We start from the raw sequence: 461,373 nt of genomic DNA, 5'->3' as shown, positions 1-461,373 counted from the left end.
AAAGTGAATTGTTACCGAAGTAAAACCGAGAGTTGAACGGTAGCAGTTAAATAAAAAAGCCCTAACGAATTAGGGCTTTCATATTAGTTTGAAATGATTTTAAAACTTAAATCCCATTTTAAAATAAACTGCATTTAAGTTTTCTAGTTTTTGCTCGTTTCCGTCTTTTTTCATTTTAGTAAAATCACTTTGTCCTTCAAAACCTATTCCTATATTGAGAGCATCAGTAAGGATGAATTTGGCACCAATTTGACTTGAGAAGCCAAAATTCCAGCCTTGATTTTTAACGCTGCTGTTTCCGGTTACGGTTTCTAATTCTTGTTTAAGTAGGGAATTGGCATAAACCCCTAGTCCGACGGTAAAAAATATTTTTTGATTTTCGGGTTTTTCGTTGTTAAATATGGCAAAGTCACTGCTGAATTGTACCGGGATGTGCAGGTAAGAATTTTTTATACTCGCTGTGTTCCCTGCAATACTGGGGTTAGCATCATATTCTAAATAACCAATTCCCGAAGCCAAATTCCATTTGCTTCCTAAAGGTAATGTGAATAATACATCAGCACCATTTACATTTCCGTTCAATGGTACATTGCCGGTTTGTTTCAATTTGGCAAATCCCAGTTTGGTGTTCACTGTAAATTCAAATTTGCTTTCTTTTTTTCTGGAGTGGTTTGCGCTAAAGTGCAGTAGGAGATTAAAATAACTAAAACGGAGAACAGTTGTTTTTTCATAAAATTTAAATTTTGGTTTGTAATGAAACTATAACGAATAATATTGTTTCTTAGTATAATTCTAACAAAAATTGTTACAAAAAATAAATTTCTCAAGATAAGAATTCCTAAAACAGGCCTTTTTAATCTCTGAACAATAGCGTAAAAGTCGTGCCTTTATCGATTTCACTTTTCACTTCAATAGTACCGCCTAAATCGGTAATGTGGTTGTAAACCAAGTAGAGTCCGATACCCTTACTGTCGGCATTGTTGTGAAATTTTTGATTAAGCCCGAAAATTTTATCTTTTACTTTTTTGATATCAAAGCCCTGTCCGTTATCCGTAAAAATAAGTTGAATGTAGCCTTCTATTTTTTGAGTAGTAATAGTAATGTTAGGAGATTTATCGGGATTACCGTATTTGATGGCATTGGTAATCAGGTTGAGGAAGATACTTTCCAGATAGGTTTTGTTGAATGTTACTTTTTTGGCTAATGAAAAATCAATCGTAAAGGTAGTCTTAGAGTCTTTTACCAATGATTTTATAGATTGTTGTACTTTTTTTAATGATTTTTCAAACGATATATTTTCTAGTGCTATGCTTTGATTTTCGTTATGATGAATGTTGTCTACATAATTATTTAAGGTTTGTTTTAATCCTTCGGTAGAAGTCTTGAGTATTTCAATAAATTCAAGTGTTTCTTTATCTTTTATTGTGGAAACATCCAGCAGGCTGAAAATAGAGAGTAAATTATTAACCGGAGAACGCATATCGTGCGAGGCAGTGTAGTTTAATTTCTTGAGGTCTCGGTTAATTTTTTTGAGATTAGTCAACAATAGATTGCGTTCTTCTTCTTGCTTTTTGATATGGGTGATATTTTTAGCAATGGCATAAACCAAATCACTACCGACTAATGGCATTGAGGTCCATGACAACCAAACAGTTTCACCGCTTTTCGTGACATAACGGTTTTCAAAATGCAATAACGGTTTACCCATTTTGATGTTTTCTCTATTTTTAATGGTAATAGCCAAGTCATCCTCATGAATAAAAGTAGTGATGGGGTGGGCAAGGAGCTCGGCTTCGGAATACTCTAATACTTTACAAACCGCAGGGTTCACCTTTTTAAAATAACCATCAAATCCGGCTATGATAAATAAATCGGCTGACAACTCAAAAAAAAGGCCCATTTTGTAGGTCTTGTTAAGATAAGTATCGATTTCAGGCATAACAATTTTAATTTAAAAATGTAAGGGAAGTAAATGTAAAAAAATATATACAATGTAAATCATAAAAAAAACCCAATTCATCTTTAATTTAGATGAATTGGGTTTTTATAACGGTTAAAGGTTTCTTTATCCTCTGCAGCTTATTAAAATTGCTCTCTTCCGGCAAAGTGGAAAGCACTTTCGATAGCAGCATTCTCATCAGAATCTGAACCATGTACAGCATTTTCTCCGATAGAAGTAGCATACTTTTTACGGATAGTTCCTTCAGCAGCTTCAGCAGGGTTAGTAGCACCAATCAAAGTTCTGAAATCTTCTACAGCATTATCTTTTTCTAAAATAGCCGCCACAATCGGTCCGCGTGTCATGAATTCAACTAACTCACCAAAGAAAGGTCGAGCTGAGTGAACTGCATAGAATTTTTGTGCATCAGCTACAGTTAATTGTGTTAATTTCATTGATACAATTCTGAATCCGCCTTCAGTAATCATGTTTAAGATTCCACCAATGTGTCCATTTTCAACACCATCCGGTTTAATCATGGTAAATGTTCTATTTGTTGCCATTTTGTTTGTTTATTTTTTTTATAATTGGGTGCAAAAATAGACCTTTTTTAACTATTTCCAAGTCAAATCACAAACTAATTATGGTGAAATTTGCTTTCAAAGGATTTAATTCTTCAAACAGTTTATCAAGTAGTTTACCATTCACGTCAAGATAAAACTCAGCAAAATTGGCTTTGCGTTCCTGCAATCCCTGATTGGGAAATAATTCATTCTGAAGATTAATTATACGCTCCAGTTTTTCGGTGTGAACTCTTTTTTCCGCTTTGAGCAATCTTTTTTCTAAATGGTCTAAACCTTTAGTTTGTTTGGTTTCTTGTGCTTTGACTGCACCTATAAAAGATTTGTCGGTTTGCAAAGCGATGGCATTCATTTTATCAAATTGTTGTTTGAGAAACTCTTTTTGTTCGGTAAAATCAATGGTGAATTTTGAAAACTCGTTTGTTTTTGTAGTAAACAATTCTTGCTGATTGGTAAACAAATCTTGCCAGGAAAGCTCCAGTTTGTCAGCCTTTGCAACTTGTTTTTGCGTAGCAAGCAAAACGGAATTTCGTAGTAAAAGCAATGGAAAAGTAATGTTGTTAGCTTCGAAATTGGATTTTAATTGAAACCAATAAGCCAATTCTCCTCCTCCACCAATATAACAAAGATTCGGCAAAATAACTTCTTGGTACAAAGGTCTCAGGATAACATTCGGACTGAATTTTTCAGGGTTTTTATCCAATAAAGCCAAGATTTCCGTTTCCGAAAAAGTCAGTGTCGTATTATTTACTTTGTACTGATTATTTTCAAAAAGAATGCGTTCCCGCATCTTGTCTTCAATATAAAAAAGATTGATTTCTCTTGGGTTTACCTGAATGTCGTATTCTTTTTCCAGCAGAGCATTGGTTTCGGAAACTTTTGAAAAGGAAGTTTGGTGAAGCAACTCATTCTTTACATACGGAATGAATAATTGCTTGAGCGAAACAGCATCGCCATCAAGAATCACCAATCCTTTTTTACCGAATAATTCGTTGGCTAAATAGCGCGTTGCTTCGGCTAAAGTATCATGTTTCAGATAAGCCTTTTCAAATAAGTTTTTTAAGGAATCTGCATTGGTTCCTACGCCCAACTCTTTGGCGAATACTTCAAAAACATCGGCTAAACCGGTTGTAGAAAGCCTTCCCACAGGACCGGAAGAGGCTTTGTCCCATTTGATTTTTACTTTTTTGAAATTGAAATAATTAATCTCTTCAAAATCATGGTCTTCAGTAGCCATCCAATATACCGGCACAAAATGATGCTCAGGATAAGCTTTTTTCAACTCTTCACACAAGTTGATGGTGGTAACAATTTTATATAAAAAATAAAGCGGTCCGGTAAATAAATTCAACTGATGTCCTGTTGTTACCGTATATGTTTTTGAATCGGAAAGTAGTGTAATGTTGTTTTTTGTAGCAGCCGAAAGCTCAAAATTTTGATATTGCTTTTCCAGTTCAGTAACTAAAACAGTTCTGTGCTCTTGGGAGAAATTCAAGGCTTTTTCGTTGAGCTGCTCTTTAAAATTTTCAAGATGCGGGAAACGGTTGTAAAACTTTTTTAATTCGGCTTTTTCCGCTAAATAATCAACGATTAGTTTAGTGAAATAACCTGAGTTTTGATACGAAATACAATCGGTGGGCATGGTGGTTTATTTTAATTATGGAGTGGTTATAAAACTTCCATACAAGACATCATCGCCCAGATAAAAAGTACTGTTTCCTCTTTTAAAAGTTACCTTTTTAAAACGAATAGTATGTTGAAAATCAGTCCATAAAGTTGTTGTAGTTACTTCTATTATACCGCTTACATCAGTTACACTGTTATCCGCTTTCCACTCCTGAGAAAGTACCGGCGTAGTTGGTGTAGTACAGAAGTAAGTATCATTTACCGTATTAGAATATAACTGGTAAGTCAATTTGTTGGTTGAATCGATTACGGCCGTTCTGGGTGTAGTGGTTACCGCATTTTCAAAAAGGGTTGCATAATTAGCCACATCCAAAATCAAAGCTTCACTTCCGTTAAAGTTAAAAATTCGATTGTCACAAGTGCTTTTTTGTACTTCAGTATCAAATCCAAAGGCTAGAGCTGTAGCGGTTGTAGTATAGTTTCCAAAAACATAATTCTCATACACTTGTGTGCCGTTTGGTGTTTGGAACGTAACATTTTTAAAAACGATATAATGATTGTAGTTTGTAATTTTTGTACCGTTAGAAGTGGTCGGGGCATATATAGCGGTTGATGTAATTTGAATCGTTCCGGCGGTGGCTTTCCATTCTTCTGTTAAAGACGGATTGGCGGAAGGAACCGTTGGGCAAATGTTATCACTACTCACAGTGCTGCTGTATTGTCGGTAAATCACCTGATTGGTAGTGTTTATCGGTAGTGTAATAGGGGTGCCATCTGGTGTTTGATCGTTAGGAAATGTGGTGGCCGGGATGGCAAGAATCAGCATTTCGGAATCTTTTACTTTATAGATAATATCCTTAAGATCACATTTTTTGGCCGTTACTTCGGAAAAGTCGATAGTATCAATGGTCAAATCTCCATCGTCGCATGCATTGATAATAAAAAGGAGTGTGAGTATGCTTAGAATTCGTTTCATTCGGACTGTAAATTTTTAGCAAAAATAAGTTTTTTATACTATTAAATTTATCTTTTATCATTTTATTAGGAACAGTCCTTTTTATATTTGCATCATGAAAAAAGTTTATCTCGATAATGCGGCAACAACGCCTATTCGCCAAAAAGTCATTGACGAAATGGTAAAAGTGATGCAGTCAGATTATGGCAATCCATCCTCTACACACAGTATAGGTCGAAGTGCCAAAGCCGTGATGGAAACCTCTCGTAAAACGATTGCCAAATACTTGCATTGCAATGCTCAGGAAATCATTTTTACTTCAAGCGCCACCGAAGCTACGAATTGGATTTTAAGAAGTGCTGTAAAAGATTTTGGTGTAAAAAGAATCATTACGTCCAAAGTAGAGCATCATGCCACATTGTATACCACACAAGCCTTACAAGCGGAATTTGGTGTTCAGCTTGATTATATTAATGTATCCGAAGAAGGCATTTTAGACTATAAACAGTTGGAAGATTTGCTTACCGAAGAGACTAAAACCATAGTGTCGTTGATGCATGTTAATAATGAAACAGGCGATATCAGTGATATTGCTAAAATCGGAGCGGTATGCCACCAATATAAGGCTTTGTTTCATTGTGACACCGTTCAGTCGGTTGGAAAAACAGAATTAGATTTACAACAATTGCCCATTGATTTTTTGGTAGCCAGTGCCCATAAATTCCACGGGCCAAAAGGAATAGGTTTTGCCTTCGTTCGTAAAAATTTAGTGCTGCAACCCCTGCTGTTTGGAGGGGAACAGGAAAAAGGTTGGCGCGCCGGAACTGAGCCTGTGCATCAAATTGCCGGAATGGCCAAAGCTTTGGAATTGGCTGTAGAAAATCTAGAAGAAGAACGTCGTTATATAACGGAGCTGAAAACCTATTGTTGGCAAAAACTACAGCAGACTTTTCCTGAAATTGAGGTCAATGGTACTTCAACTTTTTACAATATTTTAAACGTATTGTTGCCTTTTTCTCCCGAAAAGACTTCTATGATTTTGTTCAATTTGGATATGAAAGGGATAGCCGTTTCAAGAGGAAGCGCTTGTCAAAGCGGAAGTGTAAAGCCTTCTCATGTGTTGGCCGAAATGCTGTCGGAAGAGGCCTTGAAAAAACCGAGTTTGCGTATTTCGTTTTCTCATTATAATACCAAAGAAGAAATTGATTATTTTATAGAAGGTGTAAAAGAAATCTAAAGAGTGGTTTGTTTTCTTTCTAAATGAGTACTTTTGATAGTACAAAAATTAAATATCATGAAAAAAATCGTATTGACAGTCATTGCGGTGTTAGGATTAACCACCGTTTCTGCGCAAAAAAAAGGAGATGTTGAATTTGGGTTAAACCTTGGGTACAACAGTTCATCGGTTTCGGATGACCAATCTAATTCGGATACCGGCAGCGGGTATAATTTCGGGGGGTCTATTGATTATTATTTTTCAAATGCTTGGAGTATTAAAGGAAAATTGATTTACGATCAAAAAGGCTGGGATAATGATTTGATTAATGGTCCTAACGGAAATTTGTATCGTACTAATATTAATCTGAATTACCTAACGATTCCTATTATGGCTAACTGGCATTTTGGAAATAAAAGAAACTGGTACTTAAATTTCGGACCTTATTTCGGATTCCTTCTGAATGCTGAAGATACACGTTTTGGGTATGATATCACCGATGATTTTAATACCAATGATTTTGGTTTAGCGGTTGGTGTTGGAGTAAAAATTCCGGTTTCCAATAAATTGAAAATCTTTTTTGAATTTGACGGACAAGGCGGTTTCAATGATATATTCAAGAATAATGATTATTCCGCTGTTACAAATTCGCGTTCGAGTTTCAATGTTGGTTTGAATTTTTTAATGAAATAAAACTAACAGCAACATATAAAAAAAGTCCCGTTTCATCGGGACTTTTTTTATTTTACCAAAACCATGTATTGCCAAGGCTTTAGTTCAAAAACATCATCACCTTTAAGCGTAATTGCTTCTTTGGTAAAAAGCTCTTGATAGGTGCCTTTTTGGTGTTTTGAGTTTAGCTTTACTGTCGCAGGTTTATCACTGTAGTTGATGACAGCAATGATTTTGTCGTTATTTTTGGTTCGAGAAAACGAAATCACTTGATCCATTTTATCATTATAAACGCGAACCATTACACCACCTTCATTACCGTTCCATAAAGCGTTGTTTTTATGTTTTAAATCAAATAGGTAGTGTAGATCGAAACAAAAGGAGTTTCTTTCCATTCGATTACATCTTTATCAAAAAATTTCAAAGAATGATTTAATCCTGCTTCCTGGCCACCGTAAACCAAAGGCATTCCGTTAACCATGCTGCACAAAACCATAGAAGCTTCCAGTCCGTCCCCGAAATTGGCATATTGATTGCCGTTCCAGGAATTTATATCGTGATTATCCGTAAAGGTCATTCGGTAGCCATTGCGCGGAAAAGTACTTACATCGTGAGCCATGTATTCCACTAAACCGCTGATGCTTTTTTTATCTCGGGTAACCGCCGTCATTTTATCAAATAGCGTCCATGAATATGTCATGTCAAAGGCTTTTTCGTGTAAGTCGCGTGATTCCCATTCTGCCAACATAAAGACCGGTTTTACAGCATCTAATTCGGCACGTACATTGTCCCAAAAATCAGTAGGAATAAATCCGGCTGTATCACAACGATACCCATCGATGTCGAAATCTTTAACCCAATACACCAGCGCTTCAGTCATGTATTTGCGGATACCGGGCTGGTCATAATCAAAGTCGATTACATCATCCCAATCATACCAAGGCGTTGGCTGAAAATGACCTTCTTCGGTTTTGGTATACCAATCCGGATGGTCTTTAGCTAATTGATTGTCCCATGATGAGTGATTGGCAACCCAATCTACTATGACATGCATGCCCATACTGTGAATTTTAGCTACCAAATGTTTGAAATCATCTTTAGTGCCAAATTCAGGATTGATGCCATAATAATCTTTAACGGAATATTCGCTGCCCAATGTTCCTTTTCTTTTTTCAACACCAATCGGATTGATAGGCATTAGCCAAATGATATCGATGCCCATTTTTTTTATTCTGGGCAAATGAGCTTCAAAAGCTTTAAAGGTTCCTTCAGGAGTAAACTGTCTCACATTGACTTCATAGATGGTGGCGTTTTTACTCCAATCCGGATGTTTGAGTTTTACATATTCTTTCGGTTGGTATCGCGCGTCTGAATTGGAATCTTCTTTTGATTTGATACAACTCACAAATGATATCGCAATAAAAAACAGGGAAATCGTAATGATTTTTTTCATTTTCAAATGATTTGAAATTAAAAGTAATAAAAAAACCGAAACTGCTGTTCCGGTTTATATGATTTTCTTAATGACTCTCAATCGATGGGTATGTCTGTTTTGTTCCGCATTGTAGATTCCTAAATGATCTAAACGGTCGATGCGTACTTTTCCGCTGGCGTGAATGATATAATTGTTTTCCATCATAATACCAACGTGAATAATTTTGCCTTCTTCGTTGTCAAAGAAAGCTAAATCTCCGGGTTCACTTTCTTCAATAAAACTCAAAGCATCGCCTTGAGTTGATTGTTGGGAAGCATCTCGCAGTAATTTGTAACCATTGAGTTTGTATACCATTTGTGTAAATCCGGAACAATCAATACCAAAAGGTGTTTTACCTCCCCATAAATAAGGAGCATTGAGGTATAAATAAGCTGTAGCAATTAAATCGGATTTAGGTTTAACACCACTGATTCGCATGCCTTCAAACTCGAAATTGTCCACATTGATTTCGCTATGATTTAAAAACGAAAGCGAAGCACCAAGCGGAATTGGTAATAATACATTGGACGGATTGGTAACATATTCCACCAAATCTGAATTCAGGATTATAGCATCTTTAGAAAGTGAGTTAAAGCTTTTTTCCGAGATAATTTGGTATTGTTTTGAATCGACCCAGCCTTCGTAATCATCAAACTGTAATTTGATTTTTGCCCATTGATTTTGTGTTTCCAAAATCTCAAAATGCTCTCCAAACAAAACCTGCGAAACAATTTCGCTTCGATCGCTTGGTTCGGCTCGTAAAGGGATTATGGCTAAGTTACAAATGGCAAACATTTAAAGGAATTATGAGTTTTGAATTATGAGTTATAAATTACTGAGTCTTTCTCAACTCATAACTTATAACTCATAACTTATAATTTATTTAAGCTCTTTCAATAACAATGGCTGATGCACCACCACCACCATTACAGATAGCTGCGGCTCCTATTTTAGCGTTATTTTGTTCTAATACATTAATCAATGTTACAATGATTCTGGCTCCTGAACATCCTAGTGGATGCCCTAAGGAAACAGCTCCACCGTTTACATTTATTTTGTTATTATCTAAACCAAGAATTTTAGCATTGGCTAGACCTACCACTGAAAAAGCTTCGTTAAATTCGAAATAATCTACATCTGTGATTGATAAACCAACTTTGTCTAAGGCTTTTGGTAAAGCTTTTGCCGGTGCTGTTGTAAACCATTTTGGTTCTTGTGCTGCATCAGCATATGATTTGATATAAGCTAATGGTTTTAATCCCATTGATACAGCTTTTTCTTCACTCATTAATACCAAAGCTGCCGCTCCGTCATTTATAGTAGAAGCATTGGCTGCGGTTACCGTTCCTTCTTTCGTAAAAGCAGGATTAAGAGCAGGTATTTTATCCAATTTTACATTGGTATATTCTTCGTCTTTTGAAAAAACAATAGCATCACCACGACGTTGCGGAATTGTTACCGGAACCACTTCGTTATCAAATTTACCTTCACTCCAAGCTTTAGCCGAACGCTCATAGGATTGAATAGCAAAAGCATCCTGTTCTTCACGGGTTATTTTATATTCTGTTGCGCACAAATCGGCACTAACCCCCATGGCATTGTTGTCGTAAGCATCAACTAAACCGTCTTTTTGCATACCATCCACTAAAGAAGTTGGGCCAAATTTCACCCCGTTTCTCATGTGAACATAATGCGGAATCAAGCTCATGTTTTCCATACCACCGGCTACAATGATTTCGGCATCTCCGTTCATAATAGCTTGTGCTCCCTGCATTACCGCTTTCATTCCGGATGCACATACTTTATTGATGGTAGTAGCAATGACACTATTAGGTAAACCGGCAAATAATGCGGCTTGACGAGCGGGCGCTTGTCCGACACCGGCTTGAACTACATTACCCATCAGTACTTCATCAACTAAATTGTAATCTAAATTAATTTTATCTAATGCGCCTTTAATAGCGGTTGCCCCTAATTGTGTTGCAGTAACGGTGGATAAAGATCCCATAAAACTTCCGATAGGAGTTCTTACTGCTGAAACGATAACTACTTTTTTACTCATAATAACTTGTTGTTTGTTTGTAGTGCAAAACTAAACTTTTATTGCAAATTATGGAATTCATACAGCAATAAATAACATTTCATAAAGAATTAGAACAATATTAAAATTCTACTGTATTGAATGTGAACCTTTTTAGATTTTATTTGTTTTAAAAGTTAAAAAAAGAAATGAAATAGTTGTAAATTATAGAATGATAAATTACATTTGCAACCGCTTAAAGAAAATGTTCTTTTACAAAATTGAAAATTTAGGAGAGGTGCCGGAGTGGTAACGGAGCAGATTGCTAATCTGTCGACGGGTAACCGTCGCCAGGGTTCGAGTCCCTGTCTCTCCGCTTTTTTAGGTTTTGTGTAACCTAATTATCTGACCACAGATAGTAAATACACGGGGTGTAGCGTAGCCCGGTTATCGCGCCTGCTTTGGGAGCAGGAGGCCGCAGGTTCGAATCCTGCCACCCCGACAAATTTGTGAAAGAACTTCTTGGTCTCATAGCTCAGCTGGATAGAGCAACTGCCTTCTAAGCAGTAGGTCGAAGGTTCGAATCCTTCTGAGATCACATCAAACCATTGAGAAATCAATGGTTTTTTTGTTTATATAAATTCTGCTAGTTTGGAGTCTCTTTCTTTATAATAATTGATTAGCAAGTTGACAAACTTACTGTAGCTTTCGATGCCGTCTTGTTGCTGGTTGGTTTTCAGAAACTGGTCGTAGAAAATATGAAAACCTTTGTCGATAAAGGTGTCGTATTCAGCCCAAAAAACTTCACTCTCTTTGTAGTTTTCAAAAATACCTTTGTTGATTTTGGGTTTCATGGCCTTAAATTTGGCCTCATTTTTCAAATAAACATTTTCCAAACAATACCGCAGTGCTGTAGTATAGGCCGCATATTGAAAATACAAATCCTCATTTTTGATGCAAGCCATAAAACCAATAAAATTACATTCACTTTCGCTGGCATAACCAATTTGATGGGCCATTTCGTGACAAACCACATTAGGAAAACCATACATTGGCAATTTAGAATTAACTTGAGATTCATTGGTAAACGGATTCAAATAACCGCCAAATCCCATATAGGTTAGGGGTAAACTGAATAGTGATTTCTTTCGGCTGGGAATTTCATACTTGAAGAACGGATATTGTTTGGCTAAATTCGTGTATCCGTTTTGTGTCATGGCAAAAATGCTGTCCTGCGAATAAGGATTAACTACTTTTTGGTTGTGGTCATGAGTGATTTTGAATTGCACTTCATTGGTCTTGGCAATTAACTTTTCTGTAAAAGCATACAAATCTTCATTGGTATAATCGCGTTGGATGCTCATTTTTTCAAAAAGCGGTTCCCGGTAATAATTGAAAGCCCAAAGCAAATGAAACAAAAAATAAGCCACCGCCATAAAACTTAGGGATGCCCAAATTTTGTCTTTCCATGATGATTTTCGATTTCGATAAAACCAATAAATACAGTAGACAATGACTATTCCGTAGATAATATCGCCTACAGAGAAAGGGATTTTTCCCAAAACAATTCTGGAAAAATGTGAAATGTACACATACAACCCATTGCTGTAAAAACGTTCCACCGTTTCAGGAAAAAAAGCCAAAAATCTCAGCATGAAAATCTGAAAAAGTAAAAAAGTCGGAAGTATGTATTTGCGTTTCAAAGCCAATTTTTTAATTGTAAATATAATCACAATATCAATTCGCCAAGAACCTAAACTTTGTAACTTTGTGCCTCGACATAAAAAAATACAACTATAATGAGCCAAGAAATTAGAAACCTTGAACCAAAAGCACTTTGGAACAAGTTCGCCGATTTAAATGCGGTGCCTCGTCCGTCTAAAAAAGAGGAAAGAGTAATCGAATTCATGAAAAACTTCGGAAATAGCCTCGGATTGGAGACTTTTGAAGATGAGATTCGAAATGTTATCATCAGAAAACCGGCTACTCCGGGCATGGAAAACCGAAAAACCGTTGTGCTGCAAGGGCATTTGGATATGGTGCACCAAAAAAATAATGATACTAATTTTGATTTTCTTACCCAAGGCATCGAGATGTATGTTGATGGGGACTGGGTTCGTGCCAAAGGAACCACTCTTGGGGCTGACAACGGATTGGGTGTAGCCGCTATTATGGCCGTTTTAGAAAGTAAAGATATTCCGCATCCAGCTATTGATGCGCTTTTTACTATAGACGAAGAAACCGGAATGACCGGGGCTTTGAACTTAAAAGGCGGTATTTTAAAAGGTGAAATTCTATTGAATTTAGATACCGAAGAAGATGACGAAATCGACATCGGTTGTGCCGGTGGCATTGATGTTACAGCCAACAGAAATTATAACGAAGAGGAAACTCCGGAAGGCTCAGTAGGGTACACTATTACCGTAAAAGGCTTGAATGGAGGACATTCCGGAATGGATATCAACAAAGGATTAGGCAATGCCAACAAAATCATGAACCGTTTATTGTTTGATGGTTTCGAGAATTTTGGGTTGCAGATTTCGGAAATTAATGGGGGTAGTTTACGCAACGCAATTCCAAGAGAAAGTGTTGCTAAAGTGATTGTGGCCGGTATGTACGACGAAGCATTTGTATTTGACATGCAGGAAATCATCAACGATATAAAAGCGGAATACAAAACGACAGAACCTAATCTTACCATCGAAATTGTAAAAGGCGATTTGCCAAGCAAGGTAATGGATTTGGGCGTTCAGGAAGGATTACTTCGTTCGATTTACGCGGCTCATAACGGCGTGTATCGTATGTCTGCCGATATGGAAGATTTAGTGGAAACATCAAATAATATTGCTCGTGTTATTGTAAAAGACGGTGAAATTTCGATTCAAAATTTGACACGTTCTTCTGTTGAAAGTTCAAAAATGGACTTGGCCAATGGCTTGCGCTCGGCATACGAACTGTTTGGTTGCGAAGTAACTTTTGGTGGAAGCTATCCGGGTTGGACACCTAATGTAAATTCGGAGATACTAGAAGTTTTGGTAAACATTTATGAAAAACAAAACGGTACCAAACCCAATGTAGTAGCTTGTCATGCCGGATTAGAATGTGGAATTTTGGGAACCAATTATCCGGGGATGGACATGATTTCGTTTGGACCAACCATTCACGGAGCCCACAGTCCTGATGAAAGAGCCTCGATTAAATCGTCACAAAAATTCTGGAAATTCTATTTAGAGATATTGGCGAATATACCTTTGAAAAACTAGGCAAACTGCAAAAGACAGACTACAGTTTATAAAGAAAACCCGTTCAGCAATGAGCGGGTTTTTTATTGGAAATTATTTCGAAAAATAATATACTTTTAATACGAATTTTACGTTATACCGAAAACAGTCAATTATGAAAAAAATGTTCTGGTTAGGAATGGTTTCATGGCTCTTTTTTTCCTGCCAAAAGGAGAACAAGATTGTGCATGTCGAACGCGCCTTTTATTATTGGAAATCCGATAATTATCAAATGTCGCAACACGAAGATTCGGTTTGTAAAAAATTAAAAGTCAATAAGTTGTATGTCAAATTTTTTGAAGTTGATTACAGTGATGCACTAGGCTTTTATCCCATCTCTAAAACCGAATTATACTTTTACAACGGACAGGACAGTTTGACGTTAGTGCCAACGGTTTATATCAAGAACAGCGCTTTGATGAAAGCGTCAAAAAGCAGCATTGATACTTTGGCGGATAATGTCAATTTCTTAATCGATAAATATTGCAACGAAAAGTTCCAACGGGTTAAAAAACCAACCGAATTTCAAATGGATTGCGACTGGACGTTGAAGACCAAAGACAACTATTTTTATTTTCTGAAAAAACTAAAAGAAATTTCCAAAAAAGAAATCAGTTGCACCTTGCGGTTATACCCTTATAAATACCCCGAAAAAATGGGAGTTCCGCCGGTTGATAAGGTTTCGCTGATGTGCTATAACCTGATGAACCCACTCGAAAATGCCAAGAAAAACTCCATTTTAGATTTAGACGAATTGGAAAGCTATCTAAAAACCAACTCCAAATATCCCAAGCACATTGATGTAGCATTGCCCATCTATTCCTGGATGCAGGTGTATCATAACGAACGTTTTTCAAATGTGTTGTACGCCAATAACGAGCAGATTAAAAAGGTTTTAAAAGAAGACAAACCGCTTTGGTTTACAGTAATTAAAGACACCACTGTAGCCGGAAATTATCTCAGAATTGGAGACAAGATTAAGTTTGAGGAAATCAATGCAGCAAAAATCAACAAGACTATTGAAATCCTTAAGCGCCACATCGATTTTGACGAGCACACCACCGTTTCCTTATTTCACTTAGACGACGAACAACTTAACAATTTTACCAATGAAGAAGTTTCCCGCTTTTTTACTGATTTTAGCAAATAATGCCCTATTTGCCTGTGGGTTCTATCCGAGTGGTGAGGATTTGCGGTTTTCGTTTTTTCATGCCAAATGTTTTGGATACCCAATGTACTCTGAGTTTTATTATTCAGCCAACTTGTTTTCGCCGGGTTATGATGACCCTCCGGGTTATGTAGAGCCCAATCAAAAATTATGGTTTGAGTACTGCAAAGGAAAAGCCAAATGGGACGATGTGTATGAGGCAGTTTACGAGCTTAATTCGGCGGATATAACTGCAGATTCAAAGAACAGCCTAATTCATTATTTGTTTCAAACCAAAGATTCTGAAGCAATTAATTATTTAAAATTTGCCAAAAATTCGGAGTTTGGCAACAACTGGGAAGAAGATCCCTGGGAGCGCCACAAAACCTTTGTTACGGTTAAAAGAACGGCTCAAATAAAAACAGCTATTCGTTTGGCAGAAACTGCTAAAAATGAGCTGATAAAGTTTCGGTATTTGTTTTTGGCGATGCGTCTTTCCTACTATAACAGCGATGTGAAAACCATCAACGAGTTGTTTGAAAAAAATATAAAAGCCTCTAAGCGAAAAGACATTGTTTACTATTGGAGCCTGTATTTTAAAACCTTGGCTGAAAAAGATTCCGCTTTATGCAACTTTTACGCCGCTCAGGTTTTTGCCAATGCACCCGATAAACGCTTTATGGTTTCGCAACAGTACAATGCTGAAGTTCCTGTTGATAAAGTGTTGGAGTATGCCAAAACCAATCAAGAAAAAGCTAATGTGTATCTGTTGGCTGGCATACTCAATGTTAGTAAATCGCTATTGTATATGGAAAAAATACAGCAATTAACACCCAATTCGGAAGGATTGAGTTTTTTGCTGCTGAGAGAAATAAACAAGCTCGAAGATTGGGTATTCACGCCTTACTATTCGTTATTCGAACCCTCCACAGTAAATTCCTGGTGGGATGAAGACCGTGATAAGAAAACCATCGGAATGGTTATGGATAGAGTAGCGCAGGACCGACTCTACGCCGCCAAAATCTTAGCTTTAGTAGAAAATGTTGCTCCCCAAAAAACAGATAATCCAATGCTTTGGGAAGTGTCAAAAGCCTATTTGCATTTTATGACCAAAGATTACAACGGCTGCTTGTTGCAACTAACCGAATTGCAAAACCGTAATTACGCTCCCGAAATAAAAGACCAACTCGAGATATTCAGAGCTTTGGTGCTTACCGCCAATCAAAAAGCAGGAAAAGCCATTATTCTGGATGTAGTGAAACCCATTCTTCTCAAAAACAAAAACTATCAGAAGTTTATTTTTGCCGTCGGCAGAGAATTGGAATATTTGGGCAATACTACGGATGCGGCTTTGCTTTATTCACTGATGAATGGCGTAACTTGGGATGAAGAAAATGAGTATTATGACAATGCCTTTTGGAAAACCAAAAAGAATAAAGGAGAAACGTATACTGATTTCTATGATAATTATTTTGATTACCTCAACGTCATGTATACCCCCGAGCAGGTTCAGGCTTTGATTAATAATATTGTCGTGAACAAAGACAATCAGGAAGAGTTTGCCGCGTATAAATACCATATCTTAAAAGGACAGATTTCACGATTGTATGATTTGACCGGAACCAAATATATTCGTCAAAACCGACTTCAGAAAGCGATGCTTGCCTTTAAAAAAGTGGGGAACAAACTTTGGAATGACAAGTATACTTCGTGGGAAAGAAATCAAGAAAACACATGGAATGATGGCAGTAATGTTTTTGATGAAAATCCGTTTTATACCTTAAAATACACGCCCGAGTTTATCCCGGTGAAAGATACCATCCGACTCAATAAATATACGGTCACCAAGCAACTTATAAACTACTTGAGCCTTGCCGATAATCATAAAACAAAGAACCGCGATTACTATTATTTCTTAGTGGCCAATTGTTATTTCAATATGACCCAATATGGTAATTCATGGATGATGCGACGCTATTACTGGTCGAGTATAGGAGGCGTTACTTTTATAGAAGATGAAGCTGAATTTCACGAGTGTAATTTGGCAAAACATTACTATCAACTAGCACTTAAAAATGCCAAAACGGATAAGTTCAAAGCCTTGTGTTTGCGCATGATGGGCAAATGTGAAAAGTTCAGGCTCGAAAACAAGAATCCGTATGAGTACGGACAAGAGTATAATGATTACGACACCTTCATCTTTAGTAAGAATAAGTACTATTTGGATTTAAAGAATAAATATCCCAATTACTACCAGGATTTGGTTTCCGATTGTACTTTTTTTGAAAACTATTTTAAAGCGCGACGTTAGTTTTTCCGGAATTCCTTTGGTGTTTTTCCGGTTTGCTTTTTAAACAGTTTGGTGAAATATGAATAATTGTCAAAGCCCAGTGCATCGGCAACCTGATTGATAGACAGTTCCGGATTGATTAAATTCCGTTTTGCTTCTAAAATAACACGTTTGCTGATGAGTTCGGTGACGGTTTGATTCAGTATGTCTTTGCAGATTCGGTTCAAATGCTTGAGCGTGATGTTCATTTTGGTAGCATAAAACGAGGGCGATTTTTCGGTTTTGAAAAACTGTTCCAAAAACTGCTCGAACTGATGGATTTTGTAATTATAAGTATGGGCAACATGATGCGTGTCTGAAAGGTATTTTCTTGAAATTTCAATATGAATGCAATCTAGTAAATTCAATAATTTGTCTTCTCTCTTTGGATGGTTGTTTTGGTTTTCAGATAACATTAAATCAAAGTAAGGTTGAATTTGGGCCAGTTCTGTTGCTTCAAAAAAAAGTTCCGGTTGGTTCATCACCGATTGATAAAAAGGATACTCTTCAATTTTCTTATGACCAAAATACAAGTTGTAAATCTCCTGCGAATAAAAAATAATATAACCTTCAATGTCTGAAGACAAATGCCAATGGTGAATTTGTCCCGGTTGTAATACAAATAAGCTTCCGGGTTTGATGCTGAATTGAGCAAAATCTATCTCATGAGTGCCACTACCATTGGTAAATAATACCAGTAAATAAAAGTTGTGCCGATGTGATTTTTCAATAAAACTGTTGGTTTCCAGATGCTTTTTAAACGTATTAACATACAAATCTTTGACGCTGATTGGTGCTTCAAAATTTGCGATGCTGTAAACCGGATTCTTTTTCAAAATGTCTTTATTGTGCTAGTATTGGCGAATTTACTAAACATTTGGTTACTATAAACCGTTTACCTTTGCATAAAAATAAATCATGTTAAAAAGTCTGTACCATATTTTCCGCAATGAATGCCCTAATTGTCATGAAGGCAAAGTGTTTGCCGATAAAAGTTTCTTTTTCAGCTTGGGTTTTCCCAAAATGAACGAGCATTGCAGCCATTGTAATTTTAAGTTTGAAAAAGAACCCGGTTATTTCTTCGGTGCCATGTTTGTCAATTACGCGTTAACGGTAGGTGAGGGCATTGTTACTTATTTTATAGCCAGTCCGTTTTTTGAAGAAACATTCGACTTAAGAATCATCCCAATTATAGGGACGGTGATTGTTTTGCTGAGTTGTTTTAACATCCGGTTATCAAGGATGATTTGGATTTATATGTTCAAAAACTATTCGATGTAAATAAAAAGCTCCCCGTTTGGGGAGCTTTTCGGTTTTAAAATTAACCCAACAAAAACAAAAACAAAAGTGGAAAGACAATGCCGGCCAGAGCCAGTTTCCATCCTCTTCGTTTAAAGTTAAATTTTCCCACCGGTATCATTATCGCACCGGTAATAGCGATGATTATTAACGAAATTCCAAAAATATCACCATAGTAAATCCACCAGTTGGAAGTGCTTTTGTGCAACTTCATCATTTGGCTGATTACCGGCGTTTTGATATAAGAAACAATTTCACCTTTTCCGGTTTTCATATCAAGTTCTACATCGTGCTTTTCGAAAGAGATTTTGAATTTTCCTTCATCCACTTTATGACGGCGTATTTTGTCATCGATGCCTAATGTTTTGCCTAACGAATCAGCAAATTTTTCATTGATGGCATCTTCGGCCGGAAGTTGTACTTCGATGGCTTTGGTTTCGATGGTGTATTTCTCAGGATGCCAGCTTTCACGGTGATTCATCAGAATTCCGGAAAAGGCAAAGGAAATAATCAACCCGATATAAAAATACCCTAGGTCACGGTGAAGGTTGCGGATAGTGGCTTGTTTCATTGGTTTAGAATTTATACGATAAAGTAGTTGTTAACATTCTAGGTGCAATGGGTGTTACCGTATTGTCATCATATACATAATAACTTACCACATTACCTAAGTTTGATAATTTGGTTCTGATAGTGAAATTTTTAATAGCATAACCAACAGAGGCGTCAAATTGTAAAAAGCCATCAACAGGAATAGGCTTTCTGGCTAATTCAGCAGGTGTAGAAGCATTATTAGGTTTTAATCTTCCGCCTAAACGTTCTCCGATATAAGTTGATTGCAAACCAAGCTCTAATCCTTTAAGTTTAGACGTTTCAAAAGTGTAAAACGCGCTGGCATTGGCTGTGTGTTTGGGTGAAAAACGCAAATGGGTTCCGTTGTCGTAAATGTTACTTTTAGTATACTTAGTTTCATTGAAGCTGTACCCGGCAATTAGTTTTAATCCTTTATGCTGGCTTGTAATGTCTACTTCAACGCCTTTACTTTGATAAGCTCCTGCCAATTCCTTGATATTAGTATTAGTATTGCCATTACTGAAATCTGTTTGTGCCAAATTGCTGTAATCAATTAAATAGGTGGTCAAATTAGCTACTAAATGACCTTTAAGGAATTCGTTTTTAACCCCAATTTCGTACTGATTTATAGTGGAATGCGGCAACGCTTTTAAATTGATATCTGTTCCGGTATTCAGGACAAATGAATCCGAATAACTGGCAAATATGGAATTGGTTTTGGTAGGTTGAAACACAACTCCCAATTTTGGCGAAACAATGTTATCATCTGTTTTAGTTTCTGAGTTTGTTGAAGTGGAGTACGTTAGCGTATTAGTTGTATTTTCTAAATAACTATAGCGCAAACCGGCTAGTACTTTTATTTTTCGGGAAACTTCAATCAAATCCTGAAAGTAAACTCCGGCTCGTTTAATGTTAGCCAAAGCATTAGTGTTTTTATCCATTGATGGCACCACGGTATTGGCGTAAATCGAATTTTTATCAAGGATTACGGTTGGATTATAAATATTTATCTTATCATAAAAAGTGATGTTTTTATAAGCCAAAGTAGTCGTATTGCTTTGATCGGCATCAGCACCAAAAAGCAAAGTATGTTTTATTTTACCGGTATTGAAAGTTCCGTTTAAATCAACTTCTACCAAGCTGTAATCTTGCTCAGTATCGGTTTTTTGAACTCCTCGTGTCCAATCTCCGTTGGCTTGAACTAAATTAGTAGCATTTGGTCTTAAGCTGGATAGTAAGTTTGTGCTGTATCCTTGGTAGGAGAAGAGCCCTTTTAGTTGCCAGTTTTTATTTAAATCATGATTAATTGTCGTGGTGAATCCCACTTGTTCTGAGTCAAACTTACCCCAATTAAATCCTAAGAATGCGTTTCTGGGCAATTCAACTACTTTGTAGTCAATCGTGGCCAACCCAAAGTCAGGTGTTCTATTGTCTTTGGTATAATCAGCTTCAATTAAAACAGATGTTTTGGCCGAAATATCAAGTAAAATGGAAGGATTGAAGTAAATTCTTTTGGTTTGGACATCATCTCTGAAACTGTTTCCTTGCTCATAACTACTGATAAAACGATACGCTACAGTATTGCTGTTATTTATGGCACCATAAACATCTACGGTTGGTTTAAAGAAATTGTATTCAGTGGCTCTGAAACTCAATTCACCACCATGATCAAACCTTGGTTTTTTGGTAATCAAATTCAAAATTCCGCCGGGAGCAACGTTTCCGTATAAGAGTGCCGAACTCCCTTTCAGAATTTCAATACTTTCTAACGAACTGGCTTCCGGAATGATAGAACCATTGATGCGAACACCATTTTTAAAAGTATTGCCTCCACTAAAGGTAAATCCGCGTGAACCCAATTCTTCTTGATTATTCCCTGAAGCATTACTGGCTCCAGATACATAAATTCCGTTGGCATTTTTTAGAGCTTCCGAGAGTCTTAATATCTGTTGTTGTTTGATGGTTTCTTTTCCAATAACCATTGAGGCTTGTGGTAAATCTAAAGGCTTGATGTTAGCTTTTCCGCTTTTAACTATTGTTTTTTGTTGTTGAGAAATGATAATCACTTCTTTCAGTATTTCCCCTTTTTTATTTTTTACCGTGTCGTTGTTAAAAGCATATAGCTCTTCTTGGTAATTGGATGGGGTCTCTTGGGCGAAACCTAAGGCACTAATGGTAAGTGTTACGGCTAGGATTGGGATATATTTGTACATTTATTTAGAATAATTAAAAATAACAGTGCAAATATAAATACGGAAATTGAATTAAAAAAGTTTATTTAGATTAAATATAAATAATATTTTTATTTGATTGATTTAGTATGATTTACAACTAAAAAAACCTCGCGATTAGGCAAGGTTTTAGTTGTTTTGATAATGATTTTGCGTTTATTTTCGCTTCATCGGATAGCTTTCCTGACTGTCTTTTCCTTGTTGTTTCCCTGAAATAGTAGCAACCAAATTATTAGCATCTACCTTTTTATAAGTGATTTTTTGCGGATAATCATGTGCCGGGTTTTCAAAAGTAAAAATACTTTCAGTATCAGAGGTTAGTTTAAAGTCAACAGGTTCGTCATCATTCTGCCCCGGAACGGTCGCGGTATAAATCAATTCGTCTTCTTTTTGAATAAGTCGAATGCTTTCAAAATGAACCGTATCTTTCGGATTAATGAAATAACTCTCGCCACTGAAAGTACTGTCATTTTCCTTTTTCCAGCTTTCGGTTAAGATACCTTCGGGCATTTTGTTCTCCCAATTCCCAATAAGCCAATTCATTTTTTCAAGTTCATCAAATTTTTTTTCTGACTTCTTTTGGCAGGAAACCAATAAAGTAATAACGGCTAAGCATGTGATGGTTTTCATTTTCATTGTTTTTGTTACGCTATACAATACTATAAAAAAATGGGCAATCGAACACTCCAAATTCTACACTTTTTTTACTATTTTTGCACTCCAAATAAAGAATACAAAATGTTAGAGAGATTACAATATGTAAAACAACGTTTCGATGAGATATCGGATTTGATTATTCAACCCGATGTTATCTCCGATCAAAAACGTTATGTACAGTTAAATCAGGAATACAAGGGGTTGAAAAACCTAATGGAGAAACGTGATGAATACGTAACTCTTGATGGCAATATTAAAGAGGCCAACGAAATTATTGCAGATGGCTCTGATGCCGAAATGGTGGAAATGGCCAAAATGCAATTAGACGAAGCCAAAGAACGCTTACCACAACTGGAAGAAGAAATCAAATTCCTATTGATTCCTAAAGATCCCGAAGATGCTAAGAATGTTATGGTTGAGATTCGCGCCGGAACGGGTGGGGATGAAGCCTCAATTTTTGCCGGTGATTTATTCAGAATGTATACTAAATACTGTGAAAGTCGCGGATGGAGAACTTCAGTGGTTGATATGAATGAAGGAACTTCGGGTGGTTTCAAAGAGGTGATTTTTGAAGTAACCGGAGAAGATGTTTACGGTACCTTGAAGTTTGAGGCCGGAGTACATCGCGTGCAACGTGTTCCACAAACAGAAACCCAAGGAAGAGTTCATACCTCAGCAGCTACCGTAATGGTGTTGCCTGAAGCGGAAGAATTTGATGTGCAAATTGATATGAATGATGTGCGTGTGGATTTCTTCTGTTCATCAGGTCCGGGTGGTCAATCGGTAAATACAACCAAATCAGCGGTGCGTTTGACTCACATTCCAACAGGATTGGTAGCACAATGTCAGGATCAAAAATCTCAACATAAGAATAAAGACAAAGCTTTAGAGGTTTTACGTTCTCGTTTATACGAACAAGAATTAGCCAAAAAACAAGCCGAAGATGCTACCAAACGTACTTCGCAGGTAAGCTCCGGTGACCGTTCGGCTAAAATTCGTACCTATAACTATGCGCAAGGTCGTGTAACCGATCACCGAATTGGATTGGATGTTTTTGATATGGATGGTGTTATGAATGGTAAAATTCAAAAATTTGTTGACGAACTTCAAATGGTCAACAACATGGAAAAACTAAAAGAAAGCGAAGTTTTCTAAACATAAAAAAGGGCTAACGTACTGTTAGCCCTTTTTTCTTGCTCATCAAATTTAAAGTCTAAATCCGTAAGCCAATCTCAAAGCAATTTGTCCCAAACCTGTTCCTTCGGTATCATTAGATTTTAGTATTGGAAAGTCATTGTAATGTTCGTAGCGCAAACTAATATCAATCGCATCAGTAGCATAACCAATTCCCGGACTCAAGAGTAATGATGTTTTGTCATAGCCATTGGTTACAGCAAAGGCAGCACCGGCTTCGGCCAACAAATACAATTTATCTTTTAAAACAAAAGCTTTAAAACCTCCCTTTACCGGAATGTATCCCAAATCATTGTCCGGTCCGCTGACAAAGAAATTATTGAAACCGGTCGTGAAGGTCAATGAATATCTGGTTGATAAATCATACTGAATTCTCACATCACCTCCCACATTAAATTTATAAGGATCTTGGAGCGGAAGACCGCCACTAACACCAAATCCCAAACGAAAACCCTGATCGTAATTCTTCTTTTCTGTTTCTTGTGCTATAGTGGTTACTGTACTGAATAAGCACAACAACACCAATTTTAAGGTATGCTTAAAAATAGTTTTCATGGTATTGAATTTAAATGGTTACTAAAGTATTTTTTTTCTATACTTCCTTGCCTTTAATGATTCGAAGCAATATGGCTAATACCGCTATTAATAATAAAATATGAATGATGGAACCTACGTTGTATACCAGGAACCCCAAAAACCAGAGTATCACAAGTACAATGGCTATCGTGTATAATAAATTCTGCATAATAGTTTTTTTGTTTTAGTGTTAACAGTTTATTGTATCAAAGCCGTTTCATTTTCGGCCAGTATTTGTGCGGGTCTTTTAATTCTTCCTTTAGGGTTATAAGGAAACTCTTTGCGGTGGGTTTTGATATAGGTCTGAGGAGCATCTCCATTGGCAATGGTTACCAGTACTCTCTCATTTTTAAAAAGCGAATAGCCACCATAATATAAAGGCAACTCTTCCGATATCACCCATTCTTTATTTAATTGATAGTGATACATCTTTTTTTCAATATCATAATAAACCTGCATGTTGGGAAAGTAATAATACGACTTAACGCTTTTAAGAGTGTTACTGTCAGTCGGGCAATCGGTTGTTTCAGTTGAAACCAAATGGCAAAATCGACTTTCTTGCGGCGTAGCGCTTGTTATAAAAGCGACTAAAAAACAAAGGGTAATATAATTTTTCATGGGGACAATTTTTAATTATTTTATTCCTTTAAGAGGTAGTTATAACTTGCGATATAATACAATACAAAGTTGCGATGCAAGGGATAAAGTTGTGTTACATCAATTTTTCTATTTGTTATACAATTTCCATTACAGGCACAAAAAAATCCTATGGTGTGCATAGGATTTGTTTTTTTATTTAAAATGGAATGGCTTAGCAATCTTCCGAAAGGTAGATGGTAAAGACAGCTCCTTTGTTAGGTTTCCCTTCCGCAAAAATGTAGCCTCGGTGATTTTCAACAATTTTTTTACAAATGGCCAGTCCAATTCCGGTGCCGGCATATTCGTTTTTGTTGTGCAGGCGGTTAAATAGAATAAAGATTTTCTCGGCATATTCCTGCTCAAAACCAATTCCGTTGTCTTCAAAAGTAATTTTACAAAATTTGTCTTTGGTGTTTTTAGGAATTAAAGCCTCCTCAAAAGCACTAACTTTTTGGTAAGTAATCTTAATTTTTGGTTTTACTTTCTCTCGGCTGTATTTCAATGAGTTTCCGATAAGATTAATGAACAACTGCTGAATCTGAAACGGAATAACCGTCATCGTTGGCAAGGTATCGCTTTTTATCGTGGCATTTTTCTCTTCTATAGATTGTGCCAAATCAAACTTCGCATTTTCCAATAAATCATTCAAATTCACTTTCTCAAAAATCTTCTCGGTTTTATTGGCCCGTGAATATTGTAGCAAATCATCAATCAATATGCGCATTCGGTCTACCGAAGCATGAATTCGGGTGATATATTCTTTTCCGTTATCTGTTAGATGCTCGGATTCTTTTTCAGAAAGACGCGAAATAAAAGTTTGAATTTTGCGCAATGGTTCCTGCAAATCATGACTCGCCACATAATTAAAAGCCAAAAGCTCCTTGTTACTGGCTTCGAGCTCTATATTTTGTTGCTCTAATGATAAAGAAGCCAAAACCTCATCCGTCACATCACTAGTGGTGCCAATTAAAATGTTGTTACCAGATTTGTTAGTCACAATTCGACCTGTAGTTCTGAAATAGCGCCGCTGATTGTCTTTCCGAATAACACGATAGGTAAAAGCAGGAAGATCATTCTCTTTCAATCGATTGGAGGTTATGCCTTCAAAATAATGTAAGTCTTCATCATGTACAAATTTTACAAAATCATTCTGACCTTCCTTAAAAGACTGAGGTTCACAACCCAGCAATCGGTAGATGTTGTCCGAAAAAGTATACTCGTCGTTATCAATATTGAATTGCCAACTGCCAAAATTACCCACAATTTCAGCCAAATTGCTGGACTCATTCAATACCGTCAAGCGGTTGTTTGACACTTGCATTTTTTCTAAATCACGGTTAATCCGAATATAAGAAATCGAAATGAGTAGCAGCGTGATTAATAAGGTCACATAAATGAAAACCGGCGTGACTTTGATAGTTTCATTATAACGCTTATCTCTTCCTTTCAGTGCTTTTTTCTCCAAAAGAATCATCTGGTTGATTTGACTGCGAACACTGTCCATGGTTTCTTTTCCAACAAGGAGTTCGCGTTTTAGACTGGGATCGTTTAATGGCTTTTGCAAAGAAAGGTGTAAGGCAATCGAAAGATAGTTTTGCCTCTTGTTGATGTAGAATTGTAATTTTCTAACATTGTCTTCCTGCGCAGGGTCTTTTTTAGTGTATTCTTTGACAATGGTAAAGGAATGGTCTATTTTCTTTTTAGCATTAATATAAGGAACTAAAAAAGTAGAGTCCTTAGTAATTAAAAAACCACGTTGACCGGTTTCCGAATCTTTCAAATAAGAAAATAAACGCTCTAATTCTAAGTTAACATCATAGGAATGTTTTACCCGTCGAGCGGAATCGTTAAGTAAATTGATATGCTTAAAAGTAACAGCCGAAATAAAAAATATAGCAAAAATGGAAACTACAAAAAGGCTTTTTAAGAATATCGGTGATTTATAAAACGAATGGAGTTTCATAGCTTTTATATTCGTAATAAAAAATTATCCTTATTCAATCCCGAGGTATAGTATTGCCAGTTAATAGTGACCACATCCGAAAGGACTTTTTTGAGCGTGGTAAAATCACTCGGCTTTTTGATATAAATATTGGCACCGCTAACAAAGGTTTCCTCTATATGCTCTTCGGAGGATGAAGTAGAGAAAATAGCAATAGCAATGTCATTAAATTTGTCATTTTTCTTTATTTCGTGTAAACATTCAATCCCGTTTTTCTTAGGCATGTTCAAATCGAGAAACAACACATTGGGCAAATCAGCGTCAGGAGAGTTCAAATAATCCATCAATTCCACCCCGTCATTAAAAGTATTAACCCGCGTGTTAATTTTCAATTCCTCAAAGGCATCGGTAAAAAATAATCGGTCGTCCTCGTCGTCGTCAGCCAGAATGATGTGTATATATTCCTTATCCATAAAGTTTATCTTTTATTAGCAATTTCTCTTCTTTTAGCAATGATGCGCTGAAAAGCCGATGGCGTAATGCCGGTTACATTTTTAAACTGAGTGCTCAAATGGGCCACGCTCGAATAATTGAGTTGGAAAGCAATCTCAGTCAAACTCAAATCACTGCTTACAATCAGTTGCTTGGCATATTCAATTTTTTGCAAAATGATATAATTCTCAATAGAGGTATAAGTGACATCCGAAAACAAATTAGACAAATAGCCATAGCTGTGACTCAGCTTTTCGGCAAGATAAACAGAGCTTTTGACATTTACTAATTCTGAGTTGTGAATCATTTCAATAATAGTATCTTTTATTTTTTGAACCAAAATGCTTTTTTGATTCTCTATAATGTCAATGCCGTATTCTTTAAGTTCCTCGGTAAGTTCAGCAAATTTTGCTTCCGAAACTTTCTCCAAGAGTTCTACCTCACCAAAGCCTAATATTCGGTGTTTTATTTGATGTTTGGTAAGCTTTTCTTCCAATACTTTTCGGCAAACAGCATTGAAATCAAATTTAATGAAGATTTTCATAAAAACGAATTTGGGTTTATTACTGGTAAATGTAACAAAAATATTCCATCAAAAAAGCCGTATGGCATACGGCTTTTTCTTTCTCTCTAACCCCAACTTTTTATTATTAGCTAAATGACATGTATGAAGTACTTATCGTTTGCTTTACAAAGATATTTTAGTTCCGGCTCCAACGGGTTACATAATTTTCGGGGAATGTTATAAAATTTGCACATTTCAACTTCTAGTTTGTAACTTTGCGCCACACAACTACTAAAAATGACTACACTACAACTCACACAACAAATCCGCCAAAAACAATCCTTCCTTTGCATCGGTCTCGATGTCGATTTGACCAAAATCCCACAGCATCTGCTGCAACTGGAAGACCCGATTTTCGAATTCAACAAAGCCATAATTGACGCCACGCATGATTTATGTGTAGCCTTTAAACCCAACACAGCTTTCTATGAAGCTTATGGTCTAAAAGGTTGGCAATCCTTGCAAAAAACCATTGAATACCTCAATACTAAACATCCCGAAATATTCACCATTGCGGATGCCAAGCGAGGCGATATCGGAAATACTTCTGCTATGTATGCCAAAGCGTTTCTGGAGGATTTGAATTTTGACAGCATCACGGTAGCGCCATATATGGGTAAAGATTCTGTCGAACCGTTTCTGGCTTTTGACCACAAGCACACCATCATGCTGGCACTAACGTCCAACGAAGGGGCTTTCGATTTTCAAACCAAAAACGTAGAAGGAGAAGAACTCTATAAAACAGTTATCAAAACCTCCAAAACCTGGAAGAACTCCCAAAACCTGATGTATGTGGTAGGAGCCACTAAAGCCGAATATTTTGCCGAAATCAGGAAAATAATTCCCAATAGTTTTCTCCTAGTGCCCGGACTAGGTGCTCAAGGAGGTAATCTTTATGAGGTTTGCAGTTACGGAATGAATGAGGATATTGGTTTGCTAATCAATTCTTCAAGAGCCATTATTTATGCCGGTAACGGAACTGATTTTGCCGAGAAAGCAAGAGCGGAAGCCCTAAAAGTACAGCAAGAAATGGCTGTCATTATGAAATCCTAATCCACTTGAAAACGTTTACTGACCAACTGGGTATTTCCCATTCTTTTGCCACAACACCCAAACGAATTGTTTCTCTGGTGCCCTCACAAACAGAATTGTTATATGATTTGGGCTTAGAAGAAAGTATCATCGGAATTACCAAGTTTTGTGTGCACCCGTTTCATTTCAAATTAACCAAAAAGATAGTCGGCGGAACCAAAAAAGTACACTACGAGAAAATCCGCTTGCTGCAACCCGATATCATCATTGCCAACAAAGAGGAGAATACACCCGAAATAGTAGAGGAGTTGTCCAAAATTTGTCCGGTTTGGGTAACCAATATTATTTCTATTGAAGACAATCAACAAATGATAGCCGATTTTGGGGTGTTGTTCAATAAGCGTACAGAAGCCCAAAAATGGATTGACAAAATCAATTTTGCCTTAGCCGATTTCCAACAATTCATCAAAGATAAACCCATCAATAAAGTAGCCTATTTTATTTGGGCCAATCCTTATATGGTGGCAGGAGGCGATACGTTTATCAACGAATTATTGAAGTTAAACAAATTCGAAAATATCTACGAAAACAACGACACCCGAGGCGGAGCCGAACGGAGCGTAGCTAAATACAAAGGTAGGTATCCCGAAGTAATCATCCAGAAAATGCGAATACAAGGCGATCCTGATTTGGTGTTGCTGTCTTCAGAACCTTTTCCGTTCAATGATGAGCATGCCTTTGAACTAGGGCGTTATACGCATCACGCCAAAACCATTTTTGTAGATGGTGAAATGTTTTCCTGGTATGGTAGTCGCTTACTGAAAGCTTTCGCGTACTTCAAAAAAATCCATCAAAGTATTATATAAAAAATGCCGGAGCTCTAAGACACCGGCATTTTTAAACTAACCCTAACCAAAATAATAAAAAACCAAATTTATTACACTACAAAGATACAGCGGGAATTTAGCTTCTGATGTTAAGGTTATGTTATACTTATGTTATTGATTTCTAAAAATTTGAAGCTATTTTTTGTCCTGCATCGCAAACACTTTTTGCAACAAGGTTGATGTTCTCGAACTTAAGTTGGTTCGGATGTTTTTTTCCTCTACCGCTATCATTTTATACACGCCTTCCAAAGCTTTGTTGGTAGTATAATCAGTCAAATCAGGATTCACTTTTTTTACCAATGGCAGACTGTTGTATTTGGTAATAATGTTGGTCCAAACTTTATCTGCTCCCACTTTGGCAAACGAATTTTTAATCACCGGATTAAATTTGGCATAAAGCGGACTAGTGGTAGTAGTTTGCAAATAAGTCGTGGCCGAACTCTCATTCCCCATCAAAATACCTTTGGCATCATTAAAACTCATGTTTTTTACTGCATCTACAAATATCGGAGTCGCTTCTTTAGTAGCGTCTTCGGCAGCTCGGTTCAACATTTTGATACCGTCATCGGCCAAGGAACTCAAACCTACTTTTCGTAAGGCTTTGTCAACTTTCTGCAATTCTTCAGGCAATAAAATCTTAACCATTTCATTTTTGTAAAAACCGTCAACAGCAGTCAACTTGGTAACTTGTTTAGAAATACCGTTGTTCAGTGCTTCTTTTAATCCGCCGGCAATGTCAATCGGGCCATTCGGATTTAATTCAGGAAACTGATTGGCCATTTGCTGCATTTCGGCACAACTCAACAAAACAAAGGATAAGGCAAAGCCAAATGTAATAGATAGGAACTTTTTCATAAGATAAATAGTTAAAGGTCAAAGGTAAAAAATGCTTTATAGCACCGTGTTAATTTTTGCCTAAACTTCCCAAAAATTATGCCAAGGGTGTGCCTAATAATTTTTATTTATTCCGTAAATTGCGGCACTAAAATTATCATATCCGCAATATGGAACCACAAATCCCTTATATTCCAAAAAATAAAGTCCGAATTGTAACTGCCGCTTCTCTTTTTGACGGTCACGATGCCGCTATCAACATCATGCGACGTATCATTCAAGCCACCGGTGTCGAAGTAATTCACTTAGGCCACGACCGTAGTGTTGAAGAGGTAGTAAATACTGCTATACAAGAAGATGCCAATGCCATTGCCATGACTTCCTACCAAGGAGGACACAATGAGTATTTCAAATACATGCACGATTTATTAAAGGAAAAAGGCGCCGGTCACATCAAGATTTTTGGCGGAGGCGGAGGGGTTATCCTGCCTTCTGAGATTTCAGAACTACACGAATACGGAATCACCCGCATCTATTCTCCGGATGACGGTCGCGCCATGGGATTACAAGGCATGATTAACGACTTGGTAATGCAATCCGATTACCCGGTAGGCGATGCTTTGAATGGTGAAATCAACCATCTGGAAGAAAAGAATCCAACAGCCATTGCCCGCGTCATTTCAGCAGCTGAGAATTTCCCCGATATAGCCAAAGATACTCTCGAGGCAATCCACAAGAAAAATGAAACTACTCATATCCCTGTTTTAGGAATCACCGGAACGGGTGGAGCAGGTAAATCGTCTTTGGTAGATGAATTGGTCAGAAGATTTCTAATCGATTTCCCAGAAAAAACTATCGGATTAATATCCGTTGACCCGTCAAAACGTAAGACTGGAGGGGCTTTGCTGGGTGACCGTATTCGTATGAACGCTATCAATAACCCTAGAGTTTACATGCGTTCGTTGGCAACCCGTCAATCCAATTTGGCCTTGTCTAAATATGTAAACGAAGCCATTCAGGTCTTGAAAGCAGCGAAGTATGACATCATCATACTGGAAACTTCAGGGATTGGTCAAAGTGATACCGAAATCATGGACCATTCGGATGTTTCGTTATATGTAATGACACCCGAGTTTGGTGCGGCCACCCAATTAGAAAAAATTGATATGTTGGATTTTGCCGATTTGGTAGCCCTAAACAAATTCGATAAACGCGGTGCGTTAGATGCCCTGCGCGATGTGAAAAAGCAATACCAACGCAACCATAATTTGTGGGACGTCAATCCGGATGAGATGCCGGTATTCGGTACCATCGCCTCGCAGTTCAACGACCCGGGCATGAACACGCTCTACAAAAGAATCATGGATAAAGTAGTGGAGAAAACGGGAGCCGATTTAAAATCGACCTTCGAAATCACCCGCGAAATGAGCGAAAAGATATTCGTAATTCCACCCCACAGAACACGCTATTTATCCGAAATTGCCGAGAACAATCGCAAGTACGATGAAACAGTTTTAACACAAGTTGAGGTAGCTCAAAAGTTATACGGCATCTACAAAACCATCGAGTCGGTAAACAAAAAATCGATTAAGATTGACAGAGCTGGAATTGATACTAACAGTTTAAACCCTAGTAGTGATAACAAAGAATTCTTAAACTTATTAGTTAAAGAATTTGACCGCGTTAAAATGAACTTAGATCCGTTTAATTGGGAAGTAATTCTCACTTGGAACGACAAAGTAAACAAATATAAAAATCCGGTATACAGCTTTAAAGTGCGCGACAAGGAAATCAAAATCCAAACCCACACCGAAAGTTTATCCCACAGCCAAATCCCAAAGGTAGCCTTACCCAAATACCAAGCTTGGGGCGACATCCTGAAATGGAACTTACAGGAAAACGTACCGGGTGAATTCCCGTTTGCGTCCGGACTATATCCGTTCAAACGCGAAGGCGAAGACCCATCTCGTATGTTTGCCGGTGAAGGCGGACCGGAAAGAACCAACAAGCGTTTCCACTATGTAAGCGCCGGGTTACCCGCTAAACGTTTGTCTACGGCTTTCGATAGTGTGACCTTATACGGTAACGACCCTGATTTGCGTCCGGATATTTACGGTAAAATCGGAAACGCCGGAGTGTCAATCTGCTGTCTAGACGATGCCAAGAAATTATATTCCGGTTTCGATTTAACACATCCAATGACTTCGGTATCCATGACCATCAACGGGCCGGCTCCTATGTTGTTAGGGTTCTTTATGAATGCCGCCATCGACCAAAACTGTGAAAAGTACATCATAGAGAACAACCTGCAAGTAGAGGTTGAAGAAAAAATCAATGAAATCTTCAAAAAGAAAGGTTTAGCTCGTCCAAAATACAACGGTGAACTACCACACGGTAACAATGGTCTAGGCTTGATGTTATTGGGAGTTACCGGTGACCAAGTGCTGCCACTTGATGTGTACCAAGATATTAAAGTAAAGACGTTAACCCAAGTTCGTGGTACCGTACAAGCAGATATTTTAAAAGAAGACCAAGCACAAAATACGTGTATCTTCTCAACCGAATTCGCACTCCGTTTAATGGGTGACGTACAAGAATATTTTATCGATAAGAATGTGCGTAATTTCTATTCGGTGTCTATCTCCGGCTACCACATTGCTGAGGCTGGAGCTAACCCGATTACACAGTTGGCGTTTACCTTGGCTAACGGGTTCACTTATGTGGAATACTATTTAAGCCGTGGCATGAACATCAACGACTTCGGGCCCAACTTATCATTCTTTTTCTCCAATGGTATCGATCCGGAGTATGCCGTAATTGGTCGTGTAGCACGTAAGATTTGGGCCAAAGCCATGAAAAACAAATACAACGCCAACGAAAGAGCTCAGATGTTGAAATACCACATCCAAACCTCAGGACGCTCGTTGCATGCGCAGGAAATCGATTTTAATGATATCCGTACCACGTTACAAGCGTTGTACGCCATTTATGATAACTGTAATTCGCTACACACCAATGCGTATGACGAAGCCATTACAACGCCAACTGAGGAATCAGTTCGTCGAGCCATGGCTATACAGTTAATTATCAACAAAGAATTAGGGTTAGCCAAAAACGAAAACCCAATACAAGGATCATTTATCATAGAGGAGTTGACCGACTTAGTAGAAGATGCCGTACTACAGGAATTCGACCGTATCACAGAACGTGGCGGTGTATTAGGCGCTATGGAAACCATGTACCAAAGAAGTAAAATTCAAGAGGAAAGTTTGTACTACGAAACCCTGAAACATACCGGAGAATTTCCAATCATTGGGGTTAATACGTTCCTGAGTTCAAAAGGCTCACCAACCGTTTTACCGGCCGAAGTAATTCGCGCAACCGAAGAAGAAAAACAAGAACAAATCAAAACATTACACAACTTACATAAAGCTTATCAGGACAAAGAAGATGAGCAAATTGCTGCACTGCAAAATGCGGCCATCAACAACGAAAACATCTTTGAAGTATTGATGGATGCCACCAAGTATTGCTCCCTCGGGCAAATAACAGCCGGACTGTTTGAAGTAGGAGGACAGTACAGAAGAAATATGTAATCAGAGTGTCAATTACAGATAATAAAAAACCTCACATCACTGTGAGGTTTTTTATTTACAAATTTATCTTTTTATTTTTGGGATATTTGACTTGATAGGCCAATTGCTTTTTTAGGGCTTGTTTTGGACTTAGCGTTACTTGCCAGTATAATATACCCGTTTTTTCATCGTAAGTTGCTCCATCTGTATTTTCTTTCTCTACTTTGATTTCTTTGTTTTCACTTATTGGAATTCTATCATAAATCTTTACCGCAACATCAGTTGATTTATTATTTCTTAATGTTATTTCGTAGTTACGGTCTATAATTCTTGTGCCTCCCAAAAACGACTTGTCTTTAGTGTTGTTTAATTGTTTGCGCTCAATGATTAAATTACTGTCAACACCCATAGAGATAACCAATTCTTCTTCGGTCTGATAAGGATTGATATAGGTAGTTCCGGCATAGCTTCCTTCAGTATAAATGCTGGCATCGCCTGGTAATAAATCATATTTGTTCCAATCTTTTACTTTGGCAGTTAAGAATACATTTTCACTTAGTACAGGAGCTGAATAATATTCAAACTCAGCTGGAATCGTGAAATTGTCTATCTCTATAATAGACGGTGTGTCAAGCGAAGGTATAGTGTAGTTCTTTTTGATTTTAAAGGAAACCGTATTCATAATAATTTCTTTTTCATCTCCTGTTCCGGTAATCATATCTTCTTGTTTAACTTCATCATCTTCTGTACGGTCAGCCTTTTTAGCATAGCCCGTGATAACTACACTTTCCAGTAAAACGGCACTGTCTTTCATCGCTACATTAATAGTACTGCTGTATACGGGCAAGGTGATACTTTCCATACCTACAAAACTGTATTCCAATTCTTTCCCATTAGCAACCTTTAAAGTATACCTTCCGTTAAAATCGGTTTGCGTACCGGTATTGGTGCCTTTCAAAATTACGTTCACCCCCGGGATTGGCCCTGATTTATCAGTAACTATGCCGCTTACTTCTTTTACCATTGGGTTGTAGGTATAATTTTGTCTTTCTTTATCTTTAAAGTCTTGATAAGTATACGGATTCACAAAGTTCAAGTATTGTGGCTCTAATTTAGGTTTGTCATTGGTGTAATTTGGATTTCCGGTAGATAATATCAGTTTCACATCATTCCAATCATCACCGGTATTTTGGTAAACTTGTGCTTTATAGGCAAACTGCAGAGCATCTTTAGAGTTTTTGGCTTTGATTTCATAGAAAGGTGTCCAGCCGGCATTAGTTACGATGTATTTCAATAGTATATTCAATGCAGTAGTCTCACCATTATTGTCCAGTTTCACAATAATTTCTCCTTTTTGCTCATAGGCATCTCGGGTCATTTTTTGAAACTCTTGTTGCATGGCTGATAAATCAGAATTCAATACTATTATTTTCTGATTCGTATCATAAATCTCCATTTTAATAACCGGAATGCGTTCTCTGTAATGTTTAGAGTGTGATAAAATTTTCTCCAGTGAAACCGCTTGTTGGCTACTGCTCAAGTTTTTATTCAATGATAAAATAGACTCCTCTTCTTCAAGCCCTTTAATAGTATTCTGCAAAATTGCTATTTCACGCTGCTTAACACTAATTTGTGTACTTAAGCTTTTTATTTTTTCGGATAGTTCTCTTTTCGGAAAAAAATTTACTTCATATCCTATAGACAGTATCGATACATCTTTCAAACCACTCAGTTGAATTGTGTTTTGAATTATAAACTGTGATACATCGGTTATTCTGAGGATTGTATTACCTTTAGGAATACTAACCGAAACATCCGAAGTAATTTGAGCACCATTGGTATATACAAGTACCTCCTTCGGTGTCGCTTTTGTTTTTATATCTGTGGCAAAAACAGCACTAGAACAAAAGAGAAATAAAATAATTTTTTTCATAAATAACATAATTAAGTAAAGCTCTCAATATATCCAAAGATATAAAAACAATTGGTAATTTCTTATATTTACTCAAGGACTATCAACAGTTGATTAATCAAAATATTATTTTTGATATGTTTGTTATAGATTGACACATGCTATGAAACCAATAATCAAATCCCACCCCGCCACAACCCTAATCGGTAAAAGCCAAACCATGACCTTTGCCAATGATTTGTCCGTTGCTATGTGGCAAAGCTTTATGCCGCGCCGCCACGAAATAACCAATAGGCTGGGGGAAGAGTTATACAGCGCGCAGGTATATCCCATCAACTTTGATTTTGGAATGCATACCCAGTTTACCAAATGGGCCTCCGTACCGGTAAACCCAAACACTACTGTTCCTCAGGGTATGGAAATGCTGCTCATCCCCGAAGGGTTATATGCCGTGTTTTGCTACAAAGGCATTCCAGCCAACGCTGAACCGTTCTTCCGGTCTATTTTTACTGAGTGGCTACCGGCTTCGAGCTATAGCTTAGACCACCGCCCGCATTTTGAAATCCTCGGCGCTAAGTACCAACACAACAGCCCCGATTCAGAAGAAGAAGTATGGATTCCGATCAAGTCCAAGTAACCGTTTTTTACCATAGCTTCTACTTAGTCTCTAGATTGCCTCTAGATTGCCTCTAGATTGCTTCTAGATTGCCTCTAGATTGCTTCTAGATTGCTTCTAGATTGCCGCTAGAGTGCCACAAAGTGCCATAACGATACCAACAGAGTGCCATACATTGCCATAACAAGGCTATAAACTAGGCAATGACACTACCTTTTCTTTTTGTTTTTTCAAGCGGAAAATGACAATGAGGTATACTACTACTGGTGCAGAAATTTTAATAGGCTAATAACGCCCATCCACATAATACCAACTCCCGTTTTCAAAAACAAAAGTAGAATGCTCATGGTGAATTTGAGCCTGCAAGCGATCATCTAAATAATAGGCTTTAAAAGTTACGGTAGTTTCAGTAACCGCAAGTACTTCCAATTTAACCCATTGGTTGCTTTTACTCCAGGCTAGAATATCCGCTTTCTTATGAAATTTTCGGGTAGATAGGTGAGTGGTAGCCACCAAATAATCAGCCGCTCCTGTAGCATAAGCACTATAACGGGAGCGCATTAAAGCTTCAGCCGTAGGCGCTTTTTCAGTGCCAATTATATAAGGCTGGCAACAATCTTCAAAAGAACGGGAAGAACCACAATAACAACTGCCCATACTACTGAGATGTGTTACCTTCATTAAACTTTTTCATAATGGCTTTGAGTTTTTCAGCACGTTCAGCCTTTTGAGCCTTAGCTTTGTCCTGTGCTTTGTGAAGTTTATCATTATGAGCTTTAATATTTTTCGGATTGTTTCTTCCCATTGAAAAAAAATGAAGTTAAGTTAAAAGGCATATTCCCACTGTCCGTAAGGGATTATCAAAGATAATGATATTTTGATTGTGCAAAAGTTATGTTAAAAACAATTTTTGGCACAGCTATTGAATAGAACTTTACAACAGTAACATTAAAAGTAAAAACCATGAAAAATTTGACCATAATTGTAGCCTTTATCGGGATGATAACGTTACAGAGTTGCTCTACCAATAACGATCCGGCACCAATTGTCGACAATGACACCATCAGTGAAGTATTTGAATACGGCAACGTAAACTTTACCACCGGCAACGGATTCAGTCAAATATTAACCTATCCACACCAAATTTACACTTCGGATATGGTTCTAGTATACCGTTTATCAGGAATCTTCCAAGGCGAAGACATCTGGAAACTCCAACCGGAAACCTTCTTCTTTGATGATGGGACCCTGGACTTCGAATACAACTTTGATTTCACCCGTTTTGATACTAATGTGTATATGGATGGATTTGATTTAGCCAATGTATCAACGTCATACCGATTAGGACAAGTATTCAGGGTAGTAATAGTGCCGGGCTATTTCGGAAACAAACAAAGCAGTGCCAACAAAGTTAACTTCAACGATTACAATGCCGTGATAAAAGCATACCATATCGATGAAACTAAGATCATAAAAGTACAGTAACCTCAATTTTTATTTTAAAAAAGCAGACTTTCGTCTGCTTTTTTGTAGGGTAAAATCATTTTTAACTGTCTTGTGATAAGTATACTATTATTTTTCTTTTATAGAGAATAGTTATAATCCGTAGCATTATGTTAAAATCGGTGAACTACATAAAAATTGAGGTTATTTCTGTTAATTTCTTAGAAAAGAATGATTAATTTTGCGCATTATTTAATGAGTAACCCCCCAATAAAATGATTTCCTTTAAAAACAAAAGATTTTCACTCCTACACGCCATTGTTTTTGCAGCACTGATTGCCATGCTTACGTTTAGCTTAACCAGCTTCTGGAAAGAGCGTCAGTTTGCAGCCAAGATGACTGTTTCGCCTACATTTTCGTGTAACTACAATGTAAAAAGAATGGATGGCTTTAAATACATCAAGCCATTAATGTTTGTAGATGAAGAATGCGAATCAGATGCTCTAATGGGCATCAAACAAAAAATTTCCGGCATCATAGATACTTATAAAACCGCTGGTGATTTGACCAATGCTTCGGTTTATTTAAGAGAATATGGTCATAACGAATGGATGTGTATCAATGAAAAGGATAAATTTGATCCGGGTTCTTTATTCAAAGTGCCGGTACTTATTGCTATTCTGAAAACCGCAGAAGACAACCCGGGCTTTCTTAATAAGTCAATTACCTATAACAAAAAAGTAAACACCGGAAAAACAATCGCTTTTGCTTCTAAAACCATTCAGCTAGGTCAATCCTATACAGTGAGAGAATTATTAACTTACATGATAAAATACTCTGATAATAATGCTACCATTTTATTAGAAGAAAACCTTAATCCAAAAGTATTGCAGAAACTTTTTGCTGTTGTTGGGTTAGAAGTACCTAATATATATGCAGCTCAATACCAATTTACTACCAAAGAGTACTCTTATTTCATGAGAGCTATCTACAATGCAGGGTATTTGTCAGCAGACGATTCTGAATTTGCAGGGCAACTGCTTACAGAATGCGATTTCAAAGACGGTATAGTAAGAGGGTTACCGGCTGGTACTAAATTAGCTCACAAGTTTGGAGAGTCAGGCAGTCAAAATGAAAAACAGTTACACGAATCTGCGATTGTTTATTTAAAAAACAAGCCTTATTTGTTAACCGTGATGACAAGAGGTAAAGACAACAAGAAATTATCACAAATAATCGGTGAAATCTCTCAGGCTGTTTATACTGACATGCTCAATGAGGCCAATGCAACATTATAATTTTAATCAAATACAATACTATAAAGCCTTGTCTATTCCGACAAGGCTTTTTTATTTCTTCGTTTTATAGTATTCCTCTAAAACCGACTTCCGACCAATTGTCTTGGTAATGATATCTTTTTCCAAATCCCATCCGCGTGCCTGCGAATATTCTCTGCCATACCATATAATCTGCAGGTGTAAATCATTCCACAAATCTCTCGGAAAAATAGCTTTGGCATCTTTCTCCGTTTGTTGCACATTCTTCCCATCAGATAAATTCCATCGATACATCAATCGGTGAATATGCGTATCTACAGGAAAAGCCGGAACACCAAACGCTTGCGACATAACCACACTGGCAGTCTTATGCCCAACGGCAGGTAATTCTTCTAAGGCTTCAAAGCTTTGCGGAACCTGACCATTATGTTTTTCAATTAATATGTTGGATAACCCGTGTATGCCTTTTGATTTCATAGGCGATAAACCACAAGGGCGAATGATTTCCTTAATTTCTTCCACCGAAAGCTTAACCATGTCATACGGATTGTCTGCTTTGGCAAAGAGGAGAGGGGTTATTTGATTCACGCGAACATCAGTACACTGCGCCGAAAGAAGCACGGCAATCAACAAAGTATAGGCGTCTTTATGGTCTAACGGAATGGGAATCTCAGGGTAGTATTCTTTTAACGTATTTATAACAAACGTTGCACGTTCTGGTTTGGTCATTTTCTCTAAATTTGAATGTAAATTTATAAAACTTATACCTCATAACATGACAACATTACAAAAAGGAGATAAAGCACCTCAATTTTCAGGAAAAGACCAAGACAGTAACCTGCACACACTAGCCGATTATAAAGGAAAGAAACTGGTGGTCTTCTTTTATCCCAAAGCAGATACACCGGGTTGCACCGCCGAAGCTTGTGATTTAAGAGATAATTTTGAAAGATTCAAAGCCAATAATTACGAGCTCTTAGGAGTAAGTGCTGATAGTGCCAAAGCGCAAACCAAATTCAAAAACAAATTCGACTTTCCTTTCCCGCTACTGGCCGACGAAGACAAATCGGTTATAACAGCCTTCGGAGTCTGGGGACCAAAGAAATTCATGGGAAGAGAATTTGACGGAATACACAGAACTACCTTTGTCATTAATGAAGAGGGTATTATTGATGAGGTCATCTTAAATGTGAAAACCAAAGAGCATGCCGCTCAGATTTTAAAATAAAGTCCAATAAAAAAGCCAAGAGGTATCTCTTGGCTTTTTTGTTTTAGGTGCTTATGCTTTTTGCAGTACATTATTCGGATTGTAACCAAACAATTGGTGTAGTTTTATAATTTCGGCAATACCTTCAGGCAATAACTTTTCCCAACCCGGTGTACCGGTACTAATCATTTTTAATACTTCGCGAGAGAAGATTTTTAAATGTTCTTTATCAAATTCAGTGATGTCAACGACTTTTCCGTTGTAAGCAAAGAATTTATATAACTCTTTCATACGCGGATGCACTTTTAAGTTTTGTGAGGTGATGATTTCTCCATTTTCATCTTCCATCGGATATAAGAATACTTTTAAATCACGGTAGAATAGTTTACCAAAAGCTTCCAATATACCACCACTTAAATGACGATAATATTTCTCATCAAATATATCCACTAAGTTGTTTACGCCCATAGCTAATCCCATACGGGCTTTAGTATAACTGGAGAAGTATTCAACCACTTTATAATATTCCTGGAAGTTAGAAATCATTACTGTTTGACCCAACGAACAAAGTAATTCTGCTCGGTCCATAAAATCACGCTCGTCTATTTCGCCTTCAGAACGAAGGTTAGAAAGTGTAATTTCAAAAATCACTAAGGTATTGTCTTTGTCCACTTTGCTTTCCTCAAGAAACATTTTCAATGATTTCTCATACATGTCCATATTTACCTGAGTGACCGGACGGAAACTTCCTCTAAGTGCTAAGATGTTTTTCTTGTAAAGAATAGAAGCCGGTAATATATTTTTCCCATCCGGACCAAACATTACCGCATCGGTCATGCCGTTTTTAACCAACTGTAAACTCATCAAACGGTTATCCACATTGGCAAAACGAGGTCCTGAAAAGTTAATAGTATCTATTTCTAATTGATCCTTGTCTAAATGGTCGTATAGATAACGCAATAGTTTTTTTGGGTCGTTGTATTTATAGTAAGCACCATAAATAAGATTAACTCCTAAGACACCCAAAGTTTCTTGTTGCAAACGGGCATCGGTTTCTTTGAAACGTATGTGAAGGGTAATTTCGTTATAGTCTTCATCAGGTTCAACTTGGTATTTAATACCAACCCAACCATGTCCTTTGAATTGTTTGGCAAAATCAATAGTAGCTACGGTATTGGCAAAACTGAAGAATATTTTATTAGGGTGTTTGTCTCTTTTTAAACGTTTTTCAATCAGCTCTACTTCGTGATTCAACATTTTTTTTAAGCGACTTTCGGTTACATACCGACCATCATCTTCAATACCATAAATGGCATCGCTAAAGTCTTTATCGTAGGCCGACATAGCTTTCGCAATAGTTCCAGATGAACCTCCGGCTCTAAAAAAATGCCTTACCGTTTCTTGCCCGGCACCAATTTCAGCAAATGTTCCGTAAATGTTCTCATTCAGGTTAATTCGCAATGCCTTATCTTTGATGGCAGGAATCTGTTCGATGGCTTTATCGCCTTTAAGCTTTATAATTGAAACAATATTATCCATAATAGTATATATGCTGCAAAGTTAGTAAAATAGCTATTTTATAAAAAGATAATTAAACCTATTTTTGTAATTAATTACTTTTAAAGTCAGACTTCAAACTATTTGCCACAAAAACCATGCTATGATGCAAGTTTATTTTCTGGGTACCGGCACTTCACAAGGCATTCCTGTAATCGGAAGCACGCATCCTGTGTGTAAAAGTACCGATAGGAAAGACAAACGGTTGCGCGTATCCGTATGGGTTACTTGGGATGACAATTCAATCGTTATTGATTGCGGCCCCGATTTCAGACAACAAATGCTGACATCTGAATGCCCGAAATTAGATGCCCTTCTGTTTACCCATGAACATGCTGATCATACAGCCGGTTTAGATGATATTCGTCCTTTTTTCTTTCGCCAAAAAATGGATATTCCGGTTTACGGACATATACGTGTTTTAGATAACTTAAAGATTCGTTTCGACTATATTTTTGAAACCGAAAATAAATATCCGGGAGCACCTGGTGTACAAACGTTTGAAGTGAAGAACAATGAAAATTTCACTATTGGTCAAACCAACATTATCCCTATAAATGTGAACCACGGCGACCTTCAGATTTTTGGTTACCGAATTCAGGATTTTGTATATTTAACCGATGTGAAATCTATCAACGATTCCGAAATAGAGAAACTGAAAGGTGTAAAGGTATTGGTAGTGAATGCCTTGCGGGAAGAGCCACATCACTCACATTTTAGTTTGCAGGATGCCCTAGATTTTATACATTTGGTACAACCGGAAAGAGCCTATCTGACCCACATCAGTCATCTTATGGGTTTCCACGAAGAAGTGCAACAACGATTGCCCTCCCATGTGTTTTTGGCTTATGACAATTTGAAAATTACTATTTAATATTTTATGAAAAAGTCCTTGTTTTTATATCTTTTTATCATCGCCGTATTGATGAATGTTTTTACCTATAAATATTTTTCATCCAAAGACGGAAATGAGTTGCAATCCTTAACCGAAACGAATAAAAGAATGAAAGACAGTTTGGTAACGGTGGTAAACCAACTCTACGATGCCGACGCTTTTTCGTTAGCAAATAATGACAGAGCTCAAAATTATTTGGCACAAAACAACATCAAGGCTTTTGAAGAAAAAGTAAAGCAAGCTCTTTTGGCTTATAATGACGATAAGGAAGGCAACAAATATACTGACCAAACCAAAATGGGCGAACAAAAGTTCATCATCAACAAAGTGAAACTTTTGAATCACCGTTGGATTATTGCCAATTACAGCAACGGAGAGCTTTGGGGAGAAGTGATGTTGAAATATTTCGTAAACGATGACCAAACCATTTCTTTTGAAGTGATGAGTTCGTATTTATATCCAAAAGAATTAAATTAGCCTTTTATATCAGTTCACCATGAAAAAAATAATTACCCTTTTGATTTTTACGCTAGCCCTTTATTCGTGTAAGTTAACCAATCAGAATGACGAAGAAACAGAAGGAGGAAAAGCCAATACAACGGTCAAAGATTCTACGGTTGTTAACGACAAAGACGAAAACGGTTGTTTAGCCTCTGCCGGTTATATTTGGTCAAAAGTAAATAAAGAATGTGTAAAAGGGTTTTCCGGAATTCAATTAAATCCGATAAGCAATCCGGATAATGAAGATGAAACACTAAGTGCCTATGTCTTGTTTAGTGAAGATGCCGAAAAAGCTGAAATTTTTCTTCCAAACGATACCACTTCAATGGTTTTGTCAAGAAGTGCCGAAGGTAAGCCATGGGTTTTTAAAGATTGGCAACTCGTTCCTTGGAAGGGATATGTGTTGAAAAAAGGAACTGAAAACAAGTTTGCCGGCGACGGAGAAATAGGAAAGAAAGTTACCGAAACGGATACCGAACAATAATAAAAAAGGTCTTGAATTTCAAGACCTTTTTTGTTTTATAATGCTAACCAATTCCTGAAATCGAAGAAGTTTTGCGGAGCCACGCCGTGTCCGACAGGGTATTCTTTAAATACAATTTGGATCCCCAGATTTTCAATAACAGGTATGGTTTTACGGGCCCATTCCACCGGGATTACTTGGTCAACTGTTCCGTGGGAAGCAAATATTCTGAGGTTACTAAAGTCGTTTGCAGCAAAGTTTTCAACTGCAATTTCGGTATTTAAATAACCGCTCATGGCTACCACACGCTGTACTTTTTCAGGGTAAGATAAAGCCACGGCATAACTTAAAATACATCCTTGACTAAATCCTACTAGAGTTACATTTTCTTTGTCAATAGGGTAGGAGGCTACTAATTCATCAATAAAATTGGCAATGATATCACGTGATGCTCTGGCTTGGGGATATCAGAAAATTTGTTTTCATCGGCGTCAAAATTGATAGCATACCAAGCATAACTGCCATACATCATGTCATAGGGTGCACGGGCAGATACAACATAATAGTCCTCGGGCAATTCAGAAGCAAAAGAAAACAAGTCTTCTTCATTACTGCCATACCCATGAAGCAATAGGAGTAAAGGATTCTTGTCTTTTTTTATTTTGGGTTCTCTAACGAGGTGGTGTAGTGATAAATTCATTATAAATTTTTAAAGGTATTTTGGAAAAAACCACCCACTAAAGGCAATTCTCTTTTCTGTCCTTGCAAAGCACCGGTAAATCCAAAAATCCAAAGAATGAAATAAAACAAATAGAATGCAGAAGTAGCGGTCCAACTGTTGGCATATCCAACAAAGTAACCCAATAAAAAGAAAGAGATAAACAATCCTAAGGCTTGTCGAATGTGAAACGAAGCAAATTCGCTTTTGTTTTCTTCCTGATTCATGAAAATGGCAATCACACTTCCTATGATGGTTAAGTAGGCAATGATAGCGGTGTTTTTTGATTTGTCTATATTTTCCATAAGATTGATTAGGCTAAAACTAATTTTCCGTTGTTGTAAATGCCAATGGCTCTTCCTTTCATTTGGTGCCCAAGGAAAGCAGAGTTCTTCGATTTGGATAAAATGTTATCCTTGCTGAAGGTCCAGTTGCTGTCTATTTGAAACAAACTTAAAGAAGCTTTGTTTTTTTCTTTAATATTTTCATTTTCAATAGTTAAAATTGATTTACCGAAAGTCAATTTTTCTATTACTTTATCCAATGGTAGTACTGTTAGCAAAGCACTAAAAGTACTTTCCAATCCGATGGTGCCATTTTTGGCCAAATCAAATTCCATCTTTTTATGTTCGATATCCATTGGGTTATGGTCGCTTGTAATACAGTCAATAGTGTTGTCTAAGACTCCTGCGACTAATGCCTTGCGGTCTTCTTCATTGCGCAAGGGTGGTGTTACTTTATATCGGGTGTCAAAACCTTCCAGTTTTTCATCGGTCAGGACCAAATGATGTACGGCAACACTACAAGTCACTTTCAACCCTTTGGCTTTAGCTTCTTTAATCAACGCTACTGATTTTGCAGTTGATATGGTTGGAATGTGCATTTTTCCACCGGTATATTCTAAAAGGAATAAGTTTCGAGCTACTATCAGTTCTTCTGCTAAGTTGGGAATGCCTTTTAGTCCTAATCTTGTGGAAACTATACCTTCATTGGCCACTCCGTTTCCTTTGATGTTTTCATCTTGGCAAAAGGCAAGTACTAATCCATCAAAATCTTGTACATATTGTAAACCTATTTTCAGCAGATTGGCATTGGCCAAACTTTTGGTATAATCGCCAAACGCAACGGCTCCGGCATTTTTCATGTCAAATAATTCTGCTAAGTCTTTGCCTTCACTTCCTTTGGTTAAAGCGCCTATAGGATACAAATCAGTGGCGGCATTGGCAGCTTTTTGTTTTACAAAATGAACCTGCGATTGATTGTCGATAACGGGATATGAATTGGGTTGCAGTGCTATTCCGGTAAAGCCGCTTTTGGCTGCTACTTCAAGTCCGTGGGCTATGGTTTCTCTGTCTTCAAAGCCCGGTTCTCCTAAAGAAACACTGGTGTCAAACCATCCCGGTGAAATGTGTAAACCTTCGTGCTGAAATTCCTGATGGGTATCAATATTCAGTATAGAAGTGCCTATTTCTTCAATACTTCCGTTCGTAATTTTTAAATCAACGGTTTGTTGATGGTATGGACTTTTTGGATCTACAACGGTTGCTTTTCGAATGATTAGATTCATTTTACAAATTTTTGAATGAGCAATTCTAAGGCTAAAAAGAGTAGGGTTAGCATCACAAACCATTTCCAGATTTGCGTATCAGTTCGGTCGGTTTGTATGGTGTTGAAAACCGTTTCTAAATCGTCAATTTCTTTGAAGTTTGCTGCGGCATCGGCATTGGCTAACGACAAGTTACTTTCGGTACGGCTGTAATTAAAGCTTATGTTTTGCACCAAATTTTCGCCATTAAAGATACCAAAATTTCCGGCTTCTGCGGGATTGTCATTGAAAGTCATTTTCATTTTGGTATTCAACAACTGCTGTACCGGAATGAAACTTTCAGTATTGTTTTTTACCGTCAATATTTCATCTTTAGCTACCGCTGTGGTTACCACAAAAGGCTGACTTTCGCCAATAATCATTGCGTTAACGCCTGTTTTCTGACTACTTTGTGCCATATTGTAAAACGTAGGCACGATTAGCGGAGAATTTTGGAAATTGCTATTCGATTTATTTATCGCTGCTGCAAAAACATAGACAGAGGATAATGGGTTGGGTAACGAAGTTAAGAAAGCACTTTGGTCTTCATAAGTCAAAATAGACGGTGTGGTACTGCTTATTTCAAATGAAGTTTTAGTTGATGGGTATTGGAAGTTATCAATTTTCTTTTCGAAAACAGTACTGAAGAGCGGATGATTGAAATTGATTTTGGTGACTTTTTTTTCAGTTAGCCCTGCCGTTTTTAATTGAAGAGCCCCAAAGTTGGCCAAGAACGAGTTCATAGCTGTTGCGTTACTTTCCTGAGCGGGGATGACTACTAAGTTACCTCCTTTATTTACGAATGATTTTAAGGTGGTTTGTAAAGCCTGCGGAATCTCTTTTACTTCATTCAGTACAATAGCATCTTGTTTTTCGAGTAAGTTATAATCTAAATTGGCTATCGGATAATTGGCATAAGCAAACTCATCTGCTGTGTAAATTCGGGACAGAAAATTACTTTTATCAGTATCGCCTATGCTGATTACATTGGTTTTACTTGGTTTGGAAATGCTGAAATAATAGGTGTTGTCATACGCTAATCCTTTATCAGTGATGGCAACATAACCATGAAAATCTTCTTTCGGAATGGTGAAGTTTATAGTCTTAGTGTTGATTTCAAAATTAATAAGCGTTTTGGCAATGAGTTTGTTTTGATTGTATAGTGCAATGGGTACATCGTTAAAATCTTCTCCATTTGCCGCAAGTTTTACTCCAATTTCATAAAAACTGTCCAGAGTTTGCTGAATGTAAACGCTGTCGATAGCCACATTGTTTTTTTGCTCAGCTTGCGGTATGATGAAATATACGTTGTCTTCTTTACGGAAGCTTTTGGTTTGATTGGTTTCTAAGCCTACTGCATCGGTAATTACAATAATATCTTTGTTGAAGGCTGATTTTCGAGCATTTACTTTGGCAATTAAATTGTCTAATCTAAAAGAGGTTGCGCTGTATTTTAAATCTTGTAAATCCTTTTGAACGGCTTTAATATCCGTGTTCCAATAGGTTTCGGTATTGGTGATTAAGGAGAAGTTCTGGGTTTCCGGTGTGTGTTCTAATAGGTCTTGAACGGCCCGCTTGAGCAGTTCACCTTTTTTGCCTTTGGCTTGCATGCTATACGAATTGTCTAGAATGATATACATTTCGTTAGTAGCTTTTTTGCTGTCGATAGCCGTGAAAAAAGGTTGGGCAAACGCCAGGATTAAGCAGGCAAGAAGGAGTAAGCGGGTTAAAAGCAACAGCCATTTCTTGATGGTAGAGCTCTTGCGGGTTTGTATTGAAAGTTCTTTTAGGAATTGTACGTTGGTGAAGTATTCTTTCTTGAAACGACGCAATTGAAACAAGTGTACCAGAATTGGGATAACCAATAAGAAAAGAAAATAAAGGATTTCCGGGTGTTTGAATTGCATTCTTTGTAAAGTTTACCTCGTAGAGGCTATTTTATTGGCATTCGGTTACTCTTCGACTTGTCAAAAATAGCAATCAATTGTGAATTATCAATTATCAACAGTCAATTATTTCTTCTTTCTTTTGGCGGCTCTGTTTTTCAGTATATTTCGGTTGACCGATGTACCTGTTTTTTTCTTGGTTTTTGAGGGACCGCCCAAGTTTACTTTTTTGTTTTTTTCTATTTTTTCATGAAAAGACGCGCCACCTTCCAGTTTTGGTTTTTTCAATAAGAACTTCATTTGTTTCTTTTTGTCTTTTTCCCATTCTAACAAACGCTCAGCAATGACAACGGTATCAGGTAGGGGAGAGAATGCTATTTCTTTTTCCATCAGTACTTCTGCCTCAATCTGAATTTCTTCTTCTCTTGGGCTTATTAAACTGATGGCAATCCCTGATTTATCGGCACGACCGGTTCTACCGATACGGTGAATGTATTGTTCGGGAATTTCGGGGAACTCTACGTTGATTACATGGGTAATATCGGAAATATCCAATCCTCGTGCCATTACATCTGTGGTAACGATACCTCTAATTTCGCCGGCTTGGAATGTTGCCATGGTTTGCAAGCGGTAATTCTGTGACTTATTGGAGTGAATGGTTCCGAATTGGTCAGGGTAGACTTCGTCTATTTTTTCGGCCAGTAAATCGGCTGTTTTTTTATTGTTTACAAAAAGCAGTACTCTTTCAAAAGCTTCGTCTTTGAGTAATTCGAGTACCAAATTCACCTTCGTTAAAAAGTTGGGCACACGATACCCCAATTGTTCAATTTGTTCCAAAGGAGTTCCGCTTGGCGCTAATGAGACTTCTTCGGGAAATTCAAAATACTCTTCCAGCATTTCATCTACTTCGTCGGTCATTGTAGCGGAAAAGAGGATGTTTTGGCGTTTGGTTTTAATCATCGTGAGGATAGAAGTCACTTGTGTGCGAAACCCTAAGTTTAATATTTCATCAAACTCATCAATGATTAATTTTTGCAAGCTGTCAAAACGAATGACATTGTCTAAAGCCAAATCCATGATACGTCCCGGTGTTCCTACTAATACATCCACTCCGCTGTAAACGGCTTTTTTTTGAGTATTGATATTGACACCCCCATAGACGCCCAGGGTTCTGACCGACATGAATTGGGTTAGTTTTTCGACTTCGGCAGCTACTTGTACTACTAACTCACGGGTGGGCACCAAAATTACTACTCTTGGCGTATCGGTCGCTACAAATTTCCATTGTTTTAAGATGGGCAGTAAGTAGGCAAAGGTTTTACCGGTACCGGTTTGAGCAATTCCCATTACATCGCGACCCGACATAATTACCGAAAACGATTTTTCCTGAATGGGAGTAGGGGTGGTAAGCCCTAAAGTGTCGATGGCTTTTTGCAGTGATTTTGGAAGATTGAATTGCTCGAAAGTGCTCATTAGAATTGTAATTTGCGGCAAAGGTAAGGAATTCTTTTTTAGACGCTTTCGACTAGTTGGATTGCTTGAACTACTGACCTGTTTTTAGCCTGCTGCTTTTTGTCGGCAGGTTGCTTATCGGACTGTGCAGGTTGATTTTCAGGCTTGACAGGTTGGATTTCGGAGCGTGCAGGTTGGATTTCAGGCGCGGCAGGTTTGATTTCAGGCATGGCAGGTACGATTTTGGAGTGTGCAGGTTTGATTTTAGACTCGGCAGGTTTGATTTCAGGCATGGCAGGTTGCTTTTCAGGCGTGGCAGGTTCGATTTCGGAGCGTGCAGGTTCGATTTCAGGCTTGGTAGTTGTTATATGGGGCTTTGGAGGTGTTCTTTGTAGAATAATACTTTTAATAGGAACAAAATAAATGGTTCTTTAACCAAAAAACTCCGAGTCATCCTCGGAGTTTTTGTTTTAAACTTTAAAAACCTTATTTTTTCTTAGAGATTTCGGTGTCATTTTTTGTATCCATCATTTCCATGAGTTTCATGCCTAATAATCCACTGATACCGCCCTCTGAACCGTTAGCTCCTGAAATTAATACATCAGGAATCACTTTAATGTTGCCTTTACCAATTTCTTCTGTGATTTTGTATTTAGTAAAGTTGTCACCACCCATAGCGGAAACCTGCAATTGATAAGCCTCAGCTGTCGACTTACCGATGGCCATGATTTTTTCAGCTTCTGCCAAACCGGTTTTCGAGATTTTTTCGGCTTCCGCACTCGCATTTAATTTGGTAGCTTCTGCCTGAGCACCGGCTCTTGCTTTGGTAGCTTCTGCTTCAGCTTGTGCTCTCATTTTAGTAGCTTCGGCTTCAGCATTTACATTCAATTTCAAACTGGTTGCATCTCCTTCTGCTTTCTTAACGGTAGCATCAGCAGTACGTTGCGCAATTTCAACACTTTGTGAAGCGCGTACAATTTCTTTCTGCATGTCGGCAATCGCTGTCTCTTTCTCCATTCCTTGACGTTGCTCTTGTGCCATTTTTTGCGTCTGATAGGTTTTTTGTTCCTCTTCGGCAATTTTTCGGTCTGTCAATGTTTTCATTAAAGAATCAGGTGGTACGATGTCACCAATTAGGGTATCAACAGCATTTACGTTGTATTCATCTAAAACCACTTTGATGTGATTCTTAGCTGATTCTTGTCTTTCTTTTCGGGTACTCAAGAACGAAATCACATCACTTTCTTGTGCCGAGTTACGGAAGTAGTTACCGATAGTTGGTTCTAATACTTGCGACACCAAATTGGTCATACTACCAAAACGAGCAATTACTTTCGGAGCTTCATTAGCCGGTACGTGAATGATTTGTGATACGTCAAGGTTAAAAGGGAAACCATCTTTAGAACGCACTGTAATAGTTGATAAATTGTGGTCTAAATTATGGGCTTCACTTCGTGCATCGGCCCAGTTCAACACTAAATTCGTAGTCGGAACAGCTTCTAATTTGGTAGTATATTTGTTTAAAGCATATTTACCCGGTCCCAGCGGCTCCATCCAAACACCTCTTTGTCCTTTTGAAACGATATTCCCGTGTTTAAAGTGTTCACCGGTTACGTCTTGTCCGTCTTCTCCAATGTAAGAGATTACGACACCCACATATCCGATAGGCACATCGGTCATCGGGTTTTGTTCTATCTGAATAGCCCATGTATTGATGTAATAAGAACCGGCAAGCATCACCTGAGGTTGTAAACCACGGTTACCGCCTTGTTCAAGGAACGAGTCAAAGTCTTGAAAGTTGTTGTGATTATCTACAAACTTACCTGCAATTTGTCCTTGCGGAATCGGTTCTCCGTCAAGCGCCGTAACGACGCCCACTTGGTTTTCAAATATTTTCACTTGATCGGCCATTACAATTTCGAATAAAAAAGTATTGATACGATACGAACCGGTAGTAATAAAAGCGGTTTGACGTCCTTTTTGTCCACCGTTATTTAAGAAGGCAGTAGCGTCTTGGAAGTTGTCGCTGTCTACTTTTCGAGCTAAAATTCGTCCCGTTGGGATTTCTTTACCGTCTTTACTTAATACTAATCCGATTTTACCTTCCGGAATGATGGTAAACGGACTCATATCAATAGCATATTGCCATATCCATTTTCCCCAATATAAACCCGGAGCTAATGTTTGTGCTTGGTAACCGGCTTCTCCTTTGGTAGCAATAATACGACCATCCGGTAATGATTTATCGGTGCCTAAAAGCACGAATTTTTTCGTTACTAAACCAATTTTATCTTCAGGAACGATAACCATTCCGAAGAATACACGTAAAACGAATTTGTAAAGAAGGATGGATAGTACCAGTACGAATACCCACCAAAAATCTAGAATTGATGTCATTGTTTTTATATTAGATTGTTAAATGTTAGTGGATTTTAGTTCATTAGTTATCTGAAAGTAGAAGGTGTCAAATTAATGTGCATTTGAAGAAATTGCTACGTTGCGTCTTTTCAGAATATTTTGTTGGACAAAAATCTGTTATTATACGGTGAGGTGATTTTAATGTTACAAATTTTTACTACTAATTTTTTGTTAATATAGTAAACGATTAATTATCAATAAAATAAAAAATCCGTTTTACAATCGTAAAACGGATTTTGATATAAAGTTTGAAGGATGTATTATTCTTCTTCCATGGTGTGGTAAACGTTCATCACATCATCGTCTTCTTCGATTTTTTCGATTAGTTTTTCTACATCAGCCATTTCAGCCTCGGTTAGTTTTTTGGTGATTTGCGGAATTCTTTCAAAACCGGAGGATAAGATTTCGATGCCTCTACTTTCTAATTCTTTTTGAATGGCTCCAAAGCTTCCGAAAGGGGCGTAGATTAAGATTCCGTCCTCATCAGCAAAGATTTCTTCGGCACCAAAATCAATGAATTCCAACTCCATTTCTTCAATATCAATTCCGTTGTTAGGAATGCGGAAATTACAAGTATGGTCGAACATAAACTCTACTGAGCCTTGCGTTCCCAATGTTCCGTTGCATTTGTTGAAATAGCTGCGAATGTTAGCAACCGTTCTGTTGTTATTATCGGTGGCTGTTTCAATCAACAGCGCGATACCATGAGGGGCGTAGCCTTCAAAAAGTTGCTCTTTATAATTGGCGGTGTCTTTATCGGTGGCTTTTTTGATGGCGCGTTCCACGTTTTCTTTCGGCATGTTGGCCGACTTTGCGTTTTGCATTACCGCTCTCAGTCTTGAGTTGGCTTCCGGATTTGGGCCACCTTCTTTTACTGCCATTACGATATCTTTGCCTATGCGAGTGAATGCTTTGGCCATAGCTGACCAGCGTTTCATTTTTCTTCCTTTTCTAAATTCAAATGCTCTTCCCATTACTAAGAATGTTTTATTTTGGTTCTAAATTGACTGCAAAAATAAGGTAATATTCGATTAATGCAAATGTTTGAAATGACAAATTAATCAACCGGAACATGCGAAGAAATGAAGTTTTCTCCCGTGTTGTTCCAATTGGAAATCGCCTTGTTTTTTTCCTGATAATTAACGTTGTTCCCCTTGTTATAGTCTTCAATTCCTTTGTTGATTTGCTTCACCATGCCGTTGAAGTTGTCAATTTCTTCTTTAGTTCGGTCTTTATCTGATTTGGCTTCCATTGATTTTCGGGCTGTGTCAAATTTTTCATTGAACATTAAAAAATCGACTACTTTCGGCACATACTGTTGTGCTTGTTTTTTGTAGTACTCTAAAGCATTTTTGGTAGCTATTACCATGGTATTGTCGTTTTGAAAGGGCTTGATGGTTTTTAGTTTTTCCAACCCTTCCTCGACATATTGTGCCAGAGCATTATTGTTTTGTTGAATGACTCCAAGGTCTTTCTTTTCGATGGCTGCAGATAAATTTAAGTCGGTAATATTGGCTTTGAAGAAAATCAAATACAGCTGGGTATGGTAATTGAAAACTTCGCTTGAAATTTTCATTTTTTGACCAATTTCGCTGGTACCTTCCGTCAGATTGATGTTGTATTTAGCGGCAAATTCTTTTTGTGCCAAGCTTACTTTTTCGAACTCGGCATCAATTTTGGCATTAACCAAGTCACGGGTCATGATGTAAGCCTCCATCAAGTCATAGGATTGCTCTGCCACTTCTTGCATGTCAATGATTTTATCGTATTCTTCATTGATATTTTTTTCGGAGATGTTTAAAAAGGCAATCACTTTATCGCGGTAATCTAAATCACTTTTGTACCCGTCTTTTAAATCCTCAATCTTTTTGCGGGCCGCTTGTATGCTTTTGACTAATTGTTTTCGGGTGTTGTCAATTCGGCGAGCACTTTTAGAGTGGGCTACTGCCGAAGTGTACTTCCACATGCTTTTAGAAATGTTGTCCTGTTCTTTTCCGATATAGGATAAATAGTCGACGGGTGTTTTGAATTCTTGAGCTTGGATTGATAAACTCATTAAAAAGATAAAGGCTAATAGTAATTTGAATTTCATAGCGTTAAGGTTTTAATTGTTTTATGTCGCTTAGTATGTTTACGGCTTCCAAAATATGGTAATTTTGTTTGATGCCTTTGATTCTTTCGGTGTTACAACTCTTTAAATAATCGTCGTATTTTTGGTATTCGTCATCCACAGAATTTTGTTCTACAGCTATTGGATATTCTTTTTCGGCGGCCGATTTTATAGTTTTCCAAAGCGCGTTAATTTTGTTTACATCATTAAAAACAGCATCAAACTGTAGGGTGATGGGTGGTAAATCATTGTCATAAAAAGGGTTGACTTTAGCATTCAAGGCCAAAATATCTTCGGCTTCTTTACTGTCTTCAATTCTTTTTTTGCTTAAGGCGATAGCGCCGGCATAGGTCTCGTTTGGCAATCGATTGTATTTTAGGTTTACTCCGATTTCGTCATTTTTTAAAGCCGTTTCATTGCTGTCTTCTCTGGGCATTTGCTTGTCAAACAACAACGGAATTTCGACATCGGGTGTGATGCCGATATACTGATTGCTTTTGCCTGTTATACGGTAGAATTTTTCTAAAGTCAGCTTTACAAACTCATCGTTGCTTTCATTTAAAGGAAAGATACGTTGCATAGTGGCTTTTCCCAATGATTTGTTTCCAATGACTATCGCTCGGTTGTAATCCTGCATGGCATTGGTAAAAAACTCACTGGCGGAAGCTGAAAATCCGTTAATCATGACTACCATCGGGCCGTTGTATATGGTGCCGCGATTCATGTCTTTCAAGACCTGTTTCTTGTTTTTGTTGTTGTTCATTACGGCCAAAGGACCAACGTCGATGAACAAGCCCGACAATTGTATGGCTTCTTCCATAGAGCCGCCACCGTCGTTTTCTAAATCGATGATGATGCCGTCAACGTTATCTTCTTGGAGTTTGTAGATTTCTTTGGAAACATCATTGCTTACGTTAGATTTTCCGTTTTCAAAGGTGGAATAAAAGCTTGGGATTCGGATATACCCAAAGGTGCCATTGTCTTTTTTGATTTTAAAGCTAAAGACATTGTTTTGGTAATCTTTCATGATTTTTTTGACCAAGCTCACGGTGTATATTTCTCCGCTTTTTTTTCTGAAAGTAAAATCGGCCGTCTTATATTCGTTAGAACTGATGATTTCATCAATTTTTTTCATCGAAGCACAATCGATGTCATACTGCTCCTTGTTGTACTTGATTTTTAAGAGTTGATCGCCTTTATCAATTTTTTCGGTGAAATAAGCTGAGCTTCCCGGAATTATATCATCCACGGTCATTTCGTCTTTTTCAGTCATTGAAACATACAAGCCAAAAGTCATATTGTCTGAACTCACGGTAGAGTAGAACGATGATTTTTCATTGGCCGAAAAATATTCGGTATGCGGATCAAAATAGGAACAAAATACGCTGAAAAATATGGCTTGAAATTCGGCTTCCGTGTATTGATAGCTTTCTATTTTGCATTTGTATTTGTCAAAAATCTTGGCTTTGCTTTCGGCTGCCAGCTTATCAAAATGAGTTATCAATGAATCTTTATTAGTACTCAATTCGGCCACTTCACGGAGGGTGTTGAACAAAATTCTTTTTTTATACAAATGTTTTACTTCGTTTTCGTCTTTGGCATAAGGGAATGCTTTTTTGGAAAATACCACTTTTTCAGTACTGCTTAGCGGAAAAGGTTCTTTTTCAATAGCCGACAGCATCGTAACATAGCGAGTAATTGTTTTGGTATAAGCTACATAAAATTCATGTAGAAAATCACAATTGCCGCTATTGATGTAGTCGTCAATTTTGTATTCATGCTTTTTGAGGGCTTTAATTTCGGGGTCGATGAACAAACGGTTTTCTTCATCTAATCGACTTAAAAAGGTTTTAAAAACATAAACCGATAAACTGTCGTCTACCGGTTTTGGTTTATAATGGTTCTCTTGAATTAAGGTATTCAGTTTTGAGAGGGTTTCACACGGATTTTTTTCAGTTTGGCTGAAAAGTAAACTCGGAAACAGTATACCTATATAAAAGAGTTTTTTCACTGTATTTATTTTTTATAAAAAGGAAGCTTAACCACTTTGGCGGCCACTTTATTGTTTCGGATTTGGATAAAGATATCGCTGTCTACTGCAGCAAATTCGGTTTTTACGTACCCCATTCCGATTCCTTTTCCTAAAGAAGGTGCCATCGTTCCTGAGGTTACTATACCAATGTTATTTCCTTGAGCATCTACAATTTCGTAGTCATGACGCGGAATCCCTCTTTCGGTTAATTCGAAACCAACCAATTTGCGGGTAACTCCGGCTTCTTTTTGTTTTTTCAGGTTTTCGGAATTTGTAAATTCTTTGGTGAATTTGGTAATCCAACCTAACCCTGCTTCAAGAGGGGATGTGGTGTCATTGATGTCGTTTCCGTATAAGCAGAATCCCATTTCTAATCTTAGGGTATCACGGGCTGCTAACCCGATTGGTTTGATACCAAAGGCGGCACCGGCTTCAAAGACTTTGTTCCAAACTTGCTCTGCGTCTTCATTTTTGCAGTAAATTTCAAATCCTCCGGAACCGGTATATCCTGTGGCTGAAATAATTACGTTTTCGACTCCGGCGAACGGGCCCACTTCAAAATGATAGTATTTAATAGCGGATAAATCAATAGAAGTCAAGGATTGCATGGCTTCTACTGCTTTTGGTCCTTGAATGGCCAGTAGGGAATATTCTTCTGAAATATTGCGCATGTCCACGCCTAAGTCATTGTGAGCGGAAATCCAATTCCAATCTTTATCGATGTTAGAAGCATTTACTACCAATAAATATTGATTTTCTTTCATGCGGTAAACGATTAAATCGTCTACGATACCACCGTCATTGTTGGGAAGACAAGAGTATTGTGCTCGACCAATTTCTAAAACCGAAGCGTCATTGGAAGTTACTTTTTGAATTAACGCCAGCGCATTGTCTCCGGTTAATAAAAACTCGCCCATGTGTGACACGTCAAAAACACCTACGCCGTTTCTTACGGTTTCGTGTTCGGCATTCACGCCTTCATATTGTACCGGCATATTATATCCGGCAAACGGTACCATTTTCGCTCCTAAACCCTCGTGAATGTGTGTTAATGCTGTATTCTTCATTGTAAAATTAAAGTTGTGTTTGTTATAAAGATATTTGTGTTTGTTTATTTTCTAACGAATGGAGGCAATAGCTTGGTGGAAACTTCCCCAAAACCAATGCGAACCGAACTGTTTTGGCAATAGCCTTTCATGATTACGGTGTCATTGTCGTTGATGAATTTACGCTCTGTTCCGTCTTTCATGATAATAGGGTTTTTACCACCCCAAGTCAATTCTAGCATAGAGCCGAAGCTGTCTTCTGTTGGTCCTGAAATGGTTCCGGAGCCCATCATATCACCCGAATTCACTCTACAACCATTAGAAGTATGATGTGTTAATTGTTGTATCATTGACCAATACATGTATTTGAAATTGGATTTGGAAACCAAGCTGGCTTCAGTATTTTCGGGTTCTATGTACACTTCTAAATTAATGTCGAAAGCGTTTTTTCCTTTTTGTTGCAGATAGGGAAGAGGCGTTGGTTCTTGTTTTGGGCCTTTGATTTTAAAAGGTTCCAAAGCATCCATCGTTACTATCCAAGGGGAAATAGAGGAAGCAAAGTTTTTGGCTAAAAAGGGGCCTAGTGGTACATATTCCCATTTTTGAATATCACGTGCACTCCAATCGTTCAGCAACACCATTCCGAAAATATAATCTTCGGCTTCATTGATGGGAATGTTTTCTCCCATAATGTTGGCATCTGTAGTGATAAAAGCCGTTTCCAATTCGAAATCCACCAATTTTGACGGGCCAAAAACCGGAATATTGTCGTTATTTGGAATCGTTTGTCCCATTGGGCGATGCACCGGAATTCCGGAAGGCACTATAGTTGAACTTCGGCCATGATACCCTACGGGAATGTGAAGCCAGTTGGGTAACAAAGCATTAGCCGGGTCGCGGAACATTTTACCAACATTGGTAGCGTGTTCTTTACTCGAATAAAAATCAGTATAATCGCCAATCATTACCGGAAGTTGCATTTCTACATCTTCCATTTTAAAAATAACAACATCGCGGTGTTCTTTGTTATCCCTAAGTTCAGCATTATTATGGTCAAAAATATCGCCAATACGGTTTCGGACAGCACGCCATGTTTTTTTTCCGTCTGATATGAAATCGTTTAGCGTGTCTTGCATAAACATATCATCTGTCAACTCAATACCTTCAAAATAATTTAGCTGCTGTAGCGCACCTAAATCAATCGCATAATCGCCGATTCTCGTGCCGATAGTAATTACATCTTCTCTGGTCAAGAATACCCCGAACGGAATATTTTGAATGGGGAAGTCACTGTTTTCGGGTACGGTAAGCCAGGATTTTCGAGTAGGATTATTAGTTGTAATGGGCATGGTTATGTTGATTTAGTTGTTGAAAAATTAGCAATCAAATATATCATTAACTATTAATTTACCAAACGATTTTCGTAAATTTGACCTCAATTTAACGAAATAATTTCAAATGCAACGCGACGAACAAATTTTTGACTTAATTCTTGAAGAACAAGAAAGACAAATACACGGGATTGAACTAATTGCTTCTGAGAACTTTGTGAGTGATCAGGTGATGGAAGCGGCGGGCTCGGTATTGACTAATAAGTATGCTGAAGGCTATCCGGGTAAGCGCTATTATGGTGGCTGTGAAGTAGTAGATGTTATTGAACAAATTGCTATCGACAGAGCGAAAGCTTTATTTGGTGCCGATTATGTAAACGTACAGCCTCACTCAGGTTCACAGGCCAATACAGCGGTTTATGCTGCCTGTTTGAAACCGGGTGATAAAATACTTGGTTTTGATTTATCTCACGGTGGTCACTTAACGCATGGTTCTCCGGTAAACTTTTCCGGAAAATTATATAATCCTGTTTTTTATGGGGTGGATGCCGAAACCGGTGTTTTAAATTATGATAAAATTCAGGAAATAGCCACTAAGGAGCAACCTAAAATGATTATTGCCGGTGCTTCGGCTTATTCACGCGATATGGATTTTAAACGTTTCCGTGAAATTGCGGATAGCGTTGGGGCTTTGTTGTTAGCCGATATTTCACATCCTGCCGGTTTAATTGCCAAAGGATTGATGAATGACCCTATTCCACATTGTCATATTGTTACCACTACGACACACAAAACTTTGCGTGGTCCCAGAGGCGGTATTATTATGATGGGTAAAGATTTTCCAAATCCTTGGGGTTTAACTACACCGAAAGGAGAAATCAGAATGATGTCACATGTATTGGATATGTCGGTTTTCCCGGGGAATCAAGGCGGGCCGTTAGAACATATTATCGCCGCTAAAGCAGTAGCCTTTGGTGAAGCTTTATCGGATGAGTTCTTTACATATGCTATGCAAGTGCAAAAGAATGCTAAAGCCATGGCGGAAGCTTTTGTGAAAAGAGGCTATAACATCATCTCAGGCGGAACGGACAATCACATGATGTTGATTGATTTGAGAAACAAAAACATTTCCGGTAAAGAGGCTGAAATTGCTTTGGGCAAAGCCGAGATTACTGTTAACAAAAACATGGTCCCTTTTGATGATAAATCCCCATTCGTAACTTCAGGAATCCGTGTTGGAACTCCGGCGATCACTACGCGTGGTATGGTAGAAAGCGATATGGAAACTATTGTAGCCTTGATTGACAAAGCTATTACGAATCACACCAACGATGAGTTGTTGGAAGAATTGGCAGATGAAGTAAACGACATGATGAGCGAAAGAGCCATTTTTGTTTATTAAACTCGACATAATTCAATAAAAAACAAAACCTTCAGAAGTTCGCTTTTGGAGGTTTTTTATGATAATTATTAGGTTTTGTACAAGTCAATTGTTGTAAATTTGAAAGACAAAAGTCATAAATACCAAAATTTAATGAAATTGCTGAAAGTCCTCTGTGTATTCTCCTTCCTCATTCTTGTTTCCTGTTCCAAAAAAGACAATGGCGAAATTCATCCCACCAAAGGGAGTATTACCGAGAGTGTTTATGCTTCCGGTGTTATTAAGTCGGAAAACCAGTTTACCGTTTATGCTACGGTTAGTGGCGTGTTGCAAAAAATCAATGTTACAGCCGGACAAACCATAGCGGCGGGACAATCCTTATTTCAAATCGAAAGCGACAAAGCGGCTTTGAATACCGAAAATGCCCGATTGGCTTATCAGTTGAGTAATGAAAACAATCGTTACATCCAGGATAAAATTGCCGAAATGGAAACCCGAGTTCAGGCTGCCAAAGACAAATTAGCCTTAGACCAATCGATTTACAACAGAAACAAAAACATCAAACAATACAATGTTATTTCAGAAGTGGATTATGAGCGTGTTGAATTAGCTTATAAAAACTCCAAATCCAATTACGAAGCTGCTCTGAAGCAACTGTCACAGCTAAAATCCCAATTGAAAAATGAGCAAAGCAGAAGCAATATCAACCTTAAAATCAATGAAAAATCCCAAAGCGATTTTACGGTAAAAAGTGCTATCAGCGGGGAATTGTTTGATGTATTGGTAAAAGAAGGTGCTTTGATAACCCCGCAGACGCCTTTGGCCATAATAGGAGCAAAGAATACTTACTTACTCGAATTGGATGTGGATGAAAACGATATGGTTCGTGTAAAATTGGGACAAACCTTGATAGTGACTTTGGACAGTTACAAAGGCAAAGCTTTTGAAGCTAAAGTTGACAAAATTTATCCGATTATGGATGTCCGTTCCCGAACCTTTAAAATAGAAGCTCATTTCACTACTCCTCCGGCTAAGTTGTATCCTAATCTTACGGCCGAAGCCAATATCATAGTGCAAACCAAAAAAGAAGCGTTAACGATTCCGAAAAGTTATTTAGTGGATAATCAATACGTGTTGGTCAATGGTGATGAAAAACGCCAAGTAAAAATAGGCTTGAGCGATTATCAGCATGTTGAAATCTTGGATGGATTGACAGCAGAGGAAACCATTTCTAAACCTAAGTAATGAACTTTAAACTCATTTTAAATATTGCACTACACCTGTTAAGGGCTCGGTTGAAACAAACCGTCGTAGCCGCTGTTGGTGTAACGTTTGGTATTGCGATGTTTATTACATTGGTGAGTTTTATGAATGGTATGAACGATTTACTTGACGGATTAATGCTGAACAGAACGCCACATGTTCGTTTATATAACGAAATTAAACCTTCTGAAAACCAACCTATTTCGTTTTCTGGAAAATATAAAAATAATACTAATTTCATTGCTTCGGTAAAACCAAAAGACCGTGGGAAAGCTATCTATAATTGCAAGTCGATTATACATGATTTGAAACAGGACAAACGTATTGTTGATGTGGCCCCCAAAGTGACTGCGCCTGTATTTTTCAATTCGGGCACTATTGAAATTTCCGGTGTGGTTAATGGTATTGATGTTTTGGCAGAAGAAAAATTATTCAAAATCAGTGAGTATATCATTGACGGAAAGGTTACTGATTTGCAGCAGAACAATAGTATCATTATTGGCAAAGGATTGGCCGAAAAGATGCTTTTGGAAAAAGGAGATATAATTAAAGTCACTACTTCTAAAGGCAATTTGTCGTCATTGAAAATTGTAGGTATTTCACAGATAGGCATAGCCGAGTTTGATGATACGATGAGCTATACCTCGTTGGTTACAGCTCAAAAACTATTGGGTGAACCTACCAATTATATTACAGATATTCAGGTAAAGACTTATGATATTTTGACAGCACCTGCTTTGGCTAAAGAGTTCGCGACTAAGTACAATTTGGACACCATAGATTACCAAACCACCAATTCCCAGTTTGAAACCGGAAGTTCCATCAGAAGCATTATTTCTTATGCGGTGGGTATCGTTTTGTTGATTGTGGCAGGCTTTGGAATTTATAATATCCTGAACATGATGATTTTTGAAAAGATGGACAGCATTGCTATTCTCAAAGCTACAGGGTTTTCGGGTAATGATGTGAAGTGGATTTTTATTTCGCTTTCTCTGGTAATTGGGTTAACCGGTGGATTGTTTGGTTTGCTTTTCGGTTATGTTTTTTCAAATATTATTGATGTGGTGCCTTTCAACACAGCTGCTTTGCCCACTATCAAAACGTTCCCGATTAATTACAATCCGTTGTTTTATGTTATCGGAATCACTTTTGCTTTGATTACAACTTTTATCGCCGGGTTGTTTCCTGCATTGAAAGCCAGCAAAATTGATCCGGTAGAAATTATTAGAGGAAAATAGCATGAGCAATATAGTTTTAGAAACCAAAGGCCTAACCAAATACTTTTACGACCCGATACAATTTCAGGTTCTGAAAGCCATTGATATGACTATTAATCATGGCGAATTTGTGTCAATAGTTGGGAAATCAGGCTGCGGGAAATCAACCTTGTTGTATTTGCTTTCTACTATGGATACGATTTATGAAGGGCAGTTGTTTATTGATGAAGAGCTGATTACTGGTAAATCTGATACCGAATTGGCCCAACTCCGGAATGAGAAAATAGGGTTTGTGTTTCAGTTTCACTATTTGTTATCGGAATACAATGTGTTGAAAAATGTAATGTTACCGGGGATGAAACTGAACAAACTTTCCCAAGAAGAAATTGAGCACAACGCTATGGAGCATCTCAGAACTTTGGATATGCAGGAACAAGCTTTGAAAATGCCGAATCAACTCAGTGGCGGTCAAAAGCAACGCGTAGCCATTGCCAGGGCTTTAATCAACAATCCGTTAATTATTATGGGCGATGAGCCTACCGGAAATTTGGATAAAAAGAACAGCGATTTGGTTTTTGATATTTTCAATAAATTGACATTGGAACAAAAACAAACCATGTTGATTGTTACGCATGACAACGATTTTGCCCAAAGAACCAACCGAACCATTACCATGTTGGACGGGAAGATTATTGCTTAATCTTTGATTACTAAATCATATTTCCCTAACAAGCCTTTTAAACCATCGGTAGAGAAAACAGCTTTCTTAAGTTTACTTTTCTCGGGGTCAATGGTAAAATCATAACTGGTCGAAAAATCAGCTTTATTGGCAATAGTGTCAATAAAAACAGCTCTTCGCAGGTTACAGTTGTCAAATAAAGCTTCAGTCAAATCACAGCCCATGAAATCTACTGAAATCATACTGCAATTGATAAACTGCATTTTGCGGAGTTTTAAGGCGTAAAATTTAGTGTAATCCAGCAGGCAATCTTTGAAATTGAATTCATAAATCAACTGGTCGGTCATGGCAAAATTAACATTGGTAAAATTACAGCGGGTAAACCACACATCACGAAGCGAAACATAATTGATTTTGGCATCGGTAAAGTTGCAATCAAAAAAAGTACAATCAATAAACGCCACGGTTTGAAAATCACATTCCCTGAAATCGCATTGGTTGAAAATGCAGTTCTCAAAGTTTTTATATTTAATAGCATCCGGTGCAAAAACCGAGGCTGAGTATTCAGAATCGTAGATATAATCAGAAGTCATAGGTTGGTTTTAATTGGTGAAAGATTGGGTTTTGCTTAGCAATGTCCATCAAAACTCCGCTTAGATACTGCCTTAAAACAAAAAAAATGATCAAGTAAACTTGTCATTTTTTCTGTTTTATTTGTGACCTCGACTGGATTCAAACCAGTAACCTTCTGAGCCGTAATCAGATGCGCTATTCAGTTGCGCCACGAGGCCTTTTTTGTGGGTGCAAATATAAGTATTAATGTGTAATATGCAAACGTAAAATACAATTTAAAGAATATTTTTTGCATTATTTCAATGCCCTGCAAGTAACATAATACCGCCAGCCGATAATGGCCATTTGCCACTTTTTGGCTTTAGCTAAATCCAATTGTTGTTTGGTAAAACTCGGTAAAATGAGTTTGTTGAGTTGGGCTAAAAGGCGATACATAGTTGTTGTTTTTACAAATGTAAAAAAGTAAAAAGGACTACAGTTGCCTCAATCTTGTTTTTGATGGTTTTAAAAATTAGTCTTTTACTCTGTTTTTTTCACTTTCGGCCCCATTGGCATCGTATTGGTTTTTTGGGGTAAAGGATTTCCCGAAACTATAAGCAAATGTCATGGCTACATAGCGTGAGTCACCTTTGTTTCTCCAATGGGCTTCGGTATTGTGCAAGTTTTTGATGATACCGTTGTTAAGCGCGGAGTAAAAGATGTCATTGACTGCCAATTTCAAACTGCCTTTATCTTTTAAGATTTTCTTCTGAACGCCTAAATTAATATTCGATCTCGATAATAATACAAATTGTGAGGAGACTATATCGGTTTGATAAGTACCGTTTACTTCTGCTGACCAGCCTTTCGGAAGTTTAAAACTGTTATTCATCATAAAATACCAGAAAGTCCCTGAGGATCTTAAATCTTCAGTATAAAGTTGACTAACATAGCGCGCATGAGTTACTTCACTATAAACATTGGCTGTCCACCATTTGGCAAACGGAATTTCAGCATTCAGGTTAAGACTGTAAATCTCGCTTTTCCCGATATTCCCCGGGCGGCTGTAGTAAATTCCATTATTGATTTCAATGGTTTCATTAATTTCATCTTTAGAGGAACCATAACTCAACGTGGTTGAAAAAATCCTTTGTAGCGATAAGACAGCTCATAATTATTAGCAAACGAAGGATTCAAAAACGGATTTCCGGAGTAGAAGGTGAACTTGTCCAACGGACTAACAAAAGGATTCAAATCCTGAAAATAAGGACGGTTAATTCGCCTGCCGTAGTTAAGCACTAGTTGATTGTTTCCTATAGAATCCAGTTTGTATTGTACATAAACGGTAGGAAACAAACTGGTGTAATTTCGTTTGAATTTAGAAGAAGCTTGTTCCACATTACCTAACTGATTTCCTCTGGATTCGGTGTTCTCAAGACGCAAACCGGTTTGAAAAGTAAATCGTTTATAGTTGGTGTTAAAATTCACATAGGCAGCATTAATAATCTCATCGTACTTAAAATGGTTGCTCGATTTGTAATTAGGAATCTCGTTGTCGTTAATTACATCGCGGTAATCGGCTATATTGTCGGTTTGGGTGTAGCTGACTTTGTAGCCGGTTTCCAATTGCCCACCATTTTTTACCGGTAGAGTATAATCAGTTTTGAGGGAATAGATGTTGATGTCCGCCGGCAAATACCCTCTCAGTTCATCTTGACTCGAAAGTGAATTATCGGGTTGGTAAATAAAATTAGTAAAGCGTTGCTTGGTTGAAGTAGTGTAGTTTAGATAGTCAACATCAACCGTTATTTTTTGGCCAAGCGTATCCATTTCATGCCTGAAATTTAAATTAATGCCGCCATTGCTGAACTTATCTTTCTCGTTGTTTTGGGCAATTATTGTTGAATCTAAAACGTTGTTGGCATCGGTCAGTTCGCTTTTTACCGCTGAGTTTTTGGTGCCTTTTTTTAAGATGCCGGTAAGTCCGATACCAAGCGTTGTTTTGTCGGAAACATAATAATCTAAGCCCAACTTGGTGTTAGCCGTCTGTACCTCATAGTTTAAATAACTGTTTTGATAAAAAAGGTTTTTAGTGGTTTGGTCGTCATTCTTAAATTTCCTGAAAATAAACAAATCATTAATCGGGTTTTGACGTGCATACCCAATGTTTCCAAAAAGACGTACTTTATCATTCAAATAATTCATATTCACGCCTTGTCGAGTCCCTGTTCTTTTCCCTTGTGAAACTCTTGAGGTTACGCTCCCGTTGAATCCTTTAGCTTTGGTTCTTTTCGAAACTATATTAATGATTCCGGCGCCACCGGCTGCATCGTATTTTGCCGGAGGATTGGTCATCAATTCTATTTTATCCAATGTGCTGGCCGGTAGTGATTTTAAATAGGCTTCTAAGTCGGCCCCCGATAAATAGGTGGGTTTGTCATCTATGAAAACCTGAACACCGCTTTTTCCTTTGAAGGTTATCGTGCCGTTTTGATCCACGGAAATTCCGGGTGATTTTTCTAAAACATCCATGGCGTCACCACCGGCAGTTGTTATCAACGCATCCACATTGACTACCGTGCGGTCAATTTTATTTTCGATTAAAGGCTTTTTCTTTTTAACTACCACTTCATTTAACTGGTTGACTCCCGTTTCTGTTAATGGGATAGGAGGTAACTCCACTATAGGATTGTTGGTATTGAGAGTTATAGTCTGACTCTGCATCACTTTATACGCCGGGTCTTCTATTCGGATTTGATAGTCGTTTTCCGTTAGGTTGGTGAATTCGAAATTCCCTTCCGCATCTGTCACTTCTATTTTAATAACCGTAGCCGTTTTGGCAGCAAGCAGTGTTACCGGGAGTTGACTCAGCGTTTTATTAGTGGAAGACATTACGCGGCCTTTGATCTTAAGAGCCGATTGTGCTTTGGCTATTCCGGAGATTAGGACAAGCGCACTGATTAACATTTTGATTTGATTGTTCATTTTTTGATTGATTGGTGTATAAAAAAACCACTAAGAGTTTAGTGGTCTTTTGTTAGTTTTTGTTACGGTTTAGGCTTTTTGTGTTTTCAAGCTTGATTTTGCTTTTTGTAATTCTTTCTTAGCTTTCTCCATTTCCTTTTTAGCGTCCAGCATTTCTTCTTTAGCCTTTTGCAGTTCCTCTTTAGAACTCTTTAAATCTTCAGGGTCATTTTTTGATTTTTCCGATGGGGCTATTCCTTTTTTAGCCATCATTTGATCTATTTGTTCCTGCATTTTCTTCATTTGCTCGGCCATATCCCCAAAATTATTTTGATTGAATTGGAAGCCCGGAATCTCTTCATTACTGAATAATTCCATTTTGTTGTTCTTTTTTATTTCGTCCAGTTCTTCTTTTGTGTAATCATCGCCTCCTTCAATAACGTTGCCATCCTCCAGCACCAAAGGCTTTTTATCATCTCTTTGAATAATAATTCTTGAACTGCTTTTGCCAAATGGAGCGTCTTTTTCATCATTGAAATTAAAGCTGAATGCTTTATCCATAGTGTTCGGATTGCCAAACTTTGAAGAAAATATGTCGTTTTGTGAATTGCTCGGGTCGCCAAAACCTACTTCCTCATTCTGCTTAAAGAACTTGATGGTGTTGATTGGTTTTTGGTTGTCTAATTCCATCGTGCCTTTGCTACCGCCGGCATCGGTATACTCTACTTTAATAGCTGTGATTTCTCCTTTGTCGTTGCGTTTTAGGTTTGAGTACTTAATGGTAACGCCATGTTCGGACAATGCTTTGATGTCGTCGTTCATTTCGGTTTCAGGCGTGCTTTTATTCCAAGTCATATAAATGTTATCGCTTGGTTTTTTATCGCTTAAAACCAATGCCTTTTTACCTTGTGCTACTAATGGTAAGTGAATTAGCGGGATTAGCAGCAATAAATAAAACAATTTACTTTTCATGATTTTTAAAAATTAAATGGGTTTATTAATCGTTTTTAAAACTGTAACAAACTTATAAGGATTCCTTTTTTCGAAAATAAGGTTTTACACTTTTTTAACTATTTTTTCGCCGGTTTTTTCAAGTTGGCTCTTTCTCTTTCAAACTCGGCTTTGGCTTTCAGCATTTCTTCTTTGGCCTTAATCATTTCATCTTTGGCTTTTTGCATTTCTGCTTTAGCGCGTTCCATTTCGGGTCTTGCGGCATCTATTTCCATTTGGGCACGCTCTATTTCCGGTTTGGCACGTTCCATATCCGCATGGGCTCTTTGCATTTCTCTTTTTACTTGTGCTCTGATTTGCGGACTCATTCGCTTCATTTGAACTTGGGCATCTGCCAAGGCATTGCTTCTGATTTTGGCCATATCTTGTCCGTTGATGATGACTTGAGCGCTTTCACCGTCAATATTCATTTTGAAGGAATTTTTAAGTTCGTCTATTTCTTTTTTAGACAAAATACTTTCATCTCCTTCCATCACTTTTCCGTCAACGATAACTAAAGGCGCTTTCCCGTCTTTTTTGATAACGATTTTTGAATTCCCATTGTCACTATTAATCCACGTCATGGCTTCAGGAGCCTCGGGTGCTTCTGCCGCTTCCGGTGCCTCAGGGGCTTCCGGAGCCTCTATGTTTATATCAACATTATAGTTTTCCGGAATGCTGTCATCAAATTTATAGACAAAATGCTCTCCGTTGCCGGCAGTAGTACCATTGGCATGCACTCGGAATGATTTAGGCGAACCAAAGCCAATAGATTGGTTGTTTTTAAAGAAAAGTATCGGTTTGATAGGCTCGTCACCGCTTACTTGAGTAGTACCTTTTTTACCGTTTTCATCTTTATAGGATACTTTGATACAGGTAATTTCACCCGAAGTGTTTCGTTTTACTTTTGAAAATTTCAGGGTTACGCCGTGCTCGTCTTTTAGTTTAGCCGCTTCATGCTTTAGTTGGGCATCAGAACAGTTTTTATCAATTTTGACGCTAACTTGATTAGGGTTGCTGATGTTTTTGGTCCAAGTGGCCAAATCGATTTCTTGTGCTACGACTTTGATTTGGAATAACAGTACAAAACCAACTAAGGCCGGCAGAATTACCGCATACTTCCAGGTGTTTCTTTTGTGTGATTGATTGGTGTTTAACATAACGATTCGTTTTTTGATTAATGATTGATAAAAATGATTAGTGATGGATAGGCAGTTTTGATGAGAAACTACTTTTAATAAAGCGTGTTGGTAGGCTTGTCGGTCGTCCAGTTGTTGAATGGCCTTTTGGTCGGCTATGTATTCCAAGTTTTGCGCTATGGCTTTTTTATACAACCATATAAACGGGTTAAACCAGAAAACTACGCAGAACAATTTGGTAATTAAAATATCAGCCGAGTGGCGTTCTTTGCTGTGTACTTGCTCGTGTAATATGATGCTTTGGAGCTCGTCATCGGTATAAAAATCGGAGTTGTACACGATGTAGTTGAAGAACGAAAAAGGGGAGATGTTATCGTCTAAGTCAACTAGTGTATACCCCTCTCTTTTAAACATTTGCTGTTTGTGAAGCATTCGATAGAGTGAGTATAAATTAAGCACAATTCTAATCACTAAAACTAATGCAATGAGACTATAACCAATCCAAATAAGTTGCATCCAATCAAATGCTTCAACAGCTTGTATTTCTTTTGTGTTTGAGGTCGCTTGTTGGGTGTAAGCCACTAAATCTTCCAATGCCATTTTAGGTCTTTCTACCCAAACTATTTTTTTGATAAAGAACAAAGGCAGCAAGGCTGAGGTAAACAATCCGGCTAATAAAAACCAACGATTGCCGTCAAAGAACGTTTCTTTGCGTACTAAAAAGTGATAAGCCAAATAGAACATGGCTAACAGTCCGCTCGATTTTACTAAATAGATGAATAGTGTTTCCATACTACTGCTTTTTCTCGATTATAGCTAAAATCTCCCGTAATTCATCTGCTGATATCTTTTCCTCTTCGGCAAAAAAGGAAACCATGTTTTTATAAGAACTATTGAAATAGGTTTCAATAGCCGTATTCATAAACCGCTTTCTGTACTCTTCCATTTTTACAATAGGATAGTACTGATGGGTGTTACCATACGCATTGTGCGCTACAAATCCCTTTTCTTCCAAGTTTCTTATGATAGTGGAAAGGGTGTTATAATGTGGCTGGTCTTCTGTTATCTCGGCCAATACATCTTTTACGAAAGCTTTTTTTAACTTCCATAAAATTTGCATGATCTCTTCTTCCTTGTTCGTTAACTTTTGCATGAGTGATTGTATTTGAAACCAAACTTACAACTATATTTTTAGTTAACAAACTATATTTATAGTTATTTAACTAAATTTTAAGGAATTTGCTTTTTTACTAAAAGGAAGGAGCGGGAGTAGCCGTTATTGGTTTTCGGCTTGTATCAGCCTATAGGCCCAGAGACCAAAGCCGGTTCCGATGATTCCCAAGGTGCCCATGAAAAGCCAATTGGCCGTATAGCCATAATCCTGAATGATTTGCATCCCCATTTTAGAACTCAGGATATGAGCCATACTGAAACTCATAGTATAAATAGCCATATAGCGTCCTTCATGGCCTTTAGGGGCACGGCTTAGTGAGACCGAGTTGGAGAAAGGAAAAGAGAACATCTCGCCCAAAGTCATAAAGAGCATCATGATGACCAATATGCCTACCCAAGCGGTAATCAGCATTAAATACAAACTAATAGCCATAAAGAAGCAGCCCAGAAAAACTACTTTGACTTTGTTGATTTTTTTGCGTTCAACGAAACTCACCAGCGGCATTTCGAGGAAGAAAATCAGTAAGCCGTTCATCGTTAGCAACAATCCGGTTTGAAATTCACTCAAATGAAACTGTTCTCCGTGGTATAACGGGATGGTGGTGAATACCTGAAAGAACAAGATGCCGCAAACTAAACAGCATGCCTGAAATATCCAAAAAGGTTTGTCTTTGAAAACCGATTGAGGTACGACTGCAGTTGGTTGTTCTTTATCCAAGAAAGGTGATTTCTTTTTTTCTTTGACTAGTGCCCAAAAGATAAGGATGGACACGATACAAGTGGCGCCATCTACCCAAAACAACCCGCGATAGCCAATAGTCATAATGATTAGACCTCCTAAGGCAGGCCCGGCAGAAAACCCTAAATTCACTGCCAACCGCACTAAGGTTAAAGCCCGTGTTCGGTTCTCGGGTTTGGCATAAGCTCCTATAGAAACAAACATGGCCGGACGAAACATATCGGCTATGCTCATCAATACAAACATACCGATACACAAGCCTATAAAGCTGGTAATGAACTCTACGAAAATTAACAATACCCCGGTAGTCAGCAAACTGAAAATCATGATGCGGTAAAAGCCAATCTTATCCGAAAGTTTGCCCCCCAGCCAAGAGCCCAGCATAGAACCGCAGCCGAAGCAAACCATAATCCAACCCACCTCACTATAGGTAAAGCTCAAATCTTCTTTCAAATATTTAGAAAGAAACGGCAATACCATAGTCCCTGCACGATTGATGAAGGTAATAATGGTAAGTATCCATATTTCGCGAGTAAACCCCTTGAAATTATTGATATAGCGTTGAAAAGCGGTTAGGAGCATGAAGTGATGATTGATGTACTACAAAAGTAGAAAACTTTATCGCTCGCTCCGGTTGTACCGTTGTAACTTTTACACTATTTTTGAACATGGCCTATTTTAATCTCCATACGCACAAGTTTACCAATCAACCCGACAGGCTGGAATTGGTCAATCAGTATCCATGGGCATTTGACAGCAGTATTCCTCAGTATTCTATTGGCATCCATCCGTGGTATATTGAGGAAACTCGATTGCCAAGTGATTTGCAACTCATTGATGAAAAACTAGCCTTACCCGAATGCCTGGCTTTGGGCGAATGTGGTTTGGATAAGCGCATCGACATTCCTTTGACTTTACAAATCGAAGTGTTTGAAAAGCAAATAGCCTTGGCCGAAAAACACCAAAAGCCATTAGTGCTCCACTTGGTAGCGGCGTATCAGGAGTTGCTTGAAATAAAAAACCGCCTTCAGATAAGTGTTCCGGTGGTATTGCATGGGTTTTCTAAAAATGCACAAGTCGCCAAGCACTTGGTTGACCATGGCTGTTACCTTTCTTTTGGCAAATACTTGTTGCGCAATCCCGAATTAAAAGAGGTCTTTCTTTCGGTACCCAATGACCGTTTTTTTCTGGAAACCGATACCATAGAAGAAACCTTAGAAGAAGTGTATGTCTTAGCCGCTCAATACAAAGGGATTACGGTGGAAGCCTTGCAAGAGCTGGTGGAAGCCAACCGGATGCAGGTTTTTGGCATTTGATTTCAGGGTTCCTTTTTTTATTCTATGGGTTGATTTGCACGCTCCAATACATTAGTCGTCTGTTTTGGTTCGGTTTTTGTTTTGTCTTTGTTCGCAAAAAGATGTTTTTTTCGCAAAGTGATGGTTTTTTGCCCCTACCTTAGGGTAGCACAGGTACGAACAAAACCCGAACAAAACCCGACTAAAACCCGAACAAGATAAAAGAGAGTTACGATGGCTATTTTAAAAACAGAAGGTGATTTTCCTAAAAGAATAGGGAATTATGTATTGTACCCTTGGGGCGATAGAGTAGTAGTGAAGGCCGTAAGCGGCTTTGCTACGGAAACGCTGAAAAATGCGGCTCATTATGAACCCAGTCGGCAAACGGCAAAAGAGTTCGGAAACGTTTCTTCCTTGTGCAAAGCAATACGAGTGGCTTTGTATGGTATTTTGCCCAAACAAAACAACTTGGCCGTGGTCAATGCTTTTACTAAGAAAATGAGAGAAGTAATTACTTGTGATACCACGGCTGTCCGAGGAGAACGACACTTGACAACTGCTTTAACCACCCTTGAAGGCAAGCAACAACTAAAAGGGTACAATTTTAACCCTGAGGCTAAAATGATCCTAGCCTGTCAGATTAGCAAAGACTCTTTAACCTTTAAAACAAATGACCTACTGTTTCCTGAAACAGCCAACTACATTGGGTTTAGGGTGCATCGCTTGGCTTTTGATTTTACCACTGATGCCCTTGAATTAGTCAGCACCAACTGTATTCTGGAAAGCAAAACTTCTTTGCCAAAGCGAATGAACTTACCCTTGCCTATAAAAGCCAATACCATCGGTACCGTATTTACTTTACTGGAAGTACAGTTTTATATTAATGCAAGGGGAACTTATATTCCTATGTTAGAGGATGCAAGTAAGAGTGTGGTGATAGTGGATTTAGTTTAAAACCTTACTTTCTTAAAATCTTCTCCATGGCTTTTCCTTTGGCCAATTCATCAATCAACTTGTCTAAATAGCGTACCTTTTGCACTAGGGCATCTTCAATGTTTTCTACCCGATACCCGCAAATAACACCGGTAATTTTGTTAGCATTAGGGTTAAGTTGAGGTGCCTGATTAAAGAACGTTTCAAAATCAACACGTAGGTCTATTTGTTGTTGCAAGCTCTTTTCGTCATAGCCGGTTAACCAATAAATAATGGCATCTACTTCGGCTTTGGTGCGTCCTTTTTTCTCGGCTTTGTTAATATAATGCGGATAGACACCGGCCACTATCATCGTATATATTTTGTTCTTTTCCATTAGGGTATTGCTTTGTTTTTGTGGGGAATCTTATAACGGTTTAAGTCCCAATGATTAAAGGGAGCGAATAAAGTACTCTAACCGTTTTGCCGTTTTGTTTTCCCGGAGTCCACTTTACGGGTAAGGTGGTTAAGATTCGAACCAGCTCTTTGGCTTTCAGGATATCTACCTGACGCAAGATTTTCACATCGGTAAGCGAGCCATCCTTTTCGATTACAAACATAGCGTATACTTTTCCTTTTTTTTCTGAGGCATAGCCTGATTTCAGGTAGCTTTCATTGACCATAGCATTCAATTTTTCAATGCCTCCCGGAAATTCGGGTTTGGTGTCGATACCGGCCGTATTGTAAATGTTATTATCGGCTTGGGTTTCGGTACTTTGAGAAAAGCCGGTAAGAGAACAAAGCAGTAGCAGTAAAAGCGTTATTTTTTTCATAAGGAGTTAGTTTATTTTTTCAGCAAAAGCAATAATATGGCCATCCAAATCAGCAAAATAGCAGGCTCGGTCACCCCAATCTCTGTCTGAAATCGGACTGATTAGTTTGGCGCCGCTTTGGATAGCGTTGTCGAATGCAATATTTTCAATGTATAAATACAATTTATATCGTGGAATCTCTTTGCTTTCAGCGGGCAAACATTATTTAAACAAATGCAGCATAGAAAGCTAATGTACAACTTTTTTAAACGTATTTATAAAATCCGACTTATACTGTTAACAGTACCATTGTATATTTTTGTTTATTTTTGCGGCTTGTTTTTAGTCTAATAATCCAAAAAAATAAGAATTCAGTAATGGCAAAGTGGCAAGAAAGAGCAGAGCTTTTATTTAAAGCCGAAGGGTTAAACAAGTTAAAAAACGCCAATATTTTGGTAGTCGGACTGGGAGGCGTAGGCTCGTTTGCGGCTGAGTTTTTGGTTCGTGCCGGGGTAGGGAATATGACCATTGTTGATGGGGATGTGGTAGATATTACCAATGTAAACCGTCAGTTGCCTGCCTTACATTCGACCGTGGGGATGCCCAAGGTGCATGTGGTTGGGGATCGATTGATGGATATTAACCCTGAGCTGAACTTGGTTAGAGTAGAAGAGTTCCTTTCGCCTGAAAGAGCGTTGGAAATTGTGACACCCGAATTTGATTACGTCTTAGATTGCATTGACAGTATAACGCCCAAACTGAATTTATTAATTGCTGCCAAACGCAAAAAAGTAAAAGCCATCAGCAGTATGGGCGCCGGAGGCAAATACGAGGCCAGTAAAGTAAAAGTGCGCGACATTAGCCGAACAGAGTATTGCCCGTTGGCCAAAAACGTTCGTAAGCGGTTGAAAGACGCCAAAATATCCAAAGGGATTAAAGCGGTATTCTCAACCGAAATGCCCGATCAATCCAGCGTTAAACTGACCGATGGTAAAAACTTTAAAAAGTCGTTTTATGGGACCAACAGTTGGATGCCTTGTCTTTTTGGGTTGCACGCGGCCGAAACTGTGATCAAGCATTTGTTAAAATCAGAAAAATAAAAACGTAGCTGCCCAGCTTCTCTACCTATGATACAGACCGTAATCTTTGATATGGATGGTGTAATTGTGGACACCGAACCGGTACATCATTATGCTTACTACCAGCATTTTAAGCAACTCAACATAGCGGTTACGCCCGAAATGTATGCTTCGTTTACGGGGAACTCCACCAAAAATATTTTTGAGCGACTCAAGGCCCAATTCAACCTGAAAGAAGAGGTGGCTGATTTGGTAGAAACCAAACGCCAATTGTTTAACGATGCTTTTGACAGCAAAGAAGATTTGTATTTGCTGGAAGGCGTTGAAGATTTAATTAAAGAATTGTATGCCAATGGGATGCAGTTGGTTTTGGCTTCGTCCTCAGCCACCGTTACGATTAACAGAATATTCGATAGGTTTCAGTTGCATCAATATTTTACCCATATCGTTTCGGGGGAAGATTTTCCTAAGTCAAAACCGCATCCGGCTATTTTTCAGCACGCTGCTTATTTGGCACAAACCCCTATAGAAAACTGTATAGTCATTGAAGACAGTACCAATGGTATTTTAGCGGCTAAAGCGGCCGGAATTTATTGCATAGGGTACGACAGCTATCATTCGAAAATGCAGGATTACAGCAAGGCCGATAAAGTGATTAGCAGTTTTAAAGAATTGAGTTACGACCTAATTAAGCATATTCATTAACCCACCGCTTTTTTATACGTCACTAAGCAACGCTCTCGTGCTTCTTTGTGATCCACGATAGGAAGTGGATAGTCTAACGTATTCAGTTCCGGCACCCACTTTTTGATATAGGCCAAGTCTTTGTCAAACTTCTTGATTTGTTCTGTCGGGTTAAAGATTCTGAAGTAAGGCGCTGCATCTACACCGCTACCGGCGGCCCATTGCCAATTCCCGACATTGCTGGCTTGTTCGTAATCTAATAGTTTGGTGGCAAAATAGGCTTCTCCCCAACGCCAGTCGATTAATAAATGTTTGCATAAAAAACTGGCCACAATCATTCTAACACGGTTGTGCATATGTCCGGTGGTATTCAGTTCGCGCATTCCGGCATCTACGAACGGGTAACCTGTTTGTCCGTCGCACCATTTTTGGAACAAGGCTTCGTTATTGTCCCAACGGATGGCATCGTATTTATCGCGGAAACTTTTAGTAGTGGTGTGCGGAAAGTGCCAAAGGATTTGCATAAAAAACTCCCGCCATATCAGTTCGTTCCAAAAGGTCTCGTTTTTTTCGGCTATGGCTTTAGCTACCATCTTTCGGATAGAAACAGCACCAAAGCGGAAGTAAATGCCCAAGTAGGACGTTTTGTTCATCGCCGGGTAATTGCGTGTGGCTTCGTAGTTTTGAATCAACGTTTCGGATACATCATAAGGCGTAACTTGGATGGAAGATTTTTCAAAACCAATATTTTCTAAGCTTAAAAACGGATAGGTGTGGACTGCTATTTTGTTGAGGTAGTTTTCTGAATCGTAGTTTGTTAAGGTTATCTTCTTAAAGTTTTCTTTCCACTTTTTTGAATATGGTGTATAGACAACATAAGGCGTACCGTCGTCTTTAACCACTTCACTTTTTTCAAAGATTACTTGGTCTTTACTGGTTTTGAATTCGATGTCATATTCTTGGAATAAATGGTACAATTCCAGATCACGTTTGCGGGCGTAAGGTTCGTAATCGTGATTGGTATAAACCGTTTTAATGTTGTTTTCCGTCAGGATTTTGTTGAATACTTCAAATGGTTCGCCATAAAACACCGCCATCGACTTCCCGATGGAGTTTAATTGGCTTTGCATTTTTTCTAATTGCTTGTGAATGAACGTTACACGCGCATCGTCTTTGGGCAGTTGAGCAAGTATTGTTTCATCAAAAATAAAGATAGGAAGCACTTCATCACTGTTTTTTAAAGCGTGAAATAAGCCGACGTTATCCTCTAATCGCAAGTCGCGACGAAACCAAAACAGGTTCATATCTTATGAATTAGCATTAACTAAAAGGGTTGACATACCGCCATCCACATGAAAAATTTGTCCCGAAATCCAACTGCTTTTATCGCTTAGCAGAAAGTCGGCCATTTGCGCCATATCCTGAGCAGTCCCCACACGTTTTAACGGATGACGTTGGGCTGACTTATCTTTCTTCTCCTCGGAGTTTAAGAATTTATCAGCTAAAGGCGTATCCGTTAAAGAAGGCGCTATTACATTGACTCTTATTTTGGGAGCGTATTCGGCTGCTAAGGCTTTGGCAAAACCTTCGATAGCCCCTTTGGCTGCGGCTACACTGGTATGAAACGGCATGCCCATACCGGCGGCTACAGAACTAAACAGCACTATACTCGACTGTTCCGAAGCGGTTAAGTTAGGTAAAACCGTTTGAATGACTTTGATCAAACTAATGAAATTGATTTGTAAATCAGCTTCAAAAGCTTCGGGTTTTAAGCCTTTAAAAGGTCGCAGGTTAATACTTCCCGGGCAATACACTAGTCCGTCAAGTACTTCGGGGAGTTTAGTTTTGTCTAATGTATCCGTCAAGGCATCAAAGGGAATGTGGGTGCAATGCAATCCTGACAGGTTTTCACTTGTTCTGGAAGCCACATAAACATGGTGATCGTTTTGCAGTTCTTTGACTAAGGCTAGGCCAATACCATAGGAACCGCCTATTAACAGTATGTTTTTCATTTTAAGGTTGTTTAAATTCGCCAAACAATTCAATTAGTTTTGTTCTTCTATACGTAAAGATTTCGTCTAGTTTGGGTTTTACTAAAAAAGGATGTACCAATTGGCCCAAGATACCCAAAGGAAGTTTGTAATCTACTATATCTTCCATTTCTACGCCGCCCGGAATTTCTTTTAAGAAATGCTTGTGGTGCCATAAGGCATAAGGCCCGAAGCGTTGTTCGTCTACAAAATAGGTTTGGTCTTTTACATGAGTAATTTCGGTGACCCATTTCATAGGAATACCTAAGACAGGCGTTACTATATACTGAATAATTTGTCCCGAAAACATAGCTCTGTCATCACCTGATAAAGTTTTGAATCCCATGTAATCCGGGGTAATGACTTTCAGGTTTTTTGGGTTGGATAGGAATTCCCATGCTTCTTCTAGGGAAATGGGCAGGTTTTGTTTGGTATGCAGGGAGTATATTTTCATTGTTATTTTTTGTAAAAGTACAAAATGTTTAATTATTTTTAATAAACATTAAACAAATATATTTAAGTTATTCTTAACATTCGTCAACTTATACTATTTGTAAATTTGAACCAACATCAAAAAAAACCAATCTCATGAAAAAAATTATTTTTGTTTTGGCAACCATCATTGCTAACTATGTGATTCACGCTCAAGTGAAAACACCTGCTCCAAGTCCGCACTCCACACTAACGCAAGTAGTTGGATTGACCGATGTTACTGTTGATTATTCAAGACCCAGCGCTAAAGGGCGTGTAGTTTTTGGCGATTTAGTGCCTTTTGGAAAATTATGGAGAACAGGAGCTAATGCTAATACGACCGTAACATTTAGTGAAGATGTTGTCATCAAAGGAACTACATTGAAAAAAGGAAAGTATGCTTTATATACTACGCCAAAAGCCGATATGTGGGAAGTAATTTTTTATACCGACACGGATAATTGGGGTACCCCGGACAACTGGGATGTTAACAAAGTAGCTTATACCACCAATGTTGACCCTATTGCTTTAGGTAATCCGGTAGAATCGCTTACGGTTTCGATTAATAATTTGACTAATGACAGCGCTACTTTAGATATTTCTTGGGAGAAAACGATGGTGTCATTGAAATTTGAAGTGCCAACACAAAAAGCCGCTATGGCCAGCATTGAAAAAGCATTAGCCGGACCAACTGCCGGAGACTATTTCTCTGCCGCACAATATTTTTATCAGTCAAATGGTGATTTAAACAAAGCGTTGGACTATGTAAACAAAGCCGTTTCCATGGTTAAACCGGGTGAAGATGTTCCTTTTTGGCAATTGCGTTTGAAGTCCTTAATTCAGGCCAAATTAGGCGATAAAAAGAATGCTATTGAAACCGCAAAATTATCATTAGCCGCAGCCGAAAAAGCTAAGAATGCCGATTACGTTAAAATGAATAACGACAGTATCAAGGAATGGAGTAAGAAATAATTCCTTTTCCAATAAAATAAAAGAAGCCACGAACCCACCAGGAATTCGTGGTTTTTTTATGCGATTTCTTTTTCTTTATCTTTCAACACCAATTGGAAAAGGATGGACAAGACCACCGTTAATGTAGCTCCGATGAAGTTCAGCCACAGGTAACCCAGTTTTTCCTGTCCGGTAGGATAGATGTGAATAGTGTAATAGTAAATGAAAAAGATGGTAGTTTGGCTGATGACGGCACTGAAAAAAATGGCATTGGCTTTAACGTATTTGATATAAAAACCAACCAGAAAAACACCTAATACGGTTCCGTAGAATATAGAGCCTACTATGTTTACCAGCTGAATTAGGTTTTCAAACAAGGTTCCTACGCAAGCAAAAAGTATGGCTATAATTCCCCAAAGTAGTGTGAATGCTTTGGTAGCATTTACAAAATGTTTCTCTGATTTTTCGCCTTTGACGTTTCGTTTGTATATGTCGATAGCTGTTGTAGAAGCTAATGCCGTTAAGCCCGAAGCGGAAGAAGACATGGCTGCTGAGAATATTACGGCCAACAAGAGTCCGATTAAACCTGACGGCAGGTAATGCAATATGAAGTAAATGAAAACATAATCTTTGTCGTTGGTTTCTGCTTTTCCGTCTACTTTTTCAATGATTTCTTTGGCTTGTTCGCGTAAATCTTTTTCTTTTCCGGAGAGTGAAACCAGTTTGTTTCTTAAAATAGGGTTGTCGTAATTTTGATTTAAATGGTCAATATACAGCAGGTTGTATTCTTTTTTTTCTTCGGATAAATTGGTTAGCTGTTTTTCAAGCGAGTTGTACTGCTCGGCATAGGTTGATTTTTCTACAGCATTTTTATTAATAGGATTGAAATGCAACGGCACCGGATTGAATTGGAAAAAGACAAACACCATTACACCGGTTAACAAGATAAAGAACTGCATGGGTACTTTGAGAAAACCGTTCATGATTAATCCCATCTGACTTTCGCGGTCTGATTTACCCGAAAGGTAGCGTCCCACTTGCGATTGATCAGTACCAAAATAAGACAGCATCAGGAAGAATCCCCCGGTAATGCCACTCCAAAACGTGTAGCGGTTTTCAGGATCGAAAGAGAAGTCCAAGATGTTCATTTTACCATTGGCACCGGCAATATGCAAGGCGTTGGAGAACGTCATATCATTGGGCAATAAATGTAATATCAGGAAAAAGGTAATAAACATTCCGCTCATGATGATGAACATTTGTTGCTTTTGAGTTACGTTTACGGCTTTGGTTCCACCGGTAAAAGTATAGATGATAACCATGATGCCGATAATCACATTCAGCATCGTTAGATTCCACCCCAAAATAGAAGAGAGAATAATCGCCGGAGCATAAATGGTCAATCCGGTTCCGAGTCCTCGCTGTACCAAAAAGAGGATTGCTGTAAAGGAGCGTGTTTTTAAATCAAATCTTTTTTCTAAATATTCATAAGCCGTAAAGACTTTCAGCTTGTGGTAAATAGGAATAAATGTGATGGAAATGACGACCATAGCTATCGGCAAACCGAAATAAAACTGCACAAATCCCATGCCGTCATGATAAGCTTGTCCCGGAGTAGAGAGGAAGGTTATGGCGCTGGCCTGTGTTGCCATTACTGATAAACCTACCGTCCACCAAGGGGTTTCCTTATTTCCTAAAATATAATCTTCTACGTTTTTGCTTCCTCGGGTTTTGTATACGCCATAGGAAACTATAAAAAGTAAGGTTACCGATAAAACAATCCAGTCGAGTTGCTGCATATTAAAAGAATAATTGCATTAGAATAAAAAAGACGATAATATAAATAGCATTGATGATTAAGACCCAAGTGTAGCTATTCTTCCATGATGATTTCTTAGTTTCCATATTATTTTCCTATTGCTATCATGTTGGCCAGTAGTCGGAAGGCCCCCGGAACGCCTTCGGGCAATTCACGAAAGAAGCTCAGTCCGGTATAAATATAATTTCCTTTGCCGTATTTGGCAAGTAGTAACGCTCCGTCTTTTGGTTTCTCACCTTTGTCATTGGCTGAGATAACTGCTGTAAAATTGGAGTCCCATTCACTTGGATAGTACAAACCTTGTTCCTGTTTCCATCCTTTGAAATCCTCAGCGGTTATTTTGTTTGGATAATTTAATACCTGATGTTTTGGTGCTAAAAAGCGAACTTCTGCATTTTCTTCGGTCACGCGGTCGCGGGAAATTTTTATCGGATAAGGAGCGATGTCTTTGGTTACCAAATCATCTGTAGTGTTGTATTGCACTATCATTGTTTTCCCGTTTTTGACAAAATCTAACAGAATTGCTTGTTTGAACGCTAACGCATTGACCACATTATAGGCACGAATTCCGGTCATTACCACATCAAATCCTTGCAACTTTTCGGCACTGATTTCTTCCAGTTTCAGTAGTTGGACTTCATATCCCATCTGTAATAAACTTTTAGGCACTTCATCACCGGCGCCCATGATATAGGCAATTTTTTCATTTTTGGTTTTAATTTTTAAACGAATGCCTTTGGCTTCGGCCGGTTTGATTACCATTTGTTTGTAAATGTGCGGATAGTTGATGTCAATTTTGTTTTGGTCGTACGATTGTCCGTCAATAGTCACTATGCTTTTGATGTCGATTTCGCTGGCTTCTTCAGAAGGAGAAACGGTAAAAACCGCCAATACTTCCTGTCCTTTTTTGTCAACGGTAAACGGAATTTCTGAAGGAGAGGCTTTCCAATCTTGCGGCACTTGAAGTTTTACATTGCCACTGAGGTTGTCTTTTCCGGCTTTTACTTTTACCGTGATGGTTTTACTTCGGTCATTATTGAAAATGTAGACTTTCTCGGCAATAGAAGAAGTAGCCACCGGAACAATATCCAGCGGTTGGTAGACTTCGCCTTTTACATCATCGTTGTATTTGTAAACCACATTGCGTTCATACGGAATGTTTACGCCGTTAATTTCAAGAACAAAGAACACTTTTACTTCTCGAATGATGTCCGGTTTTCCAATGTTTTGCTGATTGTCTACACGATACATCCCGACGGTTCCTTTTTGGTTTAACCAATAGGCATTAGTATAATTGAGGTCATTGGGAAGTTGCAGTTCAATGGATTTAGTAATCGATTTGTTATTCGGCATCGGCGTGATTTCCTGCGTGTTCATCGAATTGGGATAAGTAACAATGGTGTTCCAATTGATTGCAGCGGAACTTCTGTTAATGGCTTCCAATTTAACTTTTAATGTACTTCCCGGCGTAGCTTCCTGAGTATCGGCAACGGCTTCGAGATACAAACCGGCACAACCGGCAATAATTTTTTTGATTTCTTCGGATTTAAGACTTTTCCAATGGGTATCCTCCAACTTTTGAATTAAATCATAGGCTTTTACTAATTCCGGAATACTGGCGGAAGGGTTTTTGAAATCAAAGTTTTTCTCAACGACAGCAAGAATATCGCCTATAGGTTTGCCATTTTTTACACGATTCCAAGTGGTATCAATGCCTTCAAAAAGATTGGTTTTATTTTGAGGAGTTTCGCCTTTCAGGAATTCCAGGTATTCGTCTTCTTCACCACGGGTTCCGGTAGAGCCAAAACCTTGTGACTGATGACGACTTCGACTCAACGCGGCAATTTCCTGATTAGATTTACCCATTGATGGGTAATAGGTTCCTATTTTAAGGTTGATTAAATTGGTTTTGTCAGCGGCATCAAATTTTTCTTTACTGCCATAAAACCACCACGAGGTGTTGAAAAATAAGCGTTTGGGTTGCCAGGTGGTTACATACTGCAATTGATTTGGAAAAACTGTAGCATCGTTTACTTTGTCAAAAGCTTCGAAACTCAACATAGCTGAGGAAGTATGATGCCCATGCGTAGTGCCCGGCGAACGATGATCAAACCGATTGATGATTACATCCGGTTGAAACTTTCTGATGGTCCAGATAACATCGCTAAGCACTTGGTCTTTGTCCCATATTTGTAATGTTTCATCAGGGTTTTTAGAAAAACCAAAGTCATTGGCGCGCGAAAAGAATTGTTCTCCGCCATCTATTTTTCGTGCTTCTATTAATTCTTGTGTGCGAATAACGCCCAGTTGTTCCCGTAATTCAGGTCCGATAAGATTTTGTCCGCCATCGCCACGGGTTAACGATAAATAACCGGTGCGGGCTTTTATATCATTGGACAAATAGGAGATAAGACGCGTGTTTTCATCGTCGGGATGCGCTGCAATGTATAGCACGGAACCTAAAAAATTCAGCTTTTGAATTTGATTGTATAAGTCGACAGCATCAGGTTTTTGGGGCTGTTGTGCCCAACCCGATTGAAAAGTGAAAAGTAAAACGGCAATAGAAAAAGTGTAAAGCTTTTGCATTTTATAAGCGTTAGAGGTGCAATAGCTTCAAATATACAGATTAAATAAAAATGTATGTTTTAATTATTTTTATTTTAACAATCGTGCAGATTTAATCTAATCTGTTCCGCCGGTAGTAGCGTAGGCAAATCTTCCTTTAGAGTTGTAAGGATAGATTTTTTTGTGAAGCAATATCAATTGATACGGATTCTCATCATCAAAATTATTGATGGTTACCCGGGCTTTATTGTATAATGAATAGCCACCAAAGTTTTCAGGAAGTTCAGGAGCAGTTACCCATTCGCCTTTTTCTTTGTAGTAATACACCATTTTCAGATTATCGAAATAAGCTTCCAGATTAGGAAAATAGTAATAGCGAAGGTAACAGTTGTTTTTGCTGTTGATGGGTAATGATTCTTTTTTTATTGCAGTCTCTTGTGCATGGATACCATTGGATATCAAGGCAATAAAAAGGACGAGGAGTACTTTAGTCGTTTTCATGTTTTTGTAGATTTGGGATTAACAAAAATATCGAGCGGCATTTTTAATAAAAATCTACGACAAAGATATACAAAGATTTGGTTACAAATCCGTTAATAAGATTGGATTATCGATGAAATACACAGTTTTAACAAAATACTAGGAATTGTATTATTTTATATAATTGATTATTAACTACTTAGTTTTTGTTCTATTACTGTCAAAAAAGTAAAGGCTGAGAAATTTCTCAGCCTTTACTTATGACGGTTTATAGTGTTTTTTTATTTTCTTCCGTGGCCTTTACCATGACCATTGCCATGACCTTTACCATTTCCGTTATTTCCTTTGAAATTGCCATTGTGGTTTCCGTTATCATGACCATTTTTCTTCCAGCCATAATCCCCTTTGTATTTTACTTTATGCTGTTTATAATATACGTAAGGCGTCCTTCCGTGATAATCGGTTAAATATACTGTATGTCCATGATGCAAATCGTATCCTCTGTAACGAGCCGGAAGATAAGCACTACGTCTCCATGCACCGTTTCCGAAATAAATATAAGCTCGTGCCGGTACATCATAGTACACTCCGATATCCGGAAGATAGTAATATTCTACTTCAACGGGTGCTGCAGGAGCCCAAACCGGAGGTGTTCCAATATTGACATTCACAGAAACTTGCGCTTTACTACTTACCGTAGCCGCAAACAGCGCTACCAGTAATACTAATTTAGTTGTTCTCATAATTCTCTTTTTTAATTTAATTGCTGCTATTTCTATGATTGAAATGTTCAGAAATATAAGTCAATTAGATTAGACATAATTTTTGTTATTGTATAAAACAAAATTAGTTGGTCGATAGCCAAAGAGTGTTACATGATTTTTTTTAAAATTTACATAATTAAAATTAATCCGTAAATTCTGTATCATCATACTTTTGCCTGATGATAGAAATTCCCTTTTGTAAGAGTAAGTTGTTAGGGTAGGTGATGCGTTCGCCTTTGTCGGTTTTTAAATAGATGTGAAACGCTTTGATGTCTTCAATTTCGGCTTGAATCGGAAAATCTTTATCATGAACACTGATAATATCTCCAATCCGAAAAGGAAAAAAGAAAAACAAAATAATTCCGGAAGTGATATTACTTAGTATTGACCATTGGGCAAACATGGCTACACCCACCACGGTAGTAACAGAGGATAAGGTGAAAAGAATGTCTTTTTTCTGTACGCCCCAAATTACAATAAGGCAAACCAATGCCAGTATATTGATTAATAGATGAATGTATTTAATAACTAAATTCGTCCGATGCTCCATGATAGAGGAGAGTTTGGCATAACGACGAATCAATTTGGCCACTAAAACTCGCAGCACAATAACAAGAACTAACAGAATTCCGGTTGCGATTACCTCTTTGGCAAAATCAGAAAAGAAAGTCATATCTTTTATCTAAAGTTAATTTAAAACTAGTCGCTCTTATTTTCAATGGTATCGTTTTCCTCATTTTCAGGAACGATTTCTTCGGGAGTATCACTGCTGAAATTGATGGTAGTGGTGGAGGTGTTGTAGTTATACAACGGAATTTTGATTTTGTGCCATTCGAAGGTTTTCGGTAAATCATCTCCCATCAGATAGCCCCAAGGTTCTAAAGATTCTATTCGGTCGAAAATCACTTTTATAATGGCAATAATCGGAATCGCTAGAAACATTCCGGTAATCCCTCCTAAAACATTGCCAACAATAATTCCGACTATCGAAACTAGTGCATTGATTTGCACTTTTGAATTGACAAACAGCGGAACCAATATATTATTATCGATAAGTTGCACAATAATATTCACCACAATTACTCCGACGACAATTGATAAATCTGTGGAGCCTGAAAGCGAAACCACTATACTCAAGGCGCCGGCAAATAGTATTCCGATGTAAGGCACCAAATTCAAAATTCCGGTAATGATGCCTAACAAAATAAAGTATTCAATACCAATAAGGTACAAGCCAATGGTTGTTAATACTGAAACCGCTACCATTTCAAATAGCAATCCTACAACATAACTTTGGACGGCTATTTTGATTTCGTATAGTATTTCGCGTAGTTTTTTGTGGTGTATCGGTTTATATAATTTGATTAAAAAAGTAATAAATAAATTTTGATACAGTAGAAAAAGAAAGGTGTAAATAGGGATCAGCGTTAGATTTAAAACGATATCCGTAAACGAATTCAATGTGCTTCCAACGATTTGTTGCCCAGAAACCAGCGTGTCTTTGGTGGCATTTGTGATAATCTCGTTTTGTTCTCTTTTACTCAAATGAAAATTATCCCGAATCAATTGCTGAAAATGCTCAATATGGTAATAGAAGTTATTCTTTATTTTGCTCCAATCATTGGCCATATCACTCACCTGAAGGGAAATAAAATAAAAGACACCCAGAAAGAGCATCACAAACAACACTATAGCAAAGACTACTGCAATGAAATGAGGAAAACGAAGTCGCTTGATCAAAAAAGTAACTACCGGGCGCAAAATAATGGCAAAAAGCAACGAAAGCAGTATCGGAAAAATAATGTCTCGTCCTAAATAAGTAATCGTGAACAGCCCAATCAAACAAAGTAATATGGCTGCCAGTTTAATATAAAAGGGGAATTTTACGGTTTCAGACATACTTTTTATTTTATTGAAAGGTAGTTATTTTTTAGTTCTCTGCCTCGAAGTGACTCAAATAGTGATACACTTTTTCGGTTGGCAGCCCGACGACATTGGTATAGGAACCTTCAATTTTGGTAATGCCGACTAGGCCAATCCATTCCTGAATGCCGTAAGCACCTGCTTTGTCAAAGGGTTTGCAATTATCCAGGTAATAGTGAATGGCCGCTTCGGTAAGTTCGTTAAAAGTTACTTTGGTGACTTCAAAAATAGTTTCGGTTTTGTGTATCGTTTTGAAGCATACCGAGGTGATTACTTCATGCGTTTTATTGGATAATGATTTTAAAATGGCTACTGCATCATCGTAATTTTTGGGTTTGCCCAAAGCTTGGTTGTTTAGCCAAACAATGGTGTCGCTCGTAACCAATAGCTCATTTTGTTGAAGTTCTCCATCAAAAGCACCGGCTTTTAATTCAGCCAAATAGTTAGTAATTTCTACCCCTTGCAGGTGGTCCGGATAGATTTCTTCAATGTCTTTCAACCGAATGTCAAAAGTCAAATCCATGTCCTTAAAAAACTGTTGCCTTCTGGGGGAACCCGAAGCTAGAATAATTTTATAGTTTTTGAGGTGTTCGTTATCCATGATTTTTGATGTTAAAAGTAATCACCACCACTGAAAGTATGCCGAAGAAAATAATCCATTTCAATACAGTACTCAATAGTTGGAAATCTTTTTTAGCAGTGGCATTCCACATTTTGATTACAAAGAAAATCATCGGCCCTACGATTAAAAGCAATCCGTAAATTACAGCATAATACAGTTGGTTTGCCATCAGGTAAGTGTTGATGTACCAAAGTAAGAGTAGTGTTGCCATAATCCCTAATCCAAAGACCACTTTAGCCGTTCGGTTTACACCAATAGCAATAGGTAAGGTATTCATTCCTTGGTTGTAATCACCATCTACGTCTTCCATGTCTTTAATAATTTCCCGAATGAGATTTAGTATAAAAGCAAAGATGGCATAGTCCATTAAGAAAGAAAAAATGACCGACATTTCGCTACGGTTATCAGCATAAGTCAACGGCAGCAAATCAAAAATGCTTATGATTAAAATACTCATTGATAACACCAACGCCACTATGATATTACCGACCAAAAGCATCTTTTTAAAGCTGGTAGCATATAAATACAATACCGTTACTATGATGATAAAAAGTCCTCCAAAAGTAGGTTTCTGAATCACATTCGACAGATAAAAACCAATGCCGACACCGGTTACATTCAGTGTAAAATACAAGTTGTATCCCATCGCTTCTGATATGCTTTTACCGATAATCACATGATTGGGTTTGTTATCCGCATCGGTTTCCTGGTCCATAATGTCATTGATTACATAACCCGCGGCGGCAATCAAAACGGTAGACAAAACCAATAAACCATACTGAATATCAGTTAAAAACAAATAAATCGCTTGGTATTTCAAAAAACCATAACGAAAAATCAGTTGCATTAATGCCAATAGTAAAAGGTTTTGGTAACGTATTAGTTTTAAAAAGTTCATTTTTGCTGAATTCAGTAATTTTTGATTTGTTGTAGTGTAAATTTAATCGTGTTTTCCGTTATAATACAAGTGCCATTTGCCTTGAACTTTCATCACTTGTTCAATCATTTCGCGCACAGCGCCTTTCCCGCCTTTTTTGTGTGAAATGTATTTGGAAATTGCCTTAATTTCAGGGCTGGCATCTTGTGGACACGTAGGCAAACCCACCAATTGCATTACATGATAATCGGGAATGTCATCCCCCATATACAGTACTCGTTCCGGATCAATATTGTACAATTCGGTATATTCTTTGAAAGTAGCCACTTTATCCGGCGAAGCCAAATGAATATCGGTAATGCCTAAATTTTTCAAGCGAATACGAACGCCTTCGTTGTTTCCTCCCGATATAATGCAAACGTTATAACCACTTTCGATAGCCGCTTTCATCGCAAATCCGTCGCGAATATTCATGATGCGAAGCATTTCTCCGGTAGGTGTAATATGTACGGTACTATCAGTCAAAACGCCGTCTACATCAAAGATGAAAGTAGAGATGTTGTTTAATATTTCTTTATAGCTTTTTCCCATTATCGATAATTGATTTTGTTAGCAGTTTATAAATTTCTTTTTGATGGTCATCGGTTAAAAAGGCCAAATGCGTATTAATCGTTTGCGAATCTTGTCGCTTAGCTGGTCCGGTTTGGGCTTCCGCAGGTGAAAGAGTCAAAATTTTATCCGCCGTTTCCTGAATTAAAGGCTTTAAAATCGCAAAGTCTAGTTGGTTTTCGGTGCAAATGGTTTCGCCAATCTGATACAAATGATTGACAAAATTGGAAACAAAAACGGCCGCGACATGCAGGGCTTTTCTTTGCTCGGAATTGATGCGGTAAATCACGTTTGATATAGCTTTGGCAACCGTTTCCAGTGTATTATAATCACCATCGTTTTCGGTTTCTAAACAAATAGGAACCACTTTAAAGTTAATGGCTTTGGCTTTGGAAAACGTTTGTAAAGGATAAAAAACACCTCGACGGTTTTTAGCATTTAAAGCTTCCATAGCCACACTTCCCGAGGTATGCACTACCAGTTGATTTTCAAACGGAATTTGATTCGAAACCTCACTAATGGCATCATCAATTACTGCTATGATGATTAGGTCGACCTTTTGCAGTTTATTAAAATCAGAGATGATTTGGTGAGCAGATACCAAATGTGCCACTGTTTCCGGTTGTCTTGAAAACACCTGAACCAACTCAACAGCAGTCGTTTGACTGAACGCTTGTATCAGATGCTGGGCCACATTTCCGGAACCAATAAGTGTTACTCGAATCATGTGGCTAAATTATCGAAAAATAGTTTTATTTTTTATTTTAAATCAAAGAAATCCACAACTCTTAAAAAAGAATTAAAACCCAAAAAATATGAAGCATAAATCTATTTATTTACGCTATTTTTGTAGCACTTTTTTAAAAAATATTCCACCTCATGGAAAAAAAATATACTCCATTTTATTCTCCACACGTTTAATGGCGATTTTGTTTCTTGGTTTTGCCGTAGCCATGGCCGCAGGAACGTTCATCGAAAGTAAATACAATACTGATACCGCACGAATTTGGGTGTACAACGCTTGGTGGTTTGAAGCTATAATGCTGTTCTTTATGATTAATTTCATAGGAAACATTAAACGCTATCAATTGTACAAAAAAGAAAAATGGGCCACACTCTTGCTGCATTTGTCTTTTATTTTCATCATCACCGGTGCTTTTATCACAAGGTACATTAGCTACGAAGGAATGATGCCTATACGAGAAGGTGCCACTTCCAATCAGCTTTATTCGGATAAATGCTATTTGACCGTTTTTGTTGATGGAATGTACGAAGGCAGTTTGAAACGCCGCATTTTTGAAAAACCTATGCTGTTGTCACCGGTAACGAATAACTATTTTTCCATTAACGAGAAATTTGCGACTATACCGTTTGAAATAGAATACAAAAACTACGTCTTAGATGCCAAAGAAACCATCAAAGAAGACGACAAAGGCGAGGTATACCTTAAGTTGGTTGAATCGGGTGATGGGATGCGTCATGAGCACATGCTGAAAGAAGGCGAAATTCAAGACATTCACAACATGTTGTTTGCGGTCAATAAACCCACCAAAGGCGCAATCAATATTGATACTAAAGCCAATACCATTACTTCTCCTTTTGAAGGACAGTTTATGCGAATGGCAGATCGATTGCAAGGAAAAGTTGGTAAAGATTCGGTTCAACCGCTAATGTATCGCTCGTTATACAATGTGGGCGGTACTCAGTTTGTACTCCCGGATGCACCTAAAAAAGGATTTAAATCTTTTGAAGCCAGTGGGAACTACAAACCCAAAAACGGCACAGATGCGTTAACAGTAATCCTTAAATCAGAAGGGAAGGAACAGGAGGTAACACTAATTGGTTCTAAAGGAAAACAAGGAGAACCCAAAGTGTATAAACTCGGTAAATTAGAATTTACATTGAGCTACGGCAGCAAAGTATATGAATTGCCGTTCAGTTTGAAACTAATTGATTTTATTGCACAAAAATACCCGGGAACTGAGAAGAGTTTCTCTGCTTTTGAAAGTAGAGTGACTGTTATAGATTCAACTAAAAAGTTTGATGCCCGAATTTATATGAATCATATTTTAGATTACAAAGGATTCCGATTTTTCCAAGCTTCATTTGATCCCGATGAAAAAGGAACGGTACTTTCTGTAAATCACGATTTCTGGGGAACAACCATTACCTATCTGGGTTATTTCTTATTGTTCTTCTGTTTGATGGCCATTATGTTTGTCAAAAAATCACGCTTTGCCGATTTGAAGCGAAAGCTGGAAAACGTAAAAAATAAAAAAGCTAAAATGGCTTCGATGGTAATTTTGTTAGTGTCCTTTAATGGGTTGGCGCAAAATCATCCGCATCAAAGCAAAGACATTAACTACTTGGACTCTATTCTTTCATATAAAGTTCCGGAAAAACAGGCCGAGCAATTTGGTCGACTCATCATTCAGGATGCCGGCGGTAGAATGAAACCGGTTAATACTTTTTCCTCTGAATTGTTGCGAAAAGTCAGCCACAGTGATACTTATAACGGAATGAATGCCGACCAGGTGTTGCTATCCATGAAGCAGTTTCCGTTTGCTTGGATTGAATTGCCGTTGATTTATGTAAAACCCGGTAACGACAGTATTCGAAAAATAATTGGCGTAGAGGCCGAAATGAAGTTTATTCCGTTCAAGAAGTTTTTTGATGCCAAAGGCAATTACAAATTAGCGCCATACTTAGAAGAAGCCTATAAAACGGCCAATCCCAATCAGTTTGAAAAAGATTTTGTAGAAACGGATAAGAAGATCAACCTGATGAACAGCGCTTTGTTTGGCAGCATTTTAAAAATTTATCCGATTCCGAATGACAAAAACAATAAATGGGTTTCTAATTTAGAAATTAGTCAAACTACCGGAACGGCATTAGACACTATTAAAAACGCATTTCCTTACTATTTGGAATCCTTATCCTTAGCCAAAAAATCGAAAAATTATACCATGGCCAATACCATGCTTAATGGTATGATTGCTTATCAAAAGAAATTTGGTAAAACGGTACGTCCTTCGGATCAAAAGATTGATTATGAGATTTTATACAACAAATACGATGTCTTCCAAAAGTTACCGTATTGGTACATAACCGCAGCAGCTTTGATGTTTGTATTAGTCATCATTCAAATATTTAAAGACCGAAAAATTTTAAGAATAACCATCAACGGGTTGCATGTTATAATCGGATTGCTGTTTGCTTTGCATACCTTAGGATTAATCGCTCGTTGGTATATTTCAGGCCATGCGCCTTGGAGTAATGCTTACGAAGCTATTGTATATGTAGCTTGGGCCACCATGTTCTTCGGTTTGGCTTTTGATCGAAAATCAAAATTAACCGTGGCCTCTTCGGCTTTTGTAACAGCAATGATACTAACGGCTGCTTACGCCAACTGGATTGATCCGGAAATAGCCAACCTGCAACCGGTATTGAATTCTTATTGGTTAATGATTCACGTAGCGGTAATCGTAGCGAGTTACGGACCGTTTGCTTTGGGGATGATATTAGGTTTTGTGTCTTTGGTATTGATTTTCTTTACCACCGAAAAGAACAAAGCCAAAATGGAATTGAACATCAAAGAAATCACTTATATCAATGAAATGGCGTTGACCGTTGGGTTGATAATGTTAACCATCGGAAACTTTTTGGGAGGCCAATGGGCTAACGAGAGTTGGGGAAGATACTGGGGCTGGGATCCTAAAGAAACTTGGGCATTAATCAGTATTATGGTGTATGCTTTTGTTATACATGCCCGTTTTGTGCCGGCTATGCGCAATAAATGGTTGTTTAATTTAATGGCGATGTACGCTTTTGTATCTATATTGTTTACTTATTATGGGGTGAATTTCCATTTGGTAGGGTTACATTCCTATGCCAGCGGTGAAGCTAAATCACTGGGTTGGATTTGGTACACATTGGGCACTATGACTTTTATAGGAGCCTTAGCCTATCCGAAATACAGAAAACATTACAGAAAGAAATAAAAAAAGTCCCGAATCATCGGGACTTTTTTGTTAAGGGTTATTTCTGAAATTATACTTTTCCTAAAGTATAGAGTTGCTCCATAGTTGGTGAGGCACTTCCGCCGGCAGGTTCCAATGTAATTCCGAAGGCTTCGGCACCACTGGTTTTAGCTACAGCAAATACCTTACTCGAGTTGTCTTTGAAGTTACCCAAAAGACCAATACTGGTTGGTGTAAGTTGCGGTTGCAGTTTGAGTGACCAAATTTGATATACTTTACCTTCCGGTGGTTCCGGTAAACCGCTGGCATCAACATAGACCACTTGGGTTTGTTGGTTCCAATAAATTTTGGCTTTAGCGGTTGGTGCAGCTGCTTGTCCACCCAAAGCTACCACAGTGTTATTCTCGTCACGGATGACATTCAATACCGTTTCGGTAGTTTTATTTTTGGATTCCAAGTTTACAACAGTTTCCTGCAGTTTTGACTTTTCGGTTTGTATGGTATTGATTTGCTCTTTGCTCTCATTCAATTTTGAATATTGAAAACCAATCCCTATCAACAATACTATAGAAGCCGCCCAACCAACATAGGTTGCCGTATTGCTTCTTGATTTCAAGTCTATAACTTTACCGTGTTTCAATTCCAATTGCGCTTTGATTTTTTCAAATTGGCTGTGCGAAAGGAAAGGCGAGAAGCTGCTGGAAAGGTTGATAATGGCCTTTTCTATAGACAGAATTTCTGTTTTTATTTCCGGATTTTTATTGGCCATAGCATTCACTTCATCATTTTCTGATTCGCTGAGCAAACCATAAACATAAAGCTCTAATATTCCGGATTCGATATATTCTTTTGTTTCCATTTATATTTTTAAAAAAGTTCGTAGGTCGTTCATGCACATTCTATTTTGGGTTTTTACAGTTCCTAAAGGAATCGCTAATTCCTCTGACGCTTCCTGTTGCGTGTATCCTTTGAAAAACAGTAAGTCAATGATTTGAATACATTTGGGTTTTAATTTATTTACAAATTCCCTGATACCGATGGTATCTATTCTGCTCGTCAGCTTATTACTGTCATCCAACAGATGTACGAAATTATCAGAAGAGAGGTTTTTTGACTGTTGTTAAACCCTTTAGAACGCAATTTGTCAATGGCAGTATTCCTGGTGATGTTGAGCATCCAGGTGTACAGTCTTCCTTTACTTTGATTGTAGCTGTCAATGTTCTTCCAAATTTTTACAAATACCTCTTGAAGTACATCTTCGGCTTCTTCTCGATCTTTTATTAAATTGGTTATAATACTGAAAAGGCTTTTAGAATACATGTCATAAAGTGTAGTAAAAGCTTTTTCTTCCTTTCTTAAAAGTAATGGTAATAATTCTTCTTGTGTCATACCTAGTTTTTTATTAACGTAAAAATAAGAATCTTTTTATTTAAAACCCATATTTATATTTAATTAAAAATTTAACATTTTTTTAAACCAATTGTAATTCAATACCGTACATGATTGTATTAACGTCAAAATAATAACAACAATGAAAAAAATCAAGTTACTTTTAGGCTTGTCGCTGGTAGCGATTTCAGGTCTAATTTTCGTAGCTGCCGATCATGCTGATGCACCGGCAGTAACAGGTAATGCTTCAGACATTACAGATGTTTATGCTTTTCAAGGGCAAAACACTAACAATTTAGTTTTTGTAGTAAATACTCAAGGACTATTATCTCCTGGTGCAACAGCTGCTGCACAATTTAGTGAGAATGTATTAACCGAAATCAACATTGACAACAATGGTGATAATCTAGAAGATTTGGTAATTCAGGCAATTAGAAAAAACGATAAGATGTATTTCTTTGGTCCTTTTGCTACCAAAACAACCGGAACTACTAGTACAATAAATACAACTGCTACAGCAGGAAGTGTTGAAATTACGCCATACGGTGGCTCTGCCATTGTTAAAAGTCAGAACGGGATGAAATATTTTGCGGGTCCGAGAGATGATCCTTTCTTTTTTGATTTAGGTCAATTTAAATCTATTTTAACTGGAAATGCTTCAGGATTTAACAATCCTGGTACCGATACTTTTGCGGGCACCAATGTATTAGCTCTTGTAGTCGAAGTGCCAAAGTCTATGTTAGGAACTTCATCTTCCATTAATATGTGGGCTGAAACAAAAACAAAACAATAACAATAAATCTGAGAATTATGAAAACAATTAATTTTAAAATAGTCGCTCTTTCCTTAACGTTTGCAGCTACTTTCTTTGTGGGATGCAGTAATGATGAAAATTCTTCTATAAATGACTCGGATGCTCGTTATGGGGTTAATTTCGAAGGAACCTTTGTACAACAAGACCAAATGGCAAGACCAGCAATCAATACCGTATTCATTGCTTCCGGTGCACCAAAAGATGCTTTTAATGCAACTATTCCTTCTCAAATGGGAGCTGCGTATCAATCCATTTTTCAATCAAGATTGTTAGCCTTAAATCCGGGATATACAACCAATGCTTTGGGACTTGATGCTGCAACGTTTACAGGAGTTTTAGCTACTGATGTTTTAAACGTAAGTAAAACTGCTCCGACAACTTTCTTTGATGGAACTAATGTGTTAACAGGAAGAGCATTGGCAGATGATGTGATTGATGTAGAACTTCTACTAATTTTTGGTGGACCGAATGGCACAGATAATGCAGGGTTAACATCTGACCATGTTAATAGTAATGATAAACCATTTTCATCTTCATTTCCTTATTTAGCGTCAGCTTGGTAAAATAATTAACAAGAGCGTAGTTAATATTCTGCGCTCTTGTTTTTTAAACAAATAAAACAAAACAAAATGAAAGCTATTAAAACCCTAGCCGTCTTGTTATTCTTTGGTTTATTATCCACAAGTTGTGATAAAAAGCAAGACAAAATAACACAAGCGAAAGATTACGATAAATACTTGGTAGACGATAAAAACCAAAACTTAGCATTTGTAAAAAAAGAAATTGATTTTTGGCAAACCAAATATGACAAAGCTCCGAATCAAATTAGTTACCTAAGTATTCTGGCTTCTAATTATAGCAAACTTTTCGAAATTACCGGAAATATTGATTATTTGGCAAAAGCAGAAACTTTACTAAAACAATCAAATGAAACCTACAAATACAGCAGTGTTGGAACTTTACGAGCATTAGCCAGAAATTATATTTCGCAACATAAGTTCAGAGAATCATTAGAGTTAGCAAATAAAGCATTAACCATTGGAGAAGGACAAAAAGAGACTCAAAAATTGCTTTTCGATGTTCAAATGGAATTAGGGAATTATGCAGCGGCAAAGAAAAGCTTAGATATTTTGAGTGACAATGCTGATTTTGATTACTTAATTCGTGCGGCCAAATGGAACGATCATTTGGGCGATTTGAAAACAACCATTGCGCTTATGGAAAAAGCCAAAGGCAAAGCAGAAGCATTTAATAATAAATACTTAAAAATTTGGACTTATTCCAATCTTGGTGATTTTAATGGTCATGATGGAAATATTAAAAAAGCATATGAATATTATCTCAAAACCTTAGCGCTTGATCCCAATAACAGCTATGCTTTAAAAGGAATTGCTTGGATTGTTTTTTCATATGAAAAAGATACTAAGGAGGCAAAGCGAATAATTGATATTGTTTCAAAGAGACATAATTCTCCCGACTTCTATCTGTTGAAAGCACAAATTGCCGAATATGAAAATGATAGTTCTTCAAAATATACAAACCTGACAGCATACTCAAAGTTACTCAAAAACAAACATTATGGTGCCATGTATAACAGTTATAACGTCATTCTATTTGCTGAGGAAGATTCGACCAAACAAAGAGCATTAGAAATAGCGCAGGAAGAAGTGGAGCATAGACCCACTCCGGTTTCCTATGATTTATTGGCTTGGTCATACTATAATTTAGGTAAAAAGGAAAAAGCTCTTGAAATAGTAGAAAAATATGTGGTCGGAAAATCATTTGAACCAAAGTTAAATTATCATTTAGCTGTATTATACAAAGCCAACAATAAACTGAATGAAGTTAATCCAATTAAAGAGGAATTAATGAAAAGCACTTTTGAATTGGGACCAAATCTCGAAAGAAAAATAATTAATTTGTGATGAAATGCTTATTGATTTTCTCTTTTATGTCAGCATCAATTTTCAGTTATGGACAAGTCCATAGGGGAATTGTTATTGATAGCATTGGTAACCCAATTGAAAATGCCTATATCATAAATGAGAAATCAAATACACATGCCCATAGTAATGAGTTTGGTACCTTCAGTATAGATAAAACAAGCTTAGATGATGTTCTCTCAATAAATGCATTAGGTTATAAAAAAAGCAATTACATAGTAAATGCAAATGAAAGTAAGATTGTTTTAGAAGAAGATATTTATAAGCTGGAACAAGTAATTATTCAACCCAAAATGTCAGCAATGAATGTCATTTCCAAAATGGATCTGATGACTAATCCTGTGAATTCTTCCCAAGAAATTCTAAGAAAAGTACCGGGCTTGTTTATCGGACAACATGCGGGTGGCGGCAAAGCAGAACAAATCTTTCTTAGGGGTTTTGATATTGATCACGGAACCGATATCGCTGTTTCAGTAGACGGAATGCCGGTTAATATGGTTTCTCATGCTCACGGACAGGGCTATGCCGATTTACATTTTGTTATTCCGGAAACGGTCGAAAAAATTGATTTTGGCAAAGGAACGTATTATGCTGCTAAAGGTGATTTCACTACTGCTGGGTATGTAAGTTTTCAAACAAAGGAAAAGACAGATAAAAGTTTTATTAGTTTTGAAGCCGGTCAATTCAATACGTTGAGAACCGTTAGTGTAATTAATCTGTTTGAAAACAACAGAAATAAGAATGCGTATATCGCCACAGAATACATCCTAACAGACGGTCCTTTTGATTCACCTCAAAATTTTAAACGAATTAACCTCTTCGGAAAATATACAGGAATTTTTGAAGACAATAGTAAGTTTTCTATTCAAGTTTCAAGGTTTACCAGTAATTGGAATGCTTCCGGGCAAATTCCTCAAAGATTAGTTGATAATGGAACTATAGACCGCTTTGGTGCTGTTGATAATACGGAAGGTGGGAATACTTCTCGAACCAATGTTAACTTCATCATTTTAAAACCACTTTCAGAAAAGACATTTATTAAAGCCAATTCCTATTACACTTACTATGATTTTGAATTGTACTCTAACTTTACTTTCTTCTTATTAGATCCAATAAATGGGGACCAATTACGGCAAAAGGAAAAACGAAATATCTATGGTTTTAATGCAGAAATTAATTCAAAACCGGAAAATTCCTTGTATCAACTTGGTATAGGCTATCGAACAGATGATACTTCAAACACAGAGTTATCCCATACAGTGGGCAGATATACAACACTGGAAAAAATCCAATTGGGAGATATTAACCAATCTACCATGTTTGCCTATGGTAGTGCTGAATTTGATTTTGGTAAATTTAAAATAAACCCAGCTATTCGTTTGGATTATTTTAAATTCCTTTATCATGATAGATTAGCTAATAGTTACCAAATCCAAGCGGTTGATAAAATAAAAGTATCCCCGAAATTGAATTTCATTTATGCCCAAAATAACAATCTGCAATGGTATTTAAAATCCGGATTGGGATTTCATTCTAATGACACTAGGGTAGTGGTAGCACAAATTGGAAAAAAAACCTTGCCAACGGCCATTGGTGCTGATTTAGGAACTATTTTCAAACCAGTTCCAAAATTAGTAATTAATACCGCTTTATGGTATTTGTTTTTAGAGCAGGAGTTTGTATATGTCGGCGATGCAGGAATTGTTGAGCCAAGCGGAAGAACTAAAAGAACCGGAATTGATTTAGGTATTCGTTATCAAATTAAGGATTGGCTATTTTTTGATGCTGACTTAAATTATACACACGCAAGAAGTATTGACGAGCCATCGGGTCAAGATTATGTTCCGTTAGCCCCTGATTTTACTTCAACTGGTGGATTTAGTATTAACAATTTAAAAAGATTTTCAGGAGGTCTACATTGTCGTTTTCTAAAATCAAGATCTGCGAATGAAGATAATTCTATTGTTGCCAAAGGATATTGCATCACCGATATAAATATTAATTACGAGTATAAAAACCTTGTCTTTGGTTTATCGATTGAAAATATTTTCAATGTTGAATGGAATGAAACTCAGTTTGCTACCGAATCGAGGCTACAAAATGAAGGTCAGTCCGTAACGGAAATTCATTTTACACCGGGCACACCATTGTTTATAAAAAGTAAAATACAGTTCCGATTTTAAATGAAATAACGGGATTGATTTATGGACAAAGATTAACTAAATTGAAGTAGGCCTATGTCAGTTTATTTAACAAAATTTTATCATTTGTCCATATGGGGGAAATAGGGAATCACTTGTTTCACTATTCAATAAAGGAAAAATCTGCTATGAGATTGTTTCATTTTGTTTTGGTTGGTAGAAGATAAATTTCTATCATGTTTTGTTGGGAACTCAGTGGTTTTAAAAAACCATTGAGTTCTTTTTTTTAATAAAAATTTAGGGATTGTATAACATCAAACTCTTGAATAATCAGTAATTTTATAAAAAATTTAAAAAATGAAAAGACTTTTGACACTAAGTTGTGGGTTAATGTTGCTTTGGAGTTGCCAAAATAACGCCCAAACTAAATCGGTTGCAGCAACCACAAAAAATACTACCATGAATGCAGAAACAAAAACAGAAACAATTTACCAGTTTAAAGTTACCGACTTGTACGGAAAACAATTCGACTTTTCGAGCTTAAAAGGAAAGAAGATACTTGTGGTAAACACCGCTTCGGAATGTGGATTAACCCCACAGTACAAAGATTTGGAAGCGATTTATGAAAAATATCAAGACAAAAACTTTGTAATCGTTGGGTTTCCGGCCAATAACTTTGGTGCACAGGAACCCGGAAATGACAGTCAGATAGCGCAGTTTTGCAAAATGAATTATGGGGTGACGTTCCCAATGATGAGTAAGATTTCGGTAAAAGGAGAGGATAAACATGACGTTTATAAATTTTTAACCGAAAAAAGCCGAAACGGCTTGCAGGATAGTGAAGTTGAGTGGAATTTTCAAAAATACTTAATCAATGAGAAAGGCGAATTAGAGAAAGTGTTATCGCCAAGAGTCTTACCAACAGATGAAGCCATAGTAGGTTGGATTAACGCAAAATAAAAGAATAAACCCTTTTTATACAAACCCGATGGAGAAATTCATCGGGTTTTTTAGTAGCTGTGGTTTAAATTTTAGAGTCATAAATTGCCTTTTGTCTGTTTTTGAAAGCAGTTTACCCTGATTCTTTTTTTGATTCGGGAATTTGTTATTTATTTAAAGTCAATAAAGTAAACGTATGTCATTTTCATTATTGAAAAAGAAAACCTTTCTCTTTCTACTTCTTTCAGTAGTGTTTACTTCCTATTCTCAAAAATCAACTACCCGTTTTACTGCCTTTAACAGTGCATTTAGAGAGTTTGAAAAAGATAAAAAATTTGACAGCATTGCTTTTCTGATTAGTAAATTTTCAGAAAATGAAAACCTTTCTCGCTATGAATTAGCCGGACTCAATTATTACAAAAGCATTTATTATAAAAGAGTCTGCCGGTATAACGAAGCGGTGGCTTACAGTCAAAAATCGCTCGAATATTGTAATGAAAAAACTGTGTCCTCCGACTTCAAAAAACGAAATTATATCAATTTGGCGGATATTTATTATACCGAATTAAAATTTGAATTAGCCTATCAATATGCTTTGAAAGCCAAACAATTACATCAAAGTAGTTTTTATGATATAGACAATCATTGTATGCTGGGTTATTGCTTAACGCTACAGCGGAAATACAAAGAAAGTTTGGCTGAATTTGAAACGGCATTACAGCTGACCAAAAAGTATAATGACTATTGTAAGATTCCCGAAGTTACCAGTAAAATGGCTGAAGTATATGATAAAATGAGGCATGTAAAACAGGCCTTATATACCGTTGATTTAGCAGTCAAACAAGCTGATTCGTGTAAAGAACTGGTAAACAGTATTAATACCCGAAAAGCACAATACAAAATTCTGCAAAATAATGCTTACTATAAGGAAGCCAACGAGTTGTATGACACCATAATTTTGTTAGAAGGTAAGTATGCCCTAAATGTGCGCAACCAAAATATGGATGAGTTGGAAGCCCAGTACCAAAACAACTTAAAGACCGAAAAGAACAATTCCTTAAAGCTGATTAATAAAAAAAATGACCAGATTATTCGAAACCAAAGAATCGTTTTGGTGGCTACTGTTTTTGCTATTTTGGCATTTTGTGTATTGATTTTCTATTTGTTACGCCTTTCTAAAAAACAAAAGTTAACCAATTTAGAATTGGAGAAACAAAAAGCACAAATTGAAAATAATAACAAAGAATTAATACAGTTCAATCTGTTGCATCAGAAGATATTTTCAGTTATCTCGCACGATTTCAAAGGACCAATAACCACTTTAAAACTATTACTTTCCAATAAAGAAGTTGAAAAATCAGAAAACTCAATGATTGCGACTTATATGAAAGATGTGGGATTACAACTGGAACAGTCGGATGCCATGCTTGAAAGTTTGCTGGATTGGGCCAAAACAGAGTTGAAAGTTAGCGTAACTAATGTGGTGGAAATAAAACTCAAACTCTTTGTTGACGAAATAATCAAACAATCCACCAACAAGGCAAAAGAAAAAAGTATTACTATTTTGAATGCTATTGCTGAGGAGGAGCTTATTGTTTTTCCTCCCGAGGTTTTAAAAATTGTTTTAAGAAACGTAGTCAACAATGCTCTTAAGTTTTCAAACCCCAATAGCACTGTTGAAATATATTGCATAGAAAACAGTATTAAAATCAGGGATTATGGTTGCGGTATTCCTGAGAAAAAAATGAACAAGTTATTTCACCAAGTAATCAATCCGGGGTTAGGAACCCAACAGGAGTCAGGGTTTGGTTTAGGATTGTATCTTTCTTATGAATTAATGCAAAAACATAAAGGCACTATCCTGGCAGAAAATCACCAAATGGGAGGTTGCACCTTTTCGATAGTATTGCCATAGTTGGGGAAAACCGCTATGGATTTATTGCCCAAAAAAAATCATTTTTGTCACATGATTACAGTAGCGATTTTTGAAGATCATCCGGTAGTGTTGAGAAGTTTAGTCAGTTTTCTGAACGATCAGCCTGCTATTGAGGTAGTGTTTACTGCCAAAAGTAAAACTGAACTACACGAAAAGTTGATAGATAGTCCACTGATAGATGTTTTTATAGTTGATTTGTTAGGTATAGACATCAAAGGATTGGAAGTGTATGAGTTCTTGTGTAAAAATTATGCTGATAGTAAAGTGATTTCTTTTACTTCTTTGGCCAGTGCTGTTTTGGTTGATAATTTATTAGCCATTGGTGTAAAAGGCTATGTCAATAAAAATCAGGATTTAGAAGATTTGGTTGAAGCTATTTTGTTAGTGCATGAAGGTCATATTTCACTTCCGGAGGATTATGCTTTTATGATTAAAAAAACTGCACCTCTAAAACCCAACTCGTTAAGCGAAAGAGAAATAGAAATAGTACAACTCATAGCCCGCGAATTTACTACCAGTGATATAGCTACTGAACTCAACATCTCTATTAATACCGTAGAAAACCACCGCAAAAGCATCTTTGTCAAACTTGATGTTAAAAATGTAGCCGGTATGATAAGAGAAGTAGCCAAACTCGGTTATTTATCACAAATTTAGTCCTACCATCAGGGAAAACCGCTATTGCTGATTCAGCTGGGGATAAGTAGCTTTGTTTACTAACCCTTTAAATTTGAGTCATGAAAGCTATCATTACAAGCTTTAAAAGCAATAAAATCAAACACTTATTTTTTTTATTGTTGCTCCTTTCCGGAAAAAGTATAGCACAATGTTCTCCGCCAACAATTGTTTATGATCCAATTAATTCACAAACCATTTGCGAGGGTGGTTTTGCCTATTTGTTCATACAGGCAGAAGGAACAGATTTAACCTACCAATGGAAAAAGGACGGTGTGCCGGTACCGGGAGCCAACTCGGACAATCTGATTTTGAGCGATGCCACTTCAAATGACGCCGGATACTATACCTGCCTTGTTACCGGTAGCTGTGGTAGTGTTGAGTCATGGATCTATCAAAACCTTATAAAAGTGAATACTGCTCCGGTTATTCAATACAATTCGGTAGCTACTAATTATTTGCCGAGCACGGCTATTACTCCCATAGAACCAACAAATTCAGCAGGGCAACCCATATTGCTTTCGGGTGCTGCTGTCAATTTCGGACCCGTTATCAGCAACCCGGGCGGTGTCGTAATAGATGCCTCAGGGAATCTTTTTGTGGCTGATACGGATAAAAATTCCATCAGAAAAATAACGCCTAACGGAGATATGTACAACATTACAGGCAGTTTTAACAAACCTCAAGGATTGGCGGTAGATGCAGCCGGAAACGTATATGTAGCCGATACCAGAAATAACGCCATCAAAAAAATCGCTCCTGACCGCACGGTTACAACTGTTTCTACAGCTTTTATTGCGCCTTACGGAATTGCCATTGATACTTTCGGCAATTTGTTTGTAACCAGCATACCCGATTATGCCTTTAATGTATACAATTCAAGTTTGAAAAAAATGACTCCGAGCGGCAATATCACTACCTTGTTTACTTTTGAGGTTATGGGCGGTATAGCGGTTGACGCCACTGGTACAGTCTATTTTACAGCCAGCAGTAAATTATTTAAAATAACGCCCAACGGTTCTTTAAGCATTTTGTTTTTTAATGGTATGATAGCCGATGGTATATGTTCAAATGTTTTAGGTCAAATTTATGTGTACCAAAATGGAGTTGCAAATAGAATTAATTCAAGCGGTGCTATTCTTCAATCCATCAATGCAGGTCTGTTTGGTCAACCTAAAACAATGACAGCAGATGCTTTGGGGAATGTATATACTACCAATTATAGCGGGATTGTAAAATTTGCTCCGGATGACAGTTTTACCATAATAAGACACCGATTGAGTATTTCCTATGGTGCTTGTAAAGACAATGCGGGTAATTTATATTTTTCGAATACTAATTTTGATGTTGTTTATAAAGTCGATGCCAACGGCAATCGATTTACATACTCAGGATTTAATGGTCCATGTGGTTTAGTAGCCGATGCTGCCGGAAATGTTTATGTAGCCGATGCCGCTAGCAATAGCGTAAAAAGAATAAATACCGATGGCAGTATTATCACGATAGGTTCCGGATTTAATAACCCGCAAGGTTTGGCTATTGACGGAGCAGGTACTGTCTATGTGTCTGACGCCGGTAACAATGCGGTAAAGAAAATAGCACCAGACGGTACAGTTACACTTTTAGCCAATTTGACCCTGTCACCCTATAGCATAGCCGTTAGTCCGTCTGGTTTAGTTTATGTTACTGATGGTTCTCAAATTCAAAAAATCCTTCCGGATGGTACGGTTTCCGAATTCATTTCACAAGGGATTAATGCTAAAGGAATGACGATGGATAGCAATGGGAATTTATTTGTATCGGATTTAGGGGATAATTGTGTTAAAGTTATTACTTTTAATGGAGCTATTTACCGACTAACCAATTATGTTTTTTTTCCAACCGCCATTACTTTTGATAAAGACGGTAATATTATTGTAGTTGAACAGGAAAGTGGTTTTGCTAAAAAAATTGGAGGTATGAGCGTTTTTTCGATTACACCGAGTTTACCTGAGGGCTTGCATTTTGATACTATAAGCGGTAGCATTTCCGGAACGCCTACGGTACAGACTCCATCCACAACTTATACCGTTTCAACCCAAAATGATTGCAGTACTGCCAGTGCTTCATTTGCTTTTTCTACACTTTTACCTTGTGAACCTTCCTTCAGTGAGGAACCTTTTGATAATTATATTTGTTCAGCTATTGGTTCTCAACGATCGCTTCAAGCAGTGACTAATTTGTCTAATCCTACTTATGTTTGGCAATATCAAACCAGCTCCACCGCACCTTGGACCACTATAACCAATGAGGGGCAGTATGCTGTTTATCATTTTAGCGGATTTACAACAGCCGATTTAACTATTACCAAAATGGCTGCGACCAATACAGTGTTACGTTACCGATTAATAGTTACCGGTGATTGCGGAACCAGTACTTCAAGAATCATTACCATAGGGGTTTTGAGTACGGTTAAAGCGGGTTCTATAGCTTCAGCTTCTTCAGTATGTACTGGGGACGATATCACTTTATCACTTACAGGTGCTATTGGAAATGCCTGTCAATGGCAATCGGCACCAACATCGGCAGGGCCTTTTACCGATATACCCGATGCCACTATTTTAAGTTATACACTTACCGGCGCTAATGCTGCCTCGGATAAAGCTTATCGGGTAATTGTTATAAATGGATGTAATAATACCACAGCCACTACTGCTGTTAAAACCATAACGGTTAATCCGACATCAGTAGCCGGTACCGTAATCGGTGGAGGTACTGTTTGCAGTGGCAGCTCGGGTTCTTTAAAACTAGCCGGATATACCGGTAAGATTCAATGGGAATATTCTACAGATGGAATTAGTTATGCCAATGTACCTAAAACTACCGATGCACAAATGGTTCCTTTTGGGACTACTTCAACCAGCAGTACAGCGGCTACTTATACAGTAACGGGTATAAGCACCAACTTATATTTCAGAGCTAAAGTAACCAGTGGTGCTTGTACTTCGGTCTATACTAATGTTGTGGTTTATACACTAACCGACGTTGCCGTAGTGGGAACCATTTCGGGAGGCACCACGGTATGTCCTGCTACCGGCACTACTTTGAGTTTGTCGAATGCTACCGGCACTATTACCTGGGAAAAGTCGACCAACTATGCCACGGCGACTCCAACATGGATGGCAACCACGAATCACAGTTTAGTTTATCCAACAGGGAATCTTACTTATAGTTCAGCTTTTAGAGCTAAAGTAACTATTGGTTCATGTTCTACTTTATACAGTGATTTGGCTTATGTATATGTAGTGGCTAAACCAGTTGCTAAAGCTGTTGTCGCTAGCACCACTTCACCAACAGGAAAAACAGTTACAACTGCCATTTGCAGAAGTACAGTTAAGCTATTGACTATCAGTGACGGTTATGTGGGTACTATCCAATGGCAACATTCAACGGCATCAAGTACTACCGGATTTAGTGATATTTCAGGGGCTAACGGTATAAGTTATATGGTAGCTAGTACACTTGTTTCGAATGGTGTAAACTACTTCAGAGCAGTATTCACTAACTCTTGTGGCGTTAGTATTACCGGGGCTGCAGTTGCAGTATGGTACAAAGCTTGTCCTGATGATGGAAATACGGAAGGAGGATCAATCAGTAAAGCTGTTAAACCAATATTTGATGTTGTAGCCTATCCAAACCCATACAATGATAACTTCCATTTAAACCTGAACACCACAAGCAGTGCTATCGTAAGCGTTTCAGTATACGATATGACCGGAAAATTATTGGATAAGAAAGCAATTGGAGTTGATGAAGCGTTAGAGCTTGCTATCGGTGAAGGTTACGCTTCCGGTGTTTATACTATAATAGTAACTCAGGGTGACCATGTGAAAAATCTTCGGGTTGTAAAACGATAATCTTTGTATCCACCATAAATGGAAAAACCCGATGGAGAAATTCATCGGGTTTTTTGTTGGTATTCCATCGACGAACGTCACGCCCCTCGTGATTTAAAGAGTTTTTTATCCTTTCAACGATTTTTAAAATCAAACTCGAGTATACTTAATAGCTTTGAAGTATTAAATGCCACAATAAGTATTATGAAAAACATATTCAACCCCGTTTACAGACAAGATTACTTAGACGGATACGCCAGCGGACTCAACCCATACATTGATTGTATTGAGGACAGTAGTGAAGCTTATGCTTTTGGATTTGAACAAGGAAGAGTAGAGTACGAACGATTAAACGGAAAAATCACTTACGGAATTCCCAAATTAATAGTGACCAATAAAGTACTGGAAGATTTTTTATTGGCCGGGATGCTGGGCATGGACATTGATGCCGATGATTATACCGCCTTTCAAATTGACGTCATCCAGAAATGGTACCAAAGTGGCGTAGAAAAATACAACCCCAATCAAAGCAGTTATCTTTTAATGTTATTAGAAGAAAACGGCATTGAAATCGTATAAGTTTACATTTATAACCCAATTTTTTTTTAAATTCCTGATGACCCCTCATCAGGTTTTTTTATACGTCATGTTTGTCATGACTTAAATTGTTGATACAAACAAATCAAGTATAGCCAAGACCCCGTTGTTGGCTATCTTTAATTTTCAATAACTGAAGTGTTTACGTTGCACTTTGTACATGGCGTATCGAACCAAACTTTAAAAGTTATTCCTTCGCCATGAAGCCTAAACGTTGCGGAAAATAGGCTAAATGCATTGGAAAAGTCTATAATTTCTATATAAAATTTATCCTGAATTTCTTTAAGGGGTTTGTATATAGCTGTTTTACCGTCAACTTCTATATTAGCTCTTAGATTGTAATATTCAGCTATAATTAAGTTGCGTTCCGGTAATTCATCAAAATGATAAAACTTTTTAATTAACGCTGAATTCAAGGCTAAATTTAGATATCTTTCAATATTCAATTCAGCTATTTCTTCTGCGGTGCTTACTAATGGATATTTTAAATCACAATAAATTCGACTTGGATAAACATCTTTGTATGCTGTATAACCGTAACCGTTATTCATATCCACAAGAATTGAATCGTTTTCAATTATATAAAACTCATTTACGGTGCCGTTAGTATTTTTAAAACCCGATTTTAAATGAATGGTATCATTCTTAACTGTATATTTTCCGGAAACTTCGGTAAAGCCGTAATGACCGGATGAAGTTCTTTTATATTTTCCATTCTTTTGGAATTTAAAATCCCAGGTAGTGTCTCCCCAACATCCGATAAACTTCTTTTCTAATGTTTGACCAAAAGTGGAAAAACCAAACATAATTAAAGGCATTAATAATATTATTTTACTATATCTCATAAATTACTGATGATATCAAGGTATTGCTTTTGTGTTGGAAAGCTTGGTGGTTAGAGTAAAGATAGATAATAATTTGTTTTGATTTTCAGACCTAAAAATAGAGTGGAGCCATTACATCAAACCACTGTTAGTGCTTCGTTATTTTTTTGCTTCAACAACGGCAAGATTATTTATAATTTTCCATTCGTTGTCGGTGTCCAATACTAATGAATTGTATGAAACGAAATTATTTTCAGCACTTTCTAAACGAAGTTTTACCGTTGCAATTGTTTTAGTTTCATCTATATTTTCAATTGTCATTGTCCTGGGTAAGCCCCCAAAAATACCTTCACGGATGTTTGATAAATACTGTTGTTTGTCAATAATGGTTACGCCATTCGTTCCCATAAAACCGTTATTAGTGACACGAAAATCTTTATGAAGCACTTTGTCTAAGAGAACTGTGTCGCTATGGTCGCCTCCTTTAACAAAATCGGTTATGGTTTGTATTATTTTATCGCTCATTTTTTTTTTTATGGTTTTGTAGCTTGATATAATATTATACTACGTTTTTATTTTGGTGCATTGGTATAAAAATCACTGAATTTTTGTAGCGATAAGTTTATTGTTCCTCCAAAGAAACATTTTCCTCCACCTAAAACACTCTCGTATCCTCTTTGCCAAGCATCACCTCTTACGCTGCACAGACAATTTACATGCACTACTTTTTCACCTTTTGGGTTGATATAAGCACAGTATTGTCTTTTATAATCATTTAAGTTAATAGTAATATTCTCATCTGACTCCATTTGCTTTACCGCTTGGATTAAAAGCTGATTGATCTGACTTACTTCTTCATTTGTCAAATCAAAAGTAGTTTTCTCAAAGTAATCGTTGACTAAGGAAATATATATTTCCCCCTTATTGTTTTTTATTAGTTTTGGTGAAAGCTCAGAAGATGAGTTTTGGCAACCAATAAAAGTCAAGAACCCCCCAAAAAAATAGAATGTTTTTCATTGTTTAGTATTTCAAAAATATCGTACAACATACCATGGTTTTTCCGGGTGAAGGTTAGCGGTCAGTTGTAAAGACAGGTAAATTCCCTTATGATTTTAAGGCTAATGCAAATAGGGTAAAGCTATGGCGCGAAACGCTTATTGGTGGCTGTACTTTTGTTAGTTCGGTCTGAATCGTTCAAATGATTGCCAGTATTTGTCTTTGTAAATATCATATTCTATTTCAAATTTAGTGTTATAGTCTTGTTGTGTTTTTAAAAATACTTTTGAAGGTTTACGAAAATCTTTGCAGGCAAAATAAACCTCTCGTTCGTTTTTAGCGGTTTGTCTGCCAATATATAAATAGCCGTCTTTGCTCGAAAGTTGTGCCATTATGCTTTCTTCAATTTCATTCAAACTTTCGTAATCCTTTTCGTTGGGCATACCGTTGTTGTTTTGCCCGTCATATTTGAAAGTTATTACAGCTATCCATGGGTGAGAAGCCTTGCTGTCCCAATTAAGAAGTTGAGTGTTTACCACTGCTATTAACTTGTTTCCGCTTTTCAATTCTGCCTCTAAAATGGAGTGCTCGTCATCATTGGTGTCATAACGAACACCAATGTATTTTTCAATAAATTCTTTTTGTCGCCAAATCAAAAAGTCTCTGAGTTTTGCAATAGGAACCAGTTCTTTTTCTGCTTCTTGCCGCCCTATTATTTTTAGGTTGTCTATGTTATTTACAAAGTCAAGCTCACCTAAATAATTATCTAAGAATATGTAGGTTCCGACTCCGATTTGTTGTTTATTTTCTTCGGTCCACTCATTGTGAATTACACAAATATCAATTTCGTCAGGATAGTCAGCATAGTCGTTGGAATAGAAGAATAAATTATCGCTGTCAAATTCATATCCTGCCATATTGATGGCTACATTTTCAATGTCCGTTGCCGGTTTGAGTGCAGTAAATATCCAACCGTTGATTTTCGGTGCTTGCGCAATAAGTTCTTCTATAAAAACAATGTTTTTAGTATTGCCGTCTGCGGTTAATACTAACTCAACCGTGTTGTCGTCGTACATACCGGTCAGATAAAAATAACCGTCTTTAAGCTCTGCCAGTTTGGGAGCCAGTTTGTCAAAGAACCCTTTTTCAATGTTTTTGTTGTTCTTGACGATATTAAAAAATGCCTGTTCGTTGTTTAGAAACCAATTCCAGAAATCGCTGTAACTTTTGATAGGTTCGTCTTTCTTACCGAAAATATTTTTAGAAAACTCATTTGTCTGTCAAGTTAAATTTTAATGCGACGTGTTCTTTTAGCCTGGAACCAAAGTACCACGGTTTTCCGTCAGTAGGTTAGCGTTTGTTGTAAAGATATATAAATTTATTTTCGATTTTGCGTTTAAAGAAAATAGGGTGGTGCTATGGCGTAAAACCTCTGTTGTATTTAGGTTATGGTTTAGAAGTTATTTGATACTCCATATAATCCAAGTATCCATTTGTTTCAAATAATAAATCATATCCCTGACTAGTTAAATAGTAATGACAAACTTTAACTTCGTTATTTCTTTTTGTAAAAGTTAATAAATATGGACAAAATTTTGCTTTATCGACTTTTTGTACAATCAAATCAAAATCTTCCATTTTTCGTTTAGTGAAAAATCCTAATGATCTATCGTTAATAAATCTTGCAATTTTTATATCTTTTATTGGGTATGTGAAAAACTTGTATTTTATTCCTTCATATTGTGCACACTTTTCGTTCATAGTTGAACTGATGGTAATGCTATCAGTTGAGATATTTTTAATTACTCCACTTTTGAATCTTTTTCCATCAGCAAATTCTAAATCGTAAATTGCTTCCATTCTGATGACAAACCCTTCTTTTGATAGGCTCCAACTTTTCATATATTCCAAAGTTTTACCTTTTTTCTGAACTACCAAAACATTTCCCGGTTCATATCTACAATCATATATTTTTCTATATTCAGCTTCGCCCTGAATTGTATCATTTTGTGAATGCAAAAGCTGCGTTATGAATATTAATAGAATAAGAGTGAATTTTATTTTCATGATTTCTGATTATTACGTGTCTAAAACTTGCACAAAATCCAGCGCGGCTTGGCGCAATAGTTTGAAGGTTAACGGTTAGTGGTAAAGGTATATAAATTTGCGTTTGATTTTCTGTTTAGGGAAAATCGATTGCAGCTAATAAGCTAAATCGTTGTTATGCGGACGGCTATAATTGTATTTCATAAAACATTATATATCCTTTTTTCTCGTCAGTAAAATATATAGATCCCTGACTAAACCCACTAGGCTCATATACTTTCAAACCTGTTCTTGGTTTAAACCAATCCGGAGCATCCTCCGGTAAGTTTATTGCTTCGGAAGTTTTGACTTTTAGTTTATTCTGTTTTATAAATTCACTAATCCAGGTTGAACTAGTTTTAATTTCTAAGTAAACTTCGTATTCCTTTGTCCAATGAGGTGACTGCCAATAGCTGCCATTAAGTATTTTTGTATTGTCATCGGGTGCTGTTCCTGCCCAATATTCGTAAGTTTCTTTTGCTGCTGAAGTTCTTCTTTCAATGCATGAAGTCAAAAGAAAAAATGAAATTATAAAAATGCTTACGTGAAGTTTCATTTAATTTGGTATTCAAGGTTTTGTCTAACGTACTGTGACTTAGTGCCTGTATCAGTATGGTTAGCCGTTAGTGGTAAAGATAGGTGAATTTCCTTTAGTAGAGTTACCATTTTTACAGTTACTATAGAGCGTTATGTATTTGTTTTTTTTTATCGTTTACTACTTTCAGTATGGTTTGAATAATAATTAGGATTACTAATGGTATGGATATAAAAAAACTTATGGCAAAAACCCCTACAGATGAACTTAAACACTTTTCGCCAGTGCTTATCATGGCAATAATATAAAGAACAAAGGATAAAAAAGTCACTATTACTTGACTGAAAAGGCTAATAATACATACGGCTAATAAAGGAAGCCGTGCCTTCTCTTTCAAAGATTTATAGCCGTATATAAGTTGAAAAAGGGATGGTAGTACTAATAAAAATACTGATATAAGCATTACTATAAAATCCATTTTGATTGTAATTTTTTTAATTTGTGTATTATAGATTTTGCTGCTAATCATAAATAGACACTAGTTTCCCCATCTTTTACGTAACCCAAAATACTAATCCAATTTTCAACTTAACCTTTTCCGTCATAAGGGAATAGGGTGGTGCTATGGCACGAAACCGTTGTTATAGACAGTTTTATTGTTGCTTTTCTACTTCTAGTTCAAGATCTGTTTCGGGAAAGACAAAAACATTTTCAGATTTACAAATTATACTCATAATACTATATCCATCTTTCTTAGAACCAACAGCAATTTCAGAATCATTTAACTTAATCCATTGTTTGCCGTTAGCCATATCGGTAATCATTTTGAATAATTTCGAATTTTTATTTGTAGTTATTTTAAATGTATGATCTTTTTCAAAAATGAATGTTGCTACAGCAAACCCATTTACGACATCTTTAAAATTTGCATTGTCAGATGCGTGAATCACTCTTTTCACTTTCCAGATTCCTATAATTTTTTCATCAGCGGTGTTTTGGCAGAATGCCATGCCACAGCATAGAAAGAGAAAAATTGTTAAAAGAGAATTTTTCATGTTTATCGGTTTTAAAATTAGCTGTAACGTTCCGCGTCTTTGCGTAGTATCGGGAAGGTTAGTAGTAAAGATATATAAATTTGCGTTTGATTTTTCGTTGGTGAGCAATAAGGGGCGCTATTGCTTTTATTCCACTCGTTTATACTTTTCTGTTTTTTTAGTGTTTGACCAACCCATTGGAATCATAAAAACACCTCCGGATCGATGTTCGGTTATCTCTACATTTAGACTTTTATTTTCATTCGATTTTATTCTTAATTTCCTAATGTCAAGCGCACCGGCTAAATAAGGGATAAATGATGTTTGAGTATTTTTATTTTTCAAGATTATATGCTCTTCTTTTTTTCTAAAATTATATCTTCTCTTCGCAACAATTTTGTCTAGTTCATTTATTATTGTTATTTCAATATGTTTTTTGTCTGTTACTTCAATTTTAAATTTATAGTAAAATATTGGTTTTTCCCATAAAGTGTCTTTTATTAGTTTTCTGTTGAGAAGTGATATAAAATTATAATGTTTTGCATTTTCTGCTTCATTTCCAACATTATTTGCTTCATAAATACCATTGCATTTCACTACTTCACTGTCAGATATTTTGCTAGTTGAGCAAGAATAAAATATAGACAACACAGCTAAAGCAAATATTTTTTTTCTAATTTCCATTTTGGTTTTGTTCAAGTAAAGTTTTGCACAACCAATAACTATACGCAAGGTTAGTCCATCTTTTTAAGCTCCTTAAATTACTAATCCCATTTTCGATTTAGTCTTACCGGACAAGGGAAATAGGGTGATGTTATGGTGTGAAGTTGCTGTTGTGTGTCTTTAGAATGAATATTTGGTTTCATTTGAATAAATGACTTGAATTCTTTTATTCTCATTTGTGTTTTCTTTGGATACATAGGCATATTTAAATTTTTTCAAATCCATCTTGCTCAGAATGATTTCCAGATTGCTTCCATCTCCAAAACTAATTTTAACATCAGAATCGTTTGGTACAACTTGTAGAGTGGCAAAACCAATTTCAGGGATAGTAATAACGCCTTTACTAATAACTTTCTTTTCAATTAGTATACTTACTGTATCACCCCAATACCCATTGGTAAAAACAACTATTGATTTGTCTGAAGCATAAGCTCCTGCTTTTTCCAGTTTCGCATTTTTCTTAAGAATTGAATTCTTTTCATATATAATTTTAGTTTGTCCATGGCTAAAAAAGCTCAGTAGAATCAATACTAATACAAATAATGTTTTCATGTTTTTTACTAATGGTATATAACGTGTTGCGGCTTCGCGTAGTGGCGGGAAGGTAAGCGGTTAGTTGTAAAGATATGTAAATTTACTTTCGATTTTTCGTTTAAGGAAAATAGGGTGGTGCTATGGTGAGGAACTGCTGTTATATGACGTATTTTTTATATCATTTGAAGCCAATATTCAATTTTTCGAATATCTTTTTCGGTAACTTTTTCCGTTACGGTTTTTATTAAAATTTTTTCTTTTCTAAAATATTCTATTTCAAATTTTGAGTTCTTTTGGCTGTAAACAATGAAAACCATATTATATTCCGTTCTTAGTGGATATTCTTTAAAACGTGACAAGCCTAAAGCTTCATGCGAATTGCTAGGAAAGAACTTTTCACTTATTCCATTCGCTTGTAATTCATTTATTAAAGCGAGCATTGGTTCTTGCTTCCAATGATACTTATTAATGAGTTCATCATAATTTTCAAGTTGTCTTTTCCAAAGTTCTTTTTTCATCATTTCGTGTGGAAATAAGGCATATAACGTTTAGCCGCTTGGCGTCTATAGCGGCAATTTAAACAAAATATTATAAAAAATTCTAAAGTTCAGAGTATTTTCCAAGAAAGGCAAACGAGCTATTGCGGGTAACCGCTGTTAGCTGCTGTTTTTTTATTCTTTTCGCAATATTATTAGAATATCTGAAATTGGATAAACTAGGGCTACGATTATGCCGAATATTCCTTGTGTTATTTTACCTTCTGGAATTAAACCAGTAATACAAAACCAAATGACTAATAAACAAAACGGATAAGCTATTAAGCGAGTTATTATTTTTGAGAAAGACCATTCCTTAATTTCTTCGCTTTTTATTTGTTCATTTTTTGCCATTTGAGGATTCTTCAAATTTTCTATGCTTTTTATAGTCTCTTTTAACTCATCGATGAGATATTTTGTTTCAGATTTTCTAATTATTGATTGTAGTGTAAATACCAAAATACCAATTACTGCAATTGGTATAATTACGATAAAAGGGTTTTTAAATTTGGCAAGAATCATTGCCATTAAAAGAATACCAAAGAAAAATACCATTAGTATTTTGTCAAGGAATTTATGATATGGATTTTTTCCAATTTTTATTCCGATTAATTTGTCACTTTGGTCAAATGATAAATAAAAAATAGGATATGCTCCTCTTAAAAAATGAGAAGATCTCCAAAGCAGAATTTCGTGTGGTTTTATTTCTCCACTATATTTAGTGGTGTTGTAAGATTGTGAATCTTTCCAGTGATTTTTTAAATTGCTCTTTTTATTTTGAACAACTAATTTCAGGATGTCTGTTTTGTCTATCATTAAACTAAGCGTTGTTTAAAATTACTGCCAACTTGTAAATATACGCAAGGTTACTCTATCTTTTTAGTTAACCTAATCTCGGCTTAGCTTTTCCGGCTGAGAGAATAGGGTGGAGCTATTAAGCGAAACCGCTGTTATTATCCGTTAAACAGTTTGTTTCTTTTAATTTCTTTTCCTTGTCTGATTTTCAAGGCATGGTAGGAACTAGGGACATCATGTGTCCATTTGGGTAAAAAAAGAATGATTAAAATTACATCTAAATGCGCTAGGAAACCCACCACCACACACAGATAGAAATAAAACCCAGCTTGATGAAATCCCAGTAAAGCCGTAAAGGCTATCAATAAAGTAATGCCCCATAGTTTTGATAAAATGGCATGGGTACAGGTTTCTTTTTTAAATTTGATAAAACTAACGACATAGCATAGCATTTCCATACCCATTATTGTCCAAAGACCGATTAAGTTTTCCCGTAAAAGATCATTTCTTAAAAACCACGTCGAAATGCCAATGGATAGCCAAAACAGCATATCAATTTGACTGTCTAATCGTCTTAGTTGCTCGTTGGAAATATTTTGTTTTCTTGCAATGATACCATCAAAAATATCGGTGAATAAACCAATATACATTAGGGCTAAAATATAGTTAGCCGCTGACTCCCCATAGTAATAGGTCAGTATTAAAATAATCGGAGCAAAACAGAGTCGGGTGAAAATTAATACTTTGGGAATGTTCATTTTTAATCGGTATTTCTCAATAGTACCGCCACCGTATCGCGGCTTCGTATTCGTATTGGGGTGTTTAGCGGTTAGAGGTAAAGATATATAAATTTCCTTTCGATTTTTCGTTTTATTGCGCGAGGCCGCTGCTATGCGGTCGGCTTGCTATTTTTAGTTCAGTCGTTCCGCCCATTTTAATTCTGTTGGTAATTCTTGATTAGAAAACTCTATGTGTATTACTCTTCTCTTTTTATTGTTTGTTGTCCTGCTTGAACTGTGCAAAAGCAAAGGTTTCATAATCATTACACCGCCTTTTTTTACATTGCAGGTTGTTTCTTTTTCTATATCCCAAGCTATAGTTTCGGGTCTATAAACTTTCTTTAAATGTGATTTTGGAATTACTTTTAAAGCACCATTATTTTCATCTGTTTCGTCAAGATGAATACGTATTGTAAAAATGTTTTCCAATATGTCAATTGGTGGTTGAACTGCAAATTGATTTTGTTTCGTTGTCCATGGACCAAAATTTTCAATTTCTACTTTTTTATCAACTGAAATTGTTAAGTCTTGATGATAAGAAACATACCAATTTGAAGTTTCTGGTTTATCAAAATAAATACTTTTGACAACAAAATAATTGTCTCCAAATACTTGTTTGACAAGATTTTTCAAATTATCATTAAATACCAAATTAGTAGTTGTTGGAATTTCATTTAAAAATTGTCTTATTGCGAAAAGATCAGATGATTTTCTGAAAGTTTCTCTGTTATTGTCTGCCTGGTCAATTGCGAATAAAATTTGCTCAATCTCTTGGTCAGAATATATATTATCGACGGTTGTAAAACCATTTTCCTTAATTTCAGTTTTATGTCTTTCAATTTCTGTCATTTCTATAAGTGTTGTTTTAAAGCTGTAGCATAACTTGTAAATATACTCAAGTTTACTCAATGCTGCACTTGCCTCAACTCTTGTTTTCAAAAACTATTTTTTTAGGTTTCGTTTCAAGGTAAGGATTTCGGCCTGCAATTGGGCTTTTTGTTGTTGGAGCCAATGAAGCTTTAATTGAGTACTAAAAATATAAATCCATCCGTTCACTTTCAGGCTCTTCTCGGTTTTGCTGTTTATGCTGCGCAGAACGGCCTGATTGGTTTTGTCTTGGCTTTCTTCGCGTTGCGCCATGAATTCTACCGTCAGTAAGGCTTTTAACTTGCTCTCACATTTGGCTTCCGCACGGGTAAGCTTTCGTTGGAGACCATCTTGTTGGAAATCATTATCTTCTAACATGTCATTCAGCGCTTTTAGTTTTAGCTCTTTTTGTTTGGCCAAAGCCGGTGAATTGAGAGTAGCCTCGGGAGTATGGACATAGCTAACGATAGCCGACAGCAATTCAAGCGATGCCGTGGGTATCGAGCGTGAACCCGACTCATAGTTAGAAATATGACGTCGGCTAAGGTTTAGGATCAGGCCCAAGTCTTCTTGGGTGAGTCCCAAGTAACTGCTTAAAGAGGATGCTTCTTTCATATGCTGTCAATTTTGTTTTCAATGAGTAAGCCAACTGTTGGCGCGTTTTTATTGCATGAAAAAATTATGCCATTTTTTTTGGCGCACTTTTTTTTAAAAAAATAAAATGCCTCTTTTTTTTGGGCACTTTTTTTAAAATAAAAATAAACGCGCCAATTTATTCTGATTTAAATGGTGAAACTCTGATGTGGCAATGGGGCTAGGGAGTAGAATGGGGCAGTAAAAATAAGTTGCAAGTACAGCATCCCCGCAAAGGATTAACACGGGAGTCAGGAGATGAAACAGGTGTACCAGCGGCAAATAAAAAAAAGCGAAAGACACTGTCTTTCGCTTAATAGAACTGATGGCCTCATCAGTAACGGTTAAGTGCTATGAGATCCTTTCTGACGTAAAGATATATTAATTTCATTTAAGGAAAGCCATTGTGTTATGGTTCGGAACCAGTTTTGATGGCAGTTTTTACTTTTCGGTTATTTTCTTTATGGCATTTGCTGTTGCCTCTGGACTATTAAAATAGTCGTTGATAAGCGATGCTGTTTTTTTATCATTTTTTAAGGTGCTTTTCAAAGTGGAAACCAAAAAGTCATAGTTCGTGAAAGCTGTTTGGGTTTCTAAAATATTTTTTAACCATTCCCACATTTTCTTTTTTCCGATTTCTTTTTCAATGGCAATAAAAATGATCGGAGCATAATCGTACACATAAGTTTCTCTGTCGCTTATATCGGTTATTGATTTTACCATAGCAAATGGATTTGGCTTAAAGTCTTTAAGGTCCTTAATTTTCCTAGCGACTACTTCATCATAGTTTTTTTCGGTTTGATTTTCTTCGGTTAATTTTAAAGCCATATATTCGGTAAAACCTTCCGACATCATATCGCCTAATTCAGTATTAAAAACTTTAATTGTACCAAAATAATAATGACCTAATTCGTGTGCTATGAGTGGTTTGTAGAATTTTTGTGATTTTTCTTCAAATATTCCGGCTAACCCATTTTCTCCCCAGCCAATCCCCATAATGGTTGGATAGACCACAAAAAGCCAACCGTTTTTCTTTGAAGTAGGCGTAGTGTTGATGAAAGTAGGGGTTTGATTAAATGGTATGTTTAATTTTTGTTCGTAGTATTTTTTATAACTCGAAACCAGTGTTGAAAATTGTTTGATTTTTTCTTCCGGAAATTTCGGATTCAAAATAGTAATAGTGCTGTCGTCAAAGACATTGTAATTGCCGCAAAACAAAGCTATTTCTTCGGGTTCATTGCTTTTCAGATGTGCATTAGTTGAACTTACCGGCTTATTACCATTGGCATAAATTGTAGCACAATCAGGGCAAATTATTTCAATATCATAGACGACTCTGTCATAAACAATATCTTTTTTGGCATCATAAATAATCGGATACCAAGCACTTTGCCGACCGTCAGTTCTTAGTGATATTCCGTTAAACGCAATATTTCCTTTCCAATCTTGTCTGGAGAAATTTTCAATAGTATCATTGGCTACAGGAAATTTACCAACATATCTAAATTGCAATTCTTCGGGTAGAAATTTGGTGTTTTTAGCATTTCCCGGTAAATAATAGGCTGAGGATTCGCCGGTAGATGTTGAATCTTTATCTGATTTGTCATAAATAGGAACAAAGTCATTTGGTTTTTTACTTCGGATGTGTAATAAATTCATACCTGAATTTAAACGAATCAAGTAATCTTGAATTCTTGGAATATTGCTCAAGGTTAAGTCGCAATCAAAAGTCCCTTCTTTGATAGAAATTTTGACTTTACCTTTTAAATGGGGAGCGCTTTCTTGAGAAAATAAATGGATTGAGGATGATACTACTATGAGACACGTTAAAATTCGGAAATTCATTGTTTAATTATTTTTAAATTCTGGTTCTTTTTATCTGTTACTGCGGTGTAATGCTACTAACGTACAGCGGCTTAGCGTAATGACGGAAAGGTTAGTGGCTAGTGGTAAATATAAGTAAATTCCCTTTGAATTTTACGTTTAAGAAAAGCGATTATAGTTATGATGCTGAACTGCTGTTGGTGGTTTGCTGGATATTGATTAAGCTTTTTTCTTCTTGAGTTAAGTTTTTAAGTCTAATCTCAACATTTGTCGATGTAAAACTTGATTCTCCAAATTCAATGTAAACATCATTTCCAAAAGAATTTAAATTAAATCTTTTTAATTTTCCAACGCCAACTAATGAGTTGTCACTAATGAAGAAAAAATTAGTGTAAATTTTGTATTTGCCAATATTATAAAACGGAATTATGACTAAGCCATTTTCCAGAAAAATTAAATCACATTTTCTAAATAGATAGCCCACATTTTTTCTCCCTGAAGTAACTGTTTCACTCTTTACTGATTTTTTTACGGACAATATTTTATCACTGAATTTGTCATAAAGTAATTTCAATTGTTTTACGGCATCATCATGACTGGTTTTTTGATCCACAAAAATTACTATGATTATAATTGAAATGAGTATGAAAGGATATATTGCCATACAGTTTTTGGGAAATTGATACTAAACGTACAGTGGATTGGAGGGTTAGTGGTTAGCTGTAAAGTTATGTAAATTTTTTTTCGATTTTCCATTTAAGGAAAAGCAATTGTAGTTATAATCTGGAACCGCTGTTGTAAGCAGTTATGACTATATTTTTTGATATTCCGCTAAAACCATTTTTCCGGTTTTCTTTTCAAATCTTTTATTGAAAGAAAACATATCCCAAAACCAAACTCTTCGCTTAATTTTAAAATCCAATTTTCTCTGAGTAGTTTTCCCTTTTTCTATTTCATCAAAACGATATGAGTAAAAATTGGTAAAGGTTACAGGTATTTGTCCAATTGTGATTGTTGAAAGTAAACCTCCATAACAACCCGGATAGTGTTGTTCTTTGATAGGATAAAGCTTTATTTTCAAATCAACATTTGAGCTGTCTTTAGTTATCGTAAATAATTCCGAATTAGATAAAATCGCTAATTCTTTTTTTAACGATGGATTTACAATATATACCATTCTTTTCGAAGTATTATTTTCGAGTTTTCGGTATTCCTTCGGAATCTTATAACTATAACATGAAGTAAAGCATATAACAATAAGAAATAGGACTATTAAACGAAGGTTTTTCATAAATGCTTACAATTAATGTAGTTAAGTTTACTCATTTTTTAAGCCGCCTCAATACTAATCAAATTTTCGATTTAGACTTGATTAAAGAAAATAAAATAGAACTATGGTGCGCAACAGTTAAAAGTATTTATAATTTTCTTTTTCTTCACCATCATTTTTCAGTTTCATTTCTTTAAATATCGCTATAAGTTTATCTCCTTTATCGGTACAAAATTCGGGGAAATTAATATTTTTTGATTGCCTGCTGCCGCCACATTCTGCGCAAAACTCATAAAAGTCAACTAGCTTATCTTTTTTGTAAAATAAAAGTAAATGTCTTGGATTGTAACAATCAGCCAATACACATTCATTTGCTGTAGAAAGTAAAACCTCGGTTATTCTTTCAGCATAATGCGGGTTTAAAACAACATTGTCTATAAATTTTAGGTTTGGTATCCGTATGGTATCGTTTTCTATTTTTAGCTCATCTTGGCTACTGTAAACATCTCTGTGAGTGGCATAAGAGATAAGTCTTATTTTATCGTATCTTTTTAAAAATTCAGAAGTTTTGTTTTCTTTCCGGTTACAAGAAAAGAGAAACATTGACAATGAAATTAAAAGTAGAAGTTGTTTATTCATATTGAATAGTTTGTTTTGTTTAGAAAAAAGACTGTGGGTTGCTAAATACTACTCCAGCAATAACTGCATAAACTGACTGTGCAGCCAGCGGTCAAACTTATAGCCGGTTTCTTTGATTACCGCTACCGTTTTGAAACCGAATTTTTCATGAAAAGCCACACTGCTTTGGTTCTCGGAATCAATCACGGCTATCATGGTATGAAGATTTTGTTGTCGGGCTAAGTCGATGAGGCGCTGCATAATGACGTGACCAATGCCTTTACCGTGTTCGTTGGGCATCACATAAACCGAATGTTCCACCGTATATTTATAAGCTTCCCTGAAACGAAATTCGCTGTAGTACCCAAAACCCACCAACCGGTCGTCAATAGTAGCCACGATAACCGGAAACCCTTTGCTTAGTTTGTCTTCAAAAATGGCCTGCTGTTGTTCGAGCGTGCGCTGGGTATAATCATACAAAGCCGTCGAATTGACGATGTAGTAATTAAGGATGGCCACTATGGGTTCGGCATCTTTGGGGGTGTAGGGTCTAAGGACTATTTTGGTCATATCAGAATTAAATGTTAAAAGTAAAAAATAACTTTGAACCTTTGTACCTTTGTTTCTTTGAAAGTAAAAATAAATGATCTATCCCAAAATACCTTTAGCACAGAGCATAATTGAAATCTGTCTTGCCAAAGGAGTTCACGATATAATAATTTCTCCCGGTTCGCGCAATGCGCCGTTAACCATAGGCTTTACCAATAATCCTAACTTTCGTTGTTACAGTATTGCTGACGAACGTTGTGCAGCCTTCTTTGCGCTGGGCATTGCACAACAAACCCAAAAACCGGTGGCAGTCGTTTGTACTTCGGGCTCCGCTTTGTTAAACTATTATCCCGCTTTTGCCGAAGCCTTCTACAGCCAAATTCCGCTGGTAGTCATTTCGGCCGATAGACCCCATGATAAGATTGATATTGGTGACGGACAAACCATTCGTCAGGAGAATGTATTTTTGAACCATTCGCTTTATAATGCCAATTTACTCGAAGAAGCTTCTGAAGAAAACGATGTCTTTATCAATGAAGCCATTAATGTAGCCATTGCCCACAAAGGACCGGTACACATCAACGCGCCTTTTGAAGAGCCTTTATACGAAACCATCAACAAGCTTTCGGTAGATTGTAATGTTACCGGCTTGTTTAAAGTGCACCGACAGGTTAGGGTGGAAGACCTAATTGCTTTTTCGACTTTATGGAATCACAGTCAAAAAATCTTAGTGCTGATAGGCGAGAATTTCCCTAATACCATAGAGCAACAATGGTTGAATCAACTGGCGGCACTCCCGTCAGTGCTCATCATGACTGAAACGACTTCTAATTTGCACCACCCATCGTTTATCAATAACATTGACAACTTGATTACGCCTTTTTCGGTAAAGGAATTTACCGAATTGCAACCAAGAATTTTGATTACGTTTGGCGGTATGATTGTTTCCAAACGAGTAAAAGCCTTTTTGCGAAAATATAAACCTCGACACCATTGGCACATTGACGAGCTCAGAGCCTACGATACTTTTGGCATTTTAACCAAGCATTTTCATGTAACACCGAATCAGTTTTTTAAACAGTTTTTGCCGCATGTAAAAGAGGTCGAAAGTGACTATAAAGCCACCTTTGAAGCCATTCAGCAATCCAGAAAAATAAAACACAAAGCGTATTTGTCTGAACTAGCTTTCTGTGATTTGCTGGCTTTTGAAACCATCCTTTCGCATTTGCCTGAAAAAATACAACTGCAAATCAGCAATAGTGCTGCCATTCGATACGCGCAGTTGTTTGCTATTGACGAATCCATTGAAGTATTTTGTAACCGAGGAACCAGTGGTATTGACGGCAGTACTTCTACTGCCATAGGAGCAGCTGTAGGAAGCCAAAAACCAACCGTTTTGATTACCGGTGACGTTAGCTTTTTGTATGACAGCAATGCCCTTTGGAACAATTATATTCCGAAAAATTTCAAAATCATTTTGGTCAATAACGGCGGTGGCGGTATTTTCAGGATATTGCCGGGGCATCAGGAAAATGATACCTTCAATACTTATTTTGAAACCTCGCATTGTTTGACGGCCGAGCATTTGGCTAAAATGTACCGATTTAACTATACCACAGCCAGTGATAAAAAGTCGTTAGCCAAAGGGTTAAAAGAGCTATTCAGTCAAAATGAGCACCCCGCTATCTTAGAAGTTTTCACTCCCACAAGGGATAATGATAAACTATTAAAGCAATATTTTAAGGAATTAGTATAAATGCCTACATTTACGAAAACCGATTTAGCTTTGAGTAATACCAATAAACTAAAAATATTCAACGACCCGATTTATGGGTTTATTACCATACCCGATACGTTGGTGTATGATTTAATTCAACATCCTTACTTTCAACGCTTGCGCCGCATTTCGCAAATGGGATTGTCTTATTTGGTTTATCCGGGGGCGCACCATACCCGTTTTCACCACGCGCTGGGCGCCATGCACATGATGCAAAAAGCCGTTGAAGTACTGCGTTTTAAAGAAGTTACCATCTCAAAAGACGAAGAGAATGCTTTGTATATCGCTATACTGTTGCACGACATTGGTCACGGGCCTTTTTCGCACGCCATGGAGCACAGCATAGTGGAAGAAGTGAATCACGAAGCCATTTCGTTGTTATTCATGAATAAGCTAAATGAAGAATTTGGTGGGCGATTGAGTTTAGCCATCCAAGTATTCAAAGGTGAATACCATCGAAAATTCATGCTACAGCTGATTTCAAGTCAGTTAGATATGGATCGAATGGATTACTTGAAACGCGACAGTTTTTACTCGGGTGTAGCGGAGGGCAACATTAATTCTGACCGATTAATCCAGATGATGACGGTAGTGGATGATGTTTTGGTGATGGAGGAAAAAGGCATCTACTCGATAGAAAAGTTCTTGATGGCACGTCGTTTAATGTATTGGCAAGCCTATTTGCACAAAACGAGTTTGGTGGCCGAACTGACTTTGACCAAAACCCTGCAAAGAGCAAAAGAGTTATTGCACAGAGGTGTTGGAGTTGAATGCAGCAGCCCGTTACTGTACTTCATGAAGCACAAAGTTACCTTAGAAAAGTTTTCAGATACTGATTTAAATACGTTTGCTCAATTGGATGATTTTGATGTGATTAGCGCTTTGAAAAATTGGCAGTATCACGACGACTTTATCTTGTCGAGTTTGAGTAAAATGATTATCAATCGCGATTTGTCGAAAGTAAAACTCAACAGTGAAAAGTTTCCGAAAGAAGTGTTGGAAGACATGACGACTCGCTTTATAAAAGACCACAATATCACCCAACAAGAGGCTAAATATTTTATCTTTAAAGGCAAGATTAAGAATCAGGCCTACAGCAAGGAGGCAGAACCCATACGCATTTTAAAGAAAGACCGAACCATAGAAGATGTGGTGGAAGCTTCGGACCAATTGAATTTGAAAGCCTTGTCTAAGCCGGTGACTAAATATTATATCTGTTTTCCGAAAGTACTCTCAGAAAAATAGGTGTTAAAATCGTTTTTTTTATATTTTTGTGGCAATGAAACGAACTACAAACATTTTTGATTCTTTTAGCAGGTTCTTAATTGGTGTGTTCCATCTTATTCCTATGAAAAACAAAATAGCATAAGATGAAATTTACAGCAGCTCAAATAGCAGGAATTCTGGAAGGCGAAGTGGTGGGAAACCCGGATGCCGAAGTATTCAAATTGGCTAAAATTGAAGAAGGTACCGAAGGGTCGCTGACTTTTTTGGCTAACCCTAAGTATGTGAATTTCATTTACACTACCGAAGCTACTATAACCATAGTCAATAACACTTTTGAACCGGAACAGGCAATCAAAACCACTTTGATTAAAGTAGATGATGCCTACCAATCGTTTTCAAAATTATTGGAATATTACAACCAAGTAAAACTAATGAAATCAGGAATTGAACAGCCTTCTGTGATTTCTGAAAATGTAATTTATGGTGAAAACCTATACTTGGGAAGCTTCAGTTATATTGGTAAAAATGTGGTTATTGGCAACAACGTAAAAATTTACCCCAATACCTTTATTGGCGACAACGTAAAAATTGGCGATAATTGTATCTTTTTTGCCGGTGTAAAAATATATTCAGAAACCGAAATAGGGAATAATTGTAATTTCCACTCCGGATGCATAGTAGGTTCTGACGGTTTTGGTTTCGCACCAACAGAAGACGGAACTTTTAATAAAATTCCACAAATTGGCAACGTAATCATTGAGGATGATGTTGAGATTGGTGCCAATTCGACCATTGACAGAGCGACTTTGGGCACAACTTTTATCAGAAGAGGCGTTAAATTAGACAATCATATTCAAGTAGCACACAATGTAGAGATTGGCGAGAATACTGTTATTGCAGCACAAACCGGCATTGCAGGTTCGACCAAAATCGGCAGCAATTGTATGATTGGTGGACAAGTTGGGATTGCCGGACACATAACCATTGGTAATAATGTACGCGTTCAAGCCCAATCAGGTATCGGAAAAAGCATTCCGGACGGAGAAGTCATACAAGGGTCACCTGCCTTTAATTATGGTGATTTCAGTAAATCGTATGTGCATTTCAGAAACCTGCCTAAGATTGTGGCTGATATTGAGGAATTAAAAAAGAATAATACACCCGAAGCATAAGCTGCTTGTAGCGCGCAACGGATTAAACCTAAACTTAAAATAGCATACCCATGGTTAAACAAAAAACCATCCAAAACGAGATTTCGCTTACGGGCGTTGGACTTCACACGGGAAAAGAAGTCAAAATGACTTTTAAACCGGCACCGATTAATAACGGTTATACTTTTGTCAGAGTAGATTTAGAAGGAAGTCCTGTTATCGAGGCGGATGCCAATTATGTGGTGAACACACAACGAGGAACCAACCTTGAAAAATTAGGGGTTAAAATTCAAACTTCAGAACACGTACTGGCTGCCTTTGTAGGGTGTGATGTGGATAACGTGATTATTGAGTTAAACGAATCGGAGCCGCCTATTATGGATGGTTCTTCCAAATTTTTTGTAGAAGCCATTGAAAAAGCCGGCATAGTAGAGCAAGAGGCGGAACGCAAATATTACGTAGTAAAAGAGGTTATCTCTTTCACTGATGAAAGCACAGGCAGCGAAATTTTGTTAATGCCTTCAGAGGATTACCAAGTAACCGCTATGGTTGATTTTGGTACCAAAGTAGTTGGCACACAAAACGCTACGATGAAAAACATCTCCGAATTCAAAACTGAAATTGCCGATGCCAGAACCTTTAGTTTCTTACATGAATTAGAAACGTTATTGGATAATGGTTTAATCAAAGGTGGTGACTTAAACAATGCCATTGTATATGTGGACAAAGAGATTTCTCCCAAAACCATGGAAAACCTTAAAGTAGCTTTTGGTAAAGACCATATTTCGGTAAAGCCTAACGGAATCTTGGATAACTTGACATTGCATTACCCAAATGAAGCGGCACGTCACAAATTACTTGATGTTATTGGTGACTTAGCTTTGATAGGTACTCGTATTAAAGGAAAGGTAATTGCCAATAAACCGGGGCATTTTGTCAATACTCAATTTGCTAAAAAATTATCTAAGATTATTAAATTAGAACAACGCAATCAAATTCCGGTGTACGATTTACACAAGGAGCCTTTGATGGATATTCATAAAATCATGGCCATGTTGCCGCACAGACCACCGTTCTTGTTGGTTGACAAAATTTTAGAAATGTCAGACAGTCATGTGGTGGGACAAAAAAACGTAACAATGAACGAAGATTTCTTCGTAGGCCATTTCCCGGGAGCACCGGTAATGCCGGGCGTTTTAATTGTAGAAGCCATGGCACAAACCGGAGGGATTTTAATCTTAAGCTCGGTTCCGGATCCTGAAAATTATTTGACGTACTTCATGAAAATTGACAATGTAAAATTCAAGCACAAAGTGTTGCCGGGTGATACCTTGGTTTTCAAATGCGATTTGATTTCTCCTATTCGCCGAGGGATTTGCCACATGCAGGCCAATGCCTATGCCAACGGGAAATTGGTTGCCGAAGCCGAATTAATGGCACAAATTGCCAAAAAGAACTAAACTAATACTATATGAATCAACCATTAGCTTATGTACATCCTGGTGCTAAAATCGCTAAGAATGTCGTTATAGAACCTTTTACTACCATTCATAACAATGTCGTTATTGGCGACGGAACTTGGATTGGCTCCAATGTTACCATAATGGAAGGTGCTCGCATAGGTAAAAATTGTAACATTTTTCCGGGAGCCGTTATTGCTGCTGTGCCTCAGGATTTGAAATTTGGTGGAGAAGAATCACTTGCGGTAATTGGAGACAATGTTACTATTAGAGAGTGCGTTACGATTAATCGCGGAACGATTGCTTCGGGACAAACTAAAATCGGAAACAACTGTTTAATCATGGCCACAGCGCACATTGCTCACGATTGTCATATTGGCGATAATGCCATTATTGTAAATGGTGTAGCCTTGGCCGGACATGTGATTGTTGGTAACTACGCTATCATTGGTGGGTTGGCTGCCATTCATCAGTTTATCCATATTGGGGATCATGCTATGATTTCGGGAGGTTCTTTGGTGCGTAAAGACGTACCGCCTTATACTAAAGCAGCGAAAGAGCCACTATCGTATGTAGGAATCAATTCGGTAGGGTTGAGAAGAAGAGGATTTACTTCGGATAAGATTAGAGAAATTCAGGACATTTACCGAATTCTGTACCAAAAAAATTATAACACGTCTCAAGCTATGGGCATCATTGAAGCCGAAATGGCCGCTTCACCGGAGCGTGATGAGATTTTAGATTTCATCAGAAACTCGTCAAGAGGTATTATGAAAGGCTATTCAGGATCATACTAAAAATTAAAAACAATATTAAATAAACATTACAATGGCATCTACATCAGATATTAGAAACGGATTATGCATTAAGTTCAATCACGATATATATAAAATCATCGAGTTCCTTCACGTAAAACCGGGAAAAGGACCGGCTTTCGTAAGAACGAAATTGAAAAGTTTAACCAACGGAAAAGTATTAGACAATACCTTCTCGGCCGGACACAAAATTGATACGGTTAGAGTAGAAACTCAGAATTTCCAATATTTATATGCTGAGGGCGATCAGTTTCATTTTATGAACGTGGAGACTTATGAGCAAATTACTTTGAACAAAGATATCCTTGATGCTCCTGATTTATTGAAAGAAGGAACTTTAGTAATGGTACAAATCAATACCGAAACCGAATTGCCACTTTCTGTTGATATGCCGGCTTCTATTGTTTTAGAAGTAACTTATGCTGAACCGGGCGTTAAAGGAAACACCGCTACTAACGCTACTAAACCGGCTAAAGTAGAAACCGGAGCTTCGGTAAACGTACCCTTATTCATCAACGAAGGGGATAAAATCAAAATTGATACCGCTACCGGTTCTTATATGGAACGTGTAAAAGAATAGTTTTGAAATTTTCCAGAATACATACTTTAAAAGAAATTGCTGAAATCATCAGTTGCTCTTATGTTGGCGCTGATGATTTTGCTGTTGAAGGCATGAATGAAATTCACGTGGTGACTCCGGGTGATATTGTTTTTGTCGACCATCCTAAGTATTATGATAAAGCCTTGCAATCAGCAGCGACTATTGTTTTGATTAACAAAGAAGTCGAGTGTCCGGCAGGCAAAGCGTTGTTGATTTCGGATGATCCTTTCAGAGATTTTAATACACTTACTAAGCATTTTCGTCCTTTTGTGGCGGCTAACGTCAGTATTGAGGCTTCGGCTACTATTGGTGAAGGTACCGTGATTCAGCCTAATTGTTTTATAGGGCATAACGTTACCATTGGCAAAAACTGTTTGTTACATGCTAATGTTATTGTTTATGATAATGCTGTGATTGGTGACAATGTGATTATTCATTCAGGTACCATTTTGGGTGCTGATGCTTTTTATTATAAAAAACGTCCCGAAGGTTTTGATCAATTGCTTTCCGGTGGGCGAGTAGTGATTGAAGATAATGTAGGTATTGGAGCCTTGTGCACTATTGATAAAGGCGTTACCGGTGATACGACCATAGGTGCCGGGACAAAAATTGATAACCAAGTGCATGTGGGTCATGATACGGTTATTGGTAAAAAATGTTTGATTGCTTCACAAACGGGTATTGCCGGTTGTGTAATTATAGAAGATGAAGTGACACTTTGGGGGCAAGTGGGAACTACCAGTGGCATTACCATTGGCGCCAAAGCGGTTGTTTTAGGACAAACGGGCGTAACGAAGTCGATTGAAGGAGGTAAGAGTTATTTTGGTACGCCGGTAGAAGAATCACGCGAAAAGTTGAAGCAATTAGCCAACGTAAAAAGAATACCGGATATTTTAAATAAATTGAAATAAACTATGAGCGCTAAAGAAATCGTTCAAAAATTTTACCAGTCAGATGTACTTTTGGAACCCGATACGGTTAAAGAGTTTTTGCATCCTGAAGTGATTTTAGAATGGCACAGTACCAGAGGCTTTTTAAAACTTAAAAAAACGGACATTCTTGCTTTGAGTAGCGAATTTGGTAAAGCCTATGTGCGTTCCAAATCCAGAATTACGCATATCATTGCTGAGGATAATTTGGTTTCGGTTCGCTATTCACATTATGTCAAAACCATTGAGAATCCCAGAGAAGAAATGTTGTTAGCTCATTTCATGGTCATTTGGGAATTGAAAGGCAATAAGCTTTATCGTGGGTATCAAATGAGTCAGCTATAACAAATTTGCAAAAAACTAATGGCTAATTACCAATTACTAATTACTATTTTCTACTTTTGCAACACAAAAAATAAACACAAATAAACAAACACAAACATGAGCGTTTTAGTTAATAAAAATTCAAAAATAATAGTACAAGGATTTACCGGAAGCGAAGGAACTTTCCACGCTTCGCAAATGATTGAATACGGTACCAATGTAGTGGGTGGTGTAACTCCGGGCAAAGGAGGAACTACTCATTTAGATCGTCCCGTTTTTAATACAGTTAAAGATGCTGTAGAACAAGCCGGAGCTGATACTACTATCATATTTGTTCCGCCTGCCTTTGCGGCCGATGCTATTATGGAAGCGGCTGATGCGGGTATCAAAGTAATTATTACCATTACCGAAGGTATTCCGGTAGCCGATATGATTAAAGCGTATCAATACATCAAAGGAAAAGATTGTCGTTTGGTTGGACCTAACTGTCCGGGCGTAATTACTCCGGGTGAAGCTAAAGTGGGGATTATGCCTGGTTTTGTTTTCAAAAAAGGAAATGTAGGTATCGTATCTAAATCGGGTACGTTAACTTATGAAGCGGCTGATCAAGTGGTAAAACAAGGATTAGGTATTACTACAGCTATCGGTATTGGTGGTGACCCGATCATCGGAACTACAACTAAAGAGGCGGTTGAATTATTAATGAACGACCCTGAAACAGCTTGTATCATCATGATTGGTGAAATTGGAGGTCAGTTAGAAGCTGATGCTGCTAAATGGATTAAAGCTGATGGGAATCGCAAACCGGTTATTGGTTTTATTGCTGGTGAAACGGCGCCAAAAGGAAGAACGATGGGGCACGCAGGTGCTATCGTTGGTGGTGCCGATGATACTGCTGAAGCCAAAAAGCGCATCATGAGAGAAAACGGAATTCACGTAGTAGATTCTCCTGCTGAAATCGGTAAAAAAGTTAAAGAAGTGATGGGATAATTTCCCGACATACATTATAATTTAAAGCTTCACTATTGTGAGGCTTTTTTTATTTAAAAACTTTTATATATTTGACTATCAAATTACTTTATATGAAGTTCAAATATCTTTACTCGTTATTGCTTTTTTCAGTATGCTTGGGTAATGCCCAAATTATAAATTTTACGGATGCTAATTTTAAAACCAGACTTTTATCAGCAACCACTTCAAATGGTATTGCCAAGAATCAGGCAGGAACAAGCGTTGTTGTTGATACTAATGGTGACAGTCAGATACAAGTCAGTGAAGCTTTGGTTATTTATCAGCTAACGGCAAACGGAGCTACGATTACTAGTTTGGGTGGTGTTGAATACTTTACCAACTTGAGGAAACTAATCAGCACAGGAACCTCTATTACCAGTATCAACGTTGGCGCACTGACCAATTTGACGGATTTAAGCGTTACCTCATCGCAATTGGCAAGTTTAACGGTGAGCGGTTTAACTAATTTAGTCAATCTAACTTGTAGTAATAATAAGCTTACCACAATTAATTTATCGGGCTTACCAAGTTTGGTTTACTTTAAGTGCGATAATAATCTGCTGACTTCGCTTAACATTAATGCTATAACAAGTTTGGTTAATCTTTATTGTTATTCCAATCAATTGACGAGCCTTAACCTTTCGGGCATGTCACAGTTAGATGAAGTGTATAGTTATTCCAATCAATTGTCTTCGTTAAACCTAACAGGATGTTCAAGCCTTAGGTATTTTTATACGTATTCCAATGTATTGACTAGTTTAGACGTAAGCAGCTGTCCAATTTTATTTGAATTGCAGTGCTACTCTAACAATCTTTCGAGTTTAGATTTAAGCAATCATCAACAGTTAGCCTGGGTAGATTGTAATACTAATTTACTCACCAGTATTAATGTGCAAGGTTGTATAAACATGACCGAATTGAAAGCAGACCACAATTTACTTACCACTCTTGACATCAGCGATACTAAAGTAAGTAATTTGTATGTCAACAATAATCAATTGACTAGTTTGTTTGTGAAAAATGGCAGGTTTGAATCGTTATTTTACATTATGAACAATCCCAATTTGGCTTATATCTGTTGTGATGAAGAACAGTTGACTTCTGTTCAAAACTCTGTGGTTACTTTTGGAATCCCAAATTGTACGGTCAATACTTATTGTTCTTTTGTTCCCGGCGCAGGTACTTATGGTACATTGCAAGGAAACATCCGAATTGACTTGGATGCGAACGGCTGTGATGCGAATGATATTGATTTTCCTTTTATGAAATTTAATGTAGTCAGTGGTAGTGTAACGACTAATCTATTCGCCAATATTTCAGGTTTTTATCATATTTACCTGCCAATAGGAAATTATGCAATCACTCCGCAAATCGAAAATCCAAGTTATTTCAATATAAGTCCAACCAATCTTACTTTGACTGTGCCAACAGCTGTTAATCCAATGGTTCAGGATTTTTGTTTGGAACCAACCGGAGTAACACATAATGATTTAGAAATTGTTTTACTGCCCATAGATTTAGCGCGTCCGGGCTTTGATGCCTACTATAAAATCATATACAAAAACAAAGGAACCAGTATTCAAAACGGTTCAATAAACTTAACTTTTGATGATAATGTTATAGATTTTGTAGGCGCAACACCTTTAATACAAAATGTTGCCGAAAATAATTTGACTTGGTCGTTTAGTAATCTTGCCCCTTTTGAAACAAGGGTTATTAATGTATCATTTAATTTAAATTCCCCGGTGGAAACACCACCTTTGGTAAGTGGCGATATATTGCACTATGTGGCAACCATAGTAGGAGCTGTTGATGAAACGCCTATTGATAATGTTTCGACTTTGAATCAGTTGGTGTTGAATTCGCATGATCCTAACGACAAAACTTGTTTAGAAGGCACAACTATAACACCAAGTATGGTGGGTGAGTATGTACATTATATCATTCGTTTTGAAAATACAGGTACCACAAATGCTGAAAATATTGTGGTGAAAGATATGATTGATACCACTAAGTTTGATATCAGTACACTGATACCACTAAGCGGCAGTGCTCCTTTTGAAACCCGTATTGCAAATACCAACAGAGTTGAATTTATCTTTCAAAACATCAATCTGCCTTTTGACGATGCCAATAATGATGGGTATGTTGCCTTTAAAATTAAAACAAAACCGACATTAGTAGTTGGAGATACGTTTACCAATTCGGCCAGTATCTTCTTTGATTATAATGCGGCGATAGTGACTAATGCTTTTGCAACAACCGTTCAAGCTTTGGCTACTCAAGATTTTGATTTCAATGCCTATTTTAGCTTGTATCCTGTGCCGACTAAACAAATGTTGAACTTGCAAACAAAGGAAACGATAGGAGTAAAGTCAATAGAAATATACAATCTTTTAGGACAAATGGTAATCGCTATACCTAATGCAGCAACTGTTTCAAGTATAGATGTTGCTAACCTTAAGGCTGGGACATATTTTATAAAAGTTAATACCGATAAAGGCACGGCGAATAGTAAGTTTGTCAAAGAGTAACTAAATGTTTTTATAAACAACTCCTGCTGAAATCGGTAAAAAAGTAAAAGAAGTGATGGGATAATTTTCCCTGTTTTTTAATATTGAAATCCTCTTGTTTAGTTACAAGGGGATTTTTTATTTGACAGAAAAACCAAACACTGCTATTTTTGTATATATTTGAACATCAAACTGTTTTTATGAAAAAACTTTACACTATTTGGACTTTTATTTTGATTGGGATTACAGGAAATGCACAGATTGTCAATATACCTGACATGAATTTTAAAAATGCCTTACTCAATCATAATCCGGTAATTGATACTAATAACGATGGTGAAATCCAGGTAAGCGAGGCATCAAGTGTTACTGATATTTTATATGTTAATAATAAAGGCATCACTGATTTGACCGGTATTACTAGTTTTACTAATATTCTTATGTTATATTGTTTTGATAATCAGATTACTACTATTGACTTAAGTGGTATGACTAATTTAGAGCAATTAAGTTGTGACTACAATCAAATTACTACCTTGAATTTAAATGGTCTGAGTAATCTTCATTATTTGTATTGTTCTAATAATAAGCTTACCTCGTTAGATGTAACCGGATTAAATATTTATAATTTGATTTGCACAGATAATTTGCTTCAGACATTGATAGTTTCCGGTCAGCCGAATCTTCAAGTGCTGAATTGTTCTAATAATCAACTTACGGCATTAGATTTAAGTGGATTAACTATATTAGAATCTTTTGAGTGCAGTTACAATCAAATTGCTTCACTGGAAGTTAACGCTTCCCTTAATCTAACGGGAATTAACTGTGCTAATAATCAGCTTTCCTCGTTTGATGTTAGCGCCTTAAACAATCTATCCAGTTTAATTTGTTCTTTTAATCAATTGTCATCTCTTGATGTTAGTAACAAAGAACAATTGTCTCTTTTGGAGTGCAGAAATAATCTGTTGACAACACTAAATATAGCCGGTTTACCAAATCTGTCTACCTTATACTGTGAAAATAATCAAATCAGTACTTTGGATTTTTCAGCTTCAACCAATTTACATAATTTGTTATGTAATGACAACTTACTTACTACTTTAGATGTAAGCACTTCAGGTTACTTACAATATTTATATTGCAATAATAATAATCTGGTTACTCTGAATATCAAAAATGGTGCTAACGAAGATTTTACTATTTCCGGAAATCCTACCTTAGAATATATTTGCGCCGATGAAGGTTTTGAGACAGAAACTATTCAATACTTGATTGATAATACATCGGGATTTCCTAACTGTCATGTGAATTCCTATTGTAGTTTTGTACCCGGTGGTGATTTTTATACCGTGCAGGGAACTACTCATTACGATGCCAATGGCAATGGTTGTGATGTAAATGACGTTATGTATCCAAATTTACATTTTTCAATTTCTGATGGTGTGAATGCTGGGAATTTAATTGCAGATGCAACAGGTGTTTATCATTATGAGGTTCAAGATGGTACCCATACCATAACTCCGATATTTGAAAATCCGGACTACTTTACCGTTTTTCCGTCAGTTACTAATGTTACTTTTCCTGATGCTGTAAGTCCGTTTAATCAAGATTTTTGTATTACTTCCAATGGAACTCACAATGATTTAGAAGTTACTTTACTGCCAACTACTTCAGCTCGTCCGGGTTTTGATGCTAATTATAGAATCATTTATAAAAATAAAGGGACTTCGGGACAAAGCGGAACAGTTTCCCTTGATTATTATAATCCTATTGAAGATTTTGTTGTCGCTAATCCCAATTATACTAGTGAATCAACTGCTTTCTATAACACTTTAAATTGGTCTTTCAGTAATTTGCAACCTTTTGAAACCAGAGAAATAGCAGTCACTTTTAATCTGAATTCACCTTTAGAAACACCTCCGTTGAATTCGGGTAATCTCATAGAATACAGTGCAAGAATTACCGGTACAACCGATGAAACACCTTCAGATAACGTTTCAAGCATCACTCAAACTATTGTTAATTCATTTGATCCAAATGACAAAACCTGTACAGAAGGATACAACCTCCCGCTCAATAAATTAGGTGATTACCTGCATTATATTATCCGATTTGAAAATACGGGTACAGCAGATGCACAAAATATTGTGGTTAGTGATGTAATTGACACTACAAAGTTTGATATTAATACACTGATTCCTTTAAGCGGAAGTCATTCTTTTGTAACCAAAATAACATCAAACAACAAAGTTGAATTTATTTTTAGAAACATTAATCTCCCGTTTGATGATGCCAATAATGATGGTTTTGTAGCTTTTAAAATTAAGACACTGCCATCACTTACTGAGGGCCAAATAATTAACAATTCTGCTAATATTTACTTTGACTACAATGCCCCAATCGTAACTAATACTTACGCCGTGCAGGTATTTAATCCGTTGTCTAATGCTGATTTTGAATTTAGCAGCGTGTTTAATTTATCACCAGTACCCGCAAAAAACAATTTGATAATTACCACTAAACAAAATGTCACAATTAGTTCGGTAAATATTTATAATACACTAGGGCAATTAGTTCAGGTAAATACTAAGCCAACCGGAACCCTTGATGTTTCCGGGTTAAAAACAGGCAGTTATTTTATAAAAATTATAAGTGATAAAGGAACTGCAAGCAGTAAATTTATTAAAGAATAAACCAATTATTCTATATAGAAAAAGCCCCTCGAATAAGGGGCTTTTTTTATTTTAATTTGGAAACGGGTTTGACCATTTCGGATCGCTGTATACATTGGTGCCCGATAGTGTTTTGAGAAATGCCATGACCGCATTTACCTCGGGAGCGGTTAGGTTTAAGTGTTGTCCAAAACCGTTGGGTCTTAACTTAGGGTCAAGATTGGTATTGCCCGGAGCTAAATTAATAGTTCCATAATGTCCGATAACTGCCTGTAAGCTAGTGATTACTCCGGTATGCATCAAGGGACCGTTTAAGGTTCCATCGGTCTTAACAATGTCTCGTAGAGAAGGAGCACGGGTGTTGGTAATATCAATTCCGGTACCGTTTAAAACCCCTATGATTCCATTGTTGCCCGAATTGGGTGCAATATCAAACTCCGGGGCCGCATGACAACCCGCACAACCTAAACCACCTCCGGTACGGCTTCCAGTAGCATCAAACTGAGGAGGCGCTAGGAACAATTGTTTTCCTTGATTTTCCTGATTGGTAAAGTTGGAAAAAGTCTGACCATCATTTAACGCTAAAGCTCTTCCGGCATCGTATTTACTGTCAAACGATTGTATACTGCGAATAAATTGAGCTAAAGCTAACTGTATTTTACTTTCGGTAATATCTTCTGTACCGTATACAAATTTGAAAAGTTCTTTGTAATAGCCTAACTGACTTAATTTAGTAACTAAATTGTTAAAATCTTCATCACCATTCGCGCCACTGTATCCCATTTCGTTATGATTTCGGATGGGCTGTGTGGTTTGAAATTCAAGTGTGGCCGCACGTTCATCCCAAAAGAATTTGTTTTCATTAGCAAAACGGGCATTAATCAAGCGCATGGCATGACGCCCGGTAGTTCCGTTTACACCAATACTGGCTACATTGGTATCACTAAAGGCATTGGCTTGTTGATGACAACTAGAGCAGGAAATAGTATTGTTGGCGGATAGATTTTTGTCATAAAAAAGAACCCTGCCCAAAGTTGCCCCTTTATTGGTAATAGGGTTGGCCATTCCGTTATCTTTCGTAATATACGTTGGTATGGTTTGATTGGCATAATTAGCCAAATTGTCTAAATCAATTTTGGTTCCGAAAGTAGCCTTAACATTAGCATAAGGATCAACATAATCATCGGAGGAATTACTGCTGCAGGACCATAATGAGGCCACAGCCAATAAGGAAATCCATTTGGTTTTCATAGGCTTATTTATTAACTATTATTTTAAAAGTATTGGAATGGCTGTTATCGCTGATTTTTAGAAAATAAACCCCATTGTAAACGGTTTGCAAATCAAAAACGCTTAGGGTACTTCCTTGCAGAATTTGCTGGGTTTTAATCACTTTTCCTAAGGCATCCACTAAAGCTACTTCAATATTGTTTTCCATCATATCCGTTTGAATAGCCACAAAATCTTTTGCCGGATTCGGATAGATTTTAGCGTTCATTTTGGTTACATCAAAGTTGGCGTTGCTTAGCGTATAAGGAGTTGTAGATTCTGAAATAGTAGATACTTTCACAGCTGTTTTATTGCCATAAAAGGTAGGTCCCACAGCATAAGGGTAAGCTGAATTGTGGTTGGCATCTACCGTAGCAAAGTAGCAATATATTCCGTCAGGATATTCAGGAGTAACGCAAAATCTTCCGTTATGAATGTCTAAATAACTGGCATCTGAAGGATGAGATACAAATTCGTAGTCTTCTCTGAAATAGCCCAAAGGATAAGTAGCACTTACAGCAGGCCCATCGGTAACATCAGTGCCATCAGCATAAACAGTTCGAGTAGTTATATTTCGCAATTGGTAACTTGATTTCATTCTGACGATACCTCCGGTTCCGTCAACATTGGCATAACCATAAGCACCATATATTGGGAAGCCGTCATAAGCAAATCCAATCAAAGGAGAATGCTGCGTTTCATTAATAACATATAAACCATCCGACGGATATGCATCACAGACGGTTGAAATTACGGCCAAATCTAAATTAAATGCACTCGGGTTTTGATGGTGATGGTAATTCCCCATAGCCGGATGCGCTTTGGCACAATCAAAACCACCTTTTTCGGCTACGATAGCATCACGATTCCATTTTCCGTCACCGGTACAAGCCGGTTGAATGGGTCCACCGCATAATGAATTAGTTGAATTTTTCCAGGATACACCATCCCGATAATCAAACAAGGCTACACCATTGATAAAGAGACCAATATTACCGCCATTGGTAGCAGTTGGTGTTCCTGTATTTTGTGTTGGATTTAAAGGAAATTTGAAAATAGCTCCATTTTGCGTAGTGGCCAACGAAGGATTTCCGTCTAAAAAAGGGCCGGTTATGTAAGCCGGAATCCCATTGGTAGTAACATAAACCCAATTAGTTGAGTATTGAACCGTTTGCACATTGGCAGCCACAGCATCGATAATCGGAGTTGAGTTGCCCGAAACGTAATGACGACCTGTAATTCCGGTAGTATTACGCAACCATGAAGTTATTGCCGGGTTGGTTTGTGCCTGAAGCAGCAAGCTACTTGAAACGAACAGCCAAGTTAAGAACTTTATTTTCATAAGAGGAGAATTGGTTAGTTATTGGTTTAGACGAAAGAACTTTTTTATTCTTGCGTGGGTTTTTAAAATTATTCTTTAGGAAAGTTAAATCGTGGGTTGAAAAGGAATTCTTTATCCGTTAGTGTTAGTAAAAAAGCGACTAAATCTACTCGGTCGTTATCCGAAAGCCTCATGGGTTTAGCCAGTTCTTTTGGTAAATTTTTATCATGCCCCAACGAATTGTAATGTTTGATTACTTCTGTTAGCGTTTTGAATCTCCCGTCATGCATATACGGAAAAGTAAATTGGATGTTTCGCAAGGTCGGCACTTTGAAGCGTAAAGAATCCTCAGGCTTGTGGGTGATTTTTATTCGACCCAAATCGTTTAGTGTTTCATCAACAGCTAATCCGTTCTTTTCAAACTTAGTATTGCTGAAAAGCGGTTCAGTATGACAAGTGGCACAATTAGTTTTGAATAATTCATAGCCATGTTGTTCATTGGAGGCAAATACTTCTTCTTTGCGCATTACTTTATCATACTTAGCATTAGAAGAGGTTAGCATTACCGTAAATTGTGCCAAGGCTTTTAAAATGCGTTGACTGGTAATTTTTTCGTCACCAAAAGCTTTAGCAAATAAGGCTCTGTATTTTGTACTCCGTTGTAATTTGGCCACCACGTTTTCGAGCTTTTCATCCATTTCTAATGGATTGGTAATAGGATTAATCGGCTGAACTTCTAAATTGTTCACACCGCCATCCCACATAAAATCTTTATTCCAGGCCAAGTTAATCAGCGCTAAAGCATTACGTGTGCCAATTTTTCCCTGAATGCCATGGCTTACTTGATGGTCTACATGAGTAAATCCCGTTTGTTGTAAATGACAACTTTGACACGAAATGGTACTGTCGCGGGAAATAATAGGGTCATAAAATAAATGCCTGCCCAACTGAAATCCTTCTTCGGTTAACGGATTTTTTTTGAAATCATAATAGGGTTTTGGCCAACCTTTAGGAGTTTCGAGGTATAAAGGTGTGGTGAATTTATTGGAAAAAGCCAAGCATAGGAGAAGTATCAGTCCCAAAGCGATGCAATATGTCCAATTTGCTTTCATTCTAAATGAAACATTTTGGTGCTATAATCAGCCAGTTGCATGGCCTGCTTTCCGGGAATCATGATGCTGTTGGTTTCCGACAGTTGTATATTGGAAAAAAAGTCATTTAAATCGATGGCAATAGTAATGTCGTTATCAGCTCTTTTGTCAAGTTCAAATTTTATCTGACGCATAGCATAATAGGGTTGGAAGTATCCGCCCAAATGAAACTGAAATTCATGTTTACGAGTATGACAACTCGGACTTGTGCCTTCAATTTTCATATTGATATAACCACTTTGCCAAGCCCAATACATACCTTTGATAGGATCTAAATCGCCGGTTAAAGCTCCGGAAGTATTAGTCAGACTGTCAATACCAATATTGAAAATTAGTTTGGTTATTTGTTTATTACTTTTTAGTGTAAGCGGAATCAATAATGACACGGGATTTTCCAAATCGAGCAAATGATAACTGTTCTTTTCTTTGAAAATGGTATGGTCGCTATATTGAATTTCAATGTTTGAAACATAACAACGAAAAGTGGTAATCGTTATAGTGTCTTTGTTTTTGGTGGTGTAACTCTGATTTAATTCGATGGGAAGAGTATTGAATTTTGCCTTGAAGTTGAGAGATAAGGAATCGTTTTTGCTTTGAGCTGTACTCTTAAAACAAAACAATAGCACCAGTACCACAAGGATTTCCTTTTTACTCATGTCTCGGACCGTGAGGTTTTGGCGCAAAGATTCTGGCTAATTCTTCGGTCAAATCGTTGAAATCTTCCCTTTGGTTTGGATGACATAACTTTTTGATGTCTTCAAAATGTTTGAAATGGGTTTGTTCAATCTGTTTTTGATAAGAATTTAAAACGGCAATTAAACTGTCTTTGGTTTTAGCATTGACTTCCGGCTGCATCAATTGAGAGTATAATTCGTTTTTAGTTTGACGAATGTTTTGATCCAACTTTCGTATTTCACCTTGATGCCACTGAATAATCCGGTCGTATTCCTTTTGCTGTGCAATATCGAAATGTAATTTTTCGATAATGATTTCTCTTGGTTTTTGTCTTCCGTGCATTCCGTCCATTGGTGGTCGGTGTCCTTTAGGTCCGTTTAAAAACAGAAAACCCAGAGTAGCCAAGTTGAGTAATAAGAGCCCGATAACGGCTATAGTTAATAATTTTGTTTTTTCCATGCTATTGATATAACTGATTGCTTTGGTTCATTGTTGATTCAAAATAGGAAGTAGTGGATGCTATTTTATCTTTGTTTTTTGTTTTTATAACAGTAATGTTAAGAGCAATTAAAACCAGTATTGATGCCGCTACCAACCAAACTGTTTTGGGAGAAACCTTGTTTTGTAGGTTTGTTTTTAGCTGTATTTTGGACCATAAAGCAGCATCGGGCTGAACGGGAGTCAAACCATTAGTACTGTCTAGTACTTTTGCTATCCAATTTTCTTTTTCCATACTTGCTTAGACGTGAGTTATTATTTTTTCTTGCGGTAAGTTGTAAATTTTTCTGCTAATTTTTCCTGAAGGGCGGCTTTTGCTCTGAAAATAAGGGATTCCACCGAAGAAATACTGAGCTGCATTATCTCGGCAATTTCAGGATTACTTAATCTATCCAATTTGGATAGGAGGAAAGCCGTTTTCTGGTTTTCGGTGAGAGTATTGATAATTTTGAATAAAATAGCCGCATCTTCTTGGTTTTCCATCAAAATTCCCGGATGTTCAAAGTTGGTGGCGTTTAGATATTCCTGTTCGTTTTGACTTTTTTGCCCAAAAATAAAAAAGCGTTTCTGACTGTTCTTTTTCTTGATGTAATCCAAACAGTGATTAATTGTTATGCGGTAAATCCAGGTTTTGTGAGAGGCTTTTTGATTGAAATTTTCTAACGAATGGTATACTTTTACAAACACATCTTGTGTAATTTCTTCTGCATCTTCTAGGTTTTGCAGATAATTCAACGCCACATTGAACACCAGCACGTGGTACTCGCGATAGAGTTTTTCAAAGTTGTATTGCTGCGTCATTTTGGGTTAGGTGAGTGGTTTTCGACTTACAATAGTACTAAAGGTTTAAATATAAATGATATTTTTTCCTGAGTATAAATTATTCTATATTTGACCTTTCATTAAAATTATCAAACAAACTCTTTTTAAACATGAAATTATTAGAAGGAAAAGTAGCCATCATCACCGGCGCAAGTAGAGGAATTGGAAGCGGTATTGCTAAAGTTTTTGCCCAACACGGAGCCAATGTAGCTTTCACTTATAGTTCTTCTGCCGAAAGTGCTTTGGCTTTAGAAAACGAATTGTCAGCTTTGGGAATCAAAGCCAAAGGATATAAATCAAATGCAGCCGATTTCAATGAAGCTCAAAAACTGGTTGACGATGTTATGGCTGAATTCGGAAACGTTGACGTGTTAATCAATAACGCCGGTATTACCAAAGACAACCTTTTAATGCGTATGAGCGAAGAGGATTTTGATAAAGTAATCGAAATCAATTTGAAATCTGTTTTCAATATGACCAAAGCGGTTCAAAAAATCATGCTGAAAAACCGTAAAGGTTCTATCGTAAACATGAGTTCGGTGGTGGGTGTGAAAGGAAATGCCGGACAAGCCAACTATGCCGCTTCCAAAGCCGGTATGATTGGATTTACCAAATCAGTAGCATTAGAATTAGGTTCGAGAAATATTCGTTGTAATGCCATTGCTCCGGGATTCATTGAAACCGAAATGACGGCGAAATTAAACGAAGAGGTGGTACAAGGCTGGAGAGATTCTATTCCGTTGAAACGCGGTGGAACTCCGGAAGATGTCGCCAATGCTTGTTTGTTCTTGGCTTCTGATATGAGTGCTTATGTTTCAGGACAAGTGTTAAATGTTTGTGGCGGAATGCTAACCTAATCAGAAATCACGAATTAGGAATACTAATCAATACACTTAAATGACGACAAACACGGTTTTACTGATAGTACTTTCTTTAGGAATAGCGTTAGCTGTGTCATTTTACCATTATTTATACAAAGCCAAAAGCAGGTCAAAAGTCACTTTGCTTTTGGCTTTTTTGCGTTTCTTCACTGTTTTCGGATTGTTATTATTGTTAATCAATCCGATTATTTCCAGAAAAACGATTGAAACGATTAAGACTCCATTACCCATTGTGATTGATAATTCAGCTTCTATTAAAGATTTGAAAGCAGACAAGTCAGCTCTGGAAGTTTTGGAGAAATTAAAAAGTAATTCCGCTTTAGCCAATAAGTTTGAAGTACAATCGTACCAGTTTGATCAGGATTTTTTACCATCAGATACGATTGATTTTAAAGGAAAGCAATCCAATCTGGATGTCGTGGCCAAAAACCTGAAGAACATTTACAAGAACCAACATTTTCCAACGGTATTAATTTCTGACGGAAATCAAACATCGGGAGAGGATTATGTTTTTGGATTCAACCCAGATAATAAAGTATATCCAATTGCTGTTGGCGATACGACTACTTATTTGGATTTAAAGGTGGCCCAATTGAATGTCAACAAATATGCGTTTCACAAAAATAAATTTCCGGTAGAAGTATTTCTGAACTATTCGGGAACCAAATCGGTGAATGCTACATTCAAAATCACTCAGGGCAATAGTTTGCTGACAGAACAAACGGTAGCTTTTTCACCCACTCAAAAATCTGCAACGCTCAATGTATTGCTTCCGGCGGATAAAGTAGGATTGCAAATTCTGAGAGCCACCATTAGTTCAAAAGAGCCGGAAAAAAACACCTACAACAACACTAAGAATTTTGCTGTTGAAGTAATCGACCAAAAGACAGAAGTAGCTTTGGTTTCAGCCATGGCTCACCCTGATTTAGGAGCGATAAAGCGCGCTATAGAAACTAATGTACAAAGAAAAGTAACTATTCTTAAGCCTAACGAAGTCAAATCGTTAGTAAATTATAATGTTTTAATTTTGTATCAGCCAACTGTTGAGTTCAAGAGTCTTTTTGAGCAAAACGCTAATGCCAAAATCAACACTTGGATTATCACCGGGAATGACACGGATTTTACTTTTTTAAACCAAAATCAAACTAGTTTTTCGTTTAGAATGAGCGGACAGAAAGAGGATTATTTGGCGTCTTTTGACAGTCAGTTTAATCTTTTTGCTTTAGACAATATTGGCTTTGAACAGTTTCCGCCTTTGGAAAATAAATTTGGAACCATTACTGCCAAAGACAATGCCAATACTTTGCTGTCCTCAACCATTAGAAATATTGCTACCAACCAACCTTTATTGTCATTTACTGAAAATCAAGGCGTGCGCAGTGCTTTTTTGTTTGGAGAAAACATTTGGAAATGGCGTGCCGAAAGTTTTGTAGCTAAAAAAAGCTTTGCCGATTTTGATATTTTCTTAGACAAAACCATTCAGTATTTAACGTCTAACAAAGCTCGAAAATCTATGGTGGTTAATCATGAACGTTTTTATAATTCGGGAGAAGGCATTGAAATTACCGCACAATATTTCAATAAAAATTATGAATTAGATGAAAAGGCAAGACTCACTATTGCGGTTTCCAATACAAAAACCAAACAAGTAAAAAACTACGATTTGCTTAGAACAACCAATGCTTTTCAAGCTAATTTAGACGGGTTAGCAGCTGGTACGTATAAGTTTACCGTAAAAGAATTAAACTCTAATTCATCCTACAGCAGCAGTTTTGAGGTATTAGATTTTGATATCGAAAAACAATTCGTCAATCCGGATTGGAATAAACTAAATCAATTAGCCACACAAACCCAAGGAAAAGCTTTTCTGCCTAACCAATTAGATACTTTGATTAAACAACTTTTGGACGATGAAAGTTATAAAGCGGTTCAAAAAACGATTGTCAAAAAATCGCCTTTGATTGATTGGATTTGGTTATTGATTTTGATAGCGCTTTCTTTGGCGGCCGAGTGGTTTATCCGAAAGTATAACGGACTGTTATAATTCCTTTTTAGCTAGTTGTTTTTCAACGACAAGGATTATCAAAATCCCTAAGCTATAGGCAATAAAATCTACCCATTCAAAAGAACTGCCAATAACAATTCGGGCTATTTTATTTTGTTCTAAACCCAGCTTTTCCACTAAATTGAAATACTGCAAGGTTTCAATACTAAAGGCAAAAAGCAATACTAGTACTGCTGCCGTTATTATTTTTAAATTCAGAAACGATTTCACAAAACAATAAATTAGCATTACCACCAAAACATCGCCAATATAAGGCCTAACGATTTTGTCGTGTACAAATGAAGCTATCAAAACTTCAATAACAAACAGCAGTGCTGTCAGCCCAAAGTAATCGCGGTTAAAATGAAGCAAAGGCAAGTTATTCTTTAATCACTTTATAATGCCAAGTTTTTCCATTGGTTTGGATAGTAACAAAATAAAGTCCGGCCGCCTGATTACTGATAGAAATGTTTTCGTGAACTAAACTGGAATACTCGTTAAAGAATACATTTTTACCTAAAGCATCATGAATACGGATGGAGACGTTCTCTAATGAATAAGCATTTTTGGTATCAATCGTCAATAAACCGGTTGTTGGGTTTGGATAAAGGGCAAACTCATGAGTGGTAAATTCTGGATTAGCCAAAGTTATTTGTCCGCCGGCATCTACATACAAAAAGGCAAAGGCCTGATAGTATTGATTGGCAATATTTAAATCGTGAACAATTAAGGTGTTCTCATCGTTTTTGTTTTCGGCAGAACTGCTCCAATTATGTGAGCCCACTAAAACCAAAGGATCTGAAGTACTGTTAAAATTATCGACTACCATGAATTTGTGGTGCATTATGCCGCTGTTGGTAAATTTCACTACATGGTTTGCAGCTAAATTGGCCTGTAAATTATCAAATTGATTTCCTGTTGGATTTTGAGTATCGGTTACGATGTTTATATTCGTTAATCCGCCATTGTATTTAGAAATCAAACTGTTGCTGATGTCACTACGAGTCAACACCATTGTCGCTATATTAATATCACTATTGGCCGAATTGATGGCAGCAATTATTTTTGCATTAACATTATCACTTGGGCTAAAATAACTGTTTACGGTTTTGCCTCCAATGATGTAGGTGTGAGGGGTATTGTCAATTTTATACGGACCAAATTCCGAAAGCACTAAGTCGGGAGTCATGGTTGAACTTCCCCACATTTCTTCAAATTCTATTTTATAACCTAAAGCTAAAGCCTGATCTTGAATGGCAATAACGCTATTTCGGTCCGGCCCGTCAATCTGAACGCTTGTCCAATTGGTAGAACCTGTCCATACATAAGGTTTGTTAGGATCACTGCTGTTTGCATCAAAAATTACAAACTTATTGTGCATAATGCCATAGCTTGAGCTAGTTGGACTGGCTAAAACGGGTATGCCTGAATTTAATAACGGTATCATTACACTGCTTGTACTTCCGTCATAAATGACTCTTACTTGCACTCCTCGGTTATAGGCTGCATTTATAGCGCCTGCAATACCGGTCGCTCCGCTTGGTGAATATGAATTGTAAATAGCAATGTCTAAGGTATTTTGACAGGCATTAATGTAATTAATTAACATGTCATCTAAAGAATCCGCTAAATTAACAGCAGGTTGGACTTGACTGTAGCTGGTATTTACTACATGATTAAAATAAACATTAATGGCTCCGGTAGAAGCAGAGGGACTGGCCAAATAAGTGCTTTGAGTAGTAATCCCTTTTTGAGTAGTTACTTGATAATCTACTTTGATGATTTCGGCAGGAGAAAGATTATCTAAGATATATTGTGTTCCTTCTTTTCGGAGCGTAATTGTTTTTTTAGAGTTTACATCAACAGCATTGGTAACAACAGTGTTTTGTTGGTTGAATTGAAATGCAATTTTTGATTTGTTATAAACGATGGTATAATCGTTTTCTTTAACAGTTTGCTGACTATAAGCCAACGTGAAGCTCATAGCCATAAAAGCTAGAGCAAGCCAATTTCTTTGCCTCATCATAAGTGGTATTTGAAACAAAAGTAAATAAAAATCGATTAGTTCAATCGATATTAACTTTTGTGCCGGCAACCTTTATGAAATCAGAAAAATAATCTCACATTTTAAGAAGTGTTTTCGATTTTTAATCGATATAGCCTTTATGATATTGGAAGAAAAAAGCCTCTAAATTAATCTTCAGCTAAATGACATTTATCCTTTTTGGACGATAAAAGCATTGCATGTTTTCCCGATGTCATTACATTTGATGCACACTTTTCGGGAAGTTTTTTCAAAATTACTTCTGGTATTTTTTATGCTTTAGCAAATAGGCGGAAGTCTGATAATTGGCAATAGCTTCGTTCACCAAATCATCTCTCAGCGTAGTCATGGGTTTTTCTTCAAAATACAACTGAAAATTAGCACCTACTTTTGGGTTAGGCTGTTGTATCAATTGAAATTGTTTGACTTTTTTTACCGGCGAAATGATGGTTAGTATATTGTCTTTAATATAGCCTAAGTCTTGGTAAGTAGCTACAAAAGCTCTGGGTTTGTAATTACTGTTAAAAATATCTTGACCGTAAAATTTGCTGTCATAACTGAAATGCAACAATCCAAACAACGTTGGCATCACATCAATTTGCGACATCAAAGTGTTGACTTCTTTAGCAGGAACTGTTTCAGGCGAATAAATAAAAGCCGGAATACGGTATTTATCCATTGGTAATTCGGTTTTTCCGGAGCTTGAAGCACAATGATCTGCCAGAATTACAAATACCGTGTTCTTAAACCAAGGTTGTTTTTGGGCCATGGCAAAAAATTGACGCAGCGCATAATCGGTATATTTTACACCCCCTTTTCTCGATTTTGATTTCCCCGAAATATCAATCTTCCCCTCCGGATAAGTAAATGGTCGATGGTTGCTAACCGTCATGATATGGTTAAAGAAAGGCTTGTTTTCTTTGGCTTCCGCATTGATAACTTTAATGGCTTTCTTGTACATGTCTTCATCACAAACTCCCCATACATTGGAAAACGTAATTTCCTCAGGTGTAAATGTTTTTTTATCTACAATATCATAACCATTGCCACCAAAAAAATCACCCATATTATCAAAAAAGGCATCGCCTCCATACATGTACTTAACATTGTAACCTTTTTGTTTAAAGATGCTACCGGTAGAAAATTTGTTTTTATTGTCTTTTCTTTTTACCACACTTTCGGCAGCACTTGGCGGTAAACATAAAGTAACCGCTTCTAAACCACGAACTGTTCGGTTACCAACAGCATATAAATTAGTGAATTGTAAACTCTGTGTGGCTAATGAATCCAGAAACGGAGTAATATTATCTTCATTACCATAGGCTTTCATGTATTCCGCGCTGTAACTTTCAATGGTAATCAGTACCACATTTTTATGCATTTCAGTAGTATCGCTTTGTATTTTACGCAAACTACTTTCGGAAGTGGTACCGGGCAATTGTTTTTGTAGCAAGGCAAAAGCTTCCTTATTGGATATTGTTTTATAAAAGGTATCAAAGTCGAGTTCGCTGCTAATAAACGCCATGTAAAACTTATAAATTCCGCTGGCCTGTAACTCATTAGTAAAGACATTGGTTGAATTTTCCTGTTTCGATAAAAACGGAATTGCTGACAAAGACAATAAAAATAGCAACACATAAGCCGTCAGATTTTTTAGCTTGTCAGGAAACGAAGGTAGTTTTTGCAGGAAAGGTTTAGTTTTTTTAACTATGACAAAAGTCAGGAAGCCCGCTACTAATCCAACGCCAATAAACAACGGAACTACCGGGTACGACTCCATGATATTGCCAATAACGGTATTGGTGTATACCAAATAATCAACTGCAATGAAATTGTAACGAACGCCAAACTCATTCCAAAAGAAAAACTCACTAATAGCGTTTTGTACTATAAGCAATACGAAAATGAAAATGGTAATGGTATACAACCAAAGTCGGATGCGCTTGCGGTATTTTGGAAGAAATAATAGTAAACCAAATGTAATTGTTTTTAGACCAATGAAATACATGCCTATCTCGGGCAATACACCACCGTATTCGTTTAAAATGGTATTGCCGAAAGTGACATACAAAAACAAAGCGACCAACCCACCAAAGAGTAGATAGCCCCATGGTTTGTTGTATTTAGAATCGGATAAAAACAAAAGATACAACCATAATAAAGCACTAGCTATCGTAAAGACAAATAAATCCGAAATGAATCCGAAACTAAATATTTTAATGATTTCTAAAACTCCGAAACCCGATTGGGTAATAGGATGAAAGAGCAGTACAATTCTAAGAATAACATTGACAAAAATAAAAAGGAATACCAAGTTGATGAATGGCGATGATTTCTTAAAGAATTGCATAAGTAAAATGTTTTTACAAAAATAGAAAAACATTGGAGTTGAGGATGGTTATGAAGCAAAAATATAAGCTTTGAAAATCTTAAGCATACTTTTAGTAAATTCCTTTAGGGTAAAGTAGTTTGGCAATGTTCCTAAGAAATAGAACAAGTAAATCATCTTAATACATTTGATTATGACCCGAAAAGATTTTTTTGCCAAAGTAGGTTTTGGCGCAGCAGTAGTTTTAGTTCCAACTTGTATTGGCGGATTAGCCAGTAGTTGTTCCGGTGAAGATGAAGGTTCACCAACACCAGCTCCCACAAATGTTGATTTCACATTAGATATAAGTACCGGTACATTAGCTGTCAACGGTGGGTTTTTAGTTCACAGTGGCATTGTAGTGGCTCGTACCAATACAGGTGAATTTTTGGCTGTTTCGGCTTCGTGCACCCATCAAGGAACCAACGTAAACTATAATGCTTCCGGAAATAAATTCATCTGTCCCAATCATGGCGCTCAATTTAATAGCACCGGAGTTGTCACGCAAGGACCGGCCTCTAGTAATTTAACGCAATACAACACCCAATTAACAGATGCTACACATTTAAGAGTGTTTTCATAAGCTTCTTCACAAGTTTTAGCAGTAAGTCGGATAATTAAATTTTGATTAAAATAAAACCATAGCATTGGTGACATTTTAATTTTAACCTATATTTATCAAAAGAAAATCAGACCTACGAATGAAGCACTTATTAATAGTTGAAGACGAAGACGGAATTGTACAATTTTTGAAACAAGGGCTTGAAGAAGAAGGCTATCTGGTTTCCACAGCTTCTGATGGTGCCGAAGGATTTGCTCTTTTTCAAAATGGTAAATTCGATTTAGTACTGCTCGATTGGATGCTGCCCAAAATGACCGGTGTCGAAGTTTGTCAGTCTATTAGACAACAGAATACCAAACTACCTATCATCTTTTTGACTGCCAAAGATACTGTACAGGAAACGGTGGAAGGCTTAAAAAGCGGCGCCAACGATTACATCAAAAAACCGTTTAATTTTGATGAATTGGTAGAACGCATAAAAGTACAATTACGTGATAAAAGCGAGCAGGATATCCTAACATTAGGTCCTATAGAAATCAATCTTCAAAAACATGCTGTAACCGTTGACAAACGCCAAGTTTCGTTGACACAAAAAGAATTCGATTTGCTTTGTTATTTGGTAAAAAACAAAGGAAATGTTTGTTCTAGAGCCCAAATTATTCAAGATGTTTGGGATATTCACTTTGAATATGACACAGGCGTAATCGATGTTTTTATGAATGCCATCCGTAAAAAATTGAATTTAAAAGTAGATGAAGATTACATCAAAACCATTCGTGGCGTTGGGTATATCGCTAATGAATAAGAAATAATGCAACAACTTTCGTTTAAAAACAGAATCGCTTCCAACTACATCATCACCACAGCGTTGTTAATTTTCGTGGTGTTTTTTGTGATTTTTTCTATTGTTCGATTTAGTGTTTATATCAAAGTAAATAATGATATTCAAAAAGAAGTCGCCAAACACTTAAAAGAAATTGAAGTCAAAGAAAACTGTGTACTCTTGGTGCGAGAAGAACAATGGAAACAAGTCCAGTTCAACAAAGTCGATGTCAGCCCTGCTTTTATTCAGTTTGTAGATGAATTAGGCGCTTTGGTGAACAAGTCGCCCAACCTTAAAAAGAAACAATTAACCTATTATGCTGGAGCCATCAATAACGAATTGTTTGACGGAAAATTAGACAACATATCAGTTCGTCAAATTCAGGTTCCCTTATATCAAGGTACAAAAATCATAGGTTTTCTGATTGTGGCTATGTCACTCGAAGATTCAAAAATGGTACTGAATAATCTGTTCATTATTTTGCTCGTAGCGTATCCGTTAATTCTGTTGGTGTTGTTTCTCATTGCCCGATTTATTGCCGGTCGCAGTATAAAGCCCATCAGTTCTATTATTCAGACTTCGAACGTTATTACCAAAGATAATTTAAAATCCAGAATTCCATTACCTCAAAATAGGGATGAATTGTATACGTTGTCAACTACCATTAACAACTTACTGGATAGGGTAGAGAACGCCATCGAACGCGAAAAGCAGTTTACCTCAGATGCGTCTCATGAACTTAGAACACCATTGGCGGTAATTAAAGGGACTTTGGAAGTTTTGGTACGTAAACCTCGTAACCCTGAGGAGTATAAAGAAAAAATTGATTTTTGTATTAGTGAAGTAAATCGTTTAAATCATTTGGTGGATGAATTGCTATTGTTGGCACGTTTTGAAAACCAGAAACAAACATTAAAGATTGAGAGAATATCGTTGAATGCCATTTTTCTGGATGTGATGTCCCGAAACACTACCATCATCAGCGAAAAGAAACTCACTTGTATCTCTCATGTTGATCAAGATTTTTATGTCAACACAGATGCCTATCTGCTTTGTATCATTGTCAATAATATTTTGACCAATGCGGTAAAATATTCCAAATCGGGCAGTACTATTAATTTTGATGTTGTTGAAACTAACGATAAAATAGTTTGTTCTATTTCGGATCACGGTATCGGAATTGCCAAAGAGGATTTGCAAAAAATTTTCGACCAATTCTATCGTTCAAAATCCAACCAGCATCCCGAAATCAAAGGCACCGGATTAGGTTTATCCATCGTAAAACGATTGTGTCTTTTGTTACAAATTGATTTGGAAATTGAAAGCCAGGAAAAAGTGGGAACCAAAGTAATTTTGAGCTTTTCTAAATAGCCTCACAGATGATAATTGTCATGTTGATTAAGATGAAATAAAGTAACTTTGAGTAAACATTAAAACTTATTCCTATGACAGAAGCTCATTATCATTTAGTAGTAAATCATTTTCCCATTATTGGAACTATTTTAGGGTTGGGAATTTTAATTGCCGGAATCCTTTCCAAAAATACTGTTCTAAAGAATGTTGCTTATGTGTTGTTTGTTATTGCGGCAGTTTTTGCTGCAGTGAGTATGGCAACCGGAGAAGGAGCAGAAGAAGTGGTTGAGGATATGCCGGGTATTGGAAAACAAATTATTCATGAACATGAAGAAATGGCCGAAAAACTAGCTTTGGTTTTATATGTACTCGGGGTAGTTTCTTTATTGGGTTTATACACTAACTTTAAAAAGCACAGCAAAGCCCAATTGGTTTCTTTTTTAGCTTTACTTGTAGCGGTTGTGGCAGTCTTTTTAGCACAACAAGTGGGAACTTCGGGCGGAGAAATTCGTCATACCGAAATCAGAAAAGAATACAAAGCCACCAATAGCGAAACAGGAACAGAGGAAGAAGAAGATTAAACAGTTGATTTTAATAATAAAAAAAGCCTGATTATGTAAAAAACAGTCAGGTTTTTATATATTCACACATCAAGAAACATAAGCAGCATATTTTGATAAAATCCTATAACAGAATTAATTTTCATAGCCATACTTTTTGTGTTTGGCATGAGGTTTCATTTGTAGAAATTGAATCGTTTACTATTAATTACAAAAGTAAATCAGGGAGCCAGTACATCTTTACTCCAAAAGGGGTGTACCGCATTTCCAATCATTGGGGAAGAGTTGCCGATTGTCATTGGAGACTGATTCCGTTAGCCACATTCAAAAATCAAAATAATACGGTGGCCTATGCCAATTGGGAAGATTTTTATTCTAATGACGATACTTCAAAATTATTTTATATCAAGGTAAATACAGCCACCAAAGAAGTGAATTTTTATCACAAACAGTCTTTAACAAACGAGGAGCTGGTGGTGTTGCGAAATGCCAAGGAAACAGCAAAAACTATTAGGATTATTAAAGAAGTATTTACCGAAACGGATTGGGCAAAGTATTTAAAATTTGACGACCTTGAGGAGTTAAGAAAGGATGTAATACTAAAATTGATATTGACTAATAAATCGTTTTTGGAGATTAAGAAAGCTTATTTGGATTAGGATTTTAGATTTGAAAAATTTCAAAAAACAAATAAACTAACTTAAACAGTAGGCTCTAATATTTGAATTTGACTTTTCAGTCTTTCAATCAGCATATTCATCATTCGTTTGTTTAGATTAGAAGAGTTTTGAATGTACTCATTGTATTCATCAACTGTAAATAGTCCAATTACAATACCTTTAAGAGAGTTTCTGAATTTAATATCACGTTGGATAACATTTTCTATATAAGTCATTTTCTTTTCGGGTGTGAGACTGAAGAAAACGTTTTTCTGTTTTATGGCATAATTGATAAAAACAGCAACAAACAAATCGTTTTGGATTTTTAAAATTGGGCGTAAGGTTTTGTTTTGAAAAACTTCTTCAAGCGAGGATTGATGGCTAATTGTTCCTAGGGCTTCACCTCTAAGTTCAAGAACGTGATTGTCTCTGGCTTCCATGGGGATTGTTTTTAAAGTTATAGCTGTTCCAAACGAACTTTAGTATATAAAGCCTTGTTTAGCTATCAGATATTTAAAGTTAAAAAAAAACCTCTGTTGTGAAACAGAGGTTTTTTTTAGTTATTAATAATTAATTGTTAATTATTATTTGATTTTGAAGACTACTTTACGAACTAAACGTCTGGCGTAATCAGAGTTTTTATCTACTGATTTGTCAATACCGTTACCCACGATTGTTAATCTTGATGGGCTGATACCAGCTTTAGCTAAAATCGCTTTCACGTTTTGAGCTCTGTCTCCTGATAATTTATTGTTGTAATCAGTGCTACCTAACTCATCAGCATATCCGGTAATCTCGATTGATTTATCAGGATTGTTTTTCAAGTAGTTTAAGATAAAGCCGATGTTGTCAGAGGATGCGTTGGTTGGTTGTGCTTTGTTTGGATCAAAGTAAGCTGCTACGTAACCGTCATTGATTAATTGTTCTAACATACCATTAGTAACAGTTGCACTGTTGGTATTGTTGTTATTGGTAATGGTTTTATCAATGTATTTTTCTAACTCATCAGGAACACCGTTGTTATTTTTATCAACCATTCTTCCTTTGGTATCAACAGCAACACCTGCAATAGAGTTGTTTTCTGCGTCTAAATAATCCGGCACTCCGTCTTTATCAGTATCATTCATTAACGTTTCAATTTCACCAATTCGGTTACCCAAAGCGTCAATTTCTTTATCTTTCTTATCTTGGATAAGAGCCCAGTCACCATGTATTTTTTGGTTACCAAAGGCAAATGAAAGTCCTAAAGAGGTAGTAAATAAACTTCCGGTTAAGTTGTTACTTCTGGCAGAATAAGAACCATCCCAATTTAAGTGCTGTCTGATGTTTGAGTTGATGGTGATGTCAGTAAAAATACTAACATTATTGAAAAGTCGGTAAGCTGGTGTTACCCCAACTACGATTCCGCCGTTCAACTCTTTTTTCCCTTTGTTATTGCTAACAGCTGTATTCATTTTTGGCGACATTTGTCCTGCTTGTATACCAAAATGGAATAACAATCCGAATCTTTTGGCACCATCCTGAATATCAAATAATCTAACGGCATTAACTACACCTTCAAAAGTTAACTGAATGTGTTGTACTCTGAAATCTAAACTTTCAGAACCCGGTAGGTTTTTTATATCGTCATAGGATAAATGTGATTTTAAACCAAATTTCGGGCTTAACATATATCTGGCACCAATACCATAGTGATTAAATTGAAAGCCACCTAAAAATTTATCAGGATCACTGGCGAAATAGCCATCAGCATATGGTTTACCTCCTTTACTTTGCCCGAAATCAACTTCAACTGACCATCTGTTATAAGAGTCGCCCACAATTTCTTTGTCAGCTTCAACTCCAATAAGTTCTTTGGTTGCTTTTTTATCATCCTTTTTATCTTGGGCATTACCGGACAATGTAATACTTAAAATCGGAATTACTAATAGTAGGTGTTTCTTCATATGGTATGATTGTAATTATTTAATAAAATGTTAAAATCATTGCAAATATAAAGGTTTCCGCCAAATAACCAACTTTTTTCCCTATTATTGAGTTCCACAAATTGATTCAGAATCAAGTACTCAAAAATTTAAAAAGATGAGAGTTTCCTATACTTTCCTGACTGTTGACGCGGTTGTTTTTAAAACTATTAACAATAAACTTTATTTACTGTTGATAAAAAGAAAGAATGAACCATTTCAAAACGCTTGGGCATTGCCGGTTGGCTTTGTTGATGAAAATGAAGATATTGATGTGGCAGTGAAAAGAGAATTGTTAGAGGAAACCCAAATCGAAATCGATGAATTAACCCAACTCAAAGCTTTTGGTAAACCGTTTAGAGATCCAAGATGTCATGTGGTTTCGGTGGCATACTATGGTTTTGTTGCTGAGAATGTTGTGGCTATTGCTTCAGATGATGCTAAAGAAGCGAAATGGTTTTCGGTTAATGATTTGCCAAATTTAGCCTTCGACCATGATGAAATCATTAATTTTGCACTACAAAAAACAGCAATAAAATGAGATTTCATACCAGAAAATGGGTAAAACCAGAAGATTTAAATCCTAACAGTACTTTATTCGGCGGACGCTTATTGGCTTGGATTGATGAAGAATTGGCTTTGTATTCAGTGATTCAGCTTCAAAATAATAAAATTGTTACCAAACATATGTCGGAAATCAATTTCGTGAGTTCTGCCAAACAAGGCGATATAGTTGAAATTGGTATTGATGTGGTGAAGTTTGGAAAAACATCATTAACCTTGACCTGTCAGGTGCGAAACATGATGACTCGAGAAGTAATTATTACATTGGCCAATATTACTATGGTTAGCCTCGGCCAAGACGGCAAACCGGCACCGCACGGAAAAACTCAAATTGAATACGTAAAAGACCGATTAGACAATTAATTCGGCATACAATCCTTATCAGAATTTAATTCATAGACTTCTAAATCAAAATAGGAAATCGAAGCAAACACATGGTCAAAAATGTCGGCCATGATGTATTCGTAATTTTCAAAACGTTTGTCGTTTGAAAACGTATAAATTTCCAACGGAATTCCTTGTGGTGTTGGCTGTAGCTGACGACAAAGCAAAATCATCTCTTTATTCAAACCCGGATATTGGCTTAAATATTGAGTGATGTATTTTCGAAACAAACCAAAATTAGTCATGTTCCTGCCATTGATAAGAATGGATTTATCAATCTGATTCGCTTTGTTAAACTTGTCAATTTCAGTTTGACGTTTTTCGATATAGCTGCTCACCAACTGAATTTTTTTTAATTCCTGTAATTCATTTTCACTCAAAAAACGAATGCTGTTGGCTTTGATAAGAACGTGTCTTTTGATTCGTCTTCCCTCTGAATTCAGCATTCCGCGCCAGTTTCGGAACGAATCCGAAATCATACTGTAAGTAGGAATAGTAGTGGTGGTGTTGTCAAAATTTCGAACTTTTACTGTAGCCAAGTTGATTTCAATGACATCGCCATCGGCACCAAATTTATCAAACGTAATCCAATCGCCAATCCGAACCATATCGTTCAAGGAAACTTGTACACTGGCTACAAATCCTAAAATAATATCTCTGAAAATCAATAAGATAATTGCTGAAATAGCTCCAAAAGTCCCCATCATGGTTACCGTACTGATGTCAAAAATTTTGGAAACGATGAAAATAAAAGCAAATAACCAAAGTACAATCATTATTACCTGAATGTAACTGTCAATTGGTTTATCACTATAGGAAGGATTTGATTTTAAATGGTCTCTTACGGCATGCAATATGGTTTTGATAATCCATAGGCTCAGTAATACTATATAAATTGCCACCAGTTTTCCGAAAACAGCTTCCCAATACACAAAATTTTCTAAGATAATAGGAACACTTTTGTAAATAAACAGTAGCGGAATTAAATGGGCAATGTATTTAGCCGTTTTGTTGGAAACCAATAAATCATCAAACTTTGTCTTGGTTTTGCGCGCCACAATGATCATGCTTCTCACTAAAACAAATCGGAACACCAAATAAATAATATAGGATAGAAAGGCTAAAATAACGATGTTAATCGCCAAACTTAAATAGGCAGAAAGTGTTTCTCCAAAATCCCATTTTTTGAAAAGATGATAGCTCCAGCCAAATATTTTTGCTACGAATTTATGCATTTCTCAGGTATTTTTTCTCCACATAAAAAGTGGCAAATGGTAGGAGGGAAGCGACCTGAACGACAAATAAATCTTTCAAATTCCAATTTTGATTGGCCCGAATTGCAAACGCCAAAATAACATAACCAATGAATAATAAACCATGAGCCATACCAATAGGAAACAACAAAGTTTTGTACAGTTCAAGATTGGAAGGCTTTATAAATAGCATATTAGTAAATAAAACAAGATAAGAAACGCCTTCGGCTATGGCAGTGAATTTAAAAAGTTTGGTCATGATTTTTGATTTGAAAGCAAAATTAAGTAATAACATTAATAAAGAAACTAAAAAGCGGTTACTTTTGTTGGTATAAACTACTCATGAGCAAACGCGATTTAAAAAAATACCTGCACGACCTAACCAAAGAACAGCTGGAAGAGCAACTTATGGAGCTTTATGAGAAGTTTAATGACGTAAAAGTGTACTATAATTTTGCGTTCAATCCTAATGAAAATAAATTAGTTCAGGAAGCTAAGTTCAAAATCTCAAACGAATACTTTCCGGTTAAAAGCAAGAAAGCAAAAATGCGTCGTTCTGTAGCACAAAAAATTATCAAACATTTTATATCACTTGGCGTTGATGCCTTTATCATTGCGGATGTAATGCTTTATACTATTGAAATTGCTCAAGCATTTTCTGCTGAAAAAATGGTTAAACAGGAATTGTTTTTTAAAAGCATGCTGACTTCTTTCAAGCAAGCTATTAGTTTTTTGATAGAGAATGGCATTTTAGTAGAATTTCATAGTCGAATACAAACCATTAAAGAAGAAGCAATTACTCAAAATTGGCTTAATGCTTATGAATTCAATGCTGTAGTAGAACGTCTCGAATATTAAATTTGTGTTATTTGCAAATTTAATGGTGTGAGAACTCTTTTTTAGCTGTACTTTTGCAAAATTGTACAAACCACTATGTCTCACAAAGATTTCAATGTCGAAATAGAAGAAAAGAAGGAACTTTACGGTTACCAGAAGGGCGATATTGACAAAATTTTTGACCGATTAGACAATGCTCCAAATGACCATCATTTGCTTTATCAATTGCCAACTGGAGGTGGAAAAACAGTTATTTTTTCGGAAATTGTGAGACGTTATTTATCACAACACAATAAAAAAGTGGTGGTATTGACACACCGAATTGAGCTTTGCAAGCAAACTTCCAAAATGCTTAAAGGCTTCGATGTTAAAAATAAAATTATCAACAGCAACATCAAGGAATTACCCGATCAGGATGAATATTCTTGTTTCGTGGCTATGGTGGAAACACTGAAAAATCGTTTGAATGACGAAAAACTGATGATTGACAATGTAGGTTTGGTGATCATTGACGAAGCTCATTACAATTCGTTCCGAAAATTGCTCAGCCAATTCAAGAATTCATTTATTCTTGGCGTTACAGCAACACCACTAAGTTCCAATATTAAGTTGCCTATGCATCAGAATTATGACGAACTAATTGTTGGTGATACTATTCAATCTCTTATTGATAAAGGCTTTTTGGCAAAAGCAACTACCTATAGTTATGATGTTGGTCTAACGTCTTTAAAAGTCGGTATTAATGGCGATTATACCGTAAAATCTTCGGATGATTTGTATATGAATATGGTTATGCAAGAAAAATTGTTGCATGCTTATACTGAGAAATCATTAGGGAAGAAGACGCTGATTTTCAACAATGGAATCAATACGTCATTGTATGTGTATGAAACGTTCAGAGAAGCCGGTTATGCTATAAAACACCTAGACAATACAACTTCTGTTGAAGACCGAAAAGATATTTTGCATTGGTTTAAAAAAACTCCGGATGCAATTTTAACTTCTGTCGGTATTTTAACAACAGGTTTTGATGAGCCAACGGTAGAGAGTATCATTTTGAATCGCGCTACAAAGTCATTGACGTTGTATTTTCAAATGATTGGCCGTGGTTCTCGTAAATTACCGCATAAAGATAATTTCACAGTTATTGATTTAGGAAACAATGCCTTACGATTTGGTTTGTGGAATGACCCGGTAGATTGGCAGCATATCTTTAAATCTCCGGAATATTATTTGGAAAATCTCAGAGATGATGCTGAAATTGAGAATAATTTTAAATACGTAATGCCCGAAGCAACTCGTAAAATGTTTGCTAAAACAGCAGTTGTTGATATGGATATTGAAGAAGAATTCAAGAAAAATGCCGCCTTGAATTTTCGTTCCAAAGAAGTACTCGAAAAATCAATCTTGCAACATGCTGTAATGTGTGTTGAAAATTCAACCGAATTAAACGGGGCCAGGATGTTGTCAAAATTACTTTCGGATGATATTGAAAGCCGTGTCAAAAGATTTGTAAAATGCCTTGGAAAAACCAGTAAGAATTATCGTGAATGGTTGGTCGAAGATTATAAAACCAAATTAAGTTTAGCTATTGGTAAAAAGTTTAGAGAGCTGAATTTTTAAAATTTACAATTTAAATAAGAGTGGTTATATTGTTTAAAAACAATATTTTACACATATTAATGTAAGTTTATTAAAATGCATAAAATTAGAATCATAATTTATAGTATGTATTGATTTTTTTTGTATATTTGCCATAAGATTTTTATCAATATCCCCTATGAGGTAGTTCCAATACCGTTTGAATAGGGGATTTTTTATGTTTAAATTTTACTACGTGATGCCGGCGCTTTTGCTACGCTGTTAGCGAATTAATAATGTACCTTAGAATCAGGGGTTATATTGAAAAGTTCCTTGTGTTATAAATCCAATTTGATTGCCCGCGCTACCATTATCCAATTTGGGGTATATTTTTAAATAACGAAATCCACGTTGATTTCGCCAATATTTTATCATATAGCTGAAATACGTGGATTTTACCTTAAACCAACAAGAATTTGTCCCATTAGTAAGTATGTGTTCAAATGTTACCTTGATTAAGGCATTTTTGACGATTAAAGACATTGATTTGATTTTTATCAATCATAGAGGTAGTTCCAATACCTTTACCTACTCATGAAGTTCAAAGCAAATATAAACATAATTTTAAAATTTACAAATTTATTTTAGTTTTTACGAAATCGTAATAATTATAATTTGGTCGTTTCGTCTGAAATCATCTTCATTTAACCAATCTTCTTTATAGTAGCCTTTATTCATAAAAAATATTTCTTTCCAATTTAAGGACTGAGCTAAAGGAGGATTCGCGACAAGACCCTCACGGGTAATTGGCATTGATTCGACTAGGACTTCCAAAATAAAAATATCGTCTTGTAATGGAGGAAATCTTAAGTTTTGGCCGTCGAAGATATCACACTCAATGTACATCAATTTTCTGTTTCTGTTAAGACAGACTACACCCGTAAAAACTTTAGGAGGATAAGGCATAAGATTATAGTTTTAGATATTTTTGTACTTTTTTTAATTCTGCATCGTCTAGAAGACTTAAGACATCAGAGGACAAATCCCGTGAATTAGTATAGACTTCAAAATACAACCTTTTTAAGAAACGATAATTGTTACGTTGGTATATTAGTATTTTAGCAGCTTCCGCGTCGTTCTCTGTCCATCCCTTTGGGTTAAATATAGACCATGTGGAGGGTTTTGTCCATGAAAAAGGTACATCACTGTATTTTGTTCCCAAATGGTGCGCTAAGTTTTTAGCTGCCTGCTGCACGCCTTTATCGTTAACAATCTTATCGGCTTTAGATTGTGCAATTTGTGGATTTTGATTTTCGTTATACTTCTTAGTTTTTTCAATATCGTCTTTTTGCTCTTCATTTTTTAGAAGTTGCTGTCTTACGAATCGATACAGAGGAAACAACAAAATAATCCCGACGATAATAAGCGCATACCGTATGATTAAATGCCAAGAAAAACCGCTTTGCGGTTTTCTTTGGCGACTAGCGGCGTTTTTTCTTAATTGCATTGTAAACTTTTTTTATGATTACAAAAAGCAGAATTACACTTAGTGGGAGAAATACAAACCACGCCCATTTGTGTTCTGCGAAAAACAATTTAATTCTATTCATGATACTTTTTTTTTTATGTTAACAATTAGATTTTGTGTTGATACATTCCCAAGCATTTCAATAGCGGTATAGATATCGTTATCTTTAATTTCTGAATGAGCTTTACCCAATTCTACTTTAAAAATTGAACGAGCCAATTCCTTTAAAAATTCCTGATTAATGTTTTTTAGCGGTTGATACGGACCCACTCCGATAGAAGTTGCAACATTTGTGATGTAGGCAAAAGTGTCATTTTCTACAGTTGGAGCATATTCGGAAATCAACTTATAAACTGTATTTTTTCCGTTATTGATATCGTGAATGATATCTTTTAACATAGCCCTGATGCCAAACTCAATTGAGTGAAATTGCTCGAACTTTTGGTCTTTACTTTGGTTAAAAGGTATTTTTCCCTGCCAAGCTAAAGACGTTCTTACTAAGTTGCCCGGATTATTATTTCGTAATCCTCGAACTTCATGTTTATTGAGGAAGCTCTTCATTACCTTGAACGGCTTCTGCCACTATTTCGTGTTGAACATCTTCTGTTTGTGTCTCTTTGAAATCCTCTGATTTTGGCATTTCAATTGCCTCAAATTGGTCGATAGCATATTTTACTATATTAATTGTGGCAATGATGTACGCAGACCATTTAATGAAGAATTTCAACGCTCCTATAAACCCGTTTTTCATAATTTTAATTTTTTAGACAAAGAGCCCCTTTCGAGGCTCATTTGTGAATTAATAACAAAGCATTTTAGGTTAAGTTTATTTCTTTGGTTTCTGTGACTTACCACAGAATCCACCGTTGTTGGCTTTAGGGTTCAAAACCCATCCAAGTTCAGGGATGCGGACTTTTTCGTCCTTTACATGCATCACACCCCAATAGAATGTTTTTGAGCCGGTATCCTTATTGATAATCGTGACAGCAATTGAACCCATATAATCGGAGTTGTTTGGTTGTTGCGATTTTGACGTTGTGACCGCTCTTACAGACAAAAAGCCGTGTTCTGATTTTTTCCAAGCAGTAAAAAGAAATTGTTGAACTCCTTTATTCGCACCCGTTTCAGGGTAATACTTGGTTAATTTACACCCACTTTTTTTTGTGATAGTGTCATTTTTTCTTGATGTTGCCATTACTTAGTGGTTTTAGGTTTTTTAATCAGTTTCCACAGAGTTACAATCCCAATGATTAATTGCATGATGATACCAACTGTGTTTTGTGTTGGGTCTACGTGTTGTGTTACCTCGATTAATCCTGCTCCCGCAGAACCAGTCAATAAATGATTAATTTGCATTAACGTCTACGATTTGTTGGTCTTAACCATTTAATAAGTACTATGAATAGTACAATCAACCCAAGAGGGATAAAAACGACTAACATCCAATGTTTTTTAAACCACTCTTTTATCGTGTTGTCAGCAATTTGAGCACCTAAGGCACCTGCACCTCTGCCTAAACCATCTTTGGCTCCATCTGCAACACTTCTGCCAAAATCCTCAACGACTTTTGAAGCCAAGCCACCAACAACATTCCTGACGGGTTGCGTGGCATCATAGGCCATTTGTTCAGCTTCTGCCTGACGACCTGCTTTTTGTTCGTAATGGGCTTGTTGTAATCCCGCTACAACCCCGCTAGGGTCTATCGAACCCGCAAGGGAGACAGCATTTTTAAACGATATTTGTTTTGTGGCTTTTTTAATAAAGCCTCCTATTTTTTTGAAAAATCCCATAGTTATTTAATGAATTGGTTAAGAGGTTCTTGAAAATGCCCTGCTCTTGATAAGGCATGTTGATTTCTAGGATGCATGCGATTGTATTTTTCAGGATGCAAAGACATATGTCTTTTTCTATTGTCTGTACCGAACTCGTCTTTGTGACGAGGTTCGACATGGGCGCGTGGACGTCCTTTGACGGGACGTTTTTTTACCCACTTTGAAAGGAGTTTAAAGAATCCCATTTTATAAGTTTCTTAAGTCAACATCATGACGCATAAACAAATTGATGATAGCACCTTGCGCTTTTTTGATGTTGACTTTATCAACACCTTTCAACGGCAACTGCAAAATGTTTGCAAAAGAGGCTGTTACTTTACCATCGTTTTTTACATAGGCAATTGGGTCGTTATCTTGCGATAAGGCTCTTAATTCTCTTAACGTGTACTTGCAAGACATACCATTGTCAAAAGTGTAATTTACCTCTTCAATTGAAACATGGTCTGTTAAGATTAATGTATCAAATCCATGAGTTTGAAAATCAGCGTTTTCGTGTTCTGATGCCATTGATTTTCGTTGATACTGATAAACATCATCAGAAAATGTTGGTTCCTCAATACCGTCAAAAGTGTAGGTTTTTGTGTCGTCCAATTGTGATAAAGTAAGGACGATTAAGTCTTTTTCACGTAAATTAATTGCACCGTGTTCACATAACTCCAAAACGCAAACGGTTGCAAAATCGGAGGAGCTTGTAATAGCATCGTCGCCATAGGTACAAGCCAAAATAAATTCTTTAAGCGATACCGTGCCCGGAGTGATTTCGATATCGTCTTTTCCATTTCTTTGGATTTTCAGATTAATTTTTTCGTTAGACAAAGCATCAAATGCCAAATCAGAATAAAAAACAAGGCTTCCTATTCCTTTATTGATGTTTACTGATGCTTGCGCGGTGTTACCGCCGTTAGTTAATACTTGCATATTTTTTTATTTTATGTTTAAATGTTAAGGCAAATTTGAGGTATAAAAAAACCACAAAATTTGAGTTTTGCGGTTTAACGTAGTTTTTGCGTATTTTTGCGTATATAACGTAATTTATCCGATTTTAAAATACATTTTGAAATGATAATAAGTAACTACTTTCAAATCATAGGTACGCTTTATATCAGTAAGATACTGTTGTGCAGTACGTTCTGAAATATTAAATAAAAGACTTTCAATATCTTTTGAAGATAAAGCCTGAAAAGGCTTATAATTGGTTGTATCGCTCATGATTGGCTAATTAAGAAGGGGAGAGGGTCATTCTCCCCTTTGTTTTACATTACGTTTTTTTGGGATGAACCCAACTATAAGAAGTATTGGCGAAAAACATATAAATGCTGATAGGCATACTATCCCAAGAAGTAAACTGAAAATAATTATCAAAGTTGATTTCATGATACTTCCTTTAAATTAAATCGGACTCAAAAACAGCATGAAATACGTCACGCAAATTTTGTTCACAGTCAATGCGATTTTCATAACTTTCAGACGAGGCAAAAATAATTTTGCCATTTGAATTTGATTTGATTCTCGCACGGTGACCGTTAGAGGCATCTTTGTAAAATTCGATAGTGTAATCTTTCATTTTAAAAAAGTGTTAATTGTTTTTGTTGGTTTTGGTTTTTGCGTGCTTTTAGCACATTTTCTACATGCTTTTGTCTAACAGCCTCAAAATGTTCTGAAAATTGAGTATTAAAGGCTTTACATGGTTCATCTTCCAATAATCTTGTAGTTTGACTGTATTGTATGCAGAACCCTACATGAGCCGTTAAAGGGTTGTTTATGTAACCGGAATTATTGAAGTTTTTGCAGTCGCGACAAAAAGACATGGCTAAATAATTTCGGGTCAATTACAACCCAGTCGTTTAAATCTTGTGTGATGCTTAGTTGATTATCGTATTGATTTTTCATGTTATTACGTGTATATTGTTTTTATCAATTTCAATCATTATGTTTTCAAAATCTCGGAAATAAGTTAAGAGGTTGTAAACGCCATCTATTCCGTTTTGCTTCCATTTGTTTATTACAAGGGGTTGCAGGTCATGTTGAGCTATCTTTTTCCAAATAGGAATGGATATCTTAAGCAGAATTTCGTCAATCGTTACTTCGTCAACAATTTCTTGGTCTGTTTTGTTAAGGTCTTTTATTTCATCGTGATATAGTTTAGATATTGATTTGCTAATATTTACATAGTGTCTGCCTTGCGTTTGCTCGACGTATTCACAATACATGCCATACAGATAGGCTTTTTCTTTGTGATTCTCAAAGTCATTTAGAGCGAGCTTACCAAGTGCAGTAAATGGGGTTAAACCCTTTGAGCCTTTGATGTTACCCTTTGTCATTTCAGAAGTGATATCATATTTTGCTAAATAATCGGAGATATCAGAAGTGACCATTTTTTGATTTTGAGCACGAAGCAGGCCGTTATTGTCTTTGAATTTAAACCATTTTGAAATAAAATTCTTTTGGAATTTTTGAATTGAGTTAACATCATTGTGATTGTAGAAGAATAACAAATGTAAATGCGGATGCCATCCGTTTTCCCATGATTTAGTTATTTCTAAGGTTTTAATTTGGCCAATCAAACCAATGTCTTTTTTACCACGAGAATAGAACCTTTGATTTTGAATTGTTCTATAGTTAGATAAAATTTTATCTAATGATTTTTTTAGAGTGTCATGTTTGGAGTGCCTTACAGTCAAAGTCAGAAAGCCTATTGACATTTTTTTTGATTGGTGTGCTGTTATTATGCGCGTGATAAGTTCTTTTTTGTTTTCTGATATCTTAACAGCACAAACGGGACAACGCCAATAGCCACCACAGTTAGCAAGACCATTAAAGAAATAGTTTCCCGTGTCGCTCTTACACATGCTGATATGAGAAGTATCGGGGTGATGTGGAGCATAACCACAAAAATGTATTCTTGGTCGTCTATGCTCTTGAATTTCTTTTATAGTGGAATTGGTTTTAGCTACATTTCGCATGCGGAAAAGCAACGTTTTGTAGATATCTGCAAAATCCTTTGTGTGGTGTAAGTTTTCAGGTAGATTTGAATCGGTGTGGCGTACCAAAACCGTATTATTATCAAGTAGGGTTTTTTGGTTCCCAAAAATTCCCTTTTCAGGGTCTAAGCCCTTGGATTTTTTCATGTGCGAATCTACGCAATCGTGGACCAAATCCGTATGACTGTCATTTGCTGTCATTTTGTATCTTTGTTCATCACTAAAATACTGTTTATCAAAGATTTGCGCCATTTGTGACGAATCATAATTTATATTATGTAAAATAGATTATTTCTAAAGTAACCCATTCTAACTCCTTTATTAGTTTTCAAATCTTTTTAACAATTGCCCCTAACTTGGATAAAGCTTTCTTATTTTTGTCGGTACCAAATTGCATTAAATTAAACTTGTTTGCATCATGAGTAATTCGATAGCTGAAAATATTGCTAACTTCTTAAAAGAATATCCGCCATTTGATTATCTGAGTTATGATGAATTGATTCAGGTCGCTACCAGTATTGGTGTCGTTAATTTGGATAAGCACAAAATTTTATTTCAAATTGACGATAAGCTTCACGATAGTTTTTATGTAGTGGCTTCCGGAGTTATTAATCTTTCTGTAATTGCTGACGCTGAGGAAACCTTATTGAATAAATGTTATGCCGGTGATGTTTTTGGTTTGCGTCCCTTTTTTGCCAAAAACAATTATATGATGACTGCTAAAGCTCGTGAAGACAGTATAGTGTATGCCATTCCTATTAATGTTTTTAAACCTTTTGTGGCACAAAATTCACAAGTTCTCGATTTCTTGCTGGAAAGTTTTGCTACCAATACTCGCAATCCTTTTGATAAAGAAAATCGAGGAAAACTTATTACCGATAATGTTTACACCGAAAATCAAGCTAATGAAATTCAGTATTTTCAGTCTTTAGCTTATAATAAAACGCCGATTAAAATTGCAGCCACAACCATCATTAAAGATGCGGCACAGTTAATGACTGAAAATTTAATTGACAGTGCCTTAATTACCGAGCAAAATCAACCTATTGGTATTGTAACGGATACCGATTTCAGAAGTAAAATTGCCAACGGAAGATTTCCGATTACCAATACCGTTGACAAAATCATGTCCTCGCCTGTTATTACGGTTCCTGAAAATGTTTCTGTGGCTGAAGCTCAGTTATTATTGTTAAAAAACAATGTTAGTCATTTGTGTGTAACCGCTGACGGCTCTGACAAATCTGATGTCAAAGGAATCATTTCTGAACACGACTTAATTGTAGCGCAAGCGAATAATCCGGGTGTTTTGATAAAAGAAATTAAACGTTCTCTTTCACCCAAAGAATTAAGGCAAGTTCGTGAAAAACTTACTGATTTGATTCAAACATCAATCGCTAAAAATATTCCTTTGCCCCATATTTATAATATTTCCGGCGAAATAATAACGGCTATCGTAAAAAGATCGGTTGAATTGGCTATACTTGATTTAGGTTCACCTCCCGCCCGATTTGCATGGCTTAGCATTGGCAGTCAAGGTAGAAAAGAGCAACTTTTACTAACAGACCAAGATAGTATTTTAGTATTTGAAGATGTAGCGGTGGAAAAATACCGTGATGTCAAAGATTACTTTTTAAAATTAGCCAAACGAGCCACCACTATATTAGAAAAAGTAGGTTATGAATTCTGTCCTAACGGTCACATGGCCAGTAATATGCTTTGGTGTAAATCATTGACCGATTGGATAAAACAATACAACAGTTGGATGAAAACGCCGGGTGAAAAATCTAATGATATTAGCAGTATCTTTTTTGATTATGAAATTGCCTTTGGCGAAGGAAAAATTGAAGATGCTATAACAGATGTGATTTTCAATAACTCTAAAAATAACATCTTATTCTTTGATTATCTAGGTAACGATGCCCTGCGCAAAAATCCGCCATTGAATTTTTTCAAAAAATTTAACTTGGAAGAAGATGGTGATCACAAAGGTAAATTTGACATAAAAAACAGAGCTATTATGCCTTTGGTTGATGGAGCTCGACTTTTCGCTATTAATTTGAATTTGAGAGGGATTAACAATACTTATTTGCGTTTCAAGCAATTGGCCATGGTAGATCCTAAATATGCAGAAATCTATTTAAATTGTGCTGATGCCTTTCTTATTTTGTCAAAATTCAGAACGCTTGAAGGACTTAAAAACGACAGTACCGGTGACTTTATCAATGTAGAGGAACTTACTAAAGCCGACAAAGAAAAGCTGAAAAATGCTTTAGGACCGATGAAAGAATTAGAAGAATTAATAAAAGATAAATTCAGATTGACACAATTCTCATAATATGCTAGATTGGATTAAAAATATCAATAAAGAATATCCTGAATTTTGGAAATTGTATTTGGCTAAGTTTGAAACGAAATCCAATAGATATGTTATCTTAAGTACCGAAACGACAGGCTTAAATCCGAAGAAAGACGTGATACTTTCCTTTGGAGCTATAGGTGTAGTCAATGATATCATTAAAATTGGGGACAACTTTGAAGTGGTTATTTTACAATACAAATATCTTCATGATAATGGTTTATCCAATGAGTTTTTGATTGAAAGCAAACTATCTAAGTTGGCGGAACCGCAGGCCATTCAATCCTTAGTAGATTATATTGGGAACGCTGTATTGGTGGGCCATCGCATTCATTTTGATATTGAAATGATTAATGAAGCCCTGGAAAAAATGGAATGTGGCAAGTTGAAAAATGAAGCTTTGGATATTGAAATCATGCATCAAAAATTATTGGATATAACCAATAAATCATTCTCTCTGGATGACTTAAGTAAGTTGTATAAAATACCGCAAAGCGAAAAGAACTCAGCTTCTGAAGACGCCTATTCCATCGCTTTATTGTTCTTAAAACTCAAGACCCGTTTAGGATTTAAATAAACTAAAAAACCCACTTGGGGAAGTGGGTTTTTAGATCTGTCAAAATCAAACAAAACAATAATCAAACTATTATTTTCTCTTTGTACGAATGGTTATTAAGGTAATTTTTTAATAAACATGTTGGTGTAATATTTTCTCCCGGATACCGGGTCAGTCGTTACGGAAATTCCGAAATGGGTAAAATTCCCTTCAATGTTGGCTCTGTGTGTCGGACTGTTCATCCAAGCACTGAAAGCGCTTTCTGCAGTGTTGTAATTGTAAGCTACGTTTTCGCCTACTCTTTCTGCTCCTAATACTTGTTTGAAATTGTCTGAGCGTTGTTGAAAGTAATCGTGGTTTACCACTTTATTCTCAATCATGTAAAGATTGTGCTCTTCTGATTTGTAAGAGATGTGATTGATTACTTCTAAAGTATTCAATCCAATGCTTTGACGGTAATTGTTGATTAAAGTAACCAGCTTTGACTCAGTGTCGTTGTAATTGTAGGTAGTTACAACTTTTTTGTCTGCTGTAGTGTCTTCAGAAGAATCGGAAGAACAAGATACCATAGTGAACACGATTGCTAACGGCAACAATGCTCTAAACATTTTTGCTTTCATAGTAGTAGGTTAAGTTTTTTAATAAAGTAGATGTGGGGCAAACACTTTATTGAATTAATATTGACAGAACGTATTGTTTGATTTGGTTAGACAATTTTACGTATTTTATCGTTTAAAACACAAATAAAATCGATAAACTACACTTTTTATTGTTTTATATAAGAGTAATTCTTACTTAAGTGCATTTCATCGATGCTGAAATTGCATACCGCCAAAACTAAAAAACCACTCCGAAGAGTGGTTTTTTTTGATTAAGCCGATTTATAAATTCGGTTTATGGGGATGGAATGGCCTTGCTTGAGTATGACTCGTTGATCGGTTACCGCCCAAACGGTAGTTTCGACTACTTTTTTAGATTGGTTGTCTTCAAAATAAATTCTGATTTTAGAATGTTCCAGATTTCCCAAAGCCAAGGCTCTGTTTAAATCAAGATAGCGTTGCTGCATTTCTTCTCGGGATTGTAAAACATCTGTTTGCGGAAAGGAAAGGAGCTGAATTTTGTCCTTATCAATAGCTTCGAAATTTGGTTTCATAATGCATAGGATTAAGTTAGTATACGATTAATGGGCAGAATAAAATTAAACAAATATATTTGCGAACCAAATTTTTCAATTAAAAAATACAATTCCGGTTTGATTACAACTATCTCAAATTCAATACTCTCGGTCACTATTGATTCTAAGGGAGCCGAACTTCAATCGTTGCAAAATGTTAGTTCCAAAAGAGAATACATTTGGGAAGGAAACCCCGAATATTGGGGAAAACACTCCCCTGTGCTCTTTCCGATAGTGGGGACTTTAAAAAACAATTCGTATCACTATCAAAATAAATCTTATAAACTATCGCGTCATGGATTTGCCCGCGATATGGATTTTAAATTAATATCAAGTGAAAATAATAAAGTAGTTTTTTCTTTACAATGTAATGAAGCCACAAAGCAAGCTTTTCCCTTTGAATTTGAATTGCTGGTGACTTATTTGTTGGTTGATGCCGAATTAACTATTACTTATACTGTTATTAATCAAGGGAAAGGAGTCATGCCCTACTCTATTGGTGGTCATCCGGCTTTTGCTTTGAATGATTCGTTTGAGAAGTACAGTTTACAATTTGAAACTGATGAAAAGTTGTTAAGTTATGCGCTGGAAAATGATTTGCTTTCCGAGAACAAGCGGGAAATTCAGTTGAATACCGGTCGATTACCACTGGCTTATTCTCTTTTTGAGCGGGATGCTTTGATTTTTAAATCGTTGTCATCAAAGCAAATTCAGATTTTTGAAAATGAAGTGCCTTTATTGAACTTTAAGTTTAGTGGTTTTCCCAATTTTGGTATTTGGACTAAGAAGAATGCTCCGTTTATTTGCCTGGAACCTTGGGCGGGGTATTCGGATACTTTGGCTGCCAGCGGGAATATTATTGAGAAAGAAGGTATTCAACTGTTGGCTGGTAAATCTTCACAAGAGTATCGTTTTAGTATAGAAATTATCTAATTTTACGAAAAAAGAAAAAGCATGCTTACGATTAATTTCCACCCCTTTCAAAATTTAGAGACTGAGCGTTTAGTGTTGCGTCGTATTGATGAAAACGATGTAGAGGAAGTATTTGCTATGCGAGGGAATCCGGAAACTATGAAATATATACCGCGTCCTTTGGCTAAAACCAGAGAAGATGCCTTGGAGCATATTGCCATGATTGAAGAAAAGATAGCGAGTAATGTTGGGATTAATTGGGGAATTACTGTTAAAGGAAGTAACAAAATCATTGGTATCATAGGGCATTACCGAATTCAACTGGAGAATCATCGGGCGGAAATTGGCTATATGTCATTGCCTGAATATAATGGTAAGGGTTATATAACTGAAGCGATAAAGGCTGTAGTGCGTTATGGTTTTGAGCAAATGAATTTACATTCGATTGAGGCCGTTATTGACCCTGATAATACGGCTTCGGAGCGGGTTTTACTAAAAAACGGTTTTGTTAAAGAAGCTCATATTTTGGAAAATGAACTATGGGAAGGTAAATTTTGGGATACGGTCATTTATTCCTTATTGAGACGGAACTTTACTCCTTAATTTTTATTTACCCATGTTACTTTCAGTTGTGCAGGTTCCATCTCGGACTCGGCAGGTTGGATATCGGAGCGTGTAGGTTGGATTTCAGGCGTGGTAGGTTCGATTTTAGGCACGGCAGGTTCAATTTCGGGCGTGGCAGGTTGGATATGGGAGCGTGCAGGTTGGATTTCAGGCGCGACAGGTTCAATTTCAGGCGCGACAGGTTCGATTTCGGAGCGTGCAGGTCGCATTTTAGGCATTGGAGGTCTTCTTTCGGAGGGTGTAGGTGTCGTTTCGGAATCTTCAGCTAATTTGTTGTTCCTTTATTATTTGAGTTTCGGCAAGGTTTTGATGTATAATGTTTCTACTTGTTTGCGAGCCCAATCGGTTTTTCTTAAAAAGGTGAGACTCGATTTTACAGATGGGTTTTCACGGAAACATCGAATTTTTATTAATTCGCCTAAAGTATCAAAACCATAGAAATCCACTAGTTGTTCTACTATCTTTTGAAGGGTAACTCCGTGAAGCGGGTCTTTGGAAGGTGTATTTTGCATGATACAAAAATAGCAAAAAAAACCGCCAATCAATCAAGAAAGGCGGTTCCTAGCATCCGACCGAAGTCGGACCACTAACCTATTAACTCATAAATTAAAACACGAATTTGAATCCGAAAGATAGCGGAGAAGTCAAGTTTGGACCACTACCACCTAATAAATCAACATAAGCCGGATCAACAGTAGCCACATGAGCTACAGAGAAGTTGGTAACAGTCGTTTTGTCTCCACTGTCAGGTTTGATAGTTGTTTGGGTAAAATTGGCTAAGTCATATGAGAACTCAACTGAGAAATTTTTGGTAACAAAGAAATCCACACCACCTGACATGGCTAAACCGAATTGGTTTACTTTAGTATTTGATTCTTTTTCTTTACCTGAAATGATTGGTGCGGCTAATTGTCCGAAGAAATAGAAGTTTCCGGCAACATTCCAATATTTTCTAATTAATGGTTCAACCACAATTAAATTGGTGTTGGCAGCAGTTCCTGAAGCGTTATCAGCTTTGATATTAATTGAACCAATTCCGGCTCCAACTGTTACAGAAGGTGAAATAAAGTAACCGGCTAATGGCAAAATCATAGTATTGGTTCCTTTTACATCACCTGTTTTAGATTGTTGGTATCCAATTTGAGCTGTGGCCCACCATGCTCCTTTAAGGCCTTGACTTTTTTCTTGTGCTTGAGCAGTTAATGACATTAAAACAATTCCTGCTGCTAATAATAATTTTTTCATTTTGATTATAGGTTTAAAATTATAGGTCAAAATTAGGCGGAAGATTTTGCTGAGAAACTGATATAAATCATAGTTTAGGTATTTTTTTTATTGCTAATTTCATCCCAAATTGAAGCAATAGTTATACATTTGCCGTCCTATGTTGAAAACGATAAACATCCTTAATAAGCGCGCTAAGTTCGATTACGAAATAATTGAAACTTACACAGCAGGTATCGTTTTAACCGGAACGGAAATCAAATCTATCCGATTAGGAAAGGCCAATATTACGGAAGGGTTTTGTGAGTTTCATCGTCATGAATTGTTTGCCATTAATACTCAAATTGATGAGTATTTGTATGGAAACCAGTTTAATCATAAAGCCAAAAGTGAACGCAAATTGTTGTTGAACAAACGAGAACTGAAGAAATTGGAAAGAGCTATGGATACCAAAGGTTTGACCATTATTCCGTTGAAATTGTTTACCAATGAAAAAGGGATTGCCAAATTGGACATTGGGCTTTGTCGAGGAAAGAAAACCTATGATAAACGTGAAAGCTTAAAAGAGCAAGACACTAAGCGTGACTTGGATCGAATCAAAAAATCGTTTTAATTTTTATCTTCTAATAACGGTACAAAACGGAAATCACCAAACTCGTGTTTTTCGAATTGGGTTTCGTTTTTGCGAATGAGCATGGTCATTACTTGTTCGTTTTCGCCTACCGGAATTACCAGCCTGCCTCCTATTTTTAATTGTGCCATTAACGCTTTCGGAATAATAGGTGCCCCGGCCGTTACAATAATACTGTCAAACGGAGCATAATTGGGCAAACCTTTGTACCCGTCACCAAAAGACAAATGTTTCGGACGAATACCCAGCTTTGGTAATAAAGAGGACGTAATTTTAAACAATTCGTTTTGTCTTTCTACCGAATACACTTTGGCGCCAAGCAAACATAAAACAGCCGTTTGATAGCCGGAACCGGTACCTATTTCTAAAATTTTATCTTCCTTTTTTACTTGTAGCAATTGGGTTTGAAAAGCTACTGTGTAAGGTTGTGAAATGGTTTGATTGGCGGCAATAGGAAAGGCTTTATCTTGATAGGCAAAGTCTTCAAAGCTTGAATTGAGAAACAAATGTCTGGGAATTTTACGAATAGCCTCTAAGACATTTTTATCTGTAATGCCTTTTTCTTCCAATTGTTTGGCTAATTGATTTCGAAGTCCTTGATGTTTGCTGGTGTCTTTCAATTTGGGTTGGGATTTATTCGGTAAAAATAGAAAACAAATTAACAAATATCAATTACCATTTATCAATTAATTTCTATTTTTGGTAAAATTTATTTTTATGCTTAAAGTTGGCGTTTTAGGTGCCGGTCACCTCGGAAAAATACACTTACGTTTATTACAACAATCTGACAAATACGAACTCGTTGGCTTTTACGACGAAAACCATGAAAACGGTGCTAAGATAGAAGCCGAATTTGGATACAAACAATTTGATACTATTGCTAAACTCATCCATGCTGTGGATGTGATTGATATTGTTACTCCTACCCTTTCGCATTACAAATGTGCTAAAGTAGCTATCAAATCGGGCAAACATGTTTTTATTGAAAAACCTATTTCTACCACGGTTGAAGAAGCGGAAGAGATTATAGCCCTTGCCAAAGAATATAACGTTAAAGGACAAGTGGGACATGTAGAGCGTTTCAATCCGGCGTTTACAGCGGTAAAAGATATGATTGACAACCCGATGTTTATCGAAACCCATCGTTTGGCTGAGTTTAACCCGCGTGGTACAGATGTACCGGTGGTTTTGGATTTAATGATACATGATATAGATGCCATATTGAGTGTGGTAAAATCAAAAGTAAAAGCGGTTCATGCCAGTGGTGTTTCGGTTTTAAGTCAATCTCCCGATATTGCAAATGCTCGTGTAGAATTTGAGAACGGTTGTGTGGCCAATATTACTTCGAGCCGTATTTCAATGAAAAACATGCGTAAGTCGCGTTTCTTTCAAAAGGATGCCTACATTTCAGTTGACTATTTAGACAAGGCTTGTGAAGTAGTTAAGATGAAAGACGCTCCGGAAGTGCCGGGTGACTTTGATATGATATTGCAAAATGCTGAAGGCGAAAGAAAACAGATTTATTTTGCCAACCCGGAAGTAAGTCATAACAATGCTATTTTGGATGAATTGGACACTTTTGCGGATGCCATCAACAACAATACCACCCCGATAGTAACTTTAGAAGACGGTACCGAAGCCTTACGAGTTGCTTACATGATTATCGACTCGATGAAACAATAAACAAACTAAACCAATATAATGAAAACAATAGCTGTAATAGGCGCAGGTACTATGGGTAACGGAATTGCCCATACTTTTGCACAAAGCGGTTTTACCGTAAAACTAATTGATGTTTCCGAAAAATCATTGGAAAAAGGCATGGCAACGATTGCTGCCAATTTGGACCGAATGGTAACTAAAGGAAGCATTACCGAAGCAGACAAACACCAAACCATAAGTAACATTATTACTTATACCGATATAAAAGACGGCGTAGTAGGAACCGATTTAGTAGTAGAAGCTGCTACTGAGAACGTAACTTTAAAGCTGAATATTTTCAAACAACTGAGTGATATTTGTGATCATAATGTGATTTTGGCCACCAATACTTCTTCCATTTCCATTACGCAAATTGCGGCTCAAGTAGTGCATCCGGAGCGAGTTATCGGGATGCATTTTATGAATCCGGTGCCGATTATGAAATTGGTTGAAATCATTAGAGGGTATAACACTTCGGATGAAGTTACTAAAATCATCATGGATTTATCGGTTAAATTAGGTAAAACTCCAACGGAAGTAAATGATTATCCTGGCTTTGTGGCTAACCGAATTTTGATGCCGATGATTAACGAAAGTATTGAAACCTTATACAATGGTGTTGCCGGAGTAAGTGAAATTGACACGGTGATGAAGTTAGGAATGGCCCACCCAATGGGACCTTTACAACTGGCCGATTTTATTGGGTTAGATGTTTGTCTTTCTATTTTAAACGTAATGTATGACGGTTTCAAAAACCCGAAATATGCCCCTTGCCCACTTTTGGTTAATATGGTGATGGCGGGTAAATTAGGTGTAAAATCGGGAGAAGGATTTTATGATTATGCTGAATCGAAGAAAGCAGAAAAAGTAGCGAAACAATTCGCTTAAACTACTATGAGTAAAATAATTCCTTTCAAAGCGGTTCGTCCAACGCCTGATAAAGTAGCGTTGGTGACTTGCAGAAATTACGATGATTACAGTTCGGCTGAGCTTGCGGCTTGGTTGAGCTTTAACCCGTATTCTTTTTTGCATGTTATTAATCCGGCCTATATGCATTCGCAAAAAATTACTTTGGACAAACGGTTTAAAGGGGTGGCTCATAAATACCAAGATTTTAAAGAAGAAGGTGTTTTTATGGAAGAAGACCAACCGGTTTTCTTTTTATATGAAATCCAATCCAAAGCGCAATCCTTTACCGGAATTGTAGCCGGGACTTCGATTGAAGACTATAAAAACAATGTTATCAAAAAGCACGAAGATACCTTGCAGTATCGGGTAGAATATTTCAAAGATTATTTGCATCAAACGGGGTTTAATACAGAGCCGGTTTTGATTACTTATCCGGATAATGCAGCGTTAAACGCTTGGATTGCTGACAAAAAGAAAAGCCAGCCGATTTATAATTATTCTACTACTAATAAAGAGAAACACCAGCTTTGGAAGATTGATACCGCAGCAGAAATTATTTGGTTGCAAACTCAATTTGACACTATTCCTGAACTTTACATTGCTGACGGACATCACCGTTCGGCTTCGGCAGAATTGCTGTATGATGAAGACAAGCATTTGGGCAACCAAAACCTGAACTATTTCATGAGTTTTTTGATAGCCGAAAGCAACGTCAAAATATACGAATACAACAGAATCATACGGGATTTGAATGGCTTCTCTAAAGAAGATTTTGTTGAAAAACTATCCGAGTATTTCATCATTAAAGACAAAGAGCAAGAATTGTGGAAACCACAAAGTAAGTTTGAATTCGGAATGTATCTCGATGGTAATTTTTATGCCTTGTTTTACAAGCAGGAAAACAAACAGCCTTCTATTTTGGAGAATTTGGATGCTCAGATTTTATACGACAAAGTGCTGCAACCCTTATTAGGCATAGAAGATTTGCGAAACGATGAACGTATTGAATACATTCCGGGAAAACAATCGATACTAACCATTAAAGAATTGGTAGATGAAGGTGAGTTTGAAGTTGGCTTTATGCTCTACCCTTCTGATATTTCGGAAATCAAAGCCTTGGCTGATAATAATTTAATCATGCCTCCTAAAAGTACTTATATAGAGCCCAAGTTCAGAAGCGGATTGATGGTGTATGAGCTTTGATTAGAAAATAAGTCAATTTGAAAATTTGAAAATGTCAATACAAGAAAACCTCCTTAGCATAAAAGCTTCTTTACCGTCTCATGTTACCTTGGTAGCGGTTTCTAAAACCAAACCGATTTCCGATTTGATGGAGGCTTATGAGGCCGGACAACGTATTTTTGGGGAGAACAAAATCCAGGAAATGACCGAAAAGTGGCAGCAAATGCCCAAGGATATTGAGTGGCATATGATTGGACATGTGCAATCCAACAAAGTGAAATATATGGTGCCGTATGTAAAACTGATTCATGGGGTTGACAGTTTGAAGTTGCTTAAAGAAATCAACCGTCATGCGGTACGGTGGAGAAAGAACATTAATTGTTTGTTGCAAATTCACATAGCCGAAGAAGACACCAAGTTTGGTTTGGATGAAAAAGAATTAGAAGAAGTACTAAAATCCGAGGAATTCAAAACGCTTGAGAATATTAAAGTCATTGGCTTAATGGGCATGGCTACGTTTACTGATAATCAGGAGCAAATAAAAAGAGAATTTGAGCATTTAAAATCAATTTTTGACAAAAACAAATCACGAAATACCAACAACTGCCAACTGAATACCCTCTCTATGGGGATGTCGAGCGATTATCCACTGGCCATTGATTGTGGCAGCACTATGGTTCGAATAGGAAGCAGTATCTTTGGAGGAAGATAATTTAAAAATGTACCAATCTGAAAATTTGAAAATGATTTTCTTATTGTAATAAAAAAAGAAAGCTATTTACGCAATACTTGACATAGAAACCACCGGCGGCCAATTTAATGAAGAAGGCATTACGGAAATTGCCATCTACAAATTTGACGGTCATGAAGTTGTTGACCAGTTCATAAGCTTGGTCAATCCAGAAAAGCCAATACAACCATTTGTGGTTAAGCTTACCGGAATTAATAATGCCATGTTGCGTTCGGCTCCCAAATTTTATGAAATTGCCAAACGCATTATTGAGATTACACAAGATTGCATTGTAGTAGCTCATAACGCTTCTTTTGACTACCGAATCCTTCGAACAGAATTTAACCGATTGGGGTATGATTATGTAAAACCTACCCTTTGCACGGTTGAATTGTCTCAAAAACTGATTCCGGGACAGGCTTCTTATAGTTTAGGAAAACTGGTTCGTTCTTTAGGCATTCCGGTTACCGATAGGCATCGTGCCAGTGGTGATGCTATGGCTACCGTAAAATTGTTCAAAATGCTTTTGGCCAAAGATGTCGAAAAAGAAATTTTAATCAGTTTAATTAAAGCCGAAATCAAAAAAGGGTTATCGCCAAAGCTGTTGGATATTGTGGAAAGCATGCCGAGTAAAACCGGTATTTACTACATTCATAACGAGAAAGGTGATTTGATTTATATTGGCAAAAGCCGAAATATAAAAAAACGCATCAACCAACACTTCACCGGAACTTCGGGAAAGAGTAAAAAGATTCAGCGCGATGTTTTTGCGGTGACTTATGAAGTAACGGGTAGCGAACTCATTGCTTTATTGAAAGAGAGTGAGGAAATCAAAATCAACAAACCGGTTTATAATACTGCACAACGTAAGACAATTTTCCAATGGGCGTTGTATCAGGAGAAAGATGAAAACGGCTATATGACTTTGAAAGTATTGAAAGCCGATGGCCGAAAAAAGGAGATTACCTCTTTCAGCTCGATTCAGGAAGGAAAAAATTTGCTTTTCAAAGTTACTTCAGAATACCAGTTATGTCAAAAACTTAATGGTTTGTATGAAACCCAAAACGGTTGTTTTCAGCACAAAATTAAAGAATGCAATGGCGCCTGTCTTGGCAAAGAAGCTCCTGAAATTTATAACGAACGTGTAGAAGAGTTTATAAAGAACGCCGGCTTTGAAAACAACAATATGGTTATCATTGATAGAGGCAGAAGTTTGGAAGAACGCAGTGCTGTACTTATAGAAAATGGTATTTATAAAGGCTATTGTTTTTTTGATTTGAATTATCAGGTAAACAACCTTGAAATCCTAAAAAACATCATTATCCCAATGCAAAACAACCGCGATACCAGAAGTATCATTCAAGGGTATTTACGTCGAAGTAAAAACTGTAAGGTTATTAAATTTTGAATTACTTAATCACTATTATCGGGCCTACAGCTATTGGAAAGACTTCTTTAAGCATTGCTTTGGCACAACATTTCGGCTGTGACATACTATCCTGTGACAGTAGACAGTTTTTTAAAGAGATGAAAATTGGAACAGCAGTTCCGAGTACGGAAGAATTAGCTGCAGCTCCGCATCATTTTATTCAAAACAAATCGATTTTTGAAAGTTATACTGTGGGTGATTTTGAGCGGGAAGCTATAGAGAAGCTTGATGAATTGTTCTTGAAAAAGAATATTCAAGTCATGGTTGGTGGTTCGGGTTTGTATGTGGATGCTGTTTTAAAAGGGTTTGATGAATTTCCGGATATCGACGAAAACATTAGAAAACAAATTAACACTGATTTTGAATTGTTTGGGATAGATTACCTGCAAACTCAATTGAAAGATTTAGATTCAGGCTATTATCATAAATTACTTTCTGAAAACCCACAGACGTTGCAAAATCCACAGCGCATGAAACGTTTTGTAGAAGTTTGTTTGGGAACCAGTAAACCCTATTCGAGTTTTATCGGACAAAAGAAAAATCAACGCCGCTTCACTCCTATTGTGATTGGTTTAGAAGCTGAAAGAGCCATACTATATGACCGAATCAATCAACGAGTTGATATGATGATGAACGAAGGCCTTTTGACAGAAGCTGAAAGATTATATCCAAACAAAGAACTGAATGCTTTACAAACCGTTGGATACAGAGAATTATTTGATTATTTTGACGGAACACTAAGTTTGGATTTGGCTATTGAAGAAATCAAAAAAAACACTCGCAATTTTGCTAAAAGACAACTGACTTGGTTTAAGCGTACAGAAAATGCAGTGTGGTTTGATTATCTGACAGACAGAAAAGAGATTATTAATTACATTGAAACTAACATTAAGTAAATGCCAATTTCTCCTAATTTCACTTCGGTTTTGCAACAGGATTGGGACATTACTTTTTTGCAATGTTATCCTAATGGTTATCTAAAACACACTGATTTATGTAATATTTTACAATTAACGGCAGGTTTGCATGCAGAACTTGGAGGTATCAGTTTTAGTGATATGCAAATAAATCATCAGGCTTGGGTTTTGAGCAGAATGCGTGTGGAGATAAAGCGAATGCCTAAATGGAAAGATACCATTACGGTAAAAACCTGGATTAATTCTTTGGAAAATTCCCGTTCTACCCGTTGTTTGGAAGTGTATCTTGGGGAAGAAAAAATTGCAGGATGTGAAACATTTTGGGCTGTCTTTAATACAAAAACCAGAAGACCGGAAACATTAGCCTTGCCTCACGAGCATTTTGAAAAATATGCTACTAGAGCCACGCAACTCCCATTTAGCAAAATTAATTTTCAGCAGGAGATGCTGCTACAAAAGGCAGCTCATACTGTAAAACTTTCTGATTTGGATATCGTCAATCATGCCAATAGTGTGAAATATCTTGAATGGTGTTTGGATGCTGTTGATTTAGATTTAATTCTGAATCAAAAGATAGACAGTTTTGAAATGAATTATCTGAAGGAAGTTGCTTTAAACGATACGGTAGCCTTATGTAGTCATACTTCGGATAATGAAATCACCTTTGCGGTTCAAAAGGATGACAAAGTTGCTTTTGCTTTGTTGTTGCATTTAAAATAAAAATGGCCTCAGTTTCCTGAAGCCATTTGTTTTATTTTTTAACTACCAATCGGAATCCTTCTCCGTGAATGTTGAGGATTTCTACGTTAGGATCTTCTTTTAAGTATTTACGCAATTTAGCAATATAGACATCCATACTTCTTGAGGTAAAGTAATTGTCTTCTCTCCAAATTTTGGTTAACGCTAATTCTCTTGGCATTAAATCGTTTTCATAAATAGCCATCATTTTTAACAAATCAGATTCTTTTGGGGATAATTTGATTGGTTCTTCCTCACCAAATTTTAAGTAACGCAATTTTGAGTTTAAAAGGAATTTACCAATTTGGAATTCAAATTTAGCCGGCTCGTTTTTATTTTCAGCCGATTTTCTTTGGATGATCGCTTTGATTTTCATCAACAATACATCTGAATCGAAAGGCTTGTTTAAATAATCATCAGCACCTACCTTGTACCCTTTCATTACATCTTCTTTCATTGATTTGGCAGTTAAGAAAATCAACGGCACATCTTTGTTTTTTTCTCTTATTTCTTTAGCTAGCGTGTACCCATCTTTGTAAGGCATCATTACATCCAAAATACACAAATCGAAATTGTCTTTTTTGAATTTTTCAAAACCTTCCATGCCGTTTTTGGCCAGGGTTACGTCAAAATCATTTAGAGTCAGATATTCTCTCAAAACTATACCGAAGTTTTGGTCATCTTCTACTAAAAGAATTTTTTTGTTTGTTTCCATATGTATGTTAATTTATGAGTGGGACTTTAATTATAAATGTGCTTCCTTTTCCTTTTTCGCTTTCTACTGTAATTTGGCTGTTGTGATCGTCTACTATTCGTTTAACATAAGCTAAACCTAAACCGTGACCTTTTACGTTGTGCAAATCACCGGTGTGTTCACGATAAAATTTTTCAAATATTCTTTTTTGAGCCGCTTTTGTCATTCCGGCTCCTTGATCTTTTATTTTTATGATAATAAAATCTTTTACGTTTTCCGTATAGATGTCAATGATGGGGCTAATGGCGAGTATTTAATGGCGTTATCCAATATGTTTACGATGACATTGGTAAAATGAACATCGTTTAATAAAGCAGTTGTTCTTGTGGCTTCAAAATGAGTATTTATGATGCCTTCTCTATCTTCTACAATCAAATTCACATGTTCAATAGCATCTTCAATAATGTCATGAATGTTATTGGATTCTTTATTGATTTCTAATTCCTTTTTCTCCAATTTAGAAATACGCAATACATTTTCTACCTGAGCGTGCATTCGTTTATTTTCATCCCGAATCATTTGCAAATAGCGATGCACCTTTTCTTTATCTTCGATTACCTTTGGATTTTTAATAGCATCTAATGCCAAATTAATGGTCGCAATGGGTGTTTTAAATTCGTGGGTCATGTTGTTAATGAAATCGGTTTTGATTTCAGAAATCTGACGCTGTTTTATTACTTGGCTTAACGCACTGGAGTACGCTATGATAATGATTAAAGTAAAAATGATTGACAATATGCAAATGCCCACTAACTCCGAAAATAAAAATTTTTCTTTTTGCGGAAAGGTCAACAACAATTGATATTTATTTACTCCGTCGTTATCAATAAAAATAGGAATGGAATACGTTGATTCTTTATCGTATTTAAACTTATCCGATTTTATTTTGTTGCTAATCCATTGCTGTAAACATTGAACTCAAAAGGAGTTTTAACACCATAATCATTGAGTTCCTCAAACAATAATTTTTGCAACATTTCACTTGAAACCCTTTCCTGAATAGGTTTTAAAGCAGCAATGTCTTTAAATACCATTTCAAATTGGGAGTCTAATAAATCAGGACGGCCTTTTTTCTCAATCTTAATATCCGGTGTAATGGTGTGATTAGGAGACAGATTGTCAATGTTACCATTGTTGTATATTTCCGTCTTTCTATTGGCGGATAAACTTTTGATTTTCTTTACGGTATCCGTTTTTGTATCAAAGAACGATGATGTAATTCCGTAATCCTCGGAAATGATGCTGTTGGAATAAATTATGGTTTCGTTAGTACGAGTGTCTCTTTGATAAAGACGTAATTCTAAGAAGTCATTTTTATCGGGAGTTTTACCCGTACTGTCTTTTAAATGATTGTATCGCTCATAATAAGTATACATTTCATTGTTATTTAATTTTTCCGCAACATTACCAAGAACTTGTTTTACGTGAAATTTAAATTGCTCCTGATTGTTTTCAAATGATTTATCGAACCAATATACCTGAACAAGTATAATACCTATCAGAGATAAACTCATCAAAATAACAAGCAATCGGAAAAACAATTTATTCATTAAACAAATTTAGCATTTTAACATTTATACGATAAATACATTAACCAAACATTAACATCTCAATCTAATATTATAGATTTTCTAATAATTTAAGAATTCTATCAGTTTGTTTTTTGGTTTCTTTAACAGAAAGATTGTGAATTACATAATTGCTTTTAGCAATTCGTTGCTCATCTGTCCATTGGTTGCTCATCCTCTGCAAAATACTTTCACGATTAGTATGGTCACGTTCTAAAACGCGTTGAATACGGATTTCCAGAGGTGCAGTAACTGTGATAATCGCATCACAATATTTATAACTTCCGCTTTCAAATAAAATAGCGGCTTCTTTAACTATAAAAGGGTAAGTGTTATGATTTTGCAGCCAAGTATCAAAGTGTTTTTTAACGGCCGGATGGACAATAGCGTTGAGTTTTTGGAGTTTTTCAGGATTATTGAAAACGATTTGGGCTAACATTTCTCTGTTGAGTTTACCGTTTTTGAGTATTGTATTGCCAAATTCATTTGTTACAGCCTTTATAATGTCATCGGTTTGCATTAAGCTTTTGGCTTCGTCATCAGCAATGTAAACTGGAATTCCCAACGATTTCATATAATTGGCCACCAAAGTTTTTCCGCTACCAATACCGCCTGTCAATCCAATTACTTTAGTCATGATTTTACTTTAAAAAATAATTCAGGAAAAGCTATTTCCGGTTTTTGTTTTTGCAATTTGATTTTTATGAATGACTCTAAAAAACCTCTTCCATATCCGAAAAATTGTTTTGAAACGGCTATTACAGCAAGGAAGCCAATTTCGATACTTTTATTCTCGATTGTTGCAAATACAAAAATCAAAAGGTAATACAAGGCATAGCAAAATATAGGCCATTCAATGCCGAACAGAAAGAGAAAAATGGCAACGGAAAATCCTAAAATAAATAAGGAAGGAAAGAAAAATGTAAGTTTGCTGTACTCAGGATACCAAGAATCTAAAATGGGTCTGGCTTTGCCGAATTTATTGACTTGAAGGGAAAATTTATCCCAATCAATTCTTCTTTTATGGTAAACGAATGCTTTTGGAAATAATCTTGTTTCAAAACCTAATTTCCATAAACGAATTGATAAATCTGGGTCTTCTCCCGGGTGAATATTACCAAAGCCATTAGAAGCTTCAAACGCTTTTTAGAAAGGCCCATATTAAAACTGCGCGGCTGGAATTTGGCCAATTTTTCAGAACCACCTCTAATACCGCCTGTTGTCAAAAATGACGTCATGGCAAAATTGATTGCTTTCTGGATATTCGAAAAGGAATCCAATGCGGCATCAGAACCGCCAAAACAATCAACATAACAGGCATTCAATTCATTTTCTACCTCAGTTAAGTACTGTTTTGGAATGATACAATCTGAATCAAATATGATGAAATAGTCTCCTTTGGCCACTTTCATTCCGTAATTTCTGGAATCACCGGGTCCGGAATTTTCTTTGAAATAATAAGAGATATTTAATGAGTTTTTATACTTAGTTACTTCTTCCTCGCAAATTATAGTTGAGCCGTCTTCAATAATTACAATTTCATATTCTTTATCAAAATCAGCTATCAGTAGACTTTCTAAAAGCTCTTTAATTTCATCGGGGCGATTATAAACTGGTATGATGATGGAAAACTTCATGCTTAAAATTTTAACAAAGATAAGTGTTATAAAAAAGAAAAACCACCTAAAAATTAGGTGGTTTTAAATTTATAGTTAGTAAAAAGATTATTGTTTAATAACCTTAATTGTTTTTACCTGACCTTCTGAAGTTACTTTAACCATGTAAGCTCCATCAGACAAGTGCGACATATCAACTCTAGCTTCGTTAGCATTAAATTTGTCAGAACTTACTTTTTGTCCTAACATATTAAATACTTCAACACTAGAAATAGCTTGATTATATGACAGGTTAAGTGCGTTTTTCACAGGGTTTGGATAGTAAGTGAAACTACCGTTGTCAAATGAACCGTTACCTAAAGTTTCTGAAACTGTTAAGTCATAAGAACCACGAGTATTTGTAGTTGTAGAGAACACTCTTAAGAAGTAAGTAGTACCCATTGTCAAACCTGTAACTGCAACATTTCCACCAGTGGTTGTACAAGATCCTGTAACCATAGTTAAATTACCACAAGATCCTTCATATAAGGCATAACCATTAGCTCCTGTAGCATTAGCTAAAGAGATAGTAAAATCTGTTGAGCTTCCTGAATCAAACCAATACCAAGTATCAAAATAAGTCAAGAACTGATTTCCACAAGTTGGGTAGTTAACATCTAAACTTGCTGAAGAACATAAATTATCTGCTCCAACAACAGTAGAACCTAAAGTTAATGGCATAGCAGTTGAGCATTCATCATTTGCAGTCGCTGGTGAACATGCAGCTGTACAGTTTACAGTTAATGCAAAATTTAATGCATTTGAAGTATAAGCATAAACTAAGATATAATAATCAGTACCGGCAACTGTAGTAAAGGTAACATTAGATGCTAATGTATTTGTAGAACAACCTGCAGCAGTTGCATCATCATTTCCACCAATACAAGTAAGTGAACCACATGAACCAGTATATACAGCAATTCTTGAATCACCTGTTGTAATTGTAGGTGAACAAGTTGTAACAGTTACCTCACTACCATCTCCGGTATATTTATACCAAACACCATTAGTGTTTTGTGTAGTAACATTTGCAATACCACAAACTGGCATATTTTCATTAGTTGTTCCTTCTGTAGTACCTATAGTTGTTGAACCACAAGCAACATCAATTGCTCCTGAACAATCATCATTAGTAGGTGGTGGTGGTGGTGTACCAATACAAATATTGAATGTACTATCTTGTCCACCGGTAGCAGTATAAGTATTAACTCTTACAAAGTAGGTTTGACCAACTGTTAAACCACTTGGGTTACTTGTATCGCCGTCTGAACATGAGCCAGCAACTAATGTTAAACTACCACAATCAGAACCAGTCCATAAAGAATGATACATATCAGTTGTTGATCCGGAAACATTTGTTAAGCTAATTCTATGTGTAGTAGCTGTGGCTTCAAATGAATACCATACATCGTCATCTTCTGTTCCAAAACAAGCTGCTGAATCAACTGCAGAAGCAGTTGCGCCAGCAACAGTACCAGCTGTTACTGCCGCACATGAATAATCAGGGTTTACTGTTAAAGAAACTGCACCTGAACAATCGTCATTAGCTGGTGGTGGTGGTGGTGATCCAACACATATATTGAAAGTAGTATCTTGTCCGCCAGTAGCTGTATAAGTATTAACTCTTACAAAATAAGTCTGTCCAATAGTTAATCCAGAAGGAGTACTTGAATCAGCATCAGAACATGAACCAGGAACTAATGTTAAACTACCACAGTCAGAACCTGTCCATAAAGAATGATACATATCAGTTGTTGATCCTGAAGCATTTAAGATGCTAATTTTATGAGTTGTAGCGGTAGCCTCAAACGAGTACCATACATCGTCATCTTCAGTTCCAAAACAAGCTGCTGAATCCACTGCAGATGCTGTAGCACCTAAAACAGTACCTGAAGTAACTGTTGTACAAGAAAAATCAGAATTTACAGTTAAAGAAATTGCTCCTGTACAGTCATCATTTGCAGGTGGTGGTGGTGGTGTTCCAACACAAACATTGAATGTAGTGTTTTGACCTCCTGTTGCAGTATAAGTATTTACTCTTAAGAAGTAAGTTTGACCAATAGTTAAGCCTGAAGGAAAGCTATTATCAGCATCTGAACAAGAACCAGGAACTAATGTTAAACTACCACAGTCAGAACCTGTCCATAAAGAATGATACATATCAGTTGTTGATCCTGAAGCATTTAAGATGCTAATTTTATGAGTTGTAGCGGTAGCCTCAAACGAGTACCATACATCGTCATCTTCAGTTCCGAAACAAGCTGCTGAATCCACTGCAGAAGCTGTAGCTCCTAAAACTGTACCTGCGGTAACAGAACCGCATAAATAATCAGGATTTACAGTTAATGGTGTTGAGTTTGAACATTCGTCATTAGCTGGTGGTGGTGGTGGTGAAACTGTCAGAACTCCACTCAAATATGTAGTTCCGTCCCAGAATGAACCAATATTACTAGCATCAATACCTCCGTAAACATAAGCGCCATTTCCTTGTACGAACCTAGTAGCGTAGTAATAAGTTCCCGGGATTAAGGTAGAGCCAATAGTTGCTTGATATTCATCATTATCACCAACTTCCATATTAAAAGTTGCAGCAGTCCAATTTGTCCATGTATTTGGGTTTGTATTGGTAGCACTATATCCAACCCATGCTTGAATACCAGGAGCTTGTCCTGAAGTAACATCGGTTAAACCTGCTTCTAATACTTGTCCGTAAACCGTTACGTTTCCTCCTTGTGCAATAGTTGCCGTTGCTGGGGATTGTAAACTAACATAATCAAGTGGGTTTGGCAAAGCCCCAACAGAAATATCGTCAAGGTAAAGCTGCCATTCATCAGTAGTTGTGCTTTTAAAAGCAATGTAAACTGTTTGTCCATTGTAAGCCGCTAAGTCATAATTATACTGTCCCCAAGCTGTTGTTGGGTCAACCGCAGCAGCTATGGTTGTGGTGAAATCAGCTTCAGCGTTTCCAGCAGTTGATAGTAGAATATCAAATGGTTCATGGAAAGTATCAGATCTGTTTCTGGCCCAAAGGCTAAGAAAATCTGTTACACCAGCAGTTACTGTAAACTGAGGGGTTACCAAATAATCATTGTGTGCCGTTGCCGAATAATAAATTCTGACAACATTGGCACCGCTGTGAGCAGTTCCTGTTCCCGGAGTGCTGACGGTCCAAGTGTTAGCATCACCGCCATTTATTACACTCCATCCTGCCGGAATTGTGGTTCCTGCATCAAAATTCTCAGAAAACTGAGCAAACGATGAGACCATTCCTCCAATAAGAAAAAGGAAAACAATCGTAATTTTTTTCATAAAAGTTATAGTTTAAAAGTTAATTGCCCATAAAGATATAGATAATTAAAAAAGCTCACAAATATTTGTGAGCTTTTGGGGTTAAAAGTGTAAATTTTAACAATTATACTAGTTCTTGATACTTGAAATTAATACCATTTCATTAGTGTCAGCATTATAATCAACTCCTTCAAAACCAAACCCAAAGAGATTCAAAAAGTCTTGCTTGTATCCTGCTAAATCACCAATAGTACTCAGATTTTCAGTTGTAGCGGTTTCCCATAACATTTTAACTTGTTCCTGTATATCGTTTCTCATTTCCCAATCATCAATTCGGATTCTTCCTTTGTCATCTGTAGGAACCGGAACGCCGGTGTAAAGCCTGTCACTAAATAAGCGTTGAATTTGTTCAATACAGCCTTCATGAACTCCTTCGGCTTTCATAATTTTATACAATAATGAAATATATAACGGGATAACCGGTATAGCAGAACTTGCCTGAGTTACTAATGCTTTATTAACAGAAACATAGGCTTTCCCTTCTAATGATTTCAAGCTGTCAGTTATTTCAAAAGCAGTAGCTTCTAAATGATCTTTAGCTCTACCAATTGTTCCTTTTCGGTATACAGCTTCAGTTACTTCAGGTCCTATGTATGAGTAAGCAATTGTTGTAGCGCCTTTCGCTAATACGTTGGCATTTTTCAATGCTTCCATCCACATAGCCCAATCTTCGCCGCCCATAACCACAACTGTATTGTCAATGTCTTCCTGATTTGCCGGTTCAATGGTTACCTGACTTACATTGCCGGTGTGAAAATCAACCGTCTTGTTAGTAAAAGTACTACCAATTGGCTTTAAAACAGAACGGTGCAATACACCCGTAACCGGATGCATACGAACAGGAGAAGCCAAACTGTATATTACTAAATCTATTTGACCCAAATCCGCTTTGATTAAATCAATAGCCTGTTGTTTCACTTCATTTGAAAAAGCATCTCCATTGATACTTTTGGCATACAACCCAGCATTTTTGGCTTCATTTTCAAAAGCGGCAGAATTATACCAACCCGGAGTTGCGGTTTTACCTTCAGCAGGTTCTTTTTCAAAGAAAACGCCAATAGTAGCAGCATCGGAACCAAATGCACTGGTGATTCTTGAAGCCAATCCAAAACCGGTTGAAGCACCTATAACCAATACTTTTTTCGGACCATCAATAGCGCCTTTAGATTTTACATAAGCTATTTGATTTTTAACACTTTGTGCACAACCATCAGGATGAGCTGTTAAACAAATAAATCCTCGCATTCTTGGTTCTATAATCATATTCTGTTGAAATTAAGTTGTATATTTTAATTAAAAAGTGGCACAAAAATAATAAATTAAAATGGTTAGTTCAGCAATGCCTTAGCATGATTCAATGCCGAATCTGATATTTCTTTTCCGGAAAGCATTTCTGCAATTTCAGTGATGCGTTCCTCATTGGTCAGTAATTTCAATTCAGAAACTGTATTTTCTCCCCAAACTGTTTTGAAAACTTTGTAATGATGATTTCCTTTTGCAGCAATTTGCGGAAGGTGTGTAATGGCAAAAACCTGCATCGTCTTGCTCATTTCACGCATAATTTCTCCCATTTTATTGGCAATTTCACCGGATACTCCTGTATCGATTTCATCAAAAATGATAGTAGGTAATTTGGAATATTGAGCTAAAATAGATTTTACGGCTAACATAATTCTGGACATTTCACCGCCCGAAGCTACTTTTTTTAGCAATCCGAAATCAGTACCTTTATTGGCTGAAAATAAAAACTCAAGATTATCTTTTCCGTTACTGTGGTATGTTGTCGAGACGGCAATTTCTATTTTAAATCGAACATTTGGCATGCCAAGCTGATTCAAAATTTCAATTAGTTTTTCGCTCAATGTCGGAATAGCATTCCTCCTGCTCTTAGTGATGTTTTGAGCAATGGCATCTAATTGTGCTTCCAGATCACTAATATCCGTTTCCAATTTTGTGATTTCTTCTTCCAAAGTAACTACCGAAACTACTTTGTTTTCCAACTCATTTTTAATATCAAGCAATTCTCCTACCGTTAAAACCTGATGTTTTTTTTGCAGACTGTATATTAATTGTAATTTTTGGTTGATTAACTCCAATTTTTCCGGATCGTTAACCACCAAATCTGAAGCGCGATTCAATTCTTTGACAATATCATCAAACTCAATTAAGACCGAATTGGTTCTTTCAAAAAGCAGTTGGTATTCGCTTGAAAAGTTGCTGTTTTTTTGGAGTAACGTTTTGAATTCTTTCAAATTTTTAAGCAACCCAAATTGTTCTTCATTAGATAAAGCCATTAGAGCCGAAAGATTTTCTTTGATGAACTCAACATTATTTAAAGCTTCATATGTCTTTTCTAATTCTTCTGCTTCACCGGCTTTTAAATTGGCCGATTCTAATTCGTTGTATAAAAATTCATTATAATCTTTCTCTTTTAAAATACCGGAAAGGCTGTTTTTTTTTGTTTCCAAAGAAGTTTTGGCGGAACGGTATTTTTTTAAAACAGTTTGATATTCACTTAAAAAAACCAGATTATCGGCTATAGCATCAATAATCTTAAATTGAAATTCTTCTTCGGATAATTCTAAAGTTTGATGCTGTGAATGCACATCTATCAAATAAAAACTTAAATCTTGTAGTTGTTGCAGATTGACCGGGCTGTCATTTATAAAAGCTCTGGATTTTCCGGAAGGCAGAATTTCTCTGCGGATTATGGTTTCCTCTTCATAATCTAAATCATTGGCTTCAAAGAAGGACTGAAGCTGGTATTTACCAATGGCAAAATTAGCTTCGACTATGCATTTTTCTTCTTTGTTTTTTAGTGAAGTTAAATCGGCTCTTTTGCCTAAAACTAATCCTAAGGCTCCTAAAAGTATTGATTTTCCTGCTCCTGTTTCACCGGTAATAATTGAAAAACCATTGGAAAAATCAATATTTAATTTTTCTATCAATGCAAAATTTTCGATTGAAAGTGCTGTAATCATGTTGGAAAAAAGAAGGAAAAGTTTAAAAAGTAAAGGTACTGATTATAACTTAATAGTGGCCCATTTGCTGGAATTGATTGGCGAAAGTTTGTTTAAAGTATCAATGGTATCTGCCAACGGCACTTTGGGACCTCCTGATAAAACAGAAATGATTTCATCCACTTTTGCATCAAAAAATACACGGGTTAAAAACGCATTCGGACGCACTTTATACAATACGTTCAAGGTGTTAATGGATTCCATTATTTTTTCTTTAGCCGGTTTCAAATCCGCATTCATGGTGTCCAGTCCTTCTCTGTGGTATTTGTATAAAACCTCTCTAAACGAATCATAAGTTCCGGAAAGTATATCATTTACCAGGAAAAATCGGTTTTGGTTATTATCGCCTTGATTCCATCCTTTATAACCGCCTTGTTGAGCAACAGTTAATATTTGCTGTGCCGTATCAAACCAATTTTTACCTCCTTTTAAAGCATAAGTGTCGGCGTCAAAACCAATAATCATGTAGCTGTAAAAGGCTAAGATTGAAACCAAGTTAGAGTCAAAACTTGATGGATTAAAATTCAGGTTTTCAAATTCCACATAACGAAATCCTAAATCTTTATCATTATAATTAAAAACCGGAGATGCATAATTGGAATTAAAAATCGGTCGTGTAGATTGTACTTGTATGGTTCCGGAAAACTGGTTCGAATCATAACTGTCGATTATAATAACCATCGAACAGTTTATTTTTTCATTTTGCTTGTAGGCTTCTCCCGTCCAATCTGTTTTGTTTACAAATTCACTGATGGAATTTTGCAAGGTCTTAAAAATTTGATTGTTGGTGCTGGCCAGTTTAGCGGCATTTACCTGCACCGTACAATTTAATTGCTGCGATTGAGCTACTCCGACAAAACACAAAAAAAGAAAACTAACTATTTTTTTCATAATGCAAAATTACTTTATTGATAATGTCATCCGCCACAGCTTCTTTTGATTTTAACGGCATCGGTTCAATAGCAAATTGGTTGTCAATAAAAGTTATTTTATTGGTTGGTTTTGCAAAACCGGCGCCTTCATCCTGAAGCGAATTTAAAACAATCAAATCTAAGTTTTTTTTCTGAATTTTCAACTTAGCATTTTCAATTTCATTTTCTGTTTCCAAAGCAAAGCCTATTAAGAATTGTTTGGTTTTTTGAGCACCTAGCGATGCGAGTATGTCTTTTGTTTTTTCTAGTGTAATAGTAAACTCAGCATCCGATTTTTTAATTTTTTGATCGGCCACCACTTGAGGTTTATAATCGGCCACCGCAGCAGCACAAATAGCAACATCACTGTCTTCAAAATAGGCATGACAAGCATCATACATTTCCTGAGATGAAGTAACTCGGATTAAATTTATTGTAGAGTCCTGAATCGTTAAATGCGTTGGTCCCGATACTAAAGTAACAGAAGCTCCTTGTTTGGCTGCACTTTTGGCAATATCAAATCCCATTTTTCCGGAGGAATGGTTTCCAATGAAACGAACCGGATCGATCGCTTCGTATGTGGGACCTGCTGTAATGAGGATTTTTTTACCTCTTAAGGGTAATTTACTTTCTAAGTCTTTTTCTAAAAATGTGATGATATTTTCAGGTTCTGCCATTCTTCCTTCGCCCGACAAACCGCTGGCTAACTCTCCGCTTTCTGCAGGAATCATGATATTTCCGAATTTCTGTAAGAGTGAAAAACTGGAAAGAGTTGATGGATGTTTGTACATATCCAAATCCATAGCCGGAGCAAAATAAACAGGGCATTTGGCGGATAAGTAAGTTGCAATTAAAAGATTATCGCAATTACCATTTGCCATTTTAGACAGCGTATTGGCAGTAGCCGGAGCAATTAACATAAAATCGGCCCAAAGTCCTAATTCAACGTGATTGTTCCATTGGGCATTCTCATCTTCTTCGTTGTAAAAAGCGGAATGTACCGGGTTTTTGGAAAGAGTGGATAATGTTAACGGTGTTACAAAATCCTTAGAAGCCGGTGTCATGACCACTTGGACATCAGCACCGGCTTTTATAAATAATCTAACTAATGAGGCTGTTTTGTAGGCGGCAATTCCCCCGGAAATGCCCAGTACAATTTTTTACCGCTTAAAACAGACATCTGAATTAGTCTTTTGTAGTATCTCTGTAGTAAATTTTGTCATCAAGCCATTCTTGAACAGCCAATGCGTGAGGTTTTGGTAATTTTTCGTAGTATTTAGAAACTTCGATTTGTTCTTTGTTTTCAAAGATTTCTTCAAGACTATCGTTGTAAGTAGCAAACTCTTCTAATTTTTCAGTCAATTCTTTTTTAATTTCTGAATTAATTTGATTTGCTCTTTTAGCCATTATTGTTATTGCCTCGTAAACATTGCCGGTACGTTCTTCGATTACGGTTTTGTTATACGTAATTGTATTTACCGGTGCATTCGTCTTTTTTAAATCCATGACTTTTATTTATTTAGAAAATTGTTGTAAATCTTTTTCAATTCGGGCTAACATTTCGTCAGCTTTTGCTTTGTATTGGGTATCTGTTTTAAATTTAATCAAAGTGGCATAAGCCTGTTTTGCATTTTTTAAACGCTCTTCCATTTTTGCCGGAATACTATTGATAGCTAATTTATAAGCTGAATCAAATTTGTAGTAAAGTGCTTTTTCTTTGTATATGGTTCCCGGAAAATTAATCATAAAATTGTCAAACGCTACCATAGCTGCTTTGTGATCATCAATGGTGTTGTAAATTTTGGCATTTTCAAAGGCTTTTTTCTCCAGTTTTTCTCTCAAGGTTTTGGCTAATGCATTCGCTTCGGCTAAATTTTGAGAGTTGGGATACATGTCAATAAAAGTTTGCAATTTATCAACGGCTTTATAGGTATCAGTTTGATCTAAGCTATATACCGGTGATAATTGGGTGAAACATTTGGCTCCTAAAAAGGAAGCTTCTTCCATCTTTTCACTTTTTGGGTAGCTGGCTGCAAAATTTTCAAATTGATACCCGGCTAAATAGTATTGTTCTGTTTTATATAAAGATTGACAATACATATAAAACATTCTTTCGGCCTGAGGTTTGCCTTTGTAAGCTGGCGCAATTTGCTCAAATAACCGTATAGCTTTATTGTATTTTTTTGCTTCATACATTTTAGTGGCAGAGGTAACTTTAAGCGCAATGTCTTCCGACTTTAATGCTTTTTGGTATTCGCTGCACGATGATAAAAACAGTATTACTGCAAACAGGGCTAAAAATTTCTTCATTTTTTGGTTTGATTCAGCTGATTTTAAACGCCTTTAGTGGTTTAAAAAGCAACTGCAAATTTAGTTATTAATTGTAGACTACAAAATATTTTTTTCGACTTTAAAAAAACTACATTTTTGAAATTCTTGTAGTGAAGTCATCTAATCGTTTTGCTAAATCTTCATCAGTATTTACTAAAGGTAAGCGTACTGTATTCTCAGATAAGCCTAATGATTTAAAGACTTCTTTAATTCCGGCAGGATTTCCCTGTTCGAAAATCATGTCAATAGCGTCGGCTAAGAGGTAGTGTAATTTATAGGCATCCTCTACTCTTTTGTTTAAACCCAAATGCACCATTTCGGAAAATTGTTTTGGAAAACCTTCTGCAATTACTGAAATAACGCCTGCACCTCCTGCTAAAATCATTGGTAACGTTATCATATCGTCGCCAGAAATTACTAAGAAATTTTTTGGTTTGTTTTGAATTAATTTCATGGCCTGAACCATATCGCCGGCCGCTTCTTTTACTGCCACAACGTTTTTGAAATCGTTAGCCAATCGTATAATTGTTGATGGTAACATATTGCTGGCTGTTCTTCCGGGAACATTATATAAAATGACCGGAATTGGAGAAGCCTCGGCAATGGCTTTGAAATGCTGATAGATTCCTTCCTGTGTTGGTTTGTTATAATAAGGAGAAACTGAAAGTATGGCCACAAAATCGGAGAAATCTCCGGACTGTAATTCTTCAACCACTTCCTGAGTGTTGTTACTGCCAACTCCTAAAACTAAAGGCAATCTTCCTTTATTGGCCTCCACGACGGTCTTTATAACCAATTGCTTTTCTGCTTTTGACAATGTAGCACTCTCGGCAGTAGTTCCAAGTACTACCAAATAGTCAATACCATTATCAATTTGAAAATGAACGATAGCTTTCAAAGCCTCAACATCAACAGAAAAATCTTTTTTGAACGGAGTTACCAGCGCTACACCGGTACCAATTAGTGATTGCATGTTATAGTTTGTTTAGTATTTTTAAATATTTAAATAATTCATCCATAAAAACTTTATAGTTTTCAGCATTGGTATTAATCATAAAATGATTCAATCGCTTGTCAATAGAAGCAAAACCAACCTTAAAACTGGCTTTGGATAAATGGGAAACTAAAAGCAAAGGGACTTTTTCGGTATCATAATAATTAATCAACAAGTCGAAAGGTTCCTTGATAAACGCTTTGACTTCTTTTTTATCCACTGTACCGTGCCAACTTAAATCTTTATGGCTAAACACCGGATAATCAAAAGTTTCATTCTTTTTAATCTTGTCCTTATAAACTAAAACTCTGATCTCGTTTTCATTAATTCCGTTTTGAATTAACTCTTGTACCAATGCTTCTCTTTCGTAAAAGTAACTTTCATCAAAAATAATTCCGACAGTTTTTATAATGTTATCGGAAGCCAAATGTTTAACATTCGATAAGCTATTTTTAACTATTTTTTTTGTTGAAAAATCCTTGAAGTAATTTAAAAACATACTACTTTTACTTGAGTTACAAAATTACTAAAATTAGTACCAAAATTGATGGCAAAGCTAAAAAACTATACCGTTGTAATAAAACTTTTTGTTTTATTATTAACATTTATGACAGCCGTTTCCTGTGCGGAAAAAAAATATACTGTAACCCGAATTGAGGGCAAGGAAATTGGGATTACCGATAAGAATACTGAAGTTGCTGAAATTGAAAACTTTATAAAACCGTATCGTGATAAAATTGATACCGATTTGAATGCCGTTTTGGCAACTGCTCCGGTAACCATAGACAAATCAGGTGAATGGCAAACGCCGATGGGCAATTTTTTAGCAGACATTACTTTCGAAAAATCGGATAAAGTTTTTCAAATGCGGGAACAAAAGTCGGTTGACATTTGTTTGCTTAACCATGGAGGAATCCGAACCATCATCCCGAAAGGTAATGTAACGGCAAGAACCGCTTACGAAATCATGCCCTTTGAAAATAGTGCCATTGTAATTGGCTTGAAAGGAGAACAAATTTTGGAAATGATTAATTACATTATTGCTAAAAAAAAACCTCACCCCTTGAAAGGATTGACCTTTACAATTGACAAAAACAATCAACCTAAGGCTATTTTGGTACAAGGAAAACCGTTAAATAATGATAAAATCTACTATGTAGTTACTTCTGATTATTTATCTAATGGTGGTGATAATATGCTTTTCTTTAAAAAAGGAGTGGCTAAATTTGATTTAGACTACAAATTGAGGAATATTATTATTGATTACTTCAAAGCCAATAAAACCATCGTAGCCAATAAAGACGTTAGAATTACCAAAGAATAGCATTATGAAAAGAAGAGATTTTATACAGAACACCGCATTAACTTCAGCTTTTTTGGGGCTTAGCGGTTTGTCACTCAGTAGTTTTAAAAACGTTGATTCAAAACACCTTACAGTTCTTCATACTAATGACGTGCATAGTTATATAGATCCGTTTCCGCCGAATCATCCCAAAAATCCGGGAATGGGTGGCGTGGCGCGAAGAGCTGCTTTAATAGAAACCATTCGAAAAGAAAATCCTAATGTATTGCTACTAGATGCTGGTGATATTTTTCAAGGAACACCTTATTTTAATTATTATGGTGGCGAATTGGAATTCAAACTAATGAGCATGATGCAGTATGATTTGGCTACTATTGGCAATCATGATTTTGATAACGGTATTGAAGGATTGTATAAACAACTGCCTAATGCCAGCTTTGAGTTTGTTTCGGCTAATTATGATTTTAAAAATACGATTATGAACGGTCACGTCAAACCGTATAAAATATTTAACAAGAACGGAATCAAGGTTGGCGTCTTTGGACTTGGTGTTGGTTTAGATGGTTTGGTAGACAAACGAAATAGCAAAGAAACCGTGTATAATGATCCTGTCGGAATTTCTCAAGACATGGCTCGCATACTGAAACACGAGCATAAATGTGATTTGGTAATATGCCTATCTCACATTGGTTACAAATACAAAGATGAACCGGATAAGATTTGTGACACCAAATTAGCCACACTAACCAAAGACATCGATTTGATTATTGGTGGTCATACCCATACTTTTTTGGATAAGCCAACCGTATTGAAAAATGCTGACGGTAATGACGTATTAGTAAATCAAGTGGGGTGTTATGGTGTGAATTTGGGTCGCATTGATTTTTATTTTGAAAGTGATAAGACCAAAATCACTTCAGGAAAATCAATTATTGTGAGCTGATTTTTCGGCATTGATGATGTACTTGTAAAAAGTAAAGAAGGCCAACGCGTTCAGTGTCATAGCCAATGGTCGGAATAGTCCCTGGAATTCATTGGTTAGGAAATACTTTTCTATAAAAACCGCAAACTGCAGCATTACAAACAACAAAGCACTAATCAATAAGATAGAGTTTTGCTTGTTGTCATTCATAACATAACTCGAGAGCGATACTCCGGCAAAAAGTGAAATCAGAATGTTTTGTATTACTAACAGATAATAGCTCTGCTCCGGAATATCGGGTGTTTCCATAAACAGGTAAAAAAAGATTAGTAAAAAAGGAGCTGTAGCGATTATAATTGGTACAAAATCTTTAATTTTTTGTAGCGAAAAAATCAAATAAATAGCCACTATTCGGTGTAAACTGAAAACAATTAAAGCGTAGAATAAGTACTGTGGCGTATTGGGTATGAAAAGAATATTAGTGAGCAATGACAAGCTTAATGCGAGAATGAAAAGTTTGTTTATTTTTTTTGATTTCAGGCAGTAAATCACAATAAGCGTTAAGGTAATCAAAGGCTTAAGCGCACAAATCATTGGTTTCGCAATCACATATTCGGCTATGACTTCGAAAAAAGCTATAAGAAAATAGCAAACGGTCAATGTGTTTATGATGTTGGCTTTACTTTGCATTTTAAATATCTTCTAAGGTACTTATGTTTTTACAGGTTCCATTCTTTGCAGCTGCTTTTCAGTATGGAACATGTACATTGTTAATAATAATTGACCTAATACAAATAATATCATAGCAAAAGCCTGTAAAATATTGACTTCATGATAATATAGTTTTAACAAAAAAACAAATTGATTAAAAGCCATAAACATAGTGCTTATCAATAATAATGAGTTAGGTTTATTGGAAACCATTATATAATTACCTAAGCTGAACCCTCCCAAAAATATAGTAAAAATACCTTGAAGCAAAAAGAGGTAAACCCCATCTCCCAGCGCGTTGTAAGTAAACAACGTGACCGATACATATATGAATATAAACGGTATGGAACCAAGCACTAACGGAATTAAACTTGGCATTTTTACTTTATTTACAATAATATAAATGATTAATATTCTGTAAATTACAAAGAAAATTACTCCATAAACAATAAACTGAAAAGTATTCTGAATAAATAGTAAGTTGGCTACCCAACTAAACAATAAGGCAATGATAAATAAGTTACTTATTTTTTTAGAACGCTTTAAATAATAGGCAATCAGTAACGGTAGTATCAGTGGTTTCGTCAACCATACTAAAGCTTTGTCTTCATTATATTCTCCAATAATTTCAATAAAAGAAACGAACAAGAACCCTAACAGCAATAGACTTGCCAGCTTATTTTTTTTAAAATTCCTCAAATAATCAACATTCTGTTTTCCCATAGCAGCAACTATATTGCAATTTCATTTTAAATAATCAGTTCTAAATTTAAGCTAAATAATTTATAATCAACTTGTAAAGATGTTAATTTTTATAGGCTAATCATTTCTAAAAAATCGGTTTCAGAAATTATCGGGATTTTTAACTGATTGGCTTTTTCTAATTTGGCAGGCCCCATATTGTCACCGGCCACTACATAATCGGTTTTGGCTGAAATCGAACTGCCTACTTTACCACCATTGTCTTCAATAGCTTTTTTCAAATCGTCGCGGGAAAATTTTTCGAAAACCCCCGAAACCACAAAGGTTTTACCAACCAATTTATCGGTGGCATTAGGATTGTGCTTTTCTACCAATTCTAATTGTATCCCGAATTCTTTTAGTCGATTAATTATGCTTACGTTTTCAGCATTATCAAAGAACTCTATAACACTTTGCGCTATCTTCTCTCCTATTTCATCTACCAAAACCAAATCCATCATAGAAGCATTTTGCAGAGCATCAATAGTTTTGTAATGTTTGGCTAATTTTTTAGCAACGGTTTCCCCTACATAGCGAATTCCGATGGCATACAATACCCTTTCAAAAGGGACTTCTTTAGATTTTTGAACACCGGTGACCAAATTTTCTGCTGATTTTTGTGCCATTCGTTCCAACGGAAGAATCTGTTCAACGGTCAATTGGTATAAATCAGCATAATCTTTTACCAATCCGTTGTTATAAAGTAAGGCCACTGTTTCACCTCCAAGCCCTTCAATATCCATAGCTTTACGTGAAATGAAATGCTGAATTCTTCCGATAATTTGCGGCGGACAGCCATAAAAATTCGGGCAGTAATGATTGGCTTCTCCTTCGGTTCGAATTAATTCCGAATGACATTCAGGGCAATGTGTGATGTATTTTGTTGGTTGAGCCTCCGGATTTCGTTTTCCAAAATCTACAGCGATAATCTTTGGGATAATTTCTCCGCCTTTTTCCACAAAAACCGTATCTCCAATTCTGATGTCTAATTTCTCAATTTGATCAGCATTGTGTAAAGAAGCCCTTTTTACAATAGTTCCCGCTAATTGTACCGGCTCTAAATTGGCTACAGGCGTAATTGAGCCAGTTCGTCCGACTTGGTAGGAAATCGAATTTAGTTTGGTAGCAACTTGTTCGGCTTTAAATTTATAAGCCATAGCCCAACGAGGAGACTTAGCGGTATACCCTAATTCATCTTGTTGGTGAAAGTTATTGACTTTAACTACAACACCATCTGTTTCATAGGGCAGATTGTGTCTGTGGGTATCCCAATAATTAATATAGTCAAAAACTTCTTCGATTGAATTGGCGAGCTTGGCTTCTTTAGGCACTTTAAATCCCCATTTTCTGGCGGCTTCTAATCCCTCAAATTGAGTAGTAATATTCAAATTATTGCCAACAATAAAATACAACAAACATTCTAAAGGGCGTTTGGCCACTTCGCTGCTGTCTTGCAATTTCAAACTTCCCGAAGCTGTATTTCTTGGATTGGAATAAGGAGTTTCGCCAATTTCAATCAACTCCTGATTCATTTTCTCAAAACCTTCAAAAGGAAGGATAATTTCTCCACGAATATCAAAACGGTCAGGATAATTTCCTTTTAGTTGCAGCGGAATCGATTTTATGGTTTTTATGTTGGTAGTTACATCATCGCCCTGAAAACCGTCTCCGCGAGTAATAGCCCGTTTTAGTTTTCCGTTTTCGTATGTGATACTAATGGAAGCGCCGTCATATTTCAATTCACAAGTATATTGTAACGGTACATTGCCCAGTACTTTTTGAATCCGATTTTCCCAGTCCAGTAAATCTTCCTTTGAATAGGAATTGTCCAACGAATACATACGGTAATCGTGAACAACCGTATTGAAATTTTTGGTTATCGTTCCGCCAACACGTTGTGTAGGAGAGTTTTCATCAAAGCATTCCGGATGTTGGTTTTCCAGTTCCTGAAGTTGTTTTAATTTTTGGTCAAATTCAAAATCGGTTATCGTTGGGCTATCCAGCACATAATAATTGTGGTTGTGCTGATTGAGTTCGTCCCGTAAATCCTGAATCGTTTTCTGAATATCCATAAAATGAAATTGGCTATTATAGTTGCAAATTATGTGCACTAAAATAGCCAATATTTTTGAAAAAAAGTAGTCTTTTAAGACTGAATTATTCCGTTGATTTGCAGGTATAATTGTCCGTCGCTTAAGATGGCTCCTTGCTTTATTAAGTCAAATATGGCGGCATTTCGTTCTGTCTCATATTCTTTTTTGCCTAAGTGAATTTCTACCGCATCGGTAAATAAATTATCGCTCAGCCATTGTAAGCCTTCTTTTTCCATGAAATCAACTTCAGGTTCTATAGCTTTCAAAACGATAGATTGAATTAATTTTTCCTGACAGTGAAAAAGAAAAATGTGGTTTTTGGAGAAATGCTCCAAATATTGAGCATTGGTCAGAACGCCTTCCCAAATCAAATCGGAGAAAACATCTAACTCTTGTTCGGCTACTTCAGGCTTATTGGTTTTTATAGCATCCCACTCGGCTTTGTCAATTGATTGCGTGGCCAGAAAGTTACTGAACTCTTGGTGTAGTGCTTCGAATTGTTCTTTTGTTAATCTTTTGTACTTCATAAAGTATATCGTTGCATTTATATAGTTATGCCCTAGCCCCGATAGGAGCAAGCTACCGTGTAGCGCGGATAGCGGGAAATAGCTTCAAAAAAAATCCCGATTTGCATCGGGACTTTCTGTTTTGTATATCGAAATATTATTTCTCAGCTACAATTTCGTATGGTAATTCGATAACTACTTCTCTGTGTAATCTCACAGTAGCAGCATATTTACCGATACGTTTTACAACACCACTAGTGATGAATTTTCTATCGATTGGTTGACCGGCAGCTTCTAAAGCAGCAGCGATATCAATGTTAGTGATAGAACCGAATAATTTCTCTCCACCAGCTTTAGCTGTAATTCTGATTTCTAAAGCTTTTAAGGCTTCAGCTAATTTTTTAGCATCTTCAACAATTTTAGCTTCTTTGAAAGCTCTTTGTTTTAAATTTTCAGCTAAAACTTTTTTAGCAGAAGGTGTTGCCAATGAAGCAAAACCTTGTGGGATTAGGTAATTACGACCGTAACCGTTTTTTACTGTTACTACGTCATCTTTAAAACCTAAATTTTGAACGTCTTGTTTTAAGATCAATTCCATGTTGTTGTCCTTTTTAAAAGAAGTTAGGTTTCATCACTGAAAACCAACAACTATTGTTTAATTATTATTTTAATAAATCGGCCACGTATGGCATTAAAGCTAAGTGACGTGCTCTTTTCACAGCAACTGACACTTTTCTTTGGTATTTTAATGAAGTTCCTGTTAAACGTCTTGGTAAAATTTTACCTTGCTCGTTTACGAATTTCAATAAGAAATCGGCATCTTTATAATCGATGTATTTGATTCCAGATTTTTTGAAACGACAATACTTTTTAGTTTTGTTGGTTTCAATGTTTAAAGGAGTAAGATATCTGATATCTCCGTCTTTTTTTCCTGAAGCTGATTGTTGTAAATTTGCCATGATTAGTTTGCTTTTGCTTCTTTTAATTTAGTTCTTCTTCTTTCTGCCCAAGAGATGGCGTGTTTGTCAAGACTTACAGTCAAGAAACGCATCACTCTTTCGTCACGTCTAAACTCAGTTTCAAAAGCAATTAAAGCTTCTCCTGATACTTGGAATTCGAATAAATGGTAAAAACCACTTTTCTTGTTTTGGATTTCGTAAGCTAATTTTTTTAAGCCCCAATCCTCTTTAGATACCATCTTTGCTCCTTTTGCAGTAAGAAAATCTTCAAATTTGCTTACTGTTTCCTTTACCTGAACTTCAGATAAAACGGGATTTAAGATGAAAACAGTTTCGTAATGATTCATAATAAAATGTTTATAAATTTTAAATTGGGCGCGAAGATACGGAATACATTTTAATAAACAATGGCAACACTTAATAAATCGTCTAAAAGTATAAAATTCCGTTTAAAAGCAAAAAAAATCGATTAAATGTTAGGTGGATTCAAAAAAACTATATATTTTTACATCACCAAATCTATAAAAGTAAAGTTATGAAACTAAATTGTGTTGTTGTTGATGATAGTTCGATACAAAGAATGATCATTGCAAAGTTAGTAAATAATCACCCGAATCTACATTTAGTAGGTGATTTTTCAAATGCAATTGAAGCAAAAAATTGCATGTCGGTACATACTGTTGACTTAATATTCCTCGATATCGAGATGCCGGTCATCAGTGGTTTTGATTTTCTGGACGGCTTAAAAGTAAAACCCCAAATTATTTTTATTACGTCAAAAGCAGAGTATGCTATGAAAGCCTTCGATTATGATGCTACGGACTACCTACAGAAACCGATAGCGCTGGATCGATTTAATGCTTCAGTAAGAAGAGCTATGGATTTCCATATGCTTAAAAAAGAAAATCAAGAAGAAGAAGGAGAGCACATCTTCATTAAAAGTAACCTCAAAAAACTTAAAGTATATACTAATAAGATTAAGTGGATTGAAGCTTACGGCGATTACGTTAAAGTAGTTACCGAAGAAGACAGCAACTTAGTTCTTTCTACTATGAAATCCTTTGAGAAAGATTTATCTAAAGACAAGTTCATTAGAGTTCACAAGTCCTATATTATTAATATAGATAAAGTGGAGCGTTTCAACAGTAAGTTTGCTGAAATTGGAGTTACTAAGATTCCGTTGAGCCGAAACAAAAAAGAAGATTTAATTAAAGCCTTAGCTATTGCCTAAAACTACATTTAATAAAAATCAACATTTACAGTAACTTTAATAGTTCTGTAATTGGCAACCAAATCAAAACTATTCAGTACTTTCTGGATAGTTTTTTTTGTGCCTTGCAATGGCATCTCTCCCGGAATTTTAATCATAATCGTCCGAATGTATTCATTTCTGATTCGGCTAATTGCAGGCTCTTCAGGTCCAAGCACAGGAATGGATAAATTTTGTTTCAAGACCTGATACAACCACATAGAGCCTTCTTTTAGTTTATCATAATCGCGGTGCTTCAATGTCAATCGGACTAAACGATAGAATGGCGGATAATAATAAATCTTTCGTTCATACAATTGTTCCTTATACATACCCTCGTAATCATTATTAGTTACTTGTTGTATAATATTGTGTAACGGATTGTAAGTTTGAATAATCACTTTGCCTCTTTTTTCCGAACGTCCTGCCCTACCCGCAACTTGAGTCATCATTTGAAAACTTCTTTCAAAAGCTCTAAAATCAGGGTGATACAACATATTGTCGGCATTCATTATTCCAACCAAAGAAACATTGTCAAAATCCAACCCTTTGGCCAACATTTGCGTTCCTACCAATACATCAATTTCACGATTCTTAAATCCATCAATGATTTTTTCGAAACTATATTTACCTCGAGTAGTGTCTTGGTCCATACGTTTAATGTTTTTGTTTGGAAATAATGCCGCTAGTTCTAACTCAATTTGTTCTGTACCGAATCCTTTGGTTTCCATATCTACACTCGAGCAAACATGACAATTCGTTGGTTTTGCCATATTGTAACCGCAGTAATGACATCGCAGTTGGTTTTTATACTTATGATAGGTTAAGCTAACGTCGCATTGCGAACACTGTGGCACATGACCACAAGTCAAGCATTCTAAAACCGGTGAAAAACCTCTTCTATTCTGAAAAAGTATTACTTGTTCTCCATTACCAAAAGCTTCAGTTATGGCTTCAATCAAAGTGGTGCTGAAGTGACCTTTCATCTTTTTACGGAAGTAATTGTCTTTTAAATCCACTAAAGTAATTTCGGGTAGTTGCACTTTACCGAAGCGCTCTTTTAAAGTCACTAATCCAAACTTTCCGGGAGTAGCATTATAATAAGTCTCAATACTTGGTGTTGCTGAACCCAGTAAAACTTTAGATTGATGTGAATTGGCTAAAACAATTGCTGCGTCACGAGCATGATATCTTGGTGCCGGATCTTGTTGTTTAAATGTAGCTTCGTGCTCTTCATCTACAATGATTAAACCCAAATTTGAGAAAGGCAAAAACAAAGCGGAACGTGCTCCTATTACTACTTGTGCTTTTTCGGAAGAAACCAATACCTGATTCCAAACTTCTACTCTTTCGTTGTTGCTGTATTTAGAATGAAAAACAGCGACTTTATTGCCAAAATACTGCGTCAAACGCGATACCAACTGGGTGGTTAAAGCAATTTCGGGTAACAAATACAACACTTGTTTATTTTCAGCAAGATATTTTTCAATCAGTTGGGTATAGATTTCTGTTTTTCCGCTAGATGTTACACCGTGTAGCAAACAGACTTCTTTGGTTTCAAAGGCTGCTTCAATTTCATTATAAGCTTTTCGCTGTGCCTCACTTAAGGAAAGAGCAGTATCTTGTTTGTTTTTATCAAAATTAACGCGGTCTTCTTGGATGTAGTATTCTTCAAAAACCTGCTTATCAACTAAGGCTTTTACAATAGCTGCAGATGTTTTTGCTGTTTCGGTTAATTGTTTTACTGAAATTGGTTTCTGCTCCTGAGCCTGTAATTGAAAATACTGCAACACCAATTCCTTTTGTTTAGTGGCATTCTTGCTGAAATTGTCCAATAAAGCAATCAGGTTTTCTTCGGATTGGTAGTGTTCGTTTAGGCGAATATAGCGTATGAGTTTGGGCTTGTATGCTTCCTGAATCTCTTCCTCAAGCGATAAAATATTTTTGTTAATCAGTTTTTGAATGACCGGTAATACGGTTTTCTTATTGAGAATGTCGATAATATTTTGAACTTTCAACGAAGACTGATGCTGCAAGGCTTCATAAATTAAAAACTCATCGTCTGATAATTCGCTTTCATTAACAATAGTTTCTTTTCTTTGAGAGATAATGGTTTCGCTTTCCAACAATAAGGCTGAAGGTAAAGCGCCACGATAAACATCACCGATGTTACACATATAATAGGACGCAATCCAAAACCAATGATTAATCTGCAACTCGTTGACAATAGGTTTTTCATCCAGGATTTGATGAATGTCTTTAGCGTCGTATAGGGTTGGTGCTTCTCGATGTAAATCGATTGTCAAAGCCGTGTAGATTTTGTTTTTTCCAAAGGGTACTGCAATGCGCATTCCTTTTTTGATAAAAGCATACTCAGCTTCTGAAACCTTGTAAGTAAAGGTTTTAGGTAATGATAGCGGAATGATGACTTCAATAAAAAAGGACATTACTAATGATTTAAAAAATGCGGACAGCTTGTATTTTTAACCCTGATTGGAGCGGCTACCGTGTAGCGTGGAAAGCAGGAATTGCGTATAAAAGAAGCCTAAAGCTGGGTTTCTAACTCTTTTTGTTTTTCTCGTTTGATATGATGTATGGCGGCATTTAAATCAAAGCCTAAAAGCAGTACCATACAGTTAATCCAAATGTAAAACATCACTACCAGCAGCGTTCCGATGGAACCGTACAGCTCGTTGTATTTGGAAAATTTTACCACCCAAATTCCAAAGAAATAAGAAGAGATGATAATCAAAATGGTCGTAAATACAGAACCTATTGAGATAAACGAGCGCTTTTTGTCGTGACGGATTCCAAATCGAAACAATAAGGAAGTTGCAATTAAAATCATTAAAATAACAAAGATATAGCGTCCCATTTCTATCAACGGAATGTTGTCGGACAGGACATCTTGGATTTTGGTCTTTTGAATAAAAACCTCAAAGATTACTATAGCTGCCACCGTTATTATTAATACAAAAGACAATAGTATTGACAACGCTAAGGCTACAAAATACTGCCTGAAGAATTTTCTTTTCAAGGTGATATGAATGTGGTGCGAACCTTCAAAGCCACCCAAAATGGCATTCACACCATTGGTCATTAACAAAATGGCCATCAAGAAACCCGTTGAAAGCAGGCCACTGTGGCTATTGTGCAAAATATCATTGATAATTTTATAAATAGCATCATAGGTTGTTGGCGGTACACTTTGCTGGACAAATCCTAAGAAATCATCCTGAAATCCTTGAATGGGAATGTACGGAATAAGATTCAGGATAAACAGCATAAACGGAAACAAAGCCATAAAAAAGCTCCAGGCAATGGCTGCTGCACGATATGAAATCTCCCCTTCTACAATTCCGATGAAATAAATATCGATTAATTCGTATAACGATAAACCGTGAAGCCAAGGCAGTTTTATCCTTTTCAACAAAGCGATAAGGTGCTTTACTACCGGAAGTCGGTTTCTTAATTGTTCAGACTCTGATGCCATTTAAAAAGCTTTTAAACTTAAATCCATATTATAAACAGAGTGTGTTAAGGCGCCTGATGAAATGTAATCAACACCACATTCAGCATATTGGCGAATGGTATTTTCATTGATGTTTCCTGAGGATTCAGTCAGGCACTTATTGCCTATCAAAGCAACTGCATTTTTGGTATCTTCAAAATTGAAGTTGTCAATCAGAATACGATACACTCCTTCGTTTTGAAGGATTTCTTTAATCTCGTCTAAGTTACGGGCTTCTACAATAATTTTCAAATCGAGTTGATGTGATTGTAGAAACTCTTTGGTTTTAGTAATGGCATGCGAAATACCTCCTGCAAAATCATTGTGATTGTCTTTGAGCATTATCATATCATACAACGCAAAACGGTGGTTCTCGCCTCCTCCAATTTTCACGGCCCACTTTTCGCAAGCGCGGAAACCGGGAGTGGTTTTACGAGTATCGAGAATTTTGGTTTTGGTTCCTTCCAATAATTTCACATATTGGTTGGTTTTAGTAGCTATAGCTGACATACGTTGCATTGAATTCAACACCAATCGCTCCGCTTTTAAAATAGATTGGGAACTACCTGAAACATGAAATACTACATCCCCGTGTTTTACGACAGAACCGTCTTCAATAAAAGTTTCCATGATTAATGTTGGGTCTACATTTTCAAATACCATTTTGGCAAAAGCTACTCCGGCTATGATGCCGTTATCTTTTACTAAAAGTTTCGCTTTCCCTTGAGCAGTATGCGGAATACAAGCTAACGAACTGTAATCGCCGGGACCTATATCCTCGCGAATGCCGTTTTGAATAATTATATTTAGTTCTTTTTGAAACTGTTGGTCTGAAATCATGTTGCAACTATTGATTCGCTAAAGTAGTATTTAATTTGAAGATTTAAAAATTGTATCCGTAGTATATAATTTTCAAATTAACACGGCATCAAATTTACAAATCATATAGATTTATTACATTTGCAACACAACACAACTACACATGTACAAACTACTCATTCGTCCCATTTTATTCTGGTTTGATCCGGAAGAAGTACATCACTTTTCTTTTAGGTTTATTCAATTTATTTCCAAAATCCCTTTTGTTTCAACACTTTTAAAAGCTCTTTATGAAGTTAAAGATACTCGTTTAGAGAGAGAAGTATTTGGTTTGAAATTCAAAAATCCTGTTGGATTAGCAGCCGGTTTTGATAAAGATGCTAAATTGTATAGGGAGCTTTCCCACTTTGGTTTTGGTTTTATTGAAATAGGAACCTTAACTCCAAAGCCTCAGGACGGTAATCCTAAAAAACGCTTGTTCCGATTGAAAGAAGACAGTGCCATTATCAACAGAATGGGGTTTAATAACGGAGGCGTAGATGCGGCTGTATTGCGACTGATGAAAAACAAAGGAATACTGATTGGCGGTAACATCGGAAAAAATAAAGTAACCGAAAACGAAAATGCTACTTCGGATTATCTCATTTGTTTTGAAGCTTTGTTTGATTATGTTGATTATTTTGTAGTGAATGTAAGTTCACCCAATACCCCAAACCTGAGAGCATTACAAGACAAAGCTCCGTTGACAGCTTTACTTCAAACCTTGCAAAACACCAACCTGTCGAAACCTAAACAGAAGCCTATTCTTTTAAAAATTGCCCCCGATTTGACAGAGGAACAATTAATAGACATCATCGATATCGTTAACGAAACTCAAATTGCCGGTGTTATAGCTACCAACACTACCATTTCAAGAGAAGGTTTGCAATCCGAAAACAAAACCGAAACGGGAGGGTTATCCGGAAAACCTTTGACTAAGCGGTCTACTGAAGTGATTCGGTTTCTTTCAGAGAAAAGTAATAAAGCCTTTCCTATTATTGGTGTGGGAGGTATTCACTCGGCTGAAGATGCCCTGGAAAAACTGGACGCCGGTGCCAGCTTGGTACAACTCTACACCGGGTTTATATATGAAGGCCCTAATTTGGTTAAAGAAATCAACCGTGCAATACTGAAAAAATCTTAGTACCTTAGCCCCTTTACAACACTAAACTTTGAGCCCAACGATTAAAATTATAGAATGTCCGCGCGATGCCATGCAAGGTATCAAAGCTTTTATTCCTACCGAAACCAAAGTACAATACATCCAATCGCTATTACGGGTGGGGTTTGACACCATTGATTTCGGAAGTTTTGTTTCGCCCAAAGCTATTCCGCAAATGCAGGACACCGCTGAAGTATTGGCCCAACTGGATTTGTCACAAACCCAAAGCAAATTATTAGCTATCATTGCCAATACCCAAGGCGCTCAGATAGCTTCCACCCATAAAGAAATTCAATATTTAGGTTTTCCGTTTTCCATCTCCGAGAACTTTCAGATGCGGAATACCCATAAAACCATAGCCGAAAGTTTAGTTACATTACAAGAGATATTAGACATAGCAGGGGCTTCCAATAAAGAAGTTGTGGCTTATCTTTCTATGGGCTTCGGTAATCCTTATGGCGACCCTTGGAATGTAGATATCGTTGGCGAATGGACTGAAAAATTGGCTACCATGGGTGTGAAAATACTATCGCTTTCTGATACGGTGGGCAGTTCTACCCCGGAAGTGATTGATTATTTGTTTTCTAACTTGATTCCGAAATACCCTTCTGTTGAATTTGGTGCTCATTTACACACAACTCCGGATAAATGGCACGAAAAAGTTGATGCAGCCTATAAAGCGGGCTGTGTTCGTTTTGACGGAGCCATTCAAGGTTTCGGAGGTTGCCCGATGGCCAAAGACGATTTAACCGGCAATATGCCAACAGAAAAGCTTCTCTCCTATTTTACTGAACAAAAAGCGAACACGAACACCAGTCCGATGAGTTTTGAAAGTGCCTACAACGAGGCCACTAAGATTTTTAGTCAATACCACTAAGGAATTATGAATTACGAATTATGAATTACGGGTAATAGCGTAATATTCTTATTCCTTGAATCTGACTTTTAATTCATAATTTTTAACTATATTTGCTCGCAATTTAACTACAACTACAAATTGCAACATGAAAGCACACACCACTAAAATCATCGGTGAAGGTCTTACTTACGATGATGTTTTGCTTATCCCGAACTATTCTGAAATACTTCCGCGTGAAGTCAGTATTCAAAGCAGATTTTCTAAAAACATTACCTTAAACGTTCCAATTGTTTCCGCAGCGATGGATACCGTTACCGAAAGCGCGATGGCTATTGCTATGGCTCAGGAAGGTGGTATTGGCGTATTGCACAAGAACATGACCATTGAGCAACAAGCGGCCAAAGTTCGTAAAGTAAAACGTGCCGAAAGCGGTATGATTATCGACCCGGTTACTTTGCCCCTAACCGCTACTGTTGGCGATGCTAAACAGGCTATGCGCGAATATGGTATAGGCGGTATACCGGTAGTAGATGATCACAAGATATTAAAAGGTATCGTAACTAACCGTGATTTGCGTTTTGAAAAGAACAATGTTCGAATGATTACCGAAGTAATGACTTCCGAGAACTTAGTAACAGCTGCCGAAGGTACTACGTTGCAAGAAGCGGAAGGCATACTGCAACAAAATAAAATTGAAAAATTACCTGTAGTGGATGCCGCTAATAAACTAATCGGTTTAATCACTTTCAGAGATATTACTAAGCTTACACAAAAACCTAATGCCAATAAAGACAAATTCGGTCGACTTAGAGTAGCGGCTGCCCTTGGTGTTACGGCTGATGCTGTTGAACGAGCCACTGCGCTTGTCAATGCAGGTGTTGATGCGGTAATTATTGATACGGCTCACGGTCATACCAAAGGCGTAGTAGATATATTAAAACAAGTAAAAGCTAAATTCCCTGAGTTGGATGTTATTGTTGGTAATATTGCTACTCCTGAAGCGGCGCTGTATTTGGCGCAAAACGGTGCCGATGCTGTGAAAGTGGGTATCGGACCAGGTTCTATCTGTACGACCCGAGTGGTAGCCGGAGTTGGATTTCCTCAATTTTCAGCGGTTTTAGAAGTTGCTGCAGCTTTAAGAGGCACAGGTGTTCCCGTTATTGCTGATGGCGGGATTCGTTATACCGGTGATATTCCAAAAGCGATTGCTGCCGGTGCAGATTGTGTTATGCTGGGCTCTTTATTAGCCGGAACCAAAGAATCACCGGGTGAAACCATTATTTTTGAAGGTCGAAAATTCAAGTCTTACCGTGGAATGGGTTCTGTTGAAGCGATGCAAGAAGGTTCTAAAGACCGTTATTTCCAAGATGTGGAAGATGATATCAAGAAACTGGTTCCGGAAGGCATTGTAGGTCGTGTACCATATAAAGGCGAATTAAACGAAAGTATGCAACAGTTTGTGGGCGGACTTCGAGCCGGTATGGGTTATTGCGGTGCCAAAGACATTCCAACCCTGCAGGAAACCGGACGCTTTATCCGACTCACTTCGAGTGGTATTACCGAAAGTCATCCTCACAATGTAACGATAACTAAAGAAGCTCCGAATTATTCGAGATAAGAGTATCTTATAAATAAAAGCAAGAAAGACCTAAGATTAATTAGGTCTTTCTTGTTTATACTACTGTTCCGTGCGGTTAAATCCCTGTGTAATTGGCCGGGGTAATTTCAAGCAACTCAGCTTTAATATCCTCAGAAACGGCTAACGTTTGAATAAAAGCATGAATGTATTCTTTGTTCATTACTTCGTTAGTTCGGGTAAGACCTTTCAAAGCTTCATACGGATTGGGGTAGCCTTCTCTTCGTAAAATTGTTTGAATGGCTTCGGCTACAACCGCCCAGTTTTTCTCTAAATCTTCAGCAAATTTGGGTTCGTTTAACAGTAACTTATTGAGTCCTTTTAAGGTGGCATCAAAAGCTATTATTGTATGACCAAATGGGACACCTATGTTTCGCAATACTGTGCTGTCGGTCAAATCACGTTGCAATCTTGAAATTGGTAATTTAGCAGAAAGATGTTCAAATATAGCATTGGCAATGCCCAAGTTTCCTTCGGAATTCTCAAAATCGATTGGGTTGACTTTATGCGGCATAGCAGAAGAACCAATCTCTCCGGCTTTGATTTTTTGTTTGAAATAATCCATCGAAACATACGTCCAGATATCTCGGTCTAAATCGATAATGATGGTGTTGATTCTTTTCAAGGCATCAAAAAAGGCTGCAAAATGATCGTAATGTTCTATTTGTGTAGTTGGGAAGGAATGTTGTAAGCCTAAAGTATCTTCTACAAAAGTTGTCCCGAATTGTTTCCAATCCACATTAGGATAGGCTACCCGATGGGCATTGTAGTTTCCGGTGGCCCCTCCAAACTTGGCGGCAAATGGGATATTAAATAACAAGCGCATTTGTTCTTCGAGACGTTCAACAAATACTAAAATTTCTTTTCCTAAACGTGTTGGCGAAGCCGGTTGCCCATGGGTTCTTGCCAACATGGGAATATCTCTCCACTCCATGCTCAGGTCTTTTAGTTTGGCAATCAAAGCAATCAGACTCGGTAAATACACTTTTTCAAAAGCCTCTTTGGCCGAAAGTGGAATGGCGGTATTGTTGATGTCTTGTGATGTTAGTCCGAAATGAATAAACTCTTTGAACTCACTTAAACCTAGCGTTTCAAATTTATCTTTGATAAAATACTCTACCGCTTTTACGTCATGATTGGTCGTTTTTTCGGTTTCTTTTATCCAAAGGGCGTCTTCGGTAGTGAAGTCTTTGTAGAGTTTGCGCAATCCTTCAAAGGAATTACGGTTTACGCCTTTCAACTGTGGTAAATCGGCTTCGCACAAAGCAATAAAGTATTCCACTTCTACCAGTACGCGGTATCTGATTAAAGCTTCTTCTGAGAAATAAACGGAAAGAGATTTGGTTTTGCTTCTATATCTTCCGTCGATAGGAGAAACAGCATTTAGGGGTGTGAGTGCCATGAGTTGTGTTGTTTATTCTGAATTTATTTCGGAATCGTGTTGTGCTGCAAAAATAGTTATAAGTTATAAGTTATAAGTTATGAGTTATGAGTTTTTTCATTTTAACGACATCAATTTTTCTTTCAAAAAAGGCACACCATCGGTGGCATTCATCGGAATGATTTCTAACGGATTTTGTAAATCGTAAATGGTGGCCGGCTTGGGGTCGATGTAAAAAACCGGAACATTTTTATTGGCATAATGCATCAAACCCGCCGCGGGATATACCTGAAGTGAAGTGCCAATTACTACTAAATAATCAGCTTGTTGTGTGATACTTACCGCTTCGTCTAAAGCAGGTACCATTTCACCAAACCAAACAATGTGGGGTCGTAACTGATGCCCATCAATATCTTTATCTCCTATGTGCAAATCAGAAGACCAATCTAAAATATGTTTTGCCAAAGGGTAGTCGCCGCGCACCTTCAGCAACTCGCCATGCAAATGCAAAACGTTACTACTCCCCGCCTGCTCGTGTAGGTTGTCTACGTTTTGTGTGACGATGTGCACCTCAAAGTCTTTTTCTAATTTGGCTAACCCCAAATGACCGTTATTGGGGATTACTTCTTTGAGTTGTCTTCTTCTTTGGTTGTAAAAGTCGAGCACTAAAGCTTTGTTTTTGAGCCAACCCTCATAAGAGGCTACCTCCATCACATCATGACCTTCCCATAAACCATCGGCATCACGAAAGGTTTTGATACCGCTTTCGGCTGAAATTCCGGCACCGGTTAATACGACTACTTTCTTTTTCATCACAGTTTATTTTACCTTCAAAAATAGCCGTTTTGATTAATAATCCCGATAATACATAGCCATTATGGCACTATGAAAAGGTCTTGCCGCAATGTTGTGGCACTCTAGCAGCAATCTAGCGGCAATCTAGAAGCAATCTAGAGGCAATCTAGAGAAATTAAAAACAGGGTATTCTTTTCTTCCGGAGTGCTATTTGTTCATGAGTAGACAAATTAGTATTTTTGGCAAAATGACTACCGCGATGGATCATAACTATCTTGCTTACCTTGAAGAATTTTTAACGGATAACCGCAAAGAGCGATTTGCCAACGTACTGGCTAACCGAACCAATCATTTTACCATTGCTGTGGAAGATGTGTACCAATTTCACAATACCAGTGCGGTGATGCGTAGTTGTGAAGTTTTTGGGATACAGGAAATTAATATAGTCGAGCAACGTTTTGGCAAAAACATTGACAAGGAAATTGCGATGGGAGCTCAGAAATGGGTGGACATTAACAAGTTTGACACCATTGGCGATTGCATTCAAACGCTTAAAAGTAAAGGGTATCAGATCATTGCTACTACGCCGCATAATGATTCGTGTTTGTTGCATGAATTTGACATCAGTCAAAAAAGTGCCTTATTTTTTGGTACTGAAAAAGAAGGTCTTTCAGCGGAAGTAATGGCTCAGGCCGATGGATTTTTGAAAATACCGATGGTAGGTTTTACAGAGAGTTTGAATATATCGGTTTCTGCAGCTATTATCATTCAGGATATTACCACTCGCCTACGTCAATCGAATGTAGCTTGGCAACTCAGTGAAGAGGAATTGTTGGAGAAGCGGTTGCTTTGGGCAAAGAATTCGATAAAAGATATTAAACGAATTGAGGAACGCTATTATTCAAAGCCATAACTATCGTCCAAAACTATCATAATTATCTTCGGCATATTTTTGAAAGCGATTTAATAAAACAATATTTTTTGCTCAATTAAGGTCAGTTTGCCTGACATATCATCGGTAACCGGAATATACCAATCTACCGGATCAAAAAACTGTCGGAAGCTTTTCTTTTTAAAAGTATAACCATGTCGGGCAAAAATGGTATTGCGGATAATTTCAAGTTCTAACTTCTTTAAGTTTTTCAAATCACTTTCATTTAATATAGTTGTAGAAGCATTCAACTTGGTTATAACATCTGAGGCACTGCGGTACAGTTCACTATATAGTGCTTCCTCACCCGGCTCTGCAATACTGTCTGTTCTTCCGCTGAACCAATCAATATAATCACCATCTTCGGGCAGCATTAGTTTGGGATTGTATCTAAACACTTGTTTGGTTAATACAAATCCACGTTCCCAAACCGGATATTTTTTTTTATCGTTTGCCAACCATTTTCCTTTTATGGTATCATTGAAAAAAGTAAACTCAAATCGACCATCATCCTTTCTGTCTCCCGGTTCCTTCAAAATAAAACCAGGCTTACCGTTGACCGTTGTAATCTCGCCCAGTAACGGTCTGGAATTACCAGCTACTATGCTTTGTCCGTAAACCTTATTGTTTTCAATTTTCTTGATGACTAGATTTATTTTGTTGGTAAACATATAACCCGTTTCTTCAACTAAACTATCGCTTTCAACAACAACAAAATCGCCTACCCAATTTCCATATAATGCTTGATTAGTATCTACTTTCACAATAGAATCGACCACTTCAGGTTTCTCTTTTTTACAAGAGAAAAAGAAAAACAACACTAAAAAAACAACTGCTTTTTTCATTGGTTTTGAGTTTTAAAAATATAATATTCAATCACAATAAGATTTGGAATCCATCCCAGCCAAGCAATAACCTGATACACATCCATAGGAGCCGGATGAAACAAATATACCAAAATGACTTTCCACAAGCGCAAAGTTATAGCTGAAAATGCCAAAGCAAAACTACGCAGCATCCACTTTTTATGCCGATTAACGTTTCCTTTTTTTATAGCTAAAAAAGCTTTTAGTGTGAAATAAAACCAAAGAACAGCCAATGCAACAAAAGAAATTTTAGCATAACCCCCCCATTCGCAAATAAACCTATAAAGAAACCGGAAGGTGCTGCAAGAAACAATACTACTATGACATAGCATTTTCCTATGGCTTTATGAATCCCTTTTTTAGTTATTAAAATATGGTTGTCAAATTGTGTAAAACCAGCTAATAAGGAAAAAATAGCCGAGCAGACATGTACATAAAAAATAAAAAGATAAAGAAAAACCGAATTGACTTCAGTCTGTTTTATTTGAAGAAAAGCAACATTTGAGTCAAAAGAACTATATTTTAAAGTAATTTTGAACATCAATATAAAAAACCATGCAAAAAAGAGTTGCCATAGTGTTTTTTTATATTCTTTCAAAAAAGCGAACACTACTTTTTCTTTAAGACCTTATACTGTTCGTAGCACTCGCTGATAGCGTCCATGATTTGCAAATCATTGGCGGTTTTGATGAACGATTCGGAGTAATTACAATGTTGGAGTATTTCAGCAATTTCTTTTTTATCTATGCCTAATAATACTGAAATCGTTTCTCTGTCAAACTTTGATTCTAACAGATTGCGCACGGTATCATCCTTTTTCATGGCTTTTAATTTCTTGAGCTCTTTAGGTTTTTTGCCAAAGAAATTATAGAGTGCATCGGCGGGATTGAAGATAGACCCTAAAACGCGGGTAAAAGCGTTGGGCGAACTTTCCCCAGCTTCATAACCTTGTGGCAGCCCGGAAATGCTGTAACGGTAATTTTCTTTTTCGGGAATTAATTTGGTATCTACTTCGAGGTAGCCGGTTAAATCATACTTTTTTACGATAACTTCTTCTAGGGCAATGGCTTTTTCGGTCAGCATTATTTTGGCTGTACCGTTTTTCAACCAGTCATTGGTCACTCTTATGCGTAGGGATTGATAGCCTAAAATGGAAATGTGCAACGTATCGCTTACACTGACTTCTAATTCAAAAAAACCTTTACCGTTAGTTACGACTCCTTTAACCTTATTGACATTAATAACATTGGCATTGGCAATGGGTAACAGTGAGTTGTCATTGATGATGGTTCCGGTAACCTTTTGAACAATCGGATTGTCTTGTGCTGCGGCACTTAAGGAGAAAAGAATAAAAAGTAAAACGGTAAAATATCTCATGGCAGTTTTTGATGGTTTAAAAGTATGAAACTCTTTTAAGATATTTTAGTGTTTGTTTAGAGAATTAGAACAAAATTAACAAAATGAAGTATACACCTTTGTAAACAAGGTTTTCACCTCTATTGTTCTAATTAAGAATTAGGAATTACGAATTAGGAATTATGAATTTGGGATTTGGGAATAAAAAAACTCCGTTTTTATCCCACTTGGTGAGTAAAAACGGAGTTGGCATGCTATAGATTAGAAGTATTAACTTCTTCTTGGTCTTCTGTTTTTGGCTGCTTCAAAAGAGCGTCCGGCCGGTCTTTCTGAATTTCCTTCAGAAGAACGTCTTGGGGCTCTTTCTTCTCTTTGAAAAGAACCCGGTTCTTTTTTGAATCCGCCTTCTCTTGGAGATGAATTTCTGTCGCTACGGAAACCACCTTCTTTTCTTGGGCCAAAGCTACCGCCACCGCTTCTTGGAGCTGAACTTCTGCCGCCAAATCCGCCTGAGCTTCTTCTTTCACCACCACTACTTCTTCCGTTGTGGTCACGACGCTCACGACTTCCGCCATCATTTTTAGAAATCTCAACGTTTATACGTCTTCCGTTTAAATCGAAACCGTTAAGTATTGACATTACTTTTTCAGTATGTTCGCCATCAGTGTTGAAGAAAGAGAACCCCTCTTTTACATCCACTTTGAATACGTCATCGCGACCTAAATCTAACGTTTCTTTTAAGAAATCTTTCAACTGCATCCAATCGAAATCGTCGCGTGCGCCAATGTTTACAAAGTAACGAACAGGGTCTCCGGCTCTGATTTCTCTCGGTTCCGAACCTCTTTCGCTTCTTTCTCCTTTTTCACCAGATAAGTCACGTTTCTTTTTGTAGTAAGCAATGAATCGGTTGAATTCAACGGATACCATTTTCTTGATTAGTTCTTCTTTTGATAAACCGTCAAGTACTTCGTTGATAGCCGGAAGGTAGTTGTCAATTTCGTGATCTACCTCGGTATCTTTGATTTTGTTGGCTAAGTGTAATAATTGGATTTCGCAGATTTCAATTCCGCTAGGAATAGTTTTCTCTTCGAATTTTTGTTGGATGATTCTTTCGATAGCCGAGATTTTACGCAATTCACTTTTGGTGATGATTACGATAGAAGTACCCAACTTACCGGCACGACCTGTACGGCCAGAACGGTGATTGTAGGTTTCAATTTCATCCGGCAACTGATAGTTTACTACGTGAGTAATGTTATCTACGTCAATTCCACGAGCCGCAACGTCTGTTGCCACCAACATTTGAATTTGACGTCCACGGAACGATTTCATAACCCCATCACGTTGTGCTTGAGATAAATCGCCGTGTAAAGCCGCTGCATTGTAACCGTCTTCAATAAGTTTTTCGGCTACAGCTTGCGTGTCTCTTTTAGTTCTACAGAATACTACCGAGAAGATGTCCGGATTAGCATCAGCTAATCTTTTCAGTGCTTCGTAACGGTCACGGGCATTTACACAGTAAAATTCGTGCGATACTGTTTTTGAGCCTGAGTTTTTAGTTCCTACGGTTACTTCAGCCGGATCGTGCATGAATTTTTTAGCAATTCGTGCTACCTCTGCAGGCATGGTGGCTGAAAACAACCAAGTGTTTTTCTCATCGGGAGTGTCTGATAATATCGAAACGATATCTTCATAGAATCCCATGTTTAACATTTCGTCTGCTTCGTCCAGAATACAGAAATTGATGTTTTTAATGTTAACAAGACCACGATTAATCATGTCTTGCATTCTACCGGGAGTAGCCACAATAATTTGTGCTCCACGTTTTACCTCTCGGGCTTGTTCTGTAATGCTTGCACCACCATAAACTGCCACTGTATGTAAACCCTTTACATATTTTGAGTATTGTTTAATTTCGTTGGTGATTTGTAAGCAAAGCTCACGGGTTGGGGATAAAATTAACGCTTGCGTACTTCTGTCTTCGGCGTCTAATTTTTGAATTAGCGGAAAACCAAATGCTGCCGTTTTCCCTGTTCCTGTTTGTGCTAAAGCTACTAAGTCAGTGTTTTGTTCCAATAGTACCGGAATCGCTTTTTCTTGCACTTCTGACGGATTCTCAAATCCTAGATCTTTGATCGCCAGCAGTAACGATTCATTCAGACCTAATTGTTCAAATTTATTCATATTGTATTTTAAATTGGGTGCAAAGGTAGGCTATAAATACCATATACCCTAATTTGTTACGTATTGATAATTAAATAGTTACAAAATCGGTATTGGGAAAGGGATTAGGGATAAGTCGAGAAACGTGGTTTTTATTTCAAAAAATCAACTAATTGCTTTACTGCTAGGCCGCGGTGACTTATGGCTGATTTCTCGGTTATGGTCAACTCTGCAAAGGTTTTAGCGTAACCTTCGGGTACAAAAACCGGGTCGTAGCCAAAGCCATTATTTCCTGTTTTTTCTTCGATAATTTTACCGTTGATGATTCCGGTAAAAAGGTGTTGTTTCCCATTTAGATTTAAACAAATGACTGTTTTGAAATTGGCCTTTCGGTTGGTTTTATCTTTCAAAGCCTCCAACAATTTATCCATATTGTCATTATCGTTCTTTTGTTCGCCGGCATAACGTGCAGAATATACACCGGGCTCACCGTTTAGAGCTTGTACTTCTAAACCCGAATCATCGGCAAAACAATTATACCCGAACTTTTCAGTAACGTAATTGGCTTTTAAAATGGCATTGCCTTCAATAGTATCAGCTGTTTCGGGAATATCGGCTGAACAGCCAATGTCTTGTAGACTTAAAATTTGAATGGATTCAGTGAGTAACAGTTGTATTTCCTTGATTTTATTTTTGTTATTAGAAGCAAAGACGAGTTGCATGATGACAAAATTTAATTATTGAAAGACAAAGATGAAAAGAATATCAAGCCTGTAAAAATAAAAGTAGTACAGTTCTCAAAAAATAAATTAGAGGCATCATGTTAGTTGTGATTTTACTTTCAAAAAATTATTTTTTCCCGATTAAATACTAACTTTTGACTATTTTAAGATTTGTTTAAACCACTCCTCTTCTATTTTCGTATTTATTTTGTCTAAACAGCCCCCATGAGAAAAACTATTGCTATAAATAATTGGATATCGTTCTTTAGCTTACTAATTTTATTCATTCTATCTCCAAAAATATCTGCCCAATACATACTAAAATCTTCAAACCCTGAAAAGGTAACATCCATATACAGCAAAGCCGAATATGTTGATGTAGGGAAAGTTGATGTGTCATTGGATCAAATTAGAAATATCAAAGCCTTCACGTTTTCTCCAATGACAATGGAAAACATGGACTTTGGATTTACCAATCACAACATTTGGATACGTTTTAAATTAAAAAATTCAACCTCTAATGAATTAAATTACTTTCTGGAGACAGCCAGACCGATAACTGACTTTGCACAATTATTTATCCTAAAAAATGACAACAGTGTAACCAAATACATAAGCGGAGATGCTATTCCGTTTAACCAAAGAAGTTATAAAGTCAGAAAGACAATATTTAAAATAAATCTCGCACCCAACGAAATGCAAGAATATTATTTGCATGTTAAAAGTGATGGTGAGCAGCTCTCTATGCCATTAGTGCTTCATTCGTCTGAGGATATTTTAGAAGAAACAACATTTGAACAATTTGTTTTTGGCTTTTTTTATGGAATACTGCTTATTGCTGCAATTCTGTATTTCTTCTTTTATTTTGCCATGAGAGACAGAACTTTCCTTTTTTACAGCTTCTACGTTGTTTTCATAGGATTGCTTCAATTTGCTATAGATGGTTACTTTTATAAATTTATAACTCCGGATGCTGGTTGGTTTTCAATACATGCGGTCGTAATTTTTGCCTGTTTTGCTAATTTTTTCTTGGGCCGATATGCTCAAGTGTATTTAAAGATTTGGGAAATTAACAAATACATAGACAAAGCTTTTTATGTTTTATATGCTATAGACTTTTTACTGGTAGTATCACTTTTTATACTTCCTGAACATGCTTATTCTTATCCGCTCGTTAATGGATTTGGGCTAATTTTATTATTATTAATCATTGCATCACAGGCTATTATTTTCATTAAAACTAAAAAGATTGATCGTTTTTTTGCAACAGGTATTTTCTTTCTTATAGCAGGTTTTGTTGTTTTCATTCTTAAAAATTTCAGTATACTACCTCTTACTTTTTGGACGGAAAATGGTTCAAAACTTGGAACCGGATTGGAAGTGATTTTTCTTTCGCTATCGATGGCTAATTTGATTCGTAATCTAAAAAATGAACGAGAAGAATTGCAAACCGAAGCCCTTCAAAAATCTGAGGAAATGAATGAATTAAAATCTTATTTCTTATCTAATATCAGTCACGAATTGCGTACTCCTTTGAATGCTATTTTGAATACGGTAAAAGTTATTGGTAATGACACCGATGTTGAACAGATAAAAAGTAACAGTCAAATCATCAAATATTCCACCTATAGTTTATTAAACTCGATAAATGATATTTTAGATTTTTCTAAAATTGAAAAAGATGAAATTAAGCTTGAATTTGCCGAATTTGATATTGTTACTACTGCAGAACATATTGCTAATAATTTTGCTCGGCAAGCTAAAGACAAAGGGCTTGAGTTTAGTTTTTTAAAAGGAGAGCATTTACCTCAAATGGTAAAAGGTGATCTAGCTCGGACGAGTCAGATTCTTCAAAATATTTTGAGTAATGCTGTTAAATTTACTCATGAAGGTTTTATCAAATTTAAGCTAGAAGCCCAAAAAAAGGAAGACAATAGTGTACAAATGACTTTTGTAGTGAGTGATACCGGTGTAGGGATTTCGAAAGAAAAAGAAAAGAGCATTTTTGATTCGTTTTCACAAGACAGTATCAATAACAAAAGAAAATACGGAGGCTTAGGACTAGGGCTCTATATTGTCAAGCATTTAATCAATTTACATAATGGCAAAATTAAAGTCGACAGTACTATCAATTTAGGTACTGTTGTCACCATTGATTTAACCTATGAAAACATTGAAGTTCAAAAACCAATTGAAATACATCCGGAACCAATCGACTATGATCTAAAAGGCAAATCTATTTTAGTAGTAGAAGATAATGCTATGAATCAAATGGTAATTAAAATGATTACTAAAAAGTGGCTGAATACTACGGTTGATTTTGCCAATAATGGTCAGGAAGGTGTTGAAAAACTTATCCAAAAAGATTATGATATCATACTAATGGATTTACAAATGCCAATCATGGATGGTTATGAAGCCACTATAGCCATCCGAAACGGAGAAGCGGGTGAAGACAAAAAATCAATACCTATTATTGCTTTAACGGCCGATGTTATGGAGACCACAAAGACCCGTGTTATTGAAATAGGGATGAATAAATACTTATCAAAACCAGTGGATAAAGACACCTTATTTGAAATTATTAAGCTATTGGTCAGTTAGTGTAAGGTTTGATTTAATGGGGTTTTTAACAATTTGTAGTTTACAATTTTCTGATTATAATGATTAGGAGTAAACTAAATTTATAATTACTTTTGCACCGACTTAAACACAAAGTGATTATGGTAAAAGATTTATTCGAAAGAATACAAAACAATAAAGGTCCGTTAGGAAAATGGGCTTCACAAGCAGAAGGGTATTATGTGTTTCCAAAATTGGAAGGCGAATTAGGCCCAAGAATGCAATTTCACGGAAAAGATATTTTAAACTGGAGTTTGAATGACTACTTAGGATTAGCCAATCATCCGGAAGTACGCCAAGCCGATACGGAAGCTGCGGCAAAATATGGAGCGGCCTACCCAATGGGAGCCCGTATGATGAGTGGTCACACTGATGCGCATGAACAATTGGAAAAAGAATTAGCGGCTTTTGTAATGAAAGAGTCCGCTTATTTGCTAAACTTTGGTTACCAAGGAATCATGTCGGCTATTGATGCTTTGGTTACTAAAAATGATATCATTGTTTATGATGTAGATGCTCACGCTTGTATTATTGACGGCGTGCGTTTGCACATGGGTAAACGATTTACCTACAAACACAATGACTTGGAAAGCATGGAGAAAAACCTTCAGCGTGCTACCAAAATGGCAATGGAAACCGGTGGTGGAATCTTATTCATTACCGAAGGTGTTTTTGGAATGCGTGGTCAACAAGGCAAGTTGAAAGAAATTGTAGCTATGAAAGAAAAATACAATTTCCGTTTGTTGGTTGATGATGCTCACGGATTTGGTACCCTTGGTAAAACAGGAGCCGGAGCCGGAGAAGAGCAAGGTTGTCAGGACGGAATTGACGTTTACTTTTCAACGTTTGCTAAATCGATGGCTAGTATCGGAGCTTTCTTAGCTGCTGATAAAGATATCATTGATTACTTAAAATACAATTTGCGTTCACAAATGTTTGCCAAAGCCTTACCTATGATTCAAACGGTTGGCGCTTTGAAAAGATTACAATTGTTGCGTGACAATCCGAGCTTAAAAGACAAACTTTGGGAAAACGTAAATGCGTTACAAAACGGTTTAAAAGCGCACGGCTTTAACATTGGCGATACCAATACTTGTGTGACACCGGTTTACTTAGAAGGTTCTATTCCGGAAGCCATGGTAATGGTGAATGATTTAAGAGAGAACTACGGTATCTTCTTGTCTATTGTGGTTTATCCGGTAATTCCGAAAGGGATTATCTTATTGCGAATGATTCCAACCGCTTCGCACACTTTGGCTGATATCGAAGAAACGCTTACCGCATTTGATGCTATCAGAGAGAAATTGGTTAATGGTACTTATGCCAAATTAGCCGAAGCCAATGTAGAAAACATGGCGTAATTGCCCTTAACAATAAATGAGAAAGAGATGCTTAACCGTATCTCTTTTCTTTTTTAAGGAAACTTTAAAATTTGAGGCATTGCTTTATTTCAAAAAAAAATTATTTTTGACTGGCTTAATTTTTTAGAACTCAAAACAAGTTGTTTATGAAAAAATTACTTTTCGGTTTTGTATTTTGCATGGTATCGCTCTACAGCACGGCACAATCGGGTTATGAGATTACCATTACTATGAAAAACTGCAAAGACAGTTTGGCGTATCTTACTTTTTATCAAATGGATAAAACCATGATTAAGGATACTTGCACCAGTATAAAAAACGGTAAAATAGTATTTAAAGGTAAACGCAAATTGGATAAAGGAATTTATTCGTTAGTGAGTCAGCAGAAATCGATTTATTTTGATTTTTTTATTGATGACACTACCCAAAAACTGGAACTTAAAAGTGAAGTCGGTGAAAACATTCTTACTGCACTTACTGCCGTAAATTCAGCTATGGAGAATGATTTTTTTGATTATATCCGTTTTATTACCCAACAGAATAAAGAGTTTCAGGAAGTCAAACAAAAAACTGTGTTGCAAACCAAAAAAGACTCGTTGGCACTAACTGATTTGCAATTGAAATTTGAAAAAGGCATAGTCAATTATGAAGAAAACTTCTTAGCCAAAAATAAAGGAGCTTATATTGCTGATGTGGTGAATATTAAGATGGAGAAGGTTTTGAAAGAAGTTCCGAAAACCAAAGAAGGAAAGCCGGATGATGTTGCTGTTTTTACTTATTATAAAAAGCATTATTGGGATGGAGTTAATTTTCGTGATGAGGGTACCTTTCGTAATCCGTTTTTCTATAAAAAAATTAAAAAGTATTTTGACACTTTGATTCCAGCGCAACCGGATTCAATTTGTGTGGAAATTAACCGAATGATGAATAAACCTGAACCGGGGAGTTTATTTTATAAATTACTGCTAGCTCATTTTACTTATGCTTACGAAACGTCGGAAATCATGGGGCTAGACAAAGTATTTGTATATATGTCTGATACTTATTTTAAAACCGGCAAAGCCAAGGGCACCTATGAAGATGATGTTATTGAACGCATCATTAAACGTGCCGATAAACTTAAACCATTATTAATAGGCGCTTCTGCTCAGGACTTGTTTATGATTAAGGCGGAGGATTTTGACAAGATGAAAGCCATGGGATTTGAAAATGCTAAAAACAGCGAAGAGATGACCAAGGTGTTTTACCAAAATGCCGATGCAGTCAATAAAATGTTTGTCAAGCTGAGCGATGTAAAAGCAGCTTATACGCTACTTATCTTTTGGGATGTGGATTGTAGTCACTGTCAGAAAGAAATCCCCAAATTACTTACCGTATACAACGAATTACTGAAAGAGCACAAAGACATTAAGATTTTCAGTGTATACATGCAGCATGAAGGTGAAAAATACTTGAAGTACATAGCTGACCATCAATTACCTTGGATCAATGTATACGACGGTGCCCACTATAACAATGCGGTCGAAAAATATGACGTCTTCTCTACTCCTGTGATTTATCTTTTAGACAAAGACAAAATCATCAGAGGGAAAAGAATCAGTGTTGACAGTTTGAAAAATCTAATCAGTGATTTAGAAAAAGGGAAATAAAGGTCTATTTCAAAATTTCTTCAAAACTTGGTTTAAAGTAGTTTGGGCCTTTAAGTACTTTGCCGTCTTCGCGGTAAATCGGATTGCCGTCTTCCCCTAGTTTACTCATATTGCTGCGTTGAATTTCATCAAACACTTCTTCAATTTTGTGTTGTAGTCCGTGTTCTAAGATAGTACCGCAAAGAATGTACAGCATGTCACCCAAGGCATCGGCAATTTCGATGATGTCATTGTTTTGAACCGCTTCTAAGTATTCTTCGTTTTCTTCTTTCATTAAATCAAAGCGAAGTTGGTTTTTTTGCTCGCCTAAATCCCCTCTCATTTCGTGGCTTACGCCCAATCCGAAGGCAGTGTGAAATTCTTTTACAGCGTTGAGTTGTTTTTGCATTTTTCTGAAATTTAAAGTGAATGCAAATTACAACATTCCGATACATTTGAGTAAATTTGTTGAAAATTTGAAATAAATGTTCACAACCGGTCAATGGACATTCGCTGCACTGTTTTTTGTAGCTTTTGTAATCGCCACTTATTTTGCTTACGGAAAAGACAAAGCCTTACACAACAAGGTTTATAAAGGAAGTTATAAAATCCTGATTGCTTTTCTGCTTTTTATTGCGATGTTGTTTGTTATCAAAGTAACGATGAAGCATTAAGTTATCTTCCTTTTAAAAGATTGACACTTACGGTTGCTAAATCTGAATTAGGGAATTTGGTAAATACTTTATCCTCTGAGAATAATCCGGCTTCAGCGGCAATTTTGTGCAATACATCAATCTCTACTATATACTGGTCGGAAAAACCGTGAGTAGCATCATAGGCTGTTGCGGCAGTTTTACCCAAATGGTTAGCGGTGAGTTCGGGTGCGATGGTATGCAATTCTATCAAGAGTAAACCAAATTTTTCTACAAATGGTGCCCATTTTTTAAGGTGTTCCAATAAATTATCTTCGACTTGATTATTACTGATTCTTTTTCCGCGATGTGCAAAAGCACCGGTTGAAGAACTTACTCTGTTAGGCGTTATTGTCCTTGGGGTTTCCCAGATGCGGTTATGATCTAAAAAGGTTCTGACATTCAACAATTCTTTTAGATCGATGTTGTACTCTTCTTTCAACGTTTCGGCTAAAAGTTGCGGTCTTCCGATATCGCCCCAAATGACTTTAGCCCAAATGTCGGCCTTAATTAAATTGGCGCGAGTCACTTTTATAGCGGCTTCGTTATAATCAACTCCGACTAAGAATAGCGGATGTTCGTCTAGCATTTTACCACGATTGGTTTGGCGTTCAATTACATCAAACATATGTTCTAAAAACGCTCCGTTCCCGCAGCCCATATCTAAAACTCCTTTTGGCTGTTCGGCGATAGGTCGGTTAAACAATTCGATGATAATTTGGTCTACGATTTTGAAATATTCGGCATGTGCTCCTCCACTGCCCCACACGTTCATTTCTCTGTCGACATGCAATTCGGTATCATGTTCTCCAATATTTCTTAGTATTGAGGGATTGCCAAAAAGCAGTTCATCCATTTTTCTTAACGTTGGAATATAAGAAACCGTTACACCATAAGCTGTGGCTCTTTTGGCATAAAACAAGCCCGCTTCGGTAAATTGGTAATGGTCATTTTTTTTGGTAAACCAATTTAAATGCGTTAGAAAATCCAATATTTCTTTAAAGCATTCCGGATTTTTGTGAAACTCTTCGGGACGGAAAGAGGTTTCCATAAAGTATTTATGAAACATGCCCGTCATGCCAAGCATTACAATGGTTGGGCCCGCCAGATTGCCTTCGATGTGATATAAAATTTGTTCTTGTATAGCACGAATGTTGTCATCATCTGAAAATTGTACCCCAAAATTGGCTTTGAATTTTTGAAACAAATTGTTGAGCATTTCAAAAGGCTCGACTTCAAATTTTCGCGGATGAAAATGTTCCGTAAACTGCATTAAATTGAAAACATCTTCGTATAGCGGTATCAATGAAAATGCAATAGTACTTTTGGCATTAGTCTCAAAAGTGACTTCGTCGGTTTTAGGATTTATCGTTTGCACCAACCAGCCTTGTGATGCCAGAACCCTTAAGGCTACGTTGAGATAACCTTCATTGGCGCTGAACTTTTCAGTCAATTGCGTTAAAGACACTTTTTGTTGTTCTGCCACATAAGCTAATACTCCTTTCTTGTGTAGAGAATAAGCTGTGGGAGCCGTTGTAATTCCGTCTAAATGTCTGAATAAAATGCCTCGAAGTTCGCTGGTGGTTTTCATGAATTTGAATTTGGCTGTAAACAAATATAAACAATCTGTAAATATCAAAACGAATCTATTTTCCTATCATTAAATTCATAACTTTGTGACACCAAAAAATCGATTCATGAGAATTTTGAAATACATATTCCTGCTGGTGCTTTTAGCTTTTATTGGCATAACGGTTTATGTTGCTACCCAAAAAGGAAATTTTAAAGTAACCAAAAGCAGTTTAATAAAAGCCCGTAGAGCTACTGTTTTTGATTATGTTAACGATTATAAAAACTGGGAATCCTTTGGTTCGTATATGATTAAAGGCAATACGATTAAATTTATTTATCCTGCCAAAACGGTTGGTGCCGGTGCAAACTGTTCTTGGGAAAATGGTTCAGATGATGGAGCTATCAGAACGGTTTTTGTCAAAGAAAATGACAGCCTTTCGCAAAAAATGAATTTTAACGGCAGTACAGCTACCGTTTCATGGACCTTCAAGGATACAGTTGGCGGTACCAAAGTAACCCTGCACAGTCGTGGTCAGCTGGATATTTTTACCAAAATCACTACTTTTTTTAAAGGAGGAGTTACAGCAATATTGAACGATACTTTTGAAAAAAGCTTACGCAATTTGGATAAAACACTGGATTATGAGATGAAAACCTATTCCATTAAAGTGAATGGCATAGTGCAACGCAGCTCAGGGTTTTGTTTGCAGCAAACGGTTTCTTGTAAAATTAAAAGTGTACCTAAGAACATTAAAATTTTGATGGCCGGCATGGTTCATTTTTTCAAAAAGAATAAATTATCTATGGCGGATAAGCCGTTTATACTATACGAGCGTTATGATGTGGCTAATGATTTTGTGACGTTTTCGGTTTGTGCACCAACGCAAAAACAAGTATTTGTCGTGCCGGGAAGTGATGTGAGTTCAGCCGAAATTGTGCCGTTTACTTGTTTGAAAACTACTTTAGTTGGCGATTATTCGCATACTCAGGAAGCTTGGTCTAAAGCCCTAAAATATATTGCAGACAATGATTTAAAAGAAAACATTGCCGGAAAATATACCGAAGTGTATGTGAAAACAATTGACGATATTAAGCAGCCTTCAAAGTGGGTTACCGAAATTTATATTCCGGTTTTCCCTAAAGCGGAAATAGCGGAACCTACTGTTTTGTCTGCTCAGCCAACAGCTACTTCTTCGGTTGCCAGTCCTAATTCTGTGGAAACGCCATAATTTTATCACTGATTAAACCTTTTCGATTATCTTTATTCCAACCGTTAAATTTATACTTTGCAGGAAGAAAAGGATTTTATCCAAGAGTTATTAAATCCGAAAACGCAAAACCAGGCGTTTCAAAAGCTCCTACGCGAATATCAGCGTCCCTTATACTACCATATCAGAAACATTGTTTTGAACCATGACGATGCCGATGATGTGTTGCAAAATACCTTTGTAAAAGTGTTTCAGTATCTCAAAGATTTTAAAGGCGACAGCAAATTATTTTCTTGGATGTATCGAATAGCCACTAACGAATCGATTACGTTTATTAATCAAAAAGCCAAGCGCAACGGAATTACCAGTGAAGCTATGCAAAGTAAAATTGTAGATAATTTGAGAGCTGATACTTATTTTGACGGAAGTGAGATTCAGCTCAAACTGCAAAAAGCTATTGTACTATTACCTGAAAAGCAGCAGTTGGTTTTTAAAATGAGATATTATGAAGAAATTAAATACGAAGAGATGTCTGAAATCCTCGGAACTTCAGTTGGTGCTTTGAAAGCATCATATCATCACGCTGTCAAAAAAATTGAAGATTTCATGAAAACGAATTAAACCTTTTACTTTATCATATGTCAAACCGCCATGAATAATTTTAAATTAGATAATGAACCCAAGATTACTTCAGGATTTAAAGCACCTGAGGGTTATTTTGACGCATTTTCGGATAAAGTGCTGATGCAGTTACCAAAGCAGGAATCCAAAGTTATTTCAATTTTCAGTTCAAGAAAAAGATGGTATTATGTTGCCGCCTCTGTGATAGTATTATTAATATCAATTCCTTTGTATCATCAGTATGTTTTGAATCAAGAATCCGTTGATGCAACAGTTTTAGAAGATTATTTAGCTTATAACACTTCAGTTTCAGAAGATGAAATTGTAAATTTGCTTGATAAAGAAGATTTGGAAAAAATGAAAGTTGATTTCAATCTGCAGGACAAGGACATTGAAGAAGTGTTAGAATCCAACTCCAATTTAGAACAATATATTTTAGACTAAACCCTATGAAAATCAATAAAATATTTACATTACTTATAATTTTTATTTCAATGACTGCTATAGCACAAAATGGTCGTCTTCGGGAAAAGAAAGAACAAATCAAAGCATTAAAAGTAGCCTTTATTACAGATGAACTGGCATTAACACCGGATGAAGCCACCAAATTTTGGCCCTTGTTCAATGCTTTTGAAGACAAGCAGCAAGAAATTAAAAAACAAAAATTAAAAGCCTATATAAACCGAATGGACGATGATTCTTTTGATAAATTATCCGAAAAAGATGCTTCGGCTATGCTGAGCCAAATGGAAAGCATGGAAGATGAGTTATATCAGGCTAAGAAAAAATTTGTGACCAGTTTGAAAGGAGTCATTTCTCCGGTCAAAATTTTAAAACTCAAAAAAGCAGAAGAAAACTTTAATAGAAAGTTGCTCCAACAATATCGCGACAAGAAATTAGGAAAATAAACAGAGAGCCCCATTGGGCTCTTATTTTTTGAATGTTATTCGGATTATTTTGTCCTTGCCGGCAGCAAAAGCGGTTTGTTCATCTGCAAAACGAATGGTAAATAAAGATTTGTCTTGACTCAATTGTTTCCATGAGTTTCCGCCATCAGCTGAATAATACAGACCACCAGCCCCAACGGTAACGATTTGTTTTCCTTTTGATTTTGGTATATATTGTACACAAGAGGCATAACCAAATCCGGTGTTTTCGGCAATGAGGTTCCAGGTTTTGCCGCCGTCAACTGTTATGGCTTTGTTTTGAAAATTCTGTTCCGGCACTTCGTAATTTCCTCCGGCCACGATTCCGGTGTTTTTATTGTAAAAATCAGCCGTAAAGATTCCTGTCATAGCTTTGCCTTGAACAATTGGTACTTCAGTGACGCTCCATGTTATTCCTTTATCTTCAGAAGAAAAAACTCTTGATTTTACTCCGCCCGATACTACCCAAGTCTTATTTCCTTTGATGCAGATGTTAGTATTGCTGGCCGCAAAAGCAGCTTCTCCTTCAGCTATTTTGGGCAAATTGTCACAAGCTGTTTTTTCCCATGATTTACCCCCATCTCTGGTAATTATTATGGATAGACAATCTTCTGTTGGGTCACCAATAGCTATGCCTTCCTTTTCATTCCAAAAGTGCATACTGTCGTAAAATACTTTTTCATGATTTTCGGAGTATACTTTTACCACACTTAAATCAGATTTATCCATTTTGTATATAAAAGCCGGATTGCCGATATTGGCTATAAAGATAGCTTTTGAATTTTGAGCCATACTTCTGAATTCCAGTTTAAGTGTATCGTTTTTGATTTGTTTTTCCAGTTTTTCTCCTGTTCTAAAATTATAATAACCTACTTGATTGTTGTTTCCGGCATACCATACTTTATCCTTATCCACTACCATTGCTCTGATACTTATTTTTTCGTTTAAAACTGTATCAATTGTAATCGATAGAGAAGTTTGTGCATGAGAAGTATTGCTCAGAAAGAATAAAAACAGTACAAAAAAAATAAACTTTTTTTTCATTGGGAAGGCTTGAAATATAAGCGAATATACAAATTTTGACTGAGTTAATATTTAGTTAAAAACTTAAAACCAAAATTCAGTGGCACAGTAATTGGTTATTAACTAAAAACTATTCAATATTAAAAACTTATATTATGAAAACTAAAATTTTATCTTTATCGATACTGTCGCTTATGAGTATTACAAGTGTTTTTGCTCAAGATAGAACTACGGTCACAGCAAACAATTCTGAAATCAGTGATAATTTAGATTTGCGTGCGGTTGCTTCTATATTTGGAGATTCTGAAAACTTAGCAGACTTTGAAAGAAGATTAAATGATCCAAAGACACAAATCTCCAATTTAGATTTAAACGAAGACAACCAAGTGGATTATTTACGTGTGATTGAAACCGTAGAAGGCAATGCACACTTAATTGTTATACAATCGGTTTTGGGTCGAGACACATATCAAGACGTAGCCACTGTTGAAGTACAAAAAGACCGTAACAATCAAGTTCAGGTTCAAGTGGTTGGAGATGTGTATATGTATGGAGCCAATTATATTTACGAGCCTGTATATGTTTCAACTCCGATAATTTACGCTTCTTTTTGGATAGGTAATTACCGTCCTTACTATTCTACTTGGTATTGGGGTTATTATCCAACTTATTACTACACTTGGAATCCTTATCCGATTTTCAGATACAGAAGTCATATCGGAATTTGTATTAACAATTATCATCACTACAATTATGTAAATTACAGAAGATGTGAGACTGCTTATAATTCATATCGTGGCAGAAGAGGAAATGCTTATGAAACCCGTTATCCGGATCGTTCTTTCGGGCACAGAAATACTAGTTATGCTAACCGATATGAGTTAGACAAAACAAGAAATATAAGAACTGTTGGTACTCGAAATGAATTAGCTGTAAACACTCCTAGAGGCAATGCCAATAATGGTGCAATAACAAGAGGAAACGGAACTAAAAAAAATGATTCTCCAAGAAATCCGAGTCAGCGTGGAAATACCAGAGATAATTCTTCTGTGAATGAATCGCCGAGAACCAATCCGAGAAGTGACGCTCCACGTTCTTTAGAGTCTAATGGAAATGCTACTCCAAGAAATTATGGTCAAAACGGAAATAGTCCAAGAGGAAATAATGGAATTGCTGAGTCTCCAAGAGCGATTAGAACACAAGAAGCATCCCCTCGTGTGTTTTCAAATCAAAGAAATGAGACCACTAATGCTAGTGCACCTAGAGGAAATAACAGAAGTTATGAATCACCTAGAAGTAGTGCTCCACAAAGGGAGAACAATAGAAGTTATTCGCCTCAAGGCAATTCAGCTCCGAGAGAAATATCAAGCCAAAGAGGTAATTCAGGTGGAGGAAATCAAGGCAGTGCCAGAGGAAATGGCGGAGGAAACAGAAGAGGTTAGGTTAAATAAATATAGGTTTAAGTTGTTGCTGAAAATCACCACAAATTGTGGTGATTTTTTTTATGGGTATTCCATTAAAAATAAAGCGCTAAAAAAATAATTATTTTAAAAAAACAGTACATTTGTAGCCGTTTTAAAAATCATTTATGAGCGCTCATAATCATCAGCTTCACAGCAAACTTACCATAGGCGGATTACTGGTTACATTAGGAATTATTTATGGTGATATTGGGACTTCCCCACTCTACGTAATGAAAGCCATAATCGGATTGCACCATGTTATCAATCCGGATATCATTTTAGGAGGCCTATCTTGTATCTTTTGGACACTGACACTACAAACTACGCTTAAATATGTAATCATAACACTAAGTGCTGATAACCACGGTGAAGGCGGAATTTTTGCGCTGTATGCCTTGGTGAAACGAACAAAAATCAAATGGCTCATCGTTCCGGCTATTGTTGGAGGTAGTGCACTGCTAGCGGATGGAATCATCACCCCTCCTATTTCCGTATCCTCAGCGGTTGAAGGTATCAGAACTTTTTATCCTTCAATAAATACGGTGCCTATTGTAATTGCTATCTTAGTTGTACTGTTTACCATTCAGCAATTCGGAACCAAATTAGTAGGTAAGTTTTTTGCCCCAATGATGTTAATTTGGTTTAGTATGCTTGGTATATTAGGTATTATTCAGATTGGCAGTAATCTTTCTGTTTTTAGAGCTATTAATCCTTACTATGCCTACGAGTTATTGCGTATACATCCGGATGGGTTTTATGTTTTAGGTTTTGTTTTTTTATGTACCACCGGAGCTGAAGCCTTGTATTCCGATATGGGACACTGTGGTCGAAAAAACATTCGTATCAGTTGGATTTTTGTTAAAGCTACTTTGGTTTTAAATTACTTCGGTCAAGGAGCTTATTTGATTAAACATCAAGGCGACACATTATATAATTTAGGAGGCAAAAATGCCAATCCGTTTTATTTAGTCATGGAAAACTGGTTCCAGCCTATCGGAATTGTAATTGCAACCATGGCTGCTGTTATTGCTTCACAAGCTTTAATCAGTGGTTCTTTTACTTTAATAAATGAGGCCATGCGATTGAATTTCTGGCCAAAGGTAAAAATCAAATACCCAACCGATTTAAAAGGACAATTATACATCCCGTCTATAAATTGGTTGCTTTTATTGGGTTGCATCGGAATCGTATTGCATTTTGAAGAATCAGGAAATATGGAGGCGGCTTACGGCTTAGCCATCGTACTTTGTATGATCATGACTACCTTATTACTGAATTATTATTTAATCATGAAACGTGTTTCCTGGTACATTATCGGAGCTATAATTACATTGTATTTAGCCATTGAATTTAGTTTCTTGATTGCCAATTTAGATAAGTTTCCTCATGGAGGTTATGTAACTTTATTTATTGCGTGTGTTTTAATCGGTATTATGACTGTTTGGTTTTTGGCCAAAAAAATCAGCAAGAACTATACTAAGATGGTCAAAATTGATACCTATAAAAAAGTATTGGCTGAGTTAAGTTTGGATCTTTCTATTCCAAAATACGCCACCCATCTAGTTTATATGACCAACTCCAATCGCGTAGACGAAATTGAAGAAAAAGTAATGTATTCTATTCTTCAAAAAAGACCAAAACGCGCCGATATTTATTGGTTAATCCACGTAAATATTTTGAGTGAACCATACCGTAAAGAGTTTAAAGTAAATGAAATCATTAAAGACGATTTATACCGAATAGACTTTTATTTAGGCTTTAGAGAACCAACCAAAATTAACTTGATGTTCAAAGAAGTAATTAAAGATATGGTGAAAAACGGCGAAGTAGATATTACCAGTCGATACGAATCATTGAATAAAAATAACATCATCGGTGATTTCAAATTTGTACTTTCCGAAAAATTCTTATCAAACGACAGCGATTTAAACTTCTTTGAAAAAATAGTAATGTACTCCTATTTCTTTATGAAAAAATTCAGTTTGTCTGAAGAAAAAGGTTTTGGTTTAGACAGTAGTTCGGTTAAAATTGAACAATTTCCATTAGTCATTCATGCTCCGGAAATTATCGATATGAAGCGAATCTACTCACAATATTAAGCCTGTCCACACTTAAAAGTATTCTTTGATTCCTTTTAACAAAGGTTTTAAAGAATACTTCTTCTTTATATACAAAAATCCAATATCTTTGCAGGCTCATTTTTTTACACCATGCGATTACATCGAAATTTAGTTTACACCACCATTGACTCATTAAATGCTATCTTCAACGAAGGGGAATATGCTGATAAAGTTGTGGCTCGTGCTTTGAAAAAAGACAAACGTTGGGGAAGCTCCGACCGGAAGTTCGTAGCCGAAACCATCTATGAAATTGTACGTTGGAAAAGGTTATACATGGAAATTGCCGGCGTAAAAGAACCTTTTGACCGAGACCAATTATGGCGAATATTTGCCGTTTGGGCTGTTTTACGTGGTTATCCGATTCCCGATTGGAGACAATTGGAAGGTACCCCGGAGCGCAAAATAAAAGGGCGTTTTGATGAGTTATCCAAAATCAGAAAAATGCGCGAATCTATTCCGGATTGGATGGATGAATTAGGCGTAAAAGAATTAGGAGAAGACATTTGGACTAAAGAAATTGCCGCACAAAACAAACAAGCTCAAGTTATTCTTCGTGTCAATACTTTGAAAACCACCAAAGAGCAACTTCGCGCGATTTTAATGGATTTAAACATCGAAACGGAATTTTTAAAAGACCAACCTGATGCTTTAGTACTAAAAGAAAGAGCCAATGTTTTTTTAACGGAAGCTTTCAAAGAAGGTTTGTTTGAAGTACAAGATGCTTCTTCCCAATTAGTAGCCGCTTTCTTAGACGTACAACCGGGTATGCGAGTGGTGGATACTTGTGCCGGTGCTGGTGGAAAAACATTACACATGGCGTCTTTGATGCAAAATAAAGGGCAGTTAATTGCCATGGATTTGTATGAAAGCAAACTGAAACAATTAAAATTAAGAGCCAAACGAAACGGCGCTTTCAATATTGAATACAGGATTATTGATTCAACCAAAGTCATTAAAAAACTTCACGAAAAAGCAGACAGAGTCTTAATTGATGCACCTTGCAGTGGCTTAGGTGTTTTAAAAAGAAACCCGGATGCCAAATGGAAATTGCAACCTGAATTTATTGATAATATAAGAAAAGTACAAGCAGAAGTTTTAGAAAATTATTCTAAAATTGTAAAGCCGGGTGGCAAACTGGTTTATGCTACCTGCTCGGTCTTACCCTCTGAAAATCAGGAACAAATTAAGCATTTCTTAACTACCGAGAACGGTAAAAACTTTACCTTTGTTAAAGATTCTAAAATCCTTGCCCAAGACACAGGATTTGATGGTTTTTACATGGCACTATTAGAACGTAAAAAAGAACTATAAAAAAGCAAATGAAAAAAATCTTAACCTATTTATTCTTAAGTTATACTGTGCTTACTGTGGCACAAGAAACTTCAAAAAACACCAATGTAACCAACTCTATTCCTACCGGATACTACAATTCGGCTACAGGAACAGGATATACCTTAAAAACACAATTAGCAGCAATCATCAGCAACAATTATATCGACAGAGGGTATAGCGGTTTGTATACTACATATCAAACTTCAGATGTCAGAACTGACGGTACCGTTTGGGATATGTATTCCGATTGTCCTTTCAATTTTGGTACAGTAGCTAATGGAGGAAATCAAGACAATGGTACTAACCCTAGTGGCGAATGTGAGCTATTTAACAGAGAACATACTATACCACAAAGTTATTTTGGAAATGGGGTTCAACCAATGTATTCTGATGCTCATTTTGTTTTACCGGCAGACAAGATTGTTAACGCAAAAAGAGATGATTTCCCATACGGTGTAGTGCCAAACCCTACTTGGACCTCTACCAACGGTTCTAAATTAGGAAATAATTTAAATTCAGGATATTCTGCCGGTTATAGTTCAGTTGTTTTTGAACCGGTTGACCAATATAAAGGCGATATTGCCCGTTTATTGTTTTATTTTGTGACAAGATACGAAGACCAATTAGTTGCTTTTTATTCCTCCTCATCAACTGTTAAAGCTATGTTTGACGGAACCAGTGACCACAGTTTTTCCAATACCTTTTTAAACATCTTATTAACTTGGAACAACCAAGACCCGGTAAGTGCTAAAGAAATAGCCCGAAATAATGCCATTTACACCCGTCAAAGCAACAGAAATCCGTTTATAGATCATCCGGAATATGTGTGTCAAATTTGGGGCGCGGCTTGTACGGCTTTAGACAACCAAAGCTTCAGTTCAATTGCTTCAGTTAAAATTTATCCGAACCCTGCTACCAATGGTACTATCAACATCAGCAGCGAAACAGCTTTAGACAAAATTGAATTAATCACCATCAACGGTCAAATAATTCAACACATTGACAATCCTGTATTCCAAAACAATACTTATACTATTACAAACTTACCAAATGGCTTTTATTTCCTAAAACTATCCGGTAATAACGAAACCGTGACCAAGAAGGTTTTAGTTAATTAAGTTTAATAGTACTAATTCACAAAGAAACGCTGTTGGAATTCAATAGCGTTTTTTGTTTTTAATCGAAATTGATGTCGAGGTAGTACAGAAAACAACGATTTCCTTTGAATTTTAGTCCTACTTTATTATCTTTCGCCCTCATATTGTGTAACCCTTAAAACATTTTATATAATGTTAGAAGAAAAGAATGATAACCTGCAAGACGCAGATGGAAACGTAGTCAGTGAATCACAGGAAGTGACAACAACTGAAAATCAAGAAACAGCAACGGAACCCCAAGCGGAAGCCGTAGCCGAAATCGAGTCTGTTGAAGAAACAGTAACAGCCACTATTGTTGAAGAAGTTGTAGAAACTCCGGCTGAAGAGCCAGTAGCAGAAGCTATTGATGAAGCAGCAGTAGAAACCCCAACGGAAGAAGTGGTTGAAGAACCTATTGCTGAAGTCGCAGCCTTAACTGAATCACTTACAGAAGATGAAATCGAAGTAGCTGCAGAGAAAGAAGCTCTTGTGGAAGAAGCCATTGCCGAAACAGCAACTCCAATTGAAGTTGTAGCCGACAACGATAACCAAGCCGCCATTAGCGCAATCGAAGAAGTTAATGCCGAAGAAAGCGAAGATGAATCGTTAAAAGATCGTCACGATATTCCAATGCTGGATTACGAAACTTTGTCTATGGAGCAATTGGTAGATGAGTTATCTGATTTAGTTGTGGTAGAGAAAGTGATGTCGGTAAAAGATCATGTCGAAGAATTGAAGAAAGCTTTCTTATCTAAATACTACCATTTTATTGATGAGAAAAAAGAAGAGTTTCATGCAGAAAACCCTGATACTACTGAAGATTTCCATTATCATTTCCCGTTAAAAGTAAAATTTGATCAATTATACACTCAGTATAGAGAAAAGAAAAATAATCATTTCCAAAGCTTACAAAACAGTCTGAAGTCGAATTTAGAAAACAGATTAGCCATAGTAGAGGAATTGAAAAACCTTATCCACAGTCAGGAAAGCATTCCGGTTACGTTAAAGAAATTTAATGACATCCGTGACCGTTGGAAAGTAGCCGGTCCTATTCCTAAAGACCGTTACAATCACGTTTGGAACAATTACCATTTTCATTTAGAGAATTTCTATGACATTCTTCATTTAGACCGTGAAATCCGTGACTTAGATTTCAAACACAATTTGGTACAAAAGCTTAAAATTATTGAGCGTGTTGAAGAATTAGTGAAAGAGGAAGATATCAACAAAGCTTTCCGTGAATTACAAGATTTACACCGTATTTGGAAAGAAGAAATCGGACCGGTATCAAGAGATCACCGTGAGGAAATCTGGAACAGGTTCAGTGAACTGACCAAACAAATGCACGACAAGCGTGAAGGCTTATATGAAAAACTTCGCGAGGTAGAGCAAGCCAACCTGGAAAAGAAAAAGGAAATCATTGCTCAAATCGAAGTGTTAGCTACCGAAAAGGTAAACGTACACTCGGCTTGGCAAGGACAAATAGAAAAAGTGGAAGCTTTACGCAATCAGTTTTTCGCTACCGGTAAAGTACCTTCAGAAGTAAATGAAGATACTTGGACCGCTTTTAAAAATGCCGTTAGAAATTTCAACATCTTAAAGAATTCATTCTATAAAGATATCAAGAAAGACCAAAACGATAATTTAAGTAAAAAGCAAGCCTTAGTTGCAAAAGCCGTTGAATTAAAAGACAGTACTGACTTTGCCAACACTACTCCTCTACTGAAACAAATACAGGAAGAATGGAAAACGATTGGTCATGTGCCAAGAAAAATGTCGGATAAACTTTGGACAGAATTCAGAGCAGCTTGTAACGAGTATTTCGAAAAACTGAAAGAACAAAAATCTGAAGTTAACGAAGAAGAAGTAGCGGCTTTTGAAAACAAAAAAGCGTACTTGGAAACCCTGAGAACTTTTGAACTAACCGGAGAACACCGTGCCGACTTAGATGCTATCAAAGCGCACATCGAAACTTGGAAAGGTTTTGGTAAAGTACCTTTTGCCCGTCGTCATATTGAAGGGAAATTCAATAAGATATTAGATGCCTTGTTTGAAAAATTAAGCTCAAGCAAAAAGGATAATGAAATGGCACGTTACGCCAACAAATTAGACAATTTAGCACATTCTGATACCCGCAAACTGGACAACGAAAAAGTATTCCTCATGCGTAAGATTGATGAAGTGCAAGGCGAAATCTTCCAGTTGGAAAATAACATTCAGTTCTTTGCCAATGCAAAAGCCGATAATCCAATGGTGAAAGAAGTAAAGAAAAACATCGAGTTCAAAAAAGAAGAATTAGTTACCTTGAAAGAAAAACTAAAACAACTTAGAAACTTGAAAGCAGAATAATTAAAAAGCCCCGATAATTCGGGGTTTTTTTATGGAATAATTTGAATTTTCCTGATATCGTTATTTTCGTATTGCTCTTTGTGTCCGCCGTGTAAACCTACTTCTACCATAACACTAGTCAATTGTTCCGAAGTAACACAAGCAAACGGGAATAACCAACGCAACAGCGGTTTATATAACAGTCGCATCAGTTTATAAGTCAAGTTAGGCTCACGTCGCGGCTCCACCGGATAAATATAGCCCGGACGAAAAGTATGCATTTTGGCAAATTTCAGATTGAATAAAATATTCTCTGCTATACCTTTGTCTTTGGCAAATAGTACACGACTCTTTTCAGTACGGTCTGCTCCTTGCCCGCTTAAGAAACAAAAAGTGGTTTTCTCATTATGCTTGCGTAGCATTTCGGCAAAAGCTCGGGTATAGTCAATCGTTATTTTGGCAAACTCAGTTCTCGAAACCTGTCCGGTATATACACCAATACAGTAAAAACAAACATCCTGATGCTTGAACTCTTCCTCAATAGCAGAGAAATCTAAAAAATCAGTATGGACAATTTCCTTGAGCTTTGTATGACTAACTTGAGTGGGTTTACGGACTATCGAGGTAACCTGCGTCACTTCAAAACTGGCCAGGCATTTGTTTAGTATCAAACCGCCAACCATACCACTAGCGCCAATTATAATCACATTCATAGTACTATTGCTTTATTTTGGAGGCCAAAAGATAAATCACAGCCATACGGATAGCCACGCCGTTTTCCACTTGGTCTAAAATTACCGATTGTTGGGAATCGGCCACATCAGAAGTGATTTCTACCCCGCGGTTTATCGGCCCCGGGTGCATGATGACAATCTCTTTGTTGAGTGAATCCAGTAAGGCTTTGTCTACGCCATACTGCTGAGCATATTCTCGGGTAGACGGAAAATAGTTCACATCCATACGTTCATTTTGCACACGAAGCATATTGGCTACATCGCACCATTCTAATGCTTTACGTAAGTTAGGCTCAACTGTTACCCCAAGACTTTCAATGTATTTGGGCAGCAATGTTTTCGGACCGCAGACTTTCACTTCGGCTCCTTGCATTTGTAGCGCATAGATATTTGACAAGGCCACACGGGAGTGCAATATATCACCCACAATGACAATTTTCTTTCCGGCTACTTCTCCCAATCGTTCTCGTATGGAATAACTATCCAGTAAGGCTTGCGTGGGGTGTTCATGAGCACCGTCTCCGGCATTGATGATGCTGGCCTTTACATTTTGTGATAAGAAGTAAGCTGCTCCGGGATTGGCGTGTCGCATCACCACCATATCCACTTTCATCGATAATATATTGTTTACCGTATCAATTAGTGTTTCGCCTTTTTTAACCGAAGATTGCGCCGCCGAAAAACTAATCACATCGGCCGAAAGTCTTTTCTGCGCCAGTTCAAAAGAAAGTTTGGTGCGGGTGCTATTTTCAAAAAAGATGTTGGCAATGGTAATGTCGCGCAGCGAAGGCACTTTTTTAATCGGGCGATTGATGACTTCTTTGAAATGATCTGCCGTTTCAAAAATCAAATCAATATCTTCTTTTTGAAGGTATTTGATGCCTAATAAATGGTTGACTGATAGTTCGGACATTGTAGTTGTGTGTTGTGTTGTATAGTATTGTGTGTTCCTTCTATAATCCTTAATCCTAAATCCTAATTCCTTAATCCTAATTCTTAAATCAAATAAACAGCATCTTCCCCCTCCTTCTCTTTCCAGCATACTTTGACCTTCTCGTCGTTGATTACATCTACCTGTCTGCCACGATAATCGGGCTGTATGGGCAGGTGACGGCTGAATCTTCTGTCTATTAAAACCAAAAGCTCTATTTCTGATGGCCTTCCGAAAGACTGAATGGCAGTCAAAGCCGCACGAATACTTCTTCCGGTAAATAAAACATCATCTATAAAAACTACTTTTTTGTCTTCTACTAAAAAATCGATTTGGGTCTTATTAGCTTCCAACGTTTCCCCTCTGCGGAAGTCATCTCTGAAGAAGGTTATATCTAAAAATCCCAACGGAATGTTTTGAATCTTATACTCCTCCTCCAATATAGTTTTCAGGCGAACCGCCAAAGAAACCCCGCGAGGCTGTATACCGATAAGAACTGAATTGGAAAAATCGAGGTGGTTTTCGATTAACTGACAAGCCAAACGATGGAGTATGATATTGACTTCTTTGGAAGTGAGCAATACTTTTTGACTCATGATAGTGTTGTTTGGGTTGTAAAAATAGTATTTTTTATTGAGGGAATCAAAAATTAGTTAGCCGTTACCCATTAATCCTAACGACTTATTTTATTCTTACAAAAAACATCCCTCCCAACCCGCTGAAAAAATAGTCCTGATGAACCATCAAATTCGTCCTGATGAGTTGCAAAACTGATGCTGATGAGTTGAACAACTCGTCCTGATGAATTGATGAACTCGTCAGGACGTTTCTGAGGCCTTGTATTTACTGGTGCTCCCAAAGGTTGAAATACGTTTAAAGGTAGTTAAGGCTAATATTATTTGTAAGAATAAATAAAAATCACACCTAGGCTAAATAAAAAACTCCCACTATTTAGCGGGAGTTTATTTATATTTTAATTATACATTTTCTTTCTCATTTCCTGAATCTTTTCATCATCCAAGTATTCGTCAAAGGTCATATAACGGTCGATAACGCCGTTTGGTGTGATTTCCAAAACACGGTTGGCCACGGTTTGAGCAAACTCGTGGTCATGAGTGGTAAACAACACCGATCCTTTAAAGTTTTTCAACGAGTTGTTGAAGGCGGTAATAGACTCCAAATCCAAGTGATTCGTTGGTTCATCCAGCATTAAGACGTTGGCACGTATCATCATCATGCGCGATAACATACAACGTACTTTTTCTCCTCCTGACAATACGGTACATTTTTTCAAAGCCTCTTCTCCGGAGAAAATCATTTTCCCAAGGAAACCACGAACATATACTTCGTCTCTTTCTTCTTCTGTTTTTACAAACTGGCGTAACCAGTCTACTAAATTCAAACTGCCGTCAGTAAAGAACGCGCTGTTATCATTGGGCAAATATGACTGTGTGGTAGTAATACCCCAATCATAAGTACCGGCATCGGCTTTCATATTGCCGTTTAAGATTTCATAAAAAGCAGTAGTAGCACGTGAATCTTTAGAAAACACCACCACTTTATCGCCTTTGGCCATATTCAAATCTACATTCTTAAACAACACTTCACCGTCAACCGAAGCAGCTAAGTTTTGCACGTGCAGGATTTGGTCTCCGGCTTCTCTTTCAACATCAAATATAATGGCAGGGTATCTGCGGCTTGACGGTTTGATTTCGTCTAAGTTTAATTTTTCAATCATCTTTTTACGAGACGTCGCCTGTTTTGACTTAGCCACGTTAGCACTGAAACGACGAATGAATTCTTCCAACTCGGCTTTCTTTTCTTCGGCTTTCTTATTTTGTTGTGCTTTTTGACGGGCCGCTAACTGGCTCGACTCATACCAAAACGTATAGTTTCCTGAATAGTGGTTTATTTTACCGAAATCAATATCTGAAATGTGTGTACAAACCGAATCTAAAAAGTGACGGTCGTGTGATACTACAATAACCGTATTATCATAATTGGCTAAGAAATTCTCTAACCAAGTGATGGTTTCAAAATCCAAGTCATTCGTAGGCTCATCCATTACCAATACATCCGGGTTGCCGAAAAGCGCTTGTGCCAATAACACACGAACTTTCATTTTCCCTTCCATCTCACTCATTAAAGTGTAATGCATATCGGCTGAAATTCCAAGGTTAGACAGCATAGCACCGGCATCTGACTCAGCGTTCCAACCATTCATTTCTTCAAATTGCACCTGCAACTCTCCTATACGATCGGCATTTTTATCATCATAATCTGCATATAAAGCATCCATTTCTGTTTTAACAGCATACAGCACTTTATTCCCCATCATCACGGTTTCTAACACAGTATGCTCATCAAACATATTGTGATTTTGGTTCAATACCGACATACGTTTACCGGGCTCAAGGATTACTCTTCCTGAAGTTGGGTCAATGTCTCCGGCTAATATTTTAAGGAACGTAGATTTTCCGGCACCATTGGCACCAATCACACCGTAGCAATTGCCCTGAGTGAAGGTGGTATTTACTTCGTCGAATAAAATTCGTTTACCAAATTGAACCGATAAATTAGAAACTGTAAGCATGAATTGTCTTTTATTAAATTTGGTGCAAAAGTAATGAATAGTGTTCAGTGTTCGGTAAAATAGTAATCAGTTTTTTTATAGTCTTTATGTTCTTTACTTAAATAAATAACAACGCTCAACAACGCCAAAAAAATATTGGATAATTAACAATAAAACAGCATATTTACGGCGATTTACATTTAACTAATGATTAACAGTAAAATCCAATACATCCCGTTATTTTTGTTTACTAGTTTCGAAAACATGGTTACGCTTAAAAATATAAAAGCTTTCAGCTTTCTTTTTCCGTTGCTCGCTCTTTGCTGTTCGTGTAAAAATGAATTTAAAGGGAGTGACTACGTAGCCTATTTTGGTGGTGAAGTGGTAAATCCCAATACCCCCTATGTCCTTTTTTGCAAAGACAACGAAGTGATTGACACTCTGAAACTCGACAAAAACAATCGTTTCTTTATTCAGTTTGACTCCCTAGCACCGGGCTTATATACCTTTAAACACGAACCGGAATACCAATACGTTTATTTTGATAAAAACGACAGCATCATGGTGCGGGTCAATTCTAAAGATTTTGACGGTTCCGTTGTGTTTTGTGGTCGTGGCGATCAGAAGAACAACTTTTTGATGGAGCAGTATTTGCGAAATGAAAAAGACAAAAACAACCTGTTCGAAGCCTTTGACTATGACATTGATCAGTTTAGTCACACTATAGATTCCTCTTATCAAGCGGCAAAGAAGTTTTACAATACTAAAAAAGAGGAAATCAAATGGAGTGACGAATTTGATGTGTATGCCAAAGCTTCTGTAGACTTTCCTTATTATTCAAGAAAAGAAGTTTACCCGTTAATTCACAAAATCAGAACCGGAAACGATGTCTATGAAAAGATTCCGCATGGGTTTTATGACTTCCGTAAAAAGGTAGACTGTAACAACGTAGCCCTTTCTTATTACTCTCCTTTTGTGATGTATTTGTCACACATGCTGAACAACATGGGAGCTATAAATTACCATAACCATTTCTCCGAAGTAGATTTAGCGCTCAAAACCAACATCAACAAACTGAATATTGCTGACACGTTGATTAAAAATGAAAAGGTAAAAAACACCATCCTCAACAACATTGCCTTTACCTACTTACTGGAAGACCAGAACATGGTCAACAACAAAGCCTTTCTAGAAACGTATCATAAATATTCTACCGACAGAAGTCAAAAAAACGAGATTCTTAAAATTGGAGATGCTATACAATTGCTTACCGTTGGCAACAAATTACCGGATGTGTCACTAATCAATCGAGAGGGTGACACCATTCAATCTTCAAGCTTTGCCAATCAAAAAACAGTTATTTTCTTTTGGTCAGAAAATGCCATGTCACATTTTGGAGCGGTACACAAAAAAATATTAGCCCTTCATAAAAAACATCCCGATTACCAGTTTGTTGGTGTCAACCTAAATGACTCGCAGGAAGCTTGGGAGAAGATGATGAACAATTATACTTTTGACGGCATCACGGAGTTGCGCTGTGGCGATTTTGAAGATTTAAAAGCCAAATGGGTAATTACCAAGGTGCACCGAACAATTATTCTAGGAGATAAAGGGATGATTAAAAATGCTTTTACTAATGTCTTTGAGTTGAATTTTGAAGATGAACTTAAATAGTTATGAGTTATGAGTTATGAGTTTAAAATATAAAAAAAACGCTTTTCAATGAAAAGCGTTTTTTTATGCTATATACTAAGTATACTATTGATTTCCTTTAGCATAGTCGGCTAAGAATTGCGCTAAACCGATATCCGTTAAAGGATGTTTTAATAATCCTAAGATTGAAGATAACGGTCCGGTCATTACATCGGCACCAATTTTAGCACAGTTAACCACGTGCATAGTGTGACGAATAGAAGCCGCTAAAATTTCAGTTTCAAAAGCATAGTTGTCATAGATATCACGAATTTCCTGAATCAAGGCTAAACCATCCGTTGAAATATCATCTAATCTTCCTAAGAAAGGAGACACATAAGTCGCTCCCGCTTTGGCAGCCAATAAAGCCTGACCTGCTGAAAACACTAAAGTAACATTGGTTTTAACACCTTTATCTGAAAAATATTTACAAGCTCTGACACCGTCTTTCGTCATAGGTAATTTCACTACAATCTGCTCATGCAAATCAGCAAGCTCCTCACCTTCTCTAATCATACCTTCGTAATCAGTAGCGATAACTTCGGCACTTACATCCCCATCTACAATGTTGCAAATGTCAACGTAATGTTTTAAAATATTATTTTTTCCTGTGATTCCTTCTTTAGCCATCAACGAAGGATTAGTTGTAACGCCATCAAGAACCCCAAGACTTTGTGCTTCTTTGATTTCGTTTAAGTTGGCTGTGTCAATAAAAAATTTCATACCGTAATTGTTATATATTAAAAAGTTGTGTTCAAAATTTGATGCAAAGTTACATATTCATATTCAATAACAAAGTCGAGAACCTATTTAAAGTTGGTTATAACTTATAATGATTCATCAACATACTCTCGTAGATTCTGTCGGGCAAAACTCTTTTCAAGACTATAGAAAACTTTTGCATAAATAAGCCGACCTTATAATGTAGTTTCGGATTCTTTTCGTTGATAATTTGGTAAATAGCCATCGCCATTTCATCAGGATTGCTGCCACTGTCTACGTGGTCATCCATTTGTTTTAAAGTGTTACCATAAGGCTTTTCATAAGCAGATCCCTGAATTACCGGGGCATGATAACGTCCAGAAGCAATATTGGTAGCAAAATCACCCGGAGCCACATTTACCACATTGATGCCAAAAGATTTCACTTCCATGCTAATGGCTTCCGAAACAATTTCCAAAGCGCCTTTTGAGGCCGAATACACCCCGCGATACGGCAACCCCATATACCCTGCAATCGAAGTAATATTAATGATTAATCCGGCATTTTGTTCACGCATTTGAGGTAAAACCGCTTTTATCACTTCTATAGGACCAAAGAAATTGGTTTCAAAATTGTTTTTGATTTCCTGGGTTGGAATTTCTTCCAAAGGTCCGGTAATTCCAACACCCGCGTTATTAATAACCACATCAATACATTTAGAAACTGAAATCACTTGCTCAATCGCGTGGTGTATGCTCTCCGTATTTCGAACATCTAAAGCGATTAAGGGGAATAACGAATTCGTGACTTTATCCGGATTGCGACTGGTGCCGTAAACGGTAAATCCTTTGTGAAATAAAAATTCACCAATGGCTTTCCCAATACCCGAAGAACCACCTGTGATTAAAACTACTTTGCTCATTATAAAATTTAGGATTAAGGATTTTTGGAATTAGGATTTGATAAAGGTAAAAAACTTAGGACTTATTTTAAATTAATTTGATTCCTAATCCGGGATTTTCGTTCAATTGTATTGTACCGTTTACAATTTTACTTCCGTTGGCCACATCGTTGGCAATTAAATTGGCTCCGTCCAAATCGGCATAATCACATAATGGGGCTAATGCGGCACCTGCTGAAATTCCGATAGTTGATTCGGTCATACAGCCTATCATGATTTTGAACCCCATTTTTCGGGCTTTGGCAATCATTTCTAAAGCCGGAGTCAATCCACCACATTTGACCAATTTGACATTGATGCTTTTATAATGAGGTACTAAATGTTTCAAAACTGTAGCATCCTGACAATCCTCATCGGCCATCCAATTGGCGTAGTGATTCGAATGCAATGTTGCATAATTCTCTGAACCGGGTTTCATAGGTTGTTCCAAATAAGTGAACTTGGAAATCATTTCATAGTTCTCCAGCGAAAGACATTCGGCTGCCGAAAAACTTCCGTTTGAATCTAAGGCCAACGATTTATCCAATTGCAATAACTTAGTGATATCACTTTCTTCAAAATGATTGCATTTGACTTTAAACTTACTCCACGCCGATTGATTTATTTTCTTTATCTGATTTTCAACCGTATCAACACTAATGGTTATCGAAGATTCTGGTAGCTGCTTATAATCAATTGCATTTAAAGCTAAAAAACTTTGTTCTTCTAACTTCCCGAACAAATCCCAATAGGCACAATCAAGCGCAGAACGAAGGAAAGACGGCAAGTCTAATGACAGTAAAAAAGTATAGAAATTAGTGGGATGAACTATGGTTTGGCTTTCAATTTGAGTTTGAACTTTAGTCAAAATAGCTACGAAATCGCCAAGATGGATATGATAATAATCGATAGCTGTACATTCACCAAATCCCTTTTTTCCGTGCTTTTCAAGCGTTACGATTAAGGCTTCTCTGTGAGTGTAATTCCCATAAGCGATGGCAAAGGTTTCTTTGAGATTGAAGGTTACTATTTGCCATTGTAAAACCATAGGGTATAAAAATAAAAAATCCCGATAAAACTTCGGGACAATTTTTGAAAAAAATGGCAAGCGACCTACATCGCACCGCTCAACCACATACCTTTGCTATGTTCCCATCCTGGAGGATTTTGCAGGAGCTGGTCGTGTAGGACTTGCCGGTGCAAATATACAATCTTTTTATTTTTTTGCAAGAAATTAAGCCCTTTATAAATATATTTGTGAGTGAAAAATTAAACCTTACGAATGAAAAATTATAACCTGCTAGTAACCATTTTATTAGCATTCAACTTAGTCAGTTGTGTTGACAGTCAAAAAGAAAAAGAAGACTATTTCAGCATAGATGAGACGAATTTCAAACCCTTGTTTAAAGCTACAGATAAAGTAGATTTGTCGCTCATCAACGGAAAAAACAAAACCATTGACAGTGTAGTCTATTTTGCCAATGACACCAAATTGGTTTCGGTCAAAGGGAATACTAAATATGCTTTTGATTTGAACGGCAAAAAACTGGGGTATCAAAACTTAAAAGCCTTGGTCTATTTTGATGGTGATACTGTTTCCATCAAATCTCGCATAGAAGTAGCGGCAGCCATTGCTCCGAAATTATTAAAATATACGGTGGTGAACACTTATGATCACGATGTGGACGCTTTTACGGAAGGCTTTGAGTTTTTCCGCGATACGTTGATGGAAAGTACCGGGCAGAACGGCAAGTCATATTTTGCCAAAATTGATTACAAAACCGGTAAAGCCTATAAAAAAGTTAGCCTTGACCAACAATATTTTGGCGAAGGGATTACTGTAATAAACAATAAAATCTATCAATTGACCTGGCAAAACGGCGAAGGCTTTGTGTATGATGCCAATACGTTGAAGAAAATTAAGAGCTTCCCCTTTGATAAAAAAGTCGAAGGTTGGGGAATGACCAATGACGGTAAAAACATTTATCATTCTGACGGTACAGAAAAAATCTGGACCATGGATCCGGAAACACAAAAACTGACTGATTTTATTAACGTATATACCAACGACAGCAAGATAAAAAGCATCAACGAATTGGAATGGATCAACGGGAAAATCTATGGTAACATTTGGCAAAAGGATGCCATTGCCGTAATTAACCCGCAAACCGGTGCTGTAGAAGCCGTGTTGGATTTATCCGCATTAAGAGCTAAGGTAACCAATAAAGAAGCCGAAGTGTTAAACGGAATTGCCTATAATAAAAAGACCAATTCCCTTTTTGTAACTGGTAAAAACTGGAATAAAACTTTTGAAATTAAAGTCAGCGAGTAAGCGCTAAAACATACTTTAAACAAAGAATCCCGATACTCGGGGTTTTTTTTATTTCTTTTTGGCCGCTACATATTCAGCTTTTGCGGCATCGTAAGTAAACTTGTTTTCCTGGGTCTTTCCTTTTTGGGTAATAGAGCCATCCGGATTTAATTTGAATTCAAAACCTTCCCTTCTAATCTTTTCTTGGGTTTCGGAAGCATTTTTCAGTTTATCCAAAAATATCTTTTCAGTAATGTGATTGGTCATTTGTGTATTAGAAAACACTTGTTTCTTGGCGGTAATTTCATAAACCACAGAATAAATAGTAGTGATATCTTCTGTTTTTAAATCCGTTTTAGCACCTGATTTTTCACTCCAAGTCAATAAATACAATTTGGTTCCGCCGGCTGTGAAAGAACTCAGTTTGCAATTTTCGGGAGAAAATTTGGCATCGGCCGCTTTGATAACCATTGCGTCTTTAGGTTTTCCGTTTTCGGTTATGGTAACTTGAAAGTTCCCCGATTTTACTTCGGCAATCAAATTATCAACTTTAGCTAAACCAGCTGAAGCTCGGGCTGACTTCTTTTTTTGGCTGTATCCTCCCACTCCCATCAGAAGTACACAAATCAACAGAACCATTTTTTTCATAGCAATAGTAATTAGTTTAATAGGTAACCAATATACAAAATAATCGTTTCGACGATTGTTAAAATAAAAAAACCGGATAATTGCTTACCCGGTCTCTTCTTATTTAATAATCCTTTGTATTATTTTACTTCTTCAAAATCTACATCCTGAGTTTGGTCTCCGCTAGCATCTGCTTGTGGCTGAGCTTCGTGAGTTTGTCCTTCACCCTGTGCTTTGTACATTTCTTCTGAAGCATTTTTCCAAGCTTCATTGATTTTGTCTAAAGCCGGTTGGATGGTAGCTATTTCTTTGGTTTCAAAGGCTGCTTTCAATTCGGTTAAAGCCGATTCAATAGCTTGTTTGTTAGCATCAGATAATTTATCACCGAACTCTTTTAATTGACTTTCGGTTTGGAAAATCATAGCATCTGCTTCATTTAATTTATCTGCTTTTTCTTTAGCCAATCTGTCGCTTTCAGCATTCATTTCGGCATCTTTCTTCATTCTTTCAATTTCTTCCGGAGTTAATCCTGAAGACGCTTCGATACGAATGTCGTGTGATTTTCCGGTTCCTTTATCTGTAGCAGATACTTTGATAATACCATTGGCATCAATATCAAAAGTCACTTCAATTTGCGGAACACCTCTTGGGGCCGGTGGAATACCGTCTAAGTGGAAACGACCGATCGTTTTATTATCTGCCGCCATGGTTCTTTCACCTTGAATCACGTGGATTTCAACACTTGGCTGATTGTCAGCTGCCGTTGAGAATACTTGTGATTTTTTGGTTGGAATAGTTGTATTTGACTCGATTAACTTAGTCATTACATTCCCCATAGTTTCAATTCCTAATGATAAAGGCGTAACGTCTAACAACAATACATCTTTAACATCACCGGTTAAAACGCCACCTTGAATGGCAGCTCCAATCGCTACTACTTCATCAGGGTTTACTCCTTTTGATGGTTTTTTACCAAAGAATTTTTCAACTTGTTCTTGGATTACCGGGATTCTTGTAGAACCTCCTACCAAGATTACTTCGTCGATATCTGAAGTCGATAAACCGGCATCTTTTAAAGCTTTAGCCACAGGCTCCATAGAACGTTTTACTAAGCTTTCTGCCAACTGCTCGAATTTAGCACGCGTCAAGGTTTTCACTAAGTGTTTAGGTCCTGAAGCAGTAGCCGTAACATAAGGCAAGTTGATTTCGGTTTGTGTAGAAGAGGACAACTCGATTTTTGCTTTTTCTGCAGCTTCTTTTAAACGTTGTAACGCCATTGGATCTTTACGTAAATCAACACCTTCTTCGCTGTTGAAATCGTTAGCCATCCAATCGATAATTACTTGGTCAAAATCGTCACCTCCTAAGTGAGTGTCACCATTGGTAGACAATACTTCAAAAACTCCGTCTCCTAATTCAAGAACAGAGATATCAAAAGTACCTCCACCTAAATCGTAAACCGCAATTTTTTGGTCTTTACCCGCTTTGTCTAATCCGTAAGCTAAGGCAGCAGCCGTTGGCTCATTGATGATACGCATTACTTTTAATCCGGCAATTTCACCAGCTTCTTTCGTAGCCTGACGTTGTGCATCGTTAAAGTAAGCCGGCACAGTAATAACCGCTTCGGTAACTGTGTACCCAAGGTAATCTTCGGCGGTTTTCTTCATTTTTTGAAGTGTCATGGCTGACAATTCTTGTGGTGTGAATAATCTTCCGTCAATATCAACACGTGGGGTGTCGTTATCGCCTTTCACCACTTTGTAAGCTACAGTTGATGCTTCTTTAGCACTTTCTGTGTACTTGTTTCCCATAAAACGTTTGATAGACGCAATGGTTTTGGTTGGGTTGGTAACCGCCTGACGTTTCGCAGGGTCACCTACTTTAATTTCTCCACCTTCTACAAATGCTATTACAGATGGTGTTGTTCTCTTTCCTTCAGCGTTAGCAATTACTACAGGTTCTCCACCTTCCATAACGGCCACACATGAATTGGTTGTACCTAAATCGATACCAATAATTTTACTCATAACTTTATCTCCTTTTTTGTCTTTTGTTTGATTATTCCTCTACGAGTGAATAGTACTTTGTGTTGTACGATTTCGAGAATGACAACTATTATGCCAAGTAATAATTAGTATTAAATTGTCAGTTTTAAACAAAAACAGGCTGACAAGATGACATTTTAGTTAATAAAAAATCCCAACCGTTTAGATTGGGATTTTGTATTTAGTCGTTCATCGAAATGAGGAACTCATCGTTATTTCGGGTTTTCTTAATCTTGTCATTGATAGTATCCATCGCTTCCACCGGATTCATATCGGCCAAGAACTTGCGAAGAATCCACATTCTTTGCAGTGTTTTTTCGTCTAATAATAAATCATCACGACGCGTACTTGACGAGGTCAAATCGATAGCTGGGAAGATTCTGCGGTTAGCAATTTTTCTATCTAATTGTAACTCCATGTTACCGGTACCTTTGAATTCTTCGAAAATTACTTCATCCATTTTAGAACCGGTTTCGGTTAAGGCAGTAGCAATGATACTCAAAGAACCACCATTTTCTACGTTACGAGCTGCCCCGAAGAAACGTTTAGGTTTTTGTAAAGCATTCGCATCCACCCCACCCGATAATACTTTACCTGAGGCCGGTTGTACGGTGTTGTAAGCTCTGGCCAAACGCGTAATGGAGTCTAACAAAATCACCACATCGTGACCACATTCTACCAAACGTTTCGATTTCTCTAAAACAATATTGGCAATTTTCACGTGCTCCATGGGCTCTCTGTCAAAGGTTGAAGCAATTACTTCACCACGAACGCTGCGTTGCATATCAGTAACCTCTTCAGGTCTTTCATCAATCAGCAATACAATTAAATACACTTCAGGATGATTAGCTGCTATGGCATTGGCGATGTCTTTCAATAACATGGTTTTACCCGTTTTGGGTTGAGCCACAATCATACCACGTTGGCCTTTTCCTATTGGGGAAAACAAATCAATCACTCGAGTAGATACACTGGCTTGTTTATCGGCTATGTTGAATTTTTCTTTTGGAAAAATTGGTGTTAAATGCTCAAATGAAACTCTGTCTCTTACCACTTGCGGATCGTGTCCGTTAATTTTTAAAACTCTTACCAGCGGGAAGAACTTCTCTCCTTCTTTTGGAGGACGCACTACTCCTTTTACAGTATCACCGGTTTTCAAACCAAACAATCTGATTTGTGATGTCGATAAATAAATATCATCCGGAGAAGCTAAATAGTTGTAATCCGAAGAGCGCAGGAAACCATACCCGTCAGGCATCATTTCGAGAACACCTTCGCTTTCTATAATACCATCAAACTCATAATCAGAGTCGCGGAAATTGTTTTGTTTTTTTCCTTTAAAATTGGGGTTGTTGTTACCGTTGTTGCCATTGTTCCCGTTTCCGTTATTATTTTGGTTGGGATTTTGGTTTTTATGTTTCGGTTCGCGATTTCCGTCAGGATTTTGATTCGGAAGGGTTTCTGTTTCTTCAGTAGTGACTGGTGTATCTGCTGAAGCTATGTCACTTTCAGTTGGTTGTTGGGCAACAACTTCAGTATTGTTATTTTTCTTTTTATCGAAAAGTGGTTTCTTAAATTTTTGATTTTTATTTTGAAAAGCCGGCTTTTCTTCCACTTTTACAGGTTCTTGAACTTCGTCGGCAAACAAATCGCTTTGATTCGTTTCAGGAGCTTTTTTGGTTTCAGGAACAATACGAGCACGTTTGGATTTATTATCCATAGCTTTTTCAGTGGGTTGTGCTTCCTTGACGGCAACAGCTTTATCTTGATGTTCCAAAATTTGCGCAATCAGCGTGTCTTTTTTGGCACCGGTAACTTTTATGGTCTTTGCTAACTTGGCAATTTCTTGAAGCTCAGCAAGCTTCATTTCTTTTAAGGCAGAAATATCAAACATGAATATTGTTTTGATTTAAATTCGAATATGGAAAATAGTACAAATGTGGGTAGAAATTATTGTAAAGAATTGTCCGAAGGATGAAGTACTTACGGATTGGTTATGCAATAATACAAATAATATTTTACCATGCAATAGTATTTTTTAAAAAGAAACTATATTTTTGTCCAACATTTTTTTAAAAATTCATGTTTAGAATACAAACGTATTATTTGATAGTTTGCCTGATACTTTCAGGGGTATTGCCTTTTGTTTTTCCTTTGTGGAAAGACGCTGCCGGTAAGTCCTTTTATTTCATGATGGATATTGCTTATGTAACCTTATTCGGGTTGAGTGCTACCTTATCATTATTGAGCATTTTATCACATGCAAAAAGACAACAACAATTTGTCATGGGCAGATTGAATATCATATTGAATTTAATTTTATTAGGATTATTTGTGTATCGAACACTAAATCTATCCGGAGGAACGGTTACCGTTTCTGAGAAGGGTATTGGGATGTTCTTACCTATTTTTTCTATCGTATTTTTGGTTTTGGCCAACAAAGCCATCAAAAAGGATGAAGATCTCGTAAAATCTGTGGATCGATTGCGATAAACCTATAAACTTAGTTTTTTAGTGCTGCAAAAAGCCCGAATCTTATGGTTCGGGTTTTTTATTTAATCCGAACTCGGCTCAGTTTCTATTTATTTTTAACCGCAAATTCTTCAAAGATGTTCTTAGAGGACAAGCTAATAAACTATATAATAGCACACAGACAACACAAATTTGACTGATTTAGACAGATTAACATCAAAAACAAATCTGTTAAAACCTGTTTAATCCGTTACAATCTGTGGCTAAAAACTACTTCTTGCCTATTTCAATAATTTCCAAATTTTGAATCTTATCGCCATCAATTTCAAATCGCAACATGGTACGAACTTGGTGAAATCCATAAATACCACAAGCGCCCGGATTCATGTGCAATAACCCCAATTGTTTATCAAACTGTACTTTTAAGATGTGTGAATGCCCGCAAATGAAAAGCTTGGGTGGATTCTTTTGAATCTCAGCCCGAATTACTTGATTGTACTTTCCGGGATAACCGCCAATGTGAGTTATCAAAACATCAACACCTTCGCAGAGGAATCTATTGTTTAACGGAAATTCCATTCGCGCCTTGTCATCATCAATATTGCCATAAACCGCTCGCAAAGGCTTTAGGGCTTTTAGCGTATCGGTAACTTTTAAATCGCCAATGTCTCCGGCATGCCACACTTCATCAGCTTGATTTACATACTTTAAGATGGCATCATCTATATGACTATGAGTATCCGAAAGGAGGAGGATTTTTTTCATAAAATGGCTAAGTGGTTGTATTTTCGAGTGGCTAAGGTACAAAGTAAATCAACTTCATTTTGAGTACGGATTATTTAACGAAAAAGTTTTTATATTTGAGTTACTAACCAAAAAAAACTCAACATGAAACCAAATGATAACGAAGAGATTACTCGTGACGAAATCAAGAAAGAATTTCAATTAGAACGTATGATATTGTTTAGTGATGCCGTGTTTGCCATAGTAATCACTTTGATGGCTATAGAAATAAAAATCCCGGAAACCGAAGAGTTAACCACCGAAACATTAGCCAAAGCTTTGCTACATCTAATACCAACGCTTTTGGCCTATATAGTGAGCTTCATTTTCATTGGCGCTATTTGGTACCAGCATTTAAAAATGTTCAGTTTATTAAAAGATTACGACAAAGGTTTAGTGATTAGAAATATGTTGTTATTATTTTTTATCGGATTATTTCCTTTTAGCGCCACACTCATTACTCGTGCCAAGGGACAAATGATTCCTTTTTTCATGTATCTTTTTATGATTCTGTTTTGTGTCATTGCCCAATTTGTATTATACCATTACATCGTAATAAAAAGGCCTTCCATACGCTTAAACACTGATATAAGCGAACACAAGGCCGAACTGCAAAAGCGAAAAATTGCGGTCATTGGCTTTTCAGCTTCAGCGGTTTTAATTATGATTACGTACCTGCTTATTCCACAACCGGAATTGAAAAATCTTTCGATGCTTTGGATGATGGTGTTTCCAATTGTTTTTAAAGTAATGACCAAGAAAAAGTAACCAAAAACTAGCTAAACTTTAACCTTTCTCCAACATAAAAACTTTGTAACTTTGTCACTTAAAATTTGGCATAAACATCTTGAGATATTTTATCGAATTAGCTTATAACGGAACAAACTACCACGGTTGGCAATACCAGCCCGATGCTTGTTCTGTACAGGAAACACTAAACAAAGCTTTATCCGTTTTACTAAAAACCGAAATTGATATTGTGGGCGCCGGAAGAACAGATACCGGTGTTCATGCCCGTCAAATGTATGCGCATTTTGATTTCGATACTCCAATTGATTCGGCAGAACTAGTTCATAAACTTAATTCTTTTTTACCGAAAGACATTGTCATTTTTGACATCATAAAAGTAGCCGATGAGGCCCATGCCCGCTTTGATGCTACCAAACGAACTTATGAATATCACATACATACTTTCAAAGATGCTTTTGAGTCCCAAGGCAGTTGGCAGTACCAAAACAAACTGGATTTAGACAAAATGAATGAAGCTTGTGGGTTGTTGTTTAAGCACACTGATTTTGAATGCTTTTCAAAAACCAATTCGGATGTACGAACCTTTAACTGTGTAATTTTTGAAGCCCATTGGCAACAAAACGGTACTAAACTACTATTTACCATTTCGGCTGACCGTTTCCTGCGCAATATGGTTCGGGCTATTGTTGGTACGATGATTAATATTGGATTAGGTAAAGTTAGTCTAGCCGACTTCGAAAAAATAATTGAAAGTAAAAACCGCAGCAAAGCCGGGTTTTCAGTTCCCGCCCACGGATTATATTTAACCAAAATTGAATACGAATACCTACCATAACCATGCAGGCAAAAGCATTCGACACTAATTTATTCAAACGTATTCTAAAATACACCAAGCCTTATAAAAAAAGGTATTACAGTGTTATTTTCTTTGCGGTGTCGTTATCCGTTTTTGCAGCCCTTCGCCCCTATTTATTGAAGCACACGGTTGATTCCTATATCAAGCCGAAAGACGAGCACGGTTTGTTATTCTATATAGCCATGATGGGAATTGTATTGTTGATGGAAACCCTTTCACAGTTCTATTTTGTGTATTGGGCCAACTGGCTGGGACAAGACATTATTAAAGACATCCGAACAAAGTTATTCAAACACATGCTGAGTTTCCGCATGAAGTATTATGACAATGCGCCGGTGGGACAATTAGTGACACGCTCTGTTTCTGATATCGAACAGATTGCCCGTATTTTCAGCCAAGGTCTTTTTATGATTTTTAGTGATTTAATGAAAATGGTTATCGTATTGCTTTTTATGTTTTTCATGAATTGGAGATTAACTTGGATCGTTATTATCGCCATGCCGATTTTGGTTTACATCACAAGAATCTTTCAGCGAAAAATGCAGATTGCTTTTGAAGAAGTACGAACCCAAGTAGCCAATATGAATACATTCGTGCAGGAAAGAGTAACCGGAATGAAAATCGTACAGCTTTTCAATCGCGAAGAAATTGAATATGAAAAGTTCAAAGAAATCAACGGCAAACACAATAAGGCTTGGATAAAAACCATTTTTTACAACTCTATCTTTTTTCCCATTGCCGAAATTATATCGTCATTAACACTTGCTGCGGTGGTCTTGTATGGCGGATTTCATATTTTAGACGGCGATAAGTTCACCACTTTCGGAGATTTGTTTTCGTACACCATGTTTATTGCCATGTTGTTCAACCCCTTGCGTCAGATTGCGGATAAGTTCAATGAAATGCAAATGGGCATGATTTCAGCCAATAGAGTGTTTGATATTTTAGATACCGATAAAGATGTACAACTTGACGGAACCAAAATAGCCGGACATTTTAAAGGAAACATTCACTTTGAAAATGTTCGTTTCAGCTATATTGATAATGAAGAAGTAGTAAAAGGGATTTCGCTGAATGTAAAATCAGGAGAAACTATTGCCATTGTTGGTGCTACCGGTGCCGGAAAATCAACTATCATAAATTTGCTGAATCGTTTTTACGAAATCAATTCAGGAGCCATTTTTATAGATGAGCAAAACATCAATGACTTCCAAATGGAAAGCCTTCGCAAACAGATTGCCATTGTATTGCAAGATGTATTTCTTTTTGCTGATACTATTCACAACAATATTACTCTTAACAATCCCACTATTACCCGCGAAAATGTGATAGAAGCGGCCAAGAAAATTGGCGTGCATAAATTCATTAAAAGTTTACCGGGCGGTTATGATTATGACGTAAAAGAACGCGGGGTTATGCTTTCTTCGGGACAGCGTCAATTGATTGCTTTTTTACGGGCTTATGTGAGTAATCCCAGTATTTTAATTTTAGATGAAGCCACTTCTTCCATTGATACTTACAGCGAGGAATTAATTCAAAAAGCTACCGAAAGAATCACGCAAAACCGTACTTCCATCATTATTGCACACCGTTTGGCTACCATCATTAAAGCGGATAAAATTATTGTGATGGACAAAGGGCAAATTGTTGAAGAAGGAACCCATCAGGAATTGGTTAATAAAGCGCAAGGCTATTATAAAAATTTATACGATTCACAGTTTGCTGTTGAAAGCTAAATTTTCAAAATAAATCCTTAAATTCGCAGTCACAAAATCTTTAGAAATTATTTACTCATGAAATACGATATTATTGTTTTAGGAAGTGGTCCGGGCGGTTATGTTACGGCTATCCGTGCGTCACAATTAGGCTTTAAAGTAGCCGTAATAGAAAAAGAAAACCTTGGTGGCATTTGTTTAAATTGGGGATGTATTCCAACCAAAGCGCTATTAAAATCGGCTCAGGTTTTTGATTACCTAAAGCATGCTTCAGATTATGGTTTGACGGTAAAAGAATTTGACAAAGATTTTAATGCCGTAATTGCCCGCTCTCGTGGTGTGGCTGACGGAATGAGCAAAGGGGTTCAATTCTTGATGAAGAAAAACAAAATCGATGTTATTGACGGTTTTGGGAAAGTGAAACCAGGTAAAAAAGTTGACGTGACTGCAGCTGATGGTAAAGTAACAGAGTATACTGCTGACCATATCATCATCGCTACCGGAGCCCGTTCAAGAGAATTGCCAAACTTACCACAAGATGGTGTAAAAGTTATTGGATACCGACAAGCCATGACATTACCTTCGCAACCAAAGAAAATGATTGTTGTAGGTTCAGGTGCTATTGGTGTTGAGTTTGCTCATTTCTACAACTCGATGGGAACCGAAGTGACTATAGTAGAGTTTATGCCTAATGTAGTGCCGGTTGAAGACGAAGATATTTCAAAACAATTTGAGCGTTCTTTAAAGAAATCAGGAATTACTGTAATGACTAATTCTTCTGTTGAACGTATTGACACTACAGGAAACGGTGTAAAAGCATTTGTAAAAACAGCCAAAGGCGAAGAAGTTTTAGAAGCTGATATTTTACTTTCGGCTGTTGGAATCAAAACCAATATCGAAAATATTGGCCTAGAAGAAACCGGAATTAAAACCGATAAAGATAAAATTTTGGTTAATGATTTCTACCAAACCAATGTACCGGGTTATTATGCCATTGGCGATGTGACTCCGGGACAAGCTTTGGCTCATGTGGCTTCAGCGGAAGGAATCCTTTGTGTAGAAAAAATTGCCGGTTTACATGTTGAAGCCTTAGATTACGGAAACATACCGGGTTGTACTTATGCCACTCCTGAAATTGCTTCTGTAGGTATGACTGAAAAACAAGCCAAAGAAAAAGGATACGAATTAAAAATAGGGAAATTCCCATTCACCGCTTCAGGAAAAGCCAAAGCAGCCGGAACTCCGGATGGTTTTGTAAAAGTTATTTTTGATGCTAAATACGGTGAATGGTTAGGCTGTCATATGATTGGTGCTGGTGTTACGGATATGATTGCAGAAGCAGTTGTAGCTCGTAAATTAGAAACGACCGGACACGAAATTCTGAAAGCGGTTCACCCACACCCAACGATGAGTGAAGCAGTGATGGAAGCTGTGGCTGATGCTTATGGCGAAGTAATTCACTTATAAAATATAAGTATAAATAAAAAAACCATCCTAATTAGGATGGTTTTTTTATTTGGAATCAACTGATTATTGTTTAGCTTTTAATGCTTTGTATTTATCAGTCATTTCAAGAGCATTATATACACTCAATAACGTTTTTTTGGCGGCTTCATTGGCTGGCTCAAGCTCATAGGCTTTTTCAAGATAAGGCAACACTGACTTGAAATTTTTATCTCTTTCTCCCTTCAAAACTTCATATCGTTTGTTGTCTTTGTCTGAAGTTCCTAATTTATTCATTTCGGTAACCCATTTCTCATCGGCTCTTAATTTTAGTTCGGCCAAATTTAAATTAGCATTGAAATAATTAGGGTTAACTTCCAAAGCCTTTTTATAGTATTTCTCTGCTTCGTCTAATTTACCTCTGTCTGCACTGATAACACCCAAATTATAAAGTAAATCAACATTCGTCGGATTTTTTTCTAATGCTTCATTTACTAATCTTGTGTAAGTATCGTAATCTTTGATTTTTAAATATAAATCCAACTCTGTTAACAATAACGAATCGTCTTCAGGGCTAGCTTTACGAGCTTCAGTAACGGCCTTTTTGGCTTCCTCTGTTTTGCCTTGTTGCACCAGAATTAAAGCAATATTTTTAAAAATCTCGCCTCTTTTTGATTCCAATTTTTCATCACGTGGTTTCTCATGTGTACCGGATTTCAAGTATAAATCTCTTTCCACTTTTGACGGAAAAGTTTCTTCTTGTTTAGAAGCTTTGTTAGTCGCCCAATATACAGTGCCTTCACCGGTATAATTAAGTCCTTTTAACTGATTGTAATAATCCAAGGCTTTATCATAATCTTGACCATTTACGGCATAGCTGGCGGCGTAGAATAATTTTTCCTGATCTTTTTTATCCAATTGATAAATAGCATATAAAACGTCTCCGGCTTCTTTGTACTGCTTAGCATTCCCTAAGCCTACAGCCAGATTTACAAGTTGTGGTTTAAATGCTGTAATGGTTTCATTAATATCATCAGTATAAACCTTTTTACCAGTCTTCTTTTCATAATCCAAAGTAGCATTCAAGCCGGTTGCCAAATCAGCTATGGCTTTTGGGTTAGCTAATTTCATCAAGGCAGCCTGAATCTGAATAGGTGTCATGGTCTGATCAATCGCTAACGATTCTAAAACCGGAGTCATGACCTTATAAAAAACGGCGTAGACTTTATCTCCCTCTTCAGTAGCCAATGGCTGAACTTTGGTCACTAAAGCTTTATACTCTGTTAAATCATTTCCTTTGATTTCATCTTTGGCATATATTCTCTTCAAAGCCTTCAGCTCATCCTTTTGAGCATAAGTTGAAACAGAAACTAGTATTGTTGAAGCCAATACAATGTGTTTAATTTTCATGTGGTATTTTATTTAAAAATTATTCTTGTGTGTCGTCTGAAGTTTCGGTTGCATCGCTAACATCAGTGACATCATCGTTGCTTTCGAATTCTCCTTCAACCACATCTTCTTCATCTTCTTTCATTACTTTGGTTACAGCGGCAATGGAATCGTTTCCTTTAATATTAATTAAACGAACCCCTTGGGTAGCTCTTCCCATAACTCTCAAATCAGACACTTCCATTCTAATGGTCAATCCTGATTTGTTGATAATCATTAAATCATCTTCATCCGTTACGGCGTTAATAGAAATAAGTGCTCCGGTTTTTTCAGTAATGTTTAAAGTTTTGACTCCTTTTCCACCTCTGTTAGTGATACGGTAAACATCTTCCCCGTCTTCATCTACCAATTTGGTTCTTTTACCGTAACCGTTTTCAGTAACAACCAATAATTGAGTGTCATTGATATCGTCTTTGTTAACAGAAACCATTCCGATTACTTCATCTTTATCATCGGCCAAAGTAATTCCGCGAACTCCGGAAGCCGTTCTTCCCATCGGACGCGTTTTTTCTTCTTCAAAACGAACTAACTTTCCTGATTTTACAGCTACTAACACTTGGCTTTCACCATTCGTTAGTTTAGCTTCTAATAGCTCATCATCTTCTCTGATGGTAATGGCGTTGATTCCGTTTTGACGCGGACGTGAATATTGCTCCAATGGCGTTTTCTTCACTTGACCTTGCTTGGTTGCCATAATTACATAGTGACTGTTGATGTAGTCTTCGTCTTTTAAATCTTGAGTACAAATGAAGGCTTTAACTTTATCATCACTTTCAATGTTGATTAAGTTTTGAATAGCACGCCCTTTGCTTGTTTTGCTTCCTTCCGGAATTTCGTAGACACGCATCCAGAAACATTTTCCTTTTTGAGTAAAGAACAACAAGTACTGGTGGTTGGTTGCTACAAACAAATGTTCTAAGAAATCCTGATCTCTGGTTCCGGCACTTTTTTGTCCAACGCCTCCTCTATTCTGCGTTTTGTATTCTGATAAGTTAGTACGTTTAATATAACCGGCATGCGAAATGGTAATCACAACATTCTCATCGGCAATCAAATCTTCGATACTTACATCGCCTCCTGAATATTCAATCTGAGAACGACGAGCATCACCATATTTATCTCTGATTTCGATTAATTCTTCTTTAATCAATTCCATTCTCAATTCTTTGCTTGCCAATAAATCTTTCAAGCGTTGAATTAATTTCATGATTTCTTCGTACTCCGCTCTTAACTTGTCTTGTTCCAGACCGGTTAATTGACGTAAACGCATCTCTACAATGGCACGAGCTTGAATATCAGACAAATTAAATCTTTCTATTAACTTGGCACGAGCTTCATCACCGTCTTTGGAAGAACGAATCAAGGCAATTACTTCATCAATGTTGTCTGAAGCAATAATTAAACCTTCTAAGATATGAGCTCTTTCTTCTGCTTTGCGTAATTCAAATTGTGTTCTTCTTACTACAACATCGTGACGGTGCTCTACGAAATAGTGAATCAATTCTTTTACATTCAGCATTTGTGGTCTTCCGTTTACTAGTGCAATGTTATTCACACTGAAAGAAGACTGTAGTTGAGTATACTTATAAAGGGTATTCAACACTACATTCGGTACCGCATCACGTTTTAGTTCATACACGATACGCATACCGCTTCTGTCCGATTCGTCACGAATATTGGAAATCCCTTCGATCTTCTTTTCATTAATTAAGTCGGCTGTTTTCTTAATCATGTCAGCCTTATTAACTTGGTATGGAATTTCAGAAACGACAATAGCTTCTCTTCCGTTAGATTCTTCAAAGCCAACTTTAGCACGAATGACAATACGGCCACGTCCTGTTTTGAAAGCTTCACGAACACCTTCATACCCATAAATAACTCCACCCGTAGGGAAATCAGGAGCTTTGATGTGTGTGATTAATTCATCAATTTCTATATCATTATTATCAATGTATGCTAAAGTACCATCGATAACTTCAGTCAAATTGTGAGGTGCCATGTTAGTAGCCATACCTACCGCAATACCTGAGGCTCCGTTTATCAAAAGATTCGGAACTCGGGTTGGCATTACTTTTGGCTCATACAACGTATCGTCAAAGTTCAATTGGAAATCTACCGTTTCTTTGTCGATATCTGCCATTATGTCTTCTGACATCTTTTTCATTCTGGCTTCCGTATAACGCATAGCCGCAGGGCTATCGCCGTCAACCGAACCAAAGTTACCCTGACCGTCAATCAATAAGTAACGTAAACTCCATTCTTGCGCCATACGAACCATGGCATCATAAACCGAGGTGTCACCGTGTGGGTGATATTTACCTAATACTTCTCCAACAATTCTTGCGGATTTTTTATGAGCTCTGTTTGAAAAAACTCCTAAATCATACATTCCGTATAACACTCTTCGGTGTACTGGCTTTAAACCATCACGCACGTCAGGCAGTGCTCTTGAGACAATTACAGACATCGAATAATCGATGTAAGCTGATTTCATTTCATCTTCGATGTTAATCGGAATTAACCTTTCTCCGTCAGACATATTTTATAAATTATTAATAAAAAATTAGTTCAAATTCAAAACGTGCTAATATAGGTTATTTGACAAAAATACAAGGGTTTTTCAATCACAAATTTCAATGATTTATTAACAAAATAGGGGCTTTTTTTGGTTAATAAATAACCGCTAACCCTACTTTCATTATTGGCTTTTTTTTTGTCAATTAGCTGACAGTACATTTAGCAGGAATGATTTTTGTAATAATCAGCCATTATAACTAAATTTACAATACAAATCATATACTATATGGATGATAACTTTTCACCAAGAGTCAAAGATGTAATCACTTACAGTAAGGAAGAGGCACTGCGTTTAGGCCACGACTTCATTGGAACGGAACATCTGATGCTTGGTATCTTAAGAGATGGAAACGGTAAAGCGATTGCTATTTTAAATAACCTGTCAATTGATTTGGAACATTTGCGTAAAAAAGTAGAGGTATTAAGCCCTGCCAACCCGAATGTTGAAATAAGCAACGAAAAGAAAAATTTACACTTGACTCGTCAAGCGGAACGCGCTTTAAAAACTACGTTCTTAGAAGCCAAAGTATTCCAAGCCACTTCAATCAGTACGGCTCATTTACTTTTGTGTATACTAAGAAATGAAAATGATCCAACAACCAAACTGCTGCATAGACTTAAAATAGACTATAACGTAGTTAAAGAACAATACTTAAATATGACACCGAACGAAGAAGATTTCATGGACAACCTGCCTAAAAACGAATCGTACAATGACGATTCAGGTCAAGATGACAGTTTGAAAGAAGGCAGTTTCAATAATCCGGCGAATAAAACGAACAAGAAATCAAAAACTCCGGTTTTGGATAACTTTGGCCGTGATTTAACCGAATTAGCAGAAGAAGGTAAACTCGACCCGGTAGTAGGTCGCGAAAAAGAAATAGAACGTGTTTCTCAAATTTTGAGCCGTAGAAAGAAAAACAATCCGTTACTGATTGGTGAACCGGGTGTGGGTAAATCGGCCATAGCCGAAGGATTAGCACTACGCATCATTCAAAAGAAAGTGTCGCGTATCCTTTTTAACAAAAGAGTCGTAACACTTGATTTAGCTTCCTTAGTTGCCGGTACCAAATACCGTGGGCAATTTGAAGAAAGAATGAAAGCCGTAATGAATGAGTTAGAGAAAAACGACGACATTATTTTATTCATTGACGAAATCCATACTATTGTTGGGGCCGGTGGCGCTACAGGTTCATTAGATGCCTCGAACATGTTTAAACCGGCTTTAGCGCGTGGCGAAATACAATGTATCGGTGCTACCACTTTGGATGAGTACCGACAATATATTGAGAAAGACGGTGCTTTAGAGAGACGTTTTCAAAAGGTAATAGTAGAGCCTACTTCGGTAGAAGAAACCATTACGATTTTGAACAACATCAAAAACAAATACGAAGATCATCATAACGTAATTTACACTGACGAAGCGATTGAAGCTTGTGTGAAGTTAACGAACCGATACATGTCAGAACGCTTCCTTCCGGACAAAGCTATTGACGCTTTAGACGAAGCAGGTTCTCGTGTTCACATTACCAATATTGATGTCCCTAAACAAATTTTGGACTTAGAGCGTCAATTAGAAGAAGTACGTGAATTGAAAAATTCGGTGGTAAAAAAACAGAAATACGAAGAAGCGGCCAAGTTACGTGACGATGAAAAACGTTTGGAAAAAGACTTAGGAATAGCGCAAGAGCAATGGGAAGAAGATTCTAAAAGCAACAGAATTCGCGTTACCGAAGACAACGTTGCCGATGTAGTATCGATGATGACCGGAATTCCGGTAAATCGTATTGCCCAAACCGAAAGCAATAAACTGGCTCATTTACCCGAATTGATTAAAGGGAAAGTAATCGGACAAGACGAAGCGGTATTAAAAATCGCCCGTTCCATTCAAAGAAACCGTGCCGGATTGAAAGATCCGAATCGCCCAATTGGTTCTTTCATTTTCTTAGGACAAACCGGTGTGGGTAAAACACAATTGGCCAAAGTTTTAGCCAAAGAATTATTCGACTCTGAAGATGCTTTAATCCGTATTGACATGAGCGAGTATATGGAGAAATTTGCCATCTCTCGTTTAATCGGTGCACCTCCGGGATACGTTGGTTATGAAGAAGGCGGACAATTGACCGAGAAAGTTCGAAGAAAACCATACTGTGTAGTTTTATTAGACGAAATCGAAAAAGCACACCCGGATGTATTCAACATGATGCTGCAGGTTTTAGATGATGGTTACCTGACTGATAGTTTAGGAAGAAAAATCGATTTCAAAAATACCATTATTATAATGACTTCCAATGTAGGAGCTCGTCAGTTGAAAGACTTCGGACAAGGAGTTGGTTTTGGTACCGCGGCCAAAATTTCACAAGCCGATGACAATTCGAAAAGTATCATTGAAAACGCTTTGAAGAAAACCTTTGCGCCTGAATTCTTAAACCGAATTGACGATGTGATTGTATTCAACGCTTTGGAGAAACACGACATCGATTTAATTATCGAAATCGAATTGAAAAAGTTGTACGCTCGTGTAGCCGAATTGGGATACAAACTAAACCTTTCCGACAAAGCCAAAGCGTTTATAGCGGAGAAAGGTTTTGACAAACAGTTTGGAGCGCGTCCTTTAAAAAGGGCGATTCAAAAATATGTAGAAGATGCTTTAGCCGAAGAAATTATTACTTCTAAAATAGCATCAGGCGATGAAATATTTATGGATTTAGACGAAACAACACAAGAGTTGACCGTTACCATTCAAAAAGCAGAAAAGCCTACAAAATAAAAAGTTTAATTTTTATAAGCCACGATTTCCGAATAACGTTTACCGACAAATTTCGTGAATTCGTGGCTTTTTTTAATGTATCATCCATGCCACAAAACAAAATCATATTAGGTTCCGAAGAATGGTGTTCCTTCCCGGAGCTTGGTATTCCTGCCATCAAAGCGCGTGTCGACTCAGGTGCCAAAACTTCAGCACTACATGCCATCAACATTGCTCCCTTTATAAAAGAAGGCGAAAACTGGGTGAAATTTGACATCAACCCTATACAAAACAACCTCAAAACTGTTATCCATTGCGAGGCTAAACTCATTGACAAACGCATCGTGAAAAGCTCAAGTGGTTTCCGCGAACAGCGTTATGTGATTCAAACCAAGTTGCAAATAGGAAACGACAGTTGGGAAATTGAAATGACGCTGACCAACCGAGACTCTATGGGGTTCCGAATGCTGTTAGGGCGTGAAGCCATGAGTGGTAGAATATTGGTTGACCCGGAACAAAAATACCTTTTAGGACAAACCTCTTCAGAAAGTTTAAAGGAGCTCTATGTCAATTCTGTTCCCAACAGAACCGGTCTTCGTATTGGCGTTTTGGCCAGTAATCCGGAGCTATATAGTAACAAACGTATTATGGAAGCCGGCGAAATGCGCGGCCACCAAATGCACTTCCTGAACATCAAGGAATGTTATATGAAATTGGATGCCGACAAGCCCGAAATTCATTACCGTGGCGGGAAAATCCTGGATAACTTTGATGCCATCATTCCGAGAATTCGTCCGAGTATTACCTTTTACGGTTGTGCACTAACCCGTCAGTTTGAAGCGATGAAAGTGTATTGCTTAAATTCGGCGGCTGCCATAACCCAATCGAGAGACAAACTGTTTTCGTTGCAATTGTTGTTGCACCACGGCGTTGATATTCCCACCACGGGTTTTGCCAATTCTCCTTTGGATACGGATGATTTGATTAAAATGGTTGGTGGCTCGCCCTTGATTGTAAAACTTTTAGAAGGTACGCAAGGAAAAGGAGTCGTTTTGGCCGAAACCAAAAAAGCCGCTGAATCTGTAATCAATGCGTTCAAAAGTTTGAATGCTAATATATTAGTACAGGAATTCATCAAAGAGGCCAACGGTAAAGACTTACGCCTATTTGTGGTTGACGGAAAAGTAGTAGCTGCCATTCAGCGCGAAGCTGCCGCCGGTGAGTTCAGAGCGAACATTCACATGGGAGGCACCGCTTCTATAATTAAGCCTACAGCCGATGAAAAACGTATCGCTATTAAAGCTGCCAAAGCCATGGATTTGAAAGTGGCCGGCGTAGATATCATTCGCTCCTCTAAAGGGCCGTTACTATTGGAAGTAAACTCTTCACCGGGATTAGAAGGTATTGAAGGCGCTACCAACAAAGACATTGCCGGAGAAATGATTAAAGCAATTGAAAAAATTTTAAATGGAAATAAACACCATTATTATGGATAAAAGATATATACCTTCACTAATCATTTTTGCCAAAGGCATGATGATAACTGCTATTGGAGTACTGTTCAAATTTCTGGACAAAAAACAATCCGACGTTTTGTTTGGCATTGGCGGCTTTTTAATTCTGGCGGCCCTAATTGTATTTATCGTAATGCGCTTAAACAAGCCTAAAACGCTATGAACCCTTATTTGGACATAGTACTGAGAAGCGTTGCCGTGTACCTTTTTATGGTCGTGGCGTTGCGCATTTTTGGTAAAAAAGAATTATCCCAACTCAATACCGCCGATGTGATATTGATTTTGCTGATTAGCAACTCGGTACAAAACGCTATGGTGGGCAGCAATTCTTCCTTACTTGGCGGCATAACAGCTGCAGTGGCTTTGTTTGTCATCAATTTAATTTTCAAAAAAATAATGCTGAATTCTCAGTTCATTAAAGAATTGGTTCAGGATAAGCCCGAGATTTTAGTGCACAACGGAAAAATTTATTTTAAATCGTTGGCCAAATTAGGAATAACTTCAGAAGAACTACAGGAAGCCATGCGTGAACACGGGGTTGAATTTTACAAAGATGTAAAACTAGCCATGTTTGAAATTGACGGTAGCATCAGTATCATTTCGGGAGATTCGCATATCAAACAAACGCATCACAAACGAAAAATTCATAAATCATTAGGCACACTAAACAAGTAACTTATGAATAAAAACCGACTCGAAGCCTTCAGCGACGGCGTGTTAGCCATTATCATTACCATCATGGTATTGGAATTTAAAGTGCCCGAAGGGATGGATTGTAATGCCCTAAAACCTTTGTTACCCAAGTTTCTGAGTTATATCCTGAGCTTTATTTACGTCGGGATTTATTGGAATAACCACCACCACATGATGCACACGGTGAAGCGTGTCAATGGCAGTATCCTTTGGGCCAATTTGCATTTGTTGTTTTGGTTATCCCTGATTCCGTTTGCCACGGCTTGGAACGGCGACAATCACTTTGCGCCTTTCCCTATGATGATGTATGGCATTATACTGTTAATGAACGGAGTAGCCTATTTTATTTTACAAAGTTTTATCTTGAAACAACAAGGCCATGATTCGATGTTAAGAAAAGCGATTGGCACCGATTTCAAAGGAAAATCATCTCCAATATTATACACCATAGCGGTTTTGTTGGCCAACTACTACCCCATCGTTTCCGGGGCTATCTATATTTTTGTTGCCTTGATGTGGTTAGTACCCGACAAACGCATTGAGCGTATTTTTAACGAAAACGACTAATCATGAACCTCCTCTCCCAACTATTGATCGGATTCATTGCGGTACTTCATCTTTATATTCTTTGGTTAGAAATGTTCGCTTGGACAACTCGCGGACGCAAAGTCTTCAAAACCATTCCGCCCGACCAATTTGAAAAAACCAAAGTCATGGCTGCTAATCAAGGATTGTATAACGGTTTCTTGGCTGCCGGACTGATTTGGTCATTACTAATAACCAATGTGGATTGGAGTAAAAACGTAGCCTTGTTTTTTTTAGCTTGTGTCTTAGTGGCCGGAATCTATGGTGCACTTACCGCTTCTAAACGAATTTTCTTTGTACAGGCAGTTCCGGCTTTATTGGGATTGCTGAGTTTGCTTTTCTGAATCAACTGCTCCATTTTTTGCAATAAAAGCTAAGTCAACTTAGTATCATCGGTATTTTCAAAAAGTATAAGGCTTATTTTGTAAAACTATAAGGCCTAAACAAAATAATTAGGCATTATTCAGTATTCTTCATGGGTACAATGTCATTTACTGAATACAGCATAGTCATTTACTCCATGCAGCCTACTTTTTAAAATAGTAATGCATAATTTCCAAATATTGGCGTTACCTTTTTGGTAGTTACAACAACATAAGGGTACAACTAAGTATGTTTTGGGCTAAATAAGCCTCGGGAAATCCAAAGAAATTAAACCGGAAAGGCCAACATCCCTACTCCTCCAAATCAATCATAAAGCTGTTTAAAAAGGCTACCGAGTTCTGAATATCGTAATGTAAGATACGGTCTTCTTTTACCAACGGTACTTCTTCGCGGTACGATTTTAAGAACATCTCAATAAAAGGACTGGATTGTAATGGGGCTCTGAACGAGATAGCCTGAGAAGCATTCATCAACTCTATGGCTAAAATACGTTCAACGTTTTCCATGATGCGAAGTGTTTTAGTAGCGGCATTCGCTCCCATACTCACATGATCTTCTTGCCCGTTCGAAGATACTATGCTGTCAACACTGGCCGGAGTAGCCAATTGTTTGTTCTGACTGGCAATGCTGGCGGCGGTATATTGCGGAATCATAAACCCTGAGTTCAACCCCGGATTGTCGACCAAGAAAGCCGGTAAGCCTCTTAAACCCGAAATCAATTGGTAGGTTCTTCTTTCGGAAATGCTGCCCAATTCGGCCAAAGCAATCCCTAAAAAGTCTAAGGCCAACGCTAAAGGCTGCCCGTGGAAATTTCCTCCCGAAACAATGATGTCTTCCTCAATAAAGATATTAGGGTTATCGGTAACCGAGTTGATTTCGGTTTTGAAAACTTTCTTCACGTAATCAATAGTATCTTTTGAAGCGCCATGCACTTGCGGAATACAACGGAAAGAATAAGGGTCTTGCACATGGGCTTTGGATTGTGCTATAATTTGACTGTTTTCCAACAAGTCGGTCATGCGTTTTGCTGTCACAATCTGTCCTTTGTGCGGACGTACATAATGAATCAATTCATTAAACGGTTCGATGCGACCGTCAAAGCCTTCCAACGAAATAGCCGATATAACATCTGCCAAATAGGAATATTTCATGGCTTTCAGCAACACATAGCACCCATAAGCGCTCATAAATTGCGTTCCGTTTAACAGCGCCAAACCTTCTTTAGATTGTAACACTATAGGTTGCCATCCCATTTTTTCCAATACCTTATGGGCCGGTTGACGGAAACCATCATGGTACACTTCGCCTTCGCCTAACAAGGGTAAGGATAAATGCGCTAACGGAGCTAAATCGCCACTGGCACCCAACGAACCTTGAGTATATATTACAGGGAGAATATCATTGTTATAAAAGTCAACCAAGCGTTCCACCGTTTGCAGTTGCACACCCGAATGACCATAGCTCAACGACTGAATTTTAAGCAACAACATGATTTTTACAATCTCAGCCGGCACTTCTTCTCCGGTACCGCAAGCATGCGATTTTACCAAGTTTTCCTGAAGTTGCGAAAGGTTATCGTTGGATATTTTCACATTACACAAAGAACCAAAACCGGTATTGATGCCATAAATCGGTGCCTCATTAGAAGCCATTTTTTTATCCAGGTACTCACGGCATTTCTGTATGTTTAACTGGGCTTCTTCGGATAACGACAGTGTTTTATGTTGGGCAATGATTTCCTGTAAGGTCTCTAAAGTCAATACTTCCGTACTGATATAATGCGAATTTTCCATTTTTGGTTGGGATTAAAGGCCCAAAATTCCGTAAACAATTGGTAAAAAACAATAAATTCGGCTACTATTTTATTGCCGAATCATTAAAAAAAACAGACTAATACTAATGATGCCTTTAAAATTAAATTTTGAATTCCATAAAATTGCGATATCCTCAAAAATTACTTAATTTCTTTTTTAATTCTCAAAAAGTTATAAATTTGAAAACCATGATGCGTAAAATTTTAACAACTAAAGCCACTACTCCAACCAATTCTTTGGTTGCCACTGCGGTTACTACGACATCAACAACTACCACCCCGTTTGGGGTATAATCATTACATATAATCCGCTTCAGGTACTTTCTATGACGAAAGACAAAATAACAATGACTTTATCTCCCATAAAAAAATAAAACAATGATTGTATTAAAATTTGGCGGAACCTCCGTAGCCAATGCCACCAATATTTCAAAAACCATTGAAATCGTTACCCATAAAAGCAAAAAACACAAACTGGCAGTAGTCGTTTCTGCCTTCAGTGGTGTAACCGATTTGCTTATCCTTGCCGGTAAAACCGCGGCAGCTAAAGACAAGAATTACAAAGAAATCATCAGTCAAATAGACAAAAAACATAAAGAGGCCATTGACGAATTAATTCCGCTAAGCGAACAAAGCGACATCATCAATACCATCAACGGCGACATCAATTTGTTAAAAACCTTGTTAGACGGTTGTTACCTTTTGGGTGAATTATCCAACCGAACCGCTGATACGGTGGCAGGTTTTGGCGAATTGCTTTCTTCACAAATCATTGCTTTGGCTTTGAAGCAGAAAGTCAGCAGCGCTACTTTTAAAGACAGTCGCGAAGTGATTAAAACCAATTCTAACTTTGGTAAAGCCAGTGTTGACTTTGCCGTAACCAACAAACTGATTGCTGATTATTTCAAAAGCAACACCAATCAAGTCGTTTTATTTCCCGGATTCATTGCCTCTTCCTTGGATGGCAATACGACCACTTTAGGTCGTGGGGGTTCTGATTACACCGCAGCCATATTGGCCGCAGCAGTCAAAGCCGAGATACTTGAAATTTGGACCGATGTGAACGGCATGTTTACGGCTAATCCGAGAATTGTAAAGCAGGCCCAACCCATAGAAACCATATCCTATCAGGAAGCCATGGAGCTGTCTCATTTTGGTGCCAAAGTGTTATATCCGCCAACAATACAGCCGGTATTGAAAGACAGCATTCCTATTTTTATTAAAAACACCTTTGAGCCGGAAGCCTACGGAACGTTGATTTCTGATCATCCAACCGAAGGCAGCAACCCAATTAAAGGAATCTCGCATATTGATAATATTGCTTTACTAACCTTAGAAGGCTCAGGTATGATTGGCGTGGCGGGTTCCTCAAAGCGTTTGTTTGAAGTGCTTTCGCAGGAAAACATAAACGTAATCTTCATTACACAAGCCTCTTCGGAACACTCCATTTGTATTGGAATTTTAAATGCCGATGCCGATAAAGCGAAAAGTGCTATTGACAAAACCTTTGAACTGGAGATAGCCCAAAGCAAAATCGACCCGTGTATCGTTGAAAAAGACTTGTGCATAGTAGCTTTGGTAGGCGAAAGCATGAAAAACCATCAGGGCATCAGTGGAAAAATGTTCAGCACTCTGGGTAAAAACAACGTTAACATTCGCGCCATTGCACAGGGAGCCTCGGAAAGAAACATATCCGTAGTCATTAATGAAAAAGACGTTAAGAAAGCCCTGAATACGCTACATGAGCGCTTCTTTGAAGACAATACCAAACAGTTAAATCTATTTGTAATGGGGGTTGGTAATGTGGGTGAAAAATTCATTGATCAAATCCACCAACAAAAGAAATTCTTAAAAGAACACCTCAAAATCAACTTGCGCGTTATCGCTATGGCCAACTCGCGTAAAATGGTATTTGATGAAGACGGAATCAGCTTAAACGATTGGAAAACTAAAGTAGACCAAGGAGAAACAGCCAATGTAAAAGGGTTTATCAAAAAGGTAATCGACTTAAACCTGCGCAACAGCATCTTTGTAGACATTACCGCCAACTATGATATTGCCGGAATTTACGATCAGTTCTTGTCACAAAACGTAGCCGTGGTAACTTGTAACAAAATTGCCTGTTCGTCGCAATACGACAACTATAAAAACCTTAAAACCCTTTCCCGAAAATACAATGCACCGTTCTTGTTTGAAACCAATGTCGGAGCCGGATTGCCTATCATCGATACGCTAAAACACCTTATTGCTTCCGGAGATAAAATCAACCGAATCAATGCTGTATTGTCAGGAAGTTTGAATTTTATCTTTAACAATTTCAGCGAAACCTACAGCTTTCACGATGTAGTTAAAGAAGCAGGTGTTCAAGGATTTACAGAACCCGACCCGAAAATTGATTTAAGCGGAGTTGATGTAGCCCGAAAGATATTAATCCTGATTCGCGAAAGCGGTTACGAAATGGAAATGGAAGATATTGTAAACAATTCGTTCCTACCCAAAGAGTGCATGGAGACCACCAACAATGAAGACTTCTTTAAATCATTAATCAAACATGCCGCTCATTTTGATGATTTACTGGCAGAAGCCAAAGCTAAAAACAGCCGCTTAAAATTCGTAGCTTCCTTCGAGAACGGCAAAGCCAGCGTTGGTTTGCAATTCATCCCGGCTGACAGTCCGTTTTACAATCTGGAAGGAAAAGACAATATCGTTCAGTTCTATACCGACCGCTATGTTGACCAACCGTTATTGATTAAAGGTGCCGGTGCCGGTGCTGCGGTTACTGCTTCGGGTATCTTTGCTGATGTAATCCGAATTGGGAATGTATAACTATAGTGTGGCGCCTTAGCAAGGTTACGGTGCTGCAAAAACCAAAATAAAAATGCACGAAATCAAAATATTCTGCCCGGCCACTATCGCTAATCTCAATTGCGGATTTGACGTCATGGGCCTATGTCTCGAGACCATTGGTGATGAAATGGTAATTCGCAAAGTGACAGAAAAAGGAATTAAAATTACTAAAATAACCGGTGCCGATTTACCCATGGAAACCGAGAAAAACGTAGCGGGTGTTGCCGGATTGGCTATTGTCAATGCAGCGAACCCTGATTTTGGTTTTGAAATTGAAATCCATAAAAAAATAAAAGCCGGCAGCGGTATCGGGAGTTCTTCTGCCAGTGCAGCCGGGGCGGTATACGGAATTAACGAATTACTGGGCCGACCTTATACAAAACACCAATTGGTAGATTTTGCCATGAAAGGCGAAGTTATTGCCAGTGGTTCTGAACATGCCGATAATGTAGCCCCTTGTCTTTTAGGAGGCTTTACATTAGTTCGCGGTTATAATCCTTTAGACGTCATAAGGATTGACAGTCCAAGTGAAATCTACGCTGTAGTCTTACATCCGCATATTGAAGTAAAAACATCGGATTCAAGAGCAGTGCTTTCTCCCACTATAGCCCTAAAAGAAGCTATAACACAATGGGGAAACCTAGGCGGGCTGGTATCCGGGTTATATACAAAAGATTACGAACTCATTGGAAGATCATTACAGGATGTGATTATTGAACCTTTACGCAAGCAATTGATTCCCAGTTTTGATTTGGTTAAAAACAGTGCCTTAGACAGTGGTGCCTTAGGGGCCGGGATATCGGGTGCCGGACCTTCTGTATTTGCTTTATGCAAAGGACAAGCTTCAGCCGAAAAAGTAGCCTATGCCATGAGCAGTAGTTATCTCGAAACCGGAATCCCCTTTGACATGCATGTTTCAAAAGTTAACGACCAAGGTGTAAAAACAATATAATTATGAACTATTACAGCTTAAACCATATCTCTCCCAAAGTAAGTTTTCAGGAAGCCGTTGTCTTGGGCTTAGCACCTGACAGAGGGTTATATTTCCCGGAAAGCATTACACCTCTTCCGTCTTCTTTCTTTGATAACATTGAAAACCTTTCACACGAAGCAATCGCTTTTGAAGCCATCAAACAGTTTGTAGGTGATGAAATTCCTGAAGCCGAATTGAAACGCATCATAGCGGAAACCCTATGCTTTGATTTTCCTTGCGTGCCGGTAGAAGACAACGTCTATTCCTTAGAATTATTTCACGGACCAACCATGGCTTTCAAAGATGTGGGTGCCCGATTCATGTCGAGATGCTTAGGCTATTTCAACCGTCATGATGATAAGAAAGTTACGGTTTTAGTAGCCACTTCAGGCGATACCGGCGGTGCTGTAGCCAGCGGATTTTTGGGTGTAAAAGGCGTTGAAGTTATAATATTATATCCTTCAGGTAAAGTTAGTGAAATACAAGAACGTCAACTAACTACGTTAGGACAAAACATAAAAGCATTAGAAGTAGACGGCGTATTTGATGATTGTCAGGATATGGTCAAAAGAGCCTTCTTAGACGAGAGTCTGAAACACAAGAACCTCACTTCGGCCAATTCGATTAACATTGCCCGATGGTTGCCGCAAATGTTTTATATTTTCTTTGCGTACCAACAATTAAAGAAATACCAAAAGCCTTTGATTCTTTCGTGCCCGAGTGGTAATTTCGGGAACATTTGTGCCGGCATTATGGCGAAACGATTAGGCCTGCCTATCGCCCACTTTGTAGCTTCTACCAATGCTAATGATACCGTGCCTAGGTTTTTAGCAAAAGGACAATACGAACCCAAACCCTCTGTAGCCACTATTTCCAACGCTATGGATGTAGGGAATCCAAGCAACTTTATCCGCATACAGGAATTATATCACAATGATTTAAAGCAATTTGAAAAAGACTTTTCTTCCTACAGCTTTACTGATGCCGAAACAGAAGCCGCTATGCAGGATATTTTCAAACGCACGCAATACATAGCCGAACCTCATGGAGCCGTTGGTTATTTGGGACTGAAAAAAGAAATGCAAAAGCAATCCAACAGTGTTGGCGTATTCTTAGAAACGGCGCATCCTATAAAATTCCTTGATATTGTTGAACCCTTACTGAATTTAAAATTGCCGATACCGGAACAAATTGAAAGTGTGTTGCATAAAGAAAAAGTGAGTACCAAAATCAAAACCTATGAGGATTTGAAGAACTATTTAGATTGATTTTTTTTACATTTGTTTAAAATCAACTCCATGAAAAAAATTACTTCACTCTTATCAGTATTCCTTATCCTTTCTGCCTGCGGTATTAAGCAAACCCGTGAATTAGTAACTTCCGGCGATTATGATGCCGCCATCCGTAACTCGGTAGAAGGGCTGCAAGGCAACAAAAACGCCAAAGGCAAACAAGACTATGTTTACCTGCTCGAAGAAGCTTTTGCCAAAGCCAAAGAACGCGATACCCGCGATATCGAAAGCTGGTTTAAAGACACCAATCCAAGGAATTTGGAGAAAATATACAATACCTATATCCAACTCAACTACCGTCAGGAACAGATTCGTCCTTTGTTACCGTTACAATTATTGAAGGAAGGTCGTGAAGCAAAGTTTGCTTTTGAAGATTATTCCGATCAGATCGTAAGCAGCAAAAATGCCCTGTCAAAGTATTTATACGACAACTCCAAAGCATTATTGGTTACCAAAGACAAAATGACCATCCGTCGGGCTTATGACGATTTGATGTATTTAGAAAGCATCAATCCCGGCTTTAAAGACACCGACAAACTTATAGAAGAGGCCAAAACTAAAGGCACCGACTATGTAAATGTATCTACTAAAAACGAAACGAATATGGTTATTCCGGTTCGTTTAGAGAATGATTTGCTTGATTTCAGCACTTATGGCTTGAACGATAAATGGACCGTTTACCACAGCAAGCGCGTTAAAGGAATTGACTACGATTACGGTTTAATCCTGAATTTCCGCAACATTCAAATCTCTCCGGAGCAACAAAAAGAAAAACAATTCGAAAAAGAAAAGCAAATCAAAGATGGCGTGAAAAACCTTGTGGATTCTAAAGGCAATACCGTAAAAGACAGTTTGGGTAACCCCATCAAAGTCGACAACATGAAAACCATCCGCATCAGTATTTATGAATTTTCACAAATCAAGTCCTGCCAAGTAACGGCTAAAGTGGATTATGTTAATCTTAAGAACAGCCAACTAATCGAAACCTTTCCGGTAGCTAGCGAGTTCATATTCTCTAACATATATGCCAGCTACAAAGGCGACAAACGTGCTTGTGAAGATACTTACTATCCTAATTTTGATAGAAAAGCAATACCATTTCCAAGCAATGAGCAGATGATTTATGATGCCGGAAATGATTTAAAAAACAAACTGAAAGACATTATTTCTCAAAATAAATTCAGAAGATAATCCCAAAACAACTGTTTTATCCATAAAAAAACCCGAAGATAGTCTTCGGGTTTTTCTTTTATTTTGATTGATTCTTTACATCTTCATAAACCGTTCTTGAAATCTCGCCTATCAATTCAGAAAGCTTTTTCAAATCTTTTCCTTTGGTCATTACCGTGAGCAGATACCCTGCACCATTGTCTAAATATATCACCGCCGATTCATGCAACTGCTTTTCAATCGGATTGCCCGATTCACCAAACTTATGAGCAATCTTGGTATTGGCCGGTATGCCTTTCATAATGCCATCCTTAAAATCACACTCACTCAATAGCTCAGCGGCATATTCAGAGTTTTTAATCGTTAAATATCCGGCATTGAATATAATTCGCATGAAAAGCGAGTAATCTCTAACGGTAAAATGATACTTATCCGCATATAAATTAGGCACTTCTACTCCAACATCCGCAAACAGTTTCTGCAACACTTTGTTATCCATATTATTTTCTAACAATATAGTAGCGGCATTGTCCGAATATTTTATCATGTAAGTCAACAATTCCTTTACGGTATAGGTTTGCCCTAACTGTATCACCTTAGAAGTATAGGCAATGTTCTTCCCCGTCTCTATTTTATTTACATAGGTAATCGATTTGTTGAGAAACCCCGGATGCTCTTCTTCCATCTTTAAAATGGTAATCAATACCGGAACTTTAAACAAGGAGCCCGGTTCATACTTATCCTCCTCATTTACTACAGTCCATTCACCATTAGCACGAAGATAAATAGAAGCCGTAGTCAAACCACTGGTCTGCTTATACTTTTCAATAATCTCAGTAATCTTAAGTTTGGTACTGACTAAATTATCGGATTCGCAGTTTTCGTCTACCCACAAGATAGGCTTAACAAATTTTAATCCGGTAATTCTTTTGATGTTGTATTCACAAGTTTTTTTAGCCGAATTAATGGCCAAGGTAGCTGAATCTTTTCGGCTGATCCACCAATAGATTCCAATGGAAACAAATAAGGAAATAATAATAGAACTGAGCGCTACATGGAAAAGAGAAAACTTCCGAGAAGCAAGGGGTGATGACATTTAATTTAGTTTTAGTTTTTGGTTTATATGTAAGACAAAACTAACTAAACTCACCCTACCAATACACAAGAAATATGTTACAATTTTCTTAATAAACTGTTAAATATAACGCTTCAAATCGTCCGCATAAATATCGCCGTGAGAAGCAATATAAACAGGTTCACCGTTTCGGATTAACAGCAATTGTGGCGACTCATGCTCTACGCTGAAACGACTGGCCACAGCATCAGATAATTGACGGTGCTCGAGCAAATCCAAAAAATAAGGCGTAATTTTATCGTGCATATCGTACTCGTTCTCAAACTGCTTCAACGTCATACGACTTACACCACAACGCGTACTGTGCTTAAAGATTGCTACCGGTTTATCGGTAGACTCGTTGATGATTTCGTTAAGCTGCCCCATATCGGTTAAGGGCCTCCATCCTACTTTAGAGGTGTTGGTTGGTTCATCGGAACTGCCGAATATATTTTTAAATAGGTTCATAGTGGCGTGATTTAGGACATTTTGACTTGAATTTAGTACAAACAACCGCACGAAACACGTCATTTTGTCTGATTAAACGTTTTGGAATACATCTTGTCGACTAGTTTTCAAAGCTAAAAAAATTATAACAGAAACAAATTGACTTTAACTTTTACACAACAGTACAGACAAGTCGCGACTTGTCTCAACAATAAAAAAACAAACAACTATGAACATAAACAATTTAACCATTAAATCACAGGAAGCCATCCAGCAAGCACAAAGCATTGCACAAGGGCTGGGCCATCAACAAATCGAAAACGAACATCTTGTAAAAGGGATACTGGAAGTTGACGAAAATGTAACGCCTTTTATCCTGAAAAAACTCAACGTCAATGTTGATTTATTCAAAAAAATACTAGACAGCACCTTGCAAAGTTTCCCGAAAGTTTCAGGCGGTGATATCATGCTTTCACGCGAAGCCAATAGCACTATAAACGAAGCCGGAATCATAGCCAAGAAAATGACCGATGAATACATTTCTATCGAACATTTATTGCTGGCCATACTTAAATCAAAAAGCAAAGTAGCCCAAATTTTAAAAGACCAAGGCGTAACCGAAAAAGGCATGGAAGCCGCTATAGCCGAGATTCGTAAAGGGGAACGAGTAACCTCTGCCTCTGCCGAAGAAACCTATAATGCGCTCAACAAATACGCGAAGAACTTAAACGAATTGGCCAAAGCAGGCAAACTCGATCCGGTGATTGGTCGCGATGAAGAGATTCGCCGTGTGTTGCAAATCTTAACGCGTCGTACCAAAAACAACCCAATGTTGGTGGGTGAACCGGGTGTGGGTAAAACCGCTATAGCCGAAGGATTGGCACACCGCATCGTAGACGGTGACGTTCCCGAAAACTTAAAAGACAAAATAGTCTATTCGCTCGATATGGGAGCACTGATTGCCGGAGCCAAATACAAAGGTGAATTTGAAGAACGATTAAAATCGGTAGTAAAAGAAGTCACTTCGGCTGAGGGTGATATCGTCTTATTCATAGACGAGATTCATACTCTTGTGGGTGCCGGTGGTGGCGAAGGCGCTATGGATGCGGCCAACATCTTGAAACCGGCTTTAGCTCGTGGCGAACTAAGAGCTATAGGGGCTACTACCCTTGACGAATACCAAAAGTACTTCGAAAAAGACAAAGCCTTAGAGCGTCGTTTTCAAAAGGTAATGGTAGACGAACCCGATACCGAAAGCGCCATTTCCATCCTGCGCGGTATTAAAGAGAAATACGAAACCCACCACAAGGTGCGTATCAAAGACGATGCGATTATTGCGGCGGTGGAGTTATCGCAACGCTATATCACCAACCGTTTCCTTCCGGATAAAGCTATCGACTTGATGGACGAAGCGGCCTCTAAGTTGCGTATGGAAATCAACTCCAAACCCGAAGAACTGGATGTGCTCGACAGAAAGATTATGCAGTTGGAAATTGAGATAGAAGCCATCAAACGCGAGAATGATGAAACCAAACTGAAAGGCTTGGGTATGGACTTAGCCAACCTCAAAGAAGAACGCAACGAAATTTTCACCAAATGGAAATCAGAGAAAGAGGTGGTCGACAGCATACAAGCGGTAAAACAAGAACTCGAAGATTTTAAACTGGAAGCCGAACGCGCCGAACGCGATGGGGATTACGGCAAAGTAGCCGAAATCCGCTATGGCAAAAGCAAAGAAGCCCAAGAACGTTTAGATACGTTGCAACAGCAATTAATAGAAAACCAATCGGGTACTTCCCTGATTAAAGAAGAAGTAACCCGCGAAGACATAGCCGAAGTGGTGGCCAAATGGACCGGCGTGCCGGTAACCAAAATGCTGCAAGGCGAACGAGAAAAACTGTTGCGTTTGGAAGAAGAACTCCACCACCGAGTGGTCGGACAAGAAGAAGCTATTGAAGCCGTCAGCGATGCCGTGCGCCGTAGTCGTGCCGGATTGCAGGATATGAAGAAACCTATTGGTACCTTCCTGTTCCTTGGGACAACCGGTGTGGGTAAAACAGAGTTAGCCAAAGCGTTGGCCGAATACCTTTTTGACGATGAAAACGCCATGACGCGTATTGATATGAGCGAGTACCAAGAACGCCATAGTGTGAGTCGATTAGTAGGTGCCCCTCCGGGCTATGTAGGCTATGACGAAGGTGGACAGCTAACCGAAGCAGTACGAAGAAAACCTTACTCTGTAATCTTGTTAGACGAAATTGAAAAAGCACACCCTGATACGTTTAACATCTTATTACAGGTGTTAGACGAAGGTAGACTAACGGATAACAAAGGGCGTTTGGCCGATTTTAAAAACACCATTATTATCATGACTTCCAATATGGGAAGTGCCATCATACAAGAAAAATTCGAAAACCTAAAAGGAGGTTTAGAAGCCGCAACCGAAGCCGCCAAAACCGAAGTGTTAGGCTTGCTGAAACAAACGGTTCGCCCTGAATTTATCAACCGTATTGATGAAATAGTAATGTTCACGCCATTGACTTCGGCTAATATCAAGCAAATCGTTGGGTTGCAATTGCAAAGTGTTACCAAAATGCTGGCACAGCAAAACATCGTTATGGATGCCACACCCGAAGCCATTGACTATTTAGCCGACAAAGGCTATGACCCACAATTTGGAGCCCGCCCGGTAAAACGAGTAATCCAACGCGAGGTCTTGAACCAATTGTCTAAAGAAATACTAGCCGGTAAAATCACCACCGACAGCATCATATTGTTAGATAGTTTTAACGGACAATTAGTGTTTAGAAATCAAAACGAAAAAGTAGTTACCAATTCGTAATTCATAATTCGTAATTCATAATTCGTAATTCATAATTAAATAAGTTTGGTTTTTTAGTTTGATTGAAAAGTCCTGATGGTAGCGATACTATTGGGGCTTTTTGTTTTACTCCACTTGTCTTTCCCGCGCAGGCAGGAATCAAAGTGCCAACAACTAATAAAACCAAATACAATTAAGGACAAAAATGTCACACTGAGCCTGTCGAAGTGCCTCCAACAAAGAAAGATCTTCGACAGGCTCAGACTGACAATCGCAGTTTGAATTGTATATCCCAAAAAAGACAAAACAACAACTCAAAGCAAAATACAATAAGAAAGAAAATGTCACACTGAGCCTGTCGAAGTGCCTCCAACAAAGAAAGGTCTTCGACAAGCTCAGACTGACAATCGCAGTTTGGATTGTATATCCCTAAAAAGACAAAATAGCAACTCAAAACAAAATACAATAAGAAAGAAATTGTCACACTGAGCCTGTCGAAGTGCCAACCCAATAACACGAAATGTCCGCAAATGTCCGCAAATGTCCGGTTTTGTCCGCAAATGTCCACTTTGAGCTATTTTTTAGGGGTTTTGTTCGGTATTGGTTCGGTACTTGTTCGGTAACGCTTCGGTAAAAAGGTCCTTTTACCGAACAAGTACCGAAGAAAGCACGACCAAAACTATAGTTTGACCCCTCTCCTAGTTCGTCTTGTGCTATGCAATTCAATTAAAAATAAGTTATAAAAAATAACGACTTACAAATTTAATTCCTACTTTAGCTTCATTCAAAAAACAAATACCACCTCCGTTTTATTGAAAAGTATCGTGATGCCCCTATGTCTAAAGCTTTTTGGATATGGGCATTTTGTGTTATTGTGGGAATTTTTTAAAAATAAGTTATATAAATGGAAAACAAATCAAAAGAAGACAAAATTAAACTTAAAGAGCTAGTTCTTGATACAAATAATCCGCGGTTTGCGGAATTGTACACTGGTAATAATAATGAAGAAGAGCTAATTACATATTTATTGTACAATGAGGCTGCGATTGATGTTGCAAAAGCTATTGTAAAATCTAATGAGTATTATCAAGATAGACCTTTGTGGGTAATTGAAAAGGAGGGAAAGTACCTTGTAAAAGATGGAAATAGAAGATGTGCCGCGGTTAAAGCTCTTCAATTACCTGGTAAGTATGAAATAGATTTACCTAAAACAGATATTCCTGAATTACCAGTTTTAATTTATAAAAATGAAGAAGATGTTAATGAACGAATCTTTCAAGAACACGCCAATAGCCTTTTCAGAAGTTGGGAAAGAATCGCTAAGGCCTTAGAAGTCTATAGACTATTCAAGATTGGAAATACAGTAAGTTCAATGAAAGAAATTGATTCTTCACCAGCTCAATTAATCAAACTGGCTAGTTTTTATTATGAGGCTGTTAAAATAGGAGGAGATGATTTTAAAAATCTTTTGACTAGAGGAAGGGGACGAACTGGAGGAAGAGCTATAATCTTTGAAAGATTATTTAATATAAAGTATACTCAAAAATGTGGTTATCATTTTAAAAGCAATCCAAATTATGAGATTGTTATTGATGATACTACAAAATTTAATAAATATGTTTCCGCATTAATTCATTGTCTAAAAGATGATGTAAATTATGAAATAAAAACCGACACCGTTGATCTCGAGAAAGAAGCATTTTTTAAGAGATTGAAAATTTATGGCTTTGACTATTTTGCAAAAGCAACAGTTGGAAGTTCAACAAATAATAATGGACAAACATCTGGAACATCTAATTCTGGTACTGCAGATTCTTCTTCAACTAATAATCCTAATAGCGGGAGTTCAAGTTCTGGAGGAAGTCAAAGTTCTAATTCAGGAAATGGAAGTACAAAAAAGTATCCCATTTTGAAAAGAAAAGCACTTCCACCAGGTTTAAAAGGAAGAGTTGTTGAGTATTTTAAATTAGACCCTATGACTTGTCCTAACTCGAAGATTGCAATGGCTAGAGTTACTTTTGAATGTGTTTTAAAGTATGTTGTCGAACAAACCAAATACAATGGAAAGACAACGATGAACAAATCAATTCATTTTCAAAATGTTTATCCTCCAAACAAATACGCAAATTTTGATTTGATGAAAACAAAATTTACAGAAATAATAAAAGCAAATGTCGACAAGAATTCATTTAATTCATTTAACTTGATGACCTTACATCAACTCATTCACAACTATAAAGTAAATGGGGTGCCCGCAAATGGAGACAACATAAGTCATAATTTATTGGAATTGATTGAGTTTATGTTGCAAGATGAAACTGATTTATTAAATTCGCTCGATTTAACCAAACTTTAATATTATGTTTTATTCACCTTTAAGATATCCCGGTGGGAAAAATAAATTAGCCCCTTTTTTAGCAAAAGTTTGTTTAGACAATAAAATTGACAATCATTACATTGAACCTTTTGCAGGTGGAGCTTCTGTTGCCTTATTCTTATTAATTGAAGGCTATGTAAGTAGAATTACAATAAATGATAAAGATAAATCAATACATGCTTTTTGGTATTCGATTTTAAACAATTGTGATGAGTTTTGTGAATTAATTAGGAATACAGAAATAAGTATTGAGAATTGGCATAAACAAAGAGAAATTCAAAAAAATAAAAACACATCCAACACCTTAGAATTAGGCTTCTCAACATTTTATTTAAACAGGACGAATCGCTCAGGTATAATTAAAGCAGGAGTTATTGGTGGATTAAATCAAGAAGGGAACTTCAAAATGGATTGTCGGTTTAATAAAAAAGAGTTGATAAATAAAATAGAATTAATTTCAAAATACAGCAGTAAAATAAATTTATATAATTACGATGCTTTAGAATTAATTGATACTATTATTAATGATAAAGAAACGGAAAAATCTAGTTCAATCTTCTATTTCGACCCTCCATATTATCTAAAAGCAGAGTCATTATATATGAATCACTTCAAACACGAAGACCATAAGATTCTTAGTGATAAAATAAAGTCCATCAACAATATTCACTGGATTGTCTCATACGATGACAATATAAACATTGAAAATTTATACTACGACGAAATTAAATTGAAATATTCTTTCAATCATTCTGCATTTGAATCGAGAGATGGTAAAGAGTTAATATTTCATAGTGAAAATTTGAGGTTACCAATAATTGAAAACTTTAATCCAACAAAATTTAAATTAAATAGAAGTAACTTGAAGAAAGAGATAAAGTATCTATATTAAATTCTTACCCCCCATACCACAGATTTCAAACCCACGACATATTAGCAGCAACTTTAACCCTATAAACAGACCCCATTGGAGCTATTAGGAACCATATCAAGCATTATTTTTGGCGGTATACTGTTGTATTTACTTATCCGTGAATACCTAAAAGTCAAAAAAGACCAAAAAATTATAAATTCAAAACTCGACAATAATACCGTTCAAACCGCTGACATTAGAATAGGTTCAATGGTGGCGGTCAATGTTGCGGTAAATTTTGGAAGTGAATACGATTATTGTAAATTTTATTTTAATGCCGGTGAAGTTTTCTTGAAGTTTAGGTATTCATTCCCGGCTGATTGCTACACTATACCATTAGTGTTGAAGAAAAACGAACATAACTATTATTCTTATTTTTGTTCATTCACAGTAACCCAATTCGAACCAAGGGAAACTGAGGCAAAAATTCATTTTAAAAACAAAACTTTTATCGGTTCAGCTTTTACATTATATCTTAAAAATATTTCCGAAGAAGATTTAGAACTGTTGAAAAAAAACCTTAGCTAACCTCCAATACCCCATAGCGCGGATTTGCAATCCGTGCTCCAAAACACACATGCACACTAACCAGTGTGCTTTTTTTATAGTCAAGTATGTTGATAAGTGTTGCAAACTAGTCGAAAAAACAAAATGTGACACAGAAAGTGTGTCAAACTTTATTTTTGAGCACTAGTTGAAACAGAAATGTTAAAAAAGCGGAATAAAAACTCCATACCGCGGATTGGGAACCCTACTCATTCGATACTTCTCACCAAGAAAATAAGCCAAAAAACATAACAATTCCCGGTAATTATGTAACACGTCCCTCGTTTAGAATGAAGAAATTTACCTATATGAAAAAATATCTTTTTATACTAAGCGTATTGCTAATATCGTTTTCCTGCTGGCATGAAACCAAAGTCGGCAGCAAAAGAACAGCACCCATTCGGCAAAAGCCAAAAACTACCGTCACCTATCATTTCGAAAAAACCAAAGATTGGTTGGCCGCTACAACTGACAGTGCTCAAATCAAAATAGCACTAGCCTTAAACCGAACTGATAAAAAGAATATCGTCAAAATGGATTCGATTATGGTAGCCAGTGACATGACAGGTGACATTGCTTACTATTTACCCTTCCCGCTGCAGCTGCCTTCGTTAAGTGAAGTGCCTAAAATCATTTTCTTTTCCTATGCCACCCAAACGTTTGGTGCCTATGAATACGGTGAATTAGTGCGCACCGGCCCCACCAACATGGGACGAAAAAGTGACCAAACGCCAACCGGCTTATTCTTCACCAACTGGAAAGCCGAAAAAACCACCAGCACCTTTAACGACGAATGGGATTTGCGCTGGAACTTTAACATCGCCAACAAACTCGGAGTCGGCTGGCACCAATATGAATTGCCGGGTTATCCTGCCTCCCATTCCTGCCTGCGCCTTCAGGAAAGTGATGCCAAGTATTTATACAATTGGGCCGACCAATGGGTGCTAAAGGATGAACAAAACGTATTGGTCAAAGGAACGCCGGTCATTGTTTTTGGTCACTATGATTTTGGAGCACCAAAGCCTTGGTACCAAGTAGTTCGTAATCCTAAAGCCTTAGACATTACTGCTGCTGCTATCCAAAAACAAACAACACCCTTTTGGGCTGTTATTATATCGCAACAACGAAATAGAGAGCGCTATGAAGCTAAACCATAAATTAATCGCTCTCCTTCTTTTTAAACCCTAGCTTGCAGCGCCAAATTGTAGAACATATTCTACACCGATTTTTAAAATGTATTACATACAGATAGGGTTTGGTGGTTTATTTTTGTCATAAATTAAATTAAAAAATTAATTTTGCCGCCCCGGCTCTTTAACAATTGTCTAAACCTACAGTAATCAAATAGTAAAAAAATCTATATTGAATTCTGTATATTTTAAAAAATTAAAATTTCAGGACCGAAAAATTGTGCACTATACCTTATTGGCGTGCATAGTCTTTTTGCAACTGATAGCAATAGTGATTTGGTACAATGAAACCGCTAATGAAGCTAAAATTTCAAAAGCGTTTACCGAGGTAGCTACGGCCAATAACGTGAGTAATTTTACCGGTCGTATCAACAACGCCCTAACCGAGTCGCAAGGCTATTTCAATCAGTATATCAATACCAAAGACACGGCCGCCTTGAGCCATTACATGGTAGCACTGAAAGAAACGAGCGTTTTGCTCGACAGTCTGAAACTGACCACCAAAGACAACGTTACGTTCAACAAAATCCTCTCAAAAGAACACAAAGCAGCTGCTGATGTCTTAGTACTGAAATCGGCCGTAGATGCGGTCATCGACCGACAACTTTTCAGTAAAACCATTGGAGGGGTTGCGCCTTTTGAATTAAAGGAATTAAGCTATAACAAGGTTTTAGACAGTATCAAAACCAATACGTTCATCAAAGTAGACCATGTATCCCGAAAAGGATTAATGTCCCGATTGATTGCGGCATTTAAAGGGAAGGTACAAATTCAGAAAGAGCAACTGAACACCGTGGTGACCATGAAATACAAAGACAAGGTCATCACAACCACGATTGAAGAATTGCTGAAAAAGGTACTTTTAAACACCAATAAATACTATACTCTGGAGTTCAAAAAACTAAAAACCTCATTCTTAAAGTTACGCCACAAAGATTTAGACTTGATTAAATTCAACAACGAATTGCTGTTACAATGCCACAACGTCCTCCCCGCTTACACTGAAGCCGGCAATACTTTTAAGGCCGACAGTCAGCAAAATTTACAAGACCGCTACGAAACCAACAAAGGCATTCGCAGTTATGGCATAGCCGCTGTCATCTTTTTAATGTTTATCGTATCGCTTATCTTGTTTGGCTTTACCCGTTTGGCGTTTGAATACGAGAAACGATTAACCGCTGCGCAAAACAGCATCCGCCAAAGCCTGAATTTTAAAAACAGAATCATCGGAATGATTAGCCATGAGATTCGTTCGCCGTTAAATATCATAGCCATTTACAGCCAAAAAATAAGCGCAACCGTTAAGGATATGGCCGTAAAAGACACTTTCAAATCGATACAATTCACCACCAATTCCTTGTTACTGTTGTCTAATCAAATAGTAGAGTATTCAAAAGATGAAAACCATAAATTGGCTTTGCGCACTAAAAATTTCCAATTAAAGAATGAGCTAAACCAAATCATAGTGTCGATGACCTCGCTGGCCGAAAGCCATGGCAACAAAGTGGTGCTCCATTCCACAATAGAGACTGATTATGAAGTCTGCTCTGATGCAGCCAAAATTCACCAACTGTTTTACAATATCATTGGCAATGCCAATAAATTCACCGAAAACGGACGAATCACGGTTACCCTAACTCAGGAAGACTTGTCTGATTTTGAACTCAACCTACAGGTGAAAATTGAAGACAACGGCAGTGGCATTTCCGAAAATGATTTAGCCCATATCTTTGATGCTTATTACCAAGGCACAGTTTCCGGAAAAGTAAACGACTTGGGCGTAGGTTTAGGATTAAACCTCTGCAAAGAAATCGTCGAACTCTTTGAAGGAACCATTCAGGTAGAGAGTGAAGAAAATCAAGGAACAAAAGTTGTTTTTAATTTAATCTTAAGTAAAGTATAAACAGGAATTGTTTAAATTTAATTGCTAATCCGGTACTTGTAAAATCCCCGCCACAAATGAAGCCCTCCTCTAATTTTACCTTTCTGATTGCCGACGATCACAGTGTGGTCAGACAAGGCGTATCTTTACTACTCAAAGAGTTGTTTTTTAATGCTAAAATATACCAAGCAGGCAACTTTAAAGAAACCTTGAAAGTGTTGCGAGAAACCAAAATTGATTTGCTCGTGCTCGACATAAACTTTCCGGATGGCAACAGCTTAAGCATTATTCCTGAAGCCAAAACAATTCAACCCGACGTTAAAATTTTGATTCTGTCAGCTTATGATGAAGACATCTATGCCCTTCGTTACCTGAATGCCGGAGCCTCAGGGTATTTGAGCAAAGGCAGTACGGAAGAAGAAATGAAGCAGGCCTTAAAAAGCATGATGGTATCGGGCAAGTACATCACCCAAAATATTAAAGACCGCATTTTAGATTCTTATATCACCAAAAAACCCATTAATCCACTAGAACTGCTGTCCAACAGAGAAGTTGAAGTAGCACGATTGCTAATCAAAGGCTATGGTAACATGGAGATAGCCGAATTGCTGCAGGTCAAGAAAACAACGGTCAGTACGTTTAAAAATAGAATCTTTGAAAAGCTGGAGATAAACAACCTCGCCGATTTAATTGATTTCTTTCAGTTATATAATTAATATAAGACACCCATTACTACAAGAAGCAACCCCAAAAGGTTGCTTTTTCTGTAGAAGCAATTCTACAAAAGCGCATCAGCAATTCTACAAATTTCTCTTTTTCATTGCTCTAGATTTGCCCCATAACAGGGTTTCTCATAATTGCTCTGTTTGGCATAATGTTAAAGTTGTACCCCGTAGGATCCTATTGACTAATAAAGGCCCCCATTTGTATAAATCAATAGGATTTGAGGGGAAATGAAAAGTAAAGTAAAAGATAAAAATGATGACTAAAAAAACTATATCGGTTATAAGCTATTTAACGATCATAGGCTGGTCTATAGCTTTTATTGAATATGAAAAAGGCGCTAAAACTTCTTTGGCCAAGTTTCATTTAGAGCAATCGCTCGGACTGAACATTATTGTCATTGTTACCAACATTTTGATGGCCTTGCCTCTACTCTTAGACCCCTTCTTTAGCATACTACTTATAATTAACAACACGGGATTGGTTATTCTTTGGATAGCCGGAATCATAAGTGCCAACAATGGTGTGAGACTGCCATTGCCGGTTATAGGGTTTTATTTCAAAGATAAATTTCGTTTTATCCGATAAGGTAACCGTCCCGTTTTTTTAAGGAATATGATAAACCAAATTAACAAACTAATCGATATAAACCTGTTGCTGTTATTGGCTTTAGAGCGCAATTCTATGACCTTGAATGACTTTAAAGACGATCAAGGCAACAAACTACAAGGGGCTAAAATATTGGCCGATATCATGCTGCAAAAAGAACTCATCCGTCCAACACCCGAAGAAGAATTTGGGTATGAATTAACCGCATTCGGCAAGCACATTGTTGAAACCGGAGGTTGGCTGGAGTATTTAAACCAACAAAAAGAAATGGAAAACCAAACCACCTTGTCAGACGAATTCAAAAGTTTAAAGAGTAAACCTAAAAAGCCCAACTTAGAATTAATCGTAGCCGGGCTTATCCTTATTTTTTTGTGCTTATTAATCGCTTCTTGTATTTAACCATTAGCTTCCTGATGATGGGCACGCTCTCCAATTTGTTGACGCCACATAGCATAATACAAGCCTTTTTCGTCTAACAAATCCTGATGTTTCCCTTGTTCGATAATTTGTCCCTGCTCTAATACAAATATCTTATCCGCATGCATAATGGTCGATAAGCGGTGGGCAATCAAAACCGTAATCTGATCTTGTTTAGAAGAAATATTTCGGATGGTTTTAGTAATCTCTTCTTCTGTAATCGAATCTAAGGCTGAAGTAGCTTCATCAAACAACAATAACCTTGGGTTGCGCAATAAGGCTCTGGCAATAGAAAGACGTTGCTTTTCACCTCCCGAAACTTTGATACCGCCCTCGCCTATTGTGGTGTCAATTCCTTTCTCAGCACGGGCTAATAAATTTCCACAAGCCGCTTTTTGCAACACATCAAACAATTCCTCATCAGTAGCCGAAGGTTTTACAAACAACAAGTTGTCTTTAATGGTTCCGGAAAACAGTTGCGCGTCCTGAGTCACAAAGCCTAACTGCTGTCTTAATTCGGTCAGGTCGATATCTTTGGCGTTCTTTTCGTTATAAAAAATGTTCCCTTCCTCCGGGGTATACAAGCCCACTAACATTTTTACCAAAGTCGTTTTACCACTTCCTGATGGGCCGACAAAGGCAATGGTTTCACCGGCTGAGGCTTCAAATGAAATATTCTTTACCGCATAAGAACTGGCGGTTTGGTGTTTAAACGAAATTTGCGAAAACTTCAAGTTATGAATGGGCCCAATGGTTTGCGGATGCAAGGGTTTCTCTTCGCTTTTGGCATTCATTAAACCGGCAAAATTATCCATTGAAGCTTTGGTTTCGTTATAGGTAGCAATCACATTCCCCAATTCCTGCAACGGATTAAACAAAAAGAACGAGAAAAACATCAGCGTAATTAAATCACCCGGTTTGATAATGCCATTAAAAATGAACATGTAAAGTGCAAAGACCAAACTGGTTCGCATGAAATGTACGGTAGTGCCCTGCACAAAACTAAGCGAACGAATAAAGCGTACTTTCTTCAATTCTAATCCTAAGATTTTGATGGTGGTGCTGTTTAACCGGTTGACTTCCTGTTCGGTCAAGCCCAAGCTTTTTACCAATTCGATATTGCGTAACGATTCTGTAGTAGCTCCGGCTAAGGCGGTAGTTTCTCCCAGTATTTCGCGAGAAACCTTTTTGATTTTCTTGCCCAAAAACGAACTGATAAAAGCAATGACCGGTACCGTGGCTAAAAAGATTGGTCCCAACAGCCAATGAATATTAATAGCATAAACCACCACAAAGGTGATTCCGATTAGCGTTTGAAAAACCATTGAAATCGAAAGCGTAATAAACTTTTCGCAATCAATTTTTACTTTTTGCAGTTTGCCCAACGTTTCACCACTGCGCTGGTCTTCAAAATCCTGATACGGCAATTGCAATGCTTTCTGAATGCCATCCGTATACATACGGGCACCGGTGCGCTGAATGATAATATTGGTAAAGTAGTCTTGGAAGTTTTTGGCAATCCTCGACATCATAGCAGCTCCCAAAGACAAGGCCAACCAGCCCAAAACGGCTTTGGTAAAAGCAGCATAATCGTGATTAAAATGGGCAACCCCAACCCCACATTGGTTTAATAATTTTCCGATAATGATAGAATCACTGAGCGAAAAGCATTGATTAATAGCGGCTAAAAACAGCGCCAAAAACAACAGCGATTTATGTTCTTTAATATAAGCGTATAATATTTTCATGGATATAATTTCTAAAAAAAACAGAGATGCAAAACTACAACTATATGAATGTTTTTTACTTAAATAGTATACTTTTTATCTATACCTATTTAGTTAAAATTATAGTTATAGGAAGGACCGCTTTCCTAAGTGCATAAATCAAAAAATAAGTATATTTACCTGTCAATCAAAAAATCAAATTTATGTGTTTAAAAAAAACAATACTGCTGCTAACAGTTGCCGGCTTGCTCCTTTCCTGCGGTACGGCTAAAAACGAAACCTTGGAGTACACCAAAAAGTACCATCCTGACAATCCCGAACTATACAACGAAATCCTAAAACAAGACAGCCTCTTCTTTGGCTATTACAATACTTGTGAGGTTAATTTAGAAAAATATGGCAATTATTATGATGAAGGCATTGAATTCTATCACGACCAAGGCGGCTTGATGACCTCTAAAACAGCCATCATCGAAAGTACTAAAAAATACATTTGCGGTAAAGTCACCCGCACCTTGGTAAAAGGCAGCGTCGAAGTATATCCCATCAAGGATTTTGGAGCAATTGAAATAGGATTGCACTATTTTAAAAACAATACCAATCCGCCCGACGAGCCTATAAAAACAGGGCGCTTTATGATAGTTTGGGAAAAGAAAAACAACGCCTGGAAAATTAAAAAAGTAGTCAGTTTACATTAATAAATATCGTTTTCAACAAAAGAAATAATAGTATCTTAGCCTTATATCGAGTAATACAAATGATTTAATATGAAAAAGTTTTTAGGCATTGTAATTTTATTTATCGGACTCTTGTCGTTAATCATTGGAATGGCTTGTCTTATTGACGCCGAATCCAGAAACAAAACACTCGACGGACAGGAACAAAATGAACTCACTGCCCGATACCGAGATGACAATAACGACCAACGTTCTTTTGGCGCAGCTTCCGCAGTGATTGGATTAGTCTTTTTCATCGCCGGCTTCAGAATGGTTTCGGCTAAAACCAAAAATCAAATCAAGAAAGAAGCTGAGCTGGAAAAACTAAAAGCCAACATCAACAAACTGGGCGATTTGACAGCTACCGATTTACAACAGACAAAAGAGGTAAGCCATGTCATCAACCAAATAGAAAAACTGGGCGATCTAAAAGCTAAAGGACTCCTGACCGAAGAAGAATTTGAACAACAGAAAAAGAAAGTATTAGAATAATTTTAAACCAAAGTCATTTACTATCATGTCACCTTTTGAAACACTTAGCACAGCAAGGCTTTTATTGCGAAAACTAACTCCGGAAATCTTTGATTATATCTACCTTCATTATTCGGATGCAGAGCTAATGACTTTCTTAGGAACCGCCGATGAAGCAGCGTTGGCAAAAGAAAAAGAAAAGCACCGAAAAGGACTGGCTACCTTCAATAAATCATTTTGTTATTTCCTGATTTTAGACAAAAACACTACCAAAATTATCGGCTGGTGTGGTTTTCATACATGGTATTTAGATCATAATCGGGCAGAAATCGGATACGGTTTATTTGACGATGCTTACAAACAAAAAGGAATCATGAGTGAAGCTGCCAAAGCCATATTAGATTATGGTTTTGGACCAATGAACCTGCATCGGGTTGAAGCACTGATTGGTAAAGACAATATGGCTTCCTTGAGTTTGGTAAAGAAATTTGGTTTCACTCAGGAAGGTCTGTTGCGAGAACATTATTTTACCAACAATACTATAGAAGACTCAGTTGTATTTGGATTACTGCGCCAAGAATATCAATAGCAAGCTAATTAATCCTTATTTTTGATAAACTAATAATAACTCCCATGAAATTCAATTTACCAAAAGCGATAGAAGTCCTAACCCGCACTCCGACTGTGTTGGAAACCTTATTGCAAGGACTGAGTGAAGAATGGATTTTTCAAAATGAAGGCGAAGAAACCTGGAGCCCTTACGATGTCATGGGGCATTTAATTCACGGAGAAAAGGCCGATTGGATAGAACGCATGGAAATCATTCTTTCTGATGGTCCCAACAAAGCCTTTAAGCCTTTTGACCGGTTTGCTCAGTTTGAAGAAAGTAAAGGCAAAAACTTAGCACAACTGCTTGCCGAATTTAAAACCTTACGTCAACAAAACCTAACCACTCTGCAATCGAAAAAAATAGATGCAGTTGCTTTGACTAAAAAAGGTATTCATCCGGCCTTTGGCGAAGTTACCCTCGAACACTTATTGGCCACTTGGGTAGCACATGATTTAGGACATTTAGCCCAGATTGCTAGAGTCATGGCAAAACAATACAGCAATGAGGTAGGTCCGTGGAAAGAATACCTGCCCATTTTACATAAATAAACACAATACGCTTGGAAAAACTAAAACGCCATAAAGAAAGTGTCAGTTATGCTATTGCCATGGCAGTACTAATGCTGTTATTGCGTTGGCTCGAATTTAAGTTTATCATCCTGCAACATCAGTATGAAATTTACATTGGAATTATTGCTCTGTTTTTTTTGTTTTTTGGCATTTGGATAGCTAATAAAATTGTAGAGCCTAAAGTGACAACTGTAGTATTGGAAAAAGAAGTGCGCATTTCGGATACTCCATTTGTACTAAACGAAAAAGAATTATCGGAACGAAAAATAAGCAAACGAGAGTTGGAAGTACTAACTCTTATGGCGGAAGGAATGAGCAATCAGGAAATAGCCGAACACTTATTTGTTTCGTTAAATACCATCAAAACCCACAGCGCGAAACTCTTTGAAAAACTGGAAGTAAAACGACGTACTCAAGCCATTGAAACAGCCAAAAAATTACAGCTGCTGCCTGGTACTTTAGGGTGATATTAGTTAAAATCACCCGAAAGGATGAGTGGTTTGTATAGCGAATTAAAAATCTTTGCGGTCTAATTCTAAACAAAATTAAAATGAAAAAAATTGTACTTACTTATGGTCTTATCGCCGGAGCAATAGTAACGGCTTTTATGATTTTTGCCACCTACTCCTATTACACTAATCCTGATTTCAAAGGCAGTGAAGTATTGGGATACAGTGGTATGCTGGTGTCATTCGCTTTTATATTTATCGGCATAAAAAGTTACCGCGATAAGCAAAACGATGGTGTGATAACTTTTGGAAAAGCAATGGTAATAGGATCGCTTATAGCGTTCATTGCCTCCAGTATCTATGTGGGCGTTTGGCTCATCGAATATTATTGCTTCTTTCCCGATTTTATGGATAAGTATGCTGCATCTGCCATAGAAAAACTAAAGACATCCCAAATAAGCACGATTGAAATGAAAATCAAAATAGCGGAAATCAATGAATATCGCGAAATATACAAAAGCACTATCGGTGTAATTTTATTTACTTTTTTAGAAATACTACCTTTAGGATTAGTCATTGCTTTAATCAGTGCCTTAATTTTGAAACGAAAGGCAAAATAAAAACGGAACTCCATCGAAATAAGACACATGACACAGGCAGAACAATTCATAAATGATTTAGAGCATCCGCTAAAACCGGAATTGCTTGAGCTAAGGAACTATATTAAAACTCAATTCCCGGAACTCAATGAAATCATTAAATGGAATGCTCCCAGCTATCAGTATGACGGTATTGACTTTCTGACCTTTAAATTGTTTCCGCCCAAAAACATTCAGTTAATTTTTCATCGGGGTGCCAAAAGTAAAGAACAACCAAAACAGCACTTCATTACAGAGGCCAGTGCATTATTACAATGGCCTGCCAACGACAGAGCGGTTGCTACTTTCGCTTCTTTTGGAGATATTCAAAAACAACAAGCTGTGCTCAAGCAATGCATTCAGCTTTGGATAGAACAGCTTAGTTTGATACCGTAAAAAGATTTAACAAAAGGCTAATACGGTTCATTGCTATTTTTCTTAACTTTAAAGTTCATTTAAAATTTTTAGGTATGAAAAGAAATGCAATAGCCGTTTGGAACGGCACCGGAAAAGATGGCAAAGGTCATTTAACCACACAAAGTACAGTTTTAAATCAAACACAATACTCCTTTGGTTCCCGTTTTGAGAACGGTGTGGGCACCAATCCTGAAGAATTAATTGCGGCGGCACACTCGGGTTGTTTCACTATGAAATTAGCCTTCAATCTGCAGGCAGCCGGCTTCACTCCAACCGAATTAAAAACGAGTTGTGATATCGTGTTTGAAGATGGTAAAATTGTGGCTTCTAATCTGCAATTAACGGCTAAAGTAGAGAGTATTTCAGATGATAAGTTTGCCGAATTGGTTAAAGATGCCGAACAAAACTGCCCGATTTCGCAATTGTTAAATACGGCAATCACCGTTACCCATACTTTGAATAGCTAATTGAAAATTAGTATAAACAAAAAAGTCCCGGTTTCCCGGGACTTTTTTTATAGTGTAAAACTATGATTATTCTTTTATTACTTTAATTGTTTTTACTGCACCATCTTCGGCTGTTACTTTTACTAAGTAAGTACCTTTTGGTAAGTTAGACATAGTAATTTGTGATTGGTCAGCATTGATGGTTTTAGCTAGTACTTCCTGACCTAGGATATTATACACAGCCACTTTAGCAATCGTTTTGTTGTATCCGATATTCAATACATCTTTCACAGGGTTTGGATAGAATGTAAATTTATTAGATTCAAAACCGGGAGTAGCTAATGTTTCAACTATTGATATATCATCCACAAACAGATAAAATTGATCTGCAGCAGAGTAAGCGTTAAATCCAAAGTAGTAATCCCCTGAAACAGCTGGTGTGAATTCTACCAAACCTTGTAAGGCTGAAGAAGTAGTAGTACCACCGGTAATTCCTGGATGATCTGCTAAAGCATTAGTCATAGCTGAATCAATTGGAGAATCACCGAAGGCAACCTTTAAGTTTTCAATATAAGTGGTACTGTTATTACCATATTTATATGAAATTGTGTAGCTAGTTCCTGCTGTTAATGTTATACCATTAGTATAGAACCAAGTGTTCGCTGCATTAGGAATACTATAAGCGTAACGCAATGTTTTTGAAGTGAAACCATAACCAGGATTACTAACAACAGTCCAGTTATTACCGGGACCTAAATTTTGAGTTGCTGTACAGGTCGGAACTGCCGGAACTGTAGCTGATTCAAAATCCTGAGAATAAGGCACCGTTGAGGCAGGACAAGGAGTGGTAAATGTACCTGCAATACTCCAAATACTGCTATCAGAAACAGAACATACTGATCTTACCCAGAAATAATAAACAGATGAAGAAGCTAAACCATTTAAATCAACAGTCAAAACATCAGCACCAACCGATCCTGAAGGTGTAGTTGAGGCCGTTGGAGCTGTATTAGTTGTAGCATAATAATATTCATAACCATTTGCCGGCGGAGTAACAGAAGCTGTCCAAGCAATAGTAGCTGATGTTTGTGTAATATTACTAACAACTAAACCTGTTGGTTCAATACAAGTTGGTATTGGCTCCCAATTAACATCATCAATTAAAATACTATAGCCTAAAGTACCTTTGTGTCTGAAAGCTAATACTTGATTAGCTCCTGGGTCAGTTCCTAATTCAGCTATAAATGTATCATAAACTGTAATTGACGTAGTAGTAAACGACTGTAGCGGTACAAAAGTAGTGGCATCAGCCGGATCTGTTAAATAACCAACTTCAACTGTATCACCAGCTGTAAAATTACCTCTGGCTCTAAAACGTAATCTGTGGGTGGCGTCACCGGCATTAGAAATCGGTCTCATAGCAACTACGGCCTGACTTGCAGTCGATCCGCTATAAATGTATAAGTTATTTGGTGTTGAAGTGGTAGTGGCAGATGCCTGAACATAAGAAGTTCCTAATGGACCTACTTTAGCCCAACAAGTTGGGAAAGCAACGGCCGAATCAAAGTTTTCAGTAAAATCAGTAACAGCATTACATAATGTAGTAAAGCTGGTTACAGCAGTCCAAATTGAAATATCAGAAACACTACATACCGAGCGAACCCAAACATAATGAGTTGTCGCTGATGGTAACGAAGATAAATCAACAGTAGTAATACCGGCTCCTACACTTCCGGTTGGTGTTGTTGAAGCAGTTGGAGCTGTATTTGTAGTCGAAACATAGTACTCATAACCATTAGCAGGATCTGTAACGGCAGCATTCCATGATACAGTCGCGGCATCAGTACTTACATTAGAAATAACCACAGCTGTTGGTTCAATACAAGTTGGTATCACTTCCCAATTCACATCGTCAATTAAAATACTATATCCCAGATTTCCGGCATGTCTGAAAGCTAATACTTGATTGGCTCCAGGGGCTGTTCCTAATTCAGCAATAAATGTATCGTAAACGGTAATTGAAGTGGTAGTAAATGATTGAAGCGAAACAAAAGTGGTAGCATCTGCAGGGTCTGTTAAATAACCAACTTCAACTGTATCACCAGCTGTAAAATTACCTCTGGCTCTAAAACGCAATCTGTGGGTAGCATCACCGGCATTAGATACCGGTTTCATAGCTACTACCGCCTGACTAGCAGCCGATCCGCTATAAATGTATAAATTATTTGGTGTTGAAGTTGTAGTGGCAGATGCCTGAACATAAGAAGCTCCCAATGGACCTACTTTAGCCCAACAAGCCGGGAAAGCTACAGCAGAATCAAAGTTTTCAGAGAAATCAGTCACAAGGTCACAGGCTGTTGCAAAGTTAGCTACTACACTCCAAGTCGAAGTGTCTGAATTACTACAAACAGAACGCACCCATACATAGTAATTGCTGGCTATTGTTAAACCTGATAAATCTGCCGTAAGTATATCTGCTGCTACACTTCCTGATGGCGTAGTAGAAGCGGTTGGTGCTGTACTAGTAGTCGCATAGTAATATTCGTAACCATTCGCAGGTGGTGTATCGGAAACATTCCATGAAATAGTTGCTGTAGTGGTTGTGATATTTGAAGCTACTACACCGGTTGGTGCTTGACAAGAAGCTAAATATTTTACTTGCGAATTGTGACAAGTTGCTGCACCGGCACAAGAAGAGTCATCTGCATAGTGCAGTCTAACAGAATCTGATGTAATACCGGTAATCGTTAATGGTGATGTTCCGTACTGAATAACATTATCTGATAAGTCAGTTACAGTCAGAAATAAATGAGTTCCTTGACCACCTGCAGAACCTGATTGTACTGAGAACAAATAATTTTGTCCTACCAACAAACCGGTAACTGTTGAATATTCCGTTCCGTAAGCACAAGTAGTAATGGTCTGCGCTACACCGGAATTGTTAGAAACACCTGAGCCAAAAGCCGCTGTTCTGATACATTGCGCACTGCTGAAGGAGTACGTCAATAAAAATAATAGCAAGGCCAAGTTGTGCCATCGCCTCAAAGTAATTTTTCTCATAATAGTTAGATTTTAATAATTGGAATACAAATATTATAAAAATCTTCTAAAGAAAATAATTAATAAGCCGAATTAACAGCAACTATTTAAGTTACACCAAGTTTTATTTATTTAAATTGGGCAATACCCTGTTTTAACCAAGCTAAATATTCTTTAGCATCCGGAGTATAACTAATGGGTTCGTTGAGTTTTTGTTCTTTTAAATCGGTTAAAACATAGAACGGTTGCGTATTGGTTTTATAGCGTGTAATGATAAAATCAGTCCATTTGTCGCCAATGGTTACAATTTCATTACCGGTTGTTTTGGAAACCATTTGTTCTTCTTTTGGCAAATCTCTTTTATCATCCACATACAATGAAATCAAGACTACTTCATTTTTCAGTACTTGCAAAACTTTTTCATCCGACCAGACATTGATTTCCATTTTGCGGCAATTCACACAAGCAAACCCAGTAAAATCAAGCATTACCGGTTTGTTTACCTTTTTAGCATAAGCCAATCCTTTATCATAATCCGTAAAAGTCATAATTCCGTGTTCGCCTATCTTAGCACCTTCTGGAAGTCCGTCATTGTTGACTGCTGCCGTATTTCCAAAAAACCCGGTTGGACTTTCGCTATAGGTTTGAGGTGGCGGAAAAGCACTGATTAATTTTAACGGCGCTCCGAAAAGCCCGGGAATCATGTATATGGAAAACGCTAAGACTACTACTCCCAAGGACAATCTTCCCACCGAAAGATGTGTTACCGGACTATCATGAGGGGTCATAATTTTACCAAAAAGATACAAAGCCCAAGTGCCAAAAATGGCTATCCAAATCGCTAAGAAAACTTCTCTTTCAAGCAAATGCAACTGCAATACTAAATCGGCATTAGATAAAAATTTAAAGGCTAAAGCCAACTCTAAAAAGCCAAGCGAAACTTTTACGGTATTCAACCATCCTCCAGATTTTGGCAAGGATTGTAACCAACTTGGGAACATGGCAAACAACATAAACGGCAAAGCCAAAGCGGAAGAAAAACCAAGCATTCCAACAATTGGTGCGATACCGCCTTTAGACGCCGATTCTACTAGAAGTGTCCCAACTATTGGTCCGATACAAGAAAATGAAACAATGGCTAACGCCAATGCCATGAACAATATGCCTATAATCCCTCCTCTATCGGCTTGTCTATCAACTTTATTGGCCCAAGAATTAGGCAACATGATTTCAAAAGCCCCCAAGAAAGAAGCGGCAAAAATAACCAACAATAAAAAGAAAAATACATTAAACCAAGCGTTGGTCGATAAAGCATTCAAAGCATCAGCACCAAAAACACCGGTGATAACCAACCCTAAAACTACATAAATGGCGATGATGGAAATTCCGTATAAAATAGCATTGCGTTTTCCTTGTCCGGGGTTTTTACTTTGTTTGGTAAAAAAGCTCACGGTCATAGGAATCATTGGGAATACACAAGGCGTTAATAAAGCAGCTAAACCTCCTAAAAAGGCCAAAAAGAAAATAGTCCACAAGCCTTTTTGCTCTCCCGGTTTTGGGGTTTCCGTTACGGTCTTCACCTCTTCTTTTGATACTTCTTTTACAGTATCTGTTTCAGCAACTTTCACCGTATCTACTGCAGCAACAGCCGTTGTATTGGAACTTGCCGGAATGTCAAAAGTAAAATCTTTTTTATCATTGATGCAGGCTTGTTTGCAAACCTGATAATCAATTTTAACTTTAATGGAAGTCAGTTTAGGGTTTATAATTTTCACCTTTTGAGTGAAAACCACTTGCTTTTCGAAATAGTATTCATCTACTCCAAAAACATCGTTGAATTGCTTTTTATATGGAGATTCTTTGGTTTTACCAACCAACTCGTAATTGCCTTTGGCGTCTTCAAATTTAAATTCTGCCGGCAGTGGACCATCGGCCGGAGTAAATTGGGAATATACATGCCATTCGTCATCTATTTTCCCGGTCATTACCAAGTTGAATTCGGCATCAGCAGTCTTTTCAATTTTGGAGGTCCATTTTACTGGTTTTACAATTTGTGCATTGGTATTTGCAATAGCCAAAAGAAGCAAAAGTGCGGTAACTAATTTATTCATTCCTGAAGTTGTATTTGTAGAGTTTTAGTTGTTTGTTTTGTTATTTTAAATCGGTCATCAGCTCTTTTTCCAATAATCCAAACAATTTGATTGTCAGAACATAAAAGCCAAGTATTTAATTTATCAGGTAATGATAATTTTTCATCTTTAAAAAACTTACTTACCTTCTTTTTTCCATTCATTCCTAATGGATAAAAAACATCACCTTCTTGCCATTTTCTTATTTGCAACGGAAACTGAAGTTTTTCTTCGTCAACAAAGATAACATTAGTTGATTGAAGAGAAATGTCAGTTACATTGCAAAAGGCAAGTTTTAAGGGAATTTTAACTTCATGTGACTCCTTCTTGGTAATCCAAAAGACTTCTTCTTCTTTAGCAGACTGTTTTGGAAAAAGCAATAAACGACTCCTGTCTTTCAGCAAAATATGGGTCTCAGACAAAACTTGTTTTCCGGATTGAGCCTCTATTAAATTGAACACCGCCTTCCAATCGGTAAAACCAAACGGATGCAGCCAATGGAATAAATAGGCTTTATAATTTTGGTATTTCAACAACTTTTTCAAGTTGATGGTGGTATGATTCCCTTCTTGTTTGACTATTTTTTGATATAAATTCAAAGCAGCGTCTTCGGCCAATGATTGGGTTTGTTTCAAATAACTAACTGTATTTTCAAAAGAAGTCAGCAAACTCGGATTGAGTTCTTTCAAAACCGGAATCACGTCGTGACGGAGTTTGTTACGCAAATATTTATCGGAAGCATTGCTACTGTCTTCGCGCCATGGTACTTTATTTTCTTTGGCAAAGGCCGTTATTTCTTCTCTGGGAAAAATCAGTAAAGGTCGAATGACTGTGTCGTTTTGCTGCGGAATTCCGGTCAACCCTTCTAATCCCGTTCCTCTGGTAAAGTTGATTAAAAACGTTTCCAAACTGTCATCCAAATGATGTGCCGTCAGTATATAATCGTAATCATGATTTTGCAAAAGGGTTTCAAACCATTCGTAACGAAGCTTTCTGGCCACTAGCTGAATGGACATTTTATGTTCCTCAGCAAAAGCAGCCGTGACAAATTTTTCGACAAAAACCGGAATATGCAATTCGTCGCAAATAGCTTTTACAAACTGTTCATCGTCATCGCTTTCATCGCCACGCAACTGAAAATTACAATGCGCCACCGCAAAAGGGAACTGCAACTGATGACACAAATACAACAAAACCATACTGTCAACCCCTCCGCTAACCGCCAAAAGCAATCGCTTTTCTTTTAGAAAAGGAAAATGGGAGTCAATATGATTCTGAAATTGTTGCAACATAATCAAAAGTAGTAATTATTTCTATTGTAGGACTTCAAACATAGCTTTAGCCTTTAACAAGCATTCGGCATACTCTTGCTCAGGAACTGATAAGGAAGTGATAGCACTACCCACAGAAAATGATAAATACTGCTTTGGGGCATTGTATAAAATACTTCGGATAACAACGTTGAAATCAAAGTCACCATTGGGTTTAAAATAGCCAACGGCGCCACTATACAAGCCACGTTTTGTTTCTTCGAGTTCCTCTATGATTTTCATGGCCGATATTTTTGGAGCACCGGTCATACTACCCATAGGAAAAGTGGTTCTGAGAATTTCAACCGGAGCGGTAGTATTGTCCACTTCGGAAACTATGGTGGAAATCATTTGGTGGACTTGCTCAAAAGAATAAACAGCGCATAATTCTTCGACTACTACTGACCCTTTGGTGGCGGTATGCGATAAATCGTTGCGAACCAAATCAACAATCATAATATTTTCGGAGCGTTCTTTTGGATTATTTGCTAATTCGATTTTTGATTTTTCATCTGAAACAGCCTCTGTAAAACGCTTAGCCGTTCCTTTAATCGGCTGGGAAATAACTTTACTTCCTTCTTTTCGTATATAACGTTCTGGCGAAGCAGAAAGTAAAAAATGGTGGTTGTTTTTAAAATAAGTCGCAAACGGTGGTTTAGAAATACTATTCAGCTTCCGGTAAATTTCTAACGGATTTATAGTAGCATTTTCGGCATAAAATTCCATGCAAAAGTTAGCCTCATAAATGTCGCCGCGATGAATATGCTCCAGCATTTCGGTTACTTTTTGAAGATAGCTTTCTTTCGAAATTCGTTGCTTAATGCTCAATGGTGAATGTTCAATGGCAAAAGGTAAATGGTTTTGAAGTGCTGAGAAATCGCTTTCTATTTCATCATCACATAAATGCAAATACTGAATTTCGACTTCATCCCTTTTTACCAAAAACAATTTCTTGGGTTGGAAGAAAAACAAATCAGGAAACTCCAATCCGTCAAAATTATCAGACTGCAATGGCTCAACGTCATTTTTCATATCATAGGCCAAATAGCCAAACAACCAATCTTTAGTTTGTTGCTGGTATTGTTTCAAGTCTTCAAAAGCATTGTGATAATCTGTTTTTACAGCAGTAAAAGCATCCACTGCCAAAACATAATCATAGTCAGAATACTGCTGGTGATACGTATTAGAATCCAAAAAAACTACTTCTCTAAACTGCTGCGCCCAACCCAGCAATTGGTTTTTGAAAGCTTCGGGATGGTCAATTTTTTTTGAAAGAATGGTTCTCAAGAATTTGGTTTTTTAAGGTTCTCAAAATTACGATAAAAATAATTCTCGGCACAAAACCACAAAGCTGAAAATTTTGGCACGCTTTTTAGTAGGAATGATTATAGCATTTAACCCGTAATTCATTTTAGTATTGATAGAAAACTACACTTTGTCTTTTGCATGATTATCCACTGACAGGGAAAACTCTATTACTAACATTTAAAATGAATGAAAAAATGAAACACTTATCAAAATTGACTTTGGCATTGCTCCTATTCGGATTGGTCTTTGCCTGTAAACAAGCTGACAACAATGCGGAAGCCTCCGCAGAAGGTAAAACAACTACCCTTGCCGACAGTACCGCTGTTGAGACCAACTCTTCAAATGCTATTCTTCAGAAAAAACAACCGGAACGAAAATTTGTTCGGACGGCCGATTTAAAATTCAAAGTGAAGAACGTAGCTAAATCGACTTACGCTATTGAGAAGATTGTTGGGCAACACGGTGGGTTTATCACTTTTACCGATTTAAAAAGCACTGTTAACGAGCACGATGAAACCCAAGTGAGTCAAGACAGTACTTTAGAAACCACGCGTTACACCGTTGACAACACCATTACACTTCGCGTTCCTAACACTCAATTAGATTCTGTTTTGACCGCCATGACCAAAGAAATTGATTTTCTGGACAGTCGTCTGATTAAAGCCGATGATGTCTCTTTACAATTATTGTCAAATAAATTGGCTCAAAAACGTATTACCAACAGCCAAAAACGGTTGGAGAAAGGCATTGACACTAAAGGCAAAAAACTAAATGACATCACCACTGCCGAAGACAAAGCACTTGATAGAGCCACTGAAAGCGACGACACGGTAATACAAAATCTTTCTTTGCAAGATCAAGTACAGTACAGCACCGTGACTTTGTATTTGTACCAAAGAGAAACGGTTAAAAAAGAATTAGTAGCCAATGAAAAAAGTTCCAATGCTTACAGACCTCATATCGGTTTACAACTATGGGATAGCCTGAAAACCGGTTGGTATATGTTGGAAAGCATTATTGCTTTTGTAGCGCAGCTTTGGTCGTTACTGCTTATTGCGGTTTTGGGTTATATTGCTTATAAAAAATTACTGAAAAAATAAATCGTAGTTGTCTGAATGTTAAATAAATACCATTGGTTTCTGCCTTTGGTATTTTTTTGTTTAACTTTGATAGTACATTAATCAAAAAACTATCAATCATGAAAATCACTACCATTATTATCAGAGTCTTAATCGGATTATTTTTATTGTTTGCTTCTATCAGTTTCTTTTTAAAATTAACTCCCGAAACCGAAGCGACCGGAAATTTCAAAGCCTTTAACACAGGGTTAATTGCTTCTGTTTATTTGATGCCCTTGGCAAAAGCTGTTGAATTGTTGTGTGGCTTATCGTATGTTTCAGGGAAATATGTAACTCTGGCCAATATTGTTATTTTACCGGTAACCCTAAACATTTTACTAATCAATTATTTCATGGCACCGGCAACTTTGCCTATAGCCATTGGACTTTTCCTAGGTAATATGTTTTTAATTTACCGCTACTGGAACAACTATAAGTCGGTTTTTACCCCATAAAAAAACGTCCCGATTGGGACGTTTTTTTATCATTCAATGAACAATTAATTATGACTCAAATAAGCCGCTGTACTGTTTCGGTCAGCATGCATAGCCTCTTCTCCTTTTTGCCAGTTTGCCGGACAAACTTCTCCAACGGTTTGTACGTGTGTATAAGCATCGATTAATCTTAAATACTCATTTACATTTCTTCCTAAAGGCATATCGTTTACACTTTCGTGGAAAATTTTTCCTGTTTCATCAAGTAAATAAGTGGCTCTGAAGGTTACGTTAGAACCTTCTAAAATCTCATCATTCAACTCAGCGTCATAAACCCATTCCGCATCTAAAATATCTAAAGCAGCCGCTAGATTACGGGTAGTATCAGCCAAAATCGGGTACTTAACCCCTTCAATTCCTCCTTGATTTTTTGGTGTATTCAACCAAGCAAAATGTACTTCGTTAGTATCACAAGAAGCACCAATTACCATAGTATTTCTTTTTTCAAATTCTTCTATAGCTGCCTGAAAAGCGTGTAATTCGGTTGGACAAACAAAAGTAAAATCCTTTGGATACCAGAACAAAATCACTTTTTTGTTGTTTTTTGTCGCTTCTTCTAAAACGTTAATTCTTAAATTTTCTCCCATAAATGAGATAGCGTCTACCGTAATACTTGGGAATTTCTTTCCTACTAATGACATAATGTATAAGGTTTAAATGTTATATTTTTTTTGATGGCGCAAAACTACTAAATCTCCTTAGTCTTGCACATGATTTTCATCATATTTCATTATTTTTTTATAGTCAGTTCTTATTTGATAATTTTTCCAAAAAAAGCTATAGTGGCAAAACATTGGCAGAGTTTTATATATTTGTTGAAATCAAACCCTTTGCGGGAAAGCTTTCAACCAAACCCATTAAACTATGAATTTCTCCAATCTGTTCCGAAAAAAAACTGTTCAGGATATTCTAAACCAGGTCGCTAAAAATGAAGCCGACGGGCATCAGGCTCTTGGCAAACATTTAACGGCCAGAGATTTAACCGCATTTGGAATTGCAGCCATCATAGGAGCCGGTATTTTCAGTACCATCGGAAAAGCCAGTGCTGATGGAGGACCGGCCGTTATATTCTTGTTTATTTTCACAGCTATTGCCTGTAGCTTTGCGGCATTTGCTTATGCTGAATTTGCTTCTATGGTACCCGTTTCAGGAAGTGCTTATACGTATTCTTATGTAGCTTTTGGTGAAATTATCGCTTGGATTATTGGCTGGGCTTTGATTATGGAGTATGCTATTGGAAATATTACCGTAGCCATATCTTGGAGTGATTACTTTACCGGATTGCTCGAAAGCGGAGGAATTCATCTGCCACAATGGGTTCAAATGGATTATCTGACAGCTTCAAACGGATTTAAAGATGCTACAGCCCTGATGCAGGGAGGCAAATCTTTCGAAAATTTATCCGAAGGATTGCAAGCCGCTTACACTGCCTGGACAACAGCTCCAACCATTGGCTCTTTTCACTTAGTGGCTGATTTACCGGCTTTACTCATCATAATTGTAATTACTTATTTGGTATACCGAGGAATGAAAGAATCCCGTAATGCCAGTAATCTTATGGTTGTGGTAAAGTTATGTATCATACTGTTGGTCATAGCAGTAGGAATATTTTATGTAGACACAGCCAATTGGCATCCCTTCGCTCCTAATGGCGTAAGCGGCATCCTTAAAGGGGTGTCTGCGGTGTTCTTTGCTTATATCGGTTTTGATGCTATTTCTACCACAGCGGAAGAATGTAAAGACCCGCAACGTGATTTACCAAAAGGGATGATGTGGGCGATTATCATTTGTACTATACTGTATGTTGTGATTGCTCTAGTCCTAACCGGTATGGTTAATTACGCCGACTTAAACGTTGGTGATCCTTTAGCTTTTGTATTTGATAAACTGAATTTAAAATGGATGTCGGGCATTATCGCTGTGAGTGCCGTAGTAGCTATGGCGAGTGTATTATTGGTATTTCAAATGGGACAACCTCGTATTTGGATGAGTATGAGTCGTGATGGATTGTTACCCAAACGATTTTCAAAAGTACATCCAAAATACCACACGCCTTCGTATGCCACCATTGTTACCGGATTTGTAGTAGCCATTCCTGCTTTGTTTTTGAATTTAACTATGGTGACCGACTTATGCAGCATCGGAACTTTATTTGCCTTTGTATTAGTTTGTGCTGGAGTTTTGGTACTGCAAAATAAAAAGGACATTCCGAGAGGGAAATTTAAAACGCCTTATATCAACTCTAAATTTGTATTTCCGCTACTTATGCTTGTTGGTGCATTTATTGCCTTTACGGTAAACAAACAGGCTACCATGGATTTTTTAACTAATGAGAAACAAGTCAATGCTCCGGCCGATATTGTAACCTCATTGGATAAAGAACAAGCCAAGCAAGTATATGCGTATTTGGTGGCCCAAAATCCAACTACCGAAACTACCGATTTAGAAGCTCTATTAAGCTCCTTAAACGAAAACGAAACTACCTACAAACAAGTGGTTGATTCGCTTCCTATAGATCAATCTTTGAAATACGAAAGTGGTTTCAGTTTGTTCAAACACAAAATTCCTATGTGGATTTTTCTACTCTCTTTGGTTGGTTTTGCTATTTGGTCATGGAAACAAAATCTTTCTTTAATTCCATTACTCGGATTGGTTTGTTGTTTGTATATGATGGCAGAATTAAGCATTTGGAACTGGATATACTTTACGGGTTGGTTACTCGTAGGGCTTACTATTTACTTTGGGTTTAGTCATAAAAACAGTAAATTGAATAAAGCATAAAAAAAGGTGGTCTAAAGCAGGCCACCTTTTTTCATTGTATTATTAATATTGGTTAAACCAAATCAAATCGATCGAGTTGCATTACTTTATACCAAGCCGCTATAAAATCGTTTACGAATTGCTCTTGTCCGTCTGCACAAGCATACACTTCGGCCAAAGCTCTTAGCTCAGAATTAGAACCAAAGATTAAATCCACACGAGTTCCTGTCCATTTTAAAGCACCGGTTTTACGGTCATGTCCTTCAAATACTTCTTGCGAATCAGCTGTGGCTTTCCATGTTGTATTTAAATCCAGTAGGTTTTTAAAGAAATCATTCGTCAAAGTTTCCGGACGGTTAGTAAACACCCCATGTCTTGAACTATCAAAATTAGTATTTAACACACGCATACCACCGATAAGCACAGTCAATTCCGGTGCAGTTAAGGTCATCAATTGTGCTTTATCTATCAGCATCTCTTCTGCTGAAGCGATATATTTAGTCTTGGTGTAATTGCGGAAACCATCAGCCTGAGGCTCTAAAACGGCAAACGAATCTACATCGGTTTGTTCTTGTGAAGCATCACTTCTTCCGGGTGTAAACGGAACCGTAACAGTATGTCCGGCTGCTTGTGCCGCTTTCTCTATCCCAACTCCACCGGCTAAAACAATTAAATCGGCCAAAGATACTTGCTTACCACTATTGTTGAATTCTGATTGAATACTTTCCAGTTTTGACAATACCGTAGCCAATTGAGACGGATTATTAACCTCCCATTGTCTTTGAGGCAGTAAACGAATACGAGCACCATTGGCCCCACCGCGTTTATCAGAACCACGGAAGGTAGACGCGGAAGCCCAAGCCGTTGAAACCAGCTGAGAAACAGACAATCCGGAAGCGGCAATTTTAGCTTTCAAGGCTGCAATGTCATTATCATTAATTAGTTGATGTGCCACTGTTGGAACCGGGTCTTGCCAGATTAGTTCTTCTTTAGGTACTTCCGGACCTAAATAACGGGCTACAGGCCCCATATCTCTATGCGTTAACTTGAACCAAGCACGAGCAAATGCATCGGCAAAGGCATCAGGATTGTCAAGAAAATTTCTGGCTATTTTTTCATAAGCAGGATCTGCTCTCAAAGCCAAATCAGCCGTTAGCATGGTTGGCGCATGACGATTTAACGGATTATGGGCATCCGGAACAGTACCGGCACCGGCTCCTCCTTTTGGTTTCCATTGATGAGCACCTGCCGGACTTTTAGTCAATTCCCATTCAAAACCAAAAAGATTCTCTAAATAATTGTTACTCCACTTAGTGGGTGTGGTGGTCCAGGCTCCTTCCAGTCCGCTACTGATAGTATCTTCTCCATGACCTTTTCCAAAGGTATTCTTCCAACCTAAACCTTGTTCTTCAATACCTGCCGCTGCAGGCTCTACACCAACATATTTTCCCGGATCGGCTGCCCCATGGGTTTTCCCGAAAGTATGTCCCCCGGCTACAAGCGCCACAGTCTCCTCATCATTCATTGCCATACGAGCAAAGGTTTCACGAATATCGCGGGCAGAAGCTAACGGATCGGGATTACCATTAGGCCCTTCCGGATTAACATAAATTAAGCCCATTTGAACAGCAGCCAGAGGATTTTCTAAGTCACGGTCACCGGAGTAACGTTTGTCTTCCAACCATTTGCCTTCAGAACCCCAGTAAATATCTTCCTCAGGCTCCCAAACATCTTCCCGACCACCGCCAAATCCAAAAGTTTTGAATCCCATTGATTCCAAAGCGCAGTTACCGGCCAGAATCATCAGGTCAGCCCATGATATCTTTTTACCGTATTTTTGTTTAACCGGCCATAACAATAAACGTGCTTTATCAAGGTTAACATTATCCGGCCAACTGTTGAGTGGTGCAAATCGTTGGGTACCTGACCCACCTCCTCCTCGCCCATCAGCAATTCGGTAAGTCCCGGCACTGTGCCATGCCATACGGATAAAAAATGGACCGTAATGTCCATAATCAGCCGGCCACCAGTCTTGTGAATTAGTCATTACATCAAAAATATCTTTCTTTACAGCAACTAAATCAAGGCTATTGAATGCTTCAGTATAATTAAAGGTCTCTCCCATAGGATTGGACAAAGAAGAATTTTGACGAAGTATATTTAATTTTAATTGATTTGGCCACCAATCATTGTTTCTGGTGCCATTGCCAGCTGTTTGCTTAAGTGCCCCGCCTGAGAAAGGGCATTTGTTTTGCTCGTTTTGGTTTTTACTATTTTCCATAATTATTGCTGATTATTTTGTTTATAAACTAGTTAAGCTAATTTACCAATTGATACCTTATCTAAATTGTTTTATTAATAGATAAAAACTATAGTTGGTAGTGCAAATCATTATTTTTTATCACAGAAACAACTATCTGTAAATTGAATAATTCAGATTTGAAAGCTATTTTAAAAAAGGGTATTCTTCCCTATCGTACTTACTTCCAGATTCTGAAATTTAGTTTGAATTCTTTTCTTTGTATCAGAGAACGCCAATCAATAAAGAGTAACGCGCTGATAAGCAATAACCCTACGGCTAAGCTGAGAAAAGATTGCCATGAAACCGCACTGTGCAATATTTTTTCGGTATTCTCAGTACCATATTTGCCCAAGTGTACCAATAAAGCATCACTGGTGAACTTCCCTATAAAGAAGGCCGGTATGATATAAATTGGTCGCATTTTGGCCATTCCCGCAGCAACAAAAAGTGGTGTAGTGGGTAAAGGCAGCAAGGAATAAGCAACAATTACCAATTGACTTTTCCATCCTTTTTGTTTTAATACTTTGCCTAAATACTGTACATCTTCGTTTTTATCGGGCATGAACAAATTACCGGCCAAATAAGGAATGTAACAGGTTAACACATAGCGACCCAATATTGACCCAAATACTCCAATAATGATGACCAACCAAATATTCAACTTAAAATAAATTTGGAGAAAGACCATTACAGTAAAGGCCGGAGGAAAAGGAAAGGGTACTACATCAAACAGAAAGGCACCCAAAAAAACCAAAACATATTGCCATTCCATAGGTGATTTTTTAAATTCTAAACACTATGTAAGATAAGCAATTCTTCGATTTCAATAGAAAAGAAAAGCAATTATTTTAAAGTTATTATGCTCTATAAACAAAGAATCCCGGGTCACCGGGATTTTAGTATAAGTTTGCAGCAAAACATCAAGTATTACTTTTTATAGTTTTATAACCTTCTGTATTGTTTTTCCTTTATCGGTTTCAACCGCAACAAAATAAGCACCTTTGGCTAAGCCGTTCATAGTAATGATCGTTTGATTATTAACCATAATTACTTTTTGTCCTAATGCATTATAAACGGTCACTGATTTAACGGTAATACCTGCAGCCACTGAAAGTTGCAATTGGTCACTAACCGGATTAGGATAAACCGTAACTAATTTCCCTTGATTGAAAGACGGAGTTCCCAAAGCTACAACCGATGTAGTAACTGTATTGGTTACAATCGGGAAATTAAAATCAAAATAAATATTAGCGGTGTTGGCTATGACATCACCAATAACTATTGTGCTTTTTGGCTTAATTTTGAAAGCTATATACCCATGACTTCCCTCCTCATCTGTTGCTGAAGGTGGTAAATTAATACCATCATAAAATACTTCAAATTTATTACCAGAGGTTAAAGTACTTCGATAAGGATGACTGCTGGCCACCATTTCTAAAGTACTCCAATCTAAATTAGCATCAAGCATATCTTTTATAACAATCTGTTCGGCTAAATCTGTTCCCGTGTTTTGAAAACGTACTACATAATGCAAATAGTCTCCTATTTTAGCTATGCTTATGCTTTCTCCTTCCACAACCGTTTTATCATTTGGATCAAATGAACCCACCACAGTTTGATTGAAATCCATTTGATTATCATTGGGAGTATCATCAAGCAGTGCTGAAGTTATAGTTGCCTGAAAACTTAAAATATCACCAAGGTTAACAGGCGGAGTTTCCTGAGGCGAATTAAGATTGAGGACGAGTTGTAAGTTCTTGCTTTGATTAGGACCAAAATTAACAATATTCCACGAAATCGTATTTGATGTCAAATTGTCTGAAGTAGGAAATGATGCTACGTAGTCAAAAATGGATCCATCAAAAGTAAACGTAACAGTGCCTGATTGAATTTGGTTCCCTTTGTTTATAATAGTCAGCATGTATTGCGAATTAAATCCGGGACGGGAATTGCCCAAGGGATAAGCTATTATCTCTAAATCAGGATGATTACTAGTAGGAGTCAGACAAAAATTAGCATTTTCAGTAAGGCCTGAAGCTGTAAAATTAAAAACATAATTCAACGGGGTAACAGAAAAATAAGCCGGGTTTGACAATTGAGGGGTTACCGTTAAGGCATTGGGGCCCGTATAAAAAGAATAGCCACCAGCATAATTCGTATAGGCATAACCGTTTTGACTGCCATCCGTAAACGCTATTTTCTGATTGCGTATACCAACATTAGCGCCGTCACAATCTGATGCCATAATACCGGTTATAGTATTAAAACTGCCTCCCGGAAGTGAACTACAGTAACTATTAACATTAACCGAAGGATCTAAACCCTCTCCAAAATTAAGGTCATGGGTAACATAATAAACCTCAAAATCATCACAACAAAAAGTTGCTAAATTAGGACATTCTATTAAAGTACTTGGTGGCGGTGGCGGTATTGCAGCCATTTTAAAGGAGTAATAACCGTCAGTCTGAAATCCATTTTTTATATTGACATAAGTCAAATTAGGGTTATTGGCAATATAAAATCTATACACCTTAGTAGAACTTAAATCTATAGTAGTCATAGGATTGTATGCGCAATTAAAAGAGTATAAATTAAAACAATTGGTAATACTCAGATTCGTGATATTATTGTTACTACATCCTAAATCTCGTAAGTTTATGAAATTATTCAAAGTTAGACTGGTAAGTGAATTTCCGTTGCAAGACAAAGATTGCAAACTGGTAAAAGCCTCAATACCGGTAAGGTCTGAAATGCCTTGGTTCGAAACGCTTAGTTTAATCACCATTGCGGCTTCACTTTCCTGAATTTCACCATCGTCATTTGTATCAGCATCAGAAAGATATTCATTAGTACTATTCCCAACACAATTAGTATTGACTAATGCATTTTTAAAATTAGCATCCGGAATAATGACAATTTGGGATTGTGTAGTGAAACTTACTAGTAAAATCAGCAATAACGAGTAATAGTTTTTCATAGTCGAATGTTTTGTAGGTCATAAAGTTACAAAATAAACTGTAAGATAAATAACTCAGCGTTAAATAACTATAAAAAACTTTTAAAGCCTTTAATGTTCCAACGGACGTTTCTTTATCATGCCGCCTTTGGTATCTTTTACACTAGTCATTACCACAAAAGCATTCGATTCTATTTTTTCAATTTCGGTGTTGAGCTTGTTTAGTTCTAATCTTGTAATTACAGTGTAAATAATATCTACTTCTTTGCTAACGCCTCTTTTGCCATAGCCACGCTTACCACTGTATACCGTTACGCCTCTTCCCATTTTATTAACAATCATATGTTTGATTTCTTCGCTATAAGAAGATACAATCGTAACACCAATGTATTCTTCAATACCTTCAACAATAAAGTCTAAGGTTTTAGAGGCTGCCAGATAAGTAATCATAGAGTATAACGCAATTTCAATTCCTAAAAAATAAGCCGCTGTGGAAAAAATCAGCACATTTATCACTATGATAAAATCACCTATCGTAGTGCCTAATTTTCGACTCAGATAGATGGCCAATACTTCGGTACCATCAATAACAGCACCTCCTCTAACGGCAAAGCCTATACCGGCTCCGAGAAAAAAACCGCCAAACACAGCCACCAGTAAATTATCGTTAGTAACATTCGGAAAAGTGACCAAAGCCAGGCAGGTCGAAAGTCCGGCTATAGCCAAAGCCGTTTTAATAGCAAAAGCCCTGCCCATCACCCTATAGCCTAAAATAATAAACGGAATATTAATCCCGATAATCAGTAAATACAAAGGAATAGCGGTAATGGCTGAGATTAATAATGAAATACCTGTAGCCCCGCCATCAATAAAATGATTGGTTAACAGAAAACCTTTGAAACCAAAGGAAGCTGAGAAAATCCCAATAGTAATCAGGATAAAGTCTTTGATATGACGACGAGCCGTGATGACAAACAACCTGTAGCCTTTGGCCAACACATAGTTAGAATAGTCTTTGGGTTCCTTGGTTTTTAGTGTAGTGCTGAGGATTATTTTTTTCCAGAGTGAATTCATAGGCTAGACTGCTTAGCTTAGTAGGTTTCTTAGACGGTTATATAGTAAACTATAGTGTTTTTGTTGCTTGTATTTGTTGCCATTGCCGGTAACTCATTTCAAATTTTACTTCTTTGGTACCATGCCAGCCTGCCGGTTGCCAGCCCATTCTTTTGTAAAATTCCTCTGCCCGGGTGCCCGGCGCCGTGCCCAACCAAACAGTTTCTTTGGTTTGTAAAAAATACCAGGTAAGCATCAGGTTGTGCAGTACTTTTCCAATTCCTTTTTTATCATGGTTAGGATGTACAAACAGCGCCCAAATATTGTGTTCTTTCAAATCGGCTATAGCGAAGCCAACAATTTGATGGTTCATTTCACAGACCCAACCTTTACCCCTTTCAAACATAAACTCCATACAATCCGCATCGGTCACTAAATCCGGATTAGACAAGGCGTTCTCAGTAACTGCATTTCTAACTAGTTGTATTGGCTTTATATCGGTAGGTTGAGCTTCCCTGAAAATCATAGCGTAGAGTTATTAGGTTATAAAAAAGAGGCAAATGGGCGATTTTCGTTTCATTTGCCTCTTTTGTAAATGGTGTTATTCCGCCGTTATCGGATTGATAATGGCTGTTATTTTTGAGATGCTGTTGGCCGGAAACCCACCTTGTCGGGCGTGTTCCAGTATCATTTTTTCATCGGGAGCAATATAAACGCAATAAACTTTATTACCGGTTACGAAGCTCTCTACCCACTGAATCTGAGGCCCCATATTAGTTAAGACCCCACATGAAGTTTGTGAAATTCCTTTTAATTGCTCCGGTGTCAAATCACCGGCACCCGGAATTTCCCGTTCAATAATATACTTTGGCATAAGGCATGCAGTTTAGTTTCCTAATCGTATGGCTTTTCGGTTACGCCCCGTTTACAGGTGGTCTCTGGACTCCACGTTTTAAAGAGCCACTAATTTACTAAATTTTAGGATGTATTACCCTATGCTAACATCGATTTAACTACCACTCTTGCTGTAATTAGCCTTTACCTAAGACGTAAACACATAAAAATCAGCGATTAGTCTAGCGCATTTTCATCTCATTTTAATTTAGCATAAAGACGGAACAGCATTACGAGTTATGTATTATACATAAGCAAAGTAGCCTTCTAATCCTAATATTACCTTTTCATAAATCAAGGCCAAATTGATTTTATTTTTGGATAATAAGCGTAAAGACTGCTGTGTTGTGGCATATTTTGCTTTAGCATCGGTAAAGGGCATAACTGAAATAGTGAGCAAGTAAAAGGTAAACAGAAATCAAAGGCATTTCATGATAAGAAAGGTACTTATTTGCACTAACACTTATAAAAGAGAAAAACAATCTAAAGTGGTTAGAATAAAAATAATTAAAAGATCGGTTTGTTAATTACTAATCACATTATCATAAAACCTAAGAATTTTATGTTAATATTTAAATACAAATACAGTAATTAACAAAAAATGACAAGTATTTATTTAGAATTTTAATTTTTTATTATGTTTTTATTAACAATTTTATATAGATTTGGGATGTCAAAAACCACAATAAAACAAAACATAGATGAACATGATTGTTATGGGGATTATAGGCCTAGTGGTCTTTAACCTGATTTTCTTTTTTATCGTACAGAACACTAAAACAGACAAGGGATTAAAAAACTACTTAAGAAAGCAATCCAGAGACTAACTGCTCTATTGATTTTCTTTTTACTTTATCGTTTCCTCCCCCAACTAACTAAGCCACAACGCTCTCTACTTCCGTTGTCTTGGCTTTATTCTTTTGCCTTTTAATTACTCCGCTTCTATCTTACTTAAGCCAGCTTTCATCTGCGCTCATCCCTTATCATTACTAGTTAACTAATAAAAGTTTAAAAAATTATTCTGAATTTATTTGCGTAACCGAATAGTTACGTATATATTTGTAACCGATTAGTTACTCATTAAAACCCAAACTATGAGAAGAGATGTATTTCAGGCGATAGCCGACCCGACCCGCAGAACCATACTAAGTTTATTGGCAGCACAAACTTTAACCCTAAATGCGGTAGCCGAAAACTTCAACATCAGCCGGCCTGCCATTTCCAAACATATTAAAATATTAAACGAATGTGGTTTAATTGAAATTGAAGACAAAGGACGAGAACGCTACTGCATTGCTAAACTCGAAAAATTAAATGAAGTATCACAATGGATAGAACAGTACAAACAATTCTGGGAAAACAAATTAGATGCTTTGGAAACCTATTTAGAAAAACTTCAAAAAGACAATGATGAGCACAACAGTTAACAACACCGTCCATCGTGAAATTATAGTATCGCAACTATTGAATGCTCCTATTGCCAATGTATGGGAGGCATGGACCAACCCAGAACATATTAAAAATTGGTGGGGCCCAATGGGTTTTCTAATACCATTACTAAAATGGAATTGCACCAAGGCGGTCAATGGAACTTAGTCATGCACGGCCCGGACGGAACCGATTATGAAAACGAAAGTGTTTTTACCGAAGTGATAAAGCATAAAAAAATAGCCTACGACCACCTATCCGGGCATGAGTTCACCGCTACCATAACCTTTGAAACACAAGGCAATCAAACGCATATGTACTGGCAAATGTTATTCCCTACCCAAGAAGAATTAGCCCGTATCATGGGATTATTCAATATCAAAGAAGGCTTAGAGCAAAATGTTGAACGTCTAGAACTCTATTTAAAAAATAATTTTCAATAAGATGACTACCACCACAAACGACACTACCGACAGAGAAATAGTCATTTCTCGCCTACTCAATGCGCCAATAGAATTGGTGTGGGAAGTATGGACCAACCCCGACCATATTAAAAATTGGTGGGGACCGGACGGATTTAGCAATACCATAAGCAAAATGCAAATTCAGCCTGAAGGCGAATGGAATTTAATCATGCACGGCCCTGATGGTACCGATTACAGAAACGAAAGTATTTTTAAAGAAATCATCGTACACCAAAAGTTGGTTTATGAACACAAGACCGGACCAAAGTTTACCGCAACCATACTGTTTGAAAGCAAAGGCAATCAAACCCAACTGCACTGGCAAATGCTTTTCCCAACCAAAGAAGAGTTGATTCAAACCGTAAAAACATTCAACGCCGCCGAAGGATTAAAACAAAATGTTACCAAATTGGAAGCCTACTTACAAGCCAAGTTTGCCCGTCAGCAAGAATTAAAAACAACAAAGAAAGCCCGGGTTACCACTTACTTGAATTTCCCCGGGACTACCGAAGTAGCTTTTATTTTTTATAAAGAAGTGTTTCAAGGTACTTTTTTAGGGGATGGCTTTAAACGATTGGGCGATATAAAAGGCCATGAAGGCATGCCACCACTATCGGAAGAAGAGAAAAAACTAATCCTGCATGTAGAACTCGAAATCATGGGCGGGCATGTACTAACGGCTACCGATGCTCCCGAAAGCATGGGTTTTAAATTAGTGCAAGGCGACAATATGCACATCCATTTGGAGCCCGAAAGCAGAGCAGAAACCCAGCGTTTGTTTATAGCCCTATCAACCGGAGGCAAAATCACCATGCCATTGGAGGATATGTTTTTCGAGGCCTACTATGGCAGTTTAACCGATCAATACGGCATCAACTGGATGCTTACTTATAGAGAACTTAAAGAATAACAGTATGGAAAAAACCACTAACAGCCTCAGTCTAATCAAGACTTATAAGGCATCCGCAGCAATGCTCTGGAAAGTCATTACCGACAGAGAACATTTAAAACAATGGTATTTCGATTTTACCGAAGATTGGAAACTGGAAACGGGCAGTCAGTTTGACTGGTACGCCGGCGATAACGATGGGAAACAATGGCAACACCGTGGAGTAATGCTCGAAATTATTCCCAATCAAAAACTGGTGCACAGCTGGGAATACGTTGGATACTCAGGCACTTCGGTTGTAACTTGGGAATTACGTCCTATTGATGAGAATAACACTGAACTGCACTTCAGCCATGTGTTTACCGTACCATTTGATGTAACAGAGCCGGGATTAGCCAGAGAAAACTTTGAAAAAGGCTGGAATCACATCCTTACCATTTCGTTACCTGACTATATTGAAAAGCAAACTAAATAACAGAACATATGGAACTTAGTAAAGAAAAATTCATACTAACCCGAGAAATTAAAGCCGATAAAGAAACCGTCTTCAAAGCTTTTAGTGAGGCTGAAGCGTTAGCGCAATGGTGGGGTCCGGCCGGAATGCCCATTACCGAAATGACTTTATCCTTTGAACCTAATGGCAAATTTCATTACAAATTAGAAGGCAATAATCAAGTAATGTGGGGCTTATTTGTATACAAAAAAATCAGTAGTCCTGATGTTATTGAATATGTAAGCTCTTTTGCAGATGAAAAAGGAAATGTGTGTAAATCGCCCTTCCCTATTGATTTTCCGTTAGAAGTGTATAACCAACTGACTTTTGAAGAGCATAATGGCATTACAAAACTGACGCTAAAAGCGCATCCCATAAATGCCACTGAGGAACAAGTAACTGCCTTTGTTGATCTGACAGCCAGCATGGAGCAAGGATTTAGTGGTACGTTTAAACAATTAGAAGCTTATTTGTCGAAGAAATAAAAAGCAACAATCATCAATCAATTACCAATAAAAAATCCGCTAAAGAGTTTTCTATAGCGGATTTTTAAAAACAAGTTAAGCGTACTAATTATAACATGTTCAATTCGGTCATGCACTGTTTCATCATTTGATAGGTGCGTTCTATATCATTATCTAACCCGATAGAAAAACGGATTAACCCATCAGTCAATCCCATTTCCTTTTGTTCTTCTAACGGAATTTCGGAAGAAGTGGAAGTCCCCGGAGCACTAAACAATGTTTTATAAAAGCCTAAGCTTACGGCGAGATAGCCTAAGTTACGGTGTTGCATCAACTCCATCAGTTCGTTGGCTTTGTCTAACGTTCCCACATCCATAGTCATCATACCGCCAAAACCATATTCCGGATTAATCATACCGGCGTACAACTTATGACTCGGATGGCTTGGCAAGCCCGGATAAACAATTTTTAAACCGTCTTTTTCGAACTGCTGAGCCAAATACATAGCGTTATGACTGTGTTGTTTCATTCTGATATGCAGGGTACGAAGGTTTTTCAAGATGCTTGAAGCTCTCAAACTGTCCATAGTAGGTCCCAAAAGCATACTGGCACCATTGTTCACATTCTTTAAATCGTTTATAAATTCCTGTGAAGCACAGACTACACCGCCCACCGTATCACTACTACCGTTGATAAACTTGGTCAAACTGTGTATAACAACATCAGCCCCCAATTTTGCCGGAGCAACCGATAGTGGAGAAAAAGTATTATCAACAACTAACTTAATACCATAGCGTTTGGCAATAACGGCTAAGGCTTCAATATCGGCTACTTCCAGCAAAGGGTTGCTAACCGTTTCACAATACAATACTTTGGTATTGGGTGTGATAGCGGCTTCTACTATATCTAATTTGGTGATGTCAACAAAATGGGTTTTGATATTCCATTTCGGTAACATGTTTTTCATAAAGGCATAAGTCCCGCCATATATAGTACGGCTAGATACAATTTCGTCACCGGCACTGCACAATTGCATTAAAACCGGCGTTATAGCTCCCATACCCGAGGCAGCGACATTGGCGCTTTCCGTACCTTCCATGGCAGCTAAGGCTTGGCCTAAGTACAAATTCATAGGCGAGGAATGACGCGAATACAAATAGCAGCCTTCGGCATTGCCTTCAAAAGTGTCAAACATGGTTTTGGCCGAAAGAAAGGTATAGGTAGAACTATCAGAGATAGAAGGATTCACTCCTCCAAATTCACCGAAATACTGTAAGTCCTGTATCTTATCGGCAGGGTTAAAATCAACTAAAGTTTGAGGCGTGGTATTCATAGTTTAAATGATTGTAGTTTGTTGTAATACAAATTTCACCATATCCTGACTATTAATCAATATTTAGAGAATAATACAGATTTAAAATCTATAATTAACTATATTACTAGTAATAATTTCTATATTTGAAATCATAACGCTGTTTTTTCAGTTTAAAAAACTAAAATCAACCCTTCGTAATTCATAATTCGCAATTCGTAATTCCTAATTAACCCATGGACGCTACCGACAAAAAACTCCTTACCCTACTGCAACAAGACGCTAAGCAAACCACCAAGCAACTATCGGCAAAACTAAGCTTATCGGTCACTGCCGTTTACGAGCGGATTAAAAAGTTAGAGCGTGAGGGCATAATAGATAACTATGTGGTATTGCTTAATCGCAACAAAATCAACAAAGGTTTTGTAGTATTTTGTCACATCAAATTAATTCAGCACTCCAAAGAATTCTTGACCCATTTTGAGCGTCAGGTAGTAAAGCTGGAAGAGGTTTTAGAGTGTTTCCATGTGAGCGGTGATTATGATTATATTTTAAAAGTATGTGTCAAAGACATGGAAGAGTACCGTGAATTTATGGTCACCAAGCTAACCACACTGCAGCATATTGGCAGTACCCATAGTACTTTTATGATTGGCGAAGTAAAAAACACCACCGCATTCTCTTTTTAAGCGGAAAATTACTTCAAAAAGCTATTTTTCAACATGACTTTGTTCGGGTGTTGTTCGGGTGTTGTTCGCAAAAAACACCCATTTTGCGAACAAATTAGGAGCAAAACCCGAACAACACCCGAACAAAGTATTTCTTATGGACGATTGAGCAGTCAGTAGCAGTCAGTAAATAGCATTAGCTATCATTCACAGTCATAACAAGTCATAAGTAGTCAAAAGTCGGAAATTTGAAGTTTTTATTTCATTTGGTCGGCTTTAAATCCTGTTAAGCTACTGCCACAACATTCCGTTTTAATCCCTTAAAAATTGCCTGTCATATGAAATTAACATAACGATAAAATTTGTAGTTTTGTGCCACAAAAGAAAAACACACAAATCTTAACAATATTATGAGTTCATTTGACGTAGTCATCATAGGTTCGGGTCCCGGCGGATATGTTTCGGCCATCCGTTGTGCCCAATTAGGTTTCAAAACCGCCATTATAGAAAAATATTCTACTCTGGGAGGTACTTGCCTTAACGTAGGTTGTATTCCCTCTAAAGCGTTGTTAGCTTCTTCTCACCATTATGAAGAATTGCAGCACTTTGCTGATCACGGTATCGAGGTATCGGGTAACGTAAAGGTTAATTTAGAAAAAATGATTGCCCGCAAACAAGCCGTTGTCGATCAGACTTCGGGCGGTGTTAAGTTTTTAATGGATAAAAACAAAATTACCGTTTTTGAAGGATTGGGTTCGTTTGAAGACGCTACTCACGTAAAAGTAACTAAAGCCGATGGTACTTCAGAAGTAATCGAAGGTAAAAACATAGTAATTGCTACCGGTTCAAAACCGTCTGCCTTGCCTTTTATCAAATTAGATAAAGAAAGAATCATCACCTCTACCGAAGCATTGAAATTGCCTGAAGTGCCGAAACACTTAATCATCATTGGTGGTGGGGTTATCGGAATCGAATTGGGACAAGTGTACCTTAGATTAGGCGCACAGGTTTCGGTGGTTGAGTTTTTAGACCGTATCATTCCGGGTATGGATGCCGGTTTATCTAAAGAATTAACCAAAGTGTTGAAAAAACAAGGCATGAAATTCTACACGTCACACAAAGTGAAATCGGTAGAAAGAAAAGGCAAAAACGTAACTGTACAAGCCGATGATGCCAAAGGAAATACGGTAACTTTTGACGGTGATTATTGCTTAGTAGCCGTAGGACGTCGTCCTTATACTGACGGATTAGCCGCAGATAAAGCAGGCGTAAAACTTACTGACCGCGGTATGGTTGAAGTTAATGACCACTTACAAACCAATGTGCCTAACATTTACGCTATTGGTGACGTAGTACGTGGTGCCATGCTGGCTCATAAAGCCGAAGAAGAAGGAACTTTGGTGGCCGAAATTTTGGCCGGACAAAAACCACATATTGATTATAATTTAATTCCGGGAGTTGTTTATACTTGGCCTGAAGTAGCCGCTGTAGGTAAAACCGAAGAGCAACTAAAAGAAGCCGGAGTAGCTTACAAAGCCGGAAGTTTCCCTTTCAAAGCTTTAGGAAGAGCGCGTGCCAGTGCCGATAATGATGGTTTTGTAAAAATATTAGCCGATGCTAAAACCGATGAAGTTTTGGGAATCCATATGATTGGTGCCCGTTGTGCTGATTTAATTGCGGAAGCCGTAACGGCTATGGAATTCAGAGCCAGTGCCGAAGATATCTCTCGTATGTCACATGCCCACCCAACTTTTGCAGAAGCCGTGAAAGAAGCTGCCTTGGCCGCTACAGATAACAGAGCTTTGCACGTGTAATATTATCAGATTATTAAATTTATAGTAAGCCGCTTCTTTTACAGGAGCGGTTTTTTATTTATACTACTTTTTCTTTAACCAAAAAGCCACTTTCACTAACAGAATTAATGCCGGAACTTCCACCAAAGGCCCTATGACTCCGGCAAAAGCTTGTCCGCTGTTAATCCCAAAAACACCTATAGAAACCGCTATAGCCAATTCGAAATTATTGCCCGAAGCGGTAAAAGATAAAGCTACAGCATCTCGATAATCGGCTCCAATTTTTTTGGACATAAAAAACATCAGAAAGAACATGATAGCAAAGAAAATAACTAACGGCACAGCGACCCTGAGAACATCCAAAGGCAAATCGACTATCATGGCACCTTTCAGGCTGAACATTACCACGATGGTGAACAATAAAGCCATCAGCGTGATGGGAGATACAAAGGGAATAAAGGTTTGGTTAAACCATCGGTCACCCAAAAATTTCCTAATACTGTACCGACTGATGACAGCCAATACAAACGGAATTCCGAGATAAATCCCAACGGTAGTCGCAATTTGAGCAATAGTAATATTTAGGGCTAAGCCTTTGACACCAAATAAAGGCAACATGATTTCTAAATAGAAATAGGCATACAGACCAAAGAAGAATACCTGCAGTAAGCTGTTAATTCCAACTAACCCTGCTGTTAATTCACGGTTGCCTTCGGCCAATTCGTTCCAAACAATCACCATGGCAATACAAGGTGCCAAACCGATGATGATTAAACCGGTCATATACTCCGGAAAATCTTTCAGAAACAATAGTGATAAAGCAAACATTAAAAAAGGCCCCACTATCCAGGTAATCAAAAAAGAGGTAATCAGGAGTTTGGGCTTTTGAAGCATTAAGGGTATTTTAGAAAAATCGACTTTAGTCAAAGGCGGATACATCATCAGGATTAACCCGATAGCTAAAGGAATGTTTGTGGTTCCGGAAGATAAACCATTGAACGTTTTGGGTATAGCCGGAATAAAATAACCGATTGCTACGCCCAGAGTCATGGCCAAAAATATCCAAAGGGTCAAATAATTATCGAGAAAGGTTAAGCGCTTACGTGTACTCATTTTTAGTTAACTTGTGAAAAGACATAATACATTTCGGTGGCAATTTCTACACTGCGTTCAGCATATTTAGTCTCCATTAATTCGGTACCGTCAAAGGTTTTCGGGTCGTCATAACGAATAGGGAAACGCTTTTCAGCACCGGCAATAAACGGACAACCTTCGTCGGCTGACGAGCAAGTCATCACAGCAGCAAAGGCATTTTTAGGATTAAACACATCATCAAACATTTTGGAAAAACAAAGAACAGGCGGTTCATTTTCGTCAAACTTAACAGCATAAACCGGATTAGTAGTATCACTCCGTTTCTCCAGTTCAAACCCCTGATTCACTATAGTTTCAACTACTTTCGGAAATACAGCTGTGACCTCTGTTCCACCCGAATAACAAAACACATTCCTTATCCCGAAATGAAACGCCATAGTTTGTGCCCATACCTGAGCCAAATGACTCCTGCGGGAGTTATGGGTACAGATAAAAACCAATCGAATGTCCTGATGCCTCCGTTTTTTTTCTTTTATATAATCAATCAGTGACTGTAACACTTCTTTTCTGCCTGCTGAAACAGTGTCAACTGACAGGTTTTGAATAATATGCCGGAGTGCTTTCATACTTATGCCTTTCTTTTAAACCCACAAAAAATAAAATTTTGAACTGTGTCAAAAGGGGTTATATGGTCTTCAGTGAAACAGCCTTTGAGTTGGAATTCTTTTTCAAAAACAAACCTCAGGCTTTCCATGTTGTACTGTTTGATCTCCAAGCCACTGCATTTCTTTGGGCCTTTATCGGAGAAAGCACCAATAAACATCCTCCCTCCTTTGGTCAGCGCCTTATCAACAATATCGGCATACTGCTCAATTTGTGCTGCTTCGGTCAGGAAATGAAAACAGGCTCGATCATGCCAAAAATCATAGTGCTCGATGGGATTAAAATCTAAAATATCCGATTCAATAAAGGTAACATGAGCTGCTTTTTCACCCAACCTCTTCTTAATACGCTCTATGGCTTTTCCTGAAATATCAAGCAAAGTCAGTTGGGTATAGCCTAAATCCAGCAAAGCATCTATAAAATAGCTGTCGCCTCCTCCCACATCAATGATTTTAGCGTCTTTGGGCAACTGAAGTGCCGCAAAGAAATCGACTGAAGTTTGCGGATAAGCTTGATACCAGCTCACCTCTTTTTCTGTTTTGGTAGTAAAAACGTTTTCCCAATGCTCTTTTTTATTCATAAACGACAATTTAGCAACAGTTAGATTCCGGTGTACAACATTGCGTTTCTTTAGGTTTCCACTCGCCTAGTTTAACTTTCATTTTTTCAGGCGGGATACCGCAGTGATCTTTGGCCAAACAAGTAGTTTGTTTTGAGGTTAAAAGAAAAGTAGTGCCATCAAAATCCAAACTGAATTTACCGATGCTGTCTGCCATTTGGTATTCCACTTCTATTTCTAAATCGGGCAACTGCAAGATTTTTTCTGAAAGTTCAATAATGTGTACCAGTTTTTCGGGATGCAAACGGTGGTCATAATCATTGGCTTCCCACAATTGAAAGTTGGCTACTTCTTCCGTACGAACGGTTCCGCCACAATCAATAAAGTGTTTCGCTATTTTCCCCACTTCGGTCACATGAAAATGACTGGGTACCAAATCACCGTTGGGCAATTGAAAAGCGATAGTAGACAACTTTTGTAATTCTGATTTTATTTGTGATAGTTTCATTTTTGTACTGTATTAAATTGTTAAACATTATAGAATAGCTGAGCAGCTTAACAGCATTTACTTTTTAATTGTTTGGAAATGGCAAAGAAATGGGCTTCTATTTTCTTCATCATATCCGGATTGATACAATAACAAATAGCTGTTCCTTCAATATTGCCTTTGATGAGGCCGGCATTCTTCAACTCCTTTAAATGTTGGGATACGGTAGGTTGCGCTAAAGGCAACTCGTTTACAATATCACCACAAATACAAGTATCAACTTTGAGTAAATACTCGATGATAGCCACTCGCGCCGGATGAGACATGGCTTTGAATACAGTAGCTAATTCGTTTTGTTCTGCGGTAAAAAATTCAGATTTTGAAGCACCCATAACCGGTTATTATATTTTTATATTGCAATATTACGATAAAAGTATACTACACTCCAAATGATTTTATAACTATTTATCAGGAACCGGTATAACATATCCCAAATCCTAAATATTTTTACTACTTTTGACGCTTAAAATTTAACACGATATGGCATCTATAACTTTAGGAGGAAATCCGATACACACCAACGGTGAATTACCAAAAATAGGTTCAAAAGCGCCTGATTTTCAATTGATAAAAACTGATTTAGGACGTGCTTCCTTAGCGGATTTTGCCGGTTCAAAAGTAATTTTAAACATCTACCCGAGTGTTGATACCGGTACTTGTGCCACGTCAACCCGAACGTTTAATGCCAAAGCCAGTGCTTTAGCCAATACAAAAGTACTGTGTATTGCGCGCGATTTGCCTTTTGCTTTCAAACGTTTTTGTGGCGCTGAAGGATTAGACAACGTCATTTGTTTGTCTGATTTCAATACCGGAAACTTCGGAAAAGACTACGGTTTGGAAATGACTGACGGTGCTTTAGCCGGGTTACATTCCCGCGTGGTAATAGTATTAGATGAAAACGGAATCGTTAAATACACCGAACAAGTTCCGGAAATTGCCGATGAACCTAATTACGAATTGGCCTTAGCCGCTCTATAATTGTATACGGTATGGAATTCCAAAAAGACAACTCTTTTTTTACAGGGCGCTTAAAAAGCGTAGGGTTTGCTGTTAAAGGCGCCATCAAATTAATCACCACCGAGCACAGTGTCATGGTGCAGTCCACTATAGGAGTCTTGAGTATCATTGCCGGTTTTTATTTTCATATTGACCGTTACGAATGGATGCTGCAAATCCTGGCCTTTGGTTTAGTATTGGGCGTGGAAAGTTTAAATACCGCTGTAGAAAAAATTGCCGACTTCATTCATCCTGAATTTCACGAAAAAATTGGCTTTATCAAAGATATTGCGGCCGGTGCAGTAATGTTTGCGGCTACTGCGGCTATTGCGGTACTTTTATTAATTTATGTTCCAAAATTCCTGTAAACATTCGATTAAATTTCTATTTTTATAGCGTTTATAAATAACCAATGGCGAAAACAGTAAAAAAAGAAACTCCCGATTCTAAGAAAGACCCCAATTCGGAAATTAAAATACTAAAGACTAAAAAGCAGTATCGTATGCTCTTTGGTTTTTTGTTGGTTTTAGTATCGATTGCTTTTTTAGTTTCGTTTATTTCTTTCTTTGTTTCCGGTCAGGCCGATCAGAGTGCCGTTGACGCTTTTACCGACAGAGAGGAAGTAGTTCAAAACTGGCTGGGTAAATTCGGAGCTTATATAGCCGACTTGTTTATTTACCGCGGTTTTGGAGTAGCCTCTTTCCTTTTTGTCAAACTCCTATTCCTTAGCGGTGCCTTCCTGATTTTAGATTTACCTATAAAAAAACTCAAAAACACTTGGTTTTGGGATTTGTTTGCTTTAGTAGTTCTATCGATGATGTTTGGCTTTTTTGCTATCACTTTGCCGGAGTTAGGCGGAACCATCGGTTATGAAATGAATTTATTCCTTCAGGATTATATTGGCAAAATGGGAACCTTATTGGGGATAGTCTTCGCCATGGTCATCTATTTAATCTTTAAAATCAAAGTCTCTCCGGAAGCCATCAAGTCATTCTTTGAAAAGAAACACAAAGACATCAAAGAAGATTTAAACAGCATGGTCAACGACAGCAAGGGAACCGATTACAACTTGGAAGAGTTTGCTGTAAAAGAAGAACTTGAAGAAGAAATAGAAGAACCTACTTTAAAACCTTCTCCATTCGAAATCAATAAAGAAGCGTTAAAGCCAACCATTGAGCATGCCTCTGAGATTAATTTGGAACCAACCATTAAAGCCGTCACCCCTGCTCCTGAGCCGGTAATCATTGAAACCAATGATAAAGATTTTGTTATTGAACAAGCTCCTGATGAAGATGTTATGGAAGAAAACTTGGCAGCCAAATTAGTGGCTGACTTTGGCGAGTTTGATCCTACTTTAGAGCTTTCCAATTATAAATTCCCAACCATTGATTTATTAAAAGAATACTCCTCTGTGGGGATTACCATCAATCAGGAAGAGTTAGAAGAAAATAAAAACCGAATTGTAGAAACCCTGAAAAACTACAAAATCGATATTGCCCAAATCAAAGCGACTGTTGGTCCTTCGGTAACCTTATATGAAATTGTGCCCGAAGCCGGTATTCGTATTTCCAAAATCAAAAGCTTGGAAGACGATATTGCTTTGTCACTGGCCGCTTTAGGCATTCGTATCATTGCCCCTATTCCCGGAAAAGGAACGATTGGTATTGAGGTGCCTAATAAAAACCCAACTATTGTACCAATGCGAACGGTTATTGCTTCGGCTAAGTTTCAGGAAGCGGAAATGGAATTACCAATCGCTTTAGGTAAAACCATATCCAATGAAACCTTTGTGGTTGATTTAGCCAAAATGCCACACTTGCTGATGGCCGGGGCTACCGGACAAGGAAAATCAGTCGGACTGAATGCTGTATTGGCTTCGTTGCTGTATAAAAAACATCCGGCTGAAGTAAAGTTTGTTTTGGTCGATCCGAAAAAGGTAGAGCTTACGCTGTTCAATAAAATAGAACGCCATTATTTGGCCAAATTACCGGACACCGAAGACGCTATTATTACCGACAATACCAAAGTAATCAACACCTTAAATTCGCTTTGTGTTGAAATGGACAACAGGTATTCCTTACTAAAGGATGCTATGGTTCGTAACATCAAAGAATACAACGAAAAATTCAAAGCCCGTAAACTGAATCCGGAACACGGTCACCGCTTCCTACCATATATAGTGTTGGTGGTGGATGAGTTTGCTGATTTGATTATGACGGCCGGTAAAGAAGTAGAAACGCCTATTGCCCGTTTGGCGCAATTAGCCCGTGCTATTGGTATTCACTTGATTATTGCCACACAACGTCCTTCGGTTAATGTAATTACCGGAATTATTAAAGCCAACTTCCCGGCTCGTATTGCGTTTAGAGTAACGTCTAAAATTGATTCCAGAACAATCTTGGATACGCAAGGAGCTGATCAATTGATTGGTCGCGGAGACTTATTATATACTAACGGGAACGACTTGGTGCGGGTGCAATGTGCCTTTGTGGACACCCCCGAAGTAGAAAGAATTGTAGATTATATTGGTTCGCAAAAAGCTTATGCCAGCGCTTACCTGTTGCCGGAATACATTGGTGAAGAAGGAAGCGGCGTTAATTTGGAGTTTGATATCTCGGAAAGAGACAGCATGTTCCGAGAGGCCGCCGAAATAATTGTTACCGCACAACAAGGTTCGGCATCATTATTGCAAAGAAAGTTGAAACTGGGCTATAACCGTGCCGGAAGATTGATTGATCAATTGGAAGCTGCCGGTATTGTAGGTCCGTTTGAAGGAAGCAAAGCGCGCAGTGTTAACATTACCGACCTGGCTTCTTTAGAGCAATTTTTTAACAATGAACAAAACAATTCTTAAAATGAACAAAGTACTTTCGATTGCCTTATTCCTATTAGTTAGCTTCTCTGGCCAAGCTCAGGATAAAAAAGCAAAAGAGTTATTAGACCAGGTTACCGCTAAAATCAAAACGTATAACAACGTTACCATTGATTTCAAATACACTTTAAACAACAGCAAAGAAAACATCAACAAAGAAAGCAAAGGAAATCTATTGCTCGAAGGAAACAAGTATGTGCTGAACTTTATGGGGTTACCAAAATATTTGACGGTAAAAAAAGCTATACCATCGTTCCGGAAGATGAGGAAATAACGGTTTCCAGTTTGAATGACAATGATGAAAAAGCCATTACCCCTTCTAAAATGTTGACCTTCTTTAACAGCGGCTATAAATTCTCCTGGGATATTTTACAAGATGTAAAAGGTCGAAAAATACAGTATATCAAATTAGTACCTACCAGTGCCAAAGACCAACGCAAGGAAATCTTATTGGGCATCGATTCCCAAACCAAAAACATTTACACGGTGATTGAAATGGGTAAAAACGGCACTAAAACCACGTTGACTGTTAATTCTTTTAAAACCAACCAACCTTTGTCAAAAAATCAGTTTACCTTTGTGGCCAGTAAATATCCAAATTACTACATCAACAAAATAGATTAATTACGATCGGGTGAAAATACTTGACAGGTACTTATTAAAATCTTTCCTCGTTACATTTGCTACGGTATTTGTAATTCTGTTTTTCATATTCGTACTACAGGTCGTATGGCTATTCATCTCTGAATTGGCCGGAAAGGACTTAGACATCATAATGATTGCTAAGTTTCTTTTGTTTAAAATGCCCAGCGTGGTTCCTTTAGTACTTCCCCTTTCGGTCTTATTGGCCTCTATCATGACCTTCGGAAGTTTAGCCGAAAACTATGAGTTTGCCGCTATGAAATCTTCCGGAATTTCGTTGCAAAGAGCCATGCGAAGTCTCACATATTTTATTCTTATCCTGAGTTTTGTGGCCTTTTTATTTGCCAACAACGTCATACCCTATGCCGAATACAAGTTTGTCAATTTCCGACGCAATATTGCTCAAGTAAAACCCGCCATGGCTATAGCCGAAGGGCAGTTTAGCGAAGTGGGGAATTACAATATCAAAGTAGAAAAGAAGTCTGGCGATAACGGTCGATACCTTAGCTTGGTTACCATCCACAAAAAATCGTTGTCAGGCGACGGAAGCAACACGGTCATCAAAGCCAAAACCGGTGAATTGGTCAGTAGCGAAAACTCTAATAACCTGCAATTGGTTTTAAAAGACGGGAATTACTACGAAGACATCATTCCGAAAAAGTTTGAAGACCGCAAGAAGTTGCCTTTTGCTAAAAGTGATTTTAAGCGTTATGTGCTAAATATTGATTTATCCAAATTAAACAATGCCAATTTGGATGAGGAGCAAATCAGCAACACCAATACCATGCTTACCATTGGTGAATTGCGCTATACCATTGATTCACTACAAAAGAGTTACAACAAAGAAGTCCTTTCTTTTACTGAAAATATTTACCAACGTTCGGTAAATAACGCCAATTATTCCGGCTTAGCCGATACGACCGCCACAGCACTCAGCACTACTGATTTGTTGGAGCATTTTGATACAAACCAAAAAAATCAAATTCTTCGCGTAGCCAGCGGAACTATAGATGCCACTAATTTTTCGTTAGAAAATTCAAAATTTGAACTCGAAGAAAAGCGAAAAAACATCAACCAACACTGGATTGCTTTTTATGACAAGTTTGTCATTGGCTTTGCCTGTATCTTAATGTTCTTTATCGGGGCGCCTTTGGGAGCAATTATTCGCAAAGGAGGATTAGGCTTGCCTATCGTTTTTGCCATACTGATTTTTATTATTTTCCACTTCATCAATACTTTTGGAAAAAAAGTGGCGCAGGAAGACGGGATTTCCGCATTTTTTGGCTGTTGGATGGCCACTTTAGTGTTATTACCGTTAGCCATACTATTGACCAAAAGAGCTACCGAAGACAGAGGGGTTAGCATTAATTTTGATTGGTTGGTAAATATATTCAATCGATTTTTCCCTGCTACTGCAGAGCCTGTGTTGCAAACGGTTAATCCGACCGATTACTTTCATCCGGAAGAAATTGACCCTCAAGTAATGGAAGCTTTTACCAAAACCGGTGCAAGCCCGGCTGAAGTAACCGAAGCCACCAAAGCAGAAGCTATTCAACCTGAAACGATTGATTACTCACTTGTAGAAACGTTGAATAAACAATACAGCAAATTTACGTTGGTAACCCTTACCGCCTACTTTTTGTTGTTGGCAGTCCTAATTTCCGGAGTACTGGAAGGCTTAGTCTTTACTATATCAATTAGTATACTGGCCCTGTGTTTTTACGCCGCTTTATTGAAATCGCAGCAACTCTTGAATAAGATGGTCACGGCTTGCCATCAAAAAACCGATGTTCCTAATTTTATTATCCTCTTGGGCGGGTTTCCGTTTTATATCTTGTTTTATCTTTTTAATCGAACTTATTTAACTACTATCCTATCCCCAACAAATAAAAACGTCTAATGGACAACACCAAAATACAACTCAACACTATTGAAGAAGCCATAGAAGACATCCGTCAAGGAAAAGTCATTATTGTGGTAGATGATGAAGACCGTGAAAATGAAGGCGATTTTTTAGCCGCAGCCGAAAAGGTAACCCCCGAAATGATTAATTTCATGGCCACACACGGACGCGGATTAATCTGTGCCCCGCTTACCGAAAAACGATGCAACGAATTAGAATTGCATTCGATGGTCAAAAACAACACCGACCATATGGAGACGGCCTTTACCGTTTCGGTGGATTTAAAAGGTCATGGCGTAACTACCGGCATATCGGCTTCAGACCGGGCCAAAACCATTTTAGCGTTGGTTAATGAAGAAACTAAACCTTACGATTTAGCGCGTCCCGGACATATCTTCCCGTTAACAGCCAAACAAGGCGGTGTATTGCGTAGAACAGGACATACCGAAGCGGCAATTGATTTCGCTCGTTTGGCAGGCTTTAAATCGGCCGGCGTTATCGTTGAAATTATGAACGAAGACGGTACGATGGCACGCTTACCGCAATTGGTGGAAGTGGCTAAGAAATTTGATTTGAAATTAGTTTCTATCGAAGACTTGGTCGCCTACCGCATGCAGCACGACAGTTTGATAGTCAAAAAAGAAGACTTTGAAATCGAAACCCGCTTTGGACAATTTCGTTTGAGAGCCTACCAGCAAACTACTAATAAGCAAGTGCATTTGGCCTTAACCAAAGGCAGTTGGAATTTAGGGGAATCCATCCTAACCCGAATCAATTCCTCCCAAGCCAACAACGATATTCTAAACACCTTGACCAACGATATGGACAAAAAGTTGGAAAATATGTTTCAGCAAATAAGCGAGGAAGGTCGAGGCGCCATACTGTTTATCAATCAGGAAATAGACTCCACCGATTTACTGAATCGATTAACCGAGTTGAAGCAACTGCAAAGCGAAGGCATTTTCAAAGCCCCGCAAATTAAAATGGACAACAAGGACTTTGGTATCGGAGCCCAAATTCTGCACGATATTGATATTTCCAAGATTCGATTAATATCCAATACCACCCAAACCAAACGCGTAGGCATGATTGGATATGGCTTAGAAATCACCGATTACGTTCCTTACTAATAAAAATAGTTGCTTATCCAAAAAGGTAATTAACAGTTAGTGAAAGGAATAGCTTGACGCAAAAAAAATATGTGTATTTTTTACTCAAAAACGTTTTGCAAAATCAAAAAGGTTGTTATATTTGCAACCGCATTGAGAGATTGATGCCCGACTTATTGGAGAAATGGCAGAGTGGTCGATTGCGGCAGTCTTGAAAACTGTTGACTGTAACAGGTCCGGGGGTTCGAATCCCTCTTTCTCCGCTAGCTTAACAGCAAATTTAATTAAAACCCTTTAATCCGTAGGATATAAAGGGTTTTTTCTTTTCAATATCCTTCAAATTATTCATTAATGCGTGAACCTTAGGGGATAAATTCGGATACCCAAACTTTGCGGTAATTCTGGGTAACCGAATTTCTCCTCAGGCTAGAATGCATGAGGGATTACAGAGTTTTTATTGAACCTGTTAAGGAGCCTATTCAATAACCTACTTAAAAAATGAACATCTTGTGTTGTAGCCATTTTAGAATTAAATTAATTAATAACTAAAAGGTCACCACCATGAAAGCAAAAGTTTCAATTCTCTTTTACGCTAAGAGAGCAAAAACCAATGTAAACGGGCTTGTTCCAATTTATTCAAGAATTACAGTAAATGGTAAACGAATCGAACTTACTACCGGAAGATTCGTAGAATTAGCTAAATGGTCTGCAGATGCAGGCAAAATGAAGGGCACTACAGATGAAGCCCGTTCAATTAATAATCAGCTCGATATTCTGAAAATGAAGATTATCGATGCTCAAATGGAATTGGTTCATAAAAACATTCCGGTTACTTCGGAATCCTTAAAATTGAAACTACTTGGCAGCAATGAAAGAGCAAGAATGCTTGTACCAATATTTCAGGACCATAACAACAAGATTAAAGAACTAATCGGCAAAGAATATGCTGCCGGCACATTAGAACGTTATGCAACATCCTTAAAGCACACAATTGAGTTTCTGGAATGGAAATATAAAGTTTCTGATGTTGATATCAAACAAATTGATCATGCATTTATTACCGATTATGAATTTTATCTCAGAAGTGTTCGAAACTGCAGCAACAATACAGCTGTCAAATACATTAAAAACTTCAATAAGATAATCAAGATTTGTCTGGCCAATGATTGGTTAGATAAGAACCCTTTCAACAACTACAAATCCAAAATTAAAGAAGTCGAAAGAAATTTTCTTTCAGAGACTGAAATACAATCGATTTTGAACAAGGATTTTAAAACGGATAGACTAGCATTGGTTAGAGATATTTTTCTATTCAGCTGCTTTACCGGCTTGGCATACATCGATGTTAAGAACCTTACTAAATCCCATATCAGCATTGGCATTGATGGCGAGAAATGGATTTACACCCATCGCCAAAAAACCGAATCGGCTTCTAAAATCCCAATACTTCCAATTACTCAAATGATTATTGATAAATATGAGAACCATCCGCAAAGCAATAACCAGGAAGTACTTTTGCCTATTTTGAGTAATCAAAAAATGAATGCCTATTTAAAAGAAATAGCAGCTATTTGTGAAATTGAAAAAGAACTGACTTTTCATATAGCTAGACATACTTTTGCTACAACTGTAACACTAACAAATGGTGTTCCAATAGAGAGCGTCAGTAAAATGCTTGGGCACAAAAACATAAAAACAACTCAGCATTATGCTAAGATTTTGGATAAAAAAGTAAGTGATGATATGGCAATTTTAAAAGAGAAATTTGCACTGAAAAGCATTAATATTAAGCATGCATAAATAATAAGATTTAATGGGGTAAAATGAATTATACTTTTTTAATTTTGAGTTTTTAGTATTTAAGTTAAAATACATTCACTAAATTCATTTAACCTAAACCATCAAATGGGACCTATCGATATTATTGGATTAAAAAATTTTAGAATATTTGATGATGAAATTGGCTTTTTAGAAGAGTTGTCACCAATTAATTTATTAACTGGAGCCAATAATTCGGGTAAAAGTTCTTTGATAAAATCTCTTCAAATGCTGAAAAACAGTATTAAAGAAAACCAATATCCGTTTGATTTGGATTTAAATCAACAAGAACATTTATTAGGGGATTTTGAGAATGTTTTATTTAATAAAGAATCTAAAGATGTTGAGATTTCACTTCCATTTACGTTTATGGGTATTAAAAGCTTATATATTTCATTGTCATTTACAATTCCAAACTCCAAGAGTACCTACAAAGCAAAATTGCGAGGAGTTAAAGTTATTGATCAAGTAGACAATGTTGCTATATTTTCATTTTTATATAGGGATGCAACAGAGGGCGAAAAACTGACTTATAATCAAGAGTTTAATGCTGAACTTCAAGAGTTTAATGAAAAGAAAAAAAGTAATTCCGAAAAACAAGAAGACATATTTTCTCATTCCGCCTTTTGGTTTCCACCATTTGAAAACCCACTTACGGGTTACATTGAATGGAGCATAAAACTCGATAAGCTAAAAATTTACCTAAGCGATTTACTTAAATTCTACAAATTATATTTAGAAAATAAAAGCAAATGGGTCGCTTTAGAAAAAATGGATGATCGTGTTAAAGAACTATTTTTTATCCCTTCACTTCTAATAAAATCATTTAAGAATGATATCGATATAATTACCTGGACTGATTTTGTTGAAAATAAAATTGGGACAGAAAATGAAATTACAGGTAAAGAGAATGTGGGAGAGCGTGATTTTGATGCAGAAGACTATTTCTTTCCACCATATGAAATTGAAGATATTCTCTATAGCAGAGTACTAAAAATATTGCGAAATAATCTCATCTGGAAAAATGATGAAGATGATGATACTACTTATTCAGTCATTGAAAATTGTTTTAAAAATAGTTGGAAGGGATTAATACAGAGAATCTCGACTATAGAGTACATATCTAATATTAAAGAAGAAAATTCAAGGATTTATAATGCGGCAGCAAACACTCCCTTTATTAATCTTCTAAAAGATTATAATTCGTTTGGATATATCCACTCTAATTTTATAGACAAGTATCTAAAAGCTTTTGAAATTGGGAAACAAATTGAAGTCGATTACAGACCAAAATATCAATTGATTTCTGTATCAATAACAACTTTAGAAGGTTCTAAACGTGAATTAGTTGACTTCGGCTACGGTATTAAGCAGCTCATATTGATTTTAATTCAAATAAGTGTACTCTCCGAAAAAAATAAGAGAACCGAACACGACCATGATGAAGATGGTGAGTTTATGCGTGATTACTATCTTCCAAGCCTCCTTCTTGTCGAGGAACCTGAAACAAATCTGCATCCAAAATGGCAGTCGTTACTTGCTGAAATGTTTTCAGAAGCAAATAAAAAATTCAACATTCAATTTATTATCGAAACTCATAGTGAATATCTGATAAGAAAATTTCAAACTTTAGTCGCACAAAAAGCGATAGATTCAAAAAGTATAAAAATATTTTATTTACGAAGTTTGAAAAAAGTCACTGCGGAAAAAAAGCAAATAGAAGGTTTCTACATACAGGAAGATGGAAGCATCGACTACAATATTTTTGATGATGGTTTTTTTGATGTAAATGATAAATTAGAATTGAGTTTATTGAATATTCAGAGAGATAAATTTTTAAATGATTTCTTCACCTTAAAAGAGAGTAAAGAAGAAGGTGAGATTAAAATAGTAGAACTACAAAGTAAGATTGATGATTATATTAATAAATTAGATGTTAGTGTATATAATCAAATAATAACTCAACGCTTCGATCCATTAAAAATAACTTCTATAAGTGTAGAATATCTTGTCTCAGGACAATTCTTACTTCATAACATTGATAATACCGGTGATTTCTCTCCTGTGATACTTCAGTATGGACGAACGATAGAAAATGAAATAAAAGAAATATTTCATACAATTAGTACTGCCAAAAAATGGATGCTTGGTGAGATGCAGGGATCATTAGAAAAAAAAATACTTGGAACAACAACTTTGCCGACTTGTAGTAATGCTCAACTTACAAACTTAATGGTAGCATTAACAAACACATTTAGCAATCCAGTAAACCTAAGAATTGATTTGCTTGAGTATCTACGCACTGAACGAAATTCAGCCGGACATTCTGGGCTAACAAAAACTAAACAAGAAGCTTTAGATTACATACAAAAAGCAAGCGAGTTCTTAGATAGATGGATAATTGAAAAGACAACATAGAACCTTAATAAAGCTACTTTTTTTATTCATCCACTTCATCCATCCGGCGCACCAATGTATCACGAAGTGAGTTTAAAAACTTAGTTCTATCAGCCTTTCGCGCTCTCATTTCAAAAAAGGTTCTGTGAAACTGTCCCAAATCAACATCAAATACCTCTTCGAAGAATTTTGCCGTTTCTTTCAAGTCACTGGCTCCATTATTAAAAACACCTTCTGCATGCAGCGCATATACTAACTCTATCAGAGCAATTTTTGTCCCGGTCCATTTCTGCACTTGCCTTTCTGTTAGATTAAACAATGGTGCCTTGTTTTCTATTTTGGCAATTTCAATTTCCAAATAACTTTGTATTAAATCATTCGCCATTATCTTGGCCACTTTAAAATCATGCGAAGTTGAGAACCGGCTGTCAGCTTGAAAATAAAAGCTATCCAGAGTTAACTTGATATCATACCTACCCCGTACAAAGTATTTATTATCAAGGTAAGTGTTTCCGTTACGGTAGTATTTAAAAAACTCTACATTTTCAGTGTAGAAGCTTTTTAGTTTTGCTAATTCACCGGTGTAGTATTTTCTCAGTGTCTTATTTCCGCCAAAAGGTTTATTAGTCATGATATTATAAATCTCGTTATAATAAATCAACTTGCTTACAAACTGTGGCTTAATGTCCCTGAAAAAGTAAATTTCATCTTTCTTACTTTCAAACTTATACTTTACAAAATTGGTTTTTAAAGTTTCAAGTACACTTATAGTTTTCCGGATTGAATCCTCAACATGCTCGATAGTTTCTTTTTTGGCCAATTCTATTTCTTTTAATTGGGTTTCTAAATCTTCTAGTAATCTTAGAGCAGTTTCCTTCATCCTGGTATTGTCATTAATAGCGGTTAATAATTTAATCCAATTTGTTCAAACCAAATCTAAAATCAGAACTTCTGATTTCCAACTCTATGCTACAACCATTCAACAATGTTAAATGATAAACAACGAAAGGATTAATTAATCATTCACTACAAAAACGTACACAAATCACTGTTGTTAAATCTATTACGCTTGAAATCTAAACATTTAACATTGTAGGGTTATTTTTCTATTTGACACTCGTCTTTAATTTGCTATTTTTCTAATCTCAATAAACAATGCTTAATATTCACTCATTTTAATCAGCTACTAACCTACATAACTAAAAATGAAAATCTTACAAATTACAGTTGCAGTAGTATTCTTTTTAACTAGTAAATGTTTTGCCCAAAAAAATCAATTCATTATCCCGGATTCACTTAAAAGTAAAAATATTGAGTATTTAAAAGAGCGCCTTTCAAATGATAGTGATTCTCAGAAATTGGACTCAATTTATGGTCATTCGATATTGTCAAAAGCTAAAGCCGGTAATAATCCGGAAAAAGTGATTGAAGCATACAAAACTGTAATGTATAAATCTGGTAAGAAAACATGGTTAAATTACTGTGACAGTATAATGTCAGTAGCTTTAAAATCAAGTAATAACGAACTAATTGGTTCAGCCTATTTAACAAAGGGCATTGTTTACTATCATTTCAAACAGGAATCAAAAGCTTTGGATAATTACATCCTTGCGGACCAATTCATTTCTAAAACTCACAATCAATATTTGATTCACAAAACCAAATATTCTATTGCCTCAATAAAATATTATCTCGGTTTCTACGATGAATCTATTTCTCTATTAAAAGAATGCGAAGAATATTTTAGGGTTCATGAACCTGGTAATCCAAGGTTACTTTCACTCCATTTACTTAGTTTATGTTATATAAAAACAAAACAATACAACTTGGCTGCAGCTACAATTGACTTAGGGTACCGTGAAGCCATTAACCTTGACGAACTAACTATTATCCCATATTTTACTAATGCCGAGGGAAGAAACGAATTTTTCAAGAAAAACTATAAAAATGCAATCTCCAAATTAAATAAATCATTACCTCATTTCATTCAAAGTAATGATATAGCAAATACCTCAACTACAAACTTGTATTTAGGTCGAAGTTATTGGGAATTAGGCAATAAAGAAAAAGCTGTGCCATACTTCAAGAAGGTGGATGAAACTTTCAAAAAAGATAAGTTCATGAAAGAAGATTTGATTGAAGCTTATTACCTATTGGCTCAGTATTACGAATCTAAAGGAGATACAACTGAGCAACTTAAATATTTACACGGTCTTTTAGAAGCCGAGACTTTTGTTAGTAAAAACTACAGATACCTTTCTAAAAATATGTACAGGGATTATGACCTGAAAAAAATTGCTGATGCTACCGCAGAACTAAAACAGAATCTCTCACTACGAAACAAGTTGGATATAATTTTTGGAATTATATTTCTTTTGGTGACTGCTACATTTACTTATATATTTTGCAAACAATACCAACGCCGAAAAATTAGAAAACAGCGATTTAAAAACTTAATCTCTCAAAAAATAAAGAAAGTAAAACCCCTTGAAATCAAAGAAAAAATCATTGATGGTGAACAAATTATCAAACCCGAAATAGTTGCAGCTGTGTCCAAAAAATTAGAAAAGTTTGAAGAAAGTAATCTGTATCTCGACAAAGATTTTAATCTCAGTAAAATGGCGGCAATTGTGGATTGTAATACACGTTATACATCAAGGATAATATCTGAAACCCGCAATAAAAAGTACATTGAATATGTTGATGATTTAAGAATTGAGTTTATCATCGACAAGTTAAAAAATGATTCTAAATACAGAAACTATACTATCAAAGCATTAACTGAGGAAGCCGGTTTCAAATCACCTCAAAAATTTAAAGAAGCCTTTACCAAAGCTACCGAATTAACACCTTTGTATTTTATCAAGGAATTAAAAAGGCAGGATTACAAACAGTAAATTGTGACCTTTTCAAAAAAAATAATCCTGAACTTCAATTCAACTTCTGTAATAAAGTAAGTCAATAGCAACAATTTTGTGCCATAACAATTTAAAATCGCACATTATGGCTATCGAAGTTATTACCAGAGAAGATCTTAATGAATTCAGAGTATTATTACTCAAAGAATTAAAAGATTTATTACAGCTTAATCAGCAGCAAACCAAACAATGGTTAAAATCAACCGAGGTTAGAAAACTACTCAACATTTCTCCCGGAACTCTACAAACCTTGCGTATTAATAAAACCCTCTCCTATACCAAAATTGGAGGAACTATATACTATGCCTATCAAGACATTGAAAAGGTATTAGAGCTTAACAAGGTCAACTCAGAGCAAAATTTGTTTAATGCCAAGTAATTCGGTTTATGAATTACATCAAACACTTAACCGGATTCTTTGACAAAGTGGCCAAAGACAAAATGCTCAATCCTACTCATGTCAGTTTGTATATAGCATTATTTCAATTTTGGAATATCAACAGGTTCCGCAATCCAATAAGCATTTCGAGAGACGAAATTATGCGCATCAGCAAAATCAGTTCCATGGCTACCTACCATAAATGCCTAAAAAATTTACATGCTCTAGGCTATATAAAATACGAGCCATCATTTAATCCATATAAAGGCAGCCACGTTTACTTATTCAATTTTGCAGAAGACCTAAAACCGCACCAAAAAAAAGATAAAACAACCTCAAATTTTGAACATGTTGATGAACAAGTAGTAAACAAGCTTTGTACAAGTGATGAAACAAGTATTGAACAGGTTAATGAAATAGCATTAGTACCTTCTATAAACTATACAAACAATACAAACAGTAAAGACGATTTAAACATTGAAAACTTGGGTGAGCTCGCAAAAAAAAATGAAAGTATCGTTCCGTTTTTTAAAAATGAGTTTGTAGAAGAAAAAGAAAAAAGTTCCGCCAAAAAAGAAAAAGATATCATTCCTCTTTATGAAGAAGTTCTAGCTTTTTTCTCAGAACATAGTTTTCCGGAACTGGAAGCAAATAAGTTTTACAACTATTTCAAAAGTAACGGTTGGTTGGTTGGCGGTAAGACACCTATGGCTGACTGGCAAGCTGCAGCAAAGAACTGGATGTTAAACGTACCTAAATTCATAAACCATGGAAGAACAGACAGCGCAAAACAATTCAACACCTCAACGGGAAAAGACTATTCAGAGCCATTATAGTTACGAGGAAATAATAGCATGGCTCGAAGTAAAAGGTCGTGAATTGTATTGGCCAGGATTTAAGATATATGAAATTGACTACCCGGTAGTGTATAAACTTATTGCTTATTTCCTTCGGGATGAACAAGCCTGTAATCAATTCGGCGTGAATTTGAGTAAGGGAATATTACTTTCTGGTCCGGTTGGCTGTGGAAAAACCGCACTAATGAATCTTATGAAATTCATCACCAAAACAGAACATAAATTTTTTGTAAAGCCTTGCCGCGATGTAAGCTTTGAATTTATCCAGGACGGATATCAGATTATCCACAAATACAGTAATGGTAGATTATACCACAGTGACCCTAAAATAATATGCTTTGATGATTTAGGTATTGAAAACAACCTGAAATATTTTGGCAATGAATGTAATGTGATGGCAGAAATTATTTTAAGTCGATACGACATTTTTATTAGTAAAAAGATTCCAACACACATCACATCCAATTTGTCAGCATCAGAAATCGAAATGCATTACGGCCTAAGAGTTAGAAGCCGATTACGCGAACTGGTAAATTTAATCTCCTATGACAAAAACACTTTAGACAAACGAAAATAAAACCAAATTATGAAAACAATAAAGCTATTCTGGGAATGGATTCAATACAACGAAAGCACCCTGAGAAATTTAAGAAATGAAAAACCAAAAGTCCAAAAGATGTTTCTCTTTTGGCTTGACAAACATTTACATTATTACTGTACAGATTTAGAATGTATCCTTATGTTCCCAGCTAATGATAGTGAACCAATTCAATTAGTAATTTCGGCAGGTGGAAACCCGGAGTTTTTTGAACAAGTCGTAACATTAGTTGATGCAGCACCTAAACTCAAAAACTGGCAGTTTACAGCATTTATACAACCTACACAATCCATAGATGAAATGGAAGCCGGTCTGGACAAACCTTATGTTTTTAAAGACATTACACTTAAAGCAAGTGAACTTAAATTTATGCCTTTCGAATATGAAGACGAAAGAAAAATAGATATGATTGTCTACTTAAAAAACTTTACTGTGCTATGCCACAATCAGAATTTATTGCATGTAGTTTATATAATTATGCAAGACATTTTGGGTGAAAAATCATTCTATGAAAATATTAACTTTGTAGAACTGGCTCAATTGCCGGAACAAGATGCAACGGAATTTATTTATCTATATGATCTGCAATTTTATTTAGACACGATTAATACTGATAAAAATAAAACATTTTGATTTTTTAAATATATACTTGAAAACGGAAACATCATACATTTACTTTTCACTAAATTTGCCGTAATACAAAACTATGGATACTAAAATTTTGGACTATACCGCTCTGAATGGGCTTGTTTTTTGTAATCAAGTAAATGCTGCAAAAAATAATGCTGAAATTTTGTATATCAATGAAGCCAAAAAATTAGGAATTGACGCAATATTATTTAGAAGGTATTACGATACTGCTAGTGATGTACCAGTTCGCTCTGAGCCAGCAGTATGTATATTTTACAAAGATGAAAGTTTCTTTAATACTCCTGCCCACATAAAATTGCATGCTGCCTTATGGAGTGCAGGGAGAAACGAAATCTACATTATCCAATCATCTACACGAACAGATATTATCAATGCTCGGAAACCTGCGATGGTTCAAAATGGGCATTTAAGTCTAGAAAATTTATTGCTTGCCTCTACTTCAACAATTGAGGGTATTAATGAAGAACGTTTTTCAGCATATTTATTTGGTAATGGTACTTTTTGGGAACAGCCTTATTTTACTGAGAGTATAGATGAAAAAAATAGTCCATACATATTTCTACTAGATTATTTAATGACAGTTAGAAAGGAATTTACGAGTTCTCAGGAGCTCAATCTTTTACCTGAGACTATTGATAAACTGTTAGTTACTTCAATATTAATAAAATTTCTTGAAGATATTACTGATGATAAGGGCAAGCATACCTTAAGAAATCTATATAAAAAACATAAAATACAAACATTCGCTGAGGTAGTTGAAAATGGATTACTTGTTTCGATATTAAATGATTTATCCAATGAATTCAATGGAAAAATATTTGATAAGTTTTCTGAACTTGAAAAAAATCAGATTGCAAATGCTAATTTGAATCTTTTAGCAAATTTTCTTCGAGCAAATATTAATCTGAAAACCAATCAACTTTTTATTTGGGAACAATACAGTTTTAAACATCTACCGGCAGAGGTAATTAGTGCCATTTATGAAAATTTTATTCAAGCTGAGTCCGTAAGAAATACAGGAGGCAAAGAGAAAGGCGTCGTATATACACCAATTCATTTAGTTAACCTACTAATTGATGAAGTAATGCCACTTGATAAACCCGAACTTTTTAAGGATAATTCTTTTAGAGTTTTTGATCCGTCATGCGGATCTGGTGTTTTTCTTGTTGCAGCTTTCAAAAGACTTTTACAATGGTGGGCAATAAATAATAGTACTAGAGATAATATTCAATATCCAGACAGTAAAATTTCTCAGAAAATATTGGAAGACAATATTTTTGGTGTAGACTTAAAAAAAACTGCCACACTTGTTAGTGTATTCAGTCTAACAACTGCTTTATTAGATAAATTAACTCCTCAAGAAATATGGAATAACCTTGAATTAAAAGATTTAAGTCAAAAAAATATTCAAAATAAAGATTTCTTCGATTGGTGTAATGATGCGGTTAAACAATCAATGAGATTTAATCTTGTCATTGGTAATCCACCATTTAACCCAATAAAAGGCATAAGCAAAAAAAGTGCGGTTTCAAACGAAAAATTAGAACTTTTAAAGATAAAACCAAATCTTATTCCTGATAATAATTTTGCTTTGAAGTTTTTTGAGGGTGGTTTATTTTTTGCTGATAAAATTTGCATGATCATCCCATCAAATGTATTGCTTTATAGTAAAAACTCTCAAAAATATAGAACAAGACTTTTTACAGACTTTACAGTTAATAAAATTTATGATTTTACTCATTTGAGGCGAGATTTATTTCATAAAACAGCAGACACTCCGGTTATTGCTATTATCGCTCAAAATATTGTATCTACACATCAGGACATTGAGCACGTAGTAGTCAAACGAATGGTTTCATCGGAAAAGAAAATCAGGTTTGAAATTGATTACTACGATTTCCATAAAGTACCTTGGAGTTGGGCAATTGATGAAAATAAAAAGTTTATTTGGAAAACAAATTTGCTAGGTGGAGGAAGGCTTTTTCATTTAATTTACCGATTAAACTCTTTTCCTACATTGGGAATGTATATAGAGAAAATGCAAAAGAAAAATGATTGGAAATTTAATATTGGTTATATCATTGGAAACGAAAATCAAAAGAATACAGCTTCCTATATTACTAACCAAGATTCAATAGTCAATATTGATTCCAATGGAAAGGTTAATACTGAAGTGGAAACTTCACAAACGTTTGAAGCTATTAGGGATGAAAAGCTATTTCAACCACCATTTCTGTTGCTGAAAGATGTAATAGGTAACGAAAATATTCCTGTTTATTTAATTGAAAACTATAAAAACAAGTATTTAACGTTTAAAAGAAAATTCACTGGCCTAAGTGTACCAAAAGTAGACATTGAAGAACTGAGACTAATTTATGATACAATAAAAAATAGATTTGCAAAATTATATCAACTTCATGTCTTAGCAAATAGTGCTAGTGTAATTGTTAAGCAAGAAACTTATTTAAATAAAGAAGATATAGAGGCATTACCATTTGATTCGAATTTTGGTGATAATGTCAATCTTTCCAAAAATGAAAATCTTATTCTATTTGATGTACTTAACTATTATATACATTTAGGCAAATCAATTGCAAACAGAAGTTCTGGTAAAATTTTACAAGATTCAGTCAATAAAAAACAGTTAGAAAATTTTGGAGAGACTTTTTGCAATTCCCTTAATGAGATATATGCTACTGATGAAAAATGCTGGCAAATTGGAACATCCATTTTTACATCATCTTATATCATTTATCAATTTGGATATGGAAAAATCGGTGACCTAAAATATATAGATGGCAGTTTGCCTGATAATGGAATAAAGGAAATAATAGAAGATAAACTTTCAAATAGTGGAGCAATTTATCAACGAGTAATTAGAGTTTACACACATATCGATAATTACGATTGTATTTTTTTTATTAAACCACTTGCTCAGAGATATTGGTTAAATAGTATTGCCCTTAGGGATGCCGATGATACATTTTTGGACCTAAAACAAGCAGGATATTGATTATGGGTGCAGGTATAAGTGAATTTCGGGTACTCGAACCAAATAAAATTGTTCAGCAGCTTCTAACATTTGTTGAATCTGAAATTTCTGCTTTCAACATGTCGGATGAGTTTGTTGAAATTTTAAGTGTGAAAAAAAACGAAAACCAACATTCGTTATCTTTTTGTGTCTTCATGACAAATCAATGTCAATCTAAATTTTATTTTGCTAGAGAGAATGCTCAATCAGGATCTAGTGTTATTGACATTGGTGTATATTTTGGTGCAATCTTAATATTTACTTTTGAAGCAAAGCTTTTACCCACTCCTATCCCAAAAAATTCAAGTCGTGTTGAACATGAATATGTTTATGGAAAAGGTGCTGGAATTCAAAGATTTCGCGACGGTAGACATGGTAGAGATAACTCTAATAATTATTTACAAGAGAGCGGTCTATTAGCATTTATTTTAAAGGATGATTTTGATTTTTGGCTAGATAAAATTAATCAATGGATAATGGATGCTAAATGGAATGAGTCCGAAAAACTAAATAAAATATATTTTGGTGATTATGGCAAGCTTTTGTCAAAGCATACTCGTCTAAATCAAAATGATATTACTCTACATCATTTTTGGATTAATCTATCTTAAAATGGTATTATCTCAGTCGTTGATTTATCAAAAACATATTAAAAATTTTATTACATTTGAAATATGAATACTACAATCAAACCAAAACATATAGGTCGTAACATCGGTCGAATTCGCGAGCTTCGTGGTATGAAACAAGAAGCTTTAGCAATTGCTATTGGGGTCACACAGCAAACAATTTCGAATATTGAAAAAAGTGAAACTGTTGAAGAAGAAAAATTAGAACTAATTGCAAAAGAATTGGGAATGACAGTCGAAGCAATTAAGAACTTTTCGGAAGAAAATGTTGTAAATTTTTTTAATACATTTTATGACAATAGTGGCACAAATAGTGCTTTTGGTAATTACAATCAAAATCATTTTAATTTCAACCCCATAGAAAAATTGGTTGAATCTTTTGAAGAAAACAAAGAACTTTATAAAGCACTTCTACAAGCAGAAAAAGACAAAGTTGCCTATCTAGAAAAACTACTGAATAACAAATAAATACCACAATTATAATTTTTTATCCGGTTTGTATGAAGACCTCCTTTATTGGAGGTTTTTTATTTTAATTAGTTTATTTGTAATATACTTTATTTTGATGCATTTTAATTAAAAATGCATTTCAAATCAATGACTATTTGGAAGATTATTACTAAGTTTGAGAAATTTGATTCAGATTAAAAATGAACTCCACTCAAATAGAAAAAAACCTCAACGAACTTGTAAAATCAATTGATAATGAAAATTTTATCTATGATCTTTTAGTCGCTTATGGTATTTCAAAAACTTCAATTACCCGTTTAAAAAAAGGAGATTTTAATTTATCTAATAAAGAGGGTGAAGTTTTATATAAAAAGAAAGTGTTATTTAAAGAAGTAGTATCAGATAAACTACTTACAACTATCGATGATTTAACAAAAAGTGAGGAAGATTTAAAACATAATCCTCGTTTTGTTATAGTTACTGACTATAAAACTTTATTAGCAAAAGATACTAGGACTGGGTTAACTCTTGATACTCCTATTTCAGAGATTAATAAACGCTTTGACTTCTTTTTGCCATGGTCAGGTCAGGAAAAATACCAACAAAAAAATGACAACCATGCTGACCGTAAGGCATCATATGAAATGGCAAAACTGTACGATATCCTTGTACATGAAAATCCGAATATCTATAATGATGGAGGTCACAACTTAAATATCTTTTTATCTAGAATATTGTTTTGCTTTTTTGCTGAGGATACTGGAATATTTGAAGATGAAGGTATTTTCACAAATACACTTGCTCAACACACAAAAACAGATGGTAGCGATGTACATAGTTTTCTCGATAGACTTTTCCATGTATTAAATACTAAGGACAACAGTTCAGAACCTGATTATTTAAAAGCATTTCCTTATGTAAATGGAGGTTTGTTTAGAGATACTATTCATTCTCCAACCTTTTCAACCAAAGCAAGGAAAATTATCTTAGAATGTGGAGATTTAAATTGGAGTGAAATAAATCCAGATATATTTGGGTCAATGATTCAAGCGGTAGTCAACGAAGAGTATAGAAGCGGCCTTGGAATGCATTACACATCAGTTCCAAATATTATGAAAGTTATTGAACCTTTGTTTTTAAATGAATTGTATGAAGAATTCGGAAAAAGTAAAGACAATCCAAATAAACTCCGTAAGTTAATCTTTAGACTCTCAAAAATAAAAGTATTCGACCCTGCTTGTGGTAGTGGAAATTTTTTAATCATTGCTTATAAAGAATTACGAAAACTTGAAATCGAAATTTGGAAACAGATTGATTTATTGAAAAAAGAAAGTAAGCAGTCATATCAAACAGAAACCGTTTATACAGAAATCAAACTATCTCAGTTTTATGGTATTGAACTTGATGATTTTGCTCATGAAATGGCTATACTTTCTCTTTGGTTAGCAGAGCATCAAATGAACAAAATATTCATCGATGAACTTTTTGATTTCGGTCGTGCAAGACCAATTCTACCATTAAAAGAAGCCGGACATATAACATCCGGCAATGCAACTAGAGTAGATTGGAAATTGGCATGCCCAGTTAAAAATGAAAATGATGAAATATATATTTTAGGAAATCCACCGTACCTTGGTGCCAGGCTTCAAGATGAAGTGCAAAAAGAAGATATGAGTATTGTATTTCACAATGTCAAAGGGTACAATAACATGGATTATATCGCTAGCTGGTTTTATTTAGGAAAAAAATATATTGATGGCATAAATGCGAAATGTGCATTTGTATCAACAAATTCTATTTGTCAAGGAGAACAAGTAGCCCTTATATGGCCAAATATTTTATCAGATTCTATCGAAATTGACTTTGCACATCAATCATTTAAATGGACTAATAATGCAAAGGGAAATGCTGGAGTTTATGTTATTATTGTTGGTCTTAGAAACGTCTCAAATAAGCAGAAATATATCTATATTGATAATTTTGAGAAAAAAGCAGAAAATATAAGTCCGTACTTAGTTGAAGGTAATCCACAAATTATATCTAAAAAGACAAAAAGTATTTCAAATTTACCTGAAATAAATTTTGGAAGCATGGCCAATGATGGCGGTTTTTTAATACTTTCTAAAGACGAAAAAGACGAAATACTTTCAATAAACCCGGAAGCCCATTTATTGATTAAAAAACTAATAGGTTCTTTAGAATTAATCAGAGGTAAAGAAAGATACTGTTTGTGGATTTCAGACAAAAATAAAGACTTAGCATATGAAATTCCCGAAGTAAAGAAAAGAATTGACTTAACATTTAATATAAGAAATAAAAGTAAACGTGAATCGACAAAAGAGTTAGCGAGTATACCTTTTAAATTTGCAGAAATAAGACATCAGGAAACAAATTCAATTATTGTTCCAAGAGTATCCTCTGAAAACAGAAAATATATCCCTGTTGATTTTCTAGATGAAAATTTCATAATTTCAGATTCAGCTTTGGCAATATATAACGTACAACCTTGGATTTTTGGTATAATATCCTCTGCAATTCATATGGTTTGGGTTAAAGCTATTGGAGGTAAATTAAAAACGGACTATCGTTATTCAGCAGGCTTGTGTTATAACACTTTCCCTTTTCCAAATATTAATGAAAAGCAAAAAGAGCAAATCAATCTACATGTTTTTGAGGTGTTAGATGAGAGAGCCAAATATCCTCAAAAGACATTAGCACAACTTTACGATCCTATAAAAATGCCGTCAGGCTTAAAAGAGGCTCATAAGGAATTAGACCTTGCAATTGAGAGGTGTTACCGCTTAAAGCCATTTGAAAGTGATGTTGAAAGATTGGAGTATTTATTCAAATTGTACGGTGAAATGACGACAAAAAATAATTTGTTTCAAAAAGATAAAAAAACGAAAAAAGCTAAATAAACATGCCAAATATAGTACATGTTCAATATAACCAAACTGGCAAAAGCAAAAGCACAAATGAGTTTGGTATGAGAGAAATGCAAGAACGAGCTTTTGAAGCACGTTCAGCTCAATATTTATTGATTAAAGCGCCACCCGCATCAGGTAAATCTCGTGCTTTAATGTTTATTGGATTAGACAAGCTAATTAATCAAGGATTAAAAAAAGTAATTGTAGCAGTCCCTGAGCGTTCCATTGGTAGTTCATTTGGAAAAACAGCATTATCTAAATACGGTTTCTTTGCTGATTGGGAACCCAATCCAATATACAATTTATGTACACCGGGTGGTGATTCTAGTAAAGTAAAAGCATTTAATAATTTCTTAGCAAGTGATGAAAAACTATTGATATGTACACATGCAACGCTGCGCTTTGCTTGCGAAGGCATTGATGAAAAAGCTTTCAACGATGTTGTTATTGCTATAGATGAATTTCATCACGTTTCTGCAGATGGAAATAATAGATTAGGAGAAGTATTAAGAGCCATTATGGCTAAATCTACAGCACATATAGTTGCTATGACTGGTTCTTACTTTAGAGGTGATAGTGTACCTGTATTATTACCTGAATCCGAGAGACAATTCATCAAGGTTACTTACAATTACTATGAACAACTTAATGGATATGAACATTTAAAATCTTTAGGTATTGGTTATCACTTTTATCAAGGACGATATACTTCTGCTATTGATGAAATATTAGACGAAACCAAAAAAACAATTGTTCATATTCCAAGTGTCAATTCTGGTGAATCTACTAAAGAAAAATATGAGGAAGTAAACAAAATAATTGATAGTCTAGGTGATTTAGAATATCAAGATCCAGACACTGGTGTATTGTTTGTTCGAAGTAATAAAACTGGCAATTTATTAAAGGTTGCAGATTTAGTCCATGACAACCAAAAAGATAGAGACAAAATTCAGGAGTATTTACGAGTTTCGAATAATCCGGAAGATATCGATATTATAATTGCTTTAGGAATGGCAAAAGAAGGTTTTGACTGGCCGTTCTGCGAACATGCTTTGACAGTTGGCTATAGAGGTTCATTAACGGAGATCATTCAAATCATCGGAAGATGTACCAGAGATAGTGAAAATAAAACTCATGCCCAATTTACTAATTTGATTGCGCAACCTGATGCAGAAGATGGCGAAGTCAAATTATCAGTAAATAATATGTTAAAGGCAATTACGGCATCTTTATTAATGGAACAGGTTTTGGCTCCTAACTTTAAATTTAAACCTAAATTCCCCGAGGATGATAGTGAAGACGATGAAGATACAATACGGATTAATGGATTTAAAAAACCTTCATCATCTAGAGTAAGAGAAATCATTGAATCAGATATCAATGATTTAAAAGCTACTATCCTACAGGATGATGTAATGATAAAAGCTTTGCCTGGTAATGTGGACCCGGAAGTAATAAATAAAGTACTGATTCCTAAAATTATCAGAGAAACGTATCCTGACTTAACAGAAGAAGAAGTTGAAGAAGTTCGTCAGCATGTGGTTGTGGATTCTGTAATTAAGAATGGTCATATAGAAACACAAGGTGACAAACGCTTTATCAGAATGGCAGACAGTTTTGTAAATATTGATGATATCAATATTGATTTAATTGACACTATAAATCCATTTCAGAAAGCATTTGAAATATTGTCAAAATCGGTCACAGCTTCGGTATTCAAAGCAATTCAAGAAACCATCGATGCTACTAGAATTCAAATGACAGAGGAAGAAGCAATTTTACTTTGGCCTAAAATCAAGAATTGGAAGATAAGAACGGGAGTTGAACCAAGTATACAGTCTTTTGATCCACAAGAAAAAAGATTAGCTGAAGCAATCATATTTTTGCGGGAACAGAAACGTAAAGCTATGGCAAATGAATAAAAAGAAAACACTAGAAGACATTTTCAACGATGATGAATTTGGTATTTTAGATTCAAAGCCCAAAGTATCAAATATCAAATCAGAGGACGAAAGATTAATAGATTCTTTCCAGGAAATCAATGCCTTTTTTGAAAAAAATAAAAGAGAACCAAAAGCAGATGTTTATGTGGTTTCAGAAAGAACTTTAGGCGTGAGATTAAAAGAGTTAAGGTCTAATCAAAAAATATAGAAATCTTAAAGCCACATGATACTCATAACTTATTAGGCAATGCAGTTATTGAAATAAATTCGATAGCAGATATAATGAATGACGATGATTTTGGTCTATTAGATACTGACGATACATTGGAAATTTTTAAACTTAAAAACGTTCCAAGTTCAAAAGATCGAGAAGAAGCTGATTTTGTTGCAAGAAGAAAACCTATTAAAGATTCCGAGTTTACCACTTATGAACCTGCCTTTCTTAAAGTCCATGAAGAATTAAGAAAAGGGTTGAGAAAATTAAAACCATTTGACAGTACCGAAACTAACTTAGAAGAGGGAAGATTCTATATTTTAGATGGCATATTACTATTTCTTGAGCGCGTAGATGTAGAAGAAAAAGAGCGAAAAATTCCTTCCGGAAACAGAGTTCGAAAAGATGGTCGTACTAGAATCATTTTTGAAAATGGGACTGAAAGTAATATGCTGTATCGTTCATTGGGTAAACAACTTCTAAACAATGGAAAAATTGTTACAGAAACAGATAGCTCAATAGAAAATGAATTGTTTAAAAACGCAAACATTGTCAATGAAGATGATACTGAAACTGGTTGGATCTACATTCTAAAATCCAAATCGACAAACAAAGATATTGCATCAATTAAAGACCTTTATAAAATTGGTTTCTCTAAAGTAGATGTTAAAGATAGAGTGAAGAATGCCAAAAAAGAACCAACTTATCTTATGGCAGATGTTCACATTGTTTCAACAATTAAATGCTATAATATTAATCCACATAAATTTGAGCAATTGTTACATCGCTTTTTTGCTGAGGTATGTTTAAATGTGGATATCTATGATGAAAATGGTAGACGAATAACTCCTCGGGAATGGTTTGTTGTCCCTCTTCCTGTAATTGACAAAGTAATTGATTTAATAATAGCTGAGTCGATAGTAAATTATCGATATGATAGTGTTTTGCAGGATATCGTATTACGATCATAAATTATAAAAAAAGACACTTATTATTGTTTTTGACTCTTCAAAAAATACATAGCTAATGACATTAATTTCCAATATAGTTCACAATGATTTTATCATTATTGCAAGTGATAAAAGAAGGACTATAACACTTCCTGAAAATAAACTCGAATCGGTGGACGATGAAAATAAATTGTTATTGGGTGTAAACTATGCTTTAGGGGTTCAAGGAACGTTAAAAACAAAAAAAGAAAAATACCTTGAAAAAATAAGAGCTTTTGTAAAAGAGCATCCTAACGCAAATCCGCCGGAGTTTATCCAAGAAATTTTAGGATTATTTCCAAACATAAATGAAGATGAATTTGTTACAGATTTAAACCTTACTTTTTCAGGCTTCTATGAGGACGCTTTATTTTCTTATTACATCAATGCAATCAATTTTGATGTAATTAATAATTCCGAGAGCGACAAAGATGGTATAAGAGCAAATAATGAAAATGACCGCTTAATGGAGGAAAGTATTCTACTCAGAACCTTACTAATTCATATTAAAAGCTATCTCAGAGCCAATGGTATTTACCAAGGTATTAAAACTCCCAATTTATTAGAATTTGACCGCAATGTATTAGTCCAATCACTTGATTTTGCATACAGCAAATTTCATGACAATGATTTGCGTTATTTTACAATTGGAGGTAAAATGGAGTACTGCGTATTTTCAAAACAAACCATAATTGAAACTAACCTATGAATTACAACCAAGAAAAGTTTCCTAATGATTTTACACAGTTAATTGAGAAATGTGACAGAGTAATTGAAAATATTAACAAACACTTTTCTAATCCAAATTGTCTATCTGTAAAAGAACTGTACCAGACCGAAAAAGGTCATAAACAAAAGGATTTCCTAACTAAACTTCAAGTAACTTGTAATTCCAAACTAGGCAAAAAAAGCAATAAACTAGACGAACTAAAAGGACTTTATGTATTTGGTGAATTACAAGAAAATAATAAAATAGTTCCAATTTATGTAGGTATTTCTCGAACAGTATTTAGAAGATTATATCAACATGCTTGGGGTACTAAACACAATGAAACTAGTTTTTCATATTTAAAAGCAAAACATTTTTCAGGACATAAAGGTTTACGAAATGAATTACCACCTGAATTATTAAAAATTCAACAGGTGAAAATTAAAGATTACAGAGTAATTGTAATTCCGGAAGAACTAGACTATGATTTGTATTTCATGGAAGTTTATATTGCCGGTAAATTGAAGACAAAATGGAATAGTTTTAAAACTCATTAAACTATGTTTTACGAAGATTATAATAGTGCTCAAAAACAATATGCTAACGGAATTTATCAAATCAAGCAGGATACTTACAATCCTAAAGTTGATATTCAAAATGAACCGGCTTTGCACATGAATAAAGTGTCACTTTCTTTTCGCTTTACATTTTCAAAAGAAGGCAATCTACTTGAGAAGATTGAAGAAAGTTCAAAAGGTAAAAGCAAATTACAGTTTTTCTATAATAACTCCAATCAGTTAATAAGAATACTAAAATCTGAACTGAATACAAACAAACTTCTTGGGGAAACTACAATATCATATAATGGTAATAACAAAGTTGAGTTAGAAACTTATACTGAATATGAGCCATTTAATAGTATCAAAATTGAACAACAAAAACACAATTATTACGAAAACAAAGAAACGATAAGATATACAAGTGATTCTGATCTTTTTGAAAATGGTACTTATACAGTTTGTTACGACGATAAAAATAGAATTATTGAGGAAAAGTTAGAACGAGATAGCGATGGTATTGTCTATTGGAATAAATTCGAATTTGACGAAAAAAAAAAAATACAATTAAAACTTTTGATATCAATGAAAATACAGGTAAAACTGAATTATGTTACCTTGAAACTGTAAATGAAAGAAACCTTGAAATTAGTTGTGAATGTTTTGAAGATAATGGTTGGAAAAAACAATTTCACCATGAATATGACAAAAATGGAAATTGGATTCAAATGCATTCCTATATTGACGATATATTACAGTACCACATTATACGTGAAATAACCTATTATAATTAGGGCTAGCAGGCATTTGTGGATAACAATTTTACTTTGTTACATACAAACCTATTTTGTTTCATACCCCTCTGACCGTTACTAACTTGCATGAAAATTACATGCACGATGGAAACAACAATTTTACCTCTCGAAGAAATTCAGCTTACCCTGGATTCAATTAACAAAAGACTCAATCCATGTACCGTTTTTGTATTTGGTTATAGGAATAATTCATCTATTACTTCTAATATTCTTCAATCTCAATTAGAAAGAAACACGGCCATTCACCATTTTGATATTTTAATCATTTCGGACAAGGCATACCCGGGTGGATCTACTGATATTGCTAATTTAATAGCTGAACGTTCAGGGAAAATTATTTCAGTATCGCTACTAATCCATAAACCAACTGATTTAGCATCAAATCAATTAAACCAACAATTGTTTTTTGATAAAGTCTTTAGAAAAGGTCAGCGTTTGTATATAGATAAATCGGCTCCTCCTTTTATAAAATCTAATGGAATACTTTATCGCGATATAAATATAGACCGTGATTACTGGCTTAAATGTTCTGCTGTAGCTGATTTTTATTTACAATCAGTTTCCATTACTCAAAATCCGGAAATTGTACTATGTAGTATAGCCAATCTTCACATAGCTATAGAACAAATAGTTCTTGGATTAATCCGTGTTTTTATGGGATATATGCCCAATGAGTATAGTTTAAAATATCTTCTTCTTTTATGTGGCCATTTTACAACACTGCCATCTGAAATCTTTTCGCAACAATCTGAATTGGCAACAAAAAGATATAAAATGTTGTGTGCTCCACCATCAATGCTAAGGCATTGGTATAGGCTAAATGCAGAGTTAGAGGATTATTTATGGATTCTTAATGCCTGCCAAAATTTCTACAAACAAGCTAATACTATAGCACTTCAAGAACTAGAACGAATAGATAACACAAAAACTATTATACCATGACAACAAAATTCTCAACACTGCCGCCAGAGCTGCGTGACTTAGCAGCTAAGTACTTCGTTCTTTTGGAATCTCAAAATGTTAAAAAGAAACGTGACACTATTCAATTAAACCTCTCCGGCTATTCCGATGTAATGTTTCTTATTGCCGATATCGTTAAAGTTTCCATTTTAGCATTAGAAGCTGGTGACCACGGTGGTTCAGCACATATACCGGAACCATCAACAAATATAGCGGGTGTCTTGGGTGTTATTTTAGACTTGATACCTTATGAAGAAGCTGATTTATTAGATTACATAAGAGAATCAATATTACAACCGGTGGAAGCAAGTTCAATCGCATCGGATTTTATCGAGGAAAACATTTATCTATCTCTTCCTTCACAGTTAGCAAACTGCTAATAGCAATTTAAAATCTAAACATATGAAAGCTGAATTTGAAAAACTCCTTAAAAATTCTGACTGGTTGTTGAATTCCATGAAGCAACATCCCAAGCGAGACGATATCTGGCAAATTACGATTAACTTTTCAAGTTATTCGTCGCTATATGCGACAGTTTCAGACCTAATGAAATTATGTTGTGTAGCTTGGCAAACAGAAGAACCCTATATTTCAGATACTGTAGGTAATCCTAATATTGATTTTGCAAACATCATAGAACTTGCATTACAGTTAATGCCCAAAGGTGAATCAGAATTTCTCGATGAAGTACATAGAATTAAATTAAACGTTGATGATAAACCGGAACCTATACCTGAATATAACTACAGTACAACTACTATTCTCCAATCCTCAGCTTAGTATTCTTTATTATGAGCGAATGGCTCGGGCAATACGAGGCTTCCATTTTCCTGCTGTCCGTTCTACTTCGTGCCACTTCCATCAGGGCTATTTAAAATGCAGTAGGCTTATTTGACTACTGCATTTCATTTTTTAGTTAATATCTACTTACATGTATTTTAAAACCATTTATTCATTTAAATGGTTTTATTTTGAACTAACTTGTTAATAATTAATCATAAATCAATATTCATATCTACTCAAATTGCAATATTTTTAATCTTAACATTTGTTTGAATAAGTTGTGTAAACTTGAGTATATTTACTAGTTATGCGATATTATCAGAACTCCCTAATAAATAAGAAGAATGGATTATAAAGACTTTAAAAAATTTGTATACGCAACAACATTTGAATCTGCATTTAAACTTGGAGAAATTGCTCTCGAAAACAAAGATTTTGAAGGAGCTATTTTGAATTTTACTCAAGCTTTAGAATTTAATCCTAATTCTTTAGAAGCAAATGCACATAAACTGTTATGCCTATTTGCTTTAAATAGATTTGAAGCTTGTATTCCTATTGGCGAAAAACTAATTCTTATTGAACCTGACAAGGAGCGGAACTATGTAACATTAGCTAACTGTTATATGGAACTTAAAGAATATGATAAAGCAGAAAATTATTTTACAAAAGCTATTAGCATCGACCCGAAAAACTATATGAATTTCACTCAACGTGGTGAATCAAGATTACGCAATGGAAAATATCATGAAGCTTTTTTGATTTTTCAAAGTGTATAGAAATAGAACCAAAAATGATTCCAGTGTATAATTTTAGAGCTAAAACAAGAGGATTGCTCAAAGATTATAAAGGAGCAATCGAAGATTATTTAATTGTTTTAAGTGATAAACCAGATCATGGACAAGCTTTATATGAAATTGGCATTACTTACCTTTATGACGACCAAATGGAAAAAGGAGAAAACGCACTTAGAAAAGCTGAAAAACTTGGAATTCAAAAAGCTACAGAAGTATTAAATAGTAAAAAAGAATAACATAGCATAACAGCCGTTTGGCGTAATAGCTGGTTTGTCTTTCTTGGAAAATACTCTAGACATAAGCATTTCTTATCACATTTTTCTTTAACTTGCCGCTACTACGCCAAGCGGCGGCACGTTAGCAGCTAGTTTTTCAAACCTTTAAATATGAACTCAATACAAGCAATAGAAGAAGGCTCATTTCAGTTGCCAAAATCCTACGACAAACCCATTACATTTTTAAGTTTTATAGAGAAATCTTTTAAAGAATATTTAGAGATTTTAGAAAATATTGATGAAGGTACAATTGTCGATAAACTGAAAATTATTAAGCCAAAAATTCATACTTTATGCGATGAACTACTAGAATCTTATAGACAATTATACCTAGGCTACGTTTCTAAATCTTATTCTCATTTTGACAAAGGCATGCAACAAATAGAGAAGTATTTAGTAAGTGAATTTGACGCCAGTCATCCTTTAGGTGAAAACAGGCTTTTATTTAGAGGTAGAAAAAGTGAAAAAGAAGTCGATAGAGATGGAATGTTTCATCTACCGTTTGAATTAAGACATAAAGCAACTACACAAAGATTTAGTATACCAGGATTACCCTGCCTTTACCTTGCTAATTCTTCATATGTCTGTTGGGAAGAATTAGATAGACCTGATTTTAATGACTTTTATCTTTCAAGATTTGAAATAAAGGATTTTATGAAATTAAATGCTTTAGATATTTCTTTAACACCGAAAAGCTTGGCTACTCTCATCAATAAAACAAGTGAAATTATGGAAGAAGGAATTGATGGTTGGGATTCTATGATACTTGATTATATTATCAAATGGCCTTTGATTTTTTGTTGTAGTATCAAAGTTCTAAATACTGACGCAACTTTCAAACCCGAATATATAATACCTCAGTATTTATTAGATTGGGTTCGACAAAATAAAAGATTGAATGCTATTAAATATTTTTCCGTAAAGGCTCATTTAAATCAAGATGCTGATTATTCCAAATTCATTAATATTGTTTTTCCTGTTCAAGAAATAAAAGACACCGGATATTGTTCACATCTGTCGAGCAGCTTTGCTTACACAAATCCGAAACGCTTTGCTGACATTGACACAACAAGTGAAATCAGTCAAGAAGGTTTTGAAAATTACATTATGAATTTCAGACCTGAAACTTCTATTTTATTAAGTGAGTTGAAAGGTTTTGAAGAAGGATACACAAAAAGTCATTTTGGGCGATTTGAAATTAATGTGTGCTCTGATGTGGCCCTGCAATAAGCCAGCTGATAATAGCCATTTCACGCAATTGCAAGTTTTGTGGTAAGTTCACATTTACGTTTCGCAATAATTTTTATCTTTAACAGAGAATAATCCGTTCCGAACTTCGCAACTACATGCAGCGGGGAAACAGTTATGGACAATTGTAAAAAAGATTACGCTCAATCAAGAAACAATGGATGAATTTCAATATCGAATAACAAGAACTCAAAAGAATGAAATAGCTCAAAACCTAATTGATATTTTACAGAAAGATACTGCCATTTTAGACTCTACCGTAATATTCATTTGTAATTGGGTTCGTACTGGTCCAGATGGAAAAAGAAAAGCTTTTTTCGATGTCTGGGATATTGTTTTAAAGAATTATCTACCAACAACAAGACCTATTTTATTTCGCACGTGTGGAAGAATTAATAAGAATGGTAAAATAGCAAGTTTTACTGGACGACTAGAATGTGTACGAAGAATGAGTAAAGGTAGTGGCTTTTTAATTATTTGTGACACTAGGGAAACTCTTGAATATGATGAATGTTTTCGTAATTTGGGTAGTTATAAACGAACATTTTTCCCTCTTGTTAATGTTTTGATCAAAGCAAGGGATTCTGGAGGAAGCGGTTTTTCTGAAAGATTCTTGGATGAATTTATTGGCGAAGATGAATATATAATGAGAATAAATCTGGATTATTCTTCCAGTTTTAAATGTATGAAAAATGTTTGATAAAACATAAGTCAACTGCCTATAACAGCCTGTACGCAATTGCGGATTTTGTTGTGAGTTCACTTTTACAATTCGCAGGTAATTTTATCTTAGTGGTATAAAAATAGTTGCTTAGTACGTAGCCTTCCACAATGTCGGAACGTTATAAATTCCTTTGCCACTTCTTCCCAACGCTCCTAAAAAAATTACCGTCACAGTTATTGATGCAATAACACGTACACTGCGTGACTTGCGCCGGTAATTTTTTCTCCAAAGCTTAGTTACATAATGTGGCGTTATAGTTCATAAAGAAACTCCCTGCATCTGTAGAACCCAAATCATGAACTATAACAACATTATGTAAAAAAGCCGCGCACCCAACGCTCTCGTCGGCGGTTCAGCGGCAACTTTTTTAATAGCTCCCATCGCATCACCCAGCTATTAAAAAAACCACCACTTCACCGCCGCCATAAACAACGTTTACCTTTTCAATAGAAGCATTCCGGTTATCTCAATTTCTATTAACTTTCTCTTTAACTGTCTTTATCAGCTAAACGCTTAAATCGGTAGTGTTTGCATTGCTTTTATGAGTGCCTTCCCTAATACTTTACAACTATACCGCTGAATACTGGCTACTGATTACTGAACACTAATTCCGGCACCCATAAAACCAAAACCAAGCAAGAGTATCATTGCTTTATTTGCTCATAACAACAGTATACATTGCTTTCACGATAGCAGATGCAACACCGTTACAAATCACATTTGTTCTGGCAACAGTATTCTGCAAACTGTACATTATTTCATGGCATCAGCTATCCATAAAAGCAATCACAAATTACCCGGTTAGCAAATAAAAAATGATACACTTGCCAGAACACCTGCGGAATAAAATAGGAAGTATTTGCATTGCTTTTATAAGTGCCTTCCTGATTATTTTACAACAAACCTTCTGAACACTGACACCAGTGCACTAAACACTATCTCCGGCACCCATAAAACCAAACCAAAGAAAGAGTATAAAATCCGTTCCGGAATTTTATACCCTTTCCGACGCGACCGCTATTCGAGTGCACCAAGATTATCTAACAATAAGTGGATTTGGAAATCAAAATAAAAAAAAATAAAAAAGAGAGCAAAGATAAGTTCCGGGTATTCAAAAAAGCAAGTTCAAGCCCTTCGGGTTTTGAAAAAAATCTCCACCCATACCATTCCATAAAACATTTTTTTTAGCTCGATGCCTAGCGTTCTGTAGAACTTATCGGGTAGTATTTTTTTCAAAAAACTTGCTTTTTTTGAAACCCTCCACTTGGACGACCGGCTTTCTTTTTTTCTCTTTTTTCTTTTGAAAAATTTTGTGTGCGAAGCATAGCGGAGCACTAGACTTTAAAGCCGAAGCCATGACGAATTTCATCATCAAATCCCACCGTATAGGCACTTGTTATGCAAGTCCTCATATTTTTATTCTTAACAAAGGGCTGAACAGCGGTAAGCCTAATAAAGAGGCATATACAAACAGTTTTGCAATAATCTTCCAAAATGAAGAGGATTGTGAAAACTTCTATTTTGTTGCTTTCAGTCTATGGCAAACAAGATTTTGGCATAAATATCTAACCGGTTCAGTAATTCCGTTTTTAAGGCTACAGGATTTTAAAAAAGAATTCAATCCAAGAGCCAAAGCAATGATAGAAGAACACGAGCAACATGTTAAGCATGTAGCAGCTTTAAAGCTTCTGGAACAAAAAGAAAAGCAATTCCAAGAAAATATAAACCTTATTAATGAAATGCGAAGAGTAATTCTTTACCGCTATTGCAAATAATCAACTAAAAGCAAATACTATGACACTTTTCATCCTTTACCAAACGGATATTTGGAAATCGAAAGCCTCACGCGTTTTCTTTGGCGTTTTTGACTGTCGAAAAAAAGCAACAGACTGCGCAAAATATCATGGACTTGTTACCAATACTTCTGCAGTAGTAGTCGAAGAAGTAATTCTGAACTTGTGTGAGGAATGCCAATAAAAAAAGCCTGGTCTAAGGACTAGGCTTTCATCTTGTTTAACCCAAAGGTCACCACAACTAAGGTTAAACTATTCTTTGTGCTTCTTTAAAATTCTCTTTAGTACTAACGACACTATAAAACTGACTACAGCGCCTAATCCGGCCAAAACAACTGTTTTAAGAACATCCGCAGAGTGTATATTTGGCACTATGCTTAAAAATGTTCCTCCGGCAGTACCAATCAGAGTTGAATTATTTGTTGTCATTCTGAACATCTTGAGGATGGTCCTCTTTTGTGGTCAGCTGACTCACTGCAGAGAGAACTCCACCGGCTACTGCTACATAACCACCAACAGTAACTACTGCCACTGGTAAGGATATTGGTGCAGTTAAAATCGTACCGCCAACCGCTGCCAACACTAATCCAATATTTCGAAGCACTTTAAAAAATTTCGGTGTGGGTGATTTTGCTCTTTTAATTACATTCATATCAAATGGAATTAAGATTTAACAATTAACTCGACACTTTCCTTTCGTTTTAAAGATTTATAAACCATGTCCTTTAAACTTTTAAAAGCTTTTCGAGACATTAACCCTAAACCTGGTCCGGAAAGTTTCGTTACAGGAGCAATACAGCCATTCAATTCCTTTTGTGCATTATTCGCAGGATGAAACAAAATCAAGCTTCTATTTTCAACACCTAAGATTTCCAAATGCCAACCAAATTTGCCACTGTACCGCTTTTTAATAAAATATTTCCCCTCCGGAATACAGGAAACTCTCCTCACATTTTTCTTCCAAGGCAATTCAATTGTATTACAAATCTTCTTGCCCTCACATTCGAGTTTCCCATTGGTTCCTTCGGGGAAATAAGTTCTGGTCAATTCAAGAACCATTACACACCGCTATCAACTTTCACGATAGAAAGCGGATTGAATGCACCATTTTTCAATGGATACATTTGCCCGTTGATTTCCTGATAGAATTCAACACCCAAAGCCAAAAACAATGGCTTAGTGCTTGCAGCTGTTACAGCGTTGGTTTGGCTGATAACTGCTGTTGCAGTGGCATCCCATGGCAAAATTGCTGTTTCAGAAGTTGCAACCACATACGTTTCAGCTTCAAAATCCACTTCGGCACCGGCAGAAATGATTTTAAAATGAGTGGTTCCACTCGGTGCTGCAAGCATATTTGATGGTACAAATGATGCTAAATCAACTGTGATTTCACCTGATACGCGGTCAATAGCTCCAACAAATGGAGCATACAAACTAGTACCCAGTTTACCTCTGATATTGAATTCAAAACCGAACAGTAGTTCAGCTTCTCCATCAATTACATTTCGTAATCCTCTGTCGCTAACCGTGTCAGCTTGGATTACTTTTACCATGGCTTGCGTCAATCGGCTTACCATTCTGCCATCGGCAGAATTTAGCAACAATGGGCGCAGCGCTGTTCTCAAAAGTTTACCGGCTTTTCCGGCTCTCCCGAACTCCGAACCATTCTCTCTGGTTCGCTGAAAAGCAGGATCGCTGTCGATTCTGCTTTTCTCAATTCCGCCTTTTTCACGAACTAAATGTCCATCTGCGGAAGTCTTGTAAAAGGTCATACCTCCGATAGTACCTTTTAACTTAATTATGCCTGTCTGTCTAGCCATAATTTCTACATTTTACGATTAATACTCCTTTTCATTTTCACTCCTCATTTCGATTATCGTTGCAACATAATTTCGACTGATTCAAGAACAAAATTTAGACAAACGCAGCACATATAAAAGCTTACCCCATACCAGAAATACCAATGCGACAAAATTGTCAGCATTCGACAAAATTGTCACCTAATACAAGCAATAAAAGCCAGTAATTTGCCTTTGTCGAAGCAATTACAATTTTTATTAACTTTAGTCAGTTCTTAGAAATGATTACTAGCACTTTGAAGACAGTCAAAGCCTAGTTAAAGGTATGGTTAGAGTATGAAAGCGATGAAAAGGCGTATATGCATCACCACAAACGACGTAGAGCTCGTTACAGGTCAAAGCTACCGCCAAAGTCTTAGATTATTGCATGAGATAGCAAAGAGCCATAATAAAGCCCTAAAGTTTGTCACAATTGAAGAATTCTGTAATCATACAGGATTGAATATTGAACAAGTTGAAAAAGCGATATTTGGATGATTATGCAAATGCTGAAAGTGGAGAAATATTAGTCTCCCGACTCTTTAACCACTTTAAAAACCACTTCATTTTTTAGTGTAGTTTTGCCCGAAATGTTTTGAATTTCAATAGGGATTTTGTAAATTTACAATTCACAAATTAATGCAATCTACTAGGATTAATTAATAGGGGATAAATTCGGTTACCCGGATTATATTAAATTTACAAAGCTACTGTTTACACCATATTGAGAGGTAAGTTACAAACCCTCTTTCTCCGCTGACCGAAAGGTAAATTGAAGCAAAACGCTGTAAAACTTATGTTTTACGGCGTTTTTTGCTTTGTAGCTGTATCAAAGAAGTTCATTAAATGGTATCGTATCAGTGACCTATTTAGTGACCTATTTATTTCAACGTAAATGGGTCACTGAAATTCGCTGAACGACCTGACTAACAACCTGTTCAAATAGTGTACATCTTGTGTCAGGTGTGATTGATAGATAATTTTATAAATCTAAAATGACATCATTATGAACAAAACTTTCAGCCTTCTTTTTCTACTCAAAAAGAACAAACAAAAAGCCAACGGAACTGTGCCTCTTTATGCACGAATCACAATCGATGGTATTCCAAAAGAAATCTCATGCAAAAGAAGTATTCCACCGGAACTTTGGGATAATAAATTGCAAAGACTAATTGGTAGAACCCAAGAAGTAAAATCTATGAATAGCTATCTTAAAACCTTTGAACAGGAGATTTATGATGCACATCACATGGCCATGAAAGATAAAAAGCCTGTTACGGCTGCGGTTGTCAAATCAAAAGTAACAGGTACTGATCAAGCTAAGTATATGATAGTTCCTATTTTCAAAGAACACAATAGAAAAATGTGGGCTTTAGTCCCTGATGAATTCGCTAAAGGAACTGCGGAGCGCTATGATACTTCATTAAAGCATACAGAAAGTTTTATACAATGGAAGTATAAAGCGACTGACATGAACATTGCCGATATAGATTACGAATTTGTAACTGAATATGAGTTTTACTTGAAATCAGAAAAAGATTGCTGCCACAACACGGCAGTAAAGTATGTGAAGAATTTTCAGAAGATAATCAATATTTGTCTTAAAAATGAATGGATAGTCAGAGACCCATTTCTCAAGTATGAGGCTAAAGTAAAGGAAGTCGAAAGAGATTATTTGACACTTGTTGAACTTAGAACTATCTACAAGAAAAATTTTGTATCAGAACGTCTTAAATTGGTTAGGGATATTTTTGTTTTCAGCTGCTATACAGGTCTTGCATATATTGACGTAAAACAACTTTCTCCCGAAAATATTTCTTTAGGGATTGATGGTATAATATGGATTTTTAAAAACAGACAGAAAACTGATGGACCATCTAATATTCCCTTACTGCCAATTGCAAAAGAAATTCTTGACCGATATTCAAACAGTCCTAAATGTCTTAATGAAAATCGTGTTTTACCAATATTAAGTAATCAAAAAATGAACAGTTACTTAAAAGAAATAGCTGATGTTTGTGGCATTAATAAAGACCTAACATTTCATGCGGCTAGACATACTTTTGCAACAACAGTTACACTTAGTAATGGCGTGCCAATTGAAAGTGTTAGCAAAATGCTTGGTCACAAAAACTTGAAAAGTACACAAATCTATGCTCGTGTACTTGATATTAAAGTAAGTGCAGATATGATAGTTTTAAGGGATACGCTAAAAGATATTATGCAGTCTGAAGATGGTAAAGTTTTATTAAGCTATACAGGTTAATTGTAAAAAGTATTACTCAATAAGTAAAAAGCATTGCAAGTAAACTGCAATGCTTTTTGTTTGTAAAATAACCAAAAAATATAGTATTTAATTCCCGAATCACACACTATACTTCTTGATTCAGAAATACACATTACATAGCTTTGTCCTCACTTCCCATATCCCTTCCGATACTTCTTCAATTACATATACCGATGGACAAGCAACAAAACCAGGAACGAATAAAATCCATTTACCGTATGCTATTAGAAATAGCTTATGGTAATCTAAACTATCGAATGGTAGTAGAAGGTCTTGATGAGCAATTTGATGAACTGGCAAACATGCTCAACCAAGTAGCAGAGAAATTGCAGGAAATTGGATATTCTAGTCCATACAAGAATACTAAAATTGATTTAGGTGCAACAAACGATACCACAGTCCTCATGGTTCAAAAAGTCCTCGATTACATTCAAAATCATTTAGAAGAACCACTACCATCTACAAAGAGGCTATCAAAAATGTTCGGCACAAACGAATTCACTTTAAAAGAAAACTTTCGAAGACTATTAAAAACCAGTATTTACCAATTCTATAATGAGGAAAGACTTAAAAAGGCCCATACATTAATAGAAAAAACCAGAATTCCTTTAAAAGAAATTGCTTTACTAAGTGGTTTTACTGATTATACCAACTTCTACAAAGCATTCAAAAAAAAATTCAATTATCCTCCAAGCGAACTCAAGCGCGAGAATACTGATTTGTAATCTTATTCCGTTTTTTACTTGTAAATATTCCCGAATTGAAATAACATAAATATTTCATTTATAGAATTTTACAGTATTAAAAGCATTGCAAATGAAAAATTCGGTCACCATTAAAAAGTATTGCATCGACATTGTTGGCTACTTGTTTATTATCCTTTTCACCTATGCAGCCTTCAGCAAATTATCCGATTACGAAAGCTTTACCATTCAACTAGGGCAGTCTCCATTACTAAGTGCATTTGCCGGCTGGGTTTCTTGGTTTATTCCTGCTTTTGAAATTAGTATTGCAATTTTACTAATGTTTAATCGCACACAATTCTTTGCCTTGGTAGCCTCTTTTGGGTTAATGATGATGTTCTCGGCTTACATATATATCATATTACATTACAGTGAATTTGTTCCTTGTTCCTGCGGCGGAATACTGGAAAAAATGACATGGAACCAACACCTACTTTTCAACTTAGTCTTTTGCTTTCTTGCCGCAGTAGCAATCATTTTTTCGTTAGAACAATTACCACTACAAAACAAAATTTGGAAAACAAGATATAAACTAATCGTCCTACTCACAACAAGTATTTTCTCGGTTGGTATAGTTCTCTTTCTCTTCCTAAAATCAGAGCAAATCATCCATCAGGAAAACAATTTTGTCCGCAGATATCCGCCGCATCTTTACAGTAAATCAGGGCAATTAACCTTACCATACAACGGATATTATTTTGCAGGGATGACTAATGGCATTCTTTACTTAGGAAACTATGCTGCACCACTTTCAATAGTAGCCATCAGTAGTGATTTGAAGCTAGTAGGTAATTATAAAATTGAACTCAATACCTACAAACTACCATTCCGGTCAGCGCAAGTTAGGATAATCGATTCTAGTTTTTACCTAACAGACGGTACCGTACCCTGTATCTTCAAAGGCGACATATCAAACTGGCAAGCAAAACAACTTCTTGATAGTAAAACATTCTTCTCTTCCTTTGAACCCATCGATTCCACCTCAGCAATCTTTCGCGGTAAAAGCCTAAAAACAGGACAAAGTATACTAGGAACCATGACCTTTTCAAATAATAAAACAAGGGTAATCTATGGTGAAGGGCTTTTGCAAAAACAAATAGACGGCATCTTCGATTGTGACGGAATACTGCGCTACAATCCACAAATTCAAAAACTCATCTACAGCTACTATTACCGCAATCAATTTATTGTGGCCGATAAAACAGTAAAACTTTCCTATCGCGGAAACACCATTGATACGACAACTACGGCTAAGATTAAAATCGCCACTTTAAGTAACGGCGACAGAAAGATGGCAGTACCTCCACTGATGGTTAATAAGCTCAGCAGCACTTCAGGCAATCAACTGTTTGTGAATTCCAACCTTCGGGGACGTTATGAATCACTTAACCTCTGGAAACAAACCTCTGTGATTGATGTATACAACCTCAACACCAAAACTTACGAGTATAGCTTTTATGTCTATAATCTTAACGATAAAAAGCCACAAACTATGTGGGCCACAAAAGGCAAAGTGTACTTCCTGTTTAATAACACTCTGGTAGCCTATCAACTCGATACATCGGCAAGGCGATAAATAATATAGCATCAGGAATAAGATCGAACACCTGTAGAAAAAAGTAGATCAAATCAATAATTTAATTTTTTACATCATGAAAAATGGAAAAATGTTCCTGTCTGTAATCCTTTTTACAGCAGCAGTAGCCAGTGCTTTCACTACCACAGCATCAAAAAATGCTAAAGCTGTAAGCTCAGTGCCGGGCTACATCAAACAAGGTCCTACTTGTGTGTTTAAAAACAATTGTGACAACGTGAACACAGGAGTTTTGTGTACAGAAACCCAAACGGGAGGTGCGCAAATCTTTGGGATGACCGATGCCACACATTGTGCGGTTCAGTTGTGGAGACTTAACTAAACCATTAAACACAAAAAAAGCAGTTCCTAATCACTAGGAACTGCTTTTGATTTTATAAAGATTGGTTATCGCATTCCTTTTGCAATCCATTCAGGTGGTGATGCATCTTTTAAATAAGTAGCAAGCCATGATTCATACCGATGGGTAAAGTCTTCTCTACTATCACTTTCAGTCAATATGTGCCCATTGTTCGGGTAAACAAGCATAATAGTTTTCTTCCCTAACCGTCGTAGAGCATTGTAAAATTCTATAGTTTGATGATAATCCACTTGCCGGTCCTCTTCACCCGTCCAAATTAGCATAGGGGTAGTGATGTTTTGAGCCTGCATAACCGGAGAATTCCTCAAGAATCCCTCCATATTAGAAAACAGAGGCAGTGGCATGCGATACTGATGATCTTCAAATCGCCAAGTTTCAACTTTACCGGTATTCCACCCAATCGAAAGATAAGTGTTAACCAAATCCGAAGAGCCTGCACCCGAAACAATGGTAGCGAAAATGTCCGTTTGCGTAGCGATAAAATTAACTTCATAGCCTCCAAACGAATGACCTGTTAACCCTATTTTATCAGGTTGTACTATACCCATAGCTATCACAGCTTTAGTGGCACTAACCACACAATCCGTTGCCGAAATACCAACATCGTCCATAGTATACGATATATCGGGATGCAAAACCAAATAGCCATGAGCAGTCAAATTACTGGTATTAATACCAATGTTGTTGTGCAGTGTTGGGTTAACATATCGATGAACCTCCTGACTCAACCGCTCATAAATATAAACGACCATGGGATATTTTTTGATGGGTTATAGTTTGCCGGGTAGTACAAAGCACCTTGCAAATGTTGATTTTTAGAATTGGTGTAACTGATAAGTTGTGAGGTACCCCAATGATAAGTAAAATGTTGCGGATTACTCTGCACCACAATTTTTGCAACATTTTTCAATTTCCCAATAGCCATGATAGCCGGTGGCGCATCAAAATCCTGTTCAGCATAATAGTAGGTATCACTCCCAGTTGTAAAACCAAATTGAGTAATGCTTTTATCTTTAAACACGATTGGCTTTTCAGTTCCATTCCATTCATAGAACCCCGATTGTTTGGTATCTTTTCCAAAGGCTTGTAGATAAAGTTTGTTGCTTAAATCCAATTCCCGAAAAGTAAACCCATCAAAGTTCATCGTCAGTTTCACCTCTCCCAACGGATAAACCAATCGAAAAGAAATTCCTTGTTCTCTTCCTCTGGAAAGTCGCTTGGCTTTCAAATCGGCCAAACTTACGCTCCACAAATCATATTCATCATAAAGGATAATATCGGTATCATCTTTCGTCCATCCTACAATGCCGCAAGCTGGCTTTTGCCCTGACTTATCCTTTGCTTCATCAGCTAACGATTCCCTAATTCCAATACTGACATTAAAATGTTTTTTACGGGCGATATCATAAACCCACCATTGCTTGTTTTTAAAATAAGCTACATACTTACCGCCATATGAGGGCGTGATTTCCGCAATATCACATAGTTGATCCGCCAAGAATTTAGTTTTTTCTCCACTTGACAAATTTGTAATATAAAAATCAGCGGTAAAATCCTGAGTAAACTGAGGTTTATCCCCATCGGATTGTAAGTAACCGCATAGTGCTGGTCACCACTCAACATCATTTTAGGTAGCTCTGTGCTTGTTATCCTTAAAAATCGCCCACTATCAGGCCACCAAACAGCACATTTCGACGCCTTGTCAAACCTACCTGTTCGTTGCGCCTGCGGGTAAGGCCAGGCATCATTGCCATTCCATATTTGTACTAATGGCTTTTCAGGATTTGTAGCCGATGGCTCAGTAAGATAAAAGAACACCCGTTGCCCATCATCCGAAATCATAAAGCGGGTCCAAAGTGGTGCTTCTATGCGACTGCCTTTGGCTATAGAAGGCACACTATTTGCATCAAAACCAAAAAGTTTGTTCCCGGCTAATCGATATACATACAGGTTTTTACCATTCCGAATATCAAGCGTGTCTTTATAACTTTTCACAAAGGCAAAAGATTGCCCTTTGCGTTGCCAAACAATGTTTTCAAAGGTAGCCTCACCATCAGATTCCAATTTCTGAAAATGCTCCCTATTACCATCAAAAGGGCAATAATGCAACGAGGCTTTTTCCTTTGCTATGGCATAAACCATTCCCGTAGTGGTCGGATTAAGATAAAACCTGGTAACAGAGGCTATCGTTTCCGTTCCAATACCATCAAGCCGTTCCATAGTAAGTTGTTGTGTCTCGGTCAACGTAACCAAAGTAGTGCCATCCGCCGAGAAAGCATATTGGGTAATCTCTTTAAGCTGCCTAACGACTCCTGTTTTTAAATTCAAAACCGAAAGTACATTGTCCGGCAGCATACAACTAAAAAAAGCATCTTTGGCAAACTTCCCATCATACCCTTTGGCAAAAGAATAGGTTTTGGTAGCTTCTTTATTCCGCACAAAAAGGGTATCCATACCACTCTCATAAGCCAAATGATAGCTTACCCAATTCCCTTTAGCAGACACTGCTTGCATTTCCATAGTACTCCATAAATGGTAATCTGCCTCGGTAAGAAGCTTTTTGTTCGTAACCTGCCCCATGACAGAGCAGGAAACTAACACAAAAAAATAATAAATGGATTTCTCATTCTAATAGCCTGCATTCTGCGGAGCAAGATTTGGGTTAATCAATAATTCCGATTGAGGCACCGGCCAAAGACCATCTGTAGTATTCCATCCCGGTTTAACAGGAGTTAAGGTTGCATCCAAAGCTCCTGTTCGTTGCAAATCAAAAAAGCGCATGCCCAATTCGGTAAAAAACTCAAACCTGCGCTCTTCCATAACCGCAGTAATAATTGCGGTACTAGTCGTAGCAGTAGTACCACCAAGTCCGGCATTGTTGCGTACAAAATCCAAATCTTGCTTGGCACCTATCAAATCACCTTGTTGCGCTCGGGCTTCCGCTCTAATCAAATACTGCTCTGCCAGTCGCAACATAACCGAATACGAAGTAGTCGTTGTCGAACTGTTATCCTGTTGGTATTTATAAGGTTGGTACCAAGTAGTCGTGCCATCGGTAATACTTCTAATCCAATGATTTCTACGTTGGTCATTTGTGGCAAACGAATTGTATAAATACTGACTCAATGCTACCGTAGGTGGAGGACCTGCATTAAAAACAAACAAAGCACCTTCCTGCGCATTAGCATAGCCACCACTGGCTGAAAATTGCCAAATAGTACTCGTGCATTCTTTTAGAAATACCTTGTCTAAATCCGGTTCCCACACATACATTGCCGTTTGGTTCAACACCGCCGAAGCTTCATTACTGGCTTGTGCCCATTGCCCTGTATACAAATACAATCGGGCAAGCAACGCTCTAGCAGCATATTGGTTGGGTCTTATTCTTTCATAACTAATATAGCTCTCTGGCAACAACGTAGCAGATTCCTCCAAATCAGCAATGCACTCATTATAAACTGCCACGGTAGTCAATCGATGCACAGTACTGTTTTGCACATAATCGGTTGTGGTAATATAAGGGCAACCACCATAAACACCTGCCAAATAGGAATGCAGCAACGCCCTAACAAAAAGCGCTTCCCCAATAAGTTGATTTTTTTGTGCAGTAGTCATACCTGTCGAAGCAGTAACACCTTCAATCACGGCATTAGTCGCATAAATCTGATTATAGGTACTGTTCCACAACTGTTGCACATAACCATTAGTAGCCGTCACACTATTGTTATAAAAGGGTTCTGCCGTAGTAACACCTGTCTGATAGCACACCAATTCATCAGTATATTGCCCTAGTAAGTTCGATAACCCAACCGACTTACCGGTCAGTAACCCATTGTCGCGCATCTTAGCATAAATGTCCTTCATGGCAGCAGTTGCAGTAGTATTGTTTTCAAATACAGCCGTACCCGTCAGTTGCGAATTAGGTTGCTCCACACCTACAAAATTATCACACGAAGTAGCAAGGCACAGTAATACGCCCCAAACAGCCACTGGCCAAAAAAATGATATAGTTTTTAGTTTATTTTTCATGTCTCTTCTTTTTAAAATTTAAACTCGGCTCCTAAACTAACAATGCGTAAAGGAGGCAGATAATTAAAGCTTCTAAACTCGGGATCACCGTCTTTATACGGTGTAATAAGTAGTAGGTTTTGACCCTGCAAAGTCAACTTACATTGCAATCCTTTCACATAGCTGGGTACTACATACGAAAGGGCTACATTTTTCAATCGTATGTATGAGGCATCACTCACAGCAGCATCACTGGTGGCATAACGTCCATAAGCATTCACGGCATCACTATTCAATCCGGTGGTATAAATTTGATGGGTAGCGATATCACCTGCTTGCTGCCAACCGCCCACAACAGAAGCGGGTTGATTCCCAAAAGCACCGGGAGCCGAATACTGCGTAGCCGCATTCCAGTTCAATTGCTTCACAAACTGAAACAAAAAGTCCAATTGAAAGTGCTTATACCGCAACTGGTTTTGCAGTCCACCATAATAAGTCGGGCTAAAATCCCTAACCGTTTGGGCATCGGCAATGGTCAATTGACCGTCTCCATTCACATCTTCAAACTCATAAACACCCGTTTGCGGATTCACACCGGTAAAGTGATACAGTTTTTTAATATTAATAGATTCTCCAATCACATATTGATTGCTGTAGGTACTACTGGCAAGTCCGGGAAAAGCAATCAACTTATTTTTAGGCACGGTAAGATTAAAATTCGTAGTCCACCCAAACGAATCCTTTTGCACATTCACAGTGCGTATGGTTAGCTCCAATCCGGAATTCTCCACCGTAGCAGCCAAGTTCGATTGCATTGAAGTAAAACCCGTAGTCGCAGGTAATGGCATACCAATCAACTGGTTCGAAGAACGGTTTCTATACCAACTCACCGTAGTAAAAATGCGGTCTTTCAAAAAACCAAGCTCCAATGCCGCTTCCAACTTTCTGTTGGTCTCCCAACTAAAATTAGGATTATACAACCGTATCGGGCTCAATCCTACCGTACCGTCATACACCGTACCGCTCGATTGGTAAGTGTTTAAAAACTGATAGTCGCCAATTTGGTCATTACCCGTAATCCCATAACTGGCTCTCAATTTTCCAAAACTTAAAAAAGGCATAGTTTCTTTAACCGGGTTGTAGTCAGAGAACAACCACGCAGCCCCCAAAGCACCAAAATTCGCAAACTGCTTACCAGGTCCAAAGCGGCTCGACCCATCACGGCGACCGGTCAAGTTCAAAATGTATTTATCCTGCCACGAAAAGTTCACCCTTCCAAAAAAGGCTTGATAGCGGTATTCGGTCAAATCATCATAAAAGATTTTACTAAAACTGGCAGACGCCAGATTGTACAGCAAACTATTACTGGTAAAGCCCGACCCATATTGCAACATACTGTTACTTTCCTGATTTTGAAAAGTCCCACCAACCAAGGCAGTCACTTTACCTTTACCAACCGTGCGTTGCCATTGCAATTGGGGTTCTACAATCCACGATTGTCGGCTGGAAGTAGTCAAAAAGATAGACGAATATTCCGCTCCTGCTTCATAAACAGGGTCATAAATGGTCGAAGGATCGGTTCTGCTCTCATGATGCCTCAAATCGGTAAAACCCAAACTGGTCTTCGCCATAAACCCATAAGGCAACTGATACGAAAACGTACTGTTAGCTACCAAACTATTCGTTTTCGCTAACGATTCCGAACGCAAAGCCGCCAAAGGATTTTCCCAAGTACTGTTCTCCCAATTCAAATTTCCATTAGCATCATATAGCGCAGGTGCATTCGGGGCAAGATTTCTCGAAATCCGCGTAAGGTCAGCCGCTGGTTGGTCGTTGTGTTGCACATCATAACCACCCGAGAAGACCACTTTAAACCGTTTGTCTTCACTCTCATGGTCCAAACTCACATGCACCGCTCCTTTTTTATAAGTAAAGTCTCCCGGAAATACTGTGCTTTGGGTATACGTATTCCCACTAACTAAAAAATGCGTCTGTGCAGAACCGCCCAATACACTGGCTTGCAATGTCTTAATCACAGCAGTGCCACCAGTGAGTTCCTTTTGCCAATCGGTATAGCGGTTCACATCCCAAGTACCATTAACATCATAAGCATTATAAGGATACGTAGTAATGCCATCGTTGGCAAACGCCTGTTGGCGTATCGCAAGGTATTGTGAGGTATTAAGTAAGTCTAGCTTTTTAGTAATTTGCCCGGTTCCGGTACTGGCACTGGCAGTAAACTGTGTTTTTCCTGCCTTACCCTTTTTGGTAGTAATGAGCACCACTCCATTAGCACCACGAGAACCATATATAGCGGTAGCATCCGCATCTTTCAAAATCTCGATGCTTTCAATATCACTGGGGTTGATGGAGTTCAACGGACTCGTAGCAGTAGGCAAAGTCGATGAGGTTTGCGAATCTCCAATAGCATCCGAGGAAAACGGCACACCATCTATAACATACAACGGCGCATTGACGCCACTACGCAAACTATTCAACCCTCGTATTCTGATATCAAAGCCACCACCAGGCACTCCTGTGGTTTGCACAACATCAACGCCTGCCATACGCCCTTGCATCGCAGCAAGCACATTAGCCACAGGCTGTGTTGAAATATCCTTTGATGTTATTTTAGTAATACTCCCAGTGCGTTCCTTATCCTTTACTTTGTAGTATCCGGCATTAACCGTTACCTCTTTCAAGGTAGTAGCATCCTCCTGCATCGTTACATTAACAATACTGTTCACTGAGACTGTGACTGCGACTTCTTTATAGCCGATATAACTAAAAACAAGTACATCGTCCTGTTCAGCTGCTATACTAAACTGCCCTTTGCTATCTGTTATAGTGCTGATGAGTTTCCCTTTTACGGTAACGGTTACGCCCGAAAGTACACCATTGGAATCTGTCACGACTCCTTTAATATTTTGTTGTGTAGAAGCATTGTCACCCTGAACGCAGTCGAAGGGTCTAAGGGTCTCGGTCTTTTTTGTCATCCCGAGCGCAGTCGAGGGACTTACTTTATGACTTTCGACTTTCGACTTTACGACTATGCCAGCCGAAAAAGCCATTTGAAAATATAAACAAAGTACGATAGCAAATAGCCACCTCACTTTGCCAATACGATTTTTATTCATAATATTGGTTAGTTAAATGAAACATTAGTTTTGTTTGTCTACCGGTCCTCTGTTCAACCGCCAAGAAGAGTCAGAGGGCCTTTTTTTTGTCATTGCGAGCGTAGCGTGGCAATCTCGCGTTCATTTAGTGGGGTTTCACCATAAGCACACAGTTTTAAGGTTAATAAATAACTGCGATGCTTGCTGTCAGCAATGCTATGAATCGGTAAGTGAGTAAAAAAAGAGGCGTGGGTACTCATCTTATTGCACTGGAGGTACTGGTATACCTAGAAACAATAAGTGAGCCCACGCCATAGGACGTGAGCATCATACTTATCATCTCGTTTCTATAAAATTACCAGTTTTCCAGTGCGAGATTCAAAGCGAATGCTTCAATATTGTATTTGAAGAATCGCAAATTTATGTAATTGGAAACAAATATAAGAAAATATATCAAATGTGGTTTACTTAACCTACATTATTTTTTTTAAATCTATTGAAATTGCTCTATCAAAATGAAGAAATGGAGAAGAAGCAAAATAAAATAGAGTTTCAGATAGAGTTTGGAAAGCAAATAGAGAAACTAAGGACTGAACAAAAGTTGAGCTACAGACAATTAGCTCAGAGATGCGATGTAGATTTTAGTAACATTAGTAAGATTGAAAAGGGAGAAATTAACATTCAACTTTCAACGGTTCTCGAACTTGCTAAGGGTTTATCAATAACTCTGAAGGAACTATTTGATTTTAAATATGAAATTGATAACGAATAACCAATTTAAGAGTTTACTTAAATACCACTAGAGAAAGATGCTGAAAGGCATCTTTTTTTATTCCAAAACTGCATAGCAGATATTCCCATATTGCATATTTGATAACCTTATCAAATGATATTTTGAGCATCTTTAAAATCAAAATATGGAATGGTATGAAATTCTAATAGTAATCCCGGTAATAATTATTGGTACTTATATCCGAGGTAAAATCTATGACCGCAAAAAGAACATGCATCATAATGATAGTTGGAAAAGTAGGAAAAAGTAAAAGAAATAAATATATTTTGAATATATTTACTACTTATTTTTCATCAAAAAAACAATAAAAAAATATTATGGACGGAGGTTACTATGCGATAAAAGGATTTGAGTATCAAATTGATAAAACGCTATTAGAAGTTCTTAGCGCTAGCACCAACGATTTGGTTGTTAGACTTGAGCAAATTCAAGATATTGACACTGATGATTACGTTATGCAAGTAAAATACAAAGAAGCTACCAAATTAAACCCCTCGGTAATTCGAAAACCTATAATTCAATTAATTGAAGAATTCAAATTAGACTCGAATAAAGTCTATATTTTATATTGCTATTTTGCTGATAATAACGGATACACAGAAACTGTTGATACTGAATTTCTGGATAAAATATTAGGTCTAGAAAAAGATAATTATGATGATGATTTGAAGAAAAATTTTCTAACTAAGTTCAAACTTCGCTTTTCTCCTGAATTTCAAAATCAGTATGAATCTGTACTAACTAATTTAGTAGAATTACCCTATTGTAATTCTCCAGAAGAAGCACAATATTATTATTCTATTCTTGTAGATTTTCTGCGCAAAAAAGTGATAACCAATCCGCCTGATGAATCAGGTTCAAGGCAGGTTACAAAAGGTGAATTACTTATGCATTTAAATAACGGGAGAAGGATAGTTTTTATGCCCTCTTACATGGAGTTTAAAGGTCAACAAGCGTATTTTAAATTGCTTAAATCTCGTTTTCGTAAACCAATAAGGAATCAAAATACAATCTTCATATTTGGGAATGTGGAAGTGGAAGATTCTTGCACGCTTGGTTCATTAATTCATCAGATTGTAGAAAATCATTACTTCAAGGCGACTCATGATGTTAAGCCATTGACTTTTGTTATCCCAGACGATAATATTGTTGAAGTAAAGAAATATTTTATTTCACAGGATAGTACTTTTAATGATGGATATGAGTCTATTCAGTTTAGCCAAAAAATTTTTGAGTCTCCAGCTATAATTAATAAGAAAAGCTCCGGAATGAGAACAACAAATAGTTTATCTAAAACTTCATTTAAAACTAGATTAATTTCAGAGACTACTTTTAGCCATTTGTCTGAATTTGGACTTCAAGGTTCTTGGATATTAATAAATTCCCCAAAACACGCATTAATTTGTGATTCTGATTTCCAAATAATTAATCAATTAAATACCCAACAAATACTAAAACTTTTTTAGCATGGACTCAAATAATTTTAAAATCATTAACGTTTCTTCGACTTCACTAAGTATTGAAATCATTGATCCAACCCAATTTGACAACCAGTTCAATCTAGGGAGTTACATTAAGGTTCCGTATAAAAACAACGATAGTAAGTTCGTAGTGGGAATAATAGAAAATTACCGTATCAAGGATAAGGATAATGGTGATGAAGAAACCGAATCAACGCCTCCATCATTTGTCCTTGAAGTTAAACTAACAGGCACATTAGATACAGAAGGTGACACTTTGAAATTTGAACGCGGTGGGCATGGTATTCCTTTACCACCAAATAACGGTATTACATTACTTTCGAATGAAGAACTAACAGGTATTTTCACTACAAGAATAACTGAAAATGAGCGTTTCTTTTTCTCACAACTGACTACATCTAATTTAAAAGTTCCCGTTAATGGCAATAAATTCTTTAACAAGCATTTTGCTATTGTTGGCTCAACTGGTTCAGGAAAATCTCATACTGTTGCAAAAGTTATCCAAGAAGCTATTAAACAGAAAAACAGCGAGTACTCTGGTTTAAATAACTCACACATAGTAGTTTTTGATATTCATGGTGAATATGAACAAGCCTTTCCAAATGCACAAATTCTTAATGCGGCCAATCTTTCATTACCTTATTGGATGTTAAATGGTGATGAACTAGAGCAACTCTTCCTTGATACGGGAGACAGAAACAATTATAATCAATCATCTGTGTTAAGAAAAATTATCACAGATAACAAAAAAAGGCATAATCCTGATGCCGAAAAGGTTCATTTTGATTCACCATTGAAATTTGATATTCAAGAAGTATACAACTGTCTATTCAATATCCAAACTGAAACAGTTAATGCAAAGGCGAATGACCGTTATATGATAGTCGGTGAATCTACTGGATATAATGCCTTAGATTCAACTAATGCGGAACATGGAGTTCAACTTGATTCAAAGGAGAGAATCGAAAAATACTTTAAATCAAAACTTGAATTTTTTCCAAATAAAGCGCAAAGTGTTTCGAATGGAACTTATGCTGATGGAACTCTAGATAAATTTGTTGAGCGCTTGGAAAATAAACTTCAAAATTCTCGTTTGCAATTTTTATTTGGCAACCAATCAAGAGATATTTCTTTTGAGGAAACTGTAAAACAATTTATTGGTTTTAAAACTGGAATGGAAGGTAATATTACAATTATAAACTTAGGAGGAATACCGTTTGAAGTACTAAGTATAACAGTGTCCCTAATCTCAAGAATATTGTTTGATTTTGCATTTTTCTTAAACAAGATTTTGAAAGCTGGCGACAAGACAGAAACGCCTTTATTATTGCTTTATGAAGAAGCTCATATTTATGTTCCTAAAAGCGATTTATTGAAATATAAATCTTCAAAACTTGCCATAGAAAGAATTGCCAAAGAAGGCAGAAAATATGGTGTAACTTTAGGAATTGTTAGTCAAAGACCTTCTGAAATATCAGAAACAATATTTTCGCAATGTAATAATTTTATTGCGATGAGATTAACAAACCCAGAAGACCAAAATTTCGTGAAAAGATTATTGCCTGATACTTTGGGGAACTTAACTGAAACTTTACCAACACTTCAATCAGGAGAGGCCTTACTAATTGGAGAATCAATAGTTCTTCCTTCACTAGTAAAAATTGACAGATGTGATCCTGAACCAAAATCATCAGATATAGAATACTTTGAGATATGGAAAGAACAATGGAAAAATGTAAATTTTGAAAATATTCTAAATGAGTGGAAAAAATAATAAAACGATACAAGACAGCAGTTTGTCAAAATAGTTAGTTTCATTTTAGTTTCTCTCAGTTAGTTAGCATATCCTATCCTTATCAGATAGCATTAAAGGATATTTATATTAATAATAAAAAACAAAATTAATAGACCGCTGAAAGAAAACAATAACTATCATACTAAAATCAATAATGCTTGATTATGAATTATGACTTATCAAAATTAAATGCCCGTGAATTTGAATCTTTGGGAGCCTCCATTATCGAAAATATTTTAAAGACAAATGTTGAAAAATTTAAATCCGGTAGAGATGGCGGGGTTGATGGAAGATTTTGGATTGGCAGTAACAAAGAAGGAATAATTCAATGCAAGCATTACTTTGAAACACCTTATCGTAAATTGGTTAGTGACTTGCAGTCCGTTGAAGTTGCCAAAGTTAGAAAGCTTAATGCCGGCAGGTATATATTTATTACTTCAAAAAAACTATCCCGAGTAAACAAGCAAGAAATCAAGAAAATATTTAAGCCATATATTCTTAAAGAAGATGACATCTTGAGTGGTGACGATATTCAATCCTTTTTGGCTAAGAAAGAAAATCTACATATTGTGGAGCAACACTTTAAACTATGGATGACCAGCACATTTGTCTTAGATTTAATTGCCAATAACGCAATTACAGGTCGGAGTAAAAGTACTTTGGAGGATATAAAAGACAGAGCTTTAAAATATGTAGTAACAGACAATCACTTAAAAGGAATTATACTTCTAGAAGCACAAAACGTAGTAATACTTACTGGTGATCCTGGAATTGGTAAGACAACTTTAGCAGACACATTGGCTCTTCAATATATTGCAAAAGGTTATGAGTTTTGTGAAATCGAGGAGAACATTAGTGAGGCAGAAAATATCAATAGAGAAAGTGAGAAAAAAAAGATTCTATTTTACTGCGATGACTTTCTTGGCAGTAATTTATACGACGCAATCAACAATAAACGAGATTCTCATATTGTTAAATTCATAAACAGAATAGCAAAAGATAAGACAAAAAAATTCATTCTTACTTCAAGAACAAATATTTTAAATAAAGCTCATAGTCTAAGTCATGTATTTCAAAACGGTAAAATTAGGGATAATGAATTTTTACTGAAAGTTGAAAATCTTACCAAAATAGATAAAGCCAAAATATTATATAACCACATTTACTACTCAAATCTAAGCAAGGAACATATTGATGAAATATATGCAGGTAGAAAATATAAAATAATAATTTCTCACCGTAATTATAATCCAAGGTTAATAGAATTCATAACAGATAGCGTCAGAATTGGTAAAATACTGCCCGCTGATTATTGGGATTATATTTATCAAAGTCTTGAGAACCCTACAGCTATATGGTCTGGTTATTTCCAAAATCAAACAGACGACTGTGTGAGAACATTGGTATTTTTAACTGTTTATAACAATGGTAAAATTTCTGAAGAGCATCTAAGAGAATCGTATAATAAGTTTTTGAAATTACATCCTGTAAATCTCGGTGACCACACTGATAAAAGTTTCGAGGCTGTTAGAAAATTAGCGTTAAAGTCATTGCTGAATAGAAACCAAATTCAGGAATCGAAATATGAATATTCATTATTTAATCCATCAATCGCTGATTATATTTTGAATTCGTATGCCAAAGAATACGAGCTAATTGCAAACGTTTTTAAATCTTTAAATACAACAGAATCAATCAAATATTTTCATTCGCAAACTATTTCCAAAAAAATTAGCGCAGCTAATTCTAAAAAAATCCATGCTTTATTATTTGACTATTTTTTCGAAAACAAAATGTTAGAGCAAGATTGGGATTTTCTCATTCTGTTGTCATACATTGACTTTTCTAACGATAAATTCATTGAAAGAATTGAAATATTTCTTAAAACATTAGTAACTACAGACTATACAACCGGAAATAATCTTTGGGAACTATTGATGTTATTGCAAGAATTTGAACCTAAAATAAATATTAGTAGCTACAATTTTTTATATGGTTTTATTGAAGACTTAGATAGTGAAGACGACTTACAAAGGTTACTGAATTTTATTGATGAAAATAATATTGATGACGAATATATTCTCTCAAAAGTGAACAGTTCGATTGAACAAATTTTAATTGATATGGTCTACAATAATGATTTGGATATTGATCATAGCAAACATCTGAAACATAATTACTATCCAGACGGAGATATCGATTTAGAAATTGATATTGAAGGTCTTACGTCAGAAGTTAGAAGTGTTTTTGATTCGTATTTGAGTAATTTTAATGAAACAGGATTACTAAAAATTGGTTTTGATGTATCTATTGCACTATCAAATGCACCGATAGAAGACTTGGTACAAAATTATTTAGAAAACCTAGGATACTATGATGATGAATATCGACCAGGTCATAATGGTTCTTCCAGCACCGATGACGACATTGATGCAATTTTTGAACGGTAATAAATCATCTAATTTTGAAAACTATATATGAAAATATTTGAACCATTAGAAGCAGGTGTAATTGAAGGAATAAGTAAAACTTTAGGAGAGACCAACAAAGGACTATCAGGAACTGAAATTGAAAAGTTTCTGGCAGAAGCTCGGATTGCCGATTGTGACCCCATAATAACAAAATGGAAAAGATTATACAATGCATTTGTCAACTATCAAAATAAGAATAAAAATTCTAATAATATCTTAACTTTCATTAATAAATCAATGAGTCCTGCAAGGTTTGTTGGAAAAAATGAACAGTTTGAGGACATTAGATTTGAACTGAACAAATATTTATCGTTCTCAGGTTTAAAACTCAAAGAAAACGGCAAATTTACTTCAACAGACTCAACCTCAACAATCTCAGAGGCAGAACAAAAAGCTAATAGATTTAAGAGTAAGCTGCAACAAAGAAATACTCATGAAAAAATATATGAATATTGTAAAGCAGAATTATTAGCAGAAAATTATTTCCATTCAGTCTTTGAGGCAGTTAAAAGCATTGCAGAAACTATTAGGCAAAAAACTGGTTTAAATCATGATGGGAGTGAATTAATTGAACTAGCATTTTCAATAAAGAATCCTCTAATAACGATTAACAAACTCTCAAACGAAACAGAAGAAAGTGAGCACAAAGGTTTTGCTAATCTGATAAAAGGTGTTTTTGGGATGTTTAGAAATACTGCTGCCCATGCTCCAAAAATTACCTGGGAAATAAATGAAACTGATGCTTTAGATATAATGTCAACAGTTTCATTAATCCATCGGAAACTTGAATAATAGTAAGAAGCTCTTTTATAGAAAAACATTGGTTTGTTTCAATATCTGAGACAGCTTTTTTTAAAGCATTAATACTAAATAGAAAATTATACTTATTTAACTAACGCTACTAGCTTGACAGTTAAAAGTTGCGCAACCCTTCAATAAAAAATGATAAACTACACTCCTAATTCACTAAACTTTCATATTGATTGGAACTTGAAACGCGAACCGGTATTTAGATTGTTGGATAATACTATATGGCTTGATAATTTTTTTAAGACCGGAGAAATAATGATAAGCTGCTTCAATAAATTTAAAAAATATCCTGACGAAATGCAGGGTGATGGACGCGAAGGTGAAATGATGATTGGGGGTTATAATGAAAAAACTAAAAAATCCAGCCACATAATTTATGAATCAGGATTGAATGCCTATGTAATGTCAACCACAAACAAAATAAGTAAAGAGGTAGTCAAAGACTTTAATGCTACATGTGCGATTCAGATAAATAATCCAACATTATTTGCCATAGAAATTTCAAAAAAACTTCCTTTTGTGTTTTCTGGTTTAGAAGGCAATTGCGATTATACATCATCGAGAAGCCATTATTTCCATACTCATATTGAAGAGTTTTATGAAATGGAAGTTTCAAATAATCAAAAAACTCAGGATATTATTAACCGAATAATGATGGGGAAAGAGCTTTTTTTAAAGCTTGATAAGTATAAACATCAACAAGAGTATCGTTTCGTTTGGTTTTCTCCGATTCCAATTAATGACTCAATAATCGTGAAATGTCCTGAAGCAATCCAGTTTTGTGAAAAATTAATTTTTTAACCTATAAATTGTAGTATGCAAAATATATTTATAAGTGAAAATGACCATTTTAAATGGAGCAAACAACGAGAATATATTTTATCATTAGAAACAATAGATGATACAATAAGAGAAAAGGCAATTGATTCACTCAATTTTCTTGAGCAGGAATTAGGTCGTAATTTTTTAAAAACCTATTCAGTTAATCACCCATTAAGACAAAAGATTAGTGAAAAAACAAAATGGCAAATTGAGGAGTTAATCGGATTTACTGATACACTAAAAACTTTAAAAACTTCAGACAGTAATTATAATAAATTATTATTAAAGCTTTTAAGTCATTCAGATGCAAGTTCAGAAGCAGTAACCTTTGTTGAAATTGCAAGAATGTATAATCAGGAAGATTTCAAAATTTCATTTATTGAGGAAGATAAAGGGAAGAATAAAAACGACAAAACACCGGATATTGAGGTAATTAACAAAATAAATAGTGATGTTTTTTATATTGAACTGACAACGCTTGGCAAAGCTGATTCACAGAAAATCATTAGTAATAACTATAATTTTTTCCATAATCAATTTAATTATGTTCCGCCTCAGTTTCCATTTTATGGTAAACAAAAAAAAATAATCATTGAGGAAGAATATATAGATATAAAGGTAATAATCGATGAAGCTAAAAGAAAGGTAAAAGAAAATAATCAAATAATTTATTATAGTGACTCTCGCTTTAATTTTCTCTTAGCTCCTGAAAGAGACACAGAAAGCTTTAATGAAATTTGTAAACTGAATAAGATAAGACCTATTCATTTTGATAGCTTGCCACATGATTTTGATGAAACAAGTCGCATAAATAGCAGGTTAAACAAAGCAAAACAAATACCACAAGAATATAATGGGTTATTATATATTTCAGTTACACCATTGTATTTTATGTTATTTGATATGCAGACTGCAATAGATCGTTTAGCAGCTAATATTACAAAATATCAAAATCTAATTGGAATAGTTTTATACACTAAGATTGTTAATGCTGGTGAAACTGTAACAATACCTATTGGTAAACATTTTTTTTCTCAAAAAAAATTGAAAACTTAACCTATGCATCGCTTTTTATTTTTAATAGTCATTGCAAGGTATTGGTATCAGATGAAACTATTGATAAAATTTACAAGACTTTAATTTAATATAACCTCTTTTCATCATCATTAGTAAGAATTATGATTGAACGTAAAATAAAAAATTTCAAAAAAGAATTAGCAATCATTAATTGGGTCGAAGGCTTTAATAAACAGAAAGTTTTAATTCGTGACGAGTCAAATAATGCCTATTTGAATAAATCTAATAGGAAATTTATTTTTTTCCATAAAGGTATTTTCCCATATTCGAAAAATGGTACGCTTGATATTAATATTGAAGGCTCTCAATACTATATCAAATCTTCCGATTTCAAAGAACCTGTCAATAAAAATTTTACTCAAATACCATGTGAAAGCGCCTGCGACGTAGATACTTTTACAAAGGGGAATTTAAACAGAAGGAAACTTTTTCGAATGTTTTTTTTTGACAAATCAGAACGAACACACATTTTTCATCACAAACTCGAATTTCCGAAGTATGACGGCAAAATTCCCTGGGCTTTCGAATGCACCAGAGTACAGGTCAAAAATAAACGTTACGACATCATACAGCATAAGCATAACAATCAAAGCTATATTATTATAGAAAACCTAGACCCGGTTAGTTATAGTAATTTTAAAAAAGACTCCTACTCTATTCAAAAGGGGATTGGCTTTTTAATTGGCTACATGCCGGGTGGTGAAAATTATATTTTTTCTGGTGATAATTTTGTTTACCAACGCTTGTCTAGAAAAGCGTTAAAGTCGATTTATCATCCGGTAACATCCAACCCATATTCTTTCACACTACTGCACGATCAAAGGAAAATAGCAGAACGTTATGAATCTATACTTACTGTAATACCAGCTTCAGTAATTTCAAATTTTGTCAATAAAATTCATGATAGCGAAGAGCTTTCTGTGGCAATTATATTTTTAATGGAGGTGGCGAGTTTAAGCTCTGTGGTTTCAATGCCAGGGGTATTTTCAGTTATACTTGAATCTTTTGCCAATATAATAATCAATGAACAAAAGATAAGACAAAGCCTTATCACAGATGAAGAATTAGCAAAGGAAATAATTGACGAACTTAATTTAGTGATAGATAAAAACGCATCAAAAATGCACTCAGATGCAGCAATAAAAATTAGAAGGCGAGTTGCAGCAATTAACCAACCTGTAAATACTAAGAAAATTTCAAATGCGATGAAACTTCGCGAACCATTTGATCAACTCGGCATATCACTTTCCAACCTTGATGAAAAGGCAATAGATTATCGCAATGATTTACTTCATGGAAATATATTAATGCACGATGAGACCAAACGAACAAGCAAAGAAATTGATAACCGTATGATATATGTTAGTGCTAAACTTTATACTCTAATAAGTAAACTAATTTTAAAATATTGTGGTTACAACGGTTACGTCATAAACCATGCTAAGTTTTATGATCTAGATGGAATTTTTGGAGAAATTGACTTTTTTGAAAAAATTTAAATTTTAATAAGATAAGTCAAATAAAAAAGTAATTCTATCTTGTGTTTGTACAATGAAGAATGACTAGGAGATATCAATAAAGATTTTATATTATAATCAGCTAGCATAAATGGAAAATCTAGACAAAAAAATTAGTGATTTACAAGTTGAATTACTCGAATTTGCCCAAACACTAAATTTTGAAGAATCATTTGAATTTTCACCTTCAAGTCTTGAAAAGATACAATGGGATAAAATTGAATGTCAGGGTTTATATTTGATAGAAATCAAAAATGACTCAAAGTTTAATCATTTCAAAGAATGGGCAGATGAATTCTGTCTCAAATGGATGGATCCATTATATATAAAAAGATGGGTGCCAAACCCCAAGAAAAAGAGATTGTCAAAACATTCGGAATTAAAAGACTGGATTCCTCTTTACATAGGCAAATCACAAAAAATTAATGCTCGCTTTTATGAACATATTTATTTAAGGCTTGAGCAGCCCACAACTGGTTTAAAATTAAAGGCTCGTGAAAATATGCAAAACGAAGTTTTTAGACTGAGCTATATAAATATTCCAACACAAAATTATGATTGGGTAATGCCTGTTTTCGAAAATAATTTACGGAATAGAATCAACCCTATCTTAGGACGACAATAACTGTTTTTTGTTTTTAATTTGCAAAAATTAAAGATATTTTTATTGTTTTCGTTGTAAATTGTTTTATTTTTGTAAAAAATAAGCATTATGATTATTAATTTTAAAATAAAAAATTATCGCTCAATAAAAGATGAAACTCTTTTTAGTCTGGAAGCATCAGGAGCAAAAGGAAAATCAGACAATGTTGCAGAGATTACTGTAAAAAATGGAAAAAAATTTCGTTTGCTCAAAACAGCGGTAATCTATGGAGCCAATGCCAGTGGTAAAAGTAATGTAATTCGAGCTTTTTGGGCTTTCCGACAATTAATAGATCGTTCGTTCAGATATGATGTAAACGACAACATTGAACTTGCAGAACCGTTTGAACTCGATGTCGAAACAGCTGACCAACCCACCGAATTCACTCTTAATTTTATTGGGTGGGATAAAGTTCAATACATTTATTTTATGGCTATTTCTAAAAGAGACGGTATAATTGAAGAAACACTGAAATATTACCCTGAAAAGAGTCAAAAGATAATTTACAAAAGAACTGGAAGAAAAATTACCAGTATAAACCGTGATTTCTTTAAAAACAAAAACAGCTTTGACAAAATAAATCCTAAACGTCTTTTCTTATCTGAGTTAGGCAACAGCGGAGAAGAATATTGGGAAAATATGCGTAATTATTTTATACATGGAAACATGGTATTAAATGCTGCTGCCAATGGCATGCTTATTGGGCTTGCCGAAAATGCCAAAAGTCTTTTTGAAAGTGATATTGAAGGAATGGAGGATATAAAAAACAAAGTTGTTAAACTTGTTCAATTATCTGATTTAGGGATAAAAGGCTTAGAACTTGTTGAAGAAGAAGAGTTTTTTAAACCGGGTGTTAACAAGGAATCATACTCTGGTTCAAGAATTAATAAGCGTTTCAAAACAACGCATAATGTCTACAAAGATCACAAAATTTTTAAACAACATCAGTTTGATTTACTAAACCAAGCATCAACGGGTACAATTGCATTAGTTGGTTTATGTACCGAGATAATGCTGTCTTTAAATTTTACTGGAGGAAGGCCAATATGGATAGATGAAGTTGATAACAGCATGCATCCATACCTTTGCAGGTTTTTAATTTCATTATTCCATCATCCTCGAAGTAATCCATACAATTCACAGTTGATTTTCGCAACTCATGAAACCACTTTGCTCGACAAAAATAATTTCCGTAAAGACCAAATTTGGATTACTTCAAAAGACAAATATGGTTGTACTAAACTATATAGCGTTTATGATTTAGACATCGAAGGACTTCGTGATGATATCCCATTTGACAAATGGTATATGAGTGGCAAATTCGGTGGGCTTCCGAACATAAAAACTATGGATTTTATTTTTGATCGAGATAACAAATTGGAGTATGAGAAAGAGAAATAGGGTTTCCAAAAAACCGGTACTTTTTATTGCTTGTGAAGGAACCTCAACCGAATTCAATTACTTTACCAGTTGGGGAGAAACAGAAGAAGCATTAGATAAATTTGAACGGGTTGAAGTTTATCCCGATGAAAACGAAAATAACCCACAAACTAATCCGTATCAACTTTTTCAAATAGCAAAAAATGCTTTAGATAGTGGTTCAGCAGATTACGCCTGGGCGGTTTTCGATAAAGACAATCATCCAAGACTTCCCGACACTTTTACTGATGCCGCTGCTGCAGGTGTTAATATTGCATTTTCTTCCCGGTCTTTTGAAGAATGGGTTTTAATGCATTTTGAAAAAAATAACACTACATTTAATGCAACCGAATGTAAAAATGCTAATGGTAGGCCAACCAATTGTGGTTCACATTTAGTCCCTAATTGCACACCGATTGATTGTTTAACGGGTTATATCAGGAGAAATAATTACATCCCGGGCTATTCTAAAAAAAGTGATTTTGATTTATTTACTGCAATACATCAAAATACTGAAGTCGCTTTGACAAATTCGGCTTGGCTGCGTTTTCAGGTTGGTGCCTCCATAAATGTAGCTCAACCTCCTCTTCACAATTTAAATCCATACACTAACGTTGACCAATTAATTTATCAGTTTCTTCCTTCCACATTAAACATAGAATGGGGTAATGCAAATACCAATATTCAATTAAACAATTGGACAATAAATACCCGATTAGACAATGGAGATATTGTTGTCAATGTATCACATACACAACCAAATCCACAAATTTTAAATGCTCTATTTCTTGATTCATTAGTAACCACTGATGATTCCTTAAATGAGACTCCCGGCACGGTTATAAATAATCAATATTTGACTAACAACAATGGAAGTAATAATCAAATATTGAGAGCCAATGACGTTATTGAATACAGAATACAAAACAATAACCAGCAATACTTTCTATTCAAGAACGACAATACTAGAATTTTTATAACACTCTACTGAAATAGCTGAATTATATGAATTTCTAATTAAGCCATTTGAGAGAAAGGGTATCGATATTTACTAATAGAAATTGACGAATTACTAAATACAAATAATAAAGTATTTATTGTTTTAGGAGTTGGCATCTGTTGACCTGTGAACCTGGACTTAAACAAATCATTAATCGTAAACGAGCATAGCCTTAACTATAAGTAGTTAACTGTTCAATCATATAAAAACGTTCAAAAAGTTATACATTCATTTGGGTATTTTGACGTTAAAATATTCTTATTATAACGCATACAAAATCAATCGTTTAAAATTATTATTTAAAATAAGTCTAAATAAAGTTTGTATTTTCAAAAAGAGAAAATATATTTGCGCTTTATTTTTAATTAATCTAAATAGTGAATTACAAATTTATTCTCATAACTCTTTTTACAAGCCTTGTATTCACCAGTTGCTCTGATGTAAAAGAATATAGCACCATTCCTGATGACAAAATTGCTTTGGGAAAACTGCTATTCAACGACGCCAATCTGTCCAATCCTATCGGTCAGGCCTGTGCTTCCTGCCATTCTCCCGAAACCGGTTTTAGTGACCCACTGCACCAGATTGTTTCTGAAGGTGCCGTCAGCAATACTTTTGGAAATCGAAATGCACCCAACTTAGCTTACAATGTTTTTGCTCCAAATCGTTATTACAATACTATTGATGAAACTTTTGTTGGTGGATTCTTTCTAGATGGTCGCTCACCAAACCTACAGGAACAAATGATTCATCCGCTGCTCAATCCGGTAGAAATGAACAATACATCAACAGCACAAGTGGTAGCCAAAATCAAAGCTGCTGCTTATTACCCTCAAATCGTAGCACTTTATGGCAATTCTCCTTTTGATGATGATATTTTATCCTATGCAGCCGATGCCTTAATGCGTTTTGAAACTTCAGATGAAGTCAATGCTTTCACCTCCAAATACGATTATTATCTGCAGGGAAGAGCTACACTTAGCCTGGAAGAACAAAAAGGTTTAGTGCTTTTTGAAGGAAAAGCCAAATGTGCCCTTTGCCACGTAACCGATCCTGATCCTGACCAAAAGAAAGTGTTGTTTACTGATTTTACCTATGACAATCTTGGCGTGCCAAAAAACCCGGATAATCCTTTTTATACCGCAGCTTCAAATCCGTTAGGCATCAATTATGTCGATTTAGGAATTGGCGCCATTGTGTCGCAGCCAACCCATTACGGAAAATTCAAAGTGCCAAGCTTGCGCAATGTGGCCATCTCAGCCCCTTACTTTCATAATGGTTCCATAACCACATTGGAAAAAGTGGTGCGTTTTTACAATCGAAGAGATTTAAACACCGGTGAATTTGCAGCTGCCGAAGTAAGCCAGAATGTAAATATAGAAGAACTCGGAAACCTGCAACTTACCGATGAAGAAGAACTAAATCTAGTCGCTTTTCTGAAAACATTAACCGACGGCTATCACAAATAGTATCTAATCCTAATTTTTAAAACCAAATATATAATGAAAAATATTTTTAGAATAACAGCAATTGCACTTTTAAGTTCAATGAGTTTAATGGCTCAGGACCGGGTTTTTAACTACACTTACCAGAGCAACGTTCTAAATAAAGGTGTGAAAGAAATTGAAGTATGGACTTCTGTAAATACCGGAAAAAAGGATTATTACAGACAATTAGAAAGCCGCGTGGAATATGAAGTTGGTTTAGGTTCTAATCTTCAAACCTCGTTTTATTTGAACTCTAAGCAAAATGCTTTTTATGATGATATTACCGGTGAAATTGTTATGGAACCAACTGAAATCTCTTTCTCTAACGAATGGAAATATAAATTTTCAGACCCAGTAGCCGACAAAATAGGATTTGCTGGTTATGGCGAAATAACGGTAGCAACAGACGAATTAGAATTAGAGCTAAAAGCAATCTTTGACAAAAAAATAGGCAATACTCTTCACGCATTAAACTTAGTGGTAGAGCAAGAATGGGAAACAACTACTGTTGACGGAAAAATGAAAACAAATCAAGCCACCAAATATGACATAAATTACGGCGCTTCCTACACCCTTTCAAACAAATGGAATTTAGGTGCTGAAATTTTAGACCGAAATGTGTATTATAACGAGGATCATGCCACACATTCTGCTATTTTTGCAGGGCCATGTTTAGAATATCATGTGGATAGTTTTTGGATTAACCTTTCTTATTCCCCACAAGTTGTAGGGTTACACAATCCTGACGGATCAAAAGGGCTAAATGTTGATGAATTTACCAGAAATAATTTCAGAGTATTATTCTCGTATTGGTTTAAATAATATCCGATGAAAAAACTATTGATTTTCCCTGCTTTAGTACTGATTTCATGTAGCTCACAATTGTACGTCCCTGTGCATGAGGTGAATTCTGTTTCAGTTGAAAACCTTAAAAAAGGGAGAGATTTATATGTGAATAATTGTTCCAGTTGCCACCAGTTATATTTACCAAATCAATATAATGCCGAAGCTTGGCAGCATAATCTTGATGAAATGCAAGTCAAAGCCAAAATTACTGATGGGCAAAAAAAACTGATTTATGATTATTTAGTCAATGCACCAAAATAAAAAGTTAAAACAGGTATTTAATTCCCGAATCACACACTATATTATTTGCCCATTATGACATAAGCTTATAGGTTTGCCACTAATCAAATCTACAGCATTATGGAGTGGTGGCAAATTCTAATAGGAATACCGGTTATAATAGTAGGCGGTTACATTCGAGGTAAAATCTATGAGCATAAAAAGGATATGCATCATAATGAAAGTTGGAGAAGCAGAAAAAAATAATCATCCTCTTTATATTTTTATTTACATTTGAAACCGCCCATGTTCTGAGACAACCAAATGCCACAATTATTCGGAACTCAATTTTTTCATTTTGCCGCTTGTATTCATACTTGCGGCAATCGTTTTTTATAGTATTATATAAAAGGAAATGGTAATAAAGAAACTATAGTTAATAGTATATTATTTAATGGCATAGAAACTGATAAAGAATAAAAACACAGCATAATGTTTGTTATTATGAACATAAATACTATTTTTGTTCATAATAATGAACATTTAGTAATATGAACAGAAAAAAACAGACCGTTTTTCCTAAGCACTTAATAACGCTAGAACAGATGGGTGAAAACATAAAGTTAGCTAGGAAAAGAAGAAAGCTTACTGCTGTTCAGGTAGCAGAACGAGCCGATATTGTTAGGACTACTTTATATCAAATAGAAAAAGGTAATCCTAGTGTTGCTATTGGTGCTTATTTTAATGTACTAAGAGTATTAGGCCTACAAGATGATTTTCTAAAACTCGCTTCAGATGATGAACTGGGAAGAAAACTCCAAGACCTAGAACTCCTTAAGTAATACTGTATCGTCAGTTCGAGTGATTTTCACATAATACAATGGAGTGAAAATAGTATCGAGAACATCTAACATCCAAAGATCTAACAATCCAAAATGTCCACAAAAACCGAAATATACGTTTACGCCCACTGGCTGGGAATGAAAGAACCAAAAATAATCGGGATCCTTTCAGCACAACAAGCCAAAGGCAAAAAAGCATTCAGCTTTGAGTATGATAATGATTGGCTCAAATCAGAACAAAAATTTATGCTCGACCCAGACATACAATTGTATGGTGGTCCTCAATACCCAAACCAAAAGGAAAACTTCGGTATATTCCTCGACAGTATGCCCGACACTTGGGGACGCACCTTAATGAAACGCCGAGCAGCACAATGGGCAAAAGAAAACAAAGAAAAAGCACCAACGCTCTACGATATAGATTTCCTGTTAGGAGTATATGATGAAAGTCGTATGGGTGCATTACGTTTCAAAACCGACCCAAATGGCGATTTTTTAGACAACAATGAAACGGCTTCAACTCCGCCTTGGGCATCAATTCGTGAGTTGCAAAACGCAGCCTATATTTTTGAGAATGATATCGATAACGAAGAAGTCAACAGATACCTCTCAGTACTAATTGCTCCTGGTTCTTCCTTGGGTGGCGCAAGACCTAAAGCCAATGTTTTAGATGCCGATAAAAGCGTTTGGATTGCCAAATTCCCTTCCAAAACAGATACTGTCGATAAAGCCGCTTGGGAATTTCTTGCCTATCAACTGGCTATAAAAGCAGGAATAGAAATGGCTCCATGTCGTATCGATAGGATATTAGGAAACTATCGTACCTTTTTCACAAAACGTTTCGATCGCGAAAATGGTGAAAGAATACATTTTGCCTCAGCCATGACCATGACAGGAAACAACGAAGATACCATCAGGGATAACACGGCAAGCTATTTAGATATCGCAGAGTTCATCAGTAATTATGGTGCTAATATAGAAGCTAACCTGCACCAACTATGGCGCAGAATAATTTTCAACATTGCTATTTCTAATACTGATGATCATTTAAGAAATCACGGCTTTATTTTAACCAAAGACGGTTGGATTTTATCACCGGCTTATGACCTCAACCCATCTATCGACAAAGACGGGCTAGCACTAAATATTGATACTGATAACAATGACCTCGATTTTGAATTGGCAATCAGTGTAGGTGAATATTTCCGTTTAAACAAACAACAAATGGAAACCATAATACAAGAAGTTGTTGAGGTTACAACCAATTGGAGGACTATAGCTAATGAAATTGGAATTCCAAGAAGCGAACAGGAATTAATGGAAAAAGCTTTTTACAAAAAATAAAACTAAAAGATATGTGGATAAAAGAGCCAAATTTTCCACTTGGAGAATCGTTTAATGACAAGTTAAATTTTGTCTTTAAACGAGATAATATTTACGTTATGGATAATCATTTAGCAGCTAGTTGGTGTTGGATGAATTGTATTGATATTGGAGCAGTGCATAATCTCTTCCACATTGACAGGCATTACGACTTACTACATTTTCCTAACACTGTACAAACACAAATAGTTGATGTTGGTATACAATTAAACTCATTAACATTAAATGAATATGTGGCGTTAAGGCAGCCAATGGCAGGAAGTCCAGATGCAGCTTTGTTCAGATGGGACAATTATATTGGCAACTTGAATTTAGTGTACCCTAATTTATTCGGCTTTAAATATTTTGCAGCACACAATGAAGGTACTCCTCTTAATAATTTTATCGATAATGAATATGAAATAAAAGACCTTACAACAAATGTTGAATATTGGATGAGCCAAAGAGAAAATAAATGGATTCTAAATTTAGACATTGATTATTTTTTGCAAACTCAGAGGAAGGAAAATATCAAATGCTTACAGATGAATACATTATCGAACTTTGCAAAAATATAAATCAGGCGAGAAAGCATATTGCTGTAATCACAATTTGTTTAAGTCCTGAGTGTTGTGGTGGTTGGGATATTTCCATTCAAAAAGCAAAGCTAATATGCGAGCAATTAGGATTTGAATTGCCTTTATAAATTAAGCAACGGATTCTAAACTAGGAAAGTAATCAATAATATTTCTTTTGTCTTTGGTAATATCGTTAATCATTTTGAAACAAAATCTACTAATAGTACTTTTATCTTCATTACTTAAAGTGTCAGAAATTATGTTGTTAGAATTAGCCGGATCAACAATACGAAGATATTCAATATTTGAAGCTATAAAGTGAGTCACATCTTTTAGTGCTTTTTCTATATTATTTGATATTGCTATTTGTTGAAAGGCTTTTTTAGCCAACCATTCCAAATGAATAGATTTTATTTTTAAATTATTCTCTGTTTTCCATACTTTCAGAAGTCTCACAATTCGTTTTTCACGATAATTAAAGTTTAGAAATGATAATTGCTTTTGAGCATTAGTTTTCTTGTAAGTAGGTTTTTCAAAAAAACCGGTTTTGTTCACAAAAAGACAAGTATCGTTACTACCATTATCTATTTGACGTGTTGGAACTATATCAATCCGCTTTAATTCATCTTTAATTTTAAATTCAAGACCTATAGAATGTTTCTGTTCTCTAACGCTTTCTAATCTAACGTCTTTAAACTCATCAAAGACATAATCAGAAACTTTATAATAAACATCTGCCAATGTTCCAAAATCTTTTTTAAATTGAAGTTGAATATCAATATCCGAACCATATATTGAAGTTCCTTTAGCTATAGAACCATGAAATTTTGGAGTTATAGCCAAATCGCTTTTAAATTTTTGATTTAATTTAGCTTTAACTTGCTCTGCCTTATCAAGCAATAAAGTATTATCATCTTTATAGTAATGCAATGATTTGTGAAGATAATTAGGCACACTTCCAAACTTTGAAAACACTTGAGTCATTTTTTTATCACGAATAGAACCTAAAACAAAACCGCCTGATCCACCAAATACAGCTCCCTTAGTAGCCGCAAAAGCCAGTTGACCCCAATCAAATTTCTTTTTTGGGTCCTTACTATTAAGTTGGTTAATGGCGTTAATAATTGCATTTCCAACGCCACATACTATAGCTCCAGTCTGAGCATATTTTTTTGCTTTATTCATATTTAATTAAATTTTTTGATCAATCTCAAACCCTACAGATTTTGCATAAGCATTTAAATCGATAGCTGCCACTGTTCCTATCGACTGTTGTAAATATCTTGTAAGTTGAAGAAAGAATGTCACCAAAGAATTCTCCTTTTCACTGAAAGTAACACTTTCAAACGTTCTGTTCAAATAGTAATCATTAATTCTTTTATCAAAATCTTTACTAGTAACATCTTCAGTACCGGTATAATTTACATAAAAGCTTCCATAATCAACAGCACATCCCATTTCAATAGTTTGCAAGTTTTTCAAACTCTTTAAATGTCCTTCAATTGTGTTATTGTTTGCGTGAGTATAGGAATTAGTACTTGATAATATCCCACCAATTATTTTTGTCAATGGTCTAGCCGGTACCTCAACACCCGCATTAATTATTTTTACAGACGTTCTTTTTAAGCTTCGTACGCTTTCTATTTTCTTTCCTGCATATTCAAAAAAATTATCATCACTAACATTGCCCTGCAAATCAGGTTTCACTTCAAATACAGCATAAACACCTTCAGCCGGAATATAATGAATGCCGTTTTGTGTAAATACAAATGGCGTATACTGTTGATCATAAATCACTAAATCAATTTGATGACTTAAACTACCATTACTATCTATTATTATAGCCTTATCAACACAATATCTATTGGGTAGATACTTCCGTAACCATTCAATCCAAACATTTTCTAGAGAATCTCCTTTTGAACCCGGATGCAGAATAAACTCTCTATTAGTATTTAATTGGGCAACCATCTGATTTTGCAACCCATTAAATAAGTCACCTATTTTTATTTTACTACTCATATCTGTATAATTTATTTTTAAATTGAACATAAAAACCAAGTTCAACTTTGGTTTTATTGTAACCTATAATCAACATTATAGGATTTTTTATCGACACCTCATTATGGTTTGCTATTGAATTAATAGCATTAATATCGGTACCACTCGGTATCGGTAAATTATTGGGATGGGTGTGCCATTCTCCAAGGTAAAATTTCTTCGGTTTCTCAGCATAAAACTGTTTTAATTTATTTTCAATACCTATTGTATCTCTTTCAAACAAATAGGGAGTACCTTTAAATTTATTTGGCAAAATAGTATTTGTTATACTTAAATGGGTTTGGTCATCAGAATAATTACCAATCAAAAATCCACCAAACTCGTTGGGATAATGTTGCACCCCAATATCAATTATATTGGATAACAAATTGTCTTCAATATCTAATGTTAATCCTAGTTCTTTAATACTATACATCAAAACTCATCTAATTTTATTGAAAATACATCATCATCATTTGTTTTTAAAACAAAGTTTCTTAAAAGTTTATTGTCGTTGCTCAATTTGATATTAATATGTTTAATAGCAAATTGAACTAACGTATTTATATCATTGTAAGATGCTTTGAAAGTTGGGCTCCAACATCCGGTTGGGTTATGAATATCTTCTAACTCATTTTCCAATACATTCTCATACTGATTCATTACCCAATTATAACTATTGGGCTCAACAGAGCAAACAAGCTCTTTTGCATTATTGGTGATAGATAATGTTATAAGCATTTTCAATTCGAGTTTACCTAAAATATATAACAAGTCGTTGTCTGTTGAACAATCAATGATGATATCATAATGAAGTAATCTTCTTTGTAAATCATTAGTAGCATTGGTTAATCCCTGTGCAACTTTAGTATCCACATGAAACATCCTTACATCAATGATACCAACTTCTACGAAAGGCGAAATTGAAAATAATTGATTGGATAAATCATCAACTTTATTGCAAATACCACTTAGAAATGAGTATTCAGACCGGCATACATTTTCGGGTTCTTTAATGTCATAATCTACTACATCAATGTTTGTGCAACCACATCTTGTTAATGTAGTAGCAACCATACTACCAATAGCACCAATACCAACAATCAGTATCTTGCTTTTTGTTATCTTTTCGGTCAATTTACCTCTGCCAAAAAAATAGTTATACGAACAATTTCTGGTAATACCCCAAGTAATATTTTCATTAATAAATCCGCCTCTCCATACTCTATCTTCTCTATAGGATTCAATCGGAAATTTTCCAATATCTAAAATAGCAACTTGCCAATGTATCTCTGTATCAGATATTTTATAGCCTATCAAAAAGGGTATAGGCTTCCCATTCAACTTTAAATTGTTTTTCTGTACACTATGAAGAAAAGTAAAAACATCTTGATTTACTAAGTATTCTATGTCTTCCCAATTAGTGATTATAAACTTTCCATTTATCGCAGGGGGATTTTCTAAAAAGACATAAATTCCGATATCCTTATTTGGTAATTGCTTTATAGCGCTGCTCCAATTACATTGTGCTATTAATTTACTCGAAGAATCTCTGAATTCTTGAATGACATGATTAAAAATAATCTTTTCATAATACAAACCGTTATTTATTTTTGAGTATTCAAAAAAACCAAACTGATGTTTACTAAAAACATAATCAACTTCTGTAAATAAAAAGGAAAAATGAGAGTCTTTAAACTCTTTGGGTTGCAATATTAAGTGTTCATAATGGTCATCATTATCTTTATTCAAATAATATCTCCAAATCCATCTTTTAAGTGAGTTTATATCAACTTCAATTTTTTTCTTTAAATCAATTTGATGTGAAGTATGCCTGCAAATAGAGCCATCACCCATCACATGCCCATAGGACAAATAATCAGTATTAGAAAAAGTAATAGATTCCACATCCATCCTTTTTAAAGGATATTCGGGGTAAATTTTAACATCAAACAACAAGTATTCATCAGTTGTTTCAACTTGGACTTTAATCTTTCCAACGATATTAAATTCCAAATCTGAGTTAAGTGGAGTTTCAATCGAAACTCCACTTAACTCAGAAAAAATTTGTTGGATTGTATGTAGTCGCTTGTCTGTCATTTATCCGAATCTTTCATTTTTTGGTGGATTAGAATAAAACCCATTCCCTTTATTTTCGTATTTATTACTCTCTTCTTCTTCCTCTACAAATTTTGCGTTTTCAGGAAAATAAGTTTTGATATTCTCATCATTATCCTCAATTCTTTCAAGCATATTTTTCATATCGTTAGATAAAGTCTGTCTTTCTGAAGTAGTTAATGTTTCTATCAAATCATTAGATCCATTTCCGGGATCTTTCAGTGTAAAACTGTCTCCGGTAACTTCATCACGAATATACTGCAATACCGTCTCTAGTTTGCTCCACAAATTACCTGATATATTCTTATTGTCAAAGGCTTTAATGGTAATCAATTCCAAAAAGAAAGATTTCGTTGGATAATTATACTTGGTATTCTTCCAAACTTTAAGTAAACGGATAACCTTTCTAATGGAATCTTTTTCAGTGGTTGCTCTATCCTTAATATTTTTAATTTGGGCTTGAACATTAGTTTTAATTCGCTCACTACCTTCATCAAAGTTTCCATATTTGTAGTAAACATAGAGATTCAGATTTTCATCATCTTTGTATTGGTCTTGATTTAGTTCTCGTCCCGGGACAACGTCTATTTTTACAACATCGTCGTCTCCATCAGCAAAAAACTCAATCCCAATAGAAACTTTTTGTTTTCTTACATTGGCCACATCTTTATATTTCTCATATAAAAAATCATAAACATCTTCATACATCTGTTTTAATGTGCCATTAGAACCAAATGCGTTTCTTTTGAACGGACAAACCATATCAAAATCAAACTTGGTATTCATAGCCGTATTTTTGGCATAAGAGCCAGAATTAAAAGGAGAATAAATATTGCTTTCATATTTCTTTTCTAACGCTTCCTTTACTTCCTTGTTCTTGTCTTTGTGCTTAGTTAAAAGCTGTTCTTCTTTGGTAATTTGATGCGTTTTAATTACCGAATCTAAGTGTAAATTCTTGTCCATAATCTTCTTATTTTATTGGGTGCATATTAATTGAATTATCTAAATTATCCTTTATTGAAGCATTAGCAACTGTTTTCAAATACTCCTTGTTTCCGATAGTAAATACAATCACACTGGCACCAAGATTCCAGCCAGGATAACCCCACGTAATTGTTTTAATCGTTCTTTTTGCTTTCAAAAGAGCAATCACATTTGATTCAGAAGTTTTAACGCCTAAATTAAATGTATTGTTATCATTAACAGAATGTAATAGTACATCTGTGATTCTTTCAGTGCTGTCTTTCCAAACTCCTGAAATAAAGTAATCTGCTTGTTTCATAATTTAATAAATTTTGTTGTGTTTTGTAGTCTTTTATATAGTAATGCTGTAAAAATTTCATAAATTGCCGTCTCAATGGAATTTTTTTTAATTTTTTTAGCATTACTATAATATATGGAACTTGAGTATAAGAAGGTTGCCACTTTTGAAGAAAAGAGTCAAGCTATTCAGGAGGTATTTACTCCCGAATTTAATACTCATTTATATAAATATGCAATCATTAGACTGAAAAGGTTTTTTAATATTAAGTATGATTTGGAAAAAGGGTTTCGCGGATTTATGATAGAAGATTTTATTGCTGAAACTATTGAATCTTTTTTAAGACCTGATGGCAGAAATTGGCATACTGAAACGTATCCTGACTTTAAAAAACAATTCATTAGTGGTCTTGATAGTGTCATTTTTAATACATTAAAAGTTGAACTTGAAAAAACAAAAGATACATTTGAAATTTTAGATAGTGATCCCGACAATTCATTTGATGATTCAGATTACAATGTTTTACTGTCGGCATGTTTAGATGAGCTAAAAGCGTTAAATGCAACTGATGATGAATTATTACTATTTGAGCCCTACATAATAAACGGAATGAAAAGAGAAGATTTGTCTAAATTGCTTGGGATTAGTATTGAAGAACTAACTAATATCAAAAAGAGATTAGATAGAAAACTTCCTAAAATTGGTGAAAAACTAAAAATGTTGAATTATGAAAAATAATTTCATCAAAAAAATTGACGAAGCCTTAATTAACAATCTCATTGAAGGTGATTGTGATGTTCATGACGAAATTCTTAATGAACTAGGATATGACCTATCGTCTATTGAAAGCATTTCATTAAAAAACTATCGCAAAAATTCGTTTATTTTAAAAGGTTTAATAAACAAACAGAAAGATTTAATACTTTTAGAAAAGGCTTCAACTCTCTTTCGCGATGCAATTGAAAAAAACATTGATAAACCAATAAGCTATCTGAAGAATTTGATTGCCAATAATCAATTTCAGGTGCAATACAGAAATTTAGATAATCTTGGAATAGATGAGATAAAAGAAATCATAAAAGACCAAAATCTTTTAGAAATTCTTGAACAATTGGAAAATGATCAAAAATAGAAAAGGTTCAAATAAGGCTAAAGAATTATTAAGTGAAATAGGATTTGATGAAATTACAGATATTCCAATGGATCTTTTTGTTGCCGGACTCGGAGCTACTTTAATAGAAGAAAAACTACCAAACTCAGACGGTAAAATTATTAGAGGAAATTCTAAAACTTTAATAAAGGTAAATTCTAATATTCAATTCGAAGAAAGAAAACGATTTACTATTGCACACGAAATCGGGCACTATTTATTACACAGCAAGTTAGATCTAGAAGTTCACGACGAAACATCCAATACTCTAAACTGGTTTAATAGCACAGAGCAACAAGCAAAAAAAGGAATCCAAGAATGGGAAGCCAATGATTTTGCTTCGGAGCTTTTAATGCCTGAAGAAGCTATTCGAAAAGCTACATTTAGGAAAAAGTTTTCTCCCGATTTAGTAAAAGAGTTATCAGAACGATTTAAGACAAGCCTAACATCAATAATATATCGTCTTTTATCTCTTAATATTTATCCGCTATTCGTAGTATTTATTAATAATGGGAAAGTTAGATATTGGAGCAAGTCAGATGGATATTGGATAAAAGTTAAAGAAATCACCAAATTATCACCACCAGAAGATTCTGTAGCACAGGAATATATTGATGCAAAATATGACTTTATATACTCAGGTAAGGACAAAGCACAACCAATTTACAAATCAACTTGGTTTGAATTAAAAGATGACGAGGAAGATACCGATTTCTATGAGTATTGTATCCCATACAAGCAGCTTAGTACCATAGTAAGTGTTGTTTGGGAAAATTAGTTTCCTATGATTTTCCATTGTAGGTTTTTATAAACCCAAATCAATTGTAATAACCTTTCTCTTTCAAAAATCTTTCCACTTCCCTCAAAATATGCTCATCAGCTAACCGGTGCTCTTCAAGAAATCGCTTATGATCAAGCTTTATTTCCCTAAAAAAAAGAAAAACTAGCAGAAAAAATAATAGTACTGATGGAAATAGCGCAATCATTCTTAAAGATTTAAATTATCATTGTTTTTTTTAAGTGATTAGAAAGTTTAATTACCTCATAATTGAAAAATTATACTATTCAATTCGGGAAAATGTAGTATTCGATTCGGGAATCCAACACCACACCGTTTGCAACCAATAACTCGCTAAAATAGATTTGCCCAATTCAAAACATAAATAAACGGCAAATGAAACTATTTTCCGAATCCTTAATGACAGAATTAGAAGCGCAATTAAAAACCATCCATTCCGAAACGGAAGAACCAATGCTATACGCTGAGCAAGCTATTAAAATACTAATACCGTCATTCGAAAAACTGAAAACAGAATTCTTAAAATACACTTTCGAAAAGAAAGCGGAAGAGATTAACTTCTTTCGTGAAATCAAACCGCAATTCGCAGCCAAACTGATTTATTACAACGAAATCTACAATATCGAAACAGGAAAACCTTTTGGCATTAAAAAAACGATCCGAAAGCACTACAACACCGAACTAATAAAATTACAGACTTTTTTCAAGGAAAACGCCGAGTTTTACAAATATTTCAAAACGGGTAATCAAAGTTTAGACAACAAATATTTTATTCGGGGTAAACACGATTTACGTCACACCTTAGACAGCTTTTATTTTCAGGCCGACCAACGTTTTTCAACTACCCATGATTATAAAGTAGCCAGGATTTTAGCAAATGATAAAATCAAAACATACTTAGAAAACGAAATTTCTAAATTAGAACAGAAACCCAATAACGTTAATACTACTAATACTAAAACTCAGAAATGGACAGGCTCTAAAGTGGCACTTATCGAACTAATCTACGCTTTGCACACCGAAGGCGTTTTCAATAATGGTACTTCCGAACTCAAAGAAGTCACCTCCTTTTTCGAATCAACATTCAATGTCGATTTAGGGCAATTCAACCGTACTTTCCTTGAAATCCGTTCCCGAAAATCCGAAAGAACTAAGTTCCTAAATACGTTAAAAGAAAAACTAATCCTTCGCATGGATGATGCCGATGAGAATTAATAAGGGCTGCCTAATAGCAACAGCCCCTATATTGTCATTGCGAATAGCCTGCAAGGCTATGTGGCAATCTCATCTTTTTCATTTCTCTTATGTCTAGTTCGACACTATCCCGGCAACCAATCCTTCAGTAATACTTTCAGCCAATCCATATTCAGCGCCATCCAAAGCTGCTGCAATATGCACAATCAGAATGGTCCAATCAGGATCAGTATTCTTTTTAGGCTTCTTCTTGGCCAAATAAGTAGAATGCCTGGCTATAGAGGTAGTAGTCAAGATAAGCTGTTTATCTCTTGCTGTTAGCAAAGAATCTTCCAGAACCACTTTTTCATAATCGGTCACGAACTTATATAGCACATCGCAATTACTTTCAGTATCAAAAGTTACGATTAGTGAATTGACAAAAGAAGAAAGACTCACTTTACCTTTTGAGGTTAAAGAGGAAGCAGCAATAATATCCGCAACACAAGTGTTTTTATGCTCCAAAATATAATTTATCCGCTCAGCCGAAACAGCACGGTACGTTGCAGTCTTTATGCTGTTGAAATTGGGGTTGGCATCAGCAAGGGCTTGTACCCTGCTGATAATATCGGAAACACTCGTGGGCTTACTACTGCTTTCATAATAGGATTCAAAAAGTTCATTATGAACCCAACCGGCTTCATCATAAGGATTAGCATTATAACCGGGTAGCTCATTAGTAGTTCGGTTCGTAAGTTCTCTGTTTATCATACGTTCCGATTTAGAATCTGGGGTAGTATCACAGGAAATAAAAAAAGTCAAAATAAATAGGCATGAATAAATTGTTTTCATGTTCGTTAATGTTTTAAATGTTACTGATTACTTTTTTTTCATCAGTTCATTTCGCCCGGGGTAATCTGAACTTGGTTTCGGCTTTGCTCATAACAAAACCGTTTGAATTCAGGGCAAAACTACAGGCATGTTTTGCACCTCACAAGCCAACAGATACACCATTCGGGAATCCAAGTAGGTGTGATTCGGGAATCACACACCATACGATGGCAACTAAATAACAACCCATCAGGAACTTACCATTCAACAGGGATATTCGCAATTTGCTACCATAATTCGTACATTTTAAACATTATTTTTTTACATTTATTCGCAATAAAAAGCCCCAAAAACACAATTATTTTGCATTTTTTCAATGCTTTAAGCGTCAATTTTTTAAAATGATTCAAAAAAGACACCTACTTATTACATTGCTTTTGTTTTCATACTATGTGGAAGCGCAGTTGACTTATGGTAAAATTCCGGATAGTCTGCTAGCTAAGAATTATAATTACCTCAACAAAGCCATTCTAAAACATAAAAATGATAAGGCCAAGTCCTTGCTATATGCACAAACATGGTTAAGAAAATCAGAAGCTAATAATGACTTTGAACAGGTTGCTTTGGCTTATAAATCGATACTTTACCTCTCCGACAAATCAACTTGGACAGCCTATGCCGATAGTATGTTGGTTGCAGCCAAGCAAACCAAAAACGATTTGACTATTGGTGCTGCTTACATGACTAAGGCAACAGTGTATTACGGGGAGAATGATAACAAAAAAGCCCTGGACAATTTTCTATTGGCAGACGAGTATATTGCCAAAACAGAGGATAGCTATTCTATGTATAAGGTAAAATTTGGCATTGCACAAACCAAATATTATTTAGGATTTTATGATGAAGCAATTAGTTTATTTAAGGAATGTATTGAGTATTTTAAAGAAGAAAACGATAGAGCGTATCTAAACTCGATTCATGGATTAGGAGTATGTTACAATAAAATTGGCAAATACGACTTAAGTTCAGTGACTAACCAACTAGGAATCAAAGAAGGGCGTAAATTGGAAAACCTCGAAATGGAACCCTATTTCATCCATTCTGAAGGAATTAATCAATACTTCAGAAACAATTACCAAAAAGCTATCAGTGATTTGAATACTGCTTTACCAAGTATAAAAAACAATAAAGATTTCGCTAATGAGACGGTAGCTTATTTTTATTTGGGCAAATGCTTTTGGTCCATTAGGGAGCAGGAAAAAGGAATTGAATATTTTAAAAAAGTCGACATAGCTTTTGAGCAACAAAAATACATTCGTCCCGATCTACGTGAGAGTTACGAATTACTAATAGATTATTTTAAAAAACAGGGCGACATTAAATCACAATTATATTACATCAATCAGTTGCTGAAAGTGGACAATGTACTTGGAACAAATTATAAATACCTATTAAGAAAAGTAGTCAAAGAATACGATACAAAAGAGTTGCTAAAATCAAAACAGGACATTGAAAATGCTATGACTTTCAGAGTAGTAATTGACTTTACTATCATTGTTATAATGGCGGTCATTATTGCATATTTAATCTACAGACATTTCAAAAACAAAAGACTGTTTGAAGAAATAATGAAACGTGATACCTCTAAAAGTAATATTCAAAAAAACAATTATGATCAACAACTGGTAATAGATACAACTTTAGATAAAATTGAAAAAACTATAGTTCCCGAAAATACTGATAAGCAAAACAGCCAGGAAATAAGCCCTGAGTTTGAAGCAGGTATTCTAAAGATGTTAGAGAAGTTTGAACAAGGCAAAAAATATTTGGAAAAAGACATGACCCTAACCAAAATGGCTTTATTGTTGAATACCAATAACAAATACGTAACGAAGATAATTTCCAAACACCGTGGAAAAGGCAGCATCGACTACATTACCGATTTAAAAACGGATTATATCATCGAAATGCTCAAAACCGATAGTAAATTCAGGAACTACACAAACAAAGCTTTAGGAGAAGAAGCCGGTTTTGGTTCCACTCAAAATTTTACTCGGGCCTTCAAAGCCCGAACGGGAATTACACCAACTTACTTTATTTACAAATTAAAAAAGGCAATAGCAGCGGGCAATTCACAATAAAATTTACTTTTTTCTTTCACAACTTGTGATTGACTTGTGATTTAAATCAAATCAATACAAACAATTTTGTGCCATAACAATCTAAAACATAAGTTATGGCAATCGAAGTAATTACCAGCGAAGACCTAAATGAATTTCGCATTCTCCTGCTTTCAGATTTGAAAGAATTATTGAAAGTTAATCCGGAACAAACCAAACAGTGGCTCAAATCCAAAGAAGTCCGCAAACTATTAAACATTTCTCCGGGAACACTGCAAACGCTACGCATCAACAAAACATTATCCTACACTAAAATTGGAGGTATAATCTACTATGCCTACAAGGATATTGAAAAATTACTCGATGAGAATAAAGTAAGTTCTGAGCGCACACTCTTTAATTCAAAGTAATTCAAATCATGAATTACATAAAGCACCTCACTGGCTTTTTTGATAAAGTAGCTAAAGATAGAATGTTGAATCCAACACATGTAAGCCTATACATGTCACTATTTCAATTCTGGAATTACAACCGATTCAAAAACCCGATAAGTATTTCGCGTGATGAGGTCATGAGAATAAGCAAAATAAGCTCAAAAGCAACCTATCACAAATGCCTAAAAATGTTGCATGCACAAGGCTATATCAAATACGAACCCTCATACAATCCATTCAAAGGGAGCCATGTTTTTTTATTCAATTTTTCAGAGGATTTAAAGCCTCTGCCAAAAAACAACAGTTCAAATTTTAAACTTGTTGATGAACAAGTTGTAGACAAGTCTTGTACTGGTTCTGAAACAAGTACTGAACAGGTTCATGAACAAGTCGTAGTACCTTATATAAACAATACAAACAATACAAACGATCTAAACAATTCAAACAGCTTAAACTTGGGCGAGCAAGCAAAAAAAATTGAAGAAGATAATTCCATTTTTAAAAATGGTGATGATTTGAAAGAAGAAAAAAGTTCCGCAAAAAAAGAAGAAATGCCGGTACAATCATCTGATGAGAAAAAAGATTCATCATCACAAGTATTTGCTGACTATGGAGCAGAGTGCAACAACATAAGTCGGCAAATACTCGCTAAAGTAAAACCGCCTGATTTAGATGAAGTCAAGTCACATTTCCTCCAACAAAACTTCCCAGAAATAGAAGCTCAAAAATTCTACAACTACTTTTCAAGTATTGGTTGGCTAGTGGGTGGAAAAATTCCAATGGCCGACTGGCAGGCCGCAGCAAGTAACTGGATGTTGAACGCACCAAAATTCATCTTAAATGAACGAACAGACAGAACAAAACAACTCGACACCTCAGCAAATAAGGACTATTCAGAACCTTTATAGCTATGAAGATATGGTGTTATGGATTGAAAAAAAAGGCCAAGAAATCTATGGTAATCATTTCAAAATTTATGAGAGTGATTATCCAATCATTTATAAACTTATCGCTTATTTTCTAAAAGATGAACCAACATGTTTTCAATATGGGATAAACCTCAACAAAGGAGTTCTTCTATCAGGTCCGATAGGCTGCGGTAAAACTTCAATTATGAACATTATGAAATACCTAACACCTACTGAACATAAATTTTTTGTAAAACCATGCCGGGATATAAGCTTTGAATTCTTTCAGGACGGCTACCAAATCATTCACAAATACAGTAAGGGGAAATTATATGAATCAGAGCCTAAAATAATTTGTTTTGATGATTTAGGAACAGAAAACAATCTAAAATATTACGGTAACGAATGTAATATAATGGCAGAAATACTATTAAGTCGCTATGATATTTTTATTGCAAAAAGAATCTCAACCCACATCACTACAAATCTATCAGCATCAGAAATAGAAACCCATTACGGCAAGAGAGTGAGAAGCCGAATGCGGGAACTTTTCAATTTAATAGCATATGATAACAATACTAATGACAAACGTTAAATCGAAAAATTATGAGTAAAGCAGTAGATCTTTTTTGGTCATGGTTCAAGGACCATCAATCTAAATTAAAAACCCTAACCACAATGAGTGCAAAAGAAAAAAAGCATTATGTATATTGGTTGGATTGGCACCTCCATTTTTATGCTCAGGGAGTAGATTTTATCTTGATATTCCCCAACCGAAAAAATGAAAAAACACAAATGATTATCTCAGCCAACGGAAATCCCGACTTTTTTAATAAAGTGGATGAAGTAATAAAATCAGCACCTAAACTGAAAGATTGGGAATTTATAGCATTCGTTCAACCATCCGCAGCTATTGACGAAATGGAAGCGGGATTAGATAAACCTTATGTGTTCAAAGATATCAACCTAAAAGCAAGCGAACTTAAATTCATGCCCTTTGAATACGAAGATTCAAAAAAGATTGACATGATTGTCTACCTGAAAAATTTTACGGTGCATTGCAACAATAAAAACCTACTTGAAGCAATATTCATAATTATACAAGACATAATTGGAGAAAAATCTTTGTATGAAAACATCAATTTTGTAGAATTAGCGCAACTGCCAGCACAGGAAGATGATGAATTAATTTACCTCTATGATTTACAATATTATCTTGACGAAATAAATACAAAAACTCAAACAAATAACAAGTTTTGAACAATTATCAACAAAATATAATATTTTAACGAATCATTTATGAAAAATCAATTCCATTTAATTAAATTTGTACTGTTTAGTTTTAAAAATGAAAAAATACCACTTTATAGTATTGATGTTATTAGGCATATTCTTTATACCTAATAGTAGTTATGCTTGCGGTGGTTGCTCTGAAAAACATACTTCAAAAAAAGAAGTATCTTCCAAAACAGACAAAGACAGTTGTTGCGAAAGTGACAGTCATTCCAAAACAAAAAATCATGACGGTTGCGGCGGTAAATGTGGTCATTCTAAATGTGCCTGTCCGTCAGCAATTAATGGTTTTACCGCGTCATCTGAACTTATTTTAAGAAATAATAATTTTGATTTATCTTTTGAAAAACAAAAGTTTTCTAACACAGAAACCTTTCTTTCTTCTGGTTTCTACTTCCTTTGGTTAATACCAAAAATAAGCTAAATCCCTTTTTTGACAGCCATAAGTGTGTCAAATTCATAGCGAATAGCTATTCAATTTAAAACAGTTTTAGATTTTTTTGTTGCACCTTTATTTGTGTTGCAATAACATTTCTTTCGCAGCTGTTATCTATTCAAATTTATCTTTTCAATAAAATCAAAGTAAATTACTTTGATTACTTAAACATTATTTAAAATGAAAAATTCATTTATAAAGGTAATGGTAGCAATAATTATTGTGCTATCAACCTCTGTCAGTGCACAAATAAAAAATGCTAAAACCGAAAGCGTTAAAGTTTATGGTAATTGCGGTATGTGTGAAACCAAAATCGAAAAAGCAGGAAACATCAAAAATGTTGTTGAAGTTGATTGGAATCAAGACACACAAATGGCAACAGTAACTTATGATGTTACAAAAACAAATCAAGATGAAATTCTAAAACGAATTGCTCTCGCAGGCTACGATAGTGACAAGTTTCTTGCTCCTAATGATGTCTATAATAAACTTCCCGGCTGTTGCCAATATGACCGTGTGGCTAAAATACCAGTAAAAGAAGTAATAAAAGTAGATGCAATATCCAGAGAAAATGGATTAAATGAAAATGACCATAATATGATGGCTGAAAATCAAGACCAGAACAATAGCGAACAGGCGAAGCAAAGTAATCAATTACAACCTGTCTTTGATAAGTATTTCTTATTGAAAGAAGCGCTTGTAAAATCAGATGCGAAAACAGCCGCTATTACATCAAAAGACCTTGTGACTTCTATCGAAGCAGTAAAAATGGAAACTTTGAAAATGGAGGTTCACATGGTTTGGATGAAAATATTGAAAGATTTAACCGCCGATGCTAAAAGTATTTCAGAAACACAAGACATCCAAAAACAAAGAGAAGCTTTCAAAACATTATCAAAAGGAATGTATGAAATAATAAAAGTTTCAAAACCTTCAGAAGCCGTTTATTATCAGTACTGCCCTATGCAGGATGCCAATTGGTTAAGCAAAGAAAATGCAGTCAAAAACCCTTACTACGGAGCACAAATGCTTACTTGTGGTAAAACAGTTGAAACAATTAAATAAAATTTAAAAAATAATAAAATATAAAAAATGAAAACAATAAAATTAAATTCACTTTACGCCATAGCTACTCTTTTAGTGGCATCATTATTCATAACATCTTGTTCAAAAGATAGTAGTTCTGCAACACCACTAAATGTAGATTATCCTGCGGCTTATGTAGTTAATGGTCAAGATGCTACAGTTTCGGTAATTAAATTATCAACTGGTGAAGTAACCGGCACTATATCGTTTCCTGCTTCGGCAATGGTTTCTTGGCCACATCATATTAGTTACCATCAAGGACATTTAGCATTAGGCGTTCCCGGAATGGATTTTAGCGCAGGTCATACTACTACAGGTTCTATGCCTGGTAAAATGTTGATTTTAGATGCAACAAACGGTTCAATAATGGAAAACTTAGATTTACCGGTTATGAATCATAATACAATCTATTCTCCTGATGGTACAGAAATTTGGGTGCCTCAAATGGATATGGATGGAAAAGTATTGGTTTACAATGCTTCTACTTACGCATTAATGAACACAATTACAGTAGGAATGATGCCTGCTGAATTAACATTTTCATCAGATGGTACCAAAGCCTATGTAGCCAATGGAGACGACGATACAGTAACTATAATTAATGTGGCTACTAAAGCAGTAATAACTACAGTGGCTGTTGGTAACAACCCGGTGGGTGCTTGGACAGGAAGTAACGGACAAATGTTTGTGGATAACGAAGACGGACAATCTATTTCAGTTATCAATGTAGCTACAAACGTTGTTGACCAAACAATTGCTTTAGGCTTCATGCCGGGTATTGCGGCTCATAACGGAACTAAAAATGAATTATGGGTTACCGACCCAATGAATGCAAAAGTACATTACTACACTTGGGATTCAGTTATGTCAATGTGGATGGATGCAGGGGTAATCAATGCAGGTGATGGTGCTCATGCTGTTGCTTTTACAACTGACGGAAATACAGCTTATGTTACTAACCAATCAGCTAAATCAGTTTCTGTAATAAATGTAACCAACCATACAGTTACCAAAACAATTACTGTGGGTAACAAACCAAATGGTATTGTTTTAAAAATGTAATTACAAGAAGGGTTTGTAGTAATAGCAAACCCTTCTTTAAATAAAGTAAGATGAAAAAAACACTAAATGTTATAAAGTGGATTTTCAAAAAAATATTCATTAAAAAATGTTGCCACTAATAATCTAAAAAGACAATAAAATGAAAAATATAATGCTTTCAGCCATAGCAATGGCATTTGTTCTAGTTTCTTGTAATCAAAAAAACAAAGAAGCTTCAACAACTAATTCAGAAAAAACAGAAAGTACCTCGCAATTATATGCCTGTCCAATGCACCCGGAAGTAACCGGTAAAAAGGGGGAGAAATGCTCAAAATGCGGTATGGAATTGACAGAGCCAGTTCCAACCGCAGAGTCAAAAACGACTGATACAATAGCAAAAAATGGAGCAAATGTTGATAGTGCTACAGTAACTCCAAAAGATTATGTAAATGACATTATAACGTGCTACATAAATCTTAAAAACAATTTAGCAAAAGATGATTCTAAAGGTGCTGCGGATAACGGAAAATTATTATTGGCATCGCTTAACAGATTTGATACAAAAACGCTAAATGCAGAACAGAAAAAGGAATATCTTGATATTGCCGATGATGCTAAAGAAAATGCAGAACATATTGGAGATAACGCTGGTAAATTAGAACATCAAAGAGAACATTTTGTACTTTTAAGTAAGGATATAAACGATTTAATTAAAATTTTCGGTTCTCACAGACAACTATACCAAGACTATTGCCCAATGGCAAATGACGGTAAAGGCGCAATTTGGATAAGCGAAGTTAAAGACATTAAAAATCCATACCAAGGCAGCAAAATGTTAACTTGTGGTTCTATCAAAAAAACGTACTAAATGAAAAAAAGCATCAAAAAAATAGCATGGATGACAGTTATTATTTTTTTGCTGATACAATGTTATCAACCTGCTCGTAACATAGGTTATGAGCAGCATTTTTCATCCAATTTTACAGAAATGTATAACGTACCGAAAAATATTGAAACCATAGTAAGAACATCATGCTACGATTGCCATAGCGATAATACAAACTATCCATGGTATTCTTATATACAGCCTATCCGCTTTTTCATGGATAGTCATATTAACAATGGGAAAAAAGACTTAAATTTCAATGAATTTGGAAACTATTCCGGTCGTAAACAACGGAGTAAATTAGAGGCAATTAGTAAACAAATACAATCTGATGAAATGCCTTTAAGTTCTTATACACTGATTCATAAAAACGCAAAGCTTTCCAAAACTCAAAAGCAAGAAGTAATAAAATGGTTAACTAAAATAAACGATAGTCTTTCATCTGAATATTAATATCATGGTCGAAAAATTAATAACCTTCTCACTGCAAAATCGATTTATTGTGCTACTTGTTGCCGCCGGTCTATTCGGTTGGGGCGTTTATAGTGTGCAACAAAATCCCATAGATGCCATTCCTGATCTATCCGAGAACCAAGTAATTGTTTTCACAGAATGGATGGGAAGAAGTCCTCAAGTTATAGAAGCTCAAGTAACTTATCCTTTAGTTTCAAATCTTCAAGGAATCCCTAAAATCAAAAACATCCGGGCAGCTTCAATGTTCGGTATGAGTTTCGTATACATCGTTTTTGAAGACAACGTCGATACCTATTGGGCAAGAACACGAGTGCTCGAAAGATTAAATTATGCTCAAAGACTTTTACCTCAAAATGTTGTGCCAACATTAGGTCCCGATGGTACGGGTGTGGGTCACATATTTTGGTATCACTTGGATGCTAAAGGAATGGATTTAGGTGAACAACGCGCCTTGCAGGATTGGTATGTGAAATTTGCACTCCAAACAGTTCCCGGCGTTGCCGAAGTAGCTTCTTTTGGCGGTTTTGAAAAACAATACCAATTAGTTTTAGACCCGCTCAAAATGCAATATTATAACGTCAGTATGATGGAAGTTATGAATGCGGTCAAAGCAAATAACAACGATGTTGGTGGTCGCAAATTTGAAATGAGTAACATGTCTTATATCGTCAGAGGGCTTGGTTACATAAAAAACATAAAAGATGTAGAAGCTATTGCCATCAAAAATTACAATTCCATACCGGTAAGAGTTAGAGACATCGGCTCTATACAAATGGGTGGTGATTTGCGTTTGGGTATTTTTGACCAAAACGGCACCGGAGAAGTGGTGGGCGGTATTGTCGTAATGCGCAATGGAGAAAATGCCGATAAGGTGATTAAGGCTGTAAAAACAAAAATGAAAGAGGTAGAAAAAGGACTTCCTGATGGAGTTACTTTCAAAACTTCATACGACAGAAGTGAATTGATTGAAAATGCTATAGCTTCTGTAAAAGGTACTTTAACCGAAGAAATGATTACTGTTTCCATAGTAATTCTAATCTTCCTATTTCACTGGCGAAGTGCTTTAATCATATTAATACAATTACCCATTTCAGTTGCTGTTGGATTTATCTTATTACAGGCATTTGGAATTTCATCCAACATAATGTCTTTAACCGGAATTGCTTTAGCAATAGGTGTCGTCGTTGATGATGGAATTGTTATGGTAGAAAATGCCTATAGGAATATTTCTGAACGACAACAGGAATTAGATAATACTAAAACATAGTGGATATGATAAGTAAATTTAAAAATATTTTCAAAAAAGAAAACGACCCATTATCACCTGAAGAAAGATTGAAAATTATCGAATCTTCCTCTAAACTAGTTGGTCCGGGAGTTTTTTATTCTACCATAATTGTTATAGCTTCTTTTTTACCTGTATTTCTTCTTTCAGGCATGGAAGGCAAATTATTTAGTCCATTGGCTTACACCAAGTCATTTATTCTAATTGTAGATGCTTTTTTTGCCATTACACTTACACCGGTATTAATAAGCTTTTTGCTAAAGGGAAAGCTAAGACCAGAAGAAAAAAACCCGATAAATAAAAAGTTAGAAAAATTCTATACACCTATACTAACCTTGTGTTTAAAATGGAGAAAAACCGTTCTGGGAGTAAATATAATAGCCCTATTAATTGGTGTGCTGATGTTTACACGTTTGGGTTCCGAGTTCATGCCTCCTTTAGACGAAGGTTCTATTTTGTTCATGCCGGTAACATTACCCGATGTTTCTAATTCAGAAGTAAAACGCATACTGCAAGTACAGGATAAATTGATAAAATCAGTTCCCGAAGTAGCGCATGTTTTAGGAAAAGCAGGAAGGGCAAATACAGCTACAGACAATAGTCCTGTTAGTATGATTGAAACCATAATCCTTTTAAAACCAAAAAGCGAATGGAGGGAAGGTAAAACAAAGAACGACATTATAACCGAAATAAATAATAAGCTCCAAATACCGGGAGTGACCAATGGTTTTACACAGCCCATAATTAATAGAATAAACATGCTATCTACTGGAATCAGAACCGATGTTGGTATAAAAATTTATGGCGAAAGTTTAGATACTATCAATGTATTAGCGCAAAAAATTAAAAAAACACTGGAAGGCACTTCGGGTGTAAAGGATTTATATGCAGAACCTATAACTGGTGGTAAGTATATTGATATCGAAGCTAAAAGAGAAGTGATTGGCAGATATGGTCTTTCTATTGATGATGTTAATAATGTCGTTGAAGCTGCTATTGGCGGCATGATCTTAACAACTACCATTGAAGGAAGAAGACGTTTTTCCGTAAATGCCCGGTATGCACAAGAATACCGAAATAGTCTGGAAGCATTAAAAAAACTACAAGTACAAACCATGCAATTTGGGCCAATTCCATTAGAGACCGTTGCCAATATCTCAATAAGTGATGGTCCACCAATGATAAATAGTGAAAACGCCATGCTTCGTGGCAGTGTATTGTTTAATGTTCGTGATCGCGATTTGGGTAGTACCGTAAAAGAGGCTCAAAAGAGACTAAACGATATGATGACCAAAATGCCTAAAGGATATTATATTGAATGGAGTGGCCAATGGGAAAACCAACTCAGAGCCAATAAAACATTGAGCCTGATTATGCCTATTGTTATCATGATAATTTTTCTAATTCTGTATTTTACATATCGTTCCATGAAAGAAGCAATAATCACAATGATTACCGTTCCTTTTGCACTCATTGGTGGTGTGTTCATGGTGTACTTTTATGGCATTAATTTATCCGTAGCCGTTGCGGTTGGATTCATTGCTTTGTTCGGTTTAGCCATCGAAACCGCAATGCTAATAACGATTTACTTAAATGAAGCCATGAACAAAATGGTGGCTGAACACGGTAACAGTAAAGAAACAATCACAGAAGCTATTTTAAGAGAATATATCATTGAGGGTTCTGCCAAAAGGTTACGACCAAAGTTAATGACGGTTTCCGTTTCACTCTTTGGTTTAATTCCTATTCTTTGGGCAACAGGTACCGGTGCCGATGTCATGCTTCCTATTACTGTGCCACTTATTGGTGGTACAATAACCTCAACAATATATGTATTATTAGTAACTCCGGTTGTTTTTGAAATGGTAAAACTTCGCGAATTAAAAACAAAAGGAAAAATAGATATTATCAATGCTAAGTAAAAAACATTATATGGTACTAAGTTGTTTGATATTCACTACTACGATAGTAGCACAAACAATTACACTGGATCAGGTTTTGACCAATATCAAAACCAATAATCCTCAATTAAAGATGTATGATGCCGATATCCAAAGTATGGATGCAGCGGCCAAAGGAGCCAAAAGTTGGATGCCTCCTCAAATTGAAACAGGGATATATATGGCCCCATATAATACGAAACTTTGGAAAGCAGATGATATGTCTCCGGGAATGGGTTCTTATATGCTAGGTGTTACTCAAATGATTCCAAATGCGAAGAAGCTAAATGCTGATTATAAATACATGAGCGCCATGTCTTCAGTAGAAACTGAAAACAAAAACTACACCATCAATCAGTTAAATGCTATTGCAAAAACAAATTATTACCAGTGGATTGTCAGCACTAAAAAAATTCAAATTGCTAATGATAACCTGTTACTTTTAGAATATATGATTAAGAGTATGGAAATTAGGTATCAATACAATATGGATAAATTGCCATCCTACTACAAAGCAAAATCCGAGTACAGCAAACTGGAAAGTATGATTGTTATGTTGCAAAATGACGTTTCTCAAAAAAGAATAATGCTCAATACATTAATGGCACGTGATATAAATACTCCTTTTGAAATCGATACCAACTATACCTTAAATGACTTTGCAACTATAAAAACAGATTCTCTTTCCCTTTCCCAAAGCAGAAGTGACATCAAAGCAATAGATAAAACCATCGCTTTAAACCAGCTAAAAATTGAAGCGGAAAAAACGAAATTTTTGCCTGAATTTGGAATTAAATACGATCATATGTTTGCCTTTGGTGAACAACCGCAACAATTCTCATTAATGGGGATGATAACTATTCCAATGCCTTGGTCAACAAAGATGAATAAAGCCAATATCAATAGTTTTCAAATTAAAAAGGAAAGCCTCAATTGGCAAAAGCAAATGATTTTAAATGAAACCTCCGGTATGCTTTCTGGCATGATTACAGAGTTAAATAATTTAAAAAAGCAATACAGTATAGCCGAAAAAAGTAGCATCCCTGCGCTAAAAAAAAACTACGATACAGCAGTTTTAGCATGGCAAAATAACACAGGTGACTTATTTGTGACTTTAGATGCCTGGGAAGCCTTAAACATGACGCAAATGGATATTTTAGATAAATTACAGGCTATCCTATTGACGCAAACAGAAATTGAAAAGCAACTCGAAATAAAATAGTTATGAATAAGTATTTAAAATACATAGTGACATTTATAATATTGATTTCCGTTGGAATTGGCGGCTATTTTTATTTCCAAAAATCAGAAAGTCACTCTGAACATTTACAACAGGAAATACTATATACCTGCTCAATGCACCCACAAATCATTAGAAAACAACCGGGAAATTGTCCTATTTGTGGAATGACTTTAGTTGAAAAAGTAACAAAAGACCATTCAAATCATAATGATAAAATAGAACACCTTTTAAAACCAACCGATAATTTTATCGTGGGGAATTTTGAAACAACAACAGCAAAAGACACTGCAATTAGCAATGACATAGTTTTACCCGGAATAGTGGCATTTAATCAAAACTCAGCCACTAACATCGCAGCAAGAATCAACGGTAGAATTGAAAAATTGTATGTGAACTACAAATTTCAGAAGATTACTAAAGGTCAAAAATTATTCGAAATATACAGTCCGGAATTGCTTACGGAACAACAAAATTTCATTTACCTAATTACAAACGATACCGAAAACAAATCTATTATTAATGCGGCCAAACAAAAATTGTTGTTATACGGTATGACCGGCAATCAAATTAATGGGCTCATAGCAACCAAAAAAACAAACCCAACCGTAACCATATACAGCCCAGCCTCCGGAATCGTGATGGGTACAGATAAAATGACGGATGCTAATGTTGCTGCAATGACGGATGCAAGCAGTAATACAGAAACATTAGACATCAAAGAAGGAAGTTATATTACCAAAGGTGCTATTGTTTTTAAACTATTGAATACAGACAAAGTTTGGGGAGTTTTTAATGTGCTTCAGGGCTATGATAATAGTATAAAAATAAATCAACCGATAGCAATTACCTCTGAATTAGATGAAAATGACACTATTAACAGCCAAATAAATTTTGTGGAAACACAATTAAATCAAGCGGATAAAACCAACAGAATAAGGGTGTATTTAAACAACAATAAACTTAAACTGCCTATTGGCTCAAGATTACAAGGGATTGTAAAAGTCAAATCAACAAAAGCCATTTGGTTACCAAAAGAGTCTATGGTTAGTTTAGGAAATCAAAAAGTTGTATTTCTTAAAAAAGAAAACGGATTTCAAGCAATTGCAATAAAAACAGGATTAGAAAACAACGATTATGTTCAAGTTTTAAACGGAATTTCTTCTAATGATACTATTGCAAAAAACGCCCAATTTTTAATTGATAGCGAGAGCTTCATTAAAACCAAGTAACAATGAAAAAAACAAAATACATTGGAATACTGATAATAGTATTTATCGTATTATCAGCATGCCACTCAAAAGACAAAGAAGACCATAGTGGTCATGATATGAATCCTGAAACAAATGAGCAAACAGACGTTAACGAAATTAGTTTAAGCAAACAGCAAATAAAATTAGGCAATATCACGACACAAACTATTGCCGAAACTCAAAGTAGCTTAAATCAAACTTTTACCGGTGTTTTGACAATAAATCAGGAAAAGGTTGCTACGATTTCTGCAAAAGCAATGGGCAGAATTGAAAAATTGTTCTTGAAAACAACAGGGGAATATGTCAAAAAAAACACTCCGGTTTATAGTTTGTATAGTGAAGATATTGCCATTGCAAAACAAGATTATAGTGCAGCTTATAAGCAATTGGCTATGCCGGGTGATTTTGGGAAAAATGCTCAAAACTTACTCAAAGCAGCCAAGCAAAAATTGCAATATTATGGGGTAACAAACAGTCAGATTGAAAATAATAAAGGGAATATAGATGTTTCACCATATACCACATTTTACAGTAATACAAGCGGCTATGTTTCAGAAATAATAGCAACAGAAGGCAGTTATGTAATGGAAGGTAGTCCCTTGATTAAATTAGCTGATTTAAACACTCTTTGGCTCGAAATACAAGTAAACGTAAACTACGCTAGGAATCTGTCTGTGGGGCAATCAGCTACTGTTTCCTTTGCTGACTTTCCGGAAAAAACAATAAAGGCTAAAATTTCATTTATCAATCCTGAAATAATACCCAATACGAGACTGCTGTTAATTAGGTTGCAAATACCAAATCAAAATTTACAACTAAAACCGGGAATGCAGGCCATTGCCAAAATAAACCAAGCAGCCGTTAAAGGGCTTTTTATACCTACAGATGCTGTTATACGAGAGCAAAACGCCTCCTATATATGGGTTGAAAAAAGACCAGGTGTGTTTGAAAACCTAATGGTTGAAACAGGCATTGAAACCAACGGGATGATTGAAATAAAATCAGAAATTGATGCTTCAAAAAAAATAGTGATTACCGGAACTTATGCTATTAATAGTGAATATAAATTCCGTAAAGGTAGCGACCCCATGGAAGGAATGAAAATGTAATTTAAATAGTAACGATGAACAATCTTAATCAAATAATACAGCAATACAAAAACGACAACGAAAGTGTTTACAATACGTGGTTTGTTGACAATGACCAAAGACTAAAAGCATTCCGAACAATTCGGCGTGGTGTTTTGCAGGTCATAGAGGATATCAAAAATAAAAACTTCCCAAATGATTTTAAAGAAAGTAGTTTAGAATTTGTGTTGAATTGTATTGCAGAACAAAAACAAGTTTTTGTTGGCGTGGCACATCCTTTCTATTGGAAACCCAAATTGCGCATTCCCGATATTTATGAAAACCAAAACAACAAAATAGCCTTTGGCCAATTCCTCGAAAACTGCATCAATGCTAAATCGGAAGAGCAAATGGTGAAAGAAATTGTAAAATTAGATGCGCTCAAAATTAAGGGGCTTGGACCGGCAGTGGCAAGTATTTTGTATTTTATACATCCAACCTGGTTTCCGCCATTCAATACAGCTATTCTCAACGGATTTAATTTCTTGTACAAAGACAAAAAGAAATTAGGAAGTTGGACAGAATACCTAAAAATCCGTGAAACACTACTCGAAACAAACAGCGCACATAAATCTGAATTATCCAATGATTTAGGAGCAATCGCAGGATTGTGTTTTGAAATCGGTACGCAAAAAATGTTAATTGGTAATGATGAATATTTGAGCGAAGAAGAACGAAATAAGTTTGAAAAAAACATTGTAAAACGCCAAAAGGAAATTCAGGAAGAAAAACAGGAAGAAAATCTTCATAGTGAAATGCAATACCATTTATTAAAAATTGGAGCGTCATTAGGTTTTGATGTTACACCTGCCAGTAATGATAAGAGTAAATCATTCAATGGGCAAAGTTTTTCTTTTATCTCTATGAATAAATTTCCGGAGTTACCTTGCGATAAAGATACACAAAACACCATTAAACTTATTGATGTACTTTGGTTTGAAAAAGGAACCAATAACATTATTGGAGCATTTGAAGTAGAAAAAAGCACTAGTATTTACTCCGGGATATTACGTCTTTCCGACCTCTATTTTAGCATTTCCGATGGTGATGAAGTATTCTATATCATCATCCCCGATAGCCGTGAAAAAGATGTGATTCAGCAACTCAACAGACCTGCTATTAAAAATTCAAAAATGGTTATCAAATACATATTGTTTTCGGAATTGAGAGTCAATTGTGATGCCATTTGCAAATTCGGTTCAGACCATTCAATAATGGATAAAATAGCAAAATCAATTGGAACCTTATAATATTTTTAAAAAAAAGGAGTTTTAACTCAAACCCAAAATCATGCAACTCAAACCCAAAATTGTGCAACTCCAATAAACCGCTATAACTGGAAATTTGTATTAAAATAACAACAGGATGATACATACTTATAACATTACCGGAATGACTTGTGATGGTTGTCGTGCCAAAGTCGAAAAAACATTGAATGCTATTGCTGGCGTTGAAGCCAAAGTTTCATTAAACCCACCCATAGCAACTATAACTATTGAAAAACACATTCCAACAACACAGCTTCAAGAAGCATTAACAGCAGTTGGAAAATACACCATAAAAATGACTAATGGAAAAAATCCACAGGAATCAAATACAAAGGAAGCTACTTCAAAATCTTGTTGCTCCACACATTCTCACAGCCACAAAAATGAAATAAAAGCGCCAAGTAATGCTAATGGAAAATACTATTGCCCAATGCATTGTGAAGGAGAAAAAGTTTATGACAAAGCAGGTGACTGCCCTGTTTGCGGAATGGATTTAGTCAAAGCACCAGAACTAATCGTTAGCAAGGCTCTATATACTTGTCCAATGCATCCCGAAGTAATTAGCGAAAATCCGGGTTCTTGTCCTATCTGCGGAATGGATTTAGTACCAATGAATCCTACTGACACCGAAGACCAAAAGACCTATAAAGATTTGGTTAAGAAAATGAAAATAGCAGTAGTCTTCACAGTTCCCATTTTCGCTATTGCAATGATAGAAATGGCGCACAATAATCCTTTATTGCAAATAATGGATGCCTCAAAATGGAATTGGGTGCAATTAATACTATCGCTTCCAGTGGTTTTTTATGCTTGTTGGATATTCTTTGTCCGCGCCTGGAAATCAATAATCACTTGGAATTTGAATATGTTTACCCTCATCGGAATCGGTACAGGAGTGGCATTTTTGTTTAGTTTAGTCGGAATGTTTTTCCCTGATATTTTTCCAAATGAATTCAAGACGGAACATGGTACAGTACTATTATACTTCGAAGCAACTACAGTTATTCTGACTTTAGTTTTGCTGGGCCAATTGTTAGAAGCCAGAGCGCACAGTCAAACCAGCGGAGCAATTAAAGAATTATTAAAACTCGCACCAACCGAAGCTACATTGGTTATTGATGGAAGCGATAAAGTAATCTCAATCCATGACATTAAAAAAGGTGACTTATTAAGAGTAAAACCTGGAGACAAAATCCCTGTTGACGGAAAAATAACCGACGGGGAAAGCAGTATAGATGAAGCCATGATTACGGGCGAACCAATTCCTGTCGATAAAAAGAAAGGCGATAACGTAATTTCAGGAACAATAAACGGAAACAAATCCTTTGTGATGGTTGCCGAAAAAGTGGGTTCAGAAACCCTGCTTTCTCAAATCGTGCAAATGGTAAACGATGCTTCACGATCCAGAGCCCCTATTCAGAAATTAGCCGATAGCATCGCCAAATATTTTGTGCCAATTGTTGTATTCATATCGATAATAACCTTTTTCGTTTGGGCAAAATTTGGTCCCGAACCTGCTTTAGTCTATGGCTTTATTAATGCAATCGCAGTACTAATTATTGCGTGTCCTTGTGCTCTCGGTTTGGCAACGCCCATGTCAGTAATGGTAGGTGTTGGTAAAGGCGCACAATCTGGTGTTTTGATAAAAAACGCTGACGCTTTAGAAAACATGAATAAGGTTAATGTATTAATTACCGATAAAACAGGAACTATCACCGAAGGAAAGCCATCTGTTGAAAAAATTTATGCATCTAATAACAATGATGATGAACTAATCCGAGCTATTGCTTCTTTAAATCAACACAGCGAACACCCGTTAGCACAAGCTGTTGTGAACTATGCTAAATCAAAATCCATTTCTTTAATCGAGGTAAAAGATTTTGAAGCCGTGGCAGGAAAAGGAGTTACGGGAACAGTAACCAATAAAAAAGTAGCATTAGGAAATAAAAAACTAATGGAACAAGTAAAGGCAAGTGTATCAAATGATTTGGAAAACAAAATTATTGCCGAACAAAAACTAGGAAAAACTGTTTCATATATTGCTGTTGATGGCATTGCAGTTGGTTATATCTCAATTACTGATGCAATTAAAATATCGAGTAAAGAAGCTATAAAAGAACTAATGCAACAAGGTGTTGAAGTAATAATGTTAACTGGCGACAATGTTAATACAGCCAAAGCCGTAGCAGATGAATTAAACTTATCATCCTACAAAGCAGGATGTTTACCAGAAGATAAATTAAATGAAATTAAACGTTTACAATCCGAAGGTAAAATTGTAGCCATGGCAGGCGATGGTATAAATGATGCTCCGGCCTTGGCACAAGCTAATATAGGAATAGCTATGGGAACCGGAACAGATGTAGCCATAGAAAGTGCCAAAATAACTTTAGTAAAAGGCGATTTGCAAGGCATTGTAAAAGCCAAGAATTTAAGCCATGCTGTTATGAGAAATATTAAACAGAACTTATTTTTTGCATTTTTCTATAATGTGTTAGGTGTTCCAATTGCAGCAGGGGTTTTATATCCATTTTTTGGAATTTTATTGTCGCCAATGATTGCTGCTTTAGCAATGAGTTTTAGTTCGGTTTCAGTAATTGTAAATGCATTGAGACTAAGAAATTTAAAGCTTTAACAAAACAAATTATGAAAAAAAAGTTCTCGCTTATAGTAATGCTTATAACTATAACAGTATCAGCTCAAAAAACGGTCCGGTACGATTTATACGTTCGCGATACCATTGTAAATTTTTCCGGAAAACAAAAACACGCTATTGCCGTAAATGGACAAATCCCAATGCCTACTCTAACTTTTACAGAGGGTGATATTGCCGAAATATATGTCCATAATGAGTTAAATGAAGAAACATCTATGCACTGGCATGGTTTGTTCTTACCAAATAAAGAAGATGGTGTCCCTAATTTAACACAAATGCCTATTAAACCACATACAACGCATTTATATAAATTTCCAATCATCCAACACGGAACGCATTGGTATCATAGTCACTCGGGGTTACAGGAACAAATCGGAATGTATGGTTCATTCATTATGAATAAAAAACCTGATGATCCAACGTTCAGAAAAGGGATTGATGATTTGCCAACCGTGCCTATTATTCTGAGTGAATGGTCCGATATAAAACCAGAAAACGTTCATAGAATGTTGCACAATGCTACCGATTGGTTTGCTATTAAAAAAGGAACAACACAAAGTTATGCCGAAGCTATAAGACAAGGATATTTTAAAACTAAAGTTGCCAATGAATGGAAGCGAATGAATGCCATGGATGTGAGCGATGTCTATTATGAAAAATTTCTAATCAATGGCAAAAACGAAAGTCAATTATCACAATTCAAGGGTGGAGATAAAGTCCGTTTACGAATTTCAAACGGCGGAGCATCAACATATTTTTGGTTAACCTATGCAGGCGGAAAAATTACAGTTGTTGCCAATGATGGTAATGATGTTGAACCTGTTGAGGTAGATAGATTAATAGTAGCAGTTTCCGAAACCTATGATATTATTGTTACCATTCCTGCTGATAAAACGGGTTACGAACTTTTAGCAACTCCCGAAGATAGAACAAAATCAACTTCAATATATATTGGTGGTGGCATCAAACAATTAGTTTCGCCAATGCCAAAACTTAAATATTTTGAAGGTATGAAAATGATGAACGGCATGATGAAAATGAACGGTGATTTAGACGATATGGGAATGCAAATGTCGCTGAACCAAATGGATATGAACGTAGTAATGTATCCGGAAATTACAGGTGAAGTAAAAGCAAAAGCAGCTGATAAAATGAGTAATATGAAAATGACGGAGAGCGATTATGACAGTAATAAACTTTCTGATATTGTTACCCTTAATTATGCAATGCTAAAATCCCCAACAAAAACATCACTTCCTAAAGATGCACCAGTCAAAGAGTTGAAATTTGAGCTAACAGGAAATATGAACCGCTACGTTTGGAGTTTAGACAATAAAGTAGTTTCTGAAACAGATAAAATTCTAATTAAAAAAGGCGAAAATGTTAGAATCGTGTTGTACAATGGTTCTATGATGCGACACCCAATGCACTTACATGGTCACGATTTTAGAGTATTAAATGGTCAAGGAGATTATGCACCATTAAAAAATATTGTGGATATAATGCCAATGGAAACCGATACGATTGAATTCAATGCCAATATTGAGGGAGATTGGTTTTTTCACTGTCATATTCTCTATCACATGATGAGTGGCATGGGTCGTGTTTTTACTTATGAAAACCAAGCGGCTAATCCTGAAATTCCAAACCCTAAATTAGCACAACGCAAGCTATTTGCTGATGATAGAAAATTTCATATTATGGCTGAAAATGATTTTGCCAACAACGGGAATGATGGAGCTTTAATGATTGCCAATACACGCTGGAGTATTGGTACGGAATGGCGATTAGGCTATAGTGATATGCACGGGTATGAAACCGAGACTCATATAGGTAGATATATTGGAAAAATGCAATGGCTAATGCCTTTTGTTGGTTTTGACTGGAGATATAGAAAAATGGGGATAGATGAACAAGAAAGAAATCTATTTGGGCAAACCAACTCAAAAGACAATAGATCAATGCTTACTGTTGGTGTAGATTATACTTTACCAATGTTAGTAATATTTCAATCCGAATTATTTGCTGACGGTAAAATACGTTTCCAACTGATGAGAGAAGATGTTCCTGTTTCCAAAAGGTTAAGAATGGGATTTATGGTCAATACCGACAAAGAATATATGGTTGATGCTCGATATATAATCGGAAGAAATGTAAGTATCAGAACCCATTACGATAGTGATATGGGATTTGGAATTGGAGCCAATTTGAGATATTAAAAAAATTAAAGCACAAATGATATTCCTGGGCAACAGCAATCTGAAGAGCGGGTAACAGCGCAACTGAAAAAACTAAATTTATATAGTATGAAAAATACAAAAATGATGGCAAAAATGTTTACGGTAATGCTATTCATAGCAGCATCACTTACAACAAGTAACATCAACGCACAAACCAAAACTAAAAAAGCAGCAATGAAAGATTGTTGCATGATGAAAGACGGTAAAATGATGTGTATGAAAGATGGCAAAATGATGCCCATGGACAAAGACATGAAAATGAAAAATGGCACAACCTGCATGGTAAATGGCGAATGCGTTATGAAAGATGGTAAAAAAATGAAAATGAAAGAAGGCGACTGCATGGACATGGATGGCAAAATGGATAAGTGTTCTATGATGACCAAAAGCAAAAAAATGAAAACCAAAAAACACACTATGGCAATGACCTACATCTGTCCAATGCACTCAGAAGTTACAAGTGACAAACCAGGAAAATGCCCTAAATGCGGAATGGATTTAGTCGAAAAAAAATAAATTAAAGTACATCTAACAGCAACAGGCAAATAGCAAAATAGGCTGTTTGCCTTTTTGTTATTAAAAAAATACTACTTTTACACTCGTGAAAATACTAACACTCATATTATCATTCTATTTAATTGGACTTTCCTGTATGCCTTGTGCAGATGGAGAGGCGTTTTTAACATCCAAAAAAGTAGAGATAGGCAACCAATCTGCACCACACCACGATAATGATGTGTGTTCTCCTATGTGTGTTTGCAGTTGCTGTGGCTGCCAAGGGTTTTCACTAAACATTACATACTCATATAGCCTGATTTCAATTAAGACTAGTATTGATAAAAAAGTACCTGAATACAAATCCGTTTTTGCTTCCAATTTCTTCGGAAGTATTTGGCAACCGCCTCAAATAGCATAATGAAGCCCGAGTAATTTCGGGTCATAGAGTTGTGGGCTTTCCACAGTATTTAATGGGCATTCGTGCCTAATTACTCATTCATTATACTATAACAATGATAAATAAAATCATAAACTTTTCAGTAAACAACAAACTGATTACAGGGGTTTTACTTGCTATTTTTGTTTCGTTTGGAATCTACTCATTTACACAATTGAGCGTAGATGCACTACCTGATGTAACCAACAATCAAGTCCAGGTAATTACAAATTCCCCAAATTTAGCTACTCAGGAAGTAGAACAATTTATTACCTATCCATTAGAAACGGAATTCAAATCATTGCAGGAAATGGTAGAATTGCGAAGTACAAGCCGTTCCGGATTATCGGTAATAACAATTGTCTTCAAGGACAACGTGCCTGTAAACATAGCTCGTCAGCGTGTTGACGAAAAAATAAAAACAGCCACAGAAAGCATACCAAAACAATATGGCTCTCCCGAATTATTACCACCAACCACAGGGCTTGGTGAAATTTTTCAATATGTGTTAGTGCCACAAAAAGGATATGAAAAAAAATATAATCTATCCGAATTAAGAACTATTCAGGATTGGATTGTACGCCGTCAGTTATTAGGAACTGTTGGCGTGGTTGATGTAAGTAGTTTTGGAGGTAAACTAAAACAATACGAAGTATCGGTAAAACCAGAGCGATTAGCTGCCAATAATCTAACGCTAATAGATGTTTTTGATGCGCTGCAAAACAACAATGAAAATACAGGTGGAAGTTATATTGATAAAGGTCCGAACATCTACTTTATAAGAGGAGAAGGACTAATTCAAAACTTGGAAGACATCAATAACATTGTAGTAAAAAACAATACTGGTGTTCCTATCCTGATAAAAGATATTGCCGAAGTAAAATTTGGTTCAGCACCTCGTTATGGTGCTATGACAAGAAACGCAAGCGGAGAAACTGTTGGTGGTGTGGTCTTGATGCAAAAAGGAGAAAACGCAGTACGAGTTATTGAACGAGTAAAAGACAGAATAAAATCAATCGAGAAATCATTGCCAAAAGGAGTAAAAATTGATGTTTTTGTAGACAGAACAAAACTAATAGACCGAACGGTTCACACGGTTAGTACAAATCTATTGGAAGGAGCATTAATTGTAATCCTTGTTTTGGTGTTGTTTTTAGGAAGTTTACGAGCCGGGTTAATCGTGGCTTCAGTAATTCCTTTAGCGATGTTATTTGCTATAATCATTATGAATATGTTCGGATTAAGTGCCAATCTAATGAGCATGGGTGCTTTAGATTTTGGACTTATAGTGGATGGTGCAGTTATTATTGTCGAAGCCACGTTGCACATTTTCTCCAAGAATTATAAAAACAATATGCTGTCCCAAAAGCAAATGGATAAGGAAGTAATCAGCAATTCTTCAAAAATCATGAATAGTGCCATATTTGGACAAATCATAATTCTAATAGTTTACATTCCATTATTTGTGTTGAGTGGCGTTGAGGGAAAAATGTTTATGCCAATGGCGCAAACAGTAAGTTTTGCCATATTGGGAGCATTAATACTTTCTCTTACTTATGTGCCTTGGGCAAGTAGTCTTTTTTTAAGTAAAAAAATACACGACAAACCTAATTTTACCGATAGGTTCATGAATAAACTAAACAACTGGTATCAACCGATTCTAGTAAAAGCTTTAGAAAGAAGATTAATGGTAGTTGGAAGTGCCATATTTCTATTCATTGCATCGTTATTTATATTCAATTCTTTAGGTGGCGAATTTATTCCCGAATTAGACGAGGGTGATTTCGCAATGAATTTAAGGATTAGACAAGGTAGTAGTTTACCCCAAACAATAGAAGTTAGTACACAATTAGAAAATTTATTAAAACAATTTCCGGAAGTAAAAGAAGTAGTAAGCAAAATTGGTAGTAGCGAAATTCCAACCGATCCAATGCCTATAGAAAGTGGCGATATAATAATTGTTTTAAAGGATAAAAAAGAATGGACAACAGCACACAATAAAGAAGATTTAGCTGAAAAGATGAATGAAAAATTGAGTGCCATTCCGGGGTGTAATTTGTCTTTTGAGCAACCAATTCAAATGCGTTTTAATGAGTTGATTGCGGGTGTTAAATCGGATATTGCCATTAAGATATTCGGAGATAATTTAGACCGTCTTTTTTCTGAAGCCAATAAAGCAGTTCCGCTTTTAAAATCAATTGATGGTTTAGCCGATATTAAAGTAGAGCAAGTAACTGGGATGCCCAATTTAGTAGTAAATTATAATCGAAATAAGATTGCACAGTATGGTTTGAACATTGCCAACGTAAACCGAATTATAAATACTGCTTATGCAGGTGGAACTACCGGAGTTGTTTATGAGGGAGAAAGAAAATTTGATTTGGTAGTTCGGATTCCAAAAAATCAGAATACGGATATCGATGCTCTTAAAAGTTTATTGATTCCTACTCCAAAGGGTAATCAAATACCATTAAACGAAGTAGCCGAAGTAACATTTAAAACTTCGCCATCCCAAATAAGCCGTGAAGATGCGCAACGCAGAATTGTGATTGAAGCCAATGTTAGAGGGCGTGATGTGGAAAGTGTGGTTTTAGACATTCAAAAAAAGTTAGATGCTAAACTAAAACTTCCTGAAGGTTATTTTATTACTTACGGTGGCCAATTTCAAAACTTACAGGAAGCAAAAGGGCGATTGCAATTGGCTGTTCCTGTGGCATTATTGCTGATTTTCTTTTTGCTGTTTATTACATTCAAATCCATCAAAGAAGCTACTATTATCTTTTCGGCTATTCCGTTGGCGGCTATTGGTGGTATATTGGCTTTATGGGTTCGTGGAATGAATTTCAGTATTTCCGCAGGAGTTGGATTTATTGCATTATTTGGGGTTGCGGTACTCAACGGTATTGTATTAATCAGTTATTACAACAGTCTGAAAGACGAGGGAGAAGATGATTTATTAAAACGAATCTACAAAGGAAGTGCTGCAAGGTTAAGACCTATTTTAGCAACGGCAACGGTAGCCTCATTAGGGTTTTTACCGATGGCATTATCAACTAGCGCAGGCGCAGAAGTACAAAAACCTTTAGCAACAGTTGTAATAGGCGGTTTATTGACTTCTACACTTTTGACTTTATTTGTTTTACCTGTTTTATATTATTTAGTGATGACGCCCAAAAAAACTAAAAAAATAAATCCTGTAATTACTGTTATTGTATTGTTTTTAATGAGCAGTTTATCCTATACAGCAAAGGCACAGACCAATCCTTTACAGTTAAATGACGCTTTGCAATTGGCTATTAAAAATTATCCAACTATTCAGCAGGCATCTTTGCAAACCAAGCAACAACAAGCTTTAACCAAAACAGCTACTGTTTTAGATCCTTTCAATATCAATAGTAATTTGGGTCAAATGAACAGCAAACTTTTTGATTACAATGTTGGGGTAGCACAAGGCTTCAGAGTAACTAATAGTGCGAATAGGAAACTGTTAAATCAGAATGTAACCGTAGCCAAATCGTTTGAAGAAGTTACCAAAAACGAATTGATTAAAAACGTTTCCAATGCTTATTACAATTGGCTTTACAGTTGGCAACAATACAATTTACTGGTTGAAACCGATAAAGTTTTTGCCGACTATGAAAAGTATGCTGATAAAAAGTTTCAAGTTGGCGAAAGTAACAGATTAGAGAAAATCAGTGCTTCATTACAGCGCAAAGAATTGAAAAATCAATTGGCACAAGCCAATACGCAAGTGGTTTATTATTTAGCTGAACTTCAAAAATGGACAAAAAGCAATGAAAACTACACAGCTCCATCAAAGTATGAAGCATTGCCCGAAATCAGTTTAACCGATAGCACATTAGTGAAAGACCACCCTATTTTAAAGTATTTGCAACAACAGATTATTGCAAGAGAATTAGTTGTAAAAGCAGAAAAGGCAAAAGCCATCCCCTCTTTTAATTTGGGCTTTAACGGACAAAGTTTAGACAAAGAAAAGCCTTTCTATTACGGTAGTGTCGGTATCAATATTCCTTTGTTCCGAAACGGTATTAAGGCAAGAAGTCAAGCCGCTGAAATTGAAACACAGATTGCAAAAAAGGAATTGGAAAAATCACAACAAGAATTAGAAACAATCTATTTGCAGCAATTTGAACAGCAAAAACAATATTTGGAACAACTCAATTACTACAAAGCAGAGGGTTTGCCAATGGCAGAAAGTATAATAACTTCCGCACAACGGCTATACAAATCTGGTGACATAGGATATATTGAATATGCCCAGAACCTAAAAGATGCCAATAAAATAAAAACGGATTATCTAACGGTATTGAACAATTACAATCAAACAGTCATCAATATTCAGTATTTAATAAACAAATAAAATTCATCACTATGAAATATAATATAATCATCGCACTTATTGCTATACTGACCTTTAGTTCGTGCAAGAACAGTTCCGAAGAAGCTAAAAAAGAAGAAGCAGCTCCCGAATCAAAAAGCCAAACTACCGTTCACTTTACAGATGCTCAAATAAAAGCTATCGGTTTAGAGTTAGGTAGTTTTGAAAACAAGAATCTAACCTCTTCCTTAAAAATCAATGGAAAACTTTCTTTGCCTCCACAATATCAGGCGCAAGTAAGTATTTTGAGCGGTGGAATTGTAAAAAATATTTACGTTCAAGAGGGCGAATTTGTAAAGGCAGGAAAAACATTAGCTACCATTGTAAATACTGAAGTTTTACAATTGCAACAAGATTATTTAGAGAACAATGCCAATCTTTCTTATTTGGAAAAGGAATACCAACGCCAAAAAGAATTAAGGGATGATAATATCAATGCAGGTAAAACCTATCAACAGGCACAGCGGGAATTGCAGATTGCCCAAGCCAAAAGAGAAATTTTTAAATCTAAATTGATGCAATTGGGTATTAACGTCAATAATCTTTCTTCAAAAAATATTGCTTCAAGCATAGCTATTTCGGCTCCTATAAGCGGTTACATTCAACATATCAATTTGAGTATGGGAAAATATGCTGAACCTAACGCCTTACTTTTTGAGATCATTGACAACCGATTTTTACATTTGGATTTGAAAGTTTTTGAAAAAGACATCCACAAAATAAAGATTGGGCAACAAATAACGTTCAGCGATGCCAATGACATTGCACACACGCATCCTGCAACTATTTATGCTGTAAATAAAGCGTTTGAGCCTAACGAACAAGCAGTATTGGTTCACGCAAAAATTAACGAAATGACCGAAACGGTTTTGCCGGGCATGTATGTAGAAGCAAGAGTAAAAATCAATAATGCGAATGCCGTTGCATTGCCAACAGAAGCTATCGTAAATAATGGTGAAGACCATTTTATATTTATTGAAACAGCCAAGAATACATTTCAGCAAATTAAAATTACTACTGGAGCAACTGATATGGGCTACACCGAAGTAAAAGCCATAGACAAAGTAGCACCCGATGCCAAAGTAGTAATTAAAGGAGCTTATTATTTATTATCAGAGTTGACAAAAGGAAGTGGAGAAGAAGAGTAAAACCAATAAGAAAATCAAATGGCACACCAACACAAATACGATGCAAACGGCAAACAGCTTTGTTGCACACTCGAAGAGAAAATAAATAGGAAAACGGATAAAGATAGCGGTTGTTGCACTACTCACAAAGAGCATAAACATTCAGAGGAAGACGGACACGACCATGACCATTCGAGCGGAAACCAAACTACGTTGCAAATGTTTACACCTGCAATTATAAGTTTTGCTTTATTGCTCGTTGCAATTGCTTTCGACAACTATTTTACGCAAACTTGGTTTAAAGGTTGGGTGCGAATTGGTTGGTATATTGTGGCTTATATTCCTGTTGGTTTTCCAGTTTTAAAAGAAGCTTTTGAAAGCATCCGAAAAGGCGAAATATTTTCAGAATTTCTGTTAATGTGCATCGCCACAATTGGAGCATTTTCTATCGGACAATTTCCCGAAGGAGTTGCCGTAATGCTGTTTTATGCCATTGGAGAAATATTTCAAACATTAGCCGTACAAAGGGCAAAATCTAATATCAAATTATTGTTAGACCAGCGACCTGATGAAGCAACCATTTTAAAGCAAAATGTTGCTATTTCCAAAAAAGCTTCTGAAATAACTATTGGCGAAATCATTCAATTAAAGCCAGGAGAAAAATTAGCGTTAGATGGAAAACTATTGTCAGACAATGCAACTTTTAACACAGCCGCATTAACAGGAGAAAGTAAACCCGATAGTAAGCTCAAAGGAGAAACCGTTTTGGCAGGAATGATAAACCTAAACACCGTTGCTCAGGTAGAGGTAACAACTGCCTATACCGATAGTAAACTTTCAAAAATCCTCGAAATGGTGCAGGAAGCCACAGCCAAAAAAGCACCAACAGAATTATTTATTAGAAAATTTGCCAAAATCTATACACCAATTGTAGTGTTTTTAGCAATTGCAATATGTGTTTTACCTCTTCTTTTTGTAGATAATTATGTGTTTAGAGATTGGTTATACAGAGCATTAGTCTTCTTGGTTATTTCCTGTCCTTGTGCTTTAGTTATAAGTATTCCTTTAGGTTATTTTGGTGGAATTGGAGCAGCAAGCAAAAACGGAATTTTATTCAAAGGTTCAAGCTTTCTCGATATAATGGCATCTATTCAGGTAGTTGTTATGGATAAAACAGGAACGCTTACAAAAGGTGTTTTTAAAGTGCAAAAAGTAGTAGCGATTAATGTTTCAGAGGCTGATTTAGTAAAATGGGTTGCAGCACTTGAAACCAAATCAACACATCCGGTCGGAACAGCCATTATTGAACACGCAAAAGGTATGGAAAAAGGTGCAAGTGTTACTGATGTAGAAGAAATTGCAGGACATGGACTAAAAGGCAAAGTAGATGGAAACCAAATCTTGGCAGGGAATGTAAAACTGATGAAAAAATACAATATCAGTTACGATGCCGAAATCGAGAATACTCCTTTTACAATTATTGTCATTGCCATCAATCAAAAGTATTCCGGCTATTTTCTAATTGCCGATGAAATCAAAGAAGATGCAAAACAGGCAATTGAAAGCTTACATAAAGTAAACATCAAAACCGTAATGCTTTCGGGAGACAAACAGGCTGTTGTTAATGCTGTTGCAAAAGAACTAAACATAGACTTAGCACACGGTGATTTATTACCGGAAAACAAAGTAGAAAAAGTACAAGAACTGAAATTGCAAAACCTAAAAATTGCCTTTGTCGGTGATGGAGTAAATGATGCCCCGGTAGTAGCTCTTGCTGATGCAGGAATTGCAATGGGTGGTTTAGGAAGTGATGCCACAATAGAAACTGCTGACATCGTAATTCAAAACGACCAACCTTATAAAATCTTTACAGCTATCAATATTGGAAAGAAGACAAAACAAATTGTTTGGCAAAATATCGGTTTAGCATTTATTGTAAAAGCAATTGTTTTAGTTCTAGGCGCAGGAGGATTAGCGACAATGTGGGAAGCTGTTTTTGCAGATGTAGGTGTAGCTTTGTTGGCTATTCTAAATGCGGTTCGAATACAGCGAATGAAGTTTTAGAGTTAGTTATTATTCGATAAGTAAAGGGTGTTTGTTTTAAATTGCAAGCATCCTTTTTTGTTTAGTGTTAAAGTAGCGATTTGCATTCCAGTTGCCACTCCTTCCCAATGCTCCTAAAAAAAATACCGTCACAGTTATTGGTGCAATAACACGTACACTGCGTGACTTGCGCCGGTATTTTTTTCTCCCAAGCTTCTTTACATAATGTGGCGTTATAGTTCATAAAGAAATTCCCTGCATCTTTAGAAACCAAATCATGAACTATAACAACATTATGTAAAAAAGCCGCGCACCCAACCCTCAAGGCAGCGGTTCAGCGGCAACTTTTTTAATAGCTCCCATCGCATCACCCAGCTATTAAAAAAACCACCACTTCACCGCCGCCATTAAAAACGTTAACCTTTTCAATAGAAATTCTCCGGTTATCTCTATTTCTATTAACTTTTACCTTAACTGTCTTTAACAACTAACCGTTTAAATCGGTAGTGTTTTCATTGCTTTTATCAGTGCCTTCCCGAATACTTTACAACTAAACTGCTGAAAACTGCAAACTGAATTCTGAACACAATACTCGGCACCCATAAAACCAAACACCAAGCAAGAGTATCATTTTTTATTTGCCAATAACTACAGTATATATTGCTTTCACGATAGCTGATGCCACGACGTTACCAAGCATGCTTTTTTCAATATTAAGCACTGCAAACTAAACACTATTCATTGGCAGCAGCTATCATAAAAGCAATCACAGTCATCCCAATAAGCAAATAAAAAATAATACCCTTGCACGCGCTACTGCACCGTCGCACTCGGCAAGAGTTTTCATTGTTTTTTGAAGATGCTTCCCATTTTCACAACAACTACATTCATAATTCTCCATTCCTAATTACGTTTAGGCATCCTCAAAAATCAAAAGGAGAATGAAAGAGTGTAAAATTTCAGTGCCGGATGAAAAGCATATTTATTATTGGATTTGGATTTTTCATCCGTCCCTCAAAATTTTACACCCTTTCCAAAGACGTCCATCTTCCGATTCAACTCTCATTCCTTCAAATAAAATCCTTTTAAACAAGAATATTTAGAATTGATATTCAAAATAAAAAATAAAAAAAGAGAGCAAAGGTAAGTTCCGGGTATTCAAAAAAGCAAGTTCAAGCCCTTCGGGTTTTGAAAAAAATCTCCACCCAAACCATTTCAAAACAATACTTGTTTTTAAAATAACAACTCCGATTCTGAATAATGCATCGGGTAGTATTTTTTTCAAAAAACTGGCTTTTTTGAAACCCTCCACTTGGATGAACGGCTTTCTTTTTTTCTTTTTTTCTTTTGAAAAATTTATGTGTGCGGAGGGTAGCGAGGCACTCAGATATTCTATAGAAGTCAAGCAGGAAATAGAAGAAAAACTAATCTTTTAAATCCGAAATGATGAAGAACTACATTATTAAAACCCACAAAAAAGACACTTTTTATGCCAAACCGCATATGTTCATTTTGAATAAAGGTCTGAATAGCGGTAAACCTAACAAAGAACCATTTACCAACAGCTTTGTTGTCATTTTCGAAAATGAACAGGATTGTGAAAACATCTATTGGATAACCTATAGCCTTTGGCAATCCAAATTTTGGCACAGAAACCTTGTAGGTTCAGTAATCCCATTTTTAAGAATCTCCGATTTCATAAAAGAGTTTTCAGCTAAAGTTAATGAAATGTTACAAGACTTTGAACAGCATCAAAAAGATGTCCAAGCTTTGCGATTACTCGAACAAAAAGCAAATCAATTCCACCAAAACATCAACCTAATCAATGATATGCGAAGAATCATTCTACATCGCTATTGTAAATAATCAACCATAAAAATGAGCCATATAACACTATTTATCCTTTACCAAACCGACAGTTGGAAAATGAAATCATCAAGAGTCTTTTTTGGTGTTTTCGATTGCAGAAAAAAAGCTTTGGATTGCGCAAAATACCACAATCTATATGCACACAATTCTAAAGTAGTAATTGAAGAAGTTACTCTAAATCAATGTTCAGAACACTAACCAAATAATATAAGCCATGGAAGAAACTATAGACCCATTCAAAGAAGCAATTTTAAACCATTTGCAAGAATTAGCTAATAAAGATGCCTTGTTTGCTAAAACGTTTAACAAGCAATACAAAAATATTGATGATTGTGTTACTTACATTCTGAACGAAGTAAAGCGAAGCCAAAGAAACGGCTTCGCTGACGATGAAATTTTCAGTATGGCAATTCACTACTACGATGAAGAAACTGTTGAAATCGGTTTGCCAATAAAAGCCAAAGTAGTTGTCAACCGAACTATTGTGGGACCACCACAAATCAATCAAACATCAAAATCAACAACTAAAAACGGTGATGCTAATCAAATTTCTTTATTCAAATTATAATGCTATGAAACCAAAAACTGCAATCGAATTTAAAATAGTAGAATTGAGTCAAAACTTGCCTCAAATCACACAACAGCAAAATGAATTAGCATTTACAAAGTGTTTTGATAATTATGCTGTACAATCAAGAAAAAGCTGCTTTTGTCTTGAATGTGGTCACAATTGGAAAGTTTGTGATACCAATAAACTGAAAAAAGTTACTTGTGAAAAATGCTCTAAAAGTTTATTAGTAACTAAAAAATATAGCAACGGACTAAAAGAAACAGATTACTACCAAATAATTACAACGGCTGATAAATTTCAGATTATCAGAATGATTTGCATCACTAAAACAATGAAAAAGAATTGTCAATGTTCTCATTTTGCACATGAAGTTATGCAGATATTCATAGATGAAACAGGAAAAAGCCGGACAATGTCAAAAAATGTAATGGGCTTATCCCATTATTATGACCAATGGATTGTCAGCAGTGAGTTATCACTAAAATCAAATGATAACAACAGCAGATTTTATTTAATACCAAGCTTTATTCAGCCAAACAAAAAAGTGTCGCCAATTGTGAAAAGGAATGGTTTTAAAGGTAAGTTCTTTGGCATTGCACCTCAAATATTGTTTAAGGCAATTCTGTCTGATAGCATTGCTGAAACCTTGCTAAAAGCAAATCAGCACGATATGCTATATTATCATATTAGAAATACAAGTTTAAAATCAACAGGAACTTATTGGAATGCAATAAAAATTTGCATCAGAAACAACTACCAAATTAAAGATGCAAAACTTTGGGTTGATTACATTGATTTGCTTCAGCATTTTATGAAAGATTTCAGAAGTCCAAAATATGTTTGTCCCTTAGATTTAAAAAAGAGACACGACAAATTGATGGCTAAAAAGGTGAAAGAAATTTGGAAAAATACTGTTGAAGAAAACAAAAAACAAATTGGCAAAAACCAGAGACATTACTTTAAAGCTAAGAAGCAATTCTTCGGATTGGTATTTTCAGAAAAAAACATTTCAATAAATGTGATTGAAACCATAAAAGAATTTTTAGAAGAAGGTTGTATTCATAATCATTGTGTGTTCACTAATGAATACTACAAAAAACAAAATTCATTGATTCTTTCTGCAAAAGTAAATGGTGTTCACGCTGAAACAATCCAAATTTCTCTTGAAAATCTTGAGGTTCTTCAATCGCGAGGCAAAGGCAATAAGGCAACTAAGTATAACAAAGAGATTATTAACCTAGTCAACAAAAATCTTCCACAAATCAGGGCAAGGATGAAAACAGCTTGTTAACAAAAAAAAGCCAGGTCTTACGACTTGGCTTTCATTTTGTTTAACCCAAAGGTCACCACAACAGGGTTAAACTATTTTTTGTACTTCTTAATAATACTTTTGAGTACTAATGAAATTGTAAAACTGACAACTGCACCAATAGCAGCTAGTAAAACAGTTTTAAAAACATCCGCTGAATGAATATTTGGAATGATACTCATGAATGTTCCACCGGCAGTACCTATTAAAGTATGACTATTTGTTTGCATTATCTCCTATAGTTGTTAATTGACTTACTGCCGAGGCAACACCTCCGGCTACAACCAAATAACCTCCAACAGAAGTTAAAACAACTGGCAATGCAATAGGGGCTGCCAATATACTTCCGCCAACAGCTGCCAATACCAAGCCAACATTTCGAAGCACTTTAAAAAATTTTGGAGTTGGTGCCGTAGCTCTACTTTTAATATTCATGACTTTAAAGAATTAAATGAATAATCAAGAATATACCCTGAGTGTTGTAGTGCTGCCTAAATTCGAAACAATGGTAAATAAAGGATCTTGGCTTCTCCCACCAATATCTAAAGTCAATTCGCCACCGGTATTTCTTCCTCCAATGTCATAACTTTTTTGACCTACTCCGGAATCAGAACCCGTTCCTTTTCCTCCAATATCATAATTGACATTTTGAAAATCATTAGAAGCATAACTACCTAAACCACCTGAAGAGTCCCTTCCTCCAATTTCGTAACCATAAGGCATTGTCGGTACATCTTGTCTGCCTCCAATATCATTTGCATCGGTACTTTTACCACCAATAACAAGTAATCCTGTACCGACATCGCCTCGACCGCCTATATCGTATTTTGAAGTAGTAGTAAATGGTGTTGGAGGAGGTGCTTGTTTCCCACCGATATCCAAAAGACCTCCTGTATCGGGAGTTTTACTACCTCCAATCGTTGGATTTTGCGTTGACTGTGCATAACTAATAAATGTTCCTAGAACAGCAATAAAAAGAAACAATCTCTGTTTCAGTGCATTTAAAAAATTTGTTTTCATAATAATAAAATTTAAGATTTGATGATGATTAAAACTCGTTGCTTTTCATCCAAAGCCTTATAAACAATAGTTTTAAGCTTAGTAAAAGCTTTTCGGGATAGTAGTCCTAAACCGGCTCCCGAAATCTTTGTAACCGGCGCGATGCAGCCGTTCAATTCTTTAATGGCATTATTGGCAGGATGAATCAAAATAAGATTTCTGTTTTTTACTTCAACCAATTCCAAGTGCCATTTAAACTTTCTGCTAAATCGCTTTTTTAGAAAATATTTCCCTTCCGGAATACAGGAAACCTTCGTTTCGTTATTCTTCCAAGGCAATTCAATTGTGTAGCAAATCAATTTGCCCTCGCATTCGAGTTTGCCATTAGTTCCTTCAGGGAAATAAGTTCGGGTGAGTAAAAGAACCATTACACACCACTGTCAACCTTCACAATCGATAATGGGTTAAAAGCACCGTTTTTAAGCGGATACATCTGACCATTAACTTCTTGGTAGAATTCAATTCCTAACGCCAAGAAAAGAGGTTTTGTACTGGCTGCTGTAACCTGATTGGTTTGTGCAATCGCAACAGTTGCCACTGCATCCCAAGGTAAAATAGCCGTTGCCGAACTTTCCACAATAAAGGTTTCCGCCTCAAAGTCAATTTCTGCACCGGCAGAAATAATTTTGTAATGCGTTGTACCCGATGGAGCTGCAATCATGTTAATCGGTATAAATGATGGAATGTCCACTGTAATTTCACCGCTAACACGGTCTATAGCACCTGTGTAAGGTGCATAAAGACTTGTACCAAGTTTACCTCTGATATTGAACTCAAAACCCAATAACAATTCGGCTTCACCGTCAATCACATTTCGCAAACCACGTTCACTAACCAAGTCAGCTTGAATTACTTTTACCATTTGTTGCGTAAGTCGACTTACCATTCTGCCATCAGCAGAGTTCAATAGCAAAGCTCTTAGAGCGGTTCTAAGCAATTTTCCGGCCTTCCCAGCCCGTCCAAATTCAGAACCGTTTTCACGGGTTCTCTGAAACGCAGGGTCATTTTCTATCCTGCTTTTTTCGATACCTCCCTTCTCGCGGGCAAGGTGCCCGTCTTGCGAAGTTTTATAAAAGGTAATACCTCCGATAGTGCCTTTTAATTTAATTATGCCTTTCTGTCTTGCCATAATTTCTAAACTTTTGATTAATACTCATTTTCACAATTCACTTTCATTTCGATAATCGTTGCAACTAAATCCCGAATGATTTAATCAAAGATTCAAACATTAAAATCACATTTAAAAGAGCTACAATCAATAGCCACAAATAATCGACTATAACCACAAATAATAATGCTTGGAGTTTTCCAAAAATTCTATAGTTTTGTATAATATGAGAGGTATGACATAGCCATACCAAAGGCATAGATAAAGTATCAAATGGGACAAAGCAGCGGAAGAGTGTGCATGTACCCAAAAGACGTTCAACGAATAATGGGAAAGGAATACACCCAGGCAAGGCTGTATTTAATCAAGATAAAGAAGCACCTGAATAAAGAAGATCATCAATACATTTCAGTTGAAGAATTTTCAAAATATACAGGTCTTCCAATAGAAGAAGTTTTGCGTTGTATGCTCTAGGGTAGAAAGAGTAGATTTAGGTCTAACGGTTCTTTGAGAAGCTTACAAACTAGTTCAATAACCAGTTCAAAATATGAACTTTCCCTTGTATATCAGTATAGAAATGATTATATTTGGACATACAATTTAATGTTCTTTATCACAGTTTGATAGTGACCTATTTCGTGACCTATCAACCATAATTACAGCGAATACCTTTAAATACTAGCATACAGAACGAGGTTCGAATCCCTCTTTCTCCGCAAAAGAAAGCCTTCAAGTTTACTTGAAGGTTTTTTTATTTGTAAAAAGTGCCAAAAGTTCACTTTTGAGTACTTTTTACAAATAAAAAAACAAGGCTGTGAAACAGCCGCAGGTTTTCTTTTGCTCAGGTATCCCCCCAACGGGATCACCGAAGGTAATCCCCAGTACTAAAGGTTAAAAGGCCCTTCGACAGGCTCAGAGTGACAGTTGAGTTACGGATTGTATTTGTGTTAAAAAAGTAACACACCATAACTTTATGAATTTACAATTAAACAAACCATTGTCAGTCTGAGCCTGTCGAAGACCCTCCTTAGTTCTGATGATAAAAGAAGCCCTTCGACAAGCTCAGGGTGACAGTAGTATTATGGATTGTATTTATCTTATAAAAGTAAGACCTCCTAACTTAAGTAACTTCCAATTAAACAAACCATTGCCAGTCTGTCCCGATAACTATCGGGAGTCGAAGACCTTTGCTTCACTTTAAATTCGAAGAATTGTAGACTAAAAATTAACTCCTCCTTACGCTAATCCATTTGTTTTATAGTATTTTTACTTTTTAAAATCTTCTTTACATGCTGGAACCTATTAAAAAATTGTTCTCTTCTTTCTCCGGTCCTCTTGTAGAGGACATTGAGAAAAATGCCGTAATACAACAATTTAAAGCCGGAGACGTCATTATACGAACCGGTCAATACATTAAAAACACGGTGTTGGTCATTAGCGGCAGCATAAAAATTTACAGAGAAGACGAAGACGGCGGAGAGTTTTTTATGTACTATTTACAACCCGGTCAGGCATGCGCCATCTCTATGATTTGCGCTACCAAACATGAAACCAGTCAAATCATGGCCAAAGTGGTTGAAGATGTTGAACTGATAATGGTGCCGCTGCCTTTGATGGATAAATGGATGATGCAACACCGTAGTTGGTATGAATTTGTGATAGAAACCTATCGCACTCGATTTGAAGAAGTATTAGATGTAGTCGATAATATTGCTTTTAAAGCCATGGATGAAAGACTTATCTTTTATTTAAAACGACATAGAGAAGCCGGGAACTCCAATAAACTGAACTTATCCCACCAAGAAATCGCCACAGAGCTTAACACCTCCCGAGAAGTAATATCCCGCTTATTAAAAAAATTGGAGCAAAATGGATTAGTACTGTTACAAAGAAATCAAATAGAACTTCTTAAGATTTAGTCCTTCATTCAGACTTACTTTTTTTTATCCGAATGTAACAAATATCACAAAAATTGTAAAATAGCTGTTTTAATTTTACTGAAAATTAGAACAGATGCTTGCTTACCTAAAAAACATCTTAACCCGAAAATGTCCCAGATGTCATGAAGGGGATTTGTTTACCCATAAGTGGTATGAGTTAAAAGACAACAACAAAATGAAATCCCACTGTGCCGTCTGCGGACAACGCACCGAACTGGAGCCCGGATTTTACCACGGTACCGGCTATGTCAGCTATGCTTTGACCGTAGGTTTTTCCATACTGACCTTTGTGTTATGGATTACGCTAACTGACATCGGAATTCGCGATAAACGAATTTTCTGGTGGCTTATCATCAATGTGGTTTTACTCATTCTTTTGCAACCTTGGGTAATGCGAACCTCAAGGGTGTTGTGGTTGTCCTGGTTTTTCCATGATGATGACCATCATTATGCCCACAATAAAAATAAATCATAAAGTATCATCACTAAATAAATTGAAATCATGAAAAAAAATATGGGAACCACAGACCGGCTACTACGTGTTGTATTGGCAATTGTACTAGCTGTTTTATACTTTACTCACACCATCAACGGCACTGTTGCCTTGGTTTTGGGTATCTTAGCTATTGTTTTTATACTAACTAGCTTGGTTAGTTTCTGCCCTTTATATGCACCCTTCGGCATAAACACTTGCTCAAAAAAAACAAAATAATGGAACATCTGATTACCGTTGAAAACATCAAATGCGGCGGTTGTATGAACAGCATTCAGACCGCTTTATTGAAATTAGACCAGGTAGAAAAAGTAACTATCGATAAAGAAACGGAAACTATTTCAGTGACCGGGCAAGTAATGAGGGATACTCTACTTAACCAACTTAACGAGTTGGGCTATCCGGAAAAAGGCAATAATACCTTATTGCGAAAAGCTAAATCCTATGTGAATTGTGCCCTAGGCAGAATGACGTAACCTTAACTAACTAAAAACTGTAGTATGAACGCAACTTTTGAAGCTCTCCTTAATGCTGAAAAACCGGTATTGGTTGATTTCTACGCCGATTGGTGTGGTCCTTGCCAAATGCTGGGGCCTATTTTAAAGGAAGTGAAAGATACCTTGGGAGAGCGGATTAGCATTATTAAAATTAATGTAGACAACAATCAGGAAGCGGCCCAACATTATCGGGTGAAAGGAGTTCCCACGATGATGCTATTTCAAAAGGGCAAATTACTTTGGCGACAATCGGGCGTCTTGTCTAAAATAGAACTGGTGACTATCATTTTTGAAAAATGTACTTGGCCTGAATTACCCAACAAACCTGAATAACCTTAACCATTTGATGATGGAAAAAATAATCTTTGGCATTATCCTTCTACACCTGATTGTCGGCTTTGGCTGGCTGTTCTATAAATTGGAGGTCCAAAAAAAGAAACCTAAAAAATAATACTAAAAAAATGCTTGAGTAATCAGGCATTTTTTTTTGCTGTGTGACAATAGTTACTGACTTCAAGATTTGGCCGTACTACTTTTGCTTCATCATTCAGTAAAACAATTATGAAACACCAATTTCTTATCACTATCGGCATTTTAGGCTTTACGCTTTTCGGCTACAGTCAGGATACGATTACTGTCACTAAAAAGGAGTTACTCGAAAAGGTAACGGATGCCAACCTTCAAGTTCAATTGGCCCAAAAAAACTTCCAAGCTGCCAAAGCAGACTACCAACAATCGAATGCACTCTTTTTGCCCAACATTACGGCAAGCCATACGGTCTTGTCAACCACCAATCCGTTAATGGCTTTTGGTTCCAAATTAAATCAGGAAATCTTAACCGCCTCCGACTTCAATCCGGCGCTCTTAAACAACCCGGCCAAAACGCAAAACTTTGCTACGGTGATTAGTGTACAACAACCGCTGTTGAATGCTGACGGACTATACGAAAGAAAAGCGGCCAAAGCCAAGATGCAAGCGTATGAACTACAGTCGGCACGCACCAAAGAATACATGCAACTCGAAGTAAGTAAAGCCTACAGGCAGTTGCAATTAGCCTATAAAGCGGTAGCCGTTTTAACCAAAGCAGCCGCTACAGCACAAGCCAACTTAAAGTTGGTCGATAACTATTTCAAACAAGGATTGGTTCAAAAAACAGATGTTTTAAATGTTCAGATTCGGGTCAATGAAGTGGCTAATCAATGGCACTATGCCAAAAGTTCGGTTCAAAATGCCTCCGATTATTTAGGGTTTTTATTGAATGAGGATACCAAAAATAAAACCTACCAACCTTCGGAAGAACCCGAAAATGGGATAAGTATCACCACTACAGCAACTGAAGTGCCCGAAAACAGAAAAGATATACAAGCCCTGAATCAATCCACATCGGCTTATCAAAAAATGTACCTGTCCAGCAAAATGAATTTTCTACCCCGACTGAATGCTTTCGGAAGTTATGAACTGTATGACCAAACGTTGTTCGGCACTAAAGCCAAAGGTTATACGGTGGGAGCCCAATTATCCTGGAATGTATTTGACGGGTATAAATCCATAGGTAAAATGGCCAAAGCGAAAGCCGAATATCAAAAAGCAAGCATTGAAACCGAACAATACAAAAAGCAAAGTCAGTTAGAAGTCAATACCACTAATCGCCAATTACGGGATGCGGAAAACAAAGTACAGCTTTCTCAGTTAGCCTTAGATCAAGCTCGGGAAGCATACCGAATTCGACAAAACCGATTTGCACAAGGCTTAGAAAAAACAACCGACTTGCTGCAATCCGAAACCCAAATGATTCAGAAAGAGCTGGAACAACTGCAAGCCGTTTTTGAATACAATACCACCCAAGAGTATTTACAGTTTTTAACGAACTAAGAGTCCAAAAGAACCCTAAAAATCAAAAACAACAAGATGAAAAAAATAATAACACTACTGTCACTAACCTCTGTTTTATTGATTTCCTGCGGGAAAGAAAAGAAAGAGACACTTAATACTGAACCGGCCATTGCTGTAAAAGTCAGCGGTATTGCCGCCGATACTAATGGCGCAACGGTAACAGCAAGCGGAAAGATTGAAGCCGAAAACAGCGCTAATGTCAGTACCCGTATGATGGGCTATGTAACTAAAGTTCATGTCAAAGTAGGACAAAAAGTTACCGCCGGTCAACTGTTAGTGAGCATTAACAACACCGATTTGCAAGCCAAAAAAGCACAAGCAGACGCCGGTATTTTACAAGCCTCAGCCGCTTACAACAATGCCAAAAAAGATTTCGATCGCTTTACCGCTTTATTCAACCAACAAAGTGCTTCCCAGAAAGAGCTGGATGATATGACTTCACGTTACGAAATGGCCAAAGCCGGTTTGGAAGGCGCCAAACAAATGAGAAACGAAGTACTGGCTCAGTTTTCCTATGCTACTATTACCGCTCCTTTTTCCGGAGAAGTGACCAATACCTTTGCCAAAGAAGGCGATATGGCCAACCCGGGCATGCCGTTAGTAAGCCTTGAAGGGGCTTCGCATTTACAAGTAACAGCTATGGTTTCAGAAAGCGATATTACTGCCATTCAAAACGGAATGAACGCAAAGGTTTTGGTAAAATCAACTAACCAAGAATTGAGCGGAAAAGTGATTGAAGTCAGTGGTTCAGCCAAAAATACCGGCGGACAATATTTAGTAAAAATTAGTTTAACTAATCCTAATAGCAAAGTACTATCGGGCATGTTTGTCAATGTGCAGTTTCCTTTGGTTAGTAAAAAACAAACCACTCCTGCTACCGAGAAAGTCATAGTCCCCGAAAGTGCTTTAGTACACCAAGGCCAGTTAACCGGAATTTATACTGTCAGCAACGGCAACACCGCTATCTTAAGATGGTTGCGAATTGGTAAAACCTATGGTAATACGGTAGAAGTACTATCAGGATTGTCGACCAATGAACAATACATTGTTTCAGCAGAAGGTAAATTATACAACGGAGCAAAAGTGAAAATAGACTAATCATTTTCACCCAAGGCGCAGCCGAATTGTATGGAGCGCAGCGTAGTAAAATTTTCAAATTATCTCATTTTCAAATTTTCAAATCAAAATTATGCAAGAAGGTATATCAGGTAAAATAGCCCATTTCTTTATCCATTCTAAACTTACCATTTTATTAATGGTGGGCTTAATGATAATTGGGGTATACAGTTCGTTCTTAATTCCGCGGGAAGAAGAACCCCAAATTAATGTTCCGATGGCCGATGTTATGGTGGGCTATCCGGGGGCGAATCCTACTGAAGTAGAAAGCCGTGTTGTTAAACCCCTGGAAAAAATTCTTTCCAATATTAAAGGAGTCGAACATGTGCACAGTATGGCCATGAACGGTCAAGCCATGTTAATCGTACAATTCTACGTTGGACAAGATGTTGAACGCTCGTATGTGAAATTGTATGACGAGTTGGCCAAGCACGAAAATATGTTTCCGCAAGGCGTTTACAAACCCATTGTCAAAACCCGTTCTATTGATGATGTGCCTATGCTGGGCTTGACGTTGTGGAGTGACAAACTCTCTGATTTTGAGTTGCGTCAAATGGCCGAAGAAGTTACCTCTGAAATTGAAAAAGTAAAAGATGTAGCCATTACCAAAGAAATCGGAGGCCGAAACCGCGAAGTAAAAGTTGTCCTCGACAAAGATAAAATGGCCGAAAACGGTGTGGATGCTTTGGGGATTATGCAAATGATTCAGGCCAATAACGGCAGCTCCCAATCGGGTAGTTTTGTGAATAACGATAAAGAATATTTAGTCACTACCGGACAGTTTTTAAAATCGTCTGAAGATGTAGAAAATTTGGTGGTGGGAGTCAATGCCAACTTACCGGTGTATTTAAAACAAGTCGCCAAAGTAGAAGACGGTCCCTCAACCCCCAGCAGCTATGTGTCCTTTGGGTATGGCAAAGCCAACGAACAATTCAAAATGGCTAAATCCGAATATCCTGCCGTAACCATTTCCATCGGAAAAGTAAAAGGCGCCGATGCCATGAAGATATCCGAAAAGATTTTAGAACGGGTGGAAGAACTTAAAAAGACCATTATCACCAATGACGTACAGGTAGAAGTCACCCGAAATTACGGAGAAACCGCTTCGGACAAAGTAGGTGAACTCTTGTTGCACTTAGGCATAGCTATTATAGCGGTAACACTGTTAGTTATCCTGGCTATGGGATGGCGAGGCGGTTTGGTCGTATTCTTCTCAGTACCGCTAACCTTTGCCTTAACGCTCTTTGCTTACTATTTATTGGGCTATACCTTAAACCGAATTACACTTTTCGCTTTGGTTTTCGTGGTCGGCATTGTGGTAGATGACAGTATCATCATTGCGGAGAACATGCACCGTCATTTCAAGATGAAGCGATTGCCGTTCAAACAAGCCGCCATTTATGCGATTAACGAAGTAGGAAATCCGACTATACTGGCCACTTTTACCGTAATTGCCGCTATCCTTCCTATGGCTTTTGTTTCGGGGATGATGGGCCCTTATATGAGTCCGATGCCGATTGGGGCTTCGATTGCCATGTTGCTTTCGTTGTTTGTAGCCTTAACCGTTACACCTTATTTGGGATATCACTTATTACAGGAAAAAGAAACCCAGCAACACAAAGCCGAGCAAGGATTAGAAACTTCCTTCATTTACAAAATTTACAACAAGCTCGAAAGACCGTTGTTGGAAAGCAGTAAAAAGCGTCGCCTTTTGGTGGGGCTCACCGTGCTACTTTTATTGGGCTCGGTAACGATGTTCTTCACCAAATCGGTAGTAGTAAAAATGCTTCCGTTTGATAATAAAAACGAATTCCAAGTCGTGATTGATATGCCCGAAGGCACCACCTTGGAGAGAACTGCAGCAGTCACCCAAGAAATAGCGCAATACTTATCTACGGTTCCTGAAGTGGTCAATTACCAAAACTACATCGGCACCTCTGCGCCTATCACCTTCAACGGATTAGTTAGACATTACGATTTGCGCGGTGGCAGCAATATGGCCGATATTCAAGTGAATTTACTACACAAAGAAGACCGAGACTTGCAAAGTCACAGCATTGCCAAACTAGTGCGTCCTGAGGTACAAAAGATTGCCAAAAAATATGGTGCCAATGTAAAGATTATTGAAGTCCCACCCGGACCTCCTGTTTTATCCACATTGGTAGCCGAGATTTACGGCCCGGATTACAAAGATCAAATCAAAGTGGCTAACCAAGTCAAAGGGATTTTGGAAACTACTTCTGATATCGTAGATGTCGACTGGATGACCGAAGATAATCAAACCGAATACCGTTTGGCCATTGACAAAGAAAAAGCCATGCTCAATGGCATCGCGCCTCAACAAGTGGTTGGGAATTTAACCTATTTGCTGAAAGAATATCCGGTTTCCAATCTTTATGCTGAAAACTCGAATGATAATGTTGGCATCGTTTTATCCCTGGATGATAAAGACAAAACGAGTTTGCAAGACATTCAGAACTTAAAAATCAAAGGAAGCCATGGCAATGTTGTTCCTGTAAGTGACTTGGTGAAAGTAATTCAAGACACGCTGCAAAAAACCATTTACCGCAAAGACCAAAAGCGCGTGGTGTATGTAACGGCTGATATGGCCGGTGCTTTGGAAAGTCCGGTGTACGCCATTTTGGGCATGAATGAAAAGCTGCAAAAAATGCAATTGCCCAAAGGCTATAAAGTCAATGAGCTTTACATGGAGCAGCCTACAGACGAAAGTGATTTCACTGTCAAATGGGACGGCGAATGGCAAATAACTTTAGAAGTATTCCGTGATTTAGGAGTTGCTTTTATGGTGGTTATTGTCATTATTTACATGCTGATTGTAGGTTGGTTTCAAAACTTCAAAACGCCTATGGTGATGATGATGGCTATCCCGCTTTCCCTTATCGGAATTGTTTTAGGGCATTGGCTGTTAGGAGCTTTCTTTACCGCTACTTCGTTTATCGGAATGATAGCTTTAGCCGGGGTGATGGTGCGAAACTCCGTGTTGCTGATTGACTTTATCGAGATTCGTTTGCAAGAAAGCATCCCGCTAAAACAAGCCATTATAGAAGCCGGAGCCGTCAGAACCACTCCTATCCTACTGACTACAGGCGCTGTAGTAATCGGGGCTTCCATCATCTTGTTTGACCCCATCTTTCAAGGATTGGCGATATCACTGGTGTTTGGTGCCATCGTATCAACAATACTGACCTTATTGGTAGTCCCTATCATTTATTATGTAACCGAAAGAAAGAAATGGGAAAAGTAATTCATTAAAAAAGTAAAAATGAAATTAGTAATCATCACCGCCAGCATCGCTTTTCAACAGGAAATCAAAGACATGCTGAAAAAAGCCGAAGTCAAAACTTATTCGTTTAAAGAAGTAACCGGTTATATGGATTTTTCTGATACCGCAACCCCTGAAAATTGGTTTGCGGCTGAAGTAAACGAAACCGAATCAATTCTTTTTTATGCTTTTGTAAAAAAGGAAAACGTAGACCTTCTTTTTACTTTAATCAACGAATTCAATGGAGTTCAGGAATCGCAATCACACATTCATATAGCTATCCTAAACATAGAAAAATCTAATAATCCAACCCTCTAAAAATCAAAATCATGATCAACAGTATCGTCAGAGCCGTAGCCGGCACATTTATCCTAATCAGCCTGGTATTGGCGCATTACGTCAATCCCAATTGGCTTTGGTTTACCGCCTTTGTAGGAGCCAATCTGTTCCAATCCTCAATAACCCGTTGGTGCTTGATGGAAGATATTTTAAAAAAATTGGGCCTTAAAGACTAGAGTCGGGTTGTATTTGTCTTAAAAAAGCAACACCTCATAACTTTACCGATTTACAATTAAATATACACTTGTCAGTCTGAGCCTGTCGAAGACCCTCATTAGTGCTTTAGGTAAAATCAAGCCCTTCGACCCTTCGACAGGCTCAGGATAAACTAAGCTCAGGGTGACAGTAGTGTTACGGATTGTATTTATCTTATAAAAGCAAAACACCATAACTTTACGAATTTACAATTAGATATACAGATGTCAGTCTGAGCCTGTCGAAGACCCCTTACCATACTGAGTATAATTTTTTGAATATTGCACCAATCTATCCCAATCCTGCTGTATCAAAGCCTCTTTTTTTCTTCTTGACCAGCCTTTTATTTGTTTTTCTATAGCAATAGCATTAAGCACATCATTGAACGTTTCGAACCAAACCAACTCTAAAGGTCTTTTGTCAAAAGTGTAACAGTCTTTATTTTTACCTGTTTGGTGCTCCCCTATTCTTCTTTCTAAATGGTTAGTAATGCCAGTGTAGTAGCTATTATCATTGCATTTTACTATGTAAACAAAATAGGTTCTCATAATGCTTCATTTGTAATAATTTACTTAAAAATACAATATTTTTTTCTTATTGCTATTTATTTTATTAATTATATGCCCTTCGACCCTCTCAATATTTAAGGTTAAATGAAGCCCTTCGACCCTTCGACAGGCTCAGGATAAACTAAGCTCAGGGTGACAGTAGTGTTACGGATTGTATTTATCTTAAAAGAGCAACACACCATAACTTTACGAATTTACAATTAGATATACAGATGTCAGTCTGAGCCTGTCGAAGACCCTCATAGTACAGCAATAAAAAAGCCCCTCTTTTAAGGGACTTTTAAAAGGCTGTCTTTCAAACCAACTGTTCCGACAACGCCAACACGGTCTGCAACTCCTGTTCCAACAGCCGTCTTTCGTATTTGAGCACTTTTAACTTTAGTCGGTTGCTGTAAAGGGCGTCACTATTGGGTTGCGGCAAGGGAGTTTGTTCAAAAAGTTCGTTCAACACTTCAATCCAATTGTCCTCACTGTTGCTTTTGATGTTGGCTAAAAACGTCAGCAGTCCCTCTCGGGTTGATTGTTGTTTTTGGCGGCGCTCTTCTGCTTGTATCAGAGGCACCAATTTGTTTTGCTGGCGCTCGTTCTGCACTACGGCCTCCATGATTTGCTGGTGGCGCCCGGCGGGCGACTCGGGTAAACTAGGGGGCACTACCTTTTTGGTGGCCAGCGCCGACAAACTGACCAAAAGCTCTAAAGAGCATTTCTTGTCTAAGGGAAGCTTTTCTTTGCCTTGCCCGGCCATTTCCAGGTCGGTTACGGTTACCCCTATCAGGAGCGAAAGGTCTTTCGAGCTTAAGCCCAGTGCTTGTTGAAGGTATATGGTTTTATTCATGGCCTTTTTTTCGTTATACTGTTGTTTGGAAGAGCTAAAAATAAAAAGCCCTCCCAGCGGGAGGGCCTTACTTAGTCTAAGCTGCCGGAGTAGCTGCCAAAAGGTTTTCTTTGTACGTTTTAACCGTTTCAATAAAAACATCAATTTCAGCCAATTCCCGATCCAGTCTGGTTACATCAAGCTCTTTTTGCAACAAAGCAATAACGCCATACGTTTCGCGACGGGTTTCCAAAAGGAACTTTTTGTAATCAATTTTCTTTCTCTTTTTAAGCTGCTCATCCTTAACCGGTCCATCCGGTAACGAAGCAATAATGCCATCGGTCACCGCTAACTCGGTAATTACCCCTTGTAAAACCGCATCAATCTCAATCGAGGTTTCTGCATACTTTACAATTAAACGCTCCTCGGCCGTTTTTTTAAAAGCTAAATCCGCTTTTTCACGCTCGGCCCATGTCAACAACACGTTGCAATCGGCAACCTGTGTCAAATTTTGTACTGAGTAGTTCATAATAAAAAAATTTAAAATTAATACCGAGGACATTTTCAAACCACATGCCAAAATGCAAAAAAGAGTAATTTTTTATCAAATATTTAACATTATCATTGTAGTATTCTTAATTGTAAATGATTCCTTATCCTAGGCCGGCTGTGGGCTTAGGGTAAATTTTCGCAATTCGGCGTCTAACAGCATTTTCTCCAATTCGAGTAAATAGAGCTTTAGCTTTAGCCGAAAAAGTCGGTCTAACCCCTGCGACCTCAAGCATTTATTGGCTTTATGGGCTATAGCACGCAGTACCGCCTGGTCGGTAGGATCTTGAGTTTCCCGGCGTACCGAGAGGAAGTCAACCACCTTCAACGCCTGTAAATACTCGGTATACTTGCTCTCTACGGTGGCAATCTTGCGGCGGGTCAACTCTTGTTGGTACTCATTTTCCTTGAGCATCCGCCCTACCGCCAAATGCTTTTGCCGATTTTGGGCTTCCAAGTGGGGCGATGGAGTGTCGGTGAGCGGGGCACAACCATAAGCTACCAAGTCGGCCAGCAGTCGCTTCGCTGCGAGCGGAATATCGCGTAAACCCAACTCATACTTAGAGAATTGGCTGCGGCTCACATTCAAAATCAGAGCCAAATCGTCCTGGGTCAGCCCCAAGACACTGCGTAAAGATTGCGTTTTTTTCATATCAAAACCGTGTTTTTAGTCCGTTGTAAAAAGGTGAAAATTTGGCGCAATTTTTTTTATAGAAAAAATTATGCCACACTTTTGGGGTCAAAACTTTTTTTTGAAAAAAAATTGCGCCAAGGTCTTTTCATTTATCCCTAAAACCGCCCGAGGCAATCGTAAGAAAAAGCAAGTAAAAAAACCGCAAAAATACCTAGCGTTGGGGAGTGTTGGTTTGGGATTTTTTTGGTAGGTTTGGTAACTATTTTAATTATAATTAATTATTGCTTTAATGTCAAATACAGACCTAACATTTTTCACCAATGAGCCTAATAATTCGCTATTGGATAGATTTAAAGCAACATTAAAAGATACTCAATATTTTGATGTTTTAGTTGGATATTTTAGAGCTAGTGGATTTTATCAACTATATGAATCACTTGAGCCAGTTGATAAAATTAGAATTTTAGTAGGATTAAGTATCGATAGGGATTCTTATGATATGATGCAATTTCATCAACAAATTGGTGTTTTGGATTTTGAATCGCATCAAAGAACTAAAAAGAAATATCAAGAAAATTTAAAAGAAGAAATAGAATCAAGTGACGAAAACGATAACAAACTTGAAATAGGCATAAGAAAATTTATTGAATTTTTAAGAGCTGAATGTCCAGATCCAGTGATAGATAAAGTTAACAATGGCAACGGTAAAAAATTAGAAATTCGTGCTTATCCCTCTAAAAATATTCACGCGAAAGTTTATATTGGAAAATTTAAACCTGAAGATCGGGATTATGGTTTTGTAGTTACAGGTTCTAGCAACTTTTCAGAATCAGGTTTTGTTGCTAATCGTGAGTTCAATGTAGAGCTAAGAGGCAAGAGAGATGTTTTATTTGCTGAAGAACAATTCAATACTCTATGGGAAGAATCTGTTGATATTTCAGATGATTTTATAGACACAATTACAACTAAAACATGGCTAAATGACCAAATCTTACCTTATGAACTTTATTTAAAACTCATTTATGAATATTTGGAAGAAGATATAAATTTAGCTGATGAGTTTGAACCTTTTTTGCCGGATGGTTTTATGCAATTAAAATATCAAAATCAAGCTGCAATTCAAGCAAAAAAAATACTCGAAACATACAATGGTGTTTTCCTAGCTGATGTTGTTGGGCTTGGGAAAACTTTTATTACTGCTCTTTTATTACAACAGTTAAAAGGTAAAACTTTGGTAATTTGCCCTCCTGTGTTAAGAGAATACTGGAAGGATTCTTTATTTGATTTTGGAATTAGAAGTTTTGAAGTTGAATCTTTAGGTAAATTGGACCATATTCTAAAAAAAGGTATTGAAAAATATGATTATATTGTGGTAGATGAAGCGCATAGGTTCAGAAATGAAGGAACTCAATCGTATGCAAACCTTTTAGATATTTGTAGAGGGAAAAAAGTAATACTAGTTACAGCAACGCCTTTGAATAATACCGTTGATGATATATTTGCTCAACTTAAATTATTTCAGGCCCCAAAAAATTCTACAATTCCCGGAGTACCAAATCTTGAAAAGTTCTTCGCTGGCCTAAAGACTAAATTGTCTAAGTTAGAAAAAACAGACCCAGAGTATAAAAAACTAATAAAAGAAGTCTCCGAATCCATTCGAAATAATATTTTGCGTTATGTTATGGTTCGCAGAACCAGAAAAGATGTAATGACTTATTTTAAAGCGGATATGAACAAGCAAGGATTAAAGTTCCCTGAGTTGGATAATCCACAAAAAATAGTTTATGAATATAAAGATGAACTGGAAGAAGTTTTCAAAAGAACGATAGCCAAGCTTCAAGAATTTACTTATGCTCGATATACACCATTACTCTATTATATTGGTAACAAAACACTGAGTGAATTCGAAAAACAACAACAACGAAATGTTGGTGGATTCATGAAAGGCGTTTTAGTAAAACGATTAGAAAGTAGTTTTTATGCTTTTCGTCAAAGCGTTGATCGATTTATTATTTCTTACGAAAAATTCATCAACATGTACCAAACTCAAAAGTTTGTTTACATCAGCAAAAAAATAGATGTATATGACTTATTAGAAAGTGATGATATTGCAAAACTAGAGGCATTTGTTGATGAAGACAAAGCACACAAATATGATGCTAAAGATTTCAAAAATGATTTTATTGAAAAATTAGAGTTTGATTTAGAAATACTAAAAGAGATTCAGAAAGATTGGAAAAGAGTTAATGAAGATCCCAAATTAGAGCAATTCATTTTTGAACTTAAAAACACTAAAGCTTTAAAGAATAATAAGCTTGTCATTTTCACAGAATCTAAAGAAACAGGAGATTACATTTATGAAGCGTTAATTGACGAGTTTCCGAATCAAGTTATGTTTTACTCAAGTAAAGGAGGGAGACATACTGACAAGAAGTTAACTTCAAATCATATCGTTTCGAGAGATTTAATAACCTTAAATTACGATCCAAACAAAAAAGGAAAAGAGCAAGCTAACGATTTGAAAATTTTAATTGCAACTGATGTACTTGCAGAGGGTATTAACTTACACCGCTCTAATGTTTTAGTAAATTATGATTTACCTTGGAATCCAACAAGAGTTTTACAAAGAGCTGGGCGTGTAAATCGTTTAGGAAGCACATTTTCTCAAGTTCATATATACAACTTCTTCCCTACTACTCAATCCGATGAACATCTTGGTTTGGAAGTAAACATCACTAATAAAATTCAAATGTTTCACGATATTTTGGGTGAAGATGCTAAATATTTGAGTGATGGTGAAGAATTTGGAAGTCAAGAACTATTCAATACTTTGAATAACAAAAATTCTTATACCGGTGAAGATGGCGAAGGTGATTCTGAGCTAAAATATTTAGAATTGATTAGAAAAATTAGAGATGAACAACCGGACCTATTTGAAAAAATAAAAAATTTACCTAAAAAAGCACGCTCTGGTTTTCAAAAAGACAAAATTGAAGATGATGTATTAATTACTTTTTTCAGAATTGGACGATTGAAAAAATTCTACTTCAACCAACTTGGAAAATCTAATGAAGTTACTTTTTTTGATGCTGTTAAAGAATTAGAATGCAAACCAGAAACAAAAAAAGCAGCAATACCTAATGATTACTATCATTTATTGCAAACTAATAAAACTCGTTTCGAATTAGATTCAACCATTGGTGAAGACGAAACAAAAGGAAGCGGTGGACGTTCTAATGCTAAATATATTGAAGACCGCCTTAAAGATAAATTGTTTAAAAACTATAAAGGTTTTACTGACTTTGATGATGAATTCATCAATGGTGTAAAAGAAATGTTAGCACTTGGAACCATTGCTAAAAAGACATCACAATCTATTAAGAAAGAATTAGAAAGAACAATAGACCCATTAGAGACATTGTCAATTCTAAGAAAACACATTCGTTTGGTTGCAATTGATGGAAATAATGATACTAAAAAGTTCCAAAAGCGTGAAGTGATACTCTCGGGATATTTAATTAAATAAGTATGGATAAGAAAACAGCACAACAGCTAATAGAAAAAACATTTAATAACTCTTTTAACGAAGAGCAGTTTACTATATTTTCCAAAAACTTGTTGAATGACTTTGAAACAAAAAATAATTCGTATAGTGGCAATTTGCTTTGGGATGATTACAAAGAGCATATCAATTCCTATAAAAGAATAGGCAAATATATCGACCCACAAGGTGATGCGTTAGATATACTATTAGTAGAAGTAAAAACGGTAACCAAACTTGAAAAAGCCAGAACAACACTTAGAAACTTTGTTATTAAACATCTAAATAATTTTGAAAAAGATTATGCCTTAGTAGCTTTTTATTCTAAAGAAGATGGTGGCGATGATTGGCGTTTTTCATTTGTGAAACTCGAATACCGTTCTGAATTTGATGAAGGAAAGGGAAAAGTTAAGACCAAAAAAGATTTTACTCCTGCCAAAAGATATTCATTCTTAGTAGGTAAATATGAAAAATGTCACACTGCTCAGGAACAATTATTACCGCTTTTACAAAATATTGCCAATAATCCAACAGTTGCAGAATTAGAGAATGCTTTTAGTATAGAGAAAGTTACAGATGAGTTCTTTAATCAATACAAAGAGCTTTATTCAAAATTATTTGAGCATTTCAAGAAAGACAATAACATACAAGCTGAGTTATTGAGGTCAAATATCGACAATGCACGTTTTACTAAAAAGTTATTGGGTCAAATCGTCTTTCTATACTTCTTGCAAAAGAAAGGTTGGTTAGGGGTTGAACAAAATCAAAAATGGGGAACGGGAAACAAGCGATTTGTTCAGGATTTATTTGATGTTTCTGAAAATGAAAGAGTCAATTTCTTTAAAGACAAATTGCAGTATTTGTTTTATGAAGCATTAGCGAAAGAACGCGATAACGAGAACTCTTACTATTCTAAATTAAATTGTCGAATTCCTTTCTTGAATGGTGGTCTGTTTGAAGCAGATTATGATTGGAAAAATGCAAACATTACTATTCCTACTACACTCTTTAGGAGTGGTGAAGAAAAAGAAAGTGAACGAACCGGTATTTTAGATGTTTTTGGACGGTACAACTTTACTATAAAGGAAGACGAACCTCTTGACAAAGAAGTAGCGGTCGACCCAGAAATGTTGGGTAAAGTATTTGAGAACATGCTTGAAATTACCGAACGCAAAAGCAAAGGCGCTTTCTATACACCAAGAGAAATTGTGCATTATATGTGCCAGGAAAGCTTGATACATTATTTAGATAATGCGCTTAATGAGACAAAAGAAAATAATTTACTAGTTCCTAAAACAGATATCGAAGATTATATACGTAAAGGGCATTTTGCTCTGGAAAATGACCAACGTGTAGCTGCTAAAGGTGAAACCAAAACCTATCAATACCAACTGCCCGAGAGTATTAGGCTAAATGCCGAACTTATCGACCAAAAACTAAGTGACATCCGAATTTGTGACCCGGCTATCGGTTCGGGTGCTTTTCCAGTGGGATTATTGCACGAATTGGTTACGGCACAATTAGTTTTAAAACCTCATTTCAGTCTCAATTATTTAAAAGATAAACTAGACCATTTTAAGTTTAAAGAAAGAGATAACATAAACGAAAGCCGTTACGTCTACCGCTTAAAACGCCACATCATACAAGAAAGCATTTACGGTGTTGATATCGATGCCAGTGCCATTGATATTGCACGTTTACGTCTGTGGTTATCGCTTGTGGTGGATGAAGATGATTTAGACCCAATTGAAACGTTACCTAACTTAGATTATAAAATTGTTTGTGGCAATTCGTTAATTGGGATGCCTGAAAATGCAATGCATGATTTGGAAATAGAAAAAGAATTAGAAAATCTTAAAGACAAGTTCTACGACCAAACTAATGAAACAACAAAGAAAGATCTTCGAAAAGAAATAAATACCAAAATAAGGGAACTTTTAGATTCCGCAGAAATTTATGCTGGTTACAAAATAGATTTTGATTTTAAACTATTTTTCTCCGAAGTATGGAGGGAAAAGGGAGGCTTTGATGTAGTGATTGGAAATCCTCCTTACATTGGTATTTCAAAGGTTAATTATAAAGATACTCTCAAAAAAATAAATTATGAAACCTTTGCAACAACAGGTGATTTATATGTACTATTCTATGAGAATGGTTATAAAATGTTAAAACAACATGGAAATGTTAATCTAATAACTTCTAATAAATGGATTAATGCTTCATATGGTTCTAAAACTAGAAATTTCTTTGCGAAAAGAACAAATCCTTATTTACTTATAGATTTTGCCAAAGTTAAAATTTTTCCAAATGCTACAGTTTTTGTAAATATCTTAATGTTGGAAAGAAGTAGTCCTGATAGGTATGTCGAAGCTGTTGCTATTGAAGGTAATTATCTTCCAACACAAACATTGTATGATTATTTTACTAGTAGAAAAGTAACTATAGAATTAAAAGGTGAAGAAGTTTGGAAAATTGGCTCTACAAAAGAATTAGATATAAATCAAAAAATTGAATCAAAAGGAACAAGATTAAAAGATTGGAACGGTATTGAATTTTTTAGAGGAATAACTTCGGGATTTAATGAAGCATTTCATTTAAATATTCAAGACGCTCAAGAGCTGATTAGCTTAGACCAAAAGAATTTAGAAATAATTAAACCTTTATTAAGAGGCAAGGATATAAAAAGATGGATTTTTGATTATCATGATTTATTTATTTTGAATAGTCATAATGGAGTACGAGAAAATGACGTAAAACGAATTAATGTAGAAAAGGATTATCCAACAATATATAATTATTTACTTGATTATTATGACCAAAATAGTCCAAAAGCTGTTTTGTTAAAAGATGGTAGTTATCAAACTTTGAAAGACAGGGCTGATCAAGGTGATCATTGGACTAATTTGCGAAACTGTGCATTTATTAATGAATTTGAAAAGCCAAAAATAATTTGGCTTGAAATTTCTGAACGTGCAAATTATGCATTTGATAATGGTGGATATTTTTTAACTAATTCAGCGTATTTTATATCCGGTGAAAATTTAAAGTATCTTATTACAATATTAAACTCTTCCGTTTCAGACTATTATTTCTTCCAAATTACTGCAAAAATTGCAGGAGGTAGAAAACGTTATACAAAACAATATGTAGAGCAAATCCCAATACCTGTAATTAGTAAAAATGATCAACTTCCATTTGAACTCTTAGTTGATTATGTAATTTTATCTAAGACTCAAACAAATGATTTGATTTTCAAATTCTTTGAACAACTATTAGATGCAATTGTTTTTGAACTTTACTTCACTGAAGAGATGAAATCTGCTGGAAAAGAAATTATAAATAATTTAAAGGATTTAAAGCCTATTAACGATTCTATGAGTCAGGAACAAAAGTTAGCAATTATCCAATCTGAATTTGAGCGTTTATATGATGACAGGCATCCTGTAAAATTTGCCATCGAAACACTGGATAGTATTGAAGAAGTTAGAATAATTAAAGAAGCTTTAAAATAAAAAAAGAATTATGTCATTTAATCCAAAATCAGAATACACCATAGTACCAACCGAAATTGGTATAAAAGATT

The 461,373-nt window shown here is 36.4% G+C and carries 429 protein-coding genes, 5 tRNA genes, 1 other RNA gene and 10 pseudogenes (1 of these 445 cut by a window edge); 235 read left to right on the top strand and 210 right to left on the bottom strand.

The features are described from left to right. Positions 1-99 precede the first annotated feature (99 nt). The 5 genes from GUU89_RS13145 to GUU89_RS13125 form a co-directional block, all read right to left on the bottom strand. On the bottom strand, positions 100-687 hold the full coding sequence (locus GUU89_RS13145) for a hypothetical protein (RefSeq protein WP_394350923.1): 588 nt from the start codon (positions 685-687) through the stop codon (positions 100-102). 166 nt (positions 688-853) lie between these two features. Then, entirely contained in the window at positions 854-1,939 is a 1,086-nt protein-coding gene (locus tag GUU89_RS13140; protein WP_162128344.1) for a PAS domain-containing sensor histidine kinase, read from the bottom strand. A 143-nt stretch (positions 1,940-2,082) separates the two neighbouring features. Continuing rightward, positions 2,083-2,502: a nucleoside-diphosphate kinase gene (locus GUU89_RS13135; protein WP_162128343.1), complete on the bottom strand. Its 420-nt coding sequence runs from the start codon at positions 2,500-2,502 to the stop codon at positions 2,083-2,085. A 67-nt stretch (positions 2,503-2,569) separates the two neighbouring features. Continuing rightward, positions 2,570-4,162 carry a bacillithiol biosynthesis cysteine-adding enzyme BshC gene (bshC, locus tag GUU89_RS13130; protein ID WP_162128342.1) on the bottom strand — a complete coding sequence of 531 codons (1,593 nt, stop codon included), beginning with the start codon at positions 4,160-4,162 and terminating at the stop codon, positions 2,570-2,572. A 15-nt stretch (positions 4,163-4,177) separates the two neighbouring features. Next, a complete protein-coding gene (locus GUU89_RS13125) occupies positions 4,178-5,122 on the bottom strand; it encodes a hypothetical protein (RefSeq protein ID WP_162128341.1) in 945 nt (314 codons plus the stop codon). A gap of 94 nt (positions 5,123-5,216) precedes the next feature. Here GUU89_RS13125 and GUU89_RS13120 point away from each other — a divergent pair, with 94 nt between their 5' ends. Both GUU89_RS13120 and GUU89_RS13115 read left to right on the top strand, forming a co-directional pair. Then, the gene (locus tag GUU89_RS13120; protein WP_162128340.1) at positions 5,217-6,338 is read left to right on the top strand and encodes a cysteine desulfurase family protein; all 1,122 of its coding nucleotides are present in this window, start codon (positions 5,217-5,219) and stop codon (positions 6,336-6,338) included. 57 nt (positions 6,339-6,395) lie between these two features. Next, positions 6,396-7,010: a porin family protein gene (locus tag GUU89_RS13115; RefSeq protein ID WP_162128339.1), complete on the top strand. Its 615-nt coding sequence runs from the start codon at positions 6,396-6,398 to the stop codon at positions 7,008-7,010. Between the two features lie 47 nt (positions 7,011-7,057). Here the strand turns inward: GUU89_RS13115 and GUU89_RS14835 are convergent, their stop codons facing one another. From GUU89_RS14835 to GUU89_RS13100, 4 genes are all read right to left on the bottom strand, one after another. After that, positions 7,058-7,384, bottom strand: coding sequence for an alpha-glucosidase C-terminal domain-containing protein (locus GUU89_RS14835; RefSeq protein WP_202924462.1), 327 nt, complete (start codon positions 7,382-7,384; stop codon positions 7,058-7,060). Next, positions 7,336-8,442 carry an alpha-amylase family glycosyl hydrolase gene (locus tag GUU89_RS13110; protein WP_202924461.1) on the bottom strand — a complete coding sequence of 369 codons (1,107 nt, stop codon included), beginning with the start codon at positions 8,440-8,442 and terminating at the stop codon, positions 7,336-7,338. Before GUU89_RS13110 ends, GUU89_RS14835 begins: the two co-directional genes overlap by 49 nt. A gap of 54 nt (positions 8,443-8,496) precedes the next feature. After that, the gene (locus tag GUU89_RS13105) at positions 8,497-9,258 is read right to left on the bottom strand and encodes a C40 family peptidase (RefSeq protein WP_162128338.1); all 762 of its coding nucleotides are present in this window, start codon (positions 9,256-9,258) and stop codon (positions 8,497-8,499) included. 88 nt (positions 9,259-9,346) lie between these two features. Then, a complete protein-coding gene (locus tag GUU89_RS13100) occupies positions 9,347-10,525 on the bottom strand; it encodes an acetyl-CoA C-acyltransferase (protein WP_162128337.1) in 1,179 nt (392 codons plus the stop codon). 250 nt (positions 10,526-10,775) lie between these two features. On the opposite strand from GUU89_RS13100, the gene GUU89_RS13095 reads away from it, so the two are divergent. The 3 genes from GUU89_RS13095 (at position 10,776) to GUU89_RS13085 (ending at position 11,081) form a co-directional block, all read left to right on the top strand. Further along, positions 10,776-10,859 (top strand) — tRNA-Ser (locus GUU89_RS13095). 51 nt (positions 10,860-10,910) lie between these two features. Then, positions 10,911-10,985 (top strand) — tRNA-Pro (locus GUU89_RS13090). 22 nt (positions 10,986-11,007) lie between these two features. Beyond that, positions 11,008-11,081, top strand: a tRNA-Arg gene (locus GUU89_RS13085). A gap of 34 nt (positions 11,082-11,115) precedes the next feature. Here the strand turns inward: GUU89_RS13085 and GUU89_RS13080 are convergent. Further along, positions 11,116-12,186: a DUF3810 domain-containing protein gene (locus GUU89_RS13080; RefSeq protein ID WP_162128336.1), complete on the bottom strand. Its 1,071-nt coding sequence runs from the start codon at positions 12,184-12,186 to the stop codon at positions 11,116-11,118. 96 nt (positions 12,187-12,282) lie between these two features. Here GUU89_RS13080 and GUU89_RS13075 point away from each other — a divergent pair, with 96 nt between their 5' ends. The 3 genes from GUU89_RS13075 to GUU89_RS13065 all read left to right on the top strand — a co-directional run bounded on the left by GUU89_RS13075 (position 12,283) and on the right by GUU89_RS13065 (position 17,222). Further along, on the top strand, positions 12,283-13,746 hold the full coding sequence (locus GUU89_RS13075; RefSeq protein ID WP_162128335.1) for an aminoacyl-histidine dipeptidase: 1,464 nt from the start codon (positions 12,283-12,285) through the stop codon (positions 13,744-13,746). A 133-nt stretch (positions 13,747-13,879) separates the two neighbouring features. After that, a complete protein-coding gene (locus GUU89_RS13070) occupies positions 13,880-14,914 on the top strand; it encodes a hypothetical protein (RefSeq protein WP_162128334.1) in 1,035 nt (344 codons plus the stop codon). Further along, a complete protein-coding gene (locus tag GUU89_RS13065) occupies positions 14,874-17,222 on the top strand; it encodes a hypothetical protein (protein ID WP_162128333.1) in 2,349 nt (782 codons plus the stop codon). The genes GUU89_RS13070 and GUU89_RS13065 overlap by 41 nt, the downstream gene beginning before the upstream one ends. On the opposite strand, the gene GUU89_RS13060 is transcribed toward GUU89_RS13065, so the two are convergent. Next, positions 17,219-18,076 carry an AraC family transcriptional regulator gene (locus GUU89_RS13060; protein ID WP_162128332.1) on the bottom strand — a complete coding sequence of 286 codons (858 nt, stop codon included), beginning with the start codon at positions 18,074-18,076 and terminating at the stop codon, positions 17,219-17,221. The genes GUU89_RS13065 and GUU89_RS13060 overlap by 4 nt on opposite strands. 82 nt (positions 18,077-18,158) lie before the next feature. Between GUU89_RS13060 and GUU89_RS13055 the strand changes: the two genes are divergently transcribed. Further along, positions 18,159-18,521 carry a DUF983 domain-containing protein gene (locus GUU89_RS13055; RefSeq protein WP_162128331.1) on the top strand — a complete coding sequence of 121 codons (363 nt, stop codon included), beginning with the start codon at positions 18,159-18,161 and terminating at the stop codon, positions 18,519-18,521. A 40-nt stretch (positions 18,522-18,561) separates the two neighbouring features. On the opposite strand, the gene GUU89_RS13050 is transcribed toward GUU89_RS13055, so the two are convergent. The 3 genes from GUU89_RS13050 to GUU89_RS13040 all read right to left on the bottom strand — a co-directional run bounded on the left by GUU89_RS13050 (position 18,562) and on the right by GUU89_RS13040 (position 21,973). Next, positions 18,562-19,110, bottom strand: a complete 549-nt coding sequence (locus GUU89_RS13050) for a PepSY-associated TM helix domain-containing protein (RefSeq protein WP_162128330.1) — start codon at positions 19,108-19,110, stop codon at positions 18,562-18,564. Between the two features lie 4 nt (positions 19,111-19,114). Then, positions 19,115-21,325, bottom strand: coding sequence for a TonB-dependent siderophore receptor (locus GUU89_RS13045; protein WP_162128329.1), 2,211 nt, complete (start codon positions 21,323-21,325; stop codon positions 19,115-19,117). Positions 21,326-21,499: 174 nt separating this feature from the next. Beyond that, positions 21,500-21,973, bottom strand: a complete 474-nt coding sequence (locus GUU89_RS13040) for a DUF6265 family protein (RefSeq protein WP_162128328.1) — start codon at positions 21,971-21,973, stop codon at positions 21,500-21,502. 108 nt (positions 21,974-22,081) lie between these two features. On the opposite strand from GUU89_RS13040, the gene prfA reads away from it, so the two are divergent. Continuing rightward, the gene (gene prfA / locus GUU89_RS13035; RefSeq protein ID WP_162128327.1) at positions 22,082-23,155 is read left to right on the top strand and encodes a peptide chain release factor 1; all 1,074 of its coding nucleotides are present in this window, start codon (positions 22,082-22,084) and stop codon (positions 23,153-23,155) included. A gap of 51 nt (positions 23,156-23,206) precedes the next feature. Here the strand turns inward: prfA and GUU89_RS13030 are convergent, their stop codons facing one another. The 6 genes from GUU89_RS13030 to GUU89_RS13005 form a co-directional block, all read right to left on the bottom strand. Beyond that, positions 23,207-23,749, bottom strand: a complete 543-nt coding sequence (locus GUU89_RS13030; protein WP_162128326.1) for a hypothetical protein — start codon at positions 23,747-23,749, stop codon at positions 23,207-23,209. Positions 23,750-23,786: 37 nt separating this feature from the next. After that, positions 23,787-23,939, bottom strand: coding sequence for a lmo0937 family membrane protein (locus GUU89_RS13025; protein ID WP_162128325.1), 153 nt, complete (start codon positions 23,937-23,939; stop codon positions 23,787-23,789). 29 nt (positions 23,940-23,968) lie between these two features. After that, the gene (locus tag GUU89_RS13020) at positions 23,969-24,388 is read right to left on the bottom strand and encodes a hypothetical protein (RefSeq protein WP_162128324.1); all 420 of its coding nucleotides are present in this window, start codon (positions 24,386-24,388) and stop codon (positions 23,969-23,971) included. Between the two features lie 193 nt (positions 24,389-24,581). Next, complete coding sequence (locus tag GUU89_RS13015) at positions 24,582-26,372, bottom strand: CHASE3 domain-containing protein (RefSeq protein ID WP_162128323.1); 1,791 nt, start codon at positions 26,370-26,372, stop codon at positions 24,582-24,584. Positions 26,373-26,377: 5 nt separating this feature from the next. Continuing rightward, entirely contained in the window at positions 26,378-26,824 is a 447-nt protein-coding gene (locus GUU89_RS13010) for a response regulator (RefSeq protein WP_162128322.1), read from the bottom strand. Positions 26,825-26,829: 5 nt separating this feature from the next. After that, positions 26,830-27,387: a helix-turn-helix domain-containing protein gene (locus GUU89_RS13005; protein WP_162128321.1), complete on the bottom strand. Its 558-nt coding sequence runs from the start codon at positions 27,385-27,387 to the stop codon at positions 26,830-26,832. 258 nt (positions 27,388-27,645) lie between these two features. Between GUU89_RS13005 and pyrF the strand changes: the two genes are divergently transcribed. After that, on the top strand, positions 27,646-28,461 hold the full coding sequence (pyrF, locus tag GUU89_RS13000; protein ID WP_162128320.1) for an orotidine-5'-phosphate decarboxylase: 816 nt from the start codon (positions 27,646-27,648) through the stop codon (positions 28,459-28,461). Positions 28,462-28,466: 5 nt separating this feature from the next. Continuing rightward, entirely contained in the window at positions 28,467-29,306 is an 840-nt protein-coding gene (locus tag GUU89_RS12995; protein ID WP_162128319.1) for an ABC transporter substrate-binding protein, read from the top strand. A 156-nt stretch (positions 29,307-29,462) separates the two neighbouring features. Here GUU89_RS12995 and GUU89_RS12990 read toward each other — a convergent pair whose 3' ends face one another. Continuing rightward, a complete protein-coding gene (locus GUU89_RS12990; protein WP_162128318.1) occupies positions 29,463-30,182 on the bottom strand; it encodes a DUF4197 domain-containing protein in 720 nt (239 codons plus the stop codon). Positions 30,183-30,331: 149 nt separating this feature from the next. On the opposite strand from GUU89_RS12990, the gene GUU89_RS12985 reads away from it, so the two are divergent. Then, positions 30,332-33,757 carry a methylmalonyl-CoA mutase family protein gene (locus GUU89_RS12985; RefSeq protein ID WP_162128317.1) on the top strand — a complete coding sequence of 1,142 codons (3,426 nt, stop codon included), beginning with the start codon at positions 30,332-30,334 and terminating at the stop codon, positions 33,755-33,757. 55 nt (positions 33,758-33,812) lie between these two features. Here the strand turns inward: GUU89_RS12985 and GUU89_RS12980 are convergent, their stop codons facing one another. Then, a complete protein-coding gene (locus GUU89_RS12980) occupies positions 33,813-35,669 on the bottom strand; it encodes a mucoidy inhibitor MuiA family protein (RefSeq protein ID WP_162128316.1) in 1,857 nt (618 codons plus the stop codon). A 142-nt stretch (positions 35,670-35,811) separates the two neighbouring features. Between GUU89_RS12980 and GUU89_RS12975 the strand changes: the two genes are divergently transcribed. Next, complete coding sequence (locus GUU89_RS12975; protein ID WP_162128315.1) at positions 35,812-36,285, top strand: GyrI-like domain-containing protein; 474 nt, start codon at positions 35,812-35,814, stop codon at positions 36,283-36,285. A 264-nt stretch (positions 36,286-36,549) separates the two neighbouring features. Here GUU89_RS12975 and GUU89_RS12970 read toward each other — a convergent pair whose 3' ends face one another. Together GUU89_RS12970 and GUU89_RS14830 are read right to left on the bottom strand one after the other, a co-directional pair. Further along, a complete protein-coding gene (locus GUU89_RS12970; protein ID WP_235922048.1) occupies positions 36,550-36,945 on the bottom strand; it encodes a YchJ family protein in 396 nt (131 codons plus the stop codon). Then, positions 36,923-37,069 (bottom strand): hypothetical protein, encoded by a 147-nt coding sequence (locus tag GUU89_RS14830; RefSeq protein WP_202924460.1) that lies wholly within the window; start codon positions 37,067-37,069, stop codon positions 36,923-36,925. The genes GUU89_RS12970 and GUU89_RS14830 overlap by 23 nt, the downstream gene beginning before the upstream one ends. A gap of 158 nt (positions 37,070-37,227) precedes the next feature. Between GUU89_RS14830 and GUU89_RS12965 the strand changes: the two genes are divergently transcribed. Both GUU89_RS12965 and GUU89_RS12960 read left to right on the top strand, forming a co-directional pair. Beyond that, entirely contained in the window at positions 37,228-37,749 is a 522-nt protein-coding gene (locus tag GUU89_RS12965) for a hypothetical protein (RefSeq protein WP_162128314.1), read from the top strand. Positions 37,750-37,982: 233 nt separating this feature from the next. Continuing rightward, the gene (locus GUU89_RS12960; protein WP_162128313.1) at positions 37,983-39,005 is read left to right on the top strand and encodes a serine hydrolase; all 1,023 of its coding nucleotides are present in this window, start codon (positions 37,983-37,985) and stop codon (positions 39,003-39,005) included. 51 nt (positions 39,006-39,056) lie between these two features. Here the strand turns inward: GUU89_RS12960 and GUU89_RS12955 are convergent, their stop codons facing one another. Next, positions 39,057-39,713 carry an endonuclease III domain-containing protein gene (locus tag GUU89_RS12955; protein ID WP_162128312.1) on the bottom strand — a complete coding sequence of 219 codons (657 nt, stop codon included), beginning with the start codon at positions 39,711-39,713 and terminating at the stop codon, positions 39,057-39,059. A 46-nt stretch (positions 39,714-39,759) separates the two neighbouring features. On the opposite strand from GUU89_RS12955, the gene bcp reads away from it, so the two are divergent. Further along, positions 39,760-40,212, top strand: coding sequence for a thioredoxin-dependent thiol peroxidase (gene bcp, locus GUU89_RS12950; protein WP_162128311.1), 453 nt, complete (start codon positions 39,760-39,762; stop codon positions 40,210-40,212). 51 nt (positions 40,213-40,263) lie between these two features. Here bcp and GUU89_RS12945 read toward each other — a convergent pair whose 3' ends face one another. Then, complete coding sequence (locus tag GUU89_RS12945) at positions 40,264-41,730, bottom strand: TonB-dependent receptor (protein WP_394350917.1); 1,467 nt, start codon at positions 41,728-41,730, stop codon at positions 40,264-40,266. 124 nt (positions 41,731-41,854) lie between these two features. Between GUU89_RS12945 and GUU89_RS12940 the strand changes: the two genes are divergently transcribed. Genes GUU89_RS12940 through GUU89_RS12930 form a run of 3 tightly spaced genes read left to right on the top strand, consistent with a single transcriptional unit; the run spans position 41,855 to position 43,628 of the window. Then, positions 41,855-42,622: an MBL fold metallo-hydrolase gene (locus GUU89_RS12940; protein ID WP_162128689.1), complete on the top strand. Its 768-nt coding sequence runs from the start codon at positions 41,855-41,857 to the stop codon at positions 42,620-42,622. 6 nt (positions 42,623-42,628) lie between these two features. Further along, positions 42,629-43,120 carry a hypothetical protein gene (locus GUU89_RS12935; protein WP_162128310.1) on the top strand — a complete coding sequence of 164 codons (492 nt, stop codon included), beginning with the start codon at positions 42,629-42,631 and terminating at the stop codon, positions 43,118-43,120. Between the two features lie 19 nt (positions 43,121-43,139). Continuing rightward, the gene (locus GUU89_RS12930; protein ID WP_162128309.1) at positions 43,140-43,628 is read left to right on the top strand and encodes a hypothetical protein; all 489 of its coding nucleotides are present in this window, start codon (positions 43,140-43,142) and stop codon (positions 43,626-43,628) included. Positions 43,629-43,663: 35 nt separating this feature from the next. Here GUU89_RS12930 and GUU89_RS12925 read toward each other — a convergent pair. The 12 genes and pseudogenes from GUU89_RS12925 to fahA all read right to left on the bottom strand — a co-directional run bounded on the left by GUU89_RS12925 (position 43,664) and on the right by fahA (position 58,203). Then, positions 43,664-44,307 (bottom strand): annotated as a pseudogene (locus tag GUU89_RS12925) (alpha/beta hydrolase). Beyond that, positions 44,307-44,630: a DUF4870 domain-containing protein gene (locus tag GUU89_RS12920; protein WP_162128308.1), complete on the bottom strand. Its 324-nt coding sequence runs from the start codon at positions 44,628-44,630 to the stop codon at positions 44,307-44,309. Before GUU89_RS12920 ends, GUU89_RS12925 begins: the two are co-directional and overlap by 1 nt. Before the next feature lie 8 nt (positions 44,631-44,638). Next, positions 44,639-45,892, bottom strand: a complete 1,254-nt coding sequence (locus GUU89_RS12915; RefSeq protein WP_162128307.1) for a dihydroorotase — start codon at positions 45,890-45,892, stop codon at positions 44,639-44,641. Next, positions 45,889-47,817, bottom strand: a complete 1,929-nt coding sequence (locus tag GUU89_RS12910; RefSeq protein WP_162128306.1) for a vWA domain-containing protein — start codon at positions 47,815-47,817, stop codon at positions 45,889-45,891. The genes GUU89_RS12915 and GUU89_RS12910 overlap by 4 nt, the downstream gene beginning before the upstream one ends. A gap of 105 nt (positions 47,818-47,922) precedes the next feature. Next, the gene (locus tag GUU89_RS12905; RefSeq protein WP_162128305.1) at positions 47,923-49,269 is read right to left on the bottom strand and encodes a DEAD/DEAH box helicase; all 1,347 of its coding nucleotides are present in this window, start codon (positions 49,267-49,269) and stop codon (positions 47,923-47,925) included. A 38-nt stretch (positions 49,270-49,307) separates the two neighbouring features. Continuing rightward, the gene (locus GUU89_RS12900) at positions 49,308-49,541 is read right to left on the bottom strand and encodes a hypothetical protein (RefSeq protein WP_162128304.1); all 234 of its coding nucleotides are present in this window, start codon (positions 49,539-49,541) and stop codon (positions 49,308-49,310) included. A 193-nt stretch (positions 49,542-49,734) separates the two neighbouring features. Continuing rightward, positions 49,735-51,645 (bottom strand): SPFH domain-containing protein, encoded by a 1,911-nt coding sequence (locus tag GUU89_RS12895; RefSeq protein WP_162128303.1) that lies wholly within the window; start codon positions 51,643-51,645, stop codon positions 49,735-49,737. Positions 51,646-51,926: 281 nt separating this feature from the next. Continuing rightward, positions 51,927-52,640, bottom strand: a complete 714-nt coding sequence (locus tag GUU89_RS12890) for a YebC/PmpR family DNA-binding transcriptional regulator (RefSeq protein ID WP_162128302.1) — start codon at positions 52,638-52,640, stop codon at positions 51,927-51,929. 83 nt (positions 52,641-52,723) lie between these two features. Then, positions 52,724-53,758 carry an LIC11966 family surface protein gene (locus GUU89_RS12885; protein ID WP_162128301.1) on the bottom strand — a complete coding sequence of 345 codons (1,035 nt, stop codon included), beginning with the start codon at positions 53,756-53,758 and terminating at the stop codon, positions 52,724-52,726. Between the two features lie 4 nt (positions 53,759-53,762). Then, positions 53,763-55,787 carry a S41 family peptidase gene (locus GUU89_RS12880; RefSeq protein WP_162128300.1) on the bottom strand — a complete coding sequence of 675 codons (2,025 nt, stop codon included), beginning with the start codon at positions 55,785-55,787 and terminating at the stop codon, positions 53,763-53,765. A gap of 5 nt (positions 55,788-55,792) precedes the next feature. Continuing rightward, positions 55,793-56,875, bottom strand: a complete 1,083-nt coding sequence (gcvT, locus tag GUU89_RS12875) for a glycine cleavage system aminomethyltransferase GcvT (protein ID WP_162128299.1) — start codon at positions 56,873-56,875, stop codon at positions 55,793-55,795. 44 nt (positions 56,876-56,919) lie between these two features. After that, on the bottom strand, positions 56,920-58,203 hold the full coding sequence (gene fahA / locus GUU89_RS12870; RefSeq protein ID WP_162128298.1) for a fumarylacetoacetase: 1,284 nt from the start codon (positions 58,201-58,203) through the stop codon (positions 56,920-56,922). Between the two features lie 109 nt (positions 58,204-58,312). On the opposite strand from fahA, the gene glyA reads away from it, so the two are divergent. The 4 genes from glyA to GUU89_RS12850 all read left to right on the top strand — a co-directional run bounded on the left by glyA (position 58,313) and on the right by GUU89_RS12850 (position 62,746). Beyond that, entirely contained in the window at positions 58,313-59,587 is a 1,275-nt protein-coding gene (glyA, locus tag GUU89_RS12865; RefSeq protein ID WP_162128297.1) for a serine hydroxymethyltransferase, read from the top strand. 99 nt (positions 59,588-59,686) lie between these two features. Beyond that, complete coding sequence (locus GUU89_RS12860; protein ID WP_235922046.1) at positions 59,687-60,811, top strand: efflux RND transporter periplasmic adaptor subunit; 1,125 nt, start codon at positions 59,687-59,689, stop codon at positions 60,809-60,811. Then, positions 60,811-62,067, top strand: a complete 1,257-nt coding sequence (locus tag GUU89_RS12855) for an ABC transporter permease (RefSeq protein WP_162128296.1) — start codon at positions 60,811-60,813, stop codon at positions 62,065-62,067. The genes GUU89_RS12860 and GUU89_RS12855 overlap by 1 nt, the downstream gene beginning before the upstream one ends. Before the next feature lies 1 nt (position 62,068). Continuing rightward, positions 62,069-62,746 (top strand): ABC transporter ATP-binding protein, encoded by a 678-nt coding sequence (locus GUU89_RS12850; RefSeq protein ID WP_162128295.1) that lies wholly within the window; start codon positions 62,069-62,071, stop codon positions 62,744-62,746. Here GUU89_RS12850 and GUU89_RS12845 read toward each other — a convergent pair. The 8 genes and pseudogenes from GUU89_RS12845 to GUU89_RS12805 form a co-directional block, all read right to left on the bottom strand. After that, on the bottom strand, positions 62,743-63,318 hold the full coding sequence (locus tag GUU89_RS12845; protein WP_162128294.1) for a pentapeptide repeat-containing protein: 576 nt from the start codon (positions 63,316-63,318) through the stop codon (positions 62,743-62,745). The genes GUU89_RS12850 and GUU89_RS12845 overlap by 4 nt on opposite strands. A gap of 124 nt (positions 63,319-63,442) precedes the next feature. After that, positions 63,443-63,516 (bottom strand) — tRNA-Arg (locus GUU89_RS12840). A gap of 76 nt (positions 63,517-63,592) precedes the next feature. Continuing rightward, positions 63,593-63,733 carry an SsrA-binding protein gene (locus GUU89_RS12835; RefSeq protein WP_162128293.1) on the bottom strand — a complete coding sequence of 47 codons (141 nt, stop codon included), beginning with the start codon at positions 63,731-63,733 and terminating at the stop codon, positions 63,593-63,595. A 76-nt stretch (positions 63,734-63,809) separates the two neighbouring features. Further along, positions 63,810-66,244: pseudogene (locus GUU89_RS12825) on the bottom strand (outer membrane beta-barrel protein). Between the two features lie 87 nt (positions 66,245-66,331). Next, the gene (locus GUU89_RS12820; protein WP_162128290.1) at positions 66,332-67,213 is read right to left on the bottom strand and encodes a hypothetical protein; all 882 of its coding nucleotides are present in this window, start codon (positions 67,211-67,213) and stop codon (positions 66,332-66,334) included. Between the two features lie 98 nt (positions 67,214-67,311). Continuing rightward, positions 67,312-69,162 carry a M56 family metallopeptidase gene (locus tag GUU89_RS12815; RefSeq protein ID WP_162128289.1) on the bottom strand — a complete coding sequence of 617 codons (1,851 nt, stop codon included), beginning with the start codon at positions 69,160-69,162 and terminating at the stop codon, positions 67,312-67,314. 1 nt (position 69,163) lies between these two features. Further along, complete coding sequence (locus GUU89_RS12810) at positions 69,164-69,523, bottom strand: BlaI/MecI/CopY family transcriptional regulator (protein WP_162128288.1); 360 nt, start codon at positions 69,521-69,523, stop codon at positions 69,164-69,166. Positions 69,524-69,646: 123 nt separating this feature from the next. Continuing rightward, positions 69,647-70,864 carry an MDR family MFS transporter gene (locus tag GUU89_RS12805; RefSeq protein WP_162128287.1) on the bottom strand — a complete coding sequence of 406 codons (1,218 nt, stop codon included), beginning with the start codon at positions 70,862-70,864 and terminating at the stop codon, positions 69,647-69,649. Between the two features lie 86 nt (positions 70,865-70,950). Here GUU89_RS12805 and GUU89_RS12800 point away from each other — a divergent pair, with 86 nt between their 5' ends. Both GUU89_RS12800 and GUU89_RS12795 read left to right on the top strand, forming a co-directional pair. Continuing rightward, positions 70,951-71,598, top strand: coding sequence for a TatD family hydrolase (locus GUU89_RS12800; RefSeq protein WP_162128286.1), 648 nt, complete (start codon positions 70,951-70,953; stop codon positions 71,596-71,598). A gap of 213 nt (positions 71,599-71,811) precedes the next feature. Next, complete coding sequence (locus tag GUU89_RS12795) at positions 71,812-72,531, top strand: hypothetical protein (protein WP_162128285.1); 720 nt, start codon at positions 71,812-71,814, stop codon at positions 72,529-72,531. Positions 72,532-72,535: 4 nt separating this feature from the next. Here GUU89_RS12795 and GUU89_RS12790 read toward each other — a convergent pair whose 3' ends face one another. The 3 genes from GUU89_RS12790 to GUU89_RS12780 are packed head-to-tail and all read right to left on the bottom strand — an operon-like array spanning position 72,536 to position 73,484. Continuing rightward, entirely contained in the window at positions 72,536-72,886 is a 351-nt protein-coding gene (locus GUU89_RS12790) for a DUF2200 domain-containing protein (protein WP_162128284.1), read from the bottom strand. Positions 72,887-72,926: 40 nt separating this feature from the next. After that, positions 72,927-73,322, bottom strand: a complete 396-nt coding sequence (locus GUU89_RS12785) for an energy transducer TonB (RefSeq protein ID WP_162128283.1) — start codon at positions 73,320-73,322, stop codon at positions 72,927-72,929. A gap of 6 nt (positions 73,323-73,328) precedes the next feature. Further along, a complete protein-coding gene (locus GUU89_RS12780; protein ID WP_202924459.1) occupies positions 73,329-73,484 on the bottom strand; it encodes a VOC family protein in 156 nt (51 codons plus the stop codon). Between the two features lie 194 nt (positions 73,485-73,678). Here GUU89_RS12780 and GUU89_RS12775 point away from each other — a divergent pair, with 194 nt between their 5' ends. Both GUU89_RS12775 and GUU89_RS12770 read left to right on the top strand, forming a co-directional pair. Beyond that, a complete protein-coding gene (locus GUU89_RS12775; RefSeq protein ID WP_162128282.1) occupies positions 73,679-74,401 on the top strand; it encodes a tRNA threonylcarbamoyladenosine dehydratase in 723 nt (240 codons plus the stop codon). 27 nt (positions 74,402-74,428) lie between these two features. Then, complete coding sequence (locus tag GUU89_RS12770; protein WP_162128281.1) at positions 74,429-75,085, top strand: HAD family hydrolase; 657 nt, start codon at positions 74,429-74,431, stop codon at positions 75,083-75,085. On the opposite strand, the gene GUU89_RS12765 is transcribed toward GUU89_RS12770, so the two are convergent. From GUU89_RS12765 to GUU89_RS12755, 3 genes are read right to left on the bottom strand one after another with little or no spacing between them, the layout of a single operon-like run. Further along, complete coding sequence (locus tag GUU89_RS12765; RefSeq protein ID WP_162128280.1) at positions 75,082-76,368, bottom strand: cryptochrome/photolyase family protein; 1,287 nt, start codon at positions 76,366-76,368, stop codon at positions 75,082-75,084. The genes GUU89_RS12770 and GUU89_RS12765 overlap by 4 nt on opposite strands. Positions 76,369-76,371: 3 nt before the next feature. Next, positions 76,372-77,076 carry an SDR family NAD(P)-dependent oxidoreductase gene (locus GUU89_RS12760; RefSeq protein WP_162128279.1) on the bottom strand — a complete coding sequence of 235 codons (705 nt, stop codon included), beginning with the start codon at positions 77,074-77,076 and terminating at the stop codon, positions 76,372-76,374. 1 nt (position 77,077) lies between these two features. After that, a complete protein-coding gene (locus GUU89_RS12755; RefSeq protein ID WP_162128278.1) occupies positions 77,078-77,548 on the bottom strand; it encodes an SRPBCC family protein in 471 nt (156 codons plus the stop codon). 134 nt (positions 77,549-77,682) lie between these two features. Between GUU89_RS12755 and GUU89_RS12750 the strand changes: the two genes are divergently transcribed. Continuing rightward, positions 77,683-78,537 carry a DUF2911 domain-containing protein gene (locus tag GUU89_RS12750; protein ID WP_162128277.1) on the top strand — a complete coding sequence of 285 codons (855 nt, stop codon included), beginning with the start codon at positions 77,683-77,685 and terminating at the stop codon, positions 78,535-78,537. A gap of 56 nt (positions 78,538-78,593) precedes the next feature. Here GUU89_RS12750 and GUU89_RS12745 read toward each other — a convergent pair whose 3' ends face one another. The 10 genes from GUU89_RS12745 to GUU89_RS12700 all read right to left on the bottom strand — a co-directional run bounded on the left by GUU89_RS12745 (position 78,594) and on the right by GUU89_RS12700 (position 88,902). Continuing rightward, positions 78,594-80,315: a sodium:solute symporter gene (locus GUU89_RS12745; protein WP_162128276.1), complete on the bottom strand. Its 1,722-nt coding sequence runs from the start codon at positions 80,313-80,315 to the stop codon at positions 78,594-78,596. Between the two features lie 107 nt (positions 80,316-80,422). After that, positions 80,423-82,921, bottom strand: coding sequence for a PIG-L family deacetylase (locus tag GUU89_RS12740; protein ID WP_162128275.1), 2,499 nt, complete (start codon positions 82,919-82,921; stop codon positions 80,423-80,425). Positions 82,922-83,017: 96 nt separating this feature from the next. After that, positions 83,018-83,401: a hypothetical protein gene (locus tag GUU89_RS12735; protein ID WP_162128274.1), complete on the bottom strand. Its 384-nt coding sequence runs from the start codon at positions 83,399-83,401 to the stop codon at positions 83,018-83,020. A 260-nt stretch (positions 83,402-83,661) separates the two neighbouring features. Continuing rightward, a complete protein-coding gene (locus tag GUU89_RS12730; protein ID WP_162128273.1) occupies positions 83,662-84,123 on the bottom strand; it encodes a hypothetical protein in 462 nt (153 codons plus the stop codon). A 163-nt stretch (positions 84,124-84,286) separates the two neighbouring features. Next, positions 84,287-84,817, bottom strand: coding sequence for a mechanosensitive ion channel domain-containing protein (locus GUU89_RS12725; RefSeq protein WP_162128272.1), 531 nt, complete (start codon positions 84,815-84,817; stop codon positions 84,287-84,289). 26 nt (positions 84,818-84,843) lie between these two features. Beyond that, positions 84,844-86,043: an AI-2E family transporter gene (locus tag GUU89_RS12720; RefSeq protein WP_162128271.1), complete on the bottom strand. Its 1,200-nt coding sequence runs from the start codon at positions 86,041-86,043 to the stop codon at positions 84,844-84,846. 31 nt (positions 86,044-86,074) lie between these two features. Further along, on the bottom strand, positions 86,075-86,668 hold the full coding sequence (locus GUU89_RS12715; protein ID WP_162128270.1) for a Maf-like protein: 594 nt from the start codon (positions 86,666-86,668) through the stop codon (positions 86,075-86,077). Continuing rightward, positions 86,661-87,587 carry a geranylgeranylglycerol-phosphate geranylgeranyltransferase gene (locus GUU89_RS12710; RefSeq protein WP_162128269.1) on the bottom strand — a complete coding sequence of 309 codons (927 nt, stop codon included), beginning with the start codon at positions 87,585-87,587 and terminating at the stop codon, positions 86,661-86,663. The genes GUU89_RS12715 and GUU89_RS12710 overlap by 8 nt, the downstream gene beginning before the upstream one ends. 42 nt (positions 87,588-87,629) lie before the next feature. Continuing rightward, on the bottom strand, positions 87,630-88,157 hold the full coding sequence (locus GUU89_RS12705; protein WP_162128268.1) for a KdsC family phosphatase: 528 nt from the start codon (positions 88,155-88,157) through the stop codon (positions 87,630-87,632). Next, positions 88,141-88,902, bottom strand: a complete 762-nt coding sequence (locus GUU89_RS12700; protein WP_162128267.1) for a Rossmann-like and DUF2520 domain-containing protein — start codon at positions 88,900-88,902, stop codon at positions 88,141-88,143. Before GUU89_RS12700 ends, GUU89_RS12705 begins: the two co-directional genes overlap by 17 nt. 193 nt (positions 88,903-89,095) lie before the next feature. Between GUU89_RS12700 and ccsA the strand changes: the two genes are divergently transcribed. Further along, the gene (gene ccsA, locus GUU89_RS12695) at positions 89,096-92,176 is read left to right on the top strand and encodes a cytochrome c biogenesis protein CcsA (protein ID WP_162128687.1); all 3,081 of its coding nucleotides are present in this window, start codon (positions 89,096-89,098) and stop codon (positions 92,174-92,176) included. A gap of 49 nt (positions 92,177-92,225) precedes the next feature. Here ccsA and GUU89_RS12690 read toward each other — a convergent pair whose 3' ends face one another. Continuing rightward, on the bottom strand, positions 92,226-93,014 hold the full coding sequence (locus tag GUU89_RS12690) for an anti-sigma factor (protein ID WP_162128266.1): 789 nt from the start codon (positions 93,012-93,014) through the stop codon (positions 92,226-92,228). Further along, positions 93,015-93,544 (bottom strand): annotated as a pseudogene (locus tag GUU89_RS12685) (RNA polymerase sigma factor). A gap of 142 nt (positions 93,545-93,686) precedes the next feature. On the opposite strand from GUU89_RS12685, the gene GUU89_RS15180 reads away from it, so the two are divergent. From GUU89_RS15180 to GUU89_RS12640, 9 genes are all read left to right on the top strand, one after another. Beyond that, on the top strand, positions 93,687-94,337 hold the full coding sequence (locus GUU89_RS15180; RefSeq protein WP_162128265.1) for a DUF4331 family protein: 651 nt from the start codon (positions 93,687-93,689) through the stop codon (positions 94,335-94,337). A 17-nt stretch (positions 94,338-94,354) separates the two neighbouring features. Continuing rightward, entirely contained in the window at positions 94,355-94,921 is a 567-nt protein-coding gene (locus GUU89_RS15175; protein ID WP_162128264.1) for a DUF4331 family protein, read from the top strand. A gap of 66 nt (positions 94,922-94,987) precedes the next feature. After that, positions 94,988-96,283: a tetratricopeptide repeat protein gene (locus GUU89_RS12670; protein ID WP_162128263.1), complete on the top strand. Its 1,296-nt coding sequence runs from the start codon at positions 94,988-94,990 to the stop codon at positions 96,281-96,283. Positions 96,284-96,309: 26 nt separating this feature from the next. Then, the gene (locus tag GUU89_RS12665) at positions 96,310-98,484 is read left to right on the top strand and encodes a TonB-dependent receptor (RefSeq protein WP_235922043.1); all 2,175 of its coding nucleotides are present in this window, start codon (positions 96,310-96,312) and stop codon (positions 98,482-98,484) included. Positions 98,485-98,799: 315 nt separating this feature from the next. Then, complete coding sequence (locus tag GUU89_RS12660) at positions 98,800-99,402, top strand: glutathione peroxidase (RefSeq protein WP_162128262.1); 603 nt, start codon at positions 98,800-98,802, stop codon at positions 99,400-99,402. Positions 99,403-99,577: 175 nt separating this feature from the next. Then, on the top strand, positions 99,578-101,296 hold the full coding sequence (locus tag GUU89_RS12655; RefSeq protein WP_162128261.1) for an ATP-binding protein: 1,719 nt from the start codon (positions 99,578-99,580) through the stop codon (positions 101,294-101,296). 51 nt (positions 101,297-101,347) lie between these two features. Continuing rightward, positions 101,348-101,974 carry a response regulator transcription factor gene (locus tag GUU89_RS12650; RefSeq protein ID WP_162128260.1) on the top strand — a complete coding sequence of 209 codons (627 nt, stop codon included), beginning with the start codon at positions 101,348-101,350 and terminating at the stop codon, positions 101,972-101,974. 80 nt (positions 101,975-102,054) lie between these two features. Continuing rightward, positions 102,055-105,888 (top strand): virginiamycin B lyase family protein, encoded by a 3,834-nt coding sequence (locus tag GUU89_RS12645; RefSeq protein ID WP_162128259.1) that lies wholly within the window; start codon positions 102,055-102,057, stop codon positions 105,886-105,888. 183 nt (positions 105,889-106,071) lie between these two features. Beyond that, positions 106,072-106,446 carry a hypothetical protein gene (locus GUU89_RS12640; RefSeq protein ID WP_162128258.1) on the top strand — a complete coding sequence of 125 codons (375 nt, stop codon included), beginning with the start codon at positions 106,072-106,074 and terminating at the stop codon, positions 106,444-106,446. A 137-nt stretch (positions 106,447-106,583) separates the two neighbouring features. Here GUU89_RS12640 and GUU89_RS12635 read toward each other — a convergent pair whose 3' ends face one another. The 19 genes from GUU89_RS12635 to GUU89_RS12545 all read right to left on the bottom strand — a co-directional run bounded on the left by GUU89_RS12635 (position 106,584) and on the right by GUU89_RS12545 (position 121,087). Next, a complete protein-coding gene (locus GUU89_RS12635) occupies positions 106,584-107,282 on the bottom strand; it encodes a hypothetical protein (protein WP_162128257.1) in 699 nt (232 codons plus the stop codon). Positions 107,283-107,447: 165 nt separating this feature from the next. Continuing rightward, positions 107,448-107,813 carry a nuclear transport factor 2 family protein gene (locus GUU89_RS12630; protein WP_162128256.1) on the bottom strand — a complete coding sequence of 122 codons (366 nt, stop codon included), beginning with the start codon at positions 107,811-107,813 and terminating at the stop codon, positions 107,448-107,450. 47 nt (positions 107,814-107,860) lie between these two features. Beyond that, positions 107,861-108,154, bottom strand: a complete 294-nt coding sequence (locus tag GUU89_RS12625) for a hypothetical protein (RefSeq protein ID WP_162128255.1) — start codon at positions 108,152-108,154, stop codon at positions 107,861-107,863. A gap of 309 nt (positions 108,155-108,463) precedes the next feature. After that, positions 108,464-109,360 carry a DUF695 domain-containing protein gene (locus GUU89_RS12620; protein ID WP_235922042.1) on the bottom strand — a complete coding sequence of 299 codons (897 nt, stop codon included), beginning with the start codon at positions 109,358-109,360 and terminating at the stop codon, positions 108,464-108,466. Between the two features lie 370 nt (positions 109,361-109,730). Next, positions 109,731-110,351, bottom strand: a complete 621-nt coding sequence (locus tag GUU89_RS12615) for a hypothetical protein (RefSeq protein ID WP_235922040.1) — start codon at positions 110,349-110,351, stop codon at positions 109,731-109,733. Between the two features lie 166 nt (positions 110,352-110,517). Continuing rightward, entirely contained in the window at positions 110,518-110,925 is a 408-nt protein-coding gene (locus GUU89_RS12610) for a hypothetical protein (protein WP_162128254.1), read from the bottom strand. 632 nt (positions 110,926-111,557) lie between these two features. Beyond that, positions 111,558-111,959: a hypothetical protein gene (locus tag GUU89_RS12605; protein ID WP_162128253.1), complete on the bottom strand. Its 402-nt coding sequence runs from the start codon at positions 111,957-111,959 to the stop codon at positions 111,558-111,560. A 126-nt stretch (positions 111,960-112,085) separates the two neighbouring features. Further along, positions 112,086-112,622 (bottom strand): hypothetical protein, encoded by a 537-nt coding sequence (locus tag GUU89_RS12600; protein WP_162128252.1) that lies wholly within the window; start codon positions 112,620-112,622, stop codon positions 112,086-112,088. 159 nt (positions 112,623-112,781) lie between these two features. Beyond that, entirely contained in the window at positions 112,782-113,213 is a 432-nt protein-coding gene (locus GUU89_RS12595; protein ID WP_162128251.1) for a hypothetical protein, read from the bottom strand. Between the two features lie 155 nt (positions 113,214-113,368). Continuing rightward, entirely contained in the window at positions 113,369-113,716 is a 348-nt protein-coding gene (locus GUU89_RS12590) for a hypothetical protein (protein ID WP_162128250.1), read from the bottom strand. 150 nt (positions 113,717-113,866) lie between these two features. Continuing rightward, on the bottom strand, positions 113,867-114,547 hold the full coding sequence (locus GUU89_RS12585; RefSeq protein WP_162128249.1) for a hypothetical protein: 681 nt from the start codon (positions 114,545-114,547) through the stop codon (positions 113,867-113,869). A 137-nt stretch (positions 114,548-114,684) separates the two neighbouring features. Continuing rightward, positions 114,685-115,284, bottom strand: a complete 600-nt coding sequence (locus GUU89_RS12580) for a CDP-alcohol phosphatidyltransferase family protein (RefSeq protein WP_162128248.1) — start codon at positions 115,282-115,284, stop codon at positions 114,685-114,687. Between the two features lie 153 nt (positions 115,285-115,437). Next, positions 115,438-116,154: a phytanoyl-CoA dioxygenase family protein gene (locus GUU89_RS12575; RefSeq protein WP_162128683.1), complete on the bottom strand. Its 717-nt coding sequence runs from the start codon at positions 116,152-116,154 to the stop codon at positions 115,438-115,440. Positions 116,155-116,247: 93 nt separating this feature from the next. Beyond that, a complete protein-coding gene (locus GUU89_RS12570) occupies positions 116,248-116,787 on the bottom strand; it encodes a helix-turn-helix transcriptional regulator (protein ID WP_162128247.1) in 540 nt (179 codons plus the stop codon). Positions 116,788-117,246: 459 nt separating this feature from the next. Beyond that, entirely contained in the window at positions 117,247-118,650 is a 1,404-nt protein-coding gene (locus GUU89_RS12565; RefSeq protein WP_162128246.1) for a gluzincin family metallopeptidase, read from the bottom strand. A gap of 157 nt (positions 118,651-118,807) precedes the next feature. Then, the gene (locus GUU89_RS12560) at positions 118,808-119,242 is read right to left on the bottom strand and encodes a hypothetical protein (RefSeq protein ID WP_162128245.1); all 435 of its coding nucleotides are present in this window, start codon (positions 119,240-119,242) and stop codon (positions 118,808-118,810) included. Positions 119,243-119,440: 198 nt separating this feature from the next. Beyond that, positions 119,441-119,920 (bottom strand): hypothetical protein, encoded by a 480-nt coding sequence (locus GUU89_RS12555; protein WP_162128244.1) that lies wholly within the window; start codon positions 119,918-119,920, stop codon positions 119,441-119,443. Positions 119,921-120,037: 117 nt separating this feature from the next. After that, complete coding sequence (locus GUU89_RS12550; protein WP_162128243.1) at positions 120,038-120,538, bottom strand: hypothetical protein; 501 nt, start codon at positions 120,536-120,538, stop codon at positions 120,038-120,040. 48 nt (positions 120,539-120,586) lie between these two features. After that, positions 120,587-121,087, bottom strand: coding sequence for a GNAT family N-acetyltransferase (locus tag GUU89_RS12545; RefSeq protein WP_162128242.1), 501 nt, complete (start codon positions 121,085-121,087; stop codon positions 120,587-120,589). Positions 121,088-121,160: 73 nt separating this feature from the next. Between GUU89_RS12545 and menD the strand changes: the two genes are divergently transcribed. From menD to GUU89_RS12490, 11 genes are all read left to right on the top strand, one after another. Continuing rightward, a complete protein-coding gene (menD, locus tag GUU89_RS12540; RefSeq protein ID WP_162128241.1) occupies positions 121,161-122,822 on the top strand; it encodes a 2-succinyl-5-enolpyruvyl-6-hydroxy-3-cyclohexene-1-carboxylic-acid synthase in 1,662 nt (553 codons plus the stop codon). Positions 122,823-122,852: 30 nt separating this feature from the next. Then, positions 122,853-124,088, top strand: a complete 1,236-nt coding sequence (locus tag GUU89_RS12535; protein ID WP_162128682.1) for an HD domain-containing protein — start codon at positions 122,853-122,855, stop codon at positions 124,086-124,088. A 125-nt stretch (positions 124,089-124,213) separates the two neighbouring features. Further along, the gene (gene lpxD / locus GUU89_RS12530) at positions 124,214-125,242 is read left to right on the top strand and encodes a UDP-3-O-(3-hydroxymyristoyl)glucosamine N-acyltransferase (protein ID WP_162128240.1); all 1,029 of its coding nucleotides are present in this window, start codon (positions 124,214-124,216) and stop codon (positions 125,240-125,242) included. A gap of 50 nt (positions 125,243-125,292) precedes the next feature. Next, positions 125,293-126,681, top strand: a complete 1,389-nt coding sequence (locus tag GUU89_RS12525; protein ID WP_162128239.1) for a bifunctional UDP-3-O-[3-hydroxymyristoyl] N-acetylglucosamine deacetylase/3-hydroxyacyl-ACP dehydratase — start codon at positions 125,293-125,295, stop codon at positions 126,679-126,681. A gap of 11 nt (positions 126,682-126,692) precedes the next feature. Next, positions 126,693-127,478 (top strand): acyl-ACP--UDP-N-acetylglucosamine O-acyltransferase, encoded by a 786-nt coding sequence (gene lpxA / locus GUU89_RS12520; RefSeq protein ID WP_162128238.1) that lies wholly within the window; start codon positions 126,693-126,695, stop codon positions 127,476-127,478. 31 nt (positions 127,479-127,509) lie between these two features. Continuing rightward, a complete protein-coding gene (gene efp / locus GUU89_RS12515; protein ID WP_162128237.1) occupies positions 127,510-128,076 on the top strand; it encodes an elongation factor P in 567 nt (188 codons plus the stop codon). 2 nt (positions 128,077-128,078) lie between these two features. After that, positions 128,079-129,008, top strand: coding sequence for a UDP-3-O-(3-hydroxymyristoyl)glucosamine N-acyltransferase (locus GUU89_RS12510; protein ID WP_162128236.1), 930 nt, complete (start codon positions 128,079-128,081; stop codon positions 129,006-129,008). 3 nt (positions 129,009-129,011) lie between these two features. Next, the gene (locus GUU89_RS12505; RefSeq protein WP_162128235.1) at positions 129,012-129,371 is read left to right on the top strand and encodes a nuclear transport factor 2 family protein; all 360 of its coding nucleotides are present in this window, start codon (positions 129,012-129,014) and stop codon (positions 129,369-129,371) included. A gap of 96 nt (positions 129,372-129,467) precedes the next feature. Beyond that, entirely contained in the window at positions 129,468-130,340 is an 873-nt protein-coding gene (gene sucD / locus GUU89_RS12500; protein WP_162128234.1) for a succinate--CoA ligase subunit alpha, read from the top strand. 92 nt (positions 130,341-130,432) lie between these two features. Beyond that, positions 130,433-132,895 carry a DUF7619 domain-containing protein gene (locus tag GUU89_RS12495; protein WP_162128233.1) on the top strand — a complete coding sequence of 821 codons (2,463 nt, stop codon included), beginning with the start codon at positions 130,433-130,435 and terminating at the stop codon, positions 132,893-132,895. Positions 132,896-133,074: 179 nt separating this feature from the next. Further along, positions 133,075-135,567: a DUF7619 domain-containing protein gene (locus tag GUU89_RS12490; protein WP_162128232.1), complete on the top strand. Its 2,493-nt coding sequence runs from the start codon at positions 133,075-133,077 to the stop codon at positions 135,565-135,567. 51 nt (positions 135,568-135,618) lie between these two features. On the opposite strand, the gene GUU89_RS12485 is transcribed toward GUU89_RS12490, so the two are convergent. The 7 genes from GUU89_RS12485 to GUU89_RS12455 all read right to left on the bottom strand — a co-directional run bounded on the left by GUU89_RS12485 (position 135,619) and on the right by GUU89_RS12455 (position 141,261). Then, positions 135,619-136,797, bottom strand: coding sequence for a cytochrome-c peroxidase (locus GUU89_RS12485; RefSeq protein ID WP_162128231.1), 1,179 nt, complete (start codon positions 136,795-136,797; stop codon positions 135,619-135,621). 4 nt (positions 136,798-136,801) lie between these two features. Next, on the bottom strand, positions 136,802-138,157 hold the full coding sequence (locus GUU89_RS12480; RefSeq protein ID WP_162128230.1) for a YHYH protein: 1,356 nt from the start codon (positions 138,155-138,157) through the stop codon (positions 136,802-136,804). 68 nt (positions 138,158-138,225) lie between these two features. Next, entirely contained in the window at positions 138,226-139,248 is a 1,023-nt protein-coding gene (locus tag GUU89_RS12475) for a cytochrome-c peroxidase (protein ID WP_162128229.1), read from the bottom strand. Then, positions 139,245-139,943, bottom strand: coding sequence for an MbnP family protein (locus GUU89_RS12470; protein WP_162128228.1), 699 nt, complete (start codon positions 139,941-139,943; stop codon positions 139,245-139,247). The genes GUU89_RS12475 and GUU89_RS12470 overlap by 4 nt, the downstream gene beginning before the upstream one ends. Then, positions 139,936-140,421 carry a periplasmic heavy metal sensor gene (locus tag GUU89_RS12465; protein WP_162128227.1) on the bottom strand — a complete coding sequence of 162 codons (486 nt, stop codon included), beginning with the start codon at positions 140,419-140,421 and terminating at the stop codon, positions 139,936-139,938. The genes GUU89_RS12470 and GUU89_RS12465 overlap by 8 nt, the downstream gene beginning before the upstream one ends. Position 140,422: 1 nt before the next feature. After that, positions 140,423-140,695 carry a hypothetical protein gene (locus tag GUU89_RS12460; RefSeq protein ID WP_162128226.1) on the bottom strand — a complete coding sequence of 91 codons (273 nt, stop codon included), beginning with the start codon at positions 140,693-140,695 and terminating at the stop codon, positions 140,423-140,425. A 20-nt stretch (positions 140,696-140,715) separates the two neighbouring features. Then, the gene (locus GUU89_RS12455) at positions 140,716-141,261 is read right to left on the bottom strand and encodes an RNA polymerase sigma factor (RefSeq protein WP_162128225.1); all 546 of its coding nucleotides are present in this window, start codon (positions 141,259-141,261) and stop codon (positions 140,716-140,718) included. A gap of 131 nt (positions 141,262-141,392) precedes the next feature. Here GUU89_RS12455 and fabG point away from each other — a divergent pair, with 131 nt between their 5' ends. Together fabG and GUU89_RS12445 are read left to right on the top strand one after the other, a co-directional pair. Then, complete coding sequence (gene fabG, locus GUU89_RS12450) at positions 141,393-142,139, top strand: 3-oxoacyl-[acyl-carrier-protein] reductase (protein ID WP_162128224.1); 747 nt, start codon at positions 141,393-141,395, stop codon at positions 142,137-142,139. Positions 142,140-142,179: 40 nt separating this feature from the next. Further along, a complete protein-coding gene (locus GUU89_RS12445; protein WP_162128223.1) occupies positions 142,180-144,207 on the top strand; it encodes a hypothetical protein in 2,028 nt (675 codons plus the stop codon). Here GUU89_RS12445 and GUU89_RS12440 read toward each other — a convergent pair. The 3 genes from GUU89_RS12440 to GUU89_RS12430 all read right to left on the bottom strand — a co-directional run bounded on the left by GUU89_RS12440 (position 144,202) and on the right by GUU89_RS12430 (position 148,601). After that, positions 144,202-144,579 (bottom strand): ribosomal maturation YjgA family protein, encoded by a 378-nt coding sequence (locus tag GUU89_RS12440; RefSeq protein ID WP_162128222.1) that lies wholly within the window; start codon positions 144,577-144,579, stop codon positions 144,202-144,204. The genes GUU89_RS12445 and GUU89_RS12440 overlap by 6 nt on opposite strands. A gap of 7 nt (positions 144,580-144,586) precedes the next feature. Then, a complete protein-coding gene (locus GUU89_RS12435) occupies positions 144,587-146,191 on the bottom strand; it encodes a phospholipase D-like domain-containing protein (RefSeq protein WP_162128221.1) in 1,605 nt (534 codons plus the stop codon). 316 nt (positions 146,192-146,507) lie between these two features. Next, on the bottom strand, positions 146,508-148,601 hold the full coding sequence (locus GUU89_RS12430) for an LTA synthase family protein (RefSeq protein ID WP_162128220.1): 2,094 nt from the start codon (positions 148,599-148,601) through the stop codon (positions 146,508-146,510). Between the two features lie 172 nt (positions 148,602-148,773). Between GUU89_RS12430 and GUU89_RS12425 the strand changes: the two genes are divergently transcribed. From GUU89_RS12425 to GUU89_RS12405, 5 genes are all read left to right on the top strand, one after another. Next, on the top strand, positions 148,774-149,202 hold the full coding sequence (locus GUU89_RS12425) for a QcrA and Rieske domain-containing protein (RefSeq protein WP_162128219.1): 429 nt from the start codon (positions 148,774-148,776) through the stop codon (positions 149,200-149,202). Between the two features lie 118 nt (positions 149,203-149,320). After that, a complete protein-coding gene (locus tag GUU89_RS12420; protein WP_162128218.1) occupies positions 149,321-149,986 on the top strand; it encodes a response regulator transcription factor in 666 nt (221 codons plus the stop codon). Positions 149,987-149,992: 6 nt separating this feature from the next. Then, entirely contained in the window at positions 149,993-151,375 is a 1,383-nt protein-coding gene (locus tag GUU89_RS12415; RefSeq protein WP_162128217.1) for a sensor histidine kinase, read from the top strand. 74 nt (positions 151,376-151,449) lie between these two features. After that, entirely contained in the window at positions 151,450-151,938 is a 489-nt protein-coding gene (locus tag GUU89_RS12410; RefSeq protein WP_162128216.1) for a DUF2231 domain-containing protein, read from the top strand. Between the two features lie 92 nt (positions 151,939-152,030). Next, entirely contained in the window at positions 152,031-152,576 is a 546-nt protein-coding gene (locus tag GUU89_RS12405; RefSeq protein WP_162128215.1) for a hypothetical protein, read from the top strand. 41 nt (positions 152,577-152,617) lie between these two features. Here the strand turns inward: GUU89_RS12405 and GUU89_RS12400 are convergent, their stop codons facing one another. Both GUU89_RS12400 and GUU89_RS12395 read right to left on the bottom strand, forming a co-directional pair. After that, positions 152,618-153,016, bottom strand: a complete 399-nt coding sequence (locus GUU89_RS12400) for a glyoxalase (RefSeq protein WP_162128214.1) — start codon at positions 153,014-153,016, stop codon at positions 152,618-152,620. A 144-nt stretch (positions 153,017-153,160) separates the two neighbouring features. Next, on the bottom strand, positions 153,161-154,522 hold the full coding sequence (locus GUU89_RS12395; protein ID WP_162128213.1) for an OmpA family protein: 1,362 nt from the start codon (positions 154,520-154,522) through the stop codon (positions 153,161-153,163). Between the two features lie 136 nt (positions 154,523-154,658). Here GUU89_RS12395 and GUU89_RS12390 point away from each other — a divergent pair, with 136 nt between their 5' ends. Both GUU89_RS12390 and GUU89_RS12385 read left to right on the top strand, forming a co-directional pair. Then, complete coding sequence (locus tag GUU89_RS12390; protein WP_162128212.1) at positions 154,659-155,081, top strand: NUDIX domain-containing protein; 423 nt, start codon at positions 154,659-154,661, stop codon at positions 155,079-155,081. Then, positions 155,078-155,467, top strand: coding sequence for an acyl-CoA thioesterase (locus GUU89_RS12385; RefSeq protein WP_162128211.1), 390 nt, complete (start codon positions 155,078-155,080; stop codon positions 155,465-155,467). The genes GUU89_RS12390 and GUU89_RS12385 overlap by 4 nt, the downstream gene beginning before the upstream one ends. On the opposite strand, the gene GUU89_RS12380 is transcribed toward GUU89_RS12385, so the two are convergent. Together GUU89_RS12380 and GUU89_RS12375 are read right to left on the bottom strand one after the other, a co-directional pair. Continuing rightward, the gene (locus GUU89_RS12380) at positions 155,464-156,723 is read right to left on the bottom strand and encodes a mechanosensitive ion channel family protein (RefSeq protein WP_162128210.1); all 1,260 of its coding nucleotides are present in this window, start codon (positions 156,721-156,723) and stop codon (positions 155,464-155,466) included. The two genes, GUU89_RS12385 and GUU89_RS12380, sit on opposite strands and share 4 nt — an antisense overlap. Then, on the bottom strand, positions 156,716-157,000 hold the full coding sequence (locus GUU89_RS12375; protein ID WP_162128209.1) for a DUF3817 domain-containing protein: 285 nt from the start codon (positions 156,998-157,000) through the stop codon (positions 156,716-156,718). Before GUU89_RS12375 ends, GUU89_RS12380 begins: the two co-directional genes overlap by 8 nt. 83 nt (positions 157,001-157,083) lie before the next feature. Here GUU89_RS12375 and GUU89_RS12370 point away from each other — a divergent pair, with 83 nt between their 5' ends. After that, positions 157,084-157,599: a DUF6155 family protein gene (locus tag GUU89_RS12370; protein ID WP_162128208.1), complete on the top strand. Its 516-nt coding sequence runs from the start codon at positions 157,084-157,086 to the stop codon at positions 157,597-157,599. A gap of 75 nt (positions 157,600-157,674) precedes the next feature. Further along, positions 157,675-159,201, top strand: coding sequence for a DEAD/DEAH box helicase (locus tag GUU89_RS12365; RefSeq protein WP_162128207.1), 1,527 nt, complete (start codon positions 157,675-157,677; stop codon positions 159,199-159,201). 609 nt (positions 159,202-159,810) lie between these two features. Here the strand turns inward: GUU89_RS12365 and GUU89_RS12360 are convergent. The 12 genes from GUU89_RS12360 to GUU89_RS12310 all read right to left on the bottom strand — a co-directional run bounded on the left by GUU89_RS12360 (position 159,811) and on the right by GUU89_RS12310 (position 165,752). After that, positions 159,811-160,125, bottom strand: a complete 315-nt coding sequence (locus GUU89_RS12360) for a hypothetical protein (RefSeq protein WP_162128206.1) — start codon at positions 160,123-160,125, stop codon at positions 159,811-159,813. A 4-nt stretch (positions 160,126-160,129) separates the two neighbouring features. Beyond that, positions 160,130-160,666: a hypothetical protein gene (locus GUU89_RS12355; protein WP_162128205.1), complete on the bottom strand. Its 537-nt coding sequence runs from the start codon at positions 160,664-160,666 to the stop codon at positions 160,130-160,132. Positions 160,667-160,765: 99 nt separating this feature from the next. Then, the gene (locus GUU89_RS12350) at positions 160,766-161,248 is read right to left on the bottom strand and encodes a structural protein (RefSeq protein WP_162128204.1); all 483 of its coding nucleotides are present in this window, start codon (positions 161,246-161,248) and stop codon (positions 160,766-160,768) included. Continuing rightward, positions 161,229-161,438 carry a hypothetical protein gene (locus tag GUU89_RS12345; RefSeq protein ID WP_162128203.1) on the bottom strand — a complete coding sequence of 70 codons (210 nt, stop codon included), beginning with the start codon at positions 161,436-161,438 and terminating at the stop codon, positions 161,229-161,231. The genes GUU89_RS12350 and GUU89_RS12345 overlap by 20 nt, the downstream gene beginning before the upstream one ends. 75 nt (positions 161,439-161,513) lie before the next feature. Continuing rightward, on the bottom strand, positions 161,514-161,882 hold the full coding sequence (locus GUU89_RS12340; RefSeq protein ID WP_162128202.1) for a hypothetical protein: 369 nt from the start codon (positions 161,880-161,882) through the stop codon (positions 161,514-161,516). Continuing rightward, complete coding sequence (locus tag GUU89_RS12335; RefSeq protein ID WP_162128201.1) at positions 161,882-162,043, bottom strand: hypothetical protein; 162 nt, start codon at positions 162,041-162,043, stop codon at positions 161,882-161,884. The genes GUU89_RS12340 and GUU89_RS12335 overlap by 1 nt, the downstream gene beginning before the upstream one ends. After that, positions 162,043-162,477 carry a hypothetical protein gene (locus GUU89_RS12330; RefSeq protein ID WP_162128200.1) on the bottom strand — a complete coding sequence of 145 codons (435 nt, stop codon included), beginning with the start codon at positions 162,475-162,477 and terminating at the stop codon, positions 162,043-162,045. Before GUU89_RS12330 ends, GUU89_RS12335 begins: the two co-directional genes overlap by 1 nt. Positions 162,478-162,705: 228 nt before the next feature. Continuing rightward, complete coding sequence (locus tag GUU89_RS12325; RefSeq protein ID WP_162128199.1) at positions 162,706-163,437, bottom strand: hypothetical protein; 732 nt, start codon at positions 163,435-163,437, stop codon at positions 162,706-162,708. Positions 163,438-163,551: 114 nt separating this feature from the next. After that, entirely contained in the window at positions 163,552-163,728 is a 177-nt protein-coding gene (locus GUU89_RS12320) for a hypothetical protein (protein WP_162128198.1), read from the bottom strand. Positions 163,729-163,903: 175 nt separating this feature from the next. Beyond that, positions 163,904-164,083: a YegP family protein gene (locus tag GUU89_RS12315; protein WP_162128197.1), complete on the bottom strand. Its 180-nt coding sequence runs from the start codon at positions 164,081-164,083 to the stop codon at positions 163,904-163,906. A 1-nt stretch (position 164,084) separates the two neighbouring features. Continuing rightward, entirely contained in the window at positions 164,085-164,219 is a 135-nt protein-coding gene (locus tag GUU89_RS15170; protein ID WP_262886115.1) for a hypothetical protein, read from the bottom strand. 186 nt (positions 164,220-164,405) lie between these two features. Continuing rightward, positions 164,406-165,752: a protein rep gene (locus tag GUU89_RS12310; RefSeq protein ID WP_162128196.1), complete on the bottom strand. Its 1,347-nt coding sequence runs from the start codon at positions 165,750-165,752 to the stop codon at positions 164,406-164,408. A gap of 166 nt (positions 165,753-165,918) precedes the next feature. Here GUU89_RS12310 and GUU89_RS12305 point away from each other — a divergent pair, with 166 nt between their 5' ends. Beyond that, the gene (locus GUU89_RS12305; protein WP_162128195.1) at positions 165,919-167,835 is read left to right on the top strand and encodes a DUF294 nucleotidyltransferase-like domain-containing protein; all 1,917 of its coding nucleotides are present in this window, start codon (positions 165,919-165,921) and stop codon (positions 167,833-167,835) included. A 1-nt stretch (position 167,836) separates the two neighbouring features. Continuing rightward, entirely contained in the window at positions 167,837-168,433 is a 597-nt protein-coding gene (locus GUU89_RS12300; RefSeq protein WP_162128194.1) for a 3'-5' exonuclease, read from the top strand. Between the two features lie 95 nt (positions 168,434-168,528). Here GUU89_RS12300 and GUU89_RS12295 read toward each other — a convergent pair whose 3' ends face one another. Further along, complete coding sequence (locus tag GUU89_RS12295; RefSeq protein WP_202924446.1) at positions 168,529-169,032, bottom strand: CAP domain-containing protein; 504 nt, start codon at positions 169,030-169,032, stop codon at positions 168,529-168,531. Between the two features lie 251 nt (positions 169,033-169,283). After that, positions 169,284-169,565: a hypothetical protein gene (locus tag GUU89_RS12290; RefSeq protein WP_162128193.1), complete on the bottom strand. Its 282-nt coding sequence runs from the start codon at positions 169,563-169,565 to the stop codon at positions 169,284-169,286. 99 nt (positions 169,566-169,664) lie between these two features. Between GUU89_RS12290 and GUU89_RS12285 the strand changes: the two genes are divergently transcribed. Next, positions 169,665-170,519, top strand: coding sequence for an aldose 1-epimerase family protein (locus GUU89_RS12285; protein WP_162128192.1), 855 nt, complete (start codon positions 169,665-169,667; stop codon positions 170,517-170,519). A 21-nt stretch (positions 170,520-170,540) separates the two neighbouring features. Next, a complete protein-coding gene (locus GUU89_RS12280; protein WP_162128191.1) occupies positions 170,541-171,101 on the top strand; it encodes a GNAT family N-acetyltransferase in 561 nt (186 codons plus the stop codon). Here the strand turns inward: GUU89_RS12280 and GUU89_RS12275 are convergent. The 3 genes from GUU89_RS12275 to GUU89_RS12265 form a co-directional block, all read right to left on the bottom strand. Beyond that, positions 171,098-171,340 (bottom strand): hypothetical protein, encoded by a 243-nt coding sequence (locus tag GUU89_RS12275; protein ID WP_162128190.1) that lies wholly within the window; start codon positions 171,338-171,340, stop codon positions 171,098-171,100. The genes GUU89_RS12280 and GUU89_RS12275 overlap by 4 nt on opposite strands. A 66-nt stretch (positions 171,341-171,406) precedes the next feature. Continuing rightward, positions 171,407-171,634 carry a VF530 family protein gene (locus GUU89_RS12270; RefSeq protein WP_162128189.1) on the bottom strand — a complete coding sequence of 76 codons (228 nt, stop codon included), beginning with the start codon at positions 171,632-171,634 and terminating at the stop codon, positions 171,407-171,409. Between the two features lie 94 nt (positions 171,635-171,728). After that, on the bottom strand, positions 171,729-172,367 hold the full coding sequence (locus tag GUU89_RS12265; RefSeq protein WP_162128188.1) for an outer membrane beta-barrel protein: 639 nt from the start codon (positions 172,365-172,367) through the stop codon (positions 171,729-171,731). A 139-nt stretch (positions 172,368-172,506) separates the two neighbouring features. Here GUU89_RS12265 and smpB point away from each other — a divergent pair, with 139 nt between their 5' ends. After that, positions 172,507-172,959, top strand: coding sequence for an SsrA-binding protein SmpB (gene smpB / locus GUU89_RS12260; RefSeq protein ID WP_162128187.1), 453 nt, complete (start codon positions 172,507-172,509; stop codon positions 172,957-172,959). On the opposite strand, the gene GUU89_RS12255 is transcribed toward smpB, so the two are convergent. Next, positions 172,956-173,597 carry a protein-L-isoaspartate(D-aspartate) O-methyltransferase gene (locus tag GUU89_RS12255; protein ID WP_162128186.1) on the bottom strand — a complete coding sequence of 214 codons (642 nt, stop codon included), beginning with the start codon at positions 173,595-173,597 and terminating at the stop codon, positions 172,956-172,958. The genes smpB and GUU89_RS12255 overlap by 4 nt on opposite strands. A gap of 97 nt (positions 173,598-173,694) precedes the next feature. Between GUU89_RS12255 and GUU89_RS12250 the strand changes: the two genes are divergently transcribed. From GUU89_RS12250 to GUU89_RS12220, 7 genes are all read left to right on the top strand, one after another. After that, entirely contained in the window at positions 173,695-174,660 is a 966-nt protein-coding gene (locus tag GUU89_RS12250) for a Gfo/Idh/MocA family protein (RefSeq protein WP_162128185.1), read from the top strand. 18 nt (positions 174,661-174,678) lie between these two features. Further along, positions 174,679-175,566: a 3-hydroxyacyl-CoA dehydrogenase family protein gene (locus tag GUU89_RS12245; RefSeq protein ID WP_162128184.1), complete on the top strand. Its 888-nt coding sequence runs from the start codon at positions 174,679-174,681 to the stop codon at positions 175,564-175,566. Positions 175,567-175,572: 6 nt separating this feature from the next. Continuing rightward, positions 175,573-176,790: a DUF1015 domain-containing protein gene (locus GUU89_RS12240; RefSeq protein WP_162128183.1), complete on the top strand. Its 1,218-nt coding sequence runs from the start codon at positions 175,573-175,575 to the stop codon at positions 176,788-176,790. Between the two features lie 31 nt (positions 176,791-176,821). Next, positions 176,822-177,481 carry a YggS family pyridoxal phosphate-dependent enzyme gene (locus tag GUU89_RS12235; protein ID WP_162128182.1) on the top strand — a complete coding sequence of 220 codons (660 nt, stop codon included), beginning with the start codon at positions 176,822-176,824 and terminating at the stop codon, positions 177,479-177,481. 64 nt (positions 177,482-177,545) lie between these two features. After that, complete coding sequence (locus GUU89_RS12230; RefSeq protein WP_162128681.1) at positions 177,546-178,907, top strand: exonuclease domain-containing protein; 1,362 nt, start codon at positions 177,546-177,548, stop codon at positions 178,905-178,907. Then, a complete protein-coding gene (miaA, locus tag GUU89_RS12225; protein WP_162128181.1) occupies positions 178,904-179,824 on the top strand; it encodes a tRNA (adenosine(37)-N6)-dimethylallyltransferase MiaA in 921 nt (306 codons plus the stop codon). The genes GUU89_RS12230 and miaA overlap by 4 nt, the downstream gene beginning before the upstream one ends. Next, the gene (locus GUU89_RS12220) at positions 179,825-180,565 is read left to right on the top strand and encodes an acyl-[acyl-carrier-protein] thioesterase (protein ID WP_162128180.1); all 741 of its coding nucleotides are present in this window, start codon (positions 179,825-179,827) and stop codon (positions 180,563-180,565) included. A 31-nt stretch (positions 180,566-180,596) separates the two neighbouring features. On the opposite strand, the gene GUU89_RS12215 is transcribed toward GUU89_RS12220, so the two are convergent. The 13 genes and pseudogenes from GUU89_RS12215 to GUU89_RS12155 all read right to left on the bottom strand — a co-directional run bounded on the left by GUU89_RS12215 (position 180,597) and on the right by GUU89_RS12155 (position 195,663). Beyond that, positions 180,597-181,298 (bottom strand): response regulator transcription factor, encoded by a 702-nt coding sequence (locus tag GUU89_RS12215; RefSeq protein WP_162128179.1) that lies wholly within the window; start codon positions 181,296-181,298, stop codon positions 180,597-180,599. Positions 181,299-181,305: 7 nt separating this feature from the next. Further along, a pseudogene (locus GUU89_RS15355) lies at positions 181,306-182,887 on the bottom strand (sensor histidine kinase). Positions 182,888-182,957: 70 nt separating this feature from the next. Then, complete coding sequence (gene coaE, locus GUU89_RS12205) at positions 182,958-183,542, bottom strand: dephospho-CoA kinase (protein WP_162128178.1); 585 nt, start codon at positions 183,540-183,542, stop codon at positions 182,958-182,960. Further along, positions 183,539-184,542 (bottom strand): annotated as a pseudogene (locus GUU89_RS12200) (glycosyltransferase). The gene coaE and the pseudogene GUU89_RS12200 overlap by 4 nt, the downstream one beginning before the upstream one ends. 87 nt (positions 184,543-184,629) lie before the next feature. After that, complete coding sequence (locus tag GUU89_RS12195) at positions 184,630-187,869, bottom strand: T9SS-dependent choice-of-anchor J family protein (RefSeq protein WP_162128177.1); 3,240 nt, start codon at positions 187,867-187,869, stop codon at positions 184,630-184,632. 108 nt (positions 187,870-187,977) lie between these two features. Beyond that, entirely contained in the window at positions 187,978-189,171 is a 1,194-nt protein-coding gene (gene fabV, locus GUU89_RS12190) for an enoyl-ACP reductase FabV (protein ID WP_162128176.1), read from the bottom strand. A 65-nt stretch (positions 189,172-189,236) separates the two neighbouring features. Then, positions 189,237-190,889 carry a DNA repair protein RecN gene (recN, locus tag GUU89_RS12185; RefSeq protein ID WP_162128175.1) on the bottom strand — a complete coding sequence of 551 codons (1,653 nt, stop codon included), beginning with the start codon at positions 190,887-190,889 and terminating at the stop codon, positions 189,237-189,239. A gap of 42 nt (positions 190,890-190,931) precedes the next feature. Then, entirely contained in the window at positions 190,932-191,819 is an 888-nt protein-coding gene (gene porD / locus GUU89_RS12180) for a type IX secretion system protein PorD (protein ID WP_162128174.1), read from the bottom strand. Beyond that, positions 191,803-193,019: pseudogene (coaBC, locus tag GUU89_RS12175) on the bottom strand (bifunctional phosphopantothenoylcysteine decarboxylase/phosphopantothenate--cysteine ligase CoaBC). Before coaBC ends, porD begins: the two are co-directional and overlap by 17 nt. Positions 193,020-193,024: 5 nt before the next feature. Further along, complete coding sequence (locus tag GUU89_RS12170) at positions 193,025-193,345, bottom strand: DNA-directed RNA polymerase subunit omega (protein ID WP_121313610.1); 321 nt, start codon at positions 193,343-193,345, stop codon at positions 193,025-193,027. Positions 193,346-193,354: 9 nt separating this feature from the next. Continuing rightward, positions 193,355-194,149 (bottom strand): outer membrane protein assembly factor BamD, encoded by a 795-nt coding sequence (locus tag GUU89_RS12165; protein ID WP_162128173.1) that lies wholly within the window; start codon positions 194,147-194,149, stop codon positions 193,355-193,357. 109 nt (positions 194,150-194,258) lie between these two features. Next, positions 194,259-195,143, bottom strand: coding sequence for a 4-hydroxy-tetrahydrodipicolinate synthase (dapA, locus tag GUU89_RS12160; protein WP_162128172.1), 885 nt, complete (start codon positions 195,141-195,143; stop codon positions 194,259-194,261). Between the two features lies 1 nt (position 195,144). Continuing rightward, the gene (locus tag GUU89_RS12155; protein WP_162128171.1) at positions 195,145-195,663 is read right to left on the bottom strand and encodes a DUF6913 domain-containing protein; all 519 of its coding nucleotides are present in this window, start codon (positions 195,661-195,663) and stop codon (positions 195,145-195,147) included. Positions 195,664-195,711: 48 nt separating this feature from the next. Here GUU89_RS12155 and GUU89_RS12150 point away from each other — a divergent pair, with 48 nt between their 5' ends. Next, positions 195,712-196,488: a 5'-nucleotidase C-terminal domain-containing protein gene (locus GUU89_RS12150; protein ID WP_162128170.1), complete on the top strand. Its 777-nt coding sequence runs from the start codon at positions 195,712-195,714 to the stop codon at positions 196,486-196,488. Between the two features lie 4 nt (positions 196,489-196,492). Further along, positions 196,493-197,410, top strand: a complete 918-nt coding sequence (locus tag GUU89_RS12145) for a bifunctional metallophosphatase/5'-nucleotidase (RefSeq protein WP_162128169.1) — start codon at positions 196,493-196,495, stop codon at positions 197,408-197,410. Here GUU89_RS12145 and GUU89_RS12140 read toward each other — a convergent pair. The 7 genes from GUU89_RS12140 to rpsF form a co-directional block, all read right to left on the bottom strand. Then, complete coding sequence (locus GUU89_RS12140; RefSeq protein WP_162128168.1) at positions 197,393-198,079, bottom strand: lysoplasmalogenase family protein; 687 nt, start codon at positions 198,077-198,079, stop codon at positions 197,393-197,395. The two genes, GUU89_RS12145 and GUU89_RS12140, sit on opposite strands and share 18 nt — an antisense overlap. 21 nt (positions 198,080-198,100) lie before the next feature. Beyond that, positions 198,101-198,823, bottom strand: a complete 723-nt coding sequence (locus GUU89_RS12135; protein ID WP_162128167.1) for a lysoplasmalogenase family protein — start codon at positions 198,821-198,823, stop codon at positions 198,101-198,103. A gap of 89 nt (positions 198,824-198,912) precedes the next feature. Further along, on the bottom strand, positions 198,913-200,913 hold the full coding sequence (gene ligA, locus GUU89_RS12130) for an NAD-dependent DNA ligase LigA (RefSeq protein WP_162128166.1): 2,001 nt from the start codon (positions 200,911-200,913) through the stop codon (positions 198,913-198,915). Positions 200,914-200,987: 74 nt separating this feature from the next. Then, entirely contained in the window at positions 200,988-201,461 is a 474-nt protein-coding gene (locus tag GUU89_RS12125) for a DUF6495 family protein (RefSeq protein ID WP_162128165.1), read from the bottom strand. A 136-nt stretch (positions 201,462-201,597) separates the two neighbouring features. Next, positions 201,598-202,038, bottom strand: a complete 441-nt coding sequence (gene rplI, locus GUU89_RS12120) for a 50S ribosomal protein L9 (RefSeq protein ID WP_162128164.1) — start codon at positions 202,036-202,038, stop codon at positions 201,598-201,600. Between the two features lie 64 nt (positions 202,039-202,102). After that, positions 202,103-202,399, bottom strand: coding sequence for a 30S ribosomal protein S18 (rpsR, locus tag GUU89_RS12115; protein ID WP_136152299.1), 297 nt, complete (start codon positions 202,397-202,399; stop codon positions 202,103-202,105). A gap of 2 nt (positions 202,400-202,401) precedes the next feature. After that, positions 202,402-202,746, bottom strand: a complete 345-nt coding sequence (rpsF, locus tag GUU89_RS12110) for a 30S ribosomal protein S6 (RefSeq protein WP_136152298.1) — start codon at positions 202,744-202,746, stop codon at positions 202,402-202,404. A gap of 188 nt (positions 202,747-202,934) precedes the next feature. Between rpsF and GUU89_RS12105 the strand changes: the two genes are divergently transcribed. Beyond that, positions 202,935-203,630 (top strand): LytR/AlgR family response regulator transcription factor, encoded by a 696-nt coding sequence (locus GUU89_RS12105; RefSeq protein ID WP_162128163.1) that lies wholly within the window; start codon positions 202,935-202,937, stop codon positions 203,628-203,630. An 8-nt stretch (positions 203,631-203,638) separates the two neighbouring features. Here GUU89_RS12105 and priA read toward each other — a convergent pair whose 3' ends face one another. The 3 genes from priA to nadC all read right to left on the bottom strand — a co-directional run bounded on the left by priA (position 203,639) and on the right by nadC (position 207,999). Next, positions 203,639-206,095, bottom strand: coding sequence for a replication restart helicase PriA (priA, locus tag GUU89_RS12100; RefSeq protein ID WP_162128162.1), 2,457 nt, complete (start codon positions 206,093-206,095; stop codon positions 203,639-203,641). A gap of 98 nt (positions 206,096-206,193) precedes the next feature. Beyond that, a complete protein-coding gene (locus GUU89_RS12095) occupies positions 206,194-207,141 on the bottom strand; it encodes a YihY/virulence factor BrkB family protein (protein WP_162128161.1) in 948 nt (315 codons plus the stop codon). Continuing rightward, positions 207,142-207,999 (bottom strand): carboxylating nicotinate-nucleotide diphosphorylase, encoded by an 858-nt coding sequence (nadC, locus tag GUU89_RS12090; RefSeq protein ID WP_162128160.1) that lies wholly within the window; start codon positions 207,997-207,999, stop codon positions 207,142-207,144. A gap of 142 nt (positions 208,000-208,141) precedes the next feature. Here nadC and GUU89_RS12085 point away from each other — a divergent pair, with 142 nt between their 5' ends. From GUU89_RS12085 to guaB, 3 genes are all read left to right on the top strand, one after another. Then, the gene (locus GUU89_RS12085; RefSeq protein WP_162128159.1) at positions 208,142-209,161 is read left to right on the top strand and encodes a quinone-dependent dihydroorotate dehydrogenase; all 1,020 of its coding nucleotides are present in this window, start codon (positions 208,142-208,144) and stop codon (positions 209,159-209,161) included. A 28-nt stretch (positions 209,162-209,189) separates the two neighbouring features. Next, the gene (locus tag GUU89_RS12080) at positions 209,190-210,056 is read left to right on the top strand and encodes a hydroxymethylglutaryl-CoA lyase (RefSeq protein ID WP_162128158.1); all 867 of its coding nucleotides are present in this window, start codon (positions 209,190-209,192) and stop codon (positions 210,054-210,056) included. Between the two features lie 127 nt (positions 210,057-210,183). Beyond that, the gene (gene guaB, locus GUU89_RS12075) at positions 210,184-211,656 is read left to right on the top strand and encodes an IMP dehydrogenase (RefSeq protein ID WP_162128157.1); all 1,473 of its coding nucleotides are present in this window, start codon (positions 210,184-210,186) and stop codon (positions 211,654-211,656) included. A gap of 76 nt (positions 211,657-211,732) precedes the next feature. Here guaB and purB read toward each other — a convergent pair whose 3' ends face one another. Further along, the gene (gene purB, locus GUU89_RS12070; RefSeq protein WP_162128156.1) at positions 211,733-213,076 is read right to left on the bottom strand and encodes an adenylosuccinate lyase; all 1,344 of its coding nucleotides are present in this window, start codon (positions 213,074-213,076) and stop codon (positions 211,733-211,735) included. 96 nt (positions 213,077-213,172) lie between these two features. After that, on the bottom strand, positions 213,173-213,868 hold the full coding sequence (locus GUU89_RS12065) for an SIR2 family NAD-dependent protein deacylase (RefSeq protein WP_162128155.1): 696 nt from the start codon (positions 213,866-213,868) through the stop codon (positions 213,173-213,175). Between the two features lie 199 nt (positions 213,869-214,067). Between GUU89_RS12065 and GUU89_RS12060 the strand changes: the two genes are divergently transcribed. After that, positions 214,068-214,763, top strand: a complete 696-nt coding sequence (locus GUU89_RS12060; protein ID WP_235922035.1) for a TrmH family RNA methyltransferase — start codon at positions 214,068-214,070, stop codon at positions 214,761-214,763. Between the two features lie 50 nt (positions 214,764-214,813). Here GUU89_RS12060 and GUU89_RS12055 read toward each other — a convergent pair whose 3' ends face one another. The 5 genes and pseudogenes from GUU89_RS12055 to GUU89_RS12035 all read right to left on the bottom strand — a co-directional run bounded on the left by GUU89_RS12055 (position 214,814) and on the right by GUU89_RS12035 (position 219,888). After that, positions 214,814-215,626, bottom strand: a complete 813-nt coding sequence (locus tag GUU89_RS12055; protein ID WP_162128154.1) for a YARHG domain-containing protein — start codon at positions 215,624-215,626, stop codon at positions 214,814-214,816. Next, positions 215,623-216,188, bottom strand: a pseudogene (locus tag GUU89_RS15430) (DUF2306 domain-containing protein). The gene GUU89_RS12055 and the pseudogene GUU89_RS15430 overlap by 4 nt, the downstream one beginning before the upstream one ends. A gap of 68 nt (positions 216,189-216,256) precedes the next feature. Next, positions 216,257-217,024, bottom strand: coding sequence for a carboxypeptidase-like regulatory domain-containing protein (locus GUU89_RS12045; protein WP_162128153.1), 768 nt, complete (start codon positions 217,022-217,024; stop codon positions 216,257-216,259). Positions 217,025-217,273: 249 nt separating this feature from the next. Continuing rightward, positions 217,274-219,187, bottom strand: a complete 1,914-nt coding sequence (locus GUU89_RS12040; protein ID WP_162128152.1) for a DEAD/DEAH box helicase — start codon at positions 219,185-219,187, stop codon at positions 217,274-217,276. Between the two features lie 131 nt (positions 219,188-219,318). Then, positions 219,319-219,888, bottom strand: coding sequence for a non-canonical purine NTP diphosphatase (locus GUU89_RS12035; protein WP_162128151.1), 570 nt, complete (start codon positions 219,886-219,888; stop codon positions 219,319-219,321). 225 nt (positions 219,889-220,113) lie between these two features. On the opposite strand from GUU89_RS12035, the gene GUU89_RS12030 reads away from it, so the two are divergent. The 3 genes from GUU89_RS12030 to GUU89_RS12020 all read left to right on the top strand — a co-directional run bounded on the left by GUU89_RS12030 (position 220,114) and on the right by GUU89_RS12020 (position 225,520). Then, on the top strand, positions 220,114-222,492 hold the full coding sequence (locus tag GUU89_RS12030) for a hybrid sensor histidine kinase/response regulator (RefSeq protein WP_162128150.1): 2,379 nt from the start codon (positions 220,114-220,116) through the stop codon (positions 222,490-222,492). Positions 222,493-222,611: 119 nt separating this feature from the next. Beyond that, positions 222,612-223,871 (top strand): aminotransferase class I/II-fold pyridoxal phosphate-dependent enzyme, encoded by a 1,260-nt coding sequence (locus tag GUU89_RS12025; protein WP_162128149.1) that lies wholly within the window; start codon positions 222,612-222,614, stop codon positions 223,869-223,871. 146 nt (positions 223,872-224,017) lie between these two features. Further along, the gene (locus GUU89_RS12020; RefSeq protein WP_162128148.1) at positions 224,018-225,520 is read left to right on the top strand and encodes a thioredoxin-like domain-containing protein; all 1,503 of its coding nucleotides are present in this window, start codon (positions 224,018-224,020) and stop codon (positions 225,518-225,520) included. Positions 225,521-225,524: 4 nt separating this feature from the next. Here GUU89_RS12020 and GUU89_RS12015 read toward each other — a convergent pair whose 3' ends face one another. Beyond that, entirely contained in the window at positions 225,525-225,908 is a 384-nt protein-coding gene (locus tag GUU89_RS12015; RefSeq protein ID WP_162128147.1) for a pyrophosphohydrolase domain-containing protein, read from the bottom strand. 76 nt (positions 225,909-225,984) lie between these two features. Here GUU89_RS12015 and GUU89_RS12010 point away from each other — a divergent pair, with 76 nt between their 5' ends. Beyond that, positions 225,985-226,173 (top strand): hypothetical protein, encoded by a 189-nt coding sequence (locus GUU89_RS12010; RefSeq protein WP_162128146.1) that lies wholly within the window; start codon positions 225,985-225,987, stop codon positions 226,171-226,173. A 1-nt stretch (position 226,174) separates the two neighbouring features. Here GUU89_RS12010 and GUU89_RS12005 read toward each other — a convergent pair whose 3' ends face one another. Next, entirely contained in the window at positions 226,175-227,782 is a 1,608-nt protein-coding gene (locus tag GUU89_RS12005) for a class I SAM-dependent methyltransferase (protein WP_162128145.1), read from the bottom strand. A gap of 106 nt (positions 227,783-227,888) precedes the next feature. Here GUU89_RS12005 and GUU89_RS12000 point away from each other — a divergent pair, with 106 nt between their 5' ends. From GUU89_RS12000 to GUU89_RS11985, 4 genes are read left to right on the top strand one after another with little or no spacing between them, the layout of a single operon-like run. Next, positions 227,889-228,992: a GyrI-like domain-containing protein gene (locus GUU89_RS12000; protein ID WP_162128144.1), complete on the top strand. Its 1,104-nt coding sequence runs from the start codon at positions 227,889-227,891 to the stop codon at positions 228,990-228,992. A 57-nt stretch (positions 228,993-229,049) separates the two neighbouring features. Continuing rightward, the gene (locus tag GUU89_RS11995; RefSeq protein WP_162128143.1) at positions 229,050-229,592 is read left to right on the top strand and encodes an RNA polymerase sigma factor; all 543 of its coding nucleotides are present in this window, start codon (positions 229,050-229,052) and stop codon (positions 229,590-229,592) included. Positions 229,593-229,622: 30 nt separating this feature from the next. Then, positions 229,623-230,036 carry a hypothetical protein gene (locus GUU89_RS11990; RefSeq protein WP_162128142.1) on the top strand — a complete coding sequence of 138 codons (414 nt, stop codon included), beginning with the start codon at positions 229,623-229,625 and terminating at the stop codon, positions 230,034-230,036. Positions 230,037-230,086: 50 nt separating this feature from the next. Further along, positions 230,087-230,500, top strand: a complete 414-nt coding sequence (locus GUU89_RS11985; RefSeq protein WP_235922033.1) for a sensor of ECF-type sigma factor — start codon at positions 230,087-230,089, stop codon at positions 230,498-230,500. Positions 230,501-230,521: 21 nt separating this feature from the next. Here the strand turns inward: GUU89_RS11985 and GUU89_RS11980 are convergent, their stop codons facing one another. Beyond that, positions 230,522-231,562 (bottom strand): sialidase family protein, encoded by a 1,041-nt coding sequence (locus GUU89_RS11980; protein ID WP_162128140.1) that lies wholly within the window; start codon positions 231,560-231,562, stop codon positions 230,522-230,524. Positions 231,563-231,696: 134 nt separating this feature from the next. Here GUU89_RS11980 and GUU89_RS11975 point away from each other — a divergent pair, with 134 nt between their 5' ends. The 5 genes from GUU89_RS11975 to GUU89_RS11955 all read left to right on the top strand — a co-directional run bounded on the left by GUU89_RS11975 (position 231,697) and on the right by GUU89_RS11955 (position 239,941). Further along, positions 231,697-232,983, top strand: a complete 1,287-nt coding sequence (locus GUU89_RS11975; RefSeq protein WP_162128139.1) for a hypothetical protein — start codon at positions 231,697-231,699, stop codon at positions 232,981-232,983. Positions 232,984-233,129: 146 nt separating this feature from the next. Beyond that, positions 233,130-235,103 (top strand): KUP/HAK/KT family potassium transporter, encoded by a 1,974-nt coding sequence (locus GUU89_RS11970; protein ID WP_162128138.1) that lies wholly within the window; start codon positions 233,130-233,132, stop codon positions 235,101-235,103. 111 nt (positions 235,104-235,214) lie between these two features. Then, complete coding sequence (locus tag GUU89_RS11965) at positions 235,215-236,435, top strand: RsmB/NOP family class I SAM-dependent RNA methyltransferase (RefSeq protein WP_162128137.1); 1,221 nt, start codon at positions 235,215-235,217, stop codon at positions 236,433-236,435. Positions 236,436-236,443: 8 nt separating this feature from the next. Next, entirely contained in the window at positions 236,444-237,574 is a 1,131-nt protein-coding gene (locus tag GUU89_RS11960) for an endonuclease (RefSeq protein WP_162128136.1), read from the top strand. Between the two features lie 171 nt (positions 237,575-237,745). Further along, positions 237,746-239,941 (top strand): DUF349 domain-containing protein, encoded by a 2,196-nt coding sequence (locus GUU89_RS11955; RefSeq protein WP_162128135.1) that lies wholly within the window; start codon positions 237,746-237,748, stop codon positions 239,939-239,941. A gap of 29 nt (positions 239,942-239,970) precedes the next feature. Here the strand turns inward: GUU89_RS11955 and GUU89_RS11950 are convergent, their stop codons facing one another. The 4 genes from GUU89_RS11950 to GUU89_RS11935 all read right to left on the bottom strand — a co-directional run bounded on the left by GUU89_RS11950 (position 239,971) and on the right by GUU89_RS11935 (position 244,178). Further along, the gene (locus GUU89_RS11950; protein ID WP_162128134.1) at positions 239,971-240,633 is read right to left on the bottom strand and encodes an NAD(P)H-binding protein; all 663 of its coding nucleotides are present in this window, start codon (positions 240,631-240,633) and stop codon (positions 239,971-239,973) included. Between the two features lie 4 nt (positions 240,634-240,637). Next, positions 240,638-241,567, bottom strand: coding sequence for an aspartate carbamoyltransferase catalytic subunit (locus tag GUU89_RS11945; RefSeq protein WP_162128133.1), 930 nt, complete (start codon positions 241,565-241,567; stop codon positions 240,638-240,640). 83 nt (positions 241,568-241,650) lie between these two features. Beyond that, entirely contained in the window at positions 241,651-242,181 is a 531-nt protein-coding gene (pyrR, locus tag GUU89_RS11940; protein ID WP_162128132.1) for a bifunctional pyr operon transcriptional regulator/uracil phosphoribosyltransferase PyrR, read from the bottom strand. A gap of 377 nt (positions 242,182-242,558) precedes the next feature. Next, positions 242,559-244,178, bottom strand: a complete 1,620-nt coding sequence (locus tag GUU89_RS11935) for an ABC-F family ATP-binding cassette domain-containing protein (RefSeq protein WP_162128131.1) — start codon at positions 244,176-244,178, stop codon at positions 242,559-242,561. Positions 244,179-244,364: 186 nt separating this feature from the next. On the opposite strand from GUU89_RS11935, the gene GUU89_RS11930 reads away from it, so the two are divergent. Beyond that, positions 244,365-245,831, top strand: a complete 1,467-nt coding sequence (locus GUU89_RS11930) for a TlpA family protein disulfide reductase (protein WP_162128130.1) — start codon at positions 244,365-244,367, stop codon at positions 245,829-245,831. 84 nt (positions 245,832-245,915) lie between these two features. Here GUU89_RS11930 and fsa read toward each other — a convergent pair whose 3' ends face one another. The 4 genes from fsa to ffs all read right to left on the bottom strand — a co-directional run bounded on the left by fsa (position 245,916) and on the right by ffs (position 248,688). After that, a complete protein-coding gene (gene fsa / locus GUU89_RS11925) occupies positions 245,916-246,572 on the bottom strand; it encodes a fructose-6-phosphate aldolase (RefSeq protein ID WP_162128129.1) in 657 nt (218 codons plus the stop codon). Between the two features lie 97 nt (positions 246,573-246,669). Beyond that, the gene (locus GUU89_RS11920) at positions 246,670-247,473 is read right to left on the bottom strand and encodes an SDR family oxidoreductase (protein ID WP_162128128.1); all 804 of its coding nucleotides are present in this window, start codon (positions 247,471-247,473) and stop codon (positions 246,670-246,672) included. Between the two features lie 67 nt (positions 247,474-247,540). After that, positions 247,541-248,539, bottom strand: coding sequence for an enolase C-terminal domain-like protein (locus tag GUU89_RS11915; protein ID WP_162128127.1), 999 nt, complete (start codon positions 248,537-248,539; stop codon positions 247,541-247,543). A gap of 51 nt (positions 248,540-248,590) precedes the next feature. Next, positions 248,591-248,688, bottom strand: an RNA gene (gene ffs, locus GUU89_RS11910) — signal recognition particle sRNA small type. 85 nt (positions 248,689-248,773) lie between these two features. Here ffs and GUU89_RS11905 point away from each other — a divergent pair. Further along, positions 248,774-249,823: a glutaminyl-peptide cyclotransferase gene (locus GUU89_RS11905; RefSeq protein WP_162128126.1), complete on the top strand. Its 1,050-nt coding sequence runs from the start codon at positions 248,774-248,776 to the stop codon at positions 249,821-249,823. A 48-nt stretch (positions 249,824-249,871) separates the two neighbouring features. Here GUU89_RS11905 and GUU89_RS11900 read toward each other — a convergent pair whose 3' ends face one another. The 3 genes from GUU89_RS11900 to rho all read right to left on the bottom strand — a co-directional run bounded on the left by GUU89_RS11900 (position 249,872) and on the right by rho (position 254,368). Further along, complete coding sequence (locus tag GUU89_RS11900) at positions 249,872-250,450, bottom strand: hypothetical protein (RefSeq protein ID WP_162128125.1); 579 nt, start codon at positions 250,448-250,450, stop codon at positions 249,872-249,874. A gap of 119 nt (positions 250,451-250,569) precedes the next feature. After that, a complete protein-coding gene (gene dnaK / locus GUU89_RS11895; RefSeq protein WP_162128124.1) occupies positions 250,570-252,456 on the bottom strand; it encodes a molecular chaperone DnaK in 1,887 nt (628 codons plus the stop codon). 199 nt (positions 252,457-252,655) lie between these two features. Beyond that, complete coding sequence (gene rho / locus GUU89_RS11890; RefSeq protein WP_162128123.1) at positions 252,656-254,368, bottom strand: transcription termination factor Rho; 1,713 nt, start codon at positions 254,366-254,368, stop codon at positions 252,656-252,658. A gap of 188 nt (positions 254,369-254,556) precedes the next feature. Here rho and GUU89_RS11885 point away from each other — a divergent pair, with 188 nt between their 5' ends. After that, positions 254,557-254,967, top strand: a complete 411-nt coding sequence (locus tag GUU89_RS11885) for a DUF4293 family protein (RefSeq protein ID WP_162128122.1) — start codon at positions 254,557-254,559, stop codon at positions 254,965-254,967. A 249-nt stretch (positions 254,968-255,216) separates the two neighbouring features. Here GUU89_RS11885 and GUU89_RS11880 read toward each other — a convergent pair whose 3' ends face one another. Then, positions 255,217-255,711 (bottom strand): metallophosphoesterase family protein, encoded by a 495-nt coding sequence (locus GUU89_RS11880; protein WP_162128121.1) that lies wholly within the window; start codon positions 255,709-255,711, stop codon positions 255,217-255,219. A gap of 123 nt (positions 255,712-255,834) precedes the next feature. Between GUU89_RS11880 and GUU89_RS11875 the strand changes: the two genes are divergently transcribed. The 4 genes from GUU89_RS11875 to lpdA (GUU89_RS11860) all read left to right on the top strand — a co-directional run bounded on the left by GUU89_RS11875 (position 255,835) and on the right by lpdA (GUU89_RS11860) (position 260,517). Next, positions 255,835-256,497, top strand: coding sequence for a TMEM175 family protein (locus GUU89_RS11875; protein WP_162128120.1), 663 nt, complete (start codon positions 255,835-255,837; stop codon positions 256,495-256,497). 79 nt (positions 256,498-256,576) lie between these two features. Beyond that, positions 256,577-257,314, top strand: a complete 738-nt coding sequence (truA, locus tag GUU89_RS11870) for a tRNA pseudouridine(38-40) synthase TruA (RefSeq protein WP_162128119.1) — start codon at positions 256,577-256,579, stop codon at positions 257,312-257,314. A 2-nt stretch (positions 257,315-257,316) separates the two neighbouring features. Next, the gene (locus tag GUU89_RS11865; RefSeq protein WP_162128118.1) at positions 257,317-259,071 is read left to right on the top strand and encodes an ABC transporter ATP-binding protein; all 1,755 of its coding nucleotides are present in this window, start codon (positions 257,317-257,319) and stop codon (positions 259,069-259,071) included. Between the two features lie 57 nt (positions 259,072-259,128). Then, complete coding sequence (gene lpdA, locus GUU89_RS11860; protein ID WP_162128117.1) at positions 259,129-260,517, top strand: dihydrolipoyl dehydrogenase; 1,389 nt, start codon at positions 259,129-259,131, stop codon at positions 260,515-260,517. Between the two features lie 63 nt (positions 260,518-260,580). Here the strand turns inward: lpdA (GUU89_RS11860) and GUU89_RS11855 are convergent, their stop codons facing one another. Next, the gene (locus tag GUU89_RS11855; RefSeq protein WP_162128116.1) at positions 260,581-261,903 is read right to left on the bottom strand and encodes a tetratricopeptide repeat protein; all 1,323 of its coding nucleotides are present in this window, start codon (positions 261,901-261,903) and stop codon (positions 260,581-260,583) included. A gap of 19 nt (positions 261,904-261,922) precedes the next feature. Continuing rightward, a complete protein-coding gene (gyrA, locus tag GUU89_RS11850) occupies positions 261,923-264,481 on the bottom strand; it encodes a DNA gyrase subunit A (RefSeq protein ID WP_162128115.1) in 2,559 nt (852 codons plus the stop codon). A gap of 264 nt (positions 264,482-264,745) precedes the next feature. Between gyrA and GUU89_RS11845 the strand changes: the two genes are divergently transcribed. The 6 genes from GUU89_RS11845 to GUU89_RS11820 all read left to right on the top strand — a co-directional run bounded on the left by GUU89_RS11845 (position 264,746) and on the right by GUU89_RS11820 (position 270,404). Continuing rightward, positions 264,746-267,289, top strand: coding sequence for an ATP-dependent Clp protease ATP-binding subunit (locus tag GUU89_RS11845; RefSeq protein ID WP_162128114.1), 2,544 nt, complete (start codon positions 264,746-264,748; stop codon positions 267,287-267,289). Positions 267,290-267,375: 86 nt separating this feature from the next. After that, positions 267,376-268,764 carry a 30S ribosomal protein S6--L-glutamate ligase gene (rimK, locus tag GUU89_RS11840; RefSeq protein WP_162128113.1) on the top strand — a complete coding sequence of 463 codons (1,389 nt, stop codon included), beginning with the start codon at positions 267,376-267,378 and terminating at the stop codon, positions 268,762-268,764. Next, the gene (locus tag GUU89_RS11835) at positions 268,736-268,945 is read left to right on the top strand and encodes a GGIII-like transmembrane region-containing protein (protein WP_162128112.1); all 210 of its coding nucleotides are present in this window, start codon (positions 268,736-268,738) and stop codon (positions 268,943-268,945) included. The genes rimK and GUU89_RS11835 overlap by 29 nt, the downstream gene beginning before the upstream one ends. Next, entirely contained in the window at positions 268,942-269,457 is a 516-nt protein-coding gene (locus tag GUU89_RS11830; RefSeq protein ID WP_162128111.1) for a DUF421 domain-containing protein, read from the top strand. The genes GUU89_RS11835 and GUU89_RS11830 overlap by 4 nt, the downstream gene beginning before the upstream one ends. A 3-nt stretch (positions 269,458-269,460) precedes the next feature. Continuing rightward, on the top strand, positions 269,461-270,042 hold the full coding sequence (locus GUU89_RS11825; RefSeq protein ID WP_162128110.1) for a TMEM175 family protein: 582 nt from the start codon (positions 269,461-269,463) through the stop codon (positions 270,040-270,042). Positions 270,043-270,044: 2 nt separating this feature from the next. Next, positions 270,045-270,404: a DUF1304 domain-containing protein gene (locus tag GUU89_RS11820; RefSeq protein WP_162128109.1), complete on the top strand. Its 360-nt coding sequence runs from the start codon at positions 270,045-270,047 to the stop codon at positions 270,402-270,404. Positions 270,405-270,734: 330 nt separating this feature from the next. Here GUU89_RS11820 and hutH read toward each other — a convergent pair whose 3' ends face one another. Then, the gene (hutH, locus tag GUU89_RS11815) at positions 270,735-272,237 is read right to left on the bottom strand and encodes a histidine ammonia-lyase (protein WP_162128108.1); all 1,503 of its coding nucleotides are present in this window, start codon (positions 272,235-272,237) and stop codon (positions 270,735-270,737) included. Between the two features lie 398 nt (positions 272,238-272,635). Between hutH and thrA the strand changes: the two genes are divergently transcribed. Genes thrA through GUU89_RS11795 form a run of 4 tightly spaced genes read left to right on the top strand, consistent with a single transcriptional unit; the run spans position 272,636 to position 278,560 of the window. After that, positions 272,636-275,083 (top strand): bifunctional aspartate kinase/homoserine dehydrogenase I, encoded by a 2,448-nt coding sequence (gene thrA / locus GUU89_RS11810; protein ID WP_162128107.1) that lies wholly within the window; start codon positions 272,636-272,638, stop codon positions 275,081-275,083. Positions 275,084-275,135: 52 nt separating this feature from the next. Then, entirely contained in the window at positions 275,136-276,056 is a 921-nt protein-coding gene (locus tag GUU89_RS11805; RefSeq protein WP_162128106.1) for a homoserine kinase, read from the top strand. A 2-nt stretch (positions 276,057-276,058) separates the two neighbouring features. Then, the gene (thrC, locus tag GUU89_RS11800; protein WP_162128105.1) at positions 276,059-277,345 is read left to right on the top strand and encodes a threonine synthase; all 1,287 of its coding nucleotides are present in this window, start codon (positions 276,059-276,061) and stop codon (positions 277,343-277,345) included. Between the two features lie 30 nt (positions 277,346-277,375). Beyond that, positions 277,376-278,560, top strand: a complete 1,185-nt coding sequence (locus tag GUU89_RS11795) for a hypothetical protein (protein WP_162128104.1) — start codon at positions 277,376-277,378, stop codon at positions 278,558-278,560. 58 nt (positions 278,561-278,618) lie between these two features. Here the strand turns inward: GUU89_RS11795 and GUU89_RS11790 are convergent, their stop codons facing one another. Further along, positions 278,619-279,635, bottom strand: coding sequence for a serine hydrolase (locus tag GUU89_RS11790; protein WP_162128103.1), 1,017 nt, complete (start codon positions 279,633-279,635; stop codon positions 278,619-278,621). Positions 279,636-279,734: 99 nt separating this feature from the next. Beyond that, positions 279,735-280,121, bottom strand: a complete 387-nt coding sequence (ytxJ, locus tag GUU89_RS11785; protein WP_162128102.1) for a bacillithiol system redox-active protein YtxJ — start codon at positions 280,119-280,121, stop codon at positions 279,735-279,737. Positions 280,122-280,329: 208 nt separating this feature from the next. On the opposite strand from ytxJ, the gene clpB reads away from it, so the two are divergent. From clpB to GUU89_RS11740, 9 genes are all read left to right on the top strand, one after another. Next, the gene (clpB, locus tag GUU89_RS11780) at positions 280,330-282,942 is read left to right on the top strand and encodes an ATP-dependent chaperone ClpB (protein WP_162128101.1); all 2,613 of its coding nucleotides are present in this window, start codon (positions 280,330-280,332) and stop codon (positions 282,940-282,942) included. An 883-nt stretch (positions 282,943-283,825) separates the two neighbouring features. Continuing rightward, positions 283,826-285,277, top strand: coding sequence for a hypothetical protein (locus GUU89_RS11775; protein WP_162128100.1), 1,452 nt, complete (start codon positions 283,826-283,828; stop codon positions 285,275-285,277). A gap of 4 nt (positions 285,278-285,281) precedes the next feature. Continuing rightward, complete coding sequence (locus GUU89_RS11770) at positions 285,282-286,190, top strand: DNA adenine methylase (RefSeq protein ID WP_162128099.1); 909 nt, start codon at positions 285,282-285,284, stop codon at positions 286,188-286,190. A 75-nt stretch (positions 286,191-286,265) separates the two neighbouring features. Continuing rightward, entirely contained in the window at positions 286,266-286,739 is a 474-nt protein-coding gene (locus GUU89_RS11765; protein ID WP_162128098.1) for a hypothetical protein, read from the top strand. Positions 286,740-287,065: 326 nt separating this feature from the next. Beyond that, positions 287,066-287,914 carry a L,D-transpeptidase gene (locus tag GUU89_RS11760; RefSeq protein WP_235922032.1) on the top strand — a complete coding sequence of 283 codons (849 nt, stop codon included), beginning with the start codon at positions 287,066-287,068 and terminating at the stop codon, positions 287,912-287,914. A gap of 205 nt (positions 287,915-288,119) precedes the next feature. Beyond that, positions 288,120-289,850 carry a sensor histidine kinase gene (locus tag GUU89_RS11755; protein WP_162128096.1) on the top strand — a complete coding sequence of 577 codons (1,731 nt, stop codon included), beginning with the start codon at positions 288,120-288,122 and terminating at the stop codon, positions 289,848-289,850. A gap of 56 nt (positions 289,851-289,906) precedes the next feature. Continuing rightward, positions 289,907-290,545: a response regulator transcription factor gene (locus tag GUU89_RS11750; RefSeq protein WP_162128095.1), complete on the top strand. Its 639-nt coding sequence runs from the start codon at positions 289,907-289,909 to the stop codon at positions 290,543-290,545. Between the two features lie 262 nt (positions 290,546-290,807). Further along, positions 290,808-291,140, top strand: coding sequence for a DUF4870 domain-containing protein (locus GUU89_RS11745; protein ID WP_162128094.1), 333 nt, complete (start codon positions 290,808-290,810; stop codon positions 291,138-291,140). 27 nt (positions 291,141-291,167) lie between these two features. Beyond that, entirely contained in the window at positions 291,168-291,560 is a 393-nt protein-coding gene (locus GUU89_RS11740; protein ID WP_162128093.1) for a hypothetical protein, read from the top strand. Here GUU89_RS11740 and GUU89_RS11735 read toward each other — a convergent pair. Then, entirely contained in the window at positions 291,557-293,326 is a 1,770-nt protein-coding gene (locus GUU89_RS11735; protein ID WP_162128092.1) for an ABC transporter ATP-binding protein, read from the bottom strand. The two genes, GUU89_RS11740 and GUU89_RS11735, sit on opposite strands and share 4 nt — an antisense overlap. Before the next feature lie 182 nt (positions 293,327-293,508). On the opposite strand from GUU89_RS11735, the gene GUU89_RS11730 reads away from it, so the two are divergent. The 8 genes from GUU89_RS11730 to GUU89_RS11695 all read left to right on the top strand — a co-directional run bounded on the left by GUU89_RS11730 (position 293,509) and on the right by GUU89_RS11695 (position 297,642). Then, positions 293,509-294,003 carry a nuclear transport factor 2 family protein gene (locus GUU89_RS11730; RefSeq protein ID WP_162128091.1) on the top strand — a complete coding sequence of 165 codons (495 nt, stop codon included), beginning with the start codon at positions 293,509-293,511 and terminating at the stop codon, positions 294,001-294,003. A gap of 69 nt (positions 294,004-294,072) precedes the next feature. Then, positions 294,073-294,513 (top strand): SHOCT domain-containing protein, encoded by a 441-nt coding sequence (locus GUU89_RS11725; RefSeq protein ID WP_162128090.1) that lies wholly within the window; start codon positions 294,073-294,075, stop codon positions 294,511-294,513. A 25-nt stretch (positions 294,514-294,538) separates the two neighbouring features. Continuing rightward, complete coding sequence (locus tag GUU89_RS11720; protein ID WP_162128089.1) at positions 294,539-295,081, top strand: GNAT family N-acetyltransferase; 543 nt, start codon at positions 294,539-294,541, stop codon at positions 295,079-295,081. A 44-nt stretch (positions 295,082-295,125) separates the two neighbouring features. Further along, complete coding sequence (locus GUU89_RS11715; protein ID WP_162128088.1) at positions 295,126-295,650, top strand: DinB family protein; 525 nt, start codon at positions 295,126-295,128, stop codon at positions 295,648-295,650. A gap of 11 nt (positions 295,651-295,661) precedes the next feature. After that, the gene (locus tag GUU89_RS11710; RefSeq protein ID WP_235922031.1) at positions 295,662-296,138 is read left to right on the top strand and encodes a helix-turn-helix transcriptional regulator; all 477 of its coding nucleotides are present in this window, start codon (positions 295,662-295,664) and stop codon (positions 296,136-296,138) included. Positions 296,139-296,221: 83 nt separating this feature from the next. Further along, positions 296,222-296,740, top strand: a complete 519-nt coding sequence (locus tag GUU89_RS11705; protein WP_162128087.1) for a DUF4199 domain-containing protein — start codon at positions 296,222-296,224, stop codon at positions 296,738-296,740. A 27-nt stretch (positions 296,741-296,767) separates the two neighbouring features. After that, entirely contained in the window at positions 296,768-297,154 is a 387-nt protein-coding gene (locus GUU89_RS11700) for a DUF1801 domain-containing protein (RefSeq protein ID WP_162128086.1), read from the top strand. A gap of 74 nt (positions 297,155-297,228) precedes the next feature. After that, positions 297,229-297,642 (top strand): OsmC family peroxiredoxin, encoded by a 414-nt coding sequence (locus GUU89_RS11695; RefSeq protein WP_162128085.1) that lies wholly within the window; start codon positions 297,229-297,231, stop codon positions 297,640-297,642. A 66-nt stretch (positions 297,643-297,708) separates the two neighbouring features. On the opposite strand, the gene GUU89_RS11690 is transcribed toward GUU89_RS11695, so the two are convergent. The 4 genes from GUU89_RS11690 to GUU89_RS11675 all read right to left on the bottom strand — a co-directional run bounded on the left by GUU89_RS11690 (position 297,709) and on the right by GUU89_RS11675 (position 305,386). After that, positions 297,709-300,681, bottom strand: coding sequence for a fibronectin type III domain-containing protein (locus tag GUU89_RS11690; RefSeq protein WP_162128084.1), 2,973 nt, complete (start codon positions 300,679-300,681; stop codon positions 297,709-297,711). A gap of 107 nt (positions 300,682-300,788) precedes the next feature. Then, positions 300,789-302,771, bottom strand: coding sequence for a protein-disulfide reductase DsbD family protein (locus GUU89_RS11685; RefSeq protein ID WP_162128083.1), 1,983 nt, complete (start codon positions 302,769-302,771; stop codon positions 300,789-300,791). After that, positions 302,768-304,081 (bottom strand): tRNA lysidine(34) synthetase TilS, encoded by a 1,314-nt coding sequence (tilS, locus tag GUU89_RS11680; protein ID WP_162128082.1) that lies wholly within the window; start codon positions 304,079-304,081, stop codon positions 302,768-302,770. Before tilS ends, GUU89_RS11685 begins: the two co-directional genes overlap by 4 nt. Before the next feature lie 21 nt (positions 304,082-304,102). Beyond that, positions 304,103-305,386, bottom strand: coding sequence for an anthranilate synthase component I family protein (locus GUU89_RS11675; RefSeq protein WP_162128081.1), 1,284 nt, complete (start codon positions 305,384-305,386; stop codon positions 304,103-304,105). A 215-nt stretch (positions 305,387-305,601) separates the two neighbouring features. On the opposite strand from GUU89_RS11675, the gene GUU89_RS11670 reads away from it, so the two are divergent. Both GUU89_RS11670 and GUU89_RS11665 read left to right on the top strand, forming a co-directional pair. Continuing rightward, positions 305,602-306,507, top strand: a complete 906-nt coding sequence (locus GUU89_RS11670) for a DUF4349 domain-containing protein (RefSeq protein WP_162128080.1) — start codon at positions 305,602-305,604, stop codon at positions 306,505-306,507. A 98-nt stretch (positions 306,508-306,605) separates the two neighbouring features. Continuing rightward, positions 306,606-306,980, top strand: a complete 375-nt coding sequence (locus GUU89_RS11665) for a DoxX family protein (RefSeq protein WP_162128079.1) — start codon at positions 306,606-306,608, stop codon at positions 306,978-306,980. 44 nt (positions 306,981-307,024) lie between these two features. Here GUU89_RS11665 and GUU89_RS11660 read toward each other — a convergent pair whose 3' ends face one another. Then, positions 307,025-307,660: a peroxiredoxin gene (locus tag GUU89_RS11660; protein WP_162128078.1), complete on the bottom strand. Its 636-nt coding sequence runs from the start codon at positions 307,658-307,660 to the stop codon at positions 307,025-307,027. A gap of 223 nt (positions 307,661-307,883) precedes the next feature. On the opposite strand from GUU89_RS11660, the gene GUU89_RS11655 reads away from it, so the two are divergent. Then, positions 307,884-309,800, top strand: a complete 1,917-nt coding sequence (locus GUU89_RS11655; RefSeq protein ID WP_162128077.1) for an amino acid permease — start codon at positions 307,884-307,886, stop codon at positions 309,798-309,800. A gap of 52 nt (positions 309,801-309,852) precedes the next feature. On the opposite strand, the gene katG is transcribed toward GUU89_RS11655, so the two are convergent. The 7 genes from katG to GUU89_RS11620 all read right to left on the bottom strand — a co-directional run bounded on the left by katG (position 309,853) and on the right by GUU89_RS11620 (position 317,366). Then, the gene (gene katG, locus GUU89_RS11650; protein WP_162128076.1) at positions 309,853-312,060 is read right to left on the bottom strand and encodes a catalase/peroxidase HPI; all 2,208 of its coding nucleotides are present in this window, start codon (positions 312,058-312,060) and stop codon (positions 309,853-309,855) included. 199 nt (positions 312,061-312,259) lie between these two features. Next, positions 312,260-312,853 carry an SNARE-associated domain-containing protein gene (locus tag GUU89_RS11645; protein WP_162128075.1) on the bottom strand — a complete coding sequence of 198 codons (594 nt, stop codon included), beginning with the start codon at positions 312,851-312,853 and terminating at the stop codon, positions 312,260-312,262. Positions 312,854-313,015: 162 nt separating this feature from the next. Continuing rightward, on the bottom strand, positions 313,016-315,058 hold the full coding sequence (locus GUU89_RS11640; RefSeq protein WP_162128074.1) for a DUF7619 domain-containing protein: 2,043 nt from the start codon (positions 315,056-315,058) through the stop codon (positions 313,016-313,018). Positions 315,059-315,148: 90 nt separating this feature from the next. Further along, a complete protein-coding gene (locus GUU89_RS11635) occupies positions 315,149-316,111 on the bottom strand; it encodes a YitT family protein (protein WP_162128073.1) in 963 nt (320 codons plus the stop codon). Positions 316,112-316,160: 49 nt separating this feature from the next. Then, positions 316,161-316,616: a GNAT family N-acetyltransferase gene (locus GUU89_RS11630; protein WP_162128072.1), complete on the bottom strand. Its 456-nt coding sequence runs from the start codon at positions 316,614-316,616 to the stop codon at positions 316,161-316,163. 75 nt (positions 316,617-316,691) lie between these two features. Continuing rightward, entirely contained in the window at positions 316,692-316,964 is a 273-nt protein-coding gene (locus tag GUU89_RS11625) for a DUF4242 domain-containing protein (protein ID WP_162128071.1), read from the bottom strand. Between the two features lie 264 nt (positions 316,965-317,228). After that, positions 317,229-317,366, bottom strand: coding sequence for a hypothetical protein (locus GUU89_RS11620; RefSeq protein WP_162126030.1), 138 nt, complete (start codon positions 317,364-317,366; stop codon positions 317,229-317,231). Positions 317,367-318,078: 712 nt separating this feature from the next. Between GUU89_RS11620 and GUU89_RS11615 the strand changes: the two genes are divergently transcribed. The 5 genes and pseudogenes from GUU89_RS11615 to GUU89_RS11595 all read left to right on the top strand — a co-directional run bounded on the left by GUU89_RS11615 (position 318,079) and on the right by GUU89_RS11595 (position 320,743). Continuing rightward, entirely contained in the window at positions 318,079-318,411 is a 333-nt protein-coding gene (locus tag GUU89_RS11615; RefSeq protein WP_162128070.1) for an ArsR/SmtB family transcription factor, read from the top strand. Then, a pseudogene (locus GUU89_RS11610) lies at positions 318,392-318,855 on the top strand (SRPBCC family protein). The gene GUU89_RS11615 and the pseudogene GUU89_RS11610 overlap by 20 nt, the downstream one beginning before the upstream one ends. A gap of 1 nt (position 318,856) precedes the next feature. Then, entirely contained in the window at positions 318,857-319,786 is a 930-nt protein-coding gene (locus tag GUU89_RS14805) for an SRPBCC domain-containing protein (RefSeq protein ID WP_202924453.1), read from the top strand. A 4-nt stretch (positions 319,787-319,790) separates the two neighbouring features. Further along, positions 319,791-320,240, top strand: a complete 450-nt coding sequence (locus GUU89_RS11600) for an SRPBCC family protein (protein ID WP_162128069.1) — start codon at positions 319,791-319,793, stop codon at positions 320,238-320,240. Between the two features lie 8 nt (positions 320,241-320,248). Beyond that, on the top strand, positions 320,249-320,743 hold the full coding sequence (locus GUU89_RS11595; protein WP_162128068.1) for an SRPBCC family protein: 495 nt from the start codon (positions 320,249-320,251) through the stop codon (positions 320,741-320,743). 88 nt (positions 320,744-320,831) lie between these two features. Here the strand turns inward: GUU89_RS11595 and GUU89_RS11590 are convergent, their stop codons facing one another. Then, positions 320,832-322,055: an aminotransferase class I/II-fold pyridoxal phosphate-dependent enzyme gene (locus tag GUU89_RS11590; RefSeq protein ID WP_162128067.1), complete on the bottom strand. Its 1,224-nt coding sequence runs from the start codon at positions 322,053-322,055 to the stop codon at positions 320,832-320,834. A 215-nt stretch (positions 322,056-322,270) separates the two neighbouring features. Between GUU89_RS11590 and GUU89_RS11585 the strand changes: the two genes are divergently transcribed. Together GUU89_RS11585 and lpdA (GUU89_RS11580) are read left to right on the top strand one after the other, a co-directional pair. After that, complete coding sequence (locus GUU89_RS11585; protein ID WP_162128066.1) at positions 322,271-322,723, top strand: Lrp/AsnC family transcriptional regulator; 453 nt, start codon at positions 322,271-322,273, stop codon at positions 322,721-322,723. A gap of 389 nt (positions 322,724-323,112) precedes the next feature. Next, entirely contained in the window at positions 323,113-324,516 is a 1,404-nt protein-coding gene (lpdA, locus tag GUU89_RS11580; protein WP_162128065.1) for a dihydrolipoyl dehydrogenase, read from the top strand. 63 nt (positions 324,517-324,579) lie between these two features. On the opposite strand, the gene arsB is transcribed toward lpdA (GUU89_RS11580), so the two are convergent. From arsB to GUU89_RS11555, 5 genes are read right to left on the bottom strand one after another with little or no spacing between them, the layout of a single operon-like run. Next, the gene (gene arsB / locus GUU89_RS11575; RefSeq protein ID WP_162128064.1) at positions 324,580-325,608 is read right to left on the bottom strand and encodes an ACR3 family arsenite efflux transporter; all 1,029 of its coding nucleotides are present in this window, start codon (positions 325,606-325,608) and stop codon (positions 324,580-324,582) included. 2 nt (positions 325,609-325,610) lie between these two features. Further along, on the bottom strand, positions 325,611-326,216 hold the full coding sequence (locus GUU89_RS11570; RefSeq protein ID WP_162128063.1) for a low molecular weight phosphatase family protein: 606 nt from the start codon (positions 326,214-326,216) through the stop codon (positions 325,611-325,613). Between the two features lie 2 nt (positions 326,217-326,218). Then, positions 326,219-326,833 (bottom strand): class I SAM-dependent methyltransferase, encoded by a 615-nt coding sequence (locus GUU89_RS11565; RefSeq protein WP_202924452.1) that lies wholly within the window; start codon positions 326,831-326,833, stop codon positions 326,219-326,221. Between the two features lie 10 nt (positions 326,834-326,843). Then, complete coding sequence (locus GUU89_RS11560; RefSeq protein WP_162128061.1) at positions 326,844-327,320, bottom strand: DUF6428 family protein; 477 nt, start codon at positions 327,318-327,320, stop codon at positions 326,844-326,846. 47 nt (positions 327,321-327,367) lie between these two features. Beyond that, positions 327,368-327,691 (bottom strand): ArsR/SmtB family transcription factor, encoded by a 324-nt coding sequence (locus tag GUU89_RS11555; protein WP_162128060.1) that lies wholly within the window; start codon positions 327,689-327,691, stop codon positions 327,368-327,370. Positions 327,692-327,839: 148 nt separating this feature from the next. Here GUU89_RS11555 and tpx point away from each other — a divergent pair, with 148 nt between their 5' ends. The 9 genes and pseudogenes from tpx to GUU89_RS11510 all read left to right on the top strand — a co-directional run bounded on the left by tpx (position 327,840) and on the right by GUU89_RS11510 (position 339,117). Further along, positions 327,840-328,337, top strand: a complete 498-nt coding sequence (tpx, locus tag GUU89_RS11550; protein ID WP_162128059.1) for a thiol peroxidase — start codon at positions 327,840-327,842, stop codon at positions 328,335-328,337. An 11-nt stretch (positions 328,338-328,348) separates the two neighbouring features. After that, the gene (locus GUU89_RS11545; protein WP_162128058.1) at positions 328,349-328,723 is read left to right on the top strand and encodes a diacylglycerol kinase; all 375 of its coding nucleotides are present in this window, start codon (positions 328,349-328,351) and stop codon (positions 328,721-328,723) included. Positions 328,724-328,767: 44 nt separating this feature from the next. Further along, positions 328,768-331,209, top strand: coding sequence for a DNA translocase FtsK (locus tag GUU89_RS11540; RefSeq protein ID WP_162128057.1), 2,442 nt, complete (start codon positions 328,768-328,770; stop codon positions 331,207-331,209). 1 nt (position 331,210) lies between these two features. Further along, a pseudogene (locus GUU89_RS11535) lies at positions 331,211-331,851 on the top strand (LolA family protein). 10 nt (positions 331,852-331,861) lie between these two features. Next, positions 331,862-333,280, top strand: a pseudogene (locus tag GUU89_RS11530) (LptF/LptG family permease); the annotation flags it as partial. Between the two features lie 488 nt (positions 333,281-333,768). Continuing rightward, positions 333,769-334,902: a 3,4-dihydroxy-2-butanone-4-phosphate synthase gene (ribB, locus tag GUU89_RS11525; RefSeq protein ID WP_162128055.1), complete on the top strand. Its 1,134-nt coding sequence runs from the start codon at positions 333,769-333,771 to the stop codon at positions 334,900-334,902. Between the two features lie 157 nt (positions 334,903-335,059). Next, a tRNA-Ser gene (locus GUU89_RS11520) sits at positions 335,060-335,144 on the top strand. A 298-nt stretch (positions 335,145-335,442) separates the two neighbouring features. After that, entirely contained in the window at positions 335,443-336,681 is a 1,239-nt protein-coding gene (locus GUU89_RS11515; protein ID WP_162128054.1) for a site-specific integrase, read from the top strand. A gap of 105 nt (positions 336,682-336,786) precedes the next feature. Further along, positions 336,787-339,117 carry an AAA family ATPase gene (locus GUU89_RS11510; protein WP_162128053.1) on the top strand — a complete coding sequence of 777 codons (2,331 nt, stop codon included), beginning with the start codon at positions 336,787-336,789 and terminating at the stop codon, positions 339,115-339,117. A gap of 22 nt (positions 339,118-339,139) precedes the next feature. On the opposite strand, the gene GUU89_RS11505 is transcribed toward GUU89_RS11510, so the two are convergent. Next, positions 339,140-339,976 (bottom strand): RteC domain-containing protein, encoded by an 837-nt coding sequence (locus GUU89_RS11505; protein WP_162128052.1) that lies wholly within the window; start codon positions 339,974-339,976, stop codon positions 339,140-339,142. A gap of 325 nt (positions 339,977-340,301) precedes the next feature. Between GUU89_RS11505 and GUU89_RS11500 the strand changes: the two genes are divergently transcribed. From GUU89_RS11500 to GUU89_RS11390, 24 genes are all read left to right on the top strand, one after another. Then, on the top strand, positions 340,302-341,993 hold the full coding sequence (locus GUU89_RS11500; protein WP_162128051.1) for a helix-turn-helix domain-containing protein: 1,692 nt from the start codon (positions 340,302-340,304) through the stop codon (positions 341,991-341,993). Positions 341,994-342,099: 106 nt separating this feature from the next. Beyond that, positions 342,100-342,393 carry a helix-turn-helix domain-containing protein gene (locus GUU89_RS11495; RefSeq protein ID WP_162128050.1) on the top strand — a complete coding sequence of 98 codons (294 nt, stop codon included), beginning with the start codon at positions 342,100-342,102 and terminating at the stop codon, positions 342,391-342,393. Positions 342,394-342,578: 185 nt separating this feature from the next. After that, entirely contained in the window at positions 342,579-343,229 is a 651-nt protein-coding gene (locus tag GUU89_RS11490; protein WP_235922030.1) for a transcriptional regulator, read from the top strand. Continuing rightward, positions 343,162-343,827, top strand: a complete 666-nt coding sequence (locus GUU89_RS11485) for an ATP-binding protein (protein WP_162128048.1) — start codon at positions 343,162-343,164, stop codon at positions 343,825-343,827. Before GUU89_RS11490 ends, GUU89_RS11485 begins: the two co-directional genes overlap by 68 nt. Before the next feature lie 9 nt (positions 343,828-343,836). After that, the gene (locus GUU89_RS11480) at positions 343,837-344,481 is read left to right on the top strand and encodes a hypothetical protein (protein ID WP_162128047.1); all 645 of its coding nucleotides are present in this window, start codon (positions 343,837-343,839) and stop codon (positions 344,479-344,481) included. A 73-nt stretch (positions 344,482-344,554) separates the two neighbouring features. Continuing rightward, a complete protein-coding gene (locus GUU89_RS11475; protein ID WP_162128046.1) occupies positions 344,555-347,512 on the top strand; it encodes an HsdM family class I SAM-dependent methyltransferase in 2,958 nt (985 codons plus the stop codon). Between the two features lie 2 nt (positions 347,513-347,514). Beyond that, positions 347,515-348,141, top strand: coding sequence for a hypothetical protein (locus GUU89_RS11470; RefSeq protein WP_162128045.1), 627 nt, complete (start codon positions 347,515-347,517; stop codon positions 348,139-348,141). Between the two features lie 63 nt (positions 348,142-348,204). After that, positions 348,205-348,627: a helix-turn-helix domain-containing protein gene (locus GUU89_RS11465; RefSeq protein WP_162128044.1), complete on the top strand. Its 423-nt coding sequence runs from the start codon at positions 348,205-348,207 to the stop codon at positions 348,625-348,627. Between the two features lie 182 nt (positions 348,628-348,809). Further along, complete coding sequence (locus tag GUU89_RS11460; protein WP_162128043.1) at positions 348,810-351,527, top strand: class I SAM-dependent DNA methyltransferase; 2,718 nt, start codon at positions 348,810-348,812, stop codon at positions 351,525-351,527. A 2-nt stretch (positions 351,528-351,529) separates the two neighbouring features. Continuing rightward, a complete protein-coding gene (locus GUU89_RS11455) occupies positions 351,530-353,458 on the top strand; it encodes a DEAD/DEAH box helicase (protein WP_162128042.1) in 1,929 nt (642 codons plus the stop codon). Continuing rightward, complete coding sequence (locus tag GUU89_RS15030; protein WP_235922029.1) at positions 353,451-353,687, top strand: hypothetical protein; 237 nt, start codon at positions 353,451-353,453, stop codon at positions 353,685-353,687. The genes GUU89_RS11455 and GUU89_RS15030 overlap by 8 nt, the downstream gene beginning before the upstream one ends. A 74-nt stretch (positions 353,688-353,761) precedes the next feature. Next, positions 353,762-354,664 carry a GIY-YIG nuclease family protein gene (locus GUU89_RS11450; RefSeq protein WP_235922028.1) on the top strand — a complete coding sequence of 301 codons (903 nt, stop codon included), beginning with the start codon at positions 353,762-353,764 and terminating at the stop codon, positions 354,662-354,664. 55 nt (positions 354,665-354,719) lie between these two features. Further along, positions 354,720-355,391 carry a hypothetical protein gene (locus GUU89_RS11445; RefSeq protein ID WP_162128041.1) on the top strand — a complete coding sequence of 224 codons (672 nt, stop codon included), beginning with the start codon at positions 354,720-354,722 and terminating at the stop codon, positions 355,389-355,391. Continuing rightward, a complete protein-coding gene (locus tag GUU89_RS11440; protein ID WP_162128040.1) occupies positions 355,388-355,948 on the top strand; it encodes a hypothetical protein in 561 nt (186 codons plus the stop codon). The genes GUU89_RS11445 and GUU89_RS11440 overlap by 4 nt, the downstream gene beginning before the upstream one ends. 3 nt (positions 355,949-355,951) lie before the next feature. Beyond that, positions 355,952-356,578, top strand: coding sequence for a hypothetical protein (locus GUU89_RS11435; RefSeq protein ID WP_162128039.1), 627 nt, complete (start codon positions 355,952-355,954; stop codon positions 356,576-356,578). Between the two features lie 269 nt (positions 356,579-356,847). After that, a complete protein-coding gene (locus tag GUU89_RS11430; protein ID WP_162128038.1) occupies positions 356,848-357,705 on the top strand; it encodes a hypothetical protein in 858 nt (285 codons plus the stop codon). Next, entirely contained in the window at positions 357,702-358,103 is a 402-nt protein-coding gene (locus GUU89_RS11425) for a hypothetical protein (RefSeq protein WP_162128037.1), read from the top strand. Before GUU89_RS11430 ends, GUU89_RS11425 begins: the two co-directional genes overlap by 4 nt. A gap of 22 nt (positions 358,104-358,125) precedes the next feature. Beyond that, complete coding sequence (locus tag GUU89_RS11420; protein ID WP_162128036.1) at positions 358,126-358,503, top strand: hypothetical protein; 378 nt, start codon at positions 358,126-358,128, stop codon at positions 358,501-358,503. Positions 358,504-358,850: 347 nt separating this feature from the next. Beyond that, a complete protein-coding gene (locus GUU89_RS11415) occupies positions 358,851-359,282 on the top strand; it encodes a tetratricopeptide repeat protein (RefSeq protein WP_162128035.1) in 432 nt (143 codons plus the stop codon). Positions 359,283-359,296: 14 nt separating this feature from the next. Then, a complete protein-coding gene (locus GUU89_RS11410) occupies positions 359,297-359,536 on the top strand; it encodes a tetratricopeptide repeat protein (RefSeq protein WP_162128034.1) in 240 nt (79 codons plus the stop codon). A 150-nt stretch (positions 359,537-359,686) separates the two neighbouring features. After that, complete coding sequence (locus GUU89_RS11405) at positions 359,687-360,805, top strand: hypothetical protein (RefSeq protein ID WP_162128033.1); 1,119 nt, start codon at positions 359,687-359,689, stop codon at positions 360,803-360,805. Between the two features lie 175 nt (positions 360,806-360,980). Next, complete coding sequence (locus tag GUU89_RS11400; RefSeq protein ID WP_202924451.1) at positions 360,981-361,523, top strand: hypothetical protein; 543 nt, start codon at positions 360,981-360,983, stop codon at positions 361,521-361,523. Between the two features lie 1,379 nt (positions 361,524-362,902). Beyond that, positions 362,903-363,322, top strand: a complete 420-nt coding sequence (locus GUU89_RS11395; RefSeq protein WP_162128032.1) for a DUF6943 family protein — start codon at positions 362,903-362,905, stop codon at positions 363,320-363,322. A 19-nt stretch (positions 363,323-363,341) separates the two neighbouring features. Next, the gene (locus tag GUU89_RS11390; protein WP_162128031.1) at positions 363,342-363,524 is read left to right on the top strand and encodes a hypothetical protein; all 183 of its coding nucleotides are present in this window, start codon (positions 363,342-363,344) and stop codon (positions 363,522-363,524) included. Positions 363,525-363,592: 68 nt separating this feature from the next. On the opposite strand, the gene GUU89_RS14800 is transcribed toward GUU89_RS11390, so the two are convergent. Genes GUU89_RS14800 through GUU89_RS11375 form a run of 4 tightly spaced genes read right to left on the bottom strand, consistent with a single transcriptional unit; the run spans position 363,593 to position 365,160 of the window. After that, entirely contained in the window at positions 363,593-363,769 is a 177-nt protein-coding gene (locus GUU89_RS14800; RefSeq protein WP_202924450.1) for a hypothetical protein, read from the bottom strand. Next, positions 363,756-363,944 (bottom strand): hypothetical protein, encoded by a 189-nt coding sequence (locus GUU89_RS11385; RefSeq protein WP_162128711.1) that lies wholly within the window; start codon positions 363,942-363,944, stop codon positions 363,756-363,758. Before GUU89_RS11385 ends, GUU89_RS14800 begins: the two co-directional genes overlap by 14 nt. A 59-nt stretch (positions 363,945-364,003) precedes the next feature. Beyond that, positions 364,004-364,399 carry a DUF5675 family protein gene (locus tag GUU89_RS11380; protein WP_162128029.1) on the bottom strand — a complete coding sequence of 132 codons (396 nt, stop codon included), beginning with the start codon at positions 364,397-364,399 and terminating at the stop codon, positions 364,004-364,006. Continuing rightward, entirely contained in the window at positions 364,399-365,160 is a 762-nt protein-coding gene (locus GUU89_RS11375) for a hypothetical protein (protein WP_162128028.1), read from the bottom strand. The genes GUU89_RS11380 and GUU89_RS11375 overlap by 1 nt, the downstream gene beginning before the upstream one ends. Before the next feature lie 1,024 nt (positions 365,161-366,184). On the opposite strand from GUU89_RS11375, the gene GUU89_RS11370 reads away from it, so the two are divergent. From GUU89_RS11370 to GUU89_RS11355, 4 genes are all read left to right on the top strand, one after another. Then, positions 366,185-367,444 (top strand): site-specific integrase, encoded by a 1,260-nt coding sequence (locus tag GUU89_RS11370; protein WP_162128027.1) that lies wholly within the window; start codon positions 366,185-366,187, stop codon positions 367,442-367,444. A 194-nt stretch (positions 367,445-367,638) separates the two neighbouring features. Next, on the top strand, positions 367,639-368,190 hold the full coding sequence (locus GUU89_RS11365) for a helix-turn-helix domain-containing protein (protein WP_162128026.1): 552 nt from the start codon (positions 367,639-367,641) through the stop codon (positions 368,188-368,190). 91 nt (positions 368,191-368,281) lie between these two features. Further along, positions 368,282-369,784 carry a MauE/DoxX family redox-associated membrane protein gene (locus tag GUU89_RS11360; protein ID WP_162128025.1) on the top strand — a complete coding sequence of 501 codons (1,503 nt, stop codon included), beginning with the start codon at positions 368,282-368,284 and terminating at the stop codon, positions 369,782-369,784. A 76-nt stretch (positions 369,785-369,860) separates the two neighbouring features. After that, the gene (locus GUU89_RS11355; protein ID WP_162128024.1) at positions 369,861-370,124 is read left to right on the top strand and encodes a DUF6520 family protein; all 264 of its coding nucleotides are present in this window, start codon (positions 369,861-369,863) and stop codon (positions 370,122-370,124) included. Between the two features lie 65 nt (positions 370,125-370,189). On the opposite strand, the gene GUU89_RS11350 is transcribed toward GUU89_RS11355, so the two are convergent. The 5 genes from GUU89_RS11350 to GUU89_RS11330 form a co-directional block, all read right to left on the bottom strand. Beyond that, positions 370,190-370,915, bottom strand: coding sequence for an alpha/beta hydrolase family protein (locus GUU89_RS11350; protein ID WP_162128023.1), 726 nt, complete (start codon positions 370,913-370,915; stop codon positions 370,190-370,192). After that, complete coding sequence (locus tag GUU89_RS11345) at positions 370,888-371,661, bottom strand: hypothetical protein (RefSeq protein WP_162128022.1); 774 nt, start codon at positions 371,659-371,661, stop codon at positions 370,888-370,890. Before GUU89_RS11345 ends, GUU89_RS11350 begins: the two co-directional genes overlap by 28 nt. Further along, on the bottom strand, positions 371,601-372,683 hold the full coding sequence (locus GUU89_RS11340) for a hypothetical protein (RefSeq protein ID WP_162128021.1): 1,083 nt from the start codon (positions 372,681-372,683) through the stop codon (positions 371,601-371,603). The genes GUU89_RS11345 and GUU89_RS11340 overlap by 61 nt, the downstream gene beginning before the upstream one ends. Positions 372,684-372,791: 108 nt before the next feature. Then, the gene (locus GUU89_RS11335; RefSeq protein WP_162128020.1) at positions 372,792-374,192 is read right to left on the bottom strand and encodes a RagB/SusD family nutrient uptake outer membrane protein; all 1,401 of its coding nucleotides are present in this window, start codon (positions 374,190-374,192) and stop codon (positions 372,792-372,794) included. Positions 374,193-374,203: 11 nt separating this feature from the next. Next, entirely contained in the window at positions 374,204-377,167 is a 2,964-nt protein-coding gene (locus tag GUU89_RS11330; protein ID WP_162128019.1) for a SusC/RagA family TonB-linked outer membrane protein, read from the bottom strand. 643 nt (positions 377,168-377,810) lie between these two features. Here GUU89_RS11330 and GUU89_RS11325 point away from each other — a divergent pair. The 17 genes from GUU89_RS11325 to GUU89_RS11245 all read left to right on the top strand — a co-directional run bounded on the left by GUU89_RS11325 (position 377,811) and on the right by GUU89_RS11245 (position 396,449). Next, a complete protein-coding gene (locus GUU89_RS11325) occupies positions 377,811-378,059 on the top strand; it encodes a helix-turn-helix domain-containing protein (RefSeq protein WP_162128018.1) in 249 nt (82 codons plus the stop codon). Positions 378,060-378,397: 338 nt separating this feature from the next. Continuing rightward, on the top strand, positions 378,398-379,546 hold the full coding sequence (locus GUU89_RS11320) for a hypothetical protein (protein WP_162128017.1): 1,149 nt from the start codon (positions 378,398-378,400) through the stop codon (positions 379,544-379,546). A gap of 1 nt (position 379,547) precedes the next feature. Next, positions 379,548-381,335, top strand: coding sequence for an ATP-binding protein (locus tag GUU89_RS11315; protein WP_162128016.1), 1,788 nt, complete (start codon positions 379,548-379,550; stop codon positions 381,333-381,335). Between the two features lie 185 nt (positions 381,336-381,520). After that, positions 381,521-383,806: an nSTAND3 domain-containing NTPase gene (locus GUU89_RS11310; RefSeq protein WP_162128015.1), complete on the top strand. Its 2,286-nt coding sequence runs from the start codon at positions 381,521-381,523 to the stop codon at positions 383,804-383,806. 27 nt (positions 383,807-383,833) lie between these two features. Further along, entirely contained in the window at positions 383,834-384,619 is a 786-nt protein-coding gene (locus tag GUU89_RS11305) for a TIGR02391 family protein (RefSeq protein ID WP_162128014.1), read from the top strand. A gap of 150 nt (positions 384,620-384,769) precedes the next feature. Beyond that, positions 384,770-385,438, top strand: coding sequence for a hypothetical protein (locus GUU89_RS11300; protein WP_162128013.1), 669 nt, complete (start codon positions 384,770-384,772; stop codon positions 385,436-385,438). A gap of 15 nt (positions 385,439-385,453) precedes the next feature. Continuing rightward, positions 385,454-386,515 carry a hypothetical protein gene (locus GUU89_RS11295; protein ID WP_162128012.1) on the top strand — a complete coding sequence of 354 codons (1,062 nt, stop codon included), beginning with the start codon at positions 385,454-385,456 and terminating at the stop codon, positions 386,513-386,515. 122 nt (positions 386,516-386,637) lie between these two features. Next, positions 386,638-388,035 carry a hypothetical protein gene (locus GUU89_RS11290; protein WP_162128011.1) on the top strand — a complete coding sequence of 466 codons (1,398 nt, stop codon included), beginning with the start codon at positions 386,638-386,640 and terminating at the stop codon, positions 388,033-388,035. Between the two features lie 109 nt (positions 388,036-388,144). Next, a complete protein-coding gene (locus tag GUU89_RS11285; protein WP_162128010.1) occupies positions 388,145-388,678 on the top strand; it encodes a hypothetical protein in 534 nt (177 codons plus the stop codon). A gap of 87 nt (positions 388,679-388,765) precedes the next feature. Then, positions 388,766-390,097, top strand: a complete 1,332-nt coding sequence (locus GUU89_RS11280) for an AAA family ATPase (protein WP_162128009.1) — start codon at positions 388,766-388,768, stop codon at positions 390,095-390,097. Next, positions 390,081-391,106 carry an RloB family protein gene (locus GUU89_RS11275; protein ID WP_162128008.1) on the top strand — a complete coding sequence of 342 codons (1,026 nt, stop codon included), beginning with the start codon at positions 390,081-390,083 and terminating at the stop codon, positions 391,104-391,106. Before GUU89_RS11280 ends, GUU89_RS11275 begins: the two co-directional genes overlap by 17 nt. 386 nt (positions 391,107-391,492) lie before the next feature. Next, positions 391,493-392,584, top strand: coding sequence for a cytochrome-c peroxidase (locus GUU89_RS11270; RefSeq protein WP_162128007.1), 1,092 nt, complete (start codon positions 391,493-391,495; stop codon positions 392,582-392,584). 33 nt (positions 392,585-392,617) lie between these two features. Next, entirely contained in the window at positions 392,618-393,424 is an 807-nt protein-coding gene (locus GUU89_RS11265) for a hypothetical protein (protein ID WP_162128006.1), read from the top strand. Between the two features lie 6 nt (positions 393,425-393,430). Next, entirely contained in the window at positions 393,431-393,709 is a 279-nt protein-coding gene (locus GUU89_RS11260; protein ID WP_162128005.1) for a hypothetical protein, read from the top strand. Between the two features lie 509 nt (positions 393,710-394,218). Next, the gene (locus tag GUU89_RS11255) at positions 394,219-394,509 is read left to right on the top strand and encodes a helix-turn-helix domain-containing protein (protein ID WP_162128004.1); all 291 of its coding nucleotides are present in this window, start codon (positions 394,219-394,221) and stop codon (positions 394,507-394,509) included. A gap of 93 nt (positions 394,510-394,602) precedes the next feature. Continuing rightward, the gene (locus GUU89_RS11250) at positions 394,603-395,853 is read left to right on the top strand and encodes a type II toxin-antitoxin system HipA family toxin (protein WP_162128003.1); all 1,251 of its coding nucleotides are present in this window, start codon (positions 394,603-394,605) and stop codon (positions 395,851-395,853) included. Positions 395,854-395,864: 11 nt separating this feature from the next. Further along, entirely contained in the window at positions 395,865-396,449 is a 585-nt protein-coding gene (locus GUU89_RS11245) for a peptide arginase family protein (RefSeq protein WP_162128002.1), read from the top strand. 129 nt (positions 396,450-396,578) lie between these two features. Here the strand turns inward: GUU89_RS11245 and GUU89_RS11240 are convergent, their stop codons facing one another. From GUU89_RS11240 to GUU89_RS11215, 6 genes are read right to left on the bottom strand one after another with little or no spacing between them, the layout of a single operon-like run. After that, a complete protein-coding gene (locus tag GUU89_RS11240; RefSeq protein ID WP_162128001.1) occupies positions 396,579-397,634 on the bottom strand; it encodes a nucleotidyltransferase family protein in 1,056 nt (351 codons plus the stop codon). Positions 397,635-397,640: 6 nt separating this feature from the next. Next, positions 397,641-398,471, bottom strand: coding sequence for a DUF6602 domain-containing protein (locus GUU89_RS11235; RefSeq protein ID WP_162128000.1), 831 nt, complete (start codon positions 398,469-398,471; stop codon positions 397,641-397,643). Then, on the bottom strand, positions 398,464-398,925 hold the full coding sequence (locus tag GUU89_RS11230) for a Mov34/MPN/PAD-1 family protein (RefSeq protein WP_202924449.1): 462 nt from the start codon (positions 398,923-398,925) through the stop codon (positions 398,464-398,466). The genes GUU89_RS11235 and GUU89_RS11230 overlap by 8 nt, the downstream gene beginning before the upstream one ends. Further along, entirely contained in the window at positions 398,925-400,589 is a 1,665-nt protein-coding gene (locus GUU89_RS11225; RefSeq protein WP_162127998.1) for a ThiF family adenylyltransferase, read from the bottom strand. Before GUU89_RS11225 ends, GUU89_RS11230 begins: the two co-directional genes overlap by 1 nt. Further along, positions 400,590-401,570, bottom strand: a complete 981-nt coding sequence (locus tag GUU89_RS11220) for a nucleotidyltransferase family protein (RefSeq protein ID WP_162127997.1) — start codon at positions 401,568-401,570, stop codon at positions 400,590-400,592. A 7-nt stretch (positions 401,571-401,577) separates the two neighbouring features. Continuing rightward, complete coding sequence (locus tag GUU89_RS11215; RefSeq protein WP_162127996.1) at positions 401,578-401,889, bottom strand: DUF3892 domain-containing protein; 312 nt, start codon at positions 401,887-401,889, stop codon at positions 401,578-401,580. Between the two features lie 114 nt (positions 401,890-402,003). On the opposite strand from GUU89_RS11215, the gene GUU89_RS11210 reads away from it, so the two are divergent. The 4 genes from GUU89_RS11210 to GUU89_RS11195 all read left to right on the top strand — a co-directional run bounded on the left by GUU89_RS11210 (position 402,004) and on the right by GUU89_RS11195 (position 405,032). Then, entirely contained in the window at positions 402,004-402,606 is a 603-nt protein-coding gene (locus GUU89_RS11210; RefSeq protein WP_162127995.1) for a hypothetical protein, read from the top strand. Further along, positions 402,596-403,000, top strand: a complete 405-nt coding sequence (locus tag GUU89_RS11205) for a hypothetical protein (protein ID WP_162127994.1) — start codon at positions 402,596-402,598, stop codon at positions 402,998-403,000. The genes GUU89_RS11210 and GUU89_RS11205 overlap by 11 nt, the downstream gene beginning before the upstream one ends. Further along, the gene (locus GUU89_RS11200) at positions 402,987-403,796 is read left to right on the top strand and encodes an ImmA/IrrE family metallo-endopeptidase (RefSeq protein ID WP_162127993.1); all 810 of its coding nucleotides are present in this window, start codon (positions 402,987-402,989) and stop codon (positions 403,794-403,796) included. Before GUU89_RS11205 ends, GUU89_RS11200 begins: the two co-directional genes overlap by 14 nt. A gap of 396 nt (positions 403,797-404,192) precedes the next feature. Then, positions 404,193-405,032 carry an RteC domain-containing protein gene (locus GUU89_RS11195; RefSeq protein ID WP_162127992.1) on the top strand — a complete coding sequence of 280 codons (840 nt, stop codon included), beginning with the start codon at positions 404,193-404,195 and terminating at the stop codon, positions 405,030-405,032. Positions 405,033-405,125: 93 nt separating this feature from the next. Here the strand turns inward: GUU89_RS11195 and GUU89_RS11190 are convergent, their stop codons facing one another. Continuing rightward, on the bottom strand, positions 405,126-405,842 hold the full coding sequence (locus tag GUU89_RS11190; protein WP_162127991.1) for a hypothetical protein: 717 nt from the start codon (positions 405,840-405,842) through the stop codon (positions 405,126-405,128). Positions 405,843-406,222: 380 nt separating this feature from the next. Here GUU89_RS11190 and GUU89_RS11185 point away from each other — a divergent pair, with 380 nt between their 5' ends. The 23 genes from GUU89_RS11185 (at position 406,223) to GUU89_RS11075 (ending at position 436,032) form a co-directional block, all read left to right on the top strand. Further along, positions 406,223-407,962 carry an AraC family transcriptional regulator gene (locus GUU89_RS11185; protein WP_162127990.1) on the top strand — a complete coding sequence of 580 codons (1,740 nt, stop codon included), beginning with the start codon at positions 406,223-406,225 and terminating at the stop codon, positions 407,960-407,962. A 95-nt stretch (positions 407,963-408,057) separates the two neighbouring features. Beyond that, positions 408,058-408,351 carry a helix-turn-helix domain-containing protein gene (locus tag GUU89_RS11180; protein WP_162127989.1) on the top strand — a complete coding sequence of 98 codons (294 nt, stop codon included), beginning with the start codon at positions 408,058-408,060 and terminating at the stop codon, positions 408,349-408,351. An 8-nt stretch (positions 408,352-408,359) separates the two neighbouring features. Further along, positions 408,360-409,283, top strand: coding sequence for a transcriptional regulator (locus GUU89_RS11175; protein WP_162127988.1), 924 nt, complete (start codon positions 408,360-408,362; stop codon positions 409,281-409,283). After that, entirely contained in the window at positions 409,216-409,878 is a 663-nt protein-coding gene (locus GUU89_RS11170; RefSeq protein WP_162127987.1) for a P-loop NTPase family protein, read from the top strand. The genes GUU89_RS11175 and GUU89_RS11170 overlap by 68 nt, the downstream gene beginning before the upstream one ends. Positions 409,879-409,889: 11 nt before the next feature. Beyond that, positions 409,890-410,543 carry a hypothetical protein gene (locus GUU89_RS11165; RefSeq protein ID WP_162127986.1) on the top strand — a complete coding sequence of 218 codons (654 nt, stop codon included), beginning with the start codon at positions 409,890-409,892 and terminating at the stop codon, positions 410,541-410,543. Positions 410,544-410,631: 88 nt separating this feature from the next. Further along, positions 410,632-411,000, top strand: coding sequence for a hypothetical protein (locus GUU89_RS11160; RefSeq protein WP_162127985.1), 369 nt, complete (start codon positions 410,632-410,634; stop codon positions 410,998-411,000). 192 nt (positions 411,001-411,192) lie between these two features. After that, positions 411,193-412,077 carry a DUF3347 domain-containing protein gene (locus GUU89_RS11155; RefSeq protein ID WP_162127984.1) on the top strand — a complete coding sequence of 295 codons (885 nt, stop codon included), beginning with the start codon at positions 411,193-411,195 and terminating at the stop codon, positions 412,075-412,077. Between the two features lie 27 nt (positions 412,078-412,104). Next, positions 412,105-413,160 carry a YncE family protein gene (locus tag GUU89_RS11150; protein WP_162127983.1) on the top strand — a complete coding sequence of 352 codons (1,056 nt, stop codon included), beginning with the start codon at positions 412,105-412,107 and terminating at the stop codon, positions 413,158-413,160. Positions 413,161-413,299: 139 nt separating this feature from the next. Beyond that, a complete protein-coding gene (locus tag GUU89_RS11145; protein WP_162127982.1) occupies positions 413,300-414,007 on the top strand; it encodes a DUF3347 domain-containing protein in 708 nt (235 codons plus the stop codon). Next, positions 414,008-414,478, top strand: a complete 471-nt coding sequence (locus tag GUU89_RS11140; RefSeq protein WP_162127981.1) for a heme-binding domain-containing protein — start codon at positions 414,008-414,010, stop codon at positions 414,476-414,478. It begins immediately after the preceding gene. Positions 414,479-414,482: 4 nt separating this feature from the next. Beyond that, entirely contained in the window at positions 414,483-415,766 is a 1,284-nt protein-coding gene (locus tag GUU89_RS15155; RefSeq protein ID WP_162127980.1) for an efflux RND transporter permease subunit, read from the top strand. Between the two features lie 5 nt (positions 415,767-415,771). Then, a complete protein-coding gene (locus GUU89_RS15150) occupies positions 415,772-417,706 on the top strand; it encodes an efflux RND transporter permease subunit (protein ID WP_162127979.1) in 1,935 nt (644 codons plus the stop codon). After that, on the top strand, positions 417,696-418,946 hold the full coding sequence (locus tag GUU89_RS11125; protein WP_162127978.1) for a TolC family protein: 1,251 nt from the start codon (positions 417,696-417,698) through the stop codon (positions 418,944-418,946). Before GUU89_RS15150 ends, GUU89_RS11125 begins: the two co-directional genes overlap by 11 nt. 2 nt (positions 418,947-418,948) lie before the next feature. Further along, on the top strand, positions 418,949-420,196 hold the full coding sequence (locus tag GUU89_RS11120; RefSeq protein WP_162127977.1) for an efflux RND transporter periplasmic adaptor subunit: 1,248 nt from the start codon (positions 418,949-418,951) through the stop codon (positions 420,194-420,196). Between the two features lie 2 nt (positions 420,197-420,198). Continuing rightward, positions 420,199-421,326 carry an efflux RND transporter periplasmic adaptor subunit gene (locus GUU89_RS11115; RefSeq protein WP_162127976.1) on the top strand — a complete coding sequence of 376 codons (1,128 nt, stop codon included), beginning with the start codon at positions 420,199-420,201 and terminating at the stop codon, positions 421,324-421,326. A gap of 14 nt (positions 421,327-421,340) precedes the next feature. Then, on the top strand, positions 421,341-422,594 hold the full coding sequence (locus GUU89_RS11110) for a hypothetical protein (protein WP_162127975.1): 1,254 nt from the start codon (positions 421,341-421,343) through the stop codon (positions 422,592-422,594). A 115-nt stretch (positions 422,595-422,709) separates the two neighbouring features. Then, positions 422,710-425,247 (top strand): heavy metal translocating P-type ATPase, encoded by a 2,538-nt coding sequence (locus GUU89_RS11105; RefSeq protein WP_162127974.1) that lies wholly within the window; start codon positions 422,710-422,712, stop codon positions 425,245-425,247. Positions 425,248-425,258: 11 nt separating this feature from the next. Further along, entirely contained in the window at positions 425,259-427,487 is a 2,229-nt protein-coding gene (locus GUU89_RS11100; protein WP_162127973.1) for a multicopper oxidase domain-containing protein, read from the top strand. Between the two features lie 87 nt (positions 427,488-427,574). After that, complete coding sequence (locus GUU89_RS11095) at positions 427,575-428,024, top strand: DUF6799 domain-containing protein (RefSeq protein ID WP_162126029.1); 450 nt, start codon at positions 427,575-427,577, stop codon at positions 428,022-428,024. 136 nt (positions 428,025-428,160) lie between these two features. Further along, a complete protein-coding gene (locus GUU89_RS15350) occupies positions 428,161-428,424 on the top strand; it encodes a hypothetical protein (RefSeq protein ID WP_317163889.1) in 264 nt (87 codons plus the stop codon). Positions 428,425-428,518: 94 nt separating this feature from the next. Next, positions 428,519-432,823 carry a CusA/CzcA family heavy metal efflux RND transporter gene (locus tag GUU89_RS11085; protein ID WP_162127971.1) on the top strand — a complete coding sequence of 1,435 codons (4,305 nt, stop codon included), beginning with the start codon at positions 428,519-428,521 and terminating at the stop codon, positions 432,821-432,823. Between the two features lie 11 nt (positions 432,824-432,834). Continuing rightward, on the top strand, positions 432,835-433,989 hold the full coding sequence (locus GUU89_RS11080) for an efflux RND transporter periplasmic adaptor subunit (protein WP_162127970.1): 1,155 nt from the start codon (positions 432,835-432,837) through the stop codon (positions 433,987-433,989). Positions 433,990-434,007: 18 nt separating this feature from the next. Continuing rightward, a complete protein-coding gene (locus GUU89_RS11075; RefSeq protein ID WP_162127969.1) occupies positions 434,008-436,032 on the top strand; it encodes a heavy metal translocating P-type ATPase in 2,025 nt (674 codons plus the stop codon). Between the two features lie 1,078 nt (positions 436,033-437,110). Here GUU89_RS11075 and GUU89_RS11070 read toward each other — a convergent pair. Next, positions 437,111-437,296 carry a hypothetical protein gene (locus GUU89_RS11070; protein WP_162127968.1) on the bottom strand — a complete coding sequence of 62 codons (186 nt, stop codon included), beginning with the start codon at positions 437,294-437,296 and terminating at the stop codon, positions 437,111-437,113. Between the two features lie 158 nt (positions 437,297-437,454). On the opposite strand from GUU89_RS11070, the gene GUU89_RS11065 reads away from it, so the two are divergent. From GUU89_RS11065 to GUU89_RS11050, 4 genes are read left to right on the top strand one after another with little or no spacing between them, the layout of a single operon-like run. Next, a complete protein-coding gene (locus GUU89_RS11065) occupies positions 437,455-437,877 on the top strand; it encodes a DUF6943 family protein (protein ID WP_317163888.1) in 423 nt (140 codons plus the stop codon). Between the two features lie 12 nt (positions 437,878-437,889). After that, on the top strand, positions 437,890-438,078 hold the full coding sequence (locus tag GUU89_RS11060; RefSeq protein ID WP_235922026.1) for a hypothetical protein: 189 nt from the start codon (positions 437,890-437,892) through the stop codon (positions 438,076-438,078). Between the two features lie 16 nt (positions 438,079-438,094). Then, positions 438,095-438,448, top strand: coding sequence for a PcfK-like family protein (locus GUU89_RS11055; protein ID WP_162127967.1), 354 nt, complete (start codon positions 438,095-438,097; stop codon positions 438,446-438,448). A gap of 4 nt (positions 438,449-438,452) precedes the next feature. Beyond that, positions 438,453-439,742, top strand: a complete 1,290-nt coding sequence (locus tag GUU89_RS11050; protein ID WP_162127966.1) for a PcfJ domain-containing protein — start codon at positions 438,453-438,455, stop codon at positions 439,740-439,742. Positions 439,743-439,976: 234 nt separating this feature from the next. Here the strand turns inward: GUU89_RS11050 and GUU89_RS11045 are convergent, their stop codons facing one another. The 4 genes from GUU89_RS11045 to GUU89_RS11030 are packed head-to-tail and all read right to left on the bottom strand — an operon-like array spanning position 439,977 to position 441,948. Then, positions 439,977-440,195, bottom strand: coding sequence for a hypothetical protein (locus tag GUU89_RS11045; protein WP_162127965.1), 219 nt, complete (start codon positions 440,193-440,195; stop codon positions 439,977-439,979). A 24-nt stretch (positions 440,196-440,219) separates the two neighbouring features. Then, on the bottom strand, positions 440,220-440,780 hold the full coding sequence (locus GUU89_RS11040; RefSeq protein ID WP_162127964.1) for a hypothetical protein: 561 nt from the start codon (positions 440,778-440,780) through the stop codon (positions 440,220-440,222). Positions 440,781-440,791: 11 nt separating this feature from the next. After that, a complete protein-coding gene (locus GUU89_RS11035) occupies positions 440,792-441,187 on the bottom strand; it encodes a DUF5675 family protein (RefSeq protein WP_162127963.1) in 396 nt (131 codons plus the stop codon). Then, on the bottom strand, positions 441,187-441,948 hold the full coding sequence (locus GUU89_RS11030) for a hypothetical protein (protein WP_162127962.1): 762 nt from the start codon (positions 441,946-441,948) through the stop codon (positions 441,187-441,189). Before GUU89_RS11030 ends, GUU89_RS11035 begins: the two co-directional genes overlap by 1 nt. A gap of 1,268 nt (positions 441,949-443,216) precedes the next feature. On the opposite strand from GUU89_RS11030, the gene GUU89_RS11025 reads away from it, so the two are divergent. The 10 genes from GUU89_RS11025 to GUU89_RS10980 all read left to right on the top strand — a co-directional run bounded on the left by GUU89_RS11025 (position 443,217) and on the right by GUU89_RS10980 (position 451,664). Next, positions 443,217-443,846 (top strand): Crp/Fnr family transcriptional regulator, encoded by a 630-nt coding sequence (locus tag GUU89_RS11025; RefSeq protein ID WP_162127961.1) that lies wholly within the window; start codon positions 443,217-443,219, stop codon positions 443,844-443,846. Between the two features lie 94 nt (positions 443,847-443,940). Then, positions 443,941-444,342 carry a DUF983 domain-containing protein gene (locus GUU89_RS11020; protein ID WP_162127960.1) on the top strand — a complete coding sequence of 134 codons (402 nt, stop codon included), beginning with the start codon at positions 443,941-443,943 and terminating at the stop codon, positions 444,340-444,342. Between the two features lie 27 nt (positions 444,343-444,369). Beyond that, the gene (locus GUU89_RS11015; protein ID WP_162127959.1) at positions 444,370-444,579 is read left to right on the top strand and encodes a YgaP family membrane protein; all 210 of its coding nucleotides are present in this window, start codon (positions 444,370-444,372) and stop codon (positions 444,577-444,579) included. Then, entirely contained in the window at positions 444,579-444,836 is a 258-nt protein-coding gene (locus GUU89_RS11010; protein WP_162127958.1) for a heavy-metal-associated domain-containing protein, read from the top strand. Before GUU89_RS11015 ends, GUU89_RS11010 begins: the two co-directional genes overlap by 1 nt. Before the next feature lie 24 nt (positions 444,837-444,860). Continuing rightward, positions 444,861-445,190, top strand: a complete 330-nt coding sequence (gene trxA / locus GUU89_RS11005) for a thioredoxin (protein ID WP_162127957.1) — start codon at positions 444,861-444,863, stop codon at positions 445,188-445,190. 228 nt (positions 445,191-445,418) lie between these two features. Beyond that, complete coding sequence (locus tag GUU89_RS11000; protein WP_162127956.1) at positions 445,419-446,729, top strand: TolC family protein; 1,311 nt, start codon at positions 445,419-445,421, stop codon at positions 446,727-446,729. A gap of 36 nt (positions 446,730-446,765) precedes the next feature. Continuing rightward, positions 446,766-447,848, top strand: coding sequence for an efflux RND transporter periplasmic adaptor subunit (locus tag GUU89_RS10995; RefSeq protein WP_162127955.1), 1,083 nt, complete (start codon positions 446,766-446,768; stop codon positions 447,846-447,848). A gap of 91 nt (positions 447,849-447,939) precedes the next feature. Continuing rightward, positions 447,940-451,131, top strand: a complete 3,192-nt coding sequence (locus GUU89_RS10990) for an efflux RND transporter permease subunit (RefSeq protein ID WP_162127954.1) — start codon at positions 447,940-447,942, stop codon at positions 451,129-451,131. 18 nt (positions 451,132-451,149) lie between these two features. After that, the gene (locus GUU89_RS10985) at positions 451,150-451,467 is read left to right on the top strand and encodes a hypothetical protein (protein ID WP_162127953.1); all 318 of its coding nucleotides are present in this window, start codon (positions 451,150-451,152) and stop codon (positions 451,465-451,467) included. An 11-nt stretch (positions 451,468-451,478) separates the two neighbouring features. After that, positions 451,479-451,664: a YgaP family membrane protein gene (locus GUU89_RS10980; RefSeq protein WP_202924448.1), complete on the top strand. Its 186-nt coding sequence runs from the start codon at positions 451,479-451,481 to the stop codon at positions 451,662-451,664. Positions 451,665-451,910: 246 nt separating this feature from the next. Here the strand turns inward: GUU89_RS10980 and GUU89_RS10975 are convergent, their stop codons facing one another. The 4 genes from GUU89_RS10975 to GUU89_RS10960 all read right to left on the bottom strand — a co-directional run bounded on the left by GUU89_RS10975 (position 451,911) and on the right by GUU89_RS10960 (position 454,267). Continuing rightward, complete coding sequence (locus GUU89_RS10975; RefSeq protein WP_162127952.1) at positions 451,911-452,231, bottom strand: GIY-YIG nuclease family protein; 321 nt, start codon at positions 452,229-452,231, stop codon at positions 451,911-451,913. A 316-nt stretch (positions 452,232-452,547) separates the two neighbouring features. Next, the gene (locus GUU89_RS10970) at positions 452,548-453,087 is read right to left on the bottom strand and encodes a hypothetical protein (protein ID WP_162127951.1); all 540 of its coding nucleotides are present in this window, start codon (positions 453,085-453,087) and stop codon (positions 452,548-452,550) included. Between the two features lie 76 nt (positions 453,088-453,163). Then, the gene (locus tag GUU89_RS10965; RefSeq protein ID WP_162127950.1) at positions 453,164-453,595 is read right to left on the bottom strand and encodes a hypothetical protein; all 432 of its coding nucleotides are present in this window, start codon (positions 453,593-453,595) and stop codon (positions 453,164-453,166) included. 129 nt (positions 453,596-453,724) lie between these two features. After that, positions 453,725-454,267: a helix-turn-helix domain-containing protein gene (locus tag GUU89_RS10960; protein WP_162127949.1), complete on the bottom strand. Its 543-nt coding sequence runs from the start codon at positions 454,265-454,267 to the stop codon at positions 453,725-453,727. A gap of 271 nt (positions 454,268-454,538) precedes the next feature. Here GUU89_RS10960 and GUU89_RS10955 point away from each other — a divergent pair, with 271 nt between their 5' ends. The 3 genes in view from GUU89_RS10955 to GUU89_RS10940 are tightly spaced (at most 27 nt apart) and all read left to right on the top strand, a layout consistent with a single transcriptional unit that may run on beyond the window. Further along, positions 454,539-457,775 (top strand): SNF2-related protein, encoded by a 3,237-nt coding sequence (locus GUU89_RS10955; protein WP_162127948.1) that lies wholly within the window; start codon positions 454,539-454,541, stop codon positions 457,773-457,775. Between the two features lie 2 nt (positions 457,776-457,777). Then, positions 457,778-461,302 (top strand): Eco57I restriction-modification methylase domain-containing protein, encoded by a 3,525-nt coding sequence (locus GUU89_RS10950; RefSeq protein ID WP_162127947.1) that lies wholly within the window; start codon positions 457,778-457,780, stop codon positions 461,300-461,302. 27 nt (positions 461,303-461,329) lie between these two features. Continuing rightward, a protein-coding gene (locus GUU89_RS10940) for an HNH endonuclease family protein (protein ID WP_394350922.1) crosses the window boundary here: on the top strand, positions 461,330-461,373 show its start. 1,336 nt of this gene lie beyond the right edge of the window; 44 of the gene's 1,380 nt are visible here — the first part of the coding sequence; it begins with the start codon at positions 461,330-461,332; its stop codon lies beyond the right edge, outside the window.

The organism is Flavobacterium phycosphaerae (assembly GCF_010119235.1).
In the GTDB taxonomy this organism is placed as follows: Bacteria; Bacteroidota; Bacteroidia; order Flavobacteriales; family Flavobacteriaceae; genus Flavobacterium; species Flavobacterium phycosphaerae.
This window is presented reverse-complemented; position numbering and strand designations above follow the sequence as displayed.

Coding starts and splice junctions, on each gene's coding strand:
- GUU89_RS13055 (WP_162128331.1), top strand. CDS start 18,159: ATGTTAAAAAGTCTGTACCATATTTTCCGCAATGAATGCCCTAATTGT.
- GUU89_RS11490 (WP_235922030.1), top strand. CDS start 342,579: ATGGCTACCTACCATAAATGCCTAAAAAATTTACATGCTCTAGGCTAT.
- GUU89_RS12775 (WP_162128282.1), top strand. CDS start 73,679: ATGGCAAAGTGGCAAGAAAGAGCAGAGCTTTTATTTAAAGCCGAAGGG.
- GUU89_RS11335 (WP_162128020.1), bottom strand. CDS start 374,192: ATGAAAAATAAACTAAAAACTATATCATTTTTTTGGCCAGTGGCTGTT.
- GUU89_RS11900 (WP_162128125.1), bottom strand. CDS start 250,450: ATGAAAAAAATGGTTCTGTTGATTTGTGTACTTCTGATGGGAGTGGGA.
- GUU89_RS11450 (WP_235922028.1), top strand. CDS start 353,762: ATGAATGACGATGATTTTGGTCTATTAGATACTGACGATACATTGGAA.
- GUU89_RS12910 (WP_162128306.1), bottom strand. CDS start 47,817: ATGCAATTCAAACACCCGGAAATCCTTTATTTTCTTTTCTTATTGGTT.
- GUU89_RS12385 (WP_162128211.1), top strand. CDS start 155,078: ATGAGATTTCATACCAGAAAATGGGTAAAACCAGAAGATTTAAATCCT.
- GUU89_RS12020 (WP_162128148.1), top strand. CDS start 224,018: ATGAAAAAATTACTTTTCGGTTTTGTATTTTGCATGGTATCGCTCTAC.
- GUU89_RS12760 (WP_162128279.1), bottom strand. CDS start 77,076: ATGAAAAACATACTGTTAATAGGCGGTTCCTATGGTATTGGCCTAGCC.
- GUU89_RS10975 (WP_162127952.1), bottom strand. CDS start 452,231: ATGAGAACCTATTTTGTTTACATAGTAAAATGCAATGATAATAGCTAC.
- lpdA (WP_162128065.1), top strand. CDS start 323,113: ATGAGTTCATTTGACGTAGTCATCATAGGTTCGGGTCCCGGCGGATAT.
- GUU89_RS11390 (WP_162128031.1), top strand. CDS start 363,342: ATGACACTTTTCATCCTTTACCAAACGGATATTTGGAAATCGAAAGCC.
- GUU89_RS12900 (WP_162128304.1), bottom strand. CDS start 49,541: ATGCCTGAAATCAAACCTGCCGAGTCTAAAATCAAACCTGCACACTCC.
- GUU89_RS11770 (WP_162128099.1), top strand. CDS start 285,282: ATGTTTTATTCACCTTTAAGATATCCCGGTGGGAAAAATAAATTAGCC.
- GUU89_RS10990 (WP_162127954.1), top strand. CDS start 447,940: ATGCAAGAAGGTATATCAGGTAAAATAGCCCATTTCTTTATCCATTCT.
- rho (WP_162128123.1), bottom strand. CDS start 254,368: ATGTTTGATATTTCTGCCTTAAAAGAAATGAAGCTTGCTGAGCTTCAA.
- ligA (WP_162128166.1), bottom strand. CDS start 200,913: ATGGATATTCAGAAAACGATTCAGGATTTACGGGACGAACTCAATCAG.
- lpdA (WP_162128117.1), top strand. CDS start 259,129: ATGAAATACGATATTATTGTTTTAGGAAGTGGTCCGGGCGGTTATGTT.
- GUU89_RS11115 (WP_162127976.1), top strand. CDS start 420,199: ATGAAAAAAACAAAATACATTGGAATACTGATAATAGTATTTATCGTA.
- GUU89_RS11830 (WP_162128111.1), top strand. CDS start 268,942: ATGAACCCTTATTTGGACATAGTACTGAGAAGCGTTGCCGTGTACCTT.
- GUU89_RS12575 (WP_162128683.1), bottom strand. CDS start 116,154: ATGACAGAAATTGAAAGACATAAAACTGAAATTAAGGAAAATGGTTTT.
- GUU89_RS11050 (WP_162127966.1), top strand. CDS start 438,453: ATGAAACCAAAAACTGCAATCGAATTTAAAATAGTAGAATTGAGTCAA.
- arsB (WP_162128064.1), bottom strand. CDS start 325,608: ATGAGTACACGTAAGCGCTTAACCTTTCTCGATAATTATTTGACCCTT.
- GUU89_RS11105 (WP_162127974.1), top strand. CDS start 422,710: ATGATACATACTTATAACATTACCGGAATGACTTGTGATGGTTGTCGT.
- ytxJ (WP_162128102.1), bottom strand. CDS start 280,121: ATGAACCTATTTAAAAATATATTCGGCAGTTCCGATGAACCAACCAAC.
- GUU89_RS12945 (WP_394350917.1), bottom strand. CDS start 41,730: ATGGATAATATTGTTTCAATTATAAAGCTTAAAGGCGATAAAGCCATC.
- GUU89_RS12275 (WP_162128190.1), bottom strand. CDS start 171,340: ATGCCTAAAATGCGACCTGCACGCTCCGAAATCGAACCTGTCGCGCCT.
- GUU89_RS12990 (WP_162128318.1), bottom strand. CDS start 30,182: ATGAAAAAGTTCCTATCTATTACATTTGGCTTTGCCTTATCCTTTGTT.
- GUU89_RS11185 (WP_162127990.1), top strand. CDS start 406,223: ATGATTCAAAAAAGACACCTACTTATTACATTGCTTTTGTTTTCATAC.
- GUU89_RS13040 (WP_162128328.1), bottom strand. CDS start 21,973: ATGAAAACCATCACATGCTTAGCCGTTATTACTTTATTGGTTTCCTGC.
- recN (WP_162128175.1), bottom strand. CDS start 190,889: ATGATTACAGCACTTTCAATCGAAAATTTTGCATTGATAGAAAAATTA.
- GUU89_RS14800 (WP_202924450.1), bottom strand. CDS start 363,769: ATGACAACAAATAATTCAACTCTGATTGGTACTGCCGGAGGAACATTT.
- GUU89_RS11615 (WP_162128070.1), top strand. CDS start 318,079: ATGAGAAGAGATGTATTTCAGGCGATAGCCGACCCGACCCGCAGAACC.
- GUU89_RS11700 (WP_162128086.1), top strand. CDS start 296,768: ATGACACAGGCAGAACAATTCATAAATGATTTAGAGCATCCGCTAAAA.
- GUU89_RS15150 (WP_162127979.1), top strand. CDS start 415,772: ATGATAAGTAAATTTAAAAATATTTTCAAAAAAGAAAACGACCCATTA.
- GUU89_RS12470 (WP_162128228.1), bottom strand. CDS start 139,943: ATGAGTAAAAAGGAAATCCTTGTGGTACTGGTGCTATTGTTTTGTTTT.
- GUU89_RS11640 (WP_162128074.1), bottom strand. CDS start 315,058: ATGAAAAACTATTACTCGTTATTGCTGATTTTACTAGTAAGTTTCACT.
- GUU89_RS13020 (WP_162128324.1), bottom strand. CDS start 24,388: ATGAAAAATTATATTACCCTTTGTTTTTTAGTCGCTTTTATAACAAGC.
- GUU89_RS11085 (WP_162127971.1), top strand. CDS start 428,519: ATGATAAATAAAATCATAAACTTTTCAGTAAACAACAAACTGATTACA.
- GUU89_RS15175 (WP_162128264.1), top strand. CDS start 94,355: ATGAAAACAATTAATTTTAAAATAGTCGCTCTTTCCTTAACGTTTGCA.
- GUU89_RS11690 (WP_162128084.1), bottom strand. CDS start 300,681: ATGAGAAAAATTACTTTGAGGCGATGGCACAACTTGGCCTTGCTATTA.
- GUU89_RS12745 (WP_162128276.1), bottom strand. CDS start 80,315: ATGCAGCAACTCGACTGGATTGTTTTATCGGTAACCTTACTTTTTATA.
- GUU89_RS12300 (WP_162128194.1), top strand. CDS start 167,837: ATGCTAGATTGGATTAAAAATATCAATAAAGAATATCCTGAATTTTGG.
- GUU89_RS12815 (WP_162128289.1), bottom strand. CDS start 69,162: ATGGAAACACTATTCATCTATTTAGTAAAATCGAGCGGACTGTTAGCC.
- GUU89_RS11295 (WP_162128012.1), top strand. CDS start 385,454: ATGCAAAATATATTTATAAGTGAAAATGACCATTTTAAATGGAGCAAA.
- GUU89_RS12885 (WP_162128301.1), bottom strand. CDS start 53,758: ATGAAATTCAAATTACTATTAGCCTTTATCTTTTTAATGAGTTTATCA.
- GUU89_RS11625 (WP_162128071.1), bottom strand. CDS start 316,964: ATGCCAAAGTATATTATTGAACGGGAAATTCCGGGTGCCGGTGATTTG.
- GUU89_RS12215 (WP_162128179.1), bottom strand. CDS start 181,298: ATGGAAACAAACAAAAAAATTCTTTTAGTAGAAGATGACCAAAACTTC.
- GUU89_RS11095 (WP_162126029.1), top strand. CDS start 427,575: ATGAAAAATACAAAAATGATGGCAAAAATGTTTACGGTAATGCTATTC.
- GUU89_RS12665 (WP_235922043.1), top strand. CDS start 96,310: ATGTCAGCATCAATTTTCAGTTATGGACAAGTCCATAGGGGAATTGTT.
- GUU89_RS12770 (WP_162128281.1), top strand. CDS start 74,429: ATGATACAGACCGTAATCTTTGATATGGATGGTGTAATTGTGGACACC.
- GUU89_RS11245 (WP_162128002.1), top strand. CDS start 395,865: ATGTGGATAAAAGAGCCAAATTTTCCACTTGGAGAATCGTTTAATGAC.
- GUU89_RS11350 (WP_162128023.1), bottom strand. CDS start 370,915: ATGGTCGTTTATATTTATGAGCGGTTGAGTCAGGAGGTTCATCGATAT.
- GUU89_RS11255 (WP_162128004.1), top strand. CDS start 394,219: ATGAACAGAAAAAAACAGACCGTTTTTCCTAAGCACTTAATAACGCTA.
- GUU89_RS13100 (WP_162128337.1), bottom strand. CDS start 10,525: ATGAGTAAAAAAGTAGTTATCGTTTCAGCAGTAAGAACTCCTATCGGA.
- GUU89_RS12310 (WP_162128196.1), bottom strand. CDS start 165,752: ATGGCGCAAATCTTTGATAAACAGTATTTTAGTGATGAACAAAGATAC.
- GUU89_RS12655 (WP_162128261.1), top strand. CDS start 99,578: ATGTCATTTTCATTATTGAAAAAGAAAACCTTTCTCTTTCTACTTCTT.
- GUU89_RS11420 (WP_162128036.1), top strand. CDS start 358,126: ATGAAAGCTGAATTTGAAAAACTCCTTAAAAATTCTGACTGGTTGTTG.
- GUU89_RS11015 (WP_162127959.1), top strand. CDS start 444,370: ATGAAAAAAAATATGGGAACCACAGACCGGCTACTACGTGTTGTATTG.
- GUU89_RS13135 (WP_162128343.1), bottom strand. CDS start 2,502: ATGGCAACAAATAGAACATTTACCATGATTAAACCGGATGGTGTTGAA.
- tilS (WP_162128082.1), bottom strand. CDS start 304,081: ATGTTGCAACAATTTCAGAATCATATTGACTCCCATTTTCCTTTTCTA.
- priA (WP_162128162.1), bottom strand. CDS start 206,095: ATGTCCTTTTTTATTGAAGTCATCATTCCGCTATCATTACCTAAAACC.
- GUU89_RS10950 (WP_162127947.1), top strand. CDS start 457,778: ATGGATAAGAAAACAGCACAACAGCTAATAGAAAAAACATTTAATAAC.
- GUU89_RS11180 (WP_162127989.1), top strand. CDS start 408,058: ATGGCAATCGAAGTAATTACCAGCGAAGACCTAAATGAATTTCGCATT.
- pyrF (WP_162128320.1), top strand. CDS start 27,646: ATGACTACACTACAACTCACACAACAAATCCGCCAAAAACAATCCTTC.
- GUU89_RS12195 (WP_162128177.1), bottom strand. CDS start 187,869: ATGAAAAAAATTACGATTGTTTTCCTTTTTCTTATTGGAGGAATGGTC.
- nadC (WP_162128160.1), bottom strand. CDS start 207,999: ATGATTTCAGACCAACAGTTTCAAAAAGAACTAAATATAATTATTCAA.
- GUU89_RS11225 (WP_162127998.1), bottom strand. CDS start 400,589: ATGACAGACAAGCGACTACATACAATCCAACAAATTTTTTCTGAGTTA.
- GUU89_RS12735 (WP_162128274.1), bottom strand. CDS start 83,401: ATGAAAACGACTAAAGTACTCCTCGTCCTTTTTATTGCCTTGATATCC.
- GUU89_RS11235 (WP_162128000.1), bottom strand. CDS start 398,471: ATGAGTAGTAAAATAAAAATAGGTGACTTATTTAATGGGTTGCAAAAT.
- GUU89_RS12095 (WP_162128161.1), bottom strand. CDS start 207,141: ATGGCATCAGAGTCTGAACAATTAAGAAACCGACTTCCGGTAGTAAAG.
- GUU89_RS11835 (WP_162128112.1), top strand. CDS start 268,736: ATGGAAATAAACACCATTATTATGGATAAAAGATATATACCTTCACTA.
- GUU89_RS12610 (WP_162128254.1), bottom strand. CDS start 110,925: ATGAAACTTCACGTAAGCATTTTTATAATTTCATTTTTTCTTTTGACT.
- GUU89_RS11035 (WP_162127963.1), bottom strand. CDS start 441,187: ATGGTTCTTTTACTCACCCGAACTTATTTCCCTGAAGGAACTAATGGC.
- GUU89_RS11885 (WP_162128122.1), top strand. CDS start 254,557: ATGTTTAGAATACAAACGTATTATTTGATAGTTTGCCTGATACTTTCA.
- ccsA (WP_162128687.1), top strand. CDS start 89,096: ATGGCGATTTTGTTTCTTGGTTTTGCCGTAGCCATGGCCGCAGGAACG.
- GUU89_RS12315 (WP_162128197.1), bottom strand. CDS start 164,083: ATGAAAGATTACACTATCGAATTTTACAAAGATGCCTCTAACGGTCAC.
- GUU89_RS12650 (WP_162128260.1), top strand. CDS start 101,348: ATGATTACAGTAGCGATTTTTGAAGATCATCCGGTAGTGTTGAGAAGT.
- GUU89_RS11170 (WP_162127987.1), top strand. CDS start 409,216: ATGAACGAACAGACAGAACAAAACAACTCGACACCTCAGCAAATAAGG.
- GUU89_RS11465 (WP_162128044.1), top strand. CDS start 348,205: ATGAATACTACAATCAAACCAAAACATATAGGTCGTAACATCGGTCGA.
- GUU89_RS11010 (WP_162127958.1), top strand. CDS start 444,579: ATGGAACATCTGATTACCGTTGAAAACATCAAATGCGGCGGTTGTATG.
- GUU89_RS12030 (WP_162128150.1), top strand. CDS start 220,114: ATGAGAAAAACTATTGCTATAAATAATTGGATATCGTTCTTTAGCTTA.
- GUU89_RS11230 (WP_202924449.1), bottom strand. CDS start 398,925: ATGTATAGTATTAAAGAACTAGGATTAACATTAGATATTGAAGACAAT.
- GUU89_RS12345 (WP_162128203.1), bottom strand. CDS start 161,438: ATGAAAAACGGGTTTATAGGAGCGTTGAAATTCTTCATTAAATGGTCT.
- GUU89_RS12705 (WP_162128268.1), bottom strand. CDS start 88,157: ATGGGAAAAAGCTATAAAGAAATATTAAACAACATCTCTACTTTCATC.
- GUU89_RS11100 (WP_162127973.1), top strand. CDS start 425,259: ATGAAAAAAAAGTTCTCGCTTATAGTAATGCTTATAACTATAACAGTA.
- GUU89_RS12750 (WP_162128277.1), top strand. CDS start 77,683: ATGAAAAAAATTATTTTTGTTTTGGCAACCATCATTGCTAACTATGTG.
- GUU89_RS11950 (WP_162128134.1), bottom strand. CDS start 240,633: ATGAATGTGATTATAATTGGCGCTAGTGGTATGGTTGGCGGTTTGATA.
- GUU89_RS10970 (WP_162127951.1), bottom strand. CDS start 453,087: ATGAATAAAACCATATACCTTCAACAAGCACTGGGCTTAAGCTCGAAA.
- GUU89_RS12335 (WP_162128201.1), bottom strand. CDS start 162,043: ATGCAAATTAATCATTTATTGACTGGTTCTGCGGGAGCAGGATTAATC.
- GUU89_RS11720 (WP_162128089.1), top strand. CDS start 294,539: ATGTCACCTTTTGAAACACTTAGCACAGCAAGGCTTTTATTGCGAAAA.
- GUU89_RS11020 (WP_162127960.1), top strand. CDS start 443,941: ATGCTTGCTTACCTAAAAAACATCTTAACCCGAAAATGTCCCAGATGT.
- GUU89_RS12460 (WP_162128226.1), bottom strand. CDS start 140,695: ATGGAAAAAGAAAATTGGATAGCAAAAGTACTAGACAGTACTAATGGT.
- GUU89_RS12265 (WP_162128188.1), bottom strand. CDS start 172,367: ATGAAAAAATTATTATTAGCAGCAGGAATTGTTTTAATGTCATTAACT.
- gcvT (WP_162128299.1), bottom strand. CDS start 56,875: ATGAAGAATACAGCATTAACACACATTCACGAGGGTTTAGGAGCGAAA.
- GUU89_RS11960 (WP_162128136.1), top strand. CDS start 236,444: ATGAAAAAAATCTTAACCTATTTATTCTTAAGTTATACTGTGCTTACT.
- GUU89_RS10980 (WP_202924448.1), top strand. CDS start 451,479: ATGATCAACAGTATCGTCAGAGCCGTAGCCGGCACATTTATCCTAATC.
- GUU89_RS13140 (WP_162128344.1), bottom strand. CDS start 1,939: ATGCCTGAAATCGATACTTATCTTAACAAGACCTACAAAATGGGCCTT.
- GUU89_RS12245 (WP_162128184.1), top strand. CDS start 174,679: ATGAAAACAATAGCTGTAATAGGCGCAGGTACTATGGGTAACGGAATT.
- GUU89_RS11855 (WP_162128116.1), bottom strand. CDS start 261,903: ATGAAAATTAAACACATTGTATTGGCTTCAACAATACTAGTTTCTGTT.
- GUU89_RS14805 (WP_202924453.1), top strand. CDS start 318,857: ATGACTACCACCACAAACGACACTACCGACAGAGAAATAGTCATTTCT.
- glyA (WP_162128297.1), top strand. CDS start 58,313: ATGCAACGCGACGAACAAATTTTTGACTTAATTCTTGAAGAACAAGAA.
- GUU89_RS12360 (WP_162128206.1), bottom strand. CDS start 160,125: ATGCCTTATCCTCCTAAAGTTTTTACGGGTGTAGTCTGTCTTAACAGA.
- GUU89_RS11460 (WP_162128043.1), top strand. CDS start 348,810: ATGAACTCCACTCAAATAGAAAAAAACCTCAACGAACTTGTAAAATCA.
- GUU89_RS11730 (WP_162128091.1), top strand. CDS start 293,509: ATGTGTTTAAAAAAAACAATACTGCTGCTAACAGTTGCCGGCTTGCTC.
- GUU89_RS11740 (WP_162128093.1), top strand. CDS start 291,168: ATGATAAACCAAATTAACAAACTAATCGATATAAACCTGTTGCTGTTA.
- GUU89_RS11190 (WP_162127991.1), bottom strand. CDS start 405,842: ATGAAAACAATTTATTCATGCCTATTTATTTTGACTTTTTTTATTTCC.
- GUU89_RS12855 (WP_162128296.1), top strand. CDS start 60,811: ATGAACTTTAAACTCATTTTAAATATTGCACTACACCTGTTAAGGGCT.
- GUU89_RS11750 (WP_162128095.1), top strand. CDS start 289,907: ATGAAGCCCTCCTCTAATTTTACCTTTCTGATTGCCGACGATCACAGT.
- GUU89_RS11195 (WP_162127992.1), top strand. CDS start 404,193: ATGAAACTATTTTCCGAATCCTTAATGACAGAATTAGAAGCGCAATTA.
- GUU89_RS11630 (WP_162128072.1), bottom strand. CDS start 316,616: ATGATTTTCAGGGAAGCTCAACCTACCGATATAAAGCCAATACAACTA.
- GUU89_RS12305 (WP_162128195.1), top strand. CDS start 165,919: ATGAGTAATTCGATAGCTGAAAATATTGCTAACTTCTTAAAAGAATAT.
- GUU89_RS12455 (WP_162128225.1), bottom strand. CDS start 141,261: ATGACGCAGCAATACAACTTTGAAAAACTCTATCGCGAGTACCACGTG.
- fahA (WP_162128298.1), bottom strand. CDS start 58,203: ATGCCCATTACAACTAATAATCCTACTCGAAAATCCTGGCTTACCGTA.
- GUU89_RS12525 (WP_162128239.1), top strand. CDS start 125,293: ATGGTTAAACAAAAAACCATCCAAAACGAGATTTCGCTTACGGGCGTT.
- GUU89_RS13120 (WP_162128340.1), top strand. CDS start 5,217: ATGAAAAAAGTTTATCTCGATAATGCGGCAACAACGCCTATTCGCCAA.
- katG (WP_162128076.1), bottom strand. CDS start 312,060: ATGGAAAATAGTAAAAACCAAAACGAGCAAAACAAATGCCCTTTCTCA.
- GUU89_RS12810 (WP_162128288.1), bottom strand. CDS start 69,523: ATGCAAAAGTTAACGAACAAGGAAGAAGAGATCATGCAAATTTTATGG.
- GUU89_RS11145 (WP_162127982.1), top strand. CDS start 413,300: ATGAAAAATATAATGCTTTCAGCCATAGCAATGGCATTTGTTCTAGTT.
- GUU89_RS12590 (WP_162128250.1), bottom strand. CDS start 113,716: ATGATGAAAAAAGAACTTTGGAAAAGACAACTTGAAAATTATGATGAA.
- GUU89_RS12635 (WP_162128257.1), bottom strand. CDS start 107,282: ATGCCTTTAATTATGTTTGGTTTTTCCACTTTTGGTCAAACATTAGAA.
- GUU89_RS11430 (WP_162128038.1), top strand. CDS start 356,848: ATGGAAACAACAATTTTACCTCTCGAAGAAATTCAGCTTACCCTGGAT.
- GUU89_RS12410 (WP_162128216.1), top strand. CDS start 151,450: ATGACAGAAGCTCATTATCATTTAGTAGTAAATCATTTTCCCATTATT.
- GUU89_RS12415 (WP_162128217.1), top strand. CDS start 149,993: ATGCAACAACTTTCGTTTAAAAACAGAATCGCTTCCAACTACATCATC.
- GUU89_RS11215 (WP_162127996.1), bottom strand. CDS start 401,889: ATGAAACAAGCAGATTACTTTATTTCAGGAGTTTGGAAAGACAGCACT.
- GUU89_RS12505 (WP_162128235.1), top strand. CDS start 129,012: ATGAGCGCTAAAGAAATCGTTCAAAAATTTTACCAGTCAGATGTACTT.
- GUU89_RS12045 (WP_162128153.1), bottom strand. CDS start 217,024: ATGAGATATTTTACCGTTTTACTTTTTATTCTTTTCTCCTTAAGTGCC.
- GUU89_RS13070 (WP_162128334.1), top strand. CDS start 13,880: ATGAAAAAAATGTTCTGGTTAGGAATGGTTTCATGGCTCTTTTTTTCC.
- GUU89_RS13115 (WP_162128339.1), top strand. CDS start 6,396: ATGAAAAAAATCGTATTGACAGTCATTGCGGTGTTAGGATTAACCACC.
- GUU89_RS11080 (WP_162127970.1), top strand. CDS start 432,835: ATGAAATATAATATAATCATCGCACTTATTGCTATACTGACCTTTAGT.
- GUU89_RS11030 (WP_162127962.1), bottom strand. CDS start 441,948: ATGGCAAGACAGAAAGGCATAATTAAATTAAAAGGCACTATCGGAGGT.
- GUU89_RS12570 (WP_162128247.1), bottom strand. CDS start 116,787: ATGAAAGAAGCATCCTCTTTAAGCAGTTACTTGGGACTCACCCAAGAA.
- GUU89_RS12280 (WP_162128191.1), top strand. CDS start 170,541: ATGCTTACGATTAATTTCCACCCCTTTCAAAATTTAGAGACTGAGCGT.
- sucD (WP_162128234.1), top strand. CDS start 129,468: ATGAGCGTTTTAGTTAATAAAAATTCAAAAATAATAGTACAAGGATTT.
- GUU89_RS11200 (WP_162127993.1), top strand. CDS start 402,987: ATGATCAAAAATAGAAAAGGTTCAAATAAGGCTAAAGAATTATTAAGT.
- GUU89_RS15180 (WP_162128265.1), top strand. CDS start 93,687: ATGAAAAAAATCAAGTTACTTTTAGGCTTGTCGCTGGTAGCGATTTCA.
- GUU89_RS12435 (WP_162128221.1), bottom strand. CDS start 146,191: ATGAGCTTCACGTTGGCTTATAGTCAGCAAACTGTTAAAGAAAACGAT.
- GUU89_RS11570 (WP_162128063.1), bottom strand. CDS start 326,216: ATGAAAGCACTCCGGCATATTATTCAAAACCTGTCAGTTGACACTGTT.
- GUU89_RS12700 (WP_162128267.1), bottom strand. CDS start 88,902: ATGATTCGAGTAACACTTATTGGTTCCGGAAATGTGGCCCAGCATCTG.
- efp (WP_162128237.1), top strand. CDS start 127,510: ATGGCATCTACATCAGATATTAGAAACGGATTATGCATTAAGTTCAAT.
- GUU89_RS13110 (WP_202924461.1), bottom strand. CDS start 8,442: ATGAAAAAAATCATTACGATTTCCCTGTTTTTTATTGCGATATCATTT.
- GUU89_RS12615 (WP_235922040.1), bottom strand. CDS start 110,351: ATGAAAATAAAATTCACTCTTATTCTATTAATATTCATAACGCAGCTT.
- GUU89_RS12850 (WP_162128295.1), top strand. CDS start 62,069: ATGAGCAATATAGTTTTAGAAACCAAAGGCCTAACCAAATACTTTTAC.
- GUU89_RS12060 (WP_235922035.1), top strand. CDS start 214,068: ATGAGTAGACAAATTAGTATTTTTGGCAAAATGACTACCGCGATGGAT.
- GUU89_RS12785 (WP_162128283.1), bottom strand. CDS start 73,322: ATGAAAAAAATAACGCTTTTACTGCTACTGCTTTGTTCTCTTACCGGC.
- GUU89_RS12330 (WP_162128200.1), bottom strand. CDS start 162,477: ATGGGATTTTTCAAAAAAATAGGAGGCTTTATTAAAAAAGCCACAAAA.
- porD (WP_162128174.1), bottom strand. CDS start 191,819: ATGAAAAAAATAGTTAGTTTTCTTTTTTTGTGTTTTGTCGGAGTAGCT.
- GUU89_RS12295 (WP_202924446.1), bottom strand. CDS start 169,032: ATGAAAGCAAAAATGTTTAGAGCATTGTTGCCGTTAGCAATCGTGTTC.
- GUU89_RS11745 (WP_162128094.1), top strand. CDS start 290,808: ATGATGACTAAAAAAACTATATCGGTTATAAGCTATTTAACGATCATA.
- GUU89_RS11045 (WP_162127965.1), bottom strand. CDS start 440,195: ATGAATATTAAAAGTAGAGCTACGGCACCAACTCCAAAATTTTTTAAA.
- GUU89_RS12105 (WP_162128163.1), top strand. CDS start 202,935: ATGAAACTAAATTGTGTTGTTGTTGATGATAGTTCGATACAAAGAATG.
- GUU89_RS12580 (WP_162128248.1), bottom strand. CDS start 115,284: ATGAACATTCCCAAAGTATTAATTTTCACCCGACTCTGTTTTGCTCCG.
- GUU89_RS11330 (WP_162128019.1), bottom strand. CDS start 377,167: ATGACAAAAAAGACCGAGACCCTTAGACCCTTCGACTGCGTTCAGGGT.
- GUU89_RS12565 (WP_162128246.1), bottom strand. CDS start 118,650: ATGAATTTCCGAATTTTAACGTGTCTCATAGTAGTATCATCCTCAATC.
- GUU89_RS12790 (WP_162128284.1), bottom strand. CDS start 72,886: ATGGAAAAGAACAAAATATATACGATGATAGTGGCCGGTGTCTATCCG.
- ribB (WP_162128055.1), top strand. CDS start 333,769: ATGGACAACACCAAAATACAACTCAACACTATTGAAGAAGCCATAGAA.
- GUU89_RS12985 (WP_162128317.1), top strand. CDS start 30,332: ATGGAACCACAAATCCCTTATATTCCAAAAAATAAAGTCCGAATTGTA.
- GUU89_RS11985 (WP_235922033.1), top strand. CDS start 230,087: ATGACTGCTATAGCACAAAATGGTCGTCTTCGGGAAAAGAAAGAACAA.
- GUU89_RS12485 (WP_162128231.1), bottom strand. CDS start 136,797: ATGAAAACCAAATGGATTTCCTTATTGGCTGTGGCCTCATTATGGTCC.
- GUU89_RS11845 (WP_162128114.1), top strand. CDS start 264,746: ATGGATGATAACTTTTCACCAAGAGTCAAAGATGTAATCACTTACAGT.
- GUU89_RS11485 (WP_162128048.1), top strand. CDS start 343,162: ATGGAAGAACAGACAGCGCAAAACAATTCAACACCTCAACGGGAAAAG.
- GUU89_RS12375 (WP_162128209.1), bottom strand. CDS start 157,000: ATGACCAAACTTTTTAAATTCACTGCCATAGCCGAAGGCGTTTCTTAT.
- GUU89_RS11455 (WP_162128042.1), top strand. CDS start 351,530: ATGCCAAATATAGTACATGTTCAATATAACCAAACTGGCAAAAGCAAA.
- GUU89_RS11505 (WP_162128052.1), bottom strand. CDS start 339,976: ATGAAGGAAACTGCTCTAAGATTACTAGAAGATTTAGAAACCCAATTA.
- GUU89_RS12005 (WP_162128145.1), bottom strand. CDS start 227,782: ATGAAAACCACCAGCGAACTTCGAGGCATTTTATTCAGACATTTAGAC.
- GUU89_RS11880 (WP_162128121.1), bottom strand. CDS start 255,711: ATGAAAAAAATCCTCCTCCTTTCGGATACTCATAGTCATATAGATGAT.
- GUU89_RS12620 (WP_235922042.1), bottom strand. CDS start 109,360: ATGTACGACGACAACACGGTTGAGTTAGTATTAACCGCAGACGGCAAT.
- GUU89_RS12040 (WP_162128152.1), bottom strand. CDS start 219,187: ATGAATAAATTTGAACAATTAGGTCTGAATGAATCGTTACTGCTGGCG.
- menD (WP_162128241.1), top strand. CDS start 121,161: ATGATCTATCCCAAAATACCTTTAGCACAGAGCATAATTGAAATCTGT.
- clpB (WP_162128101.1), top strand. CDS start 280,330: ATGAACATAAACAATTTAACCATTAAATCACAGGAAGCCATCCAGCAA.
- GUU89_RS11865 (WP_162128118.1), top strand. CDS start 257,317: ATGCAGGCAAAAGCATTCGACACTAATTTATTCAAACGTATTCTAAAA.
- GUU89_RS11975 (WP_162128139.1), top strand. CDS start 231,697: ATGAAAACTAAAATTTTATCTTTATCGATACTGTCGCTTATGAGTATT.
- GUU89_RS11120 (WP_162127977.1), top strand. CDS start 418,949: ATGAATAAGTATTTAAAATACATAGTGACATTTATAATATTGATTTCC.
- GUU89_RS11790 (WP_162128103.1), bottom strand. CDS start 279,635: ATGTCATCACCCCTTGCTTCTCGGAAGTTTTCTCTTTTCCATGTAGCG.
- purB (WP_162128156.1), bottom strand. CDS start 213,076: ATGGCACTCACACCCCTAAATGCTGTTTCTCCTATCGACGGAAGATAT.
- GUU89_RS12270 (WP_162128189.1), bottom strand. CDS start 171,634: ATGCAAAATACACCTTCCAAAGACCCGCTTCACGGAGTTACCCTTCAA.
- GUU89_RS11320 (WP_162128017.1), top strand. CDS start 378,398: ATGGACGGAGGTTACTATGCGATAAAAGGATTTGAGTATCAAATTGAT.
- pyrR (WP_162128132.1), bottom strand. CDS start 242,181: ATGAGTCAAAAAGTATTGCTCACTTCCAAAGAAGTCAATATCATACTC.
- GUU89_RS12585 (WP_162128249.1), bottom strand. CDS start 114,547: ATGATAGACAAAACAGACATCCTGAAATTAGTTGTTCAAAATAAAAAG.
- GUU89_RS11355 (WP_162128024.1), top strand. CDS start 369,861: ATGAAAAATGGAAAAATGTTCCTGTCTGTAATCCTTTTTACAGCAGCA.
- GUU89_RS13045 (WP_162128329.1), bottom strand. CDS start 21,325: ATGTACAAATATATCCCAATCCTAGCCGTAACACTTACCATTAGTGCC.
- GUU89_RS11400 (WP_202924451.1), top strand. CDS start 360,981: ATGGATGAATTTCAATATCGAATAACAAGAACTCAAAAGAATGAAATA.
- GUU89_RS11620 (WP_162126030.1), bottom strand. CDS start 317,366: ATGCCCTTTACCGATGCTAAAGCAAAATATGCCACAACACAGCAGTCT.
- GUU89_RS12475 (WP_162128229.1), bottom strand. CDS start 139,248: ATGAAAGCAAATTGGACATATTGCATCGCTTTGGGACTGATACTTCTC.
- GUU89_RS12805 (WP_162128287.1), bottom strand. CDS start 70,864: ATGCTCCTAACCGCTTTTCAACGCTATATCAATAATTTCAAGGGGTTT.
- GUU89_RS12965 (WP_162128314.1), top strand. CDS start 37,228: ATGAAAAATTTGACCATAATTGTAGCCTTTATCGGGATGATAACGTTA.
- GUU89_RS11775 (WP_162128100.1), top strand. CDS start 283,826: ATGGAAAACAAATCAAAAGAAGACAAAATTAAACTTAAAGAGCTAGTT.
- coaE (WP_162128178.1), bottom strand. CDS start 183,542: ATGACTAAAGTAATTGGATTGACAGGCGGTATTGGTAGCGGAAAAACT.
- GUU89_RS12380 (WP_162128210.1), bottom strand. CDS start 156,723: ATGCATAAATTCGTAGCAAAAATATTTGGCTGGAGCTATCATCTTTTC.
- GUU89_RS12955 (WP_162128312.1), bottom strand. CDS start 39,713: ATGACCAAACCAGAACGTGCAACGTTTGTTATAAATACGTTAAAAGAA.
- GUU89_RS11595 (WP_162128068.1), top strand. CDS start 320,249: ATGGAACTTAGTAAAGAAAAATTCATACTAACCCGAGAAATTAAAGCC.
- GUU89_RS11980 (WP_162128140.1), bottom strand. CDS start 231,562: ATGAAAAAAAAGTTTATTTTTTTTGTACTGTTTTTATTCTTTCTGAGC.
- GUU89_RS12975 (WP_162128315.1), top strand. CDS start 35,812: ATGAAACCAATAATCAAATCCCACCCCGCCACAACCCTAATCGGTAAA.
- GUU89_RS11590 (WP_162128067.1), bottom strand. CDS start 322,055: ATGAATACCACGCCTCAAACTTTAGTTGATTTTAACCCTGCCGATAAG.
- GUU89_RS12605 (WP_162128253.1), bottom strand. CDS start 111,959: ATGAAAAATTCTCTTTTAACAATTTTTCTCTTTCTATGCTGTGGCATG.
- GUU89_RS12320 (WP_162128198.1), bottom strand. CDS start 163,728: ATGAGCGATACAACCAATTATAAGCCTTTTCAGGCTTTATCTTCAAAA.
- GUU89_RS11375 (WP_162128028.1), bottom strand. CDS start 365,160: ATGGCTAGACAGACAGGCATAATTAAGTTAAAAGGTACTATCGGAGGT.
- guaB (WP_162128157.1), top strand. CDS start 210,184: ATGAAAGCACACACCACTAAAATCATCGGTGAAGGTCTTACTTACGAT.
- GUU89_RS11920 (WP_162128128.1), bottom strand. CDS start 247,473: ATGAGCAAAGTAGTTTTAATCACAGGTGGTTCTTCGGGTATTGGGAAA.
- GUU89_RS12155 (WP_162128171.1), bottom strand. CDS start 195,663: ATGTTTTTAAATTACTTCAAGGATTTTTCAACAAAAAAAATAGTTAAA.
- GUU89_RS11805 (WP_162128106.1), top strand. CDS start 275,136: ATGCACGAAATCAAAATATTCTGCCCGGCCACTATCGCTAATCTCAAT.
- GUU89_RS11025 (WP_162127961.1), top strand. CDS start 443,217: ATGCTGGAACCTATTAAAAAATTGTTCTCTTCTTTCTCCGGTCCTCTT.
- GUU89_RS11480 (WP_162128047.1), top strand. CDS start 343,837: ATGAAAACAATAAAGCTATTCTGGGAATGGATTCAATACAACGAAAGC.
- GUU89_RS11665 (WP_162128079.1), top strand. CDS start 306,606: ATGAAAATCACTACCATTATTATCAGAGTCTTAATCGGATTATTTTTA.
- GUU89_RS11905 (WP_162128126.1), top strand. CDS start 248,774: ATGAAAAATTATAACCTGCTAGTAACCATTTTATTAGCATTCAACTTA.
- GUU89_RS11825 (WP_162128110.1), top strand. CDS start 269,461: ATGAATAAAAACCGACTCGAAGCCTTCAGCGACGGCGTGTTAGCCATT.
- GUU89_RS11415 (WP_162128035.1), top strand. CDS start 358,851: ATGGATTATAAAGACTTTAAAAAATTTGTATACGCAACAACATTTGAA.
- GUU89_RS12290 (WP_162128193.1), bottom strand. CDS start 169,565: ATGAAACCAAATTTCGAAGCTATTGATAAGGACAAAATTCAGCTCCTT.
- GUU89_RS12125 (WP_162128165.1), bottom strand. CDS start 201,461: ATGAAGTACAAAAGATTAACAAAAGAACAATTCGAAGCACTACACCAA.
- GUU89_RS11265 (WP_162128006.1), top strand. CDS start 392,618: ATGAAAAATATTTTTAGAATAACAGCAATTGCACTTTTAAGTTCAATG.
- GUU89_RS11220 (WP_162127997.1), bottom strand. CDS start 401,570: ATGGACAAGAATTTACACTTAGATTCGGTAATTAAAACGCATCAAATT.
- GUU89_RS11445 (WP_162128041.1), top strand. CDS start 354,720: ATGACATTAATTTCCAATATAGTTCACAATGATTTTATCATTATTGCA.
- GUU89_RS11150 (WP_162127983.1), top strand. CDS start 412,105: ATGAAAACAATAAAATTAAATTCACTTTACGCCATAGCTACTCTTTTA.
- GUU89_RS12755 (WP_162128278.1), bottom strand. CDS start 77,548: ATGAAAATATACTCCCTGCATACCAAACAAAACCTGCCCATTTCCCTA.
- GUU89_RS12960 (WP_162128313.1), top strand. CDS start 37,983: ATGATTTCCTTTAAAAACAAAAGATTTTCACTCCTACACGCCATTGTT.
- GUU89_RS10965 (WP_162127950.1), bottom strand. CDS start 453,595: ATGAACTACTCAGTACAAAATTTGACACAGGTTGCCGATTGCAACGTG.
- GUU89_RS12970 (WP_235922048.1), bottom strand. CDS start 36,945: ATGAAGGTAACACATCTCAGTAGTATGGGCAGTTGTTATTGTGGTTCT.
- GUU89_RS11425 (WP_162128037.1), top strand. CDS start 357,702: ATGACAACAAAATTCTCAACACTGCCGCCAGAGCTGCGTGACTTAGCA.
- GUU89_RS12390 (WP_162128212.1), top strand. CDS start 154,659: ATGAGAGTTTCCTATACTTTCCTGACTGTTGACGCGGTTGTTTTTAAA.
- GUU89_RS11175 (WP_162127988.1), top strand. CDS start 408,360: ATGAATTACATAAAGCACCTCACTGGCTTTTTTGATAAAGTAGCTAAA.
- GUU89_RS12250 (WP_162128185.1), top strand. CDS start 173,695: ATGCTTAAAGTTGGCGTTTTAGGTGCCGGTCACCTCGGAAAAATACAC.
- GUU89_RS12545 (WP_162128242.1), bottom strand. CDS start 121,087: ATGACCAAAATAGTCCTTAGACCCTACACCCCCAAAGATGCCGAACCC.
- GUU89_RS11110 (WP_162127975.1), top strand. CDS start 421,341: ATGAACAATCTTAATCAAATAATACAGCAATACAAAAACGACAACGAA.
- GUU89_RS11990 (WP_162128142.1), top strand. CDS start 229,623: ATGAATAATTTTAAATTAGATAATGAACCCAAGATTACTTCAGGATTT.
- GUU89_RS12325 (WP_162128199.1), bottom strand. CDS start 163,437: ATGCAAGTATTAACTAACGGCGGTAACACCGCGCAAGCATCAGTAAAC.
- GUU89_RS11725 (WP_162128090.1), top strand. CDS start 294,073: ATGAAAAAGTTTTTAGGCATTGTAATTTTATTTATCGGACTCTTGTCG.
- GUU89_RS11155 (WP_162127984.1), top strand. CDS start 411,193: ATGAAAAATTCATTTATAAAGGTAATGGTAGCAATAATTATTGTGCTA.
- GUU89_RS12430 (WP_162128220.1), bottom strand. CDS start 148,601: ATGCAATTCTTTAAGAAATCATCGCCATTCATCAACTTGGTATTCCTT.
- GUU89_RS11655 (WP_162128077.1), top strand. CDS start 307,884: ATGAATTTCTCCAATCTGTTCCGAAAAAAAACTGTTCAGGATATTCTA.
- GUU89_RS12835 (WP_162128293.1), bottom strand. CDS start 63,733: ATGTATCGCCTTTTAGCCCAACTCAACAAACTCATTTTACCGAGTTTT.
- rimK (WP_162128113.1), top strand. CDS start 267,376: ATGCCACAAAACAAAATCATATTAGGTTCCGAAGAATGGTGTTCCTTC.
- GUU89_RS12670 (WP_162128263.1), top strand. CDS start 94,988: ATGAAAGCTATTAAAACCCTAGCCGTCTTGTTATTCTTTGGTTTATTA.
- GUU89_RS11260 (WP_162128005.1), top strand. CDS start 393,431: ATGAAAAAACTATTGATTTTCCCTGCTTTAGTACTGATTTCATGTAGC.
- GUU89_RS11705 (WP_162128087.1), top strand. CDS start 296,222: ATGAAAAAAATTGTACTTACTTATGGTCTTATCGCCGGAGCAATAGTA.
- rplI (WP_162128164.1), bottom strand. CDS start 202,038: ATGGAATTGATCTTAAAACAAGACGTTCAAAATTTAGGTTTTAAAGAT.
- GUU89_RS11325 (WP_162128018.1), top strand. CDS start 377,811: ATGGAGAAGAAGCAAAATAAAATAGAGTTTCAGATAGAGTTTGGAAAG.
- fabG (WP_162128224.1), top strand. CDS start 141,393: ATGAAATTATTAGAAGGAAAAGTAGCCATCATCACCGGCGCAAGTAGA.
- GUU89_RS12795 (WP_162128285.1), top strand. CDS start 71,812: ATGGCTATTTTAAAAACAGAAGGTGATTTTCCTAAAAGAATAGGGAAT.
- GUU89_RS10985 (WP_162127953.1), top strand. CDS start 451,150: ATGAAATTAGTAATCATCACCGCCAGCATCGCTTTTCAACAGGAAATC.
- GUU89_RS12150 (WP_162128170.1), top strand. CDS start 195,712: ATGGCAAAGCTAAAAAACTATACCGTTGTAATAAAACTTTTTGTTTTA.
- GUU89_RS12645 (WP_162128259.1), top strand. CDS start 102,055: ATGAAAGCTATCATTACAAGCTTTAAAAGCAATAAAATCAAACACTTA.
- GUU89_RS11405 (WP_162128033.1), top strand. CDS start 359,687: ATGAACTCAATACAAGCAATAGAAGAAGGCTCATTTCAGTTGCCAAAA.
- GUU89_RS12140 (WP_162128168.1), bottom strand. CDS start 198,079: ATGCAAAGTAAAGCCAACATCATAAACACATTGACCGTTTGCTATTTT.
- gyrA (WP_162128115.1), bottom strand. CDS start 264,481: ATGTCTGACGGAGAAAGGTTAATTCCGATTAACATCGAAGATGAAATG.
- GUU89_RS13015 (WP_162128323.1), bottom strand. CDS start 26,372: ATGAAACTCCATTCGTTTTATAAATCACCGATATTCTTAAAAAGCCTT.
- GUU89_RS12905 (WP_162128305.1), bottom strand. CDS start 49,269: ATGAGCACTTTCGAGCAATTCAATCTTCCAAAATCACTGCAAAAAGCC.
- GUU89_RS12400 (WP_162128214.1), bottom strand. CDS start 153,016: ATGGAAGCCAGAGACAATCACGTTCTTGAACTTAGAGGTGAAGCCCTA.
- GUU89_RS11510 (WP_162128053.1), top strand. CDS start 336,787: ATGGGACCTATCGATATTATTGGATTAAAAAATTTTAGAATATTTGAT.
- fsa (WP_162128129.1), bottom strand. CDS start 246,572: ATGAAATTTTTTATTGACACAGCCAACTTAAACGAAATCAAAGAAGCA.
- GUU89_RS11955 (WP_162128135.1), top strand. CDS start 237,746: ATGTTAGAAGAAAAGAATGATAACCTGCAAGACGCAGATGGAAACGTA.
- GUU89_RS11000 (WP_162127956.1), top strand. CDS start 445,419: ATGAAACACCAATTTCTTATCACTATCGGCATTTTAGGCTTTACGCTT.
- fabV (WP_162128176.1), bottom strand. CDS start 189,171: ATGATTATAGAACCAAGAATGCGAGGATTTATTTGTTTAACAGCTCAT.
- GUU89_RS11285 (WP_162128010.1), top strand. CDS start 388,145: ATGGAAAATCTAGACAAAAAAATTAGTGATTTACAAGTTGAATTACTC.
- GUU89_RS11240 (WP_162128001.1), bottom strand. CDS start 397,634: ATGAATAAAGCAAAAAAATATGCTCAGACTGGAGCTATAGTATGTGGC.
- GUU89_RS11380 (WP_162128029.1), bottom strand. CDS start 364,399: ATGGTTCTTGAATTGACCAGAACTTATTTCCCCGAAGGAACCAATGGG.
- GUU89_RS12420 (WP_162128218.1), top strand. CDS start 149,321: ATGAAGCACTTATTAATAGTTGAAGACGAAGACGGAATTGTACAATTT.
- dnaK (WP_162128124.1), bottom strand. CDS start 252,456: ATGAGTAAAATTATTGGTATCGATTTAGGTACAACCAATTCATGTGTG.
- GUU89_RS11760 (WP_235922032.1), top strand. CDS start 287,066: ATGAAAAAATATCTTTTTATACTAAGCGTATTGCTAATATCGTTTTCC.
- smpB (WP_162128187.1), top strand. CDS start 172,507: ATGTTGAAAACGATAAACATCCTTAATAAGCGCGCTAAGTTCGATTAC.
- GUU89_RS10995 (WP_162127955.1), top strand. CDS start 446,766: ATGAAAAAAATAATAACACTACTGTCACTAACCTCTGTTTTATTGATT.
- GUU89_RS11305 (WP_162128014.1), top strand. CDS start 383,834: ATGAAAATATTTGAACCATTAGAAGCAGGTGTAATTGAAGGAATAAGT.
- GUU89_RS15155 (WP_162127980.1), top strand. CDS start 414,483: ATGGTCGAAAAATTAATAACCTTCTCACTGCAAAATCGATTTATTGTG.
- GUU89_RS12640 (WP_162128258.1), top strand. CDS start 106,072: ATGAAAAACATATTCAACCCCGTTTACAGACAAGATTACTTAGACGGA.
- GUU89_RS12490 (WP_162128232.1), top strand. CDS start 133,075: ATGAAAAAACTTTACACTATTTGGACTTTTATTTTGATTGGGATTACA.
- GUU89_RS12065 (WP_162128155.1), bottom strand. CDS start 213,868: ATGAAAAAGAAAGTAGTCGTATTAACCGGTGCCGGAATTTCAGCCGAA.
- GUU89_RS15030 (WP_235922029.1), top strand. CDS start 353,451: ATGAATAAAAAGAAAACACTAGAAGACATTTTCAACGATGATGAATTT.
- GUU89_RS12930 (WP_162128309.1), top strand. CDS start 43,140: ATGAAAAAAATAATTACCCTTTTGATTTTTACGCTAGCCCTTTATTCG.
- GUU89_RS12845 (WP_162128294.1), bottom strand. CDS start 63,318: ATGACTTCTGATTATATCTACGATTCTGAATACTCAGCCTCGGTTTTT.
- GUU89_RS11395 (WP_162128032.1), top strand. CDS start 362,903: ATGACGAATTTCATCATCAAATCCCACCGTATAGGCACTTGTTATGCA.
- GUU89_RS12025 (WP_162128149.1), top strand. CDS start 222,612: ATGGTAAAAGATTTATTCGAAAGAATACAAAACAATAAAGGTCCGTTA.
- GUU89_RS12350 (WP_162128204.1), bottom strand. CDS start 161,248: ATGAAGAGCTTCCTCAATAAACATGAAGTTCGAGGATTACGAAATAAT.
- GUU89_RS11715 (WP_162128088.1), top strand. CDS start 295,126: ATGAAATTCAATTTACCAAAAGCGATAGAAGTCCTAACCCGCACTCCG.
- GUU89_RS11475 (WP_162128046.1), top strand. CDS start 344,555: ATGGATACTAAAATTTTGGACTATACCGCTCTGAATGGGCTTGTTTTT.
- GUU89_RS11470 (WP_162128045.1), top strand. CDS start 347,515: ATGGGTGCAGGTATAAGTGAATTTCGGGTACTCGAACCAAATAAAATT.
- GUU89_RS11685 (WP_162128083.1), bottom strand. CDS start 302,771: ATGAATAAATTAGTTACCGCACTTTTGCTTCTTTTGGCTATTGCAAAT.
- GUU89_RS15350 (WP_317163889.1), top strand. CDS start 428,161: ATGCCTTGTGCAGATGGAGAGGCGTTTTTAACATCCAAAAAAGTAGAG.
- GUU89_RS12980 (WP_162128316.1), bottom strand. CDS start 35,669: ATGAAAAAAATTATTTTATTTCTCTTTTGTTCTAGTGCTGTTTTTGCC.
- GUU89_RS11250 (WP_162128003.1), top strand. CDS start 394,603: ATGTCCACAAAAACCGAAATATACGTTTACGCCCACTGGCTGGGAATG.
- hutH (WP_162128108.1), bottom strand. CDS start 272,237: ATGGAAAATTCGCATTATATCAGTACGGAAGTATTGACTTTAGAGACC.
- GUU89_RS11125 (WP_162127978.1), top strand. CDS start 417,696: ATGCTAAGTAAAAAACATTATATGGTACTAAGTTGTTTGATATTCACT.
- GUU89_RS11600 (WP_162128069.1), top strand. CDS start 319,791: ATGGAAAAAACCACTAACAGCCTCAGTCTAATCAAGACTTATAAGGCA.
- GUU89_RS12010 (WP_162128146.1), top strand. CDS start 225,985: ATGTTCACAACCGGTCAATGGACATTCGCTGCACTGTTTTTTGTAGCT.
- GUU89_RS11585 (WP_162128066.1), top strand. CDS start 322,271: ATGGACGCTACCGACAAAAAACTCCTTACCCTACTGCAACAAGACGCT.
- GUU89_RS13125 (WP_162128341.1), bottom strand. CDS start 5,122: ATGAAACGAATTCTAAGCATACTCACACTCCTTTTTATTATCAATGCA.
- lpxD (WP_162128240.1), top strand. CDS start 124,214: ATGAAATTTACAGCAGCTCAAATAGCAGGAATTCTGGAAGGCGAAGTG.
- GUU89_RS12370 (WP_162128208.1), top strand. CDS start 157,084: ATGAGCAAACGCGATTTAAAAAAATACCTGCACGACCTAACCAAAGAA.
- GUU89_RS13065 (WP_162128333.1), top strand. CDS start 14,874: ATGAAGAAGTTTCCCGCTTTTTTACTGATTTTAGCAAATAATGCCCTA.
- GUU89_RS11915 (WP_162128127.1), bottom strand. CDS start 248,539: ATGGTTTTACAATGGCAAATAGTAACCTTCAATCTCAAAGAAACCTTT.
- GUU89_RS11300 (WP_162128013.1), top strand. CDS start 384,770: ATGATAAACTACACTCCTAATTCACTAAACTTTCATATTGATTGGAAC.
- GUU89_RS12710 (WP_162128269.1), bottom strand. CDS start 87,587: ATGAACTTTTTAAAACTAATACGTTACCAAAACCTTTTACTATTGGCA.
- GUU89_RS11965 (WP_162128137.1), top strand. CDS start 235,215: ATGCGATTACATCGAAATTTAGTTTACACCACCATTGACTCATTAAAT.
- GUU89_RS12765 (WP_162128280.1), bottom strand. CDS start 76,368: ATGAACCTGTTTTGGTTTCGTCGCGACTTGCGATTAGAGGATAACGTC.
- GUU89_RS12920 (WP_162128308.1), bottom strand. CDS start 44,630: ATGGAAAATATAGACAAATCAAAAAACACCGCTATCATTGCCTACTTA.
- GUU89_RS11545 (WP_162128058.1), top strand. CDS start 328,349: ATGGAATTCCAAAAAGACAACTCTTTTTTTACAGGGCGCTTAAAAAGC.
- GUU89_RS11410 (WP_162128034.1), top strand. CDS start 359,297: ATGATTCCAGTGTATAATTTTAGAGCTAAAACAAGAGGATTGCTCAAA.
- GUU89_RS12220 (WP_162128180.1), top strand. CDS start 179,825: ATGCCAATTTCTCCTAATTTCACTTCGGTTTTGCAACAGGATTGGGAC.
- trxA (WP_162127957.1), top strand. CDS start 444,861: ATGAACGCAACTTTTGAAGCTCTCCTTAATGCTGAAAAACCGGTATTG.
- GUU89_RS11540 (WP_162128057.1), top strand. CDS start 328,768: ATGGCGAAAACAGTAAAAAAAGAAACTCCCGATTCTAAGAAAGACCCC.
- GUU89_RS12740 (WP_162128275.1), bottom strand. CDS start 82,921: ATGCAAAAGCTTTACACTTTTTCTATTGCCGTTTTACTTTTCACTTTT.
- GUU89_RS12465 (WP_162128227.1), bottom strand. CDS start 140,421: ATGGAAAAAACAAAATTATTAACTATAGCCGTTATCGGGCTCTTATTA.
- GUU89_RS11310 (WP_162128015.1), top strand. CDS start 381,521: ATGAATTATGACTTATCAAAATTAAATGCCCGTGAATTTGAATCTTTG.
- GUU89_RS11205 (WP_162127994.1), top strand. CDS start 402,596: ATGAAAAATAATTTCATCAAAAAAATTGACGAAGCCTTAATTAACAAT.
- dapA (WP_162128172.1), bottom strand. CDS start 195,143: ATGCAATCACTAATTGGTACCGGTGTAGCGCTGGTAACTCCGTTCAAA.
- GUU89_RS11275 (WP_162128008.1), top strand. CDS start 390,081: ATGAGAAAGAGAAATAGGGTTTCCAAAAAACCGGTACTTTTTATTGCT.
- rpsR (WP_136152299.1), bottom strand. CDS start 202,399: ATGGCAAATTTACAACAATCAGCTTCAGGAAAAAAAGACGGAGATATC.
- GUU89_RS11820 (WP_162128109.1), top strand. CDS start 270,045: ATGAACCTCCTCTCCCAACTATTGATCGGATTCATTGCGGTACTTCAT.
- GUU89_RS11160 (WP_162127985.1), top strand. CDS start 410,632: ATGAAAAAATACCACTTTATAGTATTGATGTTATTAGGCATATTCTTT.
- GUU89_RS12915 (WP_162128307.1), bottom strand. CDS start 45,892: ATGAATCTAATCATTCGAAAAGCAACCGTTGTAGATCCAAAAAGTCCA.
- rpsF (WP_136152298.1), bottom strand. CDS start 202,746: ATGAATCATTACGAAACTGTTTTCATCTTAAATCCCGTTTTATCTGAA.
- GUU89_RS12000 (WP_162128144.1), top strand. CDS start 227,889: ATGAGAATTTTGAAATACATATTCCTGCTGGTGCTTTTAGCTTTTATT.
- GUU89_RS12055 (WP_162128154.1), bottom strand. CDS start 215,626: ATGAAAAAAGCAGTTGTTTTTTTAGTGTTGTTTTTCTTTTTCTCTTGT.
- GUU89_RS11945 (WP_162128133.1), bottom strand. CDS start 241,567: ATGTCCGAACTATCAGTCAACCATTTATTAGGCATCAAATACCTTCAA.
- GUU89_RS14835 (WP_202924462.1), bottom strand. CDS start 7,384: ATGGAAAGAAACTCCTTTTGTTTCGATCTACACTACCTATTTGATTTA.
- lpxA (WP_162128238.1), top strand. CDS start 126,693: ATGAATCAACCATTAGCTTATGTACATCCTGGTGCTAAAATCGCTAAG.
- GUU89_RS11340 (WP_162128021.1), bottom strand. CDS start 372,683: ATGGAAATGCAAGCAGTGTCTGCTAAAGGGAATTGGGTAAGCTATCAT.
- GUU89_RS12365 (WP_162128207.1), top strand. CDS start 157,675: ATGTCTCACAAAGATTTCAATGTCGAAATAGAAGAAAAGAAGGAACTT.
- GUU89_RS11140 (WP_162127981.1), top strand. CDS start 414,008: ATGAAAAAAAGCATCAAAAAAATAGCATGGATGACAGTTATTATTTTT.
- GUU89_RS12355 (WP_162128205.1), bottom strand. CDS start 160,666: ATGCAATTAAGAAAAAACGCCGCTAGTCGCCAAAGAAAACCGCAAAGC.
- GUU89_RS11935 (WP_162128131.1), bottom strand. CDS start 244,178: ATGCTTACAGTTTCTAATTTATCGGTTCAATTTGGTAAACGAATTTTA.
- GUU89_RS11065 (WP_317163888.1), top strand. CDS start 437,455: ATGATGAAGAACTACATTATTAAAACCCACAAAAAAGACACTTTTTAT.
- GUU89_RS11055 (WP_162127967.1), top strand. CDS start 438,095: ATGGAAGAAACTATAGACCCATTCAAAGAAGCAATTTTAAACCATTTG.
- GUU89_RS11875 (WP_162128120.1), top strand. CDS start 255,835: ATGAAACCAAATGATAACGAAGAGATTACTCGTGACGAAATCAAGAAA.
- GUU89_RS12340 (WP_162128202.1), bottom strand. CDS start 161,882: ATGGCAACATCAAGAAAAAATGACACTATCACAAAAAAAAGTGGGTGT.
- GUU89_RS11695 (WP_162128085.1), top strand. CDS start 297,229: ATGAAAAGAAATGCAATAGCCGTTTGGAACGGCACCGGAAAAGATGGC.
- GUU89_RS12820 (WP_162128290.1), bottom strand. CDS start 67,213: ATGAAAAGTAAATTGTTTTATTTATTGCTGCTAATCCCGCTAATTCAC.
- GUU89_RS12895 (WP_162128303.1), bottom strand. CDS start 51,645: ATGACATCAATTCTAGATTTTTGGTGGGTATTCGTACTGGTACTATCC.
- GUU89_RS13010 (WP_162128322.1), bottom strand. CDS start 26,824: ATGGATAAGGAATATATACACATCATTCTGGCTGACGACGACGAGGAC.
- GUU89_RS12550 (WP_162128243.1), bottom strand. CDS start 120,538: ATGAATAAACAACTTCTACTTTTAATTTCATTGTCAATGTTTCTCTTT.
- GUU89_RS11565 (WP_202924452.1), bottom strand. CDS start 326,833: ATGAATAAAAAAGAGCATTGGGAAAACGTTTTTACTACCAAAACAGAA.
- GUU89_RS11370 (WP_162128027.1), top strand. CDS start 366,185: ATGAACAAAACTTTCAGCCTTCTTTTTCTACTCAAAAAGAACAAACAA.
- GUU89_RS12720 (WP_162128271.1), bottom strand. CDS start 86,043: ATGTCTGAAACCGTAAAATTCCCCTTTTATATTAAACTGGCAGCCATA.
- GUU89_RS12240 (WP_162128183.1), top strand. CDS start 175,573: ATGAGTAAAATAATTCCTTTCAAAGCGGTTCGTCCAACGCCTGATAAA.
- GUU89_RS13050 (WP_162128330.1), bottom strand. CDS start 19,110: ATGAAACAAGCCACTATCCGCAACCTTCACCGTGACCTAGGGTATTTT.
- GUU89_RS13030 (WP_162128326.1), bottom strand. CDS start 23,749: ATGAAAACTATTTTTAAGCATACCTTAAAATTGGTGTTGTTGTGCTTA.
- GUU89_RS11440 (WP_162128040.1), top strand. CDS start 355,388: ATGAATTACAACCAAGAAAAGTTTCCTAATGATTTTACACAGTTAATT.
- GUU89_RS12135 (WP_162128167.1), bottom strand. CDS start 198,823: ATGGGAAAACAGAATGTTGATTATTTGAGGAATTTTAAAAAAAATAAG.
- tpx (WP_162128059.1), top strand. CDS start 327,840: ATGGCATCTATAACTTTAGGAGGAAATCCGATACACACCAACGGTGAA.
- GUU89_RS13005 (WP_162128321.1), bottom strand. CDS start 27,387: ATGAAAATCTTCATTAAATTTGATTTCAATGCTGTTTGCCGAAAAGTA.
- GUU89_RS13105 (WP_162128338.1), bottom strand. CDS start 9,258: ATGTTTGCCATTTGTAACTTAGCCATAATCCCTTTACGAGCCGAACCA.
- GUU89_RS11735 (WP_162128092.1), bottom strand. CDS start 293,326: ATGAAAATATTATACGCTTATATTAAAGAACATAAATCGCTGTTGTTT.
- GUU89_RS11970 (WP_162128138.1), top strand. CDS start 233,130: ATGAGCGCTCATAATCATCAGCTTCACAGCAAACTTACCATAGGCGGA.
- GUU89_RS11040 (WP_162127964.1), bottom strand. CDS start 440,780: ATGAAAACAAATTTTTTAAATGCACTGAAACAGAGATTGTTTCTTTTT.
- GUU89_RS12600 (WP_162128252.1), bottom strand. CDS start 112,622: ATGGAAATTAGAAAAAAAATATTTGCTTTAGCTGTGTTGTCTATATTT.
- GUU89_RS12890 (WP_162128302.1), bottom strand. CDS start 52,640: ATGGGAAGAGCATTTGAATTTAGAAAAGGAAGAAAAATGAAACGCTGG.
- GUU89_RS11210 (WP_162127995.1), top strand. CDS start 402,004: ATGGAACTTGAGTATAAGAAGGTTGCCACTTTTGAAGAAAAGAGTCAA.
- GUU89_RS11645 (WP_162128075.1), bottom strand. CDS start 312,853: ATGGAATGGCAATATGTTTTGGTTTTTTTGGGTGCCTTTCTGTTTGAT.
- GUU89_RS11500 (WP_162128051.1), top strand. CDS start 340,302: ATGAAAATCTTACAAATTACAGTTGCAGTAGTATTCTTTTTAACTAGT.
- GUU89_RS12170 (WP_121313610.1), bottom strand. CDS start 193,345: ATGGATTTAAAAAAGACGAATGCACCGGTAAATACAATTACGTATAAC.
- GUU89_RS12145 (WP_162128169.1), top strand. CDS start 196,493: ATGAAAAGAAGAGATTTTATACAGAACACCGCATTAACTTCAGCTTTT.
- GUU89_RS12940 (WP_162128689.1), top strand. CDS start 41,855: ATGCAAGTTTATTTTCTGGGTACCGGCACTTCACAAGGCATTCCTGTA.
- GUU89_RS11315 (WP_162128016.1), top strand. CDS start 379,548: ATGGACTCAAATAATTTTAAAATCATTAACGTTTCTTCGACTTCACTA.
- GUU89_RS12445 (WP_162128223.1), top strand. CDS start 142,180: ATGACGACAAACACGGTTTTACTGATAGTACTTTCTTTAGGAATAGCG.
- GUU89_RS12715 (WP_162128270.1), bottom strand. CDS start 86,668: ATGGATAACGAACACCTCAAAAACTATAAAATTATTCTAGCTTCGGGT.
- GUU89_RS11280 (WP_162128009.1), top strand. CDS start 388,766: ATGATTATTAATTTTAAAATAAAAAATTATCGCTCAATAAAAGATGAA.
- GUU89_RS11165 (WP_162127986.1), top strand. CDS start 409,890: ATGAGTAAAGCAGTAGATCTTTTTTGGTCATGGTTCAAGGACCATCAA.
- GUU89_RS12035 (WP_162128151.1), bottom strand. CDS start 219,888: ATGCAACTCGTCTTTGCTTCTAATAACAAAAATAAAATCAAGGAAATA.
- GUU89_RS12015 (WP_162128147.1), bottom strand. CDS start 225,908: ATGCAAAAACAACTCAACGCTGTAAAAGAATTTCACACTGCCTTCGGA.
- GUU89_RS12630 (WP_162128256.1), bottom strand. CDS start 107,813: ATGAGCGATAAAATAATACAAACCATAACCGATTTTGTTAAAGGAGGC.
- GUU89_RS11660 (WP_162128078.1), bottom strand. CDS start 307,660: ATGTCATTAGTAGGAAAGAAATTCCCAAGTATTACGGTAGACGCTATC.
- bcp (WP_162128311.1), top strand. CDS start 39,760: ATGACAACATTACAAAAAGGAGATAAAGCACCTCAATTTTCAGGAAAA.
- GUU89_RS11795 (WP_162128104.1), top strand. CDS start 277,376: ATGAAAAAAATTACTTCACTCTTATCAGTATTCCTTATCCTTTCTGCC.
- GUU89_RS11060 (WP_235922026.1), top strand. CDS start 437,890: ATGAGCCATATAACACTATTTATCCTTTACCAAACCGACAGTTGGAAA.
- GUU89_RS12235 (WP_162128182.1), top strand. CDS start 176,822: ATGTCAATACAAGAAAACCTCCTTAGCATAAAAGCTTCTTTACCGTCT.
- GUU89_RS12480 (WP_162128230.1), bottom strand. CDS start 138,157: ATGAAAATAAAGTTCTTAACTTGGCTGTTCGTTTCAAGTAGCTTGCTG.
- GUU89_RS10960 (WP_162127949.1), bottom strand. CDS start 454,267: ATGAAAAAAACGCAATCTTTACGCAGTGTCTTGGGGCTGACCCAGGAC.
- GUU89_RS12495 (WP_162128233.1), top strand. CDS start 130,433: ATGAAGTTCAAATATCTTTACTCGTTATTGCTTTTTTCAGTATGCTTG.
- GUU89_RS11515 (WP_162128054.1), top strand. CDS start 335,443: ATGAAAGCAAAAGTTTCAATTCTCTTTTACGCTAAGAGAGCAAAAACC.
- GUU89_RS11930 (WP_162128130.1), top strand. CDS start 244,365: ATGATTAACAGTAAAATCCAATACATCCCGTTATTTTTGTTTACTAGT.
- thrA (WP_162128107.1), top strand. CDS start 272,636: ATGATTGTATTAAAATTTGGCGGAACCTCCGTAGCCAATGCCACCAAT.
- GUU89_RS13075 (WP_162128335.1), top strand. CDS start 12,283: ATGAGCCAAGAAATTAGAAACCTTGAACCAAAAGCACTTTGGAACAAG.
- prfA (WP_162128327.1), top strand. CDS start 22,082: ATGTTAGAGAGATTACAATATGTAAAACAACGTTTCGATGAGATATCG.
- GUU89_RS12085 (WP_162128159.1), top strand. CDS start 208,142: ATGTACAAACTACTCATTCGTCCCATTTTATTCTGGTTTGATCCGGAA.
- GUU89_RS11075 (WP_162127969.1), top strand. CDS start 434,008: ATGGCACACCAACACAAATACGATGCAAACGGCAAACAGCTTTGTTGC.
- GUU89_RS11290 (WP_162128011.1), top strand. CDS start 386,638: ATGATTGAACGTAAAATAAAAAATTTCAAAAAAGAATTAGCAATCATT.
- GUU89_RS11560 (WP_162128061.1), bottom strand. CDS start 327,320: ATGAAACTATCACAAATAAAATCAGAATTACAAAAGTTGTCTACTATC.
- GUU89_RS10955 (WP_162127948.1), top strand. CDS start 454,539: ATGTCAAATACAGACCTAACATTTTTCACCAATGAGCCTAATAATTCG.
- bshC (WP_162128342.1), bottom strand. CDS start 4,162: ATGCCCACCGATTGTATTTCGTATCAAAACTCAGGTTATTTCACTAAA.
- GUU89_RS11365 (WP_162128026.1), top strand. CDS start 367,639: ATGGACAAGCAACAAAACCAGGAACGAATAAAATCCATTTACCGTATG.
- GUU89_RS13025 (WP_162128325.1), bottom strand. CDS start 23,939: ATGCAGAATTTATTATACACGATAGCCATTGTACTTGTGATACTCTGG.
- GUU89_RS12395 (WP_162128213.1), bottom strand. CDS start 154,522: ATGAAGAAACACCTACTATTAGTAATTCCGATTTTAAGTATTACATTG.
- GUU89_RS12555 (WP_162128244.1), bottom strand. CDS start 119,920: ATGAAAAACCTTCGTTTAATAGTCCTATTTCTTATTGTTATATGCTTT.
- GUU89_RS11670 (WP_162128080.1), top strand. CDS start 305,602: ATGAAACACTTATCAAAATTGACTTTGGCATTGCTCCTATTCGGATTG.
- GUU89_RS11495 (WP_162128050.1), top strand. CDS start 342,100: ATGGCTATCGAAGTTATTACCAGAGAAGATCTTAATGAATTCAGAGTA.
- GUU89_RS12800 (WP_162128286.1), top strand. CDS start 70,951: ATGGCCTATTTTAATCTCCATACGCACAAGTTTACCAATCAACCCGAC.
- GUU89_RS11360 (WP_162128025.1), top strand. CDS start 368,282: ATGAAAAATTCGGTCACCATTAAAAAGTATTGCATCGACATTGTTGGC.
- thrC (WP_162128105.1), top strand. CDS start 276,059: ATGAACTATTACAGCTTAAACCATATCTCTCCCAAAGTAAGTTTTCAG.
- GUU89_RS12425 (WP_162128219.1), top strand. CDS start 148,774: ATGACCCGAAAAGATTTTTTTGCCAAAGTAGGTTTTGGCGCAGCAGTA.
- GUU89_RS14830 (WP_202924460.1), bottom strand. CDS start 37,069: ATGGGAAGAAACAATCCGAAAAATATTAAAGCTCATAATGATAAACTT.
- GUU89_RS12935 (WP_162128310.1), top strand. CDS start 42,629: ATGAAAAAGTCCTTGTTTTTATATCTTTTTATCATCGCCGTATTGATG.
- GUU89_RS12660 (WP_162128262.1), top strand. CDS start 98,800: ATGAAAAGACTTTTGACACTAAGTTGTGGGTTAATGTTGCTTTGGAGT.
- GUU89_RS12725 (WP_162128272.1), bottom strand. CDS start 84,817: ATGACTTTCTTTTCTGATTTTGCCAAAGAGGTAATCGCAACCGGAATT.
- GUU89_RS12595 (WP_162128251.1), bottom strand. CDS start 113,213: ATGAAAACATTATTTGTATTAGTATTGATTCTACTGAGCTTTTTTAGC.
- GUU89_RS12730 (WP_162128273.1), bottom strand. CDS start 84,123: ATGAGAACAACTAAATTAGTATTACTGGTAGCGCTGTTTGCGGCTACG.
- GUU89_RS12165 (WP_162128173.1), bottom strand. CDS start 194,149: ATGAAGAAATTTTTAGCCCTGTTTGCAGTAATACTGTTTTTATCATCG.
- GUU89_RS11635 (WP_162128073.1), bottom strand. CDS start 316,111: ATGAATTCACTCTGGAAAAAAATAATCCTCAGCACTACACTAAAAACC.
- GUU89_RS11435 (WP_162128039.1), top strand. CDS start 355,952: ATGTTTTACGAAGATTATAATAGTGCTCAAAAACAATATGCTAACGGA.
- GUU89_RS12690 (WP_162128266.1), bottom strand. CDS start 93,014: ATGGAAACAAAAGAATATATCGAATCCGGAATATTAGAGCTTTATGTT.
- GUU89_RS11555 (WP_162128060.1), bottom strand. CDS start 327,691: ATGGGTGCTTCAAAATCTGAATTTTTTACCGCAGAACAAAACGAATTA.